Raw genomic sequence first — 461373 nt, 5'->3', positions numbered from 1 at the left:
AGTTGGCTGGACAATTACAAAGCGAATCCCTGATTCCCATTGAAATTATTCAAGCTGTAAAAAAAACTGAAAAGAAGCCCGTGACTTGGAAAATACCGCAGTTTTTTAAACCCCATGTGCCTCTTGATGAACTGCAAATGTTATGCCGCCAAATGTATACCGTGCTTAAAGCAGGCGTTCCTATTGGTATTGCGGTCGCACGTCTTGCGGAAACCACGCGCAATAAGACTTTATCTGATGCATTACAGACTATTCTGACCAGTTTGAATGAAGGGCATAGTCTATCGATTTCCTTAAGCCAATTTCCAACTATTTTTTCTTCTTTTTTGTTAATCTAGTAAAAGTTGGCGAAAATACCGGACGACTTGATCAAGTGTTTTTACACTTGGCTCAATATCTTGAGTTGGAAACTGATACCAAGAAAAAATAAAAGCCGCCTTACGTTATCCCATTTTAGTATTTGTTGCCGCATTGGTGGCTTTGCTAGTTATTAATGCATTTGTGATTCCAGCGTTTGCTGAGATGTTTAAAAGTTTTCAGGGAACACTGCCTTTCATGACCCGATTATTGATTGCCACTTCTGATTTTATTCTTAATTATTGGTATCTTTTGCTTGCTGTTTTATTTTTACTGACGGCAGGTTTTCGTTTTTACGTTAAAACGCCCATTGGTGAATTACAATGGGCAAAATTACAGTTGAAGATTCCTATCGTTGGTTGGCTGATTCACCGCATCATTCTTGCACGTTTTACCAGGCTTTATGCCTTGGTATTGCGTGCTGGTTTGACGGCTGTGGATGGAATCGAGTTGGTTGGTGATTCCACAGGAAATGCTTTTGTTGCTCAAAAAATAAAAACCATTGCCAGTTTGGTTGGACGAGGTAACAGCATTTCCAACTCAATTGCTCAAACTCACTTGTTTCCGCCGTTAGTACTACAAATGATTACCCTTGGCGAGGAGTCTGGAAGTATTGATGACTTGTTGGATGATGTGGCTGAATTCTATCAGCGTGAAATTTCCTATGATTTAGTGCGTTTAAGCGATGCCATTGAACCGATTATGTTGGTGATTATGGGGGTGATGGTTCTTATTTTAGCGTTAGGTGTGTTTATGCCGATGTGGCAAATGGCTTCACAAATAAGATAAGGCAATGTTTTTTCGAATAAATCGCCTGTAAGATATTTGCTTAAGGCTGAAAAATAATAAATAATTAAATTAGATTGTATTATTTTTCATTGAGGAAGAAGAGAATGAAAAGGGAAAAAGGGTTCACCCTTATTGAATTAATCATCGTTATCGTTATTTTAGGCATATTGGCAGCAGTGGCTATCCCTTCTTATATTGATATACGCTCCGAGGCAAGACAAGCGGCGGTAGATGGTGTTGCCGGCGCTTTAGGTTCTGCTTCCGCTATGAACAAAGGAATTCGTGCGGCTTTCCCGGCAAAAGGTGTTGCAGTTGCAGACTGTGAAGATGTGGCTAATACTTTGGATGGTGGATTGCCAGCCGGGTACACCATTACCGCGGCAACGATTGCTAATGGCGCTACGGCAACCTGCACTGTCACAGGTCCGGGCGGTGAAACTGCCACGTTTATAGGTCACGGTATTAGCTAGAGCTATCGTTTATCAAATTCTTTTTTCAACCTTTTCCTTATTGGAGGAAGAGGTTGAATAAATGGTTGCTAAGAAATTATTGATAATCTATTTGCAATTCCAATGGCATCAATTCCGGCAAATGAGCATAAAGGCGCATAATTTGTTCGCAAAAAGCGTGTAGTTGCTGACGATTTTCCCAAAGCATGTAATCTGTGCCTTTACGAAATGCTTGTTGACGAGAGAGGGTGGTGATTAGCTTTAACTCTTCTTTGGATAAGCCAAGGTGGCTGTTAAGCTCAACAAGCTCTAACAAGTTTTTGTATTGTCTCAGCTGGCGATGTTCATGCAGCAGACAGGCTTTTAAAGTTAACTCGAAGGCTAAATGCATTAATGAGGTGATTGGCAATAATGCATCAATGCTGTAATTTTCATCCAGATGAATTTCTGCATTTTGTTTTAGTAAATATTCAGCACAGTAGGCATGTTGAGCCGCAATTTTTAGCATATCAACTGCATCCAGGTAGTGTTTATTCATGTATGTTACTCCAGATTTCTTAGAACTTGTCTTATAGTCTAACCATGCAGGGCTAAAATCCTCAATTTTCTGTGCTCCACTGCTCACATACTACTACCTTTTTCATTTAATTTTGACAGGTTGAGTTGTACATTCTGTTTTTTGTCATCTCCGCGCAGGCGGGGATCGATTCAGAACAGAGCATAACGCTGCATTAAATATGGTTTCCCGCCTGCACGGGGAATTAAATGGAAAGCGTTACAATGTATGCTTATGCTAGTGCTCTAAAATCAAGGTTTTTAGCCCCAGCCTGGCGATTCTGAAGAGAGGTTCTATATCAGCCGGCGCCCTCCATCCACATGCAAAATTTCCCCGGTAATAAAAGGATTTTCAACAATGGCCAAAACCGCGTGGGCAATGAAGGTTGGATCCCCATGAATATTCAATGGTGTTTGAGCGATAATTTTTTTCTGTAATGCTTCGCTTAGCGTATTTTCACCTTCAGGCCAGCTAATGGCACCAGGAGCTACACCGTTGACACGAATCATTGGAGCAAACTCGCGTGCGAGTGATTTAGTTTGCATGGTAAGAGCCGCTTTTGACTGACAATATACCGTATAATCCTTTAAGGGTTTTTCCGCATGAATATCTGTTATGTTGATAATGCAGCCACGTTGCTTGGCCAAATAGGGCTTGGACGCATGACTTAGCCAGAAGGGTGCCCTCACATTGGTATCAAAGAGTTTGTTCCAATCTGCTTCGGATGGATTGGAAACATCCGTACGTTTAAAGAAGGATGCATTATTTACTAGTAAATCAAGACGTTTTCCCCAATGTACTGTTTCGCTAACAAGCTGATAACAAGCATTTTTTATGGTCAAATCTGCTTGCAGTGCCTGTGCACTATTATCTTTGTTTTTATTCATGGTCAGCGCCAATGCCTTGGCTTCTTGAGAAGAGTGATTAAAATGAATGACAACCCGAAAGCCTTTTTGGTGTAAGTGCCAGGCAATTGCCGCACCAATTCGACGAGCAGCGCCGGTAATCAAGGCGACTGGTGCAGATAAGGTCGTTTGATTCATGATGTATTCCTTGTTAAAAATGCTGTATTATTACGCAATATCGGGTGAATTGCTCACCCTAAAGTTTTATTAGTTATGAGTCTAATTGAAATTATTTACAAGCAATTAAGCGTCAGAGGCGAAATCCCTTTCGTTGAATTTATGCAGCAAGCGTTATATGCCCCGCAATTTGGCTATTACAGCTCTGATTTGCAGAAATTTGGTTCTCAAGGTGATTTCATAACTGCTCCTGAATTAACGCCTTTATTTGGATATACATTGGCCAATCAATGCCGGCAGGTGCTTTGTGAACTCAATCACCCTATCTTATTTGAATTTGGTGCAGGCTCTGGGCGGTTATGCATTGATATTTTAACACAGCTTGAGCGATTAAATTGTCTACCAGAGGAATATCATATTCTTGAGGTGAGCGGTCATTTGCGTCATTGGCAGGAAGCTAATATAAAACAGCATATTCCGCATTTGGCCGACAGAATAAAATGGCAAACCGGATGGCCACAGCAGTCATTTGAAGGCGTGTTGGTTGCCAATGAAGTGCTTGATGCTATGCCAGTACATCGTTTTATGCAGACAGCGGACGAACTGCTGGAAAGTTATATTACGATGAACAACCAGGGAGAGCTGACAGAAGTATTTAAGCCTTGTCGTAATGAGCGCTTAATTCATCACGTGAAGTCTGTCTTAGCGCCTGATTTATATCCTTATCAGTCTGAAGCCAATTTGTTTATGGGTGATTGGCTAAAGCAGTGTTCCATGATGCTGGTAAAAGGGGCTTTTTTATTATTGACTATGGTTTTCCTCGACAAGAATATTATCATCCAGATCGTTACATGGGCACATTAATGTGTCATTATCGCCAGCAATCTCACACTAACCCACTTGCCCATCCTGGGGAAGAAGATATAACCGCACATGTGGATTTTACCCATGCAGCTGAAGCAGCTTATAATGCAGGCTTTCATGTAGCAGGCTTTACTAATCAAGCCTCTTTTTTATTGGCTAATGATTTACTGTCTATGCTTGCAGCAATTGAGCATGAAAGAGAGCGGGTATGGCAACAACAAGCAGTAAAACAATTAATCCAGGCGAATGAAATGGGTGAATTGTTTAAAGTGTTGGCTTTGACGAAAGAAGTTGAGTGGCCATTAAGCGGGTTTCAATGGCATGACAAACGAGCGAGCTTGTAATTATGGCTAAGTATTTGACGACGGTGGAATTGCAAAAGGAATCCATGAAGTTTTCCGCAGGTCATACCACTATTTTTTCGGCAACGGAACGCGAGCCATTGCATGGTCACCAGTATGGCGTCTATTTGGCACTGACCACTTGGGTAGAAGATAATGGCATGACGTTTGATTACCGTTATTATAAGGAACGCATTCATACGCTCTGCAGACATTTGAATCAAACTTTTCTCATGCCACAGTATTCACCCTTTTTACAATATGATGAAGACGATATCTATTATTATTTTACGTTTAATCATAAAAAAATCCCTTTTTTAAAAGAAGACGTCACATTGATGCCGCTGACTAATATTACCGTGGAAGAATTATCGCGCTGGTTTGTGAATGAATTGATTAAAGATGAGACGGAATTAAAACGTCATCGCATTGAACGCATTGTAGTCAAGGTTTTTTCTGCTCCCGGCCAGTCAGCAAGTCATATTTGGCAACGGTAGAATACAATAACCATTTGAAGATTTTCCCTGCTTATTTTACAAGAAGCAGAGAAAATCTTGAGTTAAATTTCTCCAGTTTGCAAGGTCAGAGGGTTTTTGACCGCGTCTTCTTCTGTTTCCTGTGGAACTGGCTTGTAACCATCTTTACGTGCTGTTGCTGTGAAAAATCCAGATTTCTTATGAACGTCATCCTCTTTTTAATTTCATCCTTATTAAAATGAGCAAGCTCGGGTTTTTGTGCAAATTTTTCATAATCTTCTTCATCAAATTCAGGTAATGCGTCTGCCTTTGGTTCAAATTGTTTGAGAATGATGCGTGATAAAAGCGCTAATGCTATTCCGGCAGCAATGACCCCAATTCCTATGCCGGTAGGTAAGAACATCAGTGAAACAAACATCAGTGCCGGCAGCATCGCATCAATTAATACCGATCGAACCAAACTTATCTTTTGAAAGCGAATGAGCCTTTCTTGATGAACGGATTCAGCCATAGACTGTTTTATATCCAGATACAGTTGTTTCTTTTCAAACTCATTATTACTTTCATTAAAAAGTTGCAATAATTTTTCACATTCTTCTCGGGCCAGTTTTCCGGTGGCTCGTGATTTAGCAATCTCTATGCCACCCGAAGCAGCCGAATAAGAGAGTGTTAATGAGAAGCAAAGAGCAGCTCCCACAACACCAAGGATTAACGTTGTGGCTGGCATAAGGGCTGCTGGAGGAAAGAAAAAGCAACAGACTACGCTGAATGCCACAACCAATGCAATGGCGTAAGTAAGATCATTTATTAATTTGTATTTTTTATATTTCCAGTCAAACTCACACTGTTGTTGCATTTTTTCTAGAGAAGCAATTTGTCGTTGCATTAAACGACGCGCTTCTGCATTTTTTTCATCTTCGTCATGCAGTTTGGCTTTAAGCGCTTCTATGTCCCGTGCATAACGGGCCAGCTCTTCATTATGCCGGGTTGTTTCCTCATAGAACCGCCATAAGGTCAATGAAGCATCTACCAGCAATAGACCTGCGGTAATGATATTTCCCCAATAACCCAAGATGCCACTACCGGTTAGCCAGAAGAAAGTGACTAGATTGACGGTTGCCCATACCGCATCATTGAGCAGCATAAATTTACGTTGCTGCCATTGTGTTTTAAATCGTTCCCACGCGGGAATTTGTTGTTCTTCCTTACTCATCCACGGCCCTTTAATGGTGTGCTTCAAGAGTAAGGACAGTTCGATTCCAAAACGAGTGTAGTAAAGAATCCAGCTTGCATAGCCTAATACGGGAGCTGGTGTGCCCAGAACTTGCTGCGCAGCATTCTTGTGGCCAAGATGCTCAGGCATGAGGCCAATAACGCTGCTAAGCAAACCTCCGCCCCAAACCCAATAAAGACGTCGCTCGTTGATATCGCCCATCCAGCTTTTAATGACAGTAGTCCTTCCGCCGCTGAATTCCACTGCTTTTTCAGCAATAAATGGTCCAACCACCGTCAATCCCAGGTATTTTAAATGTTTCTCCGAATCATCCATTGCTTGCTCAAGGATAGTTTCTGGCGTTGTTTCCAAACCGTTTTGACGTAACCTGTTAATTAAATCAGCACAATGCTTGATTTGTTCGCTTCGTTGTTGCAGGTTTTGCCGTCGTGACTCAGCTTCATCCAATTGATATTGAGCGGATAAAAGATAAAAAGTAAACAATAGATCTTCTTCAAGAACAATGCGTTGTGCTTTACTTAAAAACTTAAAGCTTGCCGGATTGAGGTGTGCTAATTTTTTGCCATAGATATCCAGTGAAGTGGATAAAAATTGCCGTTGTTTAAATATTTCGAGTACGTCCAACGTCATTCTTTGTTTTTTTTGATAGACATCATCAAATAAACGACGCACAGCATTTTGTTCGGCCTCATCAAGTGTGCTGAATGAAGTATGTTTCAAAATGCTGCTTATGGACATAATGCCACTCCGGTTAAAAAGAATCAGATGTTCATATATTTTTTCGGAACAATATGTATTATTTTATAACATAGCACGATTTTGATAAACAAGATGGCACGCCCTATCTTTACAGAATTGAAAGATTATTTACGATTGCTTTACTTCAGTCTCGTGAATGATGTTAGAACCTGTCTTTCATAATCTAATTAGGGCTAAAAGCCTTGATTTTCTGTGCCCCGACATTCACATACTACAATGTATGCTGTGCTACGGTGCTCTAATATCAAGCCTTTTAGTCTTAATTTGATGTGGATAAGGTTTTTCGTTGATAGACATCATCAAAGCGGATGATGTCATCTTCACCGAGATAATGACCACTTTGCACTTCAATAACGTATAAGGGTTCATTTCCAGGATTGCATAAGCGATGACGGGTTTTTTGAGGAATATAGGTCGATTGATTTACCGTAAGCTGCATTATTTGTTCATCATTCGTAACTTCAGCAAGGCCACCGACAATCACCCAGTGTTCGGCGCGATGTTCATGCATTTGCAAAGATAGTTTTGCCCCTGGCTTCACCATAAGCCGTTTGACTTTGAAAGCAGGACCTTCAGCAAGTATTTCATAGTACCCCCAGGGGCGGGACACGCGAGTGTGTTCATCAGCCAGCTGGGCATGATTTTCTCCAAGCGCCTGAACAATATCTTTGACTTGTTGGGAATATTGCTTATCCGCGACCAGGACAGCGTCCGTGGTGGCAACAATAATTTGATCCTGGATCCCAATCGTTGTGACTAGTATATCTTCACTGCTGACTAAGCAATTATGGCTATCTTTGGCAATGACCTTACCATGAAGAGCATTGCCATTGGCATCCAACGGATTTGCTTCGGCCACTGCCGTCCAGCAACCAAGATCGCTCCATTGAATGTCCACAGCAATCATGGCCGCTTTACTGGTTTTTTCCATAATGGCGTAATCAATGGATTCACTTCGACATTGAGCAAATGCTTCAGCATCTAAACGAATATAGTCGTGGCCATATTGGCCTGCGAGTATGGCTTGCTTGCTGGCTTGAAAAATATCAGGAGCATGTTGGTGCAATTCATCCAAATAGGTTTGGGCACGGCAAACAAACATGCCACTATTCCAATAATAATGACCGTTTGCAATAAATTCTTCAGCTGTTTTTACGTCGGGTTTTTCCCGAAAACGTTGGACAAGCATGGCTTTCTGTGAGGTGGATGGTATCGCTTCGATGTAACCATAGCCCGTTTTAGGTCCACTTGGTTTAATCCCGAATGTAACTAGAACCGAGTCGGAGGTAGCGAATTCTATTCCTTGCAGCATGGCATCCCGCCAGGCCGCCTCATCAGCAATCCAGTGATCGGAAGGGAGGATAAGCATGATGGCATGAGGGTTGATTTGATGAACAAGATAGTGGGCAGCAACGGCAATGGCTGGTGCTGTGTTGCGGACACAGGGTTCAAGCAGGTAGGTGATGGGAGTTTGAAACGATTGCAGTTGCTCTTGGCAAAGAAAATAATGCGCCTCATTACTTACGGTCAAAATTTTGGTGTGAGGCAGGCTTAATGTTCTTTGCATGGTTTGTTGCAAGAGAGAAGATTCACTTTGCAAGCGCAAAAATTGTTTGGGAAAATTTTTACGCGATAATGGCCACAGCCGGGTGCCGGATCCACCGGCAAGGATCACGGGAAAAAGTTCAGGCTTCATCAGAGTTCATCAATGATTTCATAGTGCAGCATTTTAACAGTATATGATTTAAGGTAGCAAATTTTAAGGAAAGTATTTAAAATGGGCAGATTTGACTTGCTTTATGCAGAGACGTTCTACATCCTATGAAAAAAGCCGTGGTTTTACTTTCTGGAGGACTTGATTCAGCGACTTGCTTGGCTATCGCCAAAAATCAAGGATTTAAGTGTTTTGCCTTGAGTTTTATGTATGGTCAAAGGCATGAGTATGAATTGAATGCGGCTCGGCGAATAGCAGTCAACATGGCCGCTTTTGAGCATCGTGTGGTTCATCTTGATATCGGTCAATTTGGTGCTTCTGCATTGACGGATAAGCGTATAGACGTTCCCGATTATGAAGGGCTGGGCAAGATTCCAGTCACGTATGTTCCTGCGCGTAATACTGTTTTCTTGGCTACTGCACTGGGGTTGGCAGAAGCTGTAGGCGCTTATGATATTTTTATTGGTGCCAACGCAGTGGATTATTCAGGCTATCCGGATTGTCGACCGGAATTTATCACCGCTTTTCAACATCTTGCTAATGTCGCCACCAAAGCAGGCGTGGAAGGACGAGCGTTTACTATCCAAGCTCCGCTGCTTCATTTAACCAAGGCAGATATTATTCGCACTGGCATGCAACTAGGCGTGGATTATAGTTTGACGGTATCTTGCTATCAATTAAATCAAGAAGGTGCTGCTTGTGGGCACTGTGACAGCTGTGTGTTGCGAGCCCAGGGGTTTAAGGCGGCCGGTGTTGAAGATCCTACTTATTATCAATGAGTTAATAGCATCTTTACAAAAAATTACATTTTTTGGATAAAATTATTCCAAGTTAAAATGTCTCATGATATAGTTTCCGCGGATTTTTAACCCATGGAGTTATGTTATGTTAGATTTTATTCGTAAACATTGGAAAGTGCTTGCTTTAAGTGCTTTGGCGCTTGCTGCTGTTGTTGGTGTTGTGTTTTTCCCTCCCGCTTTAGTTGCCGGCGGTATTATTGCTTTGGCATCTTCTCCTGTATTAGCCGTATTTGGTAGCGCTGCCGCTGCCGTTGCAACCGGGGTGGTTGCCGCTACTGCTGCCGCTGCCGTGTTTGCTGCCGGTGCTTTGGTTAATGGTATTGTGAAAGCTGGTGGCTGGTTGTTTAACAAAGTGTGTGGCAAGAGTGCTCCTGATGAATCTGAATCTGAAGATGATTACGATGAAACTCTAAGCAGCACTGCTGTAGCTGCCAAAGGCCTTGGTGTTGGGGCTCGTCGTGAGCGCCTTGATGCAGTTGCCGATGAAGATGAAATTCATGTTCAGCATGTTTCTCCTCTGTACGCTCCTAAACTTCGTCCAGTTGCTGCTCGCCGCGATCAACAAGAAGAACTGGATGCCTCGCCTTTGGCATTGGCTGCTCGTTAATACGAAATATTTTTTTTGAAAACGCGGCCTTAGCCGCGTTTTTTATTCTCCCCAACGTTTTATCAGGCGATGATCTAAATCAAATAAATCCAGCACTCTGCCAACGCTGTTATCAATCAAATCATGGATGTTTTCCGGTTTATTGTAAAAGGCTGGGACGGGCGGAAAAATAATTCCCCCCATTTGTGTGATGGTTACCATATTTTGCAAGTGTCCTAAGTGTAAAGGAGCTTCTCGCGGTAACAGCACCAGGCGACGGCGCTCTTTGAGCGTGACATCGGCGGCACGAGTTAAAAGATTGCTGGTAATCCCATGAGCAATTTCTCCCAATGTTTTCATTGAACAGGGAGCAATGATCATACCTAGGGTTTTAAAAGAGCCGCTGGCAATCGATGCGGCAATATTGGTGCAGGGATGATAGACATTGGCAAAGGATTTCAATTCGGCTGCACTCAGCGATGTTTCATACGTGCGGGTCAAGTGAGCGGCTTTGCTGACAACCAGATGTGTTTCTATGGGCATGGTTTGCAGCACTTGCAATAAGCGAATCCCATAAATAATGCCTGAAGCGCCACTGATACCAATAATGAGGCGGGGCTTGCTCATAATGAATATGCTCCCATATTCCATACAAAGGTGTTTTGCTTATACTCTTCGCACTTGAGTTTTCGGCGATGTTGCAAACGCATTCGTCATCGGTCATGTACTGCTTGTACGCTCCCTTGACTCATGCATTTGTGCCTAGCCGAAATCTCCATTGCTGTGAGTATAATATTATATCTTAATACAGCAATCACCACACAGATGGGTTATAATCCGACAATTTGCCATTTATTGTGTGATAAAATTATGACGCAAGTTCGTAAAATGCTGGTTACCAGTGCGCTTCCTTATGCTAATGGACATTTACATTTAGGGCATTTGGTTGAACACATTCAAACCGATATTTGGGTGCGGACCCATAAAATGTTGGGCCATCAATGCATCAGTGTTTGTGGTGATGATGCGCATGGCACGCCTATTATGCTGAAAGCCGAGCAACTGGGCATTTCTCCAGAGAGGCTGACGACGGAAATGAAAAAGAGTCATGAAACTGATTTTGATGCTTTTGGCATTGTTTATGACAGTTATTATACTACCCATTCGTCAGAAAATCAGGCGCTTGCAGAAAAAATCTATGCGCAATTACAGGCTCGGGGTGATATTGTCAAAAAAACCATTCGTCAGGCTTACGATCCCGAAAAAAATATGTTTCTGCCCGATCGGTATGTGAAAGGTACTTGTCCAAAATGTGGTGCGTCTGATCAGTATGGAGATAACTGTGAAGCTTGCGGTGCAACGTATGCCCCGACCGATCTAGTCGATGCCGTCTCTGCCATTTCCGGTGCCAAGCCAGTTGAGAAAGAATCAGAGCATTATTTTTTTGATTTGCCACGCTATGAGAGGTTATTGAAAGAGTGGACGCGTCAAGGGCATTTACAAACGGAAGTGGCTAATAAGTTGGATGAATGGTTTGCTTCGGGTTTAAAGCAATGGGATATTTCTCGTGATGCACCTTATTTTGGTTTTCTTATTCCCGGCACCCAGGACAAATATTTTTATGTGTGGTTGGATGCCCCTATTGGTTATATGGCCAGCTTCCAAAAATATTGTGAGCAAGAGGGTATTTCATTTGCTGAATTTTGGGGAAAAGATTCAACGGCTGAATTGTATCATTTTGTTGGCAAGGATATTGTTTATTTTCACGCGCTCTTTTGGCCGGCTTTATTGGCTGGCAGTGATCATCGTCTTCCCACGGCGATTTTTACCCATGGTTTTTTAACCGTAAATGGTCAGAAAATGTCAAAATCACGCGGTACTTTTATTGAGGCACGCAGATATTTGGCACATTTGCATCCAGAGTATTTACGCTATTATTTTGCTGCCAAACTGAATGGTCGTGTGGATGATCTGGATTTAAATTTTGAGGACTTTGTGCAGCGGATTAATTCGGATTTAGTGGGCAAGGTAGTCAACATTGCTAGTCGTTGCGCTGGTTTTATCAACAAGCACTTTTCGCAGCAATTGGCTGATTCACTAAAAGAGCCAGCATTCTATGAAGAGCTTTTGACCGTTAAAAATCAAGTGAGTGACGCTTTGGTTGCCCGAGATTATGCTTATGCAATCCGCCTTATCATGGAAAGTGCCGATCGCATTAATCAATATATTGATGCTAATAAGCCATGGGTATTAGCTAAAGATCCTGAGCGTCTTCCTGAAGTGCAAGCCATTTGTACCATGGGGTTAAATTTATTCCGCATTCTTATGACTTGCTTAAAACCAGTATTGCCAAAGATGGCTACTGCTGTAGAAGTGTTTTTAAATGATGAGCCATTAACCTGGAGTCGAGTAAATACGCCACTTTTAAGCCATACTATTAATGATTTTGTACCACTTATGGTTCGTGTTGAAAAAGAAAAAATCGATGCGATGCTTGCAGAGAGTTAATGATGGCGTTAGTAAAAGACATTGATAAATTATTACCGCAGACTCAGTGTGGGGAATGTGGCTATCCAGGCTGTTTGCCGTATGCACAAGCTTTGGCACAAGGTAATGCTACCATTGATGGCTGTCCTCCAGGGGGTATAGAAACCCTCAAGGCTTTAGGGCAGCTGCTGCACATCGATGTCACCCCTTATCTTTCTACAGTCAGTGCCAATACTCGCGCACCATCCAAAGCGGTGATCCGCGAGTCCGAGTGCATTGGCTGTACAAAATGCATTCAGGCTTGTCCTGTGGATGCTATTATTGGCAGCGGCCGTCTGATGCATACGGTGCTTGCGCACGAATGTACGGGTTGCGGGCTTTGTGTGGAACCTTGTCCAGTGGATTGTATTGAAATGGTACCGCTCCTTAAGCCAGGTTATGATAAAGACCTTGCTCGGCAACGTTATCATGCAAGGCAAGTACGATTGTTGCGTGAAGAGCACGAAAAGCAGCAAACGTATCGAGAAAAACGTAAGCTTGCTGCTCAAAATGAAGGAAAGCAGAAGGACCAGAAAGCCAAGCAGGAATTTATTCTTCAGGCTTTGGCAAGAGTTCAGGCAAAACATTCGGATAAAAAATGAACAAGCAAAAGCGGCGTGCTATTTTTGAGCGTTTGCAACAGGAAAATCCTCAGCCTACCACCGAATTAAACTATGGGTCGTCTTTTGAGTTATTAATTGCCGTGATGTTGTCCGCGCAGGCAACAGACGTCGGTGTGAATAAGGCAACGTCTCGACTGTTTCCAGTGGCCAACACGCCAAAAGCAATTCTTGCGCTGGGAGAGGAAAAATTAAAGGATTACATCAAAACCATAGGACTGTTTAATAGTAAGGCCGCCAATATCATTAAAACTTGCGAAATCCTCCTGGAAAAGCATCATGGTGAAATCCCTGAAACTCGGGAGGCGCTGGAAGCATTGCCTGGGGTTGGCCGTAAAACTGCTAATGTGGTCCTTAATACTGCATTTAATAAACCGACAATTCCTGTAGATACCCATGTGTTCAGAGTTGCTAATCGTACTGGCATTGCTAAAGGCAAAACGCCACTCGCTGTTGAAAAGGCATTGCTTAAACAGGTGGATAAGGAATTTTTAACCCATGCCCACCATTGGTTGGTTTTGCATGGTCGTTATGTTTGTACAGCTCGCAAGCCCCATTGCCCTGAATGCATTATTTGTGATCTATGTGAATATCCGCATAAGACTAAGTCCTAGGTGGCCTCCAAGGAATAATGACCATCAAATTGATCTTCAATCATCCCTGTTGGTTGATTTTTGACAAAAATAAAATTTTACTGTACAAAAATAAATTGGCTCTGGGGGATTAGGTGATAAATAATGATAACAATCGCATTGAGCGAAGAATCTAGGCTGGCGGTAAAATTAACGGTGGATTTAAAGGGTTATTGCGAGTCTTATAAACGTTGGCGTGATAGTCGCAAGGCATTGGAAGATATAGATACGTCCGGCGAGCCCCGCCCTGCGGTTGTAATGGTTGAAGAGCGCAGGCGCGCGACTCAATTGGTAGAAGAAACTGAAAATGCTTTTAAGCAAATACGAGCCTTTTACACAGCCCGGTTAAGCGCGTTACCAGGTGATTTGCATTGGCATGAAATAAAAAATTTACTTAGTACTCGCTGTAATCTTCTTGACCCAGGAGAAAACCGGTTATTTTCTTTCTTAAGCGGTTTTGGCAGTGAAGCTGGGGCCTCACCTCTGGTTCTTGAAAGTCTTGATTGTAGTTTTGTTGAATTATTAAAAAACAGCATGGATGCACTATTACTTAATTATTTAAAGAACGCTGCCACTGAGGCGACTACAACGTTGGAGATGCGTGTTGCCCTGAATTTAGCTGGTGAAACGCTGTCTGTTGCAATTACAGATAATGCTGGTGGTTTTTCAGCGGCTTATTTGACAAGTTTTAATGAAACTATTAAATCTAGAAATTACAATAAAACCCACTCGAGAGAAAAATGTCAATATATGGATTATTGTTTTGGTGGTGCTGGGCGAGGATTGCCTATTTTAGTGGATTATATAGTACACGGTGGATTTTCACGAAGACCAGATGTATTTGAAAAAATCTATCAAGTGAAAGAGGGCGATACGTCCATTGACATTCATAATACTCTAGATGCCAAAGGGGCAGAAATCATTATAACCACACCGATGGCACCTTTTGCTGCTGCCGAAACTGAAAATATACCATTGCGCAGGATTGATTCGGCCAGCATGACCTCGCATGAGGATGAAGACGAAGACGAGGCCAGCGAGGTAGTAGAAAAAGAGTTTGAAGTGTCGTTACCGGCTTCTTTCGTGCTTGCTTCTCCTCCTAAACCGAGGCAAGTTCCTCCTCTGATTTTTTTAGATTCGAAAGAAACAACGGCTGCGTTGGCGATTTCGGCTAAAGCATTGGCCTTTATTCCGCCAGGTGCTCTTGCAAGTGGCACTGGTGCTGCCGCAGAAGGCGGAGCCAGCGATAAAAAGCTGCGGCTCGAAGGCGATGGAAAACGCTCGCGACAAACCTATGAGCTGGCTAGTGGCGCTGGAATGGAATTGCGATTATTTCCTCCAACGGATGAAGTGATAAAGCGTGCTCGTAAAACTCCAAAGCCTACAAAGAGTGCTGCTATGCGACCAAGAAACTGAGTTAATTCGCTCGCCAGATATTGGGTGCTGTTTTTATTCAGTGGATGGGTGCTTTTGCGGTCTTTGCCAGCCATAGATTGTCTTTTGTTTGGATTCGGTTAAGGTTAATTCTCCCGCGGGCACGTTTCTACGGATGGTACTACCTGCACCAATGGTGGCATTTTCACCAACCGTGACCGGTGCTACCAGTTGGGTATCGGAACCAACAAATACACCGTCTTCAATAATGGTTTGATGCTTATTGGCGCCATCGTAATTACAGGTAATGGTGCCGGCGCCAATATTCACATGTTTACCAAGTTTCACATCCCCCAAATAACTTAAATGATTGGCTTTACTGCCTGTATCGAAAGAAGCATTTTTGGTTTCAACGAAATTACCTATTTTGCAGTGAGCGGCTACCTGCGTGCCAGGTCTTATCCGGGCAAAAGGACCAATCTGGCAGTGTTCACCAACTGTGCAATTCTCCAGCACAGTATTCGCCAAAATTTCACTGTTTGCCCCAACGGTTACATTCTTGAGGATGCAATTAGGTGCAATGGAGCAGCCATCGCCAAGAGAAACGGTTCCTTCAAATAATGTATTAACATCAATAAAGACATCTTCACCGCAGTGCAGTTCCCCGCGAATGTCAATGCGATTAGCATCTGCCAGGCTAACCCCGGCAAGCATGAGTTTTGTAGCCAGCCATTTTTGCCATATGCGTTCCAGTTGTTGTAATTGCAAGCGGTTGTTAACGCCTAAAATTTCATTGGGATCTTGAGCATGAAGAGAAGCAATGGGTAAATTTTCCCTCACGGCCATGCTTATAATTTCCGTTAAATAATATTCCCCTTGAGCATTAGCTCGGCTTAATGCAGGTAACCAGCGATGAAGTGCTGCAGCCGATACGTAACATATTCCGCTATAAATTTCATTAATTTGCCGTTGTGATTCATCAGCGTCTTTTTCTTCAACAATGGCTGAAATTTGATGGTTTTGGCTGCGAATAATACGACCTAGCCCTGTCGGGTCAACTACTTTTGCCAATAATAAACTCAAGGGAACAGACTCTGAGTCTCCGTGATTTAATAACGCCTGCAAAGTGTTGGTCTGAATCAAGGGCACATCTGCAGAGAGGATCAGCACTCGACTTGTCGATGCAATGTAAGGCAATGCCTGCATGACGGCATGGCCTGTGCCTAATTGTTCGGCTTGCTCTACCCAGTGAATTGGAAGTTCCCCCAGTGCCTGTCTAAGAAGAGCGCCCCCATGGCCAATAATGACATGGATTTTCTCTGGATTTAAAGCTTGTGCGGTTTCTATGACCCGCAGCAGCATGGGCTTCCCTCCTAATGGATGCAAGACTTTGGGGGTCTTGGAGTGCATGCGCTTGCCTTGTCCTGCCGCAAGAATGATGATATGCAATGACATAATTTTTTATTTCCTCTTTTGCGATGTCGATTGAACGGATCGCTCATTTTTCAATAAATCAAATAATGTCATCAAAAGCTCCACCTCCTTTCGGAAAGTGTATTTCAGAATAAGACAGATGACATTGAATAATATTATCGATATTGTATACATCGGCAAAAAAAATGCGACTCATGGAGACATTTAATGACCCTTTTTCTTGAAATTGCCAAGCATGTTTTACAAACAGAAATTATCCATTTGCGTGATGCTTCTCTCACTGCAGATGCTTCTTTAGTCAATACAGTGTTAACGGCAGCTGGCGCGGGAAGAGATGTTGGTTTATCTGGCACTAAACGAGAATTATTGGATATTTTGTCTGCCAAGATAAGAAGCATGGCTGACGGTGACAATGATGAAAAAAGTCTTTATCAACTAAAAAGTTGCTGGCCATTTGCCGAGCAGACGCAGAAAAGAAAAGTGATGAACAAGGATACGATGAAGGTGATTTAGGTCCTGGCCTCCTGAATTTAGAAAATTTGGTTCAGAAAATTTATGATAAAATGGTGGCGCTTCGCTTTCATGATCTTCCTCGTGATGCAGATCCATTAAATAGTTTCCGTTATTTTGTAGCAATGCATCAGGCTCAAAAAGCGGTAGAACAATTCAAGGCAGGGCGTTTGGAACGTCTAGCGTCTCATCCACAGTTAACTAACGTCAGGGCATTGGCTGCCGCTAAAAAGACATTAATCCATAAACACTTGCATGATTGTATTGCGGATTTGGAAACTTTGGACAAATTACATCCACGCTATCAACAAACAAAATGCGAACGGGTATTGGAATGGATAAGTAAATTACGTAAAGCAAACGAAGTTCTTTGTAGAGAGTACACCAGGTTGCTGTTCCGGCCGGGGCCTGGTTTGCTGGATAATCTCATGCTTGATGCGACCGAAGAAGTGAAAAAACGATTGCAAGTGTTAATAAAACAAGAGTCAGAAGTAAGTCAAACTCCGTCTCAGGTGATGTAAATTTAAATTAATGAGTTAGTTCTCCACATAAACTCATCTCCATGTATTGTTTGACGTGATTTACATCTGAATTTTTTGTAAGTAGATACAAAAGCTTGCAATGAGTGGCCTCTGGTGTCATATCATGACCGCTGATGAGTCCAGCATGCTTTAGTGCACACCCTGTGGCGTATTGGTTCATATGGACGCTCCCATGTGGGCACTGACTACAGTTTACAATGACAACACCTCGGTTGCAGGCGTCTTCCAGCAATTGCAGAAAGCGAGGCTCATTATTTTGAGCATTTCCGGAACCGTAGGTTTCCAGTACTAATCCGCGCAAGGGTTGTTTAAGAATATAAGCCAATACATCTGTAGCAAATCCTGGAAACAGTCGAAAGTTTGCAATGAAATGCGGAACGATGGTTTGCAAACGAAAAGGTTTTCCAGAAGGCTGAAGCAACAATTCCCGATGCACCTCAATGTCAATGCCAATATTTGCCAGATGGGGAAAATTGGGAGAATCAAAAGCATTAAACCGTTGGGCGCTTATCTTTTGGGCGCGATTGCCTCGCAGTAAGTGCTGATTGAAATAGATGCATACCTCTTTAATGGGATCATAGGAGCATAACCATAAAGAAGTAATAATGTTATCAATAGCATCGTTGCGCGCTTCTGATAAGGGTATTTGTGAACCGGTGAGGATGACTGGCTTGTCAAGATTTTCCAGCATGAATGATAAAGCAGACGCGGTATAAGCCATGGTATCGGTGCCATGAAAAATCACGAACCCGTCATAGTTTGCATATTCTGTTGCAATGTCTGTGGCAATGCGATTCCATTCGCTCACGGTCATATTTGAAGAGTCAAGTAAGGGATTATATTCCTTAATAACATAATGCGGCATATCGACATGGGTAAGGGCAGCTATATTTCTTAATGCAGATTGAACATAGCCTTGTGCCGGTTCATAACCATGATTGGTCTTAACGCTGCTTATCGTGCCGCCAGTATTTAAAATCAGAATATTTTTTTTCATGAGTTTGCCAAGGCGTGCCTTAAGAGTACACGGAAAACCTGCAGTAAAGAAAACAACCATCATCATATTCTTCCTTTTCTGCATTCTTGTCCAGTGTTACGCTGTTGTATGAAAATTTTTGCTAAAATTTAATTATAAAAATAGAGTGTCTTAAGCAAGTTTGGCCGATCATTTAAAATATGTGCATCCTTAACAGGTAAGCCTTGTCCACACCATTATAGAGTCGGATGAAAAGGAATGTTTTTTATTTGCCAAACTATTGCATTTTATGAAAAAATCAAGACATTAATGATGAGTATAAGCAATAAAAATATGGTAATTGATCGTGCCGGCTACCGCTTGAATGTAGGGATCATTCTTGTTAATGATTCTGGGCGTGTTTTTTGGGGAAGACGGTATGGTCACGATGCCTGGCAATTCCCTCAGGGTGGATTGATTACCGGTGAAACAGCTCTCGAAGCAATGTTTAGAGAGTTACGAGAAGAAATTGGTTTGGAAAGCGGCGATATTGAAGTGTTGGGTTCGACCCGACGTTGGCTTAAATATCGTCTGCCCAAACAATATTTGCGCCATGGAAGCGATCCGTTAGTCATTGGCCAGAAACAAAAATGGTATTTATTAAAGTTGGTTGCCAGCGAACAAAAAGTTCGTCTTGATCTAAGTGATTCCCCTGAGTTTGACAGTTGGCGCTGGATTGATTATTTCGAACCGCAAGAACAGGTCATTTTTTTTAAAAAACAAGTTTACATGCAAGCGTTAAAAGAGTTGGAGCAATTTCTTAAAAAACGTCGTTCACCTTATGGGAAGCGCCGCAGACGAGGTAATCATAATCGTTAGATGTTAAAAATATTAAAACGTATTGTACAGGATGTCACCACTGCAAGTCGCTTGGCTGATGCATTAGCTATTCTAGTGCAGCAGTTGCGGGAAGCGGTTGTTGCGGAAGCCGTTTCAGTTTTTCTCATTGACAATAAAAACGCCGAATACGTATTAATTGCTACCGAGGGTTTAAATAAGCAAGCCGAGTCTCGCGTACGTGTCGCTTTGGACAGTGGGCTGATAGGGCTGGTTGGCAGGCGGGAAGAGCCCATTAATATTGATAACGCCCCCGCGCATCCTGCTTTTCATCAAAATCCTCTGTTGGGTGAAGATCATCTTAATGCATTTTTAGGTGTTCCTATCATTCAGCATCGTAAATTGTTTGGCGTATTGACTGCTCAAAGAGTAGAAGAGCGCTATTTCGATGATGCAGAAGAAGCTTTCTTGATTACTTTGGCAGCACAATTAGGTGGAATCATTGCACATGCCGAAGCAACGGGAGAATTAAGTCAATTAACTCAGCCACAACCTGTGGGCCTTGCCAAACCTGAAACCACCCAAATTTCTTTAACCGGCATTGGCAGTGTTCCTGGGGTGGGTATTGGCACCGTGGTTGTGGTTTATCCCCCCGCGGATATTGATACTGTGCCCCGTCGAATGGCAGAAGATATTGAACATGAAGTTGCTGTTTTTTATGAAGCGCTTAGGGCGGCTCGTGACGACATGCGCCGTCTGAGTCGACGCATGCAATCCAGCGTTGCTGAAAATGAACATGCATTATTTGATGTGTATTTGCGTCTGCTGGATGAGGATAATCTGGGTGCTGAAGTAGAAAAGGTGATTCGTGAAGAACAAATAAGTGCCCAGGCTGCTCTGGCAACGGTCATAAAAAAACATATTTTTCAATTTGAAAGCATGAAAGATGATTATTTGCGTGAACGTGCCAGTGATTTCCGGGATTTGGGTCGTCGCGTATTGGCGGAGCTGCAATTTTCTCAACAAGAAGACATTATTTATCCACGCCGCACTATTTTAGTAGGCGATGAAATTACTGCAGCAGCCCTTGCAGAAGTACCGGAAGGCCAGTTAGCTGGCGTTGTGGCGGCAAAAGGCTCCAATAATTCCCATGTTGCTATATTGGCAAGAGCCATGGGGGTTCCTACTGTCATGGGAGTACGAGGCTTAAATATTGAACAATTATCTCGGCGAGCGGCTGTGGTTGATGGTTATTATGGGCATATGTTTATCTCGCCTTCAAAAGCATTGCTTGCTGAATATAAAAAGTTGGCACAGGAAGAAGATGAATTAAATCAAAGTCTGGTCAGTTTACGGGATAAACATGCGGAAACCACCGATAATTATCGTGTATCGCTACAAGTCAATACTGGCTTGGCAATGGACGCAGGCTTATCCATGAGCGTCGGCGCTGAAGGAGTTGGACTCTATCGCTCTGAAGTGCCGTTTATGAGCCGAGATCGTTTTCCCTCAGAAGATGAGCAATACGTTATTTATCGTCAAATACTTAAAGCCTTCGCGCCCAGAAAAGTGACCATGCGTACTTTGGACATTGGTGGAGACAAGACACTTTCCTATTTTCCCGTTGAGGAAGATAATCCCTATCTTGGCTGGCGTGGCATCCGCGTCACCCTCGACCATCCTGATGTGTTTTTATTGCAAGTGCGTGCCATGATGCGCGCCAATGAAGAGTTAAATAATTTGCGTATTATGCTGCCCATGGTTACGACCTTAAGTGAGCTTGATGAAGCAATATTTCTAATCAATCAGGCTTTTGCTGAGTTACTTGAAGAAGGATGCATTATTGAAAAACCACAGATTGGCGTTATGATAGAAGTGCCTGCCGCTGTTTATCAAGCACGTGAATTTGCAAAGCGCGTTGATTTTCTTTCCGTTGGCAGTAATGATTTAACCCAGTATTTATTAGCGGTGGATCGCAATAACGCCCGCGTTGCCAGTCTTTATGATGGTTTGCATCCGGCGATGTTGCGCGCTCTTCTTAAAATTGTGGAAGGGGGACATGCTGCTGGTGTGGAAGTGAGTATTTGTGGCGAGATGGCCAGTGAGCCTTTGGCGGTTATTTTATTATTAGCGATGGGGTTTGATACGCTTAGTATGAACTCATTTAGTTTACCCCGCGTGAAATGGGTTATTCGTAATTTTTCCATTGCAAATGCTCGTAAAATTCTTGCTGAGGTATTGGAATTTGAGCATTCGGATGAAATACGGTTATATTTGCAAAAAGCGCTTGAAGACGAGGGCTTGGGCGGCTTAATTAGGGCAGGTAAATCATGATTTTGGAAAGCATAACGGAGCATGGTACAGCCTATGCTTTAACAGGTGCTTTTGCCGGTTTTATGTCAGGCACCTTAGGCATTGGTGGGGGTATGATTGTTGTTCCGGCTTTATTATATATTTTTCACCACTCTAGTGTTGTGCCGCAAGCCGTGGAAATGCATGTTGCCGCTGGAACATCGCTGGCTATTATGATTTTTACGGCGATGTCTTCCATACGTGCCCATCATCGCCAAGGGGAAATATTATGGAGTGTTTACCATCGTCTTTGGCCAGGCATTGTTCTTGGTGTTTTCTGCGGGGCATTGCTTGCTGATCAGTTATCTACTTATTGGTTGAAAATTCTGTTTGGTTTATTTTTATTGGTTATTAGCTTTAAAATGATGGCGGATATTCACGTCAATCACCCTCGTGCTTTTCCGGGCAAATGGTTAAATCGCCTGATTAGTTTTGTTATTGGACTTAAATCAGGTCTTTTAGGGGTTGGTGGGGGGGCATTGATCATTCCTTATCTTAGTTTTTGTGGAATTGACACTCGAAAAATTCCAGCCATATCGGCATTGTGTACTTTATCCGTGGCAATGATGGGAACGATTGCTGTCATCATCACGGGTAGTAATGAGGTGGGATTACCGGCCTATTCTACTGGATATGTTTATTGGCCAGCCGTCATCTGGGTGGCAGTTCCTAGTGTTTTATTTGCTCCCATTGGGGCTCACTTAACGTATGCTTTGCCAGTTCAACAGTTGAAATATGGCCTGACCGCTATTCTTTTAATAGCAGCCATTGATATGCTTATTTAAGGGTGATTAGTAGTATGCACGTGTTGGCTTTTCCACATATTGATCCAGTTGCTTTTTCTTTAGGTCCTGTGAGTGTTCATTGGTATGGGTTGATGTATCTTTTGGGTTTCCTTTTAGCCTGGATTTTGGCGCATTGGCGAGTAAAGCATTATCAGTTGGATTGGACTTCCGAGCAAATCGGTGACCTGATTTTTTTTAGTGCTATAGGGGTTATCATTGGTGGTCGTTTGGGGTATATGCTTTTTTATAACACGCAACAATTGATTCACCAGCCTTGGGTAATCTTTAAGCTTTGGGAAGGTGGCATGTCTTTTCATGGTGGATTATTGGGAGTCATACTGGCGTTGTGGTTATTTGCTTATAAGGTGAAAAAACGGTTTTTGGATGTTACTGATTTTGTGGTTCCTCTTGTGCCGTTAGGATTAGCTGCAGGGCGTGCGGGAAATTTCATTAATGGTGAGTTGTGGGGACGGCCGACAGATGTGCCTTGGGCCATGATTTTCCCTCAAGTTGATTTCCAACCACGCCATCCGTCGCAATTGTATGAATTTGGTCTGGAAGGTATTGCTTTGTTTATTCTAGTATGGTGGTATGCATCCAAGCCGCGGCCTTTGGGGTGTGTGTCGGCGGTATTTTTTGTCGGTTATGCCATTTCTCGACTGATCGTCGAATGTTTTCGTCAGCCTGATGCTCAACTTGGATTTATAGCATTTGGCTGGTTAACAATGGGACAATTATTATCCATTCCAATGTTGCTTATTGGAATTGTTTTCTTGTGGATGAAGCGAAATGAAAACTTACCTGCAACTCGTTGAATACATTTTAAATCATGGAATAGAAAAAACGGATAGAACCGGAACAGGAACCCTCTCAGTATTTGCTTATCAGATGCGTTTTAATCTTGCAGAGGGTTTTCCACTGGTTACCACGAAAAAACTGCACACGCGCAGCATCATTCATGAATTGCTGTGGTTTTTAAGGGGAGAAACCAATATTGCCTATCTGCAGGAGCATGGCGTAACCATTTGGGATGAATGGGCTGATAAAAATGGCGATCTTGGTCCGATTTATGGCAAACAATGGCGAAATTGGCCTACAGCAGATGGGCGTACCATTGATCAGTTAAGCGATGTCTTGCAGCAAATTAAAAAGAACCCTGACTCCCGTCGTTTGTTGGTGAGTGCCTGGAACGTAGGTGAACTGGATAAAATGGCGTTGGCACCTTGCCATGTCTTGTTTCAATTTTATGTGGTTAATAACCGCTTGTCTTGTCAGTTGTACCAGCGTTCTGCTGATGTGTTTTTGGGCGTGCCTTTTAATATAGCGTCTTATTCCTTATTGACTCATATGATTGCACAACAATGTCATCTGGACGTCGGGGATTTTGTTTGGACGGGAGGTGATTGCCATTTATATTTAAATCATCTGGAGCAAGCCAAACTTCAACTGCAACGCCAGCCTTTGCCTTTACCACAACTGCAAATAAAGCACATGCCGCAATCATTGTTTGATTACCGGTTTGAAGATTTTGAATTTGTTGACTATCAGTCGCATCCGGCCATCAAGGCTCCAATTGCAATATAGAGTCAAAGAAAAATGAAAGGTCCGTTATATTCTGGCATAATATTGCCATATGTGATTTAATTATTCCCTGTTTGATTTTTTGGATTCTGTTTTGATGAAAAAAAGTATCCTTGTGTTGTTGTTGTTGGGAATGATGTGTTTATCTGCTGTTTATGGCAGTCAATTAAGCAAATATTTACATAAGAAAGATGAGGAAGAGAAAGCACAGCAGCGGCGTGAATGGCAGCAGGACATGAATTTTAGTGATTTTGCTTTTCGTTTGCAAAGACGGTTTGTGAATGACCATGGCCAACGGTGTCGCGAGTATGTATTTCGTTCCCGTAGTAATCCGTATCGGCATGGACAATACATTGTCTGTGATGAGCGTCTAAGAGAACAAGACTCGGATTTCTTCCGGTAAAGGAACCGATTTATTTTCTTGATAATTGACCCAGACTATTTTACTAGTGCCTTGAGCCATCAGGGTATGTTCTTGATATAAATCATGGTCCATAATAAAACTCGAGCGCCCTAAGCTGTGTATGCTATTATCCAGACGCAAGGTAGCAGGATAGATAACAGGTTTTAAAAAGGTGCAGGCAACATGAATGACAACAGGACCGCATGTTTGTTGCATATCCAGATTTAGGGCACGTAACCATTCAATGCGTGCCTCCTGAAAATAATCAAAGTAACGGCCATTGTTAACATGCGCCAAGGCATCCATATCTCCCCAACTGATAGCAAATGTTCTTTGATGTACTGCAATTTTTTTTTCACTCATGATAAGTCCATTGGATCGACATCAATATTCCAGCGTATGCTCTGGCTGATATTATTCATTGTTAACCAGAGTCGTATTTGCGTCAACGCCGTGTGGAGCGTGCTACGGCAAGGTGATTTAAGCAACAATTGCATTCGATATTGGTTGGCTTTTCGCGCTAAGGGGGCTGGTGCTGGGCCTAAGGTGGCGACGTTGGAGTTCTGCAGCTGTTCTTTGATCTTGTTAAGAAGCTGCGACAATTTTGCCAGAATTTTTCCCTGGGCGCGAATAACGGCCAGAAAATAAAATGGTGGCAATTCGGCTTGTTTGCGCTGCTGCAACAATGATTGTGCAAATGCTTCATACCCTTGCTGGATCAGCACATTGAGCAACGGATGCTGGGGTAAGTGGGTTTGAATCACAACGTGTCCTTCACGTTCAGCCCGTCCCGCGCGTCCGGCAACTTGAGTCAATAGTTGCCCTAATCGCTCAAGGGCACGAAAGTCCTGATTATAAAAGCCATTATCAGCATCAAGGATAACGACCAGCGTGAGACGTGGAAAATGATGGCCCTTGGCCAGCATTTGGGTACCAACCACCAGCTGAGCTTCTCCTTTGTCAATGCTTTCTAGTTTCTTTTCCAGTGCTTTTTTTTGCCCAACTTCATCACGATCAATACGTAAAACACCCGTTGAAGGGAATTGACTGGATAAATATTCGAAGACGCGTTGAGTTCCCGCACCGATGGGCAGCAATTCTCGACTAGCACAGCTAGGACATTGTGTGGGTATGGATTGTGCCAGGCCACAATGATGGCACAGGAGCTTATTACGTTGACGATGCAGCGTCAAATGACTGTCGCAAGCTCGGCAGCCAGCCATCCAGCCACAAAGATGACATAAAAGGACGGGCGCAAATCCTCGACGGTTAATAAATACCAAAACCTGATTTTGCTGCTGTAGATGGGTATCAATGATTTTTAGGGTTGGGGTGGCTATACCATGTTGCAACGGTTGATTACGAATATCCATAATTTGGAATTGCAAAGCATGATCATTCATGGCTTTGCGGGTCAGTTGCAACAAATGATATTTATTGCGGGTACAATTATATAGGCTTTCTAGACTGGGGGTGGCTGAGCCAAGAATAATGGGAATATTAGCGGTATGTGCGCGCATCAACGCTGTATCACGTGCGGAGTAACGAACACCCTCCATCTGTTTTAGAGAGACGTCATGTTCTTCATCAATGACAATTAATCCAAGCGCCGGTAAGGGGGTAAATACGGCCGTGCGCGTTCCAATGACTAGCCGGGCTTTTGCTGTGTGTGCAAGCTGCCACGCCGCCTGGCGTTCTGCATCATTTAAATGGGAATGAATGGCTACCATTGGTTCATGAAAGCGGGAGCCGAACCGACTTAACAGTTGCGGTGTTAATCCAATTTCTGGAACAAGGACAAGCACTTGCTTGCCTGCAGCAAGCACTTGATTGATGATGTGCAGATACACCTCGGTTTTGCCACTGCCGGTTACTCCCTGCAATAAAAAACAGTGATAAGACTCTAATTGTGTACAAATGGTATTCACCGCGGCCTGTTGTTCATTATTGAGGGGAGGTGGTTCCTGCTTATGATTGAATGGCGGTAACGGTTTATCAATGTGCTCCACCATGTCCAGTAACTCAGCCTTTTGTAAAGCGAGCAATTGGGTTGAGGTAAATCCTGCTTGCATTATCATTTTTTTTGATAAGCCATGAGATTGACCTGCAAGGAAATCAACAAGGGCATGTTGACGAATTGCTCTTGGGGAAAGTAGAAGATGAGCTTTATCAGCGGATGTTTTTAAATAATAATGATGGCAAGTTGGCAATAAACATACTGCTCCATCGCGGTATTTTTTGGGCATGGCTAAAGGAAGGACTTCCGACAACGGGGATTGATAATAGCGGCTAACCCATTGACAGAGTGTGAGGATTTCTTCAGGCAGTAACGGTGTTTCATCAATCACTGTGTCAATGGTTTTAATGTTGATATCGGATTGTGGCTGGCCTTTACCAATCACAACCCCGATACGTCGTTTGTTGCGAAAAGACACCCAGACTCGGCCACCGATACAGGGTGTTTTTTCTGCTGCGTGGTAATCAAAAAAATCACGGCCAGTATGGGGAATGCAAATTTTGAAAACGAACCCCATGATTTCTTCTCATACAAATCAAATTCGTGTAAGTTACACGCTTTCTGACATGGTTTCCATTTAATTTTAATAAGCATCAGATCAAGGCAGCAACGTCATTGGGCATATTGCCAAAAAAGTGTATAATTATGCGATTTGTTCACTCATAAGTCTGTGTTATGAATCTTGAAAAACAATATGATGTCATTGTTGTTGGCGGTGGTCATGCCGGTACAGAAGCGGCAGTTGCTGCTGCACGTATGGGGGCTGATACGCTTTTGCTTACCCATAATATGGATCAACTTGGGCAGATGTCATGCAATCCAGCCATTGGCGGAATAGGCAAAGGCCATCTTGTTAAAGAAATCGATGCACTTGATGGTGTTATGGCGCGCGCGGCCGACCTTGCCGGTATTCAGTTTCGTATGCTTAATGCATCAAAAGGCCCGGCGGTTCGTGCGACTCGTGCTCAAGCGGATCGAGTGCTTTATCGTCAAGCAATAAGACAAATCTTGCAGGCACAAACGAATTTAACCCTGTTTCAGCAGGCGGTTGATGATTTGCTGGTTGAAGGCACGCGGGTGACCGGTGTTCGCACCCAACTAGGGTTTGTCATCCGCGCACGTGCTGTTATCCTTACTGTTGGTACATTTCTTGGTGGCAAGATTCATGTTGGTATGAATCAATACGCTGGTGGCCGTGCTGGAGATCCCCCTGCCATTGCTCTTGCACAACGGTTGCGTGATTTGGCATTGCCTGTAGGGCGTTTGAAAACCGGAACCCCCCCAAGGATTGACCGTCGAACGTTGGATTTCAGTCAAATGGTTGTTCAGCCTGGGGATACTCCGGTGCCTGTTTTTTCCTATTTGGGCAATGCACAGCAACATCCACTGCAAATCCCTTGTCATATTACCCACACCACCGAGCAAACTCACGAGATTATTCGTAAAAATTTGCATCAATCGCCCATGTATGCCGGCGTTATCGAAGGTATTGGACCACGATATTGCCCATCCATTGAAGATAAAGTCGTACGTTTTGCTGACAAACTTTCGCATCAGATTTTTGTAGAACCGGAAGGATTGACCACGGAGGAAATTTATCCTAACGGCATTTCAACCAGTTTGCCTTTTGACGTTCAGGTGCAATTTGTGCGTACTATAAAGGGCTTTGAACATGCTCATATTACCCGTCCTGGTTATGCCATTGAATACGATTATTTTGATCCACGAGGATTAACCCCTTTTCTCCAGACTAAGCCTTTATCGAATTTATTTTTCGCCGGACAAATCAATGGCACCACCGGCTATGAAGAAGCGGCGGCACAAGGGTTGATCGCAGGAATGAATGCGGCATTACAAGTTCAAGATAAGTCATTGTGGTGCCCTCGTCGTGATGAAGCGTACGTAGGGGTACTAATTGATGATTTGATTACCTGCGGAACTCAGGAGCCGTATCGTATGTTTACATCGCGTGCCGAATATCGGTTATTGCTACGGGAAGATAACGCCGATTTGCGGCTGACTGAAAAAGGTCATGAACTCGGACTGGTTGGCGAAACGCGCTGGCGGATGTTTTGTCAAAAACGTGAGGCCATTGAAACGACAAAAGATTTGCTTGAGAATACTTGGGTACGGGTTGGCCATAATGAGATGTTAAGCGATGTTATAGCGACACCTTTACAGCATGATTGCAGGGCCAGTGATTTATTAAAGCGTCCGGAAATTACTTATCAAGGTCTGCAGGCGCTGCAAGAATTGGATTTGCCACAATTGGACGATGCTGTTGCTGAACAAGTGGAAATTCAAAGCAAATACGCCGGTTACATTGAGCGTCAGCAGCAGGATATTGCGCGCCTGCGCAAACATGAACATACGCTTTTACCAGCGACGCTGGATTATACGCAGGTTTCAGGATTATCAACGGAAGTCGTACAAAAATTAACAACCATAAAGCCGACTTCTATTGCTCAGGCTGGGCGCATATCTGGCGTTACCCCGGCAGCATTGTCGCTGTTACTGGTGCATTTGAAAAAACAGCGGCTATTGGCATGAGCAGACTAATGTCGATTGAGGAGCAGTTGCGGCAAGGTGTCCACACACTTGGTCTTAATGTACCAATCGCTTCTTTGCTTGATTATTTGAATCTGTTATATAAATGGAATCAGGTTTATAATTTAACGGCTGTACGTGATATGGAAACTATGGTGACGCGCCATGTCCTTGATAGTTTGGCCGTTTTACCGTGGGTCAAAGGAAATCACGTGCTGGATGTTGGCAGTGGCCCAGGACTTCCCGGTATTCCGCTGGCGTTGGCTTGTCCCCTGTTTCAAGTCGTGTTATTAGATAGCAATGGCAAAAAAATTCGTTTTTTACAGGAAGTAAAACGCGTATTATCTTTGAACAATGTAGAAATTGTGCAAACTCGCGTGGAGAACTACCACCCTGTTCATAGTTTTGATACAGTTATTAGTCGGGCATTTAGTGATCTAAAAAAAATGATCAATTGGACACATCACCTCATAGCAACGGATGGCATTTGGCTGGCGATGAAAGGCCGTTGTCCTGAAACGGAATTGAAATCCATCCAGCGCTCCTTTCGGGTAGAAGAATATTCTGTTCCGGGTGTTGAGGGAGAGCGCTGTTGTGTCATTATTGAGAAGGAATAATCATGGCGAAAGTCATAGCCATTGCCAATCAAAAAGGTGGCGTAGGTAAGACCACAACTGCAATTAATTTGGCTGCCTCTTTGGCTGCAAGCCGCCAGCAGGTTTTGCTGATGGATTTAGATCCACAGGGGAATGCAACCATGGGTTGTGGCGTTGATAAAAATACCTTGGTGCATACCAGCAATGATGTGTTGTTGAGAGATTGTCTCGCCGAGCAAGCGTCTTTATCGACCAGCTCAGGGTTTGATTTAATCCCTGCGAATGGTGATCTTACCGTTGCTGAAGTGAGTTTGATGGAACGTAATCATCGTGAAACGTTCTTATTCAAAGCATTGCAATCATTGCAAAGTTCTTATAATTACATATTGATTGATTCACCACCTGCATTGAATACACTGACGATTAATGCGTTAGTGGCTGCTGATTCTGTACTGATTCCCATGCAATGTGAGTATTATGCGCTGGAAGGCTTGGCTGCATTGTTATCAACCATTGAACAAATTCGAGGCTCAGTAAATCCACGTTTGCAAATCGAGGGAATATTAAGAACGATGTATGACGCTCGCAATCGTCTGTGTTCTGAGGTATCTAAACAATTGTTGGAACATTTTGGCAGTAAAGTGTACCGCACCGTTGTTCCTCGTAATGTACGTCTTGCAGAGGCTCCCAGTCATGGTATGCCTGCAATGCAATACGATAAATCATCTTCTGGGGCTGCAGCTTATATGGTTTTGGCTTCAGAAATCATTGGTCGGCAGACGGTGACCGGATAATGATGGCGCCAGAAGATGGCAATTTATAAAATACTCACCATAAGTCTTGCCATAACCTGTGTTTTGTAACACCATGGCCAAAAAATATAAATAACTCAACATACCGAATCTTCATTTCCGAGAGGTATCTATGATAGGAAAACGGGGAAGTCTTGGAAGAAATTTATCTGTATTATTAAGTCAGACGGATAATACCACGTTGTCACCAGAAAAACCGACTTCAGAAACTATAAAGCTTGCGACGGATAGTTTGCAGCCTGGCAAATACCAGCCACGAGGTGAAATAGAAGAAACGGCCTTGTTTGAATTGGCTGAATCTATTCGCAAGCAAGGTTTATTGCAACCGCTGGTTGTAAGGGAAATTTCACCGGGACGTTATGAAATTATTGCCGGTGAACGACGTTGGCGTGCTTGTCAATTGGCTGGAATAATGGAAGTCCCGGCTGTTTTACGTCAAGTGGATGATGAAACTGCCATGGCCATGGCGTTAGTTGAAAATTTGCAAAGAGAAGATTTAAATGCGATGGATCAAGCACGAGCCATGCATCGTTTAACGACTGAATTTGCATTGACCCATCAGCAAGTTGCAGAATTGCTTTCTAAGTCCCGGACAGCAGTCAGTAACTATCTGCGGCTGCTGCAGTTAAATCATGAAGTCAGGCAAATGTTAGAAAATGGTGATTTAGATATGGGGCATGCCCGCTGTTTACTGATCCTTGAAGATAATCAGCAAAGCCAGGTGGCCCGACTGGTGGTTGCGAAAAATTTGTCTGTGCGTGAAACGGAGGCTCTTGTTAATCGTGTGAAAGCAGCAGGTTCTGTATCTTATGATCATCGAGACCGTTCGATTGATATGTTTTCTTCTTTCACAGAGCAATTAAACACGCTGGCGCAGCAATTACAGACAAGAGTTAGTTTGAAGCAGGGAAAATCGGGGAAAGGTACTCTGGTTATTCATTATGATGACAAGTTGGCACTAGAGAAATTAATTTCCAAATTATCTGATAAAAATTGATACGGAATTTGAATGGGTGTTCTTGTTGTTGAGGGATTTTTCAGGGAATGATGATGTCGCAAAAAATCGGATTTGCTGCAGAAGAACAAGCTAAGCAATATCTTATAACACAAGGTTTACAGCTTGTTATCAGTAATTATCGCAGCCGATGTGGTGAAATAGATTTGATTATGCGTGATGGTGATTACTTGGTTTTTATTGAAGTGCGCTCACGAGCCTATGATGTGTTTGGAGGGGCCGTAGGCAGTGTTACTTACCACAAGCAGCAGAAAATTATCAAGACAGCCAATTGGTATTTATTGAAAAACCATCTTCAAGACAAGCAGGCTGTTCGGTTTGATATTGTGGGTTTAGAAGGAAAGTCAACGAAAATAACATGGGTAAAGAATGCGTTTGGAATGGATTTTTAGAGCATCGCAAAATTTTAGCTTAGGAGTGTTTTGAGGTATGCAGATGACACAAATGGAAGAGCGGGTCAGGCATCTTTTTGGTGTCAGCATCGAGGCGAAAATTGCTGTGGCTGATTCATTATCTGCCGCTATTGCAAAAGCAGGACATCGTTTAGTAAATTGCTTGCTGAGTGATGGCAAAATTTTCTTATGCGGTAATGGGGGGTCAGCGGCCAATTGCTTGCATTTTTCGGCTGCGATGCTTAATCGGTTTGAAGTCGAGCGTCCGGCGTTACCTGTTATAGCACTGTCGACGGATGTTTCTGCATTAACGTCTATTGGCAATGACGGTCATTTTGATCAGGTATTTGCTCGGCAAATCCAGTCGCTTGGCCAGGAAGGGGATGTATTATTGGCGTTATCGACGTCAGCTAATTCCGATAATGTTTTGCATGCAGTCAATGCGGCTCATGACCGTGGCATGGATATCATTGCATTAAGCGGGCGGGATGGTGGTGTTCTTGCAAATCATTTGGGGCCGGAGGACATCGAATTACGGGTATCTGCCGATAATGCAGCACGTATTCGTGAAACTCATTTATTTATTCTGCATTGTTTTTGTGATTTGATTGATCAATCATTATTTGGCCAAATGATGGGATAAACATGAAAAAGAGTACTTTGATTATTTTGTGTCTTAGCGTTCTGTTGACGAGTTGTGTAGCGGCTGTTGTTGCTGGCGCTGCCGGCGGGCTCGTTGTTTATGATCGACGCAGTATGACAATGATTGAGCGTGATGCCCGTATTTTTTACGTAATAAATAAGACCATTGTCAGTGATCCCATTTTTCGTGATTCCCATATTATCATAAGCAGTTTTAATCAGATTGTTTTACTTGCTGGACAAACGCCTAAAGCTTCTTTGCGTGTTGTTGCTGAAAAGATTGCAAAAAAAACACCAAACGTTCAGCGAGTGTATAATGAAATTACAGTACAAAATCCTATTGCGTTCAGTCAACGCAGTAAAGACAGTTGGATAACGGGACAAGTGCGGGCACAAATGCTTGCTAAAAAAGGATTGGAATCAGGTTCAATTCGAGTAGTAACAGAAAACTCTGTTGTGTATTTAATGGGAATTGCTACCCATGAACAAGCCAATTTAGCGGTTGATGTCGCAAGACAGGTTAACGGCGTTAGCAAAGTTGTTAAAATTTTCCGGTATATCACGTAACATGTGTGGGAATAGCAGTAAAATTCTTTTTCTTTTCCTTATTACTATTCTTTTGCCTGGTTGCCTAAGTAGCATATGGACGGGAGCAACTCTTATTTATGACCGTCATAATGTATATAAGCAAGCCAGCGATTTTCAATTGACAGCAAATGCTAGTCGTGCCTTATATGGAAATGGAGATAAGGTATTTAAGTGCCCTGATTGCTCTATTGATTTGGCGGTGTTTAATGGCGACATTTTGTTAACTGGCCATGTCCCCACGATGGCATTACGCAATGAGGCCCAAAAGCGGATGATGGCTTTGTCGGGTTATCGACGGCTATTTAATCAATTAAGTATTCGACAAAGACATGATAGCTTACTACAAGATAGCTGGATTACTGCCAAGATACGTAGCCAAATACTTGCTGATGCATCCATTAACCCTAAAGAGTTTAAAATTATAACGACTGATCAGGTCGTATACTTGATGGGGGATGTCATTCCTTCACAGGCTTCGCGTGTCATCTTGATTGCTAGAAAAACAGCAGGAGTAAAACGCGTTGTCAAATTATTTAAATATTACAATTTAAGTGATCAGCCAACTTCTCAGGCTTGAATCAAGGCGATGATTCATAATAAAAAAGGCCTGAGAATTCTCAGGCCGTTTGCTGCTATTCCCAATCAGGAAAGTGGCTAACCTGATGTGGATAGTTATACTTTATCAATGGATGCGCCCTTTATCCAGTCGTTTTCGAATTTTTCGTAATTTAAAGGCACGTAAAAGACCAGTTGATTCATTTATTTCCTCTTTTTCGGAATTATTTTTCATCTGGGCTGGATGTGAGCGGCAATGTTGCCGATAAGGTTTATGGGATTTGTCATGTTTGTGATGTAGGCCATCGCCGTAGCGATTCATCATTTTTTCCCGCACATGGGCGGCGGTGCGTTGTTGTTTTTCAGACATATACATTTTTCCTTGTATTGGTTGGATGACTCGGGTGTATAAAAAATACCCCCCTTTTGTTAATTATATACTCATTAGAATAAAGTGGTGATTTTTTATATTGAATGTTTTTTTCATATTCTCTTAGCTGAATGGAAAAAAGTTTCGAACTTGAGTCACCGAATAATTATCTTATTGACGTTGATTATCCATATTGTTTACTTTATAATCCGCGGCAAACGATGGGTGGACTTGTGAAAAATCAGCAAGGCTTGCGCAGCGCACAGCGCTTTTTTGCGTGTCAAATAGGTGTGACTGTATTAATTGCCGTGCTCGCCGCATTGGTTTCTGGCCGGATGGCGGCATTGTCAGCGATGATGGGCGGCATGAGCAGTGCATTGCCTAATGCTTATTTTGCCAGGAAGCTTTTCCGATATCAGGGTGCAAGAGCAGCAAGACAGATCGTCAATAACCTGTACAAAGGTGAAGTACTGAAGATTATTTTATCTATTATTCTGTTTGCCCTGGTATTTGCTTTTTTCAAAGTGGTCCCCTTTGCATTTTTTGCGGCATACATTATGGCTCAAATGATATTTTGGTTTGCTCCATTGATATTTGTTAATAAACAGAATAGGCCTGAAAGTGACTGAAATGGTATCAAACACCGATTACATTAAGCATCATTTAACTTATTTAACCTATGATCTCAAGACGATGAGTCTCGGTTCACATGGCGGGTTTTGGACGTTGAACCTTGATACGTTATTTTTCTCTGTGGTGCTAGGTATTTTTTCTTGATATTGATGTATGTTGGGGCAAGACGGGTATCAACGGGTGTTCCTGGGAAATTACAAAATTTTGCCGAATTGATGCTGACTTTTGCTGATAATCAGGTAAAAGATTGTTTCCATGGGAAAAATAAAGTCATTGGTCCGTTAGCTCTCACCATCTTCATTTGGGTATTCCTGATGAACTTTATGGACATCGTTCCTGTGGACTTTTTACCGTCCGTTGCCCAATTGTTAGATGTTCATCACCTTAGAGTTGTGCCGACAAATGATCTGAATTTGACGTTCGCCCTGTCTCTTTCCGTATTTATTCTCATTATCTTTTACAGTTTGAAGGTAAAAGGCGGCAAAAAATTTGTGAAAGAATTAACCCTTCAGCCTTTTAATAATCCGCTCTTTATTCCTTTTAACTTATTGCTGGAATTGGTTGGCTTGATTGCTAAGCCTATTTCATTAGCACTGCGTTTATTTGGTAACTTATATGCCGGTGAGTTAATTTTTATTCTTATTGCTTTATTGACATTAAATGCAACCGCTGGTTCGGCAATTGGTTCGGCTACGCTTGGTGTTGCACAATTTTTATTAGCACTTGCCTGGTCAATTTTTCATATTTTGGTCATTACTTTACAGGCGTTTATCTTTATGGTGCTGACTATTGTTTACTTAAGTCTTGCTCATGAAGATCATTAATTACAAGAGTAACAAGTTTTATTTTATCAATATCCATTAAGGGGAATTATATGCAAGCTGCAAGTTTAATAGCACAAGTTCAGGGCATGACTGTTATTGCTGTCGCGCTGCTGATTGGATTAGGCGCACTCGGTACGGCAATTGGGTTTGGACTGCTGGGCGGTAAGTTCCTGGAAGGCTCTGCTCGTCAACCTGAGATGGTTCCTATGCTGCAAGTTAAAATGTTTATTGTGGCTGGATTGCTTGATGCTGTAACGATGATTGGCGTTGGTATTGCTTTGTTTTTCACGTTTGCCAACCCCTTCCTGAGCAGTTTGGGTTCTTGAGAAACGTACTGTAAGCACCTGCAAGTTACAGGAGAAAGACCTTGGAAATCAATTTAACACTGGTCATACAAATGCTGGTTTTTGGTGCGTTTGTATGGTTTACCATGAAGTTTGTTTGGCCACCTCTTGCCAAGGCATTGGAAGAGCGACAAGACAAGATTGCTGATGGCCTGGCTGCAGCAGAGCGAGGGCGAAAAGAGCTTGAATTAGCACAGCATCGCATAAAGGATGATATGAAGCAGGCCAAAGTTCAGGCTGCCGATATTATCGAAAAAGCAAATCGCCGAGCGACTCAAATCATTGAGGATGCAAAAAACGAGGCTCGTCTTGAGGCGCAAAAATTGGCTAAGATTGCACAAGAGCAAATTGCCCAGGAAGTTAATCGTGCTCGGGATGATCTGCGCAAGCAGATCGCTTCATTGGCTGTCGCTGGTGCTGAAAGAATACTCAAGCAAGAAATTGATGAGAAGGCAAGCCGCGCATTGCTGGATAACTTGATCGAAGAGATTTGACATGTCTGATACGACTACTATTGCCAGGCCTTATGCAAGAGCAATTTTTGAGCATGCGCTTGCGAATGATCAACTTGCTTCCTGGTCAACCATTTTATACGTCTTGGCGCAAGCCACACTTGATCCAGCTGCTCAGCAGTTTATTGATAATCCGGCAAGTACTATTGAGTTGCAATGTGAATTGTTAGGCGCTCCGTTTTCAACCCCCCGTTATGGCAATGAACGGAAAGTAATAGAAAACTTGATCACATTACTTGCTAAGAATAAACGTTTGATGTTATTGCCCGACATCAATGTTCAATATGCAGCATTGCGGGCTGCTCAAGAAAAAACTTTGACGGTGAGTGTGCGTAGTTTCTCTGCATTGTCTGAAGAGCAACAGCAACATTTAATCAAATCGTTAAGCCAGCGTTTGCAGCGGCAGATCTCCTTGGAAGTGGACATTGATAAATCTCTCCTGGGAGGGGCGGTTATTCGGGCAGGCGATTTAGTCATAGATGGCTCAGTGCGAGGTAAATTAAATAAACTTGGCACGAGTTTAGCCGCGTAATTTAGAGGATAGATTCCATGTCAGAACAAATATCGTTAAATCCATCTGAAATCAGTGAACTGATCAGAAAGAAAATTGAACAATTTGCCGTTGTTTCTGAAGCACGCAACGAAGGTACGATCGTAAGCTTGAAGGACGGTATTGTCCGTTTGCATGGTCTTGCTGAAGTCATGCAAGGTGAAATGATTGAATTTCCTGGCGGGGTCTATGGTCTCGCGCTTAACTTAGAACGCGATTCCGTTGGCGCAGTTATCTTAGGTGATGCCAGCACCTTGTCTGAGGGGCAAAAAGGCAAATGCACCGGCCGTATTTTGGAAGTTCCTGTCGGTAGAGCTATGCTGGGACGTGTGGTTGATGCCTTGGGTAATCCCATCGATGGCAAAGGTCCTATTGCAGCGGATAAATCATCACCCATTGAAAAGGTGGCTCCTGGAGTGATTTCCCGTAAATCAGTCGATCAGCCTGTACAAACCGGCTTGAAAGCGATTGATGCAATGACCCCGGTTGGGCGTGGTCAGCGTGAATTGATTATTGGCGACCGACAAACAGGTAAGTCAGCTATTGCCATTGATGCCATCATTAATCAAAAAGATACTGGCGTAAAATGTGTGTATGTAGCCATCGGTCAGAAAGCCTCTTCTGTTGCTGCCATTGTGCGCAAATTAGAAGAGCATGGAGCATTAGCGCATACGATTGTTGTTGTTGCCGGCGCTTCTGATGCTGCTGCACTGCAGTTTATTGCTCCTTATACCGGCTGTACCATGGGCGAGTATTTTATGGAGCGTGGTGAAGATGCATTGATAGTCTATGACGATTTGACCAAGCAAGCTTGGGCATATCGCCAGATTTCGCTGTTATTGCGAAGACCACCTGGCCGTGAAGCTTATCCTGGGGATATTTTCTACTTGCATTCACGTCTTTTAGAGCGGGCTGCGCGAATTAATGCGGCTGAGGTGGAAAAGCTGACCAATGGCGAAGTCAAAGGTAAGACAGGTTCCTTAACCGCGTTGCCAATTATTGAAACTCAAGCGGGTGACGTATCAGCATTCGTTCCAACGAACGTCATTTCCATTACGGACGGTCAGATATTCCTTGATGTTGATTTATTTAACTCAGGAATTCGGCCAGCCATTAATTCCGGGTTGTCTGTTTCTCGGGTTGGTGGAGCGGCGCAAACGAAAATTATGAAAAAATTGGGCGGTGGTACTCGTCTGGCTTTGGCACAATTTCGTGAATTGGAAGCATTCTCACAATTTGCGTCTGATTTGGATGAAGCTACACGTAAACAGTTGGAGCGTGGTCAAAGGATCACTGAGTTAATGAAACAGCCGCAATATTCACCGTTATCTGTTGCTGAAATGGCATTGGCACTCTTCACGGTGGAGAAAGGGTATCTGGATGATGTTCCGGTGGCTGAGGTTGGCGCATTTGAGTCTTCTTTACGTGACTTCATGCATAGTTCTCATGCAGCGTTACTGCAAAAAATCAATGAAACTGGCGCGTATGATGACGCGATTGAGTCGCAATTAAAGGCGGCGGTCGAAGAATTCAAGCGTACTGGCAGTTGGTAGATAATAATCAATTGAGCAAATCAATGCGCAAGCTGTGCGCATTGAATGACTGAGGCAAAGCAAGATTATGGCTGGAGCAAAAGAAATCCGTTCAAAAATTGCGAGTATTAAAAACACGCAAAAAATCACACGAGCAATGGAAATGGTTGCTGCAAGCAAAATGCGCAAAACTCAAGATAGAATGCGTGCTTCCAGACCTTATGCTACAAAAATTTATGAAGTTGTAAGGCATATTGCCCGTGCAACTTCTGAGTATCGTCACCCGTTTATGAGTGCACGCGACATTAAGCGTGTTGGTGTTATTGTGATTACCTCTGATCGCGGCCTTTGCGGTGGTTTAAATGCTAATTTATTACGTGAAACAATAAGTTCAATGCGTCCGTGGCATGCACAAGGAAAAGAGGTGGACTTATGTGTTATTGGTCGCAAGGGTCAGTCATTCTTCAAGCGTGTTGGCGGACGGGTGATTGCTTCCATCGATAACTTGGGAGACACCCCTGGAGTCAATGAATTGATTGGTGCAGTAAAGGTGATGCTGGATGCATTTTACCAGGGAGAAATTGACGCATTGCATGTCATTTATAATGAGTTTGTTAATACAATGACTCAACGGCCAATAATGAAACAATTATTACCGTTGCCAATCTCTGAAGAAGACAGCAAAGCATTAGGTCATCACTGGGATTACATTTATGAACCTGATGCCAAAGAATTATTGGATGAATTGCTGGAGCGATACATTGAATTGCAGGTTTATCAAGCGGTTGTTGAAAATATAGCTTGCGAGCAGGCTGCAAAAATGATTGCTATGAAAAGTGCAACGGATAATGCTGGTGAACTGATTAAAGAATTTCAACTGGCCTATAACAAAGCCCGACAAGCCGCGATTACACAAGAGCTGGCAGAAATTGTCGGTGGTGCAGACGCTTTATAAGAGGGTAAATGATGAGCTTAGGAACTGTTGTTCAAGTAATTGGTGCCGTCGTTGATGTGGAGTTCCCACGTGAAGATGTGCCAAAAGTTAATGACGCATTAAAGTTGGTCGAAGGCGACTTGGTGTTTGAAGTGCAGCAGCAATTAGGGGACGGCGTAGTACGTACCATTGCCATGGGTTCAACCGATGGATTGAAACGGGGAGTGCGTGCACAAAATACCGGTGAGCCTATTCAAGTTCCTGTCGGTAAAAAACACTTGGCCGCATTATGGATGTATTGGGTCGCCCTGTGGATGATGCTGGACCTATTGATTCAGAAGAGCATTGGTCTATTCATCGCCATGCGCCAAGCTATGAAGAGCAGGCTGGTAGCCAGGAATTATTGGAAACTGGCATCAAAGTCATCGACTTATTATGTCCTTTTGCTAAGGGCGGTAAAGTTGGATTGTTTGGTGGTGCTGGTGTTGGTAAGACCGTTAATATGATGGAATTAATTCGTAATATTGCCATCGAACACAGTGGTTACTCTGTCTTTGCCGGAGTAGGTGAGCGTACTCGTGAAGGAAACGATTTTTATCACGAAATGAAAGAATCCAATGTATTGGATAAGGTTTCTCTTGTTTACGGACAAATGAATGAGCCTCCTGGCAACCGTTTGCGTGTTGCACTGACAGGATTGACCATGGCTGAAAAATTCCGTGATGAAGGTCGGGATGTGTTATTGTTTATCGATAATATTTATCGTTATACATTAGCCGGGGTTGAAGTATCAGCATTATTAGGACGTATGCCGTCGGCTGTAGGTTATCAACCCACACTGGCAGAAGAAATGGGAATGTTGCAAGAGCGAATTACTTCAACTAAAACAGGCTCTATTACCTCCATTCAAGCCGTCTATGTCCCAGCGGATGACTTGACCGATCCATCTCCTGCTACGACGTTTGCTCACTTGGATGCTACCGTTGTTTTGTCTAGACAAATTGCTGAGCTTGGTATTTATCCTGCTGTCGATCCTTTGGATTCTACTTCTCGCCAGCTGGATCCGCTCATCGTTGGACAAGATCATTATGATACGGCTCGGCGCGTGCAACAAACATTGCAGCGTTATAAAGAGCTGAAAGATATTATTGCGATTCTTGGTATGGATGAATTGTCTGAAGAAGATAAACGTGTTGTGTCTAGGGCGCGTAAAATACAACGTTTTCTATCGCAGCCTTTCTTCGTTGCAGAAGTGTTTACCGGTTCTCCAGGCAAATACGTGTCATTAAAAGATACCATTAAAGGATTCCAGGGAATTCTTGCTGGTGAATATGATGATTTACCCGAGCAGGCATTTTATATGGTTGGTAACATTGATGAAGCTGTTGCCAAGGCCAAAACTCTATGAGGCAGTCAGACATGGCTATAACAACGCACTTGGACATTGTTAGCGCGGAACAAGAGATTTTTTCCGGTATAGTTGAAATGGTCGTGGCGACAGGAGAATTAGGTGAGTTGGGTATCGTCCCTGGGCATGCTCCTTTATTGACCCTGCTTAAACCAGGTGAAGTCCGGGCTACTTTGCCTGGCGGAGAAGAAGAAATATATTATATTTCCGGTGGCATGCTTGAGGTTCAACCATTTCATGTTACCGTGCTTGCAGATGCTGTTCAGCGTGCCGATAGCCTGGATGAAGCTGCAGCACTTGCAGCAAAAGCTCGTGCTGAAGAAGCCATTGCAAGTAAAAACACGGAAATTGACTATTCTGTCGCTGCAGCTGAGCTTGCGCGTGCGGTTGCACAGATTCGTGCAATTCAAAAAGTCAGAAAAAAAATGCGATGATTCTGTAAGTTAGATGGTGAAGGCTTGCCATTGAATCATTGGTAAAAATGTGTCTATATCGCTCCCATGCATGCCTAATTTTTAAACCTTTCTGTCTCTTTAAAAAAAGAGCAGAAAGGACCTCAGCTATTAGGCAGTAATTCTGAAGTCCAGTAAGTTAAGTTTATTTCTATATCCCGCGCCAGAGGGAATATGGATTTTTTATTCCTCTTTGTTTACGGATATGGTTGCTGGTTCTTTCCCATAAATCTCTTCTTTAAGCGTTTGCATTTTTCCTGCCATGAAAAAGATTTCTGCAAGTAGAAACAAGGGGGCAATCAAGGCTTGCCATAGGTTTTCTATGAATGCTGGCCGTTTCCCTTCGATAAGATGGCCAACCAGTTGCAGCACGCAACCAAGAATGAATAAAACGATAAAAGACCAAATGGCGAAAGGAGTCGGGCCGGCGTAATTAAACAAGTCGGCAATCCATAAAAGAAAAGCAAATATGGGAATCATAATCAGTGCTAAAAGCCAGTTGAGACGAAAATAATAAGCCAATAATGCTAATATAATTAAGTCAACAAACTTGATATCCAATACTCCTGGAATAACCACATGGATAAAGCCAAGTAAAATCATCAGGGAAAGAGTAAGGATTGGAACTCCAATCATATGCATATACAACGTTGCTTTTTTTTGATGGTAGTCGGCATACCACTTTGCTTGTTCAGTAAAAGATTTCATCGCTAACTTCCTGTTTTGAGCCAAGTTATATAAACGGTTTGCTCTTTTGAACATAGCATATTCTGATGAGAATGACTAACGTCTATAGCGCTCAATATTAAGATCATGCAAAAGTTAAAATCGATATTTTCCAAGCAAAAACAGAACGTTACCCGCTCCGCTGGCACCGGGAATATATAAGGCGCCAAGGGTTGCTTTACGGTAAGAAAATGAGACTGCCGGCAAGGCGCCAGGAAAAGGAACACCATGGAAAATATCCGGCCGAGCAGTAACAAATAAAGTTACTCCAGCGCCCACATTCATGTGTTCATTTAAATGGGCTGTTTTTAGAAAAACATAACCAGCAATGGGTTCTACGTTTTTATGAGAGTCAAGAAAAGCAAACGCATATAGCCCGTGCCAATCGCCGTCTTTATCATAATAGCTTTTACCTAATCCCCCACCCCAGGCGGCTTCATTATAACTATCTATCTTTTCTTTGGGATACGTATAACGATTATGCCAAGCATAGCCAGTTAGGTATACTTCGTTCTCTCCTTCATCCCAGATTTGGTGCACACGCTGGCAAGCGGGTTTTACCCATTTGGGCCAGCCATGACAGGGTTCGGAAGAATGAACTGAAGTTTGAAATAAGATGAAAAACAAACAGACAATAGCATATTTCATTTTGTTTAAGATATATCCATTCTTTCGTAAGATAGCCATTTAGTGATAAAGTACTTAAGGATGTGTCCTGAATGAAATATTATCATTTAAATAATATGGTTTTCTTACTGGAAGCAATTAAGTGGTGATTTTACCTGCGCATATCATAATGCCTTTAAACCGAGCATACTAACATGGACCTGTTTCGTAAAAAAGAGATTAATAGCTTAACGGATTGCAGTGAGCATTTGCTTAAATGTCTGTCTGCCACCGATCTAACATTTCTTGGCATTGGTGCGATTATCGGGGCCGGGATCTTTGTGCTTACTGGCATTGTTGCTGCAACGCAAACAGGCCCTGCTATTGTATTCTCCTACATCATGGCGGGGCTTGCTTGTGCTTTTTCCGCCTTATCTTATGCTGAGCTTGCGGCCGCAATTGGTGGCTGTGGCAGTGCATACGGTTATGCTTATGCCGGATTTGGCGAATTTATTGCCTGGATTGTTGGTTGGGATTTGCTGCTCGAGTATTCTATTGCAGTGTCTGCCGTTTCCGTAGGATGGAGCAGTTATTTTAATGATTTTCTGTTGGCGATGAAAATTCATATACCTGTTTTTCTATTGCATGGTCCGGTGGACGGCGGCATCATTAATTTACTAGCAATGAGCATTATTGGTGTCTTATCCATCTTATTGATATGGGGTGTTAAATCCAGTTCACGCTTTAATACCATCATGGTATTGGTAAAGTTGGTGGTCATTTTCTTGTTCATTGCAGTTGCTGTCATGGAAGTTAACCCTAAAAACTGGGTTCCCTTTTCGCCATTTGGCTGGAGTGGGGTCATGCAAGGGGCCTCGCTAATCTTTTTTGCTTATGTTGGTTTTGATGCGGTTTCAACTGCAGCCGAGGAGGCATTGCATCCACAACGGGATTTGCCCATAGGGATTATTGGTTCTCTTTTAATTTGTACCACGCTTTATATCATCGTTTCGGGCCTTTTAACGGGGATTGTGCATTATAGTACACTCAATGTAGCATCACCCATCAGTCGCTCCTTGTTAATGCTTGGCTATAAAACGGTGGCTGGAATGGTTGGTGTTGGTGCTATAGCAGGTTTAACCACCGTGATGCTGGTGTTATTTTATGGCTTAAGTCGAGTATTTTTTGCTATGGCGCGTGATGGTTTATTGCCGCAATTTTTTTCGGTGATTAATATTAAAACAAGAACACCAGTAAGAATTATTATTCTTTGTGGATTAATAATGGCGCTGACCTCCGCCTTTGTTCCTATCGGTGATCTTGCTGAGTTAGTTAATATTGGGACTCTCTTTGCGTTTGTTATTGTCTGTTCAGGAGTTATCATTCTACGTTATACAAGACCAGATTTGCCCAGGCCATTTAAAACACCATTCATGCCGTATGTTCCAATATTGGGAATAGTTTCTTGCGTTTATTTAATTTTTAATTTGCCATGGTTTACCATGTTGCGGTTTATTATTTGGATGATGATTGGTATGTTGATTTATTTTACCTTTAGCCGTTTGAACAGTACGTTGCAAAAAAGTCAAGAATGCCCGGCTGAATAGCAGAGGAGTTTATTGCAGCAATGTTTGCAAAATGGCTGCAATCATTCCAGCCGCTGGAATGGTTAAAAGCCAGGAAAGATAAATTTTGCCCAGAACGGGCCAATGCGTTCCTTTTAATCCCGTCGTAAGTCCTACCCCGGCAATGGCTCCGGTCACTGTTTGAGTCGTCGATACAGGAATTCCAAATTCAGTTGAAACAAAAATGATTGATGCCGCCCCTGTTTCGGCAATGCATCCTTTCATAGTATTGAGCTTGGTAATTTTATTACCCATGGTATGCACAATTCGCCAACCCCCAGCCAGAGTACCTAAGCTGATGACAGCCTGACAGGAAATAACAACCCAGAAAGGAATATAAAACACACCATCCAACCAGGATGTTGAAAATAGCAGTACAGCAATGATGCCCATGGTTTTCTGGGCATCATTGCCTCCATGAGTCAAGCTTAAAAACGCTGATGAAGCTAATTGAAATAGTTTAAATGTCTTATTGAGTGTATGTTCGCTGTGGCGGCGAAGCAGGCGGGAGAGAATAAAAGCGAATAACAAACTGATTAAAAATCCTAAAATAGGTGAAACAAATATTCCAATCGCCACTTTGATAAATCCGGCTGGTTTCAATGCTGCCAAGCCGTTTAAAGCGACGGCAGCCCCTGCAAGGCCGCCTATCAGTGCATGAGAAGAGCTGGAGGGCAAGCCATAATACCAGGTCAACAAGTTCCAACTAATTGCCCCTAGCAGCGCTGAGAAAATTAATGATGTGTTAATAAGGTGGGTATCGATTAGATCATAACCAATGGTTTTAGCCACCATCAGATGAAAGAACATAAAAGCAATAAAATTAAAGAACGCTGCCCAAAGCACGGCTTGGCGAGGCGTTAGAACCCCGGTGGTCACGATGGTTGCTATAGAGTTAGCTGCATCATGAAAACCATTAATGAAATCAAATAAGTAAGCTATAAAGATAACACAGAGAATAAAGAGCATGCTCGTTTCCATGTATTTCCCTAGCAGAATCTGCTTGTATTATTTTTCAAGTTTGGAAAGTCTAGCTTCAAATAATTGAGGTATTATACTAAGTCAATCAATATTAAGACTGGCTGGTTTAGTAAACACCACTCCTCTTTTTAGCTGACTCAAATATAATAACTGCTTTTAGTCATCAATTTTGATACGCCGCTCATTAATTGTTTAATCCAAAAAGGTAATTCCAGAGCCCCGGCATCACGAGCTACTTGGGCATGATGAGCTTCATCGACTTGCATTTGGGCCAAAATTGCCTTGGTTTTGTCATCCTGCGCAGGCAGGTTCCCCAGATGTTTTTCCAAATGTGCTGTGACTTGCCGCTCCGTTTCCGCAACAAATCCAAGACTCCAGCGATCGCCTGCTAATCCGGCAATCATGCCAAGCATTAATGAACCGCTATACCATAGAGGATTTAATAGGCTCACTTGACTGTTGAGTTCATTTAAACGTTGTTCGCACCATGCCAGATGATCCACTTCTTCTTCTGCTGCTTCGGCCATTTGCACTTTAACTTCAGTTAGTTTTGCGGTCAAAGCCTGGCCTTGATAAAGCGCTTGGGCACATACTTCTCCTGTATGATTAACACGCATTAGCCCCGCGATATGCTGCTTTTCTTGCGCGCTCAAAGAGCGTTCCGGGAACTCTTGTCCGGGGCTTGGCCTGCGAGCAGTACGCTGCTTGGGAACCAATAAAGTACGTACGGCAGTGTCAAGTTCGCATATGACATGATCAAGGAAGCTTAGATGGCGCATGAGTAGTTATAGAAAGGAGGTCTGAAGTTCATTCTAGCCTTTTTAAATGAGAGTTTGAATAAGCAGACTAAATTTTAAACTGCTATTCTTAGTTAATAGACAGTCCGCTTGAGGTGAAGATTATGTCAATACTGCCAAAAGAGACGATGAGTGCCAAGCAGAAACAAGTTGAGAGCGCTACGGAAGATGCTGAAGATATTGGTAAACTATTCAAGCGCATCGATGAAGAAAAGAAAAATTTAGCCAATGAAAAAAATAAAGAAGAATATGACCCGTTTTCTGCGGTGCATTTATCACCCTTTAAACCTAAAGAATAATCTTCATTGATATTAGGGAATTATATGGCCTCGACCATATAAGACCTTAATTTTTCCATTTTATTCAGTGGCAGATATTTATCTAGATTTAACATCCATATTGTAATTGGGGAATGACATATTTTTAGACTAAGGCAATTTACGTTGACGAACATTTTGATTATTGTTTAAACTTTGCGTGAACAAAATTCCCAGTCAGATAAAAATTGAGCAGCTGAGTAATCAGATGGAAAAAGAAGCACCTAAAGTCACCGATAAATTAGTCCATAAAAAGAAAAACGTAGAATACCGCACAGAATCTCAAATTAAGTATGATGAGTTTTATAAAATTCTCATAGCGTTTAAAGATGAAGAAATAAGTCCCGAACAGAATGAAATCTACTCTACCGTTCTAAGGGAATTAACGACGAGACGTTATGCAAAAACTGGAAATCTTTTCGATTATAAATTTATACCTAGAAAGAAAGACAGCAAAGAAATTTATGCAGCATTAAAACAATGCATAGATTCCCTGCCTAACTATCCTGAAATTTTAAAATTACTTAGAACTATTTTAACTACTCCCATTGAAGGCATTTATTATGAGCTTACGGATGTAGATTCAGCTGTTTTTGCTAGAGCAGTCGACAGCAAACTTGCTGAACTTGACCAACTCGCCGGGCGTGAAAAGAGCATACACGAACACAAGGAGTGTTATATTCTCTTGGTAAAAGCTGCTTTTGCATTTAATTTTTACATAGAGCGCGCTAAACGAAATCATCCATTACCACAAATGTTATTTCCCTCATGGGATAAAGCACTGCAAGATTATGACGATTTGCTTAAACGCAAAAACACGGCACTTTTAGGAAATAAAGATACCGTTGGAAGAATGGCGTGCGATTTTTTTATGATGGACGTTCGCGTAGCTTGCCCATATAATTCTGTTCAATATTCATTCCAAGCTTACACTGCAACCCCACTTCTTATTGGCAAAATATTAACTCGTTTAAATAACAATAATTCTCATCAATCATTCTTTGATGACTTAAGGCGCTCTATCCCAAATGCATATCGCCCCGCCTATGTTAAAGACCTCATTGCTTTTCTGGAAAGCAATGGAATTAGAATAGAGTATTATTTTAATCCAACTGGAGGATGGGGAGAACGTCTACTTGGAGCCAAAAGTACTGACTCATTGAGAGTTTATACGGAGACTGACCCAAACCCTATTCTCTATGAAAAAAAGATTGAAATGCTGCAGGCGTATTCATTAAGGTTTAGAGAAGTTCAAAGAATAAAATGTCCTGTAGATGGGTTAGGATTATCAAGATACAGAAAAAAGCCGGAACAACAAGAAGAAAATCTCATTTGGGAAATTGGTTCGCAAATTGAAGCGGATGGGAAAACTTTTAATTTGTTTAAATTACCAGTTGAAGACTTAAGTGAATCATATATTTGTCAGCGTAATACACGATATGACTTGGTTTTTTATTCGCCGCCCTATTATAACCAAGAGCGGTATCAAGATGATGATGATTACTGCCTGCAATCGCATGCTCGCTATGCTAAATTTGAGGAATGGCGGGGTCGTTTTTTATATTCTTCTATAACGAGGGGATATAACGTTTTAAGAGAAGGTGGAATTTTTGCAATCCATGTTGCTGTAGTTAAAAAACAGGGTGGGATAGATCTTGATTTACCAACGTACGCGATGGACTATATCAACGGTCATTGTTCGGGTGCTGTTGATTTTGGAACTTATCCTTATAGTGACACTGGCCAAGCGCCATCTTATGTGCATGTGTATAAAAAAGGCGCGGGGTTATATCAGAATCCTGGCAGCCATAGTAATATGTTTTTTAGAAGAGAGACTTTAACTGTTCAATCTTTATTGCCAGTCACTCACAGTGCGCCTATAGAGGCAAATAAATGGCATTGGAAGAAAAAACTTAAAAATCGTTTTTCCTTTTACCAGCCAGATGCTAGTAGCGATTTAATGCAATATGATGAAAATAACGAAGATTCTGAAGAATTCCAAAAAAATAAAAAGCCTAAATTGGGGTAGTACAACATTAATTTAAGAAATCAAAAACAAAGCCGAAGAAGGATTTGCAAGTGTTCAAAATCGTGAATTTGACTCATCGTTTCCCAAGTAAACGTAACCCTGTTGCACATCTTACGGATGATTTACCAAAAGAAAAAGAGACCGGCAACGATCCGTATGAATACGGTAATTTAATCCATATTCTTGGTCAAGAAGTCGGATGTTATAAAGCGTATGCTCTGGGCTCATACATTTATATTAATGTTTTTAAAAAAAGAGAGCCGCGTAATTTCGCAGTGCCACTTGACCGCCGAGCGATGCTCTTCGCCATGCATACTGAACCAACGGGGTGGAAATTACACCTATCTGTGGATCCTGAGCAGGTTGCTGTGGCCTGGTCTCTTATTTATCCAATTTTGATGGCGCACAAGGTGACGGGAATTAAACTGTTAAGCCCCTCAGTGTTGGCAAGAAAACTGGAAGAAGGTGAGGAAGCGAGGGCAGAGGTTTCCTGTAAACAATTTACCATTTATCAGTTTCAAAATAAGACTATTGGACCGGTTGATTGGCTAAATATTATTCAGGAAATTGAACACGCTTTACGGGCTCATGATATAAGTCAGGGACCAAAACCAATGGCAAATAATGCCATTGCAGGCAGCCAATATTTTTCTTATCGAAATGACACGCACCCTGTTTCCCAGAAATACTTATCGGATAAAGCAGCAGAATGTTATGCCGCTGAACACGAAGATGAAGTACCTGGATTACGGGCATATAATTTAATAAACGCTCCAGATCCATTTGCAGACATTGCACTTGATGATGAGTCGCGATCGGAAGATATCATGCAGCTTAGGTAGTTAGAAGGATAAAAAGTCGGTTCGAATCAGTCCTTTTTATAATCAGGATTTAAGTTCTAAAAATGAGTTTTTTTGCCGTTTACTTCAGTATATAGGTATTTGTAGCCATGCAGATAAAAATGGTTAATATCCGATCATTAATATGATAAAGTTCGTGATATTGGCAATACTTTTCTGTTGCAAAAACGGTGAACCTTCTGCGTAACTTACGTAAACAATACCTCAATTCCTGGTGGAAAAAATCATGTTTTTTCCTTATTTGCCTGACGCTTTCTTTTTTTCTTGGTAAATCATTGCTTCGTTCGTCAACTCAGGATCAAATGGAGTCCATGCCCAATAAATTAGTAGAAGTTGAGACGGTTAAAAAACAAAAATTTCAGCAAACGATTCGTCTTTTGGGGACAATACACCCGAAACATGCAACGGTTTTGATTGCTAAAGGAACTGGTATGCTGGATACGTTGATCCCCAGTGGACAAAGGGTTAGTAAAGGAACTCTCATTGCTAAGATTGATAATCCTGATCTTGAACATAATTTAATGCTTTCTATACATAAGGAAATCCTTGCCAAAACTCAGTATGAACGGATGAGCCCACTTCTTAAGCAAGGCTTTGTCAGCGCCAAAGAAATTGAAGAAAAAAAGCAAGCCTGGATTGAGGCGCAAAAAGAATCATCCAAAGCTAGAATGGAATTGGAGAATCTGCGTTTTTATGCTCCGTTTGATGGATTGATTGGGGCTTATAAACGACGAGAAGGTGTGCAAGTGAATCTTGGCGATGCCGTTGTTACCGTTTATGACCCATCTTCGCTTGTTGTTGATGTGGATATTCCATGCGGTAATTTGAGCTTGATTCAACAGGGACAATCCGTAAATGTTTTAGGTAAACCCTACTCTCTAAGTCATTTCCAAAAAATGTTAGATGAAGAGACACACATGTGTCCGGCAGATATTGATATTGATTGTGAGAATTGTCTTGTTGGCTCTACGGTGGATGTAAATTTGGTGGTTGCTGAGAGGCGAGGCGTCATTGTCATTCCCTGGCAAGCGATGTTTCTTCGTAATGGTGAGCCGCATGTGTATATTGCACATGAAGGAAAAGTGGTATTGATTGCAGTGAAAACAGGATTGAAACAACAAGATAAAATTGAAGTTGTGGAAGGATTAAAATCAGGGCAACAGGTGATCATTAAAGGCCAAGAGCGACTATATCCTGGCATGATGGTTGATCTTTATCAACCTAATACGAATAAGATGGTCAGTTAATTCTCATGAAATTAACTCGTTATTTTATTAACCATCCTGTTATTGCTGTCTTGCTAAACGGCATGCTTGTTGTCGTGGGGTTGCTTTGTTTACATCATTTATCTGTTCGAGAATATCCTGACATTAGTTTTCCTACAATAACCGTTTCGGCGTACTATCCTAATGCAAGCCCGGAGCTTGTTGAATCTGCGGTAACCAATGTATTGGAAGAGCGTCTGGCTGGTATAGAAGGGTTGGAAACCATCACGTCTCAATCCAATGCAGCAAACTCACAAATTACTTTGGTGTTTCGCGCGGGAACTTCAATGGATAGGGCGTTGAATGCAACGCAGGATGCTGTCGCAAGGACGGGTGCTTTATTACCGTCAGAAGTAAAACCACCTATAGTAGAGCGTCAGCGTAAATCATCCGGGTTGCCCTTTATTGGTATTGCGTTGGAATCTTCCTCTAAAGGGTTTGGTGAGTTAACTCATTATGCAAATCTTAATTTAAAGAATTTGTTTCGTAGTGTGCAAGGCGTTGCTTCTGTCGAGGTATGGGGACAGCCATTCACTTATACTATTTTGCTGGAACCTGAGAAATTATATTCTTTTGGTATCAACGTCGATGAAGTGATCACGGCTCTTGCCAAGAGCCGTATTTCTTTGCCTAGTGGAAATTATCAAAATAAAATTCCCAGTACCTTAATTTCTGAGCTTAAAAGCCCAACGGATTATGAAGATATTTTAATCAAATCAAGCCCTAGTCATCCGGTTTTTTTGAAATCAGTCGCAAAAGTCGCTATGGAAACCGATGATAGTCAGATGCGTGTGCGGGTCAATGGCCATGCGGGATTGGTTCTTTCCATTAATCGCGCTAATGATGCTAATCCAATTGATGTATCTAGGGAGGTTCGGCGGGTCGTTAATCATTTACGGCAAACCCTTCCTGCTGATCTTCATGTTAAGATTATCATTGACCAATCCGACTTCATCAATGCCTCGCTGAAGAACATTCGCTCAGCAATTGGTGAGGCGGTTTTGTTGGTTCTTATCATCGTCTTTCTTTTTCTACGAAATGTTCGTGCAACCATCATTCCATTGATTACAGTTCCTATTTCATTGTTGGGATCATTGCTTTTTCTTAAAATTTTTGGTTTTTCCATTAATTTAATGACATTACTGGCCATGGTGTTGGCCATTGGTCTTGTCGTTGATGATGCCATTATTGTTTTGGAAAATATCTGGCGACATATAGAAAAAGGGCAGTCACCTTATCAAGCAGCCATGAGCGGAGCGCAAGAAATTGGTTTTGCCATTGTGGCGATGACGCTGACTTTAGCCAGTGTTTATTTTCCTATTGCTTTTCTTGATGGTCTGTTGGGTCAGCTTTTTATTGAATTTGCGGTTGCTTTGGCGGGAAGTGTGTTTATTTCTGGGCTGGTGGCACTTACGCTTTCTCCATTAATGTGTGTCTATTTCTTAAAAAGAGATGATAAAAATTTGTGGCCTCAGTTTGATAAGAGATTCAATAAGCTTGCTCAAGCTTATGCCGCCTCCCTGCAGTGGATATTACAACGACAAAAAATAACGTTCCTGGTGGCTTTAATTTCTATCGCTGCTAGTGCCATTCTATATCATCATATAGGGCATGAGACAGCGCCTAAAGAAGATCGCGGCTTAATTGGAGTGTATGTACCGGCGGTTGCAGGTGAGGATATTAATACACTTGATCATAAAGTGAAAACTCTTGAAACAGCGATTCATGCTCTTCCCGAAACAGATAACCGCTTGACTTTTATCGGGGATTGGGGGGCAAGCATTATTCTTCCTCTTAAGTCACATGCTCAAAGAAAACGCTCTGCCAGTCAGATTGTTGATGAGTTACGGCCTTCTTTTAATCACTATCCGTCCATTGACCCTCATGTGTGGAGTTGGGATATGGGGTTGCCGGGAATTGACAATGTGGGCACTGGTTCGGAGCTTACACTGGTTATTTCCAGTCCTGCCAGTTTTAGAGAATTATTTAATGAAACTGAAAAACTTAAACAAGTATTGGATAATAGCAAGGAGTTTGAATCGGTAAATTATGATTTGCGCCTTGATGCCATGGGATATAACATCGAACTAAATCATAATCAGATAGCAAAATTAGGACTTACTGCCAGTCAGGTTGCTAAAACCATTGAAGTGTTTTTTAGTGGGGATAAGACACAGAATTTTGAAAAAGATGGAGTTGTTTACAATTTAACGGTCAAGGGCAGTGCTTCACCGTGGACATTGGACGAACTGTATCTGACAACAACCAATGGGAAACGAATTTCACTCGGTGCGATTACAAAGATGACTCCTAAAGCACAGCCTGTTTCTCTTGATCATTTTCAACAAATGCGCTCAACAACATTGCATGTTCAGTTACATAAAGACGATTCTATGGCGCAAGCCAGTGAAAAAGTATGGACTATGGCAAAGCAGGAATTGCCTCATCATTACACACTGACCTGGACTGGGGCAGCAAAAGCATTAAAAGAGTCTTCCTATCTTATGGCATTTTTATTCTTTTTATCATTAGTATTTATTTATGCGGTTTTATCAGCTCAATTTGAAAATTTTATTGACCCTTTTATCATTCTATTTACTGTACCACTGGCTTGTTCTGGGGCTTTATTGTTTACTTATTTATTTGGCCAATCATTAAATATCTATACGCAAGTGGGACTTATTACCTTAATTGGCCTCATCAGTAAACATGGTATTTTGATTGTTGAATTTGCAAATCAGCTTCATCAGAAGGGCGCCCCCTTCGCCGAGGCAATCGAGAAAGCAGCGGTTTTGCGGTTAAGGCCAGTGCTGATGACAACCGGGGCTATGGTGTTTGGAGCCATACCTCTTGTTCTATCTCATGACGCAGGCGCGGAATCGCGCCATGCAATCGGAATGATCTTAATTAGTGGTTTATGCGTGGGAACATTATTTACCTTATTTATATTACCAGGGGTTTATCTCATTATTAAAACAAAAATCAAAGTCAGCAGAAACGTGAACCATGCGACCGTTTGCAAACACTCAGATTCACCAAACATCGCTAATTCTTCTCACTCTATTGCTCAAAGTGCTGAGGGTTCCTGAATGATTTATACAGCACAAGTTTCTGGTGAGTTGGCTTATGCGATTCTATTACCAAATGGTGCTGCTCTGCCTGAAGCGAGATAATACGGCTTTGCATTTGCAAAGCCATACTAGTGGCGCATCATCTATATAATGGATTTATTCGCATTAACCGATAGTTTTCTAAATGTTATTCTATCTAAAAAGCCCAAAGCGAGAAAACCCATCATGCCTAAGAATAAAGTGATAGGGATAACGCTTATTCCATAGGCAAAAGACTGGTGCACTTCGGGGCCACCATAAGCATGAATAATAAACCCAATGATGCTGTGGAACGCATAGCCAAAGCTCATGATGATCATATTGGCAACTGCTGTAGTGAGTCCGGCAATGTTTTCTGATACATAGGTCGATGCTTTATAAATGGCTAAAATTTGATAGGAACAGCCTATGCCAACGAGAATAAAATCGATGGTGATGCTTTCTATGGTCAGTCCTCCTGTGACTAGCAGCGTGAAAATGATGAACATGGCACAGGCTGCCCCAATAATGGTTCCTAAGTAATAACCTGTTTTTTCAGCAATTAGGCTTAAAACAGGTGCACCAAAGCACATACCAACGAAAATAATGGAGGGAAGATAGTTTGCAGTTGTCGTTTCAAAGCCATATATGTGCTTTAAAAATTGCGAGCCCCATACATCTGCGAAACCCTCAAGAGGCCCCACCATCATCCCGGCTGAGAAACAAACCAATAATACCTTGCGGTTAGTAAACACAGCTTTTATGTCAGCAAGAATCGTTGCTTTGTGATTTGATTTAATATCAGGGACAATAAAATAAGTGATGCAGGCAAGCACTAAGCCTATGGCGGCGAACAGTTGTACCACGGCCTTGTAGCCCCAAAGAGCGCACATATAGCTTACAGGACCACCACCATAAATAGCACCGGCAAGACCAATGGTGACTGAAAAACTTAACATTCTTGTGAAACGTTGTTCAGTGAATGTCATCCGTATGATCTTGAATACACCAAGGATTGCAGCTGAAGAGCCTATGCCAATTAATGCACGACCCAGGATTGGATACATCCATTGTTTTGCAAAGATAATGGGCAATAGACCAATGACGGTCAGCAAAATACAGCCAGTCATAACTTTTCTGGGACCATAGCGGTCAAGCATGATGCCGATAGGCAAATGCATTAGGGAATAACCGATATAATAAATGCCAGAAAATTGTCCGAAAATGGTTGTGTCTATGTTGAACTGTTGCATAAGATCAACCAGCATAATGTTAGGCATTACTCTTAATAGGTATTGATAGGCGTAGAAAATAGACGCAATCAACCATACAAACCACACAAGACTTTGTGAAATAAACATCTTATTTCCCGGAAAAAAATCATTAAGACGCATCTCAATCATTGAATTCGATTGGGATGATGGAGAATGATGTGAATGTGCAAGTATACTCCGCCGTCAGCGGAGGAGGACGCTTAGAAGGAAAGTACGAAAAAAAACCACGTCATTTAAGGACATTAAATTACCTATTTTAAAGAATACATAGGAAACTTTTTTATTTTTTTTATGGTGTCATAACTATAGCTGGGCTGTCAATGATTAGCTTTGAAGTAGAGCGGGCTATTCTGGATGTTTTAATTTTCGAAAATTTAACATTTTAACCCCCATGAGCGGCTTGTTCTTCAGCAATCTTTAGCGTAATATAATAAACATAGAGTGAAATTCTTGCTCAGCTAACAAGCCTGATGTAGGAAGTCAGATTGTGAGTATGGTGTGCAAGCTTAATTTAAATTAAGAAGCCTAAAATACTACGAGAGACATCCACTTAAACCAAAGAACTGCAGCAAGAATTTCCTCTATGTTCATTTTTTGCTGCCTGCAAGTGTAATGAATTCCCAAAAAATCATGCATCAATTAAAAAAATCGCTGCTTTTGGATGTTACACTTTGGGAGAATGATGCAAATCATCTTCGTGCCAGTCAGAATCGTGTCTTAATGCTTCCATGTGTTGTCTAAATGTTGCATATCTATCCGCTTCTTCAGAAAATGCTTCTCTAATATCCATGGTTTTCAGTGCAGTAAATGCCTCAAGTCGGTCAGCGGTAGAATCATCTCCTCGATAATCTTGATCCGGGTTTAAATGCAACTGGTTGTCTGACGCATTATTTTGATTAATAAATGCGATGAGTTCTGGGTCTTTTTTAATTCGTTAAAAAGAAAGCTAATAAAAGAATAGCTCTTGGCTTTGGATTCACTAAAATTCAGGTGAATTTGTTGCATGACCCCACCTAACGTCGATTCAGTGCGTGCTTGTTCAACTAAATTGATGGCACGTTCAATGCCAGCTTCGCCATGAGTATGAATGATACCAATCCTATTTCTTATTGGAGAGGTTTGGGTAATGTGTTCACTGTATTCCGTGGCAGCTTTATTTAATATATCCACCAAGCGATCTGCTGCTTTTGCCGAAGTTAATTTAGTGTCTCTTATGGCCATTGCTTCTTTGGCTGCAACTTGTTGTACAACGGATGTAGGATCAATGGCTGCAATGGGCCTGTGAACGTGCAAGGGCTGTTCTCTGGCGTAAGCAGCCATTAATTTATCCCATCCTTGCTGATAACGCTCTCTAAATTCAGGGTCTATATCCATTTGCTGTTGGTAAAATTGATGAAAATTGGGGGGCGGGGCTATCGCTTCTTTTTGAGGTGGAGTTACTGCATAGCCGGGAATCAAATCAAGCGCGTACTGTGCCGGCCCCAAGACTTCGTGCAGGCTATGTAAACCTCCGCTCACCATGTAGGCAGAAACGGCCGCAAAGTAGTGTTGCTTTTCATGAACATCAGGTAAATTGCCATACATTTCCATCATGTTTAAAAAAAGGCTGGTCATCCCAGAAGGGCCCGCGGCGTATACTGCATCATTTTCAATTAGGTCACGAACATAAATGGAATCTAAATTGGCTTCCTGGTATTTTGCATCTGGTGTCCAACTGGAAGGGTCGACTGGAAGACCCTCTTCAGATTGTCCAGCCAGCATGACGCCCATCTGACTGCTTTGCACCTCCGGCAGGCTGCCTTTACGCCCGCGTCCGGATTCTGCAGTATATAACGCTGAGCCATATATTTTGACATCGGAAATGAGTCTGAGTTTATCGACATCCATTTCATCAAAAAATGCCGCCGGGTTATCTTTAAATTCGCCATCATTATATTCCACGATGATTTGCCGCAATGTTCCGGTTGGCATGCCTTTATTGGGTGCCTGAATAGATTCTGGCAAAGTGCGCATATATTTTTGTGCGAAAAGAAATTGAATGAATAATATCTGATTTAAATCTTTAGGGTCGTTTGCCGTTAGGATTTCCTTGACTCTGCGATAATCGATTTCTTCTGGCTGGGAACCAAAACCGGTTTGATTTTTACCGCTGGTTAGGGAGGCTGCAAAAGCGTCTAATTCTTCTTGCATGCCTTGCTCTTCCATTTGTGCAAATACATTTAATAAGCCCTGTGATACTTTTCCTACGGACGTCATCATGGCCGTGGTGGGGTGCTGGAGCAATTCAATTTGCATTTGCGATTCAAAACGACGTGCCAATGGGTTTTCATGTTTTTCTTGCAGTGTTTGGTGATAAGCGCTGCTGCTGATGGCATGAGCGATATTTTGCAAATCTTCCATTTCTTGAGGTTCTAGTCTCTCAGAGAGCGATTCGGCAACAAAGGTTAAGAGTTTAGCGGCAATCTTCGGGTTTTGCTCGTGATTCTCAAGCAGTATTTTAAGGTCATCGATTGCTTTAGCCAGCAAAGGAGACGAGTATTTTTGTTGCAGTCCCATGAGATGATGAATGGCATAAAAATAAGCTTCTGTTTTGGATTTAAAAGGTGATTGTTCAACTTTTATGCCATGCTGGATTACATCCAATCGTTGTTTTGCTTCTCGAAGACTGAATCGTTCTTCTGGATCTTGGTTTAGCAACCCTGTAAGCAACTGCTGATATTGTTGCCCTTTTGGCGTTTGGAAAATCGGATGATTAAAGCTGAAAAAATCAGGGTTAGGAGGGTTCGGGATAGCACTTATATCCTGATCAGTCAGATACAAATACAAGCTAAAACCCAAAAGATAAGCATGATGTTTGTCGACCTTGGATATGCTTTCCCCTTCCTCTAATTCAGGGGGAGTGAAACCAGGCGTATACATATAATATTGAGACTGCATTCGCTCTCTATTAAATTGTTCTCCATCTCTATCAAATACTCCAGCGGTGGTGTCAATAAAGGATTTTGTATCGGCAATCATTAACTTGCCGTCTTCTGTTATCAAAAAATTAGTGGGTTTCATGTCGGGGAATAAGGCGTTATTCGCCCCAAAATGCAGTAAAATATCCGCCATTTGATCATAAATACTCCAAGCGCTTGCTATTTTTTTCTCTGGCGTGTCCATTTTTATTCCATAAGCAAGCACATCGCCTTGCGCACAAAATTCCGTAAGTTCCAGACTGAAAACTCTATACATATCGTCCGATCTAAGTTGTTCTCTGGAAGCATAGACTCGAGCCATATTATGGCCAACTTCCGTATGCCGTAAGCGTTCGGACGTTTGGCGATTATTGCCGAGAGTTGGGGTTATTTTTAAGACATAGGTTTCTTGACTGATAGGATCTTCTAATAAGTAATTTTGCGAGTTCCCTCCTCCCAAATATCGGATGGTATAGGCCTCTAGGCCTGGAAACTTGTCATCAAATTTCCGATGAAATTCTTCAGCATCAAATTCACCCGTTTTAGCTAAATATTCGGTTAACTCAAGAAGAATATCATGGCCTGCTGCGGCCAATTGATTGGCGATGAGTGGGTGTGGAGGGATAATTTCCCGCTTAAGGACGGGATTATTTTCTAAAATATCAAAAATACGTCCATTGATGGTGGTAATAATCTGTCTTAAATGTTCTTCATCACTGGCCGATATTTGTTCATTCGCAAGGAGGTCGCGAATGGAGCGTTTTATTTCTGTTAATTTTTGATAATTTTCTTTGGTGTTTTCTTTAATGGAAGATTGGTTGATGTCCCCTAATAAGCGTATGACGGTCGTGGCGGCGGTGGAGGTAGATGCCCCAGACAGCCTTGCCCAAAAACCAGGACGGGTCATTTTAGCAAAATGGGTTGGACTGGGAATAGGGGCATCGGACTTAATATGCTCGATTTCCCAGGCATTAATGGCCGCATCCTGGAAAGAGGGCGCACCCAGCGCGCGAAATTCATTTTTCATGGCATCAATAAATGTTTGATGCAATTTATTAATGTATTCTACTTCACTATCATCGCCTGCTTCGATAAATGTCATGATGCGTATGGAGACATCCAATAAGCGATGAGCTTGCTGTATTTCTATTAATAATTCGGGTTTTTTGTGAATATCGGCACGGTTGTAGTTATCAATCAATGCATTAATTTGGGCAATTTTTAGATTAATATCTTCAATGTCTTGAGAATGTTGTGGGTTGGATAATGTATCGAGTTTATTTAACATGACAATACCTGCCTATAGGATCGGATTATCCATCTCTTAGGCAGGATTAGCTCATGGGGAGGCATGAGATGTTCCTGCCATTTTACGGGTAATATCTGTATTAATGTTTATCCCACGTGCACTTAATTGGTCTAAGTAATCTTGTGCTGAATTGCCACTTATATCTCTCATGGATAAATCGGCTCCTTCATCCATTAAATATTCAATCAATTCTTCAGTTTTTGTATCCATTGCCGTACTGTCTGCAAGCAAGTTCATGAATGCTGATCTGCCGCGTGCATCGGGTTGATTGATGTCTACGGATGTGTTTTCCTTTAACCAGCGGACTAATGCCTTGTTTCTTGATTCTACGGCGTAGTGAAAAGCTGTGAATCCACGGACATCTTGTTTGGAAGCATTGGCCCCACGTTCCACTAAAAAAATGACTGCGTCTAAATTTCCAGCGCTGGCGGCAAAATGCAGTGGCGTTCTTTTGTAATGATCTTCTTCATTCACGCCGATTTCTGGTCCCAGGCAGGCATTTAGGAGTGCCGTATCGGCATAGCGTGCAGCATAATGCACCGGTTTTTTCCCATCTCCGTCGGCTAGACTTAATAAATGGGGAATCGCTGTTAGCAGATTGGCGGTGGAAAAGCGTCTATTAAGAATGGCAATATGTAGGCAAGATTGTTGCGAACTGTTTTTCTTTAGTACTAATGCTGGATAATCTCTCATTAGCGAGGTGAGGGTATCGGTGAAGCCATTTTGTGCGGCAAGATGGGCTACGGTGGTGCCGCTGATGTCTTCTTCCTGTATGAGACTGGGCGCTACAGTTTGTAATTGATTGTATATAGCTAATTTTCTCGCTTTTACTTCTTCAGAAGCCCCTGAGGGAACCGTCAGGGAAAAATGCAAAGGCGTTTGCTTTAATCGGCTTTTTTTTGCTGTATCTGCGCCATGACTCAATAATACTTCTGTGGATTTAAGATGCCCTTTCAGCGCAGATAAGTGCAAGGCAGTGATTCCAACGGCTGTTGCATCATTGACGAGTCGTTTTTTGTCGCTGGTTCCTTCCAATACTTGTGTGAGATATCGATCATATCCTTTGGAGGCGGCGTATTGAATGCAGTTCATTCCCCCTAATAGGGTGGGTTTGTCCGTTAAGTTATCCGATTGGCAAGCACAAATAGTGGTAAAATAGTGAGAAAGATATTCTTGTAGTGCAAGATACTTGTCTTCTTGGGAGCCAGTGAATTTAATGTCTTCACTGACGTGTTTTGTACACCAGGATTCCAGCGCAAGAACTTGTTCATCAGAAATTGCATGCTCATCAATAGCTAAGTGTTCAAGTAACTGTTTCCATCTTTTTATCACCATGTACTCCCATATTGAATTTTAAGCGTCATTTTAATTTGCTACTATTAATAGTATATGAAATTTATTGTAAAATTTTTTTCCAATGTTTTAACCCGAGATTACTATGGGGAATTCTTCCTTAACGTCGCACTTTGCATCGGATTTGTTACTTCTTCCCCCTCACAATAAAGCCTCTATTTATTCTTTATTAATTGCTAAGCTAGGCAAGTTTCAGGCTAAAACGATGGTTGATTATCAACAAATAAGATCATTGGTTACTGTTCTTAAAGAATTAATGTTGAATCATGAACAAAGTTTGCTTGTGTTAAATTTTCATCTTAAACAAACCATAAGCACAAGGGGCATATCTTCGCCGTTAAAGGGATTCCTGGAAGATGTCATAGTCGCTTTTTCCAATGAGCAATTAGGCCAGTCATTTAATATTGCTGAAGTTACTGAGGATAAATTGGAAGCACGAATTCCAAGACAGCTTGAATCGCAATTGGCAATCCATTTGCTTCATTCCCCAAGCCCTCGCATGTGGGAAAGCGTAAACAGGGTGAGTGCGGTTATCATAGCCTTGATTGATAAACATCGCGATCGACCTGAATTGTTTTCTAAGTTCTTGCAACATATCCATGGTAAAGCAGACCATGAATTGGAACCCACCTTACCTTTCGCGTTTGCCCATTTTCCCAGCCCTAAAAATCTCGATGATGTGATTACTTTGTTGGCAGACGCTAATGACTTGGCGGCGGTGATGTTGATTCAGTTTATGTTTATGCGAGATGCTTTTTTAAATCTTGATATCCCAGCTTGTTATTATGATGCGTTGCTTATGGCGGAGCATGGCGGAGATTTTAAGGAGTACTTAAATGAGGTTTATTCCCCAGGTGATTATAAATGTCTTGCACATTTTTTTTTACAATACATAGCTTTTTCACCTGGGCTTTATTCTGATAGAGGCCGTGCTGAATTTGATTCTAATTTAGATAATCATTTAGGTTTGGTCACCCATGTCGAAGACAGACGTTTAATGCCGACCAGGAGTTCTTACTGGTATCCTGATTGCATGTGCCAGAAAGCGAGACTTGAATCTCCTTATGTAGTTTCCTTAACGTGTCATGATATTCCCTATGTAGCAGGGCCATCCGGAATGACGTCGGTATTTTTAGGAGCATTAGCGCTTTTGGGAAATTTTACAACAGAGCAAGATAAAAATTATTATTTATTAGCGGTCTTGGTCTATATGGTAAGTGGAGGCTTGCATAGCATTCATGAAGTGTTATCCATTCCTAAAATTCGGTTAGGATTATTGCCGGAGTATCAAGTATCAGGTGCCAAAATAGGGAACTATGCCAGCTTTTTTTCTTTATTTTCAGAAGATCCTAGTGTTACTACTAATATTGAGTCGGCATGGTTTGCTACGATGCGCTGGTTCAATAAGATATTTCCAAAGGCTTGTGAAATCAGCGAAATTGTTGCTGCCGGCAAAGAAGAAGCACTGCTTTCGGTGGGCAAGGATGCTCCAAGCTTATGATTTCTGCAGGTGCTGAAGCGAAATATTAAATTCAAAGAGTAGGCTATAGACCGACGTTAAAAAAATTTTGCTAGCTGGATATTAAATGAATTATTATCCTGCCATGGATAGTAACTTCTTATCCTAATGATGCCATTTACGATTAAATTGTTTGTCGTTAACCGTTATCAATGAGCACCGCAGTGGAATGTTCCTGCTTTGATAGGAGATCAAGAGTTATGAAGTATCGAGCGTTACCTTTCTTTTTAGCCAATCTTTTTTTGGGTTTCTATAGTTCAAGTTCTTTCGCAAAAGTCAGTGAAAAAGACGTTTCTCTTCCTGAAAAAGGAAAATTAAATATACATGCTTCTCTGCTATATCTACAACCGACTAACAACGATTTAAAATACTCGGTGTTTGTTTTCAATACTCAACCTTATAGCCAGGATTGGGCTTATCAGGTTCTTAACCCTCCTTATGCGCCTGCATTTGAGCTTGGTGCTGATTATTCTTTTTATGACTCTCCTTATTATAATGTCTCCATTGATTGGTTGCATTTAAATACCTCTGCTTCAGCGTCCAAGCAAGCCGATCCAGCTGTCAGTCTTGTAAATGTTGAATTCGTTGCACCTCCTTATGACGTAGGGCCTGCTGTTTTCGGCATTAAACATGCGAGCAGTACGGTGAAGATTGATTTTGACAATATTGCGTTGCAGATAGGGCGATTATTTACCTTTGATGAGGGGGCCTTGCAAGCCAGACTGTTTAGTGGAATTAATATTCTTAATCTTAATCAAACCGTTACAACGACATTCAGTGATTTTCCTGGCGCATTGCCAACGACGCTCACTTACGGTTTAGCACCGGATCCTACGTATTCATTTCAAACAAAAAATACTTCAAAATATCTTGGTGCCGGGCCTGATCTTGGCCTGCAGGCTCGTTATCATATGAAACATGGTTTTAGCGTAGTTACTCAAGCTCAGGGTATGTTAACCGTTGGGACTATCCGTGCCAGTGATCAGTTTACCTCAACTTCACAACCTTTGTCGGAGGTTGGGATTCCGGTCAGTAAACAATGGGTGGATGCTCCTACGATGACTCAGGTTGTTCCTGCTTTTGATGCAAAATTAGGGTTGGCTTATCAATGGTCTTCCAAAACGTTATCTAATTTAACCATTGAGTTTGGTTATCGTGTGGCCAGTTACATTAATGCCATATCTAATGTTATTCCTGCAACATTAGTACAAGCAGGAGATAGCGCTGCAACGCCTGAATTTGCAACGGGAACAATGGCCATTCAATCGACGGATACGAGACAAAGCACCTTAAATTTAAATGGGCCTTATCTTGATTTTAAATTAAAAATGATGGGTTAACGCACCATGAAGAACATCAGTAAAATAGTGGCTTTGTGCTGTGTCTTGCCCTCTATGAATGGTACTGCAGGTACAATGGGCGCCGAAGAGGTTCAATATCATTGGAAACCAGTCATTGGCGTCAGTGTTTCCCCTTCTTGGGCAAGTGGCGGTGAAACCCAAACGTTTTTCCTGCAGCCTGACATTGAAAAAACTTATACAGCCAATAAAGAGACCAGTTCGTTTGCTACGGGGGAATTGTTTTTAGGGCTGCAGAAAAATCTAAGCACTAATTTTATTGGACAATTTGGGCTGGCCATTAATGCCACAGGAAATGCTGGCTTATCCGGGGATATTTGGGAGGATGCCGATCCGGATTTTAATAACTTTACGTATAACTACAAAATCAATCATGTTGGGGTTGCACTTAAAGGTCGGATTATTGGGTTTGCAGAACGTTTTCTTCAACCCTATGTCAGTGGCAGTCTTGGTGTTGGTTTTAATCGTGCCCATGATTTTTTATTACCCCTAAAATTTTCGAAGAAGTTCCTGCACCAAATTTTAGAGCTAATACCAAGACAACATTTAGTTATACCCTTGGAGCCGGCATCCAAAAATCATTGTCGCCTCATTGGCAAGCGGGGATTGGTTATGAGTTTGCTGATTGGGGTCGCAATAATTTGGCTCGTGCACCGTGCCAGTCACTCAATGAAGGATTGCAGCTCAGTCATCTCTACGTTCAGCAACTGCAATTTACCATAATGTATGTTACCTAAGGTTAGAAAATGAATGGAAGATACGTTAGGAATGTATTACTAGTACTGTGCATACTCTGCTTGGGAAATGGAGTGCATGCAGAAACACAGCCTAAATTTAGCATCATTCCAACGACGCCAACGGCTTTTTTATTGCCAACGAACTTTGTCAAGACGGTGCAATATGTGGTTACCAATAAGACAAAAATCACCCGAATGTTAACCATAAAAGCCATCACCGGTGTAAATCAGAGAACGAATGGAACAGGGTATTGCTCAAATCCGTTTACGCTGGCTCCCGGGCAACATTGTTTGTTGACGTTGCAAGTCAATGGTAATCAGATTCCATCGCGCATTGATGGTGGTCCTGAAGTCTGTAAAACTCAAGGGTCAGGTAATTCGAGCCCGGATCCATTTCTTTGCTCTCAGCCAGGTCAGGCCGATGGTTTAGCGATTTCTTCAGTCCCTGCAGGGCAGCACGCTTATATAACCAATTGGCAAGGTAATAGTATTTCTCTTTGTCAAGTGAATCCGGCGGATGGCGCTTTAGAAGATTGCGCTATTACTGCTGCTGGATTTAATGGATTTGGTAATCCGGAGGCGATTGCGACCAATCCTGCTGGAACGATCTTATATGTGGCAAATATTGGCAATAACAGCGTTTCTTATTGCCGTATTAATACTTCAACGGCAGCATTAAGTAATTGCAGGACTATAAACAATGGTCCTTTCAATAGACCAGATGGGGTTGTTCTTAATTCTGCCGGAACGTTGGCATATATTTCAAATGCTGCTGGTAGCGTGTCTATTTGTCAAGTTGATGGCACAACGGGGGCGTTGCAAACACCTTGTAATACCGTTATTCGCCCAGATTTTGCTACCCCCTCGGATATGACGCTCAATGCTGCAGGAACAATAGCTTATATATCAAATTTTACTGGCAGCTCTGTTTCTATTTGCAATACCGTTGGCACGACACTGAGTGATGTGTGTGTCACCACCAACGGTAATAATTTATTTGACGGACCGGAAGGAATTACCTTAAATCCCTCAGGACAGTTTGCTTATATTGCTAATAATAACAATAACAGGATTATCCGTTGTCGAGTAGATGCCAATGTGGGAACGTTAAGCAGTTGTGCGACGACAGATGGGCGTTTTGATGGATTTGGAAACATTGGATTTAATGATATAGGAACACGCGCCTATGTTCCCAATTCTTTGCTGAATAAAGTATTTGTTTGTTCAGTTGATATAGCGGATGGCTCATTAAGCGAATGTAGAGATTCTAAGGGGACAGGGTTTGATAACCCTTCAGGCGTTTTATTATATTAATTTATTTTTGGGCAAAAGGATTGCATCATGATCATGAAATGGAGAAAAGCTAGAAATTTTACTATTGTTATTGCATTTATTCTAAACGTTATTTCGTTTACCTCTCACGCCTGTACGACCGTATTTTGGAATGACAATGGTATTTCTCGGGTCGTTGCTCGCTCGGTTGATCTTTATACTTCTGATTTGCCCTTAATTAAAGCCATGCCTCGAGGAACAAAACATTCAGGCGAGGCTGGAGAGAATTCATTAACCTGGAGCTCTAAGTATGGCACGCTGGCTGTAACAGCTTTTCATTCCAATGCTGTGTCCGATGGAATGAATGAAAAAGGGCTGGTGGTGCATTTGCTTTATTTAGCGGAAACGCAATATCCGCAAAGTAACAGTGATGCTCAAAAGATATCCAACGTTTTATGGGCGCAATATGTGCTTGATAATTTTGCAACCGTCGATGAAGCGTTGCAGGGTACAAAAGATTTGCAGATTGTTGCAACAAAAGTATATGATAAGATTTGGCCATTGCATTTGGCCATGGAAGATGCAACTGGCGATTCCGCCATCATTGAATTCATTCAAGGAAAAATGCATGTTTATCATGGTCGACAATATCAAGTGATGACTAATGAGCCGGCTTATAATATTCAACTTGCCAATCTTAAACGCTATCAAGGATTTGGTGGGAAGTTACCTCTGCCAGGCGACCCCGATCCTCTAAGCCGTTTTGTTCGTGTTGCGACCTTTTTAAAAACATTGCCTAAACCAAACTCTCAGCTGGAATCCATTGCCGGTGTTTTAGCCGTCATGCGTACGGCAATGGTTCCGTTTGGTGCGGTAGATACGTCTGGCAATAAAACAGAAGATGCCTGGGCGACTCGTTGGGTAAGCGTTGCAGACGCTACTAATAAGGTGTATTACTTCAATTCGACTTCAGCGCCGAATATCATTTGGATCGATTTAAATAAAATTAATTTTGCTGAAGGAGCACCTCTTTTATCCATTGATCCAACCAATATTGCCTTGGAAGGAGATATTACAAAAAAACTCATGCCAACGTTATAATTTAAACGCTTGGGGCCTGTTGTTAATTTTTTGAGCGTAAATGACAACAGGCCTGAATTTTTTATTTCAATTGATATTCAACCGTCGTTACGACACGTACCTTTTTCATAATGGCATTGCCGCTGTCATAGTTGGAGTTGGCATCTGCAATGGTGAATAATCCTTGCTTTGCCAAGCGAATATAACCTAAGGCTGCTTTTGCATTATCGGCAAAGCTTTTTGCCGCTTCATAGGCACTTTGCGTGGCGTCATTCAGCATGTCTGGTTTAATCGCATTTAAGTCGTTGAACCGATATATGGCGTTGGATGTGGTAACGACGATTCCTTGCTGGACAAGATCGCCTGTTTTTTGTATTGCAGCCGCTACCTGGTCCACATTGGCGGTGGTGACGGTTAATCCTGTATCAGCACTGTAGCGCGGCATGTCTTGATTTTGATTGTATGAAACGCTTTGATTATCAGTTACAGCGACGGGATTGGTACTGATTTCACTGTCTTTAAAGCCTTGCTTACTTAAAAATTGATGAGTTTTGCCTTGTGCTTCATCAATGGCTTGATAGAGAGCTGGGAGTTCGTTACTCACCAATTTAATGTTTAATGTCCATATGGCTTCATCGGATTTTACAATGCGTTCAGCTAATCCTTTCACTTCCACAAAGCGACTGTATTCTCTGGAATCAGTTAAACCTTTTGCAATAAAAAACCACTCAACGCAAAACCACACCCCAAAATCGAGGCGGAAAAAAGTTTCGACCACATAAGAAAAAACTCCTTATATTAGCTAGGAAAATCCAGCGAAAATAATGAAAAAAAGCACCTGTTGGGTGTGTAAAATAGACGGTTCTGAATGGAACGTCAATAGGCAAAATGGATTTTTTTGTTGCAGAAACAAGAAAGCAAATGGCCCGCGCAATTTAGTCTTATTTGTTTTGCTGATTTAAACTGTTTTAATGATTTTGGAATAGTTTGAGTTGAATGGATGATGATCCGGTCGGCGCTCAAACGTATGGTCATTGATGGATAAATTTTGAATGTGATCAAATTTGAAATTTCGCCATTCAGGAAGTTCCCCGCTTTTACTGCCATTACTAATTTGATAACCATGAAGTTGCATGGATTGGTTTAAAATCCCGTAATGATGTGGTTCGACTTGGCGAACATAACCGTCATAAATAAAATGAATGATTTTTCTATTTATAATCGCATGGTTAATCATATGTTCAATGAGATTCATTTCCAGAGTCTTTTATTGCTTGCCTATTTACTATATAGGCATCGCTTGATTGCTGGTTAAGTCGGCAGAGAGAAGAATATTTATAGTCGAGCCTTTAATGATCATTAAAGGCTCGAAATATTTATGCATACATCGTGGGTCTTATGTCATTGTTAAATCGTTCTTCGTCCTCTTTTTGCGCTTTTTGTGCCGCTTCCAATTCCTCGCGTGCCGCTTCTATTTCCATTTGTCTTTGAGCTTCCTCAATCTTTATTTTTGCCAGTTAAATTTCATTTCGGGTTCTTAGTTCCTGCAATATGCCCATCAATAAAAGAAGAGAAGGCTGATCAAAACTGACCTGCACCTTTGGTGGCGCTGAACTAAAAAAACCTGGCGCAGTGGCTGATGAAGTGCGGAGGGGAGTTGGCGCGGCGTGCGTGGAGCTAGAAGCCAGCGAATGCTCAGCTGCTGAAGAACCAGAAGTGGTTGAATGTTCAGCGCTTGAGAAAGCAGGTCTTTTACGTGGTCTCGTATAACGCTTATCTTTTCCATCCATTTTAGATCTCCTTATACGTGGTCAACCAATTACAGGTTACTCGATATTCTGAGAAAATAGCAAGTAACTTGTGTTTTATTTTGTCATTATGCCCGGCGGGTGAGAGTTAAGGGGAATTAGGTGCAAAGCCCAAAAAGTAAAATTAGATATAATTTTGTGCAATTATCTTAAAAAGATGGATAAGACTGTACTCGTTTATGAATTGGTATTATACTATTTGAACTTTTAATTTACATTAAAAAACATATGTCCAGCAATGAAGAAGCGATTAAACGTCATTTTGAAGAGGACAGGTTAGAAAAAAAGCGGAGGCATTATATTGAACCTTATAGTACCAGTACCGCTGCTGGTTCCGCTGATGTAGGTGATGCTGCTGGTGTCGCCACTGCTGAAGCGACTCGTCCTCCTAGCATAATAGCATTATGTGATGCGGCGGCTTATCTTACTAAAACCTTGCTGGCGCTGGGTGCGGAAAATAATTTGGATGATGTGGTAGCGAGTCGTGGGCGTTCGTGGGAGGCTGGGAAATATAGAACGAGTTGGTTGTATTTAAGCCGAACTGACCATGGTTTAAGAGAGGAGTCCCTAAAAAAGGCCAACGCAGAAGGTTGGCAAACATTGTTTAAAGCGGGTATTAAGCAAACATTTTTTTATCATATTCCTTCCTATGAACCTAAAAATGCTCGCAGGAATTACGTCGCAAGAAATGCTGCTTGTGCAGTATTAAGTTTAACTGGAAATTGCGACCAGCATGCACATGTCATGGCAACTTTGTTATGCGCCATATTACCTGTTGGGACACCCATTAATATTTGTGGCATGCGAATGGGTGGAAGAGACTTTCCCCATACTTTCGTTGTCGTAGGAAATCTTGGGGGAGGGCATCTTATCTCTTTAACAAAACCTGGAATTAAAGATTTATTAGTCGTGGATGCTTGGCCCACTCAAGGGGGAGCTGTTCGTCTGGAAGATTTTTTTGTGTGTGAGGGAGCGCTTCCCGCAGCGCAATTAATAGTTGATATGCGTCTTATGGCGGATGGAAAAGATCATCTAATAAAACGAGTGGCTAAACAAAAAATCCTGTATGATGTTCTTGCCGCAGAAGATGAGTGTGTTGAGGCTGGACCAAGTCAGTCATTGTTGGGGCATTTTTTACATCATGAATTGGTTGAACAGATAACCTACACGCAACAAATTCACCGCCATCGATATTTGTCTACTTCCCTGGATGAATATGATGCCAGTATGTTTGCAGCACCTACTGTGTCAAGTCGCTATGCACCCCCTACTGATAGTGCTGCTGCCTATAACTATATCCTTGAGTGTTATCCTGATCCACGTTTAAAACGCTGTGTTGAGTATGTTCAGGAAAAAACGCATACAATGGTCAAGCAAGATGAACATCTTGATGGTGATTTTACTGGGCGCGCCAATGCAATGATTCCTGGATGCTCATGAAAGTTGACAACCATTGTTCATCGGGTTACTAGGTTACTCGTACAAGTATGAAGATCAACTAATTTACGGGAGGTTTTGGTAAAAAATAAAATATAGTCGAGATTCACAATGTGTCAAATGACATCAATATGTATAAATAGAGTTCAAAAATTATCTTGTTATGATATCATAGCAAGATGAGAAAATTTGTGAGCCATCATCATGAAATTCACAGAAGGTCAAATGGTCCAAATTAGCAATGCTCTTGAGACCCATATTAGTGCGAATCGCTCTGGTGCGGAAGTCGTATTAACGGTAGGTGAAAGCTTACTGATGCTTATCCGTGCTTGTAAAAAGGCAAGTGTTGACGCTGAGATTATTTCGAAGCTGAAAGTGCTATATCTGGAAGGCATAAAGTCCGAAGATGACAAAGCGTTCATTACAAATATTAAAGAGCTTTTGGCGGATGAAAAACAATTTAGGGTAAGCGCTGATCCAAAGCTAGTTAATGCAGATCCCTCAAGGCGTTATTTTGAAACGCATTTAGCCTATCACATGCTTGCACCAACAGCGGAAGCCTTGGAAACTGAACAATTGCAAGCTTTCACTGGAAAGCTGAAAGATAATCTATCGAGAGTGCTTGCTAATAAACCCAAAGAAAAGGCCGCTGTTGAATTGATTTTAGATGGAAATATGCATCCATCACTTAACAAATATCAACTTGAATATGCAGAAGTTATTTACAAATTAAAAACCCATGATTTTCATGGACTCTCTCCTAAGGCTTGCGACAATTTGTGTGAAATAGCCAAGAGCACCATTCTGGCTACGCTAAATACACAACATGATCATTCTATGCCAGCCGATATTTATGAAGATAGTGTTTTTACTATGGGGATGGATGGTCGTGGCCGAAAAATAAAACGAGAACATGAGCATGTTCTTACTGCTGCAAAGGGCCTTATTCGCTCTACCATACCATTACCGTTTACTGATATTGCGGTAGATGGTGGTATGAAGGAATATGAAGTTCCTCTTTATCAGGATGAAGTGGATGCAGATGGTCAGGTAAAGCGCGTTCCTGTCACAAAAATAGTTAGGGATGCAGAGGGTATTGAAAAAGAAGTTCCTGTTACGGTGACGCATACACGCATGGTGGTGTCGCCATTTCAACGCTCAGCGGATCAAGCTGATTTTATGATTGAAAGTCAGTGGAGCCAACACTTATTTGCCCGACAAACGCATATATATTCTAATGGTATTTCCAGCACTACTTTAGCCATGCTTCGCAATATTTTAATGCAAAAACGCGAGGGGCATCCATTTCATGGTGATTATTTTGAAGATTATATGAAGGCTTTTACCGCGTTGATGATCTACAACAGCGGTGGCCATTCCCTGTTTGAAATTTTTGAAGTATTCAAATTGCCACAATTACGTGAAATCATGGATGCTACTGATTGCAGCGGCCTTCTTGAACGCGACGAGTTAATGCAGCAATGGTTGTTTGAGGATCAGCCTGAATCTTTTGATAAGGCTATGGATGAAACCATTGATTATCTGCACACCTTAGTGAATCGTCGAATATTGAATGCCCAATTACAAAGTTGGATGAGCCATGTGGGTACTCTTAAAAGCATTACAACAGGGGATGTTCGGGATGTCCGGGCAGGACTTGCGATTGAAATAGAAGATTCTTCTCTTGATCTCGAAGCATTAACATTGCACCGTGCCGTATTAACGTTAGATGCGGATGAATTTGCAATAGCAATAGGAGCAACGTTGCTGGCGCATCCTGAGCTTGATTTGAATGCAAAAAATACGAGTGGATATACGGCAATGATGGTTGCGGCTCAAGTAGGAAAACTCGAGCATGTCAAAATATTGGTTGAGTATGGTGCAAAGGTTACAAACAGTTTAAAACAAAAAAATGGTGAGCGTGGGTTAACGGCGTTGGAGCTGGCCATTAAAAGCGAGAAATATCCGGTTGTTGAATATTTGCTTGGATTAAAACGCCCGGACAATGCAAAGCGTCCTGCGCTACCTGTAAAAATGAGTAACTCTGGAAGCTTAAAGGAAAGAGCGCCTGCCTTATATTTTGCCTGTCGCCAGGGAGATATGAGAATTCTCGAGGCGGTCATTAAAAGCGACCCTGCTTTAACACTAATGGATAAAGCACTTGCAATTCTGGAAACGGTACAATTTGAGAATTTGGAGGGTGCGAAAACGCTTATTGACTTATTGACTCCTGCTGAGTTTAGTAAGTTGCAAGAGGAAACTAAACAACAGATATTAGATAAAGCTGCAGAGCGAGGTAACGTGGCATTGATTGATCAATTATTGTTCTGTATGGCGCCGAAGGTTATCGATTATAATTCTATGTTGCAAAATGCTTGTAAGAATAATTACGTACCTATGGTTCGATCATTGTTAAGTTATGCGCGAGATAACGAGGTAGTCTTAATGGAACAGGTATTCAATCATTTGATGATTGCTGCCTTGGCTAACGGTTATTACGATATGGCGGTGCTTGCCATTGCCTATGGGGCAAATCCTGAGGAAATTAGTTCTAGCGGTGAATATCTGAAAGGATTTACGCAATATCTGCGTACGACACCTCCTGAGCATTTTAATGCCTTTTTCTCAGATAGAGACAGAGAGATGATAGAGCAGCGGGCTCAAGATATACAAAAAGCTCATGTTAACCGTACGAGTGGGATATGGAATGCTTTTATCAGTCTGTTGGTTGAATTTTTAAGCAAACTTCCTTTCGTCAATTTAGGGGGCTATTATCAAAAAACAGAAGTAATAGCCCGTATTGCCTATCAAGTAGTCACCAATGAGGCGCCTAAAAAAGATTATGAAATAGGTTATGGCTCTGCGCCTGTAGGTCTTGAAAGAGAATCAGAACATCTGGTAAGGAGTGGCGAAAATTACAATGGTAATGATGCTGCAAGGATGTCAGCATCGGAGTTTGGTCCTGGTCGTGTGAGTCGTCTTAGTATGTTTGGTCTTATCAGAAAGCCAAAACTCTTTTCCTATGAGTTTGAAGAAAGAGGCGAAAACTCTCCTGGAATTACTCCTGAGGTTGAAGAAGGATACGAAGAGGCTCCTAGAGTTACTCCTTAATTTTATTAAAACCTAGACTAGAAGCCAATGTAGCCTGGGTGAAACGAAAGTGGAATCTGGGTTTCGATCCTTTGAACCTGCACCCAGGCTACGCTTGCTTTATGTCTTTCTAACCCTCAGCTCCTGACATCATTGCGGTGTTGTTCTCCCTGTTTAATCGTTGTATTTATACACAACAAGCACTATTATAAAACAATAAATGCTATTATTATTCATGATGGTGATTATGATGAGCAATCCAAAACCTATGGCATCGGTGGTTGTGTGTTCTGGGGGGGATTTTGAATTATCGGATCTGGCTATGAAGGTTCTGCATAACTTGGGTTTTCCCGGGCGTTATCTAACACTTATGGGGGATGAATTAGCTCCTGGTGGGACAAATATTAACAGAAGCCATCCTGTTTTGCTTGCGATTGTGCAGGCGCTTGGACCGGATGCAGTCAAAGGTGATGCGCATTTAGACATCGTTTCTATTCCTACAGATAGTGGTTCTTATTGGTTAGTGCAGAATCGGGATGGGCCAACACACGAAAGTGTTTTTAGCCAAGCTCCTAGACGAGAGGAAATGGATATTGAGTTTACGGGATCAGAAAGAGAGGTTTCTCCAGTTCCTTTGGTGGACCCAGAACCTTTTTCATCACGTGTGCCAATGATAAAGCAAGCTGCGTTAGCAGCAAAATTCAAAGATATCTTAGCGACTGGTAGAGTATCGGAACTTGAACCGAGCTTTCTCAACAAACCAGGATCTCCTTAGGGTTTGTTAATAGCCCTTATTCAGCCTGTTCTGCGGCTTGTCCAGACTCTATGGCTCTCGTGGACAAGCTGCGTGGCGTAGGGTTTAAGATGAGTTGTCAACACGAGTGAACTCATGGAGATTGTTCTAAAACTGATTTTTATAGTAATTTATTTCTTAAAATCAACGAGAGCTGGCTCTACACCAATTAAGGAGGCACTTTAATCAAATTAGTCTAGACGTAACTCCCCACGTCATCCCGAGTGCAGCGAGGGATCTCCCTGCAATGGCACAATTTTTAAAGTAGCGATGGATACAAATCGTTCCATTCAGGATTCAATGCATTAATCAAATCCTGCTTCTTTTTTCGAGACCACCCTTTGATTTGTTTTTCTCGCTCAATAGCCATGACGATGCCTGAACAAACTTCAAAATAAACCAGTCGATCCACATTGTATTTTTGGGTAAATCCAGCCACCAGTTTATTTTTGTGTTCATAAACACGGCGTATCAAATCATGGGTAACACCGGTATACAAAACATTATTGTGTTTATTGGTCAGAAGGTAAACGTAAGACTCCGTATGCATATACTATTCCTTGCTCTGTTGGACTGTATTGTTATCTCAGATTCCTGATAACACAGGGATAGTACCAGAAAATATAGATTGGATGGAACTGATAATGCTTAATCCTTGTTTACGGATCGTACTGATAAATCCTCGGATACGAGCAAATTGTTCAGCGCCTTGAGCGGTCCGAAAACCACCAGATATTTTTTGTTTGCATTTCATCATTCGTAAATCACGCTCAGCATCATTATTGGTAAATGGAACTGCCAGATCATGAAGAAACCGTAAAACGTCTTGTTTGTAATGAAATAAACGCCACAAGAGGTTGTGACCTGTCCGTCGAGGTTGTCGACCCTGTTTGCCTTTGCATGGCAATGGCGGCAGCGTTTCATGATACGCCAGCCATCTCGAATAATCTTCTTGTAGATGTTGGTCAACCGCTTGATGCGAGCAACAGGTATTGCATGATGTGCATTAAAATGACGACAGCGAAGAGCAACACGTAATAGTCGGGTCATAGCCTGTGCCCATGGTTCTTTGTCATGCTCGGTTATTGCTTTTAATTCATGCAAGTGATGCTGGTTGCATAGGGCATGCTCCACACCTCCCAAATTGTAATAACTTTTCCAGTGATCATGAATGACGGTACCTGAAAGGCCATCCAGTAATGATTTTCGTTTTGGAGATATGTGATAATAAGTTGCCGTTTTAGTCGATGCCACATGCAACCATTGTGTTTTTCCGGCCACACGAAACCCTGTTTCATCCAGGTTTTTTACGGCAGCAGTTTTGACTGCAGACAATACCGATTCTTCAAATGATGCCAATGTATCAAAGGCAATCCGGTTATATCCAGTCCGTGTTGCAGTAGCCAGTTGAATTCCGTACAGGTCATAAAACAACTGTTGCAGCCTGTCTTCTGGAATAAAATGCTGATATTGATAATACACGCTCCAACTACGAATAACTTCACCGTATTGGACAGGGGCAAGAACACCTGCAGGAAATGCTGCTGTTATCGTTTTATTACAGCACTCGCAATATTTTACTTCAGCCTGATGTTCCGTGACTTCAATTTTGGGTGGTGGAATATCAAAAACCTGGCGCTTCACAATTCCAATCACCGGCATTGAAACTAATGAACCATAACAATCCGGGCATGTTAGCAATACATGGTTTTTGACAATATCTGGTGATTTAATCTGTTTTAACGTTTCGCCCTTGTGGCCTTTTTGGCCACCACTGTTACGTTTCCCATTTTCACGTAGTGATGTCGTACGGAGTAGTTTGCCTAACCGTCACTTGAGGGGGCTTTGAGCTGTTGCTGCTATTCTTGTTCAGTCGTTTTTCCAGCTCTGCTATTCGTGCAGCTTGCTGTTCTACGATTTTTTCCAGTTCAGCAATCTTTGCCAAAAGCGTTGTGATGATTTGTTCATGGTCTTTCATGCAGCTATTTGATCATAACCGCATAATTTTTCAAGTCTTTTTTACATTAATTTAATACCTGCCAGTTGCTGGAGATCCCTCGCTGCACTCGGGATGACGTGGGGAGTTACGTCTAGACTAAGTCAAGTCGGCTCTACACCAATTAAGGGGGCACTTTAATCAAATTAGTCTAGACTAAGTCCTTGATTTAGCGATCAAAAGGAGATTAAAGTGCCTAAGAACAATCTTATCCTAAATTTACCTGGATTTTCCATATTAAAAGTGAGTGGGTATCAACCCTTATTATTAGATGTAACTTATAACCGATTAGCTCGGTGTAGTCATTGCCAAAGTAAGCAGGTTCGCAAGAAATCATCGTATGTAAGAACAGTACACCATGAGTTAATAGGGCATCGTCGAAGTGTATTGAGGTTTAAAGCGTATAAGCTTTATTGTCATACTTGTTGTCGCTATGGTAATCAACAGTTTCCCGGTATCAATAAACATCAACGTGCTACTTGGCGAGCTCAAGCTGCAGTGTTTCATGAGCATAGCCGCGGGGTATCGCAAAAAGATTTATCAGAGCGTTATAAGAAAGGAAAAGCGACCATAGAGCGCTGGTATCAGCGGCATTATGAAGAGCAACATCGAGAATTAATCAATAAACCATGTCCTGTGGTACTGGGTATTGATGAACATTTTTTCAGTAAGAAAGAAGGGTTTGCAACTACTTTTTGTGACCTAAGAAAACATAAGATATTTGATGTGGTTCGTGGCCGTCGTGAGCAAGAATTAAAAGAATATCTCCAGCAATTACCTGGAAAAGAACGTGTCAAAGTGATTTGTATGGACTTGAGCAGTACATACCGTTCCTTAGTAAAGAAGTACTTTCCTAATGCTATGATAGTGGCTGATAGGTTTCATGTAATCCGTTTAATTCAACATCAGTGTATGATGACCTGTCGAGAACTCTCCACTGAAATTAAAAACAATAGAGGTATCTTAGCCTTATTAAGAACAAGACCTGATAACTTAAGTGATGAGAAGAAAGTCAAAAGAGATGCGTTTTTCACTGAAAATCCTGCAATAGAGGCTATATATCAATTTCAGCAACAACTGCACTCACTATTAATGAAAAGGGCGCTAACACAGCATGAGTGCCGTAAAGTAATACCTACTTTCTTAGAAATGTTGGCTGAGTTAAAGCAAAGTGGTTTTAAAGCATTAGCATCATTAGGTAAAACACTTTGGGCTTGGAAAGATGAAGTGGCCAGAATGTGGCGATTTAGTAAGTCAAATGGAATAACAGAAGGCTTTCATCGCAAAATGAAACTCATTCAGCGAAGAGCTTATGGTTTTAGAAATTTTGAAAATTATAGAGTACGTGTTAAGGTCCTCTGCGGGTGATTAAAGCTGCCCCCTTAAATGGGAAAGAGCCCGGATTTGGGGAAGAGCCAGTCACATGTGGTGTGGCTCCCCGGACAGGACTCGAACCTGTGACCTAATGATTAACAGTCATCCGCTCTACCGACTGAGCTACCGGGGAATGAGGCGGAATCTTAGATCGATTCCGCTGGCGGGTCAATAGATGAAATGAAATTAATTACTGTTCTGAAAATTTTTGCAGGCGATCCATGGCATCACGAAGGGTATCCATACTGGTGGCAAAAGAGATACGGATGCATCCTTCACTGCCAAAAGCAGAGCCAGGAACGAGCGCCACTCCGACGTCTTGCAATAATCTATCCGCAAACTCCAAGTCATTGGCAAAACCGCGACGTTTAATAATTTCCTGAACGTTGGGAAAAATATAAAATGTGCCATCGGCTGGAATTACTTCAACGCCTGCAATGCTGTGCAGCCGTTGAACAACATAATCATGACGTTCATGAAAAGCTTTGACCATTTGTTTCACGGTTTCATAGCCACCGTTTAAAGCAGCGACAGCGGCTTTTTGGGCAATTGAGCAAGGATTGGAGGTGGATTGTGATTGTACGGTTTTCATTGCATCAATCAATTTTGCAGGGCCACCGGCATAACCAATACGCCAGCCAGTCATTGAGTAAGCTTTTGAAACGCCATTAAGGACAATGGTGCGCTCGTATAATTCGGGACAAGCGTCTAAAATATTAACAAAAGGCTGGGACCATAGGATATGTTCATACATGTCATCGGTCGCAATTAAGACTTGCGGATGCCGTTTAAGCACTTCTCCCAATGCCTGTAATTCGGCATAGGAATAAGCTATTCCCGAGGGATTGGAAGGGCTGTTAATGAAAAATAATTTGGTTTTGGGAGTGATGTCTGCATCTAATTGTTCGGCTGTAATTTTATAACGTTGTGCTGAGGAAGCAGAAATAATTACAGGCTTGCCACCTGCCAATAGCACCATGTCCGGATAGGAGACCCAATAAGGCGCTGGAATTAAAACTTCATCACCATCATTAAGAAAGGCTTGGCATAGATTATAAATGCTTTGTTTGCCACCAGTGGAAACAAGAATCTGATTTAATTCGTAATCCAAGCCATTATCATTTTTGAATTTGTTTTTTACCGCCTGTTTTAACTCGGCGATTCCATCTACAGCGGTGTATTTTGTAAAGCCTGCCTCGATGGCAGCAATGGCTGCTTGTTTGATGTGCCCAGGAGTGTCGAAGTCGGGTTCACCAGTACCTAAGCCGATGACGTCAAACCCTTGCGCTTTCATTTGCGTTGCTTTGGCAGCAACCGCCAGCGTTGGCGATGGTTTGACTTGCTGTATTCTATCTGCCAGCACAATATCCATCATTAAACTCCTATGATATAGTTCATATTATGAAGAAAGTATTTAAAATTTACGCAAACTATCGGCCGGCAGGGGATCAGCCTACGGCCATTGCTTCCTTGGTCGACGGTATTGAGTCCGGATTAGCCCGTCAAATCCTTTTAGGTGTAACTGGTTCGGGTAAAACCTATACTATTGCACATGTGATTCAGGCTTTACAAAGACCAACATTAATTATGGCGCCTAATAAAACACTGGCGGCGCAATTATATGGCGAATTTAAAACATTTTTTCCCGAAAATGCAGTGGAATATTTTGTTTCTTACTATGATTATTACCAACCTGAAGCCTATGTTCCTGCCTCGGATACATTCATTGAGAAAGATGCTTCCATTAATGAGCACATTGAACAAATGCGTCTGTCAGCCACCAAGGCACTTATTGAGCGTAAAGATGCCATCATTGTGGCGACGGTTTCCGCTATTTATGGCCTTGGGGATCCGGATTCATACTTGCGTATGGTATTACATCTCTCCCGAAAAGAACAATGCGATCAGCGTAAAATTTTAAGACGGCTTGCAGAAATGCAATACATTCGTAGTCCCCAAACGTTAGAGCGAGGACAGTTTCGGGTGCATGGGGATGTGATCGATGTATTTCCTGCTGACGCCGAAAAAGATGCAGTGCGCATCGAATTGTTTGATGATGAAATCGATAATATTGCGACGTTTGATCCATTAACGGGAGAGATTTTGCAACGCTTACCGCGCGTTACTATTTTTCCTAAAACGCATTATGTTACGCCGCGCGAACGTATTTTACAAACCATTGATTTGGTCAAGGAAGAGCTGCAGCAACGTTTGGCAGAACTAAATGCGCAAAATAAATTGCTGGAAGCACAGCGTTTGGAGCAACGAACCAATTTTGATATCGAAATGATGCTGGAGCTTGGGTATTGTTCTGGCATTGAAAATTATTCTCGTTATTTATCTGGAAGAAATGCAGGCGATCCGCCCCCGACGTTATTTGATTACTTACCAGCAAATTCTTTGCTCGTTCTTGATGAATCTCATGTTACTGTGCCTCAAATTGGAGGCATGTATCGTGGCGATCGTGCACGTAAGGAAACGCTTGTCCATTATGGTTTTAGACTGCCATCCGCTCTGGACAATCGTCCGTTGCGGTTTGAAGAATTTGTGGAACGCTCACCACAAACTATTTATGTTTCGGCAACCCCGGGCCCCTATGAGCAAGAACATTCAGATAATGTGGCAGAACAGGTGGTGCGTCCTACAGGGTTGATTGACCCTCAGGTTGAAGTTCGTCCAATTGTTAATCAAATCGATGATTTATTATCGGAAATTAACCGAGTGGTTGTCGGTGGTGAACGAGTGTTGGTCACGACGCTAACCAAACGAATGGCTGAAGATTTGACAGAATATTTGCGTGAACAGGGGGTTAAGGTAAAGTATTTGCATGCGGATATTGATACGGTTGAACGGGTTGAAATCATTCGCGAGCTTCGTCTTGGTGAGTTTGATGTGTTGGTAGGAATTAATTTGCTGCGGGAAGGGTTGGACATGCCAGAAGTTTCTCTGGTTGCAATTCTTGATGCAGATAAAGAGGGGTTTCTGCGCTCTGACCGCTCCTTAATTCAAACCATTGGTCGTGCAGCACGAAACCTTCATGGCCGAGCCATTCTCTATGCTGATACGATAACTGGCTCCATGAAGCGCGCGCTGGATGAAACCGAGCGCAGACGTAACAAGCAGATGGCGTTTAATTTACAACATGGTATCACCCCAAAAGGAATCCAAAAATCAGTGGCAGATATTATGGAAAGTTCCCATACTCAGGTCCGCAGAAGCGGCATAAGAGAAAACAAGACAAGGTATGAAGCATTGTCTCCCGAGCAGCTGGCTAAACGTCTGGCTTCTTTAGAAAAACAAATGCATGCCCATGCAAAAAATATGGAATTTGAACAGGCCGCAATAATACGAGACGAAATACTGGCACTAAAAGATCAGTTAAAACAGTAACCTCCAATAACATCAATCATTATACGGTAGAGATGGGATGAGACAACCATATGGATATTCGCTAATTGAATTGGTTATTATTATTGCAGTCCTTGGCATTATGTCCATCGCTGTCAGCATGTGCCAACCATCAGGGGTCCAACAAGCTTTTCAGGCGGAAGGATTCGCGCGCGTGTTTTTACAAGATTTACAGCTGACCAAAGTATTGGCCATGAGTCAAAATCAACGTTATCGTCTCGTTGTTGGCACAAATTCTTATCAGATTCAAAATCAAAATGGAACACCTGTTACGCATCCTGGGACAGGAGGAAGCAGTGTTCCATATCCTGCAGGCGTGAGCATCGCTCCATTGACGACGGTCATGTTTGATTCGCTTGGTCAACCTTATAATAATGCCGGGGTGCCGCTGGGGAGCACATTAAGTTTTACCATTACTTCTGGTAGCGAAGCGAGTTCTGTGAGCGTTGTGCCTCAGACGGGATTAATTCAATGACTCTATTAGTTAAAACATTCATTTATCGTTTGTGCCGTGGTATGTTGATGAGAAGACCTCTGGCGCAAAAACCTGCCTTTGCGTATTTAAAGAAACTGCAAGGTTTTACATTCATTGAAATTCTCGTATTTATTGTGGTGATTGGCATCGTGGCTACAGGGACTTTTATTGCATTTAATACAGTTCTTGCCAATAGCAATCAACCAGGCCAAGTATTAAAAGCGGTACAGCTTGCCAATGCACGAATGAATATTATCTTGCAACAACGTTTAGTGAATGGATTTAGTAATATCAGTGATCCCTGTGTTCTAGGTTCTCCTCCTGCCGCTTGTACGATATTGACTACTTTTGCCAGTACACAAGGATTGGCCGTGAGCAGTGCGATTGTGGCTTCCGGCAGCGATGTCAAAACAGCAACCGTTACCGTGACGGGAACAGGCAATGCACAAGTGGTTATGAGGTTTGTTCAATGAACGTAGGTAAAGGGTTTACATTGATTGAGATTCTCCTTGTGATTGTGCTGATTTCAATCGTTGCAGGCATTGCGGGCATGATTCTTCGCGAAGGTTTTCGCAGCTACAGTGCAGGCAAACCGATTATTGCTGTGGCTGGGAAAGCCAATATTGCGGCGGATAATTTAATGCGTGAAATTCAGAGTGCGGAAAGCCTTGAGGTCGTTAGTGGTAGCGGCCTCACGTTTATCAATCAGCAAGGCCAAACGATAGTGGTTGATTTAAATGGAACGACGTTAAGACGCAATGTTAATGGCGGTGGCGCTCAGCCGTTGTGTACAAATGTTTCTTCAGCAAGTTTTGCTTACTTTAATTCAGGTTTTGCTAGCACAGGAACAGCCTCTGCGGTGCGGTTTTTAACATTATCAATGACGGTCATTGAAGGGGATATACCCTATTCTTTAATGGCCAGTACCGTGGTTAGAAAAACATTATGAAACATCAACGCGGCTTTTTAACATTGACGGCGGTGGTTATCATCGTATTGTTTGGTATTTTAAGTGCGACCCTGGTTGCCATGGTGATACGCGCTTCTACGGCAGTAATTTATCTTGATGCAGCCAGCAAAGCGGCCTCATTAGCGGAAAGCGGGCTGGAGCAGGGCCGGCAAAATTTAACTCAGGCAGCCCTTGCTAGCCGCCAAACCTGTGTTGGGTTATCCAGCAGTCTGTCGATGACAACGGGCAGTTTTAGCGTTGGGGCTGCAAACGATGCCGCCAATGCCATTAATCCACGTTATGCGTTTGCAACGTTATCAACGGCTATTGCTTCTGGTTCCACTCCTGCGACCATTTCAGTCAATAACAGCGCGGTGTTTGCTCCCTATGGTCGTGTACTGATTGGCCGTGAGGTATTTGAATATGATCGCATTGCCAATTCAACGACGTTAGCCGGTATTGCTCGTGCCCAGGATGGTAGCATCGCCAGCACTCATGCAAGTGGCACGCTGGTTAGCCAGTATCAATGCACCATGGCTTCAATAGGTCGTTCACCTGCCAGCAATCCTAATGGGGTTCGTCAATATCAGCAAGGGATACAACAACCGGTTGTATTTGCTGCAGGAGGAAATGGCATGATTCTTCGTTGGAATAGCAGCACGGCAGAACTTAGTTGGCAATCACAATCCCCTGGTACATATTTATTTAATGCCATTTCTGCCGTGAATTATCATGAGGGTTGGGCTGTGGCGAATGGAAGTGGCGGCTCACGATTGTCACGGTTGCAGGGGAATAACTGGACGAATATCACGGTCAGTGTATCGCAAGCGCCGGATTTGTTTGGCGTAGATGCGCCCTCTGCCAATGAAGCTTGGGCAGTAGGTGAACGCGGGGCAAGTAATTCATTGACGATTTTGCGTTGGGTTCGCAATGCAAGTAACAGCAGCACCAATTGGTGCCAATTGCCTTGTGGCGGCAAAACGGTCAGTACGACCGGTATTTCCAATCAAAAGCGTTATTTGTTTGCCGTTAAAACATTGGACACCAATGGCGATGGCTATGCTGATATTGGCGCCGCGGTTGGGGGACAAAGCGGTACAGGTTCGGGTAATCGAGGCATTATTTTAATTTATGATGGCACGCAATGGGCAAATTTAGAACTCCCATCGTCTGTTTACCGCATTGGACAACTCTATGGGGTAGACATTATAGGTAATGGCAATAATGCGCCGAAAGAGGCTTATTTTGTTGGCCGGTCGTCGCAAAGCAGTGCACAAGGAAAATTGTTTCGCTTGCGCGATGGCGTATGGTCTGCAGTAATCACGACGACAGCACCGATGAGAAGTGTATCGGCCGTGGATACTAATGGCGATGGTTATGCTGATTTAGGCATTGCCGTTGGAGATAACGGTGTGGCCTATCTTTTTGACGGTAATTTTACCGTCTATGGGCCATTTGTGTTGACTGGCAATGATTTAAAAAGTGCTAAAGTAGCAAGTCCTACTGATATTTGGATGGTTGGTACCAATGGGACCAGGCTTCATTATAATGGCACGGCGGTGGAGTCGGTCACCAGTGGTGTCTCAACAAGCAATGATTTGAATGGTGTCAGTGTTATTTCTTCGCAAAATACACCAGTAAGTTCTTGGTACGATATGATAAATTGACCTGCCACCATTCTGGCGGAGCCTCTTAAAACATGGTGTAATAAGGCACATAAAGTTATTTTTCGCAAGGACACTTGGATGTTGTGGCTCAAATATCATGCAAAGGAATCGCAGTCAATTGCCTGCTGCCTGGGAGAAAAGAGCTACAGCATCGCGGCAGTAAAAGACAATAAAAAGATACTGTTTGCCAACCATCGCGAGTTCCCTAACAAATTGCCTGGTGAAATAACCCAATGTCTTGTCGAGGATGTGAAGCGTTTGCAAGTTGTTGGCGAGCCATGTCGTATTATTTTAGCCCAAGAATTATATCAACTATTGTTGATGGATGCGTTGGATTTGCCAGAAGAGGAATTGGCCAAAGCATTCAGATGGCGCTTGAAGGGGCTGGTTGATTATCCTTTAAATGATATTGCTGTGGATGCTTTTCCTATTCCTTTGCATGGGATGGTTGGACAAAGAAAAAAGTATTTGTTGCTGTTACTCCTTTATCTGGATTGAAAGCTATTGTGTCCATGTTTGAAACCGCTTATTTAGAAGTGAGCAGCATAGGGATTGCGGAACTTGCTTTAAGAAACCTTGTAGCACTGATTGCAACTAAGCCAGATACGCCAGTTATTGTCATTAGTCTTGAAGAGGGAGGATACCAACTCCAGATTTTATATGATAATCATCTATATTTGGTAAGAGAATTAACCGTTAGTAAGGCGAAGAATGAACAAGATCCTGGAGCGCAGGAGTTATTGCTTGAAATCCAGCGTAGCATGGATTATTGCTTAAGTGAGTTAAAACTGCCTGAGCCTAAGCAAATCCTGTTTACCCCCGGTTTTTATGAGTCCAAACCATTGCTGCAATTTTTACAACAGGAATTATCAAAAGAAATACGATTGTTAAATTTAAATGATTATCTGGAGGCGGAACCGTCGCTTGGCTTTAAAGAACAGCAGGCATGCTTTTATAGTTTGGGCGGCGCGATGACCTTGAATCAAGTCGAGCAGCAAGAGCCGGAGCCAGTAATCAATGAAGCAAGAAATTAATTTCCTTAACTCCCTGCCAAAAGAGCCCCGGTATTTACCCGCTGCCTTAATTGGGTGTCTGGTCATTGTCCTTGCTTTTATTTTAACCATCATCTCTTTAAATCAAAGCATTCACCGCTATCAATTATCCCAACAGCTTAAACAGGCTCACAGTAAACATGTTGAAGCAGTAGTAGCCTTCCAAAAAGTCGCCGCTGTTTATCCAATGTTTGCAATGGATAAACCTTTAGTTGAGCAAGTGAGCGCCTATGAGGAAACTTTGCGCAAGAAACAAGAGCGATTTGCGGAGTTGACGCATGCCACTTTGCGTAAACCTTTTTCACATTATTTAAAATTGTTCTCTCTGGCCGTTCCAGAGGAACTTTGGCTATCAGAAATTCATATTGATCAGGATAGCAGTGATATATCCCTCATTGGTTATAGTTTAGACCCTGTTTCTGTGTCTTTATTCATCTATAAATTACAGTTGGCGCCTGTGTTTAAGGATGTTTTTTTGACTTGTTTTATGTAAAAAAATAGAAGATAAAAATTACATTCAATTTGAAATTGCAAATAATACATTAATAAGTCAGGAAGAAACCCAGAAAAAAAAGGAAGCAGGTAAATCTGCGACGGTAAAATCGAAATGAATCGTATTCAGGCATCGGCCTGGGTAAAAACAGAGGCATGCATCAGTGAATGAAAGTCTAATTAAATTACGTTTCACCATTGATCGCTACAGTTTGCGTGAGCGTGTCATGATCCTCTTTGCAGCCTTTGCAGTTCTTTTCTTCCTATGGCTTTTTCTTATGTATTATCCGCAAAAACGCGCCTTGATTAAGACTAATTTAGCCATTCAAAATGAAATGCATCAGGCAGCAGAACTGCTGCAACGAAGCCAAACCATTAAGAGTATGGCCACCGATGATACGGTTGCCAAATTAATGGCTAAATTTGCTCGCCTGCAAGAGGAAATGCGCCAACTTGAAGGCAGAGTTGCGCGCTATGAACAACGATTTATTGGTAAGAAGCAATTAGCGAAATTATTGTATGCCATTATGAAGCAAACAGGAGGAGTTCGTATTGATGATTTTTCAAACACCGAATATCTCCGTGGCGAAGCTGCCCAAAAAATTGATATGGCTTCATTAACGACAACGGTTGCCTCCTCACCAATGAACAAAAAGTCCACGGCAGCGCAATTGCCTGTTGACGCGGTCCACCTGCCCGTCGAGCGCACGCAGTATACGCTGACTTTAAGTGGAGACTATTTTTCCATCATGCATTATCTGCAACGTTTGGAGCAATTACAGTGGCAGCTTTATTGGGATAAACTTGATTACACGGTAGTGAGTTACCCATTGGCGAAAGCGACGGTCCAATTTTACACCTTAAGATCGGGTGAGCGTGAACGAAAAAATGAAACAGGAGCCGTTAAATGAAACTGCCTGTTTTGTTTAAATTTTGCTTAACAATAATAATTATTTTATTATCGTGGGAGGTATTGGCGCAGGTAGCAAAGGAACGCGATCCTACCAGACCTGCGGTGCAGATAGGCAGTATAAAAGATACAAGCGTAGAAAGGTATCAACTCCAGTCCATTATCATTGGAAGATCACGCCGACTCGCTTTAATTAATGACCAATTTGTCAGTATTGGAGATTCAATTGGTAGTGCCGTGGTAATAGCAATTGATAGAAATTCGGTTGTTTTATCTGAATCTGGTCGCAAGCTGAAGATTGACTTGTTTGATAGCGGTATTAGGAAGTAATGCATGAAAAAAGGTCTATTCGTTTTTTCCTTGCTTTGGCTGCTTGCTCAACACATCAAGCGACGCAAGGCACTGCCATAGATGACATGAACGTTGCTTTGCATCAAGGGATAGCTGGCAATGAAGCGTTTTATAAATCTGAGAAAAATCGTCCCCCCGATAGAATTACAAAAGCATTGGTTCCCGGCATAAAAATTCGCGCACCGCAAAAAAATCATGTGCAACGACGATTTGATATTTCAGTCAAAAATGTGCCTGCTCGTACTTTTTTTACTGGTTTGGTCACCGGTACGCCGTTAAGTATTGCCGTTAGTCCTGAAATTCAAGGAGAAATCACCTTGAATTTAAAACAAGTTACTGTGGAACAAGTATTGCAAACGGTAGAGGATGTATATGGGTATGCTTATAACCCCATTCCCGGGGGATATGAAATTTTGCCCAATAGCTTAAAGACGGAAATTTATGCCGTTAATTACCTGGAGCTCGAACGTAAAGGCCGTTCTAATATGCGTCTTAATTCAGGCGAAGTAACTCAGATTGCGGGGACACGCAATACCAACACACTTTTGGCGTCTTCAACGACAACGGCAACTAATCCTACCAATATTGAAAGTACGATTGGCGACGTTGAAACCAAAAGCACGATAGATTTTTGGAAGCAAATGCAAGCCACCTTGCAAAGCATCATTGGGACGGAAGATGGTCGGTCAGTGACGGTTAATCCTCTCGCTGGAGTGGTTGTGGTGCGCGCCAAACCAAGAGAACATAAACAGGTGGAAGCGTATCTCGATCTCGTGCAAAACAGCATGGATCGTCAGGTTATATTGGAAGCAAAAATCCTTGAAGTGACTTTAAATGATCAATATCAAATGGGCATTGACTGGAAAATTTTTGGTGCGCGCCTGAACGCATTAAGCGATTTTGTTGGCACAGGTGTTGATATTAACCAGGATGAATTTCCCGATGCTTTTAAAATTGATATTAAATGGAATCAAAGCTTTCAAACAACGATTCAGGCTTTAGAAACACAGGGTAATGTGCAAGTGCTTTCTAGCCCACGTGTTGCGACCATGAATAATCAAATGTCGGCTATTAAAGTTGGCAGTGATGAATTTTTTGTGACCAATGTCAATACAACCCAGAACTTCGCAACCGCTGGCGGGGTTACAAATCCTACACAAAATGTTGATTTAACTCCCTTCTTTTCGGGAATTACATTGGATGTTACGCCGCAAATTGATGCTAACAATAATGTGACGCTGCATATTCATCCTTCGGTTAGTCTTGTCCGCGATCAACGTAAACGCATTGATTTAGGAGCGCAAGGCGGTGTTTTGGAATTGCCTTTAGCTTTTAGCACCATTCGCGAATCCGATACTATTGTTCATGCTAAAAATGGGCAGGTGGTGGTTATTGGTGGTTTGATGCAGAATCAAACAGAAGAAGACATCGCTCAAATGCCATTTTTTGGCAATATTCCTTTTCTTGGTACGCTCTTTCGGGCAACCAAGCAAAACTCAAGGAAAAGTGAATTGGTGATTCTTCTAAGGCCGATTGTCATGAATCCAAAAAACATCAATCGTGATTTAATTGAATCGACACAACAGTTTGCCCGTATTAAACGTGGTTATCATTTTGGCAGCAGGCCTGATATTTTTGGTACAGAAGGGGAAGAGCCAGTCAGTGTTGGACCAAAAGCAGGCGTCTATACGCCATCACAATGCAGGGGGGGAAGATGTACCTAGAACATTTTAAATTAAACCGGCAGCCGTTTTCATTAACGCCTAATACAGAATTTTATTGTGAATTGCCCACCCATCAAGAGGCTTTAAATGTTTTACTGTTGAGTCTGCAGCAAGGAGAAGGTTTTATAAAAATTCTTGGCGAAGTGGGTACAGGAAAAACTTTATTATGCAGATTATTGCTCAATACATTGGATGACAGTTTTGTGACGGCTTATATTCCCAATCCTGATCAAAGTGCGGATAGTCTTCGCCTGTCTTTAGCCAGTGAATTAGGGCTGCATCCTGAAAAAGACATGCCGCAACAGAAATTGTTGGAAGCCATTAACATGCGCTTGCTGGAATTACATAGAGCCGGCAAAAAAACAATATTAATCATTGATGAAGCGCAAGCCTTACCCGAGATATGCCTTGAGGCTATTCGTTTACTCACGAATCTGGAAACGGAAGAAAAAAATTAATGCAGGTTGTTTTATTTGGGCAGCCAGAACTTGACAGTAAGCTGAATCAGCCATCATTGCGCCAATTAAAGCAGCGTATTACGTTTTCATACACTTTAAAGCCTTTGGCGAAACATGAGGTGGATCTTTATTTATACCATCGTCTGGCTAAAGCTGGATATACCTATGGTTCCATGTTTTCAGCGGCGGCAAAGAAGCACTTGTATTATGCCAGTGGGGGGTTGCCACGTATATTGAATGTGCTTTGCCATAAAGCATTGCTGGTTTCTTACGGAAAAGGAGCTCGTATGGTGGATGCTTCTGCCGTCAAGCGTGCCATTGCAGATACAGAGTGCGCACAAGCCGCTAGGATTCGCCTGCGCTCTAATATGAGGTTTGCACTGATAAGTGGATTCGCTCTGGTGGTTGTGTTAGCGGTTTATTGGAAATTGGGGTTATTTTCATGAGTTTATTAAATGAGATGCTGAACGATCTCAACGAAAATAAATTACGCAGGGAAGCTGCGCCATTATTCATACCGCCACAAAAACAATCGTTTTTACGGAAATTACCTGAGTTTGTTCCATGGTTTTTGGGTGTTTTTATCGTAAGTGTCATTGTCTTATTGATCTTAAAAAGTAAGAAATTTAGCTTAGATGAATTGCCTTCAACATCTCAGACAGTTCCTGGACAAAAAGTGACAGAACCGGTGATGAAGGCACAGCATGCAGAAAAACCATTGCCGAAGCCGCTCGCTGATCTTCCTGAACAAAAACAAACATTCGTGCCTTTAGCGGATGAAACCATGCATTCTTCTCTGCCGGTTATTCCTGCTTTGCAAGAATCAATGTCATCAGGCATAGAAGATACGGATGAAGAGCCCGCTGCAATTGCAGCAGTTAATAGAACCTATAATAATTTGACTGCCAGAGAATGGCATGACGTACAGTTGAATGACGCCTTGCAAGCGATACAGGAAGGTAATGATCCGCGGGCGACTCGTTTGTTAGAATTGATTTTATCGAAATTCCCTAATTCTACGGAAGCGCGCGAAAGTCTTGCTGCCATTTATCTTTCACATGCGCAGCATAATAAAGCCATCCAGATTTTAGATGAAGGTCTTGAATATGAGCCTGATTCCTTGGTACTAACGATGATGAAAGCCCATTTGCTGTTTGATCAGGATGAAGCGACTCAAGCATTAAGATTGCTTGAGCGATTTAATCCTGATATTCGGGCTGAACCAGATTTTTATGGTCTATTAGCAGCGGTTATGCAGGCTTTGGGCAAGATGGATGAAGCGGGAAGTCTGTACAAATCGTTAATTGCCATAGAACCATCTAATGGTCAATATTGGTTAGGATATGGGATTGCATTGGAGCATAAACAAGCTTATCAACAGGCGGCTATTGCTTACAGGCGTGCCAGCCAAAGCTATGATATTGAACCATCCGTTCGCGCTTACGCAGAAAACCGTTTAAAACACTTGCAAGGATAGGCATGAAGCGTATACGACTGGGAGAGTTACTGCTTAAAGAAAATCTGGTAACCCAAGCAACATTGGATAAAGCCAGTGAATTGCAAAAACAAACCGGTAATAAATTTGGCCGCATTTTAATTGAAATGGGCGTTGTTAAAGAAGAAGAACTCTTAAAATTATTGGCCCGGCAATTAGATATTCCTTATATTGATCTCAATTTTTATGAAATTAATTCGTCGTTGGCCACGTTATTGCCTGAAACATATGCCAGACGCTATCGCGCTCTTGTCTTAGAACGTATCAATAAAGAATTATTGGTTGGCATGGCTGATCCGTTGGATATTAATGCCTTTGATGCTGTATCCAAAATCTTGAAACAACCCATCAAGATGGCAGTCATTAGTGAATCCGCCTTATTAGCGGCGATTGACCGTATTTACCGGCGTACCCAAGAAATTAGCCATTTTGCCGAAGAACTTTCAGGAGAGATGGTTGAGGAGCGGACGGAGAAGGAAGACGAGCTTTTTGATGAAACGATTGAAAGCGAAGAGCAAGCGCCTGTAGTCAAACTATTAAATTCATTGTTTAGAGACGCAGTACAGGCACGAGCATCGGACATTCATATTGAGCCTGATGAAAAATCATTGCGAATTCGTTTACGTATTGATGGTGTTTTAAACGAGAGTATTCTGGAAAATAAACGGATTTTGAACGCGTTGATTCAACGGCTTAAATTACGTGCCCATTTGGATATTTCAGAGAAGCGTATTCCTCAGGATGGTCGTTTTAATTTTACTATTAAAGGACGCTCTTTTGACGTCAGGGTTTCAACCATGCCGACTTCTTATGGTGAATCGGTGGTCATGCGTTTATTGGATCAATCAACACCAGTGAGTGATTTAAGCGATCTGGGAATTTCTGCAGATATGGTCAAACGACTTGAGGCGATTTATAAAAGGCCGTATGGGATGTTGTTGGTTACAGGCCCTACGGGTAGCGGTAAAACCACGACGCTTTATAGTATTTTATCCAGATTAAATACTCCCGATCGTAAAATCTTAACCGTTGAGGATCCGGTGGAATATCGAATAAGCCGCGTTTGTCAGGTGCAAGTGAATCCAAAAATTGACCTGACATTTGCTCGTGTGTTGCGTTCTATCTTACGACAAGATCCTGATATTATCATGGTGGGAGAAATCAGGGATAGCGAAACAGCGCGTATTGCCATGCGTGCGGCGATTACTGGTCATTTTGTATTAGCCACCCTCCATACTAATGATGCCATAAGTTCTGCCATGCGGTTAATTGATATGGGGGCGGAAGGCTACATGGTTGCGGCTGCTGTAAAAGCAATTATTGGGCAACGCTTGGTAAGAACGATTTGTCAGGCCTGCATCAAGGATCATAAGGCGGATGCGGCTGAGAAAATTTGGCTGGAGTCGATGGGGGTTGATGCTTCATTAGTCTTTAAAATAGGCGAAGGTTGCACCCATTGTAATTATCGTGGATACGTTGGTCGAATTGGTGTCTATGAGCTTCTTGAAATGAATATGGAGATGTTGAATGCCCTGCGGTTGAATAATGCTGCAGCATTTACAAAAGCTGCTTTGGCATGCCAATCTTATGAGCCGTTATCTCGCCAAGTTACTGCATTGATTAAAAGTGGGGAGACAACCATCCATGAAGGCATGCGAGTCATTGGTCAATTGGACGAAGAATTTAAATACCGCGAAATAGATTTGGATAAGGAAGCATTGCAAGGAGCTGGCTTAAACTAGGAAAGGTTATTTTCCTGATAATCGTTTTTTCTTGCGTTTAAAAAATAGTGGCTCTTGATTTTTAAATCAGATGTTTTGTGCAGTAACTCTATTCACCCTGCCTGGACAAGGCAGGGTGGAATTTATAACCAATAGACAAAGATAAACAAGAATAACCAGACGACGTCAACAAAGTGCCAATACCAAGCAGCTGCTTCAAAGGCAAAGTGTCTCTCTGGCGTAAAATGGCCACGCAGTGAGCGCAAAAGAATAACAATAAGAATGATGGTTCCAATGGTGACATGCAGACCATGAAAACCAGTCAGCATAAAAAAGGTTGTCCCGTAAATACCCGCGTCCAAGGTTAAATTCATTTCAGTATAGGCTTCATAATATTCATGGCCTTGTAAAAATAAAAAGAGTATCCCAAGGGCTATGGTGCATATTAAGCCGATGTCTAGCTGACGGCGCTTATTGAGTTTTAATGCCCAATGAGCCCAAGTGACCGTTACTCCAGAAGATAACAGGATTAAGGTATTAATTGCTGCAAGTCCCCACGCGCCCATCCCTTCGTGGGCCCCAACAAAAATCTGATTGTTTGGATTGTCTAATAATGGCCAGGTGGCTTTAAAATCAGGCCATAAGGTAAAATGAGTGATGGGATGTACTTCTCCTCCAAGCAGTGGTACGCTCCAATAGCGTGAAAAAAATAAAGCGCCAAAAAATGCACCAAAGAAGCAAACTTCAGAGAAAATAAACCAGCACATTCCCCATCGGAACGAGCGGTCAACTTGCAAATCATAAAGGCCTTTTTCATTTTCATAGATAACTTGGCCAAACCAGCCAAACATCATAAAAAATAATATGAATAGCCCAAGAAAAAATATATAGGGCCCATACCAGTCGGCGTGCAGCCAAGAGCCAGCGCCTACCAACGTAGTAGTAAGGCCAATTGAACCGACTAAAGGCCAATGGCTGGGCTTGGGGACATAATAGGTGCCGTGGTCTCCCATAGTATTTAATTCTCCTGTTTTTTAAATTTTGGTTAAAAATTTATCTATTGCTCACATCAAATAAAGTATAAGCCAAAGTAATTGTTTTAACGTTAGCTGGCAACTCAGTATCAATATGAAATAACAATGGCATATCCATTGCTTCATGACCATTCAGTGTTTGCTGGGTAAAACAAAACACTCCGTCTTTTTTAAATATTTAGCGGCAATGCCTGGTGTCACGCTTGGAATCGCTTGCACTGTCATCGTATGGTTTGTTTTATTTTCTGCGTAAAATGACAATTTGGCAATTTCGCCAGGATGAACACGTAATTTGTGTGTTTTAGGATAAAAAGCCCAAGGTACGCCACTGTTATTTGTCGCTACAAATTCCACTAAAACATCCCTGTCTTTAGCAATTTGCGTGTTTTTATCATAGGCTGCGATTTCTGTGCTTACTTTGCCGTTAATGTTTAATGCCTTACATAAACTATTGTAAATGGGCACCAATGCAAATCCAAACCCGAACATTCCTATAACAACAGCCGTTAAAATAATTAAAAGCTTGGTATGACTTTTTGCTGCCATTCATCATTCTCAATGAATTTCAGGTGGCGTAGTAAAGCTATGGTATGGGGGAGGTGATGACAGTGTCCACTCCAAACCATGAGCGCCTTCCCAAACTTGCGCATCTACTTTTTTACCATGACCTTTTACAGTTCGAATGACATTGTATAAGAACAATAATTGGGAAAATCCAAATATGAATGCGCCAATGGAAGCAATCATATTAAAATTGGTAAATTGTAAAGCGTAGTCAGGAATACGTCGTGGCATGCCAGCCAGCCCTAGAAAATGCATTGGGAAAAAGAGAATATTTACGGAAATAACGGATAACCAGAAATGCCACTTTCCAAGCCGTTCATTGTACATATGCCCCGTCCATTTTGGCAGCCAGTAATAAATAGCTGACATCAAGGCGAAGATAACGCCAGGGACAAGCACATAATGAAAATGTCCAACAACGAAATAACTATCCTGATATTGATAATCGGCTGGAACTAAAGAAAGCATCAAACCGGTAAAACCGCCAATGGTGAATAGAAAAACAAATGCCACGGCAAAAAGCATCGGTGTTTCAAAGGTCATGGACCCTTTAAACATCGTTCCTACCCAGTTGAATACCTTAATGCCCGTCGGTACGGCAATCAGCATGGTGGCATACATGAAAAATAACTCGGCACCTAATGGGATGCCAGTGGTAAACATATGATGTGCCCATACAAGAAAGGATAAAAGAGCAATGCTGACGGTCGCGTATACCATGAAATGGTATCCAAACAGTGGTTTACGACTGAACGTGGGAATAACTTCTGATATCACGCCAAATGCTGGCAACACAAGAACATAGACTTCGGGATGGCCAAAGAACCAAAATACATGCTGAAAAAGTATTGGATCGCCACCGCCAGCCGCTTCAAAAAAGCTGGTGCCAAAGTGACGATCGGCAAGCATCATGGTTACGGCTCCAGCCAGAACGGGCATAATAGCAATTAATAAAAATGCAGTGATTAGCCAGGTCCAGACAAACATTGGAAGTCGCATCATGGTCATACCAGGTGCGCGCAAGTTCAGTATGGTCGCAATGATGTTAATAGAGCCCATGATGGATGATAATCCCATCATATGCACGGAAAATATCATAAAGTCTGTGCTTGGAGGAGCATAGCGTGTGGATAATGGCGCATACATGGTCCAGCCGAAGTTGGGGCCGCCACCATTATGAAACAGCGTTGAACCCAGAAGTGCAAACGCAAAAGGAAGAATCCAGAAACTCCAGTTATTTAATCGGGGCAACGCCATATCGGGAGCGCCAATCATCATTGGAATCTGCCAGTTGGCCAGACCAGTAAAAGCCGGCATCACGACACCAAAAAGCATGATTAAACCATGCAAGGTCGTCATCTGATTAAAAAAATTAGGGTCAACAAAAAGATGGCCGGGTCTGAATAATTCAGCGCGAATAAGCAGCGCCATACCACCGCCAACAAAAAAACTGATGAAGGCCAGCCATAAGTACAAAGTACCTATATCTTTATGGTTGGTGGTAAATAACCACCGCCTAATAAAGCCAAAGACACCTTTGCCTTGTTCGGGGCCGTGATGTTCAGTGTGTTCGATCTCATGTAGGAATACTTGGCTCATCGAAAACCTCCAGCTTGAGCTTTTTTCACCATGTTGGGTTGTTGATTATCACCTTGCCGTACTTGAGCAACATCGGCCGGTTGAACTTCGTCGTCTGTGTTATTACCCCAGGCATTGCGTTCATAGGTAACAATCGCCGCAATTTCTTCATCCGTAAATTGATCTTTATACGGTTGCATGGCAGTTCCTGAAACACCGTTCAATACGATGCCAATATGTCTTGATATGGGTTTGCCCACAGCAACCGAGCTGCCTTTAAGGGGCGGGAACATGGGCGATAATCCTGTGCCATCTGCCTTATGACAGGCGGCACAAATCAAGTCGTATTTTTCTTTACCTAACTTCATTAACTCGGCTCGAGTCAATACTTTTTGTTCAGCGGGCTTATCTTCGGTAGTGGCGTATTCATCGGCAATTTTTGTCTGATTTGCTACCCATTGATTAAATTCTTCCTCATTAACGGCTTGTACGACAATCGGCATAAACCCATGATTGATACCACATAATTCAGCACATTGCCCTCGATAAACACCGGGTTTTTCAATACGGGCCCAAGCTTCATGCATGAAGCCCGGAATGGCATCACGTTTTACCCCAAGCTCGGGCACCCACCAGGAATGCACGACGTCATTGGACGTGACTAAAAAGCGGATCTTTTTATTGATGGGTACAACCACAGGTTTGTCAACCTCCAATAAATACCACTCTCCTTTCGGCTCTTTATTTTCAATTTGAGCATAAGGTGTTGAAAGATTACTAAAATAACTAATGCCTTGATCCAAATATTGATATTGCCATTTCCATTGATGACCAACAACTTTGATGGTTACATCCGATTCAGTGCTGTTTTCCAGGCGTATTAAAACCTTGGTTGCTGGAATGGCAAGCCCTACTAAGATTAAGAATGGAATAATAGTCCAGACAATTTCCACTCGTGTATTATCGTGAAATCTGGCAGGTTCATGCCCTTTTGATTTGCGGTGATGAATTAAAGCGTAAAACATCACGCCGAAAACAACGATGCCAATGATGGCACAAATGACAATGGCCACCATATGTAAATCGTACATATCGTGACTTAAGGGAGTAACCCCTTTATACATATTCATCTGCCAATTATCCGCAGCGGCTAATGCCGATTGCGTCACCATTGAGGCACAAAGCATAAGCACTGTTTTGCAGACGTTTAACCTCTTTAACATTCCCGCCCCTCTTTTAATAATGATTATTCTTTTTTTACCACAGTGAGTAATTGCCTTCCGTTTTAGACTGGCTAACCATGTATTTAATGGCATCAATTACTTCGCCCGTTGTACAGTGTTTACAGCCGCCATTCACCGGATGTTTTTTACCCATGACCGTGTTTTCAATCAATACATCCATATTTTGCGCGATGAGCGGTTTCCACATTTCTTTATCGCCAATTTTAGGAGCCCCCAGTTTGCCTTCGTTATGGCATACACCGCAATTTTCATTGTAAATAATCTTGCCGTCGGCTGGGAATTTCGCTGCACCACCTGATTTCAAGTCAAGCCATTGAGAACGTGACAGTGATTTATTTAAAAGATAATCCACCGCAGAAATCACATCATTGTCTGAACAAGTCACGCAAGCACCATGTGGAGGCATGCTGTTGTAGCCGTAAATGGCATGGCGGTATAGTCCTGTCAAACCGCTTTCTTTAAGCCGCATATACCAGCCTGCGCCATTGCCAATGAGAGGAGCGCCCATTTTGCCATCCTGATGGCATATGATGCAGGTGTTAACATACACTTGTTTACCACGTTTTAAAGTAGGTTGCTTATCGGAAGGAGACACGCCCAAAGGCTCTTCGCTCACGACGGTCTTTAAATAAGTGGCAATCGCCATTTGATCTTCTTCTGTCAGATAACTGAGGCTATTATGATTGACTTCAGCCATTGGCCCCGCCACAGGCCCTGCCATATTAATCAGTTCACTCTTAATAAACACATCGGCCACATCATAGCGATTTGCAGTGCGCAAGCCAAATTGTGTGATGTTTGGTGCCCAATAGCCATCCACAAATCCACCGGTCAGATAAAAACGTTGTTTGGGGGAACCTAAAATATTTAAAGGCGTATGGCACATGCTGCAATGGCCAAGGCCATCCACAATGTATTTACCACGATTCCAGGCAGCAGAATGTTCAGGATCATATTCATATTGCTTGTTAGGATAGAAAAACAACAAGTTCCAACCCCACATTCCCAAGCTGGCTCCAGGCATGTTAAAAGGGAATGGTTGACGTTTGTTTTCCAGTTCTACCGGAGGAATGCTCATAAAATAAGCATACAGGGCTCGCGCATCATCGTCGCTGACGTTGGCAAAATAAACGTAGGGAAAAACAGGAAAGTAATTACGTCCTTTGGGATCCCGTCCTTCTTTTAAGGCGCGAATGAAATCTTTTTCAGTCCAATTTCCAATTCCGGTTTTTTTATCTGGAGTAATATTAAGGCTGTAAATAGTGCCAAAAGGCGTTGCAATGGGTAATCCCCCGGCATAAGTTGGAGTGCCGGCGCGAACATTGGTGTGACAGGAAATACAATCGCCAAGCTTTGCCAGGTATTCACCGCGCTGGATTAATTTTTCTTTTTCATCCGTTGCCGCGGGCGTCGTAGGAGGGTATTTAGGGTAAAAGCCATCCACTAATGGGTCAACCCATCTAAAACCATTCTCATTGTTGGTGTTGTTGGCAGCCTGTAATGAGGTGCAAACTGCCAATAGTGTGGCTAACATACAGGTGATTGTATTGTTTTTCAACAAAGAGCCCACGCTCCCTCCTTAAACTCAATATTTTGGCTAATCACTGGCAGGATAAATAAACCCGGCATTTTATACCGCAGTACTGCTAACTTGCAATGTTGTTATGATTTAATAAATTAAGTGATATCAGTTATTGAGGTGACTGTAAACCATCTGAAAATATTAGGCTTATTTTAGATTTTAAAATAACACAATATGTGCGATAATTGCGCCATCTTTGGTATTCTATTTTTTTATGATTATGCCTATCTACCTAAATGGTCTTATGTTAGGTCTTTCACTGATTATGGCATTAGGCCCGCAGAATATTTTTCTAATTCGTCAAGGTGCCTTGCGTCAGCATGCGGTGCTTTCGGCAGTCACTTGTTTTATTTGCGATGTTGTTCTGGTCACAGCGAGTATTGCCGGCTTGCATCATATCCTTGAGCAACATCCTGATTTGCGTCTCTGGATGGCGTGGTTTGGCGCAGGTTTTTTGCTGTACTATGGTGGTGCGGCATTGAAAAGAGCGTTTAGTCGCTCAGCCCGCACTCTCGGAAATGAGCAAACAAATATAACTCGCTGGCAAATTATTATGTTGGCACTGGGATTTAGTTTACTTAATCCTCATGCCATCATTGATTCCCTCGTATTAATTGGTGGTGGTAGTAGCCAATTTCCTGATCACCCGCAAATGTTCTTATTTGGTGTGATTTCATCCAGTCTTGTATGGTTTACTGTATTGACTATAACGGCCTATTATTTTTCGGGGATATTAACCAAAACCACGGTTTGGCGGCGTGTTGAATTATGCAGCGGAATTCTTATGATTTACCTAAGCTTAAATCTGGTTTCTAGCCAAGTATGAGGATAAGGTAGAAAGGGCCAATCAGTGTGTCGCCAATTGACCCAGTGGAATGACACATAGCAAGTCCAACCTCGCAGCGGAAATATCTCATAATTTGTTTGGAATTGTCAAATGAAATCAATTTGCCAATTTTTAAGAGAATCTCATGGTCATGGAGATTTTTAATCATTTGTGGTTAGGTGTGTTAAATTCCTTTTTATTAATTTTTAATAATACGTATGTTTTATAGCAATGAAGTTCGTGATACCCGTCAATTGTTTTTCTCAAGTTGGAAGAAATACAGGGAAAGGCAGCCCCTGCTTCCCTTAGAGGAACAAATTGCGGCAGTTATCTTGGATCATCCTGAATATCATGGATTACTCGAGCATCGTTTCGCAAGCGAGGCCTCTTATTTTCCTGAGACGGGACAAACGAATCCTTTTTTACATATGGGCTTGCATTTGGCGATACGTGATCAAATTGCTACTGACAGACCTGCAGGAATAGAGGCTATTTATAAAAATTTATTAAAAAAATACGCTGAGCCTCTTGTGGTTGAGCATTTGCTTATGGATCATCTGGCGGAATGCTTGTGGCAAGCACAGCGACATCATGCGCTTCCAGATGAAAAAAAGTACCTCGAAGCATGCGCTCAGTTACTTTTGTAATTGAAAAATAGCCTAAAAAATAATATTAATCTGGGTAGTTAGTCTCTTGACGATTGTTAAATTCGATTTATAGTAATTAAACCTTTGCAAAAATTAATGGAGCTAATCGTGAAAAAGGTGATTGTTATATTGGCTGTTTTATTTGGAGTGTCGATGTTTGCTCATGCTGATGTCAACAACCAGCCAGACACCCAGCAGGCCCCTGCCGCAAATAATATGGCTCCTAATGCTGAGGAAAATAATGATAAAAACACTCAGCAATCGGCTGATGATGAGAATGATGATGAAGACGAAGGCAGTGGGGATGAGGGCGATCCTTCTTACGATCCAAATCCTGAGACTGATGATAGCAATGATTCGGGGTCACCAACAGCACAGCAATCATAAGGTAAGCGATTTAAAAAAGCCCTATTGAATAGGGCTTTTTTATGTCAATTTACTTCGTTACCTTGATTGGCACGTCATCCTACCAAAGATAAGGCATGTGAGAATATTGATTTGTTTGATTAGACGCTTTTTGTATGATTATCGGTTAAGATAGACTACGTATTTATTTATGATAAACAAGTGATGAGCAAGCCACAAAAAAATACCCATTTTGGATTTCAAAGTGTCCCATGGGAAGAAAAAGAAAAAAGGTTGGGGAAGTTTTCCATTCCGTGGCAGGACGCTACGACTTGATGAATGATTTGATGTCGGTCGGTATTCATCGGTTGTGGAAATATTTTACGGTAGAATTAAGTCGGGTGCGCCCTGGGCAAACGATCCTTGATCTAGCTGGCGGAAGCGGAGATTTGACACGCCTGTTGAGCAAGAAAGTAGGTAACACCGGGCAAGTTATTTTGGCTGATATTAATCCTGCAATGCTTAAAGTTGGCCGTCAACGCCTACTTGATGAAGGTTTGCTGGATAACTTGAGCTTTATTCAGGCGAATGCAGAAACGTTACCGTTTGCTGAAAACAGCTTTCATTGCATTACTATAGCATTTGGGCTGCGAAATGTGACGGATAAAGATAAAGCGTTGCGTTCTATGTTTAGAACATGTAAGCCGGGTGGAAAAATTATGGTTCTGGAATTTTCTACGCCGGTATTGCCGGGATTAAAGCCTTTCTATGATTGGTATTCATTCCAGATATTGCCTAGAATTGGCAAATTATTTGCACAGGATTCCAACAGTTATCAGTATCTGGCTGAATCCATTCGCATGCATCCTTCACAGGACGCGTTAAAGACCATGATTGAGCAGGCAGGATTTGAAGATTGCCATTATTATAATTTAACGGGTGGTATTGTTGCATTGCATATTGCTTATAAATATTGAACCAGTACCTTTCCCATTTAATTTTGACAGGTTGAATTGTAAAAATGGTTCTGGTTTCTGACATCCCCGCTCTGTTTTTGTTTCCCTGTGAAGGCAGGAATCCATTTTGAATGGAGCACAGAGCCACTTAAACATGGATTCCTGCTTTCGCGGGAATGACGGACAATCTGTCAAAATTAAATGGAAAAAGTACTAGGTGCGTGATTGACTGTCGTTTCATATTCGCCAGACCATCATGAACCATGTTTTGAGGTATTTGCTTGGATTGAGCATTATTGCATGACGGGCAAAGACGTACGTAAGAGAAGAATATGATTAAAAATTTAACGATAAAAGCCCTGCAAAAAGCAATTAACCGTGCCTTATCTCTTGATGAAACCCGACTGCCTAAATTGCAAGCCTTGGAAGGTAAAGCTATAGAGGTGATTATTACCCCTTTGAATGTGAATTTTTTTATCTATTTTTCCCAGGGCGAATTACAATTACTCTCTGACTATAATGGCCATATTGATACGATTATACATAGCAGTCCACTGGGATTAATTCGTTTAAGCGTATTGCCTGCTTCAAAAGTTCGTTCATTATTCAATGATCAAATCAAAGTGTCAGGCGATGTTGAATTAGGACAAGAGGTAAAAAAACTATTTGATGAGTTGGACATTGACTGGGAAGGACATCTTGCGCAATTTACCGGAGACGTCGTAGCTTATCAAGTAGGGTCATTTTTTCGGCGCGGATTGACGTTCAAACGACGTACTGTGGAATCCTTACAGCAGAATATAACAGAATATTTACAAGAAGAATTGCGCATGGTGCCGCCGCGAGAAGAAATGAATGATTTTTTCAAAGAGGTTGATGATCTGTCTTTACGTGTCGAGCGCCTAGCTGCCCACGTCAATCAATTACGGGCCCGCTATGAAGCCGATTAAACAATTGGTGCGATTACTGCATATTAATTATATTTTGGCCAGAAATGGACTTGATCAAGTCATTGTAAGTATCCGGCTTTTTGCACCATTGCGTTTTATCGTGTATTTAAATCCCTGGAACTGGTTTCGCCGAGAAAAACTGACAAGGGGCGAGGCATTACGAAAAACGCTGGAAGAACTTGGTCCTATTTTTGTTAAATTTGGACAAGCGTTATCAACCAGACCTGACATTTTACCTGTGGATATTGCTTTGGAGTTATGTAAGCTGCAGGATAAAGTGCCATCATTTGCCAGTGAAAAAGCCTTGGCTATTATTGAGAAAGCATTTGGCCAATCTGCATTTGAAGTGTTTGCTGCGTTTGATGAAAATGTGCTTGCTTCCGCGTCTATTGCACAGGTCCATGCTGCCACATTAAAAAGTGGGGAAGATGTGGTTGTAAAAATTTTGCGTCCTGGTATCAAAAAGATAATTGAACAAGATTTAAGTATTTTACATACCATTGCCAACTTGGCCGATCGATACTGGTCTGAAAGCAAACGATTTAAACCGAGAGAAATTGTCCAAGAATTTGAGCATAATTTAATCGATGAGTTAAACCTGCAGCGTGAAGCAGCAAATGCCGGGCAATTGCGGCGTAATTTTCATAATTCTCCATTGCTTTACATTCCTGAAATTTACTGGGATTACGTTCGTGATAACGTCATGGTCATGGAGCGTATTTACGGCATTCCTGTGACGGATATTGCAACATTAAGAGAATATGGGGTGAACATCAAAAAGCTTGCAGAACGAGGGCTTGAGATTTTTTTCACCCAAGTTTTCCGGGATTGTTTTTTCCATGCAGACATGCATCCAGGTAATATCTTTGTTTCCTTCGTCAATCCAGATGACCCACAATATATTTGTATTGATTTTGGCATTATTGGTACGTTGAATGATAATGATAAACGTTATCTGGCTGAGAATTTGCTGGCTTTTTTTAATCGTGATTATCGTAGAGTGGCGCAATTGCATGTTGAATCAGGTTGGGTCGCAAGAAACACGCGTGTTCATGAATTTGAAAGTGCTATCCGCATGGTATGCGAACCGATTTTTGAAAAACCGCTGAAAGACATTTCTTTTGCGTTGGTGGTATTACAGTTATTTCAGGTGGCTCGTCGTTTTCAAATGGAAGTACAGCCACAACTGGTATTGCTGCAAAAAACACTGCTGGCTATAGAAGGCCTTGGGCGTCAATTGTACCCGGAACTTGATTTGTGGTTAACGGCAAAGCCTTTCCTTGAAAAATGGCTGCGAGAACAAGTGGGACCCAAAGCCTTGCTTAAAAATTTACGCGAGAATCTCCCTTTCTTTGTTGAGCAATTACCCCATATGCCACGTTTGCTTAACGATGTATTATTACTAAGCAAAGAACAAAAATTATCTTATGCAGAAGCATTGATGTCTAAGGAGTCTGAAGCAAGAGCTCGTTTTAATTGGAATAAGCGGCTAGGTGGTGTTTTTTTACAGTCATGATCACATTCAGTGCCATCAGTTATCTTGGCATATTTGATCATAAAAAATTGGCGGCAATTGCTTTGGGTACGGCAATTGCTGGCGGATTAACTGCTTTTATACGACGCTGAAAGCTTAAGGAGCTGCACATGGGAATAAGCGGAATCAGTCCTTTATCTTTATTATTAATTTTTCTGATTATTATTGCTTTATTTGGAACCAGCAAACTTAAAAGCATAGGATCGGATTTGGGTGCGGCCATTAAAAATTTTCGTCGTGCTCTAAATGAAGATGATGATCAAAAACCATGAGTGCCGGCGAGGTATTGCTGACTTTGCTGGTGGCTTTATTGGTATTTGGTCCATCCAAATTGCCCATGCTGGCGCATCATTTAGCCAAAATGGCTCGTCTCTTGCATCATTATCAACAACAATGGTCACGGTTTTGGCAATCGCAGTTGAATGAGCATCAATTGCAGGAAAACCTGAAAAAAGCCAAAAAAGCCGACACGAAATATTTACAGGATGAAGAGGTGCCTTAATGTTTACCGTAAATTTCTTCAGGACTTACGGAAAACGGCCAATCTCTGTCGCCTCTAATTTCTTTGCCTTGACCGCGGGATTTTTCGTAAGTCTTGTTTTTTTTGAAAGAATACAGCCAATAGAAGCCCAAATTCATATAAGAGGCAAAGCGGCAAGGCCAGCATGATCTGGGAAAATACATCCGGTGGAGTTAGCAGCATTCCGATAATGAATGCAGCGACAATGACATAAGGTCGTATGAGTTTTAACGAGCTTACCTGAAGCAATTGCAAGCGTACCAACAAGAGACACAGTAGTGGAACTTGAAAACAAACGCCAAAAATCAATAGCATTCGGAGGATGAAATCAACAGCATAAGCCATATCCGGAAGGAAGCGTACTCCTTGAGGAACCGCTTGTGCAAAAAACTGCAGCATAAAGGGTAAAACGAGATAAAAGCAAAACAATACACCAACAGCAAAAAGCGTTAGACTGATGATGATCGCCCAGGATACATTCTCTTGTTCATGGCGATAGAGGCCGGGAGAAACAAAACGCCAGACATGAAATAGGGCAAAAGGGGCAGTAAGAAGCATGGCACTGTCTGCCGCCAGTTGAATAGGAATGAATAAAGGTGAAGTAAGGTAGGTAGCAATCAAAGAATCTTGAGCAGGAAGATTTTTAATTAAAGGTTGAACTAAAAAGAGGAATAGTTCGCCTGAGTATATAAAAAACAATACAAAAAAGATTAAAAACACAAAAAGAGTATGTAGTAGACGACGACGCAGTTCGATCAGATGACTTAGCATAAGTAGATAACAGATCGGCAAAATTAAGAATAGACACTAACATGCATTTCCTAAGTCTGTCGATTATTTCTTTATCTGGCATAATAGACGCTGATTTATTTTTGGGAATCTTGTATGCAACATCGTCCCCGCAAAAGGTTTGGACAAAATTTTTTGCAAAGTCCACAAATCATTGCTGCTATTTTACGAGCCTTTGAGCCTAAAGCCGATGATCACGTCGTAGAAATTGGTCCGGGACAAGGGGCATTAACAAAGCCATTGTTGAAACATCTGAATTCATTAACCGCCATTGAAATTGACAAGGATTTACAAGCGTATTTATGGACTCTTCCTAATGCGTCTGAGAGGTTGCAACTCATGGATGCGGATGCTTTAACCATTGATTATAGTCAATTTGGCAAGTCAGTAAGAGTCATAGGTAATTTGCCCTATAATATATCGACCCCGCTTATCTTGCACTTGTTGCATTTCGCAAGCCACCTTCAAGACATGCTTTTTATGTTGCAAAAAGAAGTGGTAGAGCGCTTGGCAGCAAGCCCGGGGTGTAAGGATTATGGGCGGTTAAGCGTTATCGTGCAATATTATTGCAAGGTGGAACATTTGTTTAATGTCCCAGCGGATGTTTTTTTTCCAAAACCTAAAGTGGAATCTGCCATAGTGCATCTCACTCCCCATCGTATTTCACCTTATCCTGAAGTGGAATTTCATCAATTGGAGCGCTTATTGGCGCAAGCCTTTTCCATGCGAAGAAAAACATTGGCAAATAATTTAAAGCCGCTTCTTAATTCCTCGGAAATAAGTGCATTAGGCATTGACCCAAAGCTAAGGCCTGAACAGCTCTCTATTGCGGAGTATGTTCAGATAGCGAAATTTGTTACCAAATAGTGTATACTTCGTTCGACCGGAAATAAAATCACTTGCGTAAAAAGCGTGTAATAATAAGGATAAGATAAAAATATTTATAAGGTCGGGAGATTGCCTTGTTTCACCGTTACAGTAAAAAAGCAAAATCGCCTAGTTCTAAGCCATTGAAAGATTTAACGGCGGTTGAATCACCGGCACAACTGTTGGCTGATGCTAAAAGACAAGAATTGCTTGCGAAAATCAAGTTATCCAGTGGGCTTGAAGGATCACGTTTTGAGCTGCTGTGCATGCCGCTCATTCATAATTTTATTAATCACGGTCAAAGTTTGCCGGAAACTTCAAACAGTTACTACTCTTTACCTGGTGGTTTACTGGATCATGCTTTAAATCGTACGGAAGCAGCCCTGCATTTATTTAGAGAATATGTATTGCAAGAAGGTGCAGAACTTTCCGAGGAGCAAAAGTTATGGGTATATGCCTTGTTTTCTGCAGGTATTTTGCAAGGAATTGGAAAATTACAAAATAATTACAGCGTTGAATTATTTGATTTAAATGGGCAGCAATTAAAACAATGGAACCCGCTCTTAGAAAGCATGGCGTCTGTTGGTAGATATTATCATTTTGAATTTCAAAAAGAATCAGAAGAAGAGTTGCGTCGTCGCCTAAATTTATTGTTGGGACGGGCGTTGATGCCTGCTAATGGGTTCTCTTGGATCGCGGCTAATCCGCAGGTATTGGCTGTATGGCTTGCACTTCTTAATGAAGATTGGCAGTCAGCAGGTACTTTGGGTGCTGTTTTGATTCGTGCAGATGCCATTGCTATCCAGCGATACTTTAGTGAATTCTTGATTCGAAATATGGCTGGCCGCGGAGGTCGTGCCAATCGCATTTCAACCTTTATTGATTCAATACCAGATTCGTTGGCTGAAAAAGAACGATTGATTGGCATGGAATTTATCAAGTGGCTCACCATTGCCTTGGAAAAAGGCCAGATTATGATCAATAAAGCCCCTTTATTTATGGTTCCTGGCGGCTTATTGATGTGTGCGGAAATATTTAAATACTTTGTGCGCGAGCATCCGGAATTTAAAAACTGGCAAGCCATACAAAAAGGATTTTTATCGTTGGGGTTACACAAGATTGCGGCTGATGGCGAGGTTATTTCACGGTTTGAACAATCGAAAAATCAGCAAATGGTTAGCGGCATTGTGGTTTCAGACTATGCGGTTGTTTTACCTAATCAGGTAAAAGTCCATAACTTAAACACAGGGAAAATAACAGAACAGTCTGCTACCGAGTTGATAAATACGACACAACAGGGTAGTCATTTTACTCAGAAACTGGCTGGAACCCCATCAGAGCCGCTTCGTCATCTGGCTGCCAATGGGCAATGGCAAGTCATAGAAACTTCGGTAGCTCAGGTAAAACTTGAGAATAAACACAATGGCTGATTATGTTATTGGTGATGTTCAAGGTTGTTATGATCCATTGCAGCGGTTACTTGAACGAATTGATTTTAATGAACATCAAGACAGACTTTGGTTTGTAGGTGACTTGGTTAATCGTGGACCACAGTCCCTTGCCGTATTGCGTTTTATCAAACGATTACCCCATAAGCCACGAATCACACTGGGTAATCATGATTTACATCTTTTAAATCGACTCTTTGGTGAGACTAACAAAGTCAATGCAGATGATACTTTAGTGGAAATAATCCGTGCCCCTGATCGTGACGAATTGGGACATTGGCTGCGTAAACAAAACATTTTAATTTATGATGAAGCGTTGAATATTGTAATGACTCACGCTGGCATTGCTCCCATGTGGGACTTACCACAAGCGCAACAATTGGCGGAAGAATTGGAGCAGGTTTTGTGGGGAGAGCATTATCAGGAATTCTTAACTCATATGTATGGCAATGAACCCGATATATGGTCTTTTAACTTAACGGGCACAACCAGGTTGAGGGTAATTTGCAATTATTTTACCCGCATGCGTTTTTGTGACCATCAAGGCCGTTTATGTTTTCGTTATAAAGGCTCTATTAAAGAGGCTCCGGCAGCTCTTTATCCATGGTTTGAAGTTCCTCATCGTCATGAGATTCCTGTGGATATTGTGTTTGGGCATTGGGCAGCTTTATTGGGTCAATGTTCTCTTCCAAGAATCTATGCGATTGATACGGGTTGTCTTTGGGGAGGAGAATTAACCGCATTGCGCCTGCAAGATAGACAACGCTTTACGGTGCCAGGGTTGGTGGTAAATTAATGAATTGGGGGACGATCACCAAGATTTTCTGGATCATTAGCTTATCCTTGAATGGTTTAACGTTTGCTGCGCAGAACTCATCGAATCAATGCACTTCCGAAATACCTAAGTTTCGTTGGGGAGATGATCCTGCTTTGGAGATGCAGCGTGTAATAGCTGCCGAAGAACGCCTTGAAAAAGCAATTAAAAATCCTGAATATATGGTGGAACATTGGATAGAATTGCCTACTTCGCCAACATCTCATTCTGCCAAAGCGCAATTTTTGAGTTTGCGGGAAGCGATTTTGTTAGCCTTGCGCTACAACCCCAATATTCGCAATGCAGAACTCGATCGCATTATTCAGCGATATCAGTTACGACTGGCAGAAAATCAGTTTGAATTGCAATATGCTTTGGCAGGTACCGTGCAAAGCGAAAAAAGCCATTACAGTGGCATTGGCAGCACAACCACAAACAGTTCCATATTTACCCCTGAAATAGGTTTAAAAACCAAATTTGGCACCGATTTGTCGTTGCAAATGGACAATAATGTTGCGTCTATTGGTGGTTATAATCCTTTGCTTAATTTTTCCATTTCACAACCATTATTGCGTGGTTTTGGTAAGGCGGCCAATGAAGCTGGCTTATTAGATGCACAGGACAATGAGTGGTTAAATAAATTAAATTTACAACAAGCAGTGATGGATCAAGTCACTCAAGTAATTACCAGCTATCGTGCATTGATTTTAAGCGGTAATAGCTTGCAAAACGAACGGCGGCAATTAGAGGAAGCCAAAAAAACGTATGAAATTAATAGAAAAAAAAATAAAAGCAGGCCAGCTGGAACCTACGGCAAATATTCAACAATCCTATCAGATTGAATCTTTAAACTTGATGGTAGAACAAGCCGAGAATGATTTTATAAACATGACTCAGGAATTGCTGCAAACCATAGGACTTGACCCTTCACTGAAGTTGGCTGTTCCCAGCGATGTTTCTTTAGGAAAGATTGTTATACCGGATGTGAATGAATCGATTGAAATAGCCTTAAATCAGAATACGCAGTATTTGGCGCTAAAGATGGCATTGCGTGCAGACGAGAGAGCCTATAAAGTGGCTAAAAATCAACAGCTGTGGCAATTAAACTTAAATGCCAATGTGCAAACCGGTACCATGAATAATGTGGATGGTAATGGTGGTTTATTAGGTATTTACAATGGACGCAATACCATTGAATCAGCCGGAGTGACTTTAACAATTCCCATTAATGATATTGGCCGGCGTGATCAATTGATTTCTGCCAAAGTTCGGCTGGAGAAAGATCGTTTAAATTTAATTGCGGCCAAACGTGCCTTAATAACGAGTGTTAAAAACACTATTAATAATATACAAAGCCAGGCGAAACGTTATGAACTGGCTCTACGCCAAGTTAAATTGGCAGCGCAATCTTATGCTTTGGAAAAGAAAAAGCAACAAGCAGGGATAGCAAGTTCGCTGGATGTCAGTAATACCCAGAATCAGTTATTACAAGCTCAAAATGGCCTTATCAATGCAAAAATAGCCTATTTGAATCAAATATCAGCATTGCAGCGCCTATTGGGAACCACCCTTGAACAATGGCAAATAAAACTCAGATATTGCGGATGAACATGACCAATCACTTAAAGAGAAAATTCAAGGAATACACGGCAAAAGCCATGGGCAGGCTGTTTATTCTTTTATTTTTTTCAAGTTTGCTTACTGCCTGTGGCGAACAAACTTCTATGGCTAAAAATAATCTCAAGACTTATGAGGTAAAACCGGAAAATATCCACAAAACGTTGTATTTTACCGGAACCATGCAGCCATTAAAAGAAAATACGCTGACCAGCCCAATGGATGCGGTTGTAGAAACCATGCATTATCATTATGGCCAACGTATTAAGAAAAATGACGTTGTATTTACCTTAAACTCGCCTGAATTGCAAAAGCAATATAATGAAGTACTAACGGATTATTTAAAGGCAAAGGATACTTACACCATAGCACAGGCTAAATTTGTAGGAACAGAAGATTTATGGCAAGCCGGTTTGCTTTCCAAAAACAATTATCTTAGTGAAAAATCCAGTCTTAATAATGCTCGTGTTTCATTAATGCAGGCGACTCATAAATTATCAGACATGCTGGAGAAGATGGATAATGATGGTGGACAGAATTTGTCTTCTTTAAGTTTTGCAGCATTTGATAAGGTCCGACTAGCGCTGACCGCGAAACATAATATGATTCATTTGAAATCACCCGATGATGGTGTGCTTTTATATCCGCCAAAATCAAATGAAGATAAAAGTGGACGATTAACGGTAGGGACGGCGGTTAAAGCGGGACAAGTGCTTGCCCTCATTGGTGATATGAGCGGAATTCGCGTGGAAATTGATATTCCTGAGGTGGATATTGATAAAGTTAAACCTGGAATGCCAGCTGTTATCCGCAGTACGGCTTTTCCTAAAGAAGCACTCCAGGGGAAATTAATTGTAATGAATGCCCAAGCTTCAACGACCAGTGCAGCCACATTGCCGTCGTTTACCGCGATCGTAGAGGTTAAGGGATTGACGTTGCAACAACAAGCCTGGGTAAAAGTGGGCATGAGCGCTTCCATCGAATTATCGGTGGATAGTGCGGATAAATTAATGATACCCATCGCTGCCGTAAAATTAAAAGCTGGTAAAAGCATTGTGCAAGTACTAGAAAAAAATGGTACTCATCGGATACAAGAGGTAACGACCGGCAGCGCTTTAGTGGATAAAGTGGTGATTGATTCGGGGTTAAAATCAGGGGATGTTGTGATTTATGATTAAGGTGTATGTATGTCACTTATCTCATTAACCGGCATTGTAAAAAAATATCAGATAGGTCATCACGAAAGCACGGTTTTAAAGCAGGTTTCATTGACAGTAAAACAAGGTGATATGCTGGCCGTCGTTGGTGCCTCTGGTTCAGGTAAATCGACTTTAATGAATATCATTGGTTTGTTGGATAAGGCGGACGAAGGGCAATATGTTTTGCAGGGCCGAAATATTGCAGGCTTAAGTCAGGATGAATTGGCTGTTTTACGTAATCAGAGCATTGGTTTTGTATTTCAGCAATTTAATTTGTTGCCACGTTTTAATGCTATGCAAAATGTCGGGTTGCCCTTGACGTATCGTTCAGTTTCATCGACCGACATGAAGCGGATAGTAAAGGCGGCTTTGCAGCGTGTTGGTATGGAGTCTTTTGCCGAACATCATCCATCGCAATTGTCTGGTGGTCAGCAGCAACGGATAGCAATTGCCCGTGCTTTGGTTGGCGAACCGCAAGTAATTCTGGCGGACGAGCCGACTGGTGCATTGGATTCCAACACCGGAAAAGAAATCATGAAATTATTTTTAGCTTTGCATGGTGAAGGACGTACTATTATTTTGGTGACTCATGACGAGCAGGTTGCAGCGCTTTGTTCGCGACGAATCACTTTGGCTGACGGCCAAATCGTTGCAGAAACGGGAGGCTAAGCGGTGGCGCTTAATAGTCATTGTCGGCAAGCGCTGGTAAATATCCTGGCGGCAAAATTAAGATCTTTTCTTGCCGTACTGGGTATATTGGTTGGTACGGCCTCCGTGGTTGCTTTAATTAGCTGTGGTCAATTGGCTACAGAAAAAGCCTTGGCACAGTTTAAAGCATTAGGCACTGATCTGCTGTCAATTTCTGTTTATCAAAAGACTCCAAGCCAGAATCAAAGCGGGCAAGATAATATTCCAATCGAGCTATGGCGACAATTGCCGGACATGCTTCCCCCTGTTTTAAAAATTGCCCCTTATGGTACCACTTATCAAATGATGAGTTTCCAGGGGAACATGGTTAATGGGGCGGTGATTGGCGCAGATGAATCGCTGGCAGATATTGTTCATATTCGTCTGGCCAAAGGAAATTTTGTTTCATTTGTAGATTCCTTTGAACATTATTGCGTCATTGGCAATGAATTGGCAACACAGTTAACAGCGGCTGGTTTGACGGAGCCTATCGGTAAACAGCTGCGTATTGGACAGGCATTGTACACGATTATTGGAGTGGCAAAGCCTTGGCAAGAAAATGGATTTTTCAATGAGGATGTGAATCGGGCCGTCATTATTCCTCTGGCTGGTATGGCGTTGGTCAATAAAGACATTAAAATCAATAATGCGGTATTGCTGTTAAAAACCGATAGTAATATTGATGAGGTGATCGAACAACTGAAACAAATCATTGAGCGGCAAGCGCCCTCATTGAATGTTTTCATACGCAGTGCCAAACAAATCGTCGCCAGCATGGAAACTCAAGGCCGCATTTTTACCATGTTGCTTGCCGTCATAGGTGGCATTTCACTATTGGTGGGTGGAATTGGGGTAATGAACGTTATGCTGGTATCCGTTAGTGAACGTAAAAAGAAATTGGAATTCGTAAGGCAGTTGGGGCAAAAAATAAGGAAATTCAAACGCTTTTTTGGTAGAGTCGATTTTATTGTCTCTATTAGGTGGTTTTCTTGGGGTTATTCTTGGTTTGGCATTTACGTGGGTGGTTGCCTGTTTTAATCATTGGTCTTTTACGGTGTATTTATTACCGCCATTGGCGGGTTTCGCTGTGTCAGTAGCCACTGGGGTATTTTTTGGTTTTTATCCCGCCCGCCGTGCTGCTCTTTTGGAACCAATGGTATCTTTACGAGCAGCGCTGTAAGACGGGTAAGACCTCCTATTGCAGATTAATCTCTCCCGGTGGTTTATATAAAAAACATCATGGTTTTAATTGTACTACCTACAATCATGTTGAGCCATTTTGCTTGATAAAAGTGTTGGGTCTTGCTGGCCCAACTAATAGGTTTAGTTAATGCAAAATGGCTTTTTCGAGAAAGGAATGCATGAAAAAAGAGGAAAATTGTGGAGTTTAGTCTGACGTTGAGTTGTTAGAAGTAGATTTAGAAAACTTACATGTTACATTACCTTTCATAATATCGCCGGTTGTTTGATTGACTGAAAAGAATTTTACTATAAATCCTTCCTTTGTTTTCGTCCAGCGTGATAATCCAGTAACAAAAGGCTCTTTTTCTGAATTCCATTGCTGAATAAAAACATTCGCTTTTGCGGTGGTTTTCATACTTCCAATATCTTTTTCACCGTCAGACCAAGTAAACGTTGTATTATAAGTGGTTTTATCAGAGCTTTTTTGAATATCCATCTCCCCCTTGAATTTTTTTCCATTGATGGATGCTTTACCATTGCAAGAATATTTTCCGGAAATATCAGTCGCATCTGCGAAAGCTACATGTGTAGTTATGCCTAATAACACACCACATAAGATTGAAATTTTTTTCATTTAAATCTCCTTATTTTATAAATAAACTGGGGCTATCCTTTATTTTTGTACAAATACAAGTCACGAACGGTGTTCATCAAAAGGCCAATCATAATGATTAAAAAGCCGATAAGTTCATAGGTTTCATAAGTTTCATGTAAAAAAGCAATGCCTAATATTCCCCCGACCACAGGAACTAGATAATTAGAGAAAGCTGCAAAATTTACGCCAGCTGCTCGAATTAATAAGACATAGAAAATATAAACAATTCCTGAATTCAACACGCCTAACAAAATGCCGTACATGAGTGGAATTGTTTTGATTTCAAAGTTCATTGGATCACCGAATAATATCCAAATGAGCCCGATTTCAATTGTTGCAGCAAGCAAAATATTTCTGGTTAAAATAAAAGGCGACATTTCTGGCAATTTTTTGATTAAAACCAAACTTAAGGCCCAACTTGCGCTTGCAGTTAAGATTGCCAATTCCGGAATAATTTTGGAAAAAAAACCAGCACCATTCCCCCCTGGGTGTATTAAGACATAAACGCCAATGAACCCGATAAGAATACTTATTATATTAAATAAACTAAAGCGTTCTTCTTTAATCAGAAAAGGACCAAAAATCATGGCGAAGATAGGCATCGTGCTAATAATGACCGCTGCTATTCCTGTATCAATCTGCTGTTGGCCCCAGGGAACTAAAACACAGGGGAATGTTCCTTCAAAAAAACCAATAAGAGCATAATGATACCATTTGATTTTGACTGACTTTTCAGAAGATGAAAATAACGGAACCAGACTTGCTACCATTATGAATCCAAATAACACTCGCATTAGGGCAACATCTAATGCGGTATAACCTTGCATGGCTTGGAGCGTGATAAGAAATTGAGAACCAAATAAGAGACCGGTAATAATTAAATAGAGATATTTTTTAATCATTCTATGTCTCAATGAATCATGAAATCATAACTATGATTAACTATAAACAATTTATTTTATAATAAATAGGACAAGTTAAAAAATATTTCCTTTTTGAGATCGCTTTTCGTCGTTATAAGAGGGTTTTGGAAAATTACGGCTGATATATTTTAACGGTGTCTCTGCCTGATTTTTTTGCGGCATACAAGGCTTCATCCGCCGCACTCATTAAGTCTTCTGTCTTATCTCCATGAAGGGGAGCTTCGGCAATACCCGCCGATAAGGTTATTTGTGGCAAGAGATGGCCTTGGGAATGTAAATGATTGTTTTTAACTTGTTCACATATTTGTTCTATTCGTTGTTGGGCATCATTTAAACGGGCATTAATGAGGATGATTATGAATTCATCCCCTCCTAAACGGCATGCAATATCCCCTGCCCTGATGGCTTGTTGCAGTTGATTGCCTACGAATTTCAGTGCCTCGTCGCCTGCTTCATGACCATATTCATCATTGAATTTTTTGAAACCATCAATATCTATCATCGCAATGGATAACAGACTATGATGACGTTTCATTTGTTCCAGTTCACGCGGCAAAGTCTCGTCCAGATAGCGACGGTTGAATAACCCGGTTAAAACGTCACGTATGGCCTGAAAACGCAACGCTTCCCGCAAATAAATGTTAGCCAAGGCCAGTTTGATGTTTTCACTGAAAGTGATTGCCAGCTGTTGTTGTTTGGGACTGATGCTTTTTTTGTCCTGGGAATAATGTAAACCTAAAAGACCAATGGTTTCGCCGCGTACGAGAAGGGGTAAATCAATATAGCCGCCAGTTGGAGTGCTGATATAATGTTGGCAAATAATAGAGTTTTCCATGTTATCAACAAAATATATATTTCCATTTCGTAATGCCCAACAATCTTTAGGTAGGAATTCTGACTGTAAGATTCGATGATCTCCCCATTGCCGCACCGTTTCCAATCGGTCTTGTGCTTTATTATAGATGGATAAGCCGCCATTTAATGAGGGAAATAATTCTTTTGCTGTAAGGTAAATAATAGAATAGGCTTCTTCTGCATCTTGGCATGTCAGTAGTAATTCATTCATTTTATTGAGCAACATATTCTCATGTTCGCGTTGTCGAAGCTCAACGAGTGTTGCTGACATGCGTTCATTCAGTGCCGCCATGGTTTTTTCATCACGTTTGCGGGGGGTGATGTCGTGAATTTGAGAAACGATGTTCAATGGATTACCCTGACCATCGCGTATTAACGAGGCACTGAGTAATACCCAGACGACGTGTCCATCCTTATGAATATAACGGCTTTCATGTTGATACATTTTGATTTCGCCATGGATAAGCTGTTGCTCCAAGGCTTCCTCTTTGGCCAAATCTTCCGGATGAATGATGTCTTTATTGGTTAGTTTGTTGATTGTGTTTTGGTCATAACCAAGCGCTTCACATAATGCTCGATTGCCTTGCAATAAAACTCCATTTAGCGTTTTAATCGCCATGCCTATAGGCGCATATTCAATGGCATTTCGAAATCGCTCTTCACTTTGCTGCAGTAATTCAGCCAGGTTTTTTTGTTCGCTGATGTCTTTTTCAATAAATCCGCACATTTTATTTAATGTGTACCCCAGCGTTTCTAATTCATTTTGAGCGTGAATATTATTCCGAACGCTGTAATCGCCATCGGCAACTTTTTCAGCTTGCATATGTAATTCTCTAATGGGGTGAACAATACGGCGGCTGGTATAGCGATAGGCAAGCACACAAAGAAGTAGAGCAAATAAAATGATGATTTGAAAAATATATAAAATATTCTGCTGCCTTGCATGTAAGGTTGCGAAATCGTGAGCAGTGCGAATATCTACGGCAGTTTGAAAGCTTTCTAGAGGTTGTAAAATGCTGGCTTTGGTTTTTAGAAAGTCGTCACCATATAAAAGATTGCGTGCCATTTCCAGATTTCTTTCTTCTTGAGATTTTATGGGTTCCCAGGGTTTTCGATGCGTATTCACCATAAAATTAAACGCTTTTTCGGCGAGTTGAATTAATTCATTAATGCGTTTTTCAGCTTGTTGCAGAAGATAGATTTCATATTGGCTGAAATTCAATTGCTTAATACGGGAAGAGACGCTGATTAGTTCTCCTGAGGGATGGTAGAATTGCATTCCACTTAATACGTAATCCCAATAAAAGAAGGAATAATTTTTAGGTTGGGCCAGCCTGCCATCCTGGATGGCCAGGATATCATAAAAATATTTTTTGTATTTACTGTTGCCTGTCACAGCATATAGTCGGGCCATTTTTGTTAATTCATCGGCATTTTGTATCAAGCTAAAAACGGTGAGTAGCGATTCATAGCGATGACGCTCACTTTGAATAATCAATCTTTGATTATAGGTAGCATATAAAACAAGAATATATAAGATGAGGAAAAATATACTGACAGTAGCAATTGCTGTCCGGTAGAAAGCATTGATGGAGGGGGTCTTAAAAAGCTTCATGGCAAATGATCTTAATGATTCCTCTGTTATTTCATTTATAATTACAGTCCTGTGCTAAAGTTTCAACCATTGTGGCCGATGCCATGGTTAAATGGTTTTTATGCTATGCTGAACATTCAATGTATTGGATTGAGGCTGTGACTGGTTTACGAAAAAAGAGATGATTGACTTCGCCAAGGCAATTTATTGTCTACCGTGAAGCCAAAAACAAAACAAGAGGGCATCGTAATGAGAAAATGGGGGCGTATTTTATCGATTTGGACCGGAGCATTGCTTGCTCCATTGGTGTTTGCGAATCAGCAAAGTTGGAATCTTTGGGTAGCCGAGGTGCGTCAGGAAGCCTTGAATCAAGGTATTTCCCCTGCTTTATTTGATGAAGCATTCGCAGATATCCATGAACCTAGTCGACAGGTAAAAAGCTTGGCACGTTCGCAGCCAGAGCATCGCTTAACCTATCTTAAATACCGCAATTCGCGCGTTGATAACTACCGTATTGTTATTGGACGTAAAGAATATAAAAAACATAAGGCACTGGTTGACGAGATAGCTCGTCAATATGGCGTTGATCCTTGTTTTATCATGTCTTTCTGGGGTATGGAAACGAGTTATGGTAATTACATGGGAAATTTTCCAGTTATTAAATCTCTGGCCACGCTTGCCTATGATTCAAACCGCCGAGATTTTTTCCGGCAGCAATTGTTTTATGCGTTACATATCGTTAATGATGGCCATGTGCCTCTTAACCGGTTTAAAGGCGAATGGGCTGGGGCATCAGGTCAACCTCAATTTTTGCCTTCTAGTTGGGTAAAATACGCGGTTGATTATGATGGTGATGGCCGTAAAGATATATGGGATTCAAAACCTGATGTGTTTGCCTCCATTGCCAATTATATGAAACAGAATGGCTGGCAAAGCGGGGAGCCATGGGCAATTTATGTGAAATTACCGGCAAATTTTGATGAAAAACTGGAAGGCAAATCCATCGTCAAACCGGTCAGTGAATGGAATGCTATGGGAATACGTACCGAAGATGGAAAACCGTTACCGTATCAGAATTTGGAAGCCAGTATCGTTCAACCTTATGGTGGTCCTGTATTTCTTGCTTACCCAAATTATAAAATGATCCTGCGTTATAATAATTCCATTTATTATGCCGGAGCAATTGGCTATTTAGCCGATAGTATTTGTCAGCGAGCAAATTAATGGCTTTTAGCGCGAGATATCTTGATAAAACGGGCAGCCTGATACCGGCTGCCCGTCGTATCATTTGTGATAAAGCAACTGAGTGCCCTCATACGGGGGCTTACAATACGGTACGTTCGTCTGGTAGCTATTTATGTCGCCGATGTGGGTTAGCATTGTTTCGTGCTGACAGTCAGTTTAGCAGCGGCTGTGGCTGGCCAAGTTTTGATGCTGAAATTTCGCAGGCGGTTAAAGAAATTCCAGACAGCGATGGAAAACGCATTGAAATCCTTTGTAATCGTTGTCACGGGCATTTGGGTCATGTATTTACTGGTGAATATTTAACTGCAAAAAATCGTCGTTATTGTGTGAATTCTGCTTCTATTGATTTTGTGACTGACGCAACAGTATTAGACAGTGAAGAAGCTATTTTAGCCGGTGGCTGTTTTTGGGGCGTTGATTTTTTTCTACGCCAAACACCGGGTGTTCTTAAAGTCGAAGTCGGTTATTCCGGGGGAATGGTGCCTGAGCCGACTTATGATCAAGTTTGTCAGGGAAACACAGGGCATTACGAAGTCGTACGTGTGCTTTTTGATTCCTCAATGACCAACTACAGCAAGATACTTCGACGCTTTTTTGAAATTCATGACCCAACCCAACGTACAGGACAAGGTCCTGATCTTGGGCAGCAATATCAGAGTGCAATATTTTATTATAATCAGAAGCAACGTGAGCAAGCTGAAGATTTAATCCTGCAGTTAAGAAGAAAAGGTTACGATGTTGCTACCCGGTTGCTTGCAGTTCAGCCATTTTGGCCGGCAGAAGAATACCACCAAGATTATTATGGCAAACATGGCAAAGTGCCATACTGCCATCGTCCCGTTTCCCGCTTTGACTAAGACCTTTTTCCAAACGCTACTGAAGAGGTGCATTGCTTTGTCGATGTGGCGCTTGAATCCTCATGAACGAGTTTGGGCAAAGGTTAATATATTTTTCCTGCTTTATGGCTTTTATTAGCGTTGATGTTTCCTTTAAAGCTCACGTCAGTCTTTGAACTCCAGCAGTGTTCAACATTTATGAAAAATTATTTATCGTTTTGCTGTAAATAAATTCAAGATTTTGTTGATATGGTCGATAATAAAATTAACACACTGGTTTGAAAATCATCACTGCTAGTTGGAAAAACAGGAGCAGCCAATGAATAAGATGGCAAAATTTAATATTGGTGATCTGGTTATTCATAAACGTCAGGGTTATCGTGCTGTTGTTGTTGACATCGATCCATTATTTCAGGCGTCAGGTCGTTATAATCCTCAGGCATGCAAGCGCGATTTTGCCTGTAAAAATCCATGGTATCGATTATTGGTGGATGAAAGTAGTCAAATAACTTACGTAGAAGAATGCCTTTTATTACCTGACAACAGCGAAGAAGAGATAAATAATCCCAATATTGAGGATTATTTGGTGGTACGCCATGGTCATTATCATAGTAATTCTAGGAGCCATTAGACTGGAACAGGACTTATGAAAAACACGCAATCTTTGTGTTAAAAAGAAATTTGCCTTGATTTTGGGATTTCATAAATCCTATGGAAGTTAAGTGGTTCTTAGAAACAATATCAGCAGAGCGACAAAACCAATTAAGAGTAATGCCAGTATGCCCATACTTGAAAAACTCTTTCCCAGATTTTCACGGCTGAATTGCTCTGGCTGTCCTTTAATAGTGCGGTACAATATCCAAACAATAAGTCCTGCAGCCATTAACCCCAATAGCTGGTATAAAGTTTCCATGCCTTCTCCAATGCGTTGCTAATTTAAAGTTAGCCATTTTTTGTTTCAAAGCTGAATGCGTCTGAAAATAAATTTTCGGGCAAAGCGCCTTCGGCAACCAGTAAATCTCGAGTATTGTATACCATATCAAAAGGACCGCTGATTACAATTTGCCAATCATTTAAATCTTGTGTATGGCGTTTAAGAATCAGAGAGGCAAGAGATTCCTTTTTTGGCGCTGACAAAAGAGAAAAATACTGGAAATGACTTACGTGTGCTTGCCAATGATTTACCTTTTCATCCATGTATAAATCACTTTGGGAGCGCGCACCCCAATATAATTCAAAAAAACGTGTTGTATCTGTGGCCAATAAATGTTCTATCATGGCTTTAATTGGCGCAAATCCTGTGCCGCCAGCAATAAATAAAATAGGCTTTTCAGGGTAAAGGCGGTTTATATGGCATTCACCTAGAGGTACCCGAATGGTTACTTCTCCACGTTTTCTAATATCTGCCAACAACGCTTGATTATAGGGGTTTTCATGACTGTGGCGAATATGCAATTCATATTTGTGTGAACCCAAAGGGGCATTTGCTATTGAATAACTGAATACTTCTTTCTCCATAATTATTTGCAGATATTGGCCAGCTTGATAATCGATATAATGATCGGGAGCAAGAATAAGTTGCAAAATGCTGTTTGTCAGTGGGGAGATGCGCTCCACCCGTGCATGGATTAATTTATCACTCATCCCCTAACCCTAATTTCGGCCAATATTCTTGCACACGCTTCAGGATCTCAGCATCCATAACAATGGTTTTTCCCCATTCACGTTGAGTTTCGCCAGTCCACTTGTTGGTCGCATCCATGCCCATCTTGGAACCTAATCCACTGATTGGCGACGCAAAGTCCAAGTAGTCGATTGGGGTATGATCAACCATGACGGTATCTCGTTTAGGATCCATGCGTGTGGTGATTGCCCAAACGACGTCTTGCCAATTGCGGGCATCAATATCGTCGTCGCAGACAATAACAAATTTAGTATACATAAATTGTCTTAAAAAAGACCATACTGCCATCATAATGCGTTTAGCATGTCCTGGGTATTGTTTTTTAATAGTGACGATGGCCAGACGATAAGAACAACCTTCTGGAGGAAGATAGAAATCAACAATTTCAGGAAATTGCTTTTGCAATAAAGGAATAAAAACTTCATTCAAAGCAAGCCCAAGGATAGCGGGTTCATCGGGTGGACGGCCTGTGTAGGTACTGTGATAAATAGGCTCATCCCGATGGGTGATGCGTTCAACGGTGAAGATAGGAAAGGACTCTATTTCATTATAATAACCAGTATGATCCCCAAAAGGACCTTCCGGTGCTTCTGAACCTGGTTCAAGATAGCCTTCCAAAATGATTTCAGCACTGGCTGGTACATGCAACTCATGACCAATGCAGCGGACAAGCTGAGTGCGTTGGCCTCGCAATAATCCGGCAAAGGCGTATTCTGATAAAGTATCAGGAACTGGAGTAACGGCGGCCAATAGTGTGGCTGGATCGGCTCCAAGGGTTACTGCAATTGGAAAGCGCTCGCCGGGGTAGGTTGCTTGCCAGTCTTGATAATCCAAAGCTCCTCCGCGATGCGAGAGCCAACGCATGATGAGTTGGTTTTTATTGATTACTTGTTGACGGTAGATACCAATATTTTCACGAGATTGCTTGGGGCCTTTGGTGGTGACAAGCCCCCAAGTGATAAGCGGTGCCGCGTCACCTGGCCAGCATGTTTGGATTGGCAGGGTTGTTAAGTCAACGTCTTCCCTCTCCCAGACATGCGTCTGACAACTTGCTTTTTGAACGTATTTAGGCGCCATGTTGAATGCTTGTTTAAGCAAAGGCAATTTGCTAAATGCATCCTTAAATCCTTTCGGAGGTTCCGGTTCTTTTAGCGCGGCAAGCAATCGACCAATTTCTCGCAAAGCACCAATGGTTTCTTCTCCCATTCCCAAGGCAACACGTTCTACGGTTCCAAATAAATTGGTGAGTACGGGGATTTTTTGATCTTTAGGGTTTGTAAACAGCAAGGCGGGGCCACCGCGGCGCAGCACTTTATCGCTTATGGCAGTCATTTCCAGATAAGGCGATACTGGATAATCGATTTGCTGCAGCAATCCACGGTGTTCCAATTGCGCGAGAAAGTCGCGAAGATCTCCGTATTTCATGCCAGGTTATTCCTGCCGCTTCATGGCCTCAAAAAACTCCGCATTGGTTTTATGATTTTTCATTCGTTCAAGTAAAAACTCAATGGCGTCGCATTCATCCATGGATTGCAGAATTTTGCGTAATATCCAAGTACGATGCAATTCTTCCGGTGTGAGAAGCAAATCTTCCCGGCGGGTGCCTGAGCGATTGATATTAATAGCAGGAAATACACGGCGTTCAGCAATATTACGACTTAAATGGATCTCCATGTTACCGGTGCCTTTGAATTCCTCATAAATAACTTCATCCATTTTTGAGCCCGTATCAACCAAAGCAGTAGCAATAATGGTCAGGCTGCCGCCTTCTTCAATATTTCGTGCCGCACCATATAAACGCTTGGGACGTTGCAGGGCATTGGCATCTACACCGCCAGTCAATACTTTGCCAGAGGAGGGAACGACTGTATTGTATGCTCGTGCTAATCGAGTAATGGAATCCAGTAATATGACGACATCGCGTTTATGCTCAACCAGGCGTTTGGCTTTTTCAATGACCATCTCGGCTACTTGCACATGACGATTGGCTGGTTCATCAAATGTACTTGCAACCACTTCACCCTTAACAGAGCGCTGCATTTCAGTCACTTCTTCTGGACGTTCATCAATCAATAAAACAATGAGATAACAGTCTGGGTAGTTTTTTTCAATTGAATGAGCAATATTTTGCAGCATCAATGTTTTTCCAGCCTTAGGCGGCGAGACAATCAAGCCACGCTGGCCGCGGCCAAATGGTGCACATAAGTCAACAACACGAGCGGTCAAATCTTCAGTACTGCCATTGCCCTGCTCCATGACTAACCGTTCGGAAGCAAATAAAGGGGTCAGGTTCTCAAATAAAATTTTACGTTTGGCGCTATCTGGGGTTTCGTAATTAATTTGATCGACCTTCAATAATGCAAAGTAACGTTCATTATCTTTAGGTGGACGAATTTTCCCAGAGACGGTATCTCCAGTGCGTAAACCAAATCGTCGAATTTGGCTTGGAGAAACGTAAATATCATCTGGTCCAGCCAGATAAGAACCATCTGAAGAACGCAAGAACCCAAAACCGTCAGCCAGTACTTCAACAACGCCATCACCATGAATATCTTCCCCTTTTAGCGCGTGGGCTTTGAGGATGGCGAAAATAATGTCTTGCTTACGCATGCGAGAGGTGTTTTCAACTCCCATTTCTTGGGCGATATTGACGAGATCAGCGATAGGTAACTGCTTAAGTTCACTAAAATTCATACTTCTCACTTGATGTGTTAGTTAAATGAAATGAATATCCAGGATAGTTTTCACGGGAAGGACAGCTAGGGAAACTGCTGCCCAATGGCATTTCTTAAACTTTTTGCTGGTTCAAGATAAATATGCCTCAGTTTTTTTAGCTTATCATAAGAATTCCATGAAATCCATTATTTTTATTTTTTGTTTTATTCAAGAGACAGGCTAATTCGAAACTTTCGAAAGCGTGTGCTAATAATACTGCAATATTCAAGATAAAATTGCTTTATCTTGAATATTGCGTTGGTGCAATAAAATCTAGACATTACTGTCTACAAACGCACTCAATTGTGATTTGGAAAGTAATCCCATTTTAACGGCTTCAACTTGCCCATTTTTAAACAAAATGAGTGTAGGAATGCTCATTACCCCATACTTGGAAGGAGCTTGTGGGTTTTCATCAATATTAATTTTGGCAAACGTGATTTTGTCGCTGTTGTTAGCAGCTACTTCTTCCAAAATAGGGGTGAGTGCACGGCAAGGCCCACACCATTCGGCCCAAAAATCAACAAGCACAGGCTTGCCTGCATTTAGAACATCCTGTTCAAAGCTGTCATCGGTTATTGTTTTAATATGTTCGCTCATGAATACGCCTCTTTTGATTAAATTAATTGTCATTATAGATCACCGCTTACAGCTTGCAACACGCTAAGTGCGGTAATTGCTGCTGTTTCGGTACGTAAAATTCTTGGACCTAAGCTCAATGGTTTGAATTGCATGGTTTGGGCTTTAAAAATTTCTTCCTTGGTTAGACCGCCTTCTGGGCCGATCAGCAACGCAATATCGCCTGCAAACGTATAATCTCTCCAGGTGATGTTGGCATGAGGATACAAGACCAGTTTTAATGTTGCCTGGCTTTGCTGAAGATAATCATTAAGGAAACAGGCCTGCCCAATAGATGGGATTATATTTCTTCCAGATTGTTCGCAAGCAGCAATAGCGATAGCTTGCCACTGTGCATGCTTTTTTGCCAAGCGGTCGGCATCCAAGCGGACTATGGAGCGTTCTGTGAATAATGGGGTGATGCTGGTGACGCCAAGTTCTACTGCTTTCTGAATTACTAATTCCATGCGTTCGCCTTTGGAGACGGCTTGTGCAAGATGTATAAGACGTGGAGATTCTCGATTGATTTCCTCGACTGCATCAATGATAACAGTGACTTTTTTTTTATGAATCGCAGAAATAGTTGCCGAATATTCGCAATTATTACCTGAAAAAAGAATAAGTTTTTCTCCAGGGTGCATGCGCAATACAGTTCCGACGTGCTGGCTTGCTCCTGGCGCGAGTTCAAGAATTTGGCCGGGGCTATAATGGCCCGCTTGGTAAATGCGTGTCTTTCTCAATTTACTGTGCTAAAAATTAACAATATGTTGCGGACATTATAACAAGAATCACACGTTTTAGGGTAATGAATAAATCAAAGTATTATGGATGTTATTATTCTCTCATTTCCCGGCGCTGCTTGTTTTCTTTTTCTTTCCATAGTTGAGTTAACCCCTCACGAAATGACGGGTATTGCAAAGCAATATTAAGCTCATTTTTTATTTTTAAATTGGATACTCGACGATTATTTGAATAAAATTCCAATTCCATTGCTGATAAAGAAGCTTTCTCAAACGGCACTAAAGGTAATGGCGAACGCTGAAGCAAAAAAGCAGCATAAGCATCAATCACATGCGATGCTTCAGGCTCATCGTCGGCGATGTTATATATCGATAAGGGATGAATGGCTTGTATTGAGGCAAGAAGTACGGACACAATATCATCAACATGTATTCGGGAAAATACCTGTCCCTCTTTGAAGATACTGTATTGTTTTCCTAAATGAATGCGTTCAAGAATATTTCTTTCTGGCCCATAAATACCCGCCAACCTAAAAATGTGTAGTGGAAGTTGGTTTGCCTTCGCATAAGAAAGCCAGGCTTGCTCTGTTTTTAAACGTAAAATTCCAGATAAGCTGTGTGGTTTACAAGCACTTGTTTCATCGACCCAGTTTCCCTGGTGGTCGCCATAAACGCTTGTAGAAGAAAAGTACCCTAGCCATTCAATATGAAACGCATGCCGTTTAATCAAATCAGCGTATTTTAATAAAACCGAATCACCCGCACCGGTTAAAGGTGGGATACTAACTAAAAGATGGGTGGACTGACTGAGATAGTGTTCTATCTCAGGAGTTTCAAAATCAATAAGTTTGATTGCGGAGGAATCATCCGTGGTTTTTTTCTTTGCTGACGCGTTGTTCCAACCGTTCTCAATCCTAGCTGAGTTAATTTTTTCGCCAAAATATTTGCTGTATAACCAAAACCAAAAATAAAAAAAGAGGGATTCATAGGGGCTTCTTCCTTTGTAATGATTTGTAGTAATTGAGTGCCCTGATTCTTGCGGCATGGTGATTAATGATAGGTTTGGGATATTTTTTACTGAAATAAAGGTGACTAGAATCAACCCCTTCCCAGGGAGCATGTACCGCGTGACCTTTTAAACTGGAAAGCTCAGGTAGCCATTGACGAATGTATGCGCCATCTGGATCAAATGTTTGACTTTGTAATACTGGGTTGAAAATACGAAAATAAGGCGCTGCATCGACCCCACATCCAGCGACCCATTGCCAGCTGGCACTGTTATTTGCCAAGTCTGCGTCCACCAAGGTATTTAAAAACCAATCCGCCCCCAAGCGCCAATGAATCAGTAAATCCTTGGTAAGAAAGGATGCGGTGATCATACGTACACGGTTATGCATATAGCCTGTTGCCCGTAATTCCCTCATGCCAGCATCAATGATGGGATAACCGGTCATGCCTTTTTGCCAGAGAGTCAGATATTCCTCATTATTTTGCCAGGGGAATACATCAAATTTTTTCCTGAAATTCTCATAGGGAAGCGAGGGGAAATGATAGAGTAAATAAACTGAAAATTCTCTCCATCCCAACTCGGATAAAAAGTGTTCCACCGAGACCAAATCACAATTAGGGTCTTGTTTTGCCTGCTCAATGGCTTTTAAGATTGTCCAGGGACTGATTTCACCAAAATGCACATGAGGTGATAAACGTGATGTCGCGTTTTTTGCGGGGAAATCCCGATTTTTTTTATACCCATTCAGATGGCTATCAATAAATTCGTTAAGCTTTTTTTGTGCGCCTTCTTCTCCCGGGGTCCAAAATTCAGGAAAGCGTGCAGTCCAGCAAAGGGGGGATAATAATTTCCATTCCTGAAGCTCATCGCTTTGAATCTTGATTCCATTCGGGCGATTAGTTAAAGCTAGAGAGGGCTGGATATCAAGAATTTGCCTGCATCGTTTCCAGTAATGAGTGAATACTTTAAAAAAATCACCGTTTTCATTTCGGATGGTCCAAGGCTCGTGAAGCAAGCTCCCATTTGAGCTGTGAACTTTAATTCCTTTTTCCAATAAAGCGGCTTTCACTTTTTTATCACGCGTGATAGCAAGCGGTTCATAGCAACGGTTCCAATACACCGATTCCACAGGTAATTTCCTGATTAAGTCTAAAATAATTTCTAATGGGTTGCCTTTACGCAGTACAAGGCTTAATCCTTCTTTATTTAGCGAGTTATTTAATGCAATAAGGCTATGGTGAAGCCACCAAGCTTGCGCTTCTCCTAATACGCTATGGTTCTCATCATAAATATATAATGGGATCACGAACGGATGAGAGCATGCTTCGATAAACGCCGGATTTTCGGTTAACCTTAAATCTTGGCGAAACCATACTAAAGCAATAGTCATACGACTCCTCTATGCATGAAATCTTTATTTATTTTTCTTAACCAGCAATCTCTTGCCATTGTACCTGAACATGGAACCAATTAAGCAGTACTTGGATAGTTGATAATATTAAAATGCATTGCTTTTTAAACTTTGTGTTAAAATTTGTGATTTTATGGCCTATGAGAATGAAAAAATATGAGTAATACACGCATAGAAGTGGACAGTATGGGTGAAATTTTAGTCCCAGCAGATAAATATTGGGGAGCCCAAACAGAACGTTCCCTGCATCATTTTAATATTGGCGGTGATATCATGCCCCAGGAAGTCATGCATGCTTTTGGCATTCTGAAAAAAGCAGCTGCCTTGACGAATCTTGAATTGGGGAAATTATCGGAAGATAAAGCCAAGCTTATTACCCAAGCCGCTGAAGAAGTTAGCGAAGGTAAGTTGGATGAGCATTTTCCGTTGCGCGTCTGGCAGACAGGAAGCGGTACTCAATCCAATATGAATGTCAACGAAGTCATTTCTAATCGTGCAATTGAGATTGCCGGTGGTCTATTAGGAAGCAAAACACCCATACATCCTAATGATCACGTTAATATGTCGCAGTCTTCTAATGATACATTTCCTACCGCCATGCATATTGCTGCCGCAATGGCGTTTAATCAAAAATTACTGCCAGCCATCTATCGTTTACGTGATGGGTTGGCTCGAAAAATGGAAGCATTCAAAGACATTGTTAAAATAGGGCGAACGCATTTACAGGATGCGGTGCCTTTGACGCTTGGTCAGGAGTTTTCAGGGTATGTTGCGCAACTGGATGGCTGTATTCAGCACATAGAACTTGTTTTACCACAATTATATGAGTTGGCATTAGGAGGAACTGCCGTTGGAACTGGTCTGAATACTCATCCGCAATTCGCTGAAAAGGCGGCGTCTCATATTGCGTCTCTAACCAAGCTTCCTTTTGTTTCCGCATCTAACAAATTTGCAGCGCTTGCTTCTCATGAGGCGTTGGTGGCGGCTCATGGAACGTTGAAAATGTTGGCCTGTGCCTTAATGAAAATTGCAAATGACGTGCGCTGGCTTGGTTCTGGTCCCCGCTGTGGAATAGGCGAATTGCATTTGCCTGAAAATGAACCCGGTTCATCCATTATGCCTGGCAAAGTTAATCCAACGCAGGCCGAAGCCATGACCATGGTTTGTGTTCAAGTTATTGGCAATGACATGGCAGTAGCGATGGCAGCAAGTCAAGGGAATTTTGAGTTGAATGTATTTAAGCCGGTGATTATTTTCAATGTGATGCATTCTCTTAATATTCTTAGCGATGCTTGTCATTCATTTCAATCTTTTTGCGTTGAAGGATTGCAAGCTAATAAGGCGAAGATTGATTATTATTTGCATCATTCGTTAATGTTGGTTACTGCGTTAAATCAGCATATTGGTTACGATAAGGCAGCAAAAATTGCTAAAACAGCCCATCAGGAAGATATTTCCCTGCAAGAAGCAGCTGTGAAGCTTGGGTTTTTAACAGCAGAGCAATTTACAGCTTATGTTAAGCCGGAAAAAATGATAGCACCCGTATAGGGATAAAGAGATATCAAGGATTGAATCAAATTCTTGTTTGATTCAATCCTTGTACAGCTTACGGCATGATGACCTTATAGCAATTCTTGTAAATAAGCACGTGTTGCAGCCGCTTTATTAGTAAATAAAAAATTTACCTCTCGATTTAATTCTCGGTATAAGCTGTATTTTGAGTCAATAAAACCCACGCCGACCATTTGCTTGGCTGCTTTAAGTGTTTTGATGTAACGATCACGCAGTAAAAGATAATGGCCAAGTACCCCACCATAAGATTTTTCCAGGCTGAGCTTACAAAAATACTCCACATTATTATGAAGAGGGACCAATAATAAAGCGTCCTTCGGAAATTGAGTGAAGGTTTCAAATAGTGTCTCATCCAGGCTCAACAAGTGATAATCCTCGCATGGAGTTAACGATTTTAAATGATTCAATAAAATCTTTTGGGATATGTGAGGACTTTTAATCTCAATAAATAAGTGGAGTTGTTTGCCATATTTCTCTATCACGTCCTGCAAACGAGGTATCATGGGAGCGGCGGCATGCAGATCTTTAAAATTGTTTTCATGGACTTTGAGATTTTGTCCCCATAGTCGTTGTAATGTTGGGTCGTGGTTGACGATCAGCGTACCATCTGCACAGGTATGGATATCCAATTCAATTCCCCAGCAGCCCAGCTCTAATGCCCGCGCAAAAGCAGCATCGGTATTTTCTCGAATGTTAAGATGAGCATCATGAGCACCGCGATGCGCTATTAGACGAGCCTGCTTGGCTTGTTTTTTACTTGGACGAGGTCTGGGCAGTAAGGAAAACCAAACATCAATCAATTTTTCCATATAATTAAGAATAGTCATGGTTGCCGACGAAAAGATAGCATTCTTATGACTCCGATTTTGGTTCTAAAAAATGCGTTTGTTAAATAATAATTGACAGTTACTGTAATCTTGAGTAACTTAGCGTCGATTGCCGAGGTGGTGGAATTGGTAGACACGCTAGCTTCAGGTGCTAGTGGGGGTGACCCCGTGGAGGTTCGAGTCCTCTTCTCGGTACCATGGATTACTCCTAATTATCGAGCTTTTTCTTTTTCCATTTCATAAAAACTCTTCAATTCAAAGTCTACGTAATTTTCAAGTAATTTTTTAATTTCATGCTCGGCGCCAGTGTATGTATCGTATTCAGTGTGAAATTTTACCGGCACAAAAGATTTTGGTTTACTCAATAAATAAGTTACAGTCCCGTCTGCTTTATATAAGTTTAAATTTTGATCAAGTTCAGTTGTAATAATTTTATAAGAAATCTTAAATCCTCTATAGATATATTCAGTCACATTGAACTCCTTAGGGGGGATATTACTTTCCATTACCTTCATACAGTATATATAGATTAAAATAGTTTTTTCAGTTTTTATATTGCAAGAGGCGAACAAATTATATTTTTATTTAAGCGTTGCTAATGCCTCACCAAAATGAATTTGATCACCTGAATGGAGGTTTTCCAGCCATTCTACGCGTTGATCATCAGCAAATAATAGCACGACCGTGGAGCCGAGTTTGAAATACCCCATTTCTGCGGCTTTTGCCAGTACAATATTATCGTTGCCCTCTTTGGGATAAATAAAGTGTGTTTTTTGACGTCCACGAATCATATCGCCATGCCAACTTGTTCCTATACTGCCAACAATGGTTGCACCAACCAAAACCATGGCCATCAATCCAGCTGCCGTATCAAAAAAAACGACCAGGCGTTCATTACGAGCAAATAAATGAGGAATGACACGGCTTGTTATTGGTTGTACGGAAAAGAGTTTCCCTGGTACATAAATCATTTCTTTAAGCGTCGCTTCTATAGGCATATGAACCCGATGATAATCTCTCGGAGATAAATAGAGGGTTGCAAAACGGCCATTGTTAAACTGAGAACTTTTTTCTGATGTACAGGCTAAAAGATCCTGCACGGAATAGTATCGACCTTTAGCCTGTAATAGTTTTCCGGTGGTGATTTTGCCTATTTCACTGATAAACCCATCGACTGGCGAAATAATGTCAACGGTGGAAATTGGCCGGCATTTGGGTTTTAAATGACGAATAAAAAAATCATTAAAACAGGCATAGTGTTCTGGTATTTCTTCAAGCGCTTCACTCATATTCACCTTATATTGGCGAATAAAGCGGCGAATGAGGTGGTTTTTGATGGCAGGGTTTTTTACATTTGCCAGAAAACCAAACGCGGTCGTTAAGGCCAGCTTGGGTAATAAGTAGTGAGGAAATGTTTTTAAATAATCGGATAACATATTCGATAACAGCTTAAGAGGTTGACTGGCCTGCTTCAGGCATTGTTTTATTATTCATTTTACGCCATTCAGCTCGGTAATTAAACCTGAATATAAAAAGAGAGGCTAGAGCAATTAAAACGGTCAGGGCTTGGTGCCCACATTCCTGCGCAAGAGATTGATTTTGTTATGATGATGCATCATGCATGCTATAGCACATTGCAAAACTGCAGCAGCCATTATTGCTGCCGCAGCTTCTGTAAATGTTCAATTTTTGACTCTTGTTAACGCATTCCTCAGACTTTATGCGTTGGACAGACTACCCCGACTTCGGCAAACGCTTCAATGACTGGCGTTTGATCCAGTTGACGGTCTATTGCAGCTTGAATGACTCCACAGGCTGCAAAATCAAAATAGGCAATAGGTGACCAATAGTGTTGGTTAGCATCCACCATGACTTGGAAAGCGGATTGTACATCCCAACCGGGTTTGTGTGCCAAGAGATAAAAAGCTTTATTGAATACGCCACTGCTATAATGCACATTTAAGTCATCGGTATAATCACTGGCATGCCCGATTGAGCGACCATCTTGAGTGGGGTCATCCATATAGCGTAAAGGCTGGCCTCCAATCACAGCCTCTCGGCCTAAAGACCAATCTTCACCATCCCAATACCAAGGATACTCTTTGCGTAAATAATCCTGTAGCGCTATGGCTGCCATGTCAGAAAATGCTTCATTGATGCCACCGCTTTGGCCTTCATACAATAACCCGGAATTAAGTTCAGTAAAGTTATGAGATAATTCGTGAGCCACGACCGATTGCGAGGGAGCTGTTAGAAAATAATCACCGTTGCCGATGACAATTTGTTGGTGTGCTACCAGTAGCCCATTGACACGGATGGTTGGAATGGCGAAGGCATTATCCATTTCTCCCAGATGCGTATAAGCTCGAATTGGCAGATCCGTTCCCAATGGCGTTTCTACACCATACGCTTTTTGATACATGTCTATGGTTTGCTGAGCAAAGAACATTGTGTCATTCACTGGAGAAAATGAGTAATTGACTGGACCTGTGGCGCCGTCAGCATAATTTAAGTAAAAACTTGTTTCATCACACGGATAAGAAAATGCATTGAGTGAATGTCCTGCTTCATCAAAAACGGTAATAGGAAAAGCTTCATAGCCCAACGCATAGTTTTCCAAATTAATGACACGTACGTTTCCATTTTGTACATGACAATTGCCATTTTTGACTTGTACAGAAAATTTTCCTAGTGATGGTAAGCCAGGAAGGGCTGTGCCGTACTGGAACATACCGGTGCGATAGGGAAGGGGAAAAGCATTCCCGCCAAGCCCCTGGCCAATTCGCTTGCAGTGCGCTTCTTTTTTAGAATGTGGCGCTTTTTTTTGACGAGATTCATTCCATTGCTTCAAAATGTCACCATTGTCTGCATCAATCAAGTAGTTCGGTATACTAATCAGTGTTTTTTTATCATTGACGTAATACGTCAGATGATAAGCAAGATGCGCTTTTTCTTCCTGATCGATGTAAATAACTTTTTGTATTTTTTTAAATTTTATTGGATCCGTAATGTTGGTTAATACCTTTTGTTCCGCTTCGGAAGCCGATAATTTGCCATCAGTACTTGCAATATCTTTTTCAATTTCGGTAGTATTAATACCAGTGACCGTCGGGGTTGACCCTGGCTGCGAGTGGAAAACTAATTGATGCCCCCAAACGGGAATGCCTTTAAACATAAGCTGGTAGCGTGCATGTTTGGCATCGGGGGAAGTATTATCAATTAATTCCAATTGGTAATCTTCTTGTTGCTGAGAGTTTAGCGTTGCCAATAAGCCATGCGTCGTAAACGGCGTTTTTTGTTTAAGGTTGGGTATTGAGTGGTTTATCTCTCCCCAAATCATTTGCTGGGAAGCTGAATAGCCATTCATGGTTACCGCCATAGCCAAAAATGAAACAATTCCTTTTTTCATAGCATCACCCCTGATTTTTAGACCAAACTTCATCGTGCTACAAATAAGGAAGAAAAACAATAACAATCGCCTGCTTTTTTACTCGCCAGTCCCAATAAAGAGGTGTAATTTACTCATTTTATAAGCATATTTTTCTATGTTGGCCGATAATTTCTTGGCTGTGCCTCTTTGTGGCCCTTATAGACCAAAAACGTATAAAGGTGATATGTTGGGCCAACGTATTTTTATAGAGACGTTTTGATGCTTCCTTTGCTATTTGCTATTTTGTTACTGGAAGGATTTATTACCATTTCAGTCGAAGTATTGACCATTCGTCAATTATTGCCATTTTTTGGTGGAAGCGTATTGATTACCAGCGTCATTATTGGCGTTTTTTTACTTTTTCTGGCATTGGGGTATTGGCGGGGAGGAAGTTACCAACGAGAGTTTTTTAAACAATTAAACCGTAATTTTACGTTGAGTCTAGTTTGGATTGGTATTGGCTTAAGCTATATTTTTATTTCTTCATTTTATTTTTTTAGTATTTATAAAGTAAGCTTTTCCTTTTTAATCAGTCTGAGCTGTTATTTATTACTGGTGCTTGCGCCCATCGCATATTGGCTTGGGCAGACGGTTCCTCTGACTACCAATTTATTTAATCAGGCACAACGGATAAGCCATATCAGTGGTCGGGCATTGTTTTTAAGCACTCTAGGCTCATTTCTTGGCGCATTGCTGACCTCCTTGTTGCTGTTTCAATATCTTGGGGTGGCATGGACGGTCGTCATTAATTGTATGTTGCTTTTTGGCCTTGTTGCTTATATTCGTTATTACAGTCAAATGTCGTTATGGCCTATTTTAGCATGGCTGCCTGGATTACTTTTATTTTTATGTTGAATGTAACCGTGGAAAATGCTCAATTTAAAACCACAAACAATTACGGCAACTATCAAGTGATTCATTCCTCCGAATTCAATAAGTGGCTGCAAATCAATCTGTCCAGCAGTTCGATGCTGACACCGGAAAAAAGGGGTTCCCATACATAGAGTTTATTCGTCATTTACTTTTCAAAGAGCTTAATCTGCGACATAAGCGCATCTTGGTGATTGGGGCTGGTGGCTTTACCCTGACTGCGGCAGGAGAACATGATAATGAAGTGACGTACGTGGATATTGATCCAGCCATTAAAGAGTTGGCGGAACAACACTTTTTGGCTCAGCCGATTAAGGGAACGTTTATCGGACAAGATGCTCGCCGTTATCTGCGAGGAAGCACTGCTTCTTATGATGTGGTGATATCGGATGTTTATAGTAATCAGGCAACCATTCCTTCATCGCTGCTTACGGTAGAGTATTTTCAGAGTATTGCAGATCATCTGACTCCAGACGGTTTATTGATTGTCAATGTGATTGCCAATCCATTATTTCGTGATGATTATTCCCGCACGGTATTTAATACAATTCATGCAGCCTTTCCTTATTGTGACCTTGTGCCACTTATGTGGGAGAATTCACTGGTTAATATGATGTATGTTTGCCCCAAAAGAAAGACCAAACAAGATGCAATATATCGGGATGATCTGACCTCGGCAACCACCGATTTTTTTAAAGCTTTCCAGAAGTTTCATTGAAATGAAAGGTAAACAGACCCTAAGTCAGTTCATTGATTCACTCTTGGTTGCCAAGGTGAGAAAAAGTGGTTAATGATTAGGTTTTATTGAATTTTCTCTGCATTAGTTTATCAAATTGCTCTTGCTGGGCAGGAGTTAATTCTTTTCGTCTGATGGCCATCATGTCTTCGACGCTGCCTTGCAGGCATTCTGGTGTCAAGCGATCGGTGATTAATAAGCCATTGAGGTGATCAATTTCATGCTGTAGAACCCGGGCGTAAAAGCCAGATTCTTTTGTGGTATGTGACTGACCGCTTTCATCTTGATAAGTGAGGCGGATGGTATGATAGCGGGGAACCTTGCCTGCTTTGCTTGTGACCGAGTAACATCCTTCAAAATCATGGACGGTGGCGCTGTTACGCCAAACTTCGTAAGAAGGATTAATCAAAATGTGCATTGGATAAGGTGTAACATGTTCACGCAATAAAGCGGCTTCTTTAGGGATATAAATCGCAATAATGTTCTTGTTATATCCTACCTGAGGGGCAGCCAAGCCAACACCACCCAATTGTTGCAGTTTATCCTTCATTGCAAAAATCAAAGCACGATTTTCTGCATCTAAAGGGAAGGAAACACACCCGGATTTGGCTTTTAAAATCGATGAGGCACCAGGCTGTTCAATCGTGACAATGTTTAAATGTGGTATCATACAGGTTGCTAATAAAAGAAATTATTTGTATACAATCATGGCCTATCTGTCGGGGAAAATACAAAAATAACCCGCTTGGCACAAGTAATATTTCACGTTAGGATATTATTTTTTGTTCAAGGTACAATGAATGGAACAAGCAGACGTTTCTTCTATTAAAGAAGTACAGCAACAGGTATTGCGTTTAAGCACCTATCTTAATTCACGAATTCTTGGCCAAAAAGATTTGATCTCCCGCTTGCTGATAGCATTGCTAGCTGATGGTCATTTGTTAGTGGAGGGAGCTCCGGGGTTAGCAAAAACTCGTGCGGTCAAAGAGTTATCTTATGGCGTTGAAGGTCATTTTCATCGCATCCAGTTTACGCCGGATTTGCTTCCTGGTGATTTGACAGGTACGGATGTTTATCGGCCTGAAGATGGTTCTTTTATTTTCCAGCCTGGCCCTATTTTCCATAATATGGTATTGGCTGATGAAATTAACCGTGCTCCCGCAAAAGTGCAATCTGCTTTATTGGAAGCTATGGCTGAGCGGCAGGTCACCATCGGTAGTAAAACCTACCCATTACCGGAGTTGTTTTTGGTGATGGCAACGCAAAACCCTATTGAACAAGAAGGTACTTATCCATTACCCGAGGCGCAGCTCGACCGCTTCTTGATGTATGTCAAAATCGGTTATCCCGATGCAAAAATAGAGCATGATATTTTAAGGCTGGCTCGACATGAAGCACTTCCTGCACATGGGCAATCTGAAAAAAAAGCCAATACGACGCTTGTGCCATTGTCGCAAAGGCAATTATTTGAAGCTCGCAAACAAGTCCTCCATGTTCATACCAGTGATGCCTTAGAACATTATCTGGTCCAGCTGGTCGTGGCAACTCGCAATCCGCGAGCATATAGTGAAACGCTTCATCGTTGGTTGCGATATGGGGCTAGTCCGCGCGCGACCATTGCCCTTGATCGATGCGCCAAAGCACATGCTTGGCTGTCGGGGCGGGATTATGTTACTCCCGAAGACATCCATGTCATTGCGCATGATGTTTTACGGCATCGTATTTTATTAACCTTTGAAGCAGAAGCTGAAGGCGTTAGCAGTGATGATTTTCTTGATGAATTATTACGGCTGGTGGCACTGCCTTAAGCAGTATAAACGATTTGCTAGGCGTGGTTGGATTGTTTTAATAGACATCCCAGCCTTTTTTTCGTTTCTTACTATCCTGGTAGAGGGATTTCAAATAACCGGCCGTTATTTGCTTTGTAACGTAGCACGGATAGTAAACGTTCGTTGTTTAAAATACTCTGGTGTCGTTAGCGGCAAGCATAAGCAAATTTGGTATATCTTTGCATGGGAAGCTTATCAAATTGACCAGTTTGGATACCCTGGAGATGTCTATGAATGAGGGCATTGTTGCAGAATTGGCTGAATTAATTGCTTTGCGGCGTTATGTCCAGCAAGTACGTTATCGTCCGGAAAAGCAAGCCACGCATATAGGGAACCATCTTTCAAAACTGCGCGGACGTGGTATGGATTTTGCTGAAGTGCGTAATTATCAAGCTGGGGATGAGGTCAGGCATATGGAGTGGCGGGTTACTGCTCGTACTGGCCGGCCTCATATTAAATTATATCAGGAAGAACGGGAGCGGCCGGCTATCATCCTTGCTGATTTTAATCCTTCTATGTATTTTGGTACCCGTATGGCGTTTAAATCGGTGATTGCAGCGCGTTTGGCTGCTATGATTGCCTGGACTGCAATTGCTCAGGGTGACCGAGTCGGTGGGTTATTATTTTCATCCCAGTCGCATAATGAGTTTGTCCCAAGAAACCGGGAAACAGGGGTGTTGCCCTTTTTGGCCTCGTTAAGCGAATACACGCAAGCGCAGTCAGATTCTTCTAAAATGGAAGTTCAAGTTCGTTCCCTAAGTCATGCATTATTACGTTTGCGGCGGGTTGCTCGCCCTGGAAGTATTTTGGTGCTGATTAGTGATTTTTATAATTTGGATGAGGAAAGCGAACAGCATTTAAGCCGCTTGCGAGCTCATAATGATATCTTGGCGTACCATGTATGCGATCCACTTGAACTGGCGCCACCTAAACCCCAACAATATGCAATAACCAATGGAAGACGGGAAATTGTGTTGGATACAACATTAGATACCGTGAATTCTGCTTATCATCATTATTGCCAACAACGCATTGCCTCGTTAAAAGCAATGTTAAAACGAATGCAGATTCAATATGTGCAAGTGACTGGCGAGCTGGATTTACCATTGCTGGTTCGCCAGACGTATCCGCGGAGGGTAAATGCTTAACTGGTTTAAAAAGAAGAGCTACCAAGGCATTATCTTTGGGATGCCCTCCCTGCTGCTGTCTGGTTCATGCAGTGCAGCAGGTGGGGCATCACAGAGTAAGGACTTATCTGGTCATCCGGGAAGTCAAGCATTGTCGCAATTACGTGATATTCATATGCCTTTACCAATTGGCTGGTGGCCATTGGCTCCAGGTTGGTATGTTCTTATCATTCTCCTGATTATTGTTCTGATGGTGGCAGTTTTGTTCTTGCGGCGTTCGTATTTGCATGGACAGGCAAGGCGACGGGCATTGCGCTTGCTTGCTGCTTATCAACAGCAATATCAGCGCGAGGGTAATTGCCAGCACATCAGCGCTTGTATTTCCGAGTTATTAAAACGGGTGGCACTGGTTTATTTTCCAAGAAAAAACGTAGCCAGCTTACAAGGGGAGGCGTGGATATTATTTTTGAATGAAACCGGAAAAAACGTTGATTTTAGTCAAGTTCGTTCACAGTTATTAGATGTTCCTTACCAACGGAGAGGAATGGCGAAAGACAATGATTTGACACTGTTATTCAGCATGACGAAAAAATGGATTAATCAACGGAGAAAGCCATGTTTGAATTAGCATTGCCATGGGTTTTAGTATTCTTACCCGTACCGATTCTGATATGGTTTTTTTTGCCAAGTGCTCCTTTATTTTTACCGTCAGCGCTTAAAATTCCGTTTTTCAATGCAATGGTTGAGATTGTTGAACACGAAAAGCAGGGTTTTACAAGGCATAAAAAATTGGTTTATTTTTATAATCTGGTTTTTGTTGTTATTGGCATTGGCCGGGCCTCGTTGGGTAGGTGAGCCAAGGCCCTTGGCGCGTGAAGGTTACAATATAATGCTGGCTCTGGATTTATCGGGCAGCATGGAATTACCGGATATGATGTTGCATGGACGTCCTGTAAGTCGTTTGACCGTCGTCAAACGCGCAGCTGAGCAATTTGTGCAAGAACGAATGGGTGATAAAATTGGCTTGATTTTGTTTGGCAGTCGCGCGTATCTGCAAACGCCATTAACGTATGATCGTCAAAATATCCTCATGCGTCTGGAAGATGCAACGGTCGGGTTGGCTGGCAAAACAACTTCTATTGGAGATGCTCTTGGTTTGGCTGTAAAACGATTACAAAATGTTCCTGCACAGGGGCGGATTATTATATTGTTGACGGATGGTGCAAATAATTCTGGTGTTCTGGCACCCATGAAGGCCGCAGAACTGGCACGTGCCGACGGGATTAAAATTTATACCATTGGTTTGGGCTCACAAGCGGATCCTCGCGCCCTTCCCAGCGTGTTTTTAAATATGAATGCGTCCGCTGATTTGGATGAAGAAACGTTACAAGAAGTGGCTAAAGTGACTGGCGGACGTTATTTTCGTGCTACGGATCTGCAATCCTTGCAACGTATTTATGAAGTCATCAATCAATTGGAAAAAGTTTCTCAGGAACAAGCTACCGTTCGACCTCAACATGATTATTATCCTTGGCCCCTTGCCTTGGCTTTTTTTCTGTTTCTTTATTGGCTTGCTGTGGAAGGAAATTTCTTTCCCCGCTTTAAATTGATGAGGCAGGAAAGGAGGGCCTCATGATTGAATTTCATTTTATTCGCCCTTTTTGGTTGTTTTCCTTTGTTCCTCTGGCCCTATTTGCTTGGTTTTTATTGCAATATAAACCGGCTATGCAGGCATGGGGGGAAGTTTGTGACAATCATTTATTGCCGTATTTAATAAAGTCCCACGGTCGAAGTAAGCGCATGACTTCTCTCATGCTGCTTATGATGAGTGCAGCTCTTATGATCATTGCTTTAGCTGGGCCAACCTGGTCACGATTGCCGGTTCCGACTTATAAGTCGATTCAGCCGCGAGTATTGATATTAGACATGTCTGAGCAAATGCTGGAAAAAGATTTATCTCCAGACCGATTTACTCGGGCTAAATTTAAATTGCATGATCTGTTTAAGCATAAGGAGGCCGGGCAGTTTGGTTTAGTGGTTTATACCGGTGAGCCTTTTGTTGTATCACCGTTGACCGATGATGCTGAGACCATTGATGCATTATTGTCCTCACTTGCCCCAGATATTATGCCAGTAGAAGGAAATCGGTTGGATACTGCTCTCGAACAAGCCGGTAAACTCATTACTCAGGCAGGTTTTAACAACGGCGATGTATTAATATTAACCGCCATGCCTCCTTCATCAGCAGCAATTAACGAAGCGCGTAGATTAGCAAATCAAGGAATTCATACTTCCGTCATGCCTATTGTTAAAAGCTCTTCTCCAGAGTCATTGTTCCAACCGCTTGCTGTGGCTGGCCAGGGAGAATTGATTGCTTTTTCTGACACATCAACGGATATGGAAAAATGGTTGCGTACGACGGGCAAAAGTCATCAATTTAGCGCTGATTTACAACATGATATTCCTGTTTGGAGAGATCAGGGGCGTTGGTTTCTTGTTCCTGCTCTTTTGTTATTGTTGCCCGTGTTTCAACGTGGATGGCTGCAGAGGATTACAGCATGAAGCGTATTGGTGTATTGATTAGTTTATATAGCTTGGTTTCGTCAATATATGCGTTTGGTTGGAACGATATATGGCTAACTAAAGATCAACAAGCCCAAACGATGATGAATCAAGGACAGTTCACCAGTGCAAAGGATACGTTTGAACGTCATGATTGGCAAGCGGCAGCTGCCTATCGTGCGGGAGATTACGAGCGGGCTGCTCATTTGTATCAGTCCCTCAATAGTGAAGAAGGATTTTATAATCAAGGAAATGCTCTGGCGCATATGGGGCAATATGAACAGGCAATCAAGGCTTACGATCGGGTCTTGACCATTAATCCAAATCATCAGGATGCATTATACAATCGTAAACTCTTGCAAGATTTGCTTAAGAAAGACAAACAGCAACAAGACCATTCTAATCAGGATAAGCAAAACCAGGACAAGCAAAACCAGGACAAGCAAAACCAGGACAAGCAAAATCAGGATAAGCAAAACCAGGATAAGCAAAACCAGGATAAGCAAAACCAGGATAAGCAAAATCAGGACAAGCAAAACCAGGATAAGCAAAATCAGGACAAGCAAAACCAGGATAAGCAAAACCAGGATAAGCAAAATCAGGACAAGCAAAACCAGGATAAGCAAAATCAGGATAAGCAAAACCAGGATAAGCAAGAACCGCAAAATAACCAATTAAATGCACAGAACAAACAAGAACAACAGCAGGCGAAAGAACAATGGTTGCGCCTGATTCCGGATGATCCAGGGGGGTTAATGAGAGAAAAATTTCTGCGGGATCATTTACGTAGACAACATGGGTGGCAAGAATGAAAAAGTTTTTATCACTGATTTTTATAGGCTGCATATGGCCAGTGATGGTGTTAGCTGCCATCACCGTCCAGGTGGAACCTGGCAAAGTTCAGATGGGTGATACCATTCAGTTGATTTTAACCACGGATGATGCCCAATCTGGCGGTGTACCTGATTTAACTCCTTTACAAAAGGATTTTCGTATTGTTGGTACAGAAAGGAGTATGAATTATACATTCATTAATGGTCAGTCACAGTCCAGCAGTCGGTGGACTGTATTGTTAATTGCTAAAAAAAGCGGAATATTACCTATTCCAGCACTGCAGATTGGTCGGGAGCAAAGTCCGGCGACGCAGGTGGAAGTAACAAACGAACCAACGACTTCCTTCGATACGGGTTCACAAGCTTCCGTGCAGGATGAAGTCATGTTGAAAACGGAAGTCAATGAAAACAATCCTTATATAAGCCAGCAAGTGATTTATACGGTTAGATTATATAATAGTGGACGTTTATTAGACGCAGAATATCAACCGCCAAAGGCAGAGAATGCTTTACTTATTGCGCTTGGGGATGCTGATCGTTATCAAACAGTGGAAAATGGCCGAACGTATGTCATTGAAGAACAACGTTATGCCGTTTTTCCCCAAAAAGTGGAACGGTAAAAATTATAGGGCCATCCTTTCATGCTTTAAGTTATGATACGGTTCCCAGGCAAATTAATAAACGTTCTAAAATAACAACACTGTCTGTAAAGCCCATACCGCCTGCTTTTAACAATAAGATCTGGTTGCCAGCAAAACAAGTTAAACTTAGCGAGCAGTATGATAATAGTGCTGCTGTGTTATCTCAAGGAGATACGTTGGTACGTACGGTTACGCTACAAGCCGTGGCAGTGCCTGGACAATTATTACCAGCCTTGGATTTTTCTGGAAATCAATTTAGTGTTTACCCCGAAAAACCTGATGCAGATAATATTATTCGTCAGCAGGAACTCATTGGCAAAACCACCACCAAAGTCACTTATTTATTGAATAAGTCAGGGCATATTACTATCCCCCGTGTCGAACTTCCTTGGTTTAATATCGTAACGGGTAAAGCAGAAGTGGCTGTTTTACCTGAACGTACAATAACCGTTGAGGCAAAGCAACAGGCAGTGTTACAAACCATGTCGTCCCAGCCAACTTCAACTGACTCAAAAGATTTGCCTGTGCAAAAAAAAGTTCAATTTACTGCTGAGACAGTAAAATCCTTTGATATGGCTTGGTGGTTGGCCGGTGGATTTGCTGCAGCTTGGGTTATTACGTTGATTATCTGGTGGTATCGTTCTAATCAGATGCCTCATAGCAATAGCAAACGCTTGGTTTTGAAACGTTTACAGAAAGCATGCATGGATAATAATCCCTATGAGGCCAGAGATGCTTTATTGCACTGGGCAACATTGCAATGGCCGGAATTTGAAATGCTAAACTTAAATGATTTAACAAAGCGGCTCCATGATTCGCAATTTAAACGACAGCTGCATCTCTTATCGCAACTACTTTACAGTCAAGATAAAAAAATACCTTGGCAAGGTAAGGAATTGTGGCAATGCATTGTCAGATTTAAAAAAGCTAAACCATTTAAAAATAATAAAACGGGCGATTTACCTCCTATTAATCCGTTATAAGGCACAGGATAACTAAAATGCAGCCTGTTCAGGCTTATTTACTGCAGTGGCGTGCTGTTTTAAAACGGCTGTTCCCTTGTTTGGAATGGTTGCCGGAGCTTAGACAATGGATAACGCTTAGAGCGGATTTACTGGCAGGGTTTACCGTTGCCATGCTGTTTATTCCTCAATCCATGGCGTATGCTCATTTGGCAGGTCTTCCCGTTTACATGGGGTTGTACGCTGCATTCTTACCGCCAATCATTGCTGCCATATTTGGCTCATCGCGTATTTTATCTACGGGTCCTGTGCCAGTGACCTCGTTATTAACAGCGGTAGCGATGCAATCGTTAGCTGCGACTGGCACAACGGAATATATACAATATGTTTTATTGCTGACGTTTATGGCTGGTGCGATACAGCTGGTTTTGGGTTTTTTACGCTTTGGTGTGGTGGTTAATTTTATTTCTTATCCTGTCATTCTAGGATTTATTAATGCAGTTGCCATCATCATCGCCAGCATGCAAATTGGTAATTTATTTGGTGTTTATACGGTAACCGCCCCCCATTCTTACCAAATGGTTTGGCAAGTATTAAGCGACGCATGGGGCAATACCCATTGGCCAACCGTTGGAATAGCTGCCTTGGCGTTTATTATCATTCTTGGTGGGCGTTGGTTGTCGCCTAACCTTCCTAGTACTCTTATTGCTGTGGTTGTCACAACCATCATTGCCTGGTTAAGTGGGTATGAAAAACTGACAAGTATTCGGGCGGAACAAATCATCAATTTGCCCGTACAGCAGATGCTTGCAAATCATCAACGCTATCCTGAAGACGTTCATCAAGTGTTGAAGGAAGTCGCCAAAACAAAGGCCGTCGTGGAAAAGACCATTAAAAAAGCGGGTTTAAGTTCACAGGAAACGGAAGAAGCCCTCAACAATGCAGCCCAGGCTAAATGGCAGCTGGAACGCTTAATCACACGCCATAATTTTGAGATTGGTGAATTGAACCGCCTGCATCTTCGGCGTTTGGTGACACATGACCATCAAGAAGTGTTTTTTGTTGATGAGCAAATGACACCGATTGGTGAAGTAGATCCTTATGAGTGGCGAATCGCCAGTTTACCGCTCAACGGCAAGTTAACACTACAGGCTGGAGGGGAAGTGGTGGGCAATATTCCTCGAGGATTGCCTGCTTTTAAGACGATCCGATTTGGGTGGGATGCCATGTCAAGTCTATTTATGGGAGCGTTTGTAATTGCCTTGGTTGGCTTTACAGAAGCGATTACGATTGCTAAACGCATTGCTACGGAAAATCGGCAGCGATTAAACACCAATCAGGAATTGCTTGGTCAAGGATTGGCAAAATGCATAGGCAGCTTCTTTCAATCGATGCCTGTGTCTGGCGGCTTCACTCGCTCCGCAATTAATTTCCAGGCTGGAGCTAAAACCGGTTTTTCATCCATTGTGGCTGGTCTGATTGTGATGGTCGTTTTATTATGGCTGACGCCATTTTTCTATTATTTGCCTTATGCGACGCTTGCAGTCGTGATTATGGTTGGCGTATTAGGATTGCTTGATATAAAAGAGATGTGGAATGTCTGGAAAGTAAGCCGAAAAGAAGGTATTGTGGTTTTGTTAACATTCTTGTTGACCTTATTATTGGCACCACGTCTTGCGTACGCGGTGTTATTAGGAATGTTGTTATCTCTTGGGTTTTATCTTTATGAAACCATGCGCCCCAGGTTTAGCGAGTTAACACGCAATGAAGAAGGCGATATTGTTGAGGTCAGCGAAGGCGATACCAACGACACTTGTTATCTCATCAGTTTAGTACGTTTGAATGGCTCATTATATTTTGCAAATGCTGCCTATTTTGAAGAAAAAATATTAAAACTAATTTCAGCAAAGCAAAAGCTGCGATACATTATTCTTGATTGTGTCAGCATTAACCAATTAGATGCGACTGGTTTGGAGGTATTACGCAGTATTTGCTCTCGTTTGGAAGAAGGCGGGCTTGAGTTATGGTTTACACGAGTACGACGTCCTGTTCTTAATGTATTAAAACGCGGTGGGCTTTTTGCACAATTGGGAGAGCATCATTTTTACAAGAATAATGAGGAAGCTCTGGCGAAATTGGCGGGACATCTTGGTGCAAAGCATATGAATACTTGCCCGTTGGCTGTCAGAAAATAAACTTCTTCTCGCTATTTTGTACGTTCTGAGTTATAATAAAAATACTTGCTGCTTGCATTTACATGGTAAACATTGTCTTTCGTAGATTCCCTCATTTTGAATTTTAAAGTAGTGAATTTATATTGTTCATATGTTTTCCCATGGTTTTGCGTGCTGTGAGTGTGTTTTTAATTTAATTTTGGAAAGTAGACATGTCTGTTAAAGAAACTGGCCACGTGAAGTGGTTTAATGATGATAAAGGCTATGGTTTTATCAGCCGTGATAATGGTCAAGATGATGTATTTGTTCATTTTCGTTCGATTGTCAGCTCGGCAAATCGTAAAACCCTGGTAGAAGGCCAGCGCGTAGAATTCACAGTAACTAAGGGACCGAAAGGTTTGCAAGCCGAAGAAGTATCTGCGGTTTAACTCTGTTTTTCTCCCATTTTTCCCCTTTATGCTCAAATCTGTTATGGCCATAAAGGGGAAAGTTTTATCACCTCAACGTTGATTTTATTAAAGTCTGGAATATCTTTTTGAGTTCAGTATAATGAACTTATCTTATGCTCATGCAGGATGCATCGATGATAAGATTTACCGCCTTGCTTTTCGTGAGTTTTCCACTATTTTGTAATGCATCCATTCCGGTGGAAGGCTTTTTTGATGCCAAAAAAGTTGCCCGGCGTTTATTTCTAAAAATAAAGCGACGAATCCTGATGAGTTGACCATCCAGGCAGGACAACGTTACCGTTTACGCGAAATTATTAATATACCTCCGCAATGGGTTAGAGTTGAGTTCCCTAGTGAGCGCTATGCTTTACGCTGGATTAGGACAGAGTGCGGTATTGCCCAATATGAAATAAAGCAAGAGAAGCCCTGCGATAATTCTCCTGGTATGGCTGACTCGCATGTGCTAGCGCTTAATTGGTTGCCTGGATTTTGTGAAACTTATGGCTATGAGGCAGGGAAACCGGAATGCATCAAACTTCCTGCCGATGCTTATCAAGCGCAGCACATGGTATTGCATGGTTTGTGGCCAAATAATGCTGCCTGTGGTTCCAATTACGGCTATTGTGGTGTTGAAGGGCCGAAGGCGCATTGTGATTATCCCCCTGTTATTTTAAGTAAACCTGTAGCCGATGATCTGAGCCAGTTTATGCCTAGCTATGCGTATGGCAGCTGTCTTGAGCGTCATGAGTGGAATAAGCATGGAAGTTGCCAAGTCTTATCTGCAGACCAATATTTTTCACTGGCAATGCGTTTGACGAATGAAACAAATAAAACTGCTATAGGGCAATTTCTGCAAGCACATATTGGTGATGTTGTGGAGTTATCTCAAATGAAGGAAACAATTAAAAACACATTTGGTGATGATGCTGGCGATAAAGTGTATTTAGGCTGTAAAAATGGCCGTTTAGTTGATATTTATATTAGTCTGCCAGCGCTTATTCCTGAGGGAGAATCTTTGCTGGTCTTGATACAAAAAGCATCCAATCGCAAGTATGGGTATGGTTGCCCGCAGAAAATCATCATTTCAGATTTTCATACAAACGCATGAAACATGGAGGTGTTTATTTAAAATCTTTTTGGTTTACCAAGAAGATAAGTCTCTGATAATCTTGCACAATGGTGGAACTTCCTCTAATGTACGTTGTGCATGCTAAAAAGGTGATTTGCATATTTAAAATTTATTATATCGTAACAGGACGAACGACTATGTTAAAACGGTCTTTTTTATTGATTTTATCTGCGTTATTACTCACCAGCTGTGGTCGCCATCCTGTTACGAGTTCTCCTGTGCAACAGGCTCAGCAAATCCGACCAGTTTCGACGTTTACCCGTGTTAAGGTCACAGGCAACATTAATGTGAGCTTGCATACAGGGTATTCACGACCACAGGTAATTCTGCGTGGTGACCCTCGTGATCTGGCGTTTATTGCAACGAGAGTGGTTCAGGGCACTTTATTTGTTGAGCTTTCAGGGGGGCTTCCTCATTATGGTGCTGTGCATGCGGAAATACGTGGCCGTTATTTGAATTCATTTGTTTATAAAGGGACAGGGGTTATCACCGGTACAAAACTGCGTTCGAGTCTGTTGGATATTGTCATTAACAACAAAGGCAGTACAACGCTTGGCGGTTATTTAGGGGTGCGTAGACTTGAAATTAGTGGCAACGGACAAACACAAATCAATGATATTCATAGTCAGGCTCTTAATTTAAAACTTGCAGGAGCGACTAAAGTTCGATTAAGCGGTGTTGTGAATGTTACATCGTTGAATGTGGAAGATAATGCCCAGCTGAGTTTGTATTGGGTTAAAAGTAATATACTCAAAATTCGCGGACGAGATCAGGCTTATATTCAATTAGCAGGGATTGTCGATAAACTTCTCGTGGAATTGTGTGATTCGGCGCATTTTAATGGACGCTATCTGCGTGCTAATAGAACCTTTATTAAGACTCATGATCGGTCGGTAGCAGAAATTTCCAGCGTGGATCGCCAACATACGCTTGCCAGTGATGCCAGCAATATTTATTTTTATAATATTCCGGAAATGAAAACCGATTACATGGCTTTCAATGGCTCGGTATTGGATATGCGCGATTGGAATATGCCGTTTATGCAAGAGTATAATCGCTATAATAAATAGTCGGAGAATGCATGCTGTGTATTTCATGCGCTATGGTTTATAGCGCATGGTGGGCCTGGATAATAAGTGTTAGTATGAGCATGCTCATGATGTTGCTTGAGTTATTTTGGCTTGATTGCCCTTAAGGTGGGCAATAATGGTATCAATGTCCCCATCCAAAGGAAGAACATGGGCAGAATGATTTAGCCAGTGAATATGAACATTGGGTAAGTTCGCAAAATAGTCAGCGACTAACGTTGATTGCACCACTTCATCGTATCGTCCTAAAAACAAGTCAACTGGGCAAGTTGGCGGAACAAATTGGTAATTTTGAATCAGTGAAAGTATTTCAATAATGGTTGAAATAGGAAGTTGGCGGTATGCTAATTCACTTGCACGGCTGGTGTACAGATTTCCTGCGCGGTTGCGAAGACGTCTAAAGCCCAGACCATGTAATAGGCGAGCAACGGCCAAAGCAATGGTAATTTTGAAGCGCAAGGCTAAAGCGGGTGCGAGTAGATATAAGTGATGCAAGGGAAAACGGTTGGCTAAATGACAGGCGAGTAAACCTCCTAAGGAAAGTCCCATGACGTCCACCATTTGGTAGTTTCGTAATAATTCTTCACAGGATTGTTCTGCCGCCGTAAGCCATTCAGAAGCTTGCGTTTTGGCAAAGGTTTCAATGCTGTCCGCATGCCCTGGTAATGCTGGGCAAACCACAGTATCGTACAGATTAAACAACGTGGGAAGAAGTTCACGAAATACGGCCGGAGAAGAAGAAAAACCATGCAACAAGAGTAAAGCTCGTTCTTTTTTTCCATTTTGGTGATCAATTGGAGCCAGTAAAGCCGCCTGTTGGTTGGATAACGCCTGTTGGGTTTTGCCTCGCCACATGTAACGGAAATCATCAAAATTCATAATTTGCCCTATTGATCAATTTTTGCAAAATAAGTGTAAAAATACTTAATAAAGTATTTTAATGGTATTGAAGGCGGATATACTAGTTTCATGCTCATAGTACAAGTATAAATGGTATTTCCATGAACAGGCTATTAGCATGATGATGGAGTGATGTCTATACTTGTAAGAAAGGAATAAATTTATTTGGAGATTGTTATTATGCCTGGTTCAGACGATGTAACATCACTAACCGATACAGGAGGAGGCGATCCTGCTCCAAGCATGACGGCGGTATCAGATACCGCTTCGCCACAGCCCAATCCTGCGCCCCAACCCAACCCTTCACCGCAGTTGGATGCTGCGTCACCAAGTCCTCAACCTGGCAAAAAAGCTAAAAAAGAAGAGGAAGAGGATGAAAAAAAGAGGTTAGTTTCGAAGATGAGGTCGAAAAGAAAGCGAAAAAAAGTGTTGTGGGGCAGTCAGCGGCGGAATTAAGTGGGCCTGCAGCCACGATGATGAAGATGGCAGCTAGTTTGCAAGAGACGTTTGGTGATGTGCAGGATGCATCCATGAGTGTGGTAAAGTCAGGAATGGGTGCGCTTGCTCAAAAAGCCGCGGATGCTTATCAAGCCTATAAGGCTGGTAAAGACGATGGTAAGGAGGAGACGCCGGCTAACTTGAGTCCTCCTGCTAATCCAGAAGAACCACCAGCAGGACTTTCTCAAAGCAGCACTGCTCGGATGGATGCATTGAGTGCCGAGAGTCAGCAGCCAAGCGGTCCGGATGTCTCATCTTCTGATTTAACCGATGCGGCGAGCATGGCTCCGAGATAATTATGGCGGTTGCGTTAACAGGAGTCAAAGACGTCAGTATGGTTAAATTCGAGCCCATGCTTGTTTATAATGACGGATATTGAAACATTGGAATAATTTTTAGTAAGAGGGTTGTAATTATGGATCCAGATGATATAGCAGCTCCGGAGCCGGACGCTACGGATGATACGGCTCTGGGGGCGGATGATACAGCTCCGGGGGCAGATGATACAGCTCCTCAGCAATCTGCTGCAGCAAATTCTTCCCCTGCGCAGTCAAATGCTCCTAAGCCTAAAGCAGGTGCTGATGACGATGATGAGGATGAAAAGAAGGAAGTTAAATTCGAAGATGAAGTCGAAAAGAAAGCAAAAAAAAGTGTGGTGGGAAAGTCAGCGGGGGAATTGAGTGGGGCTGCAGGCACCATGATGAAGATGGCGGCCAGTTTTCAAGAGACATTTAGCGACTTGCAGGATGCCTCCATGGGCGCGGTAAAGGCAGGGTTCGGCGCGCTTGGCCAAAAAGCCTCAGATGCTTATCAGGCTTATAAGATGAGTAAACTTCCTGACCCAACCACCGACCCCGCGTCGGCGATGACTCAAGATGGTGCCGATGAGGCAGATCAGCTTAATGCAAGCACGTCTCCTTCTGGCGGACAGCAAGAGGCGCCTCAAATGGACGAAAGCGCTACAGAAGGCCTGAGCGCTACGATGTGATAATAGGATGGAGCAACCTTTAGCGCTCCATCAATTTATGAGGCAGGCTTTCAAGTCTGCCCGCTTGGGTCACTAGCACATAATTGAGTTTTCTTTGTAATTCACTGATGGAATCAGCCCCGGCGTATGTCAAACCGGAACGCAAGCCACCAATGATATCCGCAATGATGTCATCTTGTTGAGCGCGATAAGGGACTTCCGTTGCCACCCCTTCTGCGGTTTTCCATTCATGCATTTGGCCGAGAAAATCTTCCTGGGCTTCACGTGAAGCCATGCCGCGGTAGCGTTTGACTTGCGTTCCATCGTCTTTGGTAATAATGTCGCCGGGAGTTGGCGTAGTTCCTGCCAGCATGCCACCAATCATGACAAAATCAGCACCAAAAGCCAGTGCTTTGACAATGTCGCCAGACGTACGGATACCGCCATCGGCTACAATGGAGCGATCCGTACGCGCGCACTCTTGAATGCAGGTTAGCATGGGTACCCCAAAGCCGGTTTTAATACGAGTACTGCAAACCGAGCCGCCGCCGATTCCGGCTTTAATGATGTCTGCTCCGCAGGAAGCAAGGTAATCTGCCCCAGCATAAGTGGCCACGTTGCCGGCCATGATGCAACGGCTGCCAAGCAGCTGGCGCAAGCTTTTTAAGGTTTTACCGACGTATTTGGCATGCGCATGGGCAACATCCACACAAAAATAGTTTGCTCCGGCATCGCGTAAGGCTTCTGCCCTTTCCAGTTCTGCGGCCGTACAACCAATTGAAACGAACACCTGGCCTTCACAGGCTTTGAATTCATGGATATTATCTTCAATGCTTAAGAAACGATGTAAGGCACCGATTCCACCTTTGCTGTGCATGAAATTAGCCATTTTGCTTTCAGTGATGGTATCCATGTTGGAACTAATCACTGGTAATTTCAAACACAACTTGCCCAGACGATCCGTCATGCTGATATCGACTACGCGTCTGGATTCGTGATGGTTATACGAAGGAACGAGCAGCACATCGTCAAAAGTAATGGCTTGAGTTGACATGATTTATCCTGTTTGTGGCAGTATTGGTCAAAAGCACGTACTATAAATGTTCTGCGGCATAATATGCAAGTCTTGATCGTTCTCCACGCGTTAAAGTCATATGAGCGCTGTGCTGCCAATGTTTAAATCTGTCTACGGCAAACGTCAGGCCAGAAGTGGTTTCACTTAAATAAGGCGTGTCAATTTGTTTGATGTCGCCAAGGCAAATAATTTTACTGCCGGGGCCTGCACGGGTTACCAGCGTTTTAATTTGTTTTGACGTCAGATTTTGTGCCTCATCGATGATGATAAAGCGGTTTAAGAATGTGCGGCCGCGCATGTAATTTAATGAGCGAATTTTAATTTTGCTTTGCAATAAATCCTGAGTGGCGCCGCGGCCGAAGCTGCCGCCTTCCTGAGCGCTGTGCAGTACTTCAAGGTTATCCATTAATGCTCCCATCCAGGGTGTCATTTTTTCCTCTTCAGTGCCTGGTAAAAACCCAATATCTTCTCCTACGGGAATGGTAACTCGGGTCATTATAATTTCAGTGTAACGCTTAAGATCAAGCACTTGTGTTAAACCGGCAGCAATGGTCAGCAAGGTTTTGCCAGTACCTGCTGAGCCTTGTAACGTTACAAAATCAACGTCAGGGTCAAGCAAAAGATTTAAAGCGAAATTTTGTTCGCGGTTACGGGCAGTAATTCCCCATACGGCATGATTGTTTTGCGTATAGTCGCGAGCAATTTGTACAATCGCATGGGAATGTTCGACTTGCCTGACGATGGCTTGAAACTGATTGTCTTCTGTGCTTAGGCAATCATTGGGATTCCATTGACTGATTAAAGGACCATGGATCCGGTAAAATGTATTTCCGCTTTCCTGCCACGCTTCCATATCTTTGGCGTGAGCATCCCAGAAATTATTTTCCAGAATATGAAGACCACTATGCAGCAGATTGACATCATCCAGTACTCGGTCATTGTAGTAATCTTCGGCATGTATGCCAAGGATGCCGGCCTTGATCCGTAAATTGATGTCTTTGGAGATGATAATCACTTTTTTATCACGGTGTTTTTTTTGCAAGCCAAGGGCTGTAGCCAATAAGGTATTGTCGACTTTATGGCCGGGCAGGGATGTGGGTCGCAATGGTTCAAAATCATCGGTCTGAAAGAATAGTCGTCCGCTGCTTTTCACCTGCTCTACGGCCAGATAATTGGGGATAGGAAGTCCTTCTACAATTTGCTGATGACTGGCATTGCTCATCAATTCCACCAGCATGCGGTTAGTCTGACGAACGTTGCGGGCCACTTCGGAAAGACCGGTTTTGTGATTATCCAGCTCTTCCAATACAACCATGGGCAGATAAACATCATGCTCTTCAAAACGGAAAATGGCAGTTGGGTCATGCATCAAGATATTGGTGTCAAGTACGAAGAGTTTTGTTTCTTTATTGGTCTGTTCCATGCGTCTACCCTTGTCAACAAGATGATTCATTTTGATGAGACGAAAGGCTGGCGTCAAGTAGATGTGTGTGTGCGTCTGGATAAAATCATGCTTTGACCATCCGTAAATAGCCGCTATTGGTTCAGGAATATTATTATTAAATCCGAGTATGGACACGACTCGTTGAGTTCGCATCAAATAATATGATTTTGCGTTGGTGGTAGGCAAAGTTGTGTAAATAGACCCTAATGATCAGCCATGTAAAGATCGCAGGGCATTCAATACGTCGTCAACATGTCCTTTGACTTTAACTCCACGCCAAATGTGGCATAATTTACCGGTTGGGTCGAAAAGGAATGTACTGCGTTCGATTCCTCGTACCTGTTTGCCGTACATGGATTTCATTTTAATAACGTCAAATGCCTGGCAAAGCGTTTCTTCAGTATCACTAATCAGTTCAAAAGGAAATGCCTGTTTGGTTTTGAACTGCTCATGGGATTTCAAACTGTCGCGTGAAATGCCAAAGATGATTGCATTTAAGGATTGAAATGCTTGATATTGATCGCGAAAATCTTGTCCTTCTATGGTGCATCCGGGGGTAGAATCTTTGGGATAAAAATAAAGAATCAACCATTGACCATGATAATCACTAAGATTGGCCTGCAAGCTGCTGGTGGCTTTAATTGGGCAAGAAGGAAGTGCGTCGCCTAAATTCATTGGAAAATTCTCCCTGGACAACTGCGTATAATAGCAGGAACATGGTATCCTAGGCAATTGACAGGGGAACATCATACTTTTTTGTATCATTTCCGCTTGTACGGGAATGACAAAATTTTAATCAATGTATGCAGGCGTTTGTTGATCAAAATGGTATGATCTTACCCTGAGTTAATTTAAGTCATTATAGTTAGGTGTTGCATGGTGGCCAATAAACAACAAAGCGCTACGATTGTGGCCAATAAAAAGGCGCGCTTCGATTATTTTATTGAAGATGAATACGAAGCGGGTCTGGTGCTTGAGGGTTGGGAAATAAAAAGCTTGCGTGCCGGTAAAGTGAACCTTTCTGACGCACATGTGATTATTAAATATGGGGAAGCATGGTTGCTGGGGGCCCAAATTCAGCCATTACCTACAGCATCTACCCATATTCATGCTGATCCTGTGCGTACTCGCAAATTGTTATTGAATCGGCGTGAGTTGAACCAATTAATTGGCAGTGTAGAACGTCAAGGGTATACCTTGGTGCCCTTGTCCATGTATTGGAAGAAAAATTTAATTAAAATAAAAATTGCTCTGGCAAAAGGTAAAAAGACGCATGATAAGAGAGATACCATGAAAGAAAGGGATTGGCAGCGAGATCGTGCTCGCATCATGAAAACTACAAAAAATAATTAAGAGGAACGAGTATGTGCGGAATAATGGGCGCGGTTTCACACCGGGAAAGCAGCAAAATATTACTGGAGGGTTTGCGTAGGCTCGAATATCGTGGTTATGACTCAGCAGGCATTGCGGTCATCGACGGTGATTTTCAATTAAAACGTTTAAGAATCCAGGGTAAGGTGCAAACTCTCATTGATGCAATGCGGGAGACAGCGATTGCTGGTAATACCGGAATTGCTCATACCCGGTGGGCTACACATGGCAAGCCCTGCGAACAAAATGCTCATCCTCATATGTCACATGGAGAAATTGCAGTGGTGCATAATGGCATCATTGAAAATCATGATGAACTGCGTCGTTACTTGCAGGAGCTTGGTTATGAATTCACTTCTGAAACAGATACCGAAGTGGCTGCTCATCTTATCCATCACCACTTCCAGCAATACCAGTCTCTGTTAACGGCAGTGCAAGCCAGTGCTGCGCAAATGACGGGTGCTTTTGCACTTGGAGTTATTCATCAACGTTTTCCCCAAGAGCTGGTGGCTATCCGTAAAGGAAGTCCATTAGTGGTTGGCGTTGGTATAGATGAACATTTTATTGCTTCGGATGCATTGGCTTTGCGCTCTTTTGCACAATCGGTGGTTTATTTGGAAGAAGGTGACAGTGCCCGATTGTCGGCAACAAAACTGGAATTGTTTGATGCTCATAATCAGCCTGTACAACGTCAAGTCCAGGTTTTAAATGAGGATTCGCTTGCCGTTAGCAAAGGCCCATATCGACACTTCATGCTTAAAGAAATCTTTGAGCAAAGCAAAGTGCTTGCTGATACTCTGGAAGGACGTATTTCAAGTTTACCTGTGCTTAAAGCCAGTTTCGGCGAACGAGCTGTCAACGTTTTTAATGATGTTAAACAAATTCATATTGTTGCTTGTGGCACCAGTTACCATGCCGGCTTAATTGCCCGGTATTGGCTGGAATCCTTGACAGGATTGCCAACGCAAGTGGAGATAGCCAGTGAATATCGTTATCGTGATGTGGTTGTGGGGGATAAAACATTATTTATTACGGTATCGCAATCTGGAGAAACAGCAGACACCTTGGCAGCACTCCATAAAGCCAAAGCAATGAATTATTTGGCGACATTTGCTATTTGTAATGTTGCTACCAGTTCTTTGGTGCGTGAATCTGATTTTGTTTTTCTGACACGAGCTGGCGTAGAAATTGGCGTGGCTTCAACCAAAGCATTTACCACGCAATTAGCCGCTTTTTTAATGTTGGCTGCAGCCCTTTGCCGCGATGCTCGCGGTTTGGAAGTCTTGGCCCAATTGCAGCAATTACCTGTTTGTTGTGGGCGTACCTTAAAAATGAATGAGGATATTGCCTCGCTGTCTGCTTTGTTTATTAACAAAGCGCATGCTTTATTTTTGGGACGTGGCGTGCAATACCCCGTAGCGCTTGAAGGTGCATTAAAATTGAAGGAAATTTCTTATATTCATGCCGAAGCTTATCCTGCCGGGGAATTAAAGCATGGACCATTGGCGCTGGTTGACAAGGATATGCCTGTGGTAGCAGTGGCTCCAAATGATGAACTGCTTGATAAATTGAAATCGAATTTACATGAAGTCAGTGCCCGCGGTGGACAATTAATTGTCTTTGTTGACGATTCGCAATCTTGGGCAGCGAATGGGGCGCGTCTCATTAAAGTGCCTGCCTGTGGGCAGTGGGTAGCTCCAATTATTTATACGCTGCCTTTGCAGCTTTTGGCTTATCATGTGGCGGTGATGAAAGGGACGGATGTGGATCAACCGCGTAATTTGGCAAAGTCGGTTACTGTAGAATAAGATGCAGTTTCACGGATGATAAGTATATAATATGCCAACTTTTGTGTGGGTATTATCTTGATTTTTAATTTTTCCTATCGTTTCAATGAAATTGCAAATGCATAGGTAACATTAAAACAATCACGGCAGCATGTGCTGATTGCAGGATGTCGAAATTTTGTTAACATTTTCAGCCGCGAAAGCCATGACAATGGGCTTAAGATTAGATTTTTATAGAAGTTTTACGGGGAAATAAATGACTCAACAAAGGTTGACGACAGCGGCAGTTATTGCTCAAGAGATCAAAGCCAACGTTGCACAAGTAGAAGCAGCTATTCGTTTGCTGGATGAAGGGGCAACGGTGCCCTTTATTGCACGGTATCGCAAAGAAGCAACTCAGGGACTCAATGATAACCAGTTGCGTTTGCTTGCTGAGCGTTTGCACTATCTGCGCGAATTGGATGAGCGGCGGACTCATATCCTGCAAAGCATACGTGAGCAAGAAAAACTAACCTTTGAGCTGGAACAAGCCATTCTCACTGCGGATACAAAAACACGTTTGGAAGATTTGTATCTTCCTTACCGACCAAAACGTCGCACTAAAGCGCATATTGCTAAAGAGGCTGGTTTGGAGCCTTTAGCAATTGCGTTATGGCAAGATTCGTCTCTTATTCCAGAAACGTATGCCGCCCAATTTATCAATGCAGAAGCAAGTGTGCCCGATGTTGAAGCCGCTTTGGAAGGAGCCCGGCAAATTTTGATGGAAAGATTTGCCGAAGATGCCGATCTCATTGATGAACTTCGTCAATATTTATGGCTCCATGGAGTTTTGCAAGCCAAAGGGGTGGAAGATAAGAAGGCGGCCGGTAATAAGTACGCGGATTATTTCGATTACGCTGAACCGATAAAAAAAATTCCTTCCCACCGAGCATTGGCTTTATTTCGTGGACGACGCGAAGGTGTTTTACAGTTGGCACTGACTTTACCAAATGAGCCGGAGTATGGTGAGAAACGAATGAGTGCTTACTTTAATATCGCGTCACAAGGACAGACCGCGGATTGGCTGAAAGAAACGGTGCGCTTGACTTGGAAAATTAAATTATTCACCAAGTTGGAATTGGAACTCCTTGCCCGGATTCGTGAATTAGCTGATGAAGAGGCAATCAAGGTATTTGCCTCTAATTTGCGGGATCTTTTGTTAGCTGCACCAGCGGGTCCAAAAACAACCATGGGATTGGATCCTGGCATTCGTACTGGAGTAAAAACAGTGGTGGTGGATGAAACCGGTAAATTATTGGACTATGCAACGGTGTTTCCTTTTGCTCCACAGAATGAATGGCATGAAGCCATAGCCACGTTGGCTAAATTAGCGGCCAAACATCAAGTTAAGCTTATCAGCATTGGGAATGGGACTGCTTCGCGTGAAACGGAGCGTTTAGTGACGGATATGATTAAAATGTATCCGGATTTAAAGTTAAATAAAGTCATGGTGAGTGAAGCAGGAGCATCGGTTTATTCAGCGTCTGAGTTAGCTGCCGATGAGTTTCCCGATCTGGATGTAACCTTGCGTGGGGCTGTTTCCATTGCCAGACGATTGCAAGATCCTTTGGCTGAATTGGTAAAAATTGAGCCTAAATCCATTGGGGTGGGACAGTATCAACACGATGTTAATCAAGCTCGGCTAGCGCGTTGTCTTGAGGCGGTGGTGGAAGATTGTGTGAACGCCGTGGGTGTCGATGTAAATACTGCTTCCGCATCCTTATTGACCCGAGTGTCTGGATTTAATGAGTCATTGGCTAAGAATTTAGTACAATACCGTAATGAGCATGGCAGCTTTCAAAACCGCGAACAGCTAAAAAGCATCGCACGGATGGGAGAAAAAACATTTCAGCAGTCGGCTGGATTCCTGCGAATTATGGATGGAGATAATCCCTTAGATGCGTCGGCTGTACATCCAGAGGCCTATCCTTTGGTGCAGAAAATACTAATAAATAAACAGATTGATATTTGCCATTTAGTAGGTAACCAGGAATTATTACAAAGCGTAAATGCCGCAGATTACGTGGATGAGCAATTTGGTTTACCAACCATCTATGATGTTTTGAAGGAACTGGAAAAACCGGGTCGGGACCCAAGGCCAGAGTTTAAAACCGCCCATTTTAAAGAAGGCGTTGAAGACATCAGTCATTTACAGGAAGGAATGATTCTGGAAGGTGTTGTAAGCAATGTTACTAATTTTGGTGCTTTTGTGGATATTGGTGTGCACCAGGATGGCTTAGTCCATATTTCCGCGATGACATCGCGGTTTATCACGGATCCTCGCACTATTGTCAAAGCGGGCGATATCATTACTGTAAAAGTGGTAGAAGTGGATAAAGAGCGCCGGCGTATTGGCTTGAGTATGAAATTAAATGAGGAAAAAGCTGTTGCGCAGAGAAAACCGGAAAAATCCGAGAATTTGAAAAAAACCGCGGCTCTCAAACCCAAAACCCCAATTAAAAAAGCGGAAAAACCACAAAAGGCTCCCTTAAGTAAAAACCACTCTTTAACACCGCCATGGCGGATGCTTTGGCAAAATTGAAGCGAGGGTCTGAATGATGGAAACTCCTCGAGGTGAAATTACCATTCAAACATTGGCCATGCCGGCAGATACCAATGCCAATGGTGATATTTTTGGCGGTTGGTTAGTGTCACAGATGGATCTTGCTGCCGGGGTATTGGCCAAGAAACTGGCGCATGGTCGTGTTGCAACGGTAGCGATTCATTCAATGACTTTTCTTAGGCCGGTGCATGTTGGGGATGTCGTCAGTTGTCATGTTGAACTCATCAAACGTGGTAAAACCTCTATGACCATCGCCGTAGAAGTTTGGACTGAGATGCTTGCAACCGGTGAAAAATATCGAGTCACTGAGGGAACATTTGTTTTCGTCGCGATTGATGAGCATGGGCGTCCACGTGCGGTGCCTGTTCCGGAATGACTGATAATACAAACAGCTTGGAACGCTGGATAAATGATATTGCGATGTTGATTGAGCAAAGTAAACATCTTGATCCAGAACACTATGCTCATTTTTTACAAGAACCCGAACTGGCATTGCAATTAGTTGATTTAATCGATGCATTGGATGAAGCCGCAGCAGAAGATGATCGTGCTTATTACTCAGCATGTATTTTTGCCTTGGAAATTTGTATTGCGCAATTACAGTCTGCGATTGAAGCCGATAATAAACTGGCCGCTAAGCGTTTAAAAGAACTCATGAGCCACATGGCGGCAGCGATTGATGCAGGGAAGCATTCACTCAGCTTCTGGCTGCCTGCCCTGAATGCTTTTTATGAAGTACACGTGGAACTCTCTGAGGAGCTAAAAGCTGCTTATTTTAATTTGGCCAATGAAGACGATGCCTTAGCACCGGAAGATACCATTTCGCATTTAAACTCCATTCGTGATTTGATCGAGGAGTTGTCTGATCTCAGTGTGTTCGATATTGCTGAGAATTTTTTTGCGCAAAGTTATGCGATGCCTGCTGATTTTTTTGCAGATTTGGTCATCGACCTTTACAGCATTCAGGAAGGTCAGGATATTGCTCTATTGCATTTGTTGCACCCTAAAGAAGAAGTGCGCGCCATGGTGGTGGCAACTTTGGAGGTGATAATCGATAAAATTACCTTAAATTCAATGTCTCTTTCTCGCTTGCAAGCCATAAAACACTGGTATCCTCCTTCTTATCATGAGCAATTTGATCGTTGGATAAAAAACAACGTAAAAAGGGGTCTTGTTTCCAGGAGGAAGTAGTAAAAACCCTATATGGAAATTAAGGCGAGTGAAGTAGATGGTAGCGGTGCCCAAGGCATTTTTATTCATTTTAGGAAAAATCGCAAACACCAACTGTGTGGCTTATTATTTAAACAGGATACTGGCATTAAAGATGCCTGGATCACACCGGTCATTTCTGCTGCGGATGTAACGCGTTATTATGATGACTCATTTGATGGCAGTGTGTTGCTGCGCGCGGTGGATATACCCTATCTGGAGCTATTCGCAAACCATTTTCTGGCATTGACCATCGAGCATGGTAACATGCCTGATTTACATTTGTTGGAAATGCAAGAAGTGCTTGGCTTGCAATTTATCCCTTGTAAATTGGATGTTGCTCATGTTTTGGAACAGTTAACCGTGCAACTTAGTCCTTTTACACCGGAGCGCATGCGGGAAGCATTCAACCGTTCAAAATCATGGTCAAAGGATAAGCAATTTACAGAATCATGGTTTGTGGAAAATGCGCAAATTGATCGGTTAGTGAATCGGCATTGCAGCTACGTTGATGGTGTAAAAGTGTGTCAGTTTGATAAAGCCATGGCCGCTGTTTTTGCTGATGAAATGGAGCTGCATCGTGAGCGCTGGATATTTCATTTTTTATGGGTTTCCTTATGGTTAAAACCCAAGGCAAGAAAAAATGAACAAACGTGGCAAGATTGTCTTTTCATTGCTTATGGTATTCATAATGGATTACCATTGGATTCTATACCAATCATGAAAGCAATTTGTCATCAATCCGTTGTGAATAGTATTGAAACCATGCAGGAACGGCGTACTTATCTCACAGGAGAATCATAAAACCAAAATCCTGTAACGGGGAGATGGGCTTGTTGAAGCGCAGGTGGCAAAGGTTTTAAGCCGTTGGTATTTTTGAATATCCTAATCCATGCGCTCTAATAATTCACGGGCATGGGAGCGGGTTTGTTCTGTGATAGTCAATCCACCAAGCATGCGGGCAAGCTCTTCAATTTTTTCATGGTTGGTCAATTTCTTAATGGAAGAAAAAGTTTGTCCATGCGCAATATATTTCTCTACAATAAAATGGTGGTGGGCAGAAGAAGCAACCTGCGGCTGATGCGTGACGCAAAATAGTTGCAATCGTTCGCCCAGATTACGCAATAACTGACCCACCAGGGCTGCCGTTGCTCCTCCAATACCAACATCGACTTCGTCAAATAAAAGCGTTGGAGTAGCACCACGTTGTGCTGTGATCATATGGATTGCAAGACTTATACGGGAGAGTTCTCCTCCTGATGCAATTTTTGCGAGGCTATCTGGGATCATGCCTGGATTTGTACAAACCTTATATTCCACTTTATCTAGACCATGTGACTGCATTTTATCCAGCGGACTTAATTCAATTTGAATAAATCCTTGTGGCATGCCAAGTTGCCGAATGGTCTGGCTGATTTCTTCAGCGAGCTTTTCAGCATAAAGGCGCCTGGATTGTCTTAATGCAAGTGCGGCTTGTTCATACATTGCTAATTGTTGCTGATATTGCTGTTGTTGCTTGTGGAGTTCTTGTTCTGCATTTTGTAAGGTGTCCAGTTCTTTTTGCAAGCGGAGGTGGTGTGTTAATAATTGACTGGCTTCCACGTGATGCTTCCGCGCTGCTTGATGAAGAAGGCTAATCCGTTCTTCCACCTGCTGCAGACGTTCCGGATCAAGCTGTACTTGTGCCGAAAATCTGTGCATTTCATCCAAAGCTTCTTCGCATTGAATGAGAGCACTGTTTACCAGTTCACAGGCATTTTTTATACAAGCATGGTCTTGAGGCAAGGAAGCCAATAATTGCAAAATGTAATTTAAAGATCGGGTGATGTTTGGTTGTTCATCTGCATTGAGTCGTTCGGTAATCTGCTGTGTACGCTCGAGATAATCTTTTGCATGATGCAGCAATTGGTGCTCTTCATGCAACTTTTGCATTTCATCGTGTTCTAAGTTCAGGTGGGTTAGTTCATCAATTTGGTACTGAAGCAATGCCACACGTTCGTTGCTTGTATTTTCAAGGTTCAGTTGTTGTAGTTGTTGATACGTATGCTGGCATTGCCGATAGGCTTGCTCAACTGCCTGCAATAAATCAGCATGACCGGCAAATTGATCTAATTGTTGGCGATGGGTCGCGTGTTGGAGCAGAGACTGGTGCTGATGTTGGCCATGAATGTCTACCAGAAGTCCGCTGAGTTCTTTGAGTTTTTGCAGAGGAAAAGGTTGGCCATTGATGTAGGATTTGGAGCGACCTTCGGCATATATAATTCGACGTAAATAAAGAACGCCATCTTCGGCAGTAGCGTCATGTGCATGCAACCAATGCGCCGGCAGTGAATTTTCATCATAATGAAAACAGGCATTGATATCACATTTTTCTGCGCCTGGTCGAATGACTGAGGCATCAGCACGTTCTCCCAGCGCGAGCATTAAAGCATCAATCATGATCGATTTACCGGCGCCGGTTTCACCGGTGAATGCAGTCATGCCTTGACTGAAATCCAATTCCAGTTGCGAAACAATCGCAAAATTTTCAATACGTAAGGAGGTGAGCATCATTTATCCTTGGGATTTTGTTCCCCATCCTAATTTGATACGTAAAGTATCATAATAATGATATTCCAATGGATGCAACAATCTTAATTGTTGGGCATTTTTTTCAATGGTGACGATTTGTCCTGGTTTAACCGCATAAGACTCGTGTCCATCGCAACTGATTTGCAAGTTATTTTCATTACTTTCACTAATTTTTAATTCAATGAATGCTTGCCCATCTGTCACCAAAGGACGCGTGCTTAAACTGTGGGAAAACATGGGCACCATGACCATGGCATTAAGATGGGGGTGCATAATCGGACCACCTGCTGACAAGGCATAAGCGGTGGAGCCTGTTGGTGTGGCAAGAATTAAGCCATCCGCACGATAGTGACTGACAAATTGCTGATTAATATAAACGTCAAATTCAATTAAATGGGTTTCTTTTCCGCGACTCAGAACGACATCATTTAAGGCATCGCCTTGAAAATAAGTATTTTCATCATCCTGAATTCGTGTTTGCAGTAAAAAACGGCGTTCTTCTAAATATTCTCCATTTAATACTTTGGTTAATTGGGTTTCAATATCCTGGGGTGAAATGTCGGTTAAAAAGCCTAAGCGTCCACGGTTGATACCAATCACCGGGGCATTGACTTTGATAGCCATGCGAGCAGCTGATAACAAACTTCCATCTCCACCAACCACAATGATTAAATCTTGTTTTTCTCCCATTTCTTCACGGGCAAGGATGGACAGTTTAAGTTTAAAACTTGCGGCGGTGTCTGTATCTTGATAAACCTCAACGTGCAGGGGGGTTAAATAATCTATGAGTCGATGTAAGGTTTCATTGACGTTCTGATTAGCGCGGTGTTGGCGTGCGTATAAGATAACCCGTTTAAATTTCTGTTTGAGCATGCATTAATCCGTCCATATAATTTCCCATTTTAAATGGAGTTTTTGCTGTTGCCTTCTTTTATAAAAGGAGGAAGGATTTTCTGTGGATCAATAAGAACGTTCAAAATCCTTCCTAATCCCCTTTTGCATGGGGGAAATTAAAAAGCAAAGGCCAGAAAATTCTTAGTCCTCATTATTTGCAGCCCTTGCTGTACGCTTACGCTCATGTTCTTTTAATTCTTTTTTACGCAAGCGAATGGATTGTGGGGTCACTTCAACCAACTCATCCTCGTCAATGAATTCTAACGCTTGTTCCAGTGAAAACTTAACGGGTGGCGTCAGGATAATATTTTCATCACTGCCAGCAGCGCGGATGTTGGTTAATTGTTTTTCTTTGGTAACATTAACGACCAAGTCATTATCCCGAGCGTGAATGCCAACGATCATGCCTTCATAGCAAACCGTTTGTGGTTCAATGAATAAGCGTCCCCGCTCTTGGAGATTAAACAAGGCAAATGCACGCGCCGTACCTTGACAGTTGGCTATGAGCACCCCGTTGTTGCGTTTACCAATTCGTCCACGGATGGCTGGACCGTAATGATCGTAAACATGATACATGAGACCTGTCCCGGACGTGCTGGATAAAAATTCTGTATGGAAACCAATCAATCCGCGAGTGGGGATCAGGTAATCCAATCGTACGCGCCCTTTGCCGTCGGGCAGCATATTTTGTAATTCGCCGCGACGTTCACCCAATTTTTCCATGATGCTGCCTTGATGGCTTTCTTCAACATCCACGGTCAATCGCTCATAAGGTTCAAGCAATTCGTCTTGTTGTTCGCGTAAAATGACTTCCGGTTTGGAAATGGCCAATTCATAACCTTCACGCCGCATATTTTCAATAAGGATGGATAAATGCAGCTCGCCTCGACCCGACACACGGAATTTATCTGGATCTTCAGTATCTTCAACGCGTAAAGCAACATTATGCAGTAACTCAGTTTGCAGTCTTTCGCGCAATTTTCTGCTGGTAACAAACTTTCCTTCTTGTCCAGCAAAAGGAGAGTCATTAACCTGAAAGGTCATACTTATCGTGGGTTCATCAACGGTGAGTGGAGTCATGGCTTCAACATGCGCCGGATCACAAATGGTATCGGATATATTTAATTCAGCAATACCGGTTATGGCGATGATATCCCCAGCGCTTGCTTGTTCAATTTCAATGCGCTCAAGACCTTTAAATCCTAAAAGTTGCAGTAAACGTCCACTGCGCACCTCGCCATGTTTATCAATGATTTTAATAGGTGATTTGGCTTTAATTTGTCCGCGGCTCACTCGACCAATGCCAATGGTTCCTACGTAGGAAGAATAGTCCAGTGAGCTGATTTGCATTTGAAAAGGGCCTTGTTCATCAACGTCGGGCGGATTTACTTTATCGATGATGGTTTGCAATAAGGGTTGCATATCTTCGTGATTATCTTCTAAATTGAGTTTTGCATAACCATGAAGCGCAGAGGCATAAATCACAGGGAAATCCAGTTGTTTATCACTTGCTCCAAGATTATCAAATAAATCAAACACTTGGTCCATAACCCAATGAGGTCTGGCACCTGGCCGGTCAATTTTATTAATAACGACGATTGGATTTAATCCACGCGCAAAAGCTTTTTGAGTCACAAAGCGAGTCTGAGGCATGGGGCCATCTACAGCATCCACCAGCAGCAACACACTGTCAACCATCGATAATATGCGTTCAACTTCGCCGCCGAAGTCGGCGTGCCCTGGGGTATCAACAATGTTAATTTGATAGCCTTGCCAATGAACGCAAGTGTTTTTAGCTAAAATAGTAATGCCGCGTTCTTTTTCCAAGGCGTTGGAATCCATGAGGCGTTCAACCATAGGAGCGCGTTCATTCAAAGTGCCTGTCTGTTGTAATAATTTATCAACGAGGGTGGTTTTGCCATGATCAACATGCGCGATGATGGCAATATTACGGATTTTTTCTATCATAGGAACCTTAATATAATTACATACTGCTGGTACAACTGTTTTTAAACGTTCTTCTTGGAAACACTCTTTTTGAGGCAGGAGGAGATTTTTAAAATCCTTTTGCCTTTTATAAAAAAGAGAAAATGAAGAAACACATTAAAAATCGTTATACCCGTGTGGACAAATTGTTTTTGTATATGTATTTACCATTATACAATAGGCCTGCTTCTTTTGTAATAAAAACCCTTTCATGTGGCACAAGCTTTGCTACACTAATAATAAGCCATATGAAAAAAAGGTGGATAATTATGAAAAAATTAATTCTGCATCCCACCGACACTAGCCAATGGCATGCTTTAGTGAATGAGGCTCAAGCATCCACTCGCCTGGTACTTAATGAAAACACTGAAAGTTATTTGGTATTTTTATTGATGCGTTTTTCTCAAGCCACGCAATTACTCGAATCCGTTCTTGCACTTGATTTCCTCGAATCCATGCGTTTACCGGGCAGACGCCAGGTTGAATTACTTCGTGATGTCGGTGATAAAAGCTTGTTGCTTTGCGGACTTTTCCCCGGTATGGCAATGAGGCGCCATGTCAGCCTTGATTATTTCAGTGATATGGGGCAAGCCGCGTACATGACGGTTGGTGAATTGCAGGATAGTGAATCAGCTGCTTTGTATTTTCAGTTAAGTGCGCAATTTATGACGCTAAAGCAAATTTTGCAGGCCATGCGTGGTAATTATTTACACATTGCTGATGCTCATGACAGCATATTGGCAGCGATTGATTTGCCGATGCAGTGAAAGGCCTTAATAAATTGTTAATCTTTTAATCTTATAATGACCTGACATTTTAAAATTAATTAGGCACGATGATGTGCCTAATGGAAATTTTTCAAATCAAGGCCTGACATGCGAGCATTTACTCATCTTTGTGAAAAAGTCAATATCAGTTTATTTAACGATACCATTACCTTGTATCCTAAAAAACGGTGGCAAATCCATGCAACTCGCATCTTTCTTTGGGCTTCCTGTGTTTGTAGAGCTTGATTGTTACTACGCTGAAGTGACGAATTTTGTAGAAGAGCAATTTCAAATGATTGAATACACTCATGGGGCCACACAGTTAGGTGTCCGCCGTTTTATTCATCGAGAAGATGCTGATCATGACCAATACCACCAAGATGCGTTTGATCGCGATGAAACGCATATGCATGCACAATTTCGAGCGCCGATTGATGAGGCAAAATTTCGTCAGGTCCTGACGGTGTTTGTTGACCGCAACATTATATCAGCAGAAGAAAAAGCACGTTGTCTGGAAGCGTACCATCAAGCCAACGTTATGGCAGATCCTGCAAAACAAAAATTTATGGATCAATTGCTTATCTTACACACGAAAGCAAGCGAACTTGAACATAAGGCTGAAAAAGATCATGCTACTTACGGGTTAGCGGCTCGTAGCGCCAGAGCGTTGCATACAGCCCTTAGCGATGCATTGGAAGTCTATCGACGTAATGAAAATGCTGTAACCTATCAAGCATTTAAACGTACCTGCGACGATGCGATTAGGACGGCACGACCGGAGTTGGAAAAACATCGGGATTACAATTACATTTTGGCCAATATTGGGCTTGCTGTTCTGGGTCTGGGCGTGGGTTATCTTGCTGCGGGGTTGATCAATTTGGCAGTGAATGGCCGGTTTTTATTTTTCAGCGAAACCAATTCCATAAGCAAAGTCAATGAGCTGGAAAAACGTTTGGATGCTATTCCAATTCCGGCAATCTAGATCGGATGATGTCAGAGTACTTATTTCCCTATTGACGAAAGAGCATGGTGATATCAATGGCATCAAACGCGTAACGTTTGTTGCAAAAATCACAGTTAATTTCCACGTTGCCTTTTTCGGCTAGCAGCTGTTTGAGATCTTCTTCTCCTAAAATTTTAAGTACTTCTTTCATTTTTTCGGTGCTGCAGCGGCAGTGGAATTGTATGGCTCGTGCCGGATATAAGCGCAATTCGGTTTCATGATACAAACGATGTAAAATGGTGGGATTATCTAAAGTAAGTAATTCTTTTTCAGTGATGGTTTGCCCAAGTTGAACAGCATATTCCCAAAACTGTTCACGTTGCAAGGTGTCTTGTCCCGGCATTAATTGCAGCAACATGCCGGCAGCTTGATGGTCATCTGCGGCCAGCCAAACGCGCGTGGATACTTGTTCTGATTGGGCAAAATAATGCATGAGATTTTCACTCATTGAGATAGAGCGAATAGGTACCACACTTTGATACGCTTGTGTTTGTTGGTATTGATTAATAGTGAGCACCATTTTTCCCTGTAAAAAGGCTTCATGGTAATCGATGGCATGTTTATTTTCTTGATATTTGGCAAAGGCCCGCACCTGCAGTTGATGATTGCATTGGACGATAAGTAACGACAGACGTTGGTCTCCATGAAATTGCAGGCTTACTTCCCCTTCAAATTTAATGCTGGCCGTCAATAAAATGCAGGAAACTAGCGCTTCACCCAAAAGGTTTTTAACCTGAGGGGGATAATGATGTTGATTCATGATGGTTTTGTAAGTTTCTTGCAGATGAACAATTTCGCCGCGAATGCTGGCGTGTTCAAAGAGGAAGCGTTGGAGGGTATCGGTTTCGTTCATGGGGCAATTTGCTCATTAAAAAATGCGATTCTAGCACACTTTCTTTGCTCCCTAGGTGTCATTCTGGAAAAAGTGGAAGTAACTTCACAGACCCCTTGCACACGGCTTTTTTCGGGATGATAGTAAACGACGTTTTCCCTATCTTTTTTACGTGGCATAATGGCCTTTTTTTGTACGAGTATTATATGCTTAATCCGCAACAAATGGCGGCGGTTAAATACATCGATGGACCTTTACTGGTGCTTGCTGGTGCGGGCAGTGGTAAAACTCGGGTGATTACCCAAAAAATTGCCTATTTGATTGAACAGTGTGGCTATGCTGCCCAGAGCGTCTATGCGGTTACTTTCACCAATAAAGCGGCTAATGAAATGCGTGAGCGTGTTGCATCCACGTTACCTCCAGCCACTCGTCGTGGCCTGAATGTGGCAACGTTTCATACGTTAGGATTAACGATTATTAAACGGGAAGTTGGCCGTTGTGGTCTTAAACGAGGATTTAGTATTTTCGATCAGGAAGATTGCTTGCAAATGCTGCGTAACTTGCTTCCTGCCTCAAGGGCCAATCAACGTGAAGATTTATTGCGTATACAACAGCAAATATCTCGTTGGAAAAATGAATTATTGGCGCCAGAGGAAGTGCAATTACGAGGAAGCGAAGAAGCATTAATCGTTGAGGCAGCAGCGCTTTATCCACAGTATCAACAATTATTGCGAGCCTACAATGCGGTTGATTTTGATGACTTGATTCGCTTGCCAGTTTTGCTACTGACACAACAGGCGGATAGTCGGGAACGTTGGCAAAATAAGATTCGTCATTTATTGATTGATGAGTATCAAGACTCTAATACGTCCCAATATGCGTTGGTAAAATTATTAGCCGGTGAACGAGCACGTTTTACGGTGGTGGGGGATGATGATCAATCCATTTATGCCTGGCGAGGTGCCCGGCCTGAAAATTTAGAGCAGTTGCAAAAAGATTATCCACAGTTAAAACTCATCAAACTTGAGCAAAATTACCGCTCAACCATACGCATTTTAAATGCGGCAAATCATTTGATTGCCAATAATTCCCACTTGTTTACCAAAAAATTATGGAGTGAGCTGGGGTATGGCGACTTAATTCGTGTTTTGTGTTGCAAGGATGAGCAGGATGAAGCGGAACAAATCATTGCTGATCTTATCAGCCATAAGTTGCGTACGGGGAAGTCTTATGGGGATTATGCCATTTTATATCGAGGTAATCATCAATCCCGGATATTTGAAAAAGTATTGCGTCACCATGGTATTCCATATCGCCTCAGTGGTGGTCAGTCCTGGTTTGCTCGCACCGAGATTAAAGATGTGTTTGCCTATCTTAAGCTGTTAAGCAATGAATTGGATGATGCTGCTTTTTTACGAGTGATTAATACGCCTAAGCGCGGCATAGGGGAGGCAACGCTTTCGGCATTGGGCCACTACGCGCAAGCGAGAGAACAAAGCCTTTATGCCTGTTGTGATCATTTAGCGTTATCCGAATATCTGGATGATAAACCGCGCGCTGCCTTGCAGAATTTCAAGCAATGGTTGGAGTCCATTCGCTTGCGCTGCCGGCAAGGTTCTGTTGCTGCAGTTTTGCGGGAAATGGTTGAAGATAGTGGTTACGAAGCTTATGTGTATGAGCAATGTGATACTCCCATAAAAGCACAAAAAAAAATGGATAATGTGTGGGAGTTGCTTGAATGGGTAGAGCGCCTGTTAAATAAAGAACCGGATGGTCATTTGACGGATGTCATCAATAAGCTGATTTTAATCGATATCCTGGAACAAGCGGACGAATATGACAGTAATACCCTGCAATTGATGACGTTGCATGCTTCCAAGGGATTGGAGTTTCCTTATGTTTATTTGGTAGGCATGGAAGAGGAGTTATTGCCTCATCGCGTCAGTATTGATGAAGAGCAAATAGAAGAAGAGCGCCGATTGGCGTATGTTGGCATCACGCGCGCGCAAAAGGGATTATGCATTTCCCTTGCAAAGCAAAGACGTCGAGGGGGGGAGTTGCAGGATTGCCTTCCCAGCCGTTTTTTGGATGAATTACCGCAAGACAGCCTGGAGTGGTTTGGGCGTGCCGGTGATCGTAATGAAGCCAAATCTAAAGCTTTGGCAAAATCGCATCTGGCAGGAATAAAGAGTTTGCTCGCCGAGTCTTAATCTTTGGGGTATGATGCCCCGGAGAACGTTTTACTGTAACCTGGTTAACGTGCAGCGCTAACAGGTTATCAAGGTGTTCTATCAGGCCGCAGGGCTGGCGATTCTTTGTGGCAACTCCTCCAGGAAGGTGGTGGTGCTTGTGGGACCGGAAGCAAAAAAGCGATGTTTGCAGTAAATAGCTTGTTTTTCAGCAGCCAGCCGGGTACTTACGGTCGTTTCATCAGAAGCCTCTAATTGCCGTATGTCTTTTTGCAGTTGAGTTAAGCGCTTGCTTTTTTCCTGAGCAATGCCTTGACCAATCCAGGCGCTTTGCAATTGCTTTTCTTTATGCCGTTCAATGCGATAAAGCGCATGTTCAATCGTCCAGGCAGATGAAGGCCGTGCTGCCTGTTTTGGAAGCGTCACCGTTTTTTCTTCTGAAAGACCCAGTTGCTTGTCCCAGGCACGGGCGAAGGTAATGGCTTTGCGTGGTGCCGTATTCATTTTGCTGGTTAAATAATCCCAGCTGGCCGCGAGAAAATAAATGGGTGAAAAAAGCAATTTAAGAAAGCGGGTAGGCAGGTCCGCTTCATGATCATGGCCATGCTCTTCTCCTAATCGTTCCTGTAATAAGGCTTTGACATTGTGCGTATCAGGATGTTTATGATCGTCGTCGTCATGATCATGGCCAAGGAAATAATGAGCGTCTTCAAATCCTTCGCTAAGAATACCAAGAAGTGCTGAAGCAATTTGCGAGACGCCAGGCACACGATCGGCGGTAACACCAATACTAATCAAATGACCGAAAAATAAGAGAATGCGTAAGGGCGTGAGCGTGAGTTTTAACAATAGGCGGAAGGGATTGAACAGTTGCAGCCAGTTTTCATGTTGTTGTAAATGACTAAAACCATGTTTAATGCCATTCCACATACGGGAAAATATATTACTTTGCATGCGCGTGGCGTCATCGAGCATTTCCAATGACTCACTGGTGTTTTGCAAGTTGAATACCACAGCCGATAAGCCAGTAATCATGGGGGTAATAATCCCCATGATGAAGCTTGGCATCTTGCTCATCCAGGTAAAAAGCGGTCGAGCTTCTTTGGCAATTGTCCACCACGTGCCGGCGGTGCAAATGGTTAATGCCAGCGCCAAGGCAACCAGTGCGATGGCCATGACGGCCATGAAGATACTGCGCAAGTTTACGCCATGGCTTAAGTCATCGCGGATTTTTCTATACCATGTGCGCAATGTATCATTGGCTATCATGTCGGTTATTGCATTGTAAGTCAGCAAAGCGTAAGCAGAACCTGCCATGATGGCCATAGGGACAATCAACAGTGGCCAAGCGGTAAAAGAAATGGCTGCCATGAAGGGAATGGTGGAAAAAGCTTCCACTAAAAGATAGGTGGTTCCTAGCCCCATAAATAAGCCGGCAAGGCCACTGAACAATTTTACTCCAAGATACGTATTACGGCGCTGATTAAGCCGTGTCCGCCATTGGTCTTGTTCATGACGGGCAAGCCAGTTGCGCAATTCGAGTTCGTAGGCCGTTAATTCTTCTTCATCGTTATGTTGGGCAAACAATTGCACTGCAAACCATTTTTCCATGTCGCGTAGTGTTTTCTCTACCTGCTTTTTTTGTGCCTGACTTGCTTTATCCAGGCGGGTATGTCCGAATGCATGGAGTAAGTTGAGTTGAGCTTCATAATCTTTGAAAAATAGGGGGCAATCTTCAGACGCTGTATCGGGAAATTGTTTGAACAAATACTCTTTGGCCAGCTGGCGTTCCAAATGCTGGTGTTTAAAAAGCTTATTCAACGCGCCTTTGATGTTTTGTAAATAAATTTCCCCTTCGTAAGCGACAGAAAGCCCAAAAGCTGCAAAAGCGAGAGGAAGGATTGGCCATAAGGCATACATGCCACCAAAACTTAAGAAACCAATAATTAAGCTGGCGCCTGCGGTCAGCAACAGCAAGGTGAGATGATAAGGCAGTTTTTTTAAGCGTTTTCTTGATAAATTCATAATCATCAGTTGGACTGCAATAATAAGATTGGTACTTTATTACAAATGAAAATGATTATCAATAACAATTGGGTGAGATTTAAATGCTGACCAGGAGATGCTTAGCTGGAATCCAGAAGATTTCGTTTGAACTTATCTCAGCAGGTTAGCTTGAATAATCAATACGCCTATAAGGAAAAGAAATGTTGCCATGTTGGGAAAGCAAGTGATTTAAAAACGGCATTCCAACGCGTATGAGCTGGAATGCCGAAAAAGATTTTCAGCAAAAATGCGCTGCTTTATAGGGTAGCGGCTATGGTAGATGCTTCATGGGGTGCTTCAATATCTACTAAACCGGCATTGATTTGCTTTTGAATGTCCTCAACCATAGCAACAGCCGCTGTTTTGGCAGGAGCAAAAAAGAGATTGCTGTTTTGGCCAAAGGTGATGGCAAACCCGAAGCCATTGGCGATGGATTTCAGGAAGTTTATGAAACATTGCAGCAATCTTGGTTCTTTGGCCAAATCGCCTTGTTTTGCAGCATCGACGGCTTCTGTGCATTGACGCTGGAAAGTTGCGCGAGTGTCTTTATCTAAAGGATTTTTGTAATATTCATCGGCATAACCTTGCAGCTTGGTAAGCAACGCATTTGCGGCGGCATGGATCAAGCGGTAGCGTGAATTGTCCGTAATCTTATCTTCCAAAGCTGAAACATTGGCAGTAAGTGCATCCAATGCGGTTTGAATAGGTTTGATTGCTGCGGTAATTTTAGCTTGTTGGGCTTCTGTTTCGTCATCGGAACCACTTACAGAACTGAGGGAACCCGTTTCTATGAGGACATCATCAGTCGTGCGCTCGGCTTCATTTAAAGCACGAACTTTTTCTGCAATTTCACGTGCTGCTTGTTCTTCCTCGGCGGTAAGTTTGTGAGGAGCGGCTGGCTCTTCTGCGAGGCGACGTTGCTCTTCGAGACGACGTTGTTCTTCAAGATGACGTTGTTCTTCAAGGTGACGTTGTTCTTCAAGGCGATGTTGTTCTTCAAGACGATGTTGTTCTTCAAGGCGATGTTGTTCTTCAAGACGATGTTGTTCTTCAAGACGACGTTGTTCTTCAAGACGATGTTGTTCTTCAAGACGATGTTGTTCTTCAAGACGACGCTCTTCAGCGGCACGTTCTTGGCGGCGTTGTTCAGAATAACGTTCATTCAATTGAGCGACCAATTCACTGATTTTCAGGTCTAATTGCGCAATTTGTTCTGCATGTCCTTTGGTAAAAGTAGGGTTAGTACTGTACCAGCCATCTGCCCCATGGTTTCTGCGAAGTTTGGCTGCCATGGCAGTTGTTATGAGTCTTACTGATTCTTGCGCGTCTACTCGCGGTTGGGTCAATTTAGCCGTAAGGGATGCGATCACTTCTTCTCTTACTTCAACATGATATTTAAATTTTAATGACTCTTGTAATCGAGCTACGGTTGTCTGTCTTGAGCTTGCCATGCTTTTCTCCACTTTGATTAAATAGTTACCATGGTTTGGGCCGAACCATGCTAGCATAGTTGCTTATTTTTGTAAATATTTTGTTTGCTTTAGCATTTAAACAACCCTATTGTTTAATATAAGAACGGTTTCTGGGCGTTTTGATCCTGGATAGCGCTTTGCGTTATTCAGGCTACGATGAGGAATAGCCCATCCGAAAAAGGATGGGCGGATTGAAAACTAACCTTTACTTATAGTTCTGAACGAGGGCTTTCAGGTTCAGCTTCAGGTGCGGTTAAGTCACCTTTATTGAGTTTGGTTTGCAGCGCTTTAAGTTCTTTGACGGTCTCTGTCTCGGCAACGGCAAACATTCTTTGCGGTCCCCCTGGAATCAAGCCCACGGTATACTTAACAAACGCGTTGACGATCTCTTGCAAACATTTAAGACAAGCTTGAGCAAGCGTTGGTTCTTTGGCAATATCGCCTTTTAGTGATTGCTCAATTAAATCGTTGCAAATTGCTTTAAAAGCTGTTTGCGCAGTTGGATTCAGTGGATCGTTTAAATACGTCTTCGTTGCAAGTTTTAAGTCATCGAGCAATGTTTGTGCTGCAGAATAGATGTCGTGTTTTCTTTGAGAGGGTTGTGAAAGATTATCGGCTAAGCCTCGAAATATTACCCCTTGAAATTCCTCAAAGGCTTTATTGATGGTGGTGGTTGCTCGCTCTTTGGCTGTGGTGCGTTCACGTTCTTGCGCTTCTCTGCGTGCACTCTCTTCAGCAACACGGCGTTCTTCGGTGCCTGTGCGCTCACGCTCTTCAGCAACAAGGCGTGCACGGTCTTGAAGTTGGGTTGTTATTTCACGAAGACGGCCATCAAGTGTAGCGATGTGTTGTGCATGCTCTTTTGTGAACGGTTGATCAGCCTCATACCATGGCTTTGATCCATGCTCTTTCCTGATATTGAGATTTATGATTTGCTGAGCAACTTCGAAAGATAGTTGCCCACTATGCGGTTTGTCGAGTTCAGCGGTAAGCTGCTCGATAAGCTTTTCTCTTTCTGCGACGTGAGCTTCATATTTTAATTTTTCCTGTAATCGTTCTCTTGGAGTGCGTGGCATGATATTTCCTTTTGGTAATGTGTATGCTGTTAATTTTAGCTGCTTAAGCTTAAGAAATGCTGAATCAATCTGTTAAGAATGTGTAAATTTTTGCACTTATAGTTCAATAATGACTCTTATTTGAAAAAAGCATATACGATTGCTCTTCGTTTTGAGCTGGGTTACTGGAGTAGTTTCGGTGCGTTTTGATCCTGGATAGCGCTTTGTGTTATCCAGGTTACTGAGGAATAGCCCATCCGAGGAAGGATGGGCGGATTGAAACCAAGTTTTGCTTATAGTTCTTGACGAAAATTTTCGGGTTCAACGTCAGGTGCGGTTAAGTCACCTTTATTGAGTTTGGTTTGCAGCGCTTTAAGTTCTTTGACGGTCTCTGTCTCGGCAACGGCAAACATTCTTTGAGGCCCTCCTGGAATCAGGCCCACGGTATACTTAACCACTGCGTTTACGATCTCTTGCAAACATTTAAGACAAGCTTGAGCAAGCGTTGGTTCTTTGGCAATATCGCCTTTTAGTGATTGCTCAATTAAATCGTTGCAAATTGCTTTAAAAGCTGTTTGCGCAGTTGGATTCAGCGGATCGTTTAAATACGTCTGCGTTGCAAGTTTTAAGTCATTGAGCAATGTTTGTGCTGCAGAATAGATGTCGTGTTTTCTTTGAGAGGGTTGTGAAAGATTATCGGCTAAGCCTCGAAATATTACCCCTTGAAATTCCTCAAAGGCTTTATTGATGGTGGTGGTTGCTCGCTCTTTGGCTGTGGTGCGTTCACGTTCTTGCGCTGCTCTGCGCTCTTCTACTGCCCTGCGCTCTTCAGCAACCCGACGTTCTTCGGCGAGCGTGCGTTCACGCTCTTCAGCAACCCGACGTTCTTCGGCGAGCGCGCGTTCATGCTCTTCGGCAACCCGACGTTCTTCGGCGAGTGCGCGCTCACGCTCTTCGGCAACCCGGCGTTCTTCGGCAGCAAGATGTGCTTGTTCATACAGTGCTTCTCGTTGTTGATGACTCTCTTCTTCAGCGGCTAATGCAGATTGACAAGTTGTTTGTAGCCCTTTGGCGTGTTCGTATAAACCACGTACATCTACTTTTAATTGTTCAACATCGGCTTCACCACCTCGATATATTTGGGAAAGTCCGCCCATTGTCCTAAAATGTTCATCAAGGGCTTCGACAAGCAATTCAAGGGCGTCTTCATGAAGACCTTCATCCATGCGGGATTGTGCGGAATCGATTTTTTCTTGCATGAAAGATTTAAGTTCACTGAGAACTTGTTGAGCTTTTGCCATAATATTTTCCTTTTAAGTAAAGTGTATGCTGTTAATTTTAGTTGCTTAAGCTTAAGAAATGCTGAATAAATCTGTTAATAATCCGTAAAAATTTATACATTAAGTATAGTTATGTATCTATTTTGATGGGAATCATATAAGATTGCTCTCTACTTGCATTGGACTATGATTAACAATTTACTGATAAAAATAAGGATGAATGATGTCTAAAGTACATTGGATAGCTGGGTTAATTGGTGGCGTTTTATGGGGTTCCCAATGGGTTGCTGAGGCTGCACCTGCCGTTGAGCAAATACAAGTTCCGCACTGCCTGGCATCCGAATTGTCGCCCGGTTATGCTGTGCTTGCAGAAGATCGCGCCTTTAAAATCTTGGAAGTTCCGGCAAATGAGGTCGATAAAGTCAGTCGACTTGCGCATCAAGTTCATTGTGGGCGCTTTATGAATATTAGCCATCGTTTTCATGAATTATCTTTCGAAGGTCGACAACAAATGGCATCAGGCTTGTTGCAAAAACCGGCCGTTGCCACTTTGGCATCTCCTACGGCCAAAAAGTACTCCATTGGTCATCGGAAAATAGTGCGACAAGCATTAAAAACAATCCAAGCGGATAATCTCTGGGATACTTTGACGCAAATGACAACGTTTACCAATCGCTCAGCGACTCAAAAAAGTGGAGTGCAAACTGCTCATTGGTTGAAAGAGCAATTTGAACGGTTAGCCGTCACGTATGGGCGAGAAGACACACAAACTTTTTTGTGACAAGTGGTGGGCGTTATAGACAACCATCGTTGGTTACCGTGATTGGGAAGGATATTCAGGCGCCGGCCGTAATTCTTGGTGCTCATATGGATACACTTGGCGAACATGAGCACGAACGAATGCCTGGTGCCGGCGATGATGGCAGTGGTTCCGCAACGGCGATGGAAGTGGCGCGTGTTTTGTTGGCTTCAGACTTTAAATTACAGCGTCCTATTTATATTATTTGGTACGCCGCTGAAGAACAAGGCTTGGTTGGCTCCCAACAGGTGGTACGCTATTTTCTAAATCATGCCATTCCAGTGCATGCAGCCATTCAATTTGATATGACTGGTTTTCGCAATCAACCCGAGGATAAGACCATCTGGGTTTTTAAGGATTACACTGATAAAGAGTTAAGTGCTTTTATGACTAAGCTGATTCAAGTATACATAAATGTTCCTGTTGCCTATTCCAAATGTGGCTATGGCTGCAGTGATCATGCATCCTGGACGGAGGCTGGTATTCCGGCGGCATTTCCCTGTGAAACCAGTTTTGAAGCACATAACCCTTACATTCATACACCTTCGGATACGCTGGATTTACTCAATCTTGAGCATATGACCAATTTTACTCGATTGGGTCTTGCCTTTGCCATTGAGCTTGCTGCGGCATAAGCGTAGTAGGGCTTCTTGAGCAGCTAAATGGATAGGGGATTTGCAAGCTTGGATATTGCCGCTAAAATCCATTTTTTTGTAAAAGCACAGGATTAACCGTGATAAATCAAGCTATTTCTGCAGCCATCATTGATAATTTAATTGACGTGATGAGCATTGCCGTGCAACATTCTTCTCATGAAGGTTCGGGAATCGAAGATATAGGTGGTTCTCTTTTCTATTTTAGCGGTTGTGAGTTCCCGTTTTTTAATGGCTTATTTAATAATTATAAAAATTCGCAATCCTTCATAAAGGATGATTTGCAAGCGCTCATTGATTTTTACACGGTTAAAAGACGGCCCTTTGTTTGGTGGTGGATTCAGCAATCAGCCCATTCCTGCTGCAATCAAAACCGATTTAGAGGCAAAAGGATTTCATTCTTTAGGGGATTTCTTAGGAATAGCTGCCAAATTAGACGAGGTAACATTCACTACCGTTAACGATAAAATTAAAGTAAGAGCAGTTAATACTCATAAGGAATACGAGCTGTTTTTAACTATCCTGTGTGAAGTGTTTCAATTATCTGAGTCCATTAAAATGGATTTCAAAGATATGTATAAATCTTATGGTCCCCAGGGAAAGTTTAAATATTACCTAGGGTATTACGAGGGAGAGCCTGTGTCCACCTTAACCACGTATACCGATGGCCAAACTGTTGGCTTATACAATGGTGCGACGCTGGCCAGATTTCAAAAACACGGTTTATGTACTGCGCTTGCTCAGCATGTAATCAAGGAAGCAATGACTTTAAAATGGTAACTCCCCACGTCATCCCGAGTGCAGCGAGGGATCTCCAGCAACTGGCAGGTATTAAATTAATGTAAAAAACACTTGAAAAATTATGCGGTTATGATCAAATAGCTGCATGAAAGACCATGAACAAATCATCACAACGCTTTTGGCAAAGATTGCTGAACTGGAAAAAATCGTAGAACAGCAAGCTGCACAAATAGCAGAGCTGGAAAAACGACTGAACAAGAATAGCAGCAACAGCTCAAAGCCCCCCGTCAAGTGACGGGTTAGGCAAACTACGCCGTACGACATCACTACGTGAAAATGGGAAACGTAACAGTGGTGGCCAAAAGGCCACAAGGGCGAAACGTTAAAACAGATTAAATCACCAGATATTGTCAAAAACCATGTATTGCTAACATGCCCGGATTGTTATGGTTCATTACTTTCAACGCCGGTGATTGGAATTGTGAAGCGCCAGGTTTTTGATATTCCACTACCCAAAATTGAAGTCACGGAACATCAGGTTGAAGTAAAATATTGCGAGTGCTGTAATAAAACGATAACAGCAGCATTTCCTGCAGGTGTTCTTGCCCCTGTCCAATACGGTGAAGTTATTCGTAGTTGGAGCGTGTATTATCAATATCAGCATTTTATTCCAGAAGACAGGCTGCAACAGTTGTTTTATGACCTGTACGGAATTCAACTGGCTACTGCAACACGGACTGGATATAACCGGATTGCCTTTGATACATTGGCATCATTTGAAGAATCGGTATTGTCTGCAGTCAAAACTGCTGCCGTAAAAAACCTGGATGAAACAGGGTTTCGTGTGGCCGGAAAAACACAATGGTTGCATGTGGATCGACTGGTTTATTTTGAAGTTTGTTCAGGCATCGTCATGGCTATTGAGCGAGAAAAACAAATCAAAGGGTGGTCTCGAAAAAAGAAGCATGATTTGATTAATGCATTGAATCCTGAATGGAACGATTTGTATCCATCGCTACTTTAAAAATTGTGCCACTGCAGGCAGATCCCTCGCTGCACTCGGGATGACGTGGGGAGTTACTTAAAATGTGAGTATGCTGTATCACAGTTGATGGCACCGGGAATGGCAAAAGGCTTAAGTGAACAACTAGGGTTTAAAACGTACAGTTTATTACTGCCATTTTTAATGGATCCACAGGCGATGTATTAATGAGTGCTGTTCATTGAATAGACAAGGCAATCTATAATTTAATCATGTTCCGGTTTGTGGTTAGCCGTTGGCGGGCAATGTTGCTCGGCTATTACTTGGCCACCGATATCGATGGTTTGCAGGATGATAGGAAATTTCCATAAAGTATGTAAATGTTTCAATACTTCCTGGGTTGTATTTCCTAAAGGGATTCGGTTTTGTTGAGTGTATTGCAGCGTTAATGTCCGATCACCTTCCAAATTGACAGAATAAATTTGAATATTTGGTTCCAGATTACCCAAATTGTACTGCCTTGATAAAGCTTCACGAATCAGTTGATAACCTTGTTCATTGTGAATGGCGCCAATGATTAGCTCCGGATTGCGGTCATCATCCATAATGTGAAATAATTTCAAGTCGCGAATGACGCGCGGTGACAGGTATTGAGCAATAAAGCTCTCATCTTTAAAATTACGCATGGCAGTATCGAGGCTGGTTAGCCAATTGCTGTTAGCCAGATGAGGAAACCATTGTTTGTCTTCATCTGAGGGATTCTCGCAGATGCGTTTGATGTCTTGCATCATATGATAGCCAAGCGTGTAAGGATTGATGCCTGAATAATAAGGGCTATTATACGGAGGCTGCATGATGACGTTGGTGTGATTTTGCAATACTTCCAGCATAAACTCATCCGTGACCAAGCCCTCGTCATACAGAGCATGCAGTAACGTGTAATGCCAAAAGCAAGCCCAGCCTTCATTCATGACTTTAGTTTGACCCTGTGGATAAAAATATTGGGCGATTTTGCGCACAATCCGCACAATTTCCCGTTGCCAGGGTTTAAGCAAGGGCGCGTTTTTTTCAATAAAATAAAGGATATTTTCCTGAGGTTCTGCGGGAAACCGCTGCTGTGAGCGGTTTTGTGCGACTTCCTTACTACGCGGGATAGTACGCCATAATTCGTTCACTTGAGACTGTAAATACACTTCCCGGTTTTGTTGGCGGATTTTTTCTTCCTGAATGGATAAGGTTGCTGGATGTTTGTAGCGATCCACCCCGTAATTCATTAAGGCATGACAAGCATCCAAAATGGCTTCCACTTCATCGATGCCATGATGCTCTTCACATTCACTAATATAGTTTCTGGCAAAGACAAGATAATCAATGATGGCATCAGCGGATGTCCACATTTTGAATAGATAATTGTTCTTAAAAAAAGAATTATGCCCATAGCAAGCATGGGCTATTACCAGTGCCTGCATGGTCATGCTATTTTCTTCCATTAAATAGGCGATGCAGGGATTGGAGTTAATCACCAATTCATAAGCAAGTCCCATTTCTCCACGCTGGTAACTTTTTTCTACGCCAACAAAATGCTTACCAAAAGACCAGTGGTGGTAACCTATTGGCATGCCAACAGAAGCATAGCAATCCATCATTTGCTCGGCCGAAATCACTTCGATTTGATTGGGATACGTATCAAGCTTGAATTCTTTGGCAATTCGCGCGATTTCGCGATCATAATCCTGGATTAAATCAAAGGTCCATTCTGCGCCTCGTGATAATGGTTCTTTCCTCATGCCGTCTTCCTTTTAAATAATTCCCGAAATACCGGATAAATATCGGCGACGTCATCGATGTTTTCCATTGCAAAATTGGAATATTTCTTATGTATCTGCTGATAGACTTCCCACAAGCTTTGATGATGACGAGGCATAATTTCAATGTAGGCAAAATATTGCAAGAGAGGCATGATTTTTTCTTGCAATAATTCCAGACAATAAGGCGAGTCTGCATTCCAATTGTCGCCATCGGAAGCTTGGGCAACGTATATATTCCAAGCGGAAGGATTATAACGTGTTTCGATGATGCTGCTTAATAATTCCAGAGCACTGGACACGACTGTACCACCCGTTTCGCGAGAATAAAAAAGTCTTCTTCATTGACTTCCTTGGCTGACGTGTGATGGCGAATGAAAACTAATTCAATTTTTTCATAGTTTCTGGTAAGAAAAAGATAAAGCAATATAAAGAAACGTTTGGCAATGTCTTTTTTAGGCTCATCCATCGAGCCTGAGACATCCATGATGCAAAACATGACGGCTTGTGTGGATGGCACAGGAACACGAATACGATTGTTATAGCGTAAATCCAAGGTATCAATGAAAGGAACCGCGCGGATCTTCTTTTTCAGAAATTCGATGTCGCGTTGCAGACGTAGAACCTCAAGCTGTTCAGGGGCGGCAGATTGTTGCAAGTGTTCAAGTTCTTTTTCCGCAAGACGTAGTTGACGTTTGTAGGGCGAAGCTAATGCGATTCGTCTGGCTGTTGCCTGCCGCATGGAGCGCAGTACGTTAATATTGGTGGGAGTACCACTGCTAGTGACGCCTGCACGTATGGATTTAAAGGTATTTATGCGAGCCAGTTCTTTTTTAACTAAATCAGGAAGTTCCAAGTCTTCAAAATATAATTCCAGGAATTCTTCACGAGTTAATTGAAAGACAAAGTCATCTTCTCCTTCTCCACTATCGCTGGCTTGGCTGCCGCCACCACCCCCACTGCCGCCGCCGGAAGGACGTTTGATTCTATCCCCGGTAATGAATTCATCGTTACCAGGTAACACGCGCTCTACTTGCCCACCTTGTCCGTGGCGAAAATGCGGCTCTGAAATGTCTTTGGCCGGAATGGAAATTTGTTCGCCTTGATCAATTTCAGTAATACTGCGCCGGCCAACTGCATCAGATACCGCACGTTTGATATGATTTTTATAACGACGCAGGAAGCGTTGGCGATTCACGGTGCTTTTCTTACCTGCATTTTGTCGTCTGTCAATCAACTGACTCATGATGACTTACACCTTTATTGCGATTTACGTACTCGTAAATACCATTCAGAGAGCAATCGAACTTGTTTTGGGGTATAGCCTTTATCCACCATACGTGCAATAAATTCCTCGTGCTTTTTCCTGTCTTCTTCAGACGCTTTGGCATTAAAGGAAATGACAGGAAGCAAGTCCTCGGTGTTGGTAAACATTTTTTTCTCTATCACCGTACGCAATTTTTCGTAACTGTTCCATTTGGGATTATGCCCGCTGTTATTGGCACGTGCTCGTAATACAAAGTTCACGACTTCATTACGGAAATCTTTGGGATTCGATATGCCTGCCGGCTTTTCAATTTTTTCCAGTTCTGAATTGAGCGCGCTGCGGTCAAAAATCTCACCAGTATCAGGGTCACGGTAATCTTGATCTTGAATCCAGAAGTCTGCATACGTGATGTAGCGGTCAAAAATGTTTTGTCCATATTCAGAATAGGATTCCAGGTAAGCCGTTTGAATTTCCTTACCGATAAATTCCACGTATTTGGGCGATAAAAATTCTTTAATGAATGACAAGTATTTTTCATGCAACTCTTGCGGGAATTGTTCTTGTTCAATTTGACGTTCCAACACATAGAGCAGATGCACAGGATTGGCGGCTATTTCCAAATGGTCAAAATTAAATACTTTTGACAAGATTTTAAAAGCAAAGCGAGTGGATATGCCATTCATCCCTTCGTCTACACCGGCAAAATCGCGGTATTCTTGATAGGATTTTGCTTTAGGGTCGGTGTCTTTTAGGCTCTCGCCATTATATACCCGTAATTTGGAGTAAATGCTTGAGTTTTGTGGCTCTTTCAAACGGGTTAGTACCGAAAATTGTGCCAGCATATCCAGAGTTCCAGGGGCACATGGTGCGCTCATAAGCGAACTGTTATCAATGAGTTTGCGATAGATTTTGATTTCTTCCGATACTCTTAAGCAATAAGGTACCTTGACGATATTAATACGATCAATAAAGGCTTCGTTATTCTTATTATTACGAAATGACTGCCATTCCGCTTCATTTGAGTGAGCAAGAATAATCCCTTCAAAAGGAATGGCTGATAAGCCTTCCGTGGGATTATAATTCCCTTCTTGGGTTGCGGTTAATAAAGGGTGCAAGACTTTGATGGGCGCTTTAAACATTTCTACAAATTCAAGCAAGCCGCGATTGGCGCGACACAATCCTCCTGAATAACTGTAGGCATCTGGGTCATCCTGGGAAAATTCTTCCAATTTACGAATGTCTACTTTACCAACCAAAGAAGAAATATCCTGGTTGTTTTCGTCACCAGGCTCTGTCTTGGCCACAGCAATTTGTTTGATGCGTGACGGCTTAACTTTAATAACGCGGAATTGGTTGATATCACCATTGTACTCATGCAATCTTTTAATAGCCCAAGGGGACAGGACGTAACGAAGACAACGTTTGGGAATGCCATAACGTTCAAAAAGTAATTCACCGTCTTCATCGGCATTAAAGAGTGATAAGGGAGAGTCGAAAACTGGAGAGCCTTTAATGGCATAAAAAGGAACTTTTTGCATCAAGTCTTTTAATTTTTCTGCCAAGGACGATTTGCCGCCACCCACCGGTCCTAATAAATACAAGACTTGTTTTGTTTCTTCCAAACCTTGGGCTGCGTGTTTAAGAAAGCCGACGATTTGTTCAATAGGTTCTTCCATTCCATAAAAATTACTAAACACTTCATAGCGAGGAATGACTTTATTGGAAAAAATACGAGATAAAACCGGATCGTGGCGAGTATCAACCAGTTCGGGTTCACCAATGGCCATCAACAGGCGTTCGGCAGGGTTTGCATAGGCGGATGGATCATTACGGCATAATTCCAAGTAGTCATCCAAAGACAGTTCTTCTTCTTTATTGTCGACAAAGCGGCGGGTATAGCCGGCTAAAAACTCTTGTGTATTCATAACATCCCCTTATTACTTATCCCTGAGGAAACAGTATCATAAAAACAGTCATAGGTGTGATTAAATGCTTCATTCTCAAATGATTCTTACTATTTTTTTTCGGCAAGTAAGCTAATTATTCCTTTTTTTAGCACACGTTTTCTTTTATAGGATTTATTGCCAAAACATTAAACGTATCATTTACTTACAGTATAGTTTATTACTGAGTTTTATATGAGGTGTTGTCGGCTCTTTCTCTGATTTCTTTAGAGATAGTCGGTTTTTTTACTATAATAGCGCCAAGGATGCCTTGGCGAACGCTCAAGAGAACTCTGGGATTATTATTCAGTGACTTATATAGGAACCTGTCTTCAGAGTCTGGCTATGCAGAGCTAAAAGCCTAGCGACTCTAAAGACAGGTTCTAAATGCATTGTTCCATAAAGACTGCAATCAACGGGAGTTAAGCGCATGTCAGAGACTACTATTTATCGAAAAGACTACCAACCTTATGCTTTTGCCGTAGAGAAAGTGGATTTGAATTTCGACTTATATGATGACCATGCAATAGTCAGTAACCGTATGCAGTTAAAACGGCTTCATCAAGGAGCTTTGCATTTGTATGGAGATGAACTGGAATTACTTGATATTAAGCTTGATGATCATCCCTTAGAGCAAGAAGCGTACCAGTTTACTGATAATGATTTAATCATTCACTCCTGTCCGGATGAATTGACTTTGACGGTGGTGACCCGTATTTATCCTCAGGATAATACTAAGTTATCCGGTCTTTATCGTACTCATCGATTGTTTTGTACTCAGTGTGAGGCGGAAGGTTTTCGCCGTATGACGTTTTTTCCTGATAGGCCAGATGTATTATCTATTTATACGACACGTATTTGTGCAGACAAGAAAAAATATCCAGTTTTGCTTGCTAATGGCAATTTGCTGGATGCTGGTGATGAATCAGAAGGGCGGCATTGGGCAGTCTGGCATGACCCGTTCAAAAAACCCTCTTATTTATTTGCCTTGGTTGCAGGTAATCTCACTGCAGTGACGGACCAGTTTGTTACCTGTTCAGGTAAAACAGTAGACTTACGTATTTACGTGGAGCCTGGTAATGAAGATAAATGCGCTCATGCGATGACTTCATTAAAGAAAGCCATGCGTTGGGATGAAGAAGAATACGGACGAGAATATGATCTGAATATTTTTATGATCGTTGCTGTCAGTGATTTTAATATGGGAGCAATGGAAAACAAGGGATTGAATATTTTCAACTCCAAATACATTCTTGCCCGGCCGGATACAGCAACAGACAGCGATTATGCAGACATTGAGGGTGTTGTAGGGCATGAGTACTTTCATAATTGGACAGGAAATCGCGTTACCTGTCGTGATTGGTTTCAATTAAGCCTCAAAGAAGGGTTGACTGTCTTTCGTGACCAGGAATTTTCCCGCGATATGAATTCCCGGGATGTGAATCGTATTATGGACGTTAGGGTACTGCGTAATACCCAGTTTCCAGAAGACGCTGGTGCCATGGCCCATCCGGTTCGACCGGAGTCTTATCAGGAAATTAATAATTTTTATACGGCAACGGTTTATAATAAGGGCGCGGAAGTCATTCGCATGCAACAGACGTTACTGGGCAAAGAAGGTTTTCGTCGTGGTATGGATTTGTATTTTCAACGCCATGATGGCCAGGCGGTCACAATAGATGATTTTGTTGCCGCTATGGAAGATGCCAATCATGTTGATTTGAGTCAATTCAAACGCTGGTATAGTCAAGCCGGGACACCGGAGGTGACGGTTGACTCGGATTATCATCAGGGAACATTGACGTTGACTTTCACTCAGTTTTGTCGCGCGACTGCCGAATGTCAGGATAAAAAACCGTTCCATATTCCTATAAAGATTGCCTTGTTTAATGCACAAGGTGATGCCTTGCCGCTTGCTCATGACGTTTTGGAGTTGCGTGAGAAAAAACAGTCCTTTCATTTTGACGGATTGCAGGATAAACCACTGCTCTCTCTGCTGCGTGATTTCTCTGCTCCTGTTTCGTTGCATATTAAGCAAAGTCAAAAGGAATTAACGGCATTACTGCGCCATGAAACGGATGGTTTTGCCAAATGGAATGCGGCTCAAAATCTGGCGCTGGACTGTTTGCTTCATTTTTATCAGACCCAACAAGATCAATGGTCTTTGTCAGCCGAATTGGCCGAGGTTTATAAACATGTATTGAAAGATGAGTCACTGGATGCTGCCCTGAGGGCTGAGTTGCTAACACCGCCGGGTTTTGAGGACGTCATGACTAATTTAACCAAGGTCGATGTGAGTCGTGTGGAGGCGGCACGGGATTATTTGCGTGCTCAATTGGGAAGGGAGCTGTTTCCCGCTGCTTATGAATGTTATCGCTCATTATGGCAACTTGAGGATCACACTATGGATGGGAATGCCTATGGGCGGCGCAAGCTGCGTAATATTTGTTTGTGGTTGATGATGAAGTCCAATGAAAAAGAAAGTTTGTCAATTTGTCAGCAGCAATTTTCTCAAGCACAAACGATGACGGATCAAATAGCAAGTTTTGCCTTATTGATTAACTGTACCGACGATTTAATACGCTCAACAGCGATTGAACATTTTTATAAACAATGGGCAAGGGATGAGCTTGTTTTGGATAAATGGTTTGCATTGCAGGCGACTTGTGAATTGCCTGGAACGTTAGCCCGTGTGGAAGCGTTATTAGCGCATCCCGCATTTAATATTAAAAATCCAAATAAAGTTCGTGCTCTGATAGGTGCTTTTTGTCAGAGTAACCCGCGACATTTCCATGCTCTTGATGGTAGTGGCTATGCTTTTTTAAGTACCATGTTAATTAAAACGGATGCACTGAACCCGCAGATTGCTGCACGGCTTGCTACCCCCTTTACCCGTTGGCAACGTCTGGACGAAGAAAGGCAGCGTCTCATGAGAAAGGAGCTTGAGTTTCTGGCTGCAAAAGAGTTGTCGCGTGATTTGCGGGAATTAGTCAGTAAAAGCCTTAATTCGTAATGAATTGACAGAATTAAACGGAAACGGTACTAGGTGTGTTGACAATTTGCTTTAAAACCCACGTCCCGCAGCTTGTCCGCGGGATCTATGGAGACTATGAATAAACCACGACACATCGGCATTGTAAGATGAATTGTCAACACACCCTAACTAAATGACCAACTCAACAACTCTTTTTAGCGATTTTTTTATAGGTTTTCATTGGAGATGGGAAATAATATGCTTGCTCGTTATGCCGTTATGGGAAACCCCATTCATCATAGTTTATCCCCTATTATTCATGAGACATTTGCTAAACAGACAAATCGAGCGTTGGTTTATGAACGAATTTTGATTGATGAATCTAAATTTGAGCAGCAAGTGCAAGACTTTTTTAGAATGGGAGGTAAAGGATTAAATATTACGCTGCCTTGTAAACAGCGTGCTTTTGCAATGAGCGCAGAATTCACTCAACGTTGTTTCGAAGCAGGCGCAGCCAATACGTTATGGATGCAGCATGGGAAGCTCTATGCGGATAATACCGATGGTGTTGGTTTGTTGCGTGATCTTGCGCATTCTATAGATATACGCGGTCACTCTGTTTTGGTGATTGGTGCTGGAGGGGCGGCGCGCGGTATTCTAGCGCCCTTGCTTTCAATGCAGCCGGCTCGATTAACGGTCGTTAATCGTACGCTTGAAAAAGCCATGGCATTGCAAAAACAGTTTATGCACGTCGATTGTTGCGGGTTTTCTGAGCTGACTGAATCCTATGATGTTATTATCAATGCAACTTCTTCTAGCCTGCAATGTCGAGATCTGCCAATACCTCCTGTGGTAATGAAGAAGCAACCCTTTTGCTATGATTTGGCTTATCGGTTAAAAGAAGCAACACCTTTTGTTGCCTGGGCAAGGCAGAAAGGGTGTAGGGCCACTGATGGTTTGGGTATGCTGGTTGAGCAAGCTGCAGAAGCATTTTTCATTTGGCATGGGGTCATGCCAGAGGCTTTATCTGTTCTTAATGATTTACGTACGTCAGGCGAAAAACGTTTGGATTGTCGCTTCTGATGCCAGGGTATCCTGATAACCCAAATCAATCAATTCGCAGGTAAATTCCTTCTCAAAAAGCAAGAAGCTTAATAAATCTCCAGAATGGCTTTGGGCTCCTAAAACATTCAGTAAAAAACGTAATAACCCTGGCATTGCCTGATATTGTGCTTGCGCCATGGCAGCAATATCGACGCTGGGACGTAAATGCAATGTTTCAATGGGTCTCCATGGTGAGTGACGTTTTTTCCACATAGACAAGAGCTGAGCAATGTCATTCATGCGGTTAACCATTTCAATATCACGGTCAAGATTATCAAGAAAAAGACCATTTAACATATTCCCAAGGATATGGGCAAATCCTATATCTCCATTGCGCAGTTTTTCTGGATTCATGAAGACAGGCAATTGGCGGGTACCTAATATCAGAATTTTTTCAACGTTAAAACGTACAGCACCACGTAAAGGCGAAACCAACCCCATACTACCATCACCATAATGAAAACCATTAATTTTAACCGTCGGGAAGAAAAGGGGTAGAGCACTTGAGGCTAGGATATATTCCATATCCATTTCTACCCGTTGACTGATATGACGAGGATAGTGCCAGTCATCAAAAGGTTGATTATGTTGATAAAAAGAAATCGTTTGCTGTGTCTCATAACAATTACTGATGACTTCCATGGTTTCCAAATGACCATTGGTGATGTTGGTTTTGATATCAGTAAAGTTAATGTGTTTATTGATAAAATCATGCAGAGGCGTCGTATCCAGCAAATGTCCGCTCTGCCGCTGCTTAATGATCAAATGGCTGATGTTGCGGACAACGGATTTACCTAATTCATAATTACTGGTATTAAAAATGTTCTGACAGCGGATTTCACGCCATAATGTCTCCAGCTTTTCAATGCCTGCTGGAAAATCATCAGCATGTTGCGCGAGGATCGAGGCATTAATACTGCCAATGCTCACGCCGCTTACCATCTCAAAAGGCAGGGTTTTTACCTGTAAAATATGGGCTATGGCTTTTAGTACACCGGCTTGATAAGCACCACGTGCCCCACCGCCAGCCAAATAAAGCGCTTTCTTTGCCATAGTAATTCATTGGTTAGTTAAACGATATGGAAAAATATAGCAGGACTTATGAAAAACCCCAATTGCTTTATTAAAAAGTTTGAATTTTATGTTATTCAATAACATCAGATTTTCTTATATATTAATTTTTTTCAAAGTAGGAACACAACGTGAATAAGATACGTTCAGAAGAACAGCAGCAGGTACTGTTGCAACAATTGCTACATATGCAAAAACCCGTCAGTTTTAAACCAACAGCGCCAAAACAACGTTCCGTAATCACAGCGGGCTTGAAGCGGATGCCTGTGGTAGCAGAAATAGGCCATCATGTTGCTGAGAGTGGCATTGAGGTCACTCATTTTAGTGAGCTTGAAGGGGCATTTACTCATGCCGAACATGCGGCAAAGTCATTGTCAAACGGGTTTCATCTGGCTGCTCTGGCTTTTGGCATTATTAATTTTGTGCGCATACCGGCTATTTATCTTTTCTCTTGGATGCTGGGAGAAACCATTCCTGTTTCATTATCCAAGAATGTTCGTTGGCTTTATTCTTCCATCTTAGTTGGCTTGGCCGTCACGGCGCTAGCAGCTCCTGTCGCTGCTGTGCCCATTGCATTAGCTGGAGCACTCCTGGGATTGGGCGCAAGTTTGCTTGGGTTGGGGCGTTTTACTATCGCAAAATGCAGTTGCGAGAAGAATTGGAAAACATTACACATGAAATAGCTGAAAAAGAACAGGCGCTTGCTGCTTTGCAGAAGGAAGCACTAGATAAAGAACGCCATTTGCGTCAGGCTTTTGATGCGGGTGAAGATGAAACTATTAAGCAACTGCATATGGATGTGATGTTGATGCAGCAGGAGTTTGATGAACTCAAGATCAAATTACAGCAACTGCATGATAACCAATCTGTATTGGAGAAAAAGCAGCTTAAACGGGGCACGCTTGGTTTTGTAGATAGAATACTTGGTGTAGGATTGGCTTCTCTGGCAGTGATTGGTGTTGCTCTTTCATTATTTTTTCCACCAGTCGGAGCGGGTATTTTGGCAATCAGTGCGATGGCAGGAAGTGTCTACGTCTTAGGCCGAATTACTTATCCTTTAATTAAAAAATGGCTCGGAACGGGCGAACCATTACAATCCACGTCAGCAAAAGACGATCGTATCCCAGCTGCAAATACAGATGAATCGCTTTCTTTTGAAGAAAAAATCAATCGCTCTGAGGCAATGCAGGACAATGTCACTGAGATTGAGAGAGTCCACGAATCTACCGCGGATCTCATACAACAGTTAGGGCTTGCTGCTATTGAAGAAAAGCTTAAGCCTGAGCACCTGGCGAGTCATGAAGATAAGAAATCGTCACGAGCAGATTTAAAAAATAGAATATCTTCCTTCTCTATAAAGGAAGAGGAGGAAGAAGACAGCCGGGAAGGTGAGTCTGTTCATTTATAAGCAGGAAATACGGTGGGCAGTTGTGCTCTGTCCTAAAGTATTATAAGTTAAATCATTGCCTTCATCACATGAGGGAAATGTCATGCTTTCTTTGCTTCGTGGCCAGCCGCGTGCGTTTTATATGATTTTCATGCTGGAAATATGGGAGCGGTTTGGTTATTACACAGTTCAAGGAATTCTTACCCTTTATTTCATTCGTTTTTTAGGCTTTGATGATCAAACTGCCTATTATACGTTTGGGGCTTTTTCTGCCCTGGTCTATGGCATGGTTGCTGTTGGCGGTTATCTGGGTGACAAAGTGCTTGGTACAAAACGAACAATTGTGCTTGGCTTAATTACCTTAGCTGCCGGTTATCTGGCATTGGCTTTGGTCGATCGGCAACGGGTTTTTTTGGCATTAGGCTTAATTTGCGTCGGCAATGGTTTGTTTAAAGCGAATCCCTCAAACTTGTTGGCTAAATGTTACGATGAGCAAGATCATCGATTGCATGGTGGTTTTACGTTGTATTATATGGCCGTTAATATTGGTTCTACGGCAGCGTTATTTATTGGTCCAGCGCTATCCACAAAGTATGGTTATTCTTATGCTTATCTGGCTAGCTTTTTGGGATTATTATTAGGTCTTGCCAATTATTGGTTTCAACGCCAGCATATTGCCCATATAAAGATTCCGGCAGACAGCAAGCCTATTCCTCTTTGGCAATGGAATATTGTCATCATTGGTATCGCGGCAGCAACCCAAGCGTCGGCCTATTTATTGCAGCATGTTATGATCGCCCAAGATATCGTATGGGGAATCATCCTTCTGGTGGTGGCAACCTATTTTATATACATGCATCGGGAACAAAAGAAGGTCGCTTTACGTATGGTTCTGGCGTTCATTCTTATGCTGGAAGCAGTGGTTTTTTTGTGCTTTATCAACAAATGCCGACCTCTCTTAATTTGTTTGCTGTGAATAATGTTCATGCTTATTTGTTTGGTATGCCTATTGATCCGCAAAGTTTTCAAGCCTTAAATCCCATCTGGATCATTGGCCTTAGTCCGGTACTCGCTATGTTTTATGAAATGCTTCACCGTCGCGGCATTTCTTTTCCAATTCCTTATAAATTTGCTTTAGGCATGACATGCTGTGGATTAAGTTTTAGCATTTTGTATCTTGCCCGTTTTAGCCATGATGATGCAGGGATTGTGTCTTATTGGTGGTTGGTAGGAAGCTATTTTTTACAAAGTCTTGGTGAATTACTGGTGTCTGCCTTAGGGGTGGCTATGGTTGCAGAATTAGTTCCTAGACAAATTGCTGGATTTGTTATGGGCATGTGGTTTCTGACTTCCGCTGTGGCTGGGTTTATTGGCGCTTATGTAGCTTCTTTTTCAGCACTTCCCGAGAACGTACACCCAGGGGTTGAATCCTTAATGATTTATACTCAGCTGTTTGCCTATATTGGGCTTATTACCTTAGCCATTGCGCTGCTATTATGGTTGATTTCCCCCTACTTAACTCGCCTTATGAGTCAATAACTCATTTTTTAATCGGATTAAAATTTTTGCTAATCAATCATCAAGAACGTAGCAAACGTGCAAGTTATCCCTGTAATTAAGGTTCAGTTAATAAATTTTATTTAAAATAAAACATACTGCTTAATTTTTTTGATATTTTTAACCATTCAAGTTGAAATATAATGAAGCCAATTACCTTCAGCAAACGCTCAAAAGAATTAATTAATCAACTTCATCTCTTGATTGATGATCCTTTATTGAATGAGTGGCAGTCTGTAGATACGATTGATTTTAAAGCGCTGGTGACTTGGCTTAAGCAACAACGCACGCATGACAAAAATTCCCGTTTCTTGCTTGAGTCTTTACGAGCTTCGTTATTAACGGATTTAAACGATTCTTTTTTAACGGAAGAAGAAAAAGAAAATAAAAAGAAAAATCGACACCTTGGTATCGCAAAGCGCAGTTTGGATTATTGGCTTTTGCCGGTACCGCTTTAGCCGTATGTGAAGGATTTGATGGTATTACTTCGGTATTGGGATTATTTAGCAGTGTACCGGTTTATGCTGTTTTTGCGGCAGGAATTGCTTTTTCGATATTGTCTGTTGTTGTTTTCTATGGATTTGATTTAGTTGAAATTTCCAAAAATCTTGGTGTGAAATTGCGTCATTCCCCAGCGTTACTTGATGTATTGCTTGACCAAATCCAGCAAATTAAAGAATTACGCAAAAAAATCGATGCTCGATATGCCACTGCAAACAATCTCGAAGAATTGCAAACCATGCGAGACATGCTTGCCATGCTGGCAATACGTTATCAAGCGTTGGATGATGCGCGGGAGTCTTATAAGAAGGCGCTCCATAACCCTTATTTAAATGCGTTGAAAACGTCAATGGCGCTTACAACGGGAGTATTATTTTTTGGTGGTGGTTTTTTTGCCGGTCAGTCTTTGGCAATGGTTACCATTGCGACGTTATTTGGCGCGTCGGTGACAGCTACGTTTTGGCCAGTTGTTCTTGTGAGTGTAGCGATTGGTTTGGCAGCGTTCAGTATTTATTGGTTTGTTGAGCGTCCGGGACTTGAAAATCTGGTAGGTCGTTGGTTTGGCTTGGACAAAGACAAGATTGATCTTCTAGCAGACGAAGAAATTGTTCAAAAACAACAAGAAAAATTAACAATGCTGGACAGTAAAATTGCTGCCCGACTTGAATCACAACAACAGTTGACAACCATGCATCAAACGGTAGAGCGGCTGGAGAAAACAACGCAAGTTCTACAATTTCGCAGTCAGCCAGCGGAATCTCGCGAACATGATGAGGTTGGCATTGGTAGGAGTCGCTATAGTTTTCTTAAGCACTCACGTTCGGAAGGTGATTTAAGTTCATTAACTGCTGCCCAAGATCCAACCCCTGTCGGGTTATCAAATGTTTAAGGCTGTCGCTTATACTGCCTATATTGAATGGCATATAAACCAATAACCCTTTTCCTGCTGAATAATCAGGATTTAAGGATAAATAGTATTCTATTAAAGGATTTTCATCCAATCTTGTTATCGATGGATGTTTTGCGCGAGGTAGTCCACTAATGAGCATAGGATGTTCCGCACAAGAAGACCAATGATAACATCGTTTTAATTCATGAATGAGTTTTAACGTGGTTTCAGGTACTAAAACTTGAGGCTTTGGAGAAATATTGCGATGAAGTCTGGATAAAAATAAATATTTCTCGGGAGATGTAATGCAGGGAATACACACGAGTTCTTTTTCTGGATGAACTAATTTATATTTCATTATTTCCGTTAAGCACAATCGTGCAGAGGCAAAATTAAGATTATAAATTGGATTATTGCATGAGTAAGCGGAGCAGATGAGCACTGTGTTCTCGCCATTTTGTATATGAACTTGATGTACCCGAGTATAGCCGGCAATTTCCTTTGCCTTGTTATAAAAAGAATTAGTTGGCCGATTTGTTGAGGTTGTAGTATCTGTTCGATGAAGGAATTCTGTTCAAAATCATAATGTTGTTTTGTAAACTCTACTAATGCATGAATGAGTGACTTGGGAATAATATTGCTGTTGCCGTCAATAGGAATGGTTTTTGCCTGAATAGAAGATAGGTAACCCACTTTTTCCTCCCTGAGAATGTTGATAAATAGCCCTTAAGGGTAGCCTCCTTGCCATTTGCTCTGACGAAACGTTAAAAACCATGCCGTAGAGATAATTACTTGTAATGTATAGATGAGCTGGGAAAAATGTCAAATGCCTAAAATATTTTTGACAAAAGGAATGGTAATTTTACGTTGGGCAATGAGCGAAGCTTCATCCAGGCGGTTGAGCAAAATGAGTAAATCATGCATATTACGCGCACAGCGATTTAGTAAAAATCGACCAACACTGCTCGGCAAATCAAAGCCACGTTTATTAGCACGTATTCTTAATGTTTTGATTTTATCTTCATCATTTAATTCATTAAGTTGAATGACTAATCCCCATCCTAGGCGTGAACGAAGGTCGGCAAGATGCAATGGAAGTTTTGCTGGAGAGGTTTTACCAGTCATAATCAAGATTGTCTCATCATTATCTCTAGCTCGATTGTAAAGATGAAACACCGCTTCTTCCCAAGCCTTATCGGCTGCAATAGCATCAATGTCATCAATGCCAATTAGGGTTTGTCCTCCAATTCCATCGATGACCTGAGGCCCCCATTGTTGCAAACTATGCAACGGAAGATAAATCGCTGAATCAGAAGAATTTACGGCCTGACAGCAGGCTTGCAAAAGATGAGATTTCCCGCTTCCTGAATTGCCCCAGAGGTAAAGCATGCGTTCGCCGCAACCATTAAGAATGTTTTGCAGCTGTTGATGCAGCATGACATTATTGTTCCAGCAGAAGTCTGCAAGAGTCGCTTCATCGTTGAGCTGAATGGCTAATGCTAATTGTTGATTCATTGGACCTAAGGACTGCTTGAGCACGCTTTTTTTCCCCAAGTCCATACATAATCAATAAAACTTCCTGCAGTCGTTAAGGCTGTGAATATAATGAGTGTTTCGATAAGGTATGGAATGAATTTAACAAAAGCAAGTTCAAACAAACATAAGGTAACTAGCGTTAATTGCAGCACGGTATTAAGCTTACTTATCCGTGTTGGGGCAAAATCAAGTTTTCGCTGAATAAACCAATACCAGGCAATTACCCCTAATGAAATGGTTATATCGCGCAAAAAGACCAATAAAACCAGCCACCATGGCAATTGTCCGAGGAGCGCTAATGAGATAAAGCTGGATGCTATCAATAATTTGTCGGCCAAGGGATCAATAAAAGAGCCGAAGGTGCTTTGCCAATGAAAATGTCTGGCCAGCCAACCATCCAGACCATCGGTGACGCCGGCAAGAAAAAACGTATAAAAAGCACAACTGTATTCTTGCTGATATAGAAACACCAAAAATGGTATTATTAACAGCAACCGAGAAATGGTCAGTGTATTAGGTAGGTGTTTTAAAATCATGGGCTTAATCGATCATTTATAATCTCCCGCTTCTGGACTGTCTTGTAGAGGAGTACAGTTACCAACAGATTTTCCGGCAGCAGGCCAGGCGGTGCAATTAAGTTTATACAATAGTATGGCGGCTGTCACGCATTGGCATAATCATCTGCAATCTATATAAAACCGTTCAATCTGCTTGAGCTTCTGCAGCACGTTGATTAATAATTAAAACCTGAGTTTGGGAGGAGAAGAGCAACTTGCTTTTTCCTGGGCAAGTTTCCTCTCTTGCTCATCGTCATCCGTGATGATTTTCCAAGCAACGTTGTCTTTATCCATCATAATATCTATAAATTGACTGCCTGTTGTTTTAAAAGGATGAATGGAACAAGTAAAAGTGCTGGACAGCATAAAATACTCTTCACACGCTGGTTTGACAAACTCAATTAATGCCCGAACTTCCTGTTCTGTCCCTGAAATTAATAATTTTCCGGTGTCATCCACTTGACGTCTTTCTCCTCCTACGATGATGAGCTTATTAAGGGTCAGCGTCCTATCAGGTTTATTACCCAGCTGTTTTCTGGCATTTTGTTCAATATCGGCTATCAATTCGAAAATATCATCCATGGCCGAGTCTTCACTGCCATCAAAATCGGAAGAGAATCCTGGCCAATGATGCATCCCAATGAAAGGAGCGGTTTGATCTTGTCCATAGAACATCAAACATAAGCACGTTGAAACGCCTGAAGTTTTTAGGGTTTCATCACCATCTTTAATAAGTTGGAAGCAGCATTCATCCATTTCAACCAGTATAGCGGGCATAATATTAATTCCGTTAAAAAAGAGCTTAACCTAGTGTAAGCGATGTTCGTTCTTCTTCCTTTAGCCTATATAAATCATCATAAGAACGTGTTTTACGTAAGCGTTTTGCCAAAGGAACAGTGAAATCCGATGTATGTTCTACCAAAAAGCGTGACGGATATTCTTCTTGCTGGGACTGCGGCTTTAAGCTGCGCAACATTTTTACAGGGCTGCTTTCGTCAGAGTCCAGGATAGCTTGTTGGCGTATGGCTATTTCTTTTTCTTTCTTGGCTAACGCTGCTTCACGTCTTGCTAGTTCTACCTCATGTTGATCTAGATGCTGCCTTTTTTGTTTTAACTTGACGAAACTACTTTGATTCGCAGGGTCAAGTTCTACATGATAAGTTGTTTCAATATGTTGGAGCTTTTTTTGCAATTGCTGGGCTTGTTGCTCGTAAATTGCGTCTAATACGGATTTTTTAGCCAGCGAAATTAAAGAAATAAAAGCGATACAACCTATCATGATAATAAGATTGGGCGGAAAAAAAGACCATATGCCAATGGCAATGGTGGTTAATACGGCTGCTGTAAACTTAATCCATACGGATTTCATCGAGCGTTTGTGTAGATTTTTAGCACGTTCATATTCTGCCAGCTGTTCCCAGCTCCGTTCATATTCGTCTGGAGTTTTAAGTGTTTTTAATGCGTGTCGAGTTTTGAAAAAGTCATACACGCTCTTAAATACATCAATGCTGGAGCTTAAAACAAACAGGACTGCGGCAGGCAGCATCATGGCACCGCCAGCTGTATAAGAAAGAAAATAGGCAGTTATATTTAAGCTGGCGGTTAATGTCTTGAAGAATAAAGAATTTAATTTATGAGAGGCGGTTGTTGTTCCATTGGAAAACGTATTATACCAACTAAAGAGCAAGCCAAGCCCATTATAAACCATACCAAGCAAGGGAATATTTTTTAATAAAGAGAATGTTTTCCCACACCAGTCAATGACAAAAGGAAACGAGCGGCTTAACCAATTGGTGAAGGCATCAAAATATTTTTTATTGAAATAAAAGAAAACACCAATACCGGCACTCAAAAAGGCACCTATGGTAAAAATAAGGGCCCAATTACGTTTGGGAGTGGTGTTTTCTATCAATCTTAGCAAATAGCCGACATGATGATAGCCATCATGATAAAGATTACTTAGTAATTCATACAGGTTTTCTGACTTTTGTAAGACTTTTTCATATTCACCCGCTTTGCTGCCAGGCGTTGCTTTTTTTATGTTCAGGCTGTTTAAAATAGCAAGAACGAAGGGATCATCTTTTGATTTTAATTCAATGGCCTTATATAATGTTTTGCATCCGGTTTTTAGTTCTTCGCATTCCGTTTCAAGACGCACACGAACGACGCGAAGAGGTTCCCCCTGCAGGTAATTTAAAATAATAGCTTTTAAATTATCGGACTCATCGCGACTAAGTACAATCATGTTTTATCATTCAACAATAAAAACAACAGGCAATTTTAACAAAAAAGCACAAAAAAACACGTTAACCTAATGGATTAATCGGTGACGTTTTCTCGATAGATGATGGCTGTATTACCGATTAATTGTATGAGTTCAGCGTGCAATTGCTTGCATAATTCTATGGCAATTATCTGACGCTCACTTTTTTCAATTCCATTAATCTTGACTTTAATTAATTCATGAGCAAGTAATGCCACATTTGTTTCTTCGATGACTGGTAAAGTCAGTCCTTTAGCACCCATTAAAACGACGGGTTTTAAATGATGCGCTTTGGCTTTTAATGATTGTTTTAACGAGGTATCCACAATAGTAGTCCAACAATAATAAGCGTTATTTCGGAACAAGAGAATCAGAAGATGCAGTCTGATTTTCAGCTGAAGTAATAAAAATGGTAAATTATTGCACGTTTTGCTGGGAAAAGATAGCATTTTTCAGTATCATATAGGTTAACTCATTAGATTACAGATGACATGCCCCGTTCCAAAAGTAGTAAAAGGTGGTTACAGGAACACTTTGATGATGTTTATGTAAAACAAGCACAGGCAGAAGGATATCGCAGCAGAGCGGTATACAAACTTAAGGAGATTGATGAACGGGAACATTTGTTCAACCCGGAGATGACGGTTGTTGATCTTGGCGCGGCTCCAGGCGGTTGGACTCAATACGTGGCTGAAAAGCTAGGTGGACGAGGCACTATCATTGCACTTGATTTATTACCTATGGAAGAACTACCCGGCGTAACATTCATTTCTGGGGATTTTCGTGAGGAAACTGTGTTGCAGCAATTAATGGCCGTCGTTCCAGAACACGGTGTTGATGTTGTGTTATCCGATATGGCGCCTAATATGAGTGGTATGGTTGCTGTAGATATTCCACGAGCCATGTATCTTGCCGAACTTGCCTTTGATTTCAGCAGTCGCATGCTTAAGCCCGGCGGGATATTATTGATGAAAATGTTTCATGGGTCTGGTTTTGATGAGCTGGTCAAGCAAGTCCGATTGCAGTTTAAACGGGTGGTTATTCGTAAACCATTGGCGTCAAGAGCCCGTTCACGTGAAACCTATTTGCTAGCTAAGGACTATAATTTATAGTAACGTTATTCTTAAGTCGTAGAAATACGTCATAAAAGAGGTTAATGCTTTGAACGACATGGTAAAAAATTTATTTTTGTGGCTGATTATTGCTATTGTGCTGGTGTCTGTGTTCAGTAATTTTGGACCACGCCATGCGTCCACCGAGAAAATTGCATACAGCCAGTTCCTAAAAGAAATTGATCAGGGCATGATTAATTCAGTCACGGTAGAAGATAATAAAGTGATTAAAGGGGTGACTAAAAATAATCATCGTTTTGTCACTTATATGCCCGTCCAAGATAATGCCCTACTTGGAGAATTGCTAAAAAATAACGTCGAAGTTAGTGGCCAGGAAAAACAACAAGAAAGCTTTTTGCTGCATTTATTCATTAATTGGTTCCCAATGTTGCTGTTAATTGGCGTCTGGGTCTTTTTCATGCGGCAAATGCAAGGCGGGGGTGGACGTGGTGCCATGTCATTTGGGCGTTCACGAGCACGCCTTTTGGGCGAAGACCAAGTGAAAGTCACCTTTGCTGACGTGGCTGGTGTGGATGAAGCAAAAGAAGAAGTTAAAGAATTGGTCGATTTTCTGCGAGATCCCACTAAATTTCAGAAACTTGGCGGTCGTATTCCTCGGGGCGTATTGCTGGTAGGATCTCCGGGAACAGGTAAAACATTGCTTGCGAGAGCCGTGGCTGGCGAGGCAAAAGTTCCATTTTTTACCATATCCGGTTCAGATTTTGTGGAAATGTTTGTTGGTGTTGGTGCTTCACGTGTTCGTGATATGTTTGAACAGGCAAAAAAACAGGCGCCATGCATTATTTTTATAGATGAAATTGATGCTGTGGGACGCCATCGGGGCGCAGGTCTTGGTGGTGGTCATGATGAGCGTGAACAAACATTAAACCAGTTATTAGTAGAAATGGATGGCTTTGAGGGTAATGAGGGCGTTATCGTCATTGCTGCGACAAACCGTCCTGATGTGCTTGATCCGGCCTTATTGCGTCCGGGCCGTTTTGATCGCCAAGTTGTTGTGCCGTTGCCCGATATTCGTGGTCGTGAGCAAATTTTAAAGGTTCATTTAAGCAAAGTGCCTATTGAAGGTAATGTGCAAATTATGCCAATAGCGAGAGGAACCCCGGGTTTTTCAGGTGCCGATCTTGCTAACCTCGTGAATGAAGCTGCTTTATTTGCGGCTCGTGCCAATAAACGCAAAGTTGGCATGCTTGAATTGGATAAGGCAAAAGACAAAATCATGATGGGTGCTGAGCGGCGTTCCATGGTGATGGATGAGAATGAGAAAAAACTCACCGCATACCATGAAGCTGGACATGCCATTGTGGGTTTGCTTGTTCCCGAACATGACCCTGTTTATAAAGTCACTATCATTCCTCGTGGCCGTGCGTTGGGTGTTACCATGTTTTTACCGGAAATGGATCGCTACAGTCATAGCAAACGACGCTTGGAAAGTCAGCTAGCCAGTCTTTTTGGCGGTCGTGTGGCCGAAGAGTTAATTTTTGGTGAAGACAGTGTGACCACGGGTGCCTCAAATGATATTACACGCGCCACAGAAATCGCGCGTAAGATGGTGACTAGTTGGGGATTGTCAAGTCTTGGCCCCCTCACATTTGGCCAGGAAGAAGGTGAAGTTTTTTTGGGGCGTACAGTTAGTCAAAATAAAGAAATTTCAGATAGAACGGCACAACAAATTGATGAGGAAGTTCGTACCATCATCGATCGCAATTATCAGCGAGCCAAATCATTACTCACTGCAAATATGGAAAAATTGCATATCATGGCAGAAGGTTTAATTAAGTATGAAACGATTGATGCCAAACAAATTAATGAAATTATGTCCGGTAAAACTCCATCTCCTCCCGATGATTGGGAAGTGCTTAAGGTGTTAGAGAAAAATAAAGAGCCTCTTAGTGATGCGTCGGTGGATGATTCTTCAAAATCAGATGATCAACACTCAAAAGATGATCCTGCCAGTAGTGAACATTACAATTAGATTAGGGGAATACTCATTTTTTCCATAAAAATGAGTTAAAAGGTGAGTATCCCTTTTTTCCAGTAACGAGAATTTTGTGAATAGTCAACAGTTTGAACAATGGTGCCGAGGCCAGGTTCATCTTCCTGCCGCGCCTGCGTATCTACATAAGCCATTAATCATGGCTATCTTGAATGTTACTCCGGACTCTTTTTCTGACGGTGGCCAATTTATAGGTACAAACCAGGCCTTTCGGCACGCGATGACTATGATAGAACAAGGTGCAGATATCATTGACATTGGAGGAGAGTCTTCAAGGCCTGGGGCAGAGGCTATTTCCGAGGATGAAGAACTAGCCCGTGTTATTCCGGTGATTGAGCGAATACGCGCTGAAAGTGATGTGTGCATTTCTATTGATACCTGCAAGGCAACCGTGATGAGGGAGGCTGTTTTAACAGGGGCATCGCTCATCAATGATATTACGGCGCTAAGAGGCATCAATGCATTGACAACAGCTGTCCGTCTTAAAGTTCCTGTTTGTTTGATGCATATGCATGGGACACCAAAATCCATGCAACATGCTCCCGTCTATCATCAGCCTATCCTTGCAGAAATCAATGAATTTTTTCAACAACGTATTGATGCTTGTCTTCAGGCCGGTATGGCGCGTGAGCATATCTTATTGGATCCAGGGTTTGGTTTTGGCAAATCAGTGCAGCATAATATGTATTTGATCAAACAATTGTCTGCTTTTCGCAAACACCAACAGCCATTATTGTTGGGAGTTTCAAGAAAAAGTACAATCGGCGCTGTTTTAAATAAACCAATTGCTGAGCGCTTGATAGGAGGGATTGCCATTGCAATAGTTGCAGCTTTGCAAGGAATTTCTATAATCAGAACTCATGATGTGGAAGAGACCAGGCAAGCATTGGAAATGCTTGATACAATACAAAAAGCTCGTGAATAATGGCATTCTGCTAGCAAAAAATAATTTTTTGGCTGTGTAAACATACGCCACGCATACGAAAAGAGGTTATAAAGGATGAGTCAACGCAAATATTTTGGAACAGATGGAATTCGGGGAAAAGTTGGATCAGTCAATATTAATCCAGAATTTATATTAAAACTTGGATGGGCTGTTGGGCGTGTGCTTGCTAATGGTCAGCGTAAAAAAGTTATTATTGGCAAAGACACGAGAGTTTCTGGTTATATGTTGGAGTCTGCTCTGGAGGCTGGCTTATCGGCTGCTGGAGTGGATGTCAGATTATTGGGTCCTATGCCCACCCCCGCTGTTGCTTACCTTACCCAGACATTGCGTGCTAATGCAGGTATTGTAATCAGTGCGTCGCACAATTTATTCGAAGATAATGGTATTAAATTTTTTTCAGCGGATGGCAGCAAGTTGCCGGACCATATCGAACTGGCTATTGAAGCTGAGATTGAAAAAAATCTGCAGATCGTTTCATCCGCCAGTTTAGGTAAGGCTGCTCGTGTCGATGATGCTCCAGGACGTTATATTGAATTTTGCAAATCCACGATTCCCTCGTTGACTCGTCTTTCAGGGTTAAAAATTGTGGTTGATTGTGCTCATGGTGCTACTTATCACATAGCTCCGAATGTATTTAGTGAATTAGGTGCTGAAGTGGTTGCCATTGGTGATAAACCAGACGGATTTAATATTAATCAGGCTTGTGGTTCAACATCTCCTGAGCTTTTGCAACAAAAAGTCATTGAAGTTGGCGCCGATGTTGGTATTGCATTGGACGGCGATGGTGATCGTGTCATCCTGGTGGATGCTGCTGGTCATTTAATCAATGGTGACCAAATTATTTATATTATCGCTAAAGACAGAAAGCAGAAAGGATTGTTACAAGGCGGAGTGGTTGGAACCTTAATGAGTAATTATGGTCTAGAGAAAGCCATGGGCCAAATGAGTATTCCTTTCTTGCGTGCGCAGGTTGGAGACCGGTATGTGCTCGAAACGCTTAAAGAAAGGGATTGGAAAATTGGCGGAGAGTCTTCCGGGCATGTGGTTTGTCTTGATAAAACAACCACAGGAGATGGTATTGTTGCTGCCTTACAAGTATTAAATGTGATGATCAAACAGGAAAAATCGCTACAACAATTAAGTGAAGGGATTCAGTTATTACCCCAAACTTTAATTAACTTACAGACCAAAAATGCTGCCAAGCTTGTTAATAACTCACAAGTGAAAGAAGCGGTAAAGACGCTTAGTGATGAATTAAAAGGGGAGGGGCGGGTGTTATTAAGACCTTCCGGTACAGAACCCATGTTACGTGTTATGGTTGAAGGGGCAGATGCACAAGTGGTTCAAAGGCAGGCGCAGCAATTAAGTGATGAAATTAGCGGTATTGAACATCGGTTATTAAATGATAAGGCCGTTGTTTGAGGCTATCAGTCCTGGTTGGGTCAGATGATAGGGATACTATGAGAAAAAAATACATCATGGGCAACTGGAAAATGAATGGCCGTTTCCTGCAAGTGCAACGTTTATTACAAGACTTGCTGAAATGCATGCCTGAAGAAAGTGGCGCGCATTGTGTGGTATTTCCTCCCGCCATCTATTTATCATTGGCACGCGAATTACTGTTTAAGAGTACAATAAGTTTAGGCGCTCAAAATGTATATCCTAAAGATTTTGGGGCCTATACCGGAGAATTGTCAGCGCCCATGTTGGCTGACTACGATTGTCGATATGTATTAGTTGGCCATTCTGAACGCCGGCATTTGTTTCATGAAAATGAAAATTTTGTAGCAGAAAAATTCCACCATGTGAAAGTTCATGATATGATACCTGTTCTTTGCGTTGGGGAAACGCTTAAGGAACGTCAGCAAGGATTGACGGAAGAAGTTTTGCATCGCCAGCTGCATGCCGTTGCCAAGCTTGGCAATGATTGGATGCAAAATTGTATTATTGCTTATGAGCCTGTTTGGGCGATAGGTACGGGGCAAACCGCAACACCCGAGCAGGCTCAACAGGCGCATGCTTTTATACGTGCCCAAGTGGCTGCGTTTGACGAAAAATATGCTCAGAAGCTGTCTATTTTGTATGGTGGCAGCGTTAATGAAAAGAATGCGCAAGCACTTTTTGCGATGCCTGATGTGGATGGTGGTTTAGTTGGCGGAGCATCTTTAAATGCGCAGCAGTTTGTGGAAATAGTAAAATGTATCAATTAGTATTACTGATTCATGTGTTGGTTGCCATAGCCATAATTGGTCTGGTATTAATTCAGCACGGAAAAGGTGCGGATATTGGAGCGTCATTTGGTTCAGGCGCATCAAATACTGTATTTGGAAGCCAAGGCACAGGAGGCTTCCTTTTTAAATTGACCGGTGGTCTGGCTTTGGCATTCTTTGTTACCAGTGTGTCTTTATCGTCTATGGTAGCTACGCAGTATCAACAAGCTGGACAGCAAGCTATTCCTCAGCAATCAACTGTACCGGGCAGCAAAGTTCCTGTGCCAATTGATGGTGAAAAACAATAAAAATTGCCGAAGTGGTGGAATTGGTAGACACGCCGTCTTGAGGGGGCGGTGGCGAAAGCCGTGCCGGTTCGAGTCCGGCCTTCGGCACCATAGTACGAGCAATACGACATGATGCTATCTGAATACTTACCTGTTCTTGTTTTTATCGTCATAGGCCTAGGCTTGGGATTGATTATGCTAGGGGCAGGGTCTCTGCTGTCTAAGCATCATCCTGATTCTGAAAAAAATTCGCCATATGAGTGCGGGTTTAGTGCCTTTGAAACGTCAAGAATTCCTTTCGATGTACGTTATTACCTGGTTGCCATTTTATTTATCATATTTGACTTGGAAACGGCATTTTTTTTCCCCTGGGCGCTCGCATTACGTAAAATCGGTTGGTTTGGTTTTTCCGCAATGATGATCTTTCTTGGCTTGTTGGTCATCGGATTTATTTATGAGTGGAAACGGGGGGCACTGGAATGGGAGTAAAGTCTGAGCCGGCATTGCAAAAAGATGGTTACACGACAACCACAATAGAAAAATTGGTTGGCTGGGCTCGAAGTGGTTCTATGTGGCCTATGACCTTCGGTCTTGCTTGCTGTGCCGTTGAAATGATGCACGTTGGTGCGGCTCGCTATGATTTAGATCGGTTTGGTATTATTTTTCGTCCTAGTCCGCGGCAATCGGATGTTATGATTGTTGCCGGAACATTATGCAATAAAATGGCGCCCGCGCTTCGTAAAGTCTATGATCAAATGCCTGAGCCTCGTTGGGTTATTTCCATGGGGTCTTGTGCAAATGGCGGTGGCTATTATCATTATTCGTATTCCGTCGTTCGCGGCTGCGATCGCATTGTTCCCGTAGACGTGTATGTCCCGGGATGTCCGCCCACCGCTGAGGCGCTGCTTTATGGGATTATTCAATTGCAGAATAAAATTAGAAAAAAAGCAATTATTGAAGCCTGAGGATCACAGTCGTTTAATTATTAATTCTCAGTTTTGCAAAGAATCTTGGGCGTCAATCAAATACAGTAAGGGCTGATTGGCATCGAGCGTATCAAGGTATGAACACATGACAAAACATGTTCTTTTAGCTGAACTTTTGCAGACAAAGCTGACAAGCGTTTATTCATCCATTGACATTGCACATGGTGAAGTCACCCTTGTGTGTGAGGCCATGATGATTAAGAGGCTTTTACAGCAATTACGTGATGATCATGCATTTGGATTTGATCAACTGATCGACGTCTGTGCTGTTGATTATTTATTGTATGGTAAATATGATTGGGAAACCGAGCCTGCCACAGAGCGTGGATTTTCCCGCGGTGTTGAACCTCAGGAATCTAAGGCTTACACATGGGACAACCCCCGTTTTGCTGTCGTGTATCATTTGTTATCGATCGTACATAATCAGCGGTTGCGAGTTAAGGTTTTTCTTGAAGAAAACCACCTTATTATTCCTTCTGTTCATGATATCTGGAAATCTGCCAACTGGTTTGAGCGTGAGGCATATGATTTATATGGTATTTTATTTGATGGTCATCCGGACCTTAGACGTATTTTAACGGATTATGGTTTTGTTGGTCACCCGTTCCGTAAGGATTTTCCGCTTAGTGGTCAGGTTGAAATGCGTTATGATGCTCAATTACAAAAAGTAATTTATGAGCCAGTTGATATTGAACCTCGCGTGTTGGTTCCAAAAGTCATTCGACATGACAACCGTTACTATAATATTCAGGAGGGTGAACAATGATAGAACTTCAACACTATACCCTCAATTTTGGTCCTCAACATCCTGCAGCGCATGGTGTGTTGCGTCTGGTTATGGAGTTGGATGGTGAAACCATTCTTCGTGCCGATCCCCATATTGGTTTGCTTCACCGTGCCACAGAAAAGTTGGCTGAAACGAAACCTTATCTACAAAGTATTGGTTACATGGACCGTCTAGACTACGTGTCTATGATGTGTAATGAACATGCCTATGTGCGCGCATTGGAAAAATTACTTGGGGTAGAAGTGCCTTTGCGAGCGAAATACATTCGTACCATGTTTGATGAAGTGACTCGAATTCTTAACCACTTACTATGGCTGGGGGCAACTGCGCTTGATATTGGTGCAATGACCGTATTTTTATATTGTTTTCGTGAACGTGAAGATTTATTCGATTGCTATGAGGCTGTTTCTGGGGCGCGTATGCATGCAACTTATTATCGTCCCGGCGGCGTGGCTCGTGATTTGCCGGATAGCATGCCAAAATACAAACCATCCAGATGGCATAACGAGCGTGAAGTCGAGAAAATGAATAAAAATCGAGAAGGTAGTTTACTCGATTTTTTATGGGCATTTACGGAACGTTTTCCCCGTTGTGTTGATGAATATGAGACTTTATTGACGGATAACCGTATTTGGAAACAACGGACGGTTGATATTGGCGTTGTTTCACCAGAGCAGGCATTGCAATGGGGATTTAGTGGGCCAATGCTTCGGGCTTCGGGTGTGGCTTGGGATCTGCGAAAAAAACAACCCTACGCTGCATATGACAAGGTGGATTTTGATATTCCGGTAGGAAAAACTGGGGATTGTTACGATCGTTACTTGGTTCGGGTAGAGGAAATGCGTCAATCCAATCATATCATAAGACAATGCATAGAATGGTTACGTAACAACCCTGGTCCTGTAAAGTTAGATGACCATAAAATTACGCCGCCTAGCCGTCGAACGATGAAACACGACATGGAAGCACTCATCCATCATTTTAAATTATTTACAGAAGGCTTTTGTCTGCCGCCTGGAGAAGTTTACAGCGCTGTTGAAGCACCGAAGGGTGAATTTGGTATTTATTTGGTGTCAGATGGTGCAAATAAACCCTATCGTCTAAAAATCCGAGCGCCGGGGTTTGCACATTTGTCGAGCTATGATGAAATGGTTCGAGGCCACATGTTGGCTGATGGTGTGGCAATCCTGGCTAGTCAGGATATTGTATTTGGCGAAATTGATAGGTAATTTGCCTTAATCAGGATTCACTAGGGCAGTAGCCAGTTGTGTTTGGTGAACGAAAAAACGTAGATAGGTAGAAAATATGTCTGATAATTCAGCGAAATTGCTTCGCCAGTTAATAAGTCCTGAACGTATGCAGGATATTGAACATTGGATCTCCAAATATCCTTCGGATCAAAGGCAATCTGCCGTTATGGCGGCTTTGAGAATAGTGCAAGAAGAGCATGGGTTTTTAACACAGGAACTTATGGATGCTATTGCTGATTATCTTGATATGCCTGCTGTTGCGGTCTATGAAGCTTCAACATTTTATACCATGTATGAGCATAAACCTGCGGGACGTCATTTAATTAATGTTTGTACGAATATTTCCTGCCAATTATGCGATTCAGCCAGTGTGGTTAAACATCTGGAGAAACAATTGGGTGTTAAACTAGGTGAAACAACCTCTGATGGGCGTTTTACTTTAAGAGCTGTTGAATGTCTGGGGGCTTGTGTTAATGCGCCAATGATGCAAGTCAATAAGGATTATCATGAACAATTGACTCCTGAAAAAATTGATGTTGTTTTGGAGCAATATCAATGAGTAAGCGAACAATTCTTAGCTATTCCGCGAATCTTGAAGTGAGCGGTTTTTTCTATCATCAACAAATTTGTGACGGCTATAAGGGTGATTTCCATGGTTGAAATGAATCAAGTCTGTTACCGCACGTTTCATTTACCTAAGCCGTGGACGCTTGAATCCTACTTAAGCGTCGGCGGGTACAGCGCTCTGCGCAGAATTTTTCAAGAACAAACACCGCCGCAGCAAATTATCGAAGAATTAAAAACATCCGCATTACGTGGTAGGGGTGGAGCAGGTTTCCCCACCGGATTAAAGTGGAGTTTTATGAATCGTAATGCTCCTGGGCAGAAGTACGTCGTATGTAATTCGGATGAAGGTGAGCCAGGTACCTGCAAAGATCGTGATATTTTGCGCTACAATCCACATCAACTGATAGAAGGCATGGCTATAGCTGGATATACCATGGGAGTGACGGTCGGATACAATTACATTCGTGGGGAATTTTGGGAACCATTCGAGCGAATGGAAGCTGCCTTGAAAGAAGCTTATCAAGCGGGTTATTTGGGCAAAAATATTTTAGGGTCAGGCGTGGATTTTGATTTGTATAATCACTTGGGCGCCGGTGCATATATTTGTGGTGAAGAAACGGCATTACTCAATTCTCTTGAAGGCAAAAGAGGAATGCCAAGATTCAAACCTCCATTTCCAGCCAATTATGGCTTGTATGGTAAACCCACCACGATTAATAATACTGAAACTTTTGCTTCAGTTCCTGTGATCATGGAAAAAGGTGGCGAGTGGTTTTTAAAACTGGGCAAACCAAATAATGGGGGCAGCAAATGCTTTAGCGTAAGCGGGCATGTGAATAAACCCGCAAATGTTGAAATTCCTCTTGGTACGCCTTTCAAAACATTGCTTGAATTAGCAGGAGGCATGCGTCATGGTAATCGTCTTAAGGCGGTTATTCCAGGAGGGACGTCCATGCCGGTATTACCAGGTGATGTCATGATGTCTTTAGACATGGATTATGATAGTTTGCAGAAAGCAGGCTCGGGACTTGGTTCTGGAGCAGTTATTATTATGGATGAAACGACTTGCATGGTTGATGCGCTTTATCGTATTTCTGAATTCTATATGGATGAATCTTGTGGCCAATGTACACCTTGTCGGGAAGGTACCGGCTGGATGGTGCGTTTATTACATCGTATTAAAGAAGGTCATGGCGAGCCAGGAGATATAGAAAAATTGGTGAATGTGGCTAATAACATTGAGGGACGTACGATTTGTGCGTTGGGCGAAGCAGCGGCTTGGCCTGTGCAAAGTTTTATTAAACACTTTTATCATGAGTTTGATTATTTTATTAAACATAAAAAATCCAGCGTTGTCGCTTCCGAGTCATTGCAACAAGCTGCAAGTTAGCATTAGCAGTACAATGTTTTTAATAAGAAAATGAAGTGATCCGCCCTTGGAATAAAGATTAGTCAGAAAGGTTTACTATGGCCACCATTGAAATTGACGGAAAAACGTTAGAAGCAGAAAATGGCAAAATGATCATTGAAGTTGCTGATGAGGCAGGAATTTATATTCCTCGGTTCTGCTATCATAAAAAATTATCGGTCGCCGCAAATTGCCGCATGTGTTTGGTCGAAGTTGAAAATGGCCGAAAACCAGTACCGGCTTGTGCAACACCTATTACTAATGGCATGAAAGTGTTTACAAAGTCGGAAGGGACTATTCGCTCTCAACAGGCTGTGATGGAGTTTTTGCTTATTAATCACCCGCTTGATTGTCCTATTTGCGATCAAGGAGGAGAATGTGAGCTGCAGGATATCTCTATGGGGTTCGGGCATGATTCTTCCGACTATGAAGAAAGTAAGCGTGCCGTAGCGGATGAAAATCTCGGGCCGCTCATCGCGACAGAAATGACTCGCTGTATTCATTGTACGCGATGCGTTCGCTTTGGCGATGAGATCGCAGGTCTTCGCGAACTCGGTGCAACTGGTCGTGGTGAACATATGGAAATTGGGACTTATGTCAAGCATAGTATGGTGTCGGAAGTCTCAGGAAATGTCATAGATTTATGTCCAGTTGGCGCTTTGACATCGAAGCCTTATCGTTTTACTGCACGAGCCTGGGAACTGATGCAGCATGATAGTCTGGCTCCGCACGATTGCCTTGGATCTAATGTGTTTTTGCATGTGCGTCGTAATCAGTTGATGAGAGCAGTGCCCAAGGAAAATGAAACCATTAATGAAACATGGCTGTCTGATCGCGATCGTTTCAGTTATCTTGGTTTAAACAGTAAGGATCGAGCTGGTAATCCTATGATTAAACGAGATGGACAATGGGAAACCGTTGATTGGGAAACGGCACTGAAATTTACTGCTGAAGGCATGAGCCGAATCATCAAACAACATGGTCCTGAGCAATTGGCCGTCTTTGCTTCCCCTTCTTCAACATTAGAAGAGTTTTATCTATTGCAAAAACTCATGCGTGAACTTGGTGTTCAGAACCTTGACCATCGGTTGCAACAAACTGATTTTCGTGATCAAGAAGGGCAAAAAGTTATGCCACTTGGTTCAATTTCTTATGCAGAACTTGAAAGTCAGGCAAATATTTTATTGGTTGGTTGCAATATTGATCGAGAAGTTCCTCTTGCTGGCGTTCGTACACGCAAAGCATTTCGTAATGGGGCAAAAATATATGCTATCAATCCTGTGGATTATGACTATCGATTTGATCTCACAAAGAAAATAGTAGTAACACCCCAGGAAATGCTCATACAATTGGCTTGTCTTGTTCGAGCAATGGTTGAGCATGTCGATGGATTGCCAGAGGAGGTACAAAAATTATTAATTGGGCTGGAGCCTGACGAAAGAATTTGTGCTATGGCAGCTGCTTTAAGGGAGCCAAAAGCAGTGATAGTCACCGGGGCAATCTTTGAAAATCATCCGCATGCATCCTTGCTGCGTACTTTAATTTTTTGCTAGAGACCTTAAGCGGGGTTCGGCATATCCGGCTGACGGTTGGAGCAAATAGTGCTGGAGGATGGTTAGCCGGCATGCTACCTCATCGAACGGCTGCCGGGAAAACGGTTGAATTAGCTGGTATGGATGTGCAGACTGCTCTGGATGCCAAATTAAAAGGTTATTTTCTTATGGGAGTGGAGCCCGGATACGATTTTACCAATCCTTATCGTACAAGACAGTCGATGCTGGCTGCTGAATTCGTTGTTGTTTTATCAGCCTATCAAAATGAATCTATTCAGGATTATGCTGATGTTATCCTTCCTATGGCTCCTTATGCGGAAACGTCCGGCACCTACATTAATGTTGATGGAGTATGGCAAACCGTTAAAGGCGCATTAGCTCCGCACGGAGAGGCGCGCCCGGCATGGAAAATATTGCGAGTACTGGCCAATCTTTTGCAATGCAGCGAGTTTGAATATGTGTCTTCTCAAGAAGTATTGGATGAAATAAAAATCAAAACGGATATGATGGCTGAACGTAAGTACGAACCATATTATCCCGTCTCCTTGCCTGAGCATGATCAACATGGCCTGGTTCGTGTGGGAGAGTGGCCTCTTTATCGATGTGATTCTATTGTCCGCCATGCCACTGAATTACAAGAATGTGCTGCAGCAGAGTCTGCTTGCATTCGAATTCATTCCAGCACAGCGAATCGACTTAAATTAGATGAGACAGCTACTGTATCTCAAGGAGATATTGAGATAACATTGCCGCTGAAACGTGACGACCGCATGGCCCCGGATGTCGTATGGGTAGCAAATGCAATGCCAGAGACTGTAGATCTCGGCCATGCGTTTGCTGCAATAAATATTAAGCGCTAGACAGGTAAGAACATGCTACAAGACATTGGTATATTGCTATGGATCATAATTAAAATTCTGGTCATTGTTGTACCGCTTCTTTTAAGCGTTGCTTACCTAACGTATGCTGAACGTAAGGTCATTGGCTACATCCAGGTGCGTATTGGTCCTAATCGGGTGGGATTTCGCGGCTTGCTGCAGCCTTTCGCTGATTTAATAAAACTCATTCATAAAGAAATTATTATTCCGACGCGTTCCAATAAATACCTTTTTGTCATTGCTCCTTTGTTTTCTTTGGCACCCGCTTTGGCCGGATGGGCTGTTATACCGTTTCAGGAAGGGGTAGTGCTGGCAAATATCAATGCCGGGGTATTGTATCTGTTTGCCATGAGTTCATTAGGTGTGTACGGTGTACTTATTGCCGGATGGGCGTCAAATTCAAAATATGCTATGCTTGGTGCCTTAAGAAGCGCTGCGCAAACGGTTTCTTATGAAATTGCCATGGGATTTGCTTTTGTTGGTGTTCTGATAGCCGCTGGCAGCATGAATATTACTGACATTGTTCTTTCTCAACGCGGAGGTTTTTGGCATTGGTGGTTTCTGCCTTTATTGCCTCTCTTTTTCGCGTTTTGGATAGCAGGAATTGCCGAGACAAATCGGGCTCCTTTTGATTTAGCCGAAGGTGAATCTGAAATTGTTGCAGGGTTTCACGTGGAGTATTCAGCCATTGGCTTCGCGTTATTTTTCCTAGCGGAATACGCCAGTATGATTTTAATTTCTACCGTTATCACCTTGCTTTTTCTTGGTGGTTGGTTATCTCCTTTTGAAAATATACCTGTTCTTAGCGACATTTTTTTCTTTGTCCCTGGAATTGTTTGGTTGCTTCTCAAGATTAGTTTTTTCCTGTTTGTATATTTATGGGTGCGCGCAACATTTCCCAGATATCGTTACGATCAACTCATGCGTTTGGGTTGGAAGGTATTGATTCCTGTGACAATTGTCTGGGTCATTGTTACAGCGCTGATGGCTGTAGCGCAAGTAAAACCATGGTTTTGACGAATCATTAAAGAGCCGTCCAATGAAGAAATCTTATCAATACATAAAGCATTACCTACGCAGTTTCACCCTGTATGAATTATTCACGGGATTAAAGCTAACGGTTAAGTATTTTTTCAAGAAAAAATGTACCGTGCAATTTCCTGAAGAAGCAACGCCGCTGTCGCCGCGTTTTCGGGGCTTGCTGGCGTTAAGGCGATATCCCAATGGGGAAGAACGTTGCATTGCCTGCAAGTTATGTGAAGCGGTGTGCCCTGCGTTGGCGATTACGATTGAAGCAGAACCACGTCAGGATGGTTCACGCCGTACCACGCGTTATGATATTGACATGTTTAAATGCATTAATTGTGGTTTGTGTGAAGAATCTTGTCCTGTGGATTCAATTGTTGTTACACCGATTCATCATTACCATATCAGTGAACGCGGACAAAATATAATGACTAAGGAAAAATTATTGGCTGTAGGGGATTTGATGGAAAAGAAACTGGCCGCCGACCGTGCTGCTGATGAAAAATACCGTTAACGGAGTGCACCATGCATGGTTTATTACCACAAGTAATTTTTTATATTTTTGCTGCATTAGCGGTGTTATCTGCGCTGATGGTTGTTACTCAGAATAACCCAGTACGTTGCATACTTTTTTTAGTTCTTACTTTTTTTGCAAGCAGCGTACTTTGGATTCTGGCGCAAGCTGAATTTTTGGCACTTATTTTGGTTCTCGTCTATGTTGGAGCAGTCATGACCCTCTTTTTGTTTGTGGTCATGATGCTTAATATTGACACGGAATCCATACGCTCGCATTTTATGCGTTATTTGCCATTTGGATTGATAATCGTTGCGTTATTAACTGGGTTACTGCTTGTCGCTGTTCCTTCCGATGCATTTAAATCAGGCGTTGAAATTTCTGTGGAGGCCCAGCAAGTTGTTGAAGAAAGCCTTGTGCCTGAAGGCGTACCAATGGTTAAAGCGCCATCAAACACGGAAAGCTTGGGATTAGTGCTCTATACCGATTATGTTTTAGCGTTTGAGCTTGCAGCAGCCATCTTGTTGGTTGCTATTATTGCTGCAATTACTCTGGTTCATCGTGGTCCAAGGCGCTCGAAGCAGCAAGACATTGTGCGTCAGCTTATGACTCGTCGGGATGAGCGAGTGAAATTGGTAAGAATGAAACCAGAGAATTAGAGCCTTTTTAATACAAGACAGATTTTGATAAATCTTGAGGAATAACGCATGATACCTGTTATGCATTACCTGATTTTGAGTGCAATATTGTTTGGTTTGAGTCTTATGGGCATCATTCTGAACCGTAAAAACATTATTATATTGTTGGTATGTATTGAATTAATGTTGCTTGCTGTGAACACTAATTTTGTTGCATTCTCTCACTATTATGGTGGAAATGTTGGTGAGGTATTTGTCTTTTTTATCCTGACAGTCGCTGCAGCAGAAGCGGCAATTGGCTTGGCCATTGTTATGTTGCTCTATAGAAATCGTGGCAACATTGACGTGCGTATGATGAATCATTTAAAAGGGTAAGTTCGTGACTATTTTACAATGTTGTCTGATTATTGTGCTAGCACCTTTGGTTGGCTGTGTAACAGCAGGGTTTTTCCGTAATCAAATTGGCCGGGCTGGGGCTCATGCGGTTACCATCGCGCTGGTTGCCTTATCGTTTTTTCTTTCTTTATACGTTGCTTTCCAGATTTTATCAGGAAATGCTGCGCCAATAGACATGAATTTATATACTTGGGCAAATGGTGGTGAGCTTTTCCCTTATGCGTTTCATATTGGTTTTTTGATTGACCCGCTGACTGTAGTGATGCTGGTTATTGTGACCTTTGTGTCTACCCTGGTGCATATCTACAGTATTGGCTATATGGCGGATGATGATGGTTACCAACGTTTTTTTAGTTATATTTCATTTTTTACCTTCATGATGTTGATGTTGGTAACGGCCAATAATTTTCTGCAATTATTCTTTGGTTGGGAAGGTGTGGGCTTAGTTTCTTATCTGCTTATCGGATTTTATTACAAAAAAGAATCGGCGTTACAAGGTAGTCTGAAAGCTTTTCTGGTTAATCGCGTAGGTGATTTTGGTTTTCTACTGGGTATCGCATTGATTTTGGCTTATGCAGGTACGTTGGATTATGGAACGATATTTAAAAATGCACCTGCTTTAACGAACGAAACAATAACGTTATTTTCTGGATATGAATGGTCTTTAATCACTGTTATTTGTTTGCTCCTTTTTGTGGGGGCCATGGGAAAATCTGCACAGATTCCTTTACATGTTTGGCTTCCAGAATCCATGGAAGGTCCTACGCCAATATCTGCGCTTATTCACGCGGCTACCATGGTCACTGCCGGCGTATTCATGATTGCTCGCATTTCGCCATTGATTGAATATTCTGAGACTGCTTTAAGTGTGGTATTGGTGATTGGTGCAACAGGGGCTCTGTTTACCGGGATACTGGGCATTGTCATGAATGATATCAAACGAGTCATTGCCTACTCTACGCTTTCACAATTGGGCTATATGATAGCGGCCATGGGCGCTTCAGCGTTTAATGCGGGCATTTTCCATTTATTGACTCATGCTTGCTTCAAGGCCTTGTTGTTCCTGGCTGCAGGTTCAGTCATCATTGGCATGCATCATGAGCAAGATATGCGTAAAATGGGTGGTTTATGGCGTAAAATGCCAATTACCTACATCACATTTTTAATTGGCGGACTTGCATTGTGTGCAGTTCCACCGTTTGCAGGATTTTATTCCAAAGACTCCATCATTGAAGCAGCTCAACTGTCGCAAATTCCTGGAAGTTCTTATGCTTATTTCTGTTTGGCGGTCGGTGCGCTGGTTACGGCCTTATATACTTTCCGTGCATTTTTCATGACATTTCATGGAACGCCAAGAATGGACGAACATACCTTTGAACATGTGCATGAGTCTCCATGGGTGGTCTGGTTTCCACTGGTCATGCTAGCCATTCCATCCGTTGTCCTTGGATATGTTTTGTATATGCCGATTTTGTTTGATAAACCCACCTTGTTAGGGCAATCCATTTTTGTATTGCCGCAACATAACGTGCTAGCCGAAATGGCAAAAGAAGTTATCTCTCCATGGGAAACCATGCTGCATGCTGTTAATTCCATTGTATTTTGGTTTGCATTAGCCGGAATTTTAATTACATGGGTATGTTATATTGCTTTGCCTTCCTTACCAGGAATATTGGCTCGGCGCTTCTCATGGATTTACCGTATCTTAATGAATAAGTACGGCTTTGATTTATTTAATGACCTTGTATTTGTCCGTGGTTCAAATAAGGTAGGAAAATTATTTTATCGTGTAGGTGATCGAAAAATGATAGACGGTTTTGTGGTTAATGGAACCGCACGGACCATCCGCTGGTTTGCTGTCAAAAGCCGAGCTATCCAAAGCGGATATCTATATCATTACATTACCGTGATGGTATTTGGATTAATGGTTTTTCTTTGCTGGTTATTACTGGGTTAAGTTGTGTTTGAACCAACATGCAATCAAATCGACGAAATCTGAACTGAAAATAAGGTAAGGGTATGCATCATTTGCTCAATTTATTAATTTGGCTGCCAATTATCGGTGGCGTGTTTGTTTTTCTCACAGGTGATGATAACAACCCTAATGTGCCTCGCTATCTATCGCTCTTTACTGTCTTGCTTACTTTGGTCATATGTGTGCCGTTGGTTAGTGGGTTTGATGCCAATACATTTAGCATGCAATACGTTGATGAAATGCCTTGGATGCCTGCGTTAGGGATTAATTATAGTCTTGGTATTGATGGTTTGTCGTTACTGCTGATTGTCTTGACTGTATTCACCAATTTAATCGTTATTCTTGCTACATGGGATAGTATAAAGAAACGAGTTGGCCAATACATGGCGGCATTTTTAATCATGCAAGGATTGCTGGTGGGGGTTTTTTCATCCCTGGATGCCATCTTGTTTTACATATTTTGGGAAGCAACCTTGATTCCCATGTATCTTATTATTGGCATATGGGGTTCTGATAATCGGGTGTATGCGGCGATTAAATTCTTTTTATATACGTTTCTCGGTTCTGTGTTAATGTTGGCTTCATTTTTGTATCTTGGCTATCATGCTGGAACATTCAAAATTGAAACCTTATATGCAGTTAAATTAGGGATGACTGCTCAAACATTAATATTTATTGCATTCTTTCTGGGATTTGCTATTAAGATCCCTATGTTTCCAGTACACACCTGGTTGCCTGATGCTCATACTGAGGCGCCAGCAGGAGGCTCTATCGTATTGGCGGCTGTTTTATTGAAGCTTGGTGCTTATGGATTTATTCGTTTTTCCTTGCCTATCGTGCCAGATGCTTGCAGTAAATATGCATTAATCATGGTAGCTCTTTCTTTGATTGCGGTCGTGTATATCGGCTTGGTAGCGATTATTCAACAAGACATGAAACGACTCATTGCTTATTCCTCCATTTCCCATATGGGCTTTGTCACTTTGGGCTGTTTTGCAATTTTTGCCATTGCTGATCATACCAGCCTTCGTAGTGCCGGGTTAATTCTTGAAGGTGCCATTGTTGTCATGATTTCTCATGCTTTTGTCTCCAGTGCCATGTTTGCTGGTGTGGGATTTGTATATGACCGGATGCATACCCGACAAATTAAAGATTTTGGCGGTATTGTAAATACCATGCCGTTGTTTGCCTCGTTTTATATGTTATTTGCCATGGCAAATGCCGGGCTGCCTGGAACTTCCGGATTTGTTGGGGAGTTTATGGTTATCCTAGGTAGTATTAAGGCGGGTTTCTGGGTGACGTTCTGGGCAGCAACCACGCTGATTTTAGGTGCGGCATATACGCTATGGATGTATAAAAGAGTTATATTCGGTCCCATCACCAACCAACGTGTGTCCGAGCTGCGTGATATTTCTGGTTTTGAATTGAGCGCATACGCTTTATTGGCACTCATGGTTATTGGTCTTGGAGTATACCCCAAGCCGATGCTTGATTATGTACATCACACGGTAAGTTATACGCTGGCGCAGGCTGATAAAACAAAATTATAATGCAAGCGACTGTAAGCTTGCGTTCTGTGCTTCTGTTTTCACAGAGTTCCTGATGGAGTAGAAAACAGAAAAAATCTCAAATCGTTAAGGCTGAACTGACAATGACTGAATTACTTGAAAATATCCATGTAGCACTACCTGAAATGATTTTGTTGATAACAGCAAGTATTGCCTTGATTGGTGATTTATTTTTCCGTCGATACGTTCCTGCTATTGCGTTTTTTTGTGCAATGGCCGGCCTGATTTTAGCAGCGTTAGTCAGTTTTTTCCTTCTAGGTAGTTTTAAAATCATTACTCTTCATGGTTTATTTATCAGTGATGATATTGCTCAACTCATGAAAATTTTTATTTATGTTACTGTTTTTTTAAGTTTTTCTATTCAAGACATTATCTTGATGAACGACAAATGCCGTCGGGAGATTATTATGTCTTAGGACTTTTCTCCACGGTAGGGATGATGGTGCTGGTATCTGCCCATTCTTTATTAACGGTTTATCTTGGTTTGGAACTTCTTTCCTTACCTCTTTATGCAATGACGGCAATTCGTCGTACAAACAGTGATGCATCTGAAGCAGCCATGAAATATTTTGTCATGGGCGCCATTGCTTCTGGCATGTTACTGTATGGTATTTCCTTGGTGTATGGTGCCACTGGAAAAATAGATCTTCATGAGGTTGCTAATGCCATCGCAGCAAACTGGCAACAACAAAGTGGCCTGTTATCTTTTGCTCTTGTTTTCCTTGTGGTCGGTATTGGTTTTAAATTGGCAGCCATGCCTTTTCATATGTGGGCGCCTGATGTTTACCAGGGAGCACCAAGTTCAGTGACTTTATTTATTAGCAGTGCTCCTAAAATTGCTGCTGTTGGTATGGCATTGCGTATATTGGTTTTTGGATTGGCAGATATTGCTCCCCAATGGCAGCATTTAATTCTAATTATGGCGCTGCTTTCCACCGGAGCAGGAAATCTTCTTGCCATAGCACAAAATAATATAAAACGATTATTTGCATATTCTGCAATATCGCATATGGGATACTCTTTATTTGGTATTTTGGCGGCAAATGCCGATGGTTATGCTGCTTCTTTATACTATGTACTGGTGTATGCCCTTATGTCAGCCGCTGCGTTTGGCTTGATTGTTCTTTTGTCACGAGAAGGTGTTGAAATTGAGCAGGTAGATGATTTAAAAGGTTTAAATAAGCGTAATCCCTGGATAGCATTCATGATGATGATTATTCTGTTTTCTATGGCTGGGGTTCCACCTGCAGTCGGATTTTTTGCAAAATTGCTGGTTCTGAAAGCCCTGGTGGATGTGCAATTAACATGGGTGGCTGTTTTGGGGCTTGTATTTGCTGTTATTGGCGCGTTTTATTACCTACGTGTTGTAAAAGTCATGTATTTTGACGAAGCTGTTGATTCCATTCCTGTTCAAATATCAGGGTTTGCTAAAGTTGTGTTTTCAGCAAATTGCCTGTCGCTTTTGTATTTTGGAATTTTTCCTGGAGCATTAATCGCGGCATGTGTGAATGCATTTGCAAGTTGATGGATAAATTCCCTAATTATTAACGCAAATGACTTGATATGTCCGCGTCTGGTGCGTATAATTGCTTTCAGTTGATGCGGGGTGGAGCAGCCTGGTAGCTCGTCGGGCTCATAACCCGAAGGTCGTAGGTTCAAATCCTGCCCCCGCTACCACTTTTTGAACCCCATTTATGGGGTTTTTTATTATCTAAATTCTGCGGTGCGTGATTGTTGGTCGGTATATTGTAATGCCAACTGCAGAAACGTTAGCAGCGCAGCAATAGCAATATATGAGGCGCTTGCAAGAGGTTAATGAGCCTTACCTTCACGTAAATGGGGAAAAGGAAATCGCTCCTTTATTATATTGAGCCCGCACCAGTATAGCAGTTCCCAAGGTTTGCTATTAAAGAATGACGAGAGGTATATGATTCAAAATGAAATTGAACGGCTAATTAACCCAGTTATTGACGACATGGGGTATGTTCTGTGGGGGTGCGAGTATCTTGCACAAGGAAAGCATGCATTATTAAGAATCTATATCGACCATGAAGATGGAATTGGGATTGATGATTGTGAACGTGTCAGTCGCCAAATTAGTGCACTTCTTGATGTTGAAGACCCTATTTCCGGTAACTATCGTTTGGAAGTATCTTCACCGGGTATCCCAAGGCCATTATTTTATAATTGGCAGTATCAGCAATACTTGGGAAAGGACATCCATATTAAATTGTTAAAACCCATAAATGGGAAAAGGAAATTTTCTGGCACAATTGTGGCTGTTAATGAAAATGGTTTGATTCTGAATATCAATAATGAACATCAGGAATTTCTAATATCTAATATTGTGAAAGCAAATTTGATAGTCTAGTGAGGCGGACAATGAGCAAAGAATTGTTATTAGTTGCTGAAGCGTTATCTAACGAAAAAGGTGTAAGTAAAGAGGTGGTTCTGGAAGCCATTCAAGCTGCATTGGAATCTGCAACACGTAAACTTTCAGGCATGGATATGGGTGTTAGAGTAAGACTGGACCCTCGTACTGGCGAATATGAAACATTTCGTTATTGGGAGGTGGTTGCTGATGATGAAATCGAATCGCTCGATAGACAACTTACCCTGGAATTAGCAAGAGTACGTAAACCTGATGTTAAACTAGGTGAGCGAATTGAAGAGCCAATGCCTTCCATTGAATTTGGCCGGATTGCAGCCCAAACGGCGCGTCAGGTGATTATGCAGAAAGTGCGCGAAGCTGAACGCCGATTGATTGTGGAACAGTTTAAGAGCAAACTTGGCCAATTGATATATGGCGTTGTAAAAAAAGTAACTCGTGACAACATCATTATTGACCTGGGTGGAAAAGCCGAAGCATTTATGCCTAGAAATGAAATATTACCACAGGAAATGTTTCGTCCTAACGACAGAGTGCGTGCCTATCTTTATGATATTGTAGAGCAAACTCGCGGCCCTCAACTTCTGGTTAGCCGTACTCGTAAGGAAATGCTCGTTGAATTGTTTCGCATAGAAGTCCCTGAAATTGGTGAAAATGTTATTGAAATTAAGGCTGCAGCACGTGAACCAGGTAGTCGTGCTAAAATAGCTGTTAAAACCAATGATGGTCGTATTGACCCCATTGGTGCATGTGTTGGCATGCGTGGTGCACGGGTGCAGGCAGTATCCAGTGAGCTTGGTGGCGAACGCGTTGATATTATTCTTTGGGACGATAATCCTGCTCAATTGGTAATCAATGCTATGGCGCCCGCTGATATTTCATCGATTGTAGTTGATGAAGATTCTCATACAATGGATTTGGCTGTACAGAAAGAACAGTTATCGCAAGCCATAGGCCGTAATGGCCAAAATGTTCGTCTGGCAAGTCAGTTGACAGGATGGACATTAAATGTAATGACCGTCGAAGAATTTGAAAACAAGAGTCAAGAAGAATCAACAAAAATAGTCCACTTGTTTACGTCAACTTTGGAAATAGATGAAGAAATCGCGGCCCTCTTAGTCGCTCATGGTTTTTCTTCATTAGAAGAAATTGCATACGTTCCTAAGGAAGAACTCCTTGCCATTGAAGAATTTGATGAGGAAATTGTTGATGAGTTGCGTAACCGGGCTAACAATGCCTTATTAGCACAAGCATTAATTTCCGAGCAATTAGGGAATAACGCTTCTTCGGCAGATCTGCAAACGATGGAAGGAATGACAGTCGATTTGGCGAAGCGTTTAGCCGCAATGGGTATTACAACCATAGAAGATCTGGCTGAACAATCAGTCGATGAATTGCTTGAGATTGAGGGAATGACTAAAGAAAAAGCAGGAGCATTAATTATGAAAGCACGTGAACCGTGGTTTCATGATGATAAAGTGTAAACGCTTAGTAGCCATGACGATGGCATAAGAAGCCTAAGGCTTCGATAATTACGTATCATAGCGTAGTAATTGTTAGAATATATACGCAGTGTCAGAGGTGTGGAGAAGCCACTTGAGTGCATTGTGGTGTCTTGATCTTTGAAGCATCACTTTTGAACTGCTGAAAGAGGATTAAATTATGGCGGATGTGACGGTTAAACAATTAGCCCAAGTCGTGGGAATTCCGGTCGAGCGCTTATTGAACCAGTTGCAGGAAGCAGGATTGTCTTTTACCGATGATCAGCAGACAGTCAATGAAGAGCAGAAGCGTATTTTGCTTAGCCATTTGAAAGGTGGTGCCGGCAGCGATGTGCGCTCATCTCCCGAACGGATTACTTTAAGGCGCAAGAGTGTTTCTCAAGTAACACTTGGGCATGATGTGCATAGTGGCAAAAAAGTCAGCATTGAAGTAAGAAAAAAACGCACTTATGTTAAACGAAGCTCGTTGGAACAGCCTGGGGAGAATGAGGCAGAGGTTCTCGCATCAACTGAGCTTGAAACGCCAATGGCTTCTTTGCAAATTGAAGAACCTGAAGTAGTAGAAACGGCAGAGGTTCCTGTTGTTATACAGGAACATGAGCCAGAAGTGGTTGTCGAAAAAGAGCTTGCAATTGAAGAAGCGTCTCCAGGTGAGCCTATCAGTGAAGTGGTATCGCCGCCTGCAAATGAGTTAAGTGAACAAGAACCTCTTGTTTATGAGGAAGATGGTAAATCTGCTCGAGCAAGCAAGAAGAAACATCATATTGACAAAGAAGAAAAAGAGATTGACAAGGCAGATTTCAAGCGTAATAAGAAAAAAGCTAAATATCAGCCATCGTTGCTTGAAGAAGAAGCGGAACAAGAAGTAGCGCTTTATAGCAAGCGGCATAAACCTAAGAAAAGAAAGATCGGAGAAAAGTCAGAAAAATACCGTGAAGCTGAAGAGGCGCTGACCCATGGTTTTGCAATGCCAACAGCCCCTGTAGTTCGCGATGTGTTGATTCCTGAAACGATTACGGTTGCCGAGTTAGCCAAGCGAATGAGTGTCAAGGCGGCAGAAGTGATCAAGGCGATGATGGGATTGGGGGCTATGGCGACCATTAACCAAGTCATCGATCAGGAAACCGCTATCATTGTGGTTGAAGAGATGGGACACATTGCTAAGCCTCTTAAGGAAGATGCCATAGAGCAAACGCTTGGTGATGTATTGAGCAAGGGAAGTCAGAAAGAAGCGCGTGCACCAGTAGTAACGATTATGGGGCATGTGGATCATGGCAAAACTTCTTTGCTCGATTATATACGCCGCACAAAGATAGCTGCCGGCGAAGCCGGGGGTATTACTCAACATATCGGCGCTTATCATGTCAATACACCTAAGGGCGATATTACCTTTTTAGATACACCAGGTCATGCTGCATTTACTGCCATGCGGGCGCGTGGTGCACAAGCAACGGATATTGTGATTTTGATTGTGGCTGCCGATGATGGTGTTAAACCACAAACGGTTGAGGCGGTACAACATGCAAAAGCTGCAAAAGTGCCTATTATTGTTGCCATTAATAAAATGGATAAACCTGGTGCTGATCCAGAGCGAGTCATGAATGAGTTGTCTGCTTATGAAGTGATTCCTGAAGCTTGGGGCGGTGATACCATGTTTGTAAACATTTCAGCAAAAACTGGAATGGGAGTTGACGAATTATTGGATGTTATTTTGCTGCAAGCGGAAGTACTGGAATTAACGGCGCATACCGATGGAGCGGCCAAAGGTGTGGTCATTGAATCAAAACTTGATAAAGGACGTGGCCCGGTTGCTACGGTTTTGGTGCAAAATGGTACTTTACGTAAGGGAGATATATTGCTTGCTGGATTGCAATATGGTCGGGTGCGTGCATTAATCAGTGACAATGGCAGTCTAGTTGATGCTGCCGGTCCTTCCATTCCGGTTGAAGTATTAGGATTGTCAGCCATTCCTCATGCCGGTGATGAAGCACTGGTTGTGCCAGATGAAAAAAGGGCACGTGAGGTTGCCTTATTCCGTCAGGGGAAATATCGTGATGTAAAATTGGCCAGACGCCAAAAAGCTTCGTTAGAAGGTATCATTGATACGATGACTGCTGGTGAAATGAAGGTATTGAATATCGTATTAAAAGCTGACATGCAGGGTTCTGTAGAGGCAATTGCTGATGCATTGGTAAAATTGTCAACGGATGAGGTGAATGTAAAAATTATTGCCAGTGGCGTGGGTGGTATTACTGAATCTGATGTGCATTTGGCCATTGCTTCCAATGCATTACTGATTGGTTTTAACGTGCGTGCTGATGCTAGTGCTAAACGCTTGGCGGAACTTGAAGGTGTTCCGTTGCAATATCATAGTGTTATTTATGATATTGTTGATCAGGTTAAAGGCGCCTTATCTGGCCTCTTAGAGCCGAAGTTTAAAGAAGAAATTATTGGCATAGCTGAAGTTCGTGATGTGTTCCGTTCTCCAAAATTAGGGGCTATAGCGGGTTGCATGGTGATTGAAGGCACAATAAAACGCAATAATCCTATTCGTGTGTTACGCAATAATGTTGTGATTTACGAAGGCACACTTGAATCTTTGCGACGTTTTAAAGATGACGTGTTGGAAGTACGTCAAGGGATGGAGTGTGGCGTTGGTGTAAAAAATTATAATGATGTTAAAAGCGGTGACCTGATAGAAGTATTTGAAACCATTGAAATCAAACGTGAATAATCTGGCCTGAGCAGGTGAAATTTAGGTAGCCAACGGTTGCCTAGCGATGATGGTGAATGGCTGTAACCTGAAAATGAGAATAGTATGAGTCATGATTTCAAAAGAACGGATCGTATTGCTGAAACAATTTTGCGAAAATTAGCACATATTATCCAGCAAGAAGTCACGGATCCTCGTATTACCAGCTTCATCACGCTTTCTGCCGTAAAAGTGTCGAAAGATTTAAGTCATGCCAAAGTATATTTTACTGTATTGAACGATGATCCAAAGCAAACTGCAACAATTTTAAATACGGCCGCCAGTTATTTGCGCACCATTTTAGCAAAAAGTATCAAATTACGTACGGTTCCTCAATTGCAATTTGTTTATGATGAATCTATTGAATATGGAAAACGGTTAAGCCGTTTGATTGATGAAGTGAACCCTCCTGACAAAAACGATGAGCAGAGTGATTAAATTACCAATTAATGGCATTTTGTTGGCTAATAAACCACAAGGCTTATCTTCCAATGGTGTGTTGCAAAAAATTAAGCACTTATATCATGCCAGAAAAGCTGGGCATACCGGTAGCTTGGATCCCATGGCGACTGGCATGCTGCCAATTTGTTTTGGGGAGGCTACAAAATTTTGCCAATATCTTTTGGATGCGGATAAATGTTATGAGGTGACTGCCCTTTTAGGAATTAAAACCAATACTGGAGATGCGACTGGGCAAGTGATTACGTGCGTTGATGAGTTTTCAGTTACAGAAAATAAACTCAAGCAGGTACTTGCTCAATTTACTGGATCTATTCAGCAGATTCCATCCATGTTTTCCGCACTAAAGCATCAAGGTACGCCTCTTTACAAATTGGCCAGGGCAGGCATCGAGATCGAGCGTTGCGCGCGCACCATATGCATTCAACAAATACAGTTAAATCGATTTGATGGCCGACAGATGGATTTAATCGTTTATTGCAGCAAGGGAACTTATATACGTAACCTGATAGAGGATATTGGAGAAGTATTGGGCGTTGGCGCCCATGTAACGCGTCTTCACCGGTTGTATACAACAGGATTTAATGATGAACCTATGTATACTATGGATGAATTGCTTAGCAAATCTCCCGAGGAGCACCTTAGTTGTCTGTTGCCTATGGAACGGGCCGTTAGTTATCTGCCTGCTATGGAGTTGTTTTCAGATGAAGTATTGGCTTTATATCAAGGTAAACTGGTGACTCACGCCAGGATAAATAATCAAGCTTCATGCGTGCAATTGTATGATCATAACAAGCGGTTTATCGGTGTTGGAGAAATCCCTGAACCTGGTATTTTAAAGGTGAAAAGGCTACTTTCAGAGGTTTGGCAATCATGATAATCTGGTCAGCAGGAAATATGTTTGTTGATTTCAGCGTGCTAAGAAATTGCCTCATTGAGGTAAAGAAAATAAACAATATTAATAGAATGCTTGTTTCTGTGGGGTTGCCTTGGTAAAATGCGTCCTTTTGAAAGATTACTAAGAAATTTCAGGAGTAACCATGTCGCTAACGAGCGCACAAAAAGTAGACATTATTAATGAATTCAAACGTGCTGATAAAGATACCGGCTCACCTGAAGTACAGGTTTCTTTGATGACGGGCCGCATTAATTATCTGACAGAACATTTTAAAGAACATAAAAAGGATTTTCATTCACGACGTGGCTTGCAGGCCTTGGTTAATAAGCGTCGAAAACTGCTTAAATATTTAAAGAAAAATGCTCCAGAGCGTTATGCACAATTAATTCAGGGGCTTGGTTTGAGGGATTCCTATTGATTTTCAACATCATGAGACATGGTGAGTTAATCAACGTTTTAATCTAATGAAAAGCGCAGTTTTCTGCGCTTTTTTTTTGCTCTTTCGCAGAAATAGGATTGGTTGGGGTATCTGTATTGGCTAAGCTATTTTAAAAAGCAAATCATATGTTAAGGTGTGTTTTTTTAAATTGCTTGGACAATGCAATCGCAATCATGAATGTGTGAGCGAGCCTTTTATCTAATGAGGTGCTTCCGTGACTAAAATCACTAAAGAAATACAATTTGGCGAACATAAGTTGGTGTTGGAAACTGGGGAAATAGCAAGACAGGCTGATGGAGCTGTTTTTGTCAGTATGAATGGAACCCAGGTATTGGTAACCGTCGTAGGCAATAAAGAAGGTGCCGAAAAAAATAATTTTTTCCCATTGACGGTGAACTACCAGGAAAAAACATACGCTGCTGGTAAGATCCCGGGAGGATTTACTAAACGGGAAGGTCGACCAAGCGAGCATGAAACACTTATATCCCGGTTGATCGATAGACCATTGCGTCCTTTATTTCCAGATGGGTTTTATAATGAAGTACAAATTATTGCAACCGTTTTGTCCTTAAATCCAGAAGTGTCTGCCGATGTGGTCTCCATGATTGGCGCATCAGCGGCACTGGCCATTTCCGGGCTTCCATTTCAGGGACCCATTGGGGCCGTGCGGGTAGGCTATAAAGATGGCGTTTATTTATTGAATCCTGGTTATAAGGCATTAGAAAAATCAGAGCTGGATTTAGTGGTTGCTGGGACAGAAGATGCTATTTTGATGGTTGAATCTGAAGCCCGTGAATTAAGTGAAGAAATCATGCTCGGTGCTGTGTTATATGGGCATGAAATGATGCAGGGAGTCATCAAGTTAATTAGAGAATTGGCCAAGGAAGCTGGCAAACCTGCCTGGAGCTGGACAAATCTAACCGCTGATTCAACGATTCAGTCTCGTATAGATGAGTTGGCGCAAGTAGACATTACACAAGCTTATTTGATTAAAGATAAACAACAACGCTATCAACGCTTGGCAGAGATTCGCCAACAGGTTGTTGAGACAGTACAGGCAGAATGGGAAGAAACAAATGGTGATATGATTCTTAATGTCTTAAATGCCATGGAAAAAAATATTGTACGTCATCGCATTCTTGACGGCGAACCACGTATTGATGGCCGAGATCAAAAAACGGTTAGGCCTATTGCCATTAAAACCAGTTTTCTGGATCGTGTGCATGGTTCAGCTTTATTTACTCGTGGTGAAACTCAAGCCATCGTGGCGGCGACACTAGGCAGTGAACGAGATGCCCAAATACTGGATAGATTGGAAGGTGAAATTAGGGATCGATTTATGTTGCACTATAATTTCCCTCCTTATTCTGTGGGTGAAACTGGTATGGTGGGAAGTCCAAAACGGCGTGAAATAGGTCATGGCCGATTGGCGAAGCGCAGCTTAATGGCCGTTCTTCCTGACGCCAGTGTTTTTCCTTATGTATTGCGTGTTGTTTCTGATATTACGGAATCAAATGGTTCAAGTTCTATGGCCACGGTATGTGGAACTAGTCTGGCATTAATGGATGCAGGCGTGCCTTTAAAATCCCCTGTGGCTGGGGTTGCTATGGGACTGATTAAAGAAGGTGACCGATTTGCTGTCTTGACCGACATTTTAGGTGACGAAGATCATTTAGGTGATATGGACTTTAAGGTAGCCGGTACCGAGCAAGGCGTGACTGCTTTACAAATGGATATCAAGATTACGGGTATTACTAAAGAAATTATGGAGCAGGCACTTGCACAAGCTTTGGAAGGACGACGCCATATTTTGGGAGTTATGAAAAACGCACTTGCTGAGCATCGTGATGAACTGTCGCAACATGCTCCAAGAATCGTTAGCATGAAAGTGGCTGAAGATAAAGTTCGTACTATTATCGGTAAAGGCGGAGCAACGATTAAAGGGTTAGTTGAAAGTACTGGGGTGTCCATAGATATTGATGATAGCGGAGTTGTGCAATTATTTTCTCCAAATGCGGAGGCATTAGAAGAAGCTCAGCGTCAAATTAAAGCACTGGTCGCTGAAATAGAAGTGGGTCAAACTTATCGTGGTAAAGTAAACAAAATTGTTGATTTCGGCGCATTTATAAATTTATTGCCTGGAAAAGATGGATTATTACATATTTCCCAAATTTGTGCTGACCGTTCACAAAAAGTAGAATCCGTATTGAGTGAAGGGCAAGAAATTGAAGTATATGTGGCTGGCGTGGACAAGCAGGGCCGCGTTAAGTTGGAATGGAAAGATAAACCCCAAGGTGCTGCTGGCGTGGGGAGTGAACAAAATACTCCAAAAGCGGCTTCTGCTGATGAAATAGAATCAACTATTTCTGAAGAGGAATAAAACTTGTTGATTCGATAAGCAGCATGCGGATCATTGGCTGATCATGGTTCGCATGCTGTATGGCTATCCGGCTAGTTCGAAAATTTAATCAAATATGTCTCTTGGACGAACTGTAAAGTAATTACCACCGATATAAGTTCCTTTATGAGGAAGGCAGCGCGTTAATTGGCTTGCAAACGTGCACATCAAAAAAATCTTTACCGTTTTGACCACGTTGCTTCAGCACTAGTTTTACTTTGTTACCCCGAGCTAATGCATTACATGAAGCTCTTGGAGTAATTTTTTGGTTGTTTTTATAAACGTTAACAACGCCAAAATAGACATTAAAAGTAGGATCAACCGAGGCATCGCAATCAACATGGTTAACAGCAGTTATTGTTTTCAGTGGGATTTTGGGATCAGCACAGGTTTTGAATTTAATTTTTGGTCCGTCCGCTAATAAAGAACCACTAAAAGTCAGCAAAAAAGTTGAAATGATTACTTTGTTAACTTTCATTGTAAGACTCCCTTCAAATAGGCAATTAACTACCTTATTTTATCTAACAATTATAAAGATAGCATAAAAATCGTAAATGTGTATGTCCTAAAAAGTCTCTATGCTTTTGATGTTTTTAATGTCAAATTTATTTTTGATGCCTGCATCATGGATGAAATATCAACAAACCCTAGCGAACCAAATTTAAAAACTCAAGGCGACTGCTGGCATTATTTCTCATTGCGCCAAGCATAACGGAAGTAGACATTACAGAATTTTGTTTTTCTACTCCACGCATCATCATACAAAGATGTCTGGCCTCTATAATAACAGCAACACCATGTGCGCCAGTTATTGTGGAAATGCAATTGGCTATTTCGGAAGTCAAGCGTTCTTGAATTTGCAAGCGACGGGCAAAATAATCAACAATGCGTGCTATTTTAGATAAGCCAAGGACTTTACCGTTTGGTAAATATCCTACATGGCATTTGCCTAAAAAAGGCAACAAATGATGCTCACACATGGAATACAGTTCAATGTCTTTTACAATGACCATTTCACTCATGTCGGATTCAAAAAGCGCATCATTAATGATTTCATTTAAGTCTTCTTGATATCCCTTTGTCAAAAAACGCATTGCTTTGGCAGCGCGCTCTGGTGTATCGCGTAACCCTTCACGCGCAACATCTTCACCGATTTCAATCAATAGTGTTTTATATAAATCTTGCATGTAATTAACCTTATGGAGTTATCAATGGCATATTATTTCTAACCTGGCGGCCATGTCATTTGTCTCCCTCCAAGAATATGTAAATGAATATGGTAAACTTCCTGTCCGCCACCTGAGTTTACATTAAATACTAAACGGTAGCCGTTTTGGCTCAACTGTTCGGAACAGGCTATTTTTTTTGCAGCGAGAATCATACGGCCCAATAGTTGCTCATCTTTTGTATCGGCATCGTCAATGGTCGGAATGTGTTGTTTGGGAATGATCAAAATATGCGTCGGTGCTTGTGGTCTGATATCGCGAAAAGCGATGATTTCTGTGTCTTCAAAAACGATGGTTGCTGGAATTTCGCCAGTGGCTATTTTACAGAATAAGCAACTCATATTCATCCTCACCGATGCTTGAAAGCGAAATTATAACAAAAAATAAAGGCTGAGTTAAGGTCTGTTGCCATTCATTTCAGGTTGCAAATGCGGCTGATTGGCGCCTTTTAGAGCATGAATTTGTTGAGTGAGGTTGGCTATTCGCCCCATTCTACCTCAAGATGGCATTCAATCTTCCACAAGTTCTTCGCAAAGTGAAATGGCAACTGATCTTAATTTATCTTTTGTCAGTAAATCAAAATCAATATTGTTCTTTTTGCCTTTTTAAAGCAAATTACGCATAATATTGCGTCTTTTAATTTGTTATAGGGTGTCGGAATGGGTTTAAAGGAAATTAATAGTGGTCGTGATTTACCAAACGAAATCAATGTCATCATTGAAATCCCTATGCGTGGGGAACCAGTAAAATATGAAGTGGATAAAGAAACCGGTGCTTTATTCGTCGACCGTTTCATGTCGACTGCAATGTTTTATCCAACCAATTATGGTTATATTCCGAATACCTTATCCGAAGATGGTGACCCGGTTGATGTTCTGGTTGTAACTCCTGTGCCATTAATTAGTGGTGCTGTCATTCGTTGTCGCGCAATTGGTATGTTAAAAATGACCGATGAATCAGGCATTGATGCGAAAGTGCTTGCTGTGCCGGTTAATAAATTAAGCAAGATGTATGATGGGGTAAAAACGTATCGAGATTTGCCGCAACCATTATTGTTATCTATTGAGCATTTTTTTAAGCATTATAAAGACTTGGAAGAAGGAAAATGGGTGCGTGTGGATGGCTGGGACGCGGCAGAGGCGGCTCACGAGGAAATCCTAAGCAGCGTTGCCCGTTATCAGCAGCATTCAAAATAAGTTTTTGCGGCCCTGGATATCGCTTTGCGTTATCCAGGCATATTATGACTTATTAAGTGGACTTAAGTGCGGCGAATGGCCAGCGCCAGAAATATATAAGTCCAGCCACTGATGAGTATTTCAACAGCAATAAACATTCCAATGATCCATAGACCGCTCCATGGCCACTGAATTAATATCAAAAAGCCTAAAATGCTGGCGGTTAACCCTGATAGCAACAGCCATCCCCATCCTTTTGAACCTCGAAGAATGATAGCCATAATAAAACGTGTTATCCCCATAACGATTAAAACGGCGGCCAGTAATATGGTGATGATGGTAGAAGCTATGAATGGATCATAAATAATAATGCCACCCCCAATAAGATAGAGTATGGCAATAAGCGCATGCCAGGCAGAACCTTTCCAACGTTTGCTTTTAAATACGTCGATGATTTGAAATACACCGCCGATGATTAATAATATGCCTAGAAACAACATGCTAACCAGGGTTAGGCCAACCACCATGCCAAGGCCAATGACACCTAAGATAACAAACAAAATACCTAATGCCAGTAGCCATCCCCAATTACGTTGTATGTCGGCAGGTAATTGTACTAAGTTGGTTTCTGTATCTTGTCGCATAAAATATCCTTATAAAATCAGAGCCCATGCTGGTAATTTAGACTGGAATATTGCGTCTAGCAAATAACTTGCAATTGGGTGTTTGCAAGATTGTCAAAAAGCACAGTTTTTGTATTGCTGTTATCGGTTCGAATGGCGTTTTCGTAGGCTGTGGGCGTAGTCAAACTTTGGTATTTCAATATGAAAAAATATGGCGAGCAATCGAGTGGTGAAAATAACGATTAATGTGATGAGAATATTAATGTTTTTCGGTACATGAAAATGCGCTAAGATAATAAATAATAAAGCGCCAATTAAGGCAATGACAGCATATAATTCTTTACGCAATACCAAGGGAATATCATTGCATAGAATATCGCGTAGCATGCCGCCGCATATACCGGTAGCCATTCCACCAATGATGGCAACGCTTGGTGGTAAGCCGTGTGAAAGAACTTTTTGTGTTCCAATAATAACAAATGCAGATAATCCAAGGGCATCAAGGATTAGAAAAATTTTCATGATGCGGCTCAAGGAGTGAGCAATACCAATGGTAAGTAATGCACATCCCGATGTGTATAATAGATATTCTGGGTGGGCAATCCAGGTAAGAGGATGGGTATCAAATAAGACATCTCGAACAGTTCCGCCACCGAGAGCGGTGATACAGGCAATCAACATGACCCCAAAAAAATCCATTTTTTTGCGTCCAGCTGCAATAGCGCCGGTAATGGCTTCCACGCAGATTCCCATAATGAATAAATAATGTAGTATCATAGCAACAACTGTTCACTAAAAGTGCAATGATATCATTGATTCTTAAGTCGATGAAAGTGATTTATATTTTCTAAAAATTATTACAATAAAAACGGGAGGGAGATATGGGTTCCAAACAACAGACCGATTCATTTAGGCTTCTGAGTGTTGTTGATGAGGATACTCGTGGTGGTATTATTAATTTGAATCACAAACTTAAAAGCTTACAAGCGGAAGTGAGCGCTAAACTGGCCATGCTTGAAGATGTGGATGATGCTACCACTCAAAAAAAAGAATTCTTAAACTTTCAACAAGAAATTCAAAAGGCTCTGGACAGTATTGACGGGTTGGTGCATATGGTGGTTACCGACGATGTAGCTAAGGAAGGATTTTTAAACAGCAATTATCAGGAAAATCATGATAATGCCATGCAAAATGACTCTAATACAATCAGGCATGGTGGTTATTACGAATTGCTTTCCTCCGAGTCTGACATAGGATAAATCAGTCCTCATCTGTTTTAGGGCTAAAATGTCGCGCGGAAGTGAAGGCCAAATTGATTATTTTTTTTGATTGTTCCTCACTCGTGTCGATCTGGCTAATATCATAGGTTAAATCAAGCAAAAAATCAGTGATTTCTTGGTTTGAAAGCTCGGTATGGTAAAGCTCATCTGCTTTTATAAAAATATAACGGAGCAGATTTTTATTGATTGTAATCTTATTATTCGTGACATGATTATCATGATGGCCGTCGCCAAAAAGAAGCCAGCCGGGAGAAACATGAAGTTTCGTAGCGATTTCAGCCAATTTTGATGGCTCGGGAATGGCTTGTCCGCGTAGATACTTGCGACAGATTTGCGGCGAATAGCCAGTCATTTCCGCTAATTTATGGATATTAATCCCCGAAGTGGAGCGTTGGGACTGATATCCTGCCGCAATCAGAGCCTCACGAAGGCGATGAGCAAACTGTTTTGTCATGTCGGAGTTTTCCATGGTCATACTTAAGTTTTGGGCATTTTATGGAAATTTATTTTAACAAATTGATTTTTTAAGGCAATTAATATTTCAAAAAGAAACCATTGGTTTCTTTTTGAAATATTAAGTTGACTATTGATTTATATAATATACAATGAGCAGTGAAACATGAGGAAGTTGTTTCAAAAATCTAGAGACTAGATACAGGAAAAACTCAGCATCCGAGGGAACATTTTGCTGGATTTATGTCCGAATTGAAGAAATAGTGGCTTAACCATAGCTGCCGGCTTCGCATATTTTTATGGCTGGAATGACAACAAATTGTTCCAGCCTTTCTAACGATTGTTTTTTTATAAATGGTTTGCTTTGCAGCATGAGCTTTAATATAATACCTGCGATTCATAATGTAGAACGAATTATAGGCACGTAGCTCAGTGGTAGAGCACCACCTTGACATGGTGGTGGTCGGTGGTTCGATCCCACTCGTGCCTACCAGTTAACCCTGCCTTGCAGGGTTTTTTTTTGATTTTTGAGCATAGTGGTAGTCTATTCAATTCGATAATAGTATTACCTGTAAGAATTGGTCAATGTGTACTACGGATCTTGAACGGTTGGGTTAAAGAGAGGTATAGAATGCCAAATATTAAATTGCCTGATGGAAGCACCAAACATTTTGAGCATCCTGTAACTGTTCGTGAAGTTGCGCATAGCATCAGTCCTGGATTGGCAAAAGCTGCTATTGCTGGGCGGGTAGATGAGCGAATCGTGGATGTCCATTATACGTTAACTCGCGATTGCTCTTTGCTCGTTATTACTGAAAAAAGCCCTGAAGCTTTGGATATTATTCGCCATTCTACCGCTCATTTGTTAGCTCAAGCAGTGAAGCAGCTGTTTCCTAGCGCGCAAGTTACCATTGGTCCTGTTATCGAAGATGGTTTTTACTATGATTTTGCATTTGATCGCGCATTTACCCCCGAGGATTTAGTCCGCATTGAAGAAAAAATGAAGGAATTGGCAGACGCAGATTATCCTGTTTCGCGACGGGAAATGCCAAGAAATGAAGCAATAGCTTATTTTCGTCATTTGGGGGAAGAATATAAAGCCAAGATCATTGCCGATATTCCAGAACATGAAACCCTCTCATTATATCGTCAAGGTGATTTTGAAGATTTGTGCCGCGGACCGCATGTGCCTTCTACAGGGTTCTTGAAAGCATTTAAATTGACAAAGTTAGCCGGTGCTTATTGGCGCGGTGACGCTAATAATGAAATGTTGCAGCGCATTTATGGCACCGCCTGGGCCGATAAAAAATCGCTTGTCGATTATCTGCATCGACTGGAGGAAGCTGAAAAACGAGATCATCGAAAATTAGGCAAGGCATTGGATTTATTTCATTTTCAAGATATTGCTCCTGGTATGGTATTTTGGCATCCCAAAGGATGGACCATTTATCAATTGCTCGAACAATACATGCGCAGCCGTTTGCAGGATTTTGGTTATCAGGAAATCAAAACACCACAACTGGTCGATCAAGTATTATGGGAAAAATCAGGTCATTGGGACAATTTTCGTAATGAAATGTTTTTTACCGAAACAGAAAATCGGCAATATGCCGTAAAGCCGATGAGCTGTCCCTGCCATGTTCAAGTTTATAATCAGGGAATTAAAAGTTATCGGGATTTGCCGTTGCGGTTGGCTGAGTTTGGTAATTGTCATCGATGTGAGCCTTCCGGTTCATTGCATGGATTGATGCGAGTACGCAATATGGTGCAAGATGATGCCCATATTTTTTGTACAGAAAATCAAATCCAGTCTGAGGTTGCAATGATGCTGGAGCTTGTGCAATCCGTTTATGCTGATTTTGGGTTTTCGGAGATTATTTATCGATTAGCACTTCGACCGGAAAAAAGAGTAGGATCGGATGCCATATGGGATAAGGCCGAAGAAGCTTTGCGCCAGGCTATGAAAAGTAGGCACATTGAATGTCTTGATGCTCCGGGTGAAGGCGCGTTTTATGGGCCAAAAATTGAATGTTCTTTGAAAGATTGTCTTGGGCGAATTTGGCAGTGTGGGACGATTCAGGTGGATTTCTCCATGCCACAACGGCTGGAAGCGCAATTTGTGGCTGAAGATGGTTCAAAACAGACACCGGTCATGTTGCATCGGGCCATTCTTGGTTCCATGGAACGTTTCATGGGGATTTTGATTGAACATCATGCTGGTCAATTTCCTTTATGGCTGGCACCTGTTCAGACATCCGTGCTTACCATTAGTGAGAAACAACACCCATACGCCGCAAAAATCAATGAAATCTTGCAAAAGAAAGGCATTCGTTCGAATTTTGACTTGAGAAATGAGAAGATTGGCTTTAAAATTCGCGAGCATACCTTGCAAAAGGTACCATATTTGTTAATCATCGGCGATAAAGAAGTTGAAAATAGCCTTGTAACGGTGCGTACACGCGATGGTGCAGATTTGGGTTCGATGACAATTGATACAATTTGCGATATGCTTAACCAAGAAATTGATGCGAAACGTTCATCAAGAAACATTTAAACCAGCAGGAGGATTTAACCATTAGTGCATCAAATAAGCGTGACGGTGATCGCGCACGAATTAATGAACAGATCAATGTAGCTGAAGTACGTTTAATTGATGTAGATGGCAATCAGGCTGGAATTGTGTCAACACGGGAAGCTTTGCGTGCCGCAGAAGAAAGTGGTTTGGATTTGGTGGAAATTTCCCCTACTGCCAAACCACCTGTCTGCCGGATTATGGACTATGGTAAATACCTCTTTGAAATCAGTAAAAAACAAGCTGAAGCCAAAAAAAAGCAAAAGCAAATACAAGTCAAAGAGTTGAAGTTCCGTCCTACAACGGAAGAAGGGGATTATCAGGTCAAGCTACGCAACCTGATACGTTTCCTCAATCATGGTGATAAGGTCAAAATCACACTGCGTTTTCGCGGACGTGAAGTTGCACATCAGGATATTGGTATGAAAATCATGGAGCGCTTACAACAAGATACAGCAGAGTTTGCTGTTATTGAGCAGCAAGCCAAACGTGAGGGTCGCCAATTAATGATGGTCTTATCGCCTAAAAAGAAGTGAAGCCGATATTAAGAACTTTATCGGATTAATTAGCAAACATCGGATTGGGTTATGGCCGTTAGCATTCTGTAGGCTGCCAAGAGACTCATCCCAAATGCGGAGTGTATTTAGTTATGCCAAAATTGAAATCACATCGGGGGGCTCATAAGCGCTTCCGTAAAACGGCAAGTGGAGCTATTAAGCGTCGAGGCGCTTATCGCAACCATATCCTCACTAAAAAATCAACCAAGCAAAAACGGCATCTGCGCGTTGCTTCTTCTACGTTGAAGTCATGCGATGCACGTCTTGCCGAGCGCATGCTGCACGGTAGTTAAGGGGAGGAAATAGATTATGCCAAGAGTAAAACGTGGGGTGACTGCAAAAGCCCGTCATAAGAAAGTCTTAAAACAAGCAAAAGGTTATTATGGAGCCCGAAGCCGGGTGTACCGTGTTGCCAAACAGGCTGTTATTAAAGCTGGACAGTATGCGTATCGTGATCGTCGACAAAGAAAACGTCAATTCCGTGCGTTATGGATTACAAGGATTAATGCACAAGCTCGTGAGTGTGGACTTTCATACAGTCGTTTGATGAATGGTTTGAAAAAAGCTGCCATTGAACTTGATCGTAAAGTACTTGCTGATATGGCAGTGCATGACAAAGTGGCTTTTGCAGCGATTGCTGAACGTGCGAAAGCGGCTCTTGCTTCATAATAGTATATTCACTCACAGCCATTGAGATTTCGGCTGACGCAAATGAGTACGTCGAAGGAGTGTACAAGCAGTACAATGACCAGTGACGAATAAGTTTGCAACAACGTCGAAAACTCAAGTGCGAAGAGTATAGAAGCGGAACTTCACAAGTATGAAACAAGGAGGCCTAGGCCTCCTTTTACCTTTGTAGTAAGGCATGCCATAAAGTTTTTTCGGCAAAAACCTAAAAGACTAATTGATGATGCCTTAGTGCGATGTTTTTTATTGTATCCATTTTACAGAGTGCGCTGTTGCGTAATCCGTGTCTTGACTGCCTCTCCTTTAAGAGTGTGAGCAGGATTGATTGGTGCAGTTGTTTACGTGACGCTGCCTTTTTATTGGTAGGTTGCAGCATGCATGATATTACCGCATTACAAGAGGAAGCATTTAGTGCTATCGGAAATGCTCAGGAAATCAGTCAATTGGAAGCAATTCGAGTTGATTTTCTAGGGAAAAAAGGCCGGTTAACTGAAATACTTAAAGGCCTGGCTCATTTACCAGCTGCAGACAAACCTAAAGTAGGCCAGCTTGTTAATGAGGCAAAGCGAGAAATCAGTGCTTGCATTGAGAAAAAGCTATCACAATTAAAAGAAGCGTTATTGCAAGAGAGGCTTACAGCAGAACGTATAGATGTTTCTTTGCCAGGACGGAATAACAAAACAGGAACAATCCATCCTGTTACGCAGGTGAAACAATTCATCAATGACTATTTTAGCCGATTGGGGTTCGATATTGTTGAAGGTCCCGAGGTTGAAACTGAATTTTATAATTTTGAAGCATTGAATATTCCAGGACATCATCCTGCGCGTGCTATGCATGATACCTTTTATTTTGGCGATGATCGGTTGCTGCGTACGCATACATCGCCTGTGCAAGTACGTATTATGGAAACTAAAACACCTCCGCTGCGTTTGATTGCACCGGGTCGAGTTTACCGTTGTGATTCTGATTTAACCCATACTCCTATGTTCCATCAGGTAGAAGGACTGCTCATTGATGAGCAAGCTACCTTGGCAGGATTAAAGGGATTGTTACAGGATTTTTTTGCTTATTTCTTCGGCCGCACTTTAAGCATTCGATTTCGACCATCTTATTTCCCTTTTACAGAACCTTCTGCGGAAGTGGACATTGAGTGCACTCAATGTGCAGGTAAAGGGTGTCGTTCCTGCAAGTTCACAGGATGGTTGGAAGTGCTTGGCTGTGGCATGGTTCATCCTAATGTACTCAAAGCAGTAAGGATTTCCCCTGAAGTGTATCAAGGTTGGGCATTTGGCATGGGAATTGACCGACTTGCCATGCTTTATTTTGGTATTGATGACTTGCGCATGATGTTTGAGAATGATATGGCGTTTTTAAAGCAGTTCTAGTTAGGAATTTCAATGAAAATAAGCGAATTATGGTTACGTGAATGGGTTAATCCGCCATTGACAACACAGCAATTGGCTGCGCAATTGACTATGGCTGGATTGGAAGTTGACTCCGTTAACCCCGTTGCGGGTCAGTTTAGCCACGTTGTGGTGGCTGAAGTGATAAATACCATGCCGCATCCTCAGGCTGATAAATTGACTATTTGTGAGATAAATGCTGGTGATGGAACCACGTATACGGTCGTTTGTGGTGCCTCGAATGTTCGAGCCAACTTAAAAGTGGCATTTGCCCGTTTGGGCGCCCAGCTGCCTGACGGTCTAAAAATCAAAGAAGTAAAACTTCGTGGGCAATTATCGCAAGGAATGTTGTGTTCAGGTCGTGAGCTTGGTCTGGAAGAGCATTCCGAAGGTATTCTTGAGCTTGCTGATGATGCACCAGTTGGTACTGATTTACGACAGTATATGGCTTTAGATGATCAGGTATTGGATATTGATTTAACGCCAAATCGTGCTGATTGTTTTAGTGTCTTAGGTATTGCAAGAGAAGTTGCTGCATTAAATAAATTATCTTTAAATAAGCCGCATCTTATACGCAACACACCACAAACCGATGCGTCTTTAGTGGTTCATTTGCACGCCACAGAAGCTTGTCCTCAATACTGCGGGCGAATCATTCAGGCAATTAATCCGGATGCAATGACTCCATTATGGATGCAAGAGCGTTTACAGCGTGGAGGAGTTCGCCCCTTGCATCCAGTCGTGGATGTTACCAATTACGTCATGCTTGAACTCGGGCAACCCATGCATGCTTTTGATTTACAAGCCATTGAGGATGAGATTCATGTGCGCTATGCCCATGATGGAGAAACAATAAAATTACTGAATGGCCAAACCGTAACCTTAGCTGACAATGTTTTAGTAGTTGCTGATAGCGGCAAGCCATTGGCTATGGCGGGTATCATGGGAGGAGAGGCAAGTTCTGTACAAACTAATACTACGGATATTTTTCTGGAAAGTGCTTTTTTCAATCCAGTCTCTATTGCAGGTGTTGCGCGCCAGTATGGTTTGACCAGTGACTCTTCACAACGTTTTGAACGTGGCGTTGATCCTGCATTGCAAGTGCTTGCCATGGAGCGGGCTACTGAATTATTGCAAGCCATTGTCGGCGGGAAAGCTGGTCCTATCACAATGACCAATCATCCTACACAATTGCCAGAGTTGCACAAAGTACTCTTTAATCCAACTAAAGTGAAACAATTAAGCGGGCTAGATATTCCGGCCATTGAGATGGAGCAGATATTATGCCGGCTGGGAATGTCGGTGATTCAGCAACAAGAGGGCTGGCATGTTGAAGTGCCTTCTCACCGCTTTGATATTGCTCTTGAAGTTGATTTGGTAGAGGAAATTATTCGCTTGTATGGTTATGAAAATATGGAAGTTCAGCCGATGTTGACTGCAGCGAAAGCAGGTAATATAAATCCATATGAACACCTGTCAACACAAATTGCAAAATTTTTGAGCCATCGTGGCTATCATGAAACCATTAGCTATAGCTTTGTTGATCCTGAGCTGCAACAAGCCATTTACCCACAATCGGAAACCTTGCAGTTATTAAATCCCATTTCTCAGGAACTGTCGCAAATGAGAGTTGGAATGTGGCCAGGATTGATTGCTTCAATGATTTATAATTATCATCGTCAACAGACTGCTATAAAACTTTTTGAGACAGGTGTTGTATTTGAAATAAATCATGGAGTGCTGGTAGAGCGTTCATGCACCGCAGGATTGTTAATGGGGGCTCACGGAAATTTAAATTGGAGTGAGACGACAAAACTATTTGATTTTTATGATTTAAAAGGGGATTTGCAGGCATTGTTTGCTGCTTTTAATATGGAAGACGTTCATTTTACCGCGTCTGTTCATCCGGCACTTCACCCAGGAAAATCTGCCCGTATTGTGGTTGGCAAACAAGAATCAGGCTGGATTGGAGTGTTACATCCTCGTCTCGTGGATGCTCTGGATTTTAATGGTGAAGTGATATTGTTTGAGTTATCATTGTCCTCTTTTCTCGAAAATCAGCCAGTCCGTTACCAGCCTATTTCCAAGTATCCACAAATCCGCAGAGATTTGTCTTTACTTGTTAATGAAGAAATTAATGCTATACAAATAGAAGCGGCTGTACGTGAAGTTGTAGCGTCTGAATGGTTAAAGGCATTTGATGTATTTGATGTATATACTGGGGATTCTATTCCTTCAGGTAAAAAAAGTCTTGCTATAGCCTTGACCTTGCAAGATGATAACCGCACACTGGTTGATTCTGAGATTAATATAATAATCAGTGCTATAATAGAAAAGCTAAAGAATGAATTTGCAATTACATTGAGGGACTAATCGTGAATGCATTAAGTAAAGCGGCTATAGCGGAAGCTTTATGTAGTGAAATTGGACTGGCCAAACCAGATGCAAAGGAAATTGTCGAACTCTTTTTTGAAGAGATGCGGTCTGCACTTGAAAATGGCCAACATGTAAAATTATCAGGATTTGGTAATTTTATATTACGTGACAAGCCAAAACGTCCGGGTAGAAACCCTAAAACAGGCGAAGAAATTCCTGTAGAAGCTAGGCGTGTGGTTACTTTCAAGCCAGGCCTTAAATTAAAAACAAAAGTTGAAGCACAGGGCGAAGCTATTGCCAAAGAATAATTGATTTGTATGAGGTAGAGAGCATTGTCTTATTATGCGAAACATATTTTTATTTGTACAAATCAAAAAGCTCCTGGCAAGACATGCTGCGCTAATTCGGGCGGCGAGCCATTTTTCGATTATTTAAAAAAAGAGCTTAAACGGCTTGATCTGCATGGTTCGGGTAAGATCAGGGTCAGCAAATCTGGCTGTTTGGGGCGTTGTGATCTTGGGCCCTGCTTGGTCGTTTATCCCGAAGGGATATGGTATAGTTATCGGTCATTTTCTGATCTTGATGAAATTATTCAACATCATTTACTTCATGGGCAGGTTGTTGATCGGCTTTTAATCGATTAATTTAAAAAGGTACTTGTAGGTTATGCAAGTTTTGGTTAAAATCGCCCGTCCAAGATTAAAGATTACCATTTAAGGCGGTACGGAGTTAATTTAATGAAGACATTCAGCGCCAAGCCACATGAAGTCAAGCGTGACTGGTATGTGGTTGATGCCAGCAATAAAATATTAGGTCGTCTTGCAAGTGAGATCGCCCATCGTTTACGTGGAAAACATAAACCAGAATATACTCCTCATGTAGATACAGGGGATTATATCATTGTAACTAATGCAGAAAAGGTAACGGTAACAGGGCGAAAGTTTAAAAATAAGATGTATTATAACCATACTGGTTTTCCAGGTGGTATTAAATCAATCTCTTTTGATAAGCTGCAAGAAAAAAACCCGGTTCGTATTATAGAGCGTGCAGTGAAGGGCATGCTCCCTAAGAATCCATTAGGTCGGGAAATGTATCGTAAACTTAAAATATACGTCGGTACGGAACATCCTCACACAGCACAGCAACCTAAGAAACTTGAAATTGAGGAATAAGTATTATGGCTGAAATACAGCAATACTATGGGACCGGTCGTAGAAAAAGCTCATCAGCTCGAGTTTTTTTACGTCCAGGTAAAGGCGACATCAAAATCAATAATCGCAGATTAGAAGATTATTTTGGTCGTGAAACAGCGTGTATGATTGTTCGGCAACCTCTGGAGACAGTAGACGTTCTCAACAAGTTTGATATTTATGCAACGGTTGAAGGTGGTGGAATTTCCGGGCAAGCAGGCGCTATTCGTTTGGGTATCGCCAGAGCTTTAGTGGAATATGATGAGCATGATATGCCAGAGCAGGTTGAGCCCAGCCATGATTCCTTTCGAAGGAAATTACGCGCCCGAGGATTGTTAACCCGTGATCCAAGACGCGTGGAAAGGAAGAAAGTGGGTCTGCATAAAGCAAGACGCGCAACTCAGTATTCAAAACGTTAAATTATTCCCATCAGCCTCGCCATATGCGGGGCTTTTTTTATCTCAGATATCACAGAGATTTTTTCAACCAACTATCAGCCGTTTCCAAAGTATCAATTCTTTGATATAAATGAATTTATCTTTTTGCATGTCAGGATGATTTGCCGTGAGTCATGAACCCGATCCGAGCTTAAATCCCGAAACGGTCCCAGATGAATCAATCGATGAGCAACGTCGCCGTTTTTTGCTGATGACGACTGGGGTTTTGGGTGGGATCGGCACCTTGTGTGCATTAACACCTTTTATTACTTCTTGGATGCCTAGCGCAAAAGCAAGGGCAGCTGGTGCTCCTGTGGAAGTTGATTTAAGTAAATTGGAGCCAGGCCAGCAAGTGACAGTTGAATGGCGGGGTAAGCCTGTATGGATTATCCGACGAACTCCAGAAATGCTTCAGCATCTTAATGAGATAGAAGGGCGTTTACGCGATCCTAATTCATTAGTGGAGCAACAGCCTGAATACGCACAAAATAAATATCGCTCTATTAAACCCGAATACCTGATATTAGTAGGTATTTGCACTCATCTTGGGTGTTCACCTAAATATAAACCCTATGAAAAAGAGTTGGGGCCAGAATGGCCAGGCGGATTTTATTGCCCTTGCCATGGTTCAAGTTTTGACCTCGCCGGTCGGGTATTTAAAGGGGTTCCTGCCCCCATTAATTTGGAAGTTCCTCCTTACCGATTTGTCAAAGAACATGTGATTGTAATCGGGGAAGATGAGAAATAAGGATTGATGATGAATGGATTGCTGAATTGGATAAATGCTCGTTTTCCTTTGGTCAGTACTTGGAAAAGCCACGCCAGCGAATATTACGCCCCTAAAAATTTCAATTTTTATTACTATTTTGGTTCATTGGCCATGGTGGTTTTGGTCAATCAATTATTTACAGGGTTATGGTTAACGATGTTTTATACGCCCACGGCTGCAGAAGCGTTCAGCTCTGTGGAGTACATCATGCGCGATGTTAATTTTGGCTGGCTGTTGCGCTACATGCATTCAACAGGAGCATCGGCGTTTTTTATTGTGATTTATATTCATATGTTTCGCGGTTTATTGTATGGCTCTTATCAAAAACCGCGCGAATTGGTTTGGTTGTTAGGTGTTATATTATTTGTTCTTTTGATGGCAGAGGCTTTTTTTGGTTATCTGCTTCCATGGGGGCAAATGTCTTATTGGGGAGCGCAAGTCATTACGTCTTTATTTGGTGCAATCCCTGGTATTGGTGATGCATTAACAACCTGGCTGCGAGGTGATTACAATATAGCCAATGCAACATTACAGCGGTTTTTTGCCTTGCATGTTGTAGGGGTTCCCATTTTATTTATTTGGTTGGTTTTTTTACATATTGTGGCTTTACATAAGGTTGGCTCAAATAATCCTGATGGCGTAGACATTAAAAAGCACCTTGATGCGCGAGGCAAGCCGCTCGATGGTGTTCCATTCCATCCTTATTACACAGTAAAAGACTTTTTCGGTATCATTGTTTTTTAATTGCTTTTTTGCCGTTGTATTTTTCTTTCCTGAAATGGGAGGGTATTTTCTTGAGCATGCCAATTTTTCTCCTGCCAATCCATTGACGACCCCGGAACATATTGCCCCCGTTTGGTATATGACCCCTTTTTATGCCATGTTAAGAGCGGTACCAGACAAATTTTTTGGTGTTTTGGTGATGATGGGAGCGATTTTAATATTATTTTTGTACCATGGCTGGACAAAAGTTCTGTGCGTTCGATGCGTTATAAAGGCAATTTTTCAAAAGGTGCATTATTGGGTTTGGTGCTTAGTTTTTTATTCTGGGTTATTTGGGAACTGTTGATGTTACCCCAATACGTCAAGTTCTAGCGAGGATTTGCACTATTATTTATTTTGCATATTTTTTGTTAATGCCTTTTTATAGCCATTATGAAGGGGTACGGGAAGTGCCAGAGAGAGTAACGATATGAAAAAAATACTTATTTATCTTATCGTTATGATGGGGTTCTCTTTTACGCATGCCGCTACAACGGCAATAGAAATAAAGCCAGTGACCATTGATTTGCACGATCAGGCAAGATTGCAGCGAGGGGCGAGACTATATATGAATTATTGCTCCGGATGCCATTCATTGCGCTACTTACGTTATAATCGCATGGCGGAGGACTTGGGATTAACAACCTTTGATGGAAGCGTTGATAAAGACCTTCTAACTAATAATCTTATATTTACAACCGCTAAACTATATGATCCTATTGAAATCAGTATGCCTGCAGAGGATGCGCGTCAATGGTTTGGCAAAATGCCTCCGGATTTAACGTTATCTGGGCGTGAACGTGGTGCTGCATGGCTGTATACCTATCTGAAAAGTTTTTATATTGATCATACCAGGCCATTTGGTGCCAATAACCTGTTAGTTCCTGATGTGGCCATGCCCAATATTTTGGCTCCCTTGCAAGGTGAAGTCATTGCTGAAAAAAAGAAAGTGAAGCTGGCAAGCCATATGAGGCAACACTCATTCTGATATCCAATGGTGAAATGACTCAACAACAATTTGATAGTGCCTTACAAGATCTGGTGACGTTTCTTATGTATGTTGCAGAGCCAACCCAATTGGTTCGGTATCATATGGGAGTTTTTGTAATGATTTTTTTGGGCATTTTTGCACTGATTGCCTATCAACTGAAAAAACTGTATTGGCGTGATATTCATTAGTGCGTTGTTTGTCCAGATTGCCGTGGTTGTTCGATATAGAATATTTTTTATTGAGTATTTGTCTGCATTTTCAGCACCAAATTTTAAAATATGGTAAAATAGTGACCTTTTGATGAATGACGAGGAGTTGTTGATGGCTATTATTGCAAGACGTACTATCATGTCTTTGTATTCAGACAATAATGATGCTTACAGTCACCAGGTGAGAATTGTATTGGCAGAAAAAGGGGTGAACGTGGAAATTATTGCTGCCAAGCAAGGGGTAAGTTCTCAAGATCTCATGGCAGTTAATCCTTACGGAACCGTCCCGACGCTTATTGATCGTGACTTGGTATTATACGAATCCCGCATTATTATGGAATATTTGGATGAACGTTTTCCTCACCCTCCTTTATTACCGGTTTATCCTGTTGCCCGTGCAGAAACACGCAAAATGATGCATCGCATTGAACAGGATTGGTATTCATTACTGCATCGTATTCATTCTGGCAACGACGTAGAGAATGCGCGTAACTTACTGCTTGAAAGTTTAACCAATCTGGAACCGGTATTTGCCGACAAGCCTTATTTTCTGAGCGAAGAATTTTCTTTGCTTGATTGTGTATTGGCTCCTTTACTTTGGCGCTTGCCGCAGTTGGGTATTGACGTTTCCTCCCAGAACAAGGGATTGAATACTTATATGCAACGCTTATTCAAGCGCGAATCGTTTCAGACAAGTCTAACCGATGCTGAGAGGCAGCTAAGGGCCGCATAATGACGACAATGACTTCAAGTAAACCGTATCTAATTCGGGGTATTTACGAGTGGATTGTGGATAATGATTTAACGCCTTATCTTTTGGTGAACGCTGAAGCGTCCGGCGTACAAGTGCCTCAAGAGCATGTTACTGGTGGTCGCATTGTTTTGAATATTTCACCTAAAGCCTGTCGTGGATTACATCTGGAAAATGACAGAATTTTATTTACTGCACGTTTTTCTGGGCAATCAACTCAAATTTTTTTGCCACCGGGAGCGGTGCTGGCAATTTATGCGAAAGAAAATGGCAGGGGGATGGAGTTTTCTGAAGAGGAAGATAGTCCACCACCGACTTCTCCATCGACGTCAGAGGCTGGAAAAGGAACGCGTAGCAAGCCGGCGTTAAAATTGGTTAAATAATATTGGCCAACCACTTATAGATTGAATAAACGATGAGGTGGAATAAGGAATGTCCAAAACAGCTGCGGCACTTTATTTAACTCGTGATATTCGATTGTGTGAACATAAAGCTGTCAATGACTTGGGCCTTACGGAAGAAGAGCTCATGGAGCGGGCAGGAATGGCTGCATTGAATACTCTCTTAAGCATTTATCCTAAGGTGCGCTCAATTGCTGTATTTTGCGGTGGGGGAAATAATGGTGGGGATGGGTATGTTGTGGCGCGATTAGCCCAACAAAAAGGTATTGCCGTGATTGTCTATCAATATAAGGCCATCGAAGAATTACCGCCAACCGCTCGTCATGCGGCCACATTGGCCGTTGCTGCCGGAGTTTCCTGTCAATTTTTTGATGATGCACTCGACAGTGATGTTGAATTGATCGTGGATGGCTTGTTAGGCATTGGTTTACAAGATGATGTCCGTGATCCAATTGCACACGTCATTAGTCTTATGAATGACAGTGGATTGCCAGTATTGTCACTTGACGTACCTTCTGGCTTAGATGTTAATACCGGCCGTGTTTGTGGTATCTGTGTTCAGGCGGATGTGACGGTAACCTATATCGCGCAAAAAATAGGAATGTTTACGCTGGATGGCCCGGATTATTGTGGTGAAATTGTTTGTCACGACTTGCAGATAGGCCATTGTCTGGCCGATATTACTCCGGCAGCTTATCAACTGAATGGGCAACAGCTAAAGCAGATCATAACGCCACGCCGTAAAAATTCACATAAGGGTATGTACGGCCATGTGCTTATTATTGGCGGTGGTCCAGGTATGCCAGGGGCTGTCTATCTTGCAGCTTGTGCAGCATTAAGAGTAGGGGCTGGTGCAGTGACCATAGCCACATGGCCCGAACATGCAAAGAGTGTTTTACCTCTTTTACCGGAGGCGATGATTCATGCAATTCATGACGAAGAAGAGCTTTTACCTTTATTAGCCAGAGCAACCGTATGCGTTATTGGACCGGGCCTTGGTGAAGATGAATGGGCACGGCAATTGTTTTCTGTAGCCATTGCGGCACAACTTCCTCTGGTGATTGATGCTTCAGCATTAAGATTGCTTGCCCAATCTCCTCAGCAGGATGACAATTGGATATTAACTCCACATCCAGGAGAGGCAGCTGGTTTGTTGGCCTGTTCAACCGCTGAAATTCAGGCTGACCGCTGCAAAGCAGCCCAACGGATCCAACAGAAATATGGAGGAAATGTTATTCTTAAAGGAGTAGGTACAATGGTCAATGTCGGTACACAAGAGGCATACCTTTGTACAGCAGGAAATCCGGGGATGGCCAGTGCCGGCATGGGTGATGTATTGAGTGGTGTTATAGGTGGATTGCTTGCTCAAGGTTTGCAATTGGCGGATGCTGCTCGAGTTGGTGTTTGGTTACATGCGACGGCTGGTGATGATGCAGCTGGTAAGTCAGGCGAACGAGGGTTGCTCGCCAGTGATTTAATTCCTTATATACGGCACCGAGTGAATGTTTAGGGACATTTGTTTTTTTGAACACATAAACGCACCTGATTTGTTCGAGTTCTGATTTGAATAAGCAGCAGTATAATCTGTAAAAAATATGAATCTTATAATTAATTTACCCAATGAATATGAAAGCGAACAAATCGCAACGCGCTTAGCAGCTTGTCTTCGGGCTCCATTAATACTTACATTCAGTGGCGAGATTGGCGCGGGAAAAACCACGTTAATTCGTGCACTGCTAAGAGCATTAGGAATCTACTCAGCCATTAAAAGTCCTACTTTTTCCCTCATTGAAAGTTATCAAATGTCCGATCTGCACATTCATCATTTTGACCTGTATCGTATTCAAGACGAGGCTGAGCTGGATTATCTTGGTTTTCGAGATTATTTTTCGGATAATACCATATGCCTTATTGAATGGCCTGAACGAGCTGTTTGTTACCTTGAACAGATTGATGTTGGATTTTTATTGTCGATGAGCGATGAAGGACGTACACTGAATGCAACTGCATACAGTGCTGTCGGGTTCAATATATTGACGACTCTTGCCGGTGAATGATGCGTACACGACTAATTAGAACGATATTGCTGTTTTGTTGTTGCAATACGATGTTTGCCGCAACGTTAACGTCTATTGCCATTAAGGATCAAAAAGATAAAACATCGGTAGTCTTTTCTTTGCAGGGATCGTTTTCTTATAAATTGTTTACTCTGGAGAATCCTTCTCGAGTGGTCATTGACTTTGCCCAGACTGCAACAACGATTAATTTGCAGACATTGGCGAAAAATCATCCATTAATTTCCCATGTACGCAGCGGCCATCCCGATACGCAAACGTTGCGAATTGTCTTTGATGTGAACCATTCTATTCAAATTAATAAAACTCAATCAGCAGGTTTATTGCAATTGGAGCTTTTGGAAAAGAATACTGGAGTTCACGGTGCGAGAGCCAACACACCAGTGGCTAATCCTGCAGTGGTCAAAGCGTATACCGCTAAATTGCCAGTTAAAACACGCCATACTCCCCCCAGGTCGCTTCGCGATGTTATTATTGTTCTTGATCCTGGCCATGGGGGTAAAGATCCAGGCGCCATTGGACCAAACCGGCACGTTGAGAAAGATGTTGTCTTATCCATTGCACTTAAGTTGAAAGAAATTATTAATAAAGAGCCTGGTATGCGGGCAGTTTTAACCCGTACCAGCGATTATTATGTTGGTTTACGCGAACGATTGCACATCGCTAGAAAGTATAATGCTGACGTGTTTGTGTCTATTCATGCCGATGCCTTCATCAATCAGCATTCTAATGGCGTTTCTGTATTTGCGCTATCACAAACAGGGGCTACCAGCGAGGCCGCAAGATGGCTGGCAGAAAAGGAAAACTATTCAGAGTTAGGTGGGGTTAATCTTTCAGAGCTTGATGATAAAAATAATTTGGTACGTACAGTGTTGATTGATTTGTCACAAACGGCCACGATTAGCGCCAGCCTGCAAATAGGAAGCACTGTTTTGCAACACTTGGATAAAATAACGAATCTTCACCATGAAAAAGTTGAACAAGCGCGGTTTGTGGTTTTAAAATCACCGGACATTCCTTCCATTTTAATTGAAACCGGGTTTATTTCTAACCCTCATGAAGAAAAAAATCTCACAAGTTCAGCGTATCAGGCTCGTTTGACCCAGGCGATATTTCAAGGCATTAAGCGTTATTTCTTCGCCCATCCTCCCTATGGCTCAAGGATAGAAGCATTATCCAGTGCTGGTAGACATCTTGTAAAAAAAGGTGAGACGTTGCCTGTGATTGCCAAACAATATCATACGACCGCCGCAGCACTTAAAAATTTTAATCGGCTATCAACGGAACATTTGCATCCAGGGCAAACGCTTGGCATACCCAAATCATGGTCATGAGAATTCATCAATTACCGCCCGAGGTTGCTAATCAAATTGCTGCTGGCGAAGTGATAGAGCGGCCGGCCTCCGTTGTTAAAGAATTGCTTGAAAATTCCGTAGATGCTGGTGCAAATGCCATTCATATTGAAATTGAGGCTGGAGGTTTAAATCGTATTAAGGTTAGTGATAATGGTTTTGGCATTGTTGCGGATGATTTGCTTTTGGCCGTTACTGCCCATGCAACGAGTAAGATAACGGTTCTAAATGACTTATATGCCATTTCCAGTATGGGATTTCGGGGCGAAGCATTGGCAAGTATTGCCTCTGTATCCAAGTTATCTATAAGTTCCAGGCCGGCACATCAGGAACATGCCATGCTTTTGTCTCTCCATGGCATGAACCATCGTCTGTCGCCATGTGCGAGACAACAAGGCACAACCGTAGACGTGCAAGACCTTTTTTATAACGCGCCTGTCAGAAGAAAATTTCTTAAATCTGAACACATAGAATACCAGGCCATTGATTCAGTGGTTCGACGCTTTGCCATGAGTGTGCCCGCCATGTCTCTCACATTAAGTCATAATGGTAAACCAATGCTGGTATTGCCTTCTGCGTTTTGTCAAAGAACAGAACAACTGCGCATCAGAAAGTTATTGGGGAAGGCATTCATGGAGCAAGCGATTTTCTTGGATGCTGCTCATGCTGATATGCACTTATATGGATGGATTGGTAGTCCTTCTTATCAGCGTAGCCAAAACGATAAACAATGGGTATATATTAATCGGCGGATGGTGAAAGATAAATTGATAAATCATGCCATCAAACAGGCTTATGATGGCTTATTACATCCTGGTCGCTATCCTGTTTGTTTATTGTATCTGTCCGTTGTTCCGCAGGAAGTGGATGTGAACGTTCATCCCACCAAACATGAGGTTCGTTTTCGACAACCAAGATGGGTGCATGATTTGGTTGTTTCAACATTAACCCAAGGCTTGTCGTTACCTTCAAAAAAAACAGTTAAGTCTTTTGTGCCAAAGACAAATGCTGAACCCTCCATGCAGATTCGCGAAGCCAGCGTCCCACAATACCCAGGGATGAACGCAACTTCTCAGTGTGCTGCCGCATCATCTTGGGTGGTCTTAAATGCAAGCTTTGCTTTGTTGTTTATAAAAGAAGAACCCTTTCTTGTGGATATTCAACGACTGCAACGGCATCAGTTGGCTTTTCTCTTGACGCAGGAACCATTTCCATTGGCAGAACGGCCACTCCTGGTACCAGTCTGTTATACCATCAATATACATCATCATCCAATCATTGAGCACAATCGTCGAGGGTGGGAACATTTTGGGATTCAATTTGATTTTATTGGCGAAACAACAATTATTATTCGCAGTGTGCCTAAGATAATGCCGCAATTAAATATTCAGCGATTATTGGAGCGGTTAAGTACAGAAAAATTTTCTGGACAATCCGAACAATTAGATTTATTGCTGGATTGTCAATCATTTGACGCTAGACAATTAAATGATGAGGAGCAGAATGAACTGACGGATTATTTTTTGCAGTTGATGTCACCGTCTGGCACGTCAGAATCATGGTATCGTCCTCTGGGTCTTGAGCTCTGTCGGGATATCTTGAATGGTTGAATTAGTGGTTTGTTTAATGGGGCCTACGGCATCAGGTAAAACAGCGGTGGCCTACGAATTGGTGCAGAAATTTCCCTTTGAAATCATTAGCGTTGATTCCGCGATGATTTATCGTGGCATGGATATAGGTACTGCCAAACCAAATGCTCAAATGCTCATTGAGGCTCCGCATCATTTAATTGATATTTTAGATCCACCAGAACATTATTCTGCCGCGCAGTTTTGTGAGGATGTGCATAAACTATGCAAAATGATCCATAAACGAGGGAATATTCCGCTACTGGTTGGCGGCACAATGATGTATTTTCGTGCGCTACAGCAGGGTTTGTCTACCTTGCCGCAAGCGGATGGGCAAATTCGCAAACAAATTTTACAACAGGCGGAAGAGCAAGGATGGCTTTCCTTGCATGGGCAATTGGCAAAGGCTGATCCCGATGCTGCGGCAAGAATTCATCCTAATGATTCTCAGCGTATACAACGTGCTTTAGAGGTCTATCAATTGACAGGAAAGCCATTGTCGGAATTTTTTTTAGCCGAGACAAATGCTGTTCGCCCTTTTCGATTTATTAATTTGCTTTTAATGCCTAAGCAACGCCAATGGTTGCATCAACGCATTGCCTTGCGGTTTGAACAAATGTTGTCTGAGGGATTGATTGATGAAGTAAATTTCCTTATACAACAATGGAATTTAACCGCATCTTATCCTTCCATGAGAAGTGTAGGATACCGTCAGGTGCTTTCTTTTTTGCAAGGCGAATATGATTATTCACAATTAAAAAGCAAGGGGATCGCCGCAACCAGACAACTGGCTAAACGGCAGTTAACCTGGTTGCGCCATTGGCCAGATGGCTTTATTTTTTCTGCAGAAGATCCTCCTGCTCTTGCTGGAGAAATGATGGCCATAATCGGCAAAATACTGGATAATAATTAGGATCTGTTTACATACTCTAGTACATTTTTCCAATGTGGACAGGTTGAGTGGTACAAATGGTTTGTTTTTTGTCATCCCCGCGAAGGCGGGATCCATTCTGAGCGGAGCACAGAGCCTTATTCAACATGGTTTCCTGCCTTCGTGGGAATGACAGACAACCAGTCAAAATTAAATGGAAAAGGGCACTAGAAACTTTAATGAAACTGTTAGGAGTCAATGATGTCTCAGAATCAAAAACAGCCAGCCTGTGCTGAGCGAAATTATATGGTATCCCCTAAAGAGTTGCCTTTAAGCTGCCCTACGGATGAAATGGAGTTGTGGAATGCACATCCAAAAGTTTATCTACCTATCGAAGAAACGGGTGTTGAAGTGTGTCCTTACTGTGGGGCTCGTTTTGTTTTGAAACGTGATTAATCTGAACAATAATCTAGCGCACCGCGAATACATGTTTTTTGCCAGGCTACGGAATTTTTTAATAAACTTGCCCTAACTGCAACCATAAAAATGATTAAATCTATATGCATTGTACGACTTTCTGCTTTGGGAGATGTCTTAATGCTTGTGCCGCTGATAAGGACGCTGCAAGCCAATATTCCCGATGTGTCATTAACCTGGATAATTTCCCGGCCTGCTTATGATTTGGTAGAGGGATTGGATGGTGTGGAGTTTATTGTAATACCTAAGCCCAGTAATGTTGCAGATTATTGGCGTTTTAATAAGCAAATGCGCTCTCGGCACTTTGATGTGTTATTAGCTACTCAAGCGAGTTTTCGTGCTAATTTTTTGTACCCCTTTATTCGGGCTTCGCGAAAAATTGGTTATGATGTATTACGTGCTAAAGATGGGCATCATTGGTTTGTTGGAGAAAAGATAACGCCTGGTAATGACCATACGCTTGAGGGGTTTCTAAAATTTGCTGAAGCGCTAGGTGCGCAAAAGAAAGAAATTCGTTGGGATTTGCCAATTTCTGCCTCTGATCATGACTGGGCTCGAAAGCATCTTCCACAAGCTAAAGGGCCTGTGATGCTGATTAACCCGGCAGCAAGCAAACCGGAGCGCAGTTGGTTGATTGAACACTATATTCAAATCATTCGGCACGTACAATCTCGCTGGCGTGCGCAAGTGGTATTGACAGGCGGTCCAGGAGAATATGACCGTTTATTGGCCGATGCAATCATACAAAACGTGTCTGTCATTGACTTGGTTGGCAAAACGAAGCCCAAACAATTGCTCGCACTGTTGCAGCAAGCAGATCTTGTATTATGTCCTGATACTGGGCCTTCTCACATGGCGACTGCGGTGGGAACACCGGTGATTGCTTTACATGCCGTGACCAGCGCTGACGTTTCCGGACCTTACTTATACCGCCATTTAGCGGTGGATTATTATCCGGAAGCAGTAAAAACCGTCCTGCAAAAAACGGCCAGCAGTAATCGTTGGGGCACTCATGCCCATGGAGCGGAAACCATGAGCCTCATTCCTGTTGGCGTGGTCAAGGAGCGTTTGGATTCAGTGCTCTCAGGTTTGGGTTATCAATAAAAAAGAGCAGGATCATATATACTCTTCGCACTTGAGTTTTTGGCGTTGTTGCAAACGTGTTCGTCATCAGTCATGTGCTGCTTGTACACTCGCTCGACTCATTCATTTGCGCCTAGCCGAAATCTCAATTGCTGTGAGTATAGGATTCTGCTCCGTTTTCAGATTATTGTGTTTGACTTTGACCTTGACCTAGGTCTTGATCAGCACCCAGCAGACTGGGCTTAACTGAACGAGCACTTTGAATGACTAAAATGCTGTTGGTCAGTAAAATACGTTCTTGCTGTTGTCGACTTAAATATAATTGATAATTGATTTCTGCAAGCAAAAGGGCAATTTCTTTTTGTACTGTCTCAGGAGGAGCGCTTTGTATTTGTTGTTGCCATTGTTGTTGCTGCTGAGATTGTTGATTGTTACCACCCTGGCCACTGGCAGCATTGCTGATGTTTGCCAATCGCCAGGTTGCCATATTGTATTCATTTAATGCCTCACTTGTTTGCGCTGACTCGCTTTTCATCCTTTTCGACAGAATATAGTAAAGATTATTAATACCCACGGAAGTTTGAGCGGCATAGGTGCGCAAGGAAGAAAGATATTGTATCAGTGTATACTTCGCCTGTTGTGTGGAGAGATCGGTTGTTGTGCCAGTGGCTGCTGTATATAAATTACCATATTGTGTCCAGGTTGCTAAATCAATCGGCACTGTGCCTCCGCTGACATAGCGGATGAAATTTTCAGCAATTTGAGCTTCACTATTGGCGGTCAGTACATCTTGGCTTGAGGTGTCACTGCCTGCAGATGAGCTTGTTCCTGAGGCTGCCTGGCTTTCGGTAGAATAACTAAGCGGCGTTAGGAGAGAGTTGCTGCTCAGTTGCTGAAGCAGATTACTGTTGTCTGAACCGGTAATCCCTCCACTGGTGAAAAAAGTCGTGGGATTAGGAAGTGAGCCAATGACATCATTCACAACTTTTAAGTTGGTTAGCTGTTGCCCGGCATTCGTGCACGTTGTCAAAGGATCGGCTTTAAATGTTGTTGCGGTTTGACTTCCTAGACAGTAAGAATAGTCTGGTGTTGTCAGCGTATTCAATACTGATTGACTGCCCGGATCAGATTGGTACGGCTGTTGGTCAATCAAGCTACTGACCGATATGTTTCCGCCTGTAGTTGTGGTTGAACCGTAATTTTTAAAAATGGTAAGACTCATAATATTGGTTAGTGCGGTGATGGCCGGGATGTAGAGATTAGCAATTTGAGTTTGGGAAAGGTCTAAAAAGGGCAAAGGTGCGGCTGATTCAATAGGATTGTTTTGTGGGGCATTTCCTAGAGAAAACCCTAAATATTGCCCTAAATTATAAAGGTAAACCTGAATGCTTTGTAAGCTTGTGTTCATATCAGATAACTCAGGGGAGTAATTTTCACTCGTAGGAGCGGGCTCATAATCCGCAGCCTCAGCGGTGAAAAGGCTCATGGACAGCAAACAGGCGAAAAGCGAGCGGCCAATTATTTTCATTATTCTTCCCCTTCAAGAGCTCGTGCAACAAGTTTAAGACGGTATTCGGAAAAAACGCGCGATAATAAACGTAATCGTTCAAAGACAATGTTGCGTTTAAGGAAAAAACCAGATGGATCAGAACTTGACGTGCTGGTTTCTTCTGCATAAATCAGGATTTTTGAGGCACTGCCGGGATGAACGGTATCAATGGCTTGTAATAGTCGAAGTCCGCGTCCAGACTTTATATTGCCAACCAACCGAATGAATTTATCTTCTTCGCCCAAAGCATTCATATCGATGGTTTCGATATCATCCAATTCCTTGCCTAATTGTGCGATGGCTTGTTCAAGTCTGGTTTCTCCATCGAGGGTCCAGTCTTCCACGCTTTCCATAAAGGTAACGACCCGGTAAATCATAGGATCAATAAAATCATGCCAATATTGGGCAGAGGCTTCATGACTAAGATCAGGCATATTTACTCTTTTTTTACTTTTTACAGAGAAGAATGAATACGTTGTGTTTCAATTAACTATTATAATATAGTATAAAAAGTAAAAGTCTATTGGAATAAAGTAAGTTTTATGAAAAGACAATCTGGTTCCCGAATAGGGAATATAGTAAGAAGTATTTTCAATATTCGAGGCTGGGCTGACTGGGACCGAGTTAAAGGGGCGGCGGCTTATATTGGGAATGGACTCAAGCGACTGTTTGTACCGCAACGTGGCGCTCCAAAAGTATCATTCGAAGAGGTTAAAGCCCAATTTAATTTGACGGATGGCGAGCTTCTTGCAAAGCAAAAGGCATTGTTTCGATTATGTCTATTTATGATTTTTATTGCTATTCTCCTTTTAGCGTATGCGATTTATCGGTGTGTACTGGGTCATATGTTAGCGTTTTGGCTGAGCCTGATTGTAACATTTATTGCCCTGATTTTAGCCTTTCGCTATCACTTTTGGTATTTCCAGATTAAGGAACGAAAATTAGGTTGCTCCGTGCACGAATGGTTTAGGCAAGGCATAATGGGTGATAAACCATGAAAAAGTTTACCCTTAGTTTGTTTTTTACATTGTTCCCAACGTTGGTGTTGGCTGCAGATAGTCAGAGTCAAGGGTCGTTATCATTTGCGCCCCCGCCAGGCGATTATTCGGTTATATTCCTCGGTAATATTTTTGGCGTCGTAGATGGTGTGCTGCATGGCACAGGTTCTCAAATCATGGGAAGCATGTTTGCGGTGCTCAATGCTGCGGTACTTGCTTTAGGCGGTATTGTGATCATGTACACCTTGTTGGTGTCGACGTTAAACACCGCTCAGGAAGGGCAGTTTTTAGGTCAAAAGTGGTCTTCATTGTGGGTTCCTATCCGTACAACGTTTGGTTTGGCATTACTGATACCCAAAGCTTCCGGTTATTGTTTGATGCAAATTTTTGTCATGTGGATTGTTTTACAAGGGGTGGGAGCTGCGGATAAAGTGTGGGATGCTGCGCTGGGTTATTTAAACGGCGGTGGTTCCATTGTGATAAGCCAACCCAATCCCGCGCAAAACTATATGGGTAATTCAAGTGGCGGAAGTGATATTTTAAGCGGTGCACAAACGATTTTGGCTGGTCAAGTCTGTATGCTGGGCCTGCAGAAACAATTGGAAAATCAACGCACGGCGTATCTGCAACAGAAAAGCAATAATGCAGGGCCTTGCTATGGTGAGGATTTGTCTTCAAACATGCAGAGTTTTTGTGGTAACCCCGTTCCCGATTTTATCAGTACGGTTAACGTGGTTGCCAAACAATCAGCAAACCCAGCACAATCCAGCTATACGCTGGAGATGCCTAATTTTACGGATCCTCTATATTCTCAGTTGAATGGTACTTGCGGAACAATACAATGGAATGCTTTTTCTTTTAGTGATGCTAATTCCCAGAATCCGGTTTCAGATGCAAGTGTTTTACAAGTACTTGGCGGCGGCGGCAGCAATGCAAACTCTGCAAATGCTCAGCAGGACTTGGCGACGGCCAAAATGTCCAGAGCCATTGCTATCCAGCAAATGTATATGGAATTGGCCATGATTGCCCAAGTAATGGTCAATAATAATCCGACATTTGCTGCATCATCGTCACAAAATTCTACGACGTCAAATTATTCTAATCTTGCTATCCAACAGTATGGAGTCCCACAAACCACCACGGGTGATGTATGTGCAAACAGGGATACCACCAATTGTACGATGTGGGGGCCAGTAAAAGGGAGTGCAACGGCAACATTATTTAATGGCACCGAATTTCTAGGAGCGGTTTCTGATTATCAAACGATTATGTTGCCTACCTTGACGCTACAAAAGCAGGCAAAAGATGCGGGTACTGCTGCAAATGCACGCGCTTTTATCCAAAATGCAACCTCGCAAGGTTGGGTTATGGCTGGCAGCTACTTTTTTAATCTGGTGCGATTAAACGTGTCGGCCATGTCTGATTCTTCTGGTTTGGTAGACAAAGACAGCGGGTTAAAAAATTGCACGTTTCCTCTGAGTGGTCTGACTCAATTACAATGTTCTGGCAGCACCCCTCCTGTGTTGTGTGAATTATTTAATAATAACCCATCCTATGTCGCACAGGTTGCCTATCTGATTGCTGGAGGCGGGGAGGGAGTAAATTCCGTTTCTGCGGCCGATTATTCATTCTCAAGCCTTAATGTACAGGACACAAATTTTAATGATTCTACGGTGTATGGTTTTACCACCAATTCCAGTATAGTAACAACGCCGAACCAGCAGCCAGGCTTGAGTGGACCAAATTTTGGACCGTTGGGTGATATTCCTCCGGCAAATTTGAGTGCACTGCAATTGCCATACCCTTCGTTTAGTTGTGGTGGCGGGCATTTCTTTTTCTTCGTTTGCATCGGTAATCTTCTTGGCACCATGCTGTGGTATATTTTAGCCACCATCTATAACGTTTTCATGGCTTTATTGGGAACCTTCATTGAACAAATTGTATGGGGGTTTATACAAATGCCATTAAAAGCCATGGCAACCATCTTTGAAAACGGGGTGAGAATTATTACCGTGCCTGGCATCAACCCCGTAGTGGCTTTGGCTAATATGGGTACTTATTACATCAATTTTGCCGGCAATCTGTGGATAGAATTGATTATGATGGCCGCTATCCCTATTGTTGGTGTGTTCTTGTTCGCCATGATTGCGCTGATTTTGCCATTGTTATTAACCTGGACATTCATCATGGTTGGGGTTGGGTTTACAACCGCCTATTATGTCCCAATCCTACCCTACGTCATCTTTACCCTCGGTTCAATCGCCTGGCTTATTGCCGTCATCGAAGCCATGGTGGCTGCCCCTATTGTGGCTTTAGGCGTTACTCATCCGGAAGGACATGAAGCGTTTGGTAAGGGTGAGCAGGCCATCATGATTCTTATGAATGTCTTTTTAAGGCCCTCCATGATGATTATTGGCTACATTGCCGCGATTGCCCTTTCTTATGTAGGAGTCTGGGTGTTAAATGCAGGATTTTTGAATGCCATTGGTTTTCTGCAAGGATCAGGGGCGTTCGCCGATAATCCTAGCGTTGCCGATCAGGTTGCCCTAGGTGCTGGGTTTACCAATTTCACAGGCAGTAGTATATCAACTTCTGCAGGGACAATTTCGGGAGGGTATACCGGATGGGCCGGGGTCTACGCCTACTTTTTCTCTATTTTAATTTATACCATGCTGTATCTAACCATCGTTCAAAAAGCATTTACGTTGATTGCCTATCTTCCAGATAAAGTGTTGCGTTGGATTGGAGGGCAGCCCGAAGGTATGGGACAAGAAGCGGCCCAATGGGGTGAAGAAACGAAAGGAAAAATAGGTGAGGCTGGTAAAGAAACGTCAGCTGCTCAGGCTGCCATGGATAAACAATTACAAGGGTATGCTACCAAAGGAGTGGGTTGGGCTAAGAAAAAATTCGGCCAAGGTGGGGGAGGCTCTGCTCAAGCTACACCGGGTGGTAAGAAATCTTCACCTCCAACAGGCTCATCAGGCTCTACGCCGGTTGTTAAGTAAATTCGGTGATGACTCCCAGACTGTAAAAGATCTGGGAGTTTTAAGTTTTTAAAGGATAGCCAAACCATCTGTCGGTGGCAAAGACGATGATGGCGTTGTTATGAGGCAAGCGATTTTTGATAGTCTTTTGTGCCCGCCATGATGAGTTTGTAAGTTCTTTCATTAATAATGCCTTGCTTGAATTTTTCCTGGGCATCCTGAGTCATCAATTGGCCGCGTTGTCGCACTAGTTTGCGTGTTGTATTTGTCACTTCATTGGGATCACTTTCCAAAAGAATATCACGCGTTTCTTCATCAAAAACCAAATATTCACGTAATGCTACACGTCTGCCATCCACCGTAGGGACCAATTTTTGCCAAATGCAAAGACGGATGGTTTCTAAAATATCAATCGTTCTTCCTAAACGTTCTTCGCCCGTAAACGAGGTAACTAGACGTCGCATGGTTTCTGCCACACCAGAGGTATGTAAGGTAGTGTAAACGGGATGACCGGTCAGCGCTGCCTCCAAGGCGGCACTAATGGTCTCGCTATCACGGCACTCCCCAACCATAATTAAACGAGGTTTACGGCGCAAGGCATTGCGAACGCCATCAGCAAAAGAGGGTATATGGCGTGGAATTTCTGATTGACTAACCACCGAAGAAATCGTTTCGATTTCGTCAAAAACAAATTCAATAGGGGCTTCATAAGTGAGCACCTTACGGTTGGAGTCTTCTTTTTCAATAAGATTGCGAATAATTGAAGCTAATAGAGTGGATTTACCCGATCCAGTCGCACCCGTAATGAAGACAATGCCTTCTTGTGGTTCGATTGCTTCCAGAATACGGCCTGGTAAATTCATGGTTTCTAATTTGGGAGGTGTCGTAGGAATCGTTCGCAGGGTAATTTGGATGGCATCATGTCCTTCTACAAGACAGGCTGTACCATTAACCCGATAGCGATAACGTACACCTCGGTTTGGACGGAATTCATAATGCGTATCAATATCCTGGCCCGCTAGCAATTGCGTAGTGGCGTTTGGACCATAAATGGCGTTAATTAAATCACCAAGCTCTGTGTTAGAAAGACGACGATTTGTTATTTTAATCAGCCTTCCATACACTTCAGCAAAAATAGGTTCACCAGTCTGAATCGTTATATCAGACGCATTAAGATGTTCAGCGTGCTCAAGCATTCTATCCATAAAAACAGGGGTAAAACGCGTGGGCTCGTCTGGCATCAAATTTATATGCTCATTATTCATATTCAAGCTTATACCTCAATGGTGATTATTGATTGTTGAATAAGGCTTCTGGAGGTAGATAGTACCGCAGGTTGAGTTTGCATGCCGCATAGCGTTGCTGAAATGCAACGGAGCAAGCGGTGTCAGTTATTGTTTCTATCGCTTCTCGTTCATCAGCTGATTGGGGTGATGATTGGTTGCCAAGCCTTACTTGTTATTTTTATTTTAGCCGCTTTTACTAATTTTTCCATGTTTCTGAATTGTTCCAAAGCGTCTTCATCCTTGGCTACAGCAGCGCGCCATTCCTTGCTGTTTGTATTTAAAGCAGGTAATGCCGTGATGCGCAAGACCCTGTCATCAATATGTATTTCTTCGCCATCGCCTGTAATACCTAAATCAGTGTGGGAAACATAGGGAGGAGAAACCATGTTCATTGCCAATAATTTTCGATACAAAATCATGCCTCTGAAATCTTCCTTAATGCGGGCAATATTTTCTTCGAGAATGATATTGGCTTGTTCTATGCCTTGTTTCCATCCTTTTTCAACGCATTCCATCCATATGGCGCGTTCTTCTTTTGTTTTGGGTAAAAGCGTTACATGAGGGTAATCTGGCTTTTTATAGTCCATCCATAAATACTGTCGCCAGTTTGGAGGAGTGGTAATAAATCGAGCTTGCTTGGCGACCTTATAAGTTCTGTCTGAAATACGGATGGTTTGTGTGTCTGCCAGGTTAAGCGTATTACGACCTTCCAGTAAAACAGGGGGCAAAATATTATGGGGAAGAACAAGTGCATTAAAATCATATATTGCATCAAGATTGCGTGTTTCCTTAACGAGCTGCTCGTCAATAAATTTAGCCCTCCAAGCAAGCCCGGATTGCGCGCCTAAACCCAAAGCCGTTTCCCTGATAGCCACTTCACGAATTTTGCCACCAGTGCGGGCGGCTGTTTTGGCCGTATTATTATTAGCCATTGCCTGTAATCCTGCGAGTGAGCCGGTGTCACCCACTGGACCTGCAGGAGAAGAACAGCCTATGAGTAAGGCGGTTAATATAATAGGGATACTATGAGTAAAGTTTGGCATAACGCAATTCTATTACCTGACTGTTAGGATATACGTGAATGTAAGCTTTTTTTCCGGCTTGATAATCAATATCTCGTAAAATTTCTGCCAGACTTTCATCTTTTACATTGAGACTAATTAAAACGGGAATCGCAGGTTCTTTGCCCAATACTCTTATACGGTAATGAGCAGCTTTAGCAACACGTTCAGTTAATTCTGCAATAGGGCCTGCCCAATCAACGGAAGCACGAGCCTGCAAGTTGTAAGCATTGGGAATGGTCAACACATTATCTTTTGTTGGTGGGGTAATAATTTTTTCTACCCGTGCCATTTCTAGCATGGAATCACTAACAGAATTTGCAGCTTCTGCCAATTTTATGGTGGCATCGTCGCTGGGATCGTTATGAGGAGGTTTCTTATAGATAGCTGTGGTTCCACATCCTGTGATCCATATGGATGCCAAAAAAGCATGACAAGCTTATTTTTCATCTTGTTATTTGATTAACGATAAGATTAGCATTGATTGAAACAGGAGCATGACAGCTTGTCAAGAAGATAGTGTGTATTTTCAAATAAGTATGTTTTTGGGTGATTGGATATCGCCTTATGATGCAGTTCGGATTTTTCTATACAGCGCATAAACCACTTGCCCTGCTCGCTTCAGGCGGATGGTTTGCCAGATGGAGGTATCCAACACAATCTCATGCGCTGCCTCGAGGTAGAGCAAGCCATTTTCGGGAAGTATTTCTGTTTGTTCCAACATGGGCAGACAATGAAGAATGTAATTCTTAGCGAAGGGTGGGTCAAAAAATATGATGTCGAATGTTTCATCCGTTTGTCTAAGATACTCCCGAGCGTCTGCTTTGATAACGTTCAAGCTTGAGGGATCAAACTCTAAGATGAGAGACTTCAGGTTGGTATAAGCCTTGGCTGATTGTTCTACGAAGGTCACTTTAGAAGCACCTCGTGAAAATGCTTCAAGTCCTAAGGCTCCGCTTCCTGCAAAGGCATCCAGGCAGCGGGAGCCACGAATATCATGCATTAGCCAGTTAAATAATGTTTCCCGAACCCGATCAGGCGTGGGGCGTAATCCTTCAAGGGCTGGAAAACGCAGTTTTTTTCCTCGGAAGCGTCCACCAATGATACGAATGACTTGTTTCACGTGTTGCCTACGGTTACTTGTAATAACTTATTTGGTGTTATTAATTGTGCAAATGCTTCTTTTATCTGTGTGGTGGTTACTTTCTCTATCTGGGCCGTGTAGGTATCGAGATAATTTTCTGGCAGATGATAAAAAGCTATTTTGAGCAGCATATTGGCGATACTACGGTTACTGGCTAGTGATAAAGGAAAACTGCCAATTAAATATTGTTTTGCTGCCGTTAATTCTTCTTCACTGGGTCCTGCTTTAAGATAAGCCTCTAAGGTTTTCCGTGTGACATCAATAGCCATTGCCGCCTGTTTATTTTGCGTAGATAAACTGATGATAAAAGGACCTAGTGCCGGCATGGGTATAAATTGACTATAAATGCCGTAGGTTAATCCTCTTTTTTGCCGTACTTCGTCACCTAATTGCGAAACCAATGTTCCACCTCCCAGGATGTGATTACCAACCATCAGGGGGAAATAGTTTTTATTATGATGTTCAATTCCCAATTGCCCAAGGCGAATGACGCTTTGTGAGGAGGGGAATTGAACTTCAATGTTTAATTCTTCTGGCAGAGAATGCGCTCGTGGAATCGTTGCGGCTGCTTCGCCTTCGGGTAAATCTTTTGTTAATTTTTCTGCCAGTTGTTGCGCAGTGGATTTATCGATAGCACCAACCATCACAATAACCGCGTTACGATTAACAAAAAATTGCTGATAGAAACGATGTACTTGCTCAATGGTCAAAGCTTTTACACGGTCTTGCGTTCCATTAATAGGATGTGCATAAGGATGGTCACCATAAAGTGCTTTGAAAAAGGTTTGATTTGCAATTTCTTCGGGTGATTCTTGAGCTTGGGCGATGGCCATTAGTTGTTGATTTTTTTCACGTTCAAAGGCTTGCAATGGAAAATCAGGATGATTCACAATCAGCGCAAAAATATCGCTGGCTGCGTTGAGTGATTTTGGATCGGTTAGTGTTTTTAAATTTAATACCGCCATATCTCGAGAGCTTTCTCCTTCATACTGCGCGCCCGTTTCTGCCAATTTCTCGGCAATCGTATTGGCATCAAGACCGGCATTTCCTTGGTTCAGCAACTCCGTGGTTAACGCACTTAAACCGAAATGTTCGCCATCATAAGCGGAGCCGGCTGCAAAAGCGATGCTGATGTCAAGCATGGGGACTTCCATGGCTTGATAGAAAACCACGCGTGTGCCATGAGAAGTCAGCCAATATTGTGCTTCAAATGATTTAGCAGCCAGAGTTTGGGGTAAAATAAAGAATGAGCAGAGTAAAGCCAATAAGGATCTCATAGTGGTCCCTTCAGTGATTGATTAGCACGTTTAGTTTTTTCTTTTTCACCCGGATTGGTTGGGATCAATTCAGCTTCCGTGAGAAATTCTTCTTTAAAATAATGCTGCGCTGTTCCTTGTATCTGTTCGGCAGTAATGGCATTGATTTTTTCTATGTATTTCTCAGCGGTTTGCCAGCCAACCCCAATCGTTTCCAGTAAACCCAGTTCCATGGCCTGACTAAAGATAGAATCTTGTTCAAATATTTTTTGAGCGATGATTTGGGTTTTAATCCGTTGTAATTCCTCTTCACTAATTTTTCGTTTTTAAGGCGTTTTATTTCAGATAAAAATCCTTCTTTCAAATCCGTTACTGAGTGAGCTTGGTTAGGGCTTCCATATAGTACAAATTGAGTTTGATAACGTGAGTAGAGGTTATAATATATATCTGCAGTACTGGCAATGTGTTTGCCGCGGACTAAATTTTTACTAAAACGTCCATTATCACCCGCATCCAAAATACCGGCTATAATTTCCAAGGCATAAGGCTCAGCGGCATGTTCGGCTGCCACAGTTTTCACGGTAGGGACCGTATATCCAAGCATGAGTACTGGCACTTGTGCTGGGGCATGCACTTGCACTGTTTTTTGACCTAACATGGGCGGTTCAACTTGTAATTTTCGCAGAGGTTGCGGCCGTGGTTTGATTTTGCCAAAATATTTTTTTGCAAGCTGATAAACTTGTTGAGGATTTACATCACCAACGACAACCAAGGTGGCATTATTGGGAGCGTAATAACGTTCATACCAGGCTTTTGCATCTTCGACCCGCATCTGTTCCAAATCGCTCATCCACCCAATCACAGGATGATGATAAGGAGAGGCCAGATGAGCGGTTGCTAAAAAGCGCTCAAACGTAAGTGCCTGGGGGTTATCATCGGTGCGCATGCGTCTTTCTTCCTGAATGACTTTAATTTCTCTTCCAAATTCTTCTTTATCCAGCAATAAATTTTGCATGCGATCCGCCTCTAATTCGAAACTGGTGGCTAAATTAGAGGCTGCAATTTTCTCAAAATATGCGGTGTAGTCGGTATTGGTGAACGCATTTTCTTGCCCGCCAAGTGCAGCAATGGTTTTGGAGAAAACGCCCACCGGATATTTTATTGTTCCTTTAAACATGAGATGTTCAAGGGCATGCGAAAGCCCTGTGCGTCCACCCACTTCATCAGCAGAGCCAACATTATACCAAATCATAGAGACAACCACGGGCGCACGATGGTCTTCTTTCACCACTACTTTTAAGCCATTGTCCAGGGTAAATTGCTGGGTTTGGCTGAACGTCTGACAGGATAACAGCGCTAACAGCGACATTAAGACGATGCGCATGATACACCTCACTGAAAAAAGTGATAGAATTCCATATTTCCTTTATTTTGTATACCTATGATCAAATGGTTTAAACGAAATCAGGATGGTAAGCCATCCGCATCTATTGAGAAGCCGAGCGACTCATCGACGGATGCCTTGCTGCCAACGAGGGTAGAACAAGCGCCAGTCAATAAGCCGGCCAAGCAAAATTTATTCACACGCTTTAAGCAAGGATTAAGCAAAACCCGCCACCAATTAGGAGATGGCATCGGTCGATTGCTGCTTGGTAAAAAAGAAATTGATGTTGAATTATTGGAAGAGCTGGAAACATTGCTTTTAAGTGCTGATGTAGGGATTGATACTACAAAGTTAATTATACAACAGCTAAGCGATGGTTTAACCAGAAGGCTGTTAGCAGATGGTGATGCTGTCTATGCGGCTTTAAAGACTCATTTACAAGGCATTCTTACGAAAGAAGCGGCGCCACTAACTTTGGAAACAGGTGATAGTAATCCTTTTGTTATTCTGATGGTTGGTGTAAATGGTGCAGGAAAAACGACAACCATTGGCAAACTTGCCAAGCAATACCAACAACTCGGAAAAAAAGTCATGTTGGCGGCAGGAGACACTTTTCGTGCCGCAGCCATAGAACAATTACAAGCCTGGGGAGAGCGAAATCAGATTGCGGTGATTTCCCAGCATACGGGGGCTGACAGTGCTTCGGTTATTTTTGATGCTTTTCAGGCAGCAAAAGCCCGCGGCATGGATGTATTGATAGCGGATACAGCTGGACGTTTGCATACCCAGCAAAATCTTATGGATGAGTTAAAAAAGTAAAACGTGTTTTGAAAAAAATTGATGGGAATGCTCCGCATGAAACCATGTTGGTATTGGATGCAACCATTGGTCAAAATGCGTTAAATCAAGCGCGTCAGTTTCATCAAGCCATTGGCGTGAGCGGTATTACGATGACGAAACTTGATGGTACGGCTAAAGGAGGAATATTATTTGCTATTGCCAGCGAATTAGAGATACCATTTCGTTATCTGGGGATGGGTGAGGGAATTGATGACTTGCGACCATTCAATGCCTCGCAATTTGTTAATGCAATTTTCAATGATGATAATATTTAACCAGGTTAGCAAACGATATCCAGGCGGTTATGAAGCGTTAAGCGACATTAATTTTTCTCTTGAAAAAGGTGAAATGGCCTTTCTTACCGGCCATTCGGGCGCGGGTAAAAGCACTTTACTTAAGCTTATTGCCATGCTTGAACTGCCTTCTTCCGGCCAAATTGTTATCAATGGTTTGCGGTTGAATCAGCTGAAGAAACGAGACATACCGCATTATCGCTGTACTTTGGGAATTACTTTTCAATCACCCTATTTACTGAATGACAGAACAGTCTTTGATAACGTTGCTTTACCCTTGAAAATTCAGGGGGTATCTTCGCAAGTGATTGCTAAAAGGGTGCGGGCCGCATTAGATATGGTGGGTTTGCTGAATAAGGAAAAAATACTGCCTCTTCATCTTTCTGGGGGGGAACAACAGCGGGTAGGTATTGCCCGTGCTGTTGTGCATAAACCAGCTTTATTATTAGCGGATGAACCTACAGGGAATTTAGATCCTGCGTTATCGACCGAGGTTATGAAGCTGTTTGAGCAATTAAATCAAGTTGGTGTTGGTGTGTTGGTGGCCACTCATGATTTGGCTCTCATTGCTGGAATGAGGCATCGAATTGTCATGCTAAAAGGTGGGCGCATATGCTGACTAAACTGCACACCTATTTTGATCATCATCGAGAAGCTATGGTTGCCAGTATTCGTCTTTTTGGCCAAAAGCCATTTGCTGCTGCAATGACGATGATGGTTATTGCAATTACATTGGCATTACCGGCATTGTTCTGGGTATTTGCTTATAATTTGGAGCAATTGACAAATAACTGGCAGCAAGGTGGTCGGATTTCCCTCTATCTTAAGCCTTCTCTCTCTTCCCAAGAGGCCGAGAGTGTTTTATTACGTGTTCGTACCCTACAAGGCGTAGCCCAGGCTGTTTTGAAATCACCGGAGGAGGGGCTTGCCGAACTCAAGACCCAGGAAGGAATGGAAGATATTATGGAATATCTTTCTGAAAACCCTTTGCCCGCAGTCATTGATATCACTCCGGAATTAAACGTCGATGCACCAGCAAAACTGGAACAATTATATTTGCAATTAAAATCTTACCCCCAGGTGGAACAAGCCAAAATTGATATGCAATGGGTCAATCGTTTACATGCAATTCTTGGGCTTGTTACAAGGATTACCCATGGATTAATGCTTATTCTTGCATCCGCTGTCCTATTGATCATTGGTAATACCTTGCGACTGGCGATTCAAAACCGTCGAGAAGAGATTCAGATACTCAAGCTGATTGGGGCAACGGATCCTTTTATTCTTCGTCCTTTTCTTTACTCTGGTATTTTGTATGGTCTTGCCGGTGCAATATTTGCAGTGTTAGTGGTTAATCTATTCATGTTAAGTTTAGCGCTGGCCATGAGGCATTTGGCGACTGCTTTTCAAATACCTTCTCCTTTCTTGATTTTATCCTTTTCTCAAGCATTGCTCTTGATATGTTCAGCCACTATACTGGGTTGGTTAGGGGCGCGTTTATCTGTTAAAAGACAATTGGCTTCTATTGAACCCTATAGTTGATGTATAATCCTAGAAAACGCAGTTGACCCTGACTCCGCAGTCAATCTGCATTGAGTCAGTCTACAATGCTTTCTCGGATTTTTTCGTTCACCATGGTGGTGACTACTGCTTTTGTCTTGGTTTGATGAGGAATAACAATGAGTCTACCGTTGCAATGTTCAACTATGAATTTGCCAGTGGGCAGCCTTGATGCGTATATTCATCGTGTCAACCAAATTCCCATGCTTTCAGCCGAAGAAGAATATGAGCTTGCTCGACGTTTCCATATAGAAGGGGATTTGGAAGGAGCTCGTCAGCTCATTCTTGCTCATTTACGCTACGTTGTTCGCGTAGCTCGTGGTTACTTGGGGTATGGCTTGCCGCTGGGTGACTTAATCCAGGAAGGTAATGTTGGTTTAATGAAGGCGGTTAAGCGTTTTGACCCCAGTCTAGGGGTGCGTTTGGTCTCTTTTGCTGTGCACTGGATTCGGGCAGAAATTCATGAATTTGTATTACAGAATTGGCGAATTGTCAAAGTAGCAACCACTAAGGCGCAACGTAAATTATTTTTTAATATGCGCCAAATGAAAAAGCGTTTAGGTTGGATGAATGCGGAAGAGGTAGATGCTGTAGCTCAGGATTTAGGTGTTACTCGCGAAGATGTTCTTGTCATGGAACAGCGATTGAATGCGATGGATATGCCCTATGATGCTCCGGATTCTGATGAGGATGATCATACGTATACTTCAGTTCCTGCACGGTATTTACAAGACGTCGGCAGTGATCCAGCTTATATGCTTGAACAGGAAGATAGCAGCATACAAAGCCATGAGAAATTGCATTTGGCCATGGAACGTCTGGATGACCGAAGCCAGGATATTTTGCGAGAGCGTTGGCTGGCCAATGACAAAGCGATGACGTTGCATGCGCTGGCAGAAAAATATGGTGTTTCAGCAGAACGTGTTCGACAGTTAGAAAAAAATGCCATGAAAAAATTGCGGTTGTATATGGAGGCCATGTAGCCTGGTTAACGCGCATAAGCGGTAACCAGGGTTGATCATCAGCATGCTTCCTATTGAAAAGCATGGTATTGCTAATCAAGATCGCAGTTACCCGTTTGCAAGCAAACGGGTTACGCACTCTGGCTGTAATCAGCGTTCATTGATTGTTTAGTTTTTCCAACAATGCTTTTTTAGTATCTTCATCGACAAACGCACGGTTGATTGCCATGGCAGTAATATCTTCCATGGTTTTATCACTATAACCATAAGCGTCTTGGACGCGAGCATATTCTTGAGCCAAGGTTGTGCGCATGAAAGGTGGATCGTCGGAATTCAAGCTGACGGTAATGCCTGCTTCCAATAGCCTTGGAAAAGGGTGGCTATTAAAATCTTTAAAAAGACCCAGTTTGATATTACTGGAAGGGCAAATCTCTAAGGCAATGTCCCGTTCTTTCACTAAGGCCATTGTTTCTGGTGAATGAATGACTTGAACTCCATGGCCAATGCGTTGGATAGGAAGATGTTCCATCGCTTCTACCATACCACTCGCTGGAGCAAATTCACCAGCATGAACGGTGCAATACAAACCAGCTTCGGCGGCAATGTGGTAAGCTTGGCGGAACAATTTGGGTGGAAAGTTAATTTCATCACCACCTAAACCAAAACCCGTCACGCAGGGAACAGATTCTTTCATAATTTGTTTTGCAGCACGCACGGCAGCTTCCGGACCAAAATGGCGTACCGCAACAATAATAATCCGTCCAATAATTCCAAATTGATGCTGTGCATCATCAATGGCTTGCTGAATAGCATGTAAATGTTCAATGGAAGGAATACCGCTTGCTTTTTCTGCATGATCGGGAGAATACATCATTTCTACGTAAATGGTATTTTCCAAGGCATTGGTGCGTAAATAATCAAAGGTGATATCGTAGTAATCCTGCGGTTTTTTAATTAGGTCAGCAACAACATCAAACACTTGCAGGAAATGAAGAAAATCTCGAGAAAAATAACTTTGACCATCTTCAGTGATTAACCCTTGGGGAAGTTGCAGTTTGTTGCGTTTTGCTAATGTTTGCGCAAGTTCCGGCGAAATGGTTCCTTCTAAATGAACATGTAATTCTGCTTTCTTTATTTTCATGGTATTTGCTCTTTCCTGTATTAATGCATGGCAACTTTAATAAAAACCCGATAAAATTACCAGTTATATCATTGATAGTGGGAAAAAAGATGAGCAGCCAAGATATTGATAAGGCTTACGTAAGCCCTTACGACCGATTTTTATATCAATTTGATGCTACCCATGAAAAATCAGCGTCGCAATTAAAGGAAATTAAAAAACATCAGCGAATCTTTAGACTTCGTGATCACGCCAATCCGGAAGAAAGACAGGAAGAGATTTGGAAGGACTTTTAGTGAGTTGCTGTGGCTAAGCATTACAGGAAGTAGTACTTGGCTTCACGGCAGACAATCAGGAGAAAGGTGAAAAAAATTGGCATTAACTTAGGAAAGCATGCAATATTTTATAAAACAGGATGGTTAATAGAGATGCTGCAGGCAAAGTAAGAACCCATGATGTAAAGATATTACGGATAACAATTAGATTTAATGCACCAATGCCTCGGGCCAAGCCGACACCAAGAACGGCACCCACGAGCGTTTGTGTGGCAGACACAGGAATCCCAAGACTGGTTGCAACGACGACGGTGGTTGCGGCAGAAAGAGTTGCTGCAAAAGCCCGGCTGGGAGTTAATGCTGTGATTGAACTGCCCACCGTTTCAATAACTTTTCTGCCATACATCAATAAGCCGGTGACCACGCCAACACATCCTAGCAAAATAATCCAGGCCGGGTAATCGGTCACTTCAAAGGGTTGTTGAGCATCGGTGATAAGGCTATGAATGATCGTCAGAGGGCCGACTGCTAAGGACACGTCATTGGCACCATGGGCGAATACCATGGCACATGCAGTCATTGCCATCAATACGGCAAAGAATTTCTCGACCTGCAAAAACCGCTCTCGGCGTCTTAGCATCGGTTTTTCGGGAATATTTTTGATAAAAATCATGCCAACGATGGTAATAATGATGCTGGTGGCTAAAGTAACGGCAATATCTTGTTTGATATTTAAATGAATATCAAAATGATTTAGTCCTTTGAATACAGTAATAAAAGACAAAATAGAGCCAACTAAAAACAAGTAAATTGGGATATACAATTTGGCTTTTATCAAGGGGTCACTTTTAACAAAAATGGCCTGTTGGATGCTGGTAAATAACGCAAAGGCAGTGGTGCCGGCAATTAAGGGAGAAGTAACCCAGCCAATTGCAATATGAGAAACCTGATGCCAATGAATGGCATTTTTTCCTAATACGAGACTCCCAAATCCAACCATGGAGCCTACCAAGGCATTGGTTATGGATACTGGCAAGCCAAAAAAACTGGCAAGATTCATCCAAATAGTACAGGCTATCAGCACGCTAAGCATGCCTTCCACCAGTAATAATGGCTGTTGCGATAATTCACTGGTATTGATAATACCGTCGCGCATGGTTTCGGTTACCCCTGTGCCACCCAGAAATGCTCCAGCAAATTCGAAAAGAATAGCAATCAGCATCGCTTGCTTGACCGTCACGGCTTTGGAACCCATCGTGGTACTCATGACGTTGGCAAGATCATTGGCACCAACCCCCCAAGTCATAAAAAAGCAAAGAATAGCAGCAAGAATTACAAATACAATTGATAAATCCATAAGTCAGATTACCGGGCAATGAGAATTTGCAGCCGACCCCCACGATTTGGGCATGATCAGCCAAGTCACCAATCCATTGAACCAGTTTATAGAGAAAAATCACTTCGATGGCGGGTAAATCCTTTTCCAGCTCAAAAATGCGATGCCTGATATCGGCTAATTTGTCATCACTATCATGTTCGATTTCATCCAGCGTAAGAATCATTTCTTCCACAATGTTTACTTCACTGCCGCGAAAGCCGGTTTCCAGCAATTCATCTAATTCGTTTATGGCTTTACAGGCTTGTTTAGCTGCATCTAGGCAGCGATGCAAGAAAGGCATGAACACTCCAGAAAGCACTTTGGGAATAATCATGCGTCGGCTCATAATCAAGCCAGCGATGTCTTCTGCTTTATTAGCAATGCGATCTTGGGCGCTTAGTAGTTCCAGTAAATCGGTACGAGAAACAGGAAGAAATAATCCAGTTGGTAAATGAAGTCGTAAATCTCTTTTAATCAGATCAGCTTCTTTTTCAATCGCAATTATTTTTTGTCTAAGGTCATCAGCCGTTTCCCAATCTTGCTCAAGAACAGCTTCAAAAAATGGATAGAGCTGCTTTGCACAATGGTATGCTTTACGCATATGCTGCTCAATAGGCCTGATTGGTGATGGCCCGAACATATTAAATATGCGACTCATAATGATAACCCTAGCAAAGATTAGCGCAGATTATAACCAATATTTTGTTAAAAAAAATTAGAAATTTATGATGATTAAAGCATTTGCAAATCATTTGCATGCATTAGTTGTGCTAAGCGGCTTAAGCTTAACAAGCTTGCATGGTGATTTTCTTCCGTATGGGCACTGCAAGCGTCAATGATGACTATCATATTATAACCGCGGTCATGTCCTTCTCTAACCATGGATTGTACGGCCATATCAGTAGAGAAGCCGCTGACAAATACATTTTTAATAGGATGGGTTCGAAGAATCAAATCAAGTTCCGTACCATAAAATGGACTAATACGATGTTTGGTAATGATTAAATCATCTTGTTTGAGATGTAAGCTATCCAGAAAATTGGTGCCCCATGTACCAAGCTTTAGGGCTTCTTTTTGAGGCAACTGGGCAAAGATCGGGGAATTTTGCAGGCATTCAGGATAATGATCACTAAATCCAACGCGAACAAACACGAGTAGCCAATCATTTTTTCGAGCATGATCGATGCTTTGATTTACTCGTTCAATGACATGATTTTTCTGTAGCAGTTCATGTCCTTTAGCCACTTTGCCGTGAGGATGAGTCAAGTCATTTATAAAATCTATTATAATGAGTGCATTATTTTTCATATCAATTTCCATCCATGATTAAAGCTGGTTAGTTGATGCAGTACGGTTACGCAAACCATAGGAAAGTAGGATGCCTATCGCACCCCCTAAAGCAATGTCTGTTAGTCTTGCATGACCAATGTCTTGATAATTACTTCCTGCATATAAGACCACGAAAAAACATCGAATTGCAAAGGAATATAAATAGGAATGAAACAGGCGTAGCGTGAGTAAAATGCAAATCATATAAATATATTCAAGCCAGGGTGAATAGGGTGTTATCTTGATGATGATTAAGCCGAGGCTTACGCCAAAAGCAACGCCTACTAATCGTTGCTGATATCTCGTTTTGGCTTTGGAAAAATCCAGACTTAACATTGAAAAACACGACCAAATTAACCATTCGCCTTCTGCAAGATGCAAATTGGCCAGAAGCGTGATGGTAATAAAGAGTGCCAGAGGATATTTTACATAATAACGTAAGTATTTTTTTTGTAGGACGAATGCTGGAAGTGTCCAGGATGTTGAGCGTTTGCTATATAATGCGATGAAACATCCACTTAAAGTCAGCAAAGAAATAAGCAGGAATTCTGACCAATGGATTCTTAAACTTTGATGGATATGAAAGCTGGCATAGACAACGCCAATGATCCACCAGCTTGTCATGGTTTTTAATTGCTTGTTTTGTTTTTCATACACAGAAAACAAGGTCACTGGGATTGCTAAAAAAAGAAAAAAAAGCACCCAATCCTGAATAAGTAAGGATGCAATAAAGCTGCAAATTATAATGAACAGGGAAAAGAGGTAGGTAATCTGCTTGTTCGCATGCGCGACACCAAATGGTATAACGGCACAAACGGCATAAAACGAAGCTAATAAATAATGCTGATCATGAAGTACGATGCTTGCCATTATACCTGGGAGTAATGCCAAGGCAATTTGCAGCGTTGGTTCTTTGTTGATTGTAAAACGTTCCATATGCATAACAAATAAGGGAAAAAATCTGGTACCTTTTCCATTTAATTTTGACGGGTTGTCTCTCATTCCCGCGAAAGCGGGAAACCATATTTAATGTGGCTCTGTGCTCTGTTCAGAATGGATCCCCGCCTGCACGGGGATGACAAGAAACAGAGCAGAGATGACAAAAAACAGAACCATTTATGCAACCTGTCAAAGCTAAATGGAATAGCTGCTAGTTTATACTACTGTATTTTGATTTCATACTTGGCTTTTAAACAGGGTGTTGATTTGATAACAATACCTCCATTTCAGCCTGAAATTATTTAAAAAACATGAGGATTTATTATGTACATTACCAAGGTAATAGGACGGGAAATTCTGGATTCGCGTGGTAATCCAACGGTGGAGGCCGATGTGGTGTTGGAAAATGGAGTCATAGGCAGAGCAAGTGTCCCCTCAGGTGCCTCTACAGGCAGTCGTGAAGCTTGTGAATTGCGTGATCATGACCCGCATCGTTATGTGGGCAAAGGAGTAATTCAGGCAATTAGCCATATTAATCATGAAATTAATGCTGCTTTGCAGCATTTTTCAGTGGCCGAACAAGAATGCATTGATGCACGCTTGTGTGAATTGGATGGTACAGAAAACAAGTCTCGTCTGGGGGCAAATGCTATTCTTGCTGTTTCACTTGCTTGTGCAAGAGCTTATGCTAAGGCTTCTGAATTGCCGTTGTTTAAGGTGCTTAATCAGGATGAAGTGATGCGGATGCCGGTGCCCATGATGAATGTCTTAAATGGCGGGGCGCATGCAGACAATAATGTTGATATCCAAGAGTTTATGATAATGCCCATAGGGGCCTCTGATTTCGCAACAGCCTTGCAAGTGGGCACAGAGACGTTTCATGTACTTAAATCTGTACTTAAAAAACAAGGATTAAACACAGCGGTGGGTGATGAGGGTGGTTTTGCTCCTAATCTTAGGTCCAACCGTCAAGCGCTCGACATTTTGGCAGAAGCGGTGCAGTCCGCTGGTTTTCATTTAGGACGCGATATTGTTTTTGCGTTGGACGTGGCTGCGTCAGAACTGTTTGTTGAAGGGAAATATCATTTAATTTCAGAAAATAAAACATTTAATCATGAAGGATTGATTGAATATTATACTGAATTAGTAAAACAATTTCCTATTGTTAGCATAGAGGATGGTTTAGACGAAGGTGATTGGGCCGGATGGCAAGCATTAACCAAGCAGTTGGGTGATCAAATACAATTGGTCGGAGATGATTTGTTTGTAACAAATCCTCATCTTTTAAAAAAAGGCATTGTTGAGGAAACTGCAAATGCCATTCTGATTAAACTCAATCAAATTGGCACGCTCAGCGAGACAAGAGAGACGATGCGTCTGGCTCATGAGCACGATTATCGTTGTGTCATATCACATCGCTCTGGGGAAACTGAGGATACTTTTATTGCTGATCTGGCAGTGGCCAGTGGTTGTGGTCAAATCAAAACAGGTTCTCTCTGCCGTACTGACCGAATAGCAAAATACAATCAATTATTACGGATTAATGAACAAATTTCGTTGCCTTATGCTGGCAGAACCATCTTAAGATCGTCTGGCATTTCAAGGTAATCTAAAAATTTTTGAAAAAGTACCAGTTTTTGTTTGGCATCTACACTTGAGGTCATTTGTAACCACAATTTGTCATCAATGTGCAACAGTGGATTTAAATGGCCTAAAGCGTGCGCAATTTAGGCATAGAGACGAGGCTGGCGTATTAAATGCATAATCATGTTATGCTATTAAATTAAATATCTTGAGAGTTTTTCCATGCGAATAATTATTGCTTGTTTAGTGTTGGCATTGATTGGTTTGCAATATAAATTATGGCTTGGTGACGGCAGCATCTCTCAATGGCTGCAACTTGAAAAAAAACTCGACGCGCAAAAATCCGAAAATAAAAAATTGCTCAAGCGTAATCGTGCTATAGAAGCGGATATCCTGGAATTAAAATCTGGGGAACAAGCTCTGGAGGAACAAGCACGCTTCGAGCTTGGTATGATAAAAGATGGTGAAGTGTATTACCATTTTGCCGAATAACGTTCGCCAGTTGTTTTTGAGGAGTCAAAAAGTTATACCGGAATAAAGGGCATATCGGGAAGCGTTATATTAGGGTCCCATAAACTAATCATATATCCTCCTCCCCCAGAGCCGGTTGGCTTGACTGCAATTGCACCAGCGTTACGCAGTGTTTCCATATGCTGTTTTAGATTTTCACTTACAAGCCCCCACTGCTGAAAGCAATTTGCCGCAAGATTGATTGCCTGTGCAAGCATTTCTTGAGATTTCGGCTGGAAACATTCCAATGCTTGTTGCGCCAGAGATACGCTATGCAGCATTTCCTGGTCAATTTGCTCTGCATGGTTGGGATTCGTTTCCCATAAATGTTTTACTTGATGAATGCAGTGTGACGTAATGCCAATTTGACCACAAGACGATAAATACCATCGTGGCTTCCACTTCTGTTCGATTTTTGAATAAAGTCCTTGTTTGAAATATATTCCTGTATTTGAGGCGACGCCGGCGATATCTAATCCACTGCTTTGTCCGTGAAACATATGTTCTAATTCTTTGGCAAAATGATGGAGTTCCCAATTCGTCAGCATGTTTTGAGTGGAAAACCATCGTGCTACTGCAACACACAGCGCTGCGGACGCTCCCATACCAACACCAATAGGGATATTACTGGATAAATGGAAGTGGCCGTTTAGGCTATTGAGAGACTTCCCCAAAATTTGCATTCCTTGCTCAAGTACACTCCAAAATAACAAGTGCATATCAGCGCCACTTTCACCTTCATAATCTGCATTTAATTCTGACGTGGATTGACGATAACTGAGTGTGAGTTTTTTTTCATGAATTGGAAATACCAGAGCGCTATGACCGCGAATGGCTGAATGCTCTCCGGCAAGAATCCATTTTCCATGAGTGGTTGTTTGAAAATCATATGACATCGTAATTGCCTATCAGATGGTCTTTTTTAAATTGGTTTGCCAGATCCATTTGCTCTTGACGGTAAAGCAAATGAATATTCGGCCCAGCATCCATGGTGACAATAGGGCCGTCGCCCTTGCGTTGCCATAAGTCCTGCAGCTTTTTTAATGCTTCCTGACTCTGTTCTGTCATGTAGGAAAATGGGGCAGTACAGGTAGCAAACAGTTGATGAATATCATGAAATTCACGCCAACAAATTTGATAAGCACTTCCCCAGTCTTTAGACTCCAGGGCATTTAGCAGGACTTTTAAGTTATTTTCCGCCCGCTCACTACGGGTTGAGTATAATTTGCTGGTACGAATACGTTGATGTGCCTCGCTCGAAGATACCTTTTTTCTTCATGGCTGATGATAATCACTTGATGAATTAATTCTTTGTAAGGTAAATCAATGGCTTGAACGATTTTATCTTGCCATAAAGCCCAGGGGCTGAAAAAAGAGCGGCAAGATGAGCCGGAGCCTTCACGGCTTAATTGTGCCTGTATTTCAACAGCAGGAAGTTCCTTGTGTGTTAATTCACTTAAGGCCAGAGAGGCGCATTTAGTTAGAGCAGCAAAACTTGAAGCGGAACTTGCTAAGCCACTACTATGTGGGAAGTTGTTACTGGAGCGTACAATAAATGCTCCAGTATATTTAAAATACGCTTTCAAGTGTGCTAAATGCTGCAGAAAACGCTCTTGTGCCGCACGTGGAAGAATAAAATGCATGGCGCCTGGAATATTTAATGGTTCCCAAAAGTCTTTTTTTCCTGCCTGCGTTTCCAATACCACACTACTTAATAATTTGTTTAATGTATAGGATAAAGAAGAATTAATAGGTATATTTTGTTTATCTTCTTTTTTGCCCATATACTTTATCAGAGCGATATTTGATGGTGCTTGAGCGAACCATTGCATTCATTATCTCCTTAAAAAATCTAGTGTCCGGGGACATCGTTCCATAAAATTTTGTGCAGTTGTAATTGAAATCGTACCTTGAGACGATCTTTTACTATCCAATTAGCCAGTGTGGTAGGGTTGAGTTGCCCCCAACTGGGTGAAAAAAGAATTTGTGTTCGAGCAGTCAATTGGTGCTTATTAATCATAGTGCATGCCCATTGATAATCATCATGGCTGCATAATACAAATTTAATTTGATCCGTTTTTTTAAGATGATCGAGATTAGATAATTTGTTTTTTGCGCATTCGCCAGAATCTGGTGTTTTCAAATCCATAACGATCATGACCCGTTCATCAACGGTGGATATATCCCGGGCTCCACTGGTTTCTAATGAAACATTGTAACCGGTATCACATAATTGTTTGAGCAGATGAAGACAACCGGGTTGTGCCAGAGGCTCACCGCCCGTGATACAGACGTGTTGGCATTCAAAGGAAACAACGCGAGATATAATTTCTTCTATATGGATTAACTCCCCACCATGGAATGCGTAAGCGGTATCGCAATATTGACAACGCAAAGGACAACCAGTAAGCCTGATAAAGGTAGTAGGCAGACCGATGGTAGTAGATTCGCCTTGTAACGAATGGAATATTTCAGTAATACGTAATTGATTAGGTAATCGTTTTTTCATCAGGATATTTTCCCCGCACGGCGCAGCGGTGGCGGTATTTGCTGCATTTTACAACAAAATGCTTTCTGAGGGATAAAAAACATGCATAAATGATGCATTTTATCCATGACGGATGCGGCGCGTTGCTATTACTAACCTCTATTATATGTCTAATGAGCGCAATTTTGTGGTGGCTAATTGTGCTGTATTCGTATCAGGATAGTTTTTGATAACCTGTTGTAGTCGTTGTTTTGCCTCATTGTTTTTTCCCGACGCAGCTAAAGCATAACCAATTTTTAATAAGCTTGCTGCTGATTTGCTAGACGATGGGAATTGTTGCAATACTGCTTCAAAATGTTCAATGGCTTTGGGGTAGTCTTTTTTTAGCATATAAAGCTCACCTAACCAATATTGAGCATTTGCAGCATATCCGCTTTGAGGATATTGAGAGATATACGTCTGCATGGCGTTGGTGGCTTCATCATATTTTTTATTTTTATTAATTCATAAGCAGCAAGGTAACTGATCTGTTCGTCAGCCGGATTGGCATGTATGGCATTACCTGAAACCGATGCAGGCACTCTGTCAGGGACTGGTGTTGGATTATTGATGCTTGTGGTCTTTTTCACAGGTTCAGGTTTATCGATAGTTATATCTTTCTTAGCAGTTTGGACTGGACTGTTATTATGTAAACGGGAGTCCAAATCTTTATAAAAAGCTAATTGTTGTTCTTGGAGTAATTTCAGATCATGCGCTTGAACTTCCAACTGACCACGTAATTCTTGAACTTCTTGCTGTAAATTTTGGATCTTGTCCAGCAAGGCAGCGTTATCACGATTACTGGCGGTATTGCTGGCAGCCTCGGGTTCATCGTAAGCAAGGGGGGATTCTTCATCATTTTCAGGGAAATCGGCTTGTTGCCGTGCGATAGGTTGCTCAAGTACTTCTTGTTGGTCTTCAAGAAGTGCAAAATTCTCACTATCATCTACGATAGGGACTTCAGAGAATGCACCAAAAGGCAGCATGCAAGAAAAGCATGCTGCAAGGATCAATCGATGGGATTTAATCATCGGGTAGCCTCATAAATTAGTTCGACACGTCGATTTTGGCGGTGAGATGCTTCATCATGGCCGTAATTGGCGGGGCGCTCTTTGCCATAACTGACCACTCTGATTTGCTGCCGATCAACCCCAGCCATGCGCATTAATTCAGCAACGGTGTTAGCTCGGCGCTCACCCAACGCAACGTTGTATTCACGACTTCCGCGTTCATCGGTATGGCCGGCGATCAGTATTCGTGCACCAGGATGGGATTTGAGATACTCTGCTTGGGCATTAACTGAAGGGACATATTTTGATGCTAAGGTAGCATTATCATAAGCAAACAAATAAATCTGATTATGTGGCGCTTGAGTGGTATAAGACTCTCCTGCTTCTTGGCCAGCGAAACGACCGTTTAATTGGCCAAGTCCTTGGGCTGACAAACCACCCTCTTCTGTTGCGGTACCATCGGCGCTTCCCGGAGCTTTAGAGCAAGACGCAAGCAATAAGATGCTGGCAGCTAAAAGTCCTGATTTAAAAATTGATTTGACGTTCATTGAGTGTATCTCCTTGAAATGATTTATTTGTCAATATTATTATTTGGCGCGTATTAACAATCGCTTTCAGCATTTTCGCTTTGTAAAAGCAAATGTCAACACGCTTTAAAACACTTCATAACATCTAGATTTTTTTAATCCGTGTTGATGGTGGCACATTGTACAATTGTTTATAATTTTTCGCCATTGTCTTTGAATATGGAGATTGCTGTTTTATATGGGCGATGACGAACTCTGTCATAATTTCTGTAAATTCTTTCACGGCTATGTTGGCAGCGAGGACTCCCCCGTAAGGCGTGTTTTCAGGACATTGCACGTCTCGTTTAATGATTTTCGACGCGATAACATGATTATCAGCAACGTACGTTAACACGACTTTGACAATAAGTTCTATCCTGCTGGGATTTGCCAAAAAATTCTGATGTAATTCGATAAGCTGAGTATCTAACCGGTAATCTGCTTTTTCGCCATAAGGGGTTGAGATGACGGCAGAAAAGTAATTACTGTATTGCAGGCTTTGCAAAATAAGAGGAAAAAGCATGTTTGCTGGCGCCCCTACCCAAGCACTATGGGCAAAAGGATTTAATTCAAACGGTTTAACCATATAAAGCATTTGTTCAGTCTGATAACCTGCGACAGCCTCTGGTTGGGTAACCAGTATGGATGAGGCTGAACGTTTTCCTTTGACTGGTGTGCAACCGAAATTTTCCAATTTATATTGGTTATTAACAGATGTTTTAACGGCACATCCGCTACCCAAACTCAGCAGGCATATAAAGAGAACACAGCGTAAGACAGATCCTTTATTCACAGTTATTCTCCCGGGCCTGATTTAGGGGGGGTGCTGCCACGAATGATAACGGCTGGGTTTTGTCGCATTTGTGCACTCACAATTTCAAGATTGGCGGCAATTAAATCCAGGCGTCGTAATAATATGATGGCCGGAGGAATGGTTTGTTGTGATATTTTATCAATACCGTCCTTGCCTGCTTTCATAGTCATACTGAATTGATTACCTGCTTTGGACATGTCTTCCGTCATCTTGCCAAATTTGTGAATGCCTGCTTTAAGTTCATGAATGACTTTAGGTAATTCTTGAAGGCTTTTATTAATATTTTCATCGTTTTTGGCAATGGAATAAGAGATTTTTTGCAGATTGCTTAAGGATTCTTTCAAATTCTCTGAATTTTCCTGCGTTAAAATGCGCTTAAATCCATGGCTGATGTCGTTAATGTTTTTTTCCAAGCGATTAAAAAAAGATGGTTTCGCAGGTATGACAGGATAAGGTTCTCCAGGGGTTTTTTGCAGAGGAACAAACGTTGATGAACTTGGGGATAGTCCCAAATAGGTCGTTCCGGTAATCCCTTGGGTAATTAAAGTCGCATAAGTGCTTGTGGTGATAGGAGTTCCTTCTTCGATTTTAAGCAATATTTTGACACGTCGTGGATCAAATTTACTTAATTCAATTTTGCTTACCTGTCCAACTTTTACACCATTATATTTGACCAGTGATTCTTCAGACAAACCCGTTACGGATTCATTCATATACACCGTGTACATATTATATTCTTTTCTATCGAATCCGATAGATAGCCAAAGGCCTGCGATGATAAGACCGGCGGTTAGAATGACGACGGTTAATCCAACCATGGTGTAGTTAATTTTTGATTCCAAGCACAATGCTCCCTGTTTAATGGCTACTATTTTAAAATTTACTGAAATAATCAGCAATTAATGGATGATCATTTTGCATTAATTTATCAATTGGTTCCACGCTGATTATTTTTCCTTTGCCTACAAAAGCGACGCGATCCGTCGTGCGCTGCAGAGATTCAATGTCATGACTGACAATCACAATGGTTAGATTCAATGCATTTCTTAAAAAAAGAATCAACTCATCAAATTGTTTGGCACTTAATGGGTCGAGTCCTGAGGTAGGTTCATCAAGAAATAATAATTCAGGATCCATGGCAATGGCGCGTGCTGCCGCAGCACGTCTTTGCATTCCTCCGCTGAGTTCTGCCGGAAATTTTCCGCCAGTTTCTTTAGATAAACCGACAAGCATTAGTTTTAAAATAGCCAGTTCGTGCATGAGTTGTTTATCAAGCGACGCCAGTTCGCGCATGGGAAACATGATGTTTTCAAGGACTGTCATTGCTGAAAAAAGAGCGCTATGTTGAAATAGCATGCCCCAACGTTGACGAAGTGCGTTCGCTTCATGTTCACTGATGTGTTCAATATCTTTTCCAAATACCTTAATGGTACCTGCCGTTGGTTTTAATAACATGAGAATGCTGCGTAAGATGGTTGTTTTTCCGCTGCCACTGCCGCCAATGATGGCAAGAATTTCTCCCTTTTCTACAGTAAGGTTTACATCAGAATGAACCCATTGGCTGCCTAAATAATTCTTTAATCCTTTGATTTCAATAATGGGCTCGCTCATGTTTAAAGATCCAGCCAACTGTAGATAACAGAATATATTGCATCGGCAACAATAATTAGAAATAATGCTTGCACCACGCTTTTTGTGGTTTTTTCCCCCAAGCTGTCTGCATTGGCTTCCACACAAAATCCTTGAAAACATCCAACCAGTGCAATCAGAATTGCAAATGCAGGTGCTTTATATAAACCTAACATCATTTGCTTTAGGCCGACAGAATCTTGCAAACGAGTCATAAAGTCGACATAGCCAACATGTAACATAAATTTGGACATAATCATAGCGCCGACGGTGCTGAAGAAGTCGGACCAAAAAATAAGTAAAGGAAATATTAATAATAATCCGAGCATCTTGGGAACTACCAATAATTCCGTGGGAGAAAGTCCCATGGTATATAATGCGTCTATCTCTTCATTAATTTTCATACTACCAATTTGAGCCGTAAACGATGAGCTGGTTCGGCCAGCGACAATAATGGCGGTAATTAATGGCGCAAACTCACGAAAGATCGCCATGCCTGATAAGTAAGCAATAAAAATATTGGCACCATAAGTTTCTAGCTGTAAGCCCATCTGATAAGCAAGAACAACACCGATTAAAAAGGAGAGCAAACCGATAATCGGTAAGGCGGTGACGCCTGTGGCATAAATAGTGGCAACTATACTTGGAAAATGAAATCGTCGCATATGATGGAAGGCCGCCATAATTTTTTCGCTCAGGTCGCCTACCAAAACAATTAAACCGTTGGCTTGATTTAGTTTGTGGATTGTTTCTTTACCAATATGATGTAAGACATTTTCCCGTTTGGGCGAAGGGGGAGCGTAGTGTAGGTTTTCGCTTTTTTCTTCAATGACGGAAAGCAAGTCTTTTTGTTGCTTGTTAAATTTGTCCAATGTGATGGAGTTATGCTGCGTTTTTAATTCTGCTATGCAATGCCAGAGAGTTAATGCGCCGGCACTGTCAAATTTTGTCAATGCTTCGCCATTAATAGTAAGTTTTGCCGAGGAAGGAATAGAGCTTTGTTTGAATTCTCTAAAGAGATTTCCAATGTGAGTAATTGACCAATCTCCTTCACAACGATAGGTATTATTTTCCTTGTCAAAAACAAAATGGGCATTTGACTGATCTTTGGGCATAATTGCTATTCTATTGAAAAATAGCCTAGGATAATACGAAATACCGTCTTACGGCAAAAATACGTGCACACACTTAATCAGTTCCGGGTTTACTTATGGAATGTTGATCCTGGCTACTTCAATTTGAAGCAGGCATTAAGGACGGTATTGGCCATTATTATTTCTGTCGGGATTACCTATGATAAAGGGATCTTGACAAGTCTCTTGGCAGGCATCGTCGGTGGGATTTCGGTACAAGGTGTTGTGGCTGAGACATGGATTTTAAAACTTCTTCATATCGTTGTTTTTGATTTCATTTACTTTGCAGTGTTTATTCTTGGTCTGATGGTTCGCGATTCTGCCGATTGGACGGCCTTGACGCTCGTGGTATTGGGCTTTTTTGCAAATTATATACGGCGTTTCGGCTTAGAAAACAGCATGGCTCCCATGATGGGGTGGACATTATGTTTTCTCGCTACCACCTTGCCTTTTTCATCAACAGATGAGGCATGGAGGCATATGTATGGTTTATTGGTTGGTTTTGGGGTCTCTGCAGTCATTATCTTATTTGTTTTCCCAGAAAACTATTCTCGCCTGTTTGTGAAAAATTCAAATCGCTTTTTCCAAACATTAAGTTCCGGAATGGCTGAGATAAGACGATATTTACTGATTTCCAATAGAAAGACCATGCACGTTACGGATTTACCTTTTGAATCCATAAAAACCACCTTGATGCAGTTGGTCAATACTAATCAAGCCATCCAGCTTAATCGTAAGACTGCAAAAACAGAAAAACAGTTCAGTTATATTGTATCTCATCAATATGCTTTAGTGCATGCTTATACTCTTCTTATTGATGCCTTATGGATTCATTCCAATGAGATGCCACGTTCAGCGCAGCTTGCCATTAGTCTGGTGTGTAAACAATTCGCAACATTATTAGCTGCAATAGGTATGTATGCAGATTTTACAGTTTCCAAAGATTCATCGTTTTGTTTTTACCTGATCTGGCAAAAAACTAGGTCTTGCACCTGCTGATAATCCAGCCGTCATCATGTTATTACTGAATTGTAAATTAGGCTTTGAATTGATGAATCAGCATATCATTCAATTGGTTAAAAACTCCGATGAAACTTAGAAATACAACCAAAATGGCGATTCAGGCGGCTATTGCCATTGCAATTGCCGAGTTGATTAGTGAACATTTTGCCTTTGAGCGCGGCTACTGGATTACGTTAACGGCTATGGCATTAACGGCTCAAACGTGGGGAGAAAGTGTTAAGCGCTCCGTTGAGCGAGTGGGAATGACTGCCTTGGGGGGCTGTGTCGGAACGGTATTGTATTTTTTACTGCCGGGCGATAAGACAATCATTATGATTTTTTTGCTTATCTTTGTTTTTTTTACCATCTATTTGATGAAAATTCAGCATCTGATTGCCATGTTTTTTCTGACTTGTTTCGTTGTTTTTTTATTTGCATTGATTGGAAATTGGAATTTACTTTTGTTGCAAGCCCGTATTATTGATACAGCGCTAGGGGCTGGTATTGCACTGACTGTAGGGTGTTTTTTATTTCCTGTAAAAACCAATGTGGCTGATTTGTTTATCGGATATTTGCAAAAAATGAATGCTTTGTTGAAGATGGTTATAAAAACAAAACAAGCCAGGACTTATGTCTCTAGCCATGTTTTATCGATGGATTTCCAGGACATTAAAAAAAATGCATTATCCATTCGTTATGAATTATTGTTTCATCGCCTCTCTGGACAGGATTTTTTTACTGTTCTTAATCGCATTGAACAGTGTTCTCTGTACATGAGTAATTTAATTGAGTCTTACCAATGGCTATTGCCTCATTTAAATCAGGATGACATACGTTTGATTGAAACGGCTGCCAACACAACGAAGCATAATATTAAGGTGCTTATCTTGCAGCTTCAGAAAGAAGGTAACAGCACCATGTTGCCTGCTGCAAATGTGTCTTCGTTGTTGGCAAAAGCAATTACGAAGCATCCTGAACGATTTGCCTCATTGGAGAGTGATACCCATGGATTTTATAGCTTGATGTATTTTTTTACTCAACTCAATGAAAACTTGAATGAAGTGTCGGTTGTTCTTGCCCAGAAATACTAATAAAAGTACATGAAAAGAAACGCTATAATGCTGTGCCCTGATGAGGGCTTTTATAGATTCGTTTTTATTGAGTGTAAAAATTTAATAAATCATGATAGAGGTTTGACGAATGTCAGTGGTTGCTTGCTTTGTAATGTGGTAAAATTCAAGCCATTTTAGCAGAAATAGCCATTGTAATGTCAGACGATTATAGTCAATTTGAAAAACGCAAGCAGGATCATATTGAACTTGCGCTTATGCAGGATAATCAAAGTAATGAATTAAACACCTTTGACCGTGTTGTCTTGATTCATGAAGCGCTTCCAGATATTGATTTTCATGACATAGATATTACTGGTATTCGATTTGGCTCTTCAGTGGCCAAACCCTTTATGGTCGCTTCCATGACTGCCGGACATCGTGAGGCAGTCAATATTAATCACCATCTTATTGCTGCATGCGCTCAGAATGGGTGGGCAATGGGAGTGGGCTCGCAACGGCGCGAACTCACAGATAGTCATGCTGCTTTAGAGTGGCAGCCGCTGCGTCGGGATTTTCCGCAAGTCAGTCTATTTAGCAATCTTGGTATTGCCCAATTAATTTCTACCCCCATGTCTCAAGTGCAGCGGTTAATGGATGCTATAGCAGCCAATGCTTTGATTATTCACTGCAATCCTTTACAAGAATGCATTCAGCCGGAAGGCACGCCGCAATTTAAAGGCTGTTGGCATGCTTTGGAGACATTAGTCAAACATTTGCCTTTGCCTGTCATTGTGAAAGAAACAGGATGTGGATTTTCACAAACAACATTGGCTCGCTTAAATGATATTGGCGTTTCTGCCGTGGATGTTAGTGGGTTGGGTGGAACTCATTGGGGGCGTATTGAAGGGCATCGCGCGGTTAATGAGCCCATGCGCCAAAAAGCGTCAAAAACTTTTCGTGATTGGGGTATCGATACAGTTAAAAGTGTTTCTGATGCAATTTCCTTGAATGCTGATTTTGAAGTTTGGGGCTCCGGCGGAGTTCGCCATGGACTGGATGCGGCAAAATTATTCGCGCTTGGAGCGACCACGGTTGGTTTTGCCAAACCAATGCTTAGTGCTGCTTTGCATTCCACGGAGCAAGTCATTCATACCATGACATCGATTGAATATGAATTAAAAGTTGCCATGTTTTGTACAGGCAGCCGTATATTAAATGATTTAAGGAGAAGGCATGCCATTAATTAAAAATGCCAGCCAATTATTTCAAGGGTTTTCCAAGTTGGATCGAGAAAAGCGTTTTCAACGTTTGCTGGAGCTGGGAGCATTGACTGTCGACGATATTAATTTTTTACGTCAAGGCGGTATTCAGGATACGAGTCTTGCGGATAAATTAATTGAAAATGTTATTGGCTATTTTCAACTGCCATTAGGGGTTGCTACTAATTTTTGTATTGATGGCCAGGATTATATTATTCCAATGGCTGTAGAAGAAACTTCTATTATTGCTGCCTTGTCGAAAACTGCAAAATGGATAAGACAATCTGGAGAGATCCAAACGCGTGTGGAAGGTGACTGTATTCTTGGGCAAATTCAATTGGCAAATATTCGAAATTTTGAGCGATTATCTGCTGTTTTTGTTGAAAATAAGCAATTCCTAATTGAAAAAGCCAATGAAGATGTGGCTGCTAATATGGTCAAGCGCGGTGGGGGGGTTGTGGATATGCATTTGCGTCGCCTTCCGCGTCCGGGTGGAGGGGACATGGCGGTTATTCATTTAACGATGAATAGTTGCAACGCCATGGGAGCCAATATTATTAATCAAGTCTTGGAATATTTGAAAGCGCCAATAGAAAATTTAACTGGCGAACAAGTATCTATGTGCATTCTGTCAAATTTAAATGATCAAAAACTTACAACCGCTACGGTGACCATTCGTGGTGTTGAGCCGTCCTTAGGGGAACGTTTGCAAGAGGCCTCTCTTTTTGCAGAAACGGATCCGTATCGGGCAACCACTCACAATAAGGGAGTTATGAATGGAATAGATCCTGTGGTTATCGCAACTGGAAATGATTGGCGTGCTGTGGAAGCAGGCATACATGCTTTTGCGGCTCGGTCGGGTCAATACCAAGCAATTACTCGTTGGCGTTATGAGCAAGGGGTGTTGCAAGGCGAATTAACCGCTCCCATTATCGTTGGTACGGTTGGAGGTGTAACGTCGTTGCATCCTACTGCAAAAATGTGTTTGAAGATGATGGGTATTGAGTCGGCTAACCAATTATCACGCGTGATTGCTGCTGTCGGACTCGTCCAAAACTTGGGTGCGCTTAAGGCACTATGCACAGAAGGCATCATTCAAGGTCATATGAAGCTTCATCTTGATAATTTGTTACTCGTTGCCGGTGCAACCGATGAAGAAATGCCTGTATTGAAAGAGCGATTACAACATTGGTTAACGCTGAATAAGCGCGTAAGTTTAAACAATGCTTGTGAATTATTGGCAGAAATTCGACAGGTTTAAACGGTTTTATGAAATGGTGTTTTCCTGCTAAGACGTTTTTGTTAGGTGAGTATGTGGCGGTCACTGGTGGTCCTGCGCTGGTATTAACCACAGCCCCTTGTTTTGAAGTAACTCTATCGCAAGAAACTGGGTTAAACGGTATTCATCCTGCTTCGCCAGCTGGCCGTTGGTGGACACAAGCAACGATGGAACAAGGATTAAGTTGGTTTGATCCTTACCAGAATCGAGGTGGTATGGGTGCGTCAAGCGCTCAGTTTTTGGGTGCTTATTATGCGAGTTGTTATTTGCATAATAAAATGCCCACTCTCATGGAAATGCACAACGCTTATGCTGAAGTATCTTGGAATGGGCAGGGATTGCGTCCCAGCGGATATGATGTACTGGCGCAATCTTTGTATGGATGTGTTTATATTCACCATCAACAGCATCAATATCAGATTTACAACTGGCCTTTTGATGATCTGGCATTCATCTTGCTACATACTGGTAAGAAACTGGCGACACATCATCACTTGCAACATGCTTCTTTACCAGAAAAAATAATTGAATTAGCAGGGATCGTTGAATCAGGAAAAAGAGCTTTTGAATCCAGTAATGGGTTTCGTCTTATTGAAGCGGTAAATGCTTATCATGAGCAATTAATGATCTTTAATCTTGTTGCGGAGGGAAGTCAGCAATACCTTGAATGGCTTAGGCAGCAACCAGGGGTATTGGCAGCGAAAGGGTGTGGTGCGATGGGAGCGGACGTTTTATTGTTGCTTGTTTCGCGCACACAGCTCTCGTCTGTCCTTGGGCAATTGTCATTGCAAGACTGTGATGTATTGGCAACCAGTGAGGATTTGTATACAAAAGCTGGGTTATTTGAAAATAATCTGCTCAAAACACTTGAAATTTCAGCTTGATCGGGTATGATTTCAGCCTCTTTGGGGCCGTTAGCTCAGTTGGTAGAGCAGGAGGCTTTTAACCTCTGTGTCATAGGTTCGAATCCTATACGGCCCACCATGTTCAACGTGATAAATACGCTTGTTAATTAATTCTTCCTCATAGTAAAATGTAGTGGATTGAATTACCAGCGATTTTTCTGATGTAGGTAAGTAGGGCCGTTAGCTCAGTTGGTAGAGCAGGAGGCTTTTAACCTCTGTGTCATAGGTTCGAATCCTATACGGCCCACCATTCTGGCGACTTGTTATTTCGGCAGTTCCCAGTAAAATAATACTTGATCAAATCTAGTTTCTATTCCCTGGAATCTAGTATCTAGAATGCGCTCGTAGCTCAGCTGGATAGAGTACTTGGCTTCGAACCAAGGTGTCGGGGGTTCGAGTCCCTCCGAGCGCGCCATTTCGGCTCTTCCCCAAATCCGGGGGCACTTTACGGCTCTTTCCCATTTAAGGGGGCAGCTTTAATCACCCGCAGAGGACCTTAACACGTACTCTATAATTTTCAAAATTTCTAAAACCAGGCTCTTTCCCATTTAAGGGGGCAGCTTTAATCACCCGCAGAGGACCTTAACACGTACTCTATAATTGGCTCTTTCCCATTTAAGGGGGCAGCTTTAATCACCCGCAGAGGACCTTAACACGTACTCTATAATTTTCAAAATTTCTAAAACCATAAGCTCTTCGCTGAATGAGTTTCATTTTGCGATGAAAGCCTTCTGTTATTCCATTTGACTTACTAAATCGCCACATTCTGGCCACTTCATCTTTCCAAGCCCAAAGTGTTTTACCTAATGATGCTAATGCTTTAAAACCACTTTGCTTTAACTCAGCCAACATTTCTAAGAAAGTAGGTATTACTTTACGGCACTCATGCTGTGTTAGCGCCCTTTTCATTAATAGTGAGTGCAGTTGTTGCTGAAATTGATATATAGCCTCTATTGCAGGATTTTCAGTGAAAAACGCATCTCTTTTGACTTTCTTCTCATCACTTAAGTTATCAGGTCTTGTTCTTAATAAGGCTAAGATACCTCTATTGTTTTTAATTTCAGTGGAGAGTTCTCGACAGGTCATCATACACTGATGTTGAATTAAACGGATTACATGAAACCTATCAGCCACTATCATAGCATTAGGAAAGTACTTCTTTACTAAGGAACGGTATGTACTGCTCAAGTCCATACAAATCACTTTGACACGTTCTTTTCCAGGTAATTGCTGGAGATATTCTTTTAATTCTTGCTCACGACGGCCACGAACCACATCAAATATCTTATGTTTTCTTAGGTCACAAAAAGTAGTTGCAAACCCTTCTTTCTTACTGAAAAAATGTTCATCAATACCCAGTACCACAGGACATGGTTTATTGATTAATTCTCGATGTTGCTCTTCATAATGCCGCTGATACCAGCGCTCTATGGTCGCTTTTCCTTTCTTATAACGCTCTGATAAATCTTTTTGCGATACCCCGCGGCTATGCTCATGAAACACTGCAGCTTGAGCTCGCCAAGTAGCACGTTGATGTTTATTGATACCGGGAAACTGTTGATTACCATAGCGACAACAAGTATGACAATAAAGCTTATACGCTTTAAACCTCAATACACTTCGACGATGCCCTATTAACTCATGGTGTACTGTTCTTACATACGATGATTTCTTGCGAACCTGCTTACTTTGGCAATGACTACACCGAGCTAATCGGTTATAAGTTACATCTAATAATAAGGGTTGATACCCACTCACTTTTAATATGGAAAATCCAGGTAAATTTAGGATAAGATTGTTCTTAGGCACTTTAATCTCCTTTTGATCGCTAAATCAAGGACTTAGTCTAGACTAATTTGATTACAGTGCCCCCTTAATTGGTGTAGAGCTAAGATTTAGCCTGCCAACCCTATGAATAAATGGAATACTATGGAATAATTATTAACCAATTTCAATAAATTTTGTCTATTAATATGAAAATAAAAGCAATTCTCTTCATGATCTCTATTTTTTTTCCAGTTGCTTTATTTGCTAATACGGCGACTTGTCCTTTATCAAACGGAATCAATGTGCATACTGCAAAGCGAATTTTAAATATTTGTAAACAAGGCACTGTCATTAAGACCTTTAAAGTCGCTCTCGGATATAAAGGCGTTGGTAAAAAACGAGCGGGTGATAATAAAACTCCAATTGGTTTATATGGGTTGGCTTATCCAAGAAAATCCAATCAATTTAAAGTCTTTATTCCAATTCTCTATCCGACTTCAAAGCAATTAGCTGCAGGATATACTGGTAGAGATGTAGGGATCCATGGGCCAACGCAGTCGTCTAGTGGATTTAGCTGGTTAAACAATTTACCAAGCTCAACGCGTGGATGCATTGCTGTTGGTAAAAATAACTACATCGAGTATGTGGCGAATTGGGTAAAAGCCAACCCTGGAGCTAAGGTTTTAATTATTTAAATTTAGACACAATTGAGATCGCATATTTCTGCATACAAAAAAAGCGATCTCATCAGAAAGCATGAGCGAGAAAGGTGACTGTTGGAATAACAGAGTCTCTGAAGACAATTTTTTTTCTTTAAATATTGCCAAACAAGTTTATTTAATTTGATATCAGATTCCATGTATTCCCTGGATAAAGGTTTGATGATCTTTATCGGCTGATGATATATGTCTAAATAATGAGTTTCAATCTTTCAAAAGTACTTCAAGAAAGCTTCGCTAGAACGCTATTAATTCTATCAATATATTTGATTTATGAATAAGTTATAAAATTGGAATATAAGGCTTTAAATCAAAATATCAGATGTTGAGTTTCTCCGAGCGGGTTTTTAATGGCGCATCTTTAATCATCAGAGATCAATGGCCTAATACTTTTTTAATTTATAATGTTCAAAATTCCAGGCATGCTTAATTTGATTGATAATTTATTAATAAATAAAATGGGGACTATTTTTTGAAAAACAATATGATATCAAGTTGTTTTAAGTGTAATGGATTCATGATGCTAAAATCTCTTTTTTCTATTGTTCTTGGGTTTTTTGTATATACCGGCACCTTTGCACAAGGAAAACTCATTTTTGCAATTGATGTGGTGCGTCATGGCGATAGGACGCCAATAACGCCATCTCCAGGGATGGCAAAAATATGGCCACAAGGGATAGGGCAGCTGACGCCGGAGGGCATGCGTCAAGAATATAATCTTGGAAAAACATTGCGGCAACAATATGTTAATGAAGATCACTTGTTACCTAAGCATTATGATATAAATACAATGAATGTTCGCTCTTCGGGTATTGCAAGAACCTTGATGAGTGCTCAATCTATTTTATTTGGACTTTATCCATTAGGAACAGGCCCTTTTTTGAATGATTCAACTTGGGCATTACCGGAGGGATTGCAGCCTATCCCGATCGATACGGTGCCTCTTGAACAAGACAGCCTTTTGGTGCCAGATCATGACAAAGAATTGTCCAAGCGATTATTGGAAACCTATATTTTTAATAGTCAAGATTGGATTCAAAAAGATCAGGCGCTCAAATCACACTATTCAGCATGGAGCAAAATCGTTAGTTTCCAAATAAACAATTTGATTGATTTGATTTATGTGAGCGACCGCCTGTTTATCGAACGTTTATACAATATACCGCTTCCTAATGGCTTATCGGAAAAGGACGCCGAGATGATTACAGAGGCTGGTAAATGGGCTTGGCTTTCTATTTACAATCACCCAACGTTGGCGTTAATTGCAGGAAATGAATTGGCACAAACGATTAAGCGTGAAATAAATTTCGCAACCAGTCGTCGTAATTCATTAAAATATCTGTTATTTGTCGCACATGACTCAACGCTTGCCGCACAGCTTAAATTATTAGGTCAAACGATAGACGATATTCCACCATATGCTTCACGGCTTAATTATGCATTATTTGATATGGGTGCTTCCAATTTTGAGGTCAGAGTAACCTATAATCAGAAGCCGCTTCTTATCAAGCAGTGTGGTGGCGATTCTTGTTCTTTAAACGATTTTGTTAATCTGATAGAGCAATTAAATAACGAAGCAAATACCATACCTAAATCTAAGAATGGGGCCGACGTCTAGTGGTGTGAAACAGTCCGTTCAATCCGAACATCAAAAATAGACTAATCGAGGTCTTGTCCCCTGGGATGGATACTTTTAAAGACGGAGGTTGTGGCATGAATCCCTAGGAAGTTTTGTTCATTTTCTGCCAAAGTTTATAAACTTCAATCCCCTCTGGATCGACATGATGAGCCATTGGCATATTACGTTCTTGCCATGGTTTAGCAAATTCTTCATAGAAATTGTCCAGAGTAAAATATTTGCGATGATCCTCGTAATATTTTTTATATTCATCCCTGGTGGTGATAAAGGTCACTTTCAAGGGACTGCAATAGTACATTGCGGCTAAACACATTGGGCAAGGGTGGGCTAAGATAAAAAACTCACAATCTGTCAAATGCTCCGAATTTAATATTGCGGTTGCCTTACGTATCGCAACAATTTCTGCATGAGCAGTAGGATCTTTGGTCTGTGCAACTTGATTAGTTCCCTCAGCAATGACTTTATTATTTTTTGTAATAATGCAAGCAAAAGGGCGGCCTCCTTGTTTAACATTCTCTACCGCCAATTCAATGGTTTGTTTGATGAAATCAGTCATGATTGATTCCTTATTTAAAATTAAATCCATTTACTTCACAGATAGTCTATATTGTAAATTTTGAACGTACCATTAAACCCATAATATCCTAACTCTTAATCTATACTTTTCAAAACCGTTGCTATACTGGTTAATGATATGGCGCTCGAGCAGGGATATGCAAAAATTACCGCTCGGAAAAGCGTTGACACATCAGATTCGGTATACATTGGATGATAAATAATATGAGGAGAAGCAATAGAATGGAAACCTTGCATTTTTCAATCAATATTAATGCATCTAAGGAAAAAGTCTGGAAAATCCTTTGGGGGGATAAAACTTTTACAGATTGGACAAGTGTTTTTGCTGAAGGCTCGTATGCTGTTAGCGATTGGATGGAAGGGAGCAGAATACAGTTTATTGATCCCAAAAGTAACCATGGTATGTCGAGCGTGATTGAGAAAAAATTCCGAATGAGTTTATGTCTTTTAAGCATTTGGGTGAAATAATAAATGGGGAGGAACAACTTTCTAAAGAATGGTCCGGAGCTTTAGAAAATTATTCTCTCAAAGAAAATAATGGGGTTACTACATTGATTGTTAGTCTAGATACCCTGGAAGAATGGAAAAAAATGTTTGAGGATAAATTTCCAAAAGCGTTACAGAGGGTTAAAGAACTATCAGAAAACAGTTGATAGGGAAACTATTGCGGGTGAATGTCTCGATCTTTAAGACTGGTAATCCAAAATGTTTGTGAGGAATGTGCGTTTACAGGAACAGGCTCAACAACAAGGATTTGCACTAGATCGGGCTTAAAAGGACCAGCGGCTGTTGCCCATTGATAAGTTATTTTAAATCGACTGGATTTTTTGTTATTAGAAAATTTATCAATCCTGTAAGAAGTAATCCAAGGACTGGAGGTACCAGAGACCCAATATGGACAGCTCTCTTTATATTTATTTTTTAACGAGGTTGAAACTAACATAAATTGAACGGCACAGTTGCGAGCTTTTGTTGCTTTTGCGAACAAGGCCGCAACTTCAGAGGGACTATTAGGCGCTAGCGCTTGTTCCAGCATGAGGATTCGGGCGGCATTTGATTCCGATTCTGAAATGACATTGGCAAAAGGCGTGTTTGAAAAAATCAAAGCCATTAAGCCAATTATAGTACGTTGATGTATTGTATTAATCATCATCTTTTTTCAGAACTTGTCTTCAGAGTCTAATTATACAGGGCTAAAAGTCTAACGACTCTGAAGATAGCTTCTTAGTTTTTTGATTCTAATGGATTTATATACACGGGCTTACCCATAATATAAGTGGCGGCGATGTTTTCTTCACCGGCTAATGACATCATAATAAATAAAAGCTCAAAAATATCATCAACTTGATTATTACGATACTTTAATATAGGAGATGCGTCTGGATCAATCACTATGAAATCAGCTTCTTTACCTACTTCAAAATTGCCAATTTTATCCTCCATCTGTAATGCCCTCGCTGCACCCAGGGTACATACATACCATCTCATCATACTGGGTAATTTAAACCCCGAGAGCATGGCAACTTTATAGGCATCATCCATAACTCTTAGCATAGACAGGGTATTTCCTGCACCCCAATCTGTAGCAAAGGTGATACGTTCTGTGTATTTAGAAGTACGTTGAAAATTAAATAAACCACTTCCAAGAAAATTGTTACTCGTAGGGCAAGAGGCAATAATCGCTTTTTTTTCTTTGAAGATTGCTAATTCTTGTTCAGTAAGGTGGATGCAATGCCCAAAAACGGCACGGTCTGTAACCAATCCAAAATGATCGTAGACATCGGTGTAATGTTTGCTCCAAGGAAATTTTTCGTGTGTTGCTTTAATCTCATTCACATTTTCATCAAGATGTGTCTGAATATAGACATCCTGGTGTTCTTTAGCCAATGCCCCACACATATCTAACATTTGTTCAGAGCAAGATAAGCCGAAACGTGGAGTTACACAAAAACTAAGTCTATGTTTATTATGCCATTTATGAATTAATTTTTTCGCGATATCATAATTTTCTTTTGCTGGAAGCCTTAAATATTCTGGTGAGTTATCATCCATCATGGTATTGCCGGTAATAAAACGCATATTTCTTTTTTGCAATTCTTCGAAAAAAATGTTAGTTGCATCGTAGAATAATGGACCAAAGGATACTGCTGTAGTAGTCCCATTTTTTAGCATTTGATCAATAAAAAATTTAAATCGGTTCGAGCATGATCATCATCTTTATAATGGCTTTCAGCAGGAAAGACATAGTTGTTTAACCACTCAAGCAATTTTTCTCCATAAGCTGCAACGACAGCACTTTGAGTGGCGTGATTGTGTGTATCTATAAATCCGGGGGTAATCAATTTGCCCTTATAGTTAACGACATTAATGCCCTCTAAATCCTTTTTCATATCGGCATATTGGCCAACCCCAGAGATTTTTCCCTGATCATCCACTATTAAAATGCCATCTTCCAGATAGCAATAACTGTGCTCATGAAAGCTCTTATCAACCCCTTTGCTGCTAGGAATCGTATTGAACGTTGAGGAGTCTTTAAAATAAAAAATCCGGCCACGGTAAGCACACTGATGAGCATTCATAGTATAGATCTCCCTGGAAATAAGGTTACCGGTATGACTCTTTAATAAAGTAAAGCAAAAGAATTGAAATCAGGACGCTAAATGGTAAAACCCAAAGATAGGTAAAGAAATTTTGCGACAGCTTAGTAATAAACCAATAGGGAAGAAACATCAGCAATGTATTGAATAAAAATACGAAAGTATTTGTAACACTTAATGCAAACCCGCGTGTATTATCCGTTGATATTTCACTGACGATGGTATAAATCAACATGGATCCAGATAGAAAAAATCCAATCAGAAAAGAGACTATGTTAATTAGAATCAGGTTATTAAAATTATAGTGTGGTAAATAAATACCAAGGAGTAAAGCCATAGTGCCTAACACCACTGTCACGTGAATTACAAGTTTCCTGGATTTGAGTAGATTCGACACATATCCCAACAGTGGTGTGCCAATACCAATGCCAGTAAAAATAATTGCACTAAGAATAAAGGCACGGTCTTTAGAGACTGCATAAAATTTCTCGATGTCCATATACCAAAAACCTGCATAGGCTAACAAGACACCAAATGATGTGGCAGCGGCTATTGCGCATAACCATAATTGACCATTTCCGCAAACTTTTTTAAGAGTACTTCCCAAAGACAACGGCTCAACCACTTTTTCAGCGTTAGGTGAGCGAACGATGAGTAATGTTAGGACAAATAAGATTAAGCCAAACAAAGCTAAGTATTTATAAAGTACATTCCAAGGATGGGTGATTAACTCTCTCATAAAAGCGTAGTGAATAATACCAGCCAATACGCACGATAATGTTTGTGTTAAACCAAATAAAATTGGGAACATTTGTGCAGAAAACCAATTGGATACAAGCACAGCCGTTGCAATAAAAGCAAAAGAACCGCCCATCCCCTGGATAAAGTTTGAAAAAGAAAACAATGCCAAGCTATCAGCATAAGAAATTAGAATATTACCTAATGCTAATAACAAAACTCCAAAACCGACAACTAGCTTCGTATTAAAGCGATCCAAGAGATAACCTGCTGGAATTTGCATCAATGCAAAGCCGGCAATAAAGGCGCCAACTGCATAAGAAACTTCTAGGTCTGTAAACTGCAGGGAAGTTTTGATAGCACTTGAGAATACCGCTGCGGCGGTATTTAAACAAAAAGCATAGATTACAAATAGGGTAGAAATAAACCAAACCAGCAGACCACAGGCAATTTTCATCATGCCTTGCTCCTTTGCTAATCTGTCCTAACTGCAACCATTCAGCACAATTCAAGATACATGGATTGTTTTTATGTCACTTTTTTCAACTAAATGGTGGTCAATAGATGTTTAAGATATAGCATATGGCCTACTTTACTACAAGTCATGGAATGAATAAGGTGATTAACTCGATAATTTTTAGATGGCACTTATGTAAGAATGTATATTGCTTTACAAATAATCAACTTAGTTTAATGGCAATAGTGTATCAAAAATAAGGCTGTTTAAATTTCCTGTGTTCCAATCTCCCATAATAGGATGAAAATTTTGAATTTTTTCCACGAGTATCCTAGGGAACAAGATTATTAATCAGGAACATATTACCTTTATGCTACTCAAAGCAATAAAAGGCCAAGAAATGAGATAGGAGATAAATCTAATCAAGAGAATATTTTTTTTTAAATACTTCAGGATTTTCTATCACTCAATCTACTAATTTTAATGCGGCTCAAAATTATTTAACTAAAGAGGGCCGTTACTAATAGTAGGTTATCGGACTCAATAGGTAATCATGTTAATGAGGCAAAATGGCTCTTTGCATGCTTTGAAAGAGTGCAGCTGGGAGATATTTATCAGTAAGTTTAAGATAATAATATATGGTTTGAATTCTTCCCTTGTTGGAGTAGTGCCTCTTTATTATGTTCTTAAGGATGTAGTTATTAAATCAGAGAATTCTGATAACTGTTCTTCCGATTTTGAAATAGCAGCTTTATATTCCCGTGATGATGTAGGTTTTATATGAAGAAATTTCATTATTATAGTGATAAGCGAATCCTCTTTACGGTATGTATCCAAGCCAGTACTTTCTTCTGTTGATAAGACTTTAGCCTCACGTAGATTTTTAGTCGATTTTTCATCATTCTCTGTAAATCATCATTTATTTCTTTATGGGCATGATATGTCTCAGGATTCATTTCAGATCTTAAACGTTGAGCATAATCATTGAATTCCGATCGCATTTTTGCAGTTTCTTCTCTAATGATGTTTATTTTTTCATTTAAAATTTTAACTTTAGGATCATTTTGTCCATACTTTTTATTTAATTTGATAGAAATTTCATTGAGATCATTAGCTAACTCATCAAAAATAGCACAATGTCTTTCATTAATTGTGGTAAATACATCCAATAAAATAGTATTCAGTTTTGAAGATTCTTGTAAAAAATGAATACTATTTTGATTCTGGACCGGAACCATTTTATGTCTTGAGGGATCAAAATCTTCAATATAATTTATCTGTCTTCCATCAGGAGTGGTTATATAATAAAAATTTTTAGTTTTATCTAAATATTCTGCAGCTGGATAAACATGATTAGACCAAGGATCACAAATATATGCTTCATCCCCCCATGTTTCAGGTTTCTCCGGATCGCTATCGATTTTACGGCCAATTACTAAAAATGCATGATCACCTCCTTCAATAGAGTAAACTTCTGCGTGTACATTTGGTTGATTTCTTATCATGTAATCCAAAGCCATTAAGGCTAATTCATGACAATTTCCAATGGAAAATTTCTTACAATCGGCAATACGTTTCTCAAATCTTGTAATTGTAGTTTCAATATTTAGAAAAAAATCTTCTTTTGCAAAAGCTTGTCTTATATCGGCAAGCGCTTTATTAAGAGCAGCTTGTTTATCAATATCATATAAATTATTTTGAAGTTGAGATGTGCCTTCACGTATTTGAAAACGTGCATAGTGATTTGCCAATCTAGCCAGGGTATGGTTATCTACTTGTTCAGGAAAAGGCATGATTGCTAATTTCACTGTATCTAATAGTTTAATATTAGTATATTTATTAATATTTTTGATTAAAAATAATTCTTAATGAATAGGTGGTAGCAATGATGGCACTATGATGTCGGAATGGCTATTTCTTATTTGGTTGAGCTTATTATGGATTCCAATGTCCTAACTGCAATTCGTAAGATAATCATTAAATAAATACCGTTCATCACAAAGCTATCTTTGGGTCTTAACGCTGTTTTTTTCAACTAAGATGGATTAAAAATATAGAATAGGGTTTATTTTGCTACAAGTCGTAATATGAACAAATAAGGGAATGAAGCTAATATGCTTTAAGTTTCTTTGCTGCCTAGGATATCAAATGTACCCTCTGAAGCTCAAAAGCGATAAAAATAATAGTTGGGTTAGGACATTTTACGACGCATGAAAAAGCCTATGAATAATGCGACTACCGCTATTATTAAATGCAAAAAGTTATCGGCTATATTCATATGCATCACTATAAGATTACCGCCAGTTATAAATCCTATGAGGGCAACGATACCATAAACAGTACCGAAAATTTGAAAGTATAATCGTGAAAAAACTGTGGTAGAGGCAGCAATTAAAGCAATAATTCCACTTAGCAAGTGAACGGAATTATGGATTGGGTCAACCATAAAAAGACCCATAAGAAGATTGCCATCCGTTAACAAATTAGGCACGAAACCCGCAATTCCAACTAAAATAAATACTAGACCAAAAATAATGGCTAGACTGCGTTCAATACTCATTTTCTCCTCCTTTCCCTATTGAGAAAAAGAGTTCTATTATTGATAGTATAGTACGTCATTTGATCCATAGGTCATCATATCAATGGGCAAGGGGTAAAATCACAATATAAACAAAAGGTGTCATCCTGAGCGAAGCGAGAGATCTTCTGTAGATAATTCCTGATGTTTAAGCGAGGAGATCCTTTGTTTTGCTCAGGATGACGATAACTTGCGCAACATAATGGTGCTAAATTAACTTAAAATGGTATTGTTTTGATCTAAATAGGCAGCTGGAGCATTTCATCAGCCAATTTAGGATAATACATCGGCCTTAAATCTGGTTCATAGAGCGCTAGGAATGTATAGTCGCAATAAACTAAAAATAAACTGTTAATCTAACAATAATTAATCCAACTTATATTCGGACAATAAAAATTTAATCGTGGTTCATTGAAGCAATTAACAAGCCATAGGCATAACAATATGGATGATTTTAATAAAAACATCACCAATTATTTCCAGCGTTATTTTAAAAATGACCTCGTTGATACTGAAGTACGGTTGGTTGATTTGGGGTTTGAATCGATGGATTACATCGAACTGGCTTCTTTTCTATTAGAAACCATGCATAAATGGCTCGATATCTCAAAAATAAATAACGCCACTAAAATCTCCGATATTTTTGCTTGTTTATTGACTGTTCAAGAGGAAGAAACTAATAAAAAAGGGTGAAATTAGATAAAATACAGCAAAATGCTTATTCTTATGAATTCCATCACAATCATCCTGAGGCAGTCACTTATATTATCCATTACTTAAATTTACAAGAAAGTATTGATATTCCTAAATTAGAAGAGGCCATCCGCAAAACATTAGATAATCATTACCTGCTGAACAGTAAATTGACTCGGGAAATAGACGATTATTATTTTGACCCAGCTCCGAAACAGTCGTCTATTTATTTTAAAGGCTCTGTATTTTTTCCTGAACGTGATATTGTCAAACTAAGAGTCACCATACACGCCGAGCGATTGGTCAATATTTATTTGCAAAGAAAAAAGAAACAATATTATTTAATCATCGCCTTTCATCATATTGCTATGGATGGCTGGTCCAATAAAATTATTTTAGAAGAAATTTTTCGCAGATATGCTGACCTGTACCCGAAAAAACAAAAAATCCACAAGCAGAAATCCAGGCACTTAACAGAACATACCATGCATCACTTAATGAGCCTTCTAATCCTGAAGAATTAAAAAAGATTTTTAATGCCATTGATCCAGAACAGTTCTATCAGTTAGACCATTTATTTTATGGAACGTTGCAATTCAACTCCAGTTGTCTTGTTGTTACCACAAAGCAAATGAAGCAATATGCTGATAAAAACCATATGAATGGCGTTCCTTTAAACGTTATTATTACGGTTCTGCTCTACAATCTGTTATGCAAAGTTTCTGGTAGTGATAAATTGACACTTTACACCAGCTTATCCAATCGTTTTTTACCCATACCGGGTATTCGCGAACTGGTTACCAATTTAGCGACAGGATTGCCTCTTTTTTTAGATCAAGCACAGCTCACACCTAAGCAATTTGCTGAAACAATAAACGAAACATTAAAAATCTATTTTAAACATATGAGCTATGGGGCAATAACACGTATTTTATTGGAAGGAAAGACGCTTTTAAATCAATACATTTCTCCTTACCATCAACCTTATTATTTAATGTTGACCTACATGGACGATATGAACAGGACCATGTATGGCAATGATTCCATCGTGAATCATTATATTCACTGGCCAAAGTCAAAAACGTACATTTGTACTCTTGGGAGGTTGATATTTTTTCATGTGGAACACTTAAACGACAACCTGGTGATTAACATACACAGTTCGGCAGCAAAAGGGGTTCATACACGTTTGCTTCATCAGTTAAAAACAATTTTTCCAGATATTCTCCTATCTTAAGTTTGTTATTCCTTTAGAATGAACTAAATAGAAAACAACCTAATACATACTAAAACGCTTGTGTATCTATTTATTGTGATTGGCGTGATTTCTTTAATATGGAATCAACGATAGCACCAACGTTATTTAAATCATGCAACTCATTTAACTCAAACGTTACATGAAACTCCTGTTGAATCGCACTGAGGAGGTTAATGTGATTTAAAGAGTCCCAATAATCAATATCCCCCGTATTTAAGTGTTCCGAAACGATTAATGATGAATCATTAAAAATGTCTCTAAAAATTTCTTGCATTCTTCTTACAACGTCTTCTCTAGTCATTGTTCACCTTTATGTGCCTGTTTTTATTTTTATATTCATTGACTGGTATACTCCATGTAGGCATGACATTGTTTACTATCTTGGTAAATCCTAACCGCTCATATAAATGAGCAACAAAATGGTTCTTGCTGGTTTGATGGTAAGAACCAATGATGGTGTCAATATTTAAGGTTTTGCACCAAGCAACAAGAGTATCCAGCATGGCATGTTCCATGGTTCTTTGAAATGCTCTACAACTCATCACCCACAACTCAATATGACAGGCCTTGCCTTCAATTCTGCAAATGAGCGCTGAAATGAGGCCAAAATCGCCATAACAATCCATGAGCCGCCCATATAACGTCATATAATTCGTATTTTTACTGATGGCATCAAGTTCGGTTAATGTAAAACGTTTATTCGTTACATTAAACTGATTGGTTTTATTAATTAATTGCGTAATCCGCTCCATATACAAAGGCGTAAACGGTTTAATTTCAGCAGACATCGATAAACTATCGAGATACGCCTCATAATTGATGAATTGATGAACGATTGCGGCACGCTTTTCCTTATTTTTATAATCGGTGGTGCGTATGAGATCTTCATTTGAAACGCTGACTGTCTCAAAAAAATGATTTTTATCAATGTGGTTGATGAAATTTATCACCTCACTGCCTACTTCAGGAACACTGACCATGGGGAAATTAGTTCTTACCAATTGTCGCTCTGCAGGGTTGTCATCAATAAAAACAAAACTGCCTGAACCGAGATTTAATCGATCACTGATTTGTAACATGGTTTTATCTTTTGGTTCCCAACTTGCTGCAAATAATGCAAAATCTTCTTCAACCAAAATGGTATCAGGATGTCTGAATCCTTGTTTGGCCTGCTCCGGTTCATTTTTAGAGCAAGTAGTCAAAACAACCCCGCGTTCTTTTAATTTTTTAAGATAAGATTGAAAGTCACTGAATGCTTCAGCTAGTGGCGTGTCTTTACCAATGACTATGCCTTCTAGTCCATCATCACCAATCGTTCCTCCCCAGCAGGTATTATCCAAATCCAGCACGATTGCTTTTTTGGATACCCCCCATAGGCTACCCATAATGGCTGATAGATTTTGGGCGAGATAGGGGATGGCTTCATAGCTTAGAGCATAGCGTGCAACATACCATAGTTGAGGGTCAAACCAACGAGATAACCCCAAAGAGGCTGCAAGATAATGAATATCATTTAAATATAAATTAGTTTGATGTAAGGCTTCTTCGGCAAAAAATAAATTTAATCGAGTTATATAATGAACCGCACCTCGAGGATCATAAGCATCCAAATTACCAAGAATACGTTGTTGAGGCAGCTCAAAATTATTTTGAATGACGGGACAGCCGTATTGCTTTAAACCAGCCCAAATCGTAAGATATTTATTACATTCTTGTTGCAAAAGACGCTCGATGTCTTCCATAGAGTCGGTTATTGAAGGATAGGAGGAGATATTTTTATTGGTTACATGAATGTAAATCAGATCCGGTTTGAATTGTGTAAGCGCTTGCTGTGGGAAAATAGCTTCTTCATAATATTTATTGAATTGAGATTCATAAAATTCTGGTTTAATACCAATCTTTAAAAGAAACAGTTCCAAAATGGATTTAATTTCTGATGTATTGGATCCACCTAACAAGGCAATTTTTTTTGAAATGAGCTCCTGATTAAGCAAGAGTGCTTTTTTTATGATATGTTTTTTCCTCAAAATCAGAGCCGAGTCCAAAGGATATTCCAATACGTTAGGCAACCGCAGAGGATTTTTATCTAATTGATTTCTTTTCAAGGACATACCCGACGTTTATAGCTAAATAATTGTTTATGCATTCCTCTAAGGTTTTATCCACATAAGGCAGTATGCATTGCTTTTTGATGTTCAAGCCACTTTGAGTAAAAAGAGTGTCTAATTCTTGTAAATTCTTAAATTGATAAATGTGATCAATCGCTGGTGCATTAATGCATGTTGTTAAAAAAATATAGGCTTCTGGCTTGGCAATGGATGCAATTTTTTTTAAATAATCTTGCGGATTTTCCACATGCTCTAGCATTTCTCCCATGACAATTGCATCAAAGTGTGATTCTTCTAATGGTGCGTTGAAAAAATCAGTGCAATGCAGCTGTATATTTTTTTCATGCGGTTTCCAATTGGCTAAGGCATTGGTTTGTTGAATGCTCGTTTCACTCAGATCAATCCCTATGAAATGAGTGTATGCGCTAAGATTTAAGGCAGTAAAGAAAAAATAGCCGTGACCAGGGCCAATTTCGAGATAAATCCCTTGCTTTTTTCTTGGAATGGTCTTTCTAAAAAATCGATAAAGGCTCAAATGGTTGGGCCAGAAAAATAACGAAATAAATACTCCATGCATGTAGGAGGACATATATTTTTTATCAAAATAAACTTGATCGGCAACCTCGGCAACGCTCGAATAGCGGTATTTTTTATGCGTCTTGAAGTAAAGAGACTCTTTTATAAAATCCAAGACTATCATTTGATAACAATGGGCGAGGTAATCAAGAGAAAGGCCCTGTTTAAGAGAAAAGATCAGATAATCTTCCAGTGCCTCAATTTCACCGCTTGTTAGTCTGGGCAGCGATTTTTTTAATCCATCGCCTTGCAACGGATCCAATTGCAGAATGATGTCTATTAATTTTCGAACATGAGGATAACGGTCGATTTTTTTGAATGCAAGCCCCATTTTCCAGCATTTATTTAGGAGACGTATTATTTTTAGTATTAGCTAAAAAGACGTGGAAATGCAATGCATGGTAGGATATTCATTTCCTGACATTCATTCAATTGGCGGCTAATAACCAGACGATGGAAGGATTAACAATAGCCGTTATTTACTTATTGAAACTTATATTACTTGCAACGTCTAAAATCATATAAGCTCCAGCAGTCGATAATGATTTATGCAATAAGCGACAATTAAATCCCTTAAAAAAAGCACCAAAGCCATGATTTTTATAAATTTGTGAGGCAACGGCCCCGATCGTTTGATTGGATTCACTTTTAAAAGCCTGTTGTTGGCTTTTTATCACATCAAGCGGTGTCGTTGTAACAGTAACGGGAACAGAGGCTGCAGTTGCCCATAAAATGGTTGATAGAAAGGTTTGCTTTTCCCGTTTGGTTTTAATGGCATTATAAGTCATGAATAAATATACCCAGCTAGGAAAGGCTTTTCCCAGTGTCGCAGCACTGCCAGCAAAAAAGCCTGGCAATCCTCGTTGATAATAAACGGTTTGCATTGCTTGCAAAGGTTTTATAGGCTTGTCTTGGCTTGCTATAGCCCTCATTTGTATTGTTTTAATATTCTCAATGGGGCTAAGTACCAACGTATCTAGGGTACTCGCTACCGTTGCTTTCAGGATACTTCCAATCATCATGGGAAACTGTAGTCTATCAATTTCATTGGGTATATGGGTCATCAAGAGAGGCCTGTATGCCACTTTGCTTTGTTGACGAAGAACGCAAGAAAAGAAACCGGTAGAAAAGTGCCTTAAATTGGCGGTTGCAAATTGTTTCGTGACTGAATAAGCACTCTGAGAAAGATTGGTTTGAATGGCAACTTTAAGTCGTTCAGCTGGATGTCCTATTAAAGTAGTAAGCCCTGTATAACTTACACTCAAGGCATAGGCATCCCATAACGTTTTTTTCTCTTTAGGCATAATGCGCCATCTTCCAATAAAAAGCACAAATTATATCACGATGCTCATTTAAGGAGCATTAATATTTATACTTTTCTTGGCATACATTAATAAAATTATCCAGCAATGTTGAAGCAATGCTAATTGCCATGGATGGGCGGCCAGGCAAGTTATCATATCGATACCATCCAGCCTCTTCAATTTCATTTTTGTCTATTACAAGATCACCAGAGGCATATTCCGCGGTGAATGCAAGCATTAATGAATCGGGAAATGGCCAAGGCTGCGAGCCAAAGTAGGATAAATTTTTTATTTCTAGTCCTATTTCTTCTTTTACTTCCCGATGCACAGCGTTTTCAAGACTTTCTCCTGCCTCAACGAAGCCGGCAATAAGACCATAAATCCCTGCTGAAAAATGCGAGCTTCTTGCCATCACTAATTGATCGCCTTTATGGATGAGCACAATAATGGAAGGCGAAATCCTTGGGAAGAAACTGATACGGCAGGAGAGACAAGTTCGCTCAAAGTGTTTATTTTGATGAATAGTACGTGCACCACAACGTCCGCAAAATTGGTGGTTTTTATCCCAGTTAATAACAGAATAGGCTTTAACGCCCATGCCATATTCATCCGGGGTCAATAGTGATAACGCTTGGCGTAAGGAAACAGCATTAAATTCATTGAAAGCACTCTGTTTTGCATGTATTTCAGCGCAAAAATATTCTGTATCTTTCAACATCCCCAGTTGAAAACTTCTTGTAAAGTACGCCGATAGGCATGCAATGTCATTTCCATTTAGTAACGTATTATTTTTACTTAACAATACAGAGTCATTATTTTGAATAATCAGCCAGCAAGATTTATCTTGCGAAGTTTGAATCATACTAAATACTCTTTCAATTTTACTGACCGTATTATACAGCAAGCATAGATTGAGTTGGGAGACGTGGACTATGATAATGATTTAGGGCGGCAAGCATCGAATGTCATGATCCGTAAAGATAAATGGGAAAAACTAACAGATTGGATGAGCAAACTTCATATTAATGAAGCGGATCTTATCGAAAAATTTATCCTTGGTCGTGGTAAGGGCGGGCAAAAATTGCATAAAACGGCTGCCACCGTCTATTTGAAACATTGGCCATCCGGAGTAGAGATAAAGTGTCAGGAATCCAGAAGCCGTGAAGATAACCGCTATTTTGCAAGAATGCGACTTTGTGAAAAATTGCATTCAATCTTAAGAGATGAAAAAACAAAAGAGCAGCAAAGAATAGAAAAAATAAAACGCCAAAAGAAAAGACGTTCAAGACGAGCTCAACAGAAGATGCTGGATGAAAAGTCCAAGCAAGGCCAAACAAAAGAGTTAAGGAAAAAGCCACAATTCTATGACTAGATTCTCCATAGGCATTAATTAATTAATGTTTGGGCCAAAATTAGTATAAAAAAGCAGGTGTTGTAATAACGCTGGCACAATAGTTATAAAAAGTTACAATGAATGACAATAAAATAAAATTTTTGTTTTTTACCCAGCGGATTAAAAGTGGATAAAAATAAATCTATCTTTAGTTGTATTTTTATCGTGTTGTTTCTTTTTTTGAATGTTTGTATGGCATCTCCTATACAAGTAGGAATAGTGCTAGATCCTCCTTTTGTGATGGAAAACCAAGGAAAATATTCGGGAATATCCATCGCAATTTGGGAAACTGTTGCAAAAGCAGCAAAACTGAATTTTGAATATCAATTATTTGCTAATGAAATGGCAGTTATTCAAGCTTATAAGAACAAGAACATTGACGTCATTGTTTCTCCTATACCGGTTACTTTTAATTTAATTAAATCATTATCTTTTTCCAGACCGTACTTTATAAATACAATTGGTATAATTTCAGCTAATAAGTTACCCAGAATCTCAGCAGTGTTTAAAACATTAATTCACACCATCATGCCATTTTTGCTTGTTTTTTTGATAGTGACGGTGTTGTTTGGATTAATAATGGCCATCTTTGAATATTATTGGTATAAAAAAAATTGGTTTGAGCATTTTTTATATGCTTTTTTAAATTCATTAAGTGCTTTATTTTCGTTAAATTATATTTTCTATCCAAAATCAAAATTAATGTTATTTTTCAGTATATTGTGGTTATTAATGGGATTATCTTTCATCTCTATGTTTTCGGCAACGGTTACTTCCACCATGTTAATTGCTCATACGAATATAGGCTTGAATACGGAAGCCATCAATGAAGAAACCAATAAACATATAGCCATCAGGAAATTTTCGCCGTTGATTGATATTTTTAAAGAAAATAAAATTCAAATAACCTACATTACGACGTTAGAAGAAGGATTAAACTTATTAGAGAATAAGCAAGTCGATAGTGTGATAGCAAATTACGCCTCTATCAAATATGTTTTTCATAATCAGTTATATCGTTATAGCTTGCAAGAGTTTGTTTTGGGATCAACGGAGTTGGCTTTTGCTGTGCGAGATCCAAAGACATTGCAGACAATTAATGAAGCCCTAACTGAGTTGCAAGACAAAAATGAGATATATGGTTTATGCAAAAATTTTATAAATAATGATGCCAAATTTTGCCTTATATAAATCATTGCAAGATCAATGCATCCATAACACATGGGTGCTCTCTATGAGTGAATTATTTTTAAAAAACTAAGGAACGCCGTTACTTTTAATAACCGGAAAAATTCCTAGATATTTATAAAAAAGCATCACTATGAATGCCTGAAGAAGGCACACCAGCAAGAAATGCCTTTGTTTTTAATGCATTGGTTGTTTCCTTGGGCCCGCACACATACACCTGAGTATGAGTGGTATTGGCCAAATGTTTCAGCAATTGCTGGTTAATATTGGCTTCTGGATAACGGCCATTGCTTTTTAATACACAAGGGATGTAATTAAAATTCTGGTGAAAGATGGCCAGTGTTTCAAGCTCTTCACTATAATAGATGTCTTCATCAATACATCCTCCGTGAATTAATGTAATTTTTCCTGGATGGTGTTGGCTGAGCGCATCCTTGGCAATGGCAAGCAGTGGTGCTAGTCCAGTGCCTGTGCCGGCAAGCAGGATATCAAAGGATTTTTTTTCAAGATTAATATAATAGCATTTACCAAAAGGACCTCGGATATGAACAAGCGTATCAACCGTTGCTTGCTCACGAAGCCATCGACTCATTGCGCCTTGTGGTTGAAGCTTGATGTGTAATTCAATATAACCTTCTTTAGCAGGTAGATTAGCAATGGAATAACTGCGACCGATTGCATCCGAATTGATGAAATTGAGATATTGGCCGGGCGTCCAGTGATTAAGATTTTCTGTGAACAATTTAACTTTAATGACATTGTACGTCAGATTGGTTATTTCAGTGATCATAGCTTCTTGGTCACATTCAGAGGTCTCTGCTGCGCTTAGATGGAGGTTAACAGAAGGTTTTGCCTGGCAGGCCAGGAAGTAACCTTGGGCTTTAAGCGTGTCTGGAAGGCCTTCCTGCCATTGGGGCTCCATAACGGATTCTGTCGTTTTAATCAGGCAAGCTTGACATACACCAATGCGGCAGGAATGTGGATGATCAATGTTATGACGTAACAAACATTCTAAAACAGACTCTCCATCCTTTATAGAGCAGGTTTGATTATTGTAGATAAGTTCTGGCATGGTATCATCGATCCAAAACGTCTGAACGAACACTGTTGGCAATGGCGGCCACTTCTTGGATGTCAGCTTCACTGGCTCCCAGTTCTTTTAATGTGGCACCCAGATGGGCAATGATAATATCTACATGCGAATCATTGAGACCTTTTTTCAGTAAATGTCGATGTCCCTCGCGCATGTTTTTCCCTGTATAGTGATTGGGTCCACCAAATACCATCGTTAAAAATCCTTTTTGTTTGATGATTTGCTGCTCCATATCCACCTCATCAAAAAAATAATTTACCCGATCGTCCAGCAGGATTTTACGATAGAATATATCAACGGCAGTATTGACCGCGTTTTGACCGCCTAGACGTGTAAAAAGCGACTCAGACATGATAAACTCCTTAAAGATGTATTTAAAATACATCTTATAAAAAGAAATAATACGCGTCAACAAATAATTTTCGAGATCCTTATGCAATTGACTCAGTTTACGGATTATTCATTAAGAGCTTTGATTTATGTTGCTTTGAAAAAAGAGCTATGCACCATTAACGACATTGCAAATGCTTACCATATTTCATCCAACCATTTAGTCAAAATTATTCATAATCTTGCTAAAATGGGACTCATCAAAACCACCAGAGGAAAAAGTGGTGGAATATCCATAAATGCAAATCCAGTGGATATTAATTTGGGTGACTTGGTTTTAAAGCTTGAACCGCATTTTGATTTGGTTCCTTGTTTTAATCGGGAAAAAGCCAATTGTTGCATCGCGCCTGCTTGTAAATTGAAACGAATTTTATATGAGGCTAAGGAACAGTTTATGACTGTTTTAAAAGGGTATACGTTGGCTGATATTCTTGATAATAAAATGGAATTACAACTACTACTTAATATTCACAACTGAAATTAACGGCTCATTCTTTAAATTCAGGTCGTTTTGGCCAGGATTCAAGAACTGCTTTCAGAACTCGGGCATGATTATGTTGTTTATCTTTTGCTGCGTAAAACAAGACAAGGTCTGAATTTTGAGCTTTCTCCAGAATGTGTGTAATTAGTTCTGATTTGTCTTTGAGTTCATTGATGTATTTGTCGGCAAATTCAACCCATTTATCTGGATCGTGATTAAACCATGTTCGTAAAGAAGGGCTTGGCGCGATGTCTTTTAACCATACATCAAAGGCGAGAGCTTCTTTCTTAAGACCACGAGGCCATAACCTATCTACCAATAACCAGACGCCTTTTTTGGAAGATGGCGGTTCGTATACTCGACATAGCTGTATATTTCTCATGAGTCGTTTTCTCAGGCATCAAATTTTAATTAGTTATGCCAGACAAAATCAAAAGACACAAGGCCATCGACGCCATTTACCATGCGCGGAATGACTTCACGTTGAGAAAACTCCAGACGTATTGGGTCAAGTAAAAAAGCTTTTTGCGCGGCTGTGTCAATAAAATCGGTGACTAAAGCGTGAGTATATCCTTTATTACGCCCTTCCTCACTCTGATATTTTCCCCACGTGTAAGCCAATCGCCCAGGCAAGCGCGCAGAAATTTTATCTAATTGAGCGTAAATGTCAGCGATGGTTGCATCCGGGATATCACTACGATAAGTATAAAGCACTACGTGTCTAATCATCTTTTTCATCCTTTTTCACTACAAAAAATAAAATAAAAGTAATCACACAAACGCAGGTAAGTAACAGAAACAATGGAACAGGATTGGTAATGTTCAAATGCGAGCCTATCGCTGTTAGAATGGAAGCGATACAAAACATAAAAGCACCTAATAGCGCTGATTCCGCACCAGCAATTTGAGGGAAAGGAGCCATTGCTCCAGAGGAGCCAGTAGGAACTAAAAATCCTATACCAAACATGAAAAAAATTAACGGTGCGATCAACGTATATAAGGTAAAATGCACTGCATTCACATTGACGAGCAGACCAACAATCATGGATAAAATGCCAAAGAGAGAGCCAAATAAGATTAATTTTGATAATGCAATGTCTTTGGCCAAATACCCACTTACAAAGGAACCGGATAAATAACCGAGCGCTGGAATTCCTGCAATCCAGCCATATAAAGACGGTGATATGCCTAGTTTGTTAACTAATAAGAATGGCAGCGTGCTTCCTGTGGTAAAAATAGCAGCAAACCCAAAGCCGGCAATCAATGTAAATCCCATGTAGTTGCTGCTGGTCAATAATGTCCAATATTTTTTAAAGATGACGTTAGGACGGCGCGCTGTCGGATCACGCAGAGCCAGGGTTTCTGGCAGAAACATAATTTTTAAAGCCAGTAACAGCAGAGCCACTATAGTAAGCACGTAAAAACAGGACTGCCAATTAATGTATTCCACTAAATACCCACCAATCACGGGCGCGATTAATGGCATTGAACCTACAAACACACTGATATAACTAAGCTGGGCAGTTAACTTAGAGCCGCTATAAATGTCACGCATTAAGGCATATCCTACGGCATTGGCGGCTCCAATACCAAGACCTTCAATGAGACGACCAGCCAGCAATGGGGAAATGTCCGTGGCCAGAGCAGAGATGATGCTGCCTATGCTAAAAATGCCTAAGCCAAATAGCAAGTTGATCTTGCGGCCAAAGGCATCGGACAACGGACCATACAGCAGCTGAGATAAACTAAAACCAATTAAAAACAGAGACAATGATAATTTCATCATTGCTCCCGTGGTATGCAAAGACTCCGTAATATTGGGCATGGCGGGAAGATAAAGCGTACTGCCTGCGTTACCCAAGGCGATGGCTGCGATAACCATCACTGAAATTGATAGATTATTTTGAGCTTTCATAGCTTGTTTAAACGGATGAACTGTCCTTGGTATCCTTATGATTGTTATCATAACGAGTTTAAAATGACATGGCTAATGTTAAATAGGTATGGAATGAAAAATATTGGCTTATTGTATTAAGTCGGGTCTTGTGTTTAATTCTTCGTACACAAATTTATCCACAGAATTTCTGAATAAACAACAAGGGGTTTAATTTTTTATAACTTATTGTATATATTAAATTTTATGAATTAATAGCATGAGGCTGAGAATTATATAAAGGTTGTCTCGATAAAGATATTCACAGATTGGTTTTGGAGCCTGTCTGCGGAGCACCAGGTTAAATCTTACCAGAGAAAATTTAAAAAATAGTCTTGACGAGTAATTATTTTTTGTTATCAGGACAGATTAGCTAATTGCTTTACTTTCTCAACAAAGTGTGGTCCAGGATCATTTTTATCGGTTTGATAGTGAGGGTCTTGTTCAAGCCAAAGAGACGTTTTTTTGAATTTTAAATAGTCATTATGGCCGATAATGTAATTTATTTCCGGATATTTTTTCTTCAAATAACAAACTAAAAATGCGTTTGCCTTGGCTTGTGCTTCCGTGAGATCGTCCCTTCCATCGATTCCACCGACATTTTCAATACCAATCGCATAATGGTTTAAGCCTATGACATGCCTTGCCATCCAGGTTTCAGGCATGAGTTGATAAATACTGCCATCACGATCGACTAAAAAATGACTGGACACATTCAAGGCGCCCGGCAACTCTTTTTGCCGTGGCGAATTCTTGGGAAAAGTCGGGGAGTTAAAGGTGCGAAAGGTCGCCTCGAATGTGGGAATGCATGTCCAATGCAGCACGATCATTTTTGGTTCAATATCAATCGATTTTGAATCAATGCCATAATGGATTAATTGATATTCTCGTGTTAAAGCAATACGTTGTTTATCAAATTGAATGGGTGCCTGCTGAATGACTTGAGGATCATGACAAGAAAAAGCGTGCACTAACGAACTGGTAAAGAATAAAAATGGTATAAAGATTTTCATGGTGTAGATAGTATCACAAATGCACTTGTATTAAACCCATAACTTATACATAGGACAAGACAAGCACAGGCGGAAATGCCACAAATAAATAAAGTAAGGACACACGTGGTTTGTCGTGAGGCAGTTTTTTTATAATCATGCTTTTTATCGATTTAAAAGCCACATAATAATGATGATTACAATACTGATAACGATGGATGTGGTTATGGGGAAATAGAAGGTAAAATTTCCTTTGCGAAGCAGGATATCTCCAGGCAAGCGACCCAAGCCGGCTTTTTTAACCCAAGGCCAGAATAACCCTAGCAATAAAAAAATAATTCCAATAATTATTAGAATTTTCGTAACTCCCCACGTCATCCCGAGTGCAGCGAGGGATCTCCAGCAACTGGCAGGTATTAAATTAATGTAAAAAACACTTGAAAAATTATGCGGTTATGATCAAATAGCTGCATGAAAGACCATGAACAAATCATCACAACGCTTTTGGCAAAGATTGCTGAACTGGAAAAAATCGTAGAACAGCAAGCTGCACGAATAGCAGAGCTGGAAAAACGACTGAACAAGAATAGCAGCAACAGCTCAAAGCCCCCCCTCAAGTGACGGGTTAGGCAAACTACGCCGTACGACATCACTACGTGAAAATGGGAAACGTAACAGTGGTGGCCCAAAAGGCCACAAGGGCGAAACGTTAAAACAGATTAAATCACCAGATGTTGTCAAAAACCATGTATTGCTAACATGCCCGGATTGTTATGGTTCATTAGTTTCAACGCCGGTGATTGGAATTGTGAAGCGCCAGGTTTTTGATATTCCACTACCCAAAATTGAAGTCACGGAACATCAGGCTGAAGTAAAATATTGCGAGTGCTGTAATAAAACGATAACAGCAGCATTTCCTGCAGGTGTTCTTGCCCCTGTCCAATACGGTGAAGTTATTCGTAGTTGGAGCGTGTATTATCAATATCAGCATTTTATTCCAGAAGACAGGCTGCAACAGTTGTTTTATGACCTGTACGGAATTCAACTGGCTACTGCAACACGGACTGGATATAACCGGATTGCCTTTGATACATTGGCATCATTTGAAGAATCGGTATTGTCTGCAGTCAAAACTGCTGCCGTAAAAAACCTGGATGAAACAGGGTTTCGTGTGGCCGGAAAAACACAATGGTTGCATGTGGCATCGACTAAAACGGCAACTTATTATCACATATCTCCAAAACGAAAATCATTACTGGATGGCCTTTCAGGTACCGTCATTCATGATCACTGGAAAAGTTATTACAATTTGGGAGGTGTGGAGCATGCCCTATGCAACCAGCATCACTTGCGTGAATTAAAAGCAATAACCGAGCATGACAAAGAACCATGGGCACAGGCTATGACCCGACTATTACGTGTTGCTCTTCGCTGTCGTCATTTTAATGCACATCATGCAATACCTGTTGCTCGCATCAAGCGGTTGACCAACATCTACAAGAAGATTATTCGAGATGGGCTGGCGTATCATGAAACGCTGCCGCCATTGCCATGCAAAGGCAAACAGGGTCGACAACCTCGACGGACAGGTCACAACCTCTTGTGGCGTTTATTTCATTACAAACAAGACGTTTTACGGTTTCTTCATGATCTGGCAGTTCCATTTACCAATAATGATGCTGAGCGTGATTTACGAATGATGAAATGCAAACAAAAAATATCCGGTGGTTTTCGGACCGCTCAAGGCGCTGAACAATTTGCTCGTATCCGAGGATTTATCAGTACGATCCGTAAACAAGGATTAAGCATTATCAGTTCCATCCAATCTATATTTTCTGGTACTATCCCTGTGTTATCAGGAATCTGAGATAACAATACAGTCCAACAGAGCAAGGAATAGTATATGCATACGGAGTCTTACGTTTACCTTCTGACCAATAAACACAATAATGTTTTGTATACCGGTGTTACCAATGATTTGATACGCCGTGTTTATGAACACAAAAATAAACTGGTGGCTGGATTTACCCAAAAATACAATGTGGATCGACTGGTTTATTTTGAAGTTTGTTCAGGCATCGTCATGGCTATTGAGCGAGAAAAACAAATCAAAGGGTGGTCTCGAAAAAAGAAGCAGGATTTGATTAATGCATTGAATCCTGAATGGAACGATTTGTATCCATCGCTACTTTAAAAATTGTGCCACTGCAGGCAGATCCCTCGCTGCACTCGGGATGACGTGGGGAGTTACGAATTTTCTGCATTGCTCATGGTTCTCCTTGAACATTATCCATCAAGATACACGTACGGAAACTATTTTTTTAACACCATAAAGTAGGCAGCCACATAATTGGGTAAATGGCGATTGGCTTGATAAAAATCTTTTTGCCCGGCATAACTGCCTGTTAAAAAATCCACTTGATATAAGTTATCTTGGAATGCTCCGCCTGTGTCGGCGAAAATACCGGCGCGCGTTATCATCTTTCCTGTCTGGTCAGGGTATTGCACCATCAACAGTTTTCCCAGGCCAAACTGCTCGATATCTGCTGCAAACGTAACCTCGCTATCGACTGTGATTTTATGTTCCGCGTCTTTACCATAGCCTTTAATGCCGTCTACCTCCTTAAAATACCAGTAACGCTCTTGGGCATAAGGATGTTTGGTTTTATCGTAAGAAACGTTATTGTGACGATGAACATTAAACGTTTTTATTTGATTACCAAAATTTGCCACAAGCGTGCCTTGCAAGAGTGCTGCTTCTAAATCATCTCGAGTTATATAAGCCAAAACGGGGACATTGTTGTTAACCAATGCGCCTTTTAATATCGCCTGTTTCCCATATTGAAAACGGGTGAGATTAGGATTAGCGTTTGCTATTTCAAGTGACATAAGTTCTTCATCTTTAGGAAGAGCATGCAAGGGAAAAGGGTAAGCTGAGGTTGGGTGGGTGGATGCTTTGGCAAGATGAACGTAATATTTGGTCATTAAAATTTTGTCTTTAGGTAAGTTGGCAAGCAGTGGTTTTGTCGCGGCAAGACGTTTGGCCTGTTCTAAATCTGGATACCAACGAATAAAATCAAAATGTTTTTTAATAAAAGCAGGATCATTCAGTTGATGTTGATGCTGACAAATAAATGCCAAAGTTGCTTTGACTTGCAAAAGGGGTACTTTAAACACTTTGCCTTCATGAATGACGGAAGGATCATAGTGAGTGCCTTTATTTAAATAAGCCAGAGTTTCTTTAGCCGTTGCGCACAGGGCTGGGCCATTTATGACGTAATAAGTGGCAGGTAATGGTTCTGCAGGAGTAAAACGAGGGGCAGCCATGGCCTGGATGCTGGCCAGCAAGCTAAAGACAAAAATTCTTATGGTCATTGTTCAAGACGATGTTACCGTTGAAAGCAAAATTATACCATTTCTAGCGAGTTGAAGTCTTTACAACTCTTAATAGTTACTGGTTTCTTTAGTACTCCTGTTAACATCCTCTTTTCATTCAAAAGAATGAGATTAGTAAAAGTCGAGTTTTGTTGAAGTACTGGACGGGGTGTATTTTGTTCCGTAGTTCCTATTGATTTTTAAAAATCGTTTTAATTTGCCTGATGATAGATAATCAAATTGTGTCACTTCAATGATATTAACTTTAGGTTGCAATAGACCAGCTTCGCTTAACTGTGTTGCAATGACTTCTTGTAATTTAATTTTATCAACGAAACCTTTCGTTAAAATTCTAATATCTGCTCCCTGTTGCGTTTGTACAACCTGATATTCTTGAATATTTTTTTCTGCTAATAGCAACCTCACAAAAAGAGAATGATTTATATAGATGTTTGTTGAGTAAATAAAATCAAATTCAGAGCGCCCTCCTGGAGCAACAATAAGCTGATGCTGTATTCCGCAATCGCAAGTTTTATTTAAAAATCGCAGATGATCAGAGGATTCATAACGAATTAATGGAAGGGTATAATTATACAAATTGGTTATATATTGTTTGTTGGACAATACACCTTTAGCAATCGGCTTGTTATTTTCATCAACGGGTTCAACAATACAAAAATCCTCATTTAAATGCATCTCATCATGATTGGCACGGCAATTCAACCCGACTATTCCCTCCGTTGAGCCATATATATTAAAGACGTTTGCATCAGGCCATGTTTCTTTTATTGAGATTTGGAATGGTTCATAGTGTGTTTCTGAACTAACGAAAATAATTTTAGGTCGAATGGTTAGTCGTCCAACATGGGCTTCTTGGCATAATTTATAAATAAAAGAAGGCATTGATGAGATAATATCAGGTTGAATTTGATTAAGATCAGCGCAAATTTGATTTAATGGAGCTGTCATTGGAAAACAATAATTGTCGTTGACATTGAATTGAAAGGATTTGATGAAAGCATAAGTTGAGAATCTTGTATTTCTTGTAAAAAAGAAAACAACCTTGAGTTTTTGGGCTTGATTAATGAGAAGCTGAGTGCGTTCGTGATTGTATAATGGGTAGCGTGTAAAGCAAGTATAATAGGTATTCCACTCATCCCAGTCCAAAATAAAAACGCCTCGTTTACCGCTGGTTGAGCCTGTTGTTACTACATGATAGCGATCAAAAAGATATAATGTGTCGATGTCATGAGTTTTTTGTTCAAGGTGTTTTTCAACAAGCTCTAATGATAGGCTGCGATCGGTGACTATTGCATCCCAATTGTTCATTAAGATGGATTTGTTTATGGTAGGCAACTCATTTAAACGTTGTTCTGTGAAGTTCTGAATATCAATATGAGCCAGTGTTTCTTGATACCAAGGTGAATTTAATTTTGCATAACTTAATAATGACCTCAGGCGCTCATCACGTATTTGTTGAAGTTGTTGCTTCGAATAAAACAACCCATCGTAATGTTCTTGATAGTTTTCTAAGAAATATTGGGTTTGCTTAGAAATCAGTTCCTCAGTCAGCCGTCTTTTATTAGCCCCCCAACTCTTTCTGGATAAAATTTGATATAATTTGTGAAATAAGTTATAGACGGCCATCAAGTTCCACCTGCACTTAGAGCAAATCATCTGGTTTTGCATAAGCCCTAACCATTAATGTATAGCATATATAGCGGGAAGTAAAAATGACCAGGGTTTGATGGTCATTTGATTCTAAATAGCCTATATTTAAAAAGACTTATTAGTGCCACTAGGGGCATGGATGGCTTCAAATAATGGATACGAATTACCACTTAAACACAGTTGCCATGGTCGGTATGGCTGTAAAATTTCCAGGAGCCAATGATCTTGATGGATATTGGGACTTATTGAAGTTTGGCAAAGAAGCGATGGTTCCTTTAATTAACTTTCAAACGCCGAATCCAGATTTTATGTTGGAAGATCGCCACTATATATTGTCACCCAGTTTCAAGGTTTCCAAGGTGGGGAAATCTAAGGAATGAACTCATGCTATATCCGATCCAGAAAAAACATTTTTCCATTGGAGAATTATATTTTGTTAATGAATTTGAGGTTCAGTTTTTAATTTATGAAATTTTTCATCAACTGACTTACTTATCAGATTTTCTTACTTTACATCCTGACTCAGTGATTGTTGATGTAGGTGCAAATATTGGTATTTTTTCTTTATTTGCCATTAGCCAATGTAATGGTAACGCACAAATATATAGTTTTGAGCCCATTCCTGCCACCTTTCAATGCCTGGAAAAAAATTTGGCTTCTCATAAAAATATTGCGAAAATTTATAATGAAGGAATTTCTAACGTTACTAATGATTGTTATAGAGATTTTACTCTCTTTGGCAAAGATTTTGCGACGGCAACTTACAGAAAAAAGGATAAGCTTCTCTCAAATTATGCCCCATTATTAAATTATACTACTCTATTAGAAATCACTAAAACCACTAATAAGACATTATATTACCAATTAAAATACCTGCTATTTATGCGACATTATTTAGTAAAAAAAATTACAAGAAGCAAACTTTGGAAACCAAAGTCAGATGTAAATTGACTTCTTTAAGTCATTTTATTGAAACCAATCAGTTAAATCGTATTGACTTTCTAAAAATAGATGTAGAAGGTGCAGAAATGGATGTGATAAAAAGTATTCATCCGAAACAATTTTCTATGATTAAACAATGTAGCATAGAAGTTCATAATATAGACAATCGAGTAGCAACACTTGCAGATTTTTTACGTGAGCAAGGTTTTTCCATCAAGGTTTGTAAAAACCCCATGTTTGAAAGTTTAGGGTTTAACCATCATATGGTTTACGCTAAAAAGGAGTAATAACAGGGGCTTTTATGGCAGACCTTCATTTTAGTTATATAAATGAGCAAAAATTACCCTTACTCCTACAGGCACAGAATGAGACGCAAGCTCATAGTCATTATTTGGTACAATTTCTTAAGAAGGAAAATACGGCATTTAAAGAGCATTTACTCAAATACGGTGCTGTCTTATTGCGTGGATTTAGGGTGGACTCTATTGAGAAATTTTTAGAGATAATTAATGCGTGCGACTTGGGTTCACACAATGAGTACGGCATATGTACAATACCGCGCCATAAGCTTGCAGAAGGAGTCTATGTTTTTGCAGAACCTTTTCCGGGCGATATCCCTGTGCATAATGAAAAATCCTATGAACATGATTTTCCAACCCATATGTATTTTAATTGCATGCATGCAGCAAAAACTGGAGGACATACTCCTTTGGTTGACGGGCACAAATTATGGCTTTCTCTTCCTGAGGACATACAATACAAATTACAGTCCAAAGGAATTCTCTATAAACGCTATTATTACGGCAATAGCATCCGGCACAAATTCATTCGCACACTAGATAAAAGTCTTTTCTGCAAAACATGGATGAACGCATTTCAAACAAACGATAAAAATGAAATAGAACGTACGCTTAAAAAAATGGGGCATCAATTTAAATGGACAAAAAAAGGTGATGGTTTAGTGACCCAAATAACCTTGCCTGCCGTTCGTAATCATCCCGTGACTGGCAAAGTCGTTTGGTTCAACCAAAGTAATCACAGCAATGGTTTTCTCTACCATAGAGATTTCATCATCAATAGCAATATCAAAAATCCTTTTGCGCGTTTTATCTTAATGCATATGAACATTCTGCCTTATGTTGCTTTTTATGGGGATGGTCAAATGATATCAAAACTGGAAACTGACATAATAAACGATGCTATTGCCAGAAACACCGTATCAACCGCTTGGCAAGAAGGCGATGTCATGGTTGTTGATAATTATTCTTGCTTGCATGGGAAAACAGCACATACAGGGAGTAGAACAATACTCGTAGGATTAACAAAAGACCAGCCCCACGTTAATTGACCAAACACTTCTCTCGTAATAAATAACAACGCTATTACTATAGAAATGCAAAATACTATTTCAGTATTTTTTGTTCTGTTGGCTTTTTTTGTGCTATTAAATAAGAAGGAGCGTCTTTGTAAATTCATTGCGAACATGCTTTATTAGCGATGTTTCGAGCTGTGATACGCCTCTAGTATGATTTTTAAACAGGAGACAATGAAGCCGATAGAAAACAATATCTCACAATAAATGGAATAGGTGTTGTAATATTTTAACGCGACTTTAGCAGTATCCTATGATTTTTCTTGGTTTTTTCAATAATTATCCATGCATAAGTCCAGTCATTGCGAACCTGTCTTATTATTGCTATGTTCATTTTTTCTTAGTATCGCCTCCTTACCCAGGCATTATTGGGAGCACTTAAGTGGTTAAAAAAAATCGAGAAAACGACGTAAAAGATGTTCTTGATGAGCCAATTGCAATCATTGGAATGAATTGCCAGTTTCCTGGAGTGGAGACAGATATTGAGGATGTTGATGCACTTTATAAAATGTTAATTAAAAAACAAACTTCTATTAAAGAAGTTCCCAAAGATCGTTGGAATATTGATGAATATTATGATACTGACAGGAAGAAAGCCGATAAAATAATTAGTCGGAAAGGAGGTTTTTTAAATAATATCCAGTTATTTGATGCCGCTTTTTTTAAAATATCTACTGCTGAGGCAAAACAAATTGACCCGCAGCAGCGTCTTTTTTTGGAAGTCGCAATTCGAGCTTTAAACCACGCGAATATCCCTTTTCATTCATTAAACGATTCTAGTACGAGTGTATACTGTGGCATTTCTACCCATGAATACAGTCAACTCAATTATAAAGACAATATATTGTTTAATGCTTTTACCCCAATCGGGATAGCCAATAGTGCTGCAGCAGGAAGACTGTCCCGGTTTTTAAATCTAAAAGGGCCAAGCATGGCAGTTGATACGGCATGCTCGTCTTCATTGTCTGCTCTTTATCTTGCTGTCTTGGCATTAAAAAATCGACACTGCTCCATGGCTATTGTTGGTGGTGTTCATCTTGGTCTTTGTCCAGAAAGTTTTATGGCTTTAACCAAAGCAACCTTGTTATCAGCCTCTGGCCAATGCAGCAGTTTTGATGTTAGTGCAGATGGTTTCGCACGCAGTGAAGGTTGTGGAGTCATTATCGTCAAACGATTAAATGATGCCATAAAAGACCACAACCACATTTATGGGGTTATAAAAAGCATTGTCATGAACCAGGATGGTGAGGGACTATTAGCCGCTCCTAATATAAGAGCACAAATTGCCTTACAGCAAGCAGCATTGAAACAGGCCCACTTGGAAGCCCATGATATTGATTATATTGAAACGCATGGAACAGGTACTGTGGTTGGTGATACGGTGGAATTTAATGCCATTCAATGCGTCCATCAAGGTCATCATTCTAAAGACAGGCCACTGGTGATTGGCGCATTAAAAAGTAATTTGGGCCATACCATTTCTTCTTCTGGTATTGCCTCACTAATTAAAGCCTTATGTGCCTTAAAATATGAAGCCATTCCTCCTAATTTGCATTACTCAACGCCTAATAAATCCATCGAGCCGGAAAGCATTCCGGCTCTTTTGCCTCTTGAGACGATTCCTTTTATTAAACGTAAACACAAAAAGCGATACGTGCAAATATCCAATTTTGGCTTTAGTGGCACGAATGTGGGCATTGTTCTTGAAGAGCCGCCAGAGATTGAATTAAAGTCCACTATGGCGGAGAACGCTGCACCCTATTGTTTTGCTGTTTCAGCACACAGCGAATATTCATTAAAACAGATGATGGCGCATTATGCACCGTACTTGCGAGAGTCTCCCGCAAGCTTGGGGGATATTTGTTATACCTTAATAAATTGCCGGGACCATTTTAAATATCGCTGTGCCATTATCGCCAATGATAAAGAAACACTTATTAAAAGAATTGAATCCGAAGACTATGAGCTGAAAAAAACAGTCATAAAAAAAGATATTGAAACCATAGCGCCGGATGCCAATCAAATTTATGAATATTATTTGTCAGGAGCCAATATAAGGCTGGATGTGGCCGATACTCAATACAATAAGGTTAATTTACCGCTGTATCATTTTGATAGAAAGCCTTATTGGCATGAAGCAAGAGAACATACGAATACCTCTCACTGGTTGGATAACTTATATCAGCAGTCTAAAGAACAACAAATAGAAACAATCAAAACAAAGATCCTGTCGCAACTACAAACTCTTTTGAAAAAAGAGCATGTGGATGAATATCAGGATTTTGAAGCCTTAGGTCTTACCAAACCATTCATGGAGACGTTTGATCATCACTTGCAAGCGATGTTTTCTCCGCGGCATAAAATACCTCCTTCATTGTCCTCATCTAGTTTAACGGTAGATAAATTGGCGAGGTATTTACAGCAAGTCATTATGCCTGCCCCTGTTCATCGGCAACCGGTCATTCATATCTTGGATGTTGAACCTATTGCTGTTATTGGCATGAGTTGTCGTTTTCCAAAAGCGGCTAACATCGATGAATTTTTATCGTTATTAGCACACGGTGAAAGTGGTATGGCTGATATTCCTTTGGAGCGCTGGGATAATGATAAATATTATGATCCCGAGAGGGATGCTTTGGGTCGTTTGTATATCAAACAACTTGGCCTAATCGATGATATAAAAAATTTTGATGCGGAGTTTTTCAATATCAGTCCTCGTGAAGCTAAGTTTATGTCGCCGCAATTACGTGTGTTTCTGGAGACAAGCTTTCATGCCATAGAAAATGCAAATCTGGCGCTTGATGTGATTAAAGACAGTAAAACAGGGGTTTTTGTTGGGGTTGGAACCAATGAGTATCCACGCGTGTTAGCGAATCAAGGGGTGGGTTTAGACGATCTGAACATTTACTTTGCCACTGGGAATGTATTAAATGCGTTGGCAGGACGTGTTGCTTATGCTTTTGATTTTAATGGTCCAATACAGGCAATAGATACGGCTTGTTCTTCATCAATGACCGCCATCCATAATGCTTGTCTCTCCTTGCAGGCCGGTGATTGTGATATGGCTCTTGCTGGGGGTGTTAATATATTACTGACGCCGGACTCCAATATTACGCTATCCAAAGCCAGGATGTTGTCGCCTGAGAGTCGCTGTAAAACATTTAGCGAAGATGCTGATGGCTATGCGCGCAGCGAAGGATGTGGCGTGATAGTACTCAAGCGTTTGAGTGCGGCAATTAAAGATAAAGATAACATTCTTGCCGTGATTAAAGGCTCTGCCGTGAACAGTGACGGTAAGAGCGGTGGTTTTACAGTTCCTAATGGAATAGCACAAGAGGAAGTGATTCGTAGCGCTCTTGCCAAGTCAAACTTGTCGCCAAAGGATATTGATTACATTGAGGCGCATGGCACAGGCACGTCTTTAGCAGATCCGATAGAAGCCAATACCCTGACTAAAATTTTTAGTGACTCTCACAGCCCAGATAATCCTCTTTATATAAGCTCGGTAAAAACAAACATCGGCCATTGTGAAAGTGCTTCAGGGATTGCCGGTGTTATCAAAGCGGTTTTAAGCTTACAAACTCGACAATTATTCATGCATCTAAATTTCAAAAAACTCAATCCAGAAATTGAATTAAAAAATGCGGTTATTCCGTTAAATAATATCGATTGGCATAAGAAAGAGGGGTTAAGGTATGCAGGGGTCAGTTCATTTGGATTTAGCGGTGCCAATGCCCACCTGATTTTGCAAGAAGCTCCTGCCAAAGAAAAAGTCGCACGCACACTTCCCCAAGAGTCTTTGTTAGTTCTATCGGCAAAAAGTAGACCTGCTCTTGAATTATTACTATCAAGTTATCAACAATATCTAGCAAATACTCAAGATGAGTTTGCTGATATATGTTACACCGCAGCCACTTGCCGCAGTCATTTTCTGGTTCGAGTCGCGATTAAAGCGAATTCTGCTAAACAGGCGGCAGCTATGCTTGCCCGGCATGCATATACCATCCATCAAATTAAAAAAGAAAAAGATTTGATTCAGCAACCGTCCACACTAGAGCAACTGCAAGCAGTTTATCAGGAAGGTGGTGTTATTAACTGGCTGGGATTTTATAAGACTTTTGGTGATGGGTTTGAAAAGGTCAAATTACCTTTATATGAATTTGTTCGTGTAAGACATTGGGTGGATGATAGAGACAAACTCAAAGAGATACCAGTGCCTAAGGAGTGGGCCTTTCAGGTGCAATGGGAGGCTGTGGCTCTTGATAGGAATAATAGCAAAATACAAGGAAATACATGGCTTTTAATTGGCGCTAAGCCATTAGCTGCTGGTTTTAGGGCGCAAGGATTGCAAGTTATCTTAGAAGATGAGTCTTATTCATTAGATAAGCTCAGTGGAATTATTTTTGCAGCAAGTCTAGAGCCAGCTTCGACAAACGATATTGACGTGATGATTGATTTTCAAAAAAACGTCATAAAAAAACTCTTAAATTTGCTTAAAGAATTAAATAATAAAGCCGTGGAGTTGCAATTAATTGTGCTAACGACCAATGGCATAGCAGAACTTCCTGCGGGTAACTTAAATCTTAGCAATGCTCCGCTTGTCGGATTTTGTAAAACACTGGTTTTAGAATTGCCTCAATATCATACACTTCTCATCGATGTGGATAACGCTGGCGATGAACATCATGCAGGACGGGTGGTTGCCGAAATAAATCATAATCATGGTGACTGCTACGAACACATCATCGCCTATCGCAATGATAAGCGCTTGGCTGCCCGTTTAAAAAAAATCACGTTGACTGAGAAAAAACAGACGTTGAACAGTAAGGGTCGTTATTTAATCACGGGCGGTTGCGGTGATTTGGGTCTTGTCACAGCCCAGGCTTTATTATCAGCGGGGGCAAGAGAGTTAATTCTTATCTCAAGACAGGTGGATAAACCTGGACTCAAAGAATCCATCAAGAAGATTCAATTGACTTATTCGGATGCAACCATTCGCCCCCTTAGCCTGGATGTCAGCAATAAAGAAGAACTGCGTCATTTATTGTCAGAACTGAACGAGGATGGTTTATTAAAAGGCATCATTCATGCTGCAGGGGTTGCCATTAAAGCTCCTTTGCTTGCACATCAAGACGAAAATGTTGACTATTTATTTTCTGCCAAGGTCAATGGCGGGTGGTATTTGCATGAACTTAGTCAGGGTTGCAATCTTGATTTTTTTGTTGTTTATTCCTCTGTTTCTTCTTCCTTTGGAAGCAATAAAGAATCCGTCTATGGCGCTGCCAACAGCTTTTTGGATGCTTTAATGGCTGAACGCCGACGTTTAGGATTGGTTGGGACCACTATCCAATGGGGACCTTGGGGCGAGATTGGCATGGCAAAACAGCGCTCTCGCAATCAAGATTTAAAACGAGCCTTGATTGATAAAGAGCAAGGGTTTTCATTTATTAAGATTCTTATCAATGGCGAGCTTGAACACGCGACCATCATTTCTCCTGACTATCTTAAGTTCATGCTGGATTTTGTGCCCAAGCCGTTACCGGTATTTCATAAATGTTTGGTGGATGAGCTGACGTCGGTTGAGCCCATCAGCCAAAATCTGTCACCGTGGGTCAGTGCCTATCTTAAACTTGACGATCATAGAAGATTTAAGGCTTGCAGGGATATGGTATCTGATATTTGCAAAGAGATTCTGGAGTTATCAGCAACAGAAGATTTAAACGAAGATGACGGTTTTTTTGAAATTGGCTTTGATTCCCTGATGATAACAGAAATGGCAACAGCGCTTAAAAAAAAGCTGGAGCCGCATCTTAAGATAACCGTCTCTATTGGCTTTAATTACCCTTCCATTAACAAACTGGCAAAATACATTGAATCTGAGCTTAATGACTATTTAGTTAAAGAAAATGGCTCCCCATCAACACCTTTGTTGGTAGACAGTGCCATTGCTGTGATTGGTATGAGCTGTTCATTTCCTAATGCACCGGATATTACGGCTTTTGAATCACTGCTTGAAAAAGGATTAAGTGGCATTAAAGATATTCCAATGGAGCGTTGGGACAATAGAAAATATTATGATCCCAATAAGGAAGCGCCGGGAAAATCTTATGTTAATAAACTTGGATTAATAGAGCATATCAAGCGGTTTGATGCAAATTTTTTTGGCATTAGTCCTCGTGAAGCAAAATTAATGGACCCGCAGCAACGGATTTTTTTGGAATGCTGTTATAAGGCTTTGGAACATGCAAATTATCCTTCTGAGGCTTTACGCGGCAGTCTAACGGGTGTGTTTGCTGGTGTAGGTCCTAATGAATACTATGCCCAATTAGAAAAATCAGGGTTTTCTAATGAGGAACTCAGTGCTTATTCCATCACGGGGAATGTATTGAACCTTATCCCGGGACGGGTTGCTTATACGTTTGATTTTAAGGGGCCGTCCATTAGTGTTGATACAGCTTGTTCTTCTTCCTTAGTAGCAATTCATTATGCCTGCCAGAGTTTGAAGAATCACGAAATCGATTACGCACTGGCTGGTGGTGTAAATATCTTATTACTGCCAGAATCAAATATTACTTTATGCAAAGCCAATGCATTATCGCCCGATGGTCAATGCAAAACGTTTGATGAAAAAGCCGATGGTTATGCCAGAGGTGAAGGGTGCGGAGTGGTATTTCTTAAGAGGTTAACCGACGCCATACGCGATAATGATCACATTCTGGCTGTTATCAAGGCGTCTGCAGTGAACAATGATGGTAAATCCGCGGGTTTAACCGTGCCTAACGGGAAAAGCCAGGAAGAAGTCATGCTGAAAGCGTTGAGTCAAACAACCTTATCACCCGATGACATCGAGTATATTGAGGCGCATGGAACAGGTACTCCTTTAGGCGACCCCATCGAGGTTCATGCCATTAACAATGTTTATGGACAGCAACGCAGCGTTGAGAATCCTTTATACCTCGGTACAGTTAAAACAAACATCGGCCACCTTGAAAGTGCTGCCGGTGTTGCTGGTATGATTAAAGCCATCATTAGCTTACAAAAGAAGAAAATTTATAAACATTTAAATTTTAATAAATTAAATCCAGCTATAAAAATAAATAACGCACGCCTCGCGTTGCAAACGATGGATTGGAGTTCTACAAGACTGAAATGCGTAGGCGTCAATGCATTTGGCTTTAGTGGTACCAATGCGCACGTCATCTTACAAGAGTTTCCCGAGCATGCAGAGCAAGTCATACCCAAGCCTACTAAAACATATTTGCTCGTTTTGTCGGCCAAGACTAAAACTGCCTTGGATAAGTTGGCTCGTCATTATCAGCACTATTTAGCCACCACACAGCATGATTTTGGCGATGTATGTTTTACCGTCGCCACTTGCCGCAATCATTATTCTTGGCGATTGGCCATGATCGCTTCAAGTTGTGCTGAAGCCAGCCGCAAGTTAAGTGCGGGTCAGTTTGCCTTATCCCATGAAAATAACGTTTTTGACTTGCATGAGGATACGGTACTTAAATCATTAATGGCGAATTATTTACAAGGTGGACAAATAGATTGGACATCTTATTATAAAATCAGTCGTTATGAATTTACAAAAGTTACGCTGCCTAATTATGCGTTTGATGATACTGAGTTTTGGTTGGATAAAAAGGGGAATAATGCCGCATGTATGAATGTAGTGCACCCTCTGCTAGGACAAATGCTGTCATTACCCAATCATGAATATTTATTTAATCAAACACTGGATTTGGAGGTTTTAACTTATATCAAGCAATCTTGTGTATTTGATAAGATGGTTTTGCCTGTCTCTGTCTATGTCGAGTCTGGTTTGGCAGCGGCTAAGCTTGTATTGAAACAAAATACTATCCGGATTGAACCATTTCATATTAAACGTCCATTCTATCCCAAACAAGTCCAAGAGCTTCAGTTACAGGTCAAACCAATTGGTTTGGAAAAATACAAAATTAATGTCTTTGCAAGACAAGCGGAGCATTGGTACTTACTGTCTGATATGGAAATAGGCTCACCATTATCATCGAGTCTTAATTCGTTGAATATAGATGAATTAAAATCCTCCTTTAGGGAACGGATGGAGTCATCACAACTGTATGACTATTTTAAAAAACACTCTTTATGTTACAGCGAGGAATTTCAGGTTTTGCAAGAAGCCTATATTAAAAGAGACAGCATACTCTCTAAAGTGAGGGTGAAGCGCGATCATGGAGACGGCTATTATTGCCACCCGCTTGCCTTGGAAGGCGTTATGCAAAGCCTCTTACTGTTGGGGATGAATGATTCTGACTATAAAACGTATATGCCCTATGCGTTTAAACAGATGACCACCTTTCAGGAAATCCCACGACATGTATGGGTGTATGTAAGCCAACAAAGTTCAGAGAGTGAGAATGAACGTTGCTTTGATATTAAATTCTACGATGATTCAGGCCTGCTGATAGGGGATATTGAACAACTTAAACTACGGCCAATCACTCGCAATCAGTGCATTTCTTATGAACCTCTATTACAACAACTGTATCAGATCCAATGGGATCCTTTTAAGCTAAATACTTCAGCGCAAGCATTTGTACCAGAATTATTGGTTATCGCTAAAGATCCAGAGAAAGCGAAAACTGTATTAGCCGGCCTTCCTTATCAATGCGTCTCTAATCTTGATGAGGTGAAGAACGTTGAGGATAAAAATATCGTTTTTCTGTATGAGCAAACACAATTCAATGAATTATTTCATTGTTGCCAAACCTTGTTTAAATCCAAACCCAATTGCTTTATTTTGGTGACTGAACAGGCTTATGCAGTGAATGATAAAGATAAAGTCAATCCGTATCATACAATGGCCAGCGCGTTTTGGAAAAGTTTTAGTAATGAGTTTGAATTTCCCCATAATTATACCGTTGATTTGGGCGTAAAGAATACTTTATCTGAGATATTAAAGTACTTGTTTACCGCCAATTATTCTGAGAACCAATTTGCTGTTAGAGATTCAATTTATATACCCAGATTAAGGAAAACTCCGCTCCCTGCCAATGTTGGACAACAGGAAATACTGTTTAAGAGTGATGCAAGTTATTTGATTACCGGTGGTACTGGCGGGATAGCCAAGGTATTAATTACCTACCTCATGCAACGAGGTGCTAAACATATTGCTCTTATAAGCCGCTCGGGGGGCGGCGATATAAAAAATTTGCTTGAAACAGCAAGAAAAGAACAAGTGTTTATTAAACATTACCAAGCGGATGCCAGTAATTATCAGCAAATGGAAAAGATCATTGCGGATATTGAACAAGGTTCTAAACCTCTGCAAGGTGTGTTTCATCTTGCAGGAGTTGTCCAGGATGGTTTGCTTATTAATTTAAGCGATGAAGCAATACAAACGGTCTTAAGTGCGAAAATGGATAGCGCCCTTATTTTGCATCAATTAACCCAAATGATCCCATTGGATATGTTTGTTTTATTTTCATCCTCAGCCTCTATATTGGGTGCCAGAGGACAAGCCAATTACGTCGCTGCCAATGGATTTCTAGATGGATTAGCTCATTTGCGACGACAGCAAGGCTTACCAGCCATTGCAATTAACTGGGGGCCTTTTCAAGCGATGGGAATGACGGCTCATCTGACTCAGGCTTTAGAGCACCATGGTTTTACCTTATTGGATAAAGAGGGTATTGAACTTCTTGATGTTTTATTGAGAAGTCAATTGCCTCAGATTGCTGTGTGCCCGGTAAACTGGGAACTTTATTGTAAATACTCACCAAAGCAGCCATGGTTTTCAGAACTTATTAAAAATCGGCCAGCCACCAATCAGCACTTTTTAAACGCACTTCGCCAACAGCCGACGGAAGCATATATTCCCAGGTTGAGCCAGGCTTTACGGGAAATTACGGCAGAAGTGTTAGCACTCGATGATGCCAATCAAATCAATGTAGACGATGGATTATTTTCATTAGGACTGGATTCATTGATGGCGATAGAAATCAGAAATCGGATCCATGACAAATTACAATGTCCAGCGCTTACTTTATCCATAGAGTATTTTATTAATGAACCAAGCATTGGCAAAATCGCTAAAAATATTGCCGATGAATTACACCATGTTCTTGATAAGAATCCAGATAAACTGGAAGAAAACTGCATTCAAGAAGAAATTGCCTTGTGTGATTTTCAATACACATTTTGGGTGCTCAATAAACTCGATTATGCTTATAACATTGGTACACAGTTGCAGATAAATGGCAAACTGAATAAAGAATATGTTCGTCAAGCTTTTGAATTTGTTATTGGGCAAAATAGTGTTTTTTGGTTGCAGTTTAACAAAGAAGTGCCTGTGCAAGTATTAAAGAAGCAAGGACAATTTGAATTAATTTATAATGATATGTCTTTAAACCATGACGACAGGGTGTTGCAGCAAGAATTTTATAACAATATGCTGCGCCTTATTCCTTTAACAAAAGGTCCGTTGATTAGAGTATACCTTTATAAAATCAATAGTGATTTACATGAATTACACATGATGATACCGCATATCATTGTGGATGGGCCCTCGTGCGATCTTGTGTTCAATCAATTTAAAAAACCTATGAAATGCTAATGCTTGGAAAAAAGCTGATTGCAGAACCAGAACGAGAAACCTTTCTCAATTTTGTTAAGAAAAATAATGATCTCTACGCAAAAAATCTGGAGGATAAAATTAATTTTTGGCGCGAGTATAATAAAGGTTTTAAGATGTTGTACCTTGGACGTGAACATTATAATACGGTAAATGCGAGCGACGAACTTCATTATTTATTCCATTACGCTATTGATTCCCAACGGGTGCAGCAATTTATAGAATGGCATAGAGCAAACAATACTAATATCAGCACAGGATTGCTTGCTGTTTGTCATCTGGCTTTTTACAAACTGAGTCGTCAAAAGAAAATGCCAATTATTCTGATTCATAGCGGTAGAGAAGGCAGTCAATATAATGCGGTTGTAGGGGTGTTCTCAGAATATAAACGAATAAATCTCAGTTTAAATGAACATGAATCATGGATTGATTTTATAAAACGGATTGAAAAGCAACAATTAAAAACGGCGCCTTATCAACCATGCTCTCATGTCATCAAAAATAGTGAATTCAAAGGCGCTGGATTAGCCATTCGCCATTATTTGTTTTACGTATGGAACAAACTTTTTCTGACGAAACCATTTAAAAAGAGTAAGCTCCATGCATTAGTCATTGATTATTATCTAAAGTATTTAAGTTGGGCGGAAGCTATTGGCAATAATACGCTAATCAAACAGCGTTTGCATAAGCTATTTAATTTAAAAATTGCGCCGCAAAAACCAGAAAGACTGCGAGTGCTTATTAACATTACACCTACTTTTTTTAGTAAAACAGCCGAAAATATGAGTTTTTGCAATCTTACTTATCAGTATCCTAACCATTTTGGCAGTGAAGATCGCCCCATAGGTAATCGTTCACTATGGATTTTATTTTCAAGGAATCAGAAAGGTGATTATCTAATTTCCATTAATGGACCATTAACGCAAGTCTGTCGAGATCAAATAGCCCGGGATATTAATAAAATTATTGCAAAATTTATAGATAATGACGAGCAATCCATGGCTGAGTTAATAGAGGAGTAAGTTGTTTTCGTCATCGTCTGATCTTATAATGAAAATCTCAGTGATTTTTAAATAAAAATTATAATGAAAGCAATAGGTTATTACCAATCCCTTCCTGCCGATAATGATCAAGCCCTGATTGACTTGATATTACCTACGCCAGACGTATCTGGTCATGACATTCTGGTTGCAGTTAAAGCCATTGCTGTTAACCCAGTGGATACCAAAGTAAGGCGAAATGCTCAGCCCGAGAAAGACCAGCCCAGGATTTTAGGGTGGGATGCTGCCGGCATTGTTATAAAAGTCGGACCACAAGTAAGTTTATTTAAGCCAGGGGATGAAGTGTGGTACGCTGGCGACATCACAAGGCCCGGGTGCAACAGTGAATTTCATTTGGTTGATGAAAGAATCGTTGCTAAAAAGCCAGCCTCACTTGATTTTCAAGAAGCTGCTGCTCTCCCTTTAACCAGCTTAACTTCTTGGGAGCTTTTATTTGACCGATTACAATGCTCTCCAACAGAGCAAAGTACCCTATTAATTACTGGGGCTGCTGGGGGGTAGGGTCTATTTTAGTTCAACTGGCAAGACAACTCACTAACCTCACCATCATCGGCACGGCTTCACGGCCAGATTCAATCCAGTGGATTCTTAATCATGGTGCACATCATGTGATTGACCATGGCAAAGACATGAAATCTCAACTACAAGCTTTAAAATGTCCAGAAGTGGATTATGTGATTAGCTTAACTCATACAGACGAACATGCAAAAGCACTGGTGGATGTGTTAAAACCCCAAGGTAAGTTTGCGCTCATTGATGATCCGCAACATTTGGATATTAAATTATTTAAACCAAAGAGTCTCTCCATTCATTGGGAAATGATGTATACCCGTTCTATGTTTAAAACTCCAGATATGATGAGACAACATGAAATATTAGAGCAAATTGCAAAACTGGTTGATGAAGGTAAAATCAAAACCACCATGGCAGAATGCATGGGCCTTATTAATGCAGTCAATTTAAAAAAAGCGCATGCATTAATTGAGAGTGGTTTGGCACGAGGAAAAATAGTGCTAAGCGGATTTTAGAAAGAAGAGCTGCTTGCCTCTATAAAATGAACAATAATATATTAATTCAACTACAAATTGTTTCTGTATTGCTAGGGGCACCTTTTTTTGCGTTTATAGATTGTCCTTGGGTGGGTACGTATTTTCTGCATGGACAAGACATAGCCAATGCCATTATGGCTTTTTCTTACAGTTGGGTTTTTCTTACCGCCAAACGTCGACTGCATTGGCTGGTATTATTGATGACGATTATTAGCTTGTGTGCCGAGATAATGGGGTCAAAAGTTTTAACGGCTTATGAATATCATTTAGGCAATATCCCACTATATATACCGTTAGGTCATGCTGTTATTTATGCCACCGTATTTCAAATTTCTCGGCAGCCACTGATATGGCACTACCACCGCGCCATCGAGAAATCGTTGCATCGCTTTGCTTTTATCATATGCGTGATGTCGCTATTGTTTTTAAAAGATGTGGCTGGTTTTCTGTGTTATGGTTTTTTCTTATCATCATGTCTTATAGAAAAAAACCTTTATTTTATTTGATTATGTTTGTTGTAACGTATTACATAGAGCTGTTAGGGACAACGTTATCGACATGGTCTTATTACTTTGCTTTAGGTAATCATCCCAACTATCCGCCAACGTCTGTGACGCCTTCCGGCATTGCAGGCATTTATATCATTGTTGATATCACCTGTAATTCTGTGTACTTATACATCAAAAAATTTAAACATTTTCTTAAAACAAGGCGACGATTTGCCAATATGAGAGAGGCAAGCATGGCGTTGCTTTAATCAGTTCTGTTGTGGCAAACAAATTTTATTGGTTGAAATAAAAAGGACAAGCAGCAGGGACAGGGTGCCTGCAGTGGCACCTAGGGCTGTTCCAATACCTGGCGATAGCAAGCTGCCAACAAGGGCACCTGCGCCCATCCCAAGTGATATCTTGATGCTCATACTAAAAGCTGCAAATAAGATGTCGGTTATATTGTCATGCGAAATTGTTTTTAATTGCTGTATGGTGTCTTTATGGATTTTATAAATAGTGAATCCGGCGGTAACAGCGCCACCCAAAATAACTCCTATAATAAAGCCTATCAGGCTTGCGATGAATAGGTTTGCATGAAAGCCCAATAGGTAGTCGGTGCATTCTGCACATAGTCCAAACCTATTGCTGATATAGCCGCTAGATAATGCGCCAATGACTCCCCCGGTGAGCGCGCCAGGAATGACTCCAGCAACTGCAGCAAGATAGACATTAGGGTTTGTTATAATGCCAATAATGTTTTTTACAATATTCATATCACCATTGAGCTGGATATTGAGAAACCTGTGAATTCAGAATAATAACATATTCCCTCAGCTAGGCTATCAAAAAACACGAATGTTCAGGCCAATGCTTAATGATTTAATTCGACGACCATGACTTTAATGGGATGATTGGTCATATTCTCATCGATATGTAATTCATTTGCAGGATCTTTTTTCAAATAATAGGCGTTATCTTTTTTAACTTTAAATAATGAGTTTTTCCTTGATTATTTGTGATTTTTAATAAGCCATTCGTGAATGCAATGAGAACACGATCGTGTTCATGACGATGCATTGGTAAACGTTGTTTGGAGGCAGGATAAATAACAGTTTTCCAAACGGTTACCTCGTTATTTGCAAATTGGGGAATCCGATGCGAAGATTTAGAGTTTGCATAAAGATTTCCTGCTGATAAAAAATAGGAAAACCCAAGTATTGCAAGAGGGATTGTCAAGAAAGTTTTTTTTCAAACATGATCAGTCCTTTTTTCGAATAAATACAAATAGGCACCATAACCACGAGCAGCCATTTGCTCTTTGGGTATAAATTCCAGGGCTGCCGAATTAATACAATAGCGCAAGCCCATTGGTTGAGGTCCATCTTTAAAGACATGCCCTAAATGAGAGTCGGCATACTTTGAGCGGATTTCGGTGTGTGTCAGAAACAATAAATATCTTTCCTTATGCCGCGTTATATATTGCTCGTCAAGGGGTTTGGTAAAACTTGGCCAACCTGTACCAGAAGAATATTGGTCCGTTGTACTAAATAAAGGCTCTCCTGAGACAATGTCTACGTAAATACCTGGTTGTTTATTATTCCAGTAAGGATTATCAAAGGCTTTCTCGGTTGCATTTTTTTGTGTTACCTCATATTGCAACGGCGTTAACTCCTGCAAGCGCTTTGTTTTATCAAACACCGGTACTGCCTGTGCTGACCAGGAAAGAATGAGTAGTGTCAAAAAGATAATGCTATGATTGTTCATGTTCCCACACCTCGTGAATACGAGCATCTCGACCGCATCGATAACGGTAATACTTATATCTTAGCGGATTTTTGCGATAATAATCTTGATGATAAGTTTCAGCAGGATAGAAATGAGTTGAAGGTATGATTTCTGTATATACGATTGGGAATTTTTTCTTTATTTTTTCCAAAATGGAAGAAGCAACTTGCTTTTGCTCAGGATTGAGAAAGAAAATCACCGAGCGATATTGGCGTCCTTCATCACAAAACTGTTTATCTTTTACGGTGGGGTCAATGTGGTGAAAATAATACTCAACCAGAGTGGCATAACTGACTTGCTCAGGATCAAAAGCAACCAGAACGGATTCCACATAATTGGTCCCACCGGCAGACACTTGTTCATACGTTGGGTTTTTAATCTGTCCCCCGTCAAAGCCTGACGTTGTGGAAATGACACCTTTTAGCTTGTCAAAATCAGCTTCTACGCACCAGAAACACCCCCCAGCAAAGATGGCTATCTCCGGTTTGGCGACGCTGGTCGATGCAAATAATAATGCCATCATGCTGAAACACAGTTTGCACAATTGGAGGGAAACATGGTGTCTTAGTAATAGTAGGCCAGATAGAGTATTCATTGCTATTCCTTGCGTTCTTTAAGGTTTGAATATAGCAGAAAAACAAGAGCACCTAATGTGCTCTAACGATTATCGTTTATTTTGCTATTAGGTGCATTTACAGCACCTATTACCTTTTCCATTGAATGTTGACCGGTTGTCTGTCATTTCCGCCACGCAACAAGGTCTCGTGGGGATGACAAGAAACAGAACCATTTGTGCAGCTCAACCTATCAAAATTAAATGAAAAAGTACTATTATTTCCTTATTTTAAGGAGACTGTTAACGTTCTATCATAAGTTGGTTGTTAACGACATATTCAATCAAATGTTGGAAAAAATAAATACATGGGGAATAGGAAGATCTGCGTGGATTGGACAATGAGTCAGTGTATTTACTAATCAGGATAATAGGAACATGGTTAAGCAAATCAAACGTTGGGGATTATTAGTTTTTTAATGATTTTACTTGGTTTGTTTTTTATTTTCGCTTGTATCGTTATTTATCGTTTGAAAATTTGAAATTGCATCGTGAAATTCTGCTGGCCTGGATGGAAAAGAATTTTATGCAGGTTTTTTTGAGTTTCATGGTTATTTATATTGTTTTAGTGGCTATTTCGGTTCCTGGTGCTACCATTTTAACGATGACTGCCGGGTTTTTGTTTGGTCCGGTTCTAGGTTTACTTGCAGTTGTCATTAGTGCGACCATCGGAGCATTGATTGTTTTTTTAGCGGTGGATTTAGCGCTGCGCGAGTGGATTGCCAATAAAACCAGTCAATGGATTAAAGTCATGGAAAAAGGATTCCAAGAAAATGCATTTTCTTATTTATTATTTTTGCGTCTAATTCCCTTATTTCCATTTTGGATTCTTAATATTGTTCCGGCCTTGTTAGGGATATCTAAGCGCTCTTTTGTGTTAGCAACCTGTCTTGGCATTCTCCCTGGAAGTCTTGTATACGTCATGGTGGGGGATGGGATAGGCCATCTGATTGATACGCATCAAAAACCCGATTTTTCTCTTATCTATGATCCAAAAATCCTACTGCCCATGATGGCTTTGGCATTTTTGTTATTACTGCCAGTTTTGTATAAGCAATTTAAAAAGCAAGAGCATAAATCATGAAGCAAGTGATCCATTGTGATATTGCCATTTTGGGTGCTGGGTCCGGGGGGTTAAGTCTTGCTTCTGGTGCAGCACAGCTTGGTGCCAAGGTCGTATTAGTAGAGTCGGATAAAATGGGTGGTGATTGTTTAAATTATGGATGTATCCCTTCCAAATCTTTATTGGCAGCGGCCAAATCGGTTTATCACACCAAGCATACTAATTACGTTGATATCCAGACTGATGCTTTAGAAGTGGATTTTTCTAAGGTTATGGAGCATGTACGTACGGTGGTGGCAACCATTGGCAAACATGATTCGGTAGAACGCTTTGAATCGTTAGGGGTACAAGTAATTAAAGCATCTGGAAAATTTATTGGACCGAATGTCCTGCAAGCAAATGATTACTTTATTCACGCAAAATATTTTGTAATAGCAACAGGTTCATCGCCCTTTATTCCCCCCATTATTGGATTGGATAAAATTATTTATGAAACTAATGAAACCATTTTTAATTTAAACCATTTGCCAGCTCATTTAATCGTTATTGGCGGTGGTCCCATTGGCTGCGAGCTGGCACAAGCGTTTTTGATGTTAGGCAGTCAAGTGACGCTCCTGGAAGCAGCAACCATCCTGCCACATGACGATAAGGATTGTGTTGCAATTCTGCGTGAGCAATTTAAGCGTATGGGTATGGTCTTGCATGAAAAAAGCGAGGTACAAAAAGTAGAGCAAACGGACAAAGAGCAGATTACCGTTCATGTAAAAAAGGGGAGACATGCTTTAGCATACAAGGCAGTCATTTGTTGGTGGCTGCAGGAAGGGGGGCGAATGTTAAGCATTTGTGCCTGGATAAGGCTGATGTTCGTTATTCCCATAAAGGCATTGAGGTGGATAGACGTTTAAGAACAACCAATAAAAACATTTATGCGATGGGTGATGTGGTGGGAGATTTTCAATTTACTCATATTGCCAGTTATCATAGCAGTATTATTTTGCGCAATATTTTATTTTGGTTGCCTGCTAAAATTGATTATCGGGCAGTGCCTTGGATAACTTATACTTCACCAGAGTTAGCTCATGTAGGGATAACCTCCAAAGAAGCGGCAATGCGTAGCAATACTCAGATAACGACATTTCCTTTTGCAGGTAATGACCGTGCACAGGCGGAGCATGCGTCTGACGGTCTTATCAAGGCCGTGAGCGATCATAAAGGGCGAATTCTTGGTATTACAATAGTAGGGGCAAATGCCGGGGAATTGCTTTTGCCATGGGTGATTGCCATTCGTACAAAAAAAACATTGCGTTTTTTTACAGACACAGTGGTTCCTTATCCAACATTCAGTGAGCTTAGCAAGCAGGTTGCCGGTGAATATTATAAGCCAAAACTATTTTCAAAATGGGTGCGCTGCTTTGTGCGCTTACTCTTAAAAATAAGGTGAAAAATGATTGAACAAGGAATGCGTTATTATTATCAAGCGCTTTTAGTTGATCCGCCAGCCACGTGGTTACAACATCGTATTTCACCGAATTCCATGACCTGTTTATCTGGTATAGTGGGCATCCTGGTTTTACCCGCCTTATGGTTTAATCATATTATTCTGGCGATAGGTTTGCTTTTATTATCGGGTTATTGCGATACACTCGATGGCACTATTGCACGCTTTAGCCAGCAAACCAGTGCTTGGGGAAGCGTGTTGGATATTATGATGGATCGTGTGGTGGAGTTTGTGGTGGTTTTTGCCTTGTGGAGTATTGACCCCATATCACGAAGTTTGTGGGGTATGCTGATGTTGGGCAGCATGCTTTTATGCATCACCAGTTTTCTTGTCGTCGGTATTTTTACTGAAAATCATTCTCATAAGGGATTCCACTATAGCCCGGGAATCATGGAGCGTGCTGAAGCATTTTTATTTTTTATAGCCATGATGTTATGGCCAACGGTGTTTGGTTTTCTCGCGGCCGTATTTAGTGCGTTGGTGGCGATGACGGCGTTGATAAGGCTTTACCAATTTTATGTTCAAACGACAAAAGGACTCTGTTAATGCGCTTATCACAGGAAACAATACGAACCATTCCCTGGTATTTAAAACCTTTTTTCTGGAATCAAAAAAGAAAATATGGAGCATATCTCGAACCGGCGCGGGTTTGGGCGGTTATCCCCAGATTATTTATTGCAGTCGCCAGCGTTTATGGCGTACTGGATCGCAAAAAATCACCGCTGTCTCCCGAACTTCGTTCCTTAATCAGTGTGCGAGTGGCACAAATGAACGGGTGTCGATTTTGTGTTGATATGAATTCGGCTTTATTTGTTAAGCGTGCCCATACAAATGCAAAAATTCAGGCACTTGCACAGTGGCGAGAGTCCTCTTTATTGACCGATTTGGAAAAGGCGGCATTGCATTATGCGGAGCAAATGACGCAAGTAAATCAGGAGATTGATGATGAGTGTTTTAATCATTTAAGACATTACTTTGATGAGAAAACAATGATTGAATTAACGGCCTTAATTGCTTTTCAAAATATGTCCAGTAAATTTAATAGCGCATTGGGCATTGCCCCACAGGGATTTTGTAATAAACCTACGGAACAGTGATAAGAGATCGGTAGATAAAAATAGGGTGTTCAGGTTCATAATTAATTGATTCAACTTCACAAATCTTTTTACATACGAAGAGTCAATCAATAAATTCAAAATTATAATTATACAATTTAATAAAAGTGCCATCAGACTCCAGCTGTAATATTATATTGTTAATTTGGTCGACTTGCCTTTGATTATCTGGCAAAGCCGCAATGCCAAGTCCATTGCCTACATTAATAGGTTCTCTCAATGCTTTAATATACGTTGGATATTGATGTTCTAAGTATAAAACGGATAAGTAATTTGCAAATATGGCATCTACTGTTCCATTTCTTAGGTCAGTTAATAATTTACGCGGATTCTTATAGGTTATGATGGTAAATTTATCTAAGAAATTTTGATATAGATAATTATGGTACCCTCGACCTTGTAATACCCCTACACGCTTATTTTGCAACTCTTTATGCTATGAATGGGGCTGGTGGTCATGGTTAAAAACCCCGCCTGAGAAATCATATAAGGTAAGGTGTAAATATATTTATTTTGTTTCTCTTCGGGGATAATCAAAGCACCTATCGCAAAATCAATTTTATTTTCATCCAAAGCGGAGAGTAACTGGTCATATTTCATAGGCACATATTCACAATCCCACCCGAGGCGATTGCATATGATATTCATTAAATTAATATCTGCGCCTGAAACGCCGCTAATTTTGCCATATACTGCGTAAGGAGGGTCATAAATAGGTGTACCGATTTTGATGGTAGCATTCGCTGCAAGACAATTTGTAAAGAAAATTAAAATAACATAAAAGCTTTTTTTCATTTTTTAGCCAGCATTTTAATTTTTTATCTCAATTATAGACCAATTTAATTATTTCCTTGAATTCAATGTTTAAAGAATCTTTATTGCAGCTTTCAAAAGTTACGGGTCATGATTTATTGATGCAATTTGATTGTTTTGGATTATTTCTCATATTACATTATGAATGTATATTTTAATGACAATTGTTTATTAATTGTCATTAAAACTCTCTGATCGTTTCATATTAAAGAGCATGAAAGATTGAAGTGTATGTCAACCGCCCCTAAATTTTAAAGGAACTGAATATGTATGCCGGAGCCAGATTTTTTGTAAGAACGTTAGCCACCGCTGTTAAAGAGGGTATATTGGAAGCCTTGTTGAAAGAACCTATATTTTGGAAAAGAACCAATGATGTTGAGTTTCCCTATCGGGCAACGTTACAAGGAGAAACACTGAGAATGCGTATTAATGATTATCCAGATAGGTCGGCTTATACGGTAATGCGTGGTGACAGAGAGATAATGGATATCAATGGATTTAGGGACAATTGGCAGCGAGGTGAGTTCGACGAGCAAGTGCAAACACCATCAATGAACCGACCCGGCACTTAAGAGAAGTTTAAGACCATTTACTTTAATCACATAGCCTTTTTTCTCCTTCTTTCAATTATCTGTGGTACTTACCTGTTGAGCGAGATATTTTGCATCGGCGGCAAACATAATCTGCCTGTTTAGTTTCAAGATATAAATTAACCCCTTCTTTCCTGCGGTAACGGTTTATTCTGGGCCATGCTTCTGGCGAATTAATTGAAACGATGTGTATGAATCCTATAACGAATATTTCACTGCAGTTACTTGAAAAGTTAAATTTTTAAGCCCAATTTTTGCATTTGATTTAATCAATTTGGATTTACTATAATCAAAAAAGCAAGTATCAAGAACCAGAAAGTTACTCAATATCGTTGGATAGTTTAAAGGGTGATCAATATGAGTTCATCATCGAATAAGATACAAGGGCTTCTAGCTTCTAGTGCCGGCAAAGAGACGTGTAGGCAGTTTTTTCATCGGCTGCTGACACGATAGGTAGGCAAGTGTCCAGGTTTAAGCTGGTCGTTGGAAATCTCATAGAGAGTGAACTAAAAATTGTGAGCTCATCCTTACATGAAGGTCTTGCGCAAAAAACATCGGGCCTCACCTGTAATTCTGATGAACTTCGTGCTGCACATGATGCTGCCAAGCACAATTTTGAAACTCTGGTAAGAAGTGGAGAGTTTGATCATTTGCGCCCGGAAAATATCCCTATCGATATCTTTCGTGCGGCTTGCTGTGTTGTTGCAAGGCCAATATTTAGGGAAGAAACCAGAGCAAGAATGACGGATACCAAAACTGCTGATGAGCTTAGAGCAAATGATGGTCAAACGGGGCGAGCCATCTCTGCTGCCGAGCAATATGATAAATTTAGAGCCAGGCATCCTGATATGGATGAACAAAAGTTACTGGATTTAATTACGAAGAAAGCAATGGAAAGTAATAAACAAGTGAGCGGACGATTTGGTGTCGAGTGCGTTACTTTATTTTTCCATCATCGACCTGAACCTACAGGTATACTAAGTCGTATGAACGCAGGATTGCTATTTAAACCATAATAAAGGAAACATATGAACCATAATTACCCAGCTGAATTAACAACAAAAATAGTCTGGTATAAAACCAAAGATCCAGCATACCCTTATATTAATGATGATAATGAGGATAATATTTATAAGATTAGGATGAATGATTATCCGGATGAGCCTGCCTATACGTTGCTAAAAAACGACAAGCCGTTATGCAGTTTCAGTGTCTGGCCTGATTATTGGGAACGACCATGATTTTTAGACCATTATGTCTGGTCATGAACATTTGCATCTTGTATAAAAAATAAATGACTTACAAACTAAAAAATAATGAGCACGTCATCAAAACGGTAATAAACATTTAATTGCTTAGCTTTCAAAAAGCTACTGAGCACATGAGGGTAAAAAAACGTAAAGAAAATCAAAGGGGAACGATTTTTCTATGAGCAAAATAAGTTAAATTGTAAACTTTCTGTATAATAATTGCTATCTATTTTACCCCTCATCTATACTTATTACAGCTTCTTCCTAATGGTGATTTATCAAGTAAAAACCATGCATTTCAATATTAAAGATGACTGATTTTATAAAAATCATGGTAATGAATATCCATAGTGAAAAAAGCATTTAAACAAAGGAGAAAATCAATACACCGGATGTATCTCAATCACAGGAATCTTCGTCCAGCTAGGACGGATTAACAATGAGCGAGGTGCATGATGAGTAACAGTGATTTTGAACAATTTCTAACGGCTCTGGGCGCATTTGAGTCTGGAATCGATACGACTCAAACACAAACAACTTCCTGGATGCAATATCTTCAAGTTTTTGATCCTAATCGCGGTAATGTCGACCCCAATAGCGTTAACTTGAGTGATCCGAATGATTTGGCTGAGCTGCAATACCATGTGCATAACACACTAGGTTTTTTAGGTAAATATCAATTTGGAGAACCCCTACTGATTGATTTGGGATATTATTCGCCAGCCCCCACCGGTTATTATGGAACGACAGCAACAAATGAATGGCAAGGAACATGGACTGGTAAAAATGGGGTAGACAGTAAAGAAGAATTCATGACCAATGTTCAGGAGTTAGCGATTCGTGAAGCATTTGCCATGAATATGGGCGTTATTAATCAATATTTAAATCAAGCCGGGAAAACCATCGATGATTTTTTAGGGCATGAATTTACCTATACGCGTTTTGGTGAGGCGCATATAGCGACTGTAACCATGTCTGGTATTTTAGCCAGCGCGCACTTGCAGGGACCTGGAGGTGTAGCGCAATTATTGCTTCATAATATTGCCAGCAGTGATGAATATGGTACCAATATCCTATTTTATATGGACAAGTTCGGAGGCTACCATACACCATTTGGTACCAATGGTGATGATTTTCTTGTCGGCAGTGATTACAGTGAAACCTTCATGGGCGAAGGCGGTCATAACGAGTATGAAACAGGGGGAGGAAATGATAAGATTATTATTGCTCAAAATATTACCGGCAACGATGTAATTCAAGATTTTGATATTGCCCGCGATGTCATCTCCCTTACAAAATTTCCAGGACTTACCTTCGCTGATTTAAGCATCACAGCGTTAAATAACAATGCTGTTATTCATTTTCCCAATGGGCAGACGGTCACATTAAATAATGTGGATGCCAGTCAAATCAGCGCCAATCAATTTGTATCTGGGCCTTATAAAATTATGTGGAATGCGGGGAGTGGGGATACCATCATTGAAAATTTCAATCTTCAGCATGATTTAATTGATTTAAATTATGCTTTTGCCAGTAACAATTTGGCTCTATATGAAGAAAATGGCTCAGCGGTGATTGACGTTATTGGTAACAATCAACGAATTATACTGGCAGGTATTGAGCTGGATGAATTAAGTCCTTTTCATTTCATAAAAGCACCCACTGATTTTGCCCAAGTCCATTTTGGTATCAATTCCGATCATACGCCTCCTGTTGTTGATCCAGGCGATGCAAATACTGGCAACGACAATCCTGCAGATGGCGGTGATAATAATAACCAACAAGGTACCATGGATGGTGATGTTTTTGCTTATACCTGGAATTGGGGGGCTCGCGATGTGATTCAGGGATTTGATGCCACGGAAGATAAAATTGACTTACAAAATTTTTGGACCAGTTTTGATCGGATTCAATTCTATGATAATGCCAATGGGGATGCCGTTATCGACTTAACAACCCTAAATAATCAAACGATTACTTTGGCAGATGTGTCAGTCCAGCAATTATCAAGTGCCAATTTTATTGGTGTGACTGGAACCATGGGCATCCATAATGAACCCAATAATCCTCCAGCCAATGAACCGACTGACCCATCTCCGCCTTCGGAAAATGACGCAATCCCACCTGAAGATACGACTGGTTCTGGTGATAGTTATGTATTTACCTGGAAATGGGGAGCAGCAGAAACCATTAATAATTTCGATGTTGGTCAAGATGTGATTGATTTAAAATCTTTCTGGAGTAGCTACTCTCAATTTAGTATTTACGATAATCCGCAGGGAAATGCAGTGATTGATTTAAGTCAGTTAAATAATCAAACCATTACTATTCAGGGAGTCAGCAGCGCTGAATTATCTGCGAAAAATATTGTGGGAGTGGCAGGAACAATCGATCAGGCGCTTACTGGTCATTCTATCCCTCCTTCAGATCATACGGATCCACCGGACACTGGGACAGTGACGGATGTTATCTCTCATCCAGTCAATAGCACCAATTTAGTGGCTTCTGATGCCGTGCAAGATGTTTTTAATTTTACCTGGAGTTGGGGAAGCCAGAATGTCATTGACGGATTCAATCCAACACAAGACACCGTCGATTTGTCTCGCTTTTGGACCACCAATGATCAGGTTGACATATACAATAATGCGCAAGGTGACGCGGTAATCGACTTGAGTGCTCTTAATAATCAAACCATCACGCTGCTTGGTGTTAATGCAGATGATCTGAATCAAGATAACGTTATTTTTTGATACTAATCGTCGTCTCTCGGGAGTGGGAGACGATGTTTCCTGTTTTTAGTCCATCATGTTTATAGCCAAGTAACTTCTTAATTGAAAACAAAATTCTGCTATCATTGGAGTGTTTCACTGACTAGGTACATGCTACTATTGAAAAAATGCTCTGAGGGATTGTTTGGGACGTGCGCGCTTTATCATTTTTGATTTTTTTGGCATTTTCTCAATTCGGCTTTTCCCAAAAGCCAGTTGATTTATTAAATTGTTTTGCCGATGCTGCCAGAAATGATCCTACCTATCAGGCGCAGCTTGCCATCTACAAAGCGCAAATACAGATCTTGCCTGAAAAATTCTCCGCTTTACTTCCACAAATTACGCTCAATGCAGATTTAGACCGAGAATACAGAAGTAACAGTTTTTACCCTGGAGGAAATTTTAATACCGATCGTGGAGGGCTTCTTGCAAGTCAAACCATCTTTAATTTCACCCAATTTAAACAGCTGGCACAAGCAAAATATTCTGTACAATCGGCTTATGCGACTTTATGTGCACAACAACAGGATTTAATGATACGTACAGCAACAGCTTTTTTTGACGTATTGCGGGCTCGCGATTTACTGAGCTTTACCGAAATACAAAAAAATACATTTCTGAGCAATTGACGGCGACTAAAACGCTCTTTAAGCATAATGAAGCAACCATTACGGATCTTGAACAAGCGAAAGGAGCTTATGACTTAATCAACTCCGAATTATATTCAGCGCAACTCAATCTTTATCTTGCAAGACAAACATTAAGCCAGATTACGAGCATCGTTTACGAGAGTTTTGCGCACTTAAAAAAAGATTTCCCTTTAATTCATCCCAATCCAAATCAACTGGACGTCTGGTTAACCACGGCCAATAAACAAAATTTATCTTTACGTGCTGCGCGTTTAAATATTTTTGTTGCCCGTGAAGCGATGTATGCTACCGAAGGTGGTTTTTTACCTAATATAACTGCTAATAGTGATTTAAGCGATGCAACCGTACCTAACCCTATCTTAACCAATACCATGAATAGCAAGGCACGCATGGTGGTTTAAGTGCTAATTGGAATGTGTTTCAAGGAGGACTGACGGTTGCTCAAGTGAGAGCAGCAGCTGCCAATGTTCAACAGGCCTATGCCGATATGAATAAACAATATTTGCAAGCCATGGCGGATACGAGGAAATCATTTACGTCCATTGAGACTGGCATTTTGCGAGTAAACAATGTGCGATTAGCGCTGCACTCAAATACCATGGCTTTAAATAGCGCTCAAGAAGCGTATCGCGCGGGTGAGTTAACCATCACTGAAATTTTACAAATTCAAGGCCAATTGTTCAGTGCGCAAAAACAATATGCTGAATACGTTTACAATTATTTACTCGATCTTTTGTTGTTAAAACAGGCTGCAGGTACCCTTGATGTAGATAGTCTGGCTATGATTAATCACTGGTTATTGAAATGATATTCTTTAATTTTGATAGAAGTGATGCACTGACAAAATAATATCTAAACGGGTAAATCATGATCTAAAAATAAGTGTCATGCCGCGAAAGCGGAAATCTATTGGAGTGGTCAGGCTTCACATGCGCAATATGGATAAAATTCAGTTACAGGCTAAACTAATAAACAAGTAGCGATGCATAAAAGACATCAAATTATTTATGAATGAAAACAAGAAAACACTGGGGGAATTATTAAATGCAAGTTACAGTGCATTTGGATACGCCATAGGATTTAGTTGCCTCGTTAATCTCTTGATGTTGACAGCACCTATTTACATGTTACAAGTTTTTGATCGTGTCTTACCCAGTCAGAGCAGTGATACTCTTGTTTATTTAACAATCATCGCCATTCTGGCGATCATAGTCTATGGCATATTAGACATTGCGCGTGCGCAAGTATTAACGCGAGTCAGTTGGTGGATTGACAACAAATTAAGTCCTATAGCCTTGGCGAAAAGCCTTGATCATACCCTCTTGGGAGGTTCTTACGCTGCACAGTCTCTGGCAGACATCACTACTCTCAGACAATTTTTAAGCAGTCCTAGTATTTATGCTTTTTTTGACGCACCCTGGATCATTATTTTTCTTATTGTTATTTTTTTATTGTCTTTTCCCTTGGGGATCATTGCTACCCTGGGCGCCATAGTTTTATTATCTCTTGCCATCCTGAATGAAAAGGTATCACGCAAACCCTTAGAACAAGCCAATACCCTACATATGAATAATCAAGAATCCATCAGCAATAGCATCAGACAAGCTGAATGCATCCAAGCGATGGGGATGATGTCGCCCATTGTCAGTAAATGGTTGCACAATAATGAGGCTGTTCTGGCCATGCAATGCACAGCAAGCGATCGTTCAGGAATAGTACTTAGTTTTTCCAAATCCATTCGTTTGATCCTGCAGATTTTAATTCTTGGTGTAGGCGCCTATTATGTCATTAATGGTGAGCTGACGAGCGGTGCAATGCTGGCGGCATCCATTATCATGGGGCGTGCTCTAGCGCCGGCAGAACAAGCGATTGGTGCCTGGAAACAAGCCATCAATGCTTTGCAGGCCTATCGACGTCTACAACATTATCTGAGTCAACCAGAAACCAGACCCCCCGAGATTTTATTACCAAAACCACAAGGCCGAATTGATGTAAATAACCTATTGTATATTCCGGCAGGAGCAAAAAAACCAGTCATTCAAGGCGTGCAATTTACCCTAATGCCGGGTGAAAGTTTGGGTATTATTGGACCATCCGGTTCTGGTAAGTCCACATTAGCCCGATTATTAGTCGGTATATGGCCTCCCACCAATGGTACGGTTCGTTTGGATGGCGCTAATATTTATACTTGGAATAGACAAGATATAGGCAATCACGTGGGGTATTTACCACAAGACACACTATTATTTAAGGGAAGCGTTAAAGAAAATATAGCTCGTATGGATAAAATTGAAGATGCCAAAATCATTTCCGCTGCTCAATTTGTTGGAGTGCATGATATGATTTTGCATCTTAGCCATGGGTATGATACTGATACTAGTCGTTATCATTTATCAGGAGGACAAGCCCAACGAATCGCTCTCGCCCGCGCCTTTTATGGTTCCCCTGCACTGGTTGTCCTTGATGAGCCTGAAAGTAACTTGGATCAGGAGGGTTTGGCTGCTCTTGAATTAATCTATAAAAATGCCCAAAAATCCGGTATCACAATCATTGTCGTCTCTCAGCGTCCCATGCTGATGAAACATTGTAATAAGGTCCTGGTCATGCGTGACGGCCACATGGAAAGATTCGGACTTTATGCGGAGATCATACGATAAATGTTGATAAACCACGCTCCCAATATAAAAAAATTATTTTCTACAGCTTTTTAGTTATTTTTATTTTTTTTGGTGGTTTTCTGATGTGGGCGACACTGGCTCCTTTAGAAAGTGCAGCCATTGCGCCAGGAAAAGTCATTGTGGCGGGGAATAGACGAGTCATCCAACACTGGGAAGGTGGTATCATAAAAAAATTGTATGTTAAAGATGGAAGTACTATAAAAGAATCGGATTTATTAATTAAATTGGATGACATTCAAGCCAAAGCTGCGGCTCAAATTAATCAAAATGACTATTGGGAATTATTGGGTGTCCAAGCACGGCTTTATGCAGAAATTGATCAAGAAAAATCCATTCAGTTTCCCCCAGTTTTATTGCATACAAACGATATCAAAGCCCAGGAAATTATCAAATTACAGCAAGCCATTTTCATGTCGAACCAAAAAAATTTCAATGACACTGTGAATATTTACAAACAGCGCATTGGGCAATTACAAGAGCAAATCCGTGGGAAACAAGCACAATTAATGGCCAATCAGGAGCAATTCGGCTACATCAATCAAGAATTGAAAGACGTCAGAATTCTAGCGACCAAAAAACTCATTAAACAATCGCGTCTCCTTGCTCTACAGCGAGAGGCAGCCAATTTAGCAGGAAAACAGGGAGAAGCTCAATCAGCCATTGCGGAACTTGAACAAAAAATAGGTGAAACCAAACTGGAAATTATTGCAATGACCGATAAGCAACGAAAAGAACTACTAGCGGAACTGCGTGAAACTCAAAAAAAATTAAACGAAGCCTATGAGCGCATGAAAGCCAGTAGTGATACCTTGATTCGTACAGAAATACGTTCACCTATCACTGGTACGGTCATTAATCTAAAAGTGCACACCGTAGGAGGAGTGATTAAACCAGGTGAACCTATTATGGATATTGTACCTACTCATGAGGCTTTAATCATTGAAGCCAAGTTGAATCCATTGGACATTGATGTTGTTCAAAGAGGTTTACTGGCCAAAGTCACTTTAAGTGGTTTAAGCCGACGTAATACTCCCACCTTGTTAGGCCAAGTCATTCATGTGTCTGCTGATGTGCTATTGGATTCTCAGACTAATAAACCGTATTTTGATGTTCAGGTGGAAATTCCTGCTCAGGAATTAAAAAATTAAATCAGCAAATACTTTACCCTGGTATGCCAGCGGAAGTGATGATTATTACTAAAAAAGCCACGCCGTGGGAATACTTTACGGCGCCTATTCTTAAAAGTTTTAATCGGGCTTTCCGTGAAGACTGAATATTTTTCCGTCTTATCCAGTCATTTCATCCAATAAGCTTGATTGCTTAAAGTCTGTGTTGTCTTTTTTTCTAAATTTTTTTAAATCCAGCTCTGGAGAGGGCGCATTATTTAAATTAAAACGTTTACAGGCAAGCCGAAATCTTGTGGCTAGTAAATTGGCAAACGCTCCTTCACCGCGCATGCGGCTGCCAAATTGGGCATCGTAGTCTTTGCCTCCACGCATTTGACGAATTAGGCTCATGATATGTTCTGCCCGCTGTGGAAAATGTTTTGTCAGCCATTCTTGAAATAAATCTTTTACTTCATAAGGTAATCGGATTAGAACATAGCTGGCATGACTCGCACCTGCTTGACTTGCTGCGAGTAATATTTTTTCCATTTCCATATCATTAACCATGGGAATAATCGGAGCAACCATGACACGTACCGGAATTTGATGGTTTGCTAAATGTTTGATGACTCTTAGTCGCCCAGCGGGAGCGCTTGTGCGTGGTTCCATGATACGCTTTAATTGCGTTGAAAGTGTTGTGACACTGATGGCGACTTTTGCAAGATTATTTTTTGCCATAGGTGCTAATAAATCAAGATCGCGTTCAATCAGTGTATTTTTAGTAATAAGAATGACAGGATGTTGATGATCTTTTAATACCTCCAATAGGGAGCGGGTTATTTTAAGCGTTGCTTCTGCTGGTTGGTAAGGATCTGTGTTAGCCCCTAAAACAATGGGCTTACATACGTATCGAGCTTTGTTCAATTCCCTTTCTAAAATCCTGGCAGCGTCGACTTTGTAAAAAATTTTGGTTTCAAAATCAAGGCCTGCGGATAAGTTGACATAAGAATGACTTGGTCTCGCATAACAATAAATACACCCGTGTTCGCAGCCTCGATAAGGATTGATCGATTGCTCAAATCCTAGATCAGGAGAATCATTGCGGCTAATAATGGTTTTTGCAGTCTCAGGTAAAAGACAGGTTTCCAAAGGCGGTAATGTTTCCTCCTCTCGATCCCAACCATCATCAACCTGTTCATAGGTCAATGGTTCAAATCGGCCTTCCGGATTGCTGAGAGCCCCGCGATTTTTAGTGGTTTGATTATGCTTCATACTGGGTTACTAATCTCATTGGAGGCTTTATTCTAACATAAGTAGGTTAATTACTAGCCGGTGTTTGCAATCGTCCAGGTGGCATACATGATGTTGGTTTATGAAGAAAAAGCTTGTAAAGCACCATGTTGGAATAACACTTGTTTTCCAGACAATGTCGGGATGCGTTCGCCGGCTAATATAATGCTGGCAAGATTTAATGGATCGGCAGCAGAAATAGTGATGGTAAATGTTTCTTCTGATGTTGTTTTTTTCATAGCTCGTAAAGAGTCAACGGCATAAGGAAGGGCGAATTGTTCTCCTGTGAAGCTTTGGATGAAGCGCCCTCCTCTGATTTCTCCACGCTCTTCCAATAAGCGAAAGTTCCTTAACAAGGTTTGCCAACTTGGAATGTTTTTTCTCGGGCCAATAATTCCCGAAAACATACACCATAGCGTTTAAGAAGCATCCAACACGTGGCTTCCAACTGCCGAGCTGGTTCAACCGATTTCTTGATGGATAATAGCGACCAGTGGCCCATCGCCGTGAGATAATGCCCTCGTTTACGTAAACGGCGACGTGGGTCAACTAATGAGCGAAGATTATCAAAACCATCGGCGGTTTTTGCTGGGCTAAGACAGCCAAACGGTCATAAATGTCATCCCATAAGTTATTAGAAGCAACAGACGTGAGCGGATACTGCGGTACCTCGATGGTCAGTTCGATAGAGTGGTTATGGCCAATATGAATGATCTCAGGCAGAGGCCGGTGAGTGCCGCTAAGAAATCTTCCACCAACTCCAGTGGTTTTTGAGTAGCAGATAAACCAATTCTAACGGGGGAATTTTGGTTAGTGCATACAATCTTTCCAATGACAACGTTAAATGAGCACCACGTTTATTGTCTGCAAGGGCGTGTATTTCATCAACAATGATGGTTTTAACCTCACCAAGCATCGCGCGACTCTTCTCGGAGATATGTACAGAACTTGAGTCTTCGGCGAAAGAGTGCCGGCCAAAGATTGCCGTATCAACTGATCAAGGCAAATAAGAAAAGCAGCCAACGTTTTGCCTGAACCAGTAGGCGCAGAAACTAAAGTGCTTTTGCCGGCAAGGATAGGAGGCCACCCTTGTGTCTGTGGTTCTGTTGGTAAGGAAAATTTATCAATAAACCAATCGCGAACAATAGGGTGAGCCCAATCTAGGCTGTTTGCTGGAATTGAATTCGTACGTTAATTATATATTAAAATAACTAAAGAATGGGTATGAAGCTTGTACTGTCGCAAGCAGGGCCATTATTTTTCTGATGAACGCTTACCATGATAAAAAAATCTCTTTTGCAAGACATGCAACAAAAGCAATGATCTGTTGCTGCAACGGTGATACAGGATTATATTGCTGCCGTAAAATGACGGAGTTCCCCAATGAAAGAAAATGTTACTGAAAATAAATTAGTCTGGCATATCGCGGGGGTTGGTGCCCTCGGCAGCTTGATTGCAGGCAGTTTTCAGCAACAAGGTTTGGGAGTCCGTTTAATTTAAAAATGAAGCGCAATTCGCTTCATATCAAAATTCCGGGTTAACGATTCTTAAGGATGAACGTGTTGTTACAGCCCATCCTCAAGCCGTTACTCTCGATGATCTTGGTAGTCAACCTATTCATTATTTGCTTTGTTGTGTCAAGGTGTATGACATAACCAATCTTTTAATACGCTTGAAAAACAATTTAAATGCAAAAAGCATAATCCTTTTAATCCACAATGGGTTAGGCGTTTTAAATGAAATTAAAAAGCATCTGCCGCAATTACGTGTTATTTCTGGGGTCAGTACCGTAGGGGCTTACCTGGAAAAAGCATTTACCGTCAGAGCGTTTTTAAATGGCAAATTTTATTTAGGTCAAGGCATTGGCAAGTTTACCCCTAACGAAACAAAGACCATTTGTGCGGCGTTTGCTGCTGCAGCACTTCCTTATCAATGGCTGGACAATATCCAGCCTATTTTGTGGGAAAAATTTGCAATCAATTGCAGCATCAATTTATTAACAGCATTATTGGGATGCAAGAATGGGGCGTTGCTGTCTCATCAGAAGATATTAAAACAATTAACTTCCGAAGCGGCTCAAGTCCTTTGTGCTTATGGAGTGAATATGTCGGCGGATGATTTGTTTTGTAAGGTTATCGATGTTATTGAAGGAACTGCAGATAATTATTCTTCTATGTATAAAGACGTTGAAAACAATAAACAAACTGAAATTTATTATCTTAATGAACGGTTAATGACGCTTGCACATCAGAAAGAACTAGTTACACCGACTCATTCCGAGCTATTAAATAAATTTTATAGAACATTTCCCAAGCAAACGTTTGGCGGCTAATAATTAAATAAGGCTTGACTTTACACTCATTAAAAGGTTGGAAGTTTTGCAATCCAGCTGGTGTTTACCAGCTTTTCATGAACGCGTTCGAGCCATAGGTTCGTCTTGTTTCCACCTGGTGCAATATCACTATTCCAATTGTTTTTAGTCCATAAATAAATCTCCAGGCACTTCAATTGGATTTGCTTGCTCAAAGAATCCATATCAAGACTGTTTTTGGGCATCACCGAAAAATATCCTTCAAGATAAGGTCTGATTTTGTCTTGCCAGTTTACTTCATCATAGACGATTGGATGAAAGAAAGGTCGACAGACATCTTCCATAAACCAGTTAAAACTTGGTAAGTCAAAATCAATGATGTGAATGTGGCGACCGTCAGTTAACACATTGGCTTCACGATGATCACCATGCGTTAAACCGTAATTATGTTTTGCTATGGGTTTGTGAGTGAAAAATAGTTTCACCTCTGCAAATACTTGTTGTATAACCAAAGATTCTTTGTCAATGTAAGCTTCAAGCTCTTGTAGTGAATCTTGCCAGCTGGTGTAACAATGTGCTTTGGGATGATAATAAGAGGCTGCCTGATGCAATTGCGCCAAAACTTCTCCCCACCGCCGGTAAAGCACTAAATTCTTTGAATCAAAATCAATCGCTTTACCAGGGACTTCTCGACACACTTGTGCGAGAAAACAATCTTGCTCTTGCTGGATTTTTTCAATCCATGCACCCCGTTGCGAGGGAATAGGTTCACAAACAGGTACATTTGCTACAAACAAATGATTGAGGTAAGCAAGTGCTGCGTTAAGCTCTGCAACGCTTCGTAATGTTTCATGGGTAAGGCGAAGATAATAACCTTGCTGGTGGCGTTTAAAACGATACACTAAATTAATGCCGTGGTTAATTTTTTGTAGCGAATTTTGATCAGCATCCCATAAAGACGCTGCCGCCGCAGGAGTTTTATTTTCATCTAATCTATTTAAAATTTCATTCCACATGATGAATTAATCCAATTAAGCGTATGGGAGCTTCCGTACCGCCTTTTGTGCGTATGGGTAGGCAAAGTGTATAAGCGCCAAGAGGTGGTAAAATATGTGCATTGGCTATGTTTTCCACAATATATTTCCCCGCACCTAAAATAATTTGATGCACTGGATAACCGCTGGTGGGTATATCTGGGGATAAGGTGTCAATACCTAACCCCGCAATATCGCGCTCTAACAACGTCAGTGCGGCATTTTGTGAAATGGAGGGAAAGTGCCAATGATTACGATAGTGCAAGGGGTGGTGCCAATATTTATTCCACCCTGTATGTATAATCACAAAAGAGCCTGCGGCGATTTTGCCATAGTGGCGTTCAAATTGATAAATGTCTTCCGAGGATAGCAACCAGCGTTCATGAGCCAGTGATGAGGCATCTATGAGGATACAAGGCGCCAGTAATTCATCCAGTACAAACTCATCAATTGTTTTTCCACCAGGAATACAATGCGCGGGCGCATCCATATGTGTACCAATGCCGGCTTGCATATGGATGGCTTGCACATGGAATTTTACAGCCGTTGTGCAATTGGAATAATCCAGAATTTGCTGATGCTCAAAACCACAATCACCTTCCCAGGAAGGAATTTCAGGGGAAAGAACATGAGTTAATTCAATCAGCTTAAAGGGAAAGGCAGCCATGAGTTTTTACGTCCGTTAATATGCGTGCTCTTATTTGCATATTAGTAAAAATAGTCTTGTAAAGCACAGATAAGATATAATTCTTAAATGTCTTAGTTTACCAGGCATCCCAAGTTGAGAGCAGCACGGCCAGTTCAAAAACTCTTTGATGTTAGAGATTCATAGCCAACATGAGCCATTTTAAATTTAAGTCTTTGAGTGAAGAAGATTTAATACTGCTTTATCAATGGTTTCAGGAGCCCGTCATCCATCAATGGTATGCAGGAAATAAAAATTGGTCATTTGCGGCAATCAAAGAAAAATTCCAACCAAGAATTTTAGGTCATGAAGAAGTACCTGGTTTTATTGCATACAGAAATCATGTGCCTGTTGGTTTCATTCAATATTATTGCTTGAAAAGTCACTTACCTGCCGGGATTTATCGATATAATAATCCGCTTTTTAAACGATTTGACTAAAATCATTTGGCGGGTATGGACCTTTTCATTGCTGAAGATAGGGCACGCAACAAAGGATTAGGTGTGCAAATGATTCAGCAGTTTATCGGTGAATTTCTTACCAAATTTCAGGCGATCATCGTCGACCGCAAACCAATCATGCACAAGCCATACGTTGCTATGAGAAAGTGGATTTTAAGCGGACTGAATTTAGCGAAGATGAAAATTATCTGTAACTCCCCACGTCATCCCGAGTGCAGCGAGGGATCTCCAGCAACTGGCACGTATTAAATTAATGTAAAAAAGACTTGAAAAATTATGCGGTTATGATCAAATAGCTGCATGAATAGCAGAGCTGGAAAAACGACTGAACAAGAATAGCAGCAACAGCTCAAAGCCCCCCGTCAAGTGACGGGTTAGGCAAACTACCCCATACGACATCACTACGTGAAAATGGGAAACGTAACAGTGGTGGCCAAAAAGGCCACAAGGGCGAAACGTTAAAACAGATTAAATCACCAGATATTGTCAAAAACCATGTATTGCTAACATGCCCGGATTGTTATGGTTCATTACTTTCAACGCCGGTGATTGGAATTGTGAAGCGCCAGGTTTTTGATATTCCACCACCCAAAATTGAAGTCACGGAACATCAGGCTGAAGTAAAATATTGCGAGTGCTGTAATAAAACGATAACAGCAGCATTTCCTGCAGGTGTTTTTGCTCCTGTCCAATACGGTGAAGTTATTCGTAGTTGGAGCGTGTATTATCAATATCAGCATTTTATTCCAGAAGACAGGCTGCAACAGTTGTTTTATGACCTGTACGGAATTCAACTGGCTACTGCAACACGGACTGGATATAACCGGATTGCCTTTGATACATTGGCATCATTTGAAGAATCGGTATTGTCTGCAGTCAAAACTGCTGCCGTAAAAAACCTGGATGAAACAGGGTTTCGTGTGGCCGGAAAAACACAATGGTTGCATGTGGCATCGACTAAAACGGCAACTTATTATCACATATCTCCAAAACGAAAATCATTACTGGATGGCCTTTCAGGTACCGTCATTCATGATCACTGGAAAAGTTATTACAATTTGGGAGGTGTGGAGCATGCCCTATGCAACCAGCATCACTTGCGTGAATTAAAAGCAATAACCGAGCATGACAAAGAACCATGGGCACAGGCTATGACCCGACTATTACGTGTTGCTCTTCGCTGTCGTCATTTTAATGAACATCATGCAATACCTGTTGCTCGCATCAAGCGGTTGACCAACATCTACAAGAAGATTATTCGAGATGGGCTGGCGTATCATGAAACGCTGCCGCCATTGCCATGCAAAGGCAAACAGGGTCGACAACCTCGACGGACAGGTCACAACCTCTTGTGGCGTTTATTTCATTACAAACAAGACGTTTTACGGTTTCTTCATGATCTGGCAGTTCCATTTACCAATAATGATGCTGAGCGTGATTTACGAATGATGAAATGCAAACAAAAAATATCCGGTGGTTTTCGGACCGCTCAAGGCGCTGAACAATTTGCTCGTATCTGAGGATTTATCAGTACGATCCGTAAACAAGGATTAAGCATTATCAGTTCCATCCAATCTATATTTTCTGGTACTATCCCTGTGTTATCAGGAATCTGAGATAACAATACAGTCCAACAGAGCAAGGAATAGTATATGCATACGGAGTCTTGCGTTTACCTTCTGACCAATAAACACAATAATGTTTTGTATACCGGTGTTACCCATGATTTGATACGCCGTGTTTATGAACACAAAAATAAACTGGTGGCTGGATTTACCCAAAAATACAATGTGGATCGACTGGTTTATTTTGAAGTTTGTTCAGGCATCGTCATGGCTATTGAGCGAGAAAAACAAATCAAAGGGTGGTCTCGAAAAAAGAAGCAGGATTTGATTAATGCATTGAATCCTGAATGGAACGATTTGTATCCATCGCTACTTTAAAAATTGTGCCACTGCAGGCAGATCCCTCGCTGCACTCGGGATGACGTGGGGAGTTACAATTATCTTATTATGATTAGATTTAAAACAAATAAAACGGAACCAGAATGAAAACACAACACATTCCTCAAGATTATCAGCACATTTCGCCTGCTGGCGCCGACGTAAGACTCCTCAAAGAGGGGCTGATATTTTATGATAAAATATAATATCCTTCACTCATTTTGTATGACAGGATCTAAAGTTTTGCTCTTAGTGCCATGGTGTTTTCAGAAAGATGGGGCTTATTGGGGGCTGCTTTAAAAAAACCGAATTTGGTATCTTGATAAAAGTGCACTTTACCTGTTGCGATATCATGGTGGCCGCCAATAATTCCACACTCGCCTGTTTCAATAAGCTCTTTTAAAATCGGACTGCGCTCTATAACAGCATGCACAGTTCTGTGGGTATTAATCATTGTAACTTTTTCCACAAACTCTTCATTACTTGAGGTGCGGTTTTCGATTATGGTTTTTTCAGCGCTAACAGCGGGTTGTATTTTACTTAACAAGGCAGTCAAACTGCCCATTTCTACATGATCACATGCCCCTTTTATCGCACCACATTTTGAATGACCCAAAACCACTATTATTTTAGCCCCTGATACTTTGCAAGCAAACTCCATACTGCCTAAAATATCTTCATTAATAATAGTTCCTGCAATGCGTACGCTAAATACATCGCCTAAACCCTGGTCAAAAATTAACTCAACTGAGGTACGTGAATCAATGCAGCTTAAAATGATTGCAAAGGGATGTTGTCCATCAGAGGTTTCATTAGCCTGCTGCAACAAGTTACGATTAACTTTCAAGTTATTTACAAATCGTTTATTACCTTCTTGCAATAAATGTAATGCAATTTCAGGGGTAATAGCTTCTTGCATTTCTTTGGTCAATGTTTTCATTTCTTATGCTCCTGTGCAAGATCTGAATATTAGTAGATGAATACATATTGCTTACTAATTATTGGAAAAATTTAGGCTTTTTAAATGTCTAGCGTATGATGCCTTATGTGGTTGAGCTACCATCCTTAAAGAGATTATCTGGAGTATGACCCCATATAGTCTTTACTTCATCAACGGCCGATCGGATGGCTTTATCAGATTGCAATCCGCCCTCAAGGTAAAATAGCCCTTGAACTAGCCAATTTGCTAATTCTGGTTGAGCCAACTGATAGAATACCTGGTTTCCTTCCTTCCGCTGCTTGACTGCTTTATGTGCTCTTAGAATGGATAGATGCTGAGATACTACCGAGTGACTTGTCCCTAACATGGCTTGTAGACTATTGACGTTTTGTTCGCCTGTATGTAATTCCTCAATGATTCGAATGCGGTATTGGTGGGCTATCGCACTTAAAAATTCTGCCATTTTTTCGGAAATCAGTTTTCTAGCGGGCATTATTGATTCGAATATTATAAAATTCTAACATAATAATATATTTATTGTTCTTTGCAATATAAATACATAATTTTTATTTTTTCTTGCTGTAATTATGGCCCAAAGCAAATAGCAATTAAGGAATTCATGATGTCCTAGCTATTGGTTTTGAAAGGAATAGACTGAAAAATTTTTTTTTGTCAAATATTTTCAAAAAGACAAATAGCCTTAAGAAATTTTTTCAAATGCTAATCTCAGAGATTGACAGTCTATAAATGCAAAAAGCTTATCTGTTAACCTATTATTTATTGAATGAGACGACTTTGTGGCGTTTCAAGTGGTTCATCTTTCACGGCAAAACCGTCTAACTGACTGCTGACATACTGCGAACTCGCATCGAGCCGAATCAGACGACCATCTTCTGTAAAATGGCCAAGATCAATGTCTTCTTTCATTTGAACTTGAACTCGGGAGGGTAAACGTTGTTTTATCACAGAGCCATCTTGGCGCACGGCATCGATTTCAACGACCCCATGTTCGTTGATTTCTAAATTATGAATGGCTTGGCCGCGGTTATCATGAGGATTGTTAGGATCGCTATAGCCAGTGTCTCCTACAATCACTTCCAAAGATGACGGTTGTCTGATGATTAAAGGAAAATCGGAAAAAGGCTGGTGGCCAGTGACGACGCGATAAATACCGGCACGATTTAAAAATCGTACGACCTCGTCTGAAATGGGGGCAAGCTGATTGTTTCGATACCAATTGGTGGTTACCACGGATTGCGGGTTAAACAAAACATAGCGATCCAAGGGTTTATGGCCTGGAGGGGACATTTTTTTTTCCACCGGATTTTTTTCCCAATCTTCAATTTGAGCTTTATACCATGCATTAAGCGCTTCCACCCATTCCTTAGCGTTGTCGATGCGCGTGCCTGATTCGGATAAGCCGGGAACATAACCAATATTAGCTGGCGTTACTGCACCATGTAGAAAGAGTGTTTCCCCCAAGACTACACCAAGTTGGGCATTCCTTAAATAATTGCTGATTACCCCTGTGGGGGCAACCGAGTCAATAAAACTTTGGGTAACCATTTCATCGCTAATCTGCTCTGCGGATTGCTCTGATATTTCCGCCAACTCCATTCGACGATATTCAAAGGTATCCGGTTTGCCTTTAAAAGGCCCACACCCCATGGTTTCATTTAACATCCATTTTAGATATAAGGTTTGGCATTGTTCCGTACTCAATTTGCTAACATAGCGTTCTACTTCTTCGGCAGAGGCGGTGGGGTTTGCTTGTTGCATGTGTTGGATGACATAACGCTGTGGTGGCATCTCGGTTCGCCAAAAGGCAGCCGGCCCTGATAGCAAACGCTCTCTTATCTTGTCAGGGGCTAGCTCATAAGTAAACCGACGGCATTTGATTTCCCGATTGCCGGCAAGCAAATGAACCTGCGTTGGATGTGCTGCTTTAAATTTTGTGAGCGCGGTGCCTATTCTTAAATCTCCTGGACCTTTATCACAAAAGTCACCACCATACACAAACGTTGGTGTAACAGGTTTGGTTGGCTGGCGAAATGTCAAAGCGCCTTCTTGCCATTGAATGGTACGAGAGCGGTCCACCCAACGTTGCATGTAGCGCCAATTTCCTTCGATGTCGGTCAAATGAGAAATCAATTTTCCACCTTGTAATGCGGGCTTAAAAAAACGCATGCGTCCATCCTGTTTAAAATATACATTCTGGTGCTGGTGACTGGCACCAGCTTGCTCGTTGGAATTTAATCTTATTGTATATAATAGCCTATTGGTTTTTATTTCGGACAAAAATGCAAAAAAATAACAGCGCAACTTAGGGTTTTTCAGCTGGGTAACGTGTGACGTTAACCAGCTGATAGGCTAGGAGATTAGGTCGGTCCTCTTTGAGACTCTTCAACAGTAACCCCGATAGTAGCTCCGTCTGCAGTCGATGCTACTTCCAGGCTAGGGGCGGTACTTCGTCCAGCAAACCATCCGAATAGAGAGGTTCTTCCTTTTGCAGCCGTTTCAGCGGCTTGGGCTTCCTCAGCTTCTCTAGCTTCTCGAGCGGTTAGCTCTGCCAGATTGCGCGTAAGCATTTCTTTACTGGCTGCCGCTATCATATCTGCGCCGCGTTTCCAAACTTCCGCCAACCTTGGTCTGTCTTTAAGATAAGGATGCTCTATGTTCAAGCCTGCTTCAGATTTCCCGCCTATAAAAACGGTGCGGTGAAGAAATTTCATGATCTTGCCAACGCTGTCGCACCGGTCTTCCGCTTGCATGGAGTTTTCTGCGGATATTCCCAAGGTTTCTGTCAGTTTTTGATAAAGCACGCTTTGAGTTGGGTCTGAATAACGATAGCTTTCTTCAATTTCATTATGGATGACCAACATGGCGCCGCTTAGTATTTTTGCTTTAATTTCAGGGGTAATCTCTGTCCTATCTGTATCCAGTGCGGTGATTGTTTCCTGGAGGAATTGGATTTGCGAGCGACGTAACGGTGGTAAGTTCTCCACGGATTCAGCACGATGGTAACCACATAGGAACGTGATATTTTCTGCAAATCTAGCTTTTAATTCGTCATACGTTCTAAAGGTAAAACTCACATTTTTCTCCTTAAAAATAAATTAACTGAGTTATGACTTAACGATATCCAGTCACATACAATCATAAAGATTTTTATTATGCAAGTTAAATAATTGGTCAGAAAAGCATAAGAAAACTCAAGGGGTGAGTCTGGTTACAAAAGGCCTTTCAGTGTTTTTTAGGTCATGCACAAGGAGTTACGCATTGGCAAAAGTTTTTTGTTAAGTTTTATTCAATTTAAACATTGAATCTCGTCTCCGAGAAGGTGGAGATCCATGTATGATTACCGAGGTTTTATTCGAGATGGATTCCCCTTCGGGGGAATGACACTTATTTTTGGTTTTTAACACCTGTTTGGGCCATCCAGACAGGAGTGTTGCTTGGTGTCTCTCATGAATAGGTAAACCAGTAAAGAAACAGTAATACAGGCAGTAACGTACCAGTAAAAACCATTTTCCATCCCATGGCTTTTGAACCATAACGCAACGTATTCTGCAGTGCCGCCAAAAAGAGAGACGGTTATGGCATAAGGTAAGCCGACGCCAAGCGCGCGAATTTCAACTGGAAATAATTCGGCCTTCACTATCGCATTGATGGATGTGTAGCCGCTGACAATGATTAAACCAGCCATAATCAGAAAGAAAGCGCCATGCCAGGTTTCCACCGTATGCAGCAATGAAAGAATCGGCACGGTAAACAGGGTACCAAGCAGTCCAAAAGCGATGAGAATTGGGCGACGACCAATCTTATCCGATAGCGCACCAATCATAGGTTGTAGCAACATAAAAAGAAACAAAGTAATTGCAGAAATCATGGTGGCATCCATTTTGCTCATGCCGATACTGTTGGTGAGATATTTTTGCATGTAAGTGCTGTATGTGTAAAAAGCCAGGGTTCCCCCCATGGTAACGCCCTACCACGATGAGCAATTCTTTAGGATGTCGCAGCAGTGCGGAAAAGAGAGGTTCTTGTACTGATTTTTTATGCTCAAAGGAAGCTGTTTCTTCCGTTCCTTTTCGTAAATATAAGGCAACAATGGCAAGGAATGCTCCTATAATAAAGGGAATACGCCATCCCCATAGTTCTAATTGATCGCTACTTAAAAATACTTGTTGTAATAAAATTAATACCCCTAGAGCAAGCAGTTGACCGGCAATCAATGTCACATATTGAAAGCTTGAGAAAAACCCTCTGTGCTCTTTGGAAGCCATTTCACTAAGATAGGTGGCTGAAGTGGCGTATTCCCCACCAACGGAAATGCCTTGTAATAAGCGAGCTAACACCAACAAAAGAGGGGCAAAAATTCCAATAGTTTCATAAGAGGGGGTCAAGGCAATGATAAGTGAGCCAAAACACATTAAAAATACAGAAGTTAGTAATGCCTTTTTTCGTCCTTGGCGATCGGCATAAAGCCCCATTAACCAGCCGCCTAAAGGACGCATGAAAAATCCAACCGCAAAAATAGCCGCCGTATTCATTAATTGCGCTGTGGCATCACCATGAGGAAAAAATGCCTTGGCAAAGTAGATAGAAAAAGCTGCATAGGCATACCAATCGTACCATTCTATTAAATTTCCGATGGAGCCTTTAACAATGGATTTGAGGTTTTCCGAGATTGATTCATCCCTGATGGTGGTTGTTAGAATATCAGCATTATTCATTTTCTTCCTTACCTTGGAATAGGGGTTGGATAATAATACCGTAATATATTGTTTTGCGTGATAGCTTATGCGGGCATAAAAAAACGCGATGAATGATGCAGAAAGAAGGACATGTGGATGTTCATCTGTCATGTACTTGAAAACCCTAATGGAAGATTAATTAGGGTTTTCAATCGGCTAAGATGATTATATTTTATGCTTGTGAATGAAACAGTTTTATCATTGCTTCATTAAATTGAGGGATATCATCTGGTTTACGGCTGGTGACTAAGTGTTTGTCACTGACAACGGGTTCATCAACCCAATGAGCTCCTGCATTGATTAAATCAAGCTTGATGGAAGGCCATGAGGTGAGTTTATGCCCCTTGGCAATTTCTGCATTAATTAATAACCACGGGCCATGACAAATGGCGGCAATTGGTTTTTTTTGCCGAGCAATTTCTTTTACAAAGCTAATGGCTTTGGGAAGCAATCGTAAATGATCCGGATTGAAGACACCGCCTGGCAAAAGTAGGGCTGAGTAGTCGTCTGCGTTTGCATCCTCTAGGTGTACATCGACGGGAAATTTGTTGCCTTTATCCATGTGATGTGAGCCTTGAACTTCATGTTTTTCCGGAGAAATTAAGATGGTTTTTGCCCCTTCTTTTTCCAATGCTTGTCGCGGTTTTTCCATTTCTACCTGTTCAAAACCATTTGCCACTAAAATAGCGATTGTTTGTCCTTTAAGCTTTTCCATGTATTCCTCCTTGGCTTAGTCATGGGTGTTTTAAGAGTAGTTGAAGATTTATAAATGTAAATGTTTATCCAAAGCTTAGGGTCTTATAAAGATAAAATAGGTTTTTATTTCTTTTGTGGCGGATTTCTGGCAAATTGTTTTTCTTTAAAAAATACGGGAAAGAGGTCCAATGCATGCCGTAAAAATCAAGCTGATTTTTGTTAACCCCGTTATTTTTTTATTAACTCATTATCTTGTTGTGTTTCCTCACGAATTTGCCCATTCTTTATGGCATGGCTGTTGGGTTATAAAAGCAATCCATTGGCTATTAACTACGGGGGAACAAGCTGATCAAATCTGTTGTTATTGACTCATATCGATTGATAAGGAGATAAATCATGCCATGGACTAAATCAAATTATCCGGATTCAATGAAAAATTTGAATGCGTCAACCAGAAATAAAGCTATTGAAATTGCTAATAAATTACTGAAAGAAGGTTATGAAGAAGGGCGTGCAATTGCAATTGCAATCGATAGAGCCAAAAAGACCAATTCGGATTAATTGCTTATAATACTTAGATAAGGGAATATCCAAGAGAGTATAATGAGAGCAATTTGGTCGGGTTCTATCAGTTTTGGTTTGGTTAATATTCCCGTAAAACTATACTCTGGGACAGAGAGTCATGCTTTGGATTTTAATTTGTTAAGACGAAGTGACCTTTGTCCCATACAATATTCGCGTGTATGCAGGGCAGATGGTAAAGAAGTTCCTTGGGAGGATATTGTAAAAGGATATGAGTATCAAGAAGGGGATTACATCATTCTTGAAAAAGAGGATTTTGAAAAAGCGAGTGCTGAGAAGAGTCATGTCTTTGAAATTAATGAATTTGTTAAGGAAGATGAAATAAATTCTATATTTTATGATACTCCCTATTATTTAGAGCCTGGAAAGGAGGGACAAAAGGCGTATGCGTTATTGCGTGAAGCGCTTAAAGAAACGAATATGGTGGGTGTTGGTGAATTCGTCATGCGCAACCGCGAAAATTTAGCAGTTCTTAAGCCGTATGGTGATTTGTTATTATTAAACAAGCTTCGTTATAAAGACGATATCCGTGATGTTAAAGCCCTCACTCTTCCGGACGCTGACTTGATTAAGGAAAAGGAATTAAGAATGGCTAAGAAATTGATTGAACAGTTAACGGATAGATTTAAACCGGAGAATTATAAAGATACTTATATTACCGATTTAAAAAAGCTCATTGAGGCTAAGGCCAAGGGTAAGAAATTTAAAAACCAAAACAAATCGTACCACAAGAAAAAGTCACTGATATTATGGAGTTATTAAAGAAAAGCATACAATCCAAAGCTTCTTAATGACGGACGTGTTCCTGTGATGGATTTATCTTTATTAAATTAAGGACAATCATGATGAAAAAGTATAATTGCTATGGTCTCTCAACAGTTATTGGTGTTTTTCTTAATATAAATCTCTTATATGCCAGTGAACCTCTTATTTATCCGCATGATAATGATTCTTATGCACATATCCATATTATTTCAGCGTCTTGTGGCAGTAAAAAAGGGAATGCGACTAACTATATTAAAAAGATCTGTGAAAATAAGGAATATTGTTATTTTAATTTAAAATCTTTTTGCAAAAAAAATCTTCAGGTTAGCTGGACATGCGGGAAGGATAGCTATGTACATAAAAATCCTATAAAAGACGCAAAAATCGCCGATAAATACCTTATAACCTGTGGTATTAATTAATTACCCTTAATTAAGGGGCATGATATTGATTAGTAGGATATTGGTTGTTCTGTGGCGTTAGTTTTTAGGATCAGGCGGCGACCAAGGTACATAGTCTTTTGGAAGGCTAGGGGTTTTAATTCTTACATCTATCTCAGGAAGAGGCTCAATCACTGGTTTTGATTTTTTGATTGGTTGCTTTTGATTGGGTTTTTTCTTAGGGATGATGCATTGTGTTTTTTTCTCATTCCAAAGGTAACCACTTTTACATTGGCACTGAAAAGTGGTATCTGCATTTATTTTGACCGCATAACTTCCTGGGCCAAAGGATTTTCTACAAGTATCATGGCCGTGCTGTATGGTTATTTTGGCGCACTGAGTAAAGTTTTTATTAAAAATAAATCCTTTTTTACATCCACATTCATAAGTACCATTTGCGTTAATTTTTACAGCATAGGAGTTCGCTCCAAATAATGATTTACAATGTTTTTGACCATTTTCCATGGAAATGCGGATACATTGGGTAAAATCTTTATTAAATTGATAATTTTTATTACACCGACATTCATAAGTACCATTTGCGTTGATGTGTATCGCTTCGGCATTAACACCGGCTTTTTTCTGACATATTTTGTGACCTTCTGCGAGACTAGGTTTTGCGCAATGGTTTGTCCCATCAATGAAATAACCTTGTTCACAACCACATTGGACGGTTCCATCTGTATTTAATTTAATGGCAAATGCTGCTTCGCCTAGATTTTCTTTGCAAAGGATAGTTCCTTTTCTTAACAGTTCTTCTGGAGAGGTGTTTTTATCGCAATTTAAAAGCGCACTTTCCAGTTGCGGAATGAACGGTTTCATTTTATCTGGATGTGCGAGGAATTTCTTGATGGTTTCTTGATCACAATCCTTAATGGCTTGTTTGATTGCAGCGACTAGTAATTCCTGATTCGCTATTTTTTCCAGAGAGTCATTAATCAGGTTCTCTAAACGAGGGCATTGGCCAGCAAGGGTAATTTTAGCTTTATTTAATAAATTTGTTGCTTCTTGAAAATGCCCTGCCTTATAAAGCGTATTGGCTTCAATCAACTGTTTATTTCCATTCCGAATAGAATATAACCGCCCCTCCAGTTCCCGATAGTTAGGATTTCCTTGAATTTGGAGCAATGTTTTTTCAACAATGCTCAAATAGCATCCCTGTAAGGCTTTGTAAGGATCGAGCTTGGATTGTTGAGCCTGACTGACAATAGCAATTGCTTTCTCTGTTTTATGGCTTAATTCCATACAATTTATGTGTTGAAATAGTTTTTTTGCAAGCATTAGGGAAGACAAGCTTTCTTCATAATGATTGGTTTTATAGGCGCTTACGCCATTGGAATAATTGTTTTCGGCTTGATCGAGTTGGTTAAGTCTTTCTTTTAACGTGGCTTTCCAATGTTCACTTAACGTTTGTTTAAAGGATGCCAAGTCGTTTAAAATTTGTTTAATAAATGGTTTATCACAGCGTGTATTCGCTTCATTAACTTTTATAATAGAATGCTGTAAATCTTCCAACGGCTTTAGAGAGTTCTGTAAAGCATTACTCAGAGTTTTACACGGTTTGACGGCTTCTAATAACGTTTTGTGTTTTAATATCAATTCGTCAAGCTGTGCTGTAGACGCAACATCTTGATTTAAAATTTGATTTGCTTGGTTAATATTAGAATAAAGTGCATTGTATTCTATTTTCTTTTCCGGTGTTAACCGTTTATCACTGAGCAATTGTTGGAGCTTATTTACATCACAGTCTGAAAGGGCCAGTTCTTCTTTGTCGGAATTATCTTTTATAATAATCGTTGCAAAATTATTTAAGGCTTCTTGGTATTTGTCACATTTTAAAGCACGTGCTTCAGCAAGATAATTTTCTGCTTTAGCTTTATCAGTAGCGTAAATGGCATTTATTTTTTCTAATAACGCATTCATTTTTTCGCAATCTGATTGCTCACTTGCATGGATAAATAGAGTAATTGATTGACGCTCTGCATTCAGTGTTAAGGGATAGCTGTCACTATTACCTAATGAAGTATAAGCTTTTAAGATGACTGAGGCATTAGGATTTTTAGCTAATAAGTGCAGCGTAAAATTTCCTTGCTTGTCGGCCGTTAAGGTTTCACAGCCTTTTATTTCTTCTGCATTTTGCAGAGAAATATCAATGATTGCATTGGCGCAATACCTACAAATGACTTCACGATTTTTGCTTTCTCGAATCTCACCGTATACATTTACTACCGTAAGATTTTTTAACTGCTCCCAAATTGTTTTATAAGTTAAATAAGCATTGGTCCGTGTGTTATTTGCCCCAAAAGCGTCTGTTTTTGCTACATACGACGCGGCATAAGTCGTTATGAGATCAGAAGTGTCTTCTGCCAGGAAGGGGTGAAGTTGAAAGTGCGTTTGTTTTTCTACATAGTTAATAATCGTTTCTTTAGAGCAGTGACCTTGTGAGCCTATGAGTTGCTGAAGACGTTCAGCTTTATTTTTAATGCCTAGAATAACTTCCGTTGCTTCTCTTAACAGAGCGGGAATACCTCCTTTAACATTATATACATTGGCTATGACCTCTATATTGTCTAAGTCTATTGCATAATTAAGATTTTTGGCGCGGCGCATAAAGCTTAGTGTCTCCATTAGCCCGGATTTACCACCGCCTTCCACATGGCCTGGAATAAACGTTTCACCCGTCCAGAATAATAATTCTCCCGGCACTGGAATAACAGTTTCATAGATGTTTTTAAATGGTAATGTATTGAACGATAAAGGACAGGCAAGTTTCCCTTCTTGGTTTAAAATCTGTGAGCGACGATCATCCCCGGGAACTCCGACGCCTACGCAGTAGCCAGCACGTTTTTTTAATATTTCTCCTAAATTTAATACGGCCTTCAACATGTCTTGAGAAACTTTAGCCAGATTGTTAATGATATATCCAACTAAGGACACAATAGGAATCTTAGAATTTGAAGCGACACTACTAACGGAATCAATAAGACTCAACATTCCTGCGATTTTTTCTTTAGAGTCATTGCTCTGAAAAGCAGAAATAGTAACGGTGAGAATTTCTTTTGCATTATACTGACTGTCGAAAGCACGGATGCTTCCTTCATAGGCTTTAAAATTATCTAACCATTTCCCACTAAATCCATATTTTTCAAGAATTTCAGTGTAGGGCACATCAGGCTTTTCCTCTATTTCTTTTTTTGCTTCAAGAAAAGTGTTTAATCTCTCTTGGCTTTTATTTAAAAGAGCTTTCATATTTTTTAAAATTTCCGCTGACTCTCCTGAGGATAAGTCTTGCCAGGTGGCGGCTATGTTCGCGATGAAAGGGGATTTTTCTAGAATAAAAGCATTTACATACGTTGAAATTTCATGACCGGGTTGTTCAAGCCATTCTAAAGCTTTCTCTTGAATGTAAGCAGAGTCAGGATCAAAATTTTTCTGCGCTTCGGGACTTAAGGTCGGCATTAATTGCTCTTTGTTTTTCTGCTAACCAAGTTAAAAACGTTTTACGGATGATACTGTCTGTATTTCCTTTCAAATCTTCAATCAGTGATTCCTGTAATTCCTCACATTTTGTCATAAATGCTTTTTCAGGCTCGAGTGCAAGCTCCCCCACCTCTATTTTTGTTTTAAGGCATCAGGTAATCGTTCCCATGCTTTTTGACAGGGATTGATAGTCGATGTTGGATTAGCTTGAAGGATATTTATAAAGGATAGAAATAAGATAAAAGAGATAAAAATGCATTTATTATAGTTCGTCACCGCTTTTTATCCTTAAAAAGCACTTTCTTGTAGTATAGAGTATTATGGAGTTTGTGAGGCTAAATATTTAAATTGTAGCTGAGCTTTTCTTGATTTACAGGCGGTTCTAATCATTAATTTTTAAGGTTTGCTTTATTTGCCAGAACTCTTTCCAAGGATCTTCTTTTAAAGAAGTTAATCGATCCATGATGGTTTTAATAGTAAAAAATGTATCCCGGAAATCGTAGGATAATTCATCCCAGCCCACCGGTGTGGCAATTGGGGCATGTAATTTTGCCCGAGTTGAATAAACCGCGATGGCTGTTGAGCCTTGTTGATTTCTAAGATAATCAAGAAAAATTTTATCAGTTCTTTTTATTTTTGCTAGGTTGGTTGTATAAATATCCGGGCTTTTATTTGCTAAAAACTGTACAAAAAGCTTGGCAAATTGTTTGATGATATGCCATTCGTGCTGTGGCTGAATGGGTACGACCACATGTAGGCCTTTCCCGCCGCTTGTTTTGACAAAGGAACGTAAATCCAGCTCTTCCAAATGATGTTTAATATCAAAGGCTGTATGAACTACTTGGGTCCATGCAAGATTTGGAGCTGGATCCAAATCAAAGGTAATCATGTCTGGCCGCTGAATATCATGAATTGTGTTTCCTCCGGTATGTATTTCTAAGACATCCATTTGTATTAATGCAAGTAAACCTTGGGTGTCTTTTACTATCAAGTAATCTTCTTGTTTTTGTTGATGTTGCAAAGAAAAAGCATGCAATGCTTTATTGGTCGATGGACTAAGGTGCTTTTGAAAGAAGCAGTCCTGATAGGAATCAGGACAGCGTACCAGTGTAAGCGGTCTGTCTTTAATGTAAGGCAAGATATAAGTGCTTATTTTATTATAATAGTCATACAGTTGCTTTTTGCTGATGTTATCTTCCGGGTATAAAATTTTTTGTGGATTAGAAAGATGGATTTCTTTAGTTGGCAGAGATTTCTCTAGGGTTGCAAAGGACGTTTCTTTCTCTTTAATGACCTCCTTGGCTTGTTTATCGACACGTATTCCTTTAAAGCTTGGATGGCGCAATTTTCCTTGTGCTGTCCATTCACTAAATTCGATTTCAACGACCAGTTTAGGCTTAACCCAGATGGCTTTTTTGGCCTCGTCAGGACGTGAAGTAAATGGGTTTTTAGGGGAAATGAGTTTTTGTAAGCAGCCAAATATTTCTTGTAATGAAGCGTCATTAAATCCCGTACCCACTTTCCCGCAAAAATGTAATTGTTTATTTTTATCATAAACTCCAAGATATAAGGCACTGAAATATTTTCTGCCTTCGCGTGTTTTTGAAAAACCACCAACGACAAACTCCTGTCGTTTTTTACATTTTGTTTTCAGCCAGGTTGTTGAGCGTTGATTGATATACTGTCCATCGCGTCGTTTTGATAACATACCTTCCAGGCCAAATTGACAAGCATGTCTATACGCTTCTGTTCCTTGACCAAGGATGTGATCGCTGTAACGTAGTGCTGGAGGAGCAAATTGCAGTATTTGTTCAAGCAATTTTTTTCTGGTTTCTAAGGGTAAAGTTTGTAGGTCCCACTGTTCATAATAAAGAATATCAAAAATATAATAAATAAAAGAAGCGTTCCCGGAACCATGAATCGCATTTTGTAATAACTGAAAATTAGAATGACCGTTTTTATCCAATAGAACAATTTCGCCATCAAGAAGAATATGATCTACCGGGAGTTTTTTAATGTCTTCAGCAATGGTTTGAAATGATTCAGTCCAGTTTTTATTGTTTCTTGAGACAAGCTGCACCTTATGTTTATTTTTAAAAGCAAGAATTCGATAGCCATCAAATTTAATTTCATGCAGCCATTGACTGCCTTGCGGTGGTTTATCTGTTAAGGTGGCTAATTGCGGTGAAACTTTGTTCGGAAAAGGGGAGATTGGTAAATCAAGATGAATAGGTTCATAGTGCTTATTGGCCTCGTCTTGGTTTAAATTGGCTGTTTCCGATTGCTTAGACCAGGTGGCATGGCTACCTTCTCTGATTTCATCTATAGATTGATTTGATAAAACACTGTCTGGTAAGGCTTGAATAACATCATAATGATCAAGGGAGATTGCATACTCATCCTCGTATTTGATCAATAGCCATGAATCTTCCTGTTTCTGAATGCGGATTAAATCCCATTGACCATTTAATTTTTTTGCTTGCAAAAGAAAGCGCAAATGTCCTTTTTGATAAGCGGTGGTGGGATCGTCATCTAAAGGAATCCAATGCCCCTCATCCCACAACAAGACAATTCCTGCACCATATTCACCCTTAGGAATCATTCCTTCGAAATGGCCATAGGCCAGCGGGTGATCTTCAACGTGGATGGCAAGTCGTTTTACTGAGGGATCCAGGCAGGGTCCTTTTGGAATAACCCAGCTTTTAAGTACGCCATCAAGTTCAATTCTAAAATCGTAATGTAATTTACGGGCATCATGTTTTTGAATGATGTACAAATTATGATGACTATCATGCAACTTGCCCTTAGGTTCCGGTGTTTTACTGAAATCTCTTTTTTTATGATATTTGTCCAGACTCATAAAGTATCCTCAAGCTGTCCTGGTAATGATGGTGTTTGGAGGAATCTACTGATTTATAATAGTACCTTTTCCATTTAGTTTTGACAGGGTGAGTTATATAAAGTGTTCTGTTTTTTGTCATCCCCGTGCAGGCGGAGATCCATTCTGAACAGAGCACAGAGCCACATTAAAAATAGTTTCGCTACCCAGTGATAACCGGCAGAAGTGTGATATATGGTTTAAAATGTATATGGACTTCACAGACGCAACTTTATGAAGGAAATGAGAGAGGTTCAGCATGGATTTTATGAATAAAAAAGTAATCGTGACAGGGGCAAATCGCAGTATGGGTAGAACCATGGCGCTTGCTTTTGCTTTGCAAGGCGCTGATGTGGTTATTAGTTACCGCAGCGATGAGGCAGGAGCCAGAGAAACACTGGCAGCACTTAAAGCAACCGGCCGCGATGCTTTAGCACTCCATGCTGATTTTTCCCATATGGATGGTGTGACCGTTTTTTTCCAAAAGGCCATTGAGCATTTAGGTCATGTTGATGTTTTAATTAATAATGCAGGCATGTTGTGTCGTGAAACTTTATTTGAATTATCTCCGGAAAAAATGCAACAAGTTTTCCAGGTTAATACCATTGCTCCGCTGTATTTATTACAGCTGTGTGCACAGGATATGGTGAAAAGAAAAATAAACGGATGCATTCTGAATATTTCCTCCATTAGTGCAACCACCACCATGCCTAAAGGCATTGGCTATGCTGCTTCAAAAGCGGCTATGAATAAATGGACGCAAAATGCAGCATTAAATTTGGCGGAGTATGGCATTCGGGTAAATACCATTGCTCCGGGCGTTATTAAATCGGGAATGAATCAGGATACGGCGACGAGCAATCCAGAGCTTTGGGATTATTATATAAGCAGCATTCCTTTAAAAAGACCTGGACAACCCGATGATATTGCCAATATGGCCATGTTTCTTGCTTCAGACAAGGCCAATTGGATCACCGGGAAAGTGTTTGAGGTGGATGGTGGGCATGTGTTGAATTTAACCTAGCTCTTTTTTTGAAATCATCAGGAGCAGGCGGTCGAGCATTTTTGTGCTGAGTATTCTCTTTAGAATGGCCAAAAAGTGCGCCGGAAAAGTAACCGGGTATTTTCCTTTAGGTTTTTTTGATTCAATGGCATGGATTAATTTGCGAATAACGGCATCGGGTGAGCGTGTAAATAGAGATTCGTTTTTACTTTGACGAAACTCACCAAGCATACGCTGGTATTGCACTTTAAAATGACTGTTTTCCATGTCAATTTCTTTAAGCGCAGATTCAACACTATTGTCTCTGAATTGGCTGTTAATAGGACCAGGTTGAATACAAATAACGGCAATTCCTGAGGGTTTGAGCTCAAGTCGCAACGTATCGCTGATTCCCTCCACCGCGTATTTTGATGCATTGTATGCCCCCCGAAATGGCAAACTTATGATTCCAAGAACAGAACTTAAATTAATGATTCGGCCCTGACCTTGTTGGCGCATCACAGGAATGGCAAGACGAGTCAGCTCCATGAGGCCAAAGACGTTGGTTTCAAATTGACGACGAAGAGTTGTGCGATCCAGATCTTCCAAGGCGCCTGCTTGTCCATAACCGGCATTATTGATGAGTACGTCAAGACGCCCCTCGGTTTTTGTTAGAAGATGTTTAAACCCGGTTGTAATAGACTGGGAGTCATTCATATCCATCTGTATGACGTCAAGTTTTAAGTCAAGTAAAGCTTTAACATCGTCGTCCTTACGACAGGATGCAATAACTTTATGTCCTCGCTTGGATAGGGCGAGTGCCGCGGCACACCCAATCCCACTGGAGCAACCTGTAATAAACACTATTTTTGATTGCATTAGACAGTTCCCATAAGTCAAGGTCATTGAAGAGACGATTTACTTATAGACGGTATTTGCTTGCCACTAATTTGGCTTGGTGTTTTTGTGTAATTTACACCGCAATACTTTCCAATATCCAAACAAGTTAATTTTGTGGGTTTCTAACAATTTAAATTGTTTATGTTCCAAGATGGAATGAATGGAAAAATTTGAATTAAACCCCACTATTTTTTGGATTTTGGAAAATCGTTGCTCAAGAAAGCGCATCACGGGGTGCTCTGAGGCAAAATGATTTATAAACAAAATTTCTCCATTTGGTTTGCACACCCGGGTGACTTCTTTAAGAAAAGCCGTCACGTCAGGTACGACGGAGGCAACGTACATGGCGACAACAAAATCAAAGCTGTTATCAGGAAAGGTCAAATTACCTGCATCCATCACGTTTAAGGAAATGTTGGTTGTTAGTTTTTGATCGGCAACCCGTTTTTTTGCCTTATTTAACATCTTTTCCGAAATATCTATGCCGGTGATGTTTAAATCCTTACGATAAAGCGGCAAAGACAATCCTGTTCCAACGCCTAATTCTAAAACGTGGGCATGTTTATCCGCGTATTTATTCACTAAATCCGTACCAAAATGACGACCCGGATGAAATATTCCACCAAACACAAAATCGTAAAACCAAGCGTAAGTGTCGTATACTTTCCTGACTGAGGTAAGTGACATATAAATTCCTTCTAATATTAGGGTCTGATATCGATAAAAGCCTATTTATTTAATCGAATTCCTATTTATAATCAATAAACATGGTTATTTTTTACAATTTCCCATAGTTCATAAGCCGTTTCTTTACTGATTTTTCCATCGCGCATTTCAAATAAGTGAACCAGTCTTTGTTTGATGGTATCACCCATTTGTGCAGACCAAATATTTTCTGATGTGATAATAGTAAATTGCATCAGGCGATCATCAAATACATAATCTTCGGTTGCAAATTGCGTAAAGAGTTCGGCGGAGACATCTTTTAGCGTTGCAAACAAAGCACGATAATGGGCTGCTACTTGTTTTTTCCACTGACTTTGAAATGACGGGCCGGTGCTTCCCATATGACGTCATCGGTGTAAGTTGTGATAATTTTGTCAATATCATGACTTGCTTCGTAGTCAAAATGCTGTTTTATGGTTTGTAAATTTTCGGCAATTTTACTGATATTTGACATACATTGTTGAGTAAAAATACTATCTTAGCCAAATATAACAAAGCTATCCAGATAAGTCACTTGCATCATAAAAATCATCTTGCTTAATCCTTCCGCCTAGGGTAATTCCAGAGGTGATGTGGGTTATACCCTTAGCCTCTGGAAATATGACATTAAAATTTGTCAGCATCCGCTAACTGCCAGTGTTTTTCAAAACTCGCGGGAATTTGTTTTTCTAATAATTGTCCAGGTTCTATATATTCATAGATTTCATTAAACGATTTAACGCACTCATTACTGATGCGTCGCATGATATAATCAGGCTTAAGATCACTGGGGTTCGTTAATCCCATAGCACCAATCATTTCCAGGAAACTTTTCATCGTGTTTTTATGAAAATTGGCAACACGGTGTTTTTTTTCATCCACCACCAATCCGCGTTGCAGGCGGGTACTTTGCGTGGCAACGCCGGTTGGACAGGTATTTTTATTGCATTGTTTCGATTGGATGCAGCCCACAGCCATCATCATGGCTCGTGCAGAATTACACATGTCTGCGCCCAGTGCGATCTTACACACCATGTCGAAGCCGGTTGCTACCTTGCCACTGCATATTAAGCGGATTTTGTCACGTACGTTAATGCCTACAAGGGCGTTGTGAACAAAAATGAGCCCGGCTTCCAAGGGTTCACCCACGTTGTTTGTGTATTCAAGTGGGGCAGCGCCTGTGCCTCCTTCCGCACCATCAACGGTAATGAAGTCAGGCAGGATATTGGTTTCCAGCATGGCTTTGCAAATCCCTAAAAATTCTGACTTACGTCCCACGCAAAGCTTAAAGCCTACGGGTTTTCCATCCGTCAAATCACGCAATTTTTTTACGAATAACAACAATCCTTTTGGCGAGTCAAATGCCGTGTGGGCTGGGGGCGATATAACGTCATGCCCCATTTTTACTTTTCTAACCCTTGCTATTTCCTCTGTGAGTTTTGCTGCTGGCAAAATTCCACCGTGTGAAGGTTTAGCGCCTTGTGATAATTTGATTTCAATCATTTTTACTTCATCACGATTGGCTTCTTTTTAAATTCCTGGTCATCAAAATTTCCATTGTCATCACGGCAGCCAAAATACGCGGTTCCAATTTGGAAAATGATATCTCCTCCCTGCAAGTGATAGGGACTTAAACCGCCTTCTCCTGTGTTGTGTGCAAATCCCCCCAGTTGAGCTGCTTTATTTAAGGCCATCAGTGCATTAGGAGATAAAGCACCGTAGCTCATGGCGGAGATATTTAATCGGGAAGCATTATAAGGTTTTTTGCAATCAGGGCCGCCCACTAAGATCCGAGGCTCAACTTCCGACACATGTTTGGGGGCCAAGGAATGTAATACCCAAGTATAACCGGTTTCCAGAATGTCCCGCTCTGTACCAAAGGGAACAGTATCTTCAACATTTTTAGCGCGCTCGTACACAATGGAGCGTATTTCTCTATTAAATGGACGTTCTTCTTCATCATTAGCAACAAAGTATTGCTGAATTTCTGGCCGTAAAAACTCTAAAATGTAACGCATATGGCCAAGGACGGGAAAATTACGCAATATGCTGTGTTTTTTTTGTACTAAATCGTAGATCCATAATAAAATAAGTGGAATTAGAACAGCTAGAAACCAAACGGTATCATGAAGCATAACCAGGGTTAAAAATAAGGTTAGGATGATAATTCCAAAACCTATATACCATTGACGGCGCATATATACCTCTTAATATAATTCATAAAGATTAGTCAATTTGGAGATGATCTCAGAAGCTGGCTTTTCAATGTCTTATGTTTATATCCCTCATCAGTAACAGTATTCATAGTTAAGTATAGATTCTTTTTCAAAAACATCACGTTATCTTGCAAAAAGTTGTAAATACCAGGCAAATACTTGTATTTGAATTTAGCAGGCATGTTATTACTGCATATAAGCTCAATGGCATTGCTTAATAAGTGCGGAATGTGCATTGGGAGGTAGATGCTATGTGGCGACTCCTTCAGAGATAAAAAGTACTGTCCCTGAAGGAAGATAGGTTGATTAAAATGATTGGGAGTGATGATGAATATGCTGACCATAGGCAGGTAATAATACGCCAATTTCCTGGAATGTTTTAAGCTGTGTTTTGGCATCAAGCTCCGTGATTTTTGCATTATTTTCATTAATGCGTTTTATAAGTGGCGCAATATCATTCCATTGGGTATTAGGGGTCGCCAGTCTGCCTATTAATTGCAATCTGAGCATTCTTTTTTCCTGCAATAAAGGTGCAATTTGACTGCGGCTGTTTTGTTGGATGGTGTGTAATGTCTGGCGTTGTTGCTGATTCAGCATGTTCCCTGCTTTTTTATGACAGTGGCAGGGGTGATGATGTTTTGTGGGGGCCCCCGGGTTATTAGCGGATGGATTAGCGAAAGCTAAAGAAGTGCTAAGCAACGACAATGCTAAGGTACTGGTTATGACTAACTGCTTCATGTTCATTTTTTTCTCCAAGACAAGATAAGTGTTCATGGCTAAGGTTAGTTGTCTTCTGTAATCTGGATATGACAGTTGAGGAAAATAGTGTAACAATCTTGTTACATTCATAGATAAAAAGTGGTCAGTTTGCTTATAATTAAGCAAATCATTTTTTTCAGAATCTGATGAACACTAAAAAAAATCATATTTTGATTATTGACGATGATAAGGAAACCACTTTATTAATCAGTGATTACCTGACTCAGCATGGCTACAAAACGACCTGGGCCTTGAATGGCTTGCAAATTGAACGGCTTTTAAAAGAAAATATTTTTGATCTTATCATCCTGGATGTCATGTTGCCGGGGTTGGATGGCTTAAGTTTATGCCAGGTGATTCGTAAAACTCAGACCATCCCTATCATCATATTGAGCGCTGCAAATAGCACTGAAGATCGAATTGTAGGCTTGGAGTTAGGAGCGGATGATTACCTGACCAAACCCTTCAGTGCGCGAGAATTACTGGCAAGAATTAAAGTGCAATTACGAAGAACTCAGGGCGAGCTGCAAACAAATAATAAGCGCTTGCATCCTTTACAGCGAATTGGTTTCGCTGATTGGGAGCTGGACAGAAATAATCATTGTCTTATTTCAAAGGATGAGATTGTCCTTCCTTTAAGTCAACGGGAATATGATTTATTACTCATTTTTCTGGAACATCCGCAACGGATCTTAAGCCGTGATCAATTGATGGATCTTTTATACGATAAAGTTTGTGATCCCATGGATCGAACCATTGATGTTTTGATTGGGCGTTTGCGTAAAAAAATAGAGGCTGATCCTAGAAATGCCAAGCTGCTGATAACCATCCGTGGCGGCGGTTATCAATTAAAGGCCAAGGTGAGGTTTTTATGAGTCGACTAACCAAAACAGCTCGCAAAACCTACGCTGGTTTGATGATTGGTAATTTATTGATTATATTGGCGGGGCTTTTATTAATCCAATATATTTATTATGTTAATATTCGTCCGGTTGTCCCCCCGGCAACGGTTCACAGCATTTTAAAATTTGTTTATCTCATTAAAAGCAAACCTGAATCTCAATGGTCTACGATCATGCGAAGAAATAAGCTTCCTTGGTCCAAAATAACCTTATCAGCAACTCCAGTTTATCAAGACAATGCCTTGCTGACTTTGCGACAACCAATCGTCTATGATTTGCTCAGGCAAGATAAAATGCTTAAGGTTTCTGTGTTTGTTAAAGAGGGAACATGGCTTAATATTCGCATGCATCCTCCTTTACCCAATCAGTTAGGTATTTATTTAACCATTTCGGGGTTACTGGTCATTTTGCTTTGCATGCTCTTTCTCATCAATTATTGGGCTGTAAAGATATTAAACCAGCCTGTGCAAACATTAATACAAAGTCTTAAATACATTGAGAATCGTGAACATTGGTCGTCTATTCCCATTACCGGTAATTCTGATCAAAAACTGATTTTTGAAAAAATTAACCGCTTACAGGAAAACGTTCGCAAGTTACTGGATAATAGAACCAGAGTTTTTACGGCAATTTCTCATGATTTGCGCACCCCCCTGACTCGTTTGAAATTACGGGCTGAATATTTGGAAGAACAGCCTATTTTTGCAAAAATCATGATGGATATTCATGAAATGGAAATGATGATTAGAGAAACACTGGATTATTTTAGAGAGGCCAACAGTGAGGAAAAAAACCAGCGGTTTGATATGGTTGCCATGCTAAGTTCTCTAACCGCGGATGCTGCCGAGTTGCATTATGAGGTACTATTTAATACCGATGTGGATAAGTTGATTTATCTCGGCCGCGTCAGTCAGTTGAAACGAGCATTTTCAAATCTCATTAATAATGCAATCTATTATGGCCAGTCGGCGCTGATTCATTTACAACAGTTCGATCATCAGATTGAGGTGACGATTTCCGACAAAGGGCCAGGATTGTCGGAAAAAGAGATGGAACAGGTTTTTATGCCTTTTTATCGCGGTGAGCAATCGCGATCCCGTGCTACAGGGGGAACAGGACTTGGATTAACCATTGCCAAAGAAATTATTCAAGCCCATCAGGGCACCATTACGCTTACAAATCGCGTGCAAGGAGGGTTACAGGTGACCGTGAGTCTGCCGTTTACTTCCTAATGATTTCTTAAAAAGAAGGCATTAAAAGACGCAAGATATTTATTGATGGCGTTGCTCATGCTCCAATAGCCATTTTTTTCGAGTAACGCCGCCACCATAACCTCCCAAGGTTCCTTCGCTGGTAATAATACGGTGACAGGGAATCACAATGGCCAGTTGATTGGCGCCATTGGCATTAGCAACGGCTCGGTAAGCTGTGGGCTTTCCTATGAGTTGCGCTTGTTCGGCATAACTTCTCGTCTCCCCGTATGGAATGGTTCTTAACGCGTTCCAAACTTCTTGTTGGAAAGGGCTACCTATAAAGTGTAGGGGCGTTTTAAAAGCCTGCAAGGCGCCTGTGAAATAAGCGTTTAATTCTGATTCGATGGACTGAATAGGTGGTGTCGTGCCAGGGATGATAGCGGCTTTGGTGCGTCTTCGTAATCGTTCTATTCCACGCTCAAGTCCCCGTCTGTCCATGAATTCCAAAAGATATAAGGCCGTGTCACTGGCAATGGCAATCATTGGCCCCAAAGGAGTATCGAGCCAGGATGCTTTGAGTATCTGGTGTTGTTGATGGAGATTGGCTGGTGCAGCCCCCATGATTTTGGTAAAGGCGTCGCGAAAGCCGCTGCTTGATTCATAGCCAGCATCTAATTGTGCCTCGATGATGGCATCTCCATTGCGGATATGCTTCATCGCAATTCCAATACGTCTGGAACGTGCGTATTGGACAAAGGTCATGCCAAAACGTTTTTTAAATTGGCGTCGGGCTGTTGCAGCATGGATGGCGAGTGTCTCAAAATCACGGTCTTTCCAGCGTTTTGCCGGATTGGCTTCTACGGCTTCCACCAGTTGGCGCACCAAGTCAGAGACTTGGTTTGGCGGAGAGAGCGGTTGGCAGCGCTTACAAGGCCTATAGGAGGCCAATAAAGCTTCTTGCGCCGTCTGATAAAATTCGCAGTGCTCAAATTTTGGCTTTCTGGCCGGACACGTAGGACGACAGAATACGCCAGTTGTCTTGACGCCTACATAAAACGTACCGTCATATTCGCTATTTTTAGCAAGCAATGCTTGATAAAATTCATGGGCTAATGTTAGGTCGAGCATGATGTTTATCCATTGAATCCATTTACTCAAACTATAGCTATTTCAAAAAAATATGCGACCGAAAATTTAACATTGATTTTTATCGATCGCTTTTAAATGGAGACTGTGTGCTTAAGGCAGTTTGCAGCATAACAAGCGTTGGCTGGTCTACCCTGGACTTTAGAGATGCCTATGCCATTTGATGCCGGCGAAAGGCCCTTGTAAGTTGAAATCTTCTTTGAGAGGAATAGGGGGGGCATCAGTAAATTTTCACGTATAAATACAAAGAGGAATGTCTTAAAATAAGGCCTTTATAAATTTAAATTTTGTCAGTATTTATGGAAAAGACTGGTGATTGCATGAGATAGCTTTTGTTTATGAAAGACATTGATGTGGTTATTATTGGGGCAGGTGCCGCAGGATTGATGTGTGCGAGAGAAGCAGGCAAGCGTTTACGTAACATATTGGTTTTGGATCATGCCAATAAAATTGGAAAAAAATTTTAATGTCTGGGGGCGGTCGATGTAATTTCACAAATTACTACATTCACCCGGATTGCTACATTTCTCACAATCCACATTTTTGCAAGTCTGCTTTGGTGCGGTATACGCAATGGGATTTTATCGATTTGGTAAAAAAACATCATTTGGCTTTTCACGAGAAAACAAAAGGACAATTGTTTTGTGATCATAAATCAAAAGATATTGTTGATATTCTCTCTAGGGAGTGTGAGGATGCCGGTGTAACTATCATGTTAAATACGGTCATCGAAAACATTGAAAGAGTCAACGATCGTGGTTTTAAAGTGAGTAGTACGAAGGGTAAATTTCATTGTCAATCGATCGTGATTGCCACGGGTGGTCTTTCGATTCCAACGATGGGCGCCAGTCCATTTGCTTATAAAATAGCCGAGCAATTTGGAATTAAAGTATGGCCAACTCGGGCGGGACTTGTTCCTTTTACCTTAGACCCCAAACTAAAAGACAAACTGGGTGCCTTATCAGGGATCGCTGTTGATAGTTTAGTGGGTAATGAACGAAATCAATTTCGAGAAAATGTATTATTTACTCATCGGGGGTTAAGTGGACCTGCAATTTTGCAGTTATCTTCTTATTGGAACCCAGGAGAATACGTTGTTATCAATTTATTACCCAAGGTTAATCTTTTTGAAGAACTCGTTGCGGCAAGAGTGGCCATGCCGCAAAAGCAATTGAATTCATTTCTTTCCATGTTTTTACCAAGACGAGTGGTGGATTTGTTTATCCCTGAGCATTTGGCAGAAAAAAAATTGTCAGGCATTGCCAATCGTGATTTTCAGGTTGTTGCCAGCCAAATAAATTTCTGGAAAGTAAAACCCAATGGTACGGAAGGATATCGAACGGCTGAAGTAACCATTGGTGGCGTGGATTGCGATGCTTTGTCGTCAAAAACCATGGAAGTGAAACAGATTCCCGGTCTTTATTTCATTGGTGAGGCATTGGATGTCACTGGATGGCTTGGAGGCTATAATTTTCAATGGGCCTGGTCATCAGGCTGGGCAGCGGGGCAAGTGGTTTAAAGTGATAGGTAATGAGGGGGAAAAACCCGGAAAGATGAAGAATGTTCAATGCTTTCCGGGAACGTTAATGACAAGTCCTACTAGCTTTGGGTGGTATTTTTTGGTGACTTGTTGAATTGACTCAATAAATCAAGCATTTGAGTTTTAGTGATTTGTCCAACGGACGTTAAATTATCCAGTTTTTGCCCCGTCGTATTGTAAAATATCATGGTTGGAATGCCATAAATATTAAATGCCTTACGAATCGCACGAACCTCTTCATTTTTTTCACTGATATCTACTCGCAAGTTGAGACTATTGCTCATAGCAGCAAGCACGCTGGATTGATTGAAAACCTGTTTTTCCATGGCTTGACAATCACTGCACCAACTGGCAAAAAACTCGACGAACACAGGTTGGTGATGTTTTTTCGCTTGTGCCAAATGCTGATGAAGATCATTTAAGGAATGAACCATGATAAATGACGCGGATGTTACTGCAGGGTGAGGTGTATTTTTTTCAAGGTCAATACTCTTATAAGCCAGAGCACCGCCAATCATACAGGTAACGAGTGCTAATCCCTGAAAAAAATATTGATTAAAACCCAGCGATTGCTGTTGCCATTGAATAAAAATAAAAGCACCTAGAACAAGAAAGCTTGTCCAAAGTAACGATAGCCAAAATTCAGGCAAAATACGGCCAAGCAGCCATATTGCCATCGCAAGCATTAACAGGGCAAAGAGTTGTTTGATTTTTATCATCCAAGGGCCTGTTTGTGGTAACAGTTTTCCATACCCTGCCCCCACGACTAACAATGGCAATCCCATCCCCAAGGCAAGGACAAATAATATTAGTCCTCCTTGTAAAATATGGCCGCTTTGGCCAATGTAGGCAAGAATGCCAATGAGTGGTGCGGTGACGCATGGCGAAACAACCAGCGTGGAAAGTATTCCCATCGTCACTGCAGAGATGACGCCTGGTTGCGTTCGCGCAGATTTTGGTTTGAGCACCTGAAATGCAGCGGGTATGCGCAACTCAAACATACCAAACAACCAAAGAGCCATCAGAACAAATAAGCTGCTAAAGGATGCGATGATGATTGGCTGTTGCATCAGGGTTTGGACCGTGCTGCCAAAATATGCGGCCAACATGCCTGCTGCAGCATAAGTAATGGCCATGCCTGATACATACCCTAACGATAAGCGAAAGGCGCGTTTGCCCGTATTTGCCTGCTGGCCAGTAATGATCCCGGATAAAATGGGAACCATTGGCAATACACAAGGAGTAAACGCAAGCAGTATGCCTAAGCCAAAAAATAGCGCCAGGTATACCAGAGGATTGTGATTTTGAATAAACGTCATAACCTCAGTAGGATGGGTACTGCCAATATTTGCAGCAAACGACGGTAAGGCCAATAATAGTAGGCCCAGACTTAATGTAATTTTTTCATTAGATTTCCTGTTTGTTAAATTACTGTGAGAACAATAAAGACAGTAATCAAAACAACGCAGGCGGTTTGAAAATAGTTCCTTGTGGTGCCAGATAGGTTGAACATAAGAGGAAAAAGCTCAATATACCAGCGATGACCATTCCTATTTCATGGAGTGATAATTCAGATTCGGCTTGAAACCAGTAAATTGCGGAAGAGCAGGAGGTGGTGGTTCCTGGTTGATTAGGGCAAGGATTTATTTTGTTTTGAAGAGAAATTTCAGCCGGCTTGGATTGATGAATGTTCAAAAAAGCCTTAAGCGGCATGAGAAAAATGCCGGATATGAGTAATAAAAATACAAGATGTTGGTATTTTTTCATGCCCTCATTGTAACGTCCATAAATAAATTCGTAAATACCCTTTGGCAAGACAAATGGTTTTGATTGGCATCAGAAAAAGATATATCTGTTGTTAAATTCGTGCTTCATGTTTATGCATGACGTAATTTTTGAGTAAAAAAATCAACAAATACGCGAATCTTGGGTAATTCGTAATCATAGGCTCGATAAAAAAGGTAAATATCAAAATGGCGGAATTCATAATCTGCTAAAATCTGAACTAACTCTCCATTGTCCAGCCATGGTTTTACCAGGCTATCGCCTGTAAGAAATAAACCAATGCCGGCTAGGCAGGCTTGGTTTAAGGCATTAAAGTTATTCATATAAAGAATTGGTTTGCCGCAATGGATTTGTCCTCCATTTGCAAGTGGTAAGAAATGGGCAGGTTTTCTTAAACTGTGAGATATGAATTTAAAATGGGGCAATTCCTCCGCGTTTTGTGGCATGCCATATTGAGTAATAAAAGTTTTTGCAGCACAAAGGATATTTTTTACGCCAAACAATTTTCTGTATTTTAATGCTTCTGTTGCTGGTGGAATGGCTGGAAACCCTACCATGATGTCAATATCCTCCCGAGATACATCGTCATCGTGTTCAGAAAATTCAATATTTAATTCAAGGTCAGGATAAGCGTGGATAAAGGCATGTAAATGGTTTAAGAAAGATTCCTTGGCCGTTATGGTGGATACTAAAACGTTTAATTCACCTTGGGGAATTTCTTTTTGGATTCAATGAAACGATCAAGGGAGTGGATTTGCTCTTCAATCAGTTTGCATCGCTCGTAAAATAAGGCGCCAAACTCGGTCAAACTAACGTGCCTGGTTGTTCGCAACAGTAACTGCTCGCCGATGGCTTCTTCCAGATTTTTTATCTGCTTACTCACAGCGGTGGGCGTCATATGCAAGGCATGGGCAGCTCGCGTAAAACTGGCAAATTCAGCAATTTTTAAAAAACAACGAATCTGGCCGCGATGATACATGATGGAGTGACCTAAATTATGAACTAATAGTTCATAATAAATGAATAATTAATCAATTTACATAAATTAATTTAATAATAAAATTCATCTCATAGAGGCAACAAACTATCGAAGGAGAAAAAGATGGTTAAAACAATTCAGTATCGTTTCCATCACATCGGTATACCGACGACCGTTAAGCGTGAAGGTGAACGATACAGTTCAACGTTTAAAATGTATACCAGTGGTGGCGAAGAGAGTCCTTACCGCATTCAATATCATCGTTTTGAAGAGGATTGCCCACTGCATCCATTAATTAAAACGAAAACTCATGTGGCATTTCAGGTGGACGACTTGCAGGCTGCAATAGCAGGTCAGGAAATCATTCTTGGTCCCTATGAACCGTTCAATGGCTTTAAGGTCGCTATGATTATTGATTCTGATTCCCCCATAGAATTAATTGAAACCACACTAAGCGAGGAAGAAATATGGTATAAACATCATAATAATTCCGTTATTTATCCAGAGGATGGGCTAACTTAGTACCTTTTTCCATTTCATTTTGACAGGTTGAATTGTACAAATGGTTCTGTTTCCTGTCATTCCAGCTCTATTTTGTTATTAATGAAATGGAAAAGGGACTAGCGCTTAATGGGCATTCTTGAAATGTAATGAGGACTATTTTATCCTATTGCACAAACATTTAAATGGATTTTCTTATGCTTAAGAAGGCGATGTTTTCAATGGCAGTGACTGCTATCAGCTTATCTGCCCAGGCTGATGCCCCCCCATCAAGTTATTCCCCTGTGGTGATGAAAGAAGATTTTAAAACCACCATGAATAAAATGATGGCAGAAAAAAAAGCGGTCAATGATAGACAACAAGAATTGCTCAATCAGCGTTACGATTTAAGTAATAAACCCTCCCAAGACACAAAAATGTCGAATGGAAAACCCATCCAGGAAGGTGTTCGTGTCAAGCTTCCAGAAGGAGTGACCTGGGAACAGCTATCCAACATGTCGTCTGAGGATATTAAGGAAAAAGGATTATTTCCCAAGGGATTTTTGCCTTTACCCCATCCTAATCAGGCTGAAGGAGGCATGCTTTTTCCGCAATTTGTCATTGATGAACTTAATCAGCAGGAGCATCGTGATTTAACCCGTTTTGATTTGGACTTTGATTTGCCCGATCATTTCCTGCCGCCTTACCCTGCGCCTATCTTTCTTACCACTCGCCCTGATTTGGGTGATGTTTCCAAGGGGAAAGTGGTTACCATTGAAAATTATTTTGAATTGTTCAACGGTATTCTTAATCCAAAGCAATTGGAGGGTTTGCGCTTATTAGTCACCCCATTTCCACAGCAGCAATTTAACCAGACAGACGATAGACGTACAAAAACACCAAGTCGCGGGGTGGCTTGTTTTGACTGTCATGCTAATGGTCATACGAACGCAGCTACCCATTTGGTTGGGGATATTCGACCTCAGGAATTTCGTCATCGTATTGATACACCCAGTTTGCGTGGCGTAAATATTCAACGATTGTTTGGATCGCAGCGTGCGTTAAAAACAGTAGAAGACTTTACCGAATTTGAGCAGCGCGCTGCTTATTTTGATGGAGATCCAGTCATTGCCACTAAAAAAGGGGTGAATATCTTAGAGCGCGGAAGCCAAGTCCATTTTATGGCGGAGTTCCAGGAATTGTTGGATTTTCCACCAGCTCCTAAATTAAATTGGGATGGGAAACTGGATCCAGCGAAGGCGACTCCGGCGGAATTACGTGGACAGGAGGTATTTTTTGGTAAAGGAAAATGTTCTACCTGTCATGTGCCTCCGTACTATACTGACAATTTAATGCACAATCTGAAAACAGAACGTTTCTTCAAGCCACAGATGATTAATGGTAGAAAAGCGTCGGCGGATGGTCCCATCAAGACATTTCCTTTAAGAGGCATTAAAGATTCCCCCCCTTATTTGCATGATGGTCGTCTTTTGACGCTTGCCGACACCGTGGAGTTTTTTAATATTGTGCTGGAACTTCAATTGAACGCGCAAGAAAAACAAGATCTTACTGCTTTTCTCAAGACCCTTTGAAATCTCAGGAAAGAGTGGGTGAAATATAATGAATAAAAAGAACAGGATTTCTGCGTGCATTATCTTTATCGGTTCATTAATGACCGGTACCTTGTTTGCATGTACAGGATTGCAGCTAAAAGCGAAAGATGATTCTTATGTGAATGGCCGAACGGTTGAGTTTGGCGTGCCATTGCAATTATCTGGATTAATTGTTCCCAGACAATATGAATTTAAGGGGACGCTGCCTGATGGTTCAAACACAGGTTTGCCGTATCGCTCCAAATACGCGGCTATTGGGGCAAATACCTTTAAGATGCCTGCGATTATGGATGGGATAAATGAACGTGGTCTTTCCGCAGGCATGTTTTATTTTCCAGGTTACGCTTCTTATGCAACCATAACTCCGGAGAATCAAAAGCGGGCATTGGCACCTACTGAATTTGTTAATTGGGTATTAACACAATTTGCTACGGTTGATGAAGTAAAGCAGGCGGTCAAATCCGTTGTTATTGCGCCAACGGGACAACCAGAATGGGGAGGTGTACCGCCTTTTCATTATATTGTTTATGACAAGTCAGGAAAAAGCCTTGTGATAGAACCCTTGAAGGGAGAGTTGGTGGTGTTTGACGACCCAATTGGTATTATTACCAATTCTCCTACGTTTGACTGGCATTTAACCAATCTATCAAACTATATTAATTTGTCGCCTTTAAATGCACCGACTGCGACTGTTGATGGTTATCAAGTGCAACAATTTGGCCAGGGATCGGGATTGCGCGGAATGCCAGGAGACTTTACCCCGCCCTCACGGTTCATTCGCGCAACTATTTTTTCAAGCACGGCAGTTCCTGCTCAAAATGCGCAGGAGGCCGTTTTTGATGTCTTCCATATTCTAAATCAGTTTGATATACCGGTTGGTGCTGTGCGTGCAGAAAGTGATGGAAAAACCACGTCTGAATATACGTTGGCCACCACCGTTAAAGATCCTCAAAATCTGAAATATTATTATAGAACCTACGCCGATCAAGCCATCAAATCGATTGATCTCAAAGCATTTGACTTAAATAATCAACACTTGATGACCATTGGTTTTAGTGGGAAGCAAACGGTAATCGATGTATCAAAATCCGCACATCTGATGTTATCTACTCCATAGAATAACGGCATTGGATTCCTTCGCTCATTCATTACTATTTAGTAAGCCTATTTCTAGGCCATGATTGGCGTCTTAAAAATGTACTCGGTAGGTGGAAACGTGTTATTAAGTCTTAATTAAGAATTAAAGGTTATAATTAATTTAAGTCGTGCTAATGAGATGAACACATGCCAACACCTATTCTTCATTCCTTAAAAGCGTCTGAACAGCCCCATTTGTATTTGACAAAAATAGGATTGTCACTGGAAGATTATCGGGCGACAAGCCAGCTAACCTCAGAAGAAAAAGGAGTATTAGTTCAGAAAATCTTGGAGCATGCAACTGACACTGAAGTTGAAAAAATAATATATGAGCTCGCAAAGCTTGAATTCCAAGTGGAGCCTACCAACCCATTTCGTGCTGGTCAGCGTCTCGCAGCACAATTAATACGATTATTCATAGAGGAAAAAGAAAAAGAACATTTCCCAGGTTTTTATCAAGAGGTGGTTGCAAAACAGAAAAGCTTTAGTGATTTTAGGATGAGCACTCCAATTAAAGAGGTATGGTTTCTTATCAAAAAAGCTGCGCAAGAAATATTTATTGGCAAGCAGACTGTCTATGATGATTTCATGGCTAAAGGATTTCATATTTTACCGGCGTTTTATTATCAGCAAATGTTACCTTTGCCAAGTCAGGAAGAACTAATGCGTGGAGCCCGGCCTATTGAGCTAACTACCCAACCGGAGGCTATTGACGCTTTAAATGAGCAAATACAGGCCCCTATGGAAGAACCGGCTCTTATGGAAGAAATCGATTTGCGCCAAAAATTAGCGGATATTAAAAATTATATTCTTACTACCCAATGGAAAGTGGGGAATTACGTCTTTTTTCAAGGGGGTGTTATCAATGAAGGTAAACGTCTCCCACATCGAGTAAGCGATATTCTGAATTTAATTAAAAAAGCGGAAGCGGAAGAAGGTGCCGATTTCAAAGCAACCTATACTGCAATGATAGAGTGTGCGCAAGAAGCATTGGATAAGCCACGCACAGGGCGAACTACGGGCACAACGCAATTTTATCAAGACGTCTATCATCATCTGATGTTGCAAAACGATTGGCCATTGCGCCAAGATTTGGATGCTTCGGTAAGTCTTGGCAGGTGAGCAACCGGATTAATCAAGACTTTTTGCTTTATTAAGCTTAAAAGCCGGTCTTAAGGCGCTTTATCGGCAAAACGTGCTTGTAATTCTCGAGTCACAATTTTTCCAGAGCCTGATTTTGGTAATTCAGATAAAAAATACACGCGTTTTGGTGCCTGATAGTGTGCTAGTTTGGATTTGCAAAAATCAATTAGCTCCTGCTCGCTGGCTTGATATCCTGGTTTTAAAACCACAGCGGCGGTGACGATTTCTCCCCATATTGAATCTACTACCCCAAAAACGGCGGCTTCCAAAACATTGGGATGTTCATATAGGCACGACGCCACCTCAATGGTATAAACATTTTCTCCGCCAGAAATGATCACATCTTTAAGACGATCTACAATGTTAATAAATCCTTCTTGATCAACCACGGCAAGATCGCCTGTATGAAAATAACCTTGTTCATCGAAAGCCAGGCGGGTGGCTTCGGGATCATGCCAATATCCACATGTGACTGTAGGACCTTTAACGATGACTTCTCCGACGCTTTTAGCATCAGGACTTACTTCCTGGCCTGCCTTATCGACTACTTTTAATTGAATTAACTTAAATGGTCGGCCAGTTTTGCACAGCCAGTGCAGTCGCTTTTCGTAAGGCAAGCGTTTTAGTTTTTGGGGAGAATGGATAAGGTTAAATAAGGGCTTGTTTCTGTCAAGCCATAAGTCTGGATATAGTCACATCTAAATACGCTTATAATTGCTTTTACCGTTGCCGGCGCAATGGGCGCGCCGCCACTCATGACAAGGCGTAAAGACGAGTAGTCAAATTGATTGAGGACAGAGCTTTTTAACATGAGGTTTAACATTGTAGGAACAAGATTTGTTATGGTTATTCTTGCATTTGCAATCAAAGCGAGCGTATTTTCTGGCTTGAATATTCCTTGCATGATGTGAGTTGCGCCAACCATTGTTATGGCAAAAACCGCCCATGCATCAGCCAGATGAAACATTGGTGCAATATGACCCCAGCGATCCTTTGAATTTATCTTGAGCTCGTTGATGACTCCCATGGCATGTTGACAGACATTGTGATGGCTAAGCATCACCCCTTTGGGTTGACCGGTGGTGCCGCTGGTGTAGTAAATATGAGCAATGTCCTTGGCTTTGTTTCTGAAAGGCTTATAGGCAGCAAACGCTGTTTTATGGATGACATCTTCGTAAGAGATAATAGGAAAAGAGGATATATTTGGCTTTACCTTGCCAATATACAGGATAAGTTTAAGGGTGGGATGCTCTAATAGGGGCAATGTTTTTTGTAAAAGAGGATAAAAAGCCTCGCTTGTGATGATCACCTGACTTTGATGATGATGGAGCAAGGTGGCTAATTGACCAGGATTTAATCGATAATTCAAAGGCACGAGAATAGCGCCTAAGGCAGGAGTTGCAAAATAAACATCAATGTATTCAATACCGTTGATATGAAGAATACTAATGCGGTCACCAGGTTTGATGCCTTGTTGCTTTAGGAAACAGCTCAATGCCAAGACGCGGTTTTTAATTACTTGATAAGTAAAAGATGTACCATCATCAATAACCGCAATCTTTTTAGGGTAGTATTTTGCTGCATGCGCAAGGATGTCCCAGATACACTGAAAGAATTGCCATTTCATTTATTTTTCTCAAAAATGCTGTGATACATTCTAAAAGGATTATAGTCATCGGATGCAATCTAAAGGAAAATAAATGCAAAAATATTTAAAGGCAATCTTGCCGTGCATGGTTATATTAAACGTTCATGCCCAACAGGCTCTTCCATCAGATTTCATTAAAGTATCGAAAGAAAACAATCCTCAATGTGTTGAATATTACAATTATAAGGGAGACGTTTATTGCCGCCTTAAGGCTGCTACTGTCAAACCGCTTGCGGTGAATGTGTGGCAGGATGAAAGACAGAACATCGTTTTTGATGAGCGCGCCTGGGTTGCTGCCTGGGGGAAAAAGACTCCTGCGATTATCACGATCGAATACATTCCTCAGGGGGAGACCATTCATGATTGGAATGAATTGGTTACTACGCAATTTTTGCCTGGAATTCAAGAAAAATTGACGCTTAAGGAATTTTTTGCTTCTGTAGTAAATACATTGAAAAATACCGGTCTTAATCCAAGCATTCATTTATTATCGCAAACACCGACCGACGTTATTTTTGAATTCCGTATTGATTCTCCACCCAATTTAGCGCAAGACGAAATACAGAAAATCACTCAAGGGAAAGAAGGATTTTATATTTTGCATTATGTGATCAAACAGCCTGATATGGGTGAACAACATCGCGAAAAATGGTTAAGAATAATTCAGTCCAGTGTTATTAAAGAATAAATTATTTTTCTAAGGAGATTTTTGGGCATATAATGCGATTTTATCCTGATGATTTTAAAAACCAAATGAATATAAAAAATACAATTAAATGTTTCAGTATAGTAGGCACGATGATTGTCGGTGCGTTTAGCCCTCATCCGGTACATGCGGTGGATAGTGCTCAATTTCCCATTAGTAAACAAACGTTTAAAAAATTTTTTCCAAATGCAAACGCCGTATTTACTTATGAAGGGCTAATCCAGGCAGCCGCTAAATACCCCAGTTTTTTAAATCAGGGAAGTGAAGAGCAAGTAAAATCAGAATTGGTTGCTTTTTTAGCCAATGCTGCCCATGAAACCACGGGGGGGTGGCCGACGGCGCCGGGCGGACCTTATGCGTGGGGATTATATTTTGCCCAAGAGGTTGGCTGTGAAAGTGGCCATTGTACCCAATATACGGATCCTACCAGTGCGTACAAACCGGTGGCAGGCCAGACTTACCACGGTCGAGGCGCCATGCAGTTATCTTGGAATTATAACTATGGCCAAGCCAGTGAAGCGATTTATGGCAATGCCAATAAACTGTTGCAAGAGCCTGGTTTGGTCGCTACAGATCCTGTTTTAGCTTGGGAGACTGCTATATGGTTTTGGATGACACCACAAGCACCCAAACCTTCTGCGCATGAAGTGGTGATGGGCGATCCTGCTGCCTATAAAAATGATGTGTTTGGTGAAACGGTTAATATTATTAACGGCGGCATTGAATGCGGTCATGGAATGAATCCACAATTAGAAAATCGTATTGGATTCTACAAACATTTTGCCCAACTATTAGGTATTTCAGTGCCAACACACTTGGGTGAATATTGTCAAAATCCTAATTAATGCAATCCAGTCATCGGTAACTAACTACCGTGTCGAGGAGTCGATTGCCCTTTGGGTGGCTCCTCTTTTACTTCTGGAGGTTTGGGCTCTGTAAAAAAGCCTGGCTTGGGGCTTTGCGGGCGATGACTGTCCTGTTGAGCTCTTTTTTCTTGGACTAACGCAATAAATTCTTTTGGCACAAAAGGCTTATTCAAGCGGCCATTGGCGCCGGGAAATACTCCTTCATAAGTGCCAGAGCACGTTCGAATGTCGGCGGCCGGGAGGTTCTGTTCTTTTTCAACGGCACGAATTTTTTGTGTTGCTTCTTCTCCGCCCATCTGCGGCATTTCGTTATCCATATAAATGATATCAAACAGTTGGGCTGGAGAAAGCTTGGCATTCTTGATGATAAGTTCGACCGCTTCTTGCCCATTATTGACGGTGGTAATATCACTGCTCGCAACGCCTGCTTTTTTAAACCAAAGTGAAGCAAGCATTTGATTGGTTGGGTCATCTTCCACGATAAGAACGCGCATAATGTTCCTTTACTCTAAGAGTCCATGCTTACAGTATAGCAGCTTCTGCCCTGCTCAGTGCAAAAGGCATACCAAGATTGTTTGCTTGTGCATTTTGATAGACCACTTCTGCGACGCTCAAATCCTGGATGGCAAGTCCTACGGATTTAAATACGGTTAGTCGTTTTTTATAATTGTCTTTTTTATGTAAAAGCCAATGGCCAAGTTCAATAATGGATTCTTTAGTCAAATGGTGTTGATGAATGGCACTAATGATTTCACCAGCTTCAGCAAGAACCGCTTCCCGCTGGTCGGCAATGACGATTGCTTTTTCCAAAACAGCATTACTAATTTCTCTCATGGTACTGGTATGAGAGCCAATGGCATTGATATGAATGTCTGGAGCAATATCTTGCGGATGAATTAATGGTTCTGTGCTGCTGGTGGCTGTACAAATAACATCTGCATTTTTAACCGCCGACGCTACCGATGGATGAACTGAAACATCAAACATGTGCGCGCATTGCTTGGCAAATTGTTCAGCATTGGCTTGATTGCGTGACCATACAGAGACTTGCTTGATGTCACGAACGGCGGCAACGGCTTGCAGTTGCGTCAGAGCTTGTTGACCTGCGCCAATGATGGCAACCTGATGAGCATCGTCTTTGGCAAAACAACGGGTGGCAAGACCTGAGACTGCCCCTGTTCGCAGCGCGGTCAAATAGCCTGCATCCATCAGTACTTTCGGTTCTCCGGTTTGAGCATCAAGCAACATGATAAATCCATTAATCGATGGCTTATGACGGCTAAGGTTATTGGGAAAGATGGACACGACTTTTAAGCCTAAGATTTTTTCCTGAATGAGATAAGCGGGCATCGCCAGAGTCATTGCTTGTTCCTGCTCGATGGAAATGGCGGTTCTTAGTGGTAATTTTGCTTCTTGACGGGCCAGTTGTTTAAAAGCGCTTTCCATGGCATCAATGGCTTGCTCCATGCTTATGCTTTGTTGTACATCTGCTAAAGTTAATAGGCGAAGAGTCATAAGATTTTCCTAATACATCGATAGATGATAATCATTTTTACGGAGAATGATGTAAAAGTATAGAGGAATAAATTTAAACATTTAGAATTCGAGTCTAATTATGCAGACAAGTTCTAATATACAGGGTTGAGTATTATCTATGGACAGACACGTTGATATTGCTATTATTGGTGCAGGGACAGCGGGGCTTTCAGCATTTAAGGAAGCAGCCAAGTACAATGAAAATATTTTAATTATCGATCCCGGACCTTTAGGTTCAACGTGCGCACGTGTGGGCTGCATGCCATCCAAAGCACTCATTCAGATTGCCAATCATTTTTATAATCGCCAGCATTTTTCGACACAAGGAATCCATGGTTCTGAAAAACTAACAGTAAATATTCCAGATGTTTTGGCGCATGTGCGCAAAGTTAGAGACGATTTTACGCAAGGCGTGATTGATTATACACGATCGCTTGGCAAACGATTTATTCACCAAGAGGCACGTTTTATTGCCCCCAACACATTGCAGGCAGGCAATGAGAAAATTACTGCCAAAGCAATTATTATTGCCACGGGATCTTATAGCACCATCCCACCGGAGTGGCAAACGTTTAAGGAGAAAATATTAACCAGTGAAACTATTTTTGAGCAAGATACACTGGGAAAATATATTGCGGTTCTTGGGGGAGGCAGCATTGGTTTGGAGTTTGGCCAGGCTCTGGCACGGTTAGGCGTTAATATTTCCCTCCACCATTCAAAGGATTTTATTGGTGGCCTTACGGATCCCAAAGTGAATGCAGCTGCTGTGGCTGCCTTACGTAAAGAATTTCCTATTTATCTTCATGAAAAAGCATCCCTTATCTGCAATGATAATCAACTATTCGTTCAGGGCAATAAAAAACGAGCGGTTGATCAGATTATTGCGGCTGTAGGAAGAGCACCCAATATAGATTTATTCGGATTAAAAGAACTGGATATTCCTTTTACTGAACATGGCATACCTGAATACGATGAAACGACCATGCAGGTTCACAATTTACCTATTTACCTAGCAGGAGATGTAAGTCAATTCAGGCCGCTGTTGCATGAAGCAGCCGATGAAGGTCGAATCGCCGCCTATAATGCCGTTCATACGAGCAAATGCTTTCAACGCCGAATCCCTATTCGTATCGTGTTTACGGAGCCAACGATTGCCATGGTTGGAAAAACGTTTGAAGAATTGAATCAGAGTGCTGCTGCGTTTGTTATTGGGGAAGTGGATTATGCTCATCAAGGGCGAGCAAAAATTCAGGGGAATAATCATGGTGTGTTACGGGTGTATGGTGCAAAAGATAATGGAAAATTATTAGGGGCAGAATTAATTGCGCCAGAAGGCGAACACTTGGCCCATCTCTTGGCTTGGGCTATTCATAAGCAGCTAACGGTGTTTGATGTCTTGCAAATGCCATTTTATCATCCAGTTATTGAAGAAGGGATGCGTACGGCTTTAAGGCAGTTAGGAAAGCAAGTCGAAGCGAAATCCAAGGCTTTTGATTTGGCTATGTGTGACAGCGAAGCCATTCATTCATTATCTTAAGGTGGATGGTATTGGTGTTTTAGGGAAGTTCATTTATTTAAGGGGGACGGAATGCTGTAAATCGGCATGGCGTTTGGAGAAATTAATTTCATGAATGGTGCTTGTTATAAACGTTGCTTGATTAAAAACCCGCCAGCTTATTTTGCCAAGGCCATGTTCAATTTCAATGACATAATAACTGTTTATGCCATCTTTACTGCGTTGACAGCACAAAGAGCCAGCGTGCAACACCAAACAGGGTTGATGATTATTTTTTTTCAGGATGCTTGCATTGGCATAATGTAAATGGCCAGTGCATACCATATGAATATTGCTGTTTTTTAAATACGTTAAAAATTGATAATAGTTTTTCAAAGGCTTATGCATGCCTTCCATGTAATCAAAATTGTGATGAAAGAAAAGAATATTTAATCCATTAAATGGATGGGTAAAATAGTTGTCTATCTCAGTTAGTATATCGGGTGCCAGTTGCCCGCTTTTAATTCGATAAGGCATAACACTGTTTACGCCCAGTAGCCGCACTTCCTCATTTTCAAATGTTGTAGCAAGCTTTGCATGAACATATGTTCTGTATAATGCAAAGGGATGAAATAAGCGTGAAAAAATATTCCATAAAGGAATATCATGATTCCCAGGAACGGTAAAAACTGACCCCGGCAATTTTTTATGAATGCTTGAACATCTTTATATTGCGCTGATTTTGCCCGTTGCGTTAAATCACCTGATATGATGGTCAAGCTTGGATTAATATCTGACACATCGGCCAAAAAGGCATTTATGATAGCCTCATGATGCATTCCAAAATGCAAATCCGAGATATGGACGATTTTCATAATGAATGCCCTATAAACGTTAATGATTGGGGACGTGTTTTAAAAAGAAGGGGGGTGTTCACCGTTTTGCGCTCGCCATCTAAGGCGATGATTATTTGTTTTCGATCATGGATATGTACTTTTATTGGTGTATTGGATTTCTTGATATCAAAATGATTTTTCCTGCTAAAAACCGACCAAAGAGTTTTGAAGAAGCGTAATTTTTCTTGTTTAATGTAATAAATTCCCAATATTGCTTGCTTAAAACTTACTCTTTTTAATGCCATGGGAAATTGATAGCAATATAAGTTATTGCTTATCATTAAAAAAGCAGTATTGATGAATATATGCTTGTTTTTATACTGGATGATTAGGGAAAGATAATCATGTTTTTTCATACTTTGAATTAGTCCAGGGAGATAGCTTAACCATTTATTGTAAAATTTGTTAAAGTAATCACGTTCTCTGGTAAAAAGAGGGTAAAAACCAAGGGAGGCATTGTTAAGAAAAATCAAATCATTGACCTCTCCAAGATCGATGGTTACGGTATTTCTCTGCAGAATTGCTTGCGCTAACGTTTTTGGGTCGGATGGCAATGCCAATTCCTTGGCCAAATGATTCATGGTTCCTAGCGGCAAAACAGCAAGAAGAATGTTCGTATCAGCGCAAAGTTGAGCGGCACTGCGGAGGGTGCCATCTCCTCCTCCGATTAACAAGACAGGGTAGTTTTTTTTGCATTGCCTAATAGTATGGTCTAATCTTTCTGGCGTAACTTCAAACAGTTCATAGGTCAAATGATGGTTAGTAAGTTCTTCCAAGTACGTAGTTAGGGCGGAAATGTTTTTAGCTTTATTGTTCACAATAATTGCAAGAGGATGCATAGCATTTCCTTATGTCGGGTGAAACAGCACCGGAGAGGCTCTACGGTATTTAAGCAAGCCACTCTCACGGATGGTGCATTTCTTAATGCTATAATAGCAGCAAATCGTTTTTTAGCAGGGACGTCATGAGTTCACATGATTTGAGCGGATTTTTTAAACCTCATTCCATCGCGGTAATTGGCGCCAGTGAGCGCGAACATTCTGTGGGAATGAAATTATTTAGTAATTTATTAAATGATGGATTTTCGGGGTCACTGTATGCGGTTAATCCAAAGCATGATTCTGTTCAAGGCCAGCCTTGCTTTCCTTCCTTGCGTGAGGTGAAAGAGTCGGTTGATCTGGCTATCATCACGACGCCTGCCTCCACGGTGCCTGATATTATTTCCCAGTGTGGTGCCCAAGGCATACGTTTCGCGATTGTTTTATCTGCAGGATTTAGTGAAACCGGTAAAGAAGGCCGGGCACTGGAAGAAAAAATAATTGCAATTGCCCGTCAGTATGGTGTACGGCTGATAGGCCCAAATTGTTTAGGCATGATCTCGCCCTCTGTTAAAATGAACGCTACGTTCAATAACATAGGTGCATCCGCTGGGAATTTGGCATTGGTTTCACAATCCGGTGCAATTTGTGCAGCCATATTGGATTGGGCAAAGGAACGTCGGGTTGGTTTTTCTGCCGTTATTTCTTTAGGGAATGCCGCAGAGGTTGATTTTAGTGATGTTTTAAATTACTTGGCTTTGGATTCAACGACTCATAGTATTTTGTTATACATTGAAGGAATAAGGCATGCACGTCAGTTTTTGAGTGGTTTACGGGTAGCGGCAAGAATGAAGCCCGTGGTGATTGTGAAAGGAGGACGTTTCCAACAAGGTTCAAGGGCGGCTTTATCACATACGGGTGCTATCGTGGGGAGAGATGAGGTATTTAATGCGGCCATAAAAAGAGCCGGCGCTATCCGAGTGATGTCCATTGAACAACTTTTTTCTGCTGCGCAATTGCTTGCAAGTAATTATAAGGTTGATGGTAAACGACTGGCTATTGTAACTAATGGGGGCGGTGCTGGAGTGATGGCCGCTGACCGTGCCGGAGAATTAGCCATTCCTCTATCTGAATTAAGCAAAGACACAGATGAGCATCTTAACCGTATTCTCCCCAGTCATTGGTCACATGCGAATCCAATTGATATTCTTGGGGATGCGACGCCTGAACGTTATCAGGAAGTGATTGAGGCTTGTCTGAACGATATTAATATTGATGGTATGGTCATTATTCTAGTTCCGGTCGCTATGTCCCAACCTGAAAAAGTGGCGGAACAAGTCATTAGCCTCGCTGGTAAAAGCCATAAGCCGATGATCGTTTGCTGGATGGGAGAAAGTCAGGTTAAAAAAGCTAAAAAATTATTTGCTGAACATCGCATACCTTGCTTCAGTACCCCTGAAACTGCTGTCGAAGCTTTTTCCTATTTAGTGGATTATCATGCCAATCAACAATTATTGTTACAAGCTCCTGAGCCATTGGCGCAACAGGATAAGCAAGATATGGCAGGAGCTCATTTAATCATCGATGCTGTATTAGCTGAAAGACGTCATGTCATGACCTTGCTTGAATCAAAGGCAATTTTAACGGCATTTGGTATCCCGGTGACTCAGGCAATTGAAGCTCGTACTGCCAATGAGGCCTTGATAGTGGCTGAATCACTGGGATTTCCTGTGGCTATGAAAATTTTATCGCCTGATATTACTCATAAACAAGACGTTGGTGGTGTTCAGCTTAATATCGTCAATGCCCAGGCCGTTCGTGACGCGTTTAAAAACATGGTGGAAAGGGCAAAACAAAAATGCCCTGAAGCTCATATACAAGGTGTTACCATAGAGCAAATGTATAAAAAGCCCAACAGCCGGGAATTAATCATTGGTGTATCGCGTGATCCAGTGTTTGGGCCGGTCATCAGTTTTGGGGCAGGCGGCTCTTTTGTTGAAGAAATGCAGGATTTGGCAGTTACCCTGCCGCCATTGAATTCATTCATTGCCCGGGATCTCATTGGGAGAACGCGAATAGCAAAATTATTACAAAAAGCGCGCAATATGCCCGCAGTAAATCGTGAGGCACTTGAAAAAATATTACTTCGTGTGTCTGAAATGGTGTGTGAATTACCGCAGATACAAGAAATGGACATCAATCCGTTGATTGCAGATGAGCATGGAGTCATCGCTGCCGATGCTCGTATCGTCATTGATTATAAGGTGCCCGCGTCGGCACCTTATGAGCATATGGCTATTCATCCTTATCCTAAACAGTTGATTTCTCATTGGCAGTTGGCCGACGGCACAAATATTACCGTTCGGCCAATTCGGCCTGAGGATGCAAAAATTGAGCAGGAATTTGTGCACCATCTTTCTTCGGAATCCAAATATTTTCGTTTTATGGAGCATTTACAGGAATTGACGCCGACGATGCTCGTACGATTTACCCAAATTGATTATGATCGGGAAATGGCGTTGATTGCTGTGCAAGAAAACAAGGAAGACGTGATAATTGGCGTTGCGCGATATATGAGGAATCCTGATGAGAATTCATGTGAATTTGCGTTAGCCGTTGCGGATGCCTGGCATGGTAAAGGCGTAGGTTCGCATTTAATGGCATGTTTAATGGATGCTGCAAAAAATAAAGGTTTAAAAATAATGGCAGGTGAAATTCTTGCAAACAATCAGGCGATGATTCACTTGGTCAAATCTCTTGATTTCACCCTTAAAACATCCGATGACGATTCTTCCATCCTACTTGCAGAGAAATCTTTGGGTTGAAAGGATTATGATGATAGAACGGTTGTAGTCTGGTTAACGCACAGCAATAACCAGAGTATGATGAGAGTCTGGTTAATAAAAATTAGTTTATAACATTTAAAAGAAAGGATATAAAGAACATATGAATGATATCAGCCGTGGCAATCTTCGTATCAAGGGATTTGATGATGCTGAAATGGATTTTCAGTTAATTCGCCAATTAGGTGCAGTAACTCATAAAGCAGCGTCCATTGGAGAATGTTTAAATATTGCCCGCCAAATCCAGTCAGGAAAACCGGAAGATTGGGTGCAAGCCTTCAAGCAGTCGGCTGAGTGGCAGAAAAAAGATGGCTTAGAGCGTTTGACTCAAAAGCATATTGTCAGTGGTCGTGAGCAATTATTTAAAGCCTGTAACTCATTCAGGGCTGCGGAATATTATTCACCCTGCTCTTCAAAAGAACATAGGCAACTGGGTATAAATTCTGCTGAATGCTTTGTTATGGCGGTAGGAACGATGGACTTACATTTTGAGAGTCATGCGATTCCATATAAAAATATCCATATCCCTGTTTATTTTATTTCTCCGCAAAATGATGGAGCAAAACGTAAAACCATCCTCATTGTCAGTGGCTTTGACGGCACAATGGAAGAAGAGTTTTTTATGCGAGGCATGGCTGCTATCGAACGGGGTTACAATGTGATTCATTTTGCAGGCCCGGGACAAATGGATGTGTTTAGAAATTATCCGGATACTTTTTTCGAGCCAGATTTTGAAGACGTAGTGAAGCGGGTGATTGATCATTTTGAATTTCGTCAGGAAGTGGATATGCGCAAGTTGGCGCTTCTTGGGGTGAGTATCGGTGGGTATTTTGCTACTCGGGCGGCGTGTTATGAACCGCGGATTAAAGCATTAATAGCAAATTCACCGGTATTGGATGTATATGCGTATACGGCTTCTTTTGCCGATATGGATCCTTCCCAAATACCGGATGAACAGGATTTTACTTTGGAGGATTTACCAGCCATTCCTGACGAGGAATTTCCTCCCGGATTAAAGGCAACGACAGAGCAACTCATGATTCGCTATGGTCGACGCTCTTTTAAAAATACCTTTACCTATTTAAAAAATTTCAAGGTTGGGGAAGCGTTAAAGAATGTAAATTGTCCTTGCCTTGCGCTCATCGGCGATGGTGAGGGAGGGGAGCCACGTAAACAATATACTGAGTTTTGTAAGATTGTGCGGGCGGATTATTATGAATTCAACGATTTTGAAGGTGCAAGTACCCATTGCCAAGTGGGAAATGTTTCTTTTGCAAACGCCGTTATGTATGATTGGTTGGACAAATTATAATCGAGCCATTAAAAGTCCATGTTGGTAAGGAGAAATAATGAGAAATTTTTGTCGAAACATGATGATTGTCTTCGGTTTTGCTTGTCTAGTAGGCTGTCAGGCTTATCAGGGAGAAAATATATTGCATCTGCAATCCAATGACAATTCTCTTACTGCAGCAGTCAATGAGGCATTGCTGAATAATCAAGAGCTTGCTCCTTTTCGTTTCCACGTGGAAACCGTAAGTGGTATGGTTTATCTCAGCGGTTATGTCAAAACCATACGTCAGAGCGATACGGCGGAAGCATTGGCTAAAAAAGTTCCTGGTGTTAAATCGGTGGAAAATAATATTATTGTGCGTAAGTAATGGTTTAAACTAAAGTGGTTTGTGACCATTACTCATCACAAGAATATCCTAATTTAGCCAATGCCTGCTCTAGGTAAACGGCGATGAAGGGATGAGCGAGCAAATAATCTGTTAGATCAGAAGGAAAATTGCTGATGGCTGCTTTAAGTGCCTCATCCCATTCATCGAAATCTTCACGTCCCAGATACATTAATGCCAATAAATCAAGCTGTTTTTCATAAGGAAGCGAATGGATGGCATTTTTTATTTCACGATAAGTCAAATCATCTTCATGATTGGCAAGGATTTGCGCCCAGTCGTATTCGTATTCTGATTCAGGCGTGCGTTCAGGAAAAGAAACTTCTTCTTTGGCATGAAATTCTCTGGCCCTTAAGATAAGATGACAAACGGTATCGGGGTTAATATTTAATAAGTCAACGTTTAACATGTAACATCCTTGTTCATGAGATATTATTTAATTATAGGACAGCTTTTGCTGAATTTAGGCATAAGCCACTCTTTTCGATGGGTGGTTCTTTGCTGCATCTTGAAAACAATTTTAAAGAAATAGGCATGGAGTACGATGAATTAACAAAGGTCGCCAATGAAGCGTATAAGATGCTGACAGAGTCGCAAGCCATTATGCAACAATTGGTTGATGAATTTGTAGCGGAGGCAGATGGTCCTATTGCAGAACGAGCGCAAATGTTGCAATTGATTTTGCAATATCGGCTGGATGCGCAAGACGCATTGGTTATCCTTTTACAAATTGACAATGGTTTGTTGCAAATCCTGGGGATTGACACCCGCCATTCTTCTCAAGTTAATCTGGAGCGCATGGCATTTGCCCTGGGGCAGGATGATTTGAAACAAATATTACGAGCGCTCAGTTTGTTGGTTACCTCGTTATTACGAATCGCCCATCGTTCTCAATATCATGCGAGTCATGCCGCAAGGAAATTACCAGGCTCACGCCATGAAAATCCAGTCTATGCGAAACAAGGTAGGCAGTTAAAAAAGGCCGTGGACTTGCAACAGGTGTTTTTAAACTTGATGATTGAATTTAAAGGAATGTGAAACAATTGGTTAAAAGAGCAGCCATCGGCCCGGTGCTTGATCATATTGCCGCACTAAGAGGGCCGGTTTCACAGTTTTTCCAAGCGATTCAGCATGGTTTGACCATCTCTCATGATTTTTACGCAAAATTTAATACAGGGCTTAAGGAAGATAAAACCATAGGTGCTGTATTGCAGGAAGTAGAAGTGGTTTTGCAACAAATACCTTCACTTTATCAACATCATCAATTGTTTACCCCAGTCAGGCAAGACTCGTCTGAACGGTTGGAGCAACGAGCAACTGAAAAACGCTTAGGGCATTTTTTCAGATATTAAAGTATTTAACCCCCAATATGTCCCACTAAAGAGATGGTTTTATTTCCGCCTTATTTTTTATTTCAAACTTGGCAGGAGAAGTGAATATCAGTAAGGAAGATCCTAAGTAGAGAGGCATGATCTAGATGGAGCATTTTACGACAACCAGCTATTTATCTTATAAATAATTTTTAAATCAAGTTGTCCTGTCAAATAGTACAGTTCAACTAGATCTTTAATATATTTATGTTTAACGATGGCCTGGTTCATTAAACTCTCATAAAAATGATTTTCAGTTTCCAGATAATGCACAGGGGTAATTTTACCCGCTTCTAATTCTAATTTTTGGGTCTGCAATGCGTCTAAGCTGGCAAGAACAGCAAAATCGGCCTGGCGCATTTCTGTTTGGGCAAGGATTAAATTGTCATAATACTCATCAATCTTTAAAGCGAGTTGCTGGCTGAAACTCTGAAAATTCAGGATTTCTTGTTGATAAGCATGAAGTTTTTCCTGCTCTGCGTGACCTATTTCTCCACCTGCAAATAAGGGCATGCTGGCATTAATTCCAACGATTGCTCCGTGATACTTAAGGTGATTACGATTGAAAGCAGCAGACAAAATAAAATCAGCCGGCTCCTCACTAAGTACATTTTTCCCATCAACCAAGCCGCCATACGCTTCTATTTTTGGCCAATGCTTACCAGATATTTCTTTCAGGTTTTCTTTAAGTATTTTTAGTTTTAACTGATAGGCTTTCAAATCAAAATTATGTTTATCTGCTAATTTAATCCAATGAGTTTTGGACGGTGGCATGGGAAGCTTTAATAAAATATCTTTTTTAATGGTTTTAGATCCTTCGATTGTATTTGAGCAATCTGATTGAGCAATTTTAATAAGTGTTGATAGTTTTGTTTTGCTTGCAGAACTTTTGCAACAGCTGCTTGATGTGCTGCCTTAGCGCGAAGAACTTGTGTTTGTGTGGTCATATTCAGAGCCGCATTTTTGATTGCCTGTTGATAGGTTTCCTCAGTAAGCTTTTTATAGAGCTCTGCAGCTTCGATGCTTTTTTTGGCAGTAAGCGTTTGAAAATAGGTATCGGTCACTATAAGAAGTGTTTTTTGCTTACTCATTTGATAGAACAAGTGGGCAGTTTCTTTTTCAAGCTTTGCCATGTTTAATGTGGCGAAGGCGGAAAAATCAAGTATTTTTTGTTTGGCCACAATGGCAGCAAGGCTGCTCGGATCATTACTTTTTGAGTTAAAGTCAAGAGGAAGTCTACCGAATAATCTGGTTTCATCAGATAGGGATATATTGGTTTGACTCATTCCCATCCGTAATTCTATATGAGGCAACCATTTTCCAAAAGCAGCCTTAACCATCGCTTCTTTAGATAACAACGCTTCATTTGCAGCTTTATATTCCAAATTATTTTTTAAGCTTTGTTCAGCATAATCGGCCAATGATGCAGCACCTGATTCTGCCATCAGACAAGTGCATAGAAAAATACTGTATAGGATTTTAGTTTTATTCATTTTTATTTTTTTAAACAGAGGAAAAGTCAATGGTACAAAGAACAGACTAAATACAGTCGAAGTGAGGATACCCATTAGCAAAGTACCGCCTAAGGCTACATTTTTTGCTTTATCCACACCATGTGTAAATAAAGTAGGTATTACTGTTAGTATTACTACGGTTGAGGTCATGATGATGGGACGAAAACGTTCCCGACAGGCAGAAATCACTGCTGTTGGGATATCTTTCGATAAACTAACGTGATGATTCATTGCAGTGATGAGCAAAATGAAATTTTTTGTTTTGATTCCCAGGAGTAAGAACAAACCAATTAATGAGAAAACATTCAAACCGATGCCTGTGAAATAAAGCAGATAAATCACAAAAGCAATGGCAATTGGCTGTGCGATTAAGAGGATAAAGGGGAGTGAAAATGAGTTAAATTGTGCAACAAGTGCTACATACAGTAGCAAAATTGCGACAACAATTGCAATTCCTAAAGATCTTAAATCTTCTTTTAATTGCTTAGATTGCCCAATGAGATGAAGCTTCTGGTCAGGAGTAAGAATAGGAGTAATGATTTTCATTAAAAGATCATCAGCTTTGGAAAGCGCTATTTTTGGCGTTGAATAAAATTCCAGCGCAGGTTGACCATTAAAGCTTTGTAAAATAGTAGGATTTGCAACAACATTCAGTTTTGCGACCGACGTTAAATTGATTGCCTTACCTGCCTGATTATAGACGTATATTTTTTCCATATCTTTGGGTATATCTAATGTTTTCTTCATTGGATATAAGTAAATATCATATTCGTTTTTATATTTTTCCAAATAGGTTTTGCCGGCGTGGATATCTCCTCCATATAAAGAGACAGCATCAGCAATCTCTTCTGCAGTTAAGCCAACCCTAGACGCAGTATAGCGATCGATCTTTAATTCGTAGCTTGGCTGTAATGGAATATTGCCAGAGTATATTTTCCCCAACTCAGGATGTTGGGAAAAAAGAACTCTTAAAACAGTTTCCAATTGGCGAAGTTCTTGATGCTTTTTCCCCGTAATAATAAAATGCAACGGCTCTTTTGCGCCGGGAAATATAGGTGGTAAACGCACGTAACTTAAAAAACCAGCCTGGCTGTCAAGCTGATTTTGCAGATCTTGCATAATCTGAGGTGCGCTATCCTGTCTTTCTTGTTCTGGCTTAAGCTGGGTGATGATCTCCCCTTGGTTTTTCATATTTTCATCAGTATATGCCAGGGTGTAACTGACGCCTGGGTGTGCATGTATGATTTTTTCAGCACTCAGTAAATACTGATTGAATGTTGAGTGAGGAACATTATCTAGGGTTCGGATCTGAATTATCAAATGAGTGAATTCTTTGTTAGCAGGAAACAAGTTTTTATCTATTTTACCTAAGACACAAGGAAGAGGGATAAGTAAACATAATATGAATACTAAGACAATAAATTTATGCTGTTGAAGAAGGCTCAGTAAAGTTAAATAGTAAGATTGGAATGTTTGCAATCGATTTTTAAATAATTTTGTGACACGATTCTCGCCTGGTACTTTATGAATGAATCTCTGGCATAATAATGGAGTCAAAGTCAGACAAGCTGTAGCTGAAACAACCACCCCTGAAATCATAACGATGGAGATATCTTTAAAAAAGATGCTGACTAGGCCTTGTGTAAACACCGCACTTAAAAAGATGATGCACAAGCTAATGGTATAAGCAATGATAGAGGAAGAAATACGGTTTAAACTAAAGCATACTAAAGGCATTCCCAATGTTTCAGGCTTGGTATTGAGATCAGAAATATAATTCTCAATGACAATGATGGCGTCATCCACAACTATGCAAATCAATAAAACCAACGTCAATAAAGTCAAGACATTGAAACTTAAATTGCCGATAAACATAGCAATGGTTGCAGCCAAAAGTGATACTGGCGCAATCACCATGATAACACCCGATAAACGAAGGCTGCCTAAGAAAAGATAGACCACGATGCTTGAGCATATCAAGGCCAAAATAATCGCATTAAATAAACTATAGGCGCTTGTTTCGATTGCATTTTTCTGACTAAATGCTGTAGCCAGTCTCACCTCATTAGGCAATTTTGTTTGCAACTGATTGATTGTTTCTTTGACTGCTTTAATGACATTCAGGGTATTCGCATTGATTTCACTTAATACGCCTAAAGCAATAACAGGGCGCATGTTGAAATAAGCTTTTTCCTTTTTTGAGTCTTGTTGAAGATGAATGTCTGCGATTTGGTTTAGATAAATTGGCGTCCCTTCACGCACAGTCAGTACCAGTGAGCGAATGGCATCCAATGAAGGTAACTGTAAATCCAGACTTAAAAAATATTGTCTTTTATGGTGAGCGACTGTTCCGCCTGGAAGCAAAATATTTTCTTTCTGAAAAGCTGAGTAAACCAAAGCCAAAGGAATGCCTAAAGCCGACATTTTATTTTGGTCAAGATCCACAATAATTCGATTAGGAACTTCCCCAATGACTTCAATCGTTGCAACGCCTGGGATGCTTCGTAACGCATGTAGGATTTCATGCTGAATGAGATTGGATATCTTAATAGGTGACAGATGCATGCTTTCTACCAAAATCCAAATATCTGGAGCTCCTGCAACGTTTAACTGCTTTAAAATTGGTTTTGAGGCTTTCCTGGGTAGAGTATCTTCTATTTCGTTTAGTTTTCTTTGTAAATTCAAATAGGCTTGGGTCAGATCTGTTCCAATCCTAAACGCCACATTCATGAATGAAAATCCATTATAAGATTCTCCTGATGCGAAACTGATATCGGGAATACTTTGTATCCGTTTTTGAATCGGCTGGGTAATTAAATGATCGATGCTAGTCGCGGACAAGCCTTGATCTTTGACTTCAATTGTAAAAAAAGGTTCAGAAATATTAGGCAAATTCTCTATATTTATTTGCGGTATGAGCAATAGCCCAATCAAAGTAAGTACTGAGAATATGCATATGACGATAGCTGGAAAACGAAGTGTGTAATTAGTGAGTTTCATTTTTTCTATTTTGATTGACAATGGTTACTGTTGCGCCATCATAGAGATTTGCAGCGCCAGAAACTGCAATTGTCATGCCATTTTTTAACGGACCCTGAATCCAGACTGTAGAGCCTTTCATGATGGTTTCTTTAACTTTCAAGGCATTGGCTTTATTTTGGTTAATGACATATATTTCAGGAAATCCATTATGATAGACGATAGATTCTTGTGGGACTGAAAAACCTTTTTCGATAGAGAGACGAAACTTAGCGCTTACTGTGTTACCGGGATACCAAGTTCCTGGATTGTCAAAATCAATATAGACATTCACACTATGATTTTTTTCATTGCTTATTGGGTCAATCCCTCTAATTTTTGCTGAAATGCTTTCATGTGCGGCCTGATTCGTGATAATGGTCGTAAGTCCGGACGATAATTTGCTCCGCAGCGACTCTGGAATCGGAATGACGGCAATCAGCTTTTGGGTGGAAGTAATAACATACAGAGGCGTCCCTATTTCAACAACACTGTGTGCAAGGACTTTTTTTTCAGAAATCTTTCCGCTAATCGGTGATGTAACACTTGTATAAGAAAGATTCAGTTTCGCCAGCTCAAGATTAGATTTCGCATTGTTTAAGGCGGATAATGCAGATTGATATTCCAGCTTTTGGGCCTTAAATTCACTTTCTGGAATTGCTTTATTTGCATAAAGTGATTCTGCACGTTTAAAGTTAAATGTTTCTGTGTTGAATGCAACTAATGCCTTACTGTACATCTCCTCTGCGATATCAAGTTTGATTTGATCATTCGTTTTATCAATTTGCAATAGAATTTCATTCTTCTTGACTTCATCGCCTGGATAAAAATAGATTTCTTTGATTTGCCCGGATGTTTTGGCTTGGACTAGAGCCATTTCTTTTGGCTGAATTACGCCTAAAAATGATTCTGTATATGTTTTTTCTGAACTGGATAATACCGTTGCCGTAACGGCGATTGGATTGGAATAAGTTGCTTGACATGAAAATAGTATTAAAAAACCACATAAAATGCATCCTAATCCTTGGCGCATACAGCATCACCTATTCTTGATAAGAAACTCATCTTAACATCGCGAGCAACTTTATCTTAATCTTGTATAAGGTACAACTTCAAGATAATTTTGGCAATTAAAGTACGACAGCCGTACTTTTTAAGTAAAGAAACATTGATGACTTTACTCAAGAAAAGTTGTAACACGGAGGCATTGGACTAATGAACAATAGATTTAGAGTTTTTTTATTGTTTTTCTCAGTGATTTGAATAAGGTTTGTAGCGCTTTACGGCAGGCAGGGCTGTTATTATCAGACGATTGCAAGCGTAATGTTTCATAGCGTCGTAGGTGATCTTCAATCATGGAACGCCATTGGGGTTTTTGGTGGGCAAGCGCTTGCCATTGTTGCCTTAGGGTCGCAGGCGGCGTTGTTTTAATGTTGAGTCGTTGCAGCTCATGTTGGAGACGATGATATTCCTTCAATAATGGATCTTGAATTCTTTTCTGCCAGTACAGCCACATACTGCCTAAAAAGAGAAATAATAAAAAGCTTGCTGTCCATAGTTGCAGTAATCTGCCCCAATCCCAATGTCCTAATCCTAAGGTTTGTAGCAATGATTGTTGTTGTTCTTGATTATAAAACAATAACCAGCGTTCCCAGAAAAATTGCATGGTTTCCAAGCGCAGCCTTATGGTTTCAAGCCATGAAAGTTTGAATCGATAGTAGTTCCAGTCTAGTGCGGTGGAAAGAGTATCATTCTCTTGCAAAATGCGCTCATCAATGCGTTGAGGCGCAATGGCCGTGGTGGGGTCGAGTCGCTGCCATCCTAACCCTTCCTGCCAATATTCCAACCAGGCATGTGCGTCTTTTTGCCGAACCTTTAAATACTGTCCTAAAGGGTTCCATTCGCCGCCATAATAACCAATTACAACGCGGGCAGGAATTCCCGCGGCACGTAAAATAAAGGCAACACTACTCGCATAGTGTTCACAATACCCTTCCCTGGTATTAAACCAGAATTCGTCTAAGGAGTGGGTGCTTGTATTAATAAGCTTGGGATTTAAGGTATACCAAAAAGGTTCATGATGAATGTATTTAAGAATTTGAGAGATAAATTGCGATGGGTCTTTGCCCAATTTTTCTTTAATAGCCCAGGCACGCAGCTTAGGATTTCCTTGCGAAGGTAATTGTAAATAACGTTGCATGGATTTTGGATTCAATGGTCGATAGTGAGGGTTTTGAGTGGTGAGGGCATACGTCATGCGTTGATTGATGGTTTCTTCCTTCAGAGAAGTTAAACCGTAGGAGGGAGAGAACCGTAGTCGTGGCCAGCCAGCTGCAGGTTCGCGCATATAAAACATCCAAAGCTTTTGATGTGGCTCTAAAAGAATTTCATACTCACCCTCTTGCTTTGATGGTAAGTGCGCAAGAGGAAGAAAATCATTATAGGCTTGCGGCTGGGAAGTCCAGGTTATGCCGTTATAATGATTTAAAATCAAACCATACCAATAGATATTAAATGAGGACATTGGTTTTTTGAACGTTACTCGCATGACTGTATGGTCATCTGGAAATAAAGAGGAAATAGCACCAGGACTTAAATTTTCTTTAAAACCTGTTTTGCCATACATGGGTAGATGAACTTGCCATAAGGGATCAGTTAAGCGAGGAAATAAAAAAAATAGAATGGTACTGGCAGGGATGGCGAGTAGCACGAAGGAAGCACTTTGTCGACTTAATTGGATGGTGGAAGCAGAAGGCCTTTCAAATTTAAGCAGTAAAGATAACACGGCGAGCAGAGCGAGGATCATATAGAGTAAAATCCATAGGGATATATGGATAATGAGCGCAGTAAAAATCACATAGAAGCAGGCTAGAGCCACCATGCGCAAGTCCCGCATGCGATGTATTTCGATGACTTTCAGCCAGAAAAAAGCCATAAGAAAGCCAATAAAAAAGCCGCTGGAAAAAAAGGAACCATAATACCATCGGAGTAAGGCAATGACTCCAAACACGAGCAAAATATGTAGCCACTTAGGCAATAAAAAACGATGATAAACGTTTGCTGTCACGCGATAGCTGATGACTCCTATTGCAAGCATGGTCAACCACCAGGGAGTGATGTTTACAAAAGGCAGAAAGCAAAATCCCATGATAAACAGCGTATGGCGTAATAGGCCTGGCGGAATTTGTTCGTGAAAGTAATGGTTCATTAATACATCGCCAATTGCCGTAAACAGGTTTGCATATGCGTTTTGCCAGCCCCCAGCGGTATTCTTGTGCCGTTCAACTCCAAACCATAGCGGTGACCCAATTGTTCTGCAGTTTGAATCCAATAACTTAACTGTTGTAGACGCTTTTCAATATCTTCCGATGGTAATTCTTCCAGCCGAAATAGCCAATGTTCACCACCAGGGCTTGTCATCTGCTTAAGATACCAACCTTGACCACGGGCAGATATTTTCCAGGCAATGCGACTGGTTTGTATCCAGGGGTTTATGACTGATTTTAGTTCATGCAGTTCTTCGTCACCAGTTGGATAGAGCAGAGGAGAGGTTTTAATTGAATTATCTGCAGGTGCTGGCCAAAATCCGGGGGAGACGGCCAGAGGGTAAACGTAATAGCTAATATCAAAATACAAATATGACCAGACTCGGCTTAGCCCTAATGGGTAGTTACTGTATATTTTGAGAGGCGGCAATTTGAAATGACCACGATGTGGAGTTTTTAGAGCCAAAAAAATCATTTGCTCTTCTTTGGAAATTTTTTCCACATGGACTATGGAGCTTTCCTCAAAGGCTAAAAACAAAGCATAGCGGTGTTCCGCTTCGACGGACAAAAGCAATTTAATATTCGCTGGTTGCCCTTGTTCAGCATCGTCGACTGCCAGACAGCGTATGCATAGGCCCTGCAGATTACGATGATTTTGCCAAAGGTTTAATATGCCTATGATCATCATTAAAAAAATGAGTAAAAAAGCGGGGTTCAATTGATAATTAATTGCTCCAATGCCTAGGGTTAACAAGACGATGACATAACCCCATCCAAATGCAGAGGGTAAAATGTAAAGGTGGCGTGAACTTAAACATTGTGGATTGCCGGAAGGACTTCGCTTTTTGATCCAGTTTTGCAGTTGTTGTGTCAGGCGGGTTTTAAGTTGAATCATCAAACAGGTACCTCGACATGATTTAATAAGCGCTCGGCTGGCGTAAGCTGCCCCTCGGATTGACGCAGAATGAGCCGATGATTAACAACGGCGGGCAGTATGGTTTGCACATCTTCAGGGCGCACGAAATCGCGTTGTTCGACGCACGCATAAGCCTGGGCAGCCCTGACAAGTGCCCGGCCTGCTCTTGGGCTTAGACCATGATTAAACCAGTCATTGATACGGCTGGTGTGTAGTATGGCCTGAATGTAATCAAGAATAGGTGCAGAGACTGTGATTTTTAAGCTTTGCTCTTGTAATGTTATGAGTTGTTGTGGCTTGAGAATAGGAGAAATCAGAGCAAGCTTTTTGCGTTGATCCCCGATGGTCAATAATTGTCGCTCTGCTTCTTTTGGTGGGTAGCCAATGGACAGACGCATTAAAAATCTATCTAATTGGGATTCTGGCAATAAGTAGGTGCCAGTTTGATGGGAAGGGTTTTGAGTGGCAATAACAAAAAAAGGCTCAGGCAGGATGTGTGTGCCAGCATCGGTTGTAACCTGATGCTCTTCCATAGCTTCCAGTAAAGCGCTTTGTGTTTTAGGGGGCGCACGATTAATTTCATCAGCCAGAATAAGTTGGGAAAAGATAGGGCCAGGATGAAAATGGAAACATTGTTCTTGAACATTAAAAATGGAGACGCCTAATAAATCGCTCGGAAGAAGATCGCTGGTAAACTGGATACGCCGATACTGCATTCCAGTCAAATGAGCTAATGCCTGGCTTAAGGTGGTTTTCCCCATCCCAGGGATATCTTCTAACAATAAATGCCCGCCAGCAAGCAAGCAGCTTACCGCCAAACGCACCACTTCATTTTTACCAAGTACTATTTGGTTTAATTCATTCACCAATTTTTTTAACATGAGACGCGAATTGGTTGTGACGCTTATTACAAAGTATATGTTGTTTTAAAGGCATTTCAATTTAAGCGCTTTTGATTTATCCATGAAACGTGGGCTCTTGGAGGACTTCTTAAATGATCGGGAAAACTTGCTTAAATTTAAGAGATACGTGACTATAGAAATATCACCTATTTTACATGCGCATAATATGGCTAAATTTAAAATGGTGTATCTAAGACCACTGTATATTCAAGTGTTGATTGGAATGTGTTCTGGTGTCTTGTTGGGAGTGTTTTTCCCGGATATTGCAGTCATTTTCAAACCTGTTTCTGATGCATTTATTAAATTCATTAAAATGCTCATTGCCCCTATTATTTTTCTTTCATTGGTTTCAGGCATTGTTGCTATGAATGACTTGAAAGAAGTAGGAAAAATAGGCGGCAGCGCTTTGCTGTACTTTATTATAACGACGACGTTTGCTCTGTGCTTGGGACTTTTAGCAGCTAATTTGTTCCATCCAGGAACAGGATTGCATATAAATTTAAATCACTTAGATATCAATGACGCTAAACATTATTTGCCGAATGCCAACGCAGTCAGTGGTTTTAGTGGATTTCTTCTGAACATCATTCCTGTCTCTTTTTTTAGTGCTTTTGTTGATGGTGAAATTTTACAGGTTGTTTTAGTGGCCATTTTGTTTTCTATAGGTATGATGATGATTGGCGAGAAAGCAATGCCAATCTTGCAAAGTATTCAAATTTTGTCTGGTGTTTTTTTAAAATCATCCATTTGGTGATGTATTTAGCGCCGTTGGCGGCCTTTGCTGCAATAGCTTATTGTATTGCTAAATTTGGTTCAGCATCACTGGTCAGTCTCTTGGGATTATTGGTTATTTTTTATATGACATGCATCTTATTCATTGTTGTGATTCTTGGTTCGGTTTTACGTGGCTATAGTAAGATAAGCCTCTTTAAACTAATAAAATACATAAAAACGGAATTATTGATTGCCTGGGGAACATCCTCGTCTGAAACGGTTTTGCCTAATTTATTGGAAAAATTGGAGCAATTGGGGTGTAAACGATCGGTGGTGGGGTTTGTTCTGCCGGTTGGTTATTCATTTAATCTGGATGGCACAGCGATTTATCTTACCTTGGCGGCGTTATTTATTGCACAAGCGACGGATATTCATTTATCCATGAGTCATCAACTTTCACTGTTAGCTATTATGATCATCAGCTCCAAAGGAGCTGCCGGTGTTAGCGGCAGTGGTTTTGTGGTGTTGGCAAGCTCACTCGCAGCCATTGGGCAGATACCGATGGCCGGGATTATGCTTATTTTGGGCATTGAACGTCTGATGTCTGATGGTCGAACCATCACCAATATTATGGGAAATGTGATAGCAACCATTCTTATTTCTACGTGGCAACAGGAATTTGATCACAAGAAAGCCAAACTGGTTTTGCAAGGGCAGGAAGGAAATCCATTAAATAGTTCTTTTAGGCAGCAAGAAACCGTATCAAAAAATAATCCCAGAAAAAGCAGTTGCCATTTACTGCGCAAGCATACTGCGTTGAATCTACAGTCTTTCTTCACATTTTTTGTCTCACCGTAGTGGTGACTACTGCTTTTTCTGGGATAATTGATTTCTTCATGCCCTACAGGTGTTCTAGACCGATAAATTATCCATATCATGCGCCAATAATCTGCGATTGGCACGAAAATAGGTTAAAGGTGAATGGTCTAATAGGTCCGATAATTTTTCCATATAAATACACGCATAGCGATCCACCTGATACGCAAAATAGCTTTCTTCAGCACCAGCACGAAAAACTCTCTCCCATTTGCGATTATAAAATGCCTGTTGTTCATGTAATAATTGAGTAATTTCTTTATCCACCGTAATGAGTTGAGTTTGTAAGGTATGGAGCTTTTCATTATAATGCGTTGCGTGTTCTTCAATGCTTTTGGTATGAAGCTCAATGTATTTTTGCTCCAACTTTCTTTTGATACTCATAGCAGCGATGATTTTCATCTCAACCGGCCGAGCTTTTTTCTGAGCAGAGATTTCTTGTCCTAATTCTTCAACCACCAAGGCAGTTCGCCAGTTACAATCTTTTTTCAATCGTAAAATATCGCCATAGATATGATCTCCAATGTATAAGATCTCATCGCCATTCAAGGCGAGGTCTTCGGTAAATTTTCTTGCATGACCTCCTTGATAAACTCCAGGTTTAATCTGACCTGTTACATTGGTCATGCTGCCATTTTCAGGATTAACGAAGAGAAAACGATATTCATCATAGAAAAAACGTGGCTTATTGGCCAAAGTAATGACGTATTCAAAGAGATCATGCCAGCTTTGACCTTTTTCCATGTAGGGGTTGATAGCATATTCTAGCAAGAGGTTGGCATAATGATATTCAGAATTGGTCAGAATAAAAATTTTTTTTCCATGGCGGATGTAGCGCTTAAGACCGTCAACGACGTTTTGCTCGCGATGGATAAATTTTTCTGGTTCCTGGCAGATGCGATGCTTTAACGTGCCTTCGGCATGTACAGCATCCACACTTGCTAACACATCAAGCGCGATGACGTTATAACTTGGTAATTCATGTGGATGTTCATCTTTAAAATCAATAAGCTGGCCATATAAAACACAGAAGGCAATAGAAAATGAAGTATCAATGGCCATATAATTTGGGTCACTTAAATCAACATAAATACTGCGATAAAACTGTTTTTGTTCATCATATTGAATGGGTTTAGTTCCATGTTCACTTTGGCGGATGGCACCATAACGGCTAAGTTTTAAAATGTTGCCATTTTTGCTATCAACCACCAGCCCTCGAATGGCGTCATCAAAGTTAAATTTAAACGTTCGGATGGCTTGTGGGTAATTTTTATTTTCAATCAGATGTTCAACAACCAATTTATAAACCAAGGCTTCAAAATTTTTTGTTTTATAACGAATCAGCGTATGGTCCATATCCAGGCCAATAAACTTGATTTTTTTCATATTTAGAATGCGATTTACGAAGACTTTTTGATGCATTTTTTTCCTCAAATAGTGTATTCCACTTCCTGCGAGGAAGAGGGTATTTTATAAAGCGTTATCCTATGTTTTGGAAGAAGATGCAACGGTTGATAAAACCATTGCAAGACGTTGTTCAACACTGGCTGGAGGGATGCGAATAACTTCATATTCCAATTCAGTGTAAGCATTATAAATAGCTTCGCCAATGTCTCGGGCTGCTTTTTCATCTTCTCGACGTATTTCATCGTATATTATCGGCAATCCTTCCAAAAAAAACACATGCGCGTAATGATAAAATGACATTTTATGAATTATTTCATTGGTATTTAAATGATAATAGCGATAATACCCAAGACTATCTGGGACTCCGCGATCGAAAAAAATCAATTCATCAGGTGGTAATTGTTTTTCACGGGCGGTTTTTAATTCAAGAATTTTTTGCTGTATCGCCTCATTGCCGCGGTGTAAAATAAAATCTTGAGAATGTATGGATAGCAAATAAGTCAAGTAAGCCCGCGCGATTTCAGGCGCCGTACGATATCCTTTAATGGACAATGCATTAATTAAGGTTGTTTTTCCTGATGAGGGAGCGCCTGTGATAACACACCAATTAGTTTTTAGTTTCATGGTTTCGTTAATAATTGTTCAGATAAACCGGTTATTCCCAGCGTTAAACTAAATCCGGCAATCAACAGGCCAATCAATTGTGAAAGCAGCAATGATTTTTTATCGGCCCGTTGAATGAGCTTGGACATAAGAAAACCGTTTAAACCGTCAGAAGCCATCATTCCTAACATAAAAACAATGCCCATCGTGATGGAAAAAAAACATCCTGCCATGGTAGAGGCAGACAGTGAAAAAAACGCTACTTGGGTTACTGTATCAAAAGATAATGCAAATAATGAACCAATGAATACAATTAAAGCGGGATTAATTTTTCTTGCAAGTAATGGCATGAAGAATAGGCTTTTGATTCCAACCGGTGACCTGTCCTTAATGCTTGCTCGTAAACTCCAGAGTGTCATGATTCCAAAGATAAATAAAAAAAATATCGATATCCACTGTCCAAATGCATCAAGCCAGATAGGGAATATAGTTTGCATCAGACCGCTGCCAATCATGACACTAATTAAGACAACCACTAGACCATGACCTAATGAAAATAAAATACCTACTAAATTCGCCAGGCGATGATTGTCTTTACAGGAACGGGTCATCGCGTCAATGGTTGCAATGTGATCAAGATCAAAACCATGGCGGAACCCAAGCATTAAAACCATACCAATCAATAGTAAGGAAGAATAGTTAATCATTATTTCTTTTTTGTTGATTAATCCATCTAATACTCCAGGATCTGCCAGGGTTGAGATATCGCCCAGTTCATCCAATTCATCCCGGGCAATTTTTCGTAAAAGGCGTCGCATGATTTTTCCAGAGCGTGTCTTAGGCAAGGCGCCAGCCCATTGAATTTCCTCTGGTTTGGCAATAGGGCCGATTTCTTCTCGTACCTGTTGAATCAATTCTTTTTTCAATGCTTCCGTTGGTTCAATGTGGGCTTTAGTCGTCACAAAGGCATAAATTCCTTCGCCGGTCAGTTCATTCGGAATACTGACCACCGCAGCTTCCGAGACAGCCGGATGTGAGAGCAAGGCGCTTTCCAATTCTTGACTGCCAATACGATGTCCGGAGACTTTAATGACATCATCATTACGTCCAGTTATCCAGAAATAACCATTTTGGTCACGATAAGCCCCATCGCCGGTCAGGTAACATCCTGGTATTGCCTTAAGATAGGTATCCAAAAAACGTTGATGATCCCCATAGATGGTTTGCATTAAGCCAGGCCAGGGTTTTTTAATGACCAGTTTTCCTGAGTGTCCATTTTCAATGGAATTTCCTTGTTCATCTACGATATCAGGTAAAATCCCAAAAAAAGGCAGACAGGCTGAGCCGGGCGCCATGGGGATAGCTCCTGGCAGCGGGGTAATAAGAATGCCGCCGGTTTCAGTTTGCCACCAGGTGTCGACAATAGGACAACGTTTTTCACCGATAACCTCATAATACCATTGCCAGACCTCAGGATTAATGGGTTCCCCAACGGTTCCCAATAATTTAAGGCTGTTCCTTTGTGTTTTTTTAACCCAATCGTTTCCTTCTCGTCGTAACGCTCTGATGGCCGTGGGAGCCGTATAAAAAATAGTGACTTGATGTTTATCCACAATATCCCAATAACGAGAGTACGTCGGATAATTGGGGATTCCCTCATAAATAATGCTGGTTGCACCATTCAACAATGGACCATAGATGAGATAGGAATGGCCGGTGATCCAGCCTACATCGGCTGTACACCAATAGACATCGCCATCATGATAATCAAAAACATAGTGGTAGGTCGTTGCGGTGTAAACCAAATAGCCCCCCGTGCCATGCAATACACCTTTGGGTTTTCCTGTTGATCCTGATGTGTAAAGAATAAATAGTGGATCGGCTGAATCCATCCATTCCACAGGGCATTCGCTGGGTGCTTGTGCCATAGCCTTGTCGTACCAGACATCGCGTGTGGGATGCCAGTCGACGGGATTGCCTGTGTGTTTAACCACAATGACTTTTTTAACATTAGGACAGTCTTTTAACGCTTTATCACCATTTTCCTTTAAAGGGATGGTTTTTTCACCGCGCAAGCTTTCATCGGCCGTAATAAGAAGAGAACAGTCGGCATCAAGAATACGAGTTTTTAATGACTCTGGAGAAAAGCCGGCAAAGACGACAGAATGGATGGCGCCAATACGGGTGCAAGCCAGCATGGTGATGGCTGCTTCTGGAATCATAGGCAAATAAATACAAACACGATCGCCTTTTTTGACGCCCTGCTGTTTTAAAACGTTGGCAAATTTGCAAATCTGTTCATAAAGCTCTGCATAAGTGATGTGTTTGCTTTCGGTGGGCTGGTTTCCTTCCCAAATGAAGGCGGTTTGATTACCGCGTGTTGGCAAATGGCGATCCACGCAATTGTAGCAAGCGTTTAATTTGCCGCCAATAAACCATTGGATGGTTGGTTCGTTGAAACTTCCTGTGGTGACCGTTGACCATGGTGCAAACCAGGTAATGAATCGTTTGCCTTGCTCTGCCCAGAAGCCGCTGGGATCGCTAATGGAATGTTGGTACATGGCTTCGTATTGAGTTTTATTGATGTATGCTTTTTTGGCAAATTCTTCTGGAATGGGATAAAGTGTATCGTGATTCATGGTACCTTCCTTGCGATAAAAAATGCTGCAACCGGAGAAATTGCACATGCATGAATTATCATTATGTAAAAATATTCTTGAAATTATCAAGCAACATGTTAGCGGAAGAGAAGGGGGGCGTGTCAAAAAAATTTGTTTGGAAATAGGGGCGTTAACTGCGGTTGATCATGCTGCATTGCGTTTTGGTTTTGAAGTTGTTTCTCAAGGCTCAATGGCTGAGCAGGCTGTTTTAGACATCATAGAAGTGCAAGGCATGGCTATTTGTGATTCCTGTCAACAACGGATAACCATTCAAAATTACTATGATTCCTGCACTAGGTGTGGTCATTGGCAACTCACGGTGATGGCAGGGGAAGAATTACGTGTTAAATACATGGAGATGGAATAATGTGTGGAATTTGTGGTTGTCATGAGTCGCATGAATTGGAACACTCTGAACAAGGGATACAAACAACGCATCAACATGCTGAGCCAAAGCTCATTGAAATAGAAGAAAATATATTAGCTAAAAACAATCAATTTGCTTTAAGTAATCGTAATTATTTACAGCAAAATAACATTACCGCTTTGAATATTATGTCCAGCCCCGGGGCTGGAAAAACGACTCTATTGGGCAAAACTATTACGGATTTAAAGCATCGGCTGGATATGTCGGTGATTGTTGCTGATCAGCAGACGGATTATGATGCCTCCATCATAAGGGCAAGTGGTGCCAGAGCCATTCAGGTAAATACTGGGCGAGTTTGTCATTTGGATGCACATATGGTGGGGCATTCGCTTGAATCATTGCAGCTTCAAGAACGTAGTCTTTTATTCATTGAGAATATTGGCAATTTGGTCTGTCCAGCCCTGTTTGATCTTGGCGAGACTTATAAAGTGGTTATTCTGTCGGTCACTGAAGGCGATAATAAGCCATTGAAATATCCGGATATGTTTCGCAATGCGGATTTGCTGCTCTTGACTAAGACAGATCTATTACCTTATGTGGAATTTGATTGTCATCGATGTAGTCAATATGTTCAAAAAATAAATTCTGACATCACGATTATGAAATTATCAGCGACTTCCGGGGATGGATTAGCACCATGGTATCAATGGCTCATGGATATACACTAAGCCTGGCTTGTGCATTACCCGATTGATTATAAGCATTGATACTTTATGAAAAGATTAGAAATTTTAATAACAGGTACCGTTCAGGGAGTGGGTTTTCGCCCGCATGTTTATCGTATAGCCCAAAGTCTTACACTGACCGGGTGGGTAAAAAATACGACTGCCGGTGTTTTAATTGAAATTCAAGGCAATCTGGTATCCTGTTTTTTACCAACGCTGCAAGCTTCATTGCCGTCGCTTGCCAGCATTGAGACCATCCAAACAAAACAGATTGCAAGCATTCCCAATGAATCTACGTTTACAATCATGGCTAGTGAACAAGGGCAGGGGCGTACGATTATTTCGCCGGATGTGGCCATTTGTTGTGATTGTTTATATGAATTGTTTAACCCGCAAAACCGTTATTTTGCGTATCCGTTTTTAAATTGTACTCAATGTGGGCCGCGGCTTAGCATTACCCATAAGCTTCCCTATGATCGTCAATATACCTCCATGAATTTATTTCCTCTGTGTTCTTGTTGTCAGGAGGATTATCTCGACCCAACGAATCGTCGTTATCACGCTCAGCCAACCGCTTGTCAACGTTGTGGTCCGCAACTTTCAGCCACGGTTGCAGAGATGAAAAATGCTGTTCGGGAAGGTAAAATCCTTGCAGTGAAGGGAACGGGCGGATATCAGTTAATTTGTGACGCGCGCAATGAAAAGGCCATCGACCAGTTGCGAAAAAGAAAAATTCGTGAGGCAAAACCCTTTGCTTTAATGGTGGTTAATCTGCAAAGTGCTGAGAGTCTCGTGGAGCTCAATGAGCCAGCGCGATATTGGCTGATAAATAAGGCACGTCCTATTCTCCTGTTGCCCCAAAAAGATTATTCCTTGCCAACGTCGATTGCCCCGGGATTAAGTGAGTTGGGGGTCATGCTGCCATCCACTCCATTGCATTATTTACTCTTTCATGCCTTGGCCGGCTATCCACAAGGATATGATTGGCTTGAGACTTATCAGCCAACGGTGTTGATTGTAACCAGTGCCAATGTGAGCGGTAACCCCTTAATCGGCGATGATAGCAAAGCAGTGGATGAATTGGCTCAGGTGGCTGACCGCATTGTTGCTTACAATCGCCAAATCGTTACGCGTGTTGATGATTCGGTCATACGTTTGGTTCATAATACTCCCTTGTTTATTCGCCGTGCCCGAGGGTTTGTGCCAGAAGGCATTAAATTACCCCGTGCTATTCCTCCCACATTGGCTCTAGGAGGACAGCTTAAGAATACGTTTTGCATTACCCGTGGCGATGAAGCATTTGTTTCGCAATACATCGGCAGTTTAAACAATAAAGAAACCATTGAATTCTTTCATGAGTCCTTAAATCATTTACAGGATTTTCTGCAAGTAACGATTGAGCGTGTGGCTTATGACGCTCATCCAGATTTTTATACAACACGCCTTGCTGAATCCTATGATCTCCCACACGTTGCAGTCCAACATCATCACGCTCATATGGCTTCGGTGGCTGCCGAACATCATGTTTTGTCTAAAGCATTAGGTTTAGTCTTGGATGGCCATGGTCATGGGGTGGATGGTGGGTCCTGGGGTGGGGAATTATTGCTCTTGGAGGGTACACAATGTCAGCGGCTCGGCAGTTTTTATCCCTTACCTTTCCCAGGAGGCGATAGGGCAGCGCGCGAGCCCTGGCGCATGGCTGCATCGGTTTTATATGTTTTGGGTCAACAAGAGGATATCTTAAGACGGTTTGCAGAAATACCACAAGCAGTGCCATTGTTGCATTGGTTGACAGCCAGCACCAACATAGCAGTTACCAGCAGTTGCGGCCGCTGGTTTGATGCAGCCAGTGCATTGTTGGGCATTAATTGGTTTTCTCACTATGAAAGTCAAGCAGCCCGGCAGTTGGAAAGTCTCGTCACGAGGCCAGAAATTTTAGCTAAAGGCTGGTTTTTTGATGAAAAGCATTTCAATATGTTACCTGTTTTTGCAAAGTTACTCACACTTGATCCGGTGGCAGGTGCAAATCTTTTTCATGGTACGCTGATTGCAGGGTTGACGGATTGGGTTTTAAGCTGGGCAAAAAAAATAGCCATTAAAACGGTGTTATTAAGTGGGGGATGTTTCTTGAATAAAATCTTGGCTGAGGGATTAAGTGAACGGTTATTACAACGTGGATTAACCGTTCACTTACCTCAACGGTTACCTCCCAATGATAGCGGCTTGTCACTTGGTCAGGCTTGGATAGCTGGGCAAAAGACGTTCGTTTAAGACTTCATGAAAACGGACATGATTAAAAAAGGATGTGTATGTGTTTAGCATTACCGGCGCAAGTGATTCGTATTTTGGATGAGCAACGTGCTGTTGTGAGCATTGGCGGCGTTGAAAAAGAAATTGCTACCTTATTATTGGAGCAAGTGCGTGTTGGTGATTATGTTATCCTGCATGTGGGGTATGCACTCACCAAACTTAATGAGCAGGAAGCGCAAAAAACATTGGCTTTATTTGCCAATATGATGCAAGGAGCGCAAGAGGCATGAAATACATTGAGGAATTTCGAAACGTTGATTACGCTCAAGCCCTGGTTCAAGCCATTCGGAAAAAAGCGTCTGTTTCACGCCGCTACCGTCTGATGGAGTTTTGCGGAGGTCATACTCATACCATTCATCGCTATGGGCTACCCAGCTTGTTACCTGAACAAGTTGAAATGATCCATGGGCCTGGTTGCCCCGTTTGTGTATTGCCAATGACAAGAATTGATAAAGCAATAGCGCTTTCTTCTCACCCGGATGTCATTTTTTGCAGTTACGGCGATATGTTGCGAGTACCAGGTACTGGACAGCGAAGTCTATTACAAGCCAAGGCAGTCGGTGCAGATGTGCGTATGGTGTATTCCGTTGATGAGGCACTGCGCGTGGCTCAAGACAATCCAAAAAAAGAAGTGGTATTTTTTGCCATTGGTTTTGAAACGACCACACCTCCTACGGCTGCGGTTATTCTGCAGGCAAAAGCATTAGGATTATTTAATTTTAGTGTATTTTGTAACCATGTTTTAACGCCGGTTGCTATGGAACGTTTATTACAGTCACAGCAAGAGGAAAATCTGATAACGCAATTAGATGGATTTGTAGGGCCTGCTCACGTTAGCGTCGTCATTGGCAGCCAGGCTTATGCAACCGTTAGTCGGAACTATAAAAACCCATCGTGATAGCGGGGTTTGAGCCTTTGGATGTATTGCATTCTATTCTCATGCTGATTGAACAGATTAATCAGCATCGTTATGAAGTTGAAATCCAATACACTCGGGCAGTGACGCCTGTTGGCAATGTGCAATCGCAGCAATTAATGGCTGAAGTGTTTGAATTACGTTCCCACTTTGAATGGCGAGGATTGGGAAGCATTCCAGCCAGTGCCCTGCAAATTAAGGCAAAGTATGAACAATTCGATGCAGAAAAAAAATTTCAATTGCCAGATAGTAAGGGCATCGAACACAAGCAATGCGATTGTGGCGCTATTTTACGAGGCATAAAAAACCAACCGATTGCAAATTGTTTGCAAAAGTATGTACACCCGAAAATCCGTTAGGATCTTGCATGGTTTCTTCAGAAGGAGCTTGTGCTGCGGTGTATGCTTATGGGCGAGGAAATTATGAGTGAATCATTAGCCGCTAAACCAGTCGCAACTAAAACGTCATTGGGTCCAAAACTGAATATTAAACATGGTCGTATTGATTTAAGCCATGGCAGTGGCGGGCGTGCGATGGCGCAATTGATCGAACAACTGTTTTTTGCAGCCTTTAAAAATCAATGGCTCGCCCAAAAAAATGATCAAGCCTCTTTTCTGGTTAACGCGGGTCGTATGGTGATGACGACCGATGCTTATGTGATCTCTCCTTTATTTTTTCCTGGCGGAAACATTGGTTCACTTGCGGTTCACGGCACCATTAATGATATTGCTATGTCAGGAGCTAAGCCATTGTATTTATCGGCCAGTTTTATTCTGGAAGAAGGATTTCTTCTTGCTGATTTGCAAAAAATTGTTATGTCCATGGCGCAGGCTGCCCAGGAAGCTGATGTGGCGATTGTTACAGGGGATACAAAAGTAGTGGAACGCGGTAAAGGCGATGGTGTTTTTATAACCACTACCGGCGTTGGGGTAATTCCTGAAGGCGTTCTTATTTCCGGTGATCGTGCAAAACCAGGTGACCATGTGATTGTCAGTGGCTATGTCGGTGATCATGGGGTGGCTATCTTGTCTTTGCGTAATCATTTGCAATTTTCAACAACGATCCAATCAGATACGGCTGCATTGCATGGACTGGTTGATGAGATGATTTCTGCTGTTCCAGGAGGTATCCATTGCCTTCGCGACCCAACGCGAGGAGGACTAGCGACAACCTTAAATGAATGGGCAAGACAATCACAAGTAGGTTTTATAATTGATGAACGTAACATTCCCATTCGTTCTGAAGTAGCAGGCGCTTGTGAATTATTGGGTCTTGATCCCTGGTATATGGCAAATGAGGGAAAATTATTAGTAATTTGTGCTCCTGAAGATACGGACAAATTACTGGCGGTTATGCATAAGCATCCACAAGGGCAGCAGGCCGCATGGATTGGCAAAGTAGTGGATGACCCTCGCCAGATGGTGCAGTTAAAAACGACGTTCGGTGGAATGCGTATGATGGATTGGTTGGCAGGTGAACAGTTGCCAAGAATTTGTTAGAACCTGATTTTAGCCTCAGCTTAACGATTTTGAAGACAGATTCTAGCTCATGATAGGAGTTCACAGGAACAATGAGAATGGACAGCCCTCAATTTTTACCTTATGAGCGGTTTCAGGAATTGTTGCATGTCTTACAGCAGTCAGGTTTTTCATGCATTGGTCCGCAAGTACGTGATAATGCCATTGTTTATGATGTGATTCATCATACGGAGCAATTACCATGGGGCTGGCGTGATCGACAATTGCCTGGTGATTATACGTTGGAATGCTGTGATGAGCGTCAAGCATTTGCCTGGAGTAACGGGCCACAGGCACTTAAGCCGCTTTTATTCAAACCGCGAGAAACCGTTTGGCGAGTGGTGCGTGATGCAAAGGGTCGGTTGCAGTTTGAAGCACATCAACCTAAAGAGCCTCCCATGGCTGTTATTGGTGTACGCTCTTGTGATTTGGTGGCCCTGGCCATTCAAGACAAGGTATTTATGGCAGGGAACCATCAGGATGCTCGTTATCGTGAACGTCGGGAACAGTTATTTGTAGTGGCGGTCAATTGCAGTCATTCTTCCAGTAATTGTTTTTGTGTTTCCGCAGGCACTGGTCCCGGGGTTAAAAGTTCTTTTGATGTTTTAATGACTGAAGTGGATGATGGTTTTGTGGTGCAAAGCGGCAGTGAACGCGGCGCACGGATATTAAATCATTTACAATTATCGCAAGCAGCCTTGGGTCAATGGGAGAAAGCTTGCCAACAAACTCAGCAGGCAGCTGACCAGCAGACGAAGCGGATTCCTTTGGATAATAAACGGGGATTGCGTGATTTATTATTTGCTAATTTAGGCCATCCGCGCTGGGAAGAGGTGGCGGAACGTTGTTTATCCTGTGGTAATTGTACGCAGGTTTGCCCCACTTGCTTTTGTCATAGTGAAAGCGATAAACCAAGTCTTGATGGCTCAGTCAGTGAGCATCAGCGTGAATGGGATTCCTGTTTTACTGATGGCCATAGTTATTTAGGGGGCCATCCTATTCGTGGGCATACAAGTCAGCGTTATCGGCAATGGTTAACGCATAAGGTTGGCAGTTGGTTTGATCAATTTGATAGTAGTGGGTGCGTTGGTTGCGGGCGGTGTGTGACTTGGTGTCCTGTTGGGATTGACATCACGGAAGAGTTGGCCGCGATATCCGGCGAATCAAATGTAAGAACGGACGCAGAGAGGAACGGGCGAGATGAATAAAAGGTTCGTGGATTCTTATCTTCCCCATGCAGCACAAATCATTGAGCGTGTGCAAGAATCAACGACCATTTTTACTTTAAAGACCCGTTTTCTGGATGCTAGCGTGTGTTTTGCGTTTCATCCAGGACAATTTAGTATGTTGTATTTGCCTGGAGTGGGTGAAATACCAATCTCCATTGCGTCTGATCCAGAAGAAAAATCCTATTTAAGTCATACGATACGGGCAGTAGGGCGAGTGACGAATGCCATGCAGAGGCTTAAGACAGGGGACCTTATAGGCATTCGTGGTCCTTACGGCCGAGGATGGCCCATGGCTGAAACAACAGGCAAAGACGTTGTCATTGTCAGCGGTGGTTTAGGTTGTGCTCCAACGGTGTCTGCAATCAAATACCTATTAGCCAGACGTGCGCATTATGGCCATTTGACCATTCTGCAAGGGGTAAAACATAGTGATGATCTCATATTTCGTAAACAATATAGCGAATGGCAACAGAGGTCTGATACCACGGTTCGCATTGCGGCGGATATCGCTGGAGCTAAATGGCCATGGTATGTTGGTTATGTAACGGATTTGATTAAACCATTAAATTTAATACCTGACCAGACAATGGTTATGATGTGTGGACCTGAAAGGATGATGCATACAGCGGTATTGGCTTTAATTAAAAAAATATTCCAGAATCTGCTATTTATCTTAGTATGGAACGTAATATGGCCTGTGGAATTGGTCATTGTGGTCATTGCCAATATGGCGGATTGTTTCTTTGCAAAGATGGGCCTGTATTGGCTTATCCACAATTAAAAGCGTTGTTTGCTGAAGCTGGTTTTTAAGAGCCTGTCTAGGGATTGTTTACTATGAATAAACCACGGTTGGCTGTGCATAAATTTACTTCTTGTGATGGCTGTCAGTTGGCGTTCCTAAATGCGGGGGAAGCATTGTTAATGCTGACTGATTTGGTTGAAGTTGTGCATTTTGCAGAAGCCGGATATCTTGATCTTGCAACGCCTGTGGACATTACTTTTGTTGAAGGTAGTGTGTCTACCCCTGATGAAATTGAACGGATTAAAAAAATACGTAAACAAACCACTTACCTGATTACCATTGGTGCTTGTGCAACGGCAGGAGGCATTCAAGCTTTACGAAATACTGCTAATCATAAAGCCTGGATGTCTGCGATTTATGCGACTCCAGACACCATTGCCACGTTAAGCACTTCTTCAGCCATTGCCGCGCATGTTAAAGTGGATTGGGAATTATGGGGATGCCCAGTGAATACGCAACAAATTTTAGAGACGATTCGTTCTTTGTTGTCTGGGGCATCCCCGCAAATTAAACAGGATGCGGTATGCATGGAGTGTAAGCGCCAGGGACACGTGTGTGTACTTGTGACTAAAAAGGAACCTTGCATGGGGCCGGTAACGCGAACAGGATGTGGTGCACTTTGTCCAGGGATAAATCGTGCTTGCTATGCCTGCTATGGTCCAGCAGAAAATCCTAATCCTCAGGCATTAGGAAACTGGTTTTACCAACATGGTTTTGATAAAAGCACGATAGCCAGACAATTTTTGCATATCAATAATCAGGCTGCGGCGTTTCAGCAAGCAGGTTCTTATTTTAAAGGGATAAAAATTGTCAAAAAATAAAACCAAAACGCTACAAGTCCCAATCCTTGCCCGAGTAGAAGGAGAGGGGGCACTTGCCATTCAAATAGCAAGAGGAAAAATCCAATCGTTGCAATTACAAATCTACGAGCCTCCGCGGTTGTTTGAAAAATTTTTGGAAGGCAGACGGGATGAAGAAGTGCTGGATATTGTAGCAAGAATTTGTGGCATATGCCCTGTTGCTTATCAAATGAGTGCTGTTCATGCGCTTGAACAATGCTATGAGATAAAGCCCACTCCCTGGATTCGGGAAATGCGTCGACTGTTTTATTGTGGGGAGTGGCTTGAAAGTCATAGTCTGCATATTCATTTTTTAGCGTTGCCTGATTTTCTTGGATTCAAGACTGCTCCAGAGATGGCAAAAAAATATCCTGAGGAAGTACGGCGTGGCCTGCGGTTGCAAGCACTGGGTAATGATTTGATTTCTTTATTTGGCGGTCGTTCCGTGCATCCTGTAGGTGCTTGTCTTGGCGGATTTTATAAAGCTCCTTTACTGCGGCAAGTGCAAGAATTACTGGTTAAGGTTGAAAACAGGCTGGCGGATGGTAAGGCACTGTTGCAATGGGTTGCCTCCTTGCCTCTTGCAAATAATGCTCATGAATTCATGAGTGTTTCATTACGTCATACCGATGAATATCCTATGAATGAAGGCAACATTGTAGCGACAAACGGTCTGAATATTCCCATTGAGTGCTTTGATGAGCATTTTAAAGAATTGCAAGTCCCTTATTCCACCGCCTTGCATTGTCTTCTGCATGGTCAACCTTATTTGGTAGGGCCCTTGGCGCGAGTAAATCTTAATTTTGATCATCTTCCGGAAGAAATCAAACAAATTGTACAGGAGGCAGGCATTCATTTTCCAAGTCAAAACATGTACCACAGCATTGTCGCACGTGCTGTGGAAATCTATTATTGTATTCAGGAAGCCCAGCGAATTTTGCAACATTACGCTTATCCTACGTCTTCCCGCTTAGCTATTCAGCGCCGGGAAGGAGTGGGTTATGGCTGTACGGAGGCCCCGCGAGGATTGTTATGGCATTCTTATCAATTGGACGAAAATGGGTTTGTCAAAACGGCACGTATCGTTCCGCCCACCAGTCAAAATCAGGCGCGTATTGAAGAAGATTTGCGTCTTTCTTTGCAACAGTTTGGTTTATCCAAAGAGGATGATGTTTTGCGCGCGTATAGTGAAATGATCATCAGGAATTACGATCCCTGTATTTCATGCTCAACGCATTTTTTAACGTTAAAGGTAGCTCGTCAGTGACTGTTGTGCGGGTGTTTGGGATTGGTTCGCCGTTTGGCGATGATCAGCTTGGCTGGGAGGTTATTAAATTATTGCAACAACGAGAACGGCTGTGTCATCTATTGTCTAAAGGCTTGACGTTGATGTGGGCCGATCGACCAGGCCTTCGTCTTTTAGAATGGATGCGTGGTGTAAATACGATGATATTAATTGATGCGGTCAAAACTGGTGCTGCGGTTGGCACATGCTATCGTTTTCTACAGGATGAATGTTCAATGCTCTCCAATGGTTTGTCTACCCATGGCATCGGGCTCGCAGAAGCCATTGATATTGCTCGGGCACTTCATGAATTGCCAGAGAAGCTTATTATCTATGGAATGGAAATAGCAGAAGTAGAAGGTAACTTTCATCTCACAGCTCCTGTGACCCAGGCACTCCTACCGCTGGCGATCCGGGTAGAGCAGGAGATCATGGATTTATTTAACGAATGAATGATTTGAATTTTAGAACCTGTTTCAGTCGCCAATAAGTCCATGTTTTTTATGATGGGCTTTGACGGTTTCATCAAGCCCAGCTGCTTCGGTAAGAGCCGCAACGTTGTCTTTCGTAAAAAATCCATCAAACCCGTGACAACGCTCCACATATTCGGTGATGAGGAGTGAGAGAGCAGAATGTTTTGAAAAGATTTGTTGTAAATCAGGGGTATCACCGCACGATCCAAACACTTTGGCCAGAAAATCAATGTGTGCATTTTTTTTCAAGGTGTTGATGACATAATCAATATTTTTTCCGCCACCGGGATGATCACCATCCACGACTTCCATGGCGATATGGTGCATGCGACGACCATAATTACGCACAAAATTTTCTGTTGGCATGGGTAAATTTTTAAAAGAATTAACCATGTATGGTGTATTGTTTGCGGTAAATACTTTGGCAGGAGAGCGAATATCATCGCCGTGTTTGGCACGGTTAACATTGGTGGATGAATTCATATCATTGATGTTATAAGCACCCCAGAAATAATAGTTGGATAAACACAGAAATTCTAAAATAGCATCTTCCCGTTCACCAGCCAGGATGCGAGTTGCCATATGATCAATCCCTTTTATCAAAGATCTCAACCCGCTTTCTTCGGTAAATTGATTGGTCTCATCTAATTCTTTAGCTTGTTCCTTGGTCAATGTAAAACGCTGGCCTAATTCGAGCTGTTTAAAATCCAGCACATTGTCTTCAGTATAGCCAATGGAATTGAACGTAAGATCGGATAGCCGTGTAAATTGAAAATGATGATTACAATAAAATTTATTTTCAGTGAGCTCCGAGTCATGAAAGCGAAATTCCTGGGACATTAAAATTTTTTCGTTTCATTTAAATGTTTTGTCTTAAATATTTCTCCCACATAACGAGCATTAAATTTTTCTCGTGCATTTGGATACATTTTGTTAAGGCGAGTAATGTCATCTTTAAAATTAGGATCAAGTGGCTCTAGGACGATGTATATGGGAGTATGCTTTTTATTAACCAAACAGTAGATTTTGTGTGTGTTGTTAATATAGCTTGCCTCGTAACGATAAGGCGTCATGAGGTACAATTCTTTCAAATAGGACAGGGCATCGCCAGTTTGCACTTGTACGACGACAGCACACATATCACCAAGCAACTCTTCCAGTCCACTGGTTTTACGGCGTTCATAGATTTTTATGCGGTATTCGTTAAAATAGTCGGAATTATGCTTATCCCCTTTAGGCTCATAGGCAAATGGATTAATCATGTTACTCTCCCATCTTATGCCGCAACAAATGGTTTATATTCTGGATACCACATGGTTTCTTTTATTTTGTTTTCTATTTCATGTTCTGACAATTTATCGACATGCCCTTCCTGAATCGCTTGCTGAATGACTGCTTTAGCGATATGGCGGCTTACGTTGCGTATATTTGCTAGTTCTGGCAATAATCGTCCTTCTCCAGTATTCATCGCTGGCGCCAGCTCACTTAATGCGATGGCAGCAGCCATCATCATTCCATTGGTGACCCGTCTGGCTTGCCCTGCTACCACCCCAAGGCCGACTCCAGGAAAAATATAGGAGTTGTTACATTGAGCAATGTTTATTTCGCGGTTATTGATATTCACGGGGTCGAAGGGGCTACCGGTGGCAACCAAGGCTTTTCCTTTAGTCCAGTATAAGAGATCATGCGGGGTGGCTTCTGTGCGTGAAGTAGGATTTGACAAAGGGAAAATAATTGGCCGCTGACAATAACTGGCCATCGTTTGGACGATGGCTTGGGTAAATTGGTTTGGCTGTCCAGATACTCCCAACAAAATGGTGGGTTGTGCGTTATTAATAACATCAGCCAGGTTGATTCCCGTACTTTGCAGTTTCCAATTGCTTAATGATTCATTGGCACGGGCAAAAGGCTTCTGAAAGGGTAGCAAAGCAGGCATGGAATCCTGTAATAATCCCATTCTATCGACTAAATAAAAGCGAGAACGTGCGTCTTTTTCATTCAATCCTTGATTAATCATGGCTTGAACCAGTTGTTCACTGATGCCGCATCCTGCTGAGCCTGCTCCCAATAAAGCAATGCGATGTTCTTTTAAAGGCATGCCGCTTACTTTCGTAGCGGCAATAATGGCAGCAACGGCCACGGCAGCGGTGCCCTGAATATCGTCATTGAAGGTGCATAATTGATCTTGATAACGTTCCAGCAAAGGATAGGCATGCTGCTGGGCAAAATCTTCAAATTGTAAGAGTGTATTGGGGAAATAGCGTTTAATGCTTTGGACAAACCGGTCAACAAATTCATCATATTCATCCCCAATCAGACGAGTGTGGCGCCATCCTAAGTATTCAGCATCGTTTAATTTGTCCTGATTATTGGTACCGACATCCAGAATGATTGGTAAGGTTTCGGCTGGATTGATGCCGCCACAGGCTGTGTAAAGAGACAATTTTCCAATAGGAATGCCAAGCCCTCCTGCTCCTTGATCCCCCAAGCCTAAAATGCGTTCACCATCAGTTACGACAATAACACTGATTTTTCGAGTAGCGGCCACTGCTTTTAGAATGTGATCGATTTTGTCCAATTCAGGATAACTGATGAACAAGCCGCGTGGCTGACGATAAATGTGATGAAAAAATTGGCAAGCTTCGCCAACAACCGGTGTGTAAATGATGGGCATCATTTCTTCTAGATTATCAAGCACAAAACGATAAAACAAAATCTCATTTCTATCTTGCAAAGCACGCAAATAAATATGCTGCTCCATCGGGGTTTGTTTGGCAGAATAGGCATCACGACAACGAAGAATCTGTTCCTCTATGGTTTCGGTATTAGAGGGTAGAAGTCCGAATAATTGAAAGGTTTCCCTTTCTTTTTCACTAAAGGCAGTGTCTTTATTTAATAAAGGATCCCGTAATAAATTTTGCCCATGTTTGTTTACCTTAATCGCCATTTGAAATACTCCCTGTAAAGAAATGGTGCTTGAAATAAAAGTATATGCTATAGACTATAGCAAAAAATATAGAAAAAGATTTATAACTTATTGGATTAAAAAGTATCTTAATTGCAAATCCATAGCAATGAATTTCCCATGGTATTGATTTTGTATAGTCCTAGAACAATGGCTATTCGTTAGATGACGGAAAATCTGAGCATCTATGGTTGGTTTGTGTAATTCATAAATAATTTATAAAGTGTTCAATAAAGATACCATTTTAATGAAGGTTTTGTTATAATTTGCGCCACTTTTACTATCCTGGCCAGAAGTGATGTTGTCTGATTCGGTTACTGTCGATTCTCGAGTCGTTTTTCCTCGTGGTGATTGGATGGCTTGGTTGGTCTGTCTTTCAGCCGGATTGTTTTTCTTTTATGAATTCTTTCAGCTTAACCTGTTTGATGTGATCAATGCCCCGTTGCGTGAAGAATTTCAGATAGATGCCGCTCAGCTTAGCTGGATGTCCAGCACGTATTTATGGGCTGATATTCTTTTCTTATTGCCTGCAGGCATTATTCTTGACCGCTTTTCCACTCGGCAGGTAATTTTGACGGCTATGTTCGTGTGTGTGATTGGCACGGTTGGTTTTGCACTCACTAATGCTTTCGCTGTGGCTTCTTTCTTTCATTTTCTTTCAGGCATTGGCAATGCTTTTTGCTTTTTGTCTTGCGTGGTGTTGGTGTCCCGTTGGTTTCCGCCGCGACGCCAGGCATTAGTCATTGGGTGTTTAGTGACTATGGCGTTTATTGGCGGCATGATGGCGCATACTCCACTGGCTTATTTGAATGCCCATTATGGCTGGCGTAATGCGTTGCTGCTGGATGGCGGTGTAGGTGTTTTGTTGTTTATATGGATTTTTTGGTGGTTAAAGATTGGCCATGCGAGCAAGTGCAGCATCCTAGAAATCAAGTGAAGATGCCCTCCAATTTTTTACAGGCATTGACCAATCGGCAAAACTGGCTTGCTGGTCTTTATACCTCCTGTCTGAATTTACCAATTATGGTACTTTGTGCTCTGTGGGGAGCCAGTTATTTGGAAGTGGTTCATCAATTACCTAAAATGGATGCCAGTAATGTCGTGAGTTTGATTTTTATCGGTAGTATCCTAGGTTGTCCCTTGGTGGGTTGGCTTTCTGATAGTATGGGTCGGCGCAAACCACTGATGGTTGTTGGTGCGATTGCTGCTTTGTTGACGGTGATGCCCTTATTTGCGGGCATCGCATTATCTAAAATGGCTTTAAGTGTTTTATTTTTCGTGCTGGGTGTGGTTACCAGCACGCAGGTGATTACTTACCCACTGATTGCAGAAAGCAATCGTTCAAGCAATACGGGAGCTGCCACTGGAATTGCTTCCGTTATCATCATGGGTGGTGGTGGTGTAGGCCAGGTATTGTTTGGATTACTCATGCACCATCATGCTGGCATGGCGCATTATACGGTGGCTGATTTCCAATTTGCCATGTGGATGTTCCCAATCGCCATCATCGTGGCATTGCTGGCTGTTTTATTTACCCAAGAAACCTATTGCAAATCGTATTCGTGAGGAGCTTTTATGCAGCAGATGGCTGAAGAGAGAGGGTTTTATCTGATTAGAACGTCACTGTTGCCTTGGATTGTTTGTTTTGCCGCATCCTTGTTTTTCTTTTATGAATTTATTCAGGGAAATATGTTTGCATCGATTGCAGACAACATCATGAAAGATTTCCACATTCAGGCTGACAAGATGGCATATTTGTCGAGTATTTATTATTTGTCGAATGTTATTTTTCTTTTTATTGCCGGGATATTGCTTGATCGTTTTTCGACCAAAAAGACCATCTTGGTGGCTATGTTTCTTTGTGTGTTAAGTACCTTTCTTCTGGCTTATGCCCATTCATTTTATCTGGCCCTTTTTTGCCGTTTTATTACGGGAATAGGCAGTGCTTTTTGCTTTCTTGGGCCAATCCGTATCGCTTCAAGATGGTTTCCACCGCAACGGATGGCCTTGGTGACAGGCGCTATTGTGACTATGGCAATGACTGGTGGCATGTTGGCGCAATACCCACTGACAAAATTGGTCATTCAGGTAGGGTGGCGTGATTCGCTGCATTGGGTTGGCTGGTTGGGCATAGTGATGTTGATGTTCATGTTTTACTGGATTAAGGATAAGCCGGAAGACATTGTCGAACGACCCCGTCGGGAAAACAGTTTATTATCAACCGCCAAAATGGCTTATTTAAATTTACAAACATGGCGAGCAGCCTTGTATACCAGTTTAATGAACATGGCGGTTGCTGTGTTTGGCGCAATGATGGGTTCGCTGTATTTAATGCAGCGTCTTGGTGTCAGTAAAGAAGAAGCTGCCATAGTGAATTCCATGTTATTTTTAGGCGCTATCATTGGAGGGCCCTTGATTGGCTGGTGCTCAGACAAGCTGGGGTTGCGGGTATTGCCGATGAGAATCGGTGCCATTGCTTCTTTATTAACAATTTTGGGTATTTTATATTTACCTGTTTCCTTAGGGATGATGACGGTGTTGTTTTTTTATTGGGCTTTTTTACGGCATCGCAAGTCATCAGCTATGCTCTCGTGGCAGAAAGCAGTTCTCCGACCATGACGGCAACGGCGGTGAGTCTTGTTTCTATTTTGACCCAAGGTGGCTACATTATTTACCAAAATCTCTTTAGCCTGTTGCTGGTGCGGCATGGCGGCATGAATATGGTGGATGGGGCGCCAGTATATTCATTCGGTGATTATCAAGCAGCAGCGACCATTCTGCCTCTTGGTTTATGCATTGCTTTATTGGTTTTATTTAAGTTAAAAGAAACTTATTGCCGGCAGATAACACAACAGGATTAGGCATATGGATTCAGTACGGGTTTGTATTTTATTAATGGATTCCTTGGGAATTGGTGAAAGTCTTGATGCTGTAAATTATGGAGATGAAGGCGCAAATACCTTTGCCCATATTTATCAAGCATGTCAGGAAGGCAGGGCGGATAAGCCTAAGTTGCGGCAAGGACCTTTACGGATACCTAATTTGGCACGCGTTGGTTTATATCATGCTGCGGTTGCGAGTTCGGGATTAAAAGTGCTGGATTTGTCTACACTGGCGGAGCCTGCTGGATATTACGGGTATGCTGTAGAACAAAGTTTAGGTAAGGATACGCCAAGTGGCCATTGGGAATTGGCCGGTGTTCCCGTGCTGTTTGCCTGGGGATATTTCCCGGAAAAATACCTTGTTTTCCTTCCGAATTGATTGACGAGTTTGTCAAGCGTGCAGAATTGCCTGGGGTGTTGGGGCAAAAGCATGCTTCGGGGACGGATATTATTGCAGAGTTGGGAGAAGAGCATTGTCGCAGCGGCATGCCTATTGTTTATACGTCAGCGGATAGTGTTTTCCAAATAGCAGCCCATGAGCAGCATTTTGGCCTGGAACGTTTATATAAGATTTGTGAGACAGCACGTCAATTGGTGGATAAATATCAAATCGGGCGAGTGATTGCCAGGCCATTTACTGGTGAGCCAGGAACTTATAAGCGTACAGGGAACCGTCGCGATTATGCAACATTACCGCCAAAACCGACGTTGTTGGATTATCTTAAACAAGCGGGCAGAGAAGTGATAGCCATTGGTAAGGTGGCTGACATTTATGCTCACCAAGGCATCACTCAAACCATAAAAGCAGATGGCAATATGGCTTTATTTGATGCAACACTGGCGGCTATGGAGTCTGCTCCCGATGGCAGTCTGGTGTTTACCAATTTTGTTGATTTTGACTCTTCTTATGGGCATCGCCGCGATGTTGCCGGTTATGCCCATGCATTGGAGCAATTCGATGCCCGCCTTCCTGAATTAGAAGCTTTGCTGAAGCCAGGTGATATGGTTGTTATTGCTGCGGATCATGGTTGTGATCCCACGTTTTCAGGTTCCGATCATACTCGTGAACATATCCCTGTATTGGCGTTTGGCCCGAATATCCATAGTCAATTCATAGGCCGGCGTGATACATTTGCCGATATCGGTCAGAGTCTTGCAGAGCATCTTGATATTGGCCTATTACCGCATGGTGTTTCTTTTTTAAATCCGTCATGAATGACTCAATTGCATTATCCACTATTGCCCTGGGAAGTGAGGCTGACTTTGAAGAGCTTTATGTCCGCTGGTCAATGAGTTTAATGCGATAAAGTTTAGGCCAAAATTTACCTGTTACTAACAAGGTATTCGTGCCTTTATCATAAGCAATGCCGTTGGCAACACAAATTGTTGAAGGGCAAACATAAGTGGCGGGTTTCAGTGCCTGAATATCTAGCCATCCCTCTACCTGGCCTGTTTCAGGAGAAAGAATGACGATGATGGAAGTCGGCCATACATTGGCATAAATTTTCCCTTGGATAAATTCCAGTTCATTAAGCGAAATTAATGGTTGATTATTGATTTTAGCCGTTAGCATTTTTGATGGTTTAAAGGTTTTTGGATCGAGGAATGTCAATACTTCTGAACCATTGCTCATAATGAGCTGTTTGCTGTCACTGGTGAGCCCCCAACCTGGACCTGAATAACGAAATGTTTTTGTAATGCTAATGATTTCTTATGATAAACAAATGCAGTTTGTTCTCGATACGTTAATTGATAAAGTTGATTGTTTAAAAGAGTAAGGCCTTCAGCAAAGAAATGTGGAGCGAGAGGAAGAGTTTGTATGATTTTTCCTGTTGATAAATCGATTTTTTGTAATTTAGAGTGTTTATAGAGTCCGCTGCTTTCGTATAAATCATGCTTATCTAACACTAATCCTTGGGTAAAATGATGGGCATGAGGATAAGTTTCTACAATTTCAAAATCGTATTTGGCGATATGAGTTGAAAAAAGTTGGCGCTGCAAAGAAGTTTGAGTGATGGTGGGGGGCGCTGTCCATGAATCGGTTTGCCTGCTGCCACATGCGAAACAGGTCAGAGATATTAAAACCAAGTGACTGTAGCGAAACCAGTTTAATTCGAAGATTTTTTTCATGTCTATAGCTTAACAGAAACGTTCTGTTTATCACTATGATCCTGGTTTTTTTAACGATTTTTGAAAGTAAAAAGAATGGTTCAATGGTCATTTATCTGATTTATAGGCATGTCATCATTGATTTTATTGTTTTATTTATATACAATGTGAAACTTTTTAACATTTAGGAGTGATGTATGTTTCGTTCCCGCCAACCAATTGACCCATTTACACAATCGTCATTTTCCCATTCATCGTTTGGCCATCCATCGTTTGCTCGTCCGCCGCTTGCCCAACCATTTGCTACAACAGCAGCTCCCGGAACGTTTATTCCAAGACCTCAACAAGAAGAGGTGGATTTTGCAGCATTGATGGCTGCCTTACGAGAACGTGCTGCACGCTATCGTGCTCAGGCACCAGGATTTTTTACACCCTATCGTAGTGGCGCTGATTTTGGTAGAACGTTAATAGCCCCCGTTGCTGCTCCACTGGCGCTTGGTCTTTTAACGGCAGTGAGTGCCGCCGCCGCTGCCATTGCAGCTGCCGTTTGTGTGGGCAGTCTTTTGGTGGCTGGTGTTTCTGCATTGGTTGGTGCGAAACGAGTGAAAGACGCCAGTTTGAATCTTGCACTTATTAGTGGAGTGATTGCTGGTGTAACTACTTTATTGACGCCATTGCTGGCAGTTGCTGCGGCTGTTTCTCTTCCTGCAACCATCGTAGCATTAGTGACTCGTAGTGGGGCAACTACCGTTGATGCAGTCAAGAAAGCATGCGCTTCTGGTGAAGGATACAGACGAGTTGAAAGCGATGAAGCGTTTTTTAGAGGCGACGAAGGTCATCATGCTGATGATGTTGAATTTCCGACTGCATTCGCTGCTCATTAATTTCTACTGAGATTGATGCATTTTGGCCATCCCTCATGGCCATTTGCATAAAAACCTAACCATTCACTGTTCTTCACTATGCGGTGAATGGTTTTTTTTGCCAATTTTAACTTGGTGTGATTTAAATTCTTGCCTTCCCCCATTGATTTTTTTGTAATCATCCCCAACTTAATTATTTTGATGTTAGCAATCTATAAGGAGTTGCCTTGGAACAATTTCGTGGTACGACTATCTTGTCGGTCAGACGAGGAAACAATGTGGTGATTGGCGGAGATGGTCAGGTAACGCTTGGCAATACGGTCATGAAAGGCAATGCCCGCAAGGTTCGGCGGTTATACAAAGATAAGGTAATTGCCGGGTTTGCTGGGGGAACGGCAGACGCTTTTACCCTTTTTGAGCGTTTTGAAAGCAAGCTTGAATTGCATCAGGGGCATTTGGTTCGGGCAGCGGTAGAGTTGGCAAAGGACTGGCGTACGGATAAAATTTTGCGTCGTCTGGAGGCGTTACTGGCTGTGGCTGATCATAAATCGTCGTTAATCATCACAGGAAATGGTGATGTTATTGAACCTGAAGAAAGTTTAATGGCAATTGGTTCAGGCGGGCCATTTGCTCAGGCAGCGGCGCGTGCCTTGCTTGAAAATACCGATTTATCTGCCATGGACATCGTCAAAAAAGCATTAACCATCGCCGGTGAAATTTGTATTTACACCAACCATAATTTAACCATTGAAGAATTGGATAGTGAGTAATTCGATGACCGATACAAAAACCATGATGACCCCTCGCGAGATTGTAGAAGAGTTAGATCGCTTCATTATTGGTCAAGATGAAGCTAAGCGGGCCGTGGCTATCGCACTTCGTAACCGCTGGCGGCGGTTGCAAATTGAAGATGATGCCTTACGCAATGAAATCATGCCCAAAAACATTCTTATGATTGGACCAACCGGCGTGGGTAAAACGGAAATAGCCCGACGTTTGGCAAGACTCGCTGAAGCACCTTTTATAAAAGTTGAAGCCACCAAATTTACCGAAATAGGTTATGTAGGACGCGACGTTGATTCAATCATCCGTGATTTGGCGGACATTGCCGTCAAACAGGAACGTGAACTGGCAATGAAAAAAGTACAGCAGCTTGCTGAGGATGCTGCAGAAGAGCGCGTCCTGGATGTCTTATTGCCACCGGCTCGAGGCACTATGACGGCTGAACGAGATTCATCCACCCGCCAGGTTTTTCGCAAGCAATTGCGCGAAGGAACGCTGGATGATAATGAAATTGAAATAGAAGTAGCAGCCTCTCCAGTAGGCATAGAAATCATGGCACCTCCTGGCATGGAAGAAATGACTAATCAGTTGCAATCCATGTTTCAACAGGTAGGAAGCGGACGGACCAAAACAAGAAAATTGCCAATTCGTAAAGCCATGAAATTGCTTTGTGAAGAGGAAGCAGCAAAACTGATTAACGAGGAAGACATTAAAACTCGTGCCATCGAAAACGTTGAACAAAATGGCATTGTATTCATCGATGAAATCGATAAAGTGGCCAAGCGTGCTGAACACGGTGGTGATGTTTCGCGTGAAGGGGTACAGCGTGATTTGTTGCCTTTGGTAGAAGGTACGACGGTATCGACCAAATACGGTATGATAAAATCCGATCATATTTTATTCATTGCATCTGGTGCTTTTCACGTCGCCAAACCTTCTGATTTAATTGCTGAACTTCAGGGGCGTCTTCCAATTCGTGTGGAATTGTCTGCATTAAGCGTTGAAGATTTTGTTCGCATTCTGACAGAGCCTAATGCATCATTAACTGAGCAATACATTGCCTTGATGGCTACAGAGGGCTTACATCTTGCTTTTGATGCCACAGGGATTCGCCGTATTGCTGAAGTGGCTTGGCAGGTTAATGAGCGTACTGAAAATATTGGTGCTCGTCGCCTGTATACGGTCATGGAGCGTCTCTTGGAAGTGGTTTCCTTTGAAGCTACGGATAAAGCTGGGGAATCGATTCTTGTGGATGAGCAGTATGTCAATGATCACTTAGGTAAATTGGTCGCCGACGAAGATTTGGCTCGTTATATTCTGTAATTATTTAAGTGAATCAGGTTGGACTCAGCACCAACCTGAACCTGTTCATATTAGTCATTGCGGAATAACTCATCGAGACTGATGTCAAGGTTCTGCTGCAGCTGTTTATCAGATGCTAGAATTTGAGCGTGCCACCGCTTTGCTATTGGGGAGTCTGTGGTGGTAAGTTTTTCTGCATCGGATATGCGATAAGGCAACAAATACAAAAATTCATACAAAGTGAGATGAGTCAAATCACGGCTTAGGACATAATGATCATCGGCTGTGGTTTGTATCAATTGTCGTGACGAGAGCACGGCGAGCATATCTCCTATTTCAATAGCAAAAGGCTGATTGCTTGCGTTAATTAAACGTTCTAATGGAACGCTTTTCCCTTCTTGTTGCGCAAGCCACAGGCAGTGCATCCATAGTAAGGCTTGTGAAAATCCATCGAGCGCCATGCCTTGCCGCCTTTGATAGTGCACCGCTAAAGCATAAGTAATTTCTGCCCCAACTAAGGTAATGAGCCAGACCCAATAAATCCATAGAAAAAAAAGAGGGATGGTAGCAAACGCACCATAGAGCAACTGATAAGTGTTGTATTGGCTTAGATAATAAACGAACGCTTGTTTTGCGGATTCAAATAATATGGTGGCAATTAGAGCGCCATACAATCCATGGCGTAACTTTACATGACAATTAGGCACAACCACATACAGAAAGGTAAACCCCATGAATGATAAAAGAAAAGGAATCCAACTTAACAGGAAGGAAGGGGCATGATAGCCTTTAATGAACGGCATGGAGAAAAAATAAGAGCTGGCTGCAAGACTTAATCCCAGAAAGAAAGGCGCCAAGGATAAAATGGCCCAATACAATAAAAAGGCGGACACGCCCTGCCGCGGCGAATTGACTCGCCAAATTTTGTTCATTGAGCGTTCGATGGTATACATGACCAGCAAGGCGGTGATGAATAAAAAAGTACCCCCAGCATGGATAATTTTGATACTTGCGTTGCGAAAAGTTGTAAATAGTCTTGAATCACTTTTCCTGTGGCAGGTACAAAATTTTCAAATATGAACTCTTGCAACGGACCTCTTAATTGATAAAAGACCGGGAAGGTGGATAAGATGGTAAATCCTACGGACATCAAAGGAACAATGGCAAGCAAGGTAGTAAATGCAAGCGCCGAGGCGCGGTAAGTGCAATCATCCTCAATAAAATGATGAATAACAAAAAGAATAAAGCGTTTGCTTTCAACCCATTTTGTCAGCATCTGTTGTTTTAAGTTTGAATTATCCATCATCATCCTGATTTTCACATCCTCAGTTAAGTATTAATAGCCAATTTGCCAACCGGATGAACGGGTGGTGGATGTGGAGGTGCATTGACTGCCATTTGCAGTACACGTCTGATTTGTGGTGGTGGTTGAACGGTTTTTCTCTTTAGTATGTTGTGGTATTGCCTCACTTAAAGCACCAATTAAATTATTTAAAGGTGCATTCTGTTCGGCAATGATATTTTTTTCATTTTCAGCTCGTTGTCTTTCTGCCTCTCGCTCATTGTAAGCTTTAATGACTTCATTTTGTTGAGCCGGGGTTAGGTGTTCCCATTGTTCTTTTGATAAACCGAAATAGGATGGTGCGCAAGCGGTTAAGGCAATGGATAATAGAGAGCATACAAGAAATTGTTTCATATTGACCTCGGAAGGGAAATAATTTTTGCTCCAGTATATCAAAAGTTTGCTTTATTAGATTCTAATGAGTTTGCATTGATGTTCAAGACGAATCTTGCGAAAGAATTTGCACCAATGTTAGGATGATTTAATTCCATTATTTTAAAGTGCAGTAATAACGGCCATGGATAGCCATCTATTGATTAAATTTTTTATTACCATGCTGGCTATTATGAATCCTATTGGCGGTGTGGCAATATTTCTCAGTTTAACCGCCGATTATTCCAAGGAGCAGAGGCGGCGGGAAGCATTAGGAACTGCGTTGGCTGTTTTTTTATTTTAATCATTGTCACTTGGTTAGGAATGTTCATTCTGGAACTTTTTGGCATTAATGTCCCAAGTTTTCGTATAGCCGGTGGCATTATCATTTTATTAATGGGATTGCATATGTTGCAATCTAAGCCCAGTCCCATACATTACACCGTTAAAGAGCAAAACTTGGCAAAAGAACGTGATTCCATTGCCGTTATTCCGATGGCGCTTCCGCTTATTGCCGGACCAGGCGCAATCAGTACTATTGTTATTTATGGCCATAATGCCCATGATTGGATTGGGTATTTACAGATGAGCATGGTGGATGTTGCTTTGGCCGCTGTTGTTGCTGTTTTATTGGTTTTTTCGGGAACCATTGGCCGTTTTCTCGGTGATTCAGGCATAAAAATTGTGACTCGAATCATGGGTTTGATTTTAGCTGCGATGGCGGTGGAAATGATCACCATTGGTTTAAGCAACGTCTTTCCAAAACTGGCCTAACTCTAACACCGTGTAGGATGTTCATGCATCGCCCAATGTGGTTTATTTCATGGCAATCGCATCTAAATTTTGAACATGTATTTGTTTAAAAATTTGTCTTTGCGATAGCGAAGCAACCCAGATCGACACCCTATTGAAAATTGGGTCTGGATGCTTCGCTATCGCAAAGACGACATTTAGGATTATTTTTAGTCATAAGATGCGTTTGCCCTGGGTTTATTGAATATAATCCCAAGAATACCTCATCATCTGCATACATCATGGGTCTATTTGGAGTTGGTTGTTCATGTCTAAACCTTATGTATTAATATTGTATTATTCAAGATATGGTGCGATTGCAAAACTTGCGCAATATATTGCTCGTGGCGTAGGTTATGTGGATGGAGTTGAAGCACGTATCCGAACGGTTCCTCCTGTTTCTGCCACTTGCGAGGCCGTGGATAAGACCATTCCGGACCTTGGAGCCCCTTACGCTTCTTTAGATGATTTACGCCATTGCCAGGCACTTGCTTTGGGAAGTCCCACGCGGTTTGGTAATATGGCAGCCCCTATGAAATATTTTCTGGATGGCACAACACCATTATGGTTGGCTGGTGATTTGGTTAATAAACCGGCCTGCGTTTTTACCTCATCTGCTTCCATGCATGGTGGCCAAGAGACAACTTTGCTGAGTATGATGCTGCCTTTATTGCATCATGGTATGCTGCTCGTAGGGTTACCTTATACAGAACCTGTTTTAAGTGCGACAAAAACAGGCGGGACGCCTTATGGGGCTACCCATGTGTCTGGGATAAATCATGATAATCTTTTGAGTGAGGATGAAATTATTCTGGCCAAAAAACTGGGGGAGCGCTTGGCAAGGATTACGGTGCAAATGAATAAAAAATAAGCGTTGCTGCTTATGCTATGCAACGATAAATATTGGTGAAGGTTGTGAAAATAATTAGTTTTAATGCCAATGGCATTCGCTCAGCAGCCCGTAAGGGCTTTTATGAATGGTTGCAACAGCAGAATGCTGATGTTGTTTGTATTCAAGAAACCAAAGCGCAAATTGCACAATTGATGTCTGAGACGGTGTATTTTCCACAAGATTATCACTGTGATTATTTCGATGCAGTAAAAAAGGCTATAGTGGTGTTGCTATTTATGCTCGAAAAAAGCCATTACAAGTCATTAAGGGCTTAGGTTTTAATTATTGTGACGAAGAAGGTCGCTATATTCAGTTTGATTACCCAAAATTAAGTGTTATATCGCTTTATCTGCCTTCCGGAACGAGCGGGGATGTGCGTCAGGCCATCAAATATGATTTTCTTGATTACTTTGCCAAGCATTTGATGGCGTTGAAAGCCATGGGTCGGGAATTAATCATTTGCGGCGATTACAACATTGCCCATAAAAAGATTGATATTAAAAATTGGCGCGGTAATCAGAAAAACTCAGGATTTTTACCTGAAGAACGTGCCTGGATGGATGAGTTATTCGGAACAATGGGATTTATTGATGCATTTCGCTTGCAAAATCAACAAGAAGAACAATACACCTGGTGGTCGAATCGAGGGCAGGCATGGGCCAAGAATGTGGGGTGGCGTATTGATTATCAGGTGATTACTCCAGGGTTGATTGACAGTGTTGTGCATGTTGATATTTATCGTGAAACAAGATTTTCTGATCACGCGCCTTTATTGATTGAATATCAAGGAGATTGGTGTGCTTAAATTAGCCAGTTGGAATGTGAACTCTCTGAAGGTTCGTTTGGAGCAAGTTATTGCCTGGTTTCAAAACAATGAGGTGGATGTGTTGGCTTTACAGGAAACCAAACTAATTAATGAACAATTCCCTTGTAAAGTATTTCAGGAGATGGGGTTGCATGTGGTTTTTTCCGGCCAGAAAACCTACAACGGCGTAGCCTTGATCAGCAGGCAACCCATTGAATCGGTAGTGACCGATATTCCCGGATTTATTGATCCGCAGCGACGAGTGTTGGTGGCCACTATCGCAGACGTTCGTGTCGTTAATTTGTATGTTCCCAATGGCGGAGAAGTGGGTTCTGATAAATATCAATATAAATTAAATTGGCTGGCAAAAATAACGACATTTATAAAAGAGCAACTGCGTCAATATCCCAAACTGGCGGTGGTGGGCGATTTTAATATTGCTCCAGAAGATAAGGACGTCCATGACCCAATAGCATGGCAAGGATCGGTGCTGGTGAGTCCTCTCGAACGTCAGGCATTTGCAGCACTTCTTGATTTAGGATTAAAAGACAGTTTTCGCCGCCTTCATCCCCAGGAAATCACCTACAGCTGGTGGGACTATCGTGCGGCTGCGTTTCGCCGTAATATGGGCTTGCGTATTGACCATATCTTGCTTAGCGATTCTTTGCTTGAGCGATGTGTGGAAAGTCAGATTGATAGTGAACCGCGTCGCGTAGAACGTCCTTCCGATCATGCCCCTGTTTGGGTCCAGCTTGCCTAGACATCGAGTGACCGTGCGGATTAAAATTTACGTAAATCACAGGGAAAATCATGAGTTATCGGGAAAAAACGCCACAAATCATTTCAATTCTTACGAGAAAATTAAAACCCGGTAAAACAGTTGAAGATTTTCAAAAAGCCCATTTGCCGCCGGGAAATGCGAAAGAAACGGAATTTGGTTATGATGTAGATTACTTTCATGCTCCTACTCGCGTTATTCATGCGGTCAGTGTTGCAGATCCGAGTGTCATTATTTCTATTGGCCTAACTTATGGCAACCCTGAAGTGGTGTTGCAAGAGGTCCATGACAAACTTCCTCTGGAACAAGAGCGGGCGAATAAAATTGCTCAAGTGGCAGATAAAGTTGGGCCATCCATGATTTATTTTGTCGCAAGTGATAATAACTATGGAGGTGCGGATGAAACACAGCTTCCATTGTATGAAGTCACTTCTGAAGTGGTGGCTGCGATTGAATCTCTTATTCCGCAAAAGAAAATAAAAATGAATGAGTGGCTGCGTATCAAATAGACAAAATTTGATTTTAAATAGGATATCTGCTATTGTGCCACGTCATTTATTAATGAGCATGGTGCCTGACAATGATCAGGTGGCGATGCCAGTTAGGTAATTATAGAGAGTAATGATGTTATGAGAGCTTCAATCCATCCTGAATATGAGATCATCAAAGTAACCTGTAGTTGCGGACATTCATTTGAAACTCGTTCGACCTTATGTCATGATTTGGCCATTGAAGTCTGTGCTCAATGCCATCCTTTTTATACAGGCAAGCAAAAGCTGGTGGATACAGGGGGTAGGGTGCAGAAGTTCCGTGATCGCTACAAGTCACGTGGTAACGCGCAAAAAGAGGCTTAAGTTCGTATTAGCAAGTGTTCTTGGCCACTGGTTTTTATAAAATGGAATGTAGGCGCAATGAAAATGCGCCTTTTTTTTGCAAAAAAAAACTGTTCATCCATATCGTTTTTCTATATGATTTTTTTCTGAATTTTTTGAAAAGAGAGTAATCACCTTGGATAAAGATACTGCTTTAAAAGAACGAGCTTTACATTATCATGAATTCCCGGTGCCCGGTAAGTTGGGAGTGCGCATAACCAAGCCAACCAACTCTCAGGATGATTTATCTCTTGCATATACTCCAGGGGTCGCTGAGCCTGTTCTTGCCATTGCGGAAAATCCGGAAAATGCGTATCGCTATACCGCCAAGGGGAATTTGATTGCCATTATGACAAATGGAACTGCCGTGCTTGGCCTGGGTGATGTTGGTGCACTTGCAAGCAAACCTGTTATGGAAGGTAAAGCGGTTTTATTCAAACGTTTTGCTGGTATCGATGTGTTTGATATTGAAATAAATGCAGAGGAACCTCAGGCGTTTATTGCCACTGCTAAAAATATTGCACCAACGTTTGGTGGTATTAATCTTGAAGATATTAAAGCTCCCGAGTGTTTTGATATTGAACAATCCCTTGCAGAACAGCTTAATATCCCAGTATTTCATGATGATCAGCATGGAACAGCAATTGTTGTGGCGGCTGGCTTGCTGAATGCCTTGGAAATACAGCAGAAAAAATTATCTGAAGCACGCATTGTCTGTATTGGAGCTGGTGCTGCAGGAATTGCGTCCATGCGATTGTTAGTGGCTTTAGGGGCCGATAAAAATAAAATGCTGTTATTGGATAGTAAAGGCGTTATCCATACTGGTCGGGAAGATTTAAATGCCTATAAATATGCGTTTGCCAGGGCTACTGAGAGGAGGACGCTGGCGGATGCTTTGGTCGATGCAGACGTTTTTATTGGCGTGGCAAGACCAGATTTGCTGAATGCGGAATTGTTAAGGTTAATGGCCCCCAAACCGGTTATTTTTGCATTGTCCAATCCTAAACCGGAAATCAAACCGGAGGTCGCTTTGAGCATTTGTGACGATTTGATTATTGCGACGGGACGCAGCGACTATCCAAATCAGGTAAATAATGTATTATGTTTTCCTTATATTTTTCGTGGTGCGCTTGATGTGCGGGCAACCCGCATTAATCAGGCCATGCATATTGCGGCGGTAGAAGCGATACGGCAACTTGCACATGAACCGGTTCCCCAGGAGGTTAAAGATAATTATCCTGGAGTAACGGATTGGGAATTTGGGCCTCAATATATTATTCCAAAGCCTATTGATCCCCGTTTACGTGAGCGAGTATCGCTGGCGGTAGCAAATGCCGCCATCGCAAGCGGTGTCAGTCGTTGCAAGAATGCTATATAACATTCCCTAGAATTAGAACTTATGCTTAACCCAATAAGTTAAGGAGAGTATTTTGTCTATAAAAAATGATAAAAGATATCGCTTGATTGCATGGTTAATTTGCAGTTTGGGTGCAATCTATTATGCGTATGAATATTTTTTGCGTATCTCTCCTAGTGTCATGGAGCCACAATTACGCAATCATTTTGATTTATCTGCCAGCGGTTTTGGTTTTTTATCGGCTTTTTATTACTATGCATATGTTCCCATGCAACTTCCCGTTGGTGTTTTGATGGATCGATTCGGTCCCCGACGTCTGTTGACTTTGGCTTGTATGATTTGTGTGATTGGGACCTTTTTATTTGCAGGTACGACAGTATTTTCCGTGGCTGCTTTGGGACGTTTTCTGGTGGGGTTAGGATCTGCTTTTGCCTTTGTTGGTGTTTTAAAGCTGGCAACGATATGGTTACCAGAAGATAAACTGGCGATGGTAGCAGGAATCGCTACTGCCTTAGGGACTATTGGTGCCATGATCGGCGATAATTTATTGGGTCATATGGTGTTCTGGCTGGGTTGGCAATCGACGGTTAATTTCACTGCTATTTTCGGGGTTGGACTGACAATAGTATTATGGTTTGGTATTAAGGACCAAAAGCGCTATCAACGACAAAAAGGAACCATAGATAGCTTTAAGAAAAATATGATTGATTTGGGAATCATTGCTCGCAATAAGCAAATATGGATCAATGGCCTGTATGGTTGTTTGGTTTATTTGCCTACCACGGTCTTTGCCGAATTATGGGGTATTCCTTATTTAATACATGCTCACGGAATTTCAGAGGCTGGTGCTCATTTTGCAAACTCTTTATTATTTCTTGGTTTTACCATTGGTGCTCCACTGATGGGATTTATTTCAGACCACTTTAAAAGGCGAAAACTTCCAATGATGCTTGGGGCAAGCAGTGCAGCCGTGGTCATGATGATGATTTTGTATATGCCTGGTTTAAATCAAATCAGTTTAAATGCATTAATGGTTCTTTTAGGATTGCTCTACAGTGCACAAGCGATTGTTTTTGCAGTTGGCCGTGAGTTAAGCCCTAAAGAAGCCGCTGGAACAGCCATTGCAATGACCAATATGATTGTGATGATTGGCGCCATGTTTTTGCAACCATTAGTTGGTCGGCTATTGGATTGGAGTGCACGTTCGCATGCAACAACCTTGTCCATTCAAGATATTCCATTAGATAAAATGCAGCAATTTTATACCGCGGATGATTATCAATTTGCAATGTCCATTATTCCTCTTGGTATTTTGCTGGCAGCCATCTTAACGCTCTTTTTAAGAGAAACCTATGCTCATGCTGACTCAAATGTTTGAAGGTAGTTTGACAAAACGGAAACAAATTTATTTTGGCTCACTGGTTTGTGCTATAGGCGCGGTGTTTTACTGTTATGAATTCGTATTAAGAATTATTCCTGGAGCATTGCAAAGTGAGTTGAGTGCAGTATTTGGCCATATTTCTGCTTCAACGTTCGGTCAGTTGTCTGCGTTTTATTATTTTGCATATTCTCCGATGCAATTACCGGTTGGTATGTTGATGGATCGTTTCGGGCCCCGGCGGTTATTAACATTTGCTTGTTTATGTTGCACCATCGGCTCCTTCATGTTTATGTGTTTTTCCTCCATGCTCATTGCCGGATGCGGTCGTTTTTTAGTCGGTTTTGGCTCTTCTTTTGCTTTTGTCGGGGTATTATCGTTGGCCATGTATTGGCTGCCTCAGCGATACTTTTCATTAGTAGCAGGGTTAATTACTACACTAGGTATGTTAGGGTTGGTGTATGGGGAAGTAAAAATCACGGAACTGGCATTGACCATGGGACTGCGACCGGTATTGTTTTTGATGGTTGTGTTTGGTGCTTTGCTTTCTCTGTTAATTTTTCTAATCGTTCGGGATGGACCCGGAGGCCATCATGTAAAAATGCAGCCATTAACAGAATTTTTTCAGAATGTTTGGCGCGTGCTCACGTCCTCTGAGGTTTGGTTGATAGGTTTTGTGGGGGCGTGCCTTTATACCTCATTATCTGTATTTGGCGAATTATGGGGTAAAACTTATCTGGAACAGGCGCATCATTTGACAAAAGTTGAAGCGGCAAGAACCATTTCTGTCATGTTTCTTGGCTGGGCTGTGGGAGCGCCGGTGGCGGGATATTTTTCTGATTTAACGGGTCGCCGCGTACTGCCGCTTGTCATAGGTGCTATCCTATCGTTGATATGCATCAGTTTGGTGTTGTATGCTCCCGGGCTTTCCTACTGGTCCTTAAATGTATTGTTGTTTTTCTATGGCGTATTCAGTGCAACTGAGATTATTGTGTTTGTGATGGCTAAAGAAAATAGTGGCGCACAATTATCGGGTACTGTCTTTGCGGTAACGAACATGATTGTTACGTTAGGCGGGGTTATTTTCCAGCCATTAGTTGGTAAGTTATTGGATACGTTTGGTGATGGCGGTATAGTGGCTGGTGAGCATATCTATACCATGGTTGATTATCAGTTAGCCTTATCGGTTCTTCCTCTTTCTTTGCTGATGGTAATGGTCGTTGCATTTTTCTTAAAAGACTTTAGAACCATCACAAATTAGTAGTTAACGTTTTTATTCTGTCAGGATGTCGTGGTTTGGTTTCATTGTGTATTAACGAAAAATGACAAGCAATTCGTTGACTGACAAACGACGGTGGATCTGGCAACTGATGGAACGAGTGACGGCAAACGATTTAATGTCTCCAAAACGATAATAATGACGAGTAAAATCCGTATCATGATTGGAAATAATAACGGTGATGCCTCTGGCGGCACTTTCCATGGCTAATTCAGCAAGAATGATTTGTTCCTGTTCTCCAAATTTCTTATCCGTATAAGACGTAAAGTTACTATTTTGTAAGCGTGGAGCATAGGGAGGATCACAATAAATCAAATCACCTGGTGTGGCATGAGCAAACGTATCTCGAAAATCGCTGTGGATAAATTTGGCTTTTTGACTTTTCTGATGAAAGTATTCCATTTCGGCTTTAGGGAAATAAGGCTTCTGATAGCGGCCAAAAGGGACATTATAAATGCCTTTTTGATTATAACGGCATAATCCATTGTACCCGTGCCGGTTTAAATATAAAAACAAAGCAGCTCTTTGCCTTGCCTCAGTGCATTGATTGAATTGATCACGAAAATCATAATAGCGTCCGGCACAATTATTGGTATGGCAGAAATATTGTTCACAGAAAGAAATGAAGGAGTGTCCTTCCGTTTGCAGGCAGGAGAACAGGGCAATCAAATCTTTATTTTCTTCGGCCAGTAAATAGCGAGGATAATCCGAATTAATAAATACAGCCGCAGAACCGGCAAAGGGTTCGATCAAACGATTTGCGGTTGGTAAGGAGTTTAAAATATTATCAAGACAGCGATACTTATTGCCTGCCCATTTTAAAAACGGTCTTATTTTTATCATGCTCATTAGGTAGTGTATGCTAACTGTGCATTAATCGGTTTTGGATAATAATAACAAAAATTGGCTTTTAATCGCATACTTAAAAATAGGAATAAGATGAGACTGAACTTCTTTTCTTTCCCCCTTCGGATGTCTTGGTTAATCTTGAGAGAAAGGCCTTGCAAACTTGCATGGCCTTTGCTTGACACTGTTTACGCTAACTCGATATGATGCATGCAACCTCAATGTTTAAGGGGTGTTGTTATGGATGAACTTGATAAGTTATTAAGACCTTCCTGGGAAGCCGAAAAATGGATTCAGGAAGGCTGGAAAAAAATAACTGAAAAAGAAAGAACACAGATTAAAAAGCGCATTTCTGATTTATTTAAAAATGGCCTGCCTTTTGAGCTGAAGCAAGATAAACGATTACTATATGTATACACTTTTTCACTATTGGCGCAATTAGAGGTATTAGCTATTCAGGTGCCGCTGACGTTTGAAGAAAAATTAAGCTCCTTATTTCATAAGGAGCTGATGCATAATTTATTGGTAGATGAAATTTTTCGTGGCATTTTATTCACCAGGATTCTCTACATACTATGCGCACCGCATGCTTTGCCACCCGCGCATAATGAAAATATTGAGATACTCTGTAATTTTATTCGCAATGAAGACTGTCCCAAAATTGCTATAGTATTGCTCAATTTAAATCAAATCTGGATAGAGGAAATTTTCCAAGCATTGCAAAGAAGTAATATCGCCCCCAACTTATTTGCTACGATTCTGAATGAGGAGCATCGGCTTGTATGTGAAGCAGATCTGGAGCGAGGGGTTGGTCTGCCAGATGCTGATGAAGTGCATAAAAAATTTGAATATCTTGAAGAGCAGTTGCTAAAAAATTTATTCTTGGAACAGAAGAGCGTGCTCTCAGTGTGTTCTTTGCTGGGAGCGCAGGGAACCATGAATTTCATACAAGCCATTAATGAAAGACGAAGCCAGCTGATAGATAAAATTAACATAGAGCATGGGGAGACATGGAAATTTTTTATGAAAATCGGTATGAATTTTCTTCCTGAAATTCAGTTGCAAGGAAAAATACAAAAAATGCTGATGTGGCCTAACCCAGACGCCATGCTATAAATAATAAAATAGTGGCAATGAAGCCAATGAGCGCCAGGCTAAATCGTCCCCCTGGTACGATGACCATGGAATCTTGGGTACATGCATTACGTCCTCGCCAAGCCATGACTGATGGCAGCAGGAGTAATAAGATGACGCAGCAAATGCCTGCATAACCTAGTGCTTTTAGATAAATACCTGGATTAAACATGACAATCACTAAAGGAGGCAGAAACGTTAATGCCAAAGTCAGTTGTCCTTGTTTGCCTGCCTTTTTAAGTTTTAAACCATCTGCAAGAAAATCAAATAAACCCAAAGAAACACCTAGAAAGGCAGTAATCATGCAAATTGATGTAAAAAACTCGAAAAATCGAGTAATTAATTGACTTTGTACCGCGTCACTTAAGGCCTCTGTTAAACCGCTGGTGGCATGCTCACTATTCATAAGTGCCAGTAAGCCATTGCTACCGTCGCGATGCACAACTCCCATAATGACTGCTTCCCACACGATGTAACAAACCAATGGAATAAGCGAGCCAAATACAATAACTTTGCGTAACGCTGGAATATCGTCTTTGAAATATTCGCGCAAGCTGGGAACAATAGAAGCAAAGCCAAATGAGGTGATTAAAATCATAAGACTGCCTGTGATGGCTGGCAGTGAACCGCCGCGCCAGGTCGGTACCTCAATATGTGGACTAATAATCAATACAAGCAATAAATAAATCCCTAATTTGCCAAACATTAAGCCACGATTAACGTAATCTACTGCTCGGATGCCGCTGTAAATAACTAGACTAAAGAGTAGAGTAAAGCTTAGGGCGGTTAGCCAATTTGGCAAGTCGATGTGCATTTTGTGCAAAAGACTGCTAAATACATCGCTGCCTCCGGAAATGTAGGCAGCAAGTAAAGTATAAAGTAGGAAAAGATACGTTATCCAGGCGATGACTTGTCCTGGTAATCCGAGCGTTGAGCGTGCCATCGACACCATATTACTGCCTGCTGGAAGGCGCAAATTAACTTCAAGAATTAATAATGCACCCGCGGTCATAATGAGCCAACAGGCAATTAAAAAGAAAATGGAATTGCTAATGCCTGCAGCGGCAGTAGAAACGGGAAGTGCCAGCATTCCGCCACCAATGGAGGTTCCAACAATGAGTAATATACCACCTATGAGCTTAGAGTTGAGCACAGACATTCCAATTGTTTAAAAATAAAACAAAATGTTAATTTAAATTTCATTTTTTGTCAATATGAATCTTGGCAGCGTACTCCAGATAATACCAACAAGCAAGTACTGAACCTTGTTCTATATTGCTAAAAAAAGTAGAAGCAGAGAACTGATAATCACCAGCATTTGACTCGCTCGTCCACCCGGGACAATGAAGGCTGGAGAAAAATGCTTTCTGCCGAAATAAGACATTAATGCAGGCAGTAGTAATAAGAGTATTACGCAGAAAAATCCCGCATAATTTAAAGCGTGAATGTAGGCGCCTGGGTAATAAATAACCAAAATCAATGGCGGCAGAAAGGTTAATAAAAACAAGCCTAACCCTTCTTTTCCTTTTGCAGAAAGGTTAAGACCGTCTCCCAAAAAACTGATAAGACATAAGGAGACTCCCAGAAAGGCAGTCAACATACAAATGGAGGTGAAAAAATTAAATAAAGAACTGATGGTGCTGTTATTTACTGCATTGGAAAGCATGATTGCCAGTGAGCTGGTCGTATGTTCATCGTGCATCAATGATATTAAACCGTCATCTCCATTGGCGGGAAGAGTGCCCATAATAACGGCATCCCAAGCGATATAACAAAGCAATGGAATAAGAGAGCCAATCAAAACCACTCTTTTTAAAGAGTGAACATTGTCATTAAAATATTCACGAAGATTGGGAACAATGATGGCAAAGCCATAGGATGTAATTAGAATCATGATGGTTCCTGTGATGTACTGGACATTTCCATCTTGAAAATGATGCACGTTCGTATAAGGCGAGATTAGAACGATGAGAATGAAATAAGCTCCTAGCTTGGCAAACATGAGGACACGATTGAGCAAATCAACCTGACGAATCCCGCCATACACGATAACACCAAAAAGCACTGTAAATACAATGGATAGCTGCCATTCACTGGCATGAACGCTGATTAGCCGCAGTAATCCGCCCAGTACATCTGCTCCTCCTGAAATATAAGCAGAAAGCAAAGTATAGAGCAAAAAAAGATAACTCAGCCAGGCGACAAGTAATCCTGGCTTGCCAAGGGTTGCTGCTGCCATTGAAACCATGTTTTTACCTGGAGGAAGATACAGATTAACTTCCAAAATGAAAAAAGCACCTAGTGTCATGATTATCCAGCACAACAGCAAGAAAAGCGAAGATTGCCAAAAACCTGTTGCTGCATTGGCAACGGGCAAGGCAAGCATACCACCGCCTATGGAGGTACCAACGATAAGAAGAATTCCACCAACAAATCTAGAACGCATGAATGGATTGAGTCGATAACGGATTGTTCATCATATCAGAACATCTGAATGTGAACAATTTCGCGGGTTTAGCCCATCAGGAAAGAACATGCTATGTGGTTATAATTTTTGCCATTATTCTCGCTTGCGTGGAAATGGGCGTTCCTATAGGAGATATCGTACTCCCACCAGTAGTTCGATAGCACGAACTTTACCGAAAATATGTTCATCTCCTGTTTTGGGTAATACGCCTGTATCAAATTTTCCTAAAGAAACATATTGCAGATTGGTGGTTAAGGATAACTTATCCGTGAGTGATTTTGATAAGCCTACGCCGCCTGCCCAGGCAAGATTGGATGTGGTTGTGCCAACAAAATTGTATGTCCATCCAGGTATTTCCGGAGCATATTGAGTGGCGGTGGTTTTATTCCAGACTGCGCCAACTCCCAAGGTAATAAAGGGAGTAACGCTTTGCAAGGGAATGTCATAATATCCTTGTACAAGCAATGCGTTGGATTGAATACGTAACTTTTGTATGCCTATCACAGCGAGTGAAGGGAAATAATATTCCCGATTAAAGCCACTTTGACCCTGAAAGAGCCCTCTAAGTTCTAGGCGTACAGGTAATTGCATCGGTAAGACACTGCTGCCTAAAGCGATTGAACCTGCGGCAATTGCAGAGTAATTACTTTGTTGAGCCAATTGCGGAGCTCGGGGATTTTGAAACGTGACATCGCTGATTTTTTCGGAAGCAATGCCGGCGTCGATGTTAATATAAGGTGCCCAATTGGTAGCAGCAAAACTTAGGCTTGTGAAGCTGGATAATAAAAATAGAGTCACTCTTAAATTAAATAATTTTAAGGGTTGCATCGTCGTAATTCCTATCATTCTCATCATAGCTAATGATTAATAGCTGCACCAGTTTGCAATACTTGTTGCATTAAATACAGGGATTGTAAACATCAAACCTTCAAGCTTTGCTTTTTTTCAGGAAAGCAACCATCCTCATTGGCTTTACTTGGTCATGCCTAGATAAGCCATGGGTGGTGTTGAAGGTTGACCTGGGGTATTTAGCCATTGTATTTCAATGCGGCGATTATAAGCGCTGCCATGAATCCATCGATTGTCGCCTATTGGATGCTTATCACTATAGCCTTCTGCACGGAGTCGATGCGCATCGATATTATGCGCCCATAGGAAAGTTAACATCGTTTCGGCTTGAGCCTGCGACAGCATTTTTTTATGACGACGCGAGCCAACGTTATCGGTGAATGCCGCAACATACACAGGAGTACATGGATAAAATTTAAGAAGACGAACGATATTCATCAGTCCTGGATAGCTTAATTCATTGAGAACTGGGCTATTAAACAAATAATAATTATCGGTTGGTACAATTAAGGTAATGGTATCCCCATATTGTACATATTGAATGTCTTGTTTTTGTAGTTCTTTAATAATGGCAGGCCTTAAGTTTTTTTGATAGCCAATAAAGGAACCACTTACCCCGCCAACTACCGCCCCGGCTGCTACGCTTCCTGCAACCCCGCCCGCAATAGCGCCTACCATTGCACCAAAACCGCCGCCAAAGGTCGAATATCTCAGGGTGCGTTTATCTTCTTGAAAATTATTATAAGGAGGATGAAAACAGCTGGTTAATGTCAAAGCAAACAACCCGACCCACGCCATGCGCCCAGTAGATATCCCAACCGACATTTTTACTCCTGTAGCAATTTAATGTTTCCATTATTAAGCATCCCTTATGATTTCGCAATCAGCACTTAAGTTTTCCTGATTAAATAATAATTTACAAGGTTGTCTTGCAAGATTATAAATTAATAGCATGCCCAATCATTGGGGGTAAGATAATCTTTTATAGGTGCTATGTATTGGCAGGATAGAAAATGATAGTTTATAGCTAATCGTAGTGAATTATTTCCGTAGCTCTGTATGTATGTGGGTGGTATGAAAGCGAACAAAAATTAATTAATAAGGATTTTTAACGGTGACTGATAAAACGACGCTTGACAATCCAACATTATTCTCATTGTCTTTGGCAGCACTTGGGGTTGTTTATGGTGATATAGGCACAAGCCCTCTGTATGCCATGCGGGAATCGCTTGATGGGCTTCCTATCAATTTGGCGGATGTTCTCGGAGTCCTGTCGCTTATTTTCTGGTCCCTTATTTTAGTTATTTCTTTTAAATATCTGGTGATTTTATTCCGTGCCGATAACAATGGTGAAGGTGGAATCCTTGCCCTTTTAGCCCTGTTAAAACGTTTTATTGGCGATAAAACACAAATATTTTTTATTTTAGGCATTTTTGGGGCAGGCTTGATGCTGGGAGATGGCATGTTAACTCCGGCAATCTCAGTCATCAGTGCCATAGAGGGGTTTCATGTTATTGTGCCGGAATTGTCGCATTGGGTTTTGCCATTGACGAGCATTATCTTGATTGGATTATTTTCTGTACAATCTTACGGTACGGCAAAAATTGGCTTTGTTTTTGGCCCAATCATTTTTATCTGGTTTGTGATTTTGGCCATACTGGGAGCCGTGCAGATTATTCATAACCCAGTGGTGCTTAAAGCCATCAATCCAATCTATGCATACGATTTTTTTAAAATCAATGGCTGGAAGGGCTATGCTTTATTAGGCGGTATATTTTTGGTTGTCACGGGCGGTGAAGCGTTGTATGCCGACTTGGGGCATTTTGGCAAAAAACCCATCCGCATTAGCTGGTTTTTGGTGGCTTTGCCGGGCTTATTATTGAATTATTTTGGCCAGGGCGCTTATTTGTTAAATCACCCGGAAGCCATTGCAAATCCATTTTATCTGCTTGCTCCAAAATGGTTTTTATTTCCTTTGTTAATCATTGCAACGTTGGCAACCATTATTGCATCGCAAGCCGTAATTTCAGCTACTTTTTCATTGACTAAACAGGCGGTATTGTTAGGCTTGTATCCGCATTTGCCGATCGTACAGACCTCCAAATCCAAAAAAGGTCAAATTTACATTCCTCAAATGAATCTTGTTCTTGCCATAGGAACCTTACTCCTAATTGTTACTTTTAAAAATTCAAATGCATTGGCTCATGCGTATGGAATCGCAGTGAACTTGGTGATGATCTTGACCAGCGTATTGATTGTTTATTTGGCCATTAAGAAATGGCGTTGGAATCCTGTGATACTCATTGCTTTATTTTCTTTCTCGGGCGCCATCGATGTTGCATTTTTAGGAGCTAATATTCAAAAAATCATAACTGGGGGATGGGTGCCTATTATATTTGCGCTTGCATGTGCTTTTATTATGTATACTTGGCATCAAGGTCGGCAGTATTTATATAAGGCGTATTATATGAAAAAGGAGGAATTATCAAAAATATTGAAGCAATTTGATTATAAAAGTCTGAATCGATTGCCGGAAACCACGGCAATCTTCATCACAGACATCTACGATAAAAGCGGTGGAAGTTTTCTTCATTTTTTAAAATTAAACCGGGCGTTGCCGGAGCATATTTTAATCATCAATTACATCGTCGAGGATACGCCTTATGTTGCGTCGCCGGATCGTTTCGAAGTCTCCTGTCTGAAGGAAAATATCTGTGAGTTAACATTGCATTATGGGTTTATGGATACCGTTTCCATTCCGCAAGCACTTTACATTGCCAATGATCGGCAAATTCTTCCTTTTCAAGTCAATATTGAAACAGCGACTTATATGATTGAAATTCCTAATGTAGTTGCCAGTAAGAAGCAACACACCCTTTGGTTTTATTGGCAGGAAAAATTATTTGCTTTTTTGGTAAGGAATTATTCTGCTAATTTAAATATTGAATTTTATCAGTTACCATACAACCGAACGATTGCATTGGGTACCTATTATATGATTTAGAAGTTTCAAAATCTGTCTTCATAGTCTAACCACGGGGCTAAAAGCCTCGATTTTCTGCGTTCCTGTCCTTTAAAATTCAGCCTGATGACTTTGAAAACAGGTTCTCATAGTAACAATCTCTTGTTTTTTCCTAGTGCAGTTTCCCGCTGCAAGTTCACGATTAAGTGGCGTTGCAGCCGATGGATAGAGGTTGAGTAGGCAATACCACCTGCACATTAATTCCATCAATGGTTGGGCTTTTTCTGGCGTCACGCAAATAGTCAATTAAAGAAACATCCACCGTATGGTTATGAATGGAGGAGGCTTGGCGAAATATTAATGTGCCATGTTTCCAAAAAACAAATCCAAGATGAGAAACGTTAAGACAAGTACCAATTTGTTTGCGCAAGTCCCAATTTGGGCGGACAATTTCAATAATTGCGCCGTTGGGTATTTGCTTAAATAGGTATTCATTGGCTCTTCCTGAAGAATCAAAGAGAGCCGACAAAGGAAGGTATGGTATAGAGGCATTTAAGGCTTTTAATTTGCGGCCTTTATTTTTTAATTCATCCAAGCGCTTTGTTTGTTCTGATGCATTTGTGTTATTAAGGCGAATGTTCTTATCAGTAAAATGTTGATACCAGGCTGGTTTGTTGATTAAAGCATTGGCTATTTTGGCAACGGGTTGATTATTTTTATCCTTAATTGTGGTCGTAATGTCTTTCAGGAAGCCTTGTTTTTGATTATTTTGATTCCAGTCAAGACTTGCAAAATGATTGCGGTCAATAAAGGATACCTGTCCATTACGATAACGGATTTTGCGGATGCATTGTTTGAACGTAGAGACATTATTAGCAAAAGCAATGGCAAGCACGGTATCCACATAAGTTTCACAATCAAAAGCATCCATACGATAGAGTGGATATTGATCGTATCGACCTTCATCTCCTTCCCCTAAAGCACCAAGCAAATAGGGTTTGCCAAGCAATTTTGCACTGATGACGTCAAGTCGTGTTGCCATATCGGATATCGGCATCTGATTTAGGCTATGGTATAGTTGGTCAATTATTTGATCCGTTTTGGGGTGGAGTTTGTTGGATTTGCCCACAGTGGTAATGAGAATAATATCATGCCCGTAAGCAGCAATTTTAAGGTGGTTGAAGTATTCATCATGTCCCCAACTAAAAAAATCAAAATAATCGATGATGTTATCTTCTCAATGAAGATGGGTAAAGTAGGCGAGTCATCATGGAGGGGATAACATGTTGAATGCAATATGGCTAGGGATGATTTTTCTGGCTGTTATCGTTGGCCTTATTCAAGGTAGAATTGATCAAGTGGTGCACGCAGTAACGGATTCTGCCAAATTGGGTTTTGAAGTAGCCATTGGCTTGACAGGGATCATGGCTTTATGGCTTGGTATCATGGGTATCGCTTCAGAATCTGGGCTGGTGAATGTGTTTGCCCGTGTTGTAAGACCAATTTTTCGGCGATTATTCCCGGATGTTCCCGCGGAGCATCCTGCCATGGGAGCAATGCTGCTCAATATTGCAGCAAATATGCTGGGGCTTGCTAATGCCGCTACACCATTTGGACTTCAGGCCATGAAGGAGTTACAACGTTTGAATACCCATGTGCATACAGCCAGCAATTCTATGTGCACCTTTTTGGCTATTAATACGTCAAGCGTGCAATTGATTCCAGCGACGGCCATTGCATTTCTTGCGGCAAACGGTAACTTGCAACCCAGTAATGTTATTTTTAGTTCATTGATAGCGACGACGGTTTCAACAACAGTGGGTATCATCGCAGTAAAACAGCTAGCGAAGCTGCCTTGTTATCAAATAAAAGCAAATGGTAATGAATGAGCGACTTAGCCACCCAAATATCTAACTGGATTTTTCTGGCATTTATAGTGGGTATTCCTCTTTATGGTGCCATAAAAAAAATTAATGTTTTTGACGCATTTATTAATGGCGCAAAACAAGGATTTGAAACCAGCGTCAGTATTATCCCCTATTTAATTGCCATGATGGTCGCTATTGCAATGCTACGTGCATCGGGTTTTTTTGAACTGTTATATTCTTTGCTGGCCCCATTATTGACTACGATTGGCATGCCGGCTGAATTATTGCCTCTTGCTTTAATTCGTCCTTTCTCAGGTAGTGCAGCCACTGGTGTGATGGCTGAATTAATCCATGAACATGGAGGGAATTCATTTATTGCTAAAGCGGCCGCAACCATGATGGGTAGTACAGAAACCACCTTTTATGTGATTGCCGTTTATTTTGGAGCAGTCGGAATTCGCCGTACCCGTCATGCAATTCCTGCCGGATTGTTGGCGGATCTTGCCGGAATTATTGCAACGGTGATTGTTTGTCGTTATCTGTTTGCCTAAGCTTTAAACGCTAAGCAACCTTCTTGGTTGCCTTTTTGCCAGAAGTTGCAAGCTGCGCTTCTTCAAAGAGCTTCATTTGCGCGAGAAGCGTGGAGGCATTCGCGCTAAACGAAGCCATCTCTCTTGATGAAACAGATGCTGCGCGTGGCAGGTCGACCGTCATAGGATTTTTAGGTTGTCTATTAATATGAAATTCATAATGACAATGCGGTCCACTGGCTAATCCGGTTTGTCCAACATATCCTATGATTTGTCCGCGTTTAACTCGATCCCCTCTGGACAGTCCTTTTTGAAATTTAAGCATATGAGCATATACCGTGCTGTGTTTTTTGTCGTGTACGATTTTAATCATATTGCCATAACCGCTATGACGGCCAATGGTTTCTATTTTCCCATCTCCCACAGCACGGATTGGTGTGCCAATGGGAGCGGCTAAATCAACTCCTTTATGAGGTCTTTTGTAATGTAAAATAGGATGCATTCGAGCTAAGCTGAAGGTTGAACTAATGTGGCTGAATATTAATGGGTAACGCGTAAAAGCTTTTCTTAAGCTGATGCCCTGCGGTGTGAAATAATTATAATCCCCTGCTTTATTCTTATGGCGTATGGCTTGATGGGCTTT

The 461373-nt window shown here is 41.4% G+C and carries 427 protein-coding genes, 8 tRNA genes and 39 pseudogenes (2 of these 474 only partly in view); 291 read left to right on the top strand and 183 right to left on the bottom strand.

The genetic code is table 11. From position 1 onward, the window contains the following. The 3 genes from LOA_RS14275 to LOA_RS15960 form a co-directional block, all read left to right on the top strand. Window positions 1-338, top strand: the 3' portion of a protein-coding gene (locus tag LOA_RS14275) for a type II secretion system F family protein (RefSeq protein ID WP_158423063.1). The gene continues 79 nt to the left of window position 1, outside the view; only the last 338 of its 417 coding nucleotides appear in the window; the start codon falls outside the window, past its left edge; its stop codon occupies window positions 336-338. Between the two features lie 136 nt (window positions 339-474). Beyond that, window positions 475-1146, top strand: coding sequence for a type II secretion system F family protein (locus LOA_RS14270; RefSeq protein ID WP_081726663.1), 672 nt, complete (start codon window positions 475-477; stop codon window positions 1144-1146). Window positions 1147-1250: 104 nt separating this feature from the next. Then, window positions 1251-1616, top strand: a complete 366-nt coding sequence (locus LOA_RS15960; RefSeq protein ID WP_025386747.1) for a prepilin-type N-terminal cleavage/methylation domain-containing protein — start codon at window positions 1251-1253, stop codon at window positions 1614-1616. A gap of 76 nt (window positions 1617-1692) precedes the next feature. Here LOA_RS15960 and LOA_RS13170 read toward each other — a convergent pair whose 3' ends face one another. After that, window positions 1693-2133, bottom strand: a complete 441-nt coding sequence (locus LOA_RS13170; RefSeq protein ID WP_025386746.1) for a hypothetical protein — start codon at window positions 2131-2133, stop codon at window positions 1693-1695. 311 nt (window positions 2134-2444) lie between these two features. Continuing rightward, a complete protein-coding gene (locus tag LOA_RS13165) occupies window positions 2445-3194 on the bottom strand; it encodes a pteridine reductase (RefSeq protein WP_025386745.1) in 750 nt (249 codons plus the stop codon). 75 nt (window positions 3195-3269) lie between these two features. Between LOA_RS13165 and LOA_RS13160 the strand changes: the two are divergent. Both LOA_RS13160 and LOA_RS13155 read left to right on the top strand, forming a co-directional pair. Continuing rightward, window positions 3270-4381: pseudogene (locus LOA_RS13160) on the top strand (class I SAM-dependent methyltransferase). A 2-nt stretch (window positions 4382-4383) separates the two neighbouring features. Beyond that, entirely contained in the window at window positions 4384-4875 is a 492-nt protein-coding gene (locus tag LOA_RS13155) for a 6-pyruvoyl trahydropterin synthase family protein (RefSeq protein WP_025386744.1), read from the top strand. An 85-nt stretch (window positions 4876-4960) separates the two neighbouring features. Here LOA_RS13155 and LOA_RS13150 read toward each other — a convergent pair whose 3' ends face one another. Then, window positions 4961-6826: a hypothetical protein gene (locus LOA_RS13150; RefSeq protein WP_025386743.1), complete on the bottom strand. Its 1866-nt coding sequence runs from the start codon at window positions 6824-6826 to the stop codon at window positions 4961-4963. A gap of 280 nt (window positions 6827-7106) precedes the next feature. Then, window positions 7107-8543 (bottom strand): mannose-1-phosphate guanylyltransferase/mannose-6-phosphate isomerase, encoded by a 1437-nt coding sequence (locus tag LOA_RS13145; RefSeq protein WP_025386742.1) that lies wholly within the window; start codon window positions 8541-8543, stop codon window positions 7107-7109. Window positions 8544-8668: 125 nt separating this feature from the next. Here LOA_RS13145 and queC point away from each other — a divergent pair, with 125 nt between their 5' ends. Together queC and LOA_RS13135 are read left to right on the top strand one after the other, a co-directional pair. Further along, window positions 8669-9340: a 7-cyano-7-deazaguanine synthase QueC gene (gene queC / locus LOA_RS13140; RefSeq protein ID WP_025386741.1), complete on the top strand. Its 672-nt coding sequence runs from the start codon at window positions 8669-8671 to the stop codon at window positions 9338-9340. A gap of 106 nt (window positions 9341-9446) precedes the next feature. Further along, window positions 9447-9968 (top strand): hypothetical protein, encoded by a 522-nt coding sequence (locus LOA_RS13135; protein WP_025386740.1) that lies wholly within the window; start codon window positions 9447-9449, stop codon window positions 9966-9968. Window positions 9969-10010: 42 nt separating this feature from the next. Here the strand turns inward: LOA_RS13135 and LOA_RS13130 are convergent, their stop codons facing one another. Beyond that, the gene (locus tag LOA_RS13130; RefSeq protein WP_025386739.1) at window positions 10011-10577 is read right to left on the bottom strand and encodes a UbiX family flavin prenyltransferase; all 567 of its coding nucleotides are present in this window, start codon (window positions 10575-10577) and stop codon (window positions 10011-10013) included. Window positions 10578-10817: 240 nt separating this feature from the next. Between LOA_RS13130 and metG the strand changes: the two genes are divergently transcribed. From metG to LOA_RS13110, 4 genes are all read left to right on the top strand, one after another. After that, complete coding sequence (gene metG, locus LOA_RS13125) at window positions 10818-12455, top strand: methionine--tRNA ligase (RefSeq protein ID WP_025386738.1); 1638 nt, start codon at window positions 10818-10820, stop codon at window positions 12453-12455. 2 nt (window positions 12456-12457) lie between these two features. Continuing rightward, on the top strand, window positions 12458-13075 hold the full coding sequence (locus LOA_RS13120; RefSeq protein ID WP_025386737.1) for an RnfABCDGE type electron transport complex subunit B: 618 nt from the start codon (window positions 12458-12460) through the stop codon (window positions 13073-13075). Then, on the top strand, window positions 13072-13707 hold the full coding sequence (gene nth, locus LOA_RS13115; RefSeq protein WP_025386736.1) for an endonuclease III: 636 nt from the start codon (window positions 13072-13074) through the stop codon (window positions 13705-13707). Before LOA_RS13120 ends, nth begins: the two co-directional genes overlap by 4 nt. A 123-nt stretch (window positions 13708-13830) precedes the next feature. Then, window positions 13831-15141 (top strand): hypothetical protein, encoded by a 1311-nt coding sequence (locus LOA_RS13110; RefSeq protein ID WP_025386735.1) that lies wholly within the window; start codon window positions 13831-13833, stop codon window positions 15139-15141. Window positions 15142-15174: 33 nt separating this feature from the next. Here LOA_RS13110 and glmU read toward each other — a convergent pair whose 3' ends face one another. After that, on the bottom strand, window positions 15175-16554 hold the full coding sequence (glmU, locus tag LOA_RS13105) for a bifunctional UDP-N-acetylglucosamine diphosphorylase/glucosamine-1-phosphate N-acetyltransferase GlmU (protein ID WP_025386734.1): 1380 nt from the start codon (window positions 16552-16554) through the stop codon (window positions 15175-15177). 186 nt (window positions 16555-16740) lie between these two features. Here glmU and LOA_RS13100 point away from each other — a divergent pair, with 186 nt between their 5' ends. Both LOA_RS13100 and LOA_RS13095 read left to right on the top strand, forming a co-directional pair. Further along, on the top strand, window positions 16741-17046 hold the full coding sequence (locus tag LOA_RS13100; RefSeq protein ID WP_025386733.1) for a hypothetical protein: 306 nt from the start codon (window positions 16741-16743) through the stop codon (window positions 17044-17046). A gap of 26 nt (window positions 17047-17072) precedes the next feature. Continuing rightward, the gene (locus tag LOA_RS13095; protein ID WP_148294912.1) at window positions 17073-17564 is read left to right on the top strand and encodes a hypothetical protein; all 492 of its coding nucleotides are present in this window, start codon (window positions 17073-17075) and stop codon (window positions 17562-17564) included. Between the two features lie 7 nt (window positions 17565-17571). Here the strand turns inward: LOA_RS13095 and ansA are convergent, their stop codons facing one another. Then, a complete protein-coding gene (gene ansA / locus LOA_RS13090; protein WP_025386731.1) occupies window positions 17572-18582 on the bottom strand; it encodes an asparaginase in 1011 nt (336 codons plus the stop codon). A 312-nt stretch (window positions 18583-18894) separates the two neighbouring features. On the opposite strand from ansA, the gene LOA_RS13085 reads away from it, so the two are divergent. The 6 genes from LOA_RS13085 (at window position 18895) to LOA_RS13060 (ending at window position 24498) form a co-directional block, all read left to right on the top strand. Next, window positions 18895-19419, top strand: a complete 525-nt coding sequence (locus tag LOA_RS13085) for an RNA pyrophosphohydrolase (RefSeq protein ID WP_025386730.1) — start codon at window positions 18895-18897, stop codon at window positions 19417-19419. Beyond that, entirely contained in the window at window positions 19420-21711 is a 2292-nt protein-coding gene (ptsP, locus tag LOA_RS13080) for a phosphoenolpyruvate--protein phosphotransferase (RefSeq protein ID WP_025386729.1), read from the top strand. Next, on the top strand, window positions 21708-22514 hold the full coding sequence (locus LOA_RS13075) for a sulfite exporter TauE/SafE family protein (protein WP_025386728.1): 807 nt from the start codon (window positions 21708-21710) through the stop codon (window positions 22512-22514). Before ptsP ends, LOA_RS13075 begins: the two co-directional genes overlap by 4 nt. Before the next feature lie 20 nt (window positions 22515-22534). Then, on the top strand, window positions 22535-23329 hold the full coding sequence (lgt, locus tag LOA_RS13070; RefSeq protein WP_025386727.1) for a prolipoprotein diacylglyceryl transferase: 795 nt from the start codon (window positions 22535-22537) through the stop codon (window positions 23327-23329). After that, window positions 23304-24098 carry a thymidylate synthase gene (thyA, locus tag LOA_RS13065; RefSeq protein ID WP_025386726.1) on the top strand — a complete coding sequence of 265 codons (795 nt, stop codon included), beginning with the start codon at window positions 23304-23306 and terminating at the stop codon, window positions 24096-24098. Before lgt ends, thyA begins: the two co-directional genes overlap by 26 nt. Before the next feature lie 94 nt (window positions 24099-24192). Further along, complete coding sequence (locus tag LOA_RS13060; RefSeq protein ID WP_025386725.1) at window positions 24193-24498, top strand: hypothetical protein; 306 nt, start codon at window positions 24193-24195, stop codon at window positions 24496-24498. Here the strand turns inward: LOA_RS13060 and LOA_RS13055 are convergent. Together LOA_RS13055 and LOA_RS13050 are read right to left on the bottom strand one after the other, a co-directional pair. Further along, window positions 24466-24861 carry an acyl-CoA thioesterase gene (locus LOA_RS13055; RefSeq protein ID WP_025386724.1) on the bottom strand — a complete coding sequence of 132 codons (396 nt, stop codon included), beginning with the start codon at window positions 24859-24861 and terminating at the stop codon, window positions 24466-24468. The two genes, LOA_RS13060 and LOA_RS13055, sit on opposite strands and share 33 nt — an antisense overlap. Further along, window positions 24858-27032 carry a primosomal protein N' gene (locus LOA_RS13050; RefSeq protein ID WP_042239038.1) on the bottom strand — a complete coding sequence of 725 codons (2175 nt, stop codon included), beginning with the start codon at window positions 27030-27032 and terminating at the stop codon, window positions 24858-24860. Before LOA_RS13050 ends, LOA_RS13055 begins: the two co-directional genes overlap by 4 nt. A 158-nt stretch (window positions 27033-27190) precedes the next feature. Here LOA_RS13050 and mnmG point away from each other — a divergent pair, with 158 nt between their 5' ends. The 8 genes from mnmG (at window position 27191) to LOA_RS13010 (ending at window position 33684) form a co-directional block, all read left to right on the top strand. Beyond that, window positions 27191-29065 (top strand): tRNA uridine-5-carboxymethylaminomethyl(34) synthesis enzyme MnmG, encoded by a 1875-nt coding sequence (mnmG, locus tag LOA_RS13045; protein ID WP_025386722.1) that lies wholly within the window; start codon window positions 27191-27193, stop codon window positions 29063-29065. A gap of 8 nt (window positions 29066-29073) precedes the next feature. Then, window positions 29074-29679, top strand: a complete 606-nt coding sequence (gene rsmG / locus LOA_RS13040; RefSeq protein WP_237758043.1) for a 16S rRNA (guanine(527)-N(7))-methyltransferase RsmG — start codon at window positions 29074-29076, stop codon at window positions 29677-29679. Between the two features lie 2 nt (window positions 29680-29681). Beyond that, window positions 29682-30452: a ParA family protein gene (locus tag LOA_RS13035; RefSeq protein ID WP_025386720.1), complete on the top strand. Its 771-nt coding sequence runs from the start codon at window positions 29682-29684 to the stop codon at window positions 30450-30452. A gap of 130 nt (window positions 30453-30582) precedes the next feature. Then, window positions 30583-31467 carry a ParB/RepB/Spo0J family partition protein gene (locus LOA_RS13030; RefSeq protein WP_025386719.1) on the top strand — a complete coding sequence of 295 codons (885 nt, stop codon included), beginning with the start codon at window positions 30583-30585 and terminating at the stop codon, window positions 31465-31467. A gap of 53 nt (window positions 31468-31520) precedes the next feature. Beyond that, window positions 31521-31877: a YraN family protein gene (locus tag LOA_RS13025; RefSeq protein ID WP_025386718.1), complete on the top strand. Its 357-nt coding sequence runs from the start codon at window positions 31521-31523 to the stop codon at window positions 31875-31877. A 43-nt stretch (window positions 31878-31920) separates the two neighbouring features. Continuing rightward, on the top strand, window positions 31921-32520 hold the full coding sequence (locus LOA_RS13020) for an SIS domain-containing protein (RefSeq protein WP_025386717.1): 600 nt from the start codon (window positions 31921-31923) through the stop codon (window positions 32518-32520). 2 nt (window positions 32521-32522) lie between these two features. Continuing rightward, window positions 32523-33086, top strand: coding sequence for a BON domain-containing protein (locus tag LOA_RS13015; protein ID WP_118996679.1), 564 nt, complete (start codon window positions 32523-32525; stop codon window positions 33084-33086). Window position 33087: 1 nt separating this feature from the next. Then, window positions 33088-33684: a BON domain-containing protein gene (locus LOA_RS13010; RefSeq protein WP_025386715.1), complete on the top strand. Its 597-nt coding sequence runs from the start codon at window positions 33088-33090 to the stop codon at window positions 33682-33684. A gap of 105 nt (window positions 33685-33789) precedes the next feature. Here the strand turns inward: LOA_RS13010 and LOA_RS13005 are convergent, their stop codons facing one another. Further along, window positions 33790-34032, bottom strand: coding sequence for a hypothetical protein (locus LOA_RS13005; protein WP_025386714.1), 243 nt, complete (start codon window positions 34030-34032; stop codon window positions 33790-33792). 131 nt (window positions 34033-34163) lie between these two features. Here LOA_RS13005 and LOA_RS13000 point away from each other — a divergent pair, with 131 nt between their 5' ends. The 9 genes and pseudogenes from LOA_RS13000 to LOA_RS12960 all read left to right on the top strand — a co-directional run bounded on the left by LOA_RS13000 (window position 34164) and on the right by LOA_RS12960 (window position 41203). Then, window positions 34164-34661 carry a F0F1 ATP synthase subunit I gene (locus tag LOA_RS13000; RefSeq protein WP_025386713.1) on the top strand — a complete coding sequence of 166 codons (498 nt, stop codon included), beginning with the start codon at window positions 34164-34166 and terminating at the stop codon, window positions 34659-34661. 1 nt (window position 34662) lies between these two features. Then, window positions 34663-35489, top strand: a pseudogene (atpB, locus tag LOA_RS12995) (F0F1 ATP synthase subunit A). A 50-nt stretch (window positions 35490-35539) separates the two neighbouring features. Further along, complete coding sequence (gene atpE / locus LOA_RS12990) at window positions 35540-35815, top strand: F0F1 ATP synthase subunit C (RefSeq protein WP_019215645.1); 276 nt, start codon at window positions 35540-35542, stop codon at window positions 35813-35815. A 41-nt stretch (window positions 35816-35856) separates the two neighbouring features. Continuing rightward, the gene (locus tag LOA_RS12985) at window positions 35857-36327 is read left to right on the top strand and encodes a F0F1 ATP synthase subunit B (RefSeq protein WP_025386712.1); all 471 of its coding nucleotides are present in this window, start codon (window positions 35857-35859) and stop codon (window positions 36325-36327) included. A 1-nt stretch (window position 36328) separates the two neighbouring features. After that, window positions 36329-36877 (top strand): F0F1 ATP synthase subunit delta, encoded by a 549-nt coding sequence (locus tag LOA_RS12980; RefSeq protein WP_025386711.1) that lies wholly within the window; start codon window positions 36329-36331, stop codon window positions 36875-36877. A 17-nt stretch (window positions 36878-36894) separates the two neighbouring features. After that, window positions 36895-38448, top strand: coding sequence for a F0F1 ATP synthase subunit alpha (gene atpA / locus LOA_RS12975; protein ID WP_025386710.1), 1554 nt, complete (start codon window positions 36895-36897; stop codon window positions 38446-38448). Window positions 38449-38515: 67 nt separating this feature from the next. Continuing rightward, a complete protein-coding gene (gene atpG / locus LOA_RS12970) occupies window positions 38516-39382 on the top strand; it encodes a F0F1 ATP synthase subunit gamma (RefSeq protein WP_025386709.1) in 867 nt (288 codons plus the stop codon). Window positions 39383-39393: 11 nt separating this feature from the next. Next, a pseudogene (gene atpD, locus LOA_RS12965) lies at window positions 39394-40769 on the top strand (F0F1 ATP synthase subunit beta). A gap of 11 nt (window positions 40770-40780) precedes the next feature. Beyond that, window positions 40781-41203, top strand: a complete 423-nt coding sequence (locus LOA_RS12960) for a F0F1 ATP synthase subunit epsilon (RefSeq protein ID WP_025386708.1) — start codon at window positions 40781-40783, stop codon at window positions 41201-41203. Between the two features lie 201 nt (window positions 41204-41404). Here LOA_RS12960 and LOA_RS12955 read toward each other — a convergent pair whose 3' ends face one another. Then, window positions 41405-41929: an Mpo1 family 2-hydroxy fatty acid dioxygenase gene (locus LOA_RS12955; RefSeq protein ID WP_025386707.1), complete on the bottom strand. Its 525-nt coding sequence runs from the start codon at window positions 41927-41929 to the stop codon at window positions 41405-41407. 114 nt (window positions 41930-42043) lie between these two features. Beyond that, complete coding sequence (gene pagP / locus LOA_RS12950; RefSeq protein ID WP_025386706.1) at window positions 42044-42595, bottom strand: lipid IV(A) palmitoyltransferase PagP; 552 nt, start codon at window positions 42593-42595, stop codon at window positions 42044-42046. Between the two features lie 173 nt (window positions 42596-42768). On the opposite strand from pagP, the gene LOA_RS12945 reads away from it, so the two are divergent. Continuing rightward, the gene (locus LOA_RS12945; protein WP_025386705.1) at window positions 42769-44160 is read left to right on the top strand and encodes an amino acid permease; all 1392 of its coding nucleotides are present in this window, start codon (window positions 42769-42771) and stop codon (window positions 44158-44160) included. Between the two features lie 9 nt (window positions 44161-44169). Here LOA_RS12945 and LOA_RS12940 read toward each other — a convergent pair whose 3' ends face one another. Continuing rightward, window positions 44170-45159 (bottom strand): inorganic phosphate transporter, encoded by a 990-nt coding sequence (locus LOA_RS12940; RefSeq protein WP_025386704.1) that lies wholly within the window; start codon window positions 45157-45159, stop codon window positions 44170-44172. Window positions 45160-45296: 137 nt separating this feature from the next. Further along, a complete protein-coding gene (coq7, locus tag LOA_RS12935) occupies window positions 45297-45938 on the bottom strand; it encodes a 2-polyprenyl-3-methyl-6-methoxy-1,4-benzoquinone monooxygenase (protein WP_025386703.1) in 642 nt (213 codons plus the stop codon). A gap of 122 nt (window positions 45939-46060) precedes the next feature. Between coq7 and LOA_RS12930 the strand changes: the two genes are divergently transcribed. From LOA_RS12930 to lpeB, 5 genes are all read left to right on the top strand, one after another. Then, window positions 46061-46255, top strand: a complete 195-nt coding sequence (locus LOA_RS12930) for a hypothetical protein (RefSeq protein WP_025386702.1) — start codon at window positions 46061-46063, stop codon at window positions 46253-46255. Window positions 46256-46481: 226 nt separating this feature from the next. Continuing rightward, window positions 46482-48302 carry a hypothetical protein gene (locus LOA_RS12925; RefSeq protein ID WP_064101350.1) on the top strand — a complete coding sequence of 607 codons (1821 nt, stop codon included), beginning with the start codon at window positions 46482-46484 and terminating at the stop codon, window positions 48300-48302. Between the two features lie 50 nt (window positions 48303-48352). Next, entirely contained in the window at window positions 48353-49144 is a 792-nt protein-coding gene (locus LOA_RS12920; RefSeq protein WP_025386700.1) for a hypothetical protein, read from the top strand. Between the two features lie 329 nt (window positions 49145-49473). After that, window positions 49474-50409: an efflux RND transporter periplasmic adaptor subunit gene (locus LOA_RS12915; RefSeq protein WP_025386699.1), complete on the top strand. Its 936-nt coding sequence runs from the start codon at window positions 49474-49476 to the stop codon at window positions 50407-50409. Between the two features lie 5 nt (window positions 50410-50414). Beyond that, window positions 50415-53516: a multidrug efflux RND transporter permease subunit LpeB gene (gene lpeB / locus LOA_RS12910; protein ID WP_025386698.1), complete on the top strand. Its 3102-nt coding sequence runs from the start codon at window positions 50415-50417 to the stop codon at window positions 53514-53516. 125 nt (window positions 53517-53641) lie between these two features. Here lpeB and LOA_RS12905 read toward each other — a convergent pair whose 3' ends face one another. From LOA_RS12905 to LOA_RS12890, 4 genes are all read right to left on the bottom strand, one after another. After that, window positions 53642-54877 (bottom strand): MFS transporter, encoded by a 1236-nt coding sequence (locus LOA_RS12905; RefSeq protein WP_025386697.1) that lies wholly within the window; start codon window positions 54875-54877, stop codon window positions 53642-53644. A gap of 577 nt (window positions 54878-55454) precedes the next feature. Continuing rightward, entirely contained in the window at window positions 55455-55661 is a 207-nt protein-coding gene (locus tag LOA_RS12900) for a hypothetical protein (protein WP_025386696.1), read from the bottom strand. Beyond that, window positions 55652-59035, bottom strand: coding sequence for a protein kinase family protein (locus tag LOA_RS12895; protein ID WP_025386695.1), 3384 nt, complete (start codon window positions 59033-59035; stop codon window positions 55652-55654). Before LOA_RS12895 ends, LOA_RS12900 begins: the two co-directional genes overlap by 10 nt. Before the next feature lie 51 nt (window positions 59036-59086). Then, complete coding sequence (locus LOA_RS12890) at window positions 59087-60391, bottom strand: ankyrin repeat domain-containing protein (RefSeq protein ID WP_025386694.1); 1305 nt, start codon at window positions 60389-60391, stop codon at window positions 59087-59089. A 103-nt stretch (window positions 60392-60494) separates the two neighbouring features. On the opposite strand from LOA_RS12890, the gene LOA_RS12885 reads away from it, so the two are divergent. From LOA_RS12885 to LOA_RS12865, 5 genes are all read left to right on the top strand, one after another. Beyond that, a complete protein-coding gene (locus tag LOA_RS12885) occupies window positions 60495-61910 on the top strand; it encodes a hypothetical protein (protein WP_064101351.1) in 1416 nt (471 codons plus the stop codon). A gap of 218 nt (window positions 61911-62128) precedes the next feature. Then, window positions 62129-63268 carry an Lpg1974 family pore-forming outer membrane protein gene (locus LOA_RS12880; protein WP_025386692.1) on the top strand — a complete coding sequence of 380 codons (1140 nt, stop codon included), beginning with the start codon at window positions 62129-62131 and terminating at the stop codon, window positions 63266-63268. A gap of 6 nt (window positions 63269-63274) precedes the next feature. Then, window positions 63275-64009 (top strand): hypothetical protein, encoded by a 735-nt coding sequence (locus LOA_RS12875; protein ID WP_238551269.1) that lies wholly within the window; start codon window positions 63275-63277, stop codon window positions 64007-64009. Between the two features lie 86 nt (window positions 64010-64095). After that, window positions 64096-65337 carry a beta-propeller fold lactonase family protein gene (locus LOA_RS12870; RefSeq protein ID WP_158423062.1) on the top strand — a complete coding sequence of 414 codons (1242 nt, stop codon included), beginning with the start codon at window positions 64096-64098 and terminating at the stop codon, window positions 65335-65337. Between the two features lie 33 nt (window positions 65338-65370). Beyond that, a complete protein-coding gene (locus tag LOA_RS12865; RefSeq protein WP_158423061.1) occupies window positions 65371-66396 on the top strand; it encodes a linear amide C-N hydrolase in 1026 nt (341 codons plus the stop codon). Between the two features lie 61 nt (window positions 66397-66457). On the opposite strand, the gene LOA_RS12860 is transcribed toward LOA_RS12865, so the two are convergent. From LOA_RS12860 to LOA_RS12850, 3 genes are all read right to left on the bottom strand, one after another. Beyond that, on the bottom strand, window positions 66458-67153 hold the full coding sequence (locus LOA_RS12860; protein ID WP_025386689.1) for an SIMPL domain-containing protein: 696 nt from the start codon (window positions 67151-67153) through the stop codon (window positions 66458-66460). Between the two features lie 180 nt (window positions 67154-67333). Further along, complete coding sequence (locus tag LOA_RS13960; protein WP_025386688.1) at window positions 67334-67630, bottom strand: WYL domain-containing protein; 297 nt, start codon at window positions 67628-67630, stop codon at window positions 67334-67336. Between the two features lie 262 nt (window positions 67631-67892). Further along, window positions 67893-68165 carry a hypothetical protein gene (locus LOA_RS12850; RefSeq protein ID WP_025386687.1) on the bottom strand — a complete coding sequence of 91 codons (273 nt, stop codon included), beginning with the start codon at window positions 68163-68165 and terminating at the stop codon, window positions 67893-67895. A 246-nt stretch (window positions 68166-68411) separates the two neighbouring features. Here LOA_RS12850 and LOA_RS12845 point away from each other — a divergent pair, with 246 nt between their 5' ends. The 3 genes from LOA_RS12845 to LOA_RS12835 all read left to right on the top strand — a co-directional run bounded on the left by LOA_RS12845 (window position 68412) and on the right by LOA_RS12835 (window position 73485). After that, window positions 68412-69623: a hypothetical protein gene (locus tag LOA_RS12845; protein WP_025386686.1), complete on the top strand. Its 1212-nt coding sequence runs from the start codon at window positions 68412-68414 to the stop codon at window positions 69621-69623. 201 nt (window positions 69624-69824) lie between these two features. Beyond that, complete coding sequence (locus LOA_RS12840; protein WP_025386685.1) at window positions 69825-72731, top strand: ankyrin repeat domain-containing protein; 2907 nt, start codon at window positions 69825-69827, stop codon at window positions 72729-72731. 226 nt (window positions 72732-72957) lie between these two features. After that, complete coding sequence (locus LOA_RS12835) at window positions 72958-73485, top strand: hypothetical protein (protein WP_025386684.1); 528 nt, start codon at window positions 72958-72960, stop codon at window positions 73483-73485. A gap of 277 nt (window positions 73486-73762) precedes the next feature. Here the strand turns inward: LOA_RS12835 and LOA_RS12830 are convergent, their stop codons facing one another. The 5 genes and pseudogenes from LOA_RS12830 to LOA_RS12825 form a co-directional block, all read right to left on the bottom strand. After that, on the bottom strand, window positions 73763-74053 hold the full coding sequence (locus LOA_RS12830) for a GIY-YIG nuclease family protein (RefSeq protein ID WP_025386683.1): 291 nt from the start codon (window positions 74051-74053) through the stop codon (window positions 73763-73765). A 36-nt stretch (window positions 74054-74089) separates the two neighbouring features. After that, window positions 74090-74260 (bottom strand): hypothetical protein, encoded by a 171-nt coding sequence (locus LOA_RS14770; RefSeq protein ID WP_158423060.1) that lies wholly within the window; start codon window positions 74258-74260, stop codon window positions 74090-74092. Between the two features lie 3 nt (window positions 74261-74263). Further along, window positions 74264-74410, bottom strand: a pseudogene (locus LOA_RS16325) (hypothetical protein); the annotation flags it as partial. Next, a pseudogene (locus LOA_RS13955) lies at window positions 74401-75258 on the bottom strand (IS66 family transposase); the annotation flags it as partial. The pseudogenes LOA_RS13955 and LOA_RS16325, both read right to left, overlap by 10 nt. A gap of 37 nt (window positions 75259-75295) precedes the next feature. Next, a complete protein-coding gene (locus tag LOA_RS12825; RefSeq protein ID WP_052335959.1) occupies window positions 75296-75481 on the bottom strand; it encodes a DUF6444 domain-containing protein in 186 nt (61 codons plus the stop codon). 210 nt (window positions 75482-75691) lie between these two features. Between LOA_RS12825 and LOA_RS12820 the strand changes: the two genes are divergently transcribed. After that, complete coding sequence (locus LOA_RS12820; protein WP_025384767.1) at window positions 75692-76867, top strand: ISL3 family transposase; 1176 nt, start codon at window positions 75692-75694, stop codon at window positions 76865-76867. 63 nt (window positions 76868-76930) lie between these two features. Here the strand turns inward: LOA_RS12820 and LOA_RS12815 are convergent. Continuing rightward, window positions 76931-77006: transfer RNA gene (locus LOA_RS12815), tRNA-Asn, on the bottom strand. Between the two features lie 57 nt (window positions 77007-77063). After that, on the bottom strand, window positions 77064-78245 hold the full coding sequence (locus tag LOA_RS12810; RefSeq protein WP_025386682.1) for a pyridoxal phosphate-dependent aminotransferase: 1182 nt from the start codon (window positions 78243-78245) through the stop codon (window positions 77064-77066). A gap of 29 nt (window positions 78246-78274) precedes the next feature. On the opposite strand from LOA_RS12810, the gene uvrB reads away from it, so the two are divergent. The 15 genes from uvrB to LOA_RS12740 all read left to right on the top strand — a co-directional run bounded on the left by uvrB (window position 78275) and on the right by LOA_RS12740 (window position 91596). After that, complete coding sequence (gene uvrB / locus LOA_RS12805) at window positions 78275-80263, top strand: excinuclease ABC subunit UvrB (RefSeq protein ID WP_025386681.1); 1989 nt, start codon at window positions 78275-78277, stop codon at window positions 80261-80263. 37 nt (window positions 80264-80300) lie between these two features. Then, on the top strand, window positions 80301-80756 hold the full coding sequence (locus LOA_RS12800) for a pilus assembly FimT family protein (protein ID WP_025386680.1): 456 nt from the start codon (window positions 80301-80303) through the stop codon (window positions 80754-80756). After that, window positions 80753-81229 (top strand): type II secretion system protein, encoded by a 477-nt coding sequence (locus tag LOA_RS12795; protein WP_025386679.1) that lies wholly within the window; start codon window positions 80753-80755, stop codon window positions 81227-81229. Before LOA_RS12800 ends, LOA_RS12795 begins: the two co-directional genes overlap by 4 nt. Next, window positions 81226-81705: a competence type IV pilus minor pilin ComGF gene (locus LOA_RS14970; RefSeq protein ID WP_025386678.1), complete on the top strand. Its 480-nt coding sequence runs from the start codon at window positions 81226-81228 to the stop codon at window positions 81703-81705. The genes LOA_RS12795 and LOA_RS14970 overlap by 4 nt, the downstream gene beginning before the upstream one ends. Next, window positions 81702-83372 carry a hypothetical protein gene (locus tag LOA_RS12785; protein ID WP_025386677.1) on the top strand — a complete coding sequence of 557 codons (1671 nt, stop codon included), beginning with the start codon at window positions 81702-81704 and terminating at the stop codon, window positions 83370-83372. Before LOA_RS14970 ends, LOA_RS12785 begins: the two co-directional genes overlap by 4 nt. A gap of 78 nt (window positions 83373-83450) precedes the next feature. Next, window positions 83451-83870: a hypothetical protein gene (locus LOA_RS12780; protein ID WP_025386676.1), complete on the top strand. Its 420-nt coding sequence runs from the start codon at window positions 83451-83453 to the stop codon at window positions 83868-83870. Window positions 83871-83884: 14 nt separating this feature from the next. Further along, window positions 83885-84406 (top strand): type IV pilus biogenesis protein PilM, encoded by a 522-nt coding sequence (locus tag LOA_RS12775; protein ID WP_025386675.1) that lies wholly within the window; start codon window positions 83885-83887, stop codon window positions 84404-84406. Then, the gene (locus tag LOA_RS12770; protein WP_025386674.1) at window positions 84390-84917 is read left to right on the top strand and encodes a PilN domain-containing protein; all 528 of its coding nucleotides are present in this window, start codon (window positions 84390-84392) and stop codon (window positions 84915-84917) included. Before LOA_RS12775 ends, LOA_RS12770 begins: the two co-directional genes overlap by 17 nt. Window positions 84918-85080: 163 nt before the next feature. Next, on the top strand, window positions 85081-85827 hold the full coding sequence (locus LOA_RS13950; RefSeq protein ID WP_025386673.1) for a hypothetical protein: 747 nt from the start codon (window positions 85081-85083) through the stop codon (window positions 85825-85827). Beyond that, window positions 85824-86156: a hypothetical protein gene (locus tag LOA_RS12760; protein WP_025386672.1), complete on the top strand. Its 333-nt coding sequence runs from the start codon at window positions 85824-85826 to the stop codon at window positions 86154-86156. Before LOA_RS13950 ends, LOA_RS12760 begins: the two co-directional genes overlap by 4 nt. After that, window positions 86156-87901: a pilus (MSHA type) biogenesis protein MshL gene (mshL, locus tag LOA_RS12755; protein WP_025386671.1), complete on the top strand. Its 1746-nt coding sequence runs from the start codon at window positions 86156-86158 to the stop codon at window positions 87899-87901. Before LOA_RS12760 ends, mshL begins: the two co-directional genes overlap by 1 nt. Next, complete coding sequence (locus LOA_RS14965) at window positions 87892-88359, top strand: ExeA family protein (protein ID WP_202961887.1); 468 nt, start codon at window positions 87892-87894, stop codon at window positions 88357-88359. Before mshL ends, LOA_RS14965 begins: the two co-directional genes overlap by 10 nt. Next, window positions 88359-88805 (top strand): ExeA family protein, encoded by a 447-nt coding sequence (locus LOA_RS14960; protein WP_202961886.1) that lies wholly within the window; start codon window positions 88359-88361, stop codon window positions 88803-88805. Before LOA_RS14965 ends, LOA_RS14960 begins: the two co-directional genes overlap by 1 nt. Next, the gene (locus tag LOA_RS12745) at window positions 88802-89836 is read left to right on the top strand and encodes a tetratricopeptide repeat protein (protein WP_025386670.1); all 1035 of its coding nucleotides are present in this window, start codon (window positions 88802-88804) and stop codon (window positions 89834-89836) included. The genes LOA_RS14960 and LOA_RS12745 overlap by 4 nt, the downstream gene beginning before the upstream one ends. A gap of 2 nt (window positions 89837-89838) precedes the next feature. Further along, on the top strand, window positions 89839-91596 hold the full coding sequence (locus LOA_RS12740) for a GspE/PulE family protein (RefSeq protein WP_025386669.1): 1758 nt from the start codon (window positions 89839-89841) through the stop codon (window positions 91594-91596). A gap of 122 nt (window positions 91597-91718) precedes the next feature. On the opposite strand, the gene LOA_RS12735 is transcribed toward LOA_RS12740, so the two are convergent. From LOA_RS12735 to LOA_RS12715, 5 genes and pseudogenes are all read right to left on the bottom strand, one after another. Further along, window positions 91719-92588 (bottom strand): cytochrome c oxidase subunit 3, encoded by an 870-nt coding sequence (locus tag LOA_RS12735; protein ID WP_025386668.1) that lies wholly within the window; start codon window positions 92586-92588, stop codon window positions 91719-91721. Window positions 92589-92628: 40 nt separating this feature from the next. After that, window positions 92629-93074: pseudogene (locus tag LOA_RS12730) on the bottom strand (cytochrome c oxidase assembly protein). 90 nt (window positions 93075-93164) lie between these two features. After that, complete coding sequence (ctaD, locus tag LOA_RS12725) at window positions 93165-94772, bottom strand: cytochrome c oxidase subunit I (protein WP_025386667.1); 1608 nt, start codon at window positions 94770-94772, stop codon at window positions 93165-93167. After that, window positions 94769-95938 (bottom strand): cytochrome c oxidase subunit II, encoded by a 1170-nt coding sequence (coxB, locus tag LOA_RS12720; RefSeq protein ID WP_475001226.1) that lies wholly within the window; start codon window positions 95936-95938, stop codon window positions 94769-94771. The genes ctaD and coxB overlap by 4 nt, the downstream gene beginning before the upstream one ends. Before the next feature lie 70 nt (window positions 95939-96008). Next, on the bottom strand, window positions 96009-97529 hold the full coding sequence (locus tag LOA_RS12715; RefSeq protein ID WP_081725011.1) for a c-type cytochrome: 1521 nt from the start codon (window positions 97527-97529) through the stop codon (window positions 96009-96011). A 268-nt stretch (window positions 97530-97797) separates the two neighbouring features. Here LOA_RS12715 and LOA_RS12710 point away from each other — a divergent pair, with 268 nt between their 5' ends. The 8 genes and pseudogenes from LOA_RS12710 (at window position 97798) to LOA_RS12675 (ending at window position 103337) form a co-directional block, all read left to right on the top strand. Continuing rightward, window positions 97798-98403, top strand: a complete 606-nt coding sequence (locus LOA_RS12710) for a LysE/ArgO family amino acid transporter (RefSeq protein ID WP_025386664.1) — start codon at window positions 97798-97800, stop codon at window positions 98401-98403. A 218-nt stretch (window positions 98404-98621) separates the two neighbouring features. Next, a complete protein-coding gene (locus LOA_RS12705) occupies window positions 98622-99050 on the top strand; it encodes a DUF1841 family protein (protein ID WP_025386663.1) in 429 nt (142 codons plus the stop codon). Window positions 99051-99158: 108 nt separating this feature from the next. Continuing rightward, window positions 99159-99437: a hypothetical protein gene (locus LOA_RS12700; protein WP_147370138.1), complete on the top strand. Its 279-nt coding sequence runs from the start codon at window positions 99159-99161 to the stop codon at window positions 99435-99437. Between the two features lie 183 nt (window positions 99438-99620). After that, window positions 99621-100372: pseudogene (ubiE, locus tag LOA_RS12695) on the top strand (bifunctional demethylmenaquinone methyltransferase/2-methoxy-6-polyprenyl-1,4-benzoquinol methylase UbiE). Between the two features lie 311 nt (window positions 100373-100683). Beyond that, window positions 100684-101301: a ubiquinone biosynthesis accessory factor UbiJ gene (locus LOA_RS12690; protein ID WP_025386661.1), complete on the top strand. Its 618-nt coding sequence runs from the start codon at window positions 100684-100686 to the stop codon at window positions 101299-101301. Next, window positions 101288-102817 carry a ubiquinone biosynthesis regulatory protein kinase UbiB gene (ubiB, locus tag LOA_RS12685; RefSeq protein ID WP_081726661.1) on the top strand — a complete coding sequence of 510 codons (1530 nt, stop codon included), beginning with the start codon at window positions 101288-101290 and terminating at the stop codon, window positions 102815-102817. The genes LOA_RS12690 and ubiB overlap by 14 nt, the downstream gene beginning before the upstream one ends. Before the next feature lie 128 nt (window positions 102818-102945). Continuing rightward, window positions 102946-103107: a twin-arginine translocase TatA/TatE family subunit gene (tatA, locus tag LOA_RS12680; protein WP_025386660.1), complete on the top strand. Its 162-nt coding sequence runs from the start codon at window positions 102946-102948 to the stop codon at window positions 103105-103107. After that, on the top strand, window positions 103104-103337 hold the full coding sequence (locus LOA_RS12675; protein WP_025386659.1) for a twin-arginine translocase TatA/TatE family subunit: 234 nt from the start codon (window positions 103104-103106) through the stop codon (window positions 103335-103337). Before tatA ends, LOA_RS12675 begins: the two co-directional genes overlap by 4 nt. A gap of 54 nt (window positions 103338-103391) precedes the next feature. Here LOA_RS12675 and tatC read toward each other — a convergent pair whose 3' ends face one another. Beyond that, on the bottom strand, window positions 103392-104126 hold the full coding sequence (gene tatC / locus LOA_RS12670; protein ID WP_025386658.1) for a twin-arginine translocase subunit TatC: 735 nt from the start codon (window positions 104124-104126) through the stop codon (window positions 103392-103394). Window positions 104127-104240: 114 nt separating this feature from the next. Here tatC and rsmA point away from each other — a divergent pair, with 114 nt between their 5' ends. From rsmA to LOA_RS12635, 7 genes and pseudogenes are all read left to right on the top strand, one after another. Beyond that, on the top strand, window positions 104241-105011 hold the full coding sequence (gene rsmA, locus LOA_RS12665; RefSeq protein ID WP_025386657.1) for a 16S rRNA (adenine(1518)-N(6)/adenine(1519)-N(6))-dimethyltransferase RsmA: 771 nt from the start codon (window positions 104241-104243) through the stop codon (window positions 105009-105011). A gap of 95 nt (window positions 105012-105106) precedes the next feature. Beyond that, entirely contained in the window at window positions 105107-106441 is a 1335-nt protein-coding gene (locus LOA_RS12660; RefSeq protein WP_025386656.1) for a TraI domain-containing protein, read from the top strand. Then, a complete protein-coding gene (locus LOA_RS12655) occupies window positions 106434-107255 on the top strand; it encodes a symmetrical bis(5'-nucleosyl)-tetraphosphatase (protein ID WP_025386655.1) in 822 nt (273 codons plus the stop codon). Before LOA_RS12660 ends, LOA_RS12655 begins: the two co-directional genes overlap by 8 nt. A gap of 101 nt (window positions 107256-107356) precedes the next feature. Next, window positions 107357-108881, top strand: a pseudogene (locus LOA_RS12650) (TolC family protein). Between the two features lie 2 nt (window positions 108882-108883). Beyond that, the gene (locus LOA_RS14580) at window positions 108884-110068 is read left to right on the top strand and encodes an efflux RND transporter periplasmic adaptor subunit (protein WP_042239019.1); all 1185 of its coding nucleotides are present in this window, start codon (window positions 108884-108886) and stop codon (window positions 110066-110068) included. 9 nt (window positions 110069-110077) lie between these two features. Beyond that, a complete protein-coding gene (locus tag LOA_RS14575) occupies window positions 110078-110758 on the top strand; it encodes an ABC transporter ATP-binding protein (RefSeq protein WP_025386653.1) in 681 nt (226 codons plus the stop codon). 3 nt (window positions 110759-110761) lie between these two features. After that, a pseudogene (locus tag LOA_RS12635) lies at window positions 110762-111956 on the top strand (ABC transporter permease). Between the two features lie 207 nt (window positions 111957-112163). Here the strand turns inward: LOA_RS12635 and LOA_RS12630 are convergent. The 3 genes from LOA_RS12630 to LOA_RS13945 all read right to left on the bottom strand — a co-directional run bounded on the left by LOA_RS12630 (window position 112164) and on the right by LOA_RS13945 (window position 116006). Continuing rightward, window positions 112164-112592, bottom strand: a complete 429-nt coding sequence (locus LOA_RS12630; RefSeq protein WP_025386652.1) for a hypothetical protein — start codon at window positions 112590-112592, stop codon at window positions 112164-112166. Between the two features lie 32 nt (window positions 112593-112624). After that, window positions 112625-113515 carry a DMT family transporter gene (locus tag LOA_RS12625; RefSeq protein ID WP_025386651.1) on the bottom strand — a complete coding sequence of 297 codons (891 nt, stop codon included), beginning with the start codon at window positions 113513-113515 and terminating at the stop codon, window positions 112625-112627. Window positions 113516-113648: 133 nt separating this feature from the next. Beyond that, window positions 113649-116006, bottom strand: coding sequence for a diguanylate cyclase (locus LOA_RS13945; RefSeq protein ID WP_025386650.1), 2358 nt, complete (start codon window positions 116004-116006; stop codon window positions 113649-113651). A gap of 228 nt (window positions 116007-116234) precedes the next feature. Here LOA_RS13945 and LOA_RS12615 point away from each other — a divergent pair, with 228 nt between their 5' ends. From LOA_RS12615 to hspQ, 3 genes are all read left to right on the top strand, one after another. Continuing rightward, a complete protein-coding gene (locus LOA_RS12615; protein WP_025386649.1) occupies window positions 116235-117209 on the top strand; it encodes a lytic murein transglycosylase in 975 nt (324 codons plus the stop codon). Next, the gene (locus LOA_RS12610; RefSeq protein WP_025386648.1) at window positions 117209-118087 is read left to right on the top strand and encodes a bifunctional methionine sulfoxide reductase B/A protein; all 879 of its coding nucleotides are present in this window, start codon (window positions 117209-117211) and stop codon (window positions 118085-118087) included. Before LOA_RS12615 ends, LOA_RS12610 begins: the two co-directional genes overlap by 1 nt. A 298-nt stretch (window positions 118088-118385) precedes the next feature. Next, a complete protein-coding gene (gene hspQ / locus LOA_RS12605; protein WP_025386647.1) occupies window positions 118386-118697 on the top strand; it encodes a heat shock protein HspQ in 312 nt (103 codons plus the stop codon). 87 nt (window positions 118698-118784) lie between these two features. Here the strand turns inward: hspQ and LOA_RS12600 are convergent, their stop codons facing one another. The 8 genes from LOA_RS12600 to LOA_RS12565 form a co-directional block, all read right to left on the bottom strand. After that, on the bottom strand, window positions 118785-118979 hold the full coding sequence (locus LOA_RS12600) for a hypothetical protein (RefSeq protein WP_025386646.1): 195 nt from the start codon (window positions 118977-118979) through the stop codon (window positions 118785-118787). A 29-nt stretch (window positions 118980-119008) separates the two neighbouring features. Continuing rightward, window positions 119009-119710 (bottom strand): NAD(P)H-flavin reductase, encoded by a 702-nt coding sequence (locus LOA_RS12595; RefSeq protein WP_025386645.1) that lies wholly within the window; start codon window positions 119708-119710, stop codon window positions 119009-119011. Continuing rightward, on the bottom strand, window positions 119703-121175 hold the full coding sequence (gene ubiD / locus LOA_RS12590) for a 4-hydroxy-3-polyprenylbenzoate decarboxylase (RefSeq protein ID WP_025386644.1): 1473 nt from the start codon (window positions 121173-121175) through the stop codon (window positions 119703-119705). Before ubiD ends, LOA_RS12595 begins: the two co-directional genes overlap by 8 nt. 6 nt (window positions 121176-121181) lie before the next feature. Next, complete coding sequence (gene rho / locus LOA_RS12585; RefSeq protein ID WP_025386643.1) at window positions 121182-122444, bottom strand: transcription termination factor Rho; 1263 nt, start codon at window positions 122442-122444, stop codon at window positions 121182-121184. A gap of 294 nt (window positions 122445-122738) precedes the next feature. Further along, window positions 122739-123065: a thioredoxin TrxA gene (gene trxA / locus LOA_RS12580; RefSeq protein ID WP_025386642.1), complete on the bottom strand. Its 327-nt coding sequence runs from the start codon at window positions 123063-123065 to the stop codon at window positions 122739-122741. Between the two features lie 32 nt (window positions 123066-123097). Continuing rightward, entirely contained in the window at window positions 123098-123823 is a 726-nt protein-coding gene (locus LOA_RS12575; protein WP_025386641.1) for a 16S rRNA (uracil(1498)-N(3))-methyltransferase, read from the bottom strand. 94 nt (window positions 123824-123917) lie between these two features. Continuing rightward, window positions 123918-124868 (bottom strand): SDR family oxidoreductase, encoded by a 951-nt coding sequence (locus LOA_RS12570; RefSeq protein ID WP_238551267.1) that lies wholly within the window; start codon window positions 124866-124868, stop codon window positions 123918-123920. Further along, complete coding sequence (locus LOA_RS12565; protein ID WP_025386640.1) at window positions 124807-126222, bottom strand: cryptochrome/photolyase family protein; 1416 nt, start codon at window positions 126220-126222, stop codon at window positions 124807-124809. The genes LOA_RS12570 and LOA_RS12565 overlap by 62 nt, the downstream gene beginning before the upstream one ends. Window positions 126223-126399: 177 nt before the next feature. Here LOA_RS12565 and fumC point away from each other — a divergent pair, with 177 nt between their 5' ends. Then, window positions 126400-127791, top strand: a complete 1392-nt coding sequence (gene fumC, locus LOA_RS12560; RefSeq protein WP_025386639.1) for a class II fumarate hydratase — start codon at window positions 126400-126402, stop codon at window positions 127789-127791. A 74-nt stretch (window positions 127792-127865) separates the two neighbouring features. Here fumC and LOA_RS12555 read toward each other — a convergent pair whose 3' ends face one another. Continuing rightward, window positions 127866-128642: a glycerophosphodiester phosphodiesterase gene (locus tag LOA_RS12555; RefSeq protein WP_025386638.1), complete on the bottom strand. Its 777-nt coding sequence runs from the start codon at window positions 128640-128642 to the stop codon at window positions 127866-127868. Window positions 128643-128753: 111 nt separating this feature from the next. On the opposite strand from LOA_RS12555, the gene LOA_RS12550 reads away from it, so the two are divergent. Then, window positions 128754-128840, top strand: a tRNA-Leu gene (locus LOA_RS12550). 14 nt (window positions 128841-128854) lie between these two features. Here the strand turns inward: LOA_RS12550 and LOA_RS12545 are convergent. The 3 genes from LOA_RS12545 to LOA_RS12535 all read right to left on the bottom strand — a co-directional run bounded on the left by LOA_RS12545 (window position 128855) and on the right by LOA_RS12535 (window position 132051). Continuing rightward, window positions 128855-129115 (bottom strand): hypothetical protein, encoded by a 261-nt coding sequence (locus tag LOA_RS12545; RefSeq protein ID WP_025386637.1) that lies wholly within the window; start codon window positions 129113-129115, stop codon window positions 128855-128857. Window positions 129116-129223: 108 nt separating this feature from the next. Further along, window positions 129224-130078 carry an archaetidylserine decarboxylase gene (gene asd, locus LOA_RS12540; RefSeq protein ID WP_025386636.1) on the bottom strand — a complete coding sequence of 285 codons (855 nt, stop codon included), beginning with the start codon at window positions 130076-130078 and terminating at the stop codon, window positions 129224-129226. A gap of 275 nt (window positions 130079-130353) precedes the next feature. Beyond that, complete coding sequence (locus LOA_RS12535; RefSeq protein ID WP_025386635.1) at window positions 130354-132051, bottom strand: M4 family metallopeptidase; 1698 nt, start codon at window positions 132049-132051, stop codon at window positions 130354-130356. A 240-nt stretch (window positions 132052-132291) separates the two neighbouring features. Between LOA_RS12535 and LOA_RS12530 the strand changes: the two genes are divergently transcribed. Continuing rightward, window positions 132292-132927 carry a spermidine synthase family protein gene (locus LOA_RS12530; protein WP_025386634.1) on the top strand — a complete coding sequence of 212 codons (636 nt, stop codon included), beginning with the start codon at window positions 132292-132294 and terminating at the stop codon, window positions 132925-132927. A gap of 82 nt (window positions 132928-133009) precedes the next feature. Further along, on the top strand, window positions 133010-133660 hold the full coding sequence (locus tag LOA_RS12525; RefSeq protein ID WP_025386633.1) for a spermidine synthase: 651 nt from the start codon (window positions 133010-133012) through the stop codon (window positions 133658-133660). A 76-nt stretch (window positions 133661-133736) separates the two neighbouring features. On the opposite strand, the gene def is transcribed toward LOA_RS12525, so the two are convergent. Then, entirely contained in the window at window positions 133737-134348 is a 612-nt protein-coding gene (def, locus tag LOA_RS12520; RefSeq protein WP_035895810.1) for a peptide deformylase, read from the bottom strand. A gap of 130 nt (window positions 134349-134478) precedes the next feature. Between def and LOA_RS12515 the strand changes: the two genes are divergently transcribed. The 13 genes and pseudogenes from LOA_RS12515 (at window position 134479) to LOA_RS12460 (ending at window position 146454) form a co-directional block, all read left to right on the top strand. Then, window positions 134479-135486, top strand: coding sequence for an AAA family ATPase (locus LOA_RS12515; protein WP_025386632.1), 1008 nt, complete (start codon window positions 134479-134481; stop codon window positions 135484-135486). 251 nt (window positions 135487-135737) lie between these two features. Next, on the top strand, window positions 135738-136655 hold the full coding sequence (locus LOA_RS12505) for a DUF58 domain-containing protein (RefSeq protein ID WP_025386630.1): 918 nt from the start codon (window positions 135738-135740) through the stop codon (window positions 136653-136655). Further along, window positions 136648-137262 carry a DUF4381 domain-containing protein gene (locus tag LOA_RS12500; protein ID WP_025386629.1) on the top strand — a complete coding sequence of 205 codons (615 nt, stop codon included), beginning with the start codon at window positions 136648-136650 and terminating at the stop codon, window positions 137260-137262. Before LOA_RS12505 ends, LOA_RS12500 begins: the two co-directional genes overlap by 8 nt. Next, window positions 137250-138270: pseudogene (locus tag LOA_RS12495) on the top strand (vWA domain-containing protein). Before LOA_RS12500 ends, LOA_RS12495 begins: the two are co-directional and overlap by 13 nt. After that, entirely contained in the window at window positions 138267-139196 is a 930-nt protein-coding gene (locus LOA_RS12490) for a vWA domain-containing protein (RefSeq protein WP_025386628.1), read from the top strand. Before LOA_RS12495 ends, LOA_RS12490 begins: the two are co-directional and overlap by 4 nt. After that, window positions 139193-140008 (top strand): tetratricopeptide repeat protein, encoded by an 816-nt coding sequence (locus tag LOA_RS12485; RefSeq protein ID WP_025386627.1) that lies wholly within the window; start codon window positions 139193-139195, stop codon window positions 140006-140008. Before LOA_RS12490 ends, LOA_RS12485 begins: the two co-directional genes overlap by 4 nt. Continuing rightward, window positions 140005-140649 carry a BatD family protein gene (locus LOA_RS13940; protein WP_052335958.1) on the top strand — a complete coding sequence of 215 codons (645 nt, stop codon included), beginning with the start codon at window positions 140005-140007 and terminating at the stop codon, window positions 140647-140649. Before LOA_RS12485 ends, LOA_RS13940 begins: the two co-directional genes overlap by 4 nt. 125 nt (window positions 140650-140774) lie before the next feature. Beyond that, window positions 140775-141653 (top strand): BatD family protein, encoded by an 879-nt coding sequence (locus LOA_RS13935; RefSeq protein ID WP_052335957.1) that lies wholly within the window; start codon window positions 140775-140777, stop codon window positions 141651-141653. Window positions 141654-141670: 17 nt separating this feature from the next. Further along, on the top strand, window positions 141671-143827 hold the full coding sequence (locus LOA_RS12475; protein WP_025386626.1) for a SulP family inorganic anion transporter: 2157 nt from the start codon (window positions 141671-141673) through the stop codon (window positions 143825-143827). A 191-nt stretch (window positions 143828-144018) separates the two neighbouring features. After that, entirely contained in the window at window positions 144019-144234 is a 216-nt protein-coding gene (locus LOA_RS12470; protein ID WP_025386625.1) for a cold-shock protein, read from the top strand. 155 nt (window positions 144235-144389) lie between these two features. Then, on the top strand, window positions 144390-144530 hold the full coding sequence (locus LOA_RS15635; RefSeq protein ID WP_238551265.1) for a hypothetical protein: 141 nt from the start codon (window positions 144390-144392) through the stop codon (window positions 144528-144530). Next, window positions 144527-145363 carry a ribonuclease T2 family protein gene (locus LOA_RS12465; protein WP_238551264.1) on the top strand — a complete coding sequence of 279 codons (837 nt, stop codon included), beginning with the start codon at window positions 144527-144529 and terminating at the stop codon, window positions 145361-145363. The genes LOA_RS15635 and LOA_RS12465 overlap by 4 nt, the downstream gene beginning before the upstream one ends. 158 nt (window positions 145364-145521) lie before the next feature. Continuing rightward, the gene (locus LOA_RS12460; RefSeq protein ID WP_025386624.1) at window positions 145522-146454 is read left to right on the top strand and encodes a GIN domain-containing protein; all 933 of its coding nucleotides are present in this window, start codon (window positions 145522-145524) and stop codon (window positions 146452-146454) included. An 84-nt stretch (window positions 146455-146538) separates the two neighbouring features. Here LOA_RS12460 and LOA_RS12455 read toward each other — a convergent pair whose 3' ends face one another. Then, a complete protein-coding gene (locus LOA_RS12455; protein WP_025386623.1) occupies window positions 146539-147351 on the bottom strand; it encodes an alpha/beta hydrolase in 813 nt (270 codons plus the stop codon). 201 nt (window positions 147352-147552) lie between these two features. On the opposite strand from LOA_RS12455, the gene LOA_RS12450 reads away from it, so the two are divergent. The 3 genes from LOA_RS12450 (at window position 147553) to LOA_RS12440 (ending at window position 148858) form a co-directional block, all read left to right on the top strand. Further along, window positions 147553-147828 carry a hypothetical protein gene (locus LOA_RS12450; protein ID WP_025386622.1) on the top strand — a complete coding sequence of 92 codons (276 nt, stop codon included), beginning with the start codon at window positions 147553-147555 and terminating at the stop codon, window positions 147826-147828. Continuing rightward, complete coding sequence (locus LOA_RS12445; RefSeq protein WP_025386621.1) at window positions 147804-148166, top strand: hypothetical protein; 363 nt, start codon at window positions 147804-147806, stop codon at window positions 148164-148166. Before LOA_RS12450 ends, LOA_RS12445 begins: the two co-directional genes overlap by 25 nt. Window positions 148167-148285: 119 nt before the next feature. Then, the gene (locus LOA_RS12440; RefSeq protein ID WP_025386620.1) at window positions 148286-148858 is read left to right on the top strand and encodes a hypothetical protein; all 573 of its coding nucleotides are present in this window, start codon (window positions 148286-148288) and stop codon (window positions 148856-148858) included. A 19-nt stretch (window positions 148859-148877) separates the two neighbouring features. Here LOA_RS12440 and LOA_RS12435 read toward each other — a convergent pair whose 3' ends face one another. From LOA_RS12435 to LOA_RS12425, 3 genes are all read right to left on the bottom strand, one after another. Beyond that, window positions 148878-149891 (bottom strand): guanosine monophosphate reductase, encoded by a 1014-nt coding sequence (locus LOA_RS12435; protein ID WP_025386619.1) that lies wholly within the window; start codon window positions 149889-149891, stop codon window positions 148878-148880. A gap of 40 nt (window positions 149892-149931) precedes the next feature. Continuing rightward, window positions 149932-151335, bottom strand: coding sequence for a PhoH family protein (locus tag LOA_RS12430; RefSeq protein ID WP_025386618.1), 1404 nt, complete (start codon window positions 151333-151335; stop codon window positions 149932-149934). 231 nt (window positions 151336-151566) lie between these two features. Continuing rightward, the gene (locus tag LOA_RS12425; RefSeq protein ID WP_025386617.1) at window positions 151567-152031 is read right to left on the bottom strand and encodes a peroxiredoxin; all 465 of its coding nucleotides are present in this window, start codon (window positions 152029-152031) and stop codon (window positions 151567-151569) included. 201 nt (window positions 152032-152232) lie between these two features. On the opposite strand from LOA_RS12425, the gene smpB reads away from it, so the two are divergent. The 5 genes and pseudogenes from smpB (at window position 152233) to LOA_RS12400 (ending at window position 159129) form a co-directional block, all read left to right on the top strand. Next, complete coding sequence (gene smpB / locus LOA_RS12420; RefSeq protein WP_025386616.1) at window positions 152233-152709, top strand: SsrA-binding protein SmpB; 477 nt, start codon at window positions 152233-152235, stop codon at window positions 152707-152709. An 11-nt stretch (window positions 152710-152720) separates the two neighbouring features. Next, window positions 152721-154535 (top strand): glutamine--fructose-6-phosphate transaminase (isomerizing), encoded by a 1815-nt coding sequence (gene glmS / locus LOA_RS12415; protein WP_025386615.1) that lies wholly within the window; start codon window positions 152721-152723, stop codon window positions 154533-154535. A gap of 235 nt (window positions 154536-154770) precedes the next feature. Further along, window positions 154771-157112, top strand: a pseudogene (locus LOA_RS12410) (Tex family protein). Continuing rightward, window positions 157112-157492, top strand: coding sequence for an acyl-CoA thioester hydrolase YciA (gene yciA, locus LOA_RS12405; RefSeq protein WP_118996703.1), 381 nt, complete (start codon window positions 157112-157114; stop codon window positions 157490-157492). Before LOA_RS12410 ends, yciA begins: the two are co-directional and overlap by 1 nt. Next, a pseudogene (locus tag LOA_RS12400) lies at window positions 157489-159129 on the top strand (hypothetical protein). Before yciA ends, LOA_RS12400 begins: the two are co-directional and overlap by 4 nt. An 81-nt stretch (window positions 159130-159210) precedes the next feature. Here the strand turns inward: LOA_RS12400 and recN are convergent. The 3 genes from recN to typA all read right to left on the bottom strand — a co-directional run bounded on the left by recN (window position 159211) and on the right by typA (window position 163758). Continuing rightward, a complete protein-coding gene (recN, locus tag LOA_RS12395) occupies window positions 159211-160875 on the bottom strand; it encodes a DNA repair protein RecN (protein WP_025386613.1) in 1665 nt (554 codons plus the stop codon). Window positions 160876-160878: 3 nt separating this feature from the next. Beyond that, complete coding sequence (locus LOA_RS12390; protein WP_025386612.1) at window positions 160879-161769, bottom strand: NAD(+) kinase; 891 nt, start codon at window positions 161767-161769, stop codon at window positions 160879-160881. A gap of 162 nt (window positions 161770-161931) precedes the next feature. Beyond that, window positions 161932-163758: a translational GTPase TypA gene (gene typA / locus LOA_RS12385; RefSeq protein ID WP_025386611.1), complete on the bottom strand. Its 1827-nt coding sequence runs from the start codon at window positions 163756-163758 to the stop codon at window positions 161932-161934. A 287-nt stretch (window positions 163759-164045) separates the two neighbouring features. On the opposite strand from typA, the gene LOA_RS12380 reads away from it, so the two are divergent. Together LOA_RS12380 and LOA_RS13930 are read left to right on the top strand one after the other, a co-directional pair. Next, window positions 164046-164543 carry a hypothetical protein gene (locus tag LOA_RS12380; RefSeq protein WP_025386610.1) on the top strand — a complete coding sequence of 166 codons (498 nt, stop codon included), beginning with the start codon at window positions 164046-164048 and terminating at the stop codon, window positions 164541-164543. 199 nt (window positions 164544-164742) lie between these two features. Next, window positions 164743-165525, top strand: a complete 783-nt coding sequence (locus LOA_RS13930; RefSeq protein WP_148294909.1) for a hypothetical protein — start codon at window positions 164743-164745, stop codon at window positions 165523-165525. A gap of 28 nt (window positions 165526-165553) precedes the next feature. Here the strand turns inward: LOA_RS13930 and hslO are convergent, their stop codons facing one another. Then, entirely contained in the window at window positions 165554-166399 is an 846-nt protein-coding gene (gene hslO / locus LOA_RS12370) for an Hsp33 family molecular chaperone HslO (RefSeq protein WP_025386609.1), read from the bottom strand. 185 nt (window positions 166400-166584) lie between these two features. On the opposite strand from hslO, the gene LOA_RS12365 reads away from it, so the two are divergent. Further along, a complete protein-coding gene (locus tag LOA_RS12365; RefSeq protein ID WP_025386608.1) occupies window positions 166585-168588 on the top strand; it encodes a UvrD-helicase domain-containing protein in 2004 nt (667 codons plus the stop codon). Between the two features lie 81 nt (window positions 168589-168669). Here LOA_RS12365 and LOA_RS12360 read toward each other — a convergent pair whose 3' ends face one another. The 4 genes from LOA_RS12360 to LOA_RS14835 all read right to left on the bottom strand — a co-directional run bounded on the left by LOA_RS12360 (window position 168670) and on the right by LOA_RS14835 (window position 174441). Further along, entirely contained in the window at window positions 168670-170592 is a 1923-nt protein-coding gene (locus LOA_RS12360) for a hypothetical protein (protein WP_025386607.1), read from the bottom strand. 278 nt (window positions 170593-170870) lie between these two features. Next, window positions 170871-172064 (bottom strand): hypothetical protein, encoded by a 1194-nt coding sequence (locus LOA_RS13925; RefSeq protein WP_025386606.1) that lies wholly within the window; start codon window positions 172062-172064, stop codon window positions 170871-170873. A 230-nt stretch (window positions 172065-172294) separates the two neighbouring features. After that, window positions 172295-173161, bottom strand: a complete 867-nt coding sequence (locus LOA_RS12350; protein ID WP_025386605.1) for a hypothetical protein — start codon at window positions 173159-173161, stop codon at window positions 172295-172297. 272 nt (window positions 173162-173433) lie between these two features. Continuing rightward, window positions 173434-174441: a hypothetical protein gene (locus LOA_RS14835; protein ID WP_025386604.1), complete on the bottom strand. Its 1008-nt coding sequence runs from the start codon at window positions 174439-174441 to the stop codon at window positions 173434-173436. 202 nt (window positions 174442-174643) lie between these two features. On the opposite strand from LOA_RS14835, the gene LOA_RS15630 reads away from it, so the two are divergent. The 5 genes from LOA_RS15630 to LOA_RS12330 all read left to right on the top strand — a co-directional run bounded on the left by LOA_RS15630 (window position 174644) and on the right by LOA_RS12330 (window position 177637). Next, entirely contained in the window at window positions 174644-175201 is a 558-nt protein-coding gene (locus LOA_RS15630) for a zinc-binding metallopeptidase family protein (RefSeq protein ID WP_238551263.1), read from the top strand. Next, the gene (locus LOA_RS15625) at window positions 175198-175854 is read left to right on the top strand and encodes a M20/M25/M40 family metallo-hydrolase (RefSeq protein WP_238551262.1); all 657 of its coding nucleotides are present in this window, start codon (window positions 175198-175200) and stop codon (window positions 175852-175854) included. The genes LOA_RS15630 and LOA_RS15625 overlap by 4 nt, the downstream gene beginning before the upstream one ends. 294 nt (window positions 175855-176148) lie before the next feature. Then, window positions 176149-176652: an N-acetyltransferase gene (locus LOA_RS12335; RefSeq protein ID WP_025386603.1), complete on the top strand. Its 504-nt coding sequence runs from the start codon at window positions 176149-176151 to the stop codon at window positions 176650-176652. Window positions 176653-176758: 106 nt separating this feature from the next. Further along, complete coding sequence (locus LOA_RS14765; protein ID WP_158423059.1) at window positions 176759-176908, top strand: DUF6444 domain-containing protein; 150 nt, start codon at window positions 176759-176761, stop codon at window positions 176906-176908. Between the two features lie 129 nt (window positions 176909-177037). Next, window positions 177038-177637 (top strand): IS66 family transposase, encoded by a 600-nt coding sequence (locus LOA_RS12330; protein ID WP_081726659.1) that lies wholly within the window; start codon window positions 177038-177040, stop codon window positions 177635-177637. 224 nt (window positions 177638-177861) lie between these two features. On the opposite strand, the gene LOA_RS12325 is transcribed toward LOA_RS12330, so the two are convergent. The 3 genes and pseudogenes from LOA_RS12325 to LOA_RS12315 form a co-directional block, all read right to left on the bottom strand. Further along, window positions 177862-179382 carry a SpoVR family protein gene (locus LOA_RS12325; RefSeq protein ID WP_025386601.1) on the bottom strand — a complete coding sequence of 507 codons (1521 nt, stop codon included), beginning with the start codon at window positions 179380-179382 and terminating at the stop codon, window positions 177862-177864. Beyond that, window positions 179379-180646 (bottom strand): annotated as a pseudogene (locus tag LOA_RS12320) (YeaH/YhbH family protein). Before LOA_RS12320 ends, LOA_RS12325 begins: the two are co-directional and overlap by 4 nt. A 14-nt stretch (window positions 180647-180660) precedes the next feature. Next, window positions 180661-182592 (bottom strand): PrkA family serine protein kinase, encoded by a 1932-nt coding sequence (locus LOA_RS12315; RefSeq protein ID WP_025386600.1) that lies wholly within the window; start codon window positions 182590-182592, stop codon window positions 180661-180663. A gap of 448 nt (window positions 182593-183040) precedes the next feature. Here LOA_RS12315 and pepN point away from each other — a divergent pair, with 448 nt between their 5' ends. Together pepN and aroE are read left to right on the top strand one after the other, a co-directional pair. Then, entirely contained in the window at window positions 183041-185623 is a 2583-nt protein-coding gene (gene pepN, locus LOA_RS12310) for an aminopeptidase N (protein WP_025386599.1), read from the top strand. Between the two features lie 219 nt (window positions 185624-185842). After that, window positions 185843-186667: a shikimate dehydrogenase gene (gene aroE, locus LOA_RS12305; protein WP_025386598.1), complete on the top strand. Its 825-nt coding sequence runs from the start codon at window positions 185843-185845 to the stop codon at window positions 186665-186667. Here aroE and LOA_RS12300 read toward each other — a convergent pair. Next, window positions 186635-187741 (bottom strand): patatin-like phospholipase family protein, encoded by a 1107-nt coding sequence (locus LOA_RS12300; RefSeq protein WP_025386597.1) that lies wholly within the window; start codon window positions 187739-187741, stop codon window positions 186635-186637. The genes aroE and LOA_RS12300 overlap by 33 nt on opposite strands. A 149-nt stretch (window positions 187742-187890) precedes the next feature. Here LOA_RS12300 and LOA_RS12295 point away from each other — a divergent pair, with 149 nt between their 5' ends. From LOA_RS12295 to LOA_RS12280, 5 genes and pseudogenes are all read left to right on the top strand, one after another. Beyond that, window positions 187891-188442, top strand: a complete 552-nt coding sequence (locus LOA_RS12295) for a hypothetical protein (RefSeq protein WP_025386596.1) — start codon at window positions 187891-187893, stop codon at window positions 188440-188442. After that, window positions 188418-189167, top strand: coding sequence for a hypothetical protein (locus tag LOA_RS12290; RefSeq protein WP_158423058.1), 750 nt, complete (start codon window positions 188418-188420; stop codon window positions 189165-189167). Before LOA_RS12295 ends, LOA_RS12290 begins: the two co-directional genes overlap by 25 nt. Before the next feature lie 82 nt (window positions 189168-189249). Then, window positions 189250-190685 (top strand): annotated as a pseudogene (locus LOA_RS16320) (oligopeptide:H+ symporter). A 161-nt stretch (window positions 190686-190846) separates the two neighbouring features. Beyond that, the gene (locus tag LOA_RS13905; protein ID WP_052335953.1) at window positions 190847-191161 is read left to right on the top strand and encodes a hypothetical protein; all 315 of its coding nucleotides are present in this window, start codon (window positions 190847-190849) and stop codon (window positions 191159-191161) included. Continuing rightward, window positions 191137-192093 carry a TraB/GumN family protein gene (locus LOA_RS12280; RefSeq protein WP_052335952.1) on the top strand — a complete coding sequence of 319 codons (957 nt, stop codon included), beginning with the start codon at window positions 191137-191139 and terminating at the stop codon, window positions 192091-192093. Before LOA_RS13905 ends, LOA_RS12280 begins: the two co-directional genes overlap by 25 nt. Here the strand turns inward: LOA_RS12280 and LOA_RS14565 are convergent. The 6 genes from LOA_RS14565 to LOA_RS12250 all read right to left on the bottom strand — a co-directional run bounded on the left by LOA_RS14565 (window position 192011) and on the right by LOA_RS12250 (window position 196775). Further along, window positions 192011-192451, bottom strand: coding sequence for a hypothetical protein (locus LOA_RS14565; RefSeq protein ID WP_148294908.1), 441 nt, complete (start codon window positions 192449-192451; stop codon window positions 192011-192013). The two genes, LOA_RS12280 and LOA_RS14565, sit on opposite strands and share 83 nt — an antisense overlap. Before the next feature lie 464 nt (window positions 192452-192915). Further along, complete coding sequence (gene hda, locus LOA_RS12270; protein ID WP_025386593.1) at window positions 192916-193608, bottom strand: DnaA regulatory inactivator Hda; 693 nt, start codon at window positions 193606-193608, stop codon at window positions 192916-192918. Between the two features lie 5 nt (window positions 193609-193613). Continuing rightward, the gene (locus LOA_RS12265) at window positions 193614-194165 is read right to left on the bottom strand and encodes a CDP-alcohol phosphatidyltransferase family protein (protein ID WP_025386592.1); all 552 of its coding nucleotides are present in this window, start codon (window positions 194163-194165) and stop codon (window positions 193614-193616) included. 204 nt (window positions 194166-194369) lie between these two features. Then, window positions 194370-194963 carry a hypothetical protein gene (locus LOA_RS12260; protein ID WP_025386591.1) on the bottom strand — a complete coding sequence of 198 codons (594 nt, stop codon included), beginning with the start codon at window positions 194961-194963 and terminating at the stop codon, window positions 194370-194372. 25 nt (window positions 194964-194988) lie between these two features. After that, on the bottom strand, window positions 194989-196431 hold the full coding sequence (locus LOA_RS12255) for a hypothetical protein (RefSeq protein ID WP_025386590.1): 1443 nt from the start codon (window positions 196429-196431) through the stop codon (window positions 194989-194991). 74 nt (window positions 196432-196505) lie between these two features. Then, window positions 196506-196775, bottom strand: a complete 270-nt coding sequence (locus LOA_RS12250; protein ID WP_025386589.1) for a YhbY family RNA-binding protein — start codon at window positions 196773-196775, stop codon at window positions 196506-196508. A 165-nt stretch (window positions 196776-196940) separates the two neighbouring features. Here LOA_RS12250 and rlmE point away from each other — a divergent pair, with 165 nt between their 5' ends. From rlmE to pnp, 31 genes and pseudogenes are all read left to right on the top strand, one after another. Next, window positions 196941-197561 carry a 23S rRNA (uridine(2552)-2'-O)-methyltransferase RlmE gene (gene rlmE, locus LOA_RS12245; RefSeq protein WP_025386588.1) on the top strand — a complete coding sequence of 207 codons (621 nt, stop codon included), beginning with the start codon at window positions 196941-196943 and terminating at the stop codon, window positions 197559-197561. A gap of 58 nt (window positions 197562-197619) precedes the next feature. Continuing rightward, on the top strand, window positions 197620-199554 hold the full coding sequence (ftsH, locus tag LOA_RS12240; RefSeq protein ID WP_035895734.1) for an ATP-dependent zinc metalloprotease FtsH: 1935 nt from the start codon (window positions 197620-197622) through the stop codon (window positions 199552-199554). 76 nt (window positions 199555-199630) lie between these two features. Further along, window positions 199631-200500 (top strand): dihydropteroate synthase, encoded by an 870-nt coding sequence (gene folP / locus LOA_RS12235; RefSeq protein WP_025386586.1) that lies wholly within the window; start codon window positions 199631-199633, stop codon window positions 200498-200500. A gap of 75 nt (window positions 200501-200575) precedes the next feature. After that, window positions 200576-201943: a phosphoglucosamine mutase gene (glmM, locus tag LOA_RS12230; protein WP_025386585.1), complete on the top strand. Its 1368-nt coding sequence runs from the start codon at window positions 200576-200578 to the stop codon at window positions 201941-201943. Between the two features lie 38 nt (window positions 201944-201981). Then, complete coding sequence (tpiA, locus tag LOA_RS12225; protein WP_025386584.1) at window positions 201982-202731, top strand: triose-phosphate isomerase; 750 nt, start codon at window positions 201982-201984, stop codon at window positions 202729-202731. Continuing rightward, window positions 202719-203039 (top strand): preprotein translocase subunit SecG, encoded by a 321-nt coding sequence (gene secG, locus LOA_RS12220; protein WP_025386583.1) that lies wholly within the window; start codon window positions 202719-202721, stop codon window positions 203037-203039. The genes tpiA and secG overlap by 13 nt, the downstream gene beginning before the upstream one ends. Before the next feature lie 5 nt (window positions 203040-203044). Then, a tRNA-Leu gene (locus LOA_RS12215) sits at window positions 203045-203129 on the top strand. 21 nt (window positions 203130-203150) lie between these two features. Next, a complete protein-coding gene (gene ndhC, locus LOA_RS12210) occupies window positions 203151-203507 on the top strand; it encodes an NADH-quinone oxidoreductase subunit A (RefSeq protein WP_025386582.1) in 357 nt (118 codons plus the stop codon). Further along, window positions 203498-203983, top strand: a complete 486-nt coding sequence (locus tag LOA_RS12205) for a NuoB/complex I 20 kDa subunit family protein (RefSeq protein ID WP_035895731.1) — start codon at window positions 203498-203500, stop codon at window positions 203981-203983. The genes ndhC and LOA_RS12205 overlap by 10 nt, the downstream gene beginning before the upstream one ends. A 106-nt stretch (window positions 203984-204089) precedes the next feature. Continuing rightward, complete coding sequence (locus LOA_RS12200) at window positions 204090-204770, top strand: NADH-quinone oxidoreductase subunit C (protein WP_025386580.1); 681 nt, start codon at window positions 204090-204092, stop codon at window positions 204768-204770. Next, window positions 204767-206020, top strand: coding sequence for an NADH-quinone oxidoreductase subunit D (locus LOA_RS12195; RefSeq protein WP_025386579.1), 1254 nt, complete (start codon window positions 204767-204769; stop codon window positions 206018-206020). The genes LOA_RS12200 and LOA_RS12195 overlap by 4 nt, the downstream gene beginning before the upstream one ends. A gap of 76 nt (window positions 206021-206096) precedes the next feature. Continuing rightward, window positions 206097-206600: an NADH-quinone oxidoreductase subunit NuoE gene (gene nuoE / locus LOA_RS12190; protein ID WP_025386578.1), complete on the top strand. Its 504-nt coding sequence runs from the start codon at window positions 206097-206099 to the stop codon at window positions 206598-206600. A 93-nt stretch (window positions 206601-206693) separates the two neighbouring features. Then, window positions 206694-207998, top strand: a complete 1305-nt coding sequence (gene nuoF, locus LOA_RS12185) for an NADH-quinone oxidoreductase subunit NuoF (RefSeq protein WP_025386577.1) — start codon at window positions 206694-206696, stop codon at window positions 207996-207998. Between the two features lie 77 nt (window positions 207999-208075). Next, the gene (gene nuoG, locus LOA_RS15610; protein ID WP_238551259.1) at window positions 208076-209569 is read left to right on the top strand and encodes an NADH-quinone oxidoreductase subunit NuoG; all 1494 of its coding nucleotides are present in this window, start codon (window positions 208076-208078) and stop codon (window positions 209567-209569) included. Next, window positions 209563-210429: a molybdopterin-dependent oxidoreductase gene (locus LOA_RS15605; protein WP_238551258.1), complete on the top strand. Its 867-nt coding sequence runs from the start codon at window positions 209563-209565 to the stop codon at window positions 210427-210429. The genes nuoG and LOA_RS15605 overlap by 7 nt, the downstream gene beginning before the upstream one ends. 12 nt (window positions 210430-210441) lie before the next feature. After that, entirely contained in the window at window positions 210442-211464 is a 1023-nt protein-coding gene (nuoH, locus tag LOA_RS12175; RefSeq protein WP_025386576.1) for an NADH-quinone oxidoreductase subunit NuoH, read from the top strand. A gap of 22 nt (window positions 211465-211486) precedes the next feature. Continuing rightward, window positions 211487-211987 carry an NADH-quinone oxidoreductase subunit NuoI gene (nuoI, locus tag LOA_RS12170; RefSeq protein ID WP_025386575.1) on the top strand — a complete coding sequence of 167 codons (501 nt, stop codon included), beginning with the start codon at window positions 211487-211489 and terminating at the stop codon, window positions 211985-211987. Between the two features lie 11 nt (window positions 211988-211998). After that, the gene (locus LOA_RS12165) at window positions 211999-212646 is read left to right on the top strand and encodes an NADH-quinone oxidoreductase subunit J (protein WP_025386574.1); all 648 of its coding nucleotides are present in this window, start codon (window positions 211999-212001) and stop codon (window positions 212644-212646) included. A gap of 48 nt (window positions 212647-212694) precedes the next feature. Further along, complete coding sequence (gene nuoK / locus LOA_RS12160; protein WP_025386573.1) at window positions 212695-213000, top strand: NADH-quinone oxidoreductase subunit NuoK; 306 nt, start codon at window positions 212695-212697, stop codon at window positions 212998-213000. Window positions 213001-213004: 4 nt separating this feature from the next. Continuing rightward, window positions 213005-214978 carry an NADH-quinone oxidoreductase subunit L gene (gene nuoL / locus LOA_RS12155; RefSeq protein WP_025386572.1) on the top strand — a complete coding sequence of 658 codons (1974 nt, stop codon included), beginning with the start codon at window positions 213005-213007 and terminating at the stop codon, window positions 214976-214978. 62 nt (window positions 214979-215040) lie between these two features. Beyond that, window positions 215041-216546, top strand: a complete 1506-nt coding sequence (locus LOA_RS12150; RefSeq protein ID WP_025386571.1) for a complex I subunit 4 family protein — start codon at window positions 215041-215043, stop codon at window positions 216544-216546. A 101-nt stretch (window positions 216547-216647) separates the two neighbouring features. Beyond that, window positions 216648-218089 (top strand): annotated as a pseudogene (gene nuoN / locus LOA_RS12145) (NADH-quinone oxidoreductase subunit NuoN). Window positions 218090-218164: 75 nt separating this feature from the next. Further along, window positions 218165-218241, top strand: a tRNA-Met gene (locus LOA_RS12140). 250 nt (window positions 218242-218491) lie between these two features. Then, window positions 218492-218935, top strand: coding sequence for a ribosome maturation factor RimP (gene rimP / locus LOA_RS12135; protein WP_025386570.1), 444 nt, complete (start codon window positions 218492-218494; stop codon window positions 218933-218935). An 11-nt stretch (window positions 218936-218946) separates the two neighbouring features. Next, window positions 218947-220437 carry a transcription termination factor NusA gene (nusA, locus tag LOA_RS12130; protein ID WP_025386569.1) on the top strand — a complete coding sequence of 497 codons (1491 nt, stop codon included), beginning with the start codon at window positions 218947-218949 and terminating at the stop codon, window positions 220435-220437. A gap of 178 nt (window positions 220438-220615) precedes the next feature. After that, window positions 220616-220922: pseudogene (locus LOA_RS16315) on the top strand (translation initiation factor IF-2 associated domain-containing protein); the annotation flags it as partial. A gap of 272 nt (window positions 220923-221194) precedes the next feature. Further along, window positions 221195-223189: pseudogene (infB, locus tag LOA_RS12125) on the top strand (translation initiation factor IF-2); the annotation flags it as partial. Window positions 223190-223273: 84 nt separating this feature from the next. Continuing rightward, a complete protein-coding gene (gene rbfA, locus LOA_RS12120; protein WP_025386567.1) occupies window positions 223274-223645 on the top strand; it encodes a 30S ribosome-binding factor RbfA in 372 nt (123 codons plus the stop codon). Next, on the top strand, window positions 223629-224543 hold the full coding sequence (truB, locus tag LOA_RS12115; RefSeq protein ID WP_025386566.1) for a tRNA pseudouridine(55) synthase TruB: 915 nt from the start codon (window positions 223629-223631) through the stop codon (window positions 224541-224543). The genes rbfA and truB overlap by 17 nt, the downstream gene beginning before the upstream one ends. Before the next feature lie 163 nt (window positions 224544-224706). Next, complete coding sequence (gene rpsO / locus LOA_RS12110) at window positions 224707-224982, top strand: 30S ribosomal protein S15 (protein ID WP_025386565.1); 276 nt, start codon at window positions 224707-224709, stop codon at window positions 224980-224982. A gap of 235 nt (window positions 224983-225217) precedes the next feature. After that, window positions 225218-227383 carry a polyribonucleotide nucleotidyltransferase gene (gene pnp / locus LOA_RS12105; protein WP_025386564.1) on the top strand — a complete coding sequence of 722 codons (2166 nt, stop codon included), beginning with the start codon at window positions 225218-225220 and terminating at the stop codon, window positions 227381-227383. A gap of 142 nt (window positions 227384-227525) precedes the next feature. On the opposite strand, the gene LOA_RS12100 is transcribed toward pnp, so the two are convergent. From LOA_RS12100 to LOA_RS12090, 3 genes are all read right to left on the bottom strand, one after another. Beyond that, window positions 227526-227879, bottom strand: coding sequence for a hypothetical protein (locus tag LOA_RS12100; RefSeq protein ID WP_025386563.1), 354 nt, complete (start codon window positions 227877-227879; stop codon window positions 227526-227528). Window positions 227880-228048: 169 nt separating this feature from the next. Beyond that, entirely contained in the window at window positions 228049-228588 is a 540-nt protein-coding gene (gene folE / locus LOA_RS12095; protein ID WP_025386562.1) for a GTP cyclohydrolase I FolE, read from the bottom strand. A 38-nt stretch (window positions 228589-228626) separates the two neighbouring features. Beyond that, a complete protein-coding gene (locus LOA_RS12090; RefSeq protein WP_025386561.1) occupies window positions 228627-228968 on the bottom strand; it encodes a histidine triad nucleotide-binding protein in 342 nt (113 codons plus the stop codon). Window positions 228969-229286: 318 nt separating this feature from the next. Between LOA_RS12090 and ppa the strand changes: the two genes are divergently transcribed. Then, window positions 229287-229823, top strand: coding sequence for an inorganic diphosphatase (ppa, locus tag LOA_RS12085; protein WP_025386560.1), 537 nt, complete (start codon window positions 229287-229289; stop codon window positions 229821-229823). Window positions 229824-229885: 62 nt separating this feature from the next. Here ppa and LOA_RS12080 read toward each other — a convergent pair whose 3' ends face one another. After that, window positions 229886-230446 carry an HdeD family acid-resistance protein gene (locus LOA_RS12080; protein WP_025386559.1) on the bottom strand — a complete coding sequence of 187 codons (561 nt, stop codon included), beginning with the start codon at window positions 230444-230446 and terminating at the stop codon, window positions 229886-229888. Between the two features lie 120 nt (window positions 230447-230566). Next, on the bottom strand, window positions 230567-231202 hold the full coding sequence (locus LOA_RS12075; RefSeq protein ID WP_025386558.1) for a trimeric intracellular cation channel family protein: 636 nt from the start codon (window positions 231200-231202) through the stop codon (window positions 230567-230569). Between the two features lie 104 nt (window positions 231203-231306). On the opposite strand from LOA_RS12075, the gene LOA_RS12070 reads away from it, so the two are divergent. Further along, window positions 231307-231684 carry a hypothetical protein gene (locus LOA_RS12070; RefSeq protein WP_025386557.1) on the top strand — a complete coding sequence of 126 codons (378 nt, stop codon included), beginning with the start codon at window positions 231307-231309 and terminating at the stop codon, window positions 231682-231684. Between the two features lies 1 nt (window position 231685). On the opposite strand, the gene LOA_RS12065 is transcribed toward LOA_RS12070, so the two are convergent. After that, the gene (locus LOA_RS12065) at window positions 231686-232174 is read right to left on the bottom strand and encodes a helix-turn-helix domain-containing protein (RefSeq protein WP_025386556.1); all 489 of its coding nucleotides are present in this window, start codon (window positions 232172-232174) and stop codon (window positions 231686-231688) included. 402 nt (window positions 232175-232576) lie between these two features. Here LOA_RS12065 and LOA_RS12060 point away from each other — a divergent pair. The 26 genes and pseudogenes from LOA_RS12060 to LOA_RS11950 all read left to right on the top strand — a co-directional run bounded on the left by LOA_RS12060 (window position 232577) and on the right by LOA_RS11950 (window position 252773). Further along, window positions 232577-232651 (top strand) — tRNA-Val (locus LOA_RS12060). Between the two features lie 138 nt (window positions 232652-232789). Beyond that, window positions 232790-234712, top strand: a complete 1923-nt coding sequence (gene thrS, locus LOA_RS12055; protein ID WP_025386555.1) for a threonine--tRNA ligase — start codon at window positions 232790-232792, stop codon at window positions 234710-234712. Window positions 234713-234732: 20 nt separating this feature from the next. Then, window positions 234733-235266: a translation initiation factor IF-3 gene (gene infC / locus LOA_RS12050; protein ID WP_035895717.1), complete on the top strand. Its 534-nt coding sequence runs from the start codon at window positions 234733-234735 to the stop codon at window positions 235264-235266. Between the two features lie 113 nt (window positions 235267-235379). Next, complete coding sequence (rpmI, locus tag LOA_RS12045) at window positions 235380-235580, top strand: 50S ribosomal protein L35 (RefSeq protein WP_025386553.1); 201 nt, start codon at window positions 235380-235382, stop codon at window positions 235578-235580. A 16-nt stretch (window positions 235581-235596) separates the two neighbouring features. Then, a complete protein-coding gene (rplT, locus tag LOA_RS12040) occupies window positions 235597-235956 on the top strand; it encodes a 50S ribosomal protein L20 (RefSeq protein WP_025386552.1) in 360 nt (119 codons plus the stop codon). Window positions 235957-236348: 392 nt separating this feature from the next. After that, window positions 236349-237362 carry a phenylalanine--tRNA ligase subunit alpha gene (gene pheS, locus LOA_RS12035; RefSeq protein WP_025386551.1) on the top strand — a complete coding sequence of 338 codons (1014 nt, stop codon included), beginning with the start codon at window positions 236349-236351 and terminating at the stop codon, window positions 237360-237362. A gap of 12 nt (window positions 237363-237374) precedes the next feature. Further along, on the top strand, window positions 237375-239753 hold the full coding sequence (gene pheT, locus LOA_RS12030) for a phenylalanine--tRNA ligase subunit beta (RefSeq protein WP_025386550.1): 2379 nt from the start codon (window positions 237375-237377) through the stop codon (window positions 239751-239753). Between the two features lie 2 nt (window positions 239754-239755). Further along, entirely contained in the window at window positions 239756-240064 is a 309-nt protein-coding gene (locus tag LOA_RS12025) for an integration host factor subunit alpha (RefSeq protein WP_025386549.1), read from the top strand. Window positions 240065-240088: 24 nt separating this feature from the next. Further along, complete coding sequence (locus tag LOA_RS12020) at window positions 240089-240400, top strand: (2Fe-2S) ferredoxin domain-containing protein (RefSeq protein ID WP_025386548.1); 312 nt, start codon at window positions 240089-240091, stop codon at window positions 240398-240400. Window positions 240401-240493: 93 nt separating this feature from the next. Continuing rightward, complete coding sequence (rplM, locus tag LOA_RS12015) at window positions 240494-240928, top strand: 50S ribosomal protein L13 (RefSeq protein WP_025386547.1); 435 nt, start codon at window positions 240494-240496, stop codon at window positions 240926-240928. 5 nt (window positions 240929-240933) lie between these two features. Next, window positions 240934-241365 (top strand): 30S ribosomal protein S9, encoded by a 432-nt coding sequence (gene rpsI / locus LOA_RS12010; RefSeq protein ID WP_025386546.1) that lies wholly within the window; start codon window positions 240934-240936, stop codon window positions 241363-241365. A 145-nt stretch (window positions 241366-241510) separates the two neighbouring features. Next, window positions 241511-242131 carry a ubiquinol-cytochrome c reductase iron-sulfur subunit gene (petA, locus tag LOA_RS12005; RefSeq protein WP_025386545.1) on the top strand — a complete coding sequence of 207 codons (621 nt, stop codon included), beginning with the start codon at window positions 241511-241513 and terminating at the stop codon, window positions 242129-242131. Between the two features lie 6 nt (window positions 242132-242137). Then, window positions 242138-242896 (top strand): cytochrome b, encoded by a 759-nt coding sequence (locus tag LOA_RS16310; RefSeq protein ID WP_420795668.1) that lies wholly within the window; start codon window positions 242138-242140, stop codon window positions 242894-242896. 34 nt (window positions 242897-242930) lie between these two features. After that, window positions 242931-243134 (top strand): annotated as a pseudogene (locus LOA_RS16305) (hypothetical protein); the annotation flags it as partial. Between the two features lie 2 nt (window positions 243135-243136). Beyond that, window positions 243137-243247: a hypothetical protein gene (locus tag LOA_RS16300; RefSeq protein WP_420795667.1), complete on the top strand. Its 111-nt coding sequence runs from the start codon at window positions 243137-243139 to the stop codon at window positions 243245-243247. A gap of 97 nt (window positions 243248-243344) precedes the next feature. Next, entirely contained in the window at window positions 243345-243902 is a 558-nt protein-coding gene (locus tag LOA_RS11995; RefSeq protein ID WP_238551257.1) for a cytochrome c1, read from the top strand. 14 nt (window positions 243903-243916) lie between these two features. Next, on the top strand, window positions 243917-244093 hold the full coding sequence (locus LOA_RS15600; protein ID WP_238551256.1) for a cytochrome c1: 177 nt from the start codon (window positions 243917-243919) through the stop codon (window positions 244091-244093). A 133-nt stretch (window positions 244094-244226) separates the two neighbouring features. Next, complete coding sequence (gene sspA / locus LOA_RS11990) at window positions 244227-244847, top strand: stringent starvation protein SspA (protein ID WP_025386544.1); 621 nt, start codon at window positions 244227-244229, stop codon at window positions 244845-244847. Window positions 244848-244855: 8 nt separating this feature from the next. Next, entirely contained in the window at window positions 244856-245248 is a 393-nt protein-coding gene (locus LOA_RS11985) for a ClpXP protease specificity-enhancing factor (RefSeq protein ID WP_162147866.1), read from the top strand. A gap of 49 nt (window positions 245249-245297) precedes the next feature. Then, complete coding sequence (locus LOA_RS11980; protein WP_025386542.1) at window positions 245298-246776, top strand: bifunctional ADP-dependent NAD(P)H-hydrate dehydratase/NAD(P)H-hydrate epimerase; 1479 nt, start codon at window positions 245298-245300, stop codon at window positions 246774-246776. An 85-nt stretch (window positions 246777-246861) separates the two neighbouring features. Further along, a complete protein-coding gene (gene tsaE / locus LOA_RS11975) occupies window positions 246862-247323 on the top strand; it encodes a tRNA (adenosine(37)-N6)-threonylcarbamoyltransferase complex ATPase subunit type 1 TsaE (protein ID WP_025386541.1) in 462 nt (153 codons plus the stop codon). Then, complete coding sequence (locus tag LOA_RS11970) at window positions 247323-248675, top strand: N-acetylmuramoyl-L-alanine amidase (RefSeq protein WP_025386540.1); 1353 nt, start codon at window positions 247323-247325, stop codon at window positions 248673-248675. Before tsaE ends, LOA_RS11970 begins: the two co-directional genes overlap by 1 nt. After that, window positions 248672-250303: a DNA mismatch repair endonuclease MutL gene (mutL, locus tag LOA_RS11965; protein ID WP_238551255.1), complete on the top strand. Its 1632-nt coding sequence runs from the start codon at window positions 248672-248674 to the stop codon at window positions 250301-250303. Before LOA_RS11970 ends, mutL begins: the two co-directional genes overlap by 4 nt. Continuing rightward, on the top strand, window positions 250296-251234 hold the full coding sequence (miaA, locus tag LOA_RS11960) for a tRNA (adenosine(37)-N6)-dimethylallyltransferase MiaA (RefSeq protein ID WP_025386538.1): 939 nt from the start codon (window positions 250296-250298) through the stop codon (window positions 251232-251234). Before mutL ends, miaA begins: the two co-directional genes overlap by 8 nt. A gap of 219 nt (window positions 251235-251453) precedes the next feature. Continuing rightward, the gene (locus LOA_RS11955; RefSeq protein ID WP_025386537.1) at window positions 251454-251648 is read left to right on the top strand and encodes a zinc-finger domain-containing protein; all 195 of its coding nucleotides are present in this window, start codon (window positions 251454-251456) and stop codon (window positions 251646-251648) included. A 90-nt stretch (window positions 251649-251738) separates the two neighbouring features. After that, a complete protein-coding gene (locus LOA_RS11950; protein WP_025386536.1) occupies window positions 251739-252773 on the top strand; it encodes a glycosyltransferase family 9 protein in 1035 nt (344 codons plus the stop codon). Window positions 252774-252936: 163 nt separating this feature from the next. On the opposite strand, the gene LOA_RS11945 is transcribed toward LOA_RS11950, so the two are convergent. After that, window positions 252937-254280, bottom strand: coding sequence for a hypothetical protein (locus LOA_RS11945; protein ID WP_025386535.1), 1344 nt, complete (start codon window positions 254278-254280; stop codon window positions 252937-252939). Next, window positions 254280-254735 carry a type IVB secretion system protein IcmW gene (gene icmW / locus LOA_RS11940; protein WP_025386534.1) on the bottom strand — a complete coding sequence of 152 codons (456 nt, stop codon included), beginning with the start codon at window positions 254733-254735 and terminating at the stop codon, window positions 254280-254282. Before icmW ends, LOA_RS11945 begins: the two co-directional genes overlap by 1 nt. Before the next feature lie 108 nt (window positions 254736-254843). Between icmW and icmV the strand changes: the two genes are divergently transcribed. Together icmV and dotA are read left to right on the top strand one after the other, a co-directional pair. Beyond that, entirely contained in the window at window positions 254844-255299 is a 456-nt protein-coding gene (icmV, locus tag LOA_RS11935) for a type IVB secretion system protein IcmV (RefSeq protein ID WP_025386533.1), read from the top strand. Continuing rightward, window positions 255296-258304, top strand: coding sequence for a type IVB secretion system protein DotA (gene dotA / locus LOA_RS11930; RefSeq protein WP_025386532.1), 3009 nt, complete (start codon window positions 255296-255298; stop codon window positions 258302-258304). Before icmV ends, dotA begins: the two co-directional genes overlap by 4 nt. A gap of 98 nt (window positions 258305-258402) precedes the next feature. On the opposite strand, the gene dotB is transcribed toward dotA, so the two are convergent. From dotB to LOA_RS11900, 6 genes and pseudogenes are all read right to left on the bottom strand, one after another. Beyond that, entirely contained in the window at window positions 258403-259548 is a 1146-nt protein-coding gene (dotB, locus tag LOA_RS11925; RefSeq protein ID WP_025386531.1) for a Dot/Icm type IV secretion system ATPase DotB, read from the bottom strand. Window positions 259549-259700: 152 nt separating this feature from the next. After that, window positions 259701-260612 (bottom strand): type IV secretion system DotC family protein, encoded by a 912-nt coding sequence (locus LOA_RS11920; RefSeq protein WP_025386530.1) that lies wholly within the window; start codon window positions 260610-260612, stop codon window positions 259701-259703. Then, entirely contained in the window at window positions 260593-261054 is a 462-nt protein-coding gene (dotD, locus tag LOA_RS11915) for a type IVB secretion system lipoprotein DotD (protein WP_025386529.1), read from the bottom strand. Before dotD ends, LOA_RS11920 begins: the two co-directional genes overlap by 20 nt. Window positions 261055-261195: 141 nt before the next feature. Continuing rightward, window positions 261196-261753: a 16S rRNA (guanine(966)-N(2))-methyltransferase RsmD gene (gene rsmD, locus LOA_RS11910; RefSeq protein ID WP_025386528.1), complete on the bottom strand. Its 558-nt coding sequence runs from the start codon at window positions 261751-261753 to the stop codon at window positions 261196-261198. Continuing rightward, on the bottom strand, window positions 261750-263051 hold the full coding sequence (locus LOA_RS11905; protein ID WP_025386527.1) for a M16 family metallopeptidase: 1302 nt from the start codon (window positions 263049-263051) through the stop codon (window positions 261750-261752). Before LOA_RS11905 ends, rsmD begins: the two co-directional genes overlap by 4 nt. Next, window positions 263048-264414 (bottom strand): annotated as a pseudogene (locus tag LOA_RS11900) (M16 family metallopeptidase). Before LOA_RS11900 ends, LOA_RS11905 begins: the two are co-directional and overlap by 4 nt. Before the next feature lie 138 nt (window positions 264415-264552). Between LOA_RS11900 and ftsY the strand changes: the two are divergent. From ftsY to rpoH, 4 genes and pseudogenes are all read left to right on the top strand, one after another. Beyond that, a pseudogene (gene ftsY, locus LOA_RS11895) lies at window positions 264553-265529 on the top strand (signal recognition particle-docking protein FtsY). Next, entirely contained in the window at window positions 265516-266166 is a 651-nt protein-coding gene (ftsE, locus tag LOA_RS11890) for a cell division ATP-binding protein FtsE (protein WP_025386526.1), read from the top strand. Before ftsY ends, ftsE begins: the two are co-directional and overlap by 14 nt. Further along, window positions 266160-267089, top strand: a complete 930-nt coding sequence (ftsX, locus tag LOA_RS11885) for a permease-like cell division protein FtsX (protein ID WP_025386525.1) — start codon at window positions 266160-266162, stop codon at window positions 267087-267089. Before ftsE ends, ftsX begins: the two co-directional genes overlap by 7 nt. A 137-nt stretch (window positions 267090-267226) precedes the next feature. Next, window positions 267227-268090, top strand: coding sequence for an RNA polymerase sigma factor RpoH (rpoH, locus tag LOA_RS11880; protein WP_025386524.1), 864 nt, complete (start codon window positions 267227-267229; stop codon window positions 268088-268090). A gap of 136 nt (window positions 268091-268226) precedes the next feature. Here the strand turns inward: rpoH and LOA_RS11875 are convergent, their stop codons facing one another. Continuing rightward, window positions 268227-269210 (bottom strand): adenosine deaminase, encoded by a 984-nt coding sequence (locus tag LOA_RS11875; protein ID WP_025386523.1) that lies wholly within the window; start codon window positions 269208-269210, stop codon window positions 268227-268229. Between the two features lie 89 nt (window positions 269211-269299). Between LOA_RS11875 and LOA_RS11870 the strand changes: the two genes are divergently transcribed. Then, the gene (locus tag LOA_RS11870) at window positions 269300-269485 is read left to right on the top strand and encodes a CBU_0585 family protein (RefSeq protein ID WP_025386522.1); all 186 of its coding nucleotides are present in this window, start codon (window positions 269300-269302) and stop codon (window positions 269483-269485) included. Between the two features lie 82 nt (window positions 269486-269567). Here LOA_RS11870 and LOA_RS11865 read toward each other — a convergent pair whose 3' ends face one another. From LOA_RS11865 to LOA_RS11850, 4 genes and pseudogenes are all read right to left on the bottom strand, one after another. Beyond that, a complete protein-coding gene (locus LOA_RS11865; RefSeq protein WP_025386521.1) occupies window positions 269568-270821 on the bottom strand; it encodes an inorganic phosphate transporter in 1254 nt (417 codons plus the stop codon). A gap of 8 nt (window positions 270822-270829) precedes the next feature. Continuing rightward, window positions 270830-271482 (bottom strand): annotated as a pseudogene (locus tag LOA_RS11860) (TIGR00153 family protein). A 92-nt stretch (window positions 271483-271574) separates the two neighbouring features. Then, window positions 271575-272150 (bottom strand): cysteine hydrolase family protein, encoded by a 576-nt coding sequence (locus LOA_RS11855; protein ID WP_025386520.1) that lies wholly within the window; start codon window positions 272148-272150, stop codon window positions 271575-271577. Window positions 272151-272168: 18 nt separating this feature from the next. Further along, the gene (locus LOA_RS11850; protein WP_158423057.1) at window positions 272169-273107 is read right to left on the bottom strand and encodes an FUSC family protein; all 939 of its coding nucleotides are present in this window, start codon (window positions 273105-273107) and stop codon (window positions 272169-272171) included. Window positions 273108-273434: 327 nt separating this feature from the next. Between LOA_RS11850 and eno the strand changes: the two genes are divergently transcribed. Further along, on the top strand, window positions 273435-274718 hold the full coding sequence (gene eno, locus LOA_RS11840; protein WP_025386518.1) for a phosphopyruvate hydratase: 1284 nt from the start codon (window positions 273435-273437) through the stop codon (window positions 274716-274718). 198 nt (window positions 274719-274916) lie between these two features. After that, window positions 274917-275186, top strand: coding sequence for a septum formation initiator family protein (locus LOA_RS11835; protein ID WP_025386517.1), 270 nt, complete (start codon window positions 274917-274919; stop codon window positions 275184-275186). 32 nt (window positions 275187-275218) lie between these two features. On the opposite strand, the gene LOA_RS11830 is transcribed toward LOA_RS11835, so the two are convergent. The 9 genes and pseudogenes from LOA_RS11830 to LOA_RS11790 form a co-directional block, all read right to left on the bottom strand. Further along, complete coding sequence (locus tag LOA_RS11830) at window positions 275219-276100, bottom strand: mevalonate kinase family protein (RefSeq protein ID WP_025386516.1); 882 nt, start codon at window positions 276098-276100, stop codon at window positions 275219-275221. Continuing rightward, window positions 276090-277036 (bottom strand): annotated as a pseudogene (locus LOA_RS11825) (diphosphomevalonate decarboxylase). The gene LOA_RS11830 and the pseudogene LOA_RS11825 overlap by 11 nt, the downstream one beginning before the upstream one ends. Before the next feature lie 20 nt (window positions 277037-277056). Next, window positions 277057-277713, bottom strand: a complete 657-nt coding sequence (queE, locus tag LOA_RS11820) for a 7-carboxy-7-deazaguanine synthase QueE (protein ID WP_025386515.1) — start codon at window positions 277711-277713, stop codon at window positions 277057-277059. Window positions 277714-277854: 141 nt separating this feature from the next. After that, window positions 277855-278762 (bottom strand): annotated as a pseudogene (gene ybgF, locus LOA_RS11815) (tol-pal system protein YbgF). Further along, on the bottom strand, window positions 278759-279289 hold the full coding sequence (pal, locus tag LOA_RS11810) for a peptidoglycan-associated lipoprotein Pal (protein WP_025386514.1): 531 nt from the start codon (window positions 279287-279289) through the stop codon (window positions 278759-278761). The pseudogene ybgF and the gene pal overlap by 4 nt, the downstream one beginning before the upstream one ends. A 124-nt stretch (window positions 279290-279413) precedes the next feature. Then, window positions 279414-280100: an ABC-type transport auxiliary lipoprotein family protein gene (locus tag LOA_RS11805; protein ID WP_025386513.1), complete on the bottom strand. Its 687-nt coding sequence runs from the start codon at window positions 280098-280100 to the stop codon at window positions 279414-279416. Between the two features lie 2 nt (window positions 280101-280102). After that, window positions 280103-280963 carry an MlaD family protein gene (locus LOA_RS11800; protein ID WP_025386512.1) on the bottom strand — a complete coding sequence of 287 codons (861 nt, stop codon included), beginning with the start codon at window positions 280961-280963 and terminating at the stop codon, window positions 280103-280105. A gap of 31 nt (window positions 280964-280994) precedes the next feature. Further along, window positions 280995-281732: an ABC transporter ATP-binding protein gene (locus LOA_RS11795; protein ID WP_025386511.1), complete on the bottom strand. Its 738-nt coding sequence runs from the start codon at window positions 281730-281732 to the stop codon at window positions 280995-280997. A gap of 2 nt (window positions 281733-281734) precedes the next feature. Next, the gene (locus tag LOA_RS11790) at window positions 281735-282865 is read right to left on the bottom strand and encodes an MlaE family ABC transporter permease (RefSeq protein ID WP_025386510.1); all 1131 of its coding nucleotides are present in this window, start codon (window positions 282863-282865) and stop codon (window positions 281735-281737) included. A 63-nt stretch (window positions 282866-282928) separates the two neighbouring features. On the opposite strand from LOA_RS11790, the gene LOA_RS11785 reads away from it, so the two are divergent. The 8 genes from LOA_RS11785 to LOA_RS11750 all read left to right on the top strand — a co-directional run bounded on the left by LOA_RS11785 (window position 282929) and on the right by LOA_RS11750 (window position 288795). Beyond that, the gene (locus LOA_RS11785; protein WP_148294906.1) at window positions 282929-283882 is read left to right on the top strand and encodes a hypothetical protein; all 954 of its coding nucleotides are present in this window, start codon (window positions 282929-282931) and stop codon (window positions 283880-283882) included. 89 nt (window positions 283883-283971) lie between these two features. Further along, window positions 283972-284976 carry an FUSC family protein gene (locus LOA_RS13900; RefSeq protein ID WP_025386508.1) on the top strand — a complete coding sequence of 335 codons (1005 nt, stop codon included), beginning with the start codon at window positions 283972-283974 and terminating at the stop codon, window positions 284974-284976. A gap of 176 nt (window positions 284977-285152) precedes the next feature. Next, window positions 285153-286184 carry a type 2 isopentenyl-diphosphate Delta-isomerase gene (fni, locus tag LOA_RS11775; RefSeq protein ID WP_025386507.1) on the top strand — a complete coding sequence of 344 codons (1032 nt, stop codon included), beginning with the start codon at window positions 285153-285155 and terminating at the stop codon, window positions 286182-286184. Then, on the top strand, window positions 286171-287457 hold the full coding sequence (locus LOA_RS11770) for a hydroxymethylglutaryl-CoA reductase, degradative (RefSeq protein WP_025386506.1): 1287 nt from the start codon (window positions 286171-286173) through the stop codon (window positions 287455-287457). Before fni ends, LOA_RS11770 begins: the two co-directional genes overlap by 14 nt. 8 nt (window positions 287458-287465) lie before the next feature. Then, window positions 287466-288359 carry a mevalonate kinase family protein gene (locus tag LOA_RS11765; protein WP_025386505.1) on the top strand — a complete coding sequence of 298 codons (894 nt, stop codon included), beginning with the start codon at window positions 287466-287468 and terminating at the stop codon, window positions 288357-288359. Window positions 288360-288383: 24 nt separating this feature from the next. After that, window positions 288384-288459 (top strand) — tRNA-Lys (locus tag LOA_RS11760). Between the two features lie 95 nt (window positions 288460-288554). Then, window positions 288555-288630: transfer RNA gene (locus LOA_RS11755), tRNA-Lys, on the top strand. 88 nt (window positions 288631-288718) lie between these two features. Next, window positions 288719-288795: transfer RNA gene (locus tag LOA_RS11750), tRNA-Arg, on the top strand. Between the two features lie 218 nt (window positions 288796-289013). Here the strand turns inward: LOA_RS11750 and LOA_RS11745 are convergent. Continuing rightward, entirely contained in the window at window positions 289014-290189 is a 1176-nt protein-coding gene (locus LOA_RS11745; RefSeq protein WP_025384767.1) for an ISL3 family transposase, read from the bottom strand. A gap of 164 nt (window positions 290190-290353) precedes the next feature. Here LOA_RS11745 and LOA_RS11740 point away from each other — a divergent pair, with 164 nt between their 5' ends. Beyond that, window positions 290354-290842: a L,D-transpeptidase family protein gene (locus tag LOA_RS11740; protein ID WP_025384797.1), complete on the top strand. Its 489-nt coding sequence runs from the start codon at window positions 290354-290356 to the stop codon at window positions 290840-290842. A 541-nt stretch (window positions 290843-291383) separates the two neighbouring features. Beyond that, window positions 291384-292484, top strand: a complete 1101-nt coding sequence (locus LOA_RS11735; RefSeq protein WP_042238990.1) for a histidine phosphatase family protein — start codon at window positions 291384-291386, stop codon at window positions 292482-292484. A 103-nt stretch (window positions 292485-292587) separates the two neighbouring features. Here the strand turns inward: LOA_RS11735 and LOA_RS11730 are convergent, their stop codons facing one another. After that, the gene (locus LOA_RS11730) at window positions 292588-293061 is read right to left on the bottom strand and encodes a nucleoside deaminase (protein WP_025386503.1); all 474 of its coding nucleotides are present in this window, start codon (window positions 293059-293061) and stop codon (window positions 292588-292590) included. 460 nt (window positions 293062-293521) lie between these two features. Between LOA_RS11730 and LOA_RS14955 the strand changes: the two genes are divergently transcribed. After that, window positions 293522-293734, top strand: coding sequence for a hypothetical protein (locus tag LOA_RS14955; RefSeq protein WP_202961885.1), 213 nt, complete (start codon window positions 293522-293524; stop codon window positions 293732-293734). 8 nt (window positions 293735-293742) lie between these two features. Here LOA_RS14955 and LOA_RS11720 read toward each other — a convergent pair whose 3' ends face one another. From LOA_RS11720 to LOA_RS11700, 6 genes are all read right to left on the bottom strand, one after another. Further along, window positions 293743-294234 (bottom strand): hypothetical protein, encoded by a 492-nt coding sequence (locus tag LOA_RS11720; protein ID WP_237758100.1) that lies wholly within the window; start codon window positions 294232-294234, stop codon window positions 293743-293745. A 71-nt stretch (window positions 294235-294305) separates the two neighbouring features. Beyond that, the gene (locus LOA_RS11715) at window positions 294306-295253 is read right to left on the bottom strand and encodes a guanine deaminase (protein ID WP_052335951.1); all 948 of its coding nucleotides are present in this window, start codon (window positions 295251-295253) and stop codon (window positions 294306-294308) included. After that, window positions 295247-295660, bottom strand: coding sequence for an amidohydrolase family protein (locus tag LOA_RS15950; RefSeq protein WP_052335950.1), 414 nt, complete (start codon window positions 295658-295660; stop codon window positions 295247-295249). The genes LOA_RS11715 and LOA_RS15950 overlap by 7 nt, the downstream gene beginning before the upstream one ends. Before the next feature lie 25 nt (window positions 295661-295685). Further along, a complete protein-coding gene (locus LOA_RS11710; protein WP_025386501.1) occupies window positions 295686-296876 on the bottom strand; it encodes an MFS transporter in 1191 nt (396 codons plus the stop codon). A gap of 794 nt (window positions 296877-297670) precedes the next feature. Further along, a complete protein-coding gene (locus LOA_RS11705; protein WP_025386499.1) occupies window positions 297671-298666 on the bottom strand; it encodes a BAR domain-containing protein in 996 nt (331 codons plus the stop codon). Window positions 298667-299064: 398 nt separating this feature from the next. After that, entirely contained in the window at window positions 299065-299433 is a 369-nt protein-coding gene (locus LOA_RS11700; protein WP_025386498.1) for a DUF4383 domain-containing protein, read from the bottom strand. Between the two features lie 462 nt (window positions 299434-299895). On the opposite strand from LOA_RS11700, the gene LOA_RS11695 reads away from it, so the two are divergent. From LOA_RS11695 to LOA_RS11685, 3 genes are all read left to right on the top strand, one after another. Then, window positions 299896-300144 carry a hypothetical protein gene (locus LOA_RS11695; RefSeq protein WP_025386497.1) on the top strand — a complete coding sequence of 83 codons (249 nt, stop codon included), beginning with the start codon at window positions 299896-299898 and terminating at the stop codon, window positions 300142-300144. After that, window positions 300141-300668: a condensation domain-containing protein gene (locus tag LOA_RS11690; RefSeq protein ID WP_025386496.1), complete on the top strand. Its 528-nt coding sequence runs from the start codon at window positions 300141-300143 to the stop codon at window positions 300666-300668. Before LOA_RS11695 ends, LOA_RS11690 begins: the two co-directional genes overlap by 4 nt. A 107-nt stretch (window positions 300669-300775) precedes the next feature. After that, window positions 300776-301381 carry a hypothetical protein gene (locus LOA_RS11685; RefSeq protein WP_148294904.1) on the top strand — a complete coding sequence of 202 codons (606 nt, stop codon included), beginning with the start codon at window positions 300776-300778 and terminating at the stop codon, window positions 301379-301381. 70 nt (window positions 301382-301451) lie between these two features. Here LOA_RS11685 and LOA_RS11680 read toward each other — a convergent pair whose 3' ends face one another. The 5 genes from LOA_RS11680 to nudC all read right to left on the bottom strand — a co-directional run bounded on the left by LOA_RS11680 (window position 301452) and on the right by nudC (window position 306252). Further along, a complete protein-coding gene (locus LOA_RS11680) occupies window positions 301452-301703 on the bottom strand; it encodes an acyl carrier protein (protein ID WP_025386494.1) in 252 nt (83 codons plus the stop codon). Then, on the bottom strand, window positions 301696-303507 hold the full coding sequence (locus LOA_RS11675; RefSeq protein ID WP_202814061.1) for an HAD-IIIC family phosphatase: 1812 nt from the start codon (window positions 303505-303507) through the stop codon (window positions 301696-301698). The genes LOA_RS11680 and LOA_RS11675 overlap by 8 nt, the downstream gene beginning before the upstream one ends. Beyond that, a complete protein-coding gene (locus LOA_RS11670; RefSeq protein WP_025386492.1) occupies window positions 303485-304417 on the bottom strand; it encodes a class I SAM-dependent methyltransferase in 933 nt (310 codons plus the stop codon). Before LOA_RS11670 ends, LOA_RS11675 begins: the two co-directional genes overlap by 23 nt. Window positions 304418-304565: 148 nt before the next feature. Beyond that, window positions 304566-305390, bottom strand: a complete 825-nt coding sequence (locus LOA_RS11665) for an MC/SLC25 family protein (protein ID WP_025386491.1) — start codon at window positions 305388-305390, stop codon at window positions 304566-304568. Window positions 305391-305448: 58 nt separating this feature from the next. Further along, the gene (gene nudC, locus LOA_RS11660; protein ID WP_025386490.1) at window positions 305449-306252 is read right to left on the bottom strand and encodes an NAD(+) diphosphatase; all 804 of its coding nucleotides are present in this window, start codon (window positions 306250-306252) and stop codon (window positions 305449-305451) included. A 105-nt stretch (window positions 306253-306357) separates the two neighbouring features. Here nudC and LOA_RS11655 point away from each other — a divergent pair, with 105 nt between their 5' ends. After that, window positions 306358-306762, top strand: coding sequence for a peptide chain release factor family protein (locus LOA_RS11655; protein ID WP_025386489.1), 405 nt, complete (start codon window positions 306358-306360; stop codon window positions 306760-306762). A 147-nt stretch (window positions 306763-306909) separates the two neighbouring features. Beyond that, window positions 306910-307974, top strand: coding sequence for a substrate-binding periplasmic protein (locus tag LOA_RS11650; protein WP_147370135.1), 1065 nt, complete (start codon window positions 306910-306912; stop codon window positions 307972-307974). 112 nt (window positions 307975-308086) lie between these two features. Here the strand turns inward: LOA_RS11650 and LOA_RS11645 are convergent, their stop codons facing one another. Both LOA_RS11645 and LOA_RS11640 read right to left on the bottom strand, forming a co-directional pair. Next, window positions 308087-309043 carry a 2Fe-2S iron-sulfur cluster-binding protein gene (locus LOA_RS11645; RefSeq protein WP_025386487.1) on the bottom strand — a complete coding sequence of 319 codons (957 nt, stop codon included), beginning with the start codon at window positions 309041-309043 and terminating at the stop codon, window positions 308087-308089. Between the two features lie 4 nt (window positions 309044-309047). Beyond that, a complete protein-coding gene (locus LOA_RS11640) occupies window positions 309048-309416 on the bottom strand; it encodes a group I truncated hemoglobin (protein ID WP_025386486.1) in 369 nt (122 codons plus the stop codon). Between the two features lie 81 nt (window positions 309417-309497). Here LOA_RS11640 and LOA_RS11635 point away from each other — a divergent pair, with 81 nt between their 5' ends. After that, a complete protein-coding gene (locus LOA_RS11635) occupies window positions 309498-309932 on the top strand; it encodes an Rrf2 family transcriptional regulator (protein WP_025386485.1) in 435 nt (144 codons plus the stop codon). A 10-nt stretch (window positions 309933-309942) separates the two neighbouring features. Here LOA_RS11635 and LOA_RS11630 read toward each other — a convergent pair whose 3' ends face one another. The 5 genes from LOA_RS11630 to LOA_RS11610 all read right to left on the bottom strand — a co-directional run bounded on the left by LOA_RS11630 (window position 309943) and on the right by LOA_RS11610 (window position 313238). Then, window positions 309943-310317 (bottom strand): DUF488 domain-containing protein, encoded by a 375-nt coding sequence (locus LOA_RS11630; protein WP_025386484.1) that lies wholly within the window; start codon window positions 310315-310317, stop codon window positions 309943-309945. A 29-nt stretch (window positions 310318-310346) separates the two neighbouring features. Next, entirely contained in the window at window positions 310347-310664 is a 318-nt protein-coding gene (locus LOA_RS13890; protein WP_025386483.1) for a Dabb family protein, read from the bottom strand. Beyond that, complete coding sequence (locus tag LOA_RS11620) at window positions 310657-311850, bottom strand: multidrug effflux MFS transporter (RefSeq protein WP_025386482.1); 1194 nt, start codon at window positions 311848-311850, stop codon at window positions 310657-310659. The genes LOA_RS13890 and LOA_RS11620 overlap by 8 nt, the downstream gene beginning before the upstream one ends. A gap of 377 nt (window positions 311851-312227) precedes the next feature. Beyond that, window positions 312228-312881 carry an N-acetylmuramoyl-L-alanine amidase gene (locus LOA_RS11615; RefSeq protein ID WP_035895642.1) on the bottom strand — a complete coding sequence of 218 codons (654 nt, stop codon included), beginning with the start codon at window positions 312879-312881 and terminating at the stop codon, window positions 312228-312230. A gap of 144 nt (window positions 312882-313025) precedes the next feature. Further along, window positions 313026-313238 (bottom strand): DUF2905 domain-containing protein, encoded by a 213-nt coding sequence (locus LOA_RS11610; protein ID WP_025386481.1) that lies wholly within the window; start codon window positions 313236-313238, stop codon window positions 313026-313028. A gap of 93 nt (window positions 313239-313331) precedes the next feature. Here LOA_RS11610 and LOA_RS14780 point away from each other — a divergent pair, with 93 nt between their 5' ends. Genes LOA_RS14780 through LOA_RS11600 form a run of 3 tightly spaced genes read left to right on the top strand, consistent with a single transcriptional unit; the run spans window position 313332 to window position 315054 of the window. After that, complete coding sequence (locus LOA_RS14780; protein ID WP_162471551.1) at window positions 313332-313481, top strand: DUF6444 domain-containing protein; 150 nt, start codon at window positions 313332-313334, stop codon at window positions 313479-313481. Next, window positions 313447-314727: an IS66 family transposase gene (tnpC, locus tag LOA_RS11605; RefSeq protein ID WP_202961908.1), complete on the top strand. Its 1281-nt coding sequence runs from the start codon at window positions 313447-313449 to the stop codon at window positions 314725-314727. The genes LOA_RS14780 and tnpC (LOA_RS11605) overlap by 35 nt, the downstream gene beginning before the upstream one ends. Before the next feature lie 36 nt (window positions 314728-314763). Then, window positions 314764-315054 (top strand): GIY-YIG nuclease family protein, encoded by a 291-nt coding sequence (locus tag LOA_RS11600; protein WP_025386480.1) that lies wholly within the window; start codon window positions 314764-314766, stop codon window positions 315052-315054. A gap of 119 nt (window positions 315055-315173) precedes the next feature. Here the strand turns inward: LOA_RS11600 and LOA_RS11595 are convergent, their stop codons facing one another. Then, entirely contained in the window at window positions 315174-316235 is a 1062-nt protein-coding gene (locus LOA_RS11595; protein WP_025386479.1) for an MltA domain-containing protein, read from the bottom strand. A gap of 132 nt (window positions 316236-316367) precedes the next feature. Further along, a complete protein-coding gene (locus LOA_RS11590; protein ID WP_025386478.1) occupies window positions 316368-317882 on the bottom strand; it encodes a phenylacetate--CoA ligase family protein in 1515 nt (504 codons plus the stop codon). A 176-nt stretch (window positions 317883-318058) separates the two neighbouring features. Between LOA_RS11590 and LOA_RS11585 the strand changes: the two genes are divergently transcribed. From LOA_RS11585 to LOA_RS14255, 9 genes and pseudogenes are all read left to right on the top strand, one after another. After that, on the top strand, window positions 318059-318286 hold the full coding sequence (locus tag LOA_RS11585) for a beta-ketoacyl synthase N-terminal-like domain-containing protein (protein ID WP_025386477.1): 228 nt from the start codon (window positions 318059-318061) through the stop codon (window positions 318284-318286). Between the two features lie 4 nt (window positions 318287-318290). Beyond that, window positions 318291-318857: an FkbM family methyltransferase gene (locus tag LOA_RS11580; RefSeq protein WP_238551251.1), complete on the top strand. Its 567-nt coding sequence runs from the start codon at window positions 318291-318293 to the stop codon at window positions 318855-318857. Continuing rightward, on the top strand, window positions 318854-319135 hold the full coding sequence (locus LOA_RS15590; protein ID WP_238551250.1) for an FkbM family methyltransferase: 282 nt from the start codon (window positions 318854-318856) through the stop codon (window positions 319133-319135). The genes LOA_RS11580 and LOA_RS15590 overlap by 4 nt, the downstream gene beginning before the upstream one ends. Window positions 319136-319149: 14 nt before the next feature. Next, on the top strand, window positions 319150-320196 hold the full coding sequence (locus LOA_RS11575; RefSeq protein WP_025386476.1) for a TauD/TfdA family dioxygenase: 1047 nt from the start codon (window positions 319150-319152) through the stop codon (window positions 320194-320196). 406 nt (window positions 320197-320602) lie between these two features. After that, a pseudogene (locus LOA_RS11570) lies at window positions 320603-331860 on the top strand (SDR family NAD(P)-dependent oxidoreductase). A 63-nt stretch (window positions 331861-331923) separates the two neighbouring features. Beyond that, entirely contained in the window at window positions 331924-332400 is a 477-nt protein-coding gene (locus LOA_RS16360; protein WP_238551249.1) for an alcohol dehydrogenase catalytic domain-containing protein, read from the top strand. Next, window positions 332346-332927 (top strand): zinc-binding alcohol dehydrogenase family protein, encoded by a 582-nt coding sequence (locus LOA_RS16355; RefSeq protein WP_238551248.1) that lies wholly within the window; start codon window positions 332346-332348, stop codon window positions 332925-332927. Before LOA_RS16360 ends, LOA_RS16355 begins: the two co-directional genes overlap by 55 nt. 26 nt (window positions 332928-332953) lie before the next feature. Continuing rightward, complete coding sequence (locus LOA_RS11560) at window positions 332954-333454, top strand: hypothetical protein (RefSeq protein ID WP_081726657.1); 501 nt, start codon at window positions 332954-332956, stop codon at window positions 333452-333454. 2 nt (window positions 333455-333456) lie between these two features. Next, window positions 333457-333705 (top strand): hypothetical protein, encoded by a 249-nt coding sequence (locus LOA_RS14255; RefSeq protein WP_148294903.1) that lies wholly within the window; start codon window positions 333457-333459, stop codon window positions 333703-333705. Here the strand turns inward: LOA_RS14255 and LOA_RS11555 are convergent, their stop codons facing one another. The 3 genes from LOA_RS11555 to msrA all read right to left on the bottom strand — a co-directional run bounded on the left by LOA_RS11555 (window position 333706) and on the right by msrA (window position 335819). Continuing rightward, complete coding sequence (locus LOA_RS11555) at window positions 333706-334212, bottom strand: hypothetical protein (protein ID WP_025386475.1); 507 nt, start codon at window positions 334210-334212, stop codon at window positions 333706-333708. Between the two features lie 475 nt (window positions 334213-334687). Continuing rightward, a complete protein-coding gene (msrB, locus tag LOA_RS11545) occupies window positions 334688-335203 on the bottom strand; it encodes a peptide-methionine (R)-S-oxide reductase MsrB (protein ID WP_025386474.1) in 516 nt (171 codons plus the stop codon). Next, window positions 335190-335819 carry a peptide-methionine (S)-S-oxide reductase MsrA gene (gene msrA / locus LOA_RS11540; RefSeq protein WP_238551247.1) on the bottom strand — a complete coding sequence of 210 codons (630 nt, stop codon included), beginning with the start codon at window positions 335817-335819 and terminating at the stop codon, window positions 335190-335192. Before msrA ends, msrB begins: the two co-directional genes overlap by 14 nt. A gap of 544 nt (window positions 335820-336363) precedes the next feature. Between msrA and LOA_RS11535 the strand changes: the two genes are divergently transcribed. The 5 genes and pseudogenes from LOA_RS11535 to LOA_RS11520 all read left to right on the top strand — a co-directional run bounded on the left by LOA_RS11535 (window position 336364) and on the right by LOA_RS11520 (window position 339495). After that, the gene (locus LOA_RS11535) at window positions 336364-336921 is read left to right on the top strand and encodes a TVP38/TMEM64 family protein (RefSeq protein ID WP_051399030.1); all 558 of its coding nucleotides are present in this window, start codon (window positions 336364-336366) and stop codon (window positions 336919-336921) included. After that, window positions 336918-337819 (top strand): annotated as a pseudogene (locus LOA_RS14950) (dihydrolipoyl dehydrogenase family protein); the annotation flags it as partial. The gene LOA_RS11535 and the pseudogene LOA_RS14950, both read left to right, overlap by 4 nt. A 12-nt stretch (window positions 337820-337831) precedes the next feature. Then, window positions 337832-338341 (top strand): hypothetical protein, encoded by a 510-nt coding sequence (locus LOA_RS14945; protein WP_420795678.1) that lies wholly within the window; start codon window positions 337832-337834, stop codon window positions 338339-338341. 3 nt (window positions 338342-338344) lie between these two features. Continuing rightward, window positions 338345-338944, top strand: coding sequence for a CDP-alcohol phosphatidyltransferase family protein (locus LOA_RS11525; RefSeq protein ID WP_025386471.1), 600 nt, complete (start codon window positions 338345-338347; stop codon window positions 338942-338944). Beyond that, on the top strand, window positions 338944-339495 hold the full coding sequence (locus tag LOA_RS11520; RefSeq protein WP_025386470.1) for a carboxymuconolactone decarboxylase family protein: 552 nt from the start codon (window positions 338944-338946) through the stop codon (window positions 339493-339495). Before LOA_RS11525 ends, LOA_RS11520 begins: the two co-directional genes overlap by 1 nt. 82 nt (window positions 339496-339577) lie before the next feature. Here the strand turns inward: LOA_RS11520 and LOA_RS16075 are convergent, their stop codons facing one another. Then, window positions 339578-339940 carry a type 2 periplasmic-binding domain-containing protein gene (locus tag LOA_RS16075; RefSeq protein ID WP_338010456.1) on the bottom strand — a complete coding sequence of 121 codons (363 nt, stop codon included), beginning with the start codon at window positions 339938-339940 and terminating at the stop codon, window positions 339578-339580. Beyond that, complete coding sequence (locus LOA_RS16070; protein ID WP_338010455.1) at window positions 339922-340308, bottom strand: transporter substrate-binding domain-containing protein; 387 nt, start codon at window positions 340306-340308, stop codon at window positions 339922-339924. The genes LOA_RS16075 and LOA_RS16070 overlap by 19 nt, the downstream gene beginning before the upstream one ends. A 284-nt stretch (window positions 340309-340592) precedes the next feature. Between LOA_RS16070 and LOA_RS11510 the strand changes: the two genes are divergently transcribed. The 9 genes from LOA_RS11510 (at window position 340593) to LOA_RS11470 (ending at window position 349410) form a co-directional block, all read left to right on the top strand. Then, window positions 340593-340898 (top strand): hypothetical protein, encoded by a 306-nt coding sequence (locus tag LOA_RS11510; protein WP_025386469.1) that lies wholly within the window; start codon window positions 340593-340595, stop codon window positions 340896-340898. A 479-nt stretch (window positions 340899-341377) separates the two neighbouring features. Then, a complete protein-coding gene (locus LOA_RS11505; protein WP_035895600.1) occupies window positions 341378-341932 on the top strand; it encodes a hypothetical protein in 555 nt (184 codons plus the stop codon). A gap of 12 nt (window positions 341933-341944) precedes the next feature. Then, window positions 341945-342157: a hypothetical protein gene (locus tag LOA_RS11500; RefSeq protein WP_025386467.1), complete on the top strand. Its 213-nt coding sequence runs from the start codon at window positions 341945-341947 to the stop codon at window positions 342155-342157. 461 nt (window positions 342158-342618) lie between these two features. Further along, window positions 342619-344916, top strand: coding sequence for a calcium-binding protein (locus tag LOA_RS13885; protein ID WP_025386466.1), 2298 nt, complete (start codon window positions 342619-342621; stop codon window positions 344914-344916). Between the two features lie 170 nt (window positions 344917-345086). Beyond that, on the top strand, window positions 345087-345563 hold the full coding sequence (locus LOA_RS11490; protein ID WP_025386465.1) for a TolC family protein: 477 nt from the start codon (window positions 345087-345089) through the stop codon (window positions 345561-345563). Further along, window positions 345560-345985 carry a TolC family protein gene (locus tag LOA_RS11485; RefSeq protein WP_025386464.1) on the top strand — a complete coding sequence of 142 codons (426 nt, stop codon included), beginning with the start codon at window positions 345560-345562 and terminating at the stop codon, window positions 345983-345985. Before LOA_RS11490 ends, LOA_RS11485 begins: the two co-directional genes overlap by 4 nt. Before the next feature lie 14 nt (window positions 345986-345999). After that, window positions 346000-346392, top strand: coding sequence for a TolC family protein (locus tag LOA_RS11480; RefSeq protein WP_025386463.1), 393 nt, complete (start codon window positions 346000-346002; stop codon window positions 346390-346392). A gap of 199 nt (window positions 346393-346591) precedes the next feature. Then, window positions 346592-348241, top strand: coding sequence for a type I secretion system permease/ATPase (locus LOA_RS11475; RefSeq protein ID WP_025386462.1), 1650 nt, complete (start codon window positions 346592-346594; stop codon window positions 348239-348241). After that, window positions 348211-349410 (top strand): HlyD family type I secretion periplasmic adaptor subunit, encoded by a 1200-nt coding sequence (locus tag LOA_RS11470; RefSeq protein ID WP_338010479.1) that lies wholly within the window; start codon window positions 348211-348213, stop codon window positions 349408-349410. Before LOA_RS11475 ends, LOA_RS11470 begins: the two co-directional genes overlap by 31 nt. A gap of 138 nt (window positions 349411-349548) precedes the next feature. Here LOA_RS11470 and LOA_RS11465 read toward each other — a convergent pair whose 3' ends face one another. From LOA_RS11465 to LOA_RS15570, 4 genes are all read right to left on the bottom strand, one after another. Next, window positions 349549-350640, bottom strand: coding sequence for a PA0069 family radical SAM protein (locus tag LOA_RS11465; RefSeq protein ID WP_025386460.1), 1092 nt, complete (start codon window positions 350638-350640; stop codon window positions 349549-349551). Between the two features lie 98 nt (window positions 350641-350738). Further along, a complete protein-coding gene (locus tag LOA_RS11460) occupies window positions 350739-351065 on the bottom strand; it encodes an Lhr family helicase (RefSeq protein WP_025386459.1) in 327 nt (108 codons plus the stop codon). Window positions 351066-351397: 332 nt separating this feature from the next. Further along, on the bottom strand, window positions 351398-351574 hold the full coding sequence (locus tag LOA_RS15575) for a hypothetical protein (protein ID WP_237757995.1): 177 nt from the start codon (window positions 351572-351574) through the stop codon (window positions 351398-351400). After that, window positions 351499-351786, bottom strand: coding sequence for a DEAD/DEAH box helicase (locus LOA_RS15570; RefSeq protein ID WP_272946920.1), 288 nt, complete (start codon window positions 351784-351786; stop codon window positions 351499-351501). Before LOA_RS15570 ends, LOA_RS15575 begins: the two co-directional genes overlap by 76 nt. Before the next feature lie 388 nt (window positions 351787-352174). Between LOA_RS15570 and LOA_RS11455 the strand changes: the two are divergent. Further along, window positions 352175-352990: pseudogene (locus LOA_RS11455) on the top strand (ketopantoate reductase family protein); the annotation flags it as partial. Between the two features lie 29 nt (window positions 352991-353019). Here LOA_RS11455 and LOA_RS11450 read toward each other — a convergent pair. After that, complete coding sequence (locus tag LOA_RS11450) at window positions 353020-353985, bottom strand: phosphotransferase enzyme family protein (protein WP_025386457.1); 966 nt, start codon at window positions 353983-353985, stop codon at window positions 353020-353022. Continuing rightward, complete coding sequence (locus LOA_RS11445) at window positions 353975-354670, bottom strand: cyclase family protein (protein WP_025386456.1); 696 nt, start codon at window positions 354668-354670, stop codon at window positions 353975-353977. The genes LOA_RS11450 and LOA_RS11445 overlap by 11 nt, the downstream gene beginning before the upstream one ends. Before the next feature lie 170 nt (window positions 354671-354840). Here LOA_RS11445 and LOA_RS15565 point away from each other — a divergent pair, with 170 nt between their 5' ends. The 4 genes from LOA_RS15565 to LOA_RS11430 all read left to right on the top strand — a co-directional run bounded on the left by LOA_RS15565 (window position 354841) and on the right by LOA_RS11430 (window position 357092). Further along, entirely contained in the window at window positions 354841-355128 is a 288-nt protein-coding gene (locus LOA_RS15565) for a GNAT family protein (RefSeq protein WP_237757997.1), read from the top strand. Between the two features lie 15 nt (window positions 355129-355143). Continuing rightward, complete coding sequence (locus tag LOA_RS15560; protein ID WP_237757998.1) at window positions 355144-355398, top strand: hypothetical protein; 255 nt, start codon at window positions 355144-355146, stop codon at window positions 355396-355398. Between the two features lie 86 nt (window positions 355399-355484). After that, window positions 355485-356669 (top strand): IS66 family transposase, encoded by a 1185-nt coding sequence (gene tnpC, locus LOA_RS11435; RefSeq protein ID WP_081726653.1) that lies wholly within the window; start codon window positions 355485-355487, stop codon window positions 356667-356669. Window positions 356670-356801: 132 nt separating this feature from the next. Continuing rightward, window positions 356802-357092, top strand: a complete 291-nt coding sequence (locus LOA_RS11430; protein ID WP_025386455.1) for a GIY-YIG nuclease family protein — start codon at window positions 356802-356804, stop codon at window positions 357090-357092. Between the two features lie 235 nt (window positions 357093-357327). On the opposite strand, the gene LOA_RS11425 is transcribed toward LOA_RS11430, so the two are convergent. The 7 genes from LOA_RS11425 to LOA_RS11400 form a co-directional block, all read right to left on the bottom strand. Continuing rightward, entirely contained in the window at window positions 357328-358032 is a 705-nt protein-coding gene (locus tag LOA_RS11425) for a carbonic anhydrase family protein (RefSeq protein WP_025386454.1), read from the bottom strand. 103 nt (window positions 358033-358135) lie between these two features. Beyond that, window positions 358136-358525 carry an ArsR/SmtB family transcription factor gene (locus LOA_RS11420; RefSeq protein ID WP_025386453.1) on the bottom strand — a complete coding sequence of 130 codons (390 nt, stop codon included), beginning with the start codon at window positions 358523-358525 and terminating at the stop codon, window positions 358136-358138. A gap of 284 nt (window positions 358526-358809) precedes the next feature. After that, on the bottom strand, window positions 358810-360219 hold the full coding sequence (locus tag LOA_RS11415) for a metallophosphoesterase family protein (protein ID WP_025386452.1): 1410 nt from the start codon (window positions 360217-360219) through the stop codon (window positions 358810-358812). Between the two features lie 191 nt (window positions 360220-360410). Beyond that, window positions 360411-361127, bottom strand: coding sequence for a hypothetical protein (locus tag LOA_RS11410; protein ID WP_025386451.1), 717 nt, complete (start codon window positions 361125-361127; stop codon window positions 360411-360413). A gap of 323 nt (window positions 361128-361450) precedes the next feature. Next, window positions 361451-361972, bottom strand: a complete 522-nt coding sequence (locus tag LOA_RS15555) for an MFS transporter (protein WP_338010454.1) — start codon at window positions 361970-361972, stop codon at window positions 361451-361453. After that, window positions 361854-362768 (bottom strand): MFS transporter, encoded by a 915-nt coding sequence (locus LOA_RS11405; protein WP_238551244.1) that lies wholly within the window; start codon window positions 362766-362768, stop codon window positions 361854-361856. The genes LOA_RS15555 and LOA_RS11405 overlap by 119 nt, the downstream gene beginning before the upstream one ends. 193 nt (window positions 362769-362961) lie before the next feature. After that, on the bottom strand, window positions 362962-363504 hold the full coding sequence (locus LOA_RS11400; protein WP_025386450.1) for a type 1 glutamine amidotransferase domain-containing protein: 543 nt from the start codon (window positions 363502-363504) through the stop codon (window positions 362962-362964). Between the two features lie 169 nt (window positions 363505-363673). Here LOA_RS11400 and LOA_RS11395 point away from each other — a divergent pair, with 169 nt between their 5' ends. From LOA_RS11395 to LOA_RS11385, 4 genes are all read left to right on the top strand, one after another. Then, window positions 363674-363853, top strand: coding sequence for a hypothetical protein (locus tag LOA_RS11395; protein ID WP_025386449.1), 180 nt, complete (start codon window positions 363674-363676; stop codon window positions 363851-363853). A 28-nt stretch (window positions 363854-363881) separates the two neighbouring features. Next, on the top strand, window positions 363882-364046 hold the full coding sequence (locus tag LOA_RS14245; RefSeq protein WP_081725004.1) for a DUF2188 domain-containing protein: 165 nt from the start codon (window positions 363882-363884) through the stop codon (window positions 364044-364046). Window positions 364047-364088: 42 nt separating this feature from the next. Further along, complete coding sequence (ku, locus tag LOA_RS11390; RefSeq protein WP_025386448.1) at window positions 364089-364829, top strand: non-homologous end joining protein Ku; 741 nt, start codon at window positions 364089-364091, stop codon at window positions 364827-364829. 80 nt (window positions 364830-364909) lie between these two features. Next, on the top strand, window positions 364910-365254 hold the full coding sequence (locus LOA_RS11385; RefSeq protein ID WP_147370134.1) for a hypothetical protein: 345 nt from the start codon (window positions 364910-364912) through the stop codon (window positions 365252-365254). 57 nt (window positions 365255-365311) lie between these two features. Here the strand turns inward: LOA_RS11385 and LOA_RS11380 are convergent, their stop codons facing one another. From LOA_RS11380 to ligD, 3 genes are all read right to left on the bottom strand, one after another. Beyond that, the gene (locus tag LOA_RS11380) at window positions 365312-368731 is read right to left on the bottom strand and encodes a hypothetical protein (protein ID WP_025386446.1); all 3420 of its coding nucleotides are present in this window, start codon (window positions 368729-368731) and stop codon (window positions 365312-365314) included. Beyond that, the gene (locus LOA_RS14760) at window positions 368694-368846 is read right to left on the bottom strand and encodes a hypothetical protein (RefSeq protein ID WP_158423056.1); all 153 of its coding nucleotides are present in this window, start codon (window positions 368844-368846) and stop codon (window positions 368694-368696) included. Before LOA_RS14760 ends, LOA_RS11380 begins: the two co-directional genes overlap by 38 nt. Before the next feature lie 288 nt (window positions 368847-369134). Continuing rightward, complete coding sequence (ligD, locus tag LOA_RS11370) at window positions 369135-371612, bottom strand: DNA ligase D (RefSeq protein WP_025386444.1); 2478 nt, start codon at window positions 371610-371612, stop codon at window positions 369135-369137. 286 nt (window positions 371613-371898) lie between these two features. Here ligD and LOA_RS11365 point away from each other — a divergent pair, with 286 nt between their 5' ends. Then, window positions 371899-372654 (top strand): SDR family NAD(P)-dependent oxidoreductase, encoded by a 756-nt coding sequence (locus LOA_RS11365; RefSeq protein WP_237757953.1) that lies wholly within the window; start codon window positions 371899-371901, stop codon window positions 372652-372654. On the opposite strand, the gene LOA_RS11360 is transcribed toward LOA_RS11365, so the two are convergent. The 5 genes and pseudogenes from LOA_RS11360 to LOA_RS11335 all read right to left on the bottom strand — a co-directional run bounded on the left by LOA_RS11360 (window position 372646) and on the right by LOA_RS11335 (window position 377171). Continuing rightward, a complete protein-coding gene (locus LOA_RS11360; RefSeq protein WP_025386442.1) occupies window positions 372646-373491 on the bottom strand; it encodes an SDR family NAD(P)-dependent oxidoreductase in 846 nt (281 codons plus the stop codon). The two genes, LOA_RS11365 and LOA_RS11360, sit on opposite strands and share 9 nt — an antisense overlap. A gap of 66 nt (window positions 373492-373557) precedes the next feature. Continuing rightward, entirely contained in the window at window positions 373558-374199 is a 642-nt protein-coding gene (gene pmtA / locus LOA_RS11355; RefSeq protein ID WP_025386441.1) for a phospholipid N-methyltransferase PmtA, read from the bottom strand. Between the two features lie 71 nt (window positions 374200-374270). Further along, window positions 374271-374579 (bottom strand): nuclear transport factor 2-like protein, encoded by a 309-nt coding sequence (locus LOA_RS11350; protein WP_025386440.1) that lies wholly within the window; start codon window positions 374577-374579, stop codon window positions 374271-374273. Window positions 374580-374844: 265 nt separating this feature from the next. Further along, window positions 374845-376415: pseudogene (locus LOA_RS16065) on the bottom strand (FMN-binding glutamate synthase family protein). Between the two features lie 324 nt (window positions 376416-376739). Then, complete coding sequence (locus LOA_RS11335; RefSeq protein WP_147370133.1) at window positions 376740-377171, bottom strand: hypothetical protein; 432 nt, start codon at window positions 377169-377171, stop codon at window positions 376740-376742. A 167-nt stretch (window positions 377172-377338) separates the two neighbouring features. Here LOA_RS11335 and LOA_RS11330 point away from each other — a divergent pair, with 167 nt between their 5' ends. Both LOA_RS11330 and LOA_RS11325 read left to right on the top strand, forming a co-directional pair. Next, window positions 377339-378067 (top strand): response regulator transcription factor, encoded by a 729-nt coding sequence (locus tag LOA_RS11330; RefSeq protein ID WP_025386437.1) that lies wholly within the window; start codon window positions 377339-377341, stop codon window positions 378065-378067. Beyond that, a complete protein-coding gene (locus tag LOA_RS11325; RefSeq protein ID WP_025386436.1) occupies window positions 378064-379326 on the top strand; it encodes a sensor histidine kinase in 1263 nt (420 codons plus the stop codon). The genes LOA_RS11330 and LOA_RS11325 overlap by 4 nt, the downstream gene beginning before the upstream one ends. 39 nt (window positions 379327-379365) lie before the next feature. Here the strand turns inward: LOA_RS11325 and LOA_RS11320 are convergent, their stop codons facing one another. Further along, window positions 379366-380415, bottom strand: a complete 1050-nt coding sequence (locus LOA_RS11320; protein ID WP_025386435.1) for a bifunctional transcriptional activator/DNA repair enzyme AdaA — start codon at window positions 380413-380415, stop codon at window positions 379366-379368. A gap of 356 nt (window positions 380416-380771) precedes the next feature. On the opposite strand from LOA_RS11320, the pseudogene LOA_RS11315 reads away from it, so the two are divergent. Beyond that, window positions 380772-381952, top strand: a pseudogene (locus LOA_RS11315) (BaiN/RdsA family NAD(P)/FAD-dependent oxidoreductase). An 80-nt stretch (window positions 381953-382032) separates the two neighbouring features. Here LOA_RS11315 and dsbD read toward each other — a convergent pair. From dsbD to LOA_RS11295, 4 genes are all read right to left on the bottom strand, one after another. Beyond that, window positions 382033-383292 carry a protein-disulfide reductase DsbD gene (dsbD, locus tag LOA_RS11310; RefSeq protein WP_081726672.1) on the bottom strand — a complete coding sequence of 420 codons (1260 nt, stop codon included), beginning with the start codon at window positions 383290-383292 and terminating at the stop codon, window positions 382033-382035. Window positions 383293-383428: 136 nt separating this feature from the next. Beyond that, complete coding sequence (locus LOA_RS11305) at window positions 383429-383740, bottom strand: hypothetical protein (RefSeq protein ID WP_025386433.1); 312 nt, start codon at window positions 383738-383740, stop codon at window positions 383429-383431. 110 nt (window positions 383741-383850) lie between these two features. After that, the gene (locus LOA_RS11300) at window positions 383851-384438 is read right to left on the bottom strand and encodes a LysR substrate-binding domain-containing protein (protein ID WP_238551382.1); all 588 of its coding nucleotides are present in this window, start codon (window positions 384436-384438) and stop codon (window positions 383851-383853) included. A gap of 17 nt (window positions 384439-384455) precedes the next feature. Then, window positions 384456-384737 carry a LysR family transcriptional regulator gene (locus tag LOA_RS11295; RefSeq protein ID WP_025386431.1) on the bottom strand — a complete coding sequence of 94 codons (282 nt, stop codon included), beginning with the start codon at window positions 384735-384737 and terminating at the stop codon, window positions 384456-384458. Window positions 384738-384860: 123 nt separating this feature from the next. Between LOA_RS11295 and LOA_RS11290 the strand changes: the two genes are divergently transcribed. The 4 genes from LOA_RS11290 (at window position 384861) to LOA_RS11275 (ending at window position 389089) form a co-directional block, all read left to right on the top strand. Further along, a complete protein-coding gene (locus tag LOA_RS11290) occupies window positions 384861-385259 on the top strand; it encodes a VOC family protein (RefSeq protein ID WP_025386430.1) in 399 nt (132 codons plus the stop codon). A gap of 176 nt (window positions 385260-385435) precedes the next feature. Continuing rightward, window positions 385436-386809, top strand: a complete 1374-nt coding sequence (locus LOA_RS11285) for a cytochrome b6 (protein WP_025386429.1) — start codon at window positions 385436-385438, stop codon at window positions 386807-386809. A 28-nt stretch (window positions 386810-386837) separates the two neighbouring features. Next, entirely contained in the window at window positions 386838-387947 is a 1110-nt protein-coding gene (locus LOA_RS11280; RefSeq protein ID WP_064101349.1) for a linear amide C-N hydrolase, read from the top strand. Between the two features lie 167 nt (window positions 387948-388114). After that, on the top strand, window positions 388115-389089 hold the full coding sequence (locus LOA_RS11275) for a hypothetical protein (RefSeq protein ID WP_025386427.1): 975 nt from the start codon (window positions 388115-388117) through the stop codon (window positions 389087-389089). A 50-nt stretch (window positions 389090-389139) separates the two neighbouring features. Here LOA_RS11275 and LOA_RS15935 read toward each other — a convergent pair whose 3' ends face one another. Next, window positions 389140-389727, bottom strand: a complete 588-nt coding sequence (locus LOA_RS15935; protein WP_025386426.1) for a class I adenylate-forming enzyme family protein — start codon at window positions 389725-389727, stop codon at window positions 389140-389142. A gap of 5 nt (window positions 389728-389732) precedes the next feature. Then, window positions 389733-390737 carry an AMP-binding protein gene (locus tag LOA_RS11265; RefSeq protein WP_025386425.1) on the bottom strand — a complete coding sequence of 335 codons (1005 nt, stop codon included), beginning with the start codon at window positions 390735-390737 and terminating at the stop codon, window positions 389733-389735. A gap of 73 nt (window positions 390738-390810) precedes the next feature. On the opposite strand from LOA_RS11265, the gene LOA_RS11260 reads away from it, so the two are divergent. Then, window positions 390811-391446 carry a hypothetical protein gene (locus LOA_RS11260; RefSeq protein ID WP_025386424.1) on the top strand — a complete coding sequence of 212 codons (636 nt, stop codon included), beginning with the start codon at window positions 390811-390813 and terminating at the stop codon, window positions 391444-391446. Between the two features lie 110 nt (window positions 391447-391556). Further along, window positions 391557-392309 carry a chitinase gene (locus LOA_RS11255; RefSeq protein WP_158423055.1) on the top strand — a complete coding sequence of 251 codons (753 nt, stop codon included), beginning with the start codon at window positions 391557-391559 and terminating at the stop codon, window positions 392307-392309. Window positions 392310-392329: 20 nt separating this feature from the next. Here the strand turns inward: LOA_RS11255 and LOA_RS11250 are convergent, their stop codons facing one another. Both LOA_RS11250 and LOA_RS11245 read right to left on the bottom strand, forming a co-directional pair. Next, complete coding sequence (locus tag LOA_RS11250) at window positions 392330-392824, bottom strand: response regulator (protein WP_025386422.1); 495 nt, start codon at window positions 392822-392824, stop codon at window positions 392330-392332. A 28-nt stretch (window positions 392825-392852) separates the two neighbouring features. Next, a complete protein-coding gene (locus LOA_RS11245) occupies window positions 392853-393845 on the bottom strand; it encodes an ornithine cyclodeaminase family protein (protein WP_025386421.1) in 993 nt (330 codons plus the stop codon). 139 nt (window positions 393846-393984) lie between these two features. Here LOA_RS11245 and LOA_RS11240 point away from each other — a divergent pair, with 139 nt between their 5' ends. Beyond that, entirely contained in the window at window positions 393985-395403 is a 1419-nt protein-coding gene (locus LOA_RS11240; protein ID WP_025386420.1) for a dihydrolipoyl dehydrogenase, read from the top strand. Between the two features lie 33 nt (window positions 395404-395436). On the opposite strand, the gene LOA_RS11235 is transcribed toward LOA_RS11240, so the two are convergent. From LOA_RS11235 to LOA_RS11230, 3 genes and pseudogenes are all read right to left on the bottom strand, one after another. After that, window positions 395437-396063 (bottom strand): metallophosphoesterase family protein, encoded by a 627-nt coding sequence (locus LOA_RS11235; RefSeq protein WP_238551243.1) that lies wholly within the window; start codon window positions 396061-396063, stop codon window positions 395437-395439. A gap of 68 nt (window positions 396064-396131) precedes the next feature. After that, window positions 396132-396200: pseudogene (locus LOA_RS16060) on the bottom strand (hypothetical protein); the annotation flags it as partial. A gap of 32 nt (window positions 396201-396232) precedes the next feature. Further along, window positions 396233-397096: a diacylglycerol/lipid kinase family protein gene (locus tag LOA_RS11230; RefSeq protein ID WP_025386419.1), complete on the bottom strand. Its 864-nt coding sequence runs from the start codon at window positions 397094-397096 to the stop codon at window positions 396233-396235. Window positions 397097-397221: 125 nt separating this feature from the next. On the opposite strand from LOA_RS11230, the gene LOA_RS11225 reads away from it, so the two are divergent. The 3 genes from LOA_RS11225 (at window position 397222) to LOA_RS11215 (ending at window position 401576) form a co-directional block, all read left to right on the top strand. Then, window positions 397222-399900: a bifunctional acetate--CoA ligase family protein/GNAT family N-acetyltransferase gene (locus LOA_RS11225; protein ID WP_025386418.1), complete on the top strand. Its 2679-nt coding sequence runs from the start codon at window positions 397222-397224 to the stop codon at window positions 399898-399900. 121 nt (window positions 399901-400021) lie between these two features. Then, complete coding sequence (locus tag LOA_RS11220) at window positions 400022-401230, top strand: alpha/beta hydrolase family protein (RefSeq protein WP_025386417.1); 1209 nt, start codon at window positions 400022-400024, stop codon at window positions 401228-401230. Window positions 401231-401267: 37 nt separating this feature from the next. After that, window positions 401268-401576: a BON domain-containing protein gene (locus LOA_RS11215; RefSeq protein WP_025386416.1), complete on the top strand. Its 309-nt coding sequence runs from the start codon at window positions 401268-401270 to the stop codon at window positions 401574-401576. 28 nt (window positions 401577-401604) lie between these two features. On the opposite strand, the gene LOA_RS11210 is transcribed toward LOA_RS11215, so the two are convergent. Beyond that, complete coding sequence (locus LOA_RS11210; protein WP_025386415.1) at window positions 401605-402003, bottom strand: DUF3775 domain-containing protein; 399 nt, start codon at window positions 402001-402003, stop codon at window positions 401605-401607. 77 nt (window positions 402004-402080) lie between these two features. Between LOA_RS11210 and LOA_RS13880 the strand changes: the two genes are divergently transcribed. Together LOA_RS13880 and LOA_RS13875 are read left to right on the top strand one after the other, a co-directional pair. Continuing rightward, complete coding sequence (locus tag LOA_RS13880) at window positions 402081-402632, top strand: hypothetical protein (protein ID WP_052335948.1); 552 nt, start codon at window positions 402081-402083, stop codon at window positions 402630-402632. Further along, the gene (locus tag LOA_RS13875; protein ID WP_052335947.1) at window positions 402629-402946 is read left to right on the top strand and encodes a hypothetical protein; all 318 of its coding nucleotides are present in this window, start codon (window positions 402629-402631) and stop codon (window positions 402944-402946) included. Before LOA_RS13880 ends, LOA_RS13875 begins: the two co-directional genes overlap by 4 nt. A gap of 135 nt (window positions 402947-403081) precedes the next feature. On the opposite strand, the gene LOA_RS11200 is transcribed toward LOA_RS13875, so the two are convergent. The 6 genes from LOA_RS11200 to LOA_RS11175 all read right to left on the bottom strand — a co-directional run bounded on the left by LOA_RS11200 (window position 403082) and on the right by LOA_RS11175 (window position 412559). Next, complete coding sequence (locus tag LOA_RS11200; protein WP_025386414.1) at window positions 403082-403738, bottom strand: TolC family protein; 657 nt, start codon at window positions 403736-403738, stop codon at window positions 403082-403084. An 8-nt stretch (window positions 403739-403746) separates the two neighbouring features. Then, window positions 403747-407478 carry an efflux RND transporter permease subunit gene (locus tag LOA_RS11195; protein WP_025386413.1) on the bottom strand — a complete coding sequence of 1244 codons (3732 nt, stop codon included), beginning with the start codon at window positions 407476-407478 and terminating at the stop codon, window positions 403747-403749. Further along, on the bottom strand, window positions 407465-408529 hold the full coding sequence (locus LOA_RS11190) for an efflux RND transporter periplasmic adaptor subunit (RefSeq protein WP_025386412.1): 1065 nt from the start codon (window positions 408527-408529) through the stop codon (window positions 407465-407467). The genes LOA_RS11195 and LOA_RS11190 overlap by 14 nt, the downstream gene beginning before the upstream one ends. 195 nt (window positions 408530-408724) lie before the next feature. Next, window positions 408725-410704: a transglutaminase TgpA family protein gene (locus tag LOA_RS11185; protein WP_035895510.1), complete on the bottom strand. Its 1980-nt coding sequence runs from the start codon at window positions 410702-410704 to the stop codon at window positions 408725-408727. After that, on the bottom strand, window positions 410704-411657 hold the full coding sequence (locus LOA_RS11180) for a DUF58 domain-containing protein (protein WP_051399021.1): 954 nt from the start codon (window positions 411655-411657) through the stop codon (window positions 410704-410706). Before LOA_RS11180 ends, LOA_RS11185 begins: the two co-directional genes overlap by 1 nt. After that, on the bottom strand, window positions 411657-412559 hold the full coding sequence (locus LOA_RS11175) for an AAA family ATPase (RefSeq protein WP_025386410.1): 903 nt from the start codon (window positions 412557-412559) through the stop codon (window positions 411657-411659). The genes LOA_RS11180 and LOA_RS11175 overlap by 1 nt, the downstream gene beginning before the upstream one ends. A gap of 82 nt (window positions 412560-412641) precedes the next feature. On the opposite strand from LOA_RS11175, the pseudogene dctA reads away from it, so the two are divergent. After that, window positions 412642-414152 (top strand): annotated as a pseudogene (dctA, locus tag LOA_RS16295) (C4-dicarboxylate transporter DctA). A gap of 54 nt (window positions 414153-414206) precedes the next feature. Here the strand turns inward: dctA and LOA_RS11165 are convergent. The 3 genes from LOA_RS11165 to acs all read right to left on the bottom strand — a co-directional run bounded on the left by LOA_RS11165 (window position 414207) and on the right by acs (window position 418819). Continuing rightward, entirely contained in the window at window positions 414207-415592 is a 1386-nt protein-coding gene (locus LOA_RS11165; protein WP_025386409.1) for an HAD-IG family 5'-nucleotidase, read from the bottom strand. Between the two features lie 63 nt (window positions 415593-415655). Next, a complete protein-coding gene (locus LOA_RS11160) occupies window positions 415656-416201 on the bottom strand; it encodes an AAA family ATPase (protein WP_025386408.1) in 546 nt (181 codons plus the stop codon). Beyond that, window positions 416198-418819, bottom strand: coding sequence for an acetate--CoA ligase (gene acs, locus LOA_RS11155; protein WP_025386407.1), 2622 nt, complete (start codon window positions 418817-418819; stop codon window positions 416198-416200). The genes LOA_RS11160 and acs overlap by 4 nt, the downstream gene beginning before the upstream one ends. A 46-nt stretch (window positions 418820-418865) precedes the next feature. Between acs and hypA the strand changes: the two genes are divergently transcribed. The 11 genes and pseudogenes from hypA to LOA_RS11100 all read left to right on the top strand — a co-directional run bounded on the left by hypA (window position 418866) and on the right by LOA_RS11100 (window position 429282). After that, entirely contained in the window at window positions 418866-419207 is a 342-nt protein-coding gene (gene hypA / locus LOA_RS11150; protein ID WP_025386406.1) for a hydrogenase maturation nickel metallochaperone HypA, read from the top strand. Continuing rightward, entirely contained in the window at window positions 419207-419935 is a 729-nt protein-coding gene (gene hypB / locus LOA_RS11145) for a hydrogenase nickel incorporation protein HypB (RefSeq protein ID WP_025386405.1), read from the top strand. The genes hypA and hypB overlap by 1 nt, the downstream gene beginning before the upstream one ends. A gap of 45 nt (window positions 419936-419980) precedes the next feature. Then, window positions 419981-422203, top strand: coding sequence for a carbamoyltransferase HypF (gene hypF, locus LOA_RS11140; protein WP_025386404.1), 2223 nt, complete (start codon window positions 419981-419983; stop codon window positions 422201-422203). 38 nt (window positions 422204-422241) lie between these two features. Further along, complete coding sequence (locus tag LOA_RS11135) at window positions 422242-422472, top strand: HypC/HybG/HupF family hydrogenase formation chaperone (RefSeq protein ID WP_025386403.1); 231 nt, start codon at window positions 422242-422244, stop codon at window positions 422470-422472. Continuing rightward, window positions 422469-423588: pseudogene (hypD, locus tag LOA_RS16290) on the top strand (hydrogenase formation protein HypD). Before LOA_RS11135 ends, hypD begins: the two are co-directional and overlap by 4 nt. Beyond that, entirely contained in the window at window positions 423581-424657 is a 1077-nt protein-coding gene (gene hypE, locus LOA_RS11125; protein ID WP_025386402.1) for a hydrogenase expression/formation protein HypE, read from the top strand. Before hypD ends, hypE begins: the two are co-directional and overlap by 8 nt. Window positions 424658-424728: 71 nt before the next feature. After that, window positions 424729-425883, top strand: a complete 1155-nt coding sequence (locus LOA_RS11120; RefSeq protein WP_025386401.1) for a 4Fe-4S dicluster domain-containing protein — start codon at window positions 424729-424731, stop codon at window positions 425881-425883. Beyond that, window positions 425876-426714 (top strand): annotated as a pseudogene (locus tag LOA_RS11115) (FAD/NAD(P)-binding protein). The gene LOA_RS11120 and the pseudogene LOA_RS11115 overlap by 8 nt, the downstream one beginning before the upstream one ends. A gap of 24 nt (window positions 426715-426738) precedes the next feature. Continuing rightward, complete coding sequence (locus LOA_RS11110; protein ID WP_025386400.1) at window positions 426739-427527, top strand: NADH-quinone oxidoreductase subunit B family protein; 789 nt, start codon at window positions 426739-426741, stop codon at window positions 427525-427527. Continuing rightward, on the top strand, window positions 427514-428812 hold the full coding sequence (locus tag LOA_RS11105; protein ID WP_025386399.1) for a Ni/Fe hydrogenase subunit alpha: 1299 nt from the start codon (window positions 427514-427516) through the stop codon (window positions 428810-428812). Before LOA_RS11110 ends, LOA_RS11105 begins: the two co-directional genes overlap by 14 nt. After that, on the top strand, window positions 428809-429282 hold the full coding sequence (locus tag LOA_RS11100; RefSeq protein WP_025386398.1) for a hydrogenase maturation protease: 474 nt from the start codon (window positions 428809-428811) through the stop codon (window positions 429280-429282). Before LOA_RS11105 ends, LOA_RS11100 begins: the two co-directional genes overlap by 4 nt. A gap of 24 nt (window positions 429283-429306) precedes the next feature. On the opposite strand, the gene LOA_RS11095 is transcribed toward LOA_RS11100, so the two are convergent. Genes LOA_RS11095 through LOA_RS11090 form a run of 3 tightly spaced genes read right to left on the bottom strand, consistent with a single transcriptional unit; the run spans window position 429307 to window position 432250 of the window. Further along, complete coding sequence (locus LOA_RS11095; protein ID WP_274544561.1) at window positions 429307-430143, bottom strand: hypothetical protein; 837 nt, start codon at window positions 430141-430143, stop codon at window positions 429307-429309. Next, complete coding sequence (locus tag LOA_RS15930; RefSeq protein WP_274544560.1) at window positions 430143-430565, bottom strand: hypothetical protein; 423 nt, start codon at window positions 430563-430565, stop codon at window positions 430143-430145. The genes LOA_RS11095 and LOA_RS15930 overlap by 1 nt, the downstream gene beginning before the upstream one ends. 14 nt (window positions 430566-430579) lie before the next feature. After that, entirely contained in the window at window positions 430580-432250 is a 1671-nt protein-coding gene (locus tag LOA_RS11090; RefSeq protein WP_025386397.1) for an NAD-dependent malic enzyme, read from the bottom strand. 319 nt (window positions 432251-432569) lie between these two features. Between LOA_RS11090 and LOA_RS11085 the strand changes: the two are divergent. From LOA_RS11085 to LOA_RS11075, 3 pseudogenes are all read left to right on the top strand, one after another. Next, window positions 432570-433834: pseudogene (locus LOA_RS11085) on the top strand (MFS transporter). Window positions 433835-433843: 9 nt separating this feature from the next. Then, window positions 433844-435129 (top strand): annotated as a pseudogene (locus LOA_RS11080) (MFS transporter). Window positions 435130-435133: 4 nt separating this feature from the next. Then, window positions 435134-436365 (top strand): annotated as a pseudogene (locus tag LOA_RS11075) (phosphopentomutase). Between the two features lie 58 nt (window positions 436366-436423). On the opposite strand, the pseudogene LOA_RS15520 reads toward LOA_RS11075, so the two are convergent. Then, window positions 436424-437280, bottom strand: a pseudogene (locus LOA_RS15520) (glutaminyl-peptide cyclotransferase). Between the two features lie 176 nt (window positions 437281-437456). Here LOA_RS15520 and LOA_RS13860 point away from each other — a divergent pair. The 3 genes from LOA_RS13860 to hslU all read left to right on the top strand — a co-directional run bounded on the left by LOA_RS13860 (window position 437457) and on the right by hslU (window position 440228). Then, window positions 437457-438143 (top strand): hypothetical protein, encoded by a 687-nt coding sequence (locus LOA_RS13860; RefSeq protein WP_025386396.1) that lies wholly within the window; start codon window positions 437457-437459, stop codon window positions 438141-438143. A gap of 206 nt (window positions 438144-438349) precedes the next feature. Continuing rightward, window positions 438350-438892: an ATP-dependent protease subunit HslV gene (gene hslV / locus LOA_RS11060; RefSeq protein WP_025386395.1), complete on the top strand. Its 543-nt coding sequence runs from the start codon at window positions 438350-438352 to the stop codon at window positions 438890-438892. A 4-nt stretch (window positions 438893-438896) separates the two neighbouring features. Further along, window positions 438897-440228, top strand: coding sequence for an ATP-dependent protease ATPase subunit HslU (gene hslU, locus LOA_RS11055; protein ID WP_237757955.1), 1332 nt, complete (start codon window positions 438897-438899; stop codon window positions 440226-440228). 50 nt (window positions 440229-440278) lie between these two features. Here hslU and LOA_RS11050 read toward each other — a convergent pair. Further along, a pseudogene (locus LOA_RS11050) lies at window positions 440279-441483 on the bottom strand (YihY family inner membrane protein). Window positions 441484-441543: 60 nt separating this feature from the next. Continuing rightward, window positions 441544-441903 (bottom strand): hypothetical protein, encoded by a 360-nt coding sequence (locus LOA_RS11045; protein ID WP_025386393.1) that lies wholly within the window; start codon window positions 441901-441903, stop codon window positions 441544-441546. Between the two features lie 163 nt (window positions 441904-442066). On the opposite strand from LOA_RS11045, the pseudogene LOA_RS11040 reads away from it, so the two are divergent. From LOA_RS11040 to LOA_RS11000, 9 genes and pseudogenes are all read left to right on the top strand, one after another. After that, a pseudogene (locus tag LOA_RS11040) lies at window positions 442067-442695 on the top strand (MarC family protein). A gap of 286 nt (window positions 442696-442981) precedes the next feature. After that, window positions 442982-443584: an NAD(P)H:quinone oxidoreductase gene (gene wrbA, locus LOA_RS11035; protein ID WP_025386392.1), complete on the top strand. Its 603-nt coding sequence runs from the start codon at window positions 442982-442984 to the stop codon at window positions 443582-443584. 44 nt (window positions 443585-443628) lie between these two features. Then, a pseudogene (locus tag LOA_RS11030) lies at window positions 443629-444410 on the top strand (exodeoxyribonuclease III). After that, window positions 444403-445170, top strand: a complete 768-nt coding sequence (xth, locus tag LOA_RS11025; RefSeq protein WP_025386391.1) for an exodeoxyribonuclease III — start codon at window positions 444403-444405, stop codon at window positions 445168-445170. Before LOA_RS11030 ends, xth begins: the two are co-directional and overlap by 8 nt. A gap of 50 nt (window positions 445171-445220) precedes the next feature. Next, window positions 445221-445697: a hypothetical protein gene (locus LOA_RS11020; RefSeq protein ID WP_025386390.1), complete on the top strand. Its 477-nt coding sequence runs from the start codon at window positions 445221-445223 to the stop codon at window positions 445695-445697. A 120-nt stretch (window positions 445698-445817) separates the two neighbouring features. Further along, window positions 445818-446042 carry a 50S ribosomal protein L31 gene (gene rpmE, locus LOA_RS11015; protein WP_025386389.1) on the top strand — a complete coding sequence of 75 codons (225 nt, stop codon included), beginning with the start codon at window positions 445818-445820 and terminating at the stop codon, window positions 446040-446042. A gap of 154 nt (window positions 446043-446196) precedes the next feature. Further along, window positions 446197-447438, top strand: coding sequence for a malic enzyme-like NAD(P)-binding protein (locus LOA_RS11010; RefSeq protein ID WP_025386388.1), 1242 nt, complete (start codon window positions 446197-446199; stop codon window positions 447436-447438). 52 nt (window positions 447439-447490) lie between these two features. Continuing rightward, the gene (locus LOA_RS11005; protein ID WP_025386387.1) at window positions 447491-448795 is read left to right on the top strand and encodes an MFS transporter; all 1305 of its coding nucleotides are present in this window, start codon (window positions 447491-447493) and stop codon (window positions 448793-448795) included. Next, window positions 448788-450056 (top strand): MFS transporter, encoded by a 1269-nt coding sequence (locus LOA_RS11000; protein ID WP_025386386.1) that lies wholly within the window; start codon window positions 448788-448790, stop codon window positions 450054-450056. The genes LOA_RS11005 and LOA_RS11000 overlap by 8 nt, the downstream gene beginning before the upstream one ends. A 51-nt stretch (window positions 450057-450107) precedes the next feature. Here the strand turns inward: LOA_RS11000 and LOA_RS10995 are convergent, their stop codons facing one another. Further along, the gene (locus LOA_RS10995; protein ID WP_025386385.1) at window positions 450108-450917 is read right to left on the bottom strand and encodes a Dam family site-specific DNA-(adenine-N6)-methyltransferase; all 810 of its coding nucleotides are present in this window, start codon (window positions 450915-450917) and stop codon (window positions 450108-450110) included. Window positions 450918-451160: 243 nt separating this feature from the next. Here LOA_RS10995 and LOA_RS10990 point away from each other — a divergent pair, with 243 nt between their 5' ends. Continuing rightward, the gene (locus LOA_RS10990; protein ID WP_025386384.1) at window positions 451161-452036 is read left to right on the top strand and encodes a hypothetical protein; all 876 of its coding nucleotides are present in this window, start codon (window positions 451161-451163) and stop codon (window positions 452034-452036) included. Here LOA_RS10990 and LOA_RS10985 read toward each other — a convergent pair. From LOA_RS10985 to cmpA, 4 genes are all read right to left on the bottom strand, one after another. After that, window positions 452014-453207 carry an amino acid permease gene (locus LOA_RS10985; protein ID WP_025386383.1) on the bottom strand — a complete coding sequence of 398 codons (1194 nt, stop codon included), beginning with the start codon at window positions 453205-453207 and terminating at the stop codon, window positions 452014-452016. The two genes, LOA_RS10990 and LOA_RS10985, sit on opposite strands and share 23 nt — an antisense overlap. A 117-nt stretch (window positions 453208-453324) precedes the next feature. After that, window positions 453325-454500, bottom strand: coding sequence for an amino acid permease (locus LOA_RS10980; protein WP_025386382.1), 1176 nt, complete (start codon window positions 454498-454500; stop codon window positions 453325-453327). A gap of 144 nt (window positions 454501-454644) precedes the next feature. Then, window positions 454645-455367 (bottom strand): outer membrane protein, encoded by a 723-nt coding sequence (locus LOA_RS10975; RefSeq protein WP_158423054.1) that lies wholly within the window; start codon window positions 455365-455367, stop codon window positions 454645-454647. A 126-nt stretch (window positions 455368-455493) separates the two neighbouring features. Next, window positions 455494-456195 (bottom strand): C-OmpA-like family protein CmpA, encoded by a 702-nt coding sequence (gene cmpA / locus LOA_RS10970; protein ID WP_025386380.1) that lies wholly within the window; start codon window positions 456193-456195, stop codon window positions 455494-455496. 289 nt (window positions 456196-456484) lie between these two features. Between cmpA and LOA_RS10965 the strand changes: the two genes are divergently transcribed. Next, window positions 456485-458374, top strand: coding sequence for a potassium transporter Kup (locus LOA_RS10965; RefSeq protein ID WP_025386379.1), 1890 nt, complete (start codon window positions 456485-456487; stop codon window positions 458372-458374). 160 nt (window positions 458375-458534) lie between these two features. Here LOA_RS10965 and LOA_RS10960 read toward each other — a convergent pair whose 3' ends face one another. After that, a complete protein-coding gene (locus LOA_RS10960; protein ID WP_025386378.1) occupies window positions 458535-459389 on the bottom strand; it encodes an N-acetylmuramoyl-L-alanine amidase-like domain-containing protein in 855 nt (284 codons plus the stop codon). A gap of 226 nt (window positions 459390-459615) precedes the next feature. Between LOA_RS10960 and LOA_RS10955 the strand changes: the two genes are divergently transcribed. Further along, window positions 459616-460221, top strand: coding sequence for a nucleoside recognition domain-containing protein (locus LOA_RS10955; protein WP_025386376.1), 606 nt, complete (start codon window positions 459616-459618; stop codon window positions 460219-460221). After that, a complete protein-coding gene (locus LOA_RS10950; protein ID WP_025386375.1) occupies window positions 460218-460751 on the top strand; it encodes a spore maturation protein in 534 nt (177 codons plus the stop codon). Before LOA_RS10955 ends, LOA_RS10950 begins: the two co-directional genes overlap by 4 nt. A 10-nt stretch (window positions 460752-460761) precedes the next feature. Here the strand turns inward: LOA_RS10950 and LOA_RS10945 are convergent, their stop codons facing one another. Continuing rightward, window positions 460762-461373, bottom strand: the 3' end of a protein-coding gene (locus LOA_RS10945; protein WP_042239362.1) for a peptidoglycan DD-metalloendopeptidase family protein. It continues 858 nt past the right edge of the window; 612 of the gene's 1470 nt are visible here — the last part of the coding sequence; the start codon falls outside the window, past its right edge; it ends in the stop codon at window positions 460762-460764.

The sequence above is a fragment of the Legionella oakridgensis ATCC 33761 = DSM 21215 genome (assembly GCF_000512355.1).
Classification (GTDB): Bacteria; Pseudomonadota; Gammaproteobacteria; order Legionellales; family Legionellaceae; genus Legionella_A; species Legionella_A oakridgensis.
The sequence above is the reverse complement of the archived record's forward strand: the minus strand, read 5'-3'. Positions and strand labels throughout refer to the sequence as shown.

Coding starts and splice junctions, on each gene's coding strand:
- asd (WP_025386636.1), bottom strand. CDS start 130,078: ATGTTATCCGATTATTTAAAAACATTTCCTCACTACTTATTACCCAAG.
- LOA_RS13150 (WP_025386743.1), bottom strand. CDS start 6,826: ATGTCCATAAGCAGCATTTTGAAACATACTTCATTCAGCACACTTGAT.
- LOA_RS12785 (WP_025386677.1), top strand. CDS start 81,702: ATGAAACATCAACGCGGCTTTTTAACATTGACGGCGGTGGTTATCATC.
- LOA_RS11695 (WP_025386497.1), top strand. CDS start 299,896: ATGGATGATTTTAATAAAAACATCACCAATTATTTCCAGCGTTATTTT.
- LOA_RS11380 (WP_025386446.1), bottom strand. CDS start 368,731: ATGCCGACCTTAAGTCCCGAAGCGCAGAAAAATTTTGATCCTGACTCT.
- LOA_RS11535 (WP_051399030.1), top strand. CDS start 336,364: ATGCAGGTTTTTTTGAGTTTCATGGTTATTTATATTGTTTTAGTGGCT.
- LOA_RS12535 (WP_025386635.1), bottom strand. CDS start 132,051: ATGAAAAAAGGAATTGTTTCATTTTTGGCTATGGCGGTAACCATGAAT.
- LOA_RS11715 (WP_052335951.1), bottom strand. CDS start 295,253: ATGCTAAAAAATGGGACTACTACAGCAGTATCCTTTGGTCCATTATTC.
- LOA_RS12655 (WP_025386655.1), top strand. CDS start 106,434: ATGGCTGATTATGTTATTGGTGATGTTCAAGGTTGTTATGATCCATTG.
- LOA_RS13940 (WP_052335958.1), top strand. CDS start 140,005: ATGAAAAAGTTTTTATCACTGATTTTTATAGGCTGCATATGGCCAGTG.
- LOA_RS11240 (WP_025386420.1), top strand. CDS start 393,985: ATGGACAGACACGTTGATATTGCTATTATTGGTGCAGGGACAGCGGGG.
- glmS (WP_025386615.1), top strand. CDS start 152,721: ATGTGCGGAATAATGGGCGCGGTTTCACACCGGGAAAGCAGCAAAATA.
- rsmA (WP_025386657.1), top strand. CDS start 104,241: ATGCAACATCGTCCCCGCAAAAGGTTTGGACAAAATTTTTTGCAAAGT.
- LOA_RS11575 (WP_025386476.1), top strand. CDS start 319,150: ATGGCAGACCTTCATTTTAGTTATATAAATGAGCAAAAATTACCCTTA.
- LOA_RS10975 (WP_158423054.1), bottom strand. CDS start 455,367: ATGATAGGAATTACGACGATGCAACCCTTAAAATTATTTAATTTAAGA.
- LOA_RS11110 (WP_025386400.1), top strand. CDS start 426,739: ATGAATAAACCACGGTTGGCTGTGCATAAATTTACTTCTTGTGATGGC.
- thrS (WP_025386555.1), top strand. CDS start 232,790: ATGCCAAATATTAAATTGCCTGATGGAAGCACCAAACATTTTGAGCAT.
- LOA_RS13000 (WP_025386713.1), top strand. CDS start 34,164: ATGGAAAAAAGTTTCGAACTTGAGTCACCGAATAATTATCTTATTGAC.
- LOA_RS11415 (WP_025386452.1), bottom strand. CDS start 360,219: ATGCGTTTTTTTAAGCCCGCATTACAAGGTGGAAAATTGATTTCTCAT.
- LOA_RS14255 (WP_148294903.1), top strand. CDS start 333,457: ATGTTTGTTGTAACGTATTACATAGAGCTGTTAGGGACAACGTTATCG.
- LOA_RS11255 (WP_158423055.1), top strand. CDS start 391,557: ATGATTGTCGGTGCGTTTAGCCCTCATCCGGTACATGCGGTGGATAGT.
- LOA_RS13905 (WP_052335953.1), top strand. CDS start 190,847: ATGAAGCCAATTACCTTCAGCAAACGCTCAAAAGAATTAATTAATCAA.
- uvrB (WP_025386681.1), top strand. CDS start 78,275: ATGAAGAAAGTATTTAAAATTTACGCAAACTATCGGCCGGCAGGGGAT.
- icmV (WP_025386533.1), top strand. CDS start 254,844: ATGAAAAGACAATCTGGTTCCCGAATAGGGAATATAGTAAGAAGTATT.
- LOA_RS11685 (WP_148294904.1), top strand. CDS start 300,776: ATGAAGCAATATGCTGATAAAAACCATATGAATGGCGTTCCTTTAAAC.
- LOA_RS11330 (WP_025386437.1), top strand. CDS start 377,339: ATGAACACTAAAAAAAATCATATTTTGATTATTGACGATGATAAGGAA.
- LOA_RS10960 (WP_025386378.1), bottom strand. CDS start 459,389: ATGCCGATATCCGATATGGCAACACGACTTGACGTCATCAGTGCAAAA.
- LOA_RS15560 (WP_237757998.1), top strand. CDS start 355,144: ATGGACCTTTTCATTGCTGAAGATAGGGCACGCAACAAAGGATTAGGT.
- queC (WP_025386741.1), top strand. CDS start 8,669: ATGAAAAAAGCCGTGGTTTTACTTTCTGGAGGACTTGATTCAGCGACT.
- LOA_RS12380 (WP_025386610.1), top strand. CDS start 164,046: ATGAAAAAATTAATTCTGCATCCCACCGACACTAGCCAATGGCATGCT.
- LOA_RS11460 (WP_025386459.1), bottom strand. CDS start 351,065: ATGTTTTCGGGAATTATTGGCCCGAGAAAAAACATTCCAAGTTGGCAA.
- LOA_RS11260 (WP_025386424.1), top strand. CDS start 390,811: ATGCAAAAATATTTAAAGGCAATCTTGCCGTGCATGGTTATATTAAAC.
- nth (WP_025386736.1), top strand. CDS start 13,072: ATGAACAAGCAAAAGCGGCGTGCTATTTTTGAGCGTTTGCAACAGGAA.
- LOA_RS12745 (WP_025386670.1), top strand. CDS start 88,802: ATGAGTTTATTAAATGAGATGCTGAACGATCTCAACGAAAATAAATTA.
- pepN (WP_025386599.1), top strand. CDS start 183,041: ATGTCAGAGACTACTATTTATCGAAAAGACTACCAACCTTATGCTTTT.
- LOA_RS15575 (WP_237757995.1), bottom strand. CDS start 351,574: ATGCTTGGTGAGGTTAAAACCATCATTGTTGATGAAATACACGCCCTT.
- LOA_RS14970 (WP_025386678.1), top strand. CDS start 81,226: ATGAACGTAGGTAAAGGGTTTACATTGATTGAGATTCTCCTTGTGATT.
- LOA_RS12455 (WP_025386623.1), bottom strand. CDS start 147,351: ATGAATTTTGATGATTTCCGTTACATGTGGCGAGGCAAAACCCAACAG.
- LOA_RS11020 (WP_025386390.1), top strand. CDS start 445,221: ATGAGTTATCGGGAAAAAACGCCACAAATCATTTCAATTCTTACGAGA.
- ubiB (WP_081726661.1), top strand. CDS start 101,288: ATGAAGCCGATTAAACAATTGGTGCGATTACTGCATATTAATTATATT.
- LOA_RS13025 (WP_025386718.1), top strand. CDS start 31,521: ATGTCGCAAAAAATCGGATTTGCTGCAGAAGAACAAGCTAAGCAATAT.
- aroE (WP_025386598.1), top strand. CDS start 185,843: ATGCTTGCTCGTTATGCCGTTATGGGAAACCCCATTCATCATAGTTTA.
- LOA_RS12960 (WP_025386708.1), top strand. CDS start 40,781: ATGGCTATAACAACGCACTTGGACATTGTTAGCGCGGAACAAGAGATT.
- ligD (WP_025386444.1), bottom strand. CDS start 371,612: ATGAGTCTGGACAAATATCATAAAAAAAGAGATTTCAGTAAAACACCG.
- LOA_RS13165 (WP_025386745.1), bottom strand. CDS start 3,194: ATGAATCAAACGACCTTATCTGCACCAGTCGCCTTGATTACCGGCGCT.
- LOA_RS12875 (WP_238551269.1), top strand. CDS start 63,275: ATGAAGAACATCAGTAAAATAGTGGCTTTGTGCTGTGTCTTGCCCTCT.
- folE (WP_025386562.1), bottom strand. CDS start 228,588: ATGCAAGATTTATATAAAACACTATTGATTGAAATCGGTGAAGATGTT.
- LOA_RS14580 (WP_042239019.1), top strand. CDS start 108,884: ATGACCAATCACTTAAAGAGAAAATTCAAGGAATACACGGCAAAAGCC.
- LOA_RS11185 (WP_035895510.1), bottom strand. CDS start 410,704: ATGAACCATTACTTTCACGAACAAATTCCGCCAGGCCTATTACGCCAT.
- mnmG (WP_025386722.1), top strand. CDS start 27,191: ATGAATCTTGAAAAACAATATGATGTCATTGTTGTTGGCGGTGGTCAT.
- LOA_RS14760 (WP_158423056.1), bottom strand. CDS start 368,846: ATGACAAAATGTGAGGAATTACAGGAATCACTGATTGAAGATTTGAAA.
- LOA_RS11680 (WP_025386494.1), bottom strand. CDS start 301,703: ATGACTAGAGAAGACGTTGTAAGAAGAATGCAAGAAATTTTTAGAGAC.
- coxB (WP_475001226.1), bottom strand. CDS start 95,938: ATGCTTTGTGCCTCAATGGTGACGCAATCGGCATTAGCCGCTGCGGAT.
- LOA_RS12915 (WP_025386699.1), top strand. CDS start 49,474: ATGCCCAATAAATTAGTAGAAGTTGAGACGGTTAAAAAACAAAAATTT.
- tsaE (WP_025386541.1), top strand. CDS start 246,862: ATGAATCTTATAATTAATTTACCCAATGAATATGAAAGCGAACAAATC.
- LOA_RS11425 (WP_025386454.1), bottom strand. CDS start 358,032: ATGAAAACATTGACCAAAGAAATGCAAGAAGCTATTACCCCTGAAATT.
- dotB (WP_025386531.1), bottom strand. CDS start 259,548: ATGAATAATGAGCATATAAATTTGATGCCAGACGAGCCCACGCGTTTT.
- LOA_RS13110 (WP_025386735.1), top strand. CDS start 13,831: ATGATAACAATCGCATTGAGCGAAGAATCTAGGCTGGCGGTAAAATTA.
- hslO (WP_025386609.1), bottom strand. CDS start 166,399: ATGAACGAAACCGATACCCTCCAACGCTTCCTCTTTGAACACGCCAGC.
- LOA_RS11225 (WP_025386418.1), top strand. CDS start 397,222: ATGAGTTCACATGATTTGAGCGGATTTTTTAAACCTCATTCCATCGCG.
- LOA_RS11560 (WP_081726657.1), top strand. CDS start 332,954: ATGAACAATAATATATTAATTCAACTACAAATTGTTTCTGTATTGCTA.
- LOA_RS11995 (WP_238551257.1), top strand. CDS start 243,345: ATGAAAAAAATACTTATTTATCTTATCGTTATGATGGGGTTCTCTTTT.
- rsmG (WP_237758043.1), top strand. CDS start 29,074: ATGTCGATTGAGGAGCAGTTGCGGCAAGGTGTCCACACACTTGGTCTT.
- LOA_RS11635 (WP_025386485.1), top strand. CDS start 309,498: ATGCAATTGACTCAGTTTACGGATTATTCATTAAGAGCTTTGATTTAT.
- LOA_RS11365 (WP_237757953.1), top strand. CDS start 371,899: ATGAATAAAAAAGTAATCGTGACAGGGGCAAATCGCAGTATGGGTAGA.
- LOA_RS11090 (WP_025386397.1), bottom strand. CDS start 432,250: ATGGCGATTAAGGTAAACAAACATGGGCAAAATTTATTACGGGATCCT.
- LOA_RS11945 (WP_025386535.1), bottom strand. CDS start 254,280: ATGAAAATAATTGGCCGCTCGCTTTTCGCCTGTTTGCTGTCCATGAGC.
- LOA_RS13015 (WP_118996679.1), top strand. CDS start 32,523: ATGAAAAAGAGTACTTTGATTATTTTGTGTCTTAGCGTTCTGTTGACG.
- LOA_RS11280 (WP_064101349.1), top strand. CDS start 386,838: ATGAATAAAAAGAACAGGATTTCTGCGTGCATTATCTTTATCGGTTCA.
- LOA_RS12715 (WP_081725011.1), bottom strand. CDS start 97,529: ATGTTAGCCACACTATTGGCAGTTTGCACCTCATTACAGGCTGCCAAC.
- hda (WP_025386593.1), bottom strand. CDS start 193,608: ATGAATCAACAATTAGCATTAGCCATTCAGCTCAACGATGAAGCGACT.
- LOA_RS11665 (WP_025386491.1), bottom strand. CDS start 305,390: ATGCCTAAAGAGAAAAAAACGTTATGGGATGCCTATGCCTTGAGTGTA.
- LOA_RS11920 (WP_025386530.1), bottom strand. CDS start 260,612: ATGCCAAACTTTACTCATAGTATCCCTATTATATTAACCGCCTTACTC.
- LOA_RS11525 (WP_025386471.1), top strand. CDS start 338,345: ATGATTGAACAAGGAATGCGTTATTATTATCAAGCGCTTTTAGTTGAT.
- hypE (WP_025386402.1), top strand. CDS start 423,581: ATGAGTGAATCATTAGCCGCTAAACCAGTCGCAACTAAAACGTCATTG.
- LOA_RS12740 (WP_025386669.1), top strand. CDS start 89,839: ATGAAGCGTATACGACTGGGAGAGTTACTGCTTAAAGAAAATCTGGTA.
- LOA_RS10995 (WP_025386385.1), bottom strand. CDS start 450,917: ATGATAAAAATAAGACCGTTTTTAAAATGGGCAGGCAATAAGTATCGC.
- LOA_RS12930 (WP_025386702.1), top strand. CDS start 46,061: ATGTCAATACTGCCAAAAGAGACGATGAGTGCCAAGCAGAAACAAGTT.
- LOA_RS11420 (WP_025386453.1), bottom strand. CDS start 358,525: ATGCCCGCTAGAAAACTGATTTCCGAAAAAATGGCAGAATTTTTAAGT.
- LOA_RS12825 (WP_052335959.1), bottom strand. CDS start 75,481: ATGAAAGACCATGAACAAATCATCACAACGCTTTTGGCAAAGATTGCT.
- LOA_RS11640 (WP_025386486.1), bottom strand. CDS start 309,416: ATGTCTGAGTCGCTTTTTACACGTCTAGGCGGTCAAAACGCGGTCAAT.
- hypA (WP_025386406.1), top strand. CDS start 418,866: ATGCATGAATTATCATTATGTAAAAATATTCTTGAAATTATCAAGCAA.
- fni (WP_025386507.1), top strand. CDS start 285,153: ATGTCAGACGATTATAGTCAATTTGAAAAACGCAAGCAGGATCATATT.
- LOA_RS13890 (WP_025386483.1), bottom strand. CDS start 310,664: ATGATTAGACACGTAGTGCTTTATACTTATCGTAGTGATATCCCGGAT.
- acs (WP_025386407.1), bottom strand. CDS start 418,819: ATGAATCACGATACACTTTATCCCATTCCAGAAGAATTTGCCAAAAAA.
- LOA_RS12770 (WP_025386674.1), top strand. CDS start 84,390: ATGAAGCAAGAAATTAATTTCCTTAACTCCCTGCCAAAAGAGCCCCGG.
- LOA_RS11705 (WP_025386499.1), bottom strand. CDS start 298,666: ATGCCTTTTCCTGAACAAGTAGATAACCATACCCTGGCTAGATTGGCA.
- LOA_RS12435 (WP_025386619.1), bottom strand. CDS start 149,891: ATGTCAACTCAAGCCATTACTTTTGACGATGTGCTGCTCGTTCCTTCG.
- LOA_RS11735 (WP_042238990.1), top strand. CDS start 291,384: ATGATGCTAAAATCTCTTTTTTCTATTGTTCTTGGGTTTTTTGTATAT.
- LOA_RS12795 (WP_025386679.1), top strand. CDS start 80,753: ATGACTCTATTAGTTAAAACATTCATTTATCGTTTGTGCCGTGGTATG.
- LOA_RS13155 (WP_025386744.1), top strand. CDS start 4,384: ATGGCTAAGTATTTGACGACGGTGGAATTGCAAAAGGAATCCATGAAG.
- LOA_RS12390 (WP_025386612.1), bottom strand. CDS start 161,769: ATGCTCAAACAGAAATTTAAACGGGTTATCTTATACGCACGCCAACAC.
- LOA_RS11875 (WP_025386523.1), bottom strand. CDS start 269,210: ATGAAAATAAAGAAAGCAGAATTACATGTTCATTTAGAAGGAACCATT.
- LOA_RS11720 (WP_237758100.1), bottom strand. CDS start 294,234: ATGATGATTAATACAATACATCAACGTACTATAATTGGCTTAATGGCT.
- LOA_RS11980 (WP_025386542.1), top strand. CDS start 245,298: ATGTCCAAAACAGCTGCGGCACTTTATTTAACTCGTGATATTCGATTG.
- LOA_RS12315 (WP_025386600.1), bottom strand. CDS start 182,592: ATGAATACACAAGAGTTTTTAGCCGGCTATACCCGCCGCTTTGTCGAC.
- truB (WP_025386566.1), top strand. CDS start 223,629: ATGAGCAGAGTGATTAAATTACCAATTAATGGCATTTTGTTGGCTAAT.
- LOA_RS11970 (WP_025386540.1), top strand. CDS start 247,323: ATGCGTACACGACTAATTAGAACGATATTGCTGTTTTGTTGTTGCAAT.
- LOA_RS11385 (WP_147370134.1), top strand. CDS start 364,910: ATGATGAAAAAGTATAATTGCTATGGTCTCTCAACAGTTATTGGTGTT.
- LOA_RS13145 (WP_025386742.1), bottom strand. CDS start 8,543: ATGAAGCCTGAACTTTTTCCCGTGATCCTTGCCGGTGGATCCGGCACC.
- LOA_RS13925 (WP_025386606.1), bottom strand. CDS start 172,064: ATGGCAAGCTCAAGACAGACAACCGTAGCTCGATTACAAGAGTCATTA.
- LOA_RS12335 (WP_025386603.1), top strand. CDS start 176,149: ATGATTTGCAAGCGCTCATTGATTTTTACACGGTTAAAAGACGGCCCT.
- LOA_RS11620 (WP_025386482.1), bottom strand. CDS start 311,850: ATGAAAGCTCAAAATAATCTATCAATTTCAGTGATGGTTATCGCAGCC.
- LOA_RS12300 (WP_025386597.1), bottom strand. CDS start 187,741: ATGGCAAAGAAAGCGCTTTATTTGGCTGGCGGTGGGGCACGTGGTGCT.
- rbfA (WP_025386567.1), top strand. CDS start 223,274: ATGAGTCATGATTTCAAAAGAACGGATCGTATTGCTGAAACAATTTTG.
- LOA_RS13100 (WP_025386733.1), top strand. CDS start 16,741: ATGACCCTTTTTCTTGAAATTGCCAAGCATGTTTTACAAACAGAAATT.
- LOA_RS12090 (WP_025386561.1), bottom strand. CDS start 228,968: ATGAGTTGCTTATTCTGTAAAATAGCCACTGGCGAAATTCCAGCAACC.
- LOA_RS14835 (WP_025386604.1), bottom strand. CDS start 174,441: ATGGCAAAAGCTCAACAAGTTCTCAGTGAACTTAAATCTTTCATGCAA.
- fumC (WP_025386639.1), top strand. CDS start 126,400: ATGAGTAATACACGCATAGAAGTGGACAGTATGGGTGAAATTTTAGTC.
- LOA_RS11405 (WP_238551244.1), bottom strand. CDS start 362,768: ATGAATAATGCTGATATTCTAACAACCACCATCAGGGATGAATCAATC.
- LOA_RS11220 (WP_025386417.1), top strand. CDS start 400,022: ATGAATGATATCAGCCGTGGCAATCTTCGTATCAAGGGATTTGATGAT.
- LOA_RS11730 (WP_025386503.1), bottom strand. CDS start 293,061: ATGACTGATTTCATCAAACAAACCATTGAATTGGCGGTAGAGAATGTT.
- LOA_RS11335 (WP_147370133.1), bottom strand. CDS start 377,171: ATGAAGCAGTTAGTCATAACCAGTACCTTAGCATTGTCGTTGCTTAGC.
- nuoE (WP_025386578.1), top strand. CDS start 206,097: ATGTCTGATAATTCAGCGAAATTGCTTCGCCAGTTAATAAGTCCTGAA.
- LOA_RS13085 (WP_025386730.1), top strand. CDS start 18,895: ATGGTAATTGATCGTGCCGGCTACCGCTTGAATGTAGGGATCATTCTT.
- LOA_RS12470 (WP_025386625.1), top strand. CDS start 144,019: ATGTCTGTTAAAGAAACTGGCCACGTGAAGTGGTTTAATGATGATAAA.
- LOA_RS15600 (WP_238551256.1), top strand. CDS start 243,917: ATGACTCAACAACAATTTGATAGTGCCTTACAAGATCTGGTGACGTTT.
- LOA_RS11595 (WP_025386479.1), bottom strand. CDS start 316,235: ATGACCATAAGAATTTTTGTCTTTAGCTTGCTGGCCAGCATCCAGGCC.
- rplM (WP_025386547.1), top strand. CDS start 240,494: ATGAAGACATTCAGCGCCAAGCCACATGAAGTCAAGCGTGACTGGTAT.
- def (WP_035895810.1), bottom strand. CDS start 134,348: ATGATACCACATTTAAACATTGTCACGATTGAACAGCCTGGTGCCTCA.
- LOA_RS11265 (WP_025386425.1), bottom strand. CDS start 390,737: ATGAAATGGCAATTCTTTCAGTGTATCTGGGACATCCTTGCGCATGCA.
- rplT (WP_025386552.1), top strand. CDS start 235,597: ATGCCAAGAGTAAAACGTGGGGTGACTGCAAAAGCCCGTCATAAGAAA.
- LOA_RS12075 (WP_025386558.1), bottom strand. CDS start 231,202: ATGATACTACATTATTTATTCATTATGGGAATCTGCGTGGAAGCCATT.
- LOA_RS14575 (WP_025386653.1), top strand. CDS start 110,078: ATGTCACTTATCTCATTAACCGGCATTGTAAAAAAATATCAGATAGGT.
- LOA_RS14955 (WP_202961885.1), top strand. CDS start 293,522: ATGTCTTTTAAGCATTTGGGTGAAATAATAAATGGGGAGGAACAACTT.
- LOA_RS13900 (WP_025386508.1), top strand. CDS start 283,972: ATGAAACTTAGAAATACAACCAAAATGGCGATTCAGGCGGCTATTGCC.
- LOA_RS11120 (WP_025386401.1), top strand. CDS start 424,729: ATGAGAATGGACAGCCCTCAATTTTTACCTTATGAGCGGTTTCAGGAA.
- LOA_RS11590 (WP_025386478.1), bottom strand. CDS start 317,882: ATGGCCGTCTATAACTTATTTCACAAATTATATCAAATTTTATCCAGA.
- LOA_RS11835 (WP_025386517.1), top strand. CDS start 274,917: ATGCGAATAATTATTGCTTGTTTAGTGTTGGCATTGATTGGTTTGCAA.
- LOA_RS12925 (WP_064101350.1), top strand. CDS start 46,482: ATGGAAAAAGAAGCACCTAAAGTCACCGATAAATTAGTCCATAAAAAG.
- LOA_RS11830 (WP_025386516.1), bottom strand. CDS start 276,100: ATGTCATATGATTTTCAAACAACCACTCATGGAAAATGGATTCTTGCC.
- LOA_RS12895 (WP_025386695.1), bottom strand. CDS start 59,035: ATGTTAAATAAACTCGATACATTATCCAACCCACAACATTCTCAAGAC.
- LOA_RS12460 (WP_025386624.1), top strand. CDS start 145,522: ATGTTAAAACGGTCTTTTTTATTGATTTTATCTGCGTTATTACTCACC.
- LOA_RS14945 (WP_420795678.1), top strand. CDS start 337,832: ATGGGTGATGTGGTGGGAGATTTTCAATTTACTCATATTGCCAGTTAT.
- LOA_RS15630 (WP_238551263.1), top strand. CDS start 174,644: ATGTCTAAAGTACATTGGATAGCTGGGTTAATTGGTGGCGTTTTATGG.
- LOA_RS12610 (WP_025386648.1), top strand. CDS start 117,209: ATGGCTTTTAGCGCGAGATATCTTGATAAAACGGGCAGCCTGATACCG.
- LOA_RS12955 (WP_025386707.1), bottom strand. CDS start 41,929: ATGAAATCTTTTACTGAACAAGCAAAGTGGTATGCCGACTACCATCAA.
- hslU (WP_237757955.1), top strand. CDS start 438,897: ATGACCGATACAAAAACCATGATGACCCCTCGCGAGATTGTAGAAGAG.
- ansA (WP_025386731.1), bottom strand. CDS start 18,582: ATGAAAAAAAATATTCTGATTTTAAATACTGGCGGCACGATAAGCAGC.
- LOA_RS12565 (WP_025386640.1), bottom strand. CDS start 126,222: ATGACTATTGCTTTAGTATGGTTTCGCCAAGATTTAAGGTTAACCGAA.
- LOA_RS11190 (WP_025386412.1), bottom strand. CDS start 408,529: ATGCGCCAAGGATTAGGATGCATTTTATGTGGTTTTTTAATACTATTT.
- LOA_RS12945 (WP_025386705.1), top strand. CDS start 42,769: ATGGACCTGTTTCGTAAAAAAGAGATTAATAGCTTAACGGATTGCAGT.
- LOA_RS12600 (WP_025386646.1), bottom strand. CDS start 118,979: ATGGAAACTTTATACCAGCTATTGGGGTTAATGGCTGCAGGACTTATT.
- LOA_RS12100 (WP_025386563.1), bottom strand. CDS start 227,879: ATGAAAGTTAACAAAGTAATCATTTCAACTTTTTTGCTGACTTTTAGT.
- LOA_RS11600 (WP_025386480.1), top strand. CDS start 314,764: ATGCATACGGAGTCTTACGTTTACCTTCTGACCAATAAACACAATAAT.
- LOA_RS11870 (WP_025386522.1), top strand. CDS start 269,300: ATGAGCAGCCAAGATATTGATAAGGCTTACGTAAGCCCTTACGACCGA.
- LOA_RS11215 (WP_025386416.1), top strand. CDS start 401,268: ATGAGAAATTTTTGTCGAAACATGATGATTGTCTTCGGTTTTGCTTGT.
- LOA_RS11740 (WP_025384797.1), top strand. CDS start 290,354: ATGAAAATAAAAGCAATTCTCTTCATGATCTCTATTTTTTTTCCAGTT.
- tpiA (WP_025386584.1), top strand. CDS start 201,982: ATGAGAAAAAAATACATCATGGGCAACTGGAAAATGAATGGCCGTTTC.
- LOA_RS12840 (WP_025386685.1), top strand. CDS start 69,825: ATGAAATTCACAGAAGGTCAAATGGTCCAAATTAGCAATGCTCTTGAG.
- rpsO (WP_025386565.1), top strand. CDS start 224,707: ATGTCGCTAACGAGCGCACAAAAAGTAGACATTATTAATGAATTCAAA.
- LOA_RS11950 (WP_025386536.1), top strand. CDS start 251,739: ATGATTAAATCTATATGCATTGTACGACTTTCTGCTTTGGGAGATGTC.
- LOA_RS11160 (WP_025386408.1), bottom strand. CDS start 416,201: ATGAAACTAAAAACTAATTGGTGTGTTATCACAGGCGCTCCCTCATCA.
- pheT (WP_025386550.1), top strand. CDS start 237,375: ATGAAAATAAGCGAATTATGGTTACGTGAATGGGTTAATCCGCCATTG.
- LOA_RS12485 (WP_025386627.1), top strand. CDS start 139,193: ATGAAGCGTATTGGTGTATTGATTAGTTTATATAGCTTGGTTTCGTCA.
- LOA_RS11985 (WP_162147866.1), top strand. CDS start 244,856: ATGACTTCAAGTAAACCGTATCTAATTCGGGGTATTTACGAGTGGATT.
- LOA_RS11500 (WP_025386467.1), top strand. CDS start 341,945: ATGAACCATAATTACCCAGCTGAATTAACAACAAAAATAGTCTGGTAT.
- LOA_RS12555 (WP_025386638.1), bottom strand. CDS start 128,642: ATGACTATTCTTAATTATATGGAAAAATTGATTGATGTTTGGTTTTCC.
- LOA_RS12150 (WP_025386571.1), top strand. CDS start 215,041: ATGCATCATTTGCTCAATTTATTAATTTGGCTGCCAATTATCGGTGGC.
- ctaD (WP_025386667.1), bottom strand. CDS start 94,772: ATGAGCCAAGTATTCCTACATGAGATCGAACACACTGAACATCACGGC.
- LOA_RS16310 (WP_420795668.1), top strand. CDS start 242,138: ATGATGAATGGATTGCTGAATTGGATAAATGCTCGTTTTCCTTTGGTC.
- LOA_RS11400 (WP_025386450.1), bottom strand. CDS start 363,504: ATGGAAAAGCTTAAAGGACAAACAATCGCTATTTTAGTGGCAAATGGT.
- LOA_RS12710 (WP_025386664.1), top strand. CDS start 97,798: ATGCCTATCTACCTAAATGGTCTTATGTTAGGTCTTTCACTGATTATG.
- LOA_RS11610 (WP_025386481.1), bottom strand. CDS start 313,238: ATGACGTGGGGAGTTACGAAAATTCTAATAATTATTGGAATTATTTTT.
- LOA_RS11795 (WP_025386511.1), bottom strand. CDS start 281,732: ATGAGCGAGCCCATTATTGAAATCAAAGGATTAAAGAATTATTTAGGC.
- rlmE (WP_025386588.1), top strand. CDS start 196,941: ATGCCCCGTTCCAAAAGTAGTAAAAGGTGGTTACAGGAACACTTTGAT.
- LOA_RS13020 (WP_025386717.1), top strand. CDS start 31,921: ATGACACAAATGGAAGAGCGGGTCAGGCATCTTTTTGGTGTCAGCATC.
- LOA_RS14565 (WP_148294908.1), bottom strand. CDS start 192,451: ATGAAATATAAATTAGTTCATCCAGAAAAAGAACTCGTGTGTATTCCC.
- mutL (WP_238551255.1), top strand. CDS start 248,672: ATGAGAATTCATCAATTACCGCCCGAGGTTGCTAATCAAATTGCTGCT.
- LOA_RS11285 (WP_025386429.1), top strand. CDS start 385,436: ATGCTTAAGAAGGCGATGTTTTCAATGGCAGTGACTGCTATCAGCTTA.
- LOA_RS11630 (WP_025386484.1), bottom strand. CDS start 310,317: ATGAGAAATATACAGCTATGTCGAGTATACGAACCGCCATCTTCCAAA.
- LOA_RS14960 (WP_202961886.1), top strand. CDS start 88,359: ATGCAGGTTGTTTTATTTGGGCAGCCAGAACTTGACAGTAAGCTGAAT.
- ppa (WP_025386560.1), top strand. CDS start 229,287: ATGGGTTTAAAGGAAATTAATAGTGGTCGTGATTTACCAAACGAAATC.
- miaA (WP_025386538.1), top strand. CDS start 250,296: ATGGTTGAATTAGTGGTTTGTTTAATGGGGCCTACGGCATCAGGTAAA.
- LOA_RS14245 (WP_081725004.1), top strand. CDS start 363,882: ATGCCATGGACTAAATCAAATTATCCGGATTCAATGAAAAATTTGAAT.
- LOA_RS13880 (WP_052335948.1), top strand. CDS start 402,081: ATGGGTGGTTCTTTGCTGCATCTTGAAAACAATTTTAAAGAAATAGGC.
- LOA_RS11325 (WP_025386436.1), top strand. CDS start 378,064: ATGAGTCGACTAACCAAAACAGCTCGCAAAACCTACGCTGGTTTGATG.
- LOA_RS12195 (WP_025386579.1), top strand. CDS start 204,767: ATGATAGAACTTCAACACTATACCCTCAATTTTGGTCCTCAACATCCT.
- LOA_RS11200 (WP_025386414.1), bottom strand. CDS start 403,738: ATGCCACCGTCCAAAACTCATTGGATTAAATTAGCAGATAAACATAAT.
- LOA_RS12440 (WP_025386620.1), top strand. CDS start 148,286: ATGGATCCAGATGATATAGCAGCTCCGGAGCCGGACGCTACGGATGAT.
- LOA_RS11710 (WP_025386501.1), bottom strand. CDS start 296,876: ATGATGAAAATTGCCTGTGGTCTGCTGGTTTGGTTTATTTCTACCCTA.
- LOA_RS12890 (WP_025386694.1), bottom strand. CDS start 60,391: ATGGTGATAAAAAGATGGAAACAGTTACTTGAACACTTAGCTATTGAT.
- LOA_RS11320 (WP_025386435.1), bottom strand. CDS start 380,415: ATGCTCGACCTAACATTAGCCCATGAATTTTATCAAGCATTGCTTGCT.
- rho (WP_025386643.1), bottom strand. CDS start 122,444: ATGAATTTTAGTGAACTTAAGCAGTTACCTATCGCTGATCTCGTCAAT.
- LOA_RS12350 (WP_025386605.1), bottom strand. CDS start 173,161: ATGCCACGCACTCCAAGAGAACGATTACAGGAAAAATTAAAATATGAA.
- LOA_RS13010 (WP_025386715.1), top strand. CDS start 33,088: ATGTGTGGGAATAGCAGTAAAATTCTTTTTCTTTTCCTTATTACTATT.
- LOA_RS12065 (WP_025386556.1), bottom strand. CDS start 232,174: ATGGAAAACTCCGACATGACAAAACAGTTTGCTCATCGCCTTCGTGAG.
- LOA_RS13005 (WP_025386714.1), bottom strand. CDS start 34,032: ATGTCTGAAAAACAACAACGCACCGCCGCCCATGTGCGGGAAAAAATG.
- LOA_RS14780 (WP_162471551.1), top strand. CDS start 313,332: ATGAAAGACCATGAACAAATCATCACAACGCTTTTGGCAAAGATTGCT.
- LOA_RS11445 (WP_025386456.1), bottom strand. CDS start 354,670: ATGGCTGCCTTTCCCTTTAAGCTGATTGAATTAACTCATGTTCTTTCC.
- LOA_RS12800 (WP_025386680.1), top strand. CDS start 80,301: ATGAGACAACCATATGGATATTCGCTAATTGAATTGGTTATTATTATT.
- mshL (WP_025386671.1), top strand. CDS start 86,156: ATGCATGAAAAAAGGTCTATTCGTTTTTTCCTTGCTTTGGCTGCTTGC.
- nudC (WP_025386490.1), bottom strand. CDS start 306,252: ATGATTCAAACTTCGCAAGATAAATCTTGCTGGCTGATTATTCAAAAT.
- recN (WP_025386613.1), bottom strand. CDS start 160,875: ATGCTCACCTCCTTACGTATTGAAAATTTTGCGATTGTTTCGCAACTG.
- LOA_RS14965 (WP_202961887.1), top strand. CDS start 87,892: ATGTACCTAGAACATTTTAAATTAAACCGGCAGCCGTTTTCATTAACG.
- nuoF (WP_025386577.1), top strand. CDS start 206,694: ATGGTTGAAATGAATCAAGTCTGTTACCGCACGTTTCATTTACCTAAG.
- LOA_RS12625 (WP_025386651.1), bottom strand. CDS start 113,515: ATGATTAAAAAATATCTCTATTTAATTATTACCGGTCTCTTATTTGGT.
- LOA_RS11165 (WP_025386409.1), bottom strand. CDS start 415,592: ATGCATCAAAAAGTCTTCGTAAATCGCATTCTAAATATGAAAAAAATC.
- LOA_RS11295 (WP_025386431.1), bottom strand. CDS start 384,737: ATGTATCATCGCGGCCAGATTCGTTGTTTTTTAAAAATTGCTGAATTT.
- LOA_RS10980 (WP_025386382.1), bottom strand. CDS start 454,500: ATGCGTTCTAGATTTGTTGGTGGAATTCTTCTTATCGTTGGTACCTCC.
- pal (WP_025386514.1), bottom strand. CDS start 279,289: ATGAACGTCAAATCAATTTTTAAATCAGGACTTTTAGCTGCCAGCATC.
- LOA_RS13120 (WP_025386737.1), top strand. CDS start 12,458: ATGGCGTTAGTAAAAGACATTGATAAATTATTACCGCAGACTCAGTGT.
- LOA_RS12570 (WP_238551267.1), bottom strand. CDS start 124,868: ATGCCGCAAGAATCAGGGCACTCAATTACTACAAATCATTACAAAGGA.
- LOA_RS11180 (WP_051399021.1), bottom strand. CDS start 411,657: ATGATTCAACTTAAAACCCGCCTGACACAACAACTGCAAAACTGGATC.
- sspA (WP_025386544.1), top strand. CDS start 244,227: ATGGCTATTATTGCAAGACGTACTATCATGTCTTTGTATTCAGACAAT.
- LOA_RS11765 (WP_025386505.1), top strand. CDS start 287,466: ATGAAATGGTGTTTTCCTGCTAAGACGTTTTTGTTAGGTGAGTATGTG.
- LOA_RS12810 (WP_025386682.1), bottom strand. CDS start 78,245: ATGGATATTGTGCTGGCAGATAGAATACAGCAAGTCAAACCATCGCCA.
- LOA_RS12425 (WP_025386617.1), bottom strand. CDS start 152,031: ATGAATTTAGGCGACGCACTTCCTTCTTGCCCAATTAAAGCCACCAGC.
- LOA_RS11250 (WP_025386422.1), bottom strand. CDS start 392,824: ATGCGCGTTCTTATCGTGGAAGATGACCCAACCAATCAAATGCTTGCT.
- LOA_RS12630 (WP_025386652.1), bottom strand. CDS start 112,592: ATGAAAAAAATTTCAATCTTATGTGGTGTGTTATTAGGCATAACTACA.
- ndhC (WP_025386582.1), top strand. CDS start 203,151: ATGCTATCTGAATACTTACCTGTTCTTGTTTTTATCGTCATAGGCCTA.
- LOA_RS16360 (WP_238551249.1), top strand. CDS start 331,924: ATGAAAGCAATAGGTTATTACCAATCCCTTCCTGCCGATAATGATCAA.
- LOA_RS11520 (WP_025386470.1), top strand. CDS start 338,944: ATGCGCTTATCACAGGAAACAATACGAACCATTCCCTGGTATTTAAAA.
- LOA_RS11210 (WP_025386415.1), bottom strand. CDS start 402,003: ATGTTAAACGTTGACTTATTAAATATTAACCCCGATACCGTTTGTCAT.
- icmW (WP_025386534.1), bottom strand. CDS start 254,735: ATGCCTGATCTTAGTCATGAAGCCTCTGCCCAATATTGGCATGATTTT.
- LOA_RS12475 (WP_025386626.1), top strand. CDS start 141,671: ATGCAGCCTGTTCAGGCTTATTTACTGCAGTGGCGTGCTGTTTTAAAA.
- LOA_RS12500 (WP_025386629.1), top strand. CDS start 136,648: ATGCTTAACTGGTTTAAAAAGAAGAGCTACCAAGGCATTATCTTTGGG.
- LOA_RS11450 (WP_025386457.1), bottom strand. CDS start 353,985: ATGTGGAATGAAATTTTAAATAGATTAGATGAAAATAAAACTCCTGCG.
- LOA_RS11790 (WP_025386510.1), bottom strand. CDS start 282,865: ATGCCCAAAGATCAGTCAAATGCCCATTTTGTTTTTGACAAGGAAAAT.
- rpoH (WP_025386524.1), top strand. CDS start 267,227: ATGAGTCTACCGTTGCAATGTTCAACTATGAATTTGCCAGTGGGCAGC.
- LOA_RS11135 (WP_025386403.1), top strand. CDS start 422,242: ATGTGTTTAGCATTACCGGCGCAAGTGATTCGTATTTTGGATGAGCAA.
- LOA_RS11395 (WP_025386449.1), top strand. CDS start 363,674: ATGCATGCCGTAAAAATCAAGCTGATTTTTGTTAACCCCGTTATTTTT.
- LOA_RS12905 (WP_025386697.1), bottom strand. CDS start 54,877: ATGTTTATTTCACAAAGTCTTGTGTGGTTTGTATGGTTGATTGCGTCT.
- LOA_RS12505 (WP_025386630.1), top strand. CDS start 135,738: ATGAATGAGGGCATTGTTGCAGAATTGGCTGAATTAATTGCTTTGCGG.
- LOA_RS15950 (WP_052335950.1), bottom strand. CDS start 295,660: ATGAATGCTCATCAGTGTGCTTACCGTGGCCGGATTTTTTATTTTAAA.
- secG (WP_025386583.1), top strand. CDS start 202,719: ATGTATCAATTAGTATTACTGATTCATGTGTTGGTTGCCATAGCCATA.
- cmpA (WP_025386380.1), bottom strand. CDS start 456,195: ATGTCGGTTGGGATATCTACTGGGCGCATGGCGTGGGTCGGGTTGTTT.
- LOA_RS12675 (WP_025386659.1), top strand. CDS start 103,104: ATGAGTGCCGGCGAGGTATTGCTGACTTTGCTGGTGGCTTTATTGGTA.
- LOA_RS11955 (WP_025386537.1), top strand. CDS start 251,454: ATGTCTCAGAATCAAAAACAGCCAGCCTGTGCTGAGCGAAATTATATG.
- smpB (WP_025386616.1), top strand. CDS start 152,233: ATGGTGGCCAATAAACAACAAAGCGCTACGATTGTGGCCAATAAAAAG.
- atpG (WP_025386709.1), top strand. CDS start 38,516: ATGGCTGGAGCAAAAGAAATCCGTTCAAAAATTGCGAGTATTAAAAAC.
- LOA_RS11290 (WP_025386430.1), top strand. CDS start 384,861: ATGGTTAAAACAATTCAGTATCGTTTCCATCACATCGGTATACCGACG.
- LOA_RS16300 (WP_420795667.1), top strand. CDS start 243,137: ATGCGTTATAAAGGCAATTTTTCAAAAGGTGCATTATTGGGTTTGGTG.
- LOA_RS13055 (WP_025386724.1), bottom strand. CDS start 24,861: ATGAGTGAAAAAAAAATTGCAGTACATCAAAGAACATTTGCTATCAGT.
- LOA_RS11360 (WP_025386442.1), bottom strand. CDS start 373,491: ATGCAATCAAAAATAGTGTTTATTACAGGTTGCTCCAGTGGGATTGGG.
- tatC (WP_025386658.1), bottom strand. CDS start 104,126: ATGCTAAGTCATCTGATCGAACTGCGTCGTCGTCTACTACATACTCTT.
- LOA_RS13960 (WP_025386688.1), bottom strand. CDS start 67,630: ATGAATCTCATTGAACATATGATTAACCATGCGATTATAAATAGAAAA.
- ftsH (WP_035895734.1), top strand. CDS start 197,620: ATGGTAAAAAATTTATTTTTGTGGCTGATTATTGCTATTGTGCTGGTG.
- LOA_RS12595 (WP_025386645.1), bottom strand. CDS start 119,710: ATGAGTGATAAATTAATCCATGCACGGGTGGAGCGCATCTCCCCACTG.
- nuoH (WP_025386576.1), top strand. CDS start 210,442: ATGCTACAAGACATTGGTATATTGCTATGGATCATAATTAAAATTCTG.
- hypF (WP_025386404.1), top strand. CDS start 419,981: ATGAAAAGATTAGAAATTTTAATAACAGGTACCGTTCAGGGAGTGGGT.
- typA (WP_025386611.1), bottom strand. CDS start 163,758: ATGATAGAAAAAATCCGTAATATTGCCATCATCGCGCATGTTGATCAT.
- nuoG (WP_238551259.1), top strand. CDS start 208,076: ATGGCCACCATTGAAATTGACGGAAAAACGTTAGAAGCAGAAAATGGC.
- glmM (WP_025386585.1), top strand. CDS start 200,576: ATGAGTCAACGCAAATATTTTGGAACAGATGGAATTCGGGGAAAAGTT.
- LOA_RS13035 (WP_025386720.1), top strand. CDS start 29,682: ATGGCGAAAGTCATAGCCATTGCCAATCAAAAAGGTGGCGTAGGTAAG.
- LOA_RS11465 (WP_025386460.1), bottom strand. CDS start 350,640: ATGAAGCATAATCAAACCACTAAAAATCGCGGGGCTCTCAGCAATCCG.
- LOA_RS12865 (WP_158423061.1), top strand. CDS start 65,371: ATGAAATGGAGAAAAGCTAGAAATTTTACTATTGTTATTGCATTTATT.
- LOA_RS12530 (WP_025386634.1), top strand. CDS start 132,292: ATGCTTCCTTTGCTATTTGCTATTTTGTTACTGGAAGGATTTATTACC.
- queE (WP_025386515.1), bottom strand. CDS start 277,713: ATGAAAAAACGATTACCTAATCAATTACGTATTACTGAAATATTCCAT.
- LOA_RS12080 (WP_025386559.1), bottom strand. CDS start 230,446: ATGCGACAAGATACAGAAACCAACTTAGTACAATTACCTGCCGACATA.
- LOA_RS13860 (WP_025386396.1), top strand. CDS start 437,457: ATGTTTCGTTCCCGCCAACCAATTGACCCATTTACACAATCGTCATTT.
- LOA_RS11905 (WP_025386527.1), bottom strand. CDS start 263,051: ATGAGATCCTTATTGGCTTTACTCTGCTCATTCTTTATTTTACCCCAA.
- LOA_RS12255 (WP_025386590.1), bottom strand. CDS start 196,431: ATGATTGTACTTAGTCGCGATGAGTCCGATAATTTAAAAGCTATTATT.
- LOA_RS12450 (WP_025386622.1), top strand. CDS start 147,553: ATGCCTGGTTCAGACGATGTAACATCACTAACCGATACAGGAGGAGGC.
- LOA_RS12775 (WP_025386675.1), top strand. CDS start 83,885: ATGTTTGAAACCGCTTATTTAGAAGTGAGCAGCATAGGGATTGCGGAA.
- LOA_RS11000 (WP_025386386.1), top strand. CDS start 448,788: ATGTTTGAAGGTAGTTTGACAAAACGGAAACAAATTTATTTTGGCTCA.
- LOA_RS12365 (WP_025386608.1), top strand. CDS start 166,585: ATGCTTAATCCGCAACAAATGGCGGCGGTTAAATACATCGATGGACCT.
- LOA_RS13060 (WP_025386725.1), top strand. CDS start 24,193: ATGAAAAAAAGTATCCTTGTGTTGTTGTTGTTGGGAATGATGTGTTTA.
- LOA_RS15960 (WP_025386747.1), top strand. CDS start 1,251: ATGAAAAGGGAAAAAGGGTTCACCCTTATTGAATTAATCATCGTTATC.
- dotA (WP_025386532.1), top strand. CDS start 255,296: ATGAAAAAGTTTACCCTTAGTTTGTTTTTTACATTGTTCCCAACGTTG.
- LOA_RS14765 (WP_158423059.1), top strand. CDS start 176,759: ATGAAAGACCATGAACAAATCATCACAACGCTTTTGGCAAAGATTGCT.
- LOA_RS11670 (WP_025386492.1), bottom strand. CDS start 304,417: ATGGGGCTTGCATTCAAAAAAATCGACCGTTATCCTCATGTTCGAAAA.
- LOA_RS11475 (WP_025386462.1), top strand. CDS start 346,592: ATGAATGAAAACAAGAAAACACTGGGGGAATTATTAAATGCAAGTTAC.
- LOA_RS15930 (WP_274544560.1), bottom strand. CDS start 430,565: ATGATTAATCCATTTGCCTATGAGCCTAAAGGGGATAAGCATAATTCC.
- ftsX (WP_025386525.1), top strand. CDS start 266,160: ATGCTGACTAAACTGCACACCTATTTTGATCATCATCGAGAAGCTATG.
- LOA_RS13945 (WP_025386650.1), bottom strand. CDS start 116,006: ATGAAGCTTTTTAAGACCCCCTCCATCAATGCTTTCTACCGGACAGCA.
- LOA_RS13135 (WP_025386740.1), top strand. CDS start 9,447: ATGTTAGATTTTATTCGTAAACATTGGAAAGTGCTTGCTTTAAGTGCT.
- LOA_RS12325 (WP_025386601.1), bottom strand. CDS start 179,382: ATGAGGAAAGAACCATTATCACGAGGCGCAGAATGGACCTTTGATTTA.
- LOA_RS15635 (WP_238551265.1), top strand. CDS start 144,390: ATGATAAGATTTACCGCCTTGCTTTTCGTGAGTTTTCCACTATTTTGT.
- ptsP (WP_025386729.1), top strand. CDS start 19,420: ATGTTAAAAATATTAAAACGTATTGTACAGGATGTCACCACTGCAAGT.
- LOA_RS11305 (WP_025386433.1), bottom strand. CDS start 383,740: ATGAAAAAATACCAACATCTTGTATTTTTATTACTCATATCCGGCATT.
- LOA_RS12430 (WP_025386618.1), bottom strand. CDS start 151,335: ATGGAACAGACCAATAAAGAAACAAAACTCTTCGTACTTGACACCAAT.
- LOA_RS12885 (WP_064101351.1), top strand. CDS start 60,495: ATGGGGAATTCTTCCTTAACGTCGCACTTTGCATCGGATTTGTTACTT.
- LOA_RS11770 (WP_025386506.1), top strand. CDS start 286,171: ATGCCATTAATTAAAAATGCCAGCCAATTATTTCAAGGGTTTTCCAAG.
- ftsE (WP_025386526.1), top strand. CDS start 265,516: ATGATAATATTTAACCAGGTTAGCAAACGATATCCAGGCGGTTATGAA.
- LOA_RS15555 (WP_338010454.1), bottom strand. CDS start 361,972: ATGCAAAAATATCTCACCAACAGTATCGGCATGAGCAAAATGGATGCC.
- LOA_RS11430 (WP_025386455.1), top strand. CDS start 356,802: ATGCATACGGAGTCTTGCGTTTACCTTCTGACCAATAAACACAATAAT.
- LOA_RS12070 (WP_025386557.1), top strand. CDS start 231,307: ATGGGTTCCAAACAACAGACCGATTCATTTAGGCTTCTGAGTGTTGTT.
- LOA_RS12200 (WP_025386580.1), top strand. CDS start 204,090: ATGACAAAACATGTTCTTTTAGCTGAACTTTTGCAGACAAAGCTGACA.
- LOA_RS13030 (WP_025386719.1), top strand. CDS start 30,583: ATGATAGGAAAACGGGGAAGTCTTGGAAGAAATTTATCTGTATTATTA.
- thyA (WP_025386726.1), top strand. CDS start 23,304: ATGAAAACTTACCTGCAACTCGTTGAATACATTTTAAATCATGGAATA.
- LOA_RS12615 (WP_025386649.1), top strand. CDS start 116,235: ATGAGAAAATGGGGGCGTATTTTATCGATTTGGACCGGAGCATTGCTT.
- LOA_RS12260 (WP_025386591.1), bottom strand. CDS start 194,963: ATGCCCGCTATACTGGTTGAAATGGATGAATGCTGCTTCCAACTTATT.
- LOA_RS11510 (WP_025386469.1), top strand. CDS start 340,593: ATGTATGCCGGAGCCAGATTTTTTGTAAGAACGTTAGCCACCGCTGTT.
- atpE (WP_019215645.1), top strand. CDS start 35,540: ATGCAAGCTGCAAGTTTAATAGCACAAGTTCAGGGCATGACTGTTATT.
- eno (WP_025386518.1), top strand. CDS start 273,435: ATGTACATTACCAAGGTAATAGGACGGGAAATTCTGGATTCGCGTGGT.
- LOA_RS11230 (WP_025386419.1), bottom strand. CDS start 397,096: ATGCATCCTCTTGCAATTATTGTGAACAATAAAGCTAAAAACATTTCC.
- nusA (WP_025386569.1), top strand. CDS start 218,947: ATGAGCAAAGAATTGTTATTAGTTGCTGAAGCGTTATCTAACGAAAAA.
- LOA_RS11175 (WP_025386410.1), bottom strand. CDS start 412,559: ATGTTAAAAAAATTGGTGAATGAATTAAACCAAATAGTACTTGGTAAA.
- LOA_RS10955 (WP_025386376.1), top strand. CDS start 459,616: ATGTTGAATGCAATATGGCTAGGGATGATTTTTCTGGCTGTTATCGTT.
- msrB (WP_025386474.1), bottom strand. CDS start 335,203: ATGAACAATCATAGCATTATCTTTTTGACACTACTCATTCTTTCCTGG.
- coq7 (WP_025386703.1), bottom strand. CDS start 45,938: ATGCGCCATCTAAGCTTCCTTGATCATGTCATATGCGAACTTGACACT.
- LOA_RS11245 (WP_025386421.1), bottom strand. CDS start 393,845: ATGACTCTTCGCCTATTAACTTTAGCAGATGTACAACAAAGCATAAGC.
- LOA_RS10950 (WP_025386375.1), top strand. CDS start 460,218: ATGAGCGACTTAGCCACCCAAATATCTAACTGGATTTTTCTGGCATTT.
- LOA_RS11045 (WP_025386393.1), bottom strand. CDS start 441,903: ATGAAACAATTTCTTGTATGCTCTCTATTATCCATTGCCTTAACCGCT.
- nuoK (WP_025386573.1), top strand. CDS start 212,695: ATGATACCTGTTATGCATTACCTGATTTTGAGTGCAATATTGTTTGGT.
- LOA_RS11855 (WP_025386520.1), bottom strand. CDS start 272,150: ATGAAAAATAATGCACTCATTATAATAGATTTTATAAATGACTTGACT.
- LOA_RS12165 (WP_025386574.1), top strand. CDS start 211,999: ATGCATGGTTTATTACCACAAGTAATTTTTTATATTTTTGCTGCATTA.
- LOA_RS11850 (WP_158423057.1), bottom strand. CDS start 273,107: ATGGAACGTTTTACAATCAACAAAGAACCAACGCTGCAAATTGCCTTG.
- LOA_RS11580 (WP_238551251.1), top strand. CDS start 318,291: ATGCTATATCCGATCCAGAAAAAACATTTTTCCATTGGAGAATTATAT.
- tatA (WP_025386660.1), top strand. CDS start 102,946: ATGGGAATAAGCGGAATCAGTCCTTTATCTTTATTATTAATTTTTCTG.
- LOA_RS12360 (WP_025386607.1), bottom strand. CDS start 170,592: ATGAATTTATCAAGAAAACGCTTAAAAAAACTGCCTTATCATCTCACC.
- LOA_RS12490 (WP_025386628.1), top strand. CDS start 138,267: ATGATTGAATTTCATTTTATTCGCCCTTTTTGGTTGTTTTCCTTTGTT.
- LOA_RS12845 (WP_025386686.1), top strand. CDS start 68,412: ATGTCCAGCAATGAAGAAGCGATTAAACGTCATTTTGAAGAGGACAGG.
- lpeB (WP_025386698.1), top strand. CDS start 50,415: ATGAAATTAACTCGTTATTTTATTAACCATCCTGTTATTGCTGTCTTG.
- LOA_RS11700 (WP_025386498.1), bottom strand. CDS start 299,433: ATGAGTATTGAACGCAGTCTAGCCATTATTTTTGGTCTAGTATTTATT.
- glmU (WP_025386734.1), bottom strand. CDS start 16,554: ATGTCATTGCATATCATCATTCTTGCGGCAGGACAAGGCAAGCGCATG.
- LOA_RS12780 (WP_025386676.1), top strand. CDS start 83,451: ATGTTGTGGCTCAAATATCATGCAAAGGAATCGCAGTCAATTGCCTGC.
- dsbD (WP_081726672.1), bottom strand. CDS start 383,292: ATGACGTTTATTCAAAATCACAATCCTCTGGTATACCTGGCGCTATTT.
- LOA_RS11555 (WP_025386475.1), bottom strand. CDS start 334,212: ATGAATATTGTAAAAAACATTATTGGCATTATAACAAACCCTAATGTC.
- nuoI (WP_025386575.1), top strand. CDS start 211,487: ATGAAGAAATCTTATCAATACATAAAGCATTACCTACGCAGTTTCACC.
- rpsI (WP_025386546.1), top strand. CDS start 240,934: ATGGCTGAAATACAGCAATACTATGGGACCGGTCGTAGAAAAAGCTCA.
- LOA_RS11645 (WP_025386487.1), bottom strand. CDS start 309,043: ATGCCAGAACTTATCTACAATAATCAAACCTGCTCTATAAAGGATGGA.
- LOA_RS12830 (WP_025386683.1), bottom strand. CDS start 74,053: ATGCATACGGAGTCTTACGTTTACCTTCTGACCAATAAACACAATAAT.
- hspQ (WP_025386647.1), top strand. CDS start 118,386: ATGAATAAGATGGCAAAATTTAATATTGGTGATCTGGTTATTCATAAA.
- LOA_RS12940 (WP_025386704.1), bottom strand. CDS start 45,159: ATGGAAACGAGCATGCTCTTTATTCTCTGTGTTATCTTTATAGCTTAC.
- LOA_RS13885 (WP_025386466.1), top strand. CDS start 342,619: ATGATGAGTAACAGTGATTTTGAACAATTTCTAACGGCTCTGGGCGCA.
- ubiD (WP_025386644.1), bottom strand. CDS start 121,175: ATGAAATACGGAGATCTTCGCGACTTTCTCGCGCAATTGGAACACCGT.
- trxA (WP_025386642.1), bottom strand. CDS start 123,065: ATGAGCGAACATATTAAAACAATAACCGATGACAGCTTTGAACAGGAT.
- LOA_RS12835 (WP_025386684.1), top strand. CDS start 72,958: ATGATGAGCAATCCAAAACCTATGGCATCGGTGGTTGTGTGTTCTGGG.
- LOA_RS12265 (WP_025386592.1), bottom strand. CDS start 194,165: ATGATTTTAAAACACCTACCTAATACACTGACCATTTCTCGGTTGCTG.
- LOA_RS12760 (WP_025386672.1), top strand. CDS start 85,824: ATGAAACTGCCTGTTTTGTTTAAATTTTGCTTAACAATAATAATTATT.
- LOA_RS12515 (WP_025386632.1), top strand. CDS start 134,479: ATGGAACAAGCAGACGTTTCTTCTATTAAAGAAGTACAGCAACAGGTA.
- LOA_RS12850 (WP_025386687.1), bottom strand. CDS start 68,165: ATGGATGGAAAAGATAAGCGTTATACGAGACCACGTAAAAGACCTGCT.
- LOA_RS11350 (WP_025386440.1), bottom strand. CDS start 374,579: ATGGGAAGCACCGGCCCGTCATTTCAAAGTCAGTGGAAAAAACAAGTA.
- pagP (WP_025386706.1), bottom strand. CDS start 42,595: ATGAAATATGCTATTGTCTGTTTGTTTTTCATCTTATTTCAAACTTCA.
- LOA_RS15565 (WP_237757997.1), top strand. CDS start 354,841: ATGAGCCATTTTAAATTTAAGTCTTTGAGTGAAGAAGATTTAATACTG.
- msrA (WP_238551247.1), bottom strand. CDS start 335,819: ATGAATACTCTATCTGGCCTACTATTACTAAGACACCATGTTTCCCTC.
- LOA_RS13050 (WP_042239038.1), bottom strand. CDS start 27,032: ATGGGGTTCGTTTTCAAAATTTGCATTCCCCATACTGGCCGTGATTTT.
- metG (WP_025386738.1), top strand. CDS start 10,818: ATGACGCAAGTTCGTAAAATGCTGGTTACCAGTGCGCTTCCTTATGCT.
- LOA_RS12205 (WP_035895731.1), top strand. CDS start 203,498: ATGGGAGTAAAGTCTGAGCCGGCATTGCAAAAAGATGGTTACACGACA.
- rpmI (WP_025386553.1), top strand. CDS start 235,380: ATGCCAAAATTGAAATCACATCGGGGGGCTCATAAGCGCTTCCGTAAA.
- LOA_RS12690 (WP_025386661.1), top strand. CDS start 100,684: ATGATTAAAAATTTAACGATAAAAGCCCTGCAAAAAGCAATTAACCGT.
- pheS (WP_025386551.1), top strand. CDS start 236,349: ATGCATGATATTACCGCATTACAAGAGGAAGCATTTAGTGCTATCGGA.
- yciA (WP_118996703.1), top strand. CDS start 157,112: ATGGAAACTCCTCGAGGTGAAATTACCATTCAAACATTGGCCATGCCG.
- LOA_RS12880 (WP_025386692.1), top strand. CDS start 62,129: ATGAAGTATCGAGCGTTACCTTTCTTTTTAGCCAATCTTTTTTTGGGT.
- ku (WP_025386448.1), top strand. CDS start 364,089: ATGAGAGCAATTTGGTCGGGTTCTATCAGTTTTGGTTTGGTTAATATT.
- LOA_RS13930 (WP_148294909.1), top strand. CDS start 164,743: ATGCAACTCGCATCTTTCTTTGGGCTTCCTGTGTTTGTAGAGCTTGAT.
- LOA_RS12735 (WP_025386668.1), bottom strand. CDS start 92,588: ATGGGAGACCACGGCACCTATTATGTCCCCAAGCCCAGCCATTGGCCT.
- LOA_RS12980 (WP_025386711.1), top strand. CDS start 36,329: ATGTCTGATACGACTACTATTGCCAGGCCTTATGCAAGAGCAATTTTT.
- pmtA (WP_025386441.1), bottom strand. CDS start 374,199: ATGTCACTTACCTCAGTCAGGAAAGTATACGACACTTACGCTTGGTTT.
- LOA_RS11865 (WP_025386521.1), bottom strand. CDS start 270,821: ATGGATTTATCAATTGTATTTGTAATTCTTGCTGCTATTCTTTGCTTT.
- hypB (WP_025386405.1), top strand. CDS start 419,207: ATGTGTGGAATTTGTGGTTGTCATGAGTCGCATGAATTGGAACACTCT.
- wrbA (WP_025386392.1), top strand. CDS start 442,982: ATGTCTAAACCTTATGTATTAATATTGTATTATTCAAGATATGGTGCG.
- LOA_RS11655 (WP_025386489.1), top strand. CDS start 306,358: ATGATCCGTAAAGATAAATGGGAAAAACTAACAGATTGGATGAGCAAA.
- LOA_RS11195 (WP_025386413.1), bottom strand. CDS start 407,478: ATGAAACTCACTAATTACACACTTCGTTTTCCAGCTATCGTCATATGC.
- LOA_RS13075 (WP_025386728.1), top strand. CDS start 21,708: ATGATTTTGGAAAGCATAACGGAGCATGGTACAGCCTATGCTTTAACA.
- LOA_RS11275 (WP_025386427.1), top strand. CDS start 388,115: ATGCCAACACCTATTCTTCATTCCTTAAAAGCGTCTGAACAGCCCCAT.
- LOA_RS12705 (WP_025386663.1), top strand. CDS start 98,622: ATGTTTTATAGCAATGAAGTTCGTGATACCCGTCAATTGTTTTTCTCA.
- LOA_RS11615 (WP_035895642.1), bottom strand. CDS start 312,881: ATGAAAATCTTTATACCATTTTTATTCTTTACCAGTTCGTTAGTGCAC.
- LOA_RS14770 (WP_158423060.1), bottom strand. CDS start 74,260: ATGATGAAATGCAAACAAAAAATATCTGGTGGTTTTCGGACCGCTCAA.
- rpmE (WP_025386389.1), top strand. CDS start 445,818: ATGAGAGCTTCAATCCATCCTGAATATGAGATCATCAAAGTAACCTGT.
- LOA_RS10990 (WP_025386384.1), top strand. CDS start 451,161: ATGGATGAACTTGATAAGTTATTAAGACCTTCCTGGGAAGCCGAAAAA.
- LOA_RS11095 (WP_274544561.1), bottom strand. CDS start 430,143: ATGTCCCAGGAATTTCGCTTTCATGACTCGGAGCTCACTGAAAATAAA.
- LOA_RS13170 (WP_025386746.1), bottom strand. CDS start 2,133: ATGAATAAACACTACCTGGATGCAGTTGATATGCTAAAAATTGCGGCT.
- LOA_RS16355 (WP_238551248.1), top strand. CDS start 332,346: ATGCTCTCCAACAGAGCAAAGTACCCTATTAATTACTGGGGCTGCTGG.
- LOA_RS11585 (WP_025386477.1), top strand. CDS start 318,059: ATGGATACGAATTACCACTTAAACACAGTTGCCATGGTCGGTATGGCT.
- LOA_RS16070 (WP_338010455.1), bottom strand. CDS start 340,308: ATGAAAAAAAGCTTTTATGTTATTTTAATTTTCTTTACAAATTGTCTT.
- rimP (WP_025386570.1), top strand. CDS start 218,492: ATGATTCAAAATGAAATTGAACGGCTAATTAACCCAGTTATTGACGAC.
- atpA (WP_025386710.1), top strand. CDS start 36,895: ATGTCAGAACAAATATCGTTAAATCCATCTGAAATCAGTGAACTGATC.